This window comes from Streptomyces sp. NBC_01314 (assembly GCF_041435215.1).
Classification (GTDB): Bacteria; Actinomycetota; Actinomycetes; order Streptomycetales; family Streptomycetaceae; genus Streptomyces.
Genome location: NZ_CP108394.1, coordinates 631,604 through 1,092,976, shown reverse-complemented (window position 1 = coordinate 1,092,976; position 461,373 = coordinate 631,604). Strand labels below are relative to the sequence as shown.

The following is a 461,373-nucleotide window of genomic DNA, read 5'->3' as shown; positions in this document are numbered from 1 at the left end:
GCATCAGCACTTCGGCCGTCAGACCGCGCTCGCGGGCCGCGCGTACGAACTGCTCGGATTCGCCGAGCGGCACATTGGTGTCGTGTTCACCGTGGACGGCGAGGAGCGGCACACGCAGTGCGTCGACCCGGGTCATCGGGGACAGCGCGTGCAGCAGTTCACGGTCGTGTTCCGGGTGCCCGTACTTGTGCGCGGCCGATTCCGCGATCCACGGCTCGGTGCCGGCGTAGAAGGTCGCGAAGTCGGACATGCCGCAGGCCGCGACACCGGTGCGGAAGAGGTCCGGGTGCCACACGAGGGAGGCCATCACCAGGTAGCCGCCGTACGAGCGGCCCATGACGGCCAGCCGCCGCGGATCGGCGAGCCCCGCCACGACGACGTGGGCCGCGCAGTCGGCGACGTCCTCGATCGCGGCGAACCGTCCCGTGCCGAGGTCGGCGTCGACGAACGACCGGCCGTGCCCCGACGAGCCCCGCACATCGGGAGCGAAGACATCGAGCCCCCGGCCCAGCAACTCGTGGTAGAGCGGGTTGAAGACGGGCCGTTCCTGCTCCTCCGGCCCGCCGTGCAGATGGACCACGCAGGGTGCGGGCACGCCGGGACCCCGGCCCGGCGCCCGGTAGTACCAGCCGTTCAGCGGCAGTCCGTCGCGTGCCGCCAGCCGCAGCGGTACGGGACGCACGGGCGGACGGCCGGGCGGGACGGCGTCCTCGTCACGGGACGACCACTCGGTCCGACGCGCGGTGCCGTCGGAGAACCACCACACACCTGGCCGCCGCTGCGAGCCGGACAGCGCCAGCACCAGTCCCGCCCGGCCGCCGACCCGCGGGATACGCGTCACCACCTCGTGCGGCAGCGACACCCTCTGCCGCGAACCCACCTGGGCGTCCCCGCCGGATGCCGACGTGACGGCGGTGACCTCCAGCTCACTTGCTCCGCGTACGTTCCAGGCCAGGGCCGCGGTGCGCCCGTCGTGGCCGAGGGCCAGCAGTTCCAGTCCGCAGTCCTCGCGCTCCGCGGCGACGGCCAGCCCCAGCTGCTCCCCACCGGGACCGAGGCGGACGGCGAACAGCGCGGCGAACTCGCGGAACGCGTCACTGCGCAGCCACAGCGTCGTGCTGTCCGGGGAGAACCGGCCGATCCACGGATCACCGTCGGCGACCGGCAACGCGAAGGTGGTCCGCAGATCGGTGGTACGCACGACGAGCGCTTCGCGGCGGCCGCGTGGCCCCCGGCGCAGGAGTGCCAGCCGTCCGTCCCGGCTGATGTCGCACACGCGCAGCGTGGCGGCGCCCCGTTCGACCGCCAGCAGGGCGGGGGCCGCCACACCCAAGGGGTCGACGAGGTATGCGGCCAGCCCTCCGCCGGCAGTTCTCTCCGGGGCGTCCCTGGAGGTTTTCCCGTGATGCGCGTCAGTGCCTCGCGCGTCCCGGCTGACCTCGTCATCTGCGGAGACGGATTCGGCGCTCGCTCCGTCCGGCGACTGCGACTGCGACTGCGACGTCGACTGCGATGGCGACTGCGACGGCCCGGCGCTGGATGTGCCCCTGCCTGAGCCCCTGCCCGGGCCCGGGCCCGGGCTCGTGTCCGCAGGTAGTGGATCCAGCGCGGTCCCGTCGTCTTCACCTTCCGGGACTTCCCGGACGCGGGCGGCGGGACCGGCATCGCCGTAGTGCGGGCCGCCCAGCAGCACGGCCCGGCCGTCCCTGGCGGCCCAGCCCGCCGGACGCCGCTCGGTGTACGTCTGTGGATCGGCGAGGCCCGGCTCCGTGAAAGCGGGCCTCTCCTCCGTCTCGGCCTCGTTCGGCGCGAGAACCGGCTCCGCGACGGTGACGGCGACGCCCGCCCCGTCGTGCTGCCAGCAGCCCAGGTACGCGGAGCTGCCGGGCTCGGCACCGGCGAGGATGCGGCGCCCGGTTCCGTCGGGGCGTACGCACAGCACCCGGGTGTGTTCGCCGCCTCCCGGGGCGGTCGTGTAGGCGATCCAGCGACCGTCGGGCGACCAGGCCACCTCTTTGACGGGGTGGGGATCGGAGTCCAGCAGATGGATCTCATGTCCGCCGACCGGGCCGGTCCACAACTGCGGCACCCCGCCCCGGTCGCAGATGAACGCGACGTGCCTGCCGCTCGGGTCCACCGACGGATACCAGCAGCCATGCGATTTCAGCGGCTGCGGTGTGTCCAGTGGCCCGGCGGTCTCGGGCAGTGGGACCGGCGCCGGGGCCATCGAGGCCGCCATCGCTCCGATGGCTGCCATCGGAGCGAAGGCCGACACCGGAGTATTGGCCGACATTCGCGTGTTGGCCGTCCCGGCGTGGCCGCCGACCTCCCCGGCCGTCACCGCGGAGGTGGCGGTGCCGTGGCCCTCGGATCGCCACGGCACCCCGTCGACGACGTCCTCGCCGACGGGGGCGTGGGAGGGGGACCCCGTCGGCGGATACGACGGGGCCTCCGTCGCCGGACGTGGGGGACGGGTCCCCTGCGCCCCGGTCAACTGATCCCGTGGGTTTGCAGCCATATCTCCAGCAAAGCTACCTGCCACAGCGCGTTCGCCCCACGCCTGGTTCGGTGCTCGTCCGGCCCCGACAGCAGTCTGGCCACGTACGCGTCCTGGAAGACGCCCCGTGACCTGGCCTCGGGTGCCGACAGAGCCTCACGGACCCGCCCCAGCACAGGGCCCGCCATGTGTTTGACGGCGGGGACCGGAAAGTAGCCCTTGGGCTGGTTCACGACCTCCGAGGGCAGGACCCGGCGGCCGGCGGCCCTGAGGACCCCCTTGCCGCCGTCGGCGAGTTTCAGCTCCGGCGGACAGGCGGCGGCCAGCTCCACGAGGTCGTGGTCGAGGAACGGGACCCGGGCCTCCAGCCCCCAGTCCATGGTCATGTTGTCGACGCGCTTGACCGGGTCGTCGACGAGCATCACCTCGGCGTCGAGCCGCAGCGCCGCGTCGAGCGCGGTGTCGGCGCCCGGGCGGGCCATGTGCTCCCGTACGAAGCGGTCGGACACGTCGTGATCGGGCAGCATGTCGGGCCGCAGAATCCCGGCGAGGTCATCGTGGGACCGGTCGAAGTACGTCTGCGCGTACGCCTCGGGCGCCCGCTCTCTCGGGACGGCGGCCATGTCCGGGTACCAGTGGTAGCCGGCGAAGACCTCGTCGGCGCCCTGACCGCTCTGGACGACCTTCACCTCCTTCGCCACCTGCTCCGACAGCAGATGGAAGGCCACCACGTCATGGCTGACCATCGGCTCGCTCATCGCCTCGATCGCCGCGTCCAGCGCCGTCGACACACGGTCCGAGGGCACCATCAGCTGGTGGTGGTCCGTCCCGAAGTGCCGGGCCACCAGGTCGGAGTAACGGAACTCGTCGCCCTCCTCACCGCCCTCGGACTCGAACCCCACACTGAACGTCGCGAGATCGCGCTGCCCCTCGTCGGCCAGCAGCGCCACGATCAGGCTGGAGTCGAGACCGCCAGACAGGAGGACACCCACGGGTACGTCGGCGACCATGCGCCGGCGTACGGCGGTGCGCAGCGCGTCCAGCACCAGGTCCCGCCAGTCGTCCGCGCCCAGGTGCTCGTACTCGGGCAGACGGGTGTACCGCGGCTGCCAGTAACGGATGTCGTGGTGGCGGCCGTCCGGCTCCAGGACGCGCACGGTGGCCGCGGGCAGCTTGCGTACTCCGGCGAGGACGGTGCGGGGCGCGGCCACGGTGGCGTGCCAGCTCATGTACTGGTGCAACGCGACCGGGTCGAGCGAGGTGTCGATACCACCGCCCGCCAGGAGGGCCGGCAGCGAGGAGGCGAAACGCAGTCGCCCTGGCGCCTCGGCCAGGTAGAGCGGCTTGACGCCGAGCCGGTCACGGGCCAGCACCACTCGCCCGGTGGCCTGTTCGACGATGACGAAGGCGAACATGCCGTAGAAGCGGTCGACACAGGCGGTTCCCCACTGCTGGTACGCCTTGAGCACCACCTCGGTGTCGGAGCCGGAGAAGAAGCGGTGGCCGAGACCGCGCAGCTCCTCACGCAGCTCCTTGTAGTTGTAGACGCACCCGTTGAAGACACCGGCGATCCGCGCCGCGGGGTCGGTCATCGGCTGGGCCCCGCACTCGGACAGATCGATGATCTTCAGCCGGCGGTGCCCCAGCGCGACGGAGCCCTGCGACCACAGGCCCCTGCCGTCCGGTCCCCTGGGGGCGAGGCGGTCGGTCATGCGCTCCACGGCCGCCAGGTCGGGCCGTCCGCCGTCGAAACGGATCTCGCCGCTCAGACCGCACATCAGGCCGCACCCCCTCGCAGAGGGCGACAGCCGGCCGTGCTCGGAGGCGGAGCCGTGAGCGAGCACGAGCCGCTCGGATTCGCATTCGTGTCGGTCTTGCTGCTGGGCATGCGAGCCACTCTCCTTGATCACAGGCGGCACCGCACCACGGGGCGGACGACGGCCTCTCCGTCCAGGTTCTCCGCGCCGAGGCATCTTGTCGCGGGCAACGGCGGTGCCTGCCTTTCTGCACGACCGCCCGGGTCTCAGCCGCCGAGGGTCCCCACCGAGTACGGTGCCGGGGCCCCGGGCGGGGCGGCATCGGCCACCGCGACGGGTCGGCGGACGGCCTTGTCGGCGGGGCGCTTCCCGCGCTCGCCACGGGTCTCGGCGACCAACGTCCCGACGCAGGCGAGCAGGCCCTCCTCCTTGGCCACCCCGCGCAGGCGGTGGGCCGCGCTGCCCCGGGTCAACGCCTCCTGCGTGAGCGTGCGTACGGTGTCCCAGTCGCCGAAGGCCTCCAGGGTCGGGCGCAGCCGCCGGAGCATGCCGCGCAGGACGGTGGGGGCGGGTGCGGCGAGGCGGGTGACCGGGTCGACCAGGTCGCCCTCCAGGCCCGCCTGGGCCGCACGCCAGACCGCGGACCGAAGCCATGCGTGCTCGCCGTCACAGGCCTGCCCCGGCTCCTGCAGCCGCCTCCGGGCGTCCTCGACCAGGGCGCGGAACAGCCCGGTGATGAGCACGACCGTCTCGGGGCGGGGACAGGCGTCGCAGATGCGCAGTTCCAGCGTCCGTTGGTGCTGGCTCGGCCGTATGTCGTAGTAGATCATTCCCGGATCCGTGATCACGCCGGAGCGGATCAGACCCTCGACCGCGGCGTCGTACTCGGCGGCTCCGGCGAAGCAGCCGACCGGCCCGGCGGTGGGCCAGCGCTGCCACAGCATCGTGCGCCAGCTCGCGTATCCCGTGTCGGCGCCGAGCCAGAACGGTGAGCTGGCGGACAGCGCCAGCAGCGGTGGCAGCCACGGCGAGACGGCACACATGATGCGCACGGCCGTGTCGCGATCGGGTACGTCGACATGGACCTGCGCGCTGCACACCAGATGCTCGTCGGCGACCTGCCGGTACTCGTCGACCATGTGCCGGTAGCGGAAATCGGGGGTGGGGTCACCGGACGTCACCCGCGCGAACGGCACGGTCCCGGCCGCGACGACGGCCAGCCCCAGCCCGGAGGCGGCCGCGTCCAGCCGTCGCCGCGCCCCGGACAGATCGGCGTGCAGGGACTCCAGGGAGGCGTGCACCTGGCTGTTCCACTCCACCGACGACCGCTGCAGCTCGTTCTTGAACTCGGATCTGCGCAGGCGACCGAGAACCGCACCGGCTCCTGGTACCAGCCGCCCGCTCTCCGCGTCCAGAACATGAAACTCTTCCTCTACGCCTACACGAACGGTCACGGCTTCTCCCTCATCCGTTACCCGAGATCGCCCGCCGGGCCGGAGCCCCGCCGACGACCGCTGCGTACCGCGAGTTCCCGACAAATGCCCGGATAAGCCTCACCGATGCCTTCTGCTGATCGCCGTACACCGACGGACAGCTGCGGAACGGGTCCAGGAAGAACGGTAACCCCGCAGGTCAGCGCCCGCCTTCGCTGGCCTTTGCCGACTGGGGGAGGGCCTTGGCTCCCAGGGCCGAGCTGCCGCGTCCCCTCCCGCTGTGCCCGGTCGAACCGCCCGCCGAACACGCCGCTCCGTCACCGCCGGACACGCCGCGTCGTCAGCCTCGACCACCGTCCGTGCGTCGTGGGGTTACCTGGTCCAGTCGTATGAGCCGCTGGGTAGCACCGGGTGGGAGTGGGAGACAGATGCGCGTTCCGATGACGATTGCCGACTTCCTGGACAGGGCGGAGCTGGGGTTCGCCGAGAGTCCAGGCGTGATCGACGAGCCGAATCAGCCCGCGGTGCCGGTGGCGCCGTCGACGTACGGGCGGTTGGGCGAGCGGGTGCGGGCCTGGCAGGCGGGGCTGGACGCGCTGGGGGTGGGGGAAGGCGAGCGGGTGGCGGTGGTCAGCCACAACTCGGCCCGGCTGCTGGAGCTGCTGTTCGCGGTGCCGATGAGCGGGCGGATCTGTGTGCCGGTCAACTTCCGTCTGAAGGCGGAGGAGATCGAGTACGTGGTACGTCAGAGTGGCGCCTCGGTGCTGCTGGTCGATCCCGAGGTGCGGGACACGGTCGCCGGCGTCGAGGTGGCCCACCGGTTCACGCTGGGGGAGCAGACGGAGACGGAGCTGATGCGTTTCGGGGTGGAGCCGCGGCGCTGGTCGAGCCCGGACGAGGACGCCACCGCGACGATCAACTACACGTCGGGAACGACCGCACGGCCCAAGGGAGTTCAGCTCACGCACCGCAACATCTGGGTGAACGGACTGACCTTCGGTCTGCACACCCGGGCATGGGAGCGGGACGTGTACCTGCACACGTTGCCGATGTTCCACTGCAACGGCTGGGGGATGCCGTTCGTGATGGCCGGGCTCGGCGCCAAGCAGGTGGTGCTGCGCAAGGCCGACGGGGCCGAGATCCTGCGCCGGGTGGACGAACACGGCGTGACGTTGATGTGCGGCGCGCCGGCGGTGTGGAACGCGGTGCTCGACGCGGCGGCGGCCTGGGAGGGCCCGATGCCCGGGCGCGACCGGGTTCGGATCGTGTGTGCGGGAGCGCCGCCGCCGAGCCGGATGATCCAGCGGGTCGAGGAGGAACTGGGCTGGGAGTTCACCCAGATCTACGGCCTGACGGAGACCTCTCCGCTCCTTACGTTCAACCGCGCGCGGCCCGAGGACGAGGCCCTGCGGGGCGAGGAGCGTGCGCGGAAGCTGTCGCGAGCGGGGCTGCCGGCGCTCGGTGTGAAGCTCGAAGTGGCCCGATCCGGTGAGGTGTTGGCGCGGTCGAACGTGGTCCTCGACGCCTACTGGGAGAAGCCGGAGGAGACGGCGGCCGTGCTGGAGGACGGCTGGTTCCACACGGGCGACGGCGGGACCATCGACGCCGGGGACGGACATCTGACGATCTCGGACCGGAAGAAGGACGTCATCATCACCGGCGGTGAGAACGTGTCGTCGATCGAGGTGGAGGACACGATCTTCAGCCACCCCGGGGTGGCTGAGGTCGCGGTCATCGGAGTGCCGGACGCCAAGTGGGGCGAGACGATCAAGGCGCTGATCGTCCTGGCCGGGGGAGCGGCGGTGAGCGAGGCGGAGATCATCGCGTACTGCAAGGAGCGGATGGCGGGGTACAAGGCGCCGACGAGTGTGGAGTTCCGGGAGGCCATCCCGAGGACGGCGACCGGGAAGATCCAGAAGTTCAAGCTGCGGGAGCCGTACTGGTTTGGGCGTGGCCGGGGCGTCAACTGACGTTCCGGCTCGCGCGACGGTCGGCTCAGCTCTTGCGGATGCCGTCGGCCATGTCGGCTCGCAGGGGCCGGTGTCAGGAGCGGCGGCCAAGGGCGATGTACGTGTTGCCGAAGAAACGGAGGCCGGTGCTGACCTGTTCGGCCTGTTGGAACGCCGTGTCCCAGCGAGCGATGTCGTCCGGGGTGACAAGGCCTTCGGCGAGCAGGGCGTCGCGGGCGGCCCAGGCGGGGCCGCGCATGCCGGGCGGGGGTGTCATGACGTTGATGTGGCCCTCGTAGGCGATGACTTCGAGGCCGGCCTTGGTGAGGAGTTCGTCGAGCCGGGTGCCCACGGCGAGGTCGTTGCCCCGGCGTCGGTGCAGTTCTTGATAGCGCTCGCTCATCTCGTCGTACGCGGCGGGGGCGCCCCGCAGCCGGAAACCGGTCGCGTCGATGTCGACGAGATACACCACGCCGCCGGGCCTGGCCAGTTCGGCGAGGTGGTTCACGATCGCCTGCTCCCGGCCGCCGTTGTGGGCGAGGACGTGCCGGAGCATCACCACGTCGAACGTGCCCTCGGCCAGCGCGGTGGCGTCGGCGGAGCCGGTGGAGGTGTGCACGGGGACGCCGGAGCGTTCGGCGAGCGCGGCGGCGACGGCCAGCGCGTCACCGTCGCGGTCCACCGCCCATACGGCGCCGCCGGGGGCGGCGATGTCCGCCAGCCGCACCGAGAGCGCGCCCGGTCCGCACCCCACGTCCGCGATCCGCGCCCCGGGCACCACCCCGGCGGCCGTCCACAGCTCGCGTTCACGCCGCTCGGCGATGTCGGCCATGAGCCGGTAGCGCGCGATCTCCGAGTCGTCGAGGGTCAGTGAGTAGTCGGCCACGGGGGGTTCCTTCCACGGTGCGTCGGTGGCTCATTGTGGTCGGCGGGGAGGCTGTCGCAGACCATGACGCACAGGGTGTTCCGCCGGTTGACGGAAGGGGGGTGGTCGCCGTGGAGGGGTCGGGTCGCACCCGGAAGAGCGAGTCGGAGCGGCAGGCGCCGTCAGACACCTACGGGCGCGAGGACGATGTCGAAGCGCACTCGGCTCCACGTGCCGTCGACGACGCTGCCGGCGGGTGGCGGCTGACGGGTGGCGGCGGCCCTGCGCTCGAAGCGTTTGACATGCGACACCAGCGTGCGCGCCCTCTCGTGGGACACCACGCGATCAGCATGACCCGGGAAGCGCCGAGCGCCTCGGCCTCCGTTCGCCACGGCGCAGGGCGACCCCCCGGCCGCCGCGAACACCACCCGCTGGAAAGAGGCCCTCGTGGGCGAACCTCATCGCTCGGCTGGGCACTCGACGAGGGGTCTCCCAGGCGGGTCGTGCCCTGCGAAAGCGGCTCTTCCGGCGTCGGCGGACGTCTCAGAACATCGCCTTGATGATCCCCACGGTGCGCGCCAGGTGCGGCTCGGAACGGTCGGCGCGGTGGGCCACGGCCAGCTCCACGCGTGCGTCGGCCCCGGCCAGCGGCAGGTAGGCGACGCCGTCGAGCGTCAACGCCGTCACGGGCTCGGGCACGACCGCGACGCCGAGGCCGCCGGCCACGAGCGTGACCAGCGTCGAGGTCTCGCCGACCTCGTGGCGGATGTGCGGCTCGACACCGGCGTCGCGCAGAAGGCCCAGGACGACGTCGTACATCACCGACCGGCGGTCGGCGGAGTGCACGATCAGGTCGGCGCCGGCGAGGTCCGCGACGCGAAGGCGTGACCGGCGGGCGAGCGGGTGGTCGACCGGTACGGCGACGACGAGCCGGTCCCGGCGCAGCGTACGCACGGTCAGGGAGAGGTCGGCCACCGGAGGACGCAGGAGCGCGACATCGATCGTGCCGCTGCGCAGCGCCTCGACCTGGTCGGGCGCGAGCATCTCGCCGCGGAAGGAGAAGTCGACGCCGGGAAGCTCCTCCGCGAGCCGCCGCGACAGCGCGGGCAGGACGCTGTAGGTCGCCGAGCCCACGCACCCGATCGCGAGGTGACCGACCGTGCCGGCGGCGACGCGCCGTGCGTGGTGGGAGGCCTCGTCGACGTCGGCGAGGATCGCGCGCACCCGCTCCAGGTAGGCCCGGCCGGCCTCGGTGAGGTCGACGCGGCGCGTGGTGCGGTGGAGCAGTTCGACGCCGAGCTCGGCCTCCAGCTGGCGGATCTGCTGGGAGAGCGGCGGCTGGGCCATGTGGAGCCGCTCGGCGGCGCGACCGAAGTGACGCTCCTCGGCGACCGCCACGAAGTACCGAAGATGACGCAGATCCATATGTCATCCATATCAATCGGCTTGGATATACATACTTCAGAATATCGCGGCCCGGGACTACCGTCGCTGCCATGAGTGCTTTCATCTACGCCGCGACGCGGACCCCGTTCGGCCGCTTCAACGGTGCGCTGGCCGGTGTCCGCCCCGACGACCTCGCCGCCGCCGCGATCACCTCGACGCTCGCCAGGGTGCCGGACCTCGACCCCGCCGCGATCGGCGACGTGGTGTGGGGCAACGCCAACGGCGCCGGCGAGGACAACCGCAACGTCGGCCGCATGGCGGCGCTGCTCGCCGGGCTTCCGGTGAGCGTGCCCGGCACCACGGTCAACCGGCTGTGCGGTTCGAGCCTCGACGCGGCGATGACGGCGAGCCGGACGATCGAGTCCGGCGACGCCGAGGTGGTGCTGACGGGCGGCGTGGAGTCGATGACGCGCGCGCCGTGGGTGCTGCCCAAGTCGGCGAAACCGTTCCCGGCCGGCGACGTCACCGCGGTCTCGACCACGCTCGGCTGGCGGCTGGTCAACCCGCGGATGCCGAAGGAGTGGACGATCAGCCTCGGCGAGGCCAACGAGCAGCTGCGGGAACGTTTCGGGATCTCCCGCGAGCGGCAGGACGAGTTCGCCGCCCGCTCCCACCGACTCGCGCACACCGCGTGGGAGTCGGGCTTCTACGACGACCTGGTGGTGCCCGTCGAAGGCGTCGACCTGACCCGCGACGAGAGCATCCGAGCCGGATCCACGCCTCAGGTGCTGGCCGGTCTCAAGCCGGTCTTCCGTACACCGGAGCAGGGCGGCACCATCACCGCGGGCAACGCCAGCCCGCTCAACGACGGCGCCTCCGCGGTGCTGCTGGGCAGCGAGCGGGCCGCGGCCACGATAGGGGCCGACCCGATCGCCCGTATCGCGGGCCGAGGCGTGATGGCACTGGAGCCGCAGGCCTTCGGCTACGCGCCGGTCGAGGCCGCCAACCGCGCGCTGGTCCGGGCCGGCATCGGCTGGGACCAGGTGGGCGCGGTCGAGCTCAACGAGGCCTTCGCCGTGCAGTCGCTCGCCTGCGTCGACGCGTGGAAGGTCGACCCCGCCATCGTCAACCAGAAGGGCGGTGCCATCGCGATCGGGCACCCGCTGGGCGCATCCGGCGGGCGTGTCCTCGCCACACTGGCCAAGGTGCTGCGTGAGACGAGGCAGCGCTACGGCGTCGCCGCGATCTGCATCGGAGTCGGCCAGGGGCTCGCCGTCGTACTCGAGAACTGCGACGTCGACGGCACGGAGGCGGGCAAGTGAGCAGGGCGGAGATCGTCGAGAGCGCCGAAGCGGCGGTCGCCGGGATCGAGGACGGCTCCACCGTCCTCGTCGGCGGCTTCGGCCTGGCGGGAATGCCGTTCGACCTGATCGACGCGCTCATCCGGCAGGGTGCGAAGGACCTCACCATCGTGTCCAACAACGCGGGCAACGGCGAGGTCGGGCTGGCCGCGCTCCTGGCCGCCGGCCGGGTGCGCAAGGTGCTCTGCTCCTTTCCACGCCAGTCAGACTCCTGGGTCTTCGACGGCCTCTACCGCGAGGGGAAGATCGACCTCGAAGTGGTACCGCAGGGCAACCTCGCCGAGCGGATGCGCGCGGCCGGTGCCGGCATCGGCGCGTTCTACTGCCCGACCGCGGTCGGCACGCCGTTGGCCGAGGGCAAGGAGGAGCGCGAGATCGACGGCCGGAAGTACCTGCTGGAGTACCCCATCAAGGGCGACTACGCGCTGATCGGCGCGCACACCGCGGACACCCTGGGCAACCTCGTCTTCCGCAAGACCGCCCGCAACTTCGGACCGGTCATGGCCACGGCCGCGACGACGACCATCGTCCAGGTCGCCGAGGTCGTCGAGGCCGGGACGCTCGACCCCGAGGCCATCGTCACCCCGTCCATCTACGTCGACCGGGTCGTCCAGGTGGAGGCCCGCCACTACACCGTCCAGGGGGCCCGATGACCACCACGTCAACCACCACGAGCGGCCGGAAGAACGCCGGGGTGCCGCAGAGCGCCGACCACCGGCTCTCGACGGACGAGCTGGCCGCCGTCATCGCACGCGACATCCCGGCCGGCGCCTTCGTCAACCTCGGGATCGGGCAGCCCACCAGGATCGCCGACCACCTCCCGGCCGACGCCGGTGTGGTGCTGCACACCGAGAACGGCATGCTCAACATGGGGCCGAAGGCCGAGGGCGACGCGATCGACCCCGACCTGACCAACGCCGGCAAGGTCCCGGTGACCGAACTGCCGGGGGCGGCGTACTTCCACCACGCCGACTCCTTCGCGATGATGCGCGGCGGGCACCTCGACGTCTGCGTCCTCGGGGCGTACCAGGTCGCCTTCGACGGCGACCTCGCCAACTGGCACACCGGAAAGCCCGACGACATCCCCGCCGTCGGCGGCGCCATGGACCTCGCCATCGGGGCCAAGGACGTCTACGTGATGATGACGCTCTTCACCCGCTCCGGCGAGCCCAAGCTCGTGCCCAGGTGCACCTACCCGCTCACCGGCGTCGGCTGCGTCAGCCGCGTCTACACGGACCACGGCGTTTTCGACGTCGGCCCCGAGGGCGTACGGATCCGGGAGACGTACGGCGTCAGCGCCCACGAGCTCGCGGACCGACTCGGCATCACGTTGCCCTGATCCCGGCCGCTCGGGCGGGTGCGTGCGAGCACTCGGCTGAGGTACGCGGGCGACGTCTCTTGGACGCCGGTCGGGCCGTTGCCGCCGCCCTGGCGGCCGGACCGTCGCTCTCAGCGGCGCGTCCTGCCGCCGTCCGCCACGATGATCTGGCCCGTGAGGTGTGGTCCGTTGCCATGCGGGCGTGGTTTTCGACCGACCGATGAGGGACGGCGTCTCGGCCGATGCAGCTTTTCCGGCGGCACCCCCTCCGCATGACGCACCGGCCGCCTCGACCCGCGGAAGGTCACGAGACGCGCACACGGAAGGTCACGAAGCGCGAATGGGGATGCCCGGCCTCCAGCCGAGACTCCTGGACAACCCCAGTCCGCTCGCGACCAGCGAGGGAACGGCGGCCTGCAGCTTGATCGAGCCCGCAGCCACCACGACGGACAGAGCCGCGACGACCTTGCCGCTGCCGTCGATGATGCGCGTCGCGACCGACTCGGCGCCCTCGCTCAACTCCTCCTTGACGACCACCGTTCCGGTCGAGCGACAGGACGCCAGTTCACGACGGAGTTCGGCCGGATCCACGACCGTCCTGGGAGTGAAGCGCCGCAGCCTTCCCGCCAGCACCTCATCGATGAAGGCCGGACCGCTGTGGCTCAGAAGCACCTTGCCGACACCTGAGCAGTGCAGGGGCAGCTGGCCGCCGACCTGCGACGTCAGCTCCACGGCGTTGACCGCCGACAGGCGCTCGATGATCACGGCCTGGTCGCCCTGGAGGACGGCCAGCTGCACATGCTGGCGAAGAGCCGTGTACAGATCCTCCACGAACGGCTGCGCGGCGCTGCGGAGGGTCTCGGCGCGCGGCGCGAGGGTCCCGAGGCGCCACAGCGACAGGCCGATCGCGAACCGGTTGTCGCTGGTGCGCTCCAGGGCTCCGACCTCCACGAGTTCCAGCGTGAGGCGCCTGGCGGTGGCGTGCGGCATGCCGGTGCGTCGGACCAGGTCGGCGAGGCTCAGTTCGGTGTGGTGGGGGTCGAAGGCAAACAGCAGATCCCACAGTCGGGAGCTGACGGAGCGGCCGGGCTCGTTCGCGCGAGGCATGGGCCTCTCCTTCGTCGTGTGACCCGGTTCACTCTAGCTCCAATGTTCGTTGGACGGATGAAGTTGTTCTTCCAATGCATTCCTTGCCGAACCCTTGAGCGTAGCCAGTTGTCACCTCGCTCAAGGTCCACGGGAGTGAAAGAGCATGACGCGTACAGAAGACGGCCCCAGGATCGCGATCCTCGGCGGTGGCATCGGAGGCCTCGCCGCGGCGGCGTTCCTGCGGGAACAGGGCTTCGGCAGTGACGTCTACGAGCAGGCCGCGGCCCTGACCGAGGTGGGGGCCGGCCTCGTGATCGCGCCCAACGCCGCCCGTCTGCTCCGCCGTCTCGGCGTGCTGGACCGGTTCGTCGGACGCGCGGTCCGGATGGAGACCGGTTGGGAGTTCCGGCGCTGGGAGAACGGCGCCGTCCTCTCCGCGGAGAACCTGGCAGAGGCGTGCGTGCGCCTGTACGGCGAGCACACCTATGCCGCCCACCGTGCCGACCTGCTCGACGCCCTGAGGTCGGCCGTCCCCGCACACTCGGTCCACCTCGGCCGGCGCTGTGTCGCGGTCGACTTCGAGGGCGACCAGGCGGTTCTTCGGTTCGAGGACGGTGAGACGGTCCGCCCGGACATCCTCATCGGCGCGGACGGGGTCCACTCACGGGTGCGCGGCGCCGTCGTCGGGCCGACGCACGCCAGGGAGTCAGGCATCTGCGCCTTCCGGGCCCTCGTACCGGCGGACAAGGCCCCCGACTTCGCCAAGCGGCGCGCCCAGACCCTCTGGATCGGCCCCGAACACCACCTCGTGCACTACCCGGTCTCCGGCGAGGAGTACGTCAACCTCGTCGCCTTCGCACCTGCCGGAGCCAACAGTGTCGAGTCATGGACGGCCACCGCGACCGTCGAGGCACTGCTCGACGAGTTCGCCGGCTGGGATCCGCGTCTGGTGGAGTTGATCACGGCGGCCGACACGCCGGGGCGCTGGGCGTTGCTCGACCGCGAACCCCTCGGCCACTGGAACCGTGGCAACGCGACCCTGCTGGGTGACGCGGCCCACCCGATGTTCCCCTTCTTCGCCCAGGGCGCCGCGCAGGCGATCGAGGACGGCGCCGTCCTGGCCCTTTGCCTCGCGGCGCACCCGGACAACCCGATCGCGGCGCTGGGGCGTTACGAAGACCTGCGTCGACCCCGCACGGCACGCCTGCAGGAGATGTCGCACGGAAGGTCGCGCATCAACCACCTCCCGGACGGCCCCGAGCAGCAGGCACGCGACCTGGAGTACTCGCAGGCCGACCCACTCAGGGCGAACGGCTGGATCTACGAGTACGACCCCGAGGTCGCCGTCTCGGCCTCGGCGTGAAGCCCTCGCCACCGAAACTCCGGTACGAGCGGCCCCGGACGCGGTGGCACTGTTTCCTACCGGGATCGTTCGTGCGAACACTGCGGCGAGCCGGGGTCGACGTGGCAGCCCCGGTGACCACGTTCGGCGCCGCGTCACCCGTGCCGAGCCGATCCCCCGCCTGGTCGCCCAGGCGATCCGCTTCGTTCTGACGCGACTGATCCGACCGGGCCGTCGCCGACCGGTGCGGGACACGGCCCCAGCAGCCATGCCACGCACTCCGCCGCTCGCCGAACGCCGAGTGGTCGGCGAGCCGGGAGATCCGAGTCGTGCTCGCGGCTCCACCGTGAACTTCGACACAGGTCGAAGGCCGAGCCGGCCCACGCTTCCTCGGCGTTCAGCGGCGTTCAGCGGCCTTCGGCGGCGCTCAGGAACCGATTCCCGGGGCGATCCGGAGATCGCCGCCCTTCGGTGTGGGGGCATCGTGCGCTGCGTATGGTTGAATCATGTACAACTTGGTCGGGTGGCTTGATCTGATCGCCCGGTCCGCGCGCCCTGCCTCTTGGCAGGACTGCCGTGTGGTCCGGTGATCGCCGCCAGGCCGAAGCGCACCGCGACGTGCGCCGGGGGAGGGGGAGAAGGGGCTCCGTTCAGTCTTTCAGTCGGCCTTGTGGCCAGATCTCCAGCATTCCCTTGGCGGCTGCCGAGGAGTGGGAAGTCCGGGTACCGGTCCGGGACGGTCCGGCCCGCAGCGTGGCGGGTGTGTGCGCCACACCATTGGGCCGGCACACCGTGTCTCGGTGCTGCCGCTGCCTGCCGTCATGCATGTGAAGGGAAGCTGAGTTGAACGCCACCGTCTCCAATTTCTATTACGGCGCCGCGACCCCGGTCGCCGCCTATCTGATGGCGTGCCTCGGGGCGGCGCTCGGGCTGCGGTGCACGACAAGGTCGCTGCGGCGACCACACCGCAGGGCGGGGTGGCTGAGCCTGGGCGCGATCTCGATCGGCTGCGGCATCTGGACCATGCACTTCATCGCGATGATCGGCTTCAGCGTCCAGGGCGCGCTGGTCGGCTACGACCTGACAAAGACGGTCCTCAGCCTCGCTGTCGCGATCGGTGTCGTCGCCCTCGGCGTGTTCCTCGTGGGCTACCGAGGCGGTTCCCCGATGACGCTGGTGACGGCGGGCGCGGTCACCGGCCTCGGTGTCGCGGCCATGCACTACCTGGGCATGGCCGCCATCCACACCAACGGCACGGTCCACTACGAAGAGTGGACAGTGGTCCTGTCCGTCGTCATCGCCATCGCGGCCGCCACGGCGGCCCTGTGGGCGGCGGTCTCCATCCACACCCTTTGGGCCAGTCTGGGAGCGAGCCTGGTCATGGGCGTGGCCGTGACCGGCATGCACTACACCGGCATGGCGGCCGTCTCCGTGCACCTCACGGGCCGGTCCGCCGTCTCGCAGTCCTCCGCCGACCTGCTGTCGTTCCTCCTGGCGATGGTCGCGGGCCCGCTCGTCGTCCTCCTGGTCGCTGCCGTCATCGTCATGTTCGACCCCGACATGGTGCTCGGCGACGACGACGACTGGAGGCGGGCCGTACCCGCACGCGCACCGCACGACTCCGGAAACAACAACCCCGCGCAGCACTCTTCCCCGCCCTACTCCTCCTGGTGAGGGCGAGCAGGCGCTCGTGACCCGGCGTACTGGCTCAGTGGGCCGACAGGTCGGGGCGGAGGTCTTCGTGATCTTCCGGCGCCCGATGGTGCGATGCCTCACCTGTGCTCCGAAGGCGGCTGGTGTGGTCACCCGGTGGTAGGTCAGCGTCTGACGGAGGCCGAGCCGTCGGCGATGAGCGCCTCGACCGCGGCCGGCGAGGCCATGGAGACGTCCCCGGGGGTGGTCATGGTGAGCGCGCCGTGCACGGTGCCGTAGGCGACGGCCCGTCTCGGACAAGCGGTCGTCAACTGGCCCGGCCGGTCGCTGTCCGCAGCCAGGTGACTGTAAACGAGACCGGCGGCGAAGCCTCGCCGGAGCCGAGGCTGTCCAGGACGTGCAGGCCGGGCATCCGAGGTCCGGTGACCAGGCCGGTCCAGGGTGGCCAGGCGGCCGAGGTCCAGCAGTTGACACCGGCCGAGGGCACCTCGCGCAGAGTCGTCGCCAGCGCCCTGGCCGAAGGGAACCATGACGGCGGCCACGGCGGCCTCGGCGGCGTGAACCTCCCGGGCAGGATCGGGCACTCCCGACGCCCCCGACCGGCACCCGTCGCACACCCGTCGCAACAGCTGCCCGATGCGCGTGCGTCGCGGTGCGCCGGGCAGGGGAGAATGAGGACCGTACTCAGCGGTCGACCGGAGGAGCGGGGACATGCAGGATGCGCGTTCGGGGCAGGTCGCCCGGCCCGAGGACCTCATCGATGTGGCCCGCCTGGTCACGGCGTACTACGCGCTGCACCCCGACCCGGCCGAGCCGGGGCAACGGGTGGCGTTCGGCACCTCGGGGCACCGCGGCTCGTCCCTCGCGGCGGCGTTCAACGAGGATCACATCGCGGCCACCAGCCAGGCCATCTGCGAGTACCGCGCCGCCCAGGGCACCGACGGCCCCCTCTTCCTCGGGGCCGACACCCACGCCCTGTCGGAGCCCGCGCGGATCACGGCGCTGGAGGTGTTCGCCGCCAACGACGTGAGCGTCCTCATCGACCAGGCCGACGGATACACGCCCACCCCGGCGGTCTCGCACGCCATCCTCGCCCACAACCGCGGCCGCACGTCCGGCCTCGCCGACGGCGTCGTGGTCACCCCCTCGCACAACCCGCCCGCCGACGGCGGCTTCAAGTACAACCCGCCGAGCGGCGGCCCCGCCGGTTCCGAGGCGACCTCCTGGATCCAGGACCGCGCCAACGAGATCATCACCGGCGGCCTGAAGGACGTACGGCGCATCCCCTACAGCCGCGCCCTGACAGCACCCGGCACCGGCCGCCACGACTTCCTCGGCGCCTATGTGGCCGACCTGCCGAACGTGCTGGACCTGGAGGCGATCCGGTCCGCCGGCGTGCGCATCGGCGCCGATCCGCTGGGCGGCGCCTCGGTCGCCTACTGGGGCCGGATCGCCGAACAGCACCGGCTCGACCTGACGGTGGTGAACCCGCTCACCGACCCCACCTGGCGTTTCATGACGCTGGACTGGGACGGCAAGATCCGTATGGACTGCTCCTCGCCGTACGCCATGGCCTCGCTCATCGAGCAGCGCGACCGGTTCGACATCGCCACCGGCAACGATGCCGACGCCGACCGGCACGGCATCGTCACACCGGACGGGGGCCTGATGAACCCCAACCACTATCTGGCCGTCGCGATCTCGTACCTGTTCTCACACCGGGAGCAGTGGCCCGCGGGCGCCGGCATCGGCAAGACCCTCGTGTCGTCCGGCATGATCGACCGGGTCGCGGCGGACGTCGGCCGGGAGCTGGTCGAAGTCCCGGTCGGATTCAAGTGGTTCGTGGACGGCCTGTCCGACGGAACGCTCGGCTTCGGCGGCGAGGAGTCGGCCGGCGCGTCCTTCCTGCGCCGCGACGGCTCGGTGTGGACCACCGACAAGGACGGCATCATCCTGGCCCTGCTCGCCTCCGAGATCACGGCGGTCACGGGCAAGACGCCGTCGCAGCACTACGCGCAGCTCACCGACCGCTTCGGCGCCCCCGCCTACGCGCGCGTCGACGCCCCCGCCTCCCGCGAGGAGAAGGCTCTGCTCGCCAAGCTCTCCCCGCGCCAGGTCACCGCCGACACCCTCGCCGGCGAGCCGGTCACCAAGGTCCTCACCGAGGCCCCCGGCAACGGCGCCGCCCTCGGCGGCATCAAGGTCGCCACCGCCAACGCCTGGTTCGCGGCCCGCCCTTCGGGCACCGAGGACGTCTACAAGATCTACGCGGAGTCCTTCCTCGGCCCGGACCACCTGAGCCTGATCCAGGAGGAGGCCAAGTCCGTGGTGCTCGCGGCTCTGGGCGCCTGACGCGGACGGGCCTTTCGGTCCGGGTGCCATCGCCACGGCGGGTGCTGCTGGTTGACACTTTCTCAAGTACCGTCATTCAAAAGGTCGTTGACGATCGCACCAACGCTGCGAATGGGCGTACGCGCCGCTTTTCGCGGTGTAGCTTCTACCCGTCAGTAGGGGTTTGAGCAAGGGTGGATGTGTGGTTGCCTCACCGCATACGGAAAAGTTTGCCGCCTGCCTTCGGATGTTGAAGGACCGCAGTGGCCGGGGTTACGACCGCCTCGGCAAGGAGGCCGGCGTCAGCGGTTCCAGCCTGCATCGGTACTGCTCCGGCCTCAGCGTTCCGACGGACTACCGGGTGGTGCACGCCTTCGCCAAGGTGTGCGGTGCCAGTGCGGAGGAACTCCGCGAACTCCACCGGCTGTGGGCGCTGGCGGACACCGACCGGGACGTACCGGCCGTGACCGTCAAGGAGAACCCGGAACCGATACCGATACCGACGCCGATATCAACACCGATACCGACACCGCCTTCGGATGAACCTGCCGTGGCCGTGCGGGTGACTCCTGGGCCTGCGGAGCCTGCCATGCCCGCGCCGACGAGCCCCGGACCGGACGACGTCACCCCGCCGGAGATCGTTTCCGACGAGGCCGAGAAGCCGCGACGGCTGCGGGTGCCCGAGAAGCTGACCTCCCGCTTCTCGATACTGGCCGCCGTGGTGGCTGTGGTCCTGGTGGCCGGATTGGTGTGGTTGCCCGCAGGGGCTCCCGCCGGTGCCTCACCGGCGGCAGACGGCAGGTTGCTGTACTCACCGGCGTGCGAATCGGTGAGCATGGGGCAGCACGACGAGTGCGTGCGCGAGGTCCAGACCCTGTTGACCAGGGCGAAGGGCAAGCTCGCCGTCGACGGGGACTTCGGGCCGGAGACCCTGCGCAGACTGACCGCGTTCCAGGTGCTGGCGGGTGTGCCGGCCAGAAGCGTCGTCGACGAGGCCACCAAGAAGGCGCTGTACGCACAGAAGGCGAGTATGGCGACCTGGTCGTCGGCGAAGGTGACGAAGCGGATCCGTGAGGTGTTCGTCGAGGATCCCGACACCGCCGTGGGCATCGCCCGCTGCTCGTCGTTCCTCGACCCGCTGTGGGTCCTGCCCAACACCAACGGCAGTCGCAACTGGGGCGTGTTCCAGATCTCCGACCGCCGCCTGCGGGAGCTCGACGGCACGGCGCTGCGGGCGTTCGACCCGGAGTGGAACATCAAGGCGGCCCACCGTCTGTGGAGCGTCCGACGTGACTTCCACGACTGGCCCTCCTGCGAGGCGGCGCTGAAGGACACCCCGAAGAGCTGAGGCCCGGGAGCCTCGGGGACCGCCGCGACGGTCCCCGAGGCTCCCGGCTCCGGATCGTTCGGGGGCCGGCGTCAGATCGTGCCGCTCTCCCACCACCAGTCGCGCCCGAGGTCAGCCCTGCTGTCGACGTGCTGGTGGTCGACGGTGTACCTCTCCAGCCCGGAGAACCCGCAGGTCTCCGCCTTCTGGTAGACGGTCTTGGTGGCCACGCCGGGCACGTCGAGGTCGGCCGCGGTGCCGTACAGGTGCATGCTGTCGCTGGCCCCGCCGATCTCGGCGTTGTGCGCGATGCTGCGGAAGCCGGAGTTGACCGTGATCGGCTTGTCGCCCAGCTTCTTGCGCAGCGCCTCCAGCTTGTACATACAACGGCGGGCGTTCTCCTTCACCTGCGCCGCGCTCAGCTTGCCGCCGTTGAAGTTGCCGCTCGACTGGTCCACGAACTCCGTCCAGTTGAAGTGTGCCGTGGAGCCGTCCGACTGCTCCAGAGCGTTGAGCTTCGCCTGGGTGTTGGGTCCGGCGATGCCGTCGGCGGTGAGGCCGTACGCCGCCTGGAACCGGCGTACGGCCGCGGCCGTGCCGGAACCGAAGTCCCCGTCGATGCCGACCCGGCTGTGGCTGGCGCTGTCCGCTGCCCAGCCGGCGACTCTGATCTGCAGTTCGGTCACATCGGAGCCGTTGTCGCCCTGGTTCAGGGTGCGCGACCACGCATAGGCCTGTGCGGTGCCCGTGAACAGCAGCTGACCGAACGCGACGCCGGTACCGACGGCCAGCGTGCCCCGCAACATGGTGCGGCGGTTGACGGGACGGAAGGAGGAAGTCATCGGGTTGTACCTTTCGCAAACGTGGGAACGGTGGTGCGGAGGAGGTCAGTAGGCGATCTGGAACGTGACGTTCTGCGCGTCGGTGTCGTAGGCGTGCACGCGCAGGACGAAGTGGGTGCCGTCCTTGACGTCGGTGGCGACGGTGGCCCAGCTTGTGCCGTGACGGGAGTACGTGTTGTCGTGGTTGCACGTGGTGGTGTGGTCGACGAACACCACACAGGCGTCCAGGAACACCCCCGGCTCGTCCGTGATGAGCCGCATGTTGATGTCGCCGCACCGCGAGGACGTGGTGTAGGTGCCGTACTCCCTGACAGCCGCGGAGTACTTGTACGTCAGGGTCTTCGCGCCGCCGTAGCAGCTGACGGCGGCGGCCGAGGACTGCGCGGAGGCGGGCGCGACGCCCGCTCCCAACAACGCGGCGGCGGTGAACAGCGCCGAGGCGTACGCCTTGCTGCGTCTCATGGTGGTGTCCGTTCGGTAAGGGGTCGCTGAGGGGTCGGTGAGGTGTCGGGTGAGGGCGTCAGAAGGCGATCTGCATGACGGCGTCGTCGCCCTCCAGGGGCACGCCGGCGGGGACCGTGAACTTGCTGCCGTTCAGGACGTCGGTGGCGATGGTCGTCCAGCTCCGGCCGACCTTGGTCCAGCGGTTGCAGGTTCCGGACTTCGCGAACTTCACGCAGGCGTTCACGTAGTCCGCGGTTCCTCCTGTGACACGCATGTTGATGTCCTGGCAGCGGCTCGTGGTCGAGTAGGGGCCGAACTCGACCGCGTCCCCGTAGCGCACCGTGACCGCCCCGCCGTAACAGGTTGTCGCGGCCGTGGCGGCCGAGGCGGAGACGGTCCCCGGAGCGGTGAAGCCCAGGGTGGCGAGGAGTGCGACGAGGGACGCGCGTGCGAACCGGGTGGTCATGGGGGTACTCCTTGGTCCGGTCGGGATCAACGGTTGGCCAGACGGTCCAGATCGGCCTGGGTGCCGTTGAACACGTCCGCGGTCGCCGGCGCCTGGATGCCGGGGAAGATCGCGGCGTCGGTGTACTGCCACATCGCCCAGGTCGTCGAGCCGTTCGGCAGTGGCGGCTGGGTGATCGACTGGCGGTAGTCCGCGAGTTGCAGCGGATACCGGGCGAAGGCGGTGGTCGAGCCCAGGCAGTCGTCCAGGAAGGACTTCTGGGTGTAGATCATCGGAGTGCGGCCGAAGGCCGCCTCCACCCGGTCGAGCCAGGTCCTGGCGTCGTCCACCGTGCCGTAGGTGGGACAGCGTCCGCTGCCGTCGTCCATGCGTTCCAGGTCGAATATCGGCGGCAGGTCGCCCGCACGCTGCCCGGTGTAGCCGGTCGCTCGCACGGCGGCGATGAACCGGTCGGCCTGCGCCCCGCCCGTGTCGGCCGACGTGCCCGTGTAGAAGTGGTAGGGCGCGACGGCCAGTCCCGCCGCCCTGGCCCCCTGGAGGTCGGCGGTGAGGTATTCGTCGGTGACGTTCAGGCCCCGGGTGGCCTTGACCGTCGCGAACTCCACGCCCGAGGCCCGTACGGCCTTCCAGTCGATCGACGCACCACCGGGGTGCTGGTACTTGGCCGTGTCCAGACCGTCGATCGGGTAGCCGGCGGGGCGCGGTGGCGTGCAGTACGTGTTACGGCCGGACCAGTCCACCAGTTTCGCCCAGGTGTTGGGGCCCACGACGCCGTCGGCGCTGAGGTTGGCGCAGTGCTGGAACTCGATGACCCGGGACTCCGTCCCACCCCCGAAGTCGCCGTCGATCGTCAGCTGCGGATAGTGGAACGGCTCCATGGCCAGGTTCAGACGGCACTGAACCTCCTTGACCTCGATGCCCTTCGCACCCCGTGGCAGTGACGGCCGCGTGTCGGTGTGACCGCACAGGGCCGCCTGCGCCGTACTCGACGTGCCCTGGTCGGCGCAGGCGCGCGGTTGCGCGGCCCAGGTGTTCAGCGCGGCCCAGGTGTTCGGGCCGAGCACACCGTCCACGCCCAGTCCGGCACACCGCTGGAACTCCTTGACCCGCGCCTCCGTCGCCGCCCCGTACGTGCCGTCCGCCGCGATCGGTGTGTACCGGCTGGGCTTCGTCGCCAGGTTGAGCTCGCACTGCGCCTCGAACGCCGAGGCTCCTGTCGATCCACGCTGCAGCGTGGGCTGTGCGCTCGTGTGCCCGCAGACCGCGACCGCCGCGGTGACTGCGGACTGTGCCGCCTGCACCGCCGTGGGCCCGTACAGGGGCAGGACCGCTGCCACGGCGAGGGTCAGGCCCCGCAGAAGCGTCCTCTTTCCCATCTGGTGTTCCCCCTCTTGTGAGGGCCGGACGTTCCCGGCCGCTGGTCATGCTGGCAGCGGTTCTCCCGAGGCGGGATCCTCTGGCTCCGGGCTGGGACGCGGGGACAGTGGCGCGCCTGTGACCTGCGGCGACGGACCACTGCTGGGACGAGCTTGGGACGGGGACGGCGGAGCGGGAACTCGATGCCCATTGACCGGAGGATGCCCCCGCTTCATGCACGGCTTCGCGTGGGGGCGTCCTCGTGTCTGCCCGGGGAAGCGGGTGTCGGGCAGAGAAGCCCGAGCCGCCCGACGGGTGACGGACGCATCCGAGGTGAACCGTGTAACCGTTCGGCACGTACTTCTGATCGATGCGGGTGACCGCGATCATCCGGTTCGGGCGTTGAGCGCGGAGCCGCGGTCGGCCGTATCGACGGACGGAAAGGGAGGGGACCGGATTCATGGATGGTGCTCCCGTGGTGGAAGCTCCGTTTCGCGGAGAAGAGCGCGTGACGCCCGAAGAGGACTTCGTCTTCGAGCGTTCCGAGTTCATGGAATTCGAACTTGCGGAGCCCACGGGCTCGGAACGCGAAGACGCGGTGCCTTCGGCCGATGAGCTGCTGACGCTGCACGGCAGATCCGTCCTGGACTACGCGGCGCTCTGCACGGAGCCGAGCCGGGGTGCCGCGGAGCGGCTGGCCGGGCAGGCGTTCCGGAGCATCCACGGCGACGCGGCGTCGCATGCCGGCGCCGACTTCCCGTGGCGGCCGCGGCTGCTGGCGGCGGTCCTCGAGGCCACACGGGAGTGGAACGCGGACGACAGGCGCTCGTCCCTCCATCCGGACCTGCGGGTCGGCGCGACCAGTGACGCGCGCCGGGCGGTGTCCGGCACGGACCGCGCGAGCGGTGCCAGAAGCCTGCTCCTGCGCGCCTTACGAAACCTGCCGGACCGTGCTCAGGTACTGCTGTGGCACACCGTGGTCGAGGCCGAGGACATCGAGGCGGTGGCGCCCCTGCTCGGCGCCGAGCCCTCGCTCCTCAACCCCGAGCGCGCCCGCACGCTGCTGCGCGACGAGTGCGTGCGGGTCCACCTCGACCTCGCGCCCGACGAGCGCTGCCGTCGCCTCAACCGGCTCATCGACGTGCACGCCCGCCGAGGATCCATCGAGATGATGGCGGAGGTGCGGGAACACCTCGACGGCTGTGCCTACTGCGGGGCGGCGGTGGATCAGCTCGACCAGTCCCCGGACCGGCTTCCCGCGCTGCTCGCGGAGGCCGTACTGGGTTTCCGCGCGGCGGACTACCTCGCGACCCGGCCCGCCCGCCGGGCGATCGCGTCGGCTCGCGTGCGCGGGGAGCCCGCCCCACGGCCCGTGGACACGGAGGTCCGGCCGACGGCCGTGGGTGACCGCGTCCGTCCCGAGCTGCGGCGGCACCGGTGGCCGTTGCTGGTCGCCTTGGGGGTGGTGCTGTGCGGGGTGGTCGCGGCGTCCCCCATGGCTCTCAGCGGAACCGAGAACGACCACGAGGCGGTGGGTGGTTCGGTGCCCGGGCCGGCCCAAAGCCCGTCCGCCTCCGCCTCCGCCACGTCGGCCGTCCCCCGCTCGCCCGGCGTCTCTTCGGCCCCCGGCGCGAGCGAGGCCGCGTTCACGAGCCTGCGCAATGTGAGGACGGGGCTGTGCCTCGACCTGCGCCCGTCGGCGGAGATGGTGGGCACCCCCGCGGTGACGGCGCGGTGCGGGGAATCGGCAACCCAGATGTGGCTGTTGGAGGAAGGGGGACGGCTGCGGAACCAGGCGGCCCCCGAACTGTGTCTGACCGCCGAGCCGCAGGGCACCGTCGCCCTGCGGCCGTGCACCGATCCGGAGAGCTCGGACGGGGAGGAGTCCGGCGACGCGCGGTACGACATGGCGGCCGACGGCCTTCTCACCCTCGTGGCCCAGCCCGGGGTGGCCGTGACACCCATTCACCGGGCCGAGGGCGCGATCATCCTCCTGGAACCGGTCCCGCAGGACCGGCTCCGCAGGTCCCAGCGCTGGAACACCGACGAGGGGGCCACGCAATGACTTTCCTGTCCCGGTACCTTCTCGTGTGCGGCCTGCCGGCACTCGGTGAAGCGGTCGAGGTCCAGGCCATCAGATAGTGCGGGAACGCCTGGTGCGTCATACCCGGCTCGCGGCGGACGGCGGCGATCAGGTTCAGCACGATGCTCAAGAGGCGAGCGGCAAAGATGCGCGGGGTGGCAGTGGCGGTGGTCGCGAGATCGGCGTCTGCCGGCCGGGCGATCTGACGTCGGATTGGCGGATTCACCTCCATCCCCACGGGGCAATGGGCCGATAATGTCATGAGCACGACTGCCCCTTTCCCCCACAAGGAGGTCGATCATGCACGTTCGTACGCTGACCGGTGGCCTGGCCGCTGCTCTGGTGGTGTCCCTGTCCCTGACGGGTGGCCAGGCCGTGGCCGCTCCCTCCGACGCGACTGATGTTTCCCTGGCCGCCCGAGTCTTCACCTACGACGCCAGCGGCTCGGCGGAGTTCAGGAGCGCGGTCGACCGGGGCGCGGCGATCTGGAACGAGAGTGTCGACGCCGTCGAACTGCGGCCGGCCGCCGCCGGGCAACGCGCGAACATACGGGTCCTCGCGGACAACGGCTGGCCGCGTGCCCTGCCCACCACCCTGGGCAACGGGACCGTCTACATCGGGCGCCAGGCCGTAGACCAGGGTTACAACACGATCCGTATCTCCGCCCACGAACTCGGGCACATCCTGGGACTGCCCGATCGCAAGCCCGGACCGTGTTCGAGCCTGATGTCGGGTTCCAGCGCGGGCACCGCGTGCACGAACCCGTATCCGAACGCGGCGGAGAAGACGGAGGTCGAGGGGAACTTCGGCGGCGTACTCGTCGGGCAGGCCCCGGCGGCGCGCGCCGAGGTGATCGTCGACTGACGCGTTCCGCACCACAGGTGAGGAAGGCCGTACGCCCGGTGCCCTGCTCGCACCGGGCAGGCCAGAGCCGGACACACCTGCACGGTCGAACGCCCGCCCGCGGGGTGCGCACACGACGCAGACCGAGGCCGGCGAGCCCGGCGGTTACCGGCGCCGTCGAGACGGCGGCTGCCGATGCCACCGGGCCCGCCGGCCACCCCTGCCGGGCTCGTCGTCCGGTCAGCGGGCGAACACGTCCGCGAACTTCCGGCCCGCCACCACCGGGTAGCCGAAGTCCGTCGCGTTGAAGGAGGTCGCCGAGGTCGTGGTGAGGCCGGAGGCCGCGCCGCGCAGTACCCACGCCGCCCCGTCGTCGTAGCCGTTCGGCAGCACATCCTCGCCGTACGCGCCGATCGCCAGATCGGCCTTGCCATTGCCGTTGATGTCGCGCAGGCGGAGCGAGGAGCCGAAGTGGTCCCCGGCCTCCGCCGCGCCCGGCACGCCCGTCGTGGCCTGGTGGAAGGACTGGGCGCCGACCGTGGTCAGGCCGTTCGGACCGCCCTTGAGGAGCACGACGTCGCCGACGTTGCGCTTGCCGTTCACGTCCTCGTACCGAGCGCCGACCGCCAGGTCCGCGCGGCCGTCGCCGGTCACGTCACCCAGGGCGAGCGCCGAGCCGAACGAGTCGTCGGCCTCGTCGGTGCCCGGGACACCGGGGCTGTCCTGGTGGTATGTGCGGCCCTTGAGCGGCAGACCGGCCGCCGAGCCGTACCGCACCACGAACGAACCGCCCTCGCCGCCCGTCTCGTCGGCGGTGACCAGGTCTTCGTACCCGTCGCCGTTGATGTCGCCCGTCGCGACGGCCGCCGACCACCACGCGGCGGAGCCGGTCGTCCCGTCGTCGCTGAGGTCCGTGTGGAGGGAGCCGATGTCGCCGTGGCCGCCGTGGAGCACGCCCACGTAGCTGGGGGCCGGGGAGCCGTCCGGGTCGGACCGGGTGCCGTGCAGGATGTACTCGAAGCCGTCTCCGCCGTCCTTGGAGGAGAAGTGGCCGGCGACCATGCCGTCCAGCCGGACGCCGTCCGGCAGGAAGTCCACCTCGGGGGCGAGCGCGCCGTCCTGTGTGGGCCCGCCGTCGCCGTACCACCAGAACGTGTCGTTGCCGACGACGGCGAGCTGGGGGCTGCCGTCCCCGTCGAGGTCGGCGAAGGCCGCGCCCTCGCCGAAGCCTGCCGCCTCGGCGTTCGGGGCCGTGAGCGAGAGGCCGCCGGAGGTGAACGGCTTCGCGCCGCCCCAGACGATCGTCACCGAGCCGCGCGGCTTGCCGGTGACCTCCTCGCCGGGCGCGCCGACGATCAGGTCGGCGTAGCCGTCGTGGTTCACGTCACCGCTGGTGACGTTCTCGCCGAACTTGTCCACGCTCTCCGAGGTGCCGGGCACGCCGGGGGTGTTCTGGGTGACGTTCACGAACCGGGTCCGGCTGACGCCGGAGGCGGAGCCGAAGACGATGGTGACCGTGCCACCGCTCGCCTTGGGCGTGCCGATGGCGAGGTCGCGGTAGCCGTCGCCGTTGAAGTCGTCCGCCAGACCGGAGGGTGCCGCGACGGCGGCGGGCGTACCGAGCCCGGTGACGGCAAGGGCGAGTGCTGCGGCGGTCGTGGCCACGGTCAGGGTGCGTCTGCGCAACGTAATGCTCCCGTCAGAGAAATAGACGCTCGTACGGACCCCCTCGGTGCACAAAGGGTTGTACGGAACGGAAGACGAGGTGAACGGTGGCGCCCGACCGACGCGACACCAGGTGCCCCATTCGCGCGAACCCGACAACCAGGCGTCCGTTCGCATGCCCCCACAGCCGGCGCCCCCGTTCGCACGCGAGGGCTCTCAGCGCACGGTGACCGCGGCTGTCGGGACCGGCGGCGCTCCACATCCTCACAGCGATGGAGCGCACCACCACGGAGGGCACTGAGATGGTCGCGGGGGTCGGATGTGACGTCAGTGGTAGGCGTGGACGACGGCGTGGCCCCTGCCGCGACCGATCATCCACTTGTTCACCGGTGTGGTGATCAGGAAGGCGACCGCGAACCCGCCCAGGAGGGCCGACCAGAACAGTGCGTCGTCGAGATGGGCGTCCATCGCGCCCGGCGTGAGGGCGATGATCACGTTGTCGACCAGTTCCATCACGGCGATCGAGACGGTGTCGGCGGCCAGAGCCACCTTGATCGCGCTCTTCCAGTCCAGACCGGCCCGACGCACCGCGTACAGGGTGAACGAGTAGCCGAAGAGGAACGCGAGCGTGATGGCCAGAACCATGGTCGGTACGTTGCTCCACCGCAGGGCGGTGCCGATGACCATGCCGAGGATCTCGCCGATGGCACACCCGGTCAGGCAGTGCAGCGTCGCCTTCGCGGCCATGGGCCAGGACGCGCCGCCGTGCCCACCGTGGGGAGTCCCACGGCCGGGATGGCCGGGATGGCCGGAGTGGCCCTGATGGTCTTCGCCGGCGGCGTGGTCGTGCGCGGTGCCGTCGTGGTGAGCGCTGTGGTCCATGCCCTTCCTCCCGATTCTCGTCGGTGACGACCTAGCTCTCGGTTCACCGGAAGAGTATACCCCTAGGGGGTATATAGCGAGCGTTGCCCGGCCATTCGTTCCGGATGTCACGCGCGCCCCTCTGAGTCGGATCCTCGACTGCTACGTACTAAGCAGGTACGTAGTAGTCGACGAGCGGTGAGCCGGATCCGGGTTCCCGCGAAGGGTGGCGACGTGACGGGACACCTTCTTGGCTGGACGCTGGTGGTGCTGGGTGCGGGGGTGGCCATCGGCAACCTCGTGCGCATGGCACTGGTCAGCGGCTGGGCCCGGTTCGAAGCCGGGGCCGAGGCCGTGATGGGCGGAGGGATGGCCGTGATGGCCGCGCCTCCGACGGCGGTTCTCTACGGGACGTACGGCATGTGGTGGGCGGCGGTGTTCGCGGCGCTCTGCCTCGGGGGCGTGGCCCTCTCCGTACGGCACGCCGCCCGGCGCGGCGCGCGGCATCTGCGGCACTCCGCCCATCTGGTGATCGGCAGCGCCGCCATGGTGCTGATGACACTGGCCATGCCCGGCGCCACATCCGGGCCGACGCTCGCCTTGGCCGGCTCTGCCGGGCACGGACACGGGGCCATGGCCGGGACGGCGGGCGTGAGCGCCCACGGCGTGACCGAAGCCGCCGCCACCTCGGGCTCGGCACTCCTGTGGCGCGCGGCCTTCTGGGCCCTGGCCGCCTACTTCATGGTCTTCGTGGCTCTCGCCGTACGTGTGCGGATGCGGGACTCGGGCGGATCACCCGCTCCGGCCGCCCCGAAGGCCCGCCACCGCCGAGCGACCCGGACCCCGGGGATGCTCTCCGCGCCGAACGCGCGCCTGGCCGGCCACATCGGCATGGGCGGCTCGATGGCGACGATGCTGGTGATGATGACCGCCTGACGGTGAACGTCCCTCGACGAACCGGCTGTTGGCATCAATCCCGATTCACCTCCGTCGTCACGGTCGCGGTCGCTCCACACCGACCCGGACGAATGCGTCAGCCGACGCCGAGGGGACAGGCGACCAGCAGCGGCAACAGTGGAACGCCGGCGGCCGCAGCGGCCATGGAGCCCCAGAAGGCGGGGTGCGCGGCCCTGCGCGGTCCGAGCACCCGCCGCATCCGGATCAGAACCGTCTGGCCACCCGCGGCGAACGCGCCCTTCGGGGTCCGGGCCGCCGCCATCTCGTACATCGCGGTCGCCAGGGCCCCGTCGGAGTGGGCGCGCAGCGCACGGTCGTCGGCGACCATCTCCAGCAGGAGTGCCGTCTGTTCGCGGGCGTGGCAGGCCAGGGGGAGACGGGGAAAGACCGCATGGAACGCCGCCGCGGCGGCGAGCGCCAGATGGTGGCGGCCGGCGATGTGCGCCCGCTCGTGCTCCAGAACGGCAGCGAGCTGCTCGGCGGTCAGCTCCCGTACGGCAGCGTCACTGACCACGATCCTGGGTCGGCGGCCGGGCAGGCAGTAGGCGGCGGGTACGTCGTACGGCAGGACGGTGGCACCCAGCCGGGCGGAGCGGCGGCCCACCAGATCCACCGCCTCCCGGTGCCGGGAGCGCGCTCGACGGGCTCGCACGACGTGGAAGGTGAAGCTCCCCGCGAGGGCGATGCCCAACGCCGCGGGCAGGGAGACGGCGAGGCGGCCCGCGGTGCCGGGATCGGGGCCGCCGACGCCGAGGTCGAGCCCGCAGGAATGCAGCAGACCCAGCAGTCCCTCGTGCGCGTGCTCCATGGGCATGAACAGGTGGTACGCGGTCAGTGCGGCACCGAGCGCGAAGGAGAGTGTGAGGGCGTGCCAGACCGCCACGGCCAGGGCGGGTGCCCGGTGCGGCCAGTCGGCCCGCAGGAGGAGGTGCGGGGCGACGAAGCCCACGAGTGCCGTGTAGGCGACGAGCACGAGCGCGGCGTTCACGGTTTCGCCTGTCGTCCCACGGTGCGCAGGGCCTTGCGCAGCGCGGCCTGTTCTTCCTCGGTCATGTTCTCGACGAAGTGGACCAGTGCGGCCGGGCGGTCCTTGCTCGCTCCCAGGCCGTCCTCCATCAGCGCGGCGGCATACGCCTCACGGCTGCGCACCGGCGAGTACAGCCAGGCGCGACCCTGCTTGCCCCGCAGCAACCAGCCCTTGTTGTAAAGGATGTTGGTGACGGTCATCACCGTGGTGTACGCGACCGGACGGGTCATGTTGAGATCGTCCACGACCTCGCGCACCGTCGCCGGACGGTTCCACGTCCAGAGACGGTCCATGATCTCCGCCTCAAGGTCCCCCAGCCGTCGCATGGCCCTGACTCCCTTTCGACGCCGACGCGTAAGTGAATACGCAAGGGCATAGTAGATGGCCCATGGCCCACCTACGCGTGGAGTCATGGAGCCATGGAGTCGTGCGACGGGCGGACCAGGCGTGAGGAGGGGAACGCGCCGTTGCCCGGGTCCCGCGGCGTGAGTGCCGCGGGACCCGCACGCGCGATGTGCCGGCGCGAGCCGCCCGGTCGGCTCGCGCCGGGGTGCTCAGAGCCGGTCGAGGATGTTCTTCAGCTGCTTGACCTCGCCGGACTGGCCCTTCATGATGTCACCCGCCATGGTCACGGCGTCCACGTGCTCGCCGTTCTTCCGCTCGTCCTGGGCCATGCTGATGGCACCGTTGTGGTGCTCGATCATCATCTCGGCGAACATCTTGTCGAACTCGGCGCCCTTCATGCCCTTGAGGTGTTCCATGTCCGAGTCGGCCATCACGCCGTCGCCGTTGCCGTGGTCCATACCCGGCATGGACTCGACGGCGGTCGGCTTGTTCCAGGACTTCAGCCACCCCTTCATCGTCCTGATCTCGGGGTCCTGGGCCTCCTCGATCTTCCCGGCGAGATCCTTGATCTCCGCGTCGGATGCCCGGTCGTCGGCAAGCTCGGCCATCTCCAGAGCCTGCTCGTGGTGCGGGATCATCATCTGCGCGAACGTGACGTCCGCGTCGTTGAAGCCGGCGGATCCAGCCTCGTCGGTCGCGGTCGCGGTCGCGGTCGCCTTGCCGCTGCCGTGATCCATGCCGGTCATGTCGTCGCCGCAGGCGGAGAGGAACAGGGCGCAGGCTGCGACGACGCCCGCGCCGGTGGCACGGCGGAGGTGCCTGCGGCGTTGGGCATGCGTGAGGACGGTCATGTCGATTCACCTCGTGGTGTCGGTTCTCTGGCTGTTCGAGAGCAGGCGAAGCCGCGGGTCCGCGCGTGATGCGCGCCCGCGAGAGGGGTTCGGCCTACAGCCGCAGAACTGACAGACGGGTGAGATCGGGTCCGCGTGGCGGGGGGTCGGGACGCGCAACGACGGCGACCTGGGCGAGAAGTCGCGCCGGCCACTCCTGGTGGCGGGCGAGCGCCGACCTGAGGAGCGCGGTGAGAACCCACGCGCCGAGCAGGACCGCCACGCAGAGCGACAGTACGTTCATTGGCATGGCGGGCCCGTGCGAGGACGTCGAACTCGACGTATCCGTGCCGTCATGGCCGCCGGCGACTCTGTCGGAGGGAGGACCCGTCGGGTCATGGCCCGGAGCAGCCGTATCCGTCGCTGCCGAGTGGGGCGCGGAGCTCACGGTGGAGTGCGTCGACTCGCTGGGATGTCCCATGCTGTGCATCGCGAAGACACCCAGAGCGAGCACGAGGACGAGCAGGAGGTGCCCCAGGGCGTCTCCTGCGCGTACGCGCCAACTCACCTTCATAGGGGCCCCATCGGACGCTTCGCTGACTGCTTCGAACCTGCTCCTCCGACAGTACCCAAGGGGCGTCGGTCGCGCGGGAGGTGCGGGCGTTTTCTACTGATCTGCTAAGTGGTTTAGTGGTAAGCGTCACTGTCGCCGGCGCGTGCGTCGACGCCCCAGGGCGGCCCGGTGCGCGGGAGACCGGTACAGACTGAGCGCTGCCTTCGATCAGGACTGGCGGGGACTGTCCAGGCGTTCCGTGGGCCCGCCGAAAGGCAGGACGAGGGTTCGTGTCGCCAACAGCCAGGTGCTGTCGATCCTGCGGAAGGTGTCCTGGTAATGGCCGATGTTCGCAGGCAACCGGGGCGCCACCAGCGCGCCTTCGGTATAGCCGTCGACTCGGTATGTCGCGAAATAGGTAGTCGCTGCGGCAGTGTCCGGCGAGTCGACGGTGACCAGGATGTTCGTGCACATCCGCCGGGACAGCCGATCCGCCGGCCGAGAGCCGAAGTACTCGCGCAGGGCCTCCCGGCCCTCGATCCGCCGCTGGTCATAAGGCCATTCCCAGACGCCGTCGGGGGTGAAGAGGTCGGCGACGGTGCTCGGCTCGCCGAGGTCGAGCCGATGGACGAGCTCCAGGATCAAACGCTCGCAGGCGCGTTCAGCGAGGAGACACTTCATCGGGTCAGGATCGCCAGTACTCATCTCCGCTTCCTACCCGCGATCAGGCGAACATGCACGGAGCAGTGCTCTGGGCGGTGTTGATGCCGGATGCTGCTGCGCGGCTCAGGAGGTCCGGGTGTGGTGGTCCAGCAAGCGGAGCAGCAACCGCACGAGTTGGTCGCGTTCGGCCGGACTCAGTGGTGCGAGCAGTTCGTCGTGGAGGTCGTCCAGGACCTGGTCGAGGCGGGACAGGTAACGGCGGCCTTGAGGTGCGATGGTGATGATGTTGCGGCGCCGGTCGTCGGGATCCGGTGCCCGCTCGACGAGGTCACGCTCGGCCAGTTCGTTGAGTACGCCGACCATGTCGCTGCGGTAGATGCCCGTGCGCTCGCTCAATGCCGCTTGGCTCCCCGGACCGATGTCCTGCAGCGAGGCGAGCACGGCGTAGTGCCACTTGCGGGCGTCCACCTGGGCCAGCCCTTCGTTGATCAGCCGGTCCGACCGCACGGACACCTGCGACAACAGACGACTCGCCCGTCGGCGCAGCCTGTCGGGCGTTTCGAGTGCGTCGGGGTCGGGCACGTCGGCCGCTTTGTCGCTGATCACGGGGCCCATCCTATCCATTGCGTTAGTGCGACTAACGATGTACGTTCACTCGCGCCAAACCGTTAGTGCGACGAACGTTTTTCGAGTGAACCCCGAGGAAGGAAGCTCTTGCCCATCAAGACACTGCGGATCCCCACCACGGACGGACAGGCCGACGCATTCGCCGCCTTCCCCGACCACGGCGAGCGGCACCCGGGGGTGCTGATGTACGCGGACGGCTTCGGCATCCGGCCTGTGCTGCGGGAGTTGGCCCGCGAACTGGCCGGGCACGGGTACTACGTGCTCGTCCCCAACCTCTTCTACCGGAACGGCCCGGCGCCGGTGATCGAACTTCCCGAGCACATCGGAGAAGAGGTGCGGCCCGCGGTCATGGCCCAGCTGATGCCCTTGATTCAGGCGCACACCGCCGAACGTGTCCTGAGCGACGCCGACGCCTACCTCAGGTTTCTCACCACCCAGCCCGAGGTCGGCGCCGGACCGGTCGCGGTGACCGGCTACTGCGTAGGCGTCCTCCTGGCGATGCGCACCGCCGCGGCCCACCCCGGTCAGGTGGCAGCCGTCGCCGGATTCCACGGCCCCGTGGGCGCCGACGGGCCCGACAGTCTGCGCAGCCTTCTCTCCGAGCTCACCGCCCAGGTCCACCTCGGCCACGCCGAAACCGACATGACGCCGGAGGCCCTCGGCGAGCTCAACCAGGCGCTGGATGCCGCAGGCGTCGACCACACCTCCGAGATCTACACCGGCACCGTCCACGGCTTCACCATGTCCGACACCGACGCCTTCGACCCCTCCGCACTCCAGCGCCACTGGGACCGCCTGCTCCCGCTCCTGGACCACACCCTCGCTGACGGCTGACGGCTGACGGCTGACGGCTGACGGCTGACGGCTGACGGCTGACGGCTGACGGCTGACGGCTGACGGCTGACGCCCCGGCCCTGACGGCGGCACCTGCTCGCATTCGACCTGGCTCACTGCCCTGACCAGGCAATGTGGGCGCATTGGGTGATGTTGCGCAGACTCGGGGAAGAAGTTGCGGCAGCCGATGGGAGGTTGTCGTGGAGGGTGGAGATCTGGAACTGGGTGAGTTGCTGGCCGCCGCGGAGGCGGCCCCGCCCGGTGAGTCTGTCGATGTGATGGCACACGATCTGCAGAAGCGGCTCGGTGCGGAGCGCGTGTCATTCCTGTTCGTCGACCTCATCGGTGAGCGGCTGGTACGGCTCGCCGCGGCCGGTGACGAGGTCCCGGACCATGCCGAGCCGATCGCTCTGCGGGGCAGCGTCTACGACAACGTTCTGCGGAGCCAGCGCCAGCATGTGGAACCGGACGGTCAGGGCGGACGGCGAGTCATCACTCCGGTCACCAACCGCGGTGACTGCATCGGGGTCCTGGAGGTGACCCTGCAGTCCGCCGACGACGTCGTGCTCCGGCAGGTTCGCGACGCGGCGCACGCGCTGGCCTACATCATCGTCACGGACGGCCGTTTCACCGATCTCTACCACCTGGGCCGACGCACCACCGAGACCAGCCTGGCCGCGGAGATCCAGCACCAACTGCTTCCCTCGGCTTCCTGTTGCGAGGCGGCCCAGTTCACCCTCGCCGCCGGGCTGGTCCCGGCCGACGACATCGGTGGCGACACCTACGACTACACCCTCGACCGTGACACTCTGCACCTGTCCATCACCGACGCCATGGGCCACGACACGAACTCCGCTCTGCTGGCCACACTGCTGGTCGGCGCGCTGCGGCGGGCTCGCCGCAGCGGCTGCGACGCCCTCAAGCAGGCGAACCACGCCCACCAGGCCCTGTTGCGCCACAGCCGTGGCCTGGCCACCGGACAACTGCTGTGCGTCGACCTCGAAACAGGCCTGTGCGAGCTGGTCAACGCCGGCCATCCCTGGCCGCTTCGGCTGCGTGACGGCACCGTCGAGGAGGTCGAACTCGCCGTCAACCTGCCCTTCGGTGTGGCAGCACCCACCCCCTACCGCGTCCAGGAACTGCGACTGCGTCCCGGAGACCGGCTGATTCTGGTCACTGACGGCATGCAGGACCGCGGGGCAGCGGCCGCCGACCTGGCCTCAGTCGTGCATGACACCGGCGCGCTGCATCCAAGAGAAGCCGTCCGCAGCCTGACCGCCGCGGTGCTTGACGCCTGCCATGGCAACCTCAAGGACGACGCCACGGTCCTGATACTGGACTGGCACGGCAACCGCGACCGCTCAGCCGAGAACAGACCGGGTCCGCAGCGATGAGCGGCCCGGCGGCACGGGACTCTTTGGCCACCGAGGACAACGCGAGTGGATGACTCCCGCGCTTCGGCCGTCGTGATCGTCGAACTCGACGATCAGGCCCGGCAGATCATCCGGGTGCGGTTCGGTTCAGGGAGGAACTCGCCCAGCCCTGCGGCAGAGGGCAGAGGGCAGAGGGCAGAGGGACAGGCGGTGCGCGCGGGTGCGTTGGCGGGGGCCGTTCACGGCTGGAAGTACTCCGACATCAGGCCGCTGACCCATTCCGGCTGCTTGATGTTCACCGCGCGGAACTCCGCCATCGTCGGCTTCAGGTCAATGACCGGGGTGCCGGAGACCGCGTCGAGGCCCACCACCGTCAGTTCGCGGCCGAGGACGGATTCGATGGCGCAGCACGTCACCCCGATGCGGTTCGGCCTGCGAGGGCCGCGGCCGGCGAAGACACCCATGGGCGGGAGGTCGGAACGGCCGCGGTAGGGGCGGGGTTCGCGGTAGTCGTCGAGTTCCGGGAACTGGTCGAAGACAAAGAGGATCTCCACGTGGGAGAAGCCCTCCAGGCCCTGGAGGCACGCCTCGCCGAAGCGCTCCTCGATGGTGATCGTGCTGCGGACGGCACCCCAGTTGTCCGTGTGCTGGACATCCGTCCGGTCGTTCCGGACCGTACCTATTGGTGTGACCTCGAAGCTCGGCATGGCAACGTTCTATCTCTTGGGTCGGCGTCGTGCCCAGATGGGATGACGCAGAGGTGGGGAGCGGCGACGGTCGGCGCACCGCCCCGCCTGTCAGTGGGAGGGCTTGCGCAGGTGAAGGTGAGCGACGACCTGTTTGCCGGTTTTCAGGGCGACGGTCTGTAGTTGGTCGCACAGCCGGGCGACCAGGTGCATACCGTGTCCGCCGACGCGGCGGGCGTCGTGTGCTCGCAGTTCGGGCGGGCGGGAGGAGGTGTCACGCACGGCGATGCGTAGCAGGGCGGCGTCGGGTGCCACTTCCAGCGCCAGGCTGCCCGGACCGGGTGCGTGGCGCAGCGCATTGGTGACCAGCTCACTGACGACGAGTTGGGCGTCCTGGCTGGGCCGCCGGCCGGGGTCGTGGCCGGCCTGGGCCAGCAGCGTGCGTACAGCCGCACGGGCATCGGCGATCGATACGTCTGCCGTGTCCCAGGTGACGCTGTATCGCAGGCGCGCTGCGGCTTTCTGTTCATCCGATACCCGATGTTCAAGCGGGGTGACCATAGAGCTCTTCCCGTGGGTCGTTCCTTGTCGTTCATCACGCGTTGCCGGTATCGCGTCATTCGCTTACCCGCTGTCGTCCTGTTCATGGGGCACCCGGCGGTCGAGGCTGATCGGTGCGGGTCGGCGGTGGGTTCTCGGCTGTGACCGAAGGGCGGCGAGCAGGACCCGGGAGACTGGCCGGATGGATATCGGCCGCAGGAGGCAGGTCGACATCATCGGCAACCCGCGGCGGTGCACGGCGGTGGTGGTCACAGGTTCGGCTGCGACCAGAACATGTGGCGGCTGACGGTACCGGCGCTGGTCGCTCCGTCTCCGCGGTACATCGATGACGACCGTTACCAAGGTGCGGCGTTCCACACCGACGCGGTCAACCCCGGCGGGGCGGGGTGGGCCAGGGGAGCGAGGGCATCGTGACGCCGAGACGGTGATCGCAGTTCGTCGGCCTCCCGTGCGGCTGGGATGGTGACCGCCGACGGCAAGCACGTGCGGTGCGACGGACGTAGGGCGCTCGCGCGGCAGACCGAGGGCCCTCCCCGGATCTGTTCCGGGGAGGGCCCTCGGCTGGTACTGCGACGACTCAGTGCCTGAAGGCGTCCTTGGCCTTCTCCTTGCCCTCACGGGCGTCGCCCTTGCTCTTCTTCGCCTGTCCCTCGGCGGCCATGCGGTCGTTGCCGAGGGCTCGCCCCAGGACCTCCTTGGTCTTGCCCTCGGCCTGCTCGGTCTTCGCCTTCGCCTTGGCCTTTTCGCCGCCGGTCATGGAACTCGCCTCCTCGTAACCTTGGGTGCCGCTTTCGCGGTAATGCCGCCAGTGCCCTGACTGCGCCTTCATAAACAAGGAACTTCCCAGGAATGGAGGAGCATTGGCAGGGCAGACGGAGCCGCAGGAGGTTGATAGCTATGGTTCCCCTGCTTCTTGTTCTGCTTCTCGCAGTGATCCTTTTCGGGGCGGGCTTCGCCCTCAAGATTCTGTGGTGGGTGGCCCTCGCCGTGCTGGTGCTGTGGCTGCTGGGCTTCGTCATGCGATCCACCCCTACCGGAGGTGGCCGCGGCCGCTGGTATCGATGGTGACCTGACCCGCACCACACCCTCGTAGGGCCCGGCCGTCATCATGACGGCCGGGCCCTACGAGGGTGTGAGTTCCCTACGGGGTGTGAATAGTGGTCGGGGCGGGAGGGCCTCGCGTGACTGAACCTGTACACGTCCGGTCGCGCGGATACGTCGACACCTGGAGCACCTGATAGGGGTCGCGGTGACCGAAGGCAACGCATTCACCTGTTGCGTAACGGAGATGCGATCTTCGCCCAGGCGCTGGCGGAGCGGGCCCGCGCCGACGTGCGGGTGTGGTTGCCGCTGGACGGGTTCGGCAGCCGGCTGATCGAGGCGGAACAACTGGAGACGATGGAGCAGGCCGGAGTGCAGGTGGCCTGGTTCCGCAAGTCGCTGTACCTCTCACCGCTCAAACAGAACCACCGCTGTCACCGCAAGGTCCTCGTCGTCGACGAGGAGGCAGCGTTCACCGCCGCTCGCTGGTCGAGATCGCCACCAGCTCCTTGGCCGCCCACTGGGGGAACAGGTTCGCGGAGACGGACCGGGCGAATCCGGGGGCCTTGACGTAGTCGACGAGTCCGGTGATGGAGGCGGCCAGCATGCGCAGGGTGATCCGCTCGCCGTCCTTGACGTCGGGCAGCCGGACCGCGACAGGGTCGTCGAGGCGGCCCTTGCCCTGATCGACCAGCCGCAGGAGGGTCGTGCCCAGGTAGCTGATGGCCACATTGCCGTTCCGGAAGTGCGTGGCAGGTTCGGCAGGGACCCCCGTCATCGACTCGCCGAGCGCGGTGGTGATGACTTCGCGGCCGCCGACGGTCACGCGCGGGATCACGGATCTGAGGTCCATGTCCGCCTGGGCCCGCTCGGCGATCCGCAGGACGTCGCGCACCCATCCGCCTTCGGGCACGCGGGAACCGGCGCAGGATCGGCGATGCCCGCCGTTACCGGCCGAGCTGCCCGTGGCCTTGGCCGTGGCTGGTGTCTGAAGGGCGATGAGTGTGGCGAGCGCGGTGACAGCGATGAGCCGCGACCGCGTGGAACGGGCTGATCTCATGGCCGGAGTATCAGCCGCAAGTGCCGTGACAGCGGCCCAGGTGGCGCCGACCCGCACGAACATCACCCGTCAGGATCGTGCCGGGTGGCCGTCCCGGGACCGGAAGGCAGCTCTGCCCGAACCCATGAAGAGAGGCAGGTGCTGGACACCGCCCGAGGTGGGGCTGCCCGGCGGGCCCGCTGTCAGGCGCCGGCTCGGGCGAAGCGCAGTGTCGCTGTGATCGTGGCCAGGCCGCGCATCATGCCCAGTTGGTTCCAGGCGATGCCGAACTGTTCGCGGTCCACGGTGAATTCGGTTTCCAGCGTGAGCCCTCCGGCGTTCGCCTCCTTCAGGCGTGCGGTAAGGGACCGTGACCTGCTGATGCCGCGTACGGTCAGCTGGCCGACGATCTGCACCGTGTCACCGTCGCGGAGTTCGGCGCTGCGAACCGCGAAGGTGATCTCGGGGTGGTGCTCGACGTCGAAGAAGTCGGCGGACCGCAGGTGCTCGTCGCGCTTGGCGCTCTTGGTGTCCAGGGAGGCGGCGTCGAAGGCCACGACACCTATGGCGGACCCGTCGGGCCGGACCTCGCCCTGACCGCGCACGGTGCCGAAGGTGCCCTTCACGGTGACGAGGCCCCACATGGTCTTGTGTCGCACGGCGACGGTCGAGGCAGTGGTGTCGAGCTGCCACAGTCCGGTTTCCACGGCGACGGTCATGGTCATCTCCAGGCGGTTGCGGTCGTCCAAATTTGCATGACCGACGCTAGCCCGTTATCCGAATTTGAACAACCCTCATCCTCCAAAATTGGACAACAGCTACACTTGGTCCATGGCCGACCTCGACGCGCACCCTGCTCGCCTGCCCGAATGTCCGTCCGAGCAGAGAGACGGCCTGCTGCCCGCCGAGCTGCACGCCTGGATGCTTCTGCTGGCCGCGACGGGTGCGGTGGAGCAACGGCTGCGCGCGGTCGTGAAAGAGCGGCTCGGCGTCTCCCACGACGAGTTCCTGATTCTGTGCCTGCTGGCCGCGCAGCCCGAGGAGGGACTGCGCATGACCCGGATCGCGGAACTCCTGGGTCGCCCCAAGACCCGGCTCACCTACCAGATCGCCTGCCTCAACCACTCCGACCTCATCACCCGTGAGTCGGTGTGCGGTGACAGGCGTGGCATCCAGGTCGCCCTCACCGACAAGGCGAGGCGCCTGCTGAAGGAGGCCTCCGACCCGCTCGCCGCGACGGTGACCGACGCGCTCGGTCAGTTCATGGGTCCCGCCCAGCGCGAAGCGCTGCGCGGACTGCTGCCGGATCTCGTCGAAGAGTGTTCCGCCGAGCCACCGGGCCCGGAGCCCGCTTGATGCGGGACTTTCGCTCCGGCGGGCCGCCGTCTGCGACCGGCCGGCGGAAGCCGCTGAGGTCGCCGGTCACATGGAGGGAACGTGACGGGGCACTCACGGTTGGCGTCGGTTCCTGTCCTGGCAGTCGAGGGGCGCGCACACCAATACTGAGTACACGGGCTCACGCGGGAGTGTTGCGATGAACGCTGAAGAGGCCGACAGGCTGCTGGACGGGCTGACCGTGGACACCAGCCGACAGGAGCGGCCTGTCCTGCTGGACGGGACCGGCCGCCCCCTCAGGACCTGGCGCGAGAACCATCCGTACGACCGCAAGGTCGGCCGTACGGAGTACGAGCGGCGCAAGCGCGTCCTGCAGATCGAGCTGCTCAAGCTCCAGCGGTGGGTCAGGGACACCGGCGCACGTGTGATCGTCGTATGTGAAGGGCGCGACGCGGCGGGCAAGGGCGGCACGATCCAACGCCTCACCGAGCGGCTCAACCCCCGAGGCGCACGCGTGGTGGCCCTGGACAGGCCCACCGAGCGCGAGACGGGGCAGTGGTACTTCCAGCGGTACATCGCACACCTGCCGACGGCGGGAGAGATCGTCTTCTTCGACCGTTCCTGGTACAACCGGGCCGGTGTGGAGCGGGTGATGGGCTACTGCTCGAAGGAGCAGTACGAGCTGTTCCTCGATCAGTGCCCGGCCTTCGAGCGGATGCTCGTCGACGACGGCATCCTGCTGGTCAAGTTCTGGTTCTCCGTGTCCCGCGCCGAGCAGCGCACCCGTTTCGCCATCCGGCAGGTCGACCCGGTGCGGCAGTGGAAACTCTCCCCCACCGACCTGGCCTCGCTGGACCGGTGGGACGAATACACGGAGGCCAAGGTCGACATGTTCCGTGCCACCGACACCGAACGCGCCCCTTGGACCGTCGTCAAGAGCAACGACAAACGTCGCGCCCGGCTGGAGACCATGCGCAGTCTGTTGTCGCGCATCGACTACATCAGCAAGGATCCCGAGGCGGTCGGTACCCCCGACCCACTCATCGTCGGCGCCGCCAACACCCTCCTGGAGCCCGGCGAGGAGGACACCACGCTTTCCCCCACTCCTCTGTCCCACCGCACCAGCGGGCCCGGCAGTCACCCCGACCCCACCTGACGGCCGACCGCCGCAGTCGTTCGGCTGTACGGTTCTCCCGGCGGCAAGATCGCGTTCCTCGTCTGGCCGTACGAACGACAGGAGGAGACGTTCTCGATGGGGACCGTTGTACACGTCCCGCAGACGCGGGACATGATCGGGGACGAGCTGTCGGGAGACGAGGCGCTCACCGCGCTGAGGCACTACGGAGGCCGCCGACTGCTCCTCGACGCGTTCGCCCGGTTCCGCTACGCCGACGGCTTCACCAACTCCCGATCTCTCGCGTTCCAAGTGGTCCTGGGCCTGGTGCCGTTCACCATCGCACTGGTCGGCGTGGCCACCACCGTGCACACGGAGAGCGTGGGGCGGATCATCGAACTCACCCTGGGCCAGATCGTGCCGGGCGCGAGTGCGAGTCTGGTCGAGGACGCTCTGGACGCCACCGCGCGCAGCGCTGGTTCCGGGGTGTGGAACGCCGTCGCCATGTGGGTGGGACTGGCCTTCGCCGTACTCAACCTCGCCTCGGCGTTGGGGCAGGTGGAGCGAGGCGCCAATCGCATCTACGGCATCGAACGCGACCGGCCGTTCCTGCCCAAGTACGGGCGGTCCCTGCTCCTCGCCCTCGCGGCGGGCATGCCGATGGTGCTGGGGTTCCTTGTGCTCGTCGCGGGGGACGCCATCGGGAACGCGGTGGTGGAGGCCCTCGGCCGGCCCCGGGAGCTGCTCGACTGGTGGAAGCCTCTCGAAGTGCCGCTGGGCGTGGTACTCGCCTGGGTCGCGTCGGCGGTGATCTTCCGCTGGGCCCCGCGCAGGGACCAACCGGGCTACACATGGCTCGCGTTCGGCTCGGCGGTCCACCTGGTCCTGTGGGTCACGGCCACGTGGCTGCTGGCGCTCTACGTTGCCAGGAGCGGATCGTTCGGCGCCGTGTACGGACCGCTTACGGCGTTCGTCGCCCTCCTGTTGTGGGCGAACCTGACCGGCGTCGCGCTGTTCCTGGGTATCGCGTTCGCCGCTCAGCTCGAAGCGGCGCGGGCCGGAATCACCGAGGCAGTGCGGCCGGACCCAGGGCCGGGGCCGTGACCCGCCGTCATTTCACTGCTCCGGGGAGGCGCGCGTTCTCCGCTCGGGGCTGTGGGTCAACGGCGGTGGGGCCGTGGCGAGCGCGGTCGAGGCGGTGACGCGGCCTCGCGGACGACCTGCCCGTCCTGTGCGCCTACACCCTGCCGTCCCGCGCGCGTCGCTGTCGGGACACCCGGAGAAGGCTCTCGCCGTGGGCGGAACCGTCGGCGAGTCGTTGTACGGCACCGGCCAGATCCGCCGGTTCGCATTCGGCGGTGATGTCCACGTGTACGAGCACGCACTCACGGATGCCTTCACACCCACCGAACACGCCGCACTGTGCGCACCCTTGGAGCGGGCCACCACCGTGCTGATCCAGCAGACCCGCCACCGCGACCGCCCCGCCCAGTGGCAGAGGCCTCAGCCGCGTGGCAGGGACTCCTTGCGCCACTTCGTGAACTGGCGCACCGGGTCGCCGGTGTAGGACCACGGGGTGCGCGTGGCGTGCTGCCCGATGATGTTGAACAGTGATCCGGCGATATCCGTCAGCCCGGCCGAACAGGCCGCGTGCGTCAGGTAGTTGAGGTCGCGTATCTCTCCGGGGGGAGGGGGGCCGTCCGCACGTCCGGTGATCCAGCGCTGCCAGGTGCGCCGTACGTCGCTGGCGGCGCCGTCGTGGCTCCAGTGCTGTCCCATGCCGAGACCGGCCGGCCGCACCCGGCTCTCCTCCTGGAGGGTGCGGTACTCCTCGACCCGGGCGTACTGCACCAGCACCGGCAGCGGGGACCCGGCCGGGGCCACACCGGCCGCGTCCCGGGCGAAGTCGTACATCAGGCCGTGCGAGCCGTGCCAGCGCGACGAGTAGTAGTGCAGCACCTGGAGGTGACCCTCGACGCTGAACGGGTCGCGGTCGTACAACTCGTCCCACCAGCGGACCAGTTCCTGCCGGCGCACCCCGCCACTGTAGAGCCGGGCCACGGAGATCAGGGAGATCCAGGGCGTCGGGTCGTCGGGGTAGGCCTCGGCGGCCTCGAAGCAGGCCACCGCCGCGTGGTCGATGCGCCGCGGATCGATGGGTACGCCCCGGCCCGCGGTGATGGCCAGGTTGAAGGCCCGTGCCGTCTCGGTGGCGGCCCGCAGCGCCAGTGCGTCGGCGCTGCGGGGCTCGGCGGCGAGCCAGGACTCCACGGTCGAACTGCCCGCGCACGCCTGCGCGAGCACCCGGACCCGGTGGCCGCGGGCGACCCATGCCGGGCCGGTCCTGCCCAGCAGGTCCCGGAGGCCCTGCCAGCGGCCGATGACGATGTCCTGCCGGGCCGAGGTGAGGGCCGCGTCACCGCAGTCGGAGTCGAAGTCGGGAGTGAATCGTTCTCGCGCCATCGGGTCCCTCTCAGAAGTCGGTCGGGAGACCCTGATGGGCATGGGCGTGTCCGGCCGCCGCCGCGGCGGCCGCGGCGTCGCCTGCGGTGGCATCGGTCTCGACGACCTCGGCGGCGTCGAGCGGGGCGGGGCGGTAGTACTCGCTGCCCTTGCGCCAGTACCAGAGCATCGGAATCACGCCGACCGCGAGGCCGCCGAGTCCGATCGCCACGGACGCGCTGCTCAGCTCTCCCAGCGACTCGATGAGCACCCAGAACATGAACAGGGCGCCGAACAGTGGCCACAGCCCGCCGAAGACGAAGTTCGACACGGACTTCAGCAGCATCCTGCGGTAGGCGACGACCACCGCGAGCCCGGCGAGACCGTAGTAGACGGCGATCTGCAGACCGATCGCGGAGATGGCGTCCGCGAGGATCTCGCCGACCGAGCCGAGGGCGTTGGAGGCCACGAACATCACCAGTGCCACTCCGCCCACCACGGTGATGGCCACGTAGGGGGTGTTCCAGGTGCGGTGGACGCGGCCGAGGGCCTCGGGCATCGTGCGGTCACGGCCCATCGCGAACAGGGAGCGGGTGACCTGGATGAGGGTCGTCTCCAGCGTGGCGATGGTGGACAGCATCACGGCGACGATGAGCAGCTTGCCGCCCAGGCCGGGCCAGACCTCCTCGCCGAGCACCGCCAGGACGTTGGCGTCGTTCTCCTGGATCTGGGTGTCGGTGAGGATGACGTTGACCGCGATGGTGAAGACCTCGAACAGCAGGAAGACGATCCCGACACCGATCAGGCCGGCGAGGCCGGTGGTGCGGCGGCTGTCGCGGGTCTCCTCGCTGAGGTTGCTCGTGACGTCCCAGCCCCAGTAGTAGAAGGCGGCGATCAGCGCGCCGGATGCGAAGCCGCTCACCCCGTCGAACTCACTGAAGCCCAGCCAGGACCATTCGAAGGACCGGGCGCTGTCGCCGTGCAGCAGCGCGAGCACGGCGAACAGGGCCAGGATGACGAGCTCCACGCCCGACATGATGAGCTGCGCGCGAACGGTGAGGCGGGCGCCGCCGAGGACGACGAACAGCATGACCAGGAACCAGAAGGCGCCGACCGCCGTGGCCAGCGCGGTGTTGTCGGCCAGGTCCGCGTCGAAGAGGGACAGTGTCATCGCGCCCGCGGGCAGTGAGCCGGCCACCATGAAGATGGTCGCGGAGATCACCAGGGCCCAGCCGCTGAGGAACCCCAGGAAGGGGTGGAGCGTGCGGCCCACCCAGGAGTAGCTGGCGCCCGCGTTGACATCGATGCGGCCGAGGTAGCTGAAGGCCAGGGCGATGCCCAGCATGGGTATCGCGCAGTACAGCAGAGCCGCGGGGCTCGCGAGGCCCACCGCACCGACGAGGACGGCCGTGGTCGCCGCGATCGAATAGGCGGGCGCGCTGCCTGCCACCGCCATGACCACCGTGTCGAACGTGCCGAGGACATTGGCCTGCAGCCCTCTGCCCCTGTTGTTGCTCATCGATGCAATGCCTTTGTGAGGGCACGACGGACGGACGCCATGGGCCGCCGGGCGTGGAGGACTTGAGGGTGACGCTGCCTCGGGCCCGGAAGGGGGGCTTCGGGCCCGGGGTGGCAACGCAGGAGCGCATCGTGCGTCAGCGATCGACGACCGAATGATCACACCATGTGTGCGAGTGATGATATCCACGTTGTTTGACGGTTCAAGATTGACTGGTGAGTAATGTTCTGAGTTGGTGAACATTTCACTGTTCCGGGCATGGCCTGCCCACCGAGGAGGTCGGTCAGGAGTGACCGGGCGAGGCGAGGGCCGACCGGCAGCGGTCGGGCCCCCGCCTCGCACACACTCAGCCGAGCCGGCGGACGACTGCTTCCGCGACCGCCTTGGCGCTGCCCGGGTTCTGCCCGGTGATCAGCCGGGTGTCCTCGACAACGTGGGTGGCGAAGGGCTGCTCGGCGGTGCTGTAGGTCGCTCCGAGTTCCTTGAGCCGGTCCTCAAGGCTGTACGGGACAGCCTCCGCCCGCTGGGCGAGTTCCTCCTCGCGCCAGGAGAATCCGGTGACATTCTTGCCCTTCACCAGAGGGTCGCCGTTGCTCAGTGTGACTTCGAGCAGGCCACATGGTCCGTGACAGACCGCCGAGACGATCCGCCCGGTCTCGTAGAACCGCGCGACAAGGGTCTCCAGTGCCTCGCTCTGGTGGAAGTCGAACATCACGCCGTGGCCTCCGGTGAGGTAAATGGCGTCATAGTCATCGACCTCGACCTGCGCCACACCGATGGTGTGCCGCAGCTTGTCCATGAACTCGCGGTCGGCGTACCGCTTGTCGGTGCCGAGGTCGCCGAGGACGTTGTGAGCGAGACTTTCCGGGTCGATCGGCACGGGACCGCCGTCGACGCTCGCGATGGTGAGCTCGAAGCCTGCCGCTTCGGCGACGTCGTAGAAGTGGGTCAGTTCGCCCAGCCAAAGGCCCGTGCGATATCCGACGGTCCGATACTCGCCGACGCTGGTGACGATGACAAGAATGCGGTTTGTGGGGGGCATTTTCGTCCTTCTGCAGAGGTTTTCGACCCACCCTCTCATCTCTCGATGTGCTTGACGGGATCAGGACCTGTTTCTGGAGAAGGGCTTTCCACGTCTGAGATGTATTCATCAGACGGACTGTTACGAACTGTTCCCGGGGGTTGTTCCGAACCGGTGTGATGGTCGAGTTCGACCGCGCGAGGCGTTACGTCACCGCGCTCAGTGTGTCCGCGAGGCGATGACGGGATGCGCGGGCTGCGGGGAGAGCAGCGAGGGGCAGGGCGCCCAGTACCGCTGCCGCCGCGAGGGCGGACAGCGCCATGGGGGAGGGGCCCTGCGATGTCGGCCCCGGTGCCGCCGATGACGGTCAGCAGCTCCACGAGCCGATGAGCGCGAGAATGCCCAGCAGGCCGCGACGACACCGTGCAGCGGCGACAGTGCCTCGGCGGGGTTCGTCGCGACGTGCACGTCCAACTGTCCGCGGTGGTCGCGTTCTTCGCGTCCAGCGGCACTTCGTGCAGGGGGTCATGGCGGTCCGTGAAGTAGGACCGGTGCGGCTCCGGCCGTGGATCTCCGGACAGGAGAAGCTCCGGGTTCAGGTCGCGTCCTGGAGCTTCACCGGCCCCGGTTCCGGTCTCTTCGCCGAGCAGCCGTCGCCCGACGAACGCCCGCGCAGTCGCCGCCACAACCACGGCGCGAGAAAGTCCACGGCCCAGCGCACCTCGACGCCGACGGCCCGCAGGGCGGGGACGGGAGGCAGGGGAGGCAGTGGCTCGGCCCAGTCGTCGTGGTCCGGCAGACCGAGCGTGTGGGCCATGCCGGAAGCGATCCGCGCGTGACCCAGTGGGCTCGCGTGCAGCCGGTCATCGGCCCAGAGCCGCGGATCGGTGGTGACCGGGTGCGCGAAGACGTCCAGTACGACGACGCCGTACCGCTCAGCGGTAGCACGCAGGCGGGTGTTGAGGTCGAGGACGCGGGGGAGCACCCGGCGCGCGAGCGGCGAGACCTTCCCCAGGTCCGGGAAGGTCACGGTGGCGACCTGGGCGCCCGACGCGGTGAGCCGGGCGAACATCTCCTCGATGTCGGCGACGACCGACGCGGAGTCGAAGCCGGACCGCACCAGGTCGTTCATGCCGGCCATGACGGTCACGAGGTCCGGCTTCAACTCCAGTGCCGGCCCCAGTTGTTCGGCCCTGATCCGGGCGGCCGTCCTGCCGCGTACGGCGAGGTTGGCGTACGCGAGGCTCGGCTGCTGCCCCGCCAGGACCTCGGCCAGTCGATCGGCCCAGCCCCGGTGTCCGCCCGCCGCGTCGGGGTCGCCGAGGCCCTCCGTCATGCTGTCGCCGATCGCCACGTAGCGCCGGTAGGGGTGCGGAGCGGTCATGGCGAGGAGCCTACACAGGTACCTCGGATTCCGTGTCGGTAGCGGCCTGCGCTGACCGACCCGCCGACCTGCCGGAACTGCGTGGCGGTCACCATGGCGGCGATGGCGTCGGTGATGCGCGTGGCCGGGGTGAGGTTGTCCGCATCGCTGGTGCCCAGGGTGGTGCGGTGGGCGTCGGTCACGCGCCGTCGTCGAGAAGGACCACATTGCTGACGTGGGCCCCGATGTCGATGACGAGCAGGGGCCGGGCCCAGGCCAGGTCGGCGTCGGCTGCGACGGCCACGGCTCGTGCGGTGGGAACGGTGAGAACGGTGTGCGGCCGCACGATCTCGGCCGCGGCGTGGGCTTCGGTGCGGAAGGCGACTGGCGATCTGGCCGTACTGGACATCGCCATACCCCGGATGACCGGCCTGCGGGCCGCCCGTGAACTGAGCGCGCTGAAGCCGGACCTACGCGTGCTGATGCTGACCATGCACGACAACGAGCAGTACTTCTTCCAGGCGCTGAAGGCGGGCGCCAGCGGATATGTGCTGAAGTCGGTTGCCGGCCGTGACCGGGTCGCCACCTGCCAGGCCGCTGTGCGCGACGAGCCCTTCCTCCACCCGGGGGCGGTCACCGCGCTCATCCGCACCTATTGTCCACGAACCGGCGAGGCTGCTGGCGGTCCAGGAGCGGAAGTAGCGTCGGCCGTCCGATCCGATGGCCTCGACGAGGAGCAGATACTGGTTGGCGCCCTGCACCCTGTACACGTTGCTCGCTTCGAAGAGGGCGTATTTGGAGTCCTGGGCCGCGATGACGGTGTTGGTGAAGCCGTTCGGGAACTGTCCGACGGTCGTCTGGGACCGGTACAGGTGCCCGTTGTCGTCGGAGGAGAACAGATGGCAGTTGGCGCTGTCGCAGATCACTCACATGTCGCCCCAGTAGCCGTTGCCGATGTTCTGCTTGATGATGTCCGGCATCGACGAGGCGGCGCGTCAGCGCCGGCCGCCCGATCAGGCGTCGCCTTCTCGGCGTGCCGCAGTGTCAGGGCGACGATTCGAAAGGATCGGTCGGCGGTGCGGCGGCGCTCCTGGCCGGTGCGCGTTTTCTGCGACAACACGTCCGGTTTCGCACGTGCCGGGGCGGCGCACGCGGCCAGGAGCACATGGTGCGTCGGGGTTCACCTCACGTCGTGGCGCAGGCGGTTCCGTTGAGGCTGAACCCGCCCGGCGCGGCGAAGACGCCGCTGTAGGTGCCCTGGAACCCGAAGGCCTGGCTGCCGCCGGGAGAGATGCTTCCGTTGTGCGTCAGACCGCTCGCCGTGACCGATCCCGAGGACGGCGAGACGGAGGCGTTCCAGGTGCTGGTGAGGTTCTGACCGGAGGGCAGGGAGAAGGCGAGGCGCCAGCCGTCGACGGGTGCCGAACCGGTGTTGGCGACGGTGACGTTCGCGGTGAAGCCGCCCTGCCACACGTTCGTGGTGTACGACACCTCGCAGGCCGTGGCGCCGCCCGGCCCACCTGGTCCGCCACCCGTGTTGACGGTCGACGAGAACGAGTTCACGGCGAGCCCCGTGCCGTTCTGCCAGGGTTCGAAGCCGGCCTGAACGCTGGTCAGGTACCAGCTGTTCTGTGCCAGTCCGCGGGCTACGGCCTGCCGGACGAAATCCATCACGTCGAAGCTCCAACTGCCGATCGCCGATGGGGCGACGAAGGACAGCACATCGTTGGAGCCGTTGTTGCCCGACCACACCTGCCAGCTGCGTCCGCCCACGGTGGCCGTGCCGACCTGGGAGCCTATGGGCTGGATCGGGCCCACCTTGTTGAACCAGATCATGATCTCGGTCCGGTTCACGCCGTCGGTACGGGGCGTCGGGTCCAGCCAGATGTCGTACGAGGCGTTGTACACGGCATCGCCGACATAGCCGTACGAGATGCTGCTCGGCGCGCTGGAGATGCCCGCGAGCTGCGCGGGAAGGTTGGTCCCCGGGGAGCAGTTGGTGTAGTGGCAGCCGTTGAAGGCGGAGGGGTAGGACTTCGGCGCCCCGTTGGTCGGGACGGAGCCGTCGGCCCGGGTGACCCGGAAGCCGGTGTCGGTGGTGGTGACGCACTGGGGCTCACCGGTGCCCCAGCGGTTGTTCTGGACGACGTAGCGCCCTTGGACGACGGCCGAGCCGAACTGTTCGCAGACAGTCGTGTCGGCCTGGGCGGGCGGCGTGGCGACGAAGAGTGCCGCGACGGTGGCGAGCGTGGTGACGAACGCGCCCAACACGCCGTGCACGGTGCGCGGAAGATGCGGTAACGGTCGCATGGGGGGACCTCTTTCGGAGGTACGGCCGGGAGGTGGAGGTGTCGCAGGCGCTCCCCGCTTCCCCCGTTTGGGAGCGCTCCCATTCTCTGTTCTGCCTGGGACTGTAGGAGTGCAGGCATGCCCCTGACAACCCTGCTGCGGTGACCGTCGGGAAAGAATGATTTCGGGCGGAGCAGCTGACGAGCCACCCGCCCGTCCGTGTGGCTGCGGACCGGTGGCGTGTGGTCTTGGGGCGCCCTCCTGTGGCACCAATGGCTATTTTCTGAGCATGAGCGATCACAAGTGATGCAGGAGTGCGGCATTTCGAGGCTCCCCCGTTCAGTACCGGAACAACAGGGGTGTCGACCATGGGTACTTCGTAGGGTCCTCGCACCGGCGGAGAGGGCGATGCCCGAGCCGCGCAATGGCCCCGAAGGAGATGCTGTGATGAGCAATGTGGAGATTTCCCTGAAGGAGATCATGACGTCGATCGAGGGCGCGTTAGGGACGGCGCTGGTCGACTACACCAGCGGTATGGCCCTCGGCACGTTGGGGGGCGGCAAGGACCTCGACCTGACTGTTGCGGCCGCGGGCAACACGGACGTGATTCGCGCCAAGACCCGCACCATGGAACACCTCGGACTCAAGGGTGCGATCGAGGACGTGCTGATCACGCTCGGCAGTCAATACCACATCATTCAGCCGCTCAAGGGCCGCGGCGGCAACGGGCTGTTCCTCTATCTCGTGCTCGACCGGGCAAAATCGAACCTGGCCATGGCCCGTCACCAACTCAAGCGCATCGAGGGTGGACTCGACGTGTAGAAAACGCCACGATTCGCGGCTTCGCACGCCCATGAGTTGAAGAATTCTGCAACTGGACATATCCAGATCAGGTCAATCCCATGGGTGTGCGAGGCCGAATCCACGAGTATTGGTCCGCACTACCGCCTGCGGTGGCACGTACAGGGCCGCCGTGCCCAGAAAGAGCCCGTCACGCGCCAGGGAGTGAGTGATTCTCATGCAGGTCCCCCTCTACCAGGCCAAGGCCGAGTTCTTCCGCATGCTCGGGCACCCGGTACGTATCCGAGTCCTGGAACTGCTGCAAGGCGGCCCACTCGCCGTGCGCGACCTGCTCAGCGAGATCGAGATCGAACCGTCCAGCCTCTCCCAACAGCTGGGCGTACTGCGCCGGTCGGGGATCGTGGTCTCCATCCGGGAGGGCTCCACGGTCAGTTACGCGCTCGCCGGTGGGGACGTGGCCGAGCTGCTACGCGCGGCCCGCCGGATCCTGACCGAATTGCTCGCCGGCCAGAGTGAGCTGCTCGCCGAACTCCAGCAGGCGGAGATCCAGCCGGCCCTCACCCCGGGCGTAGCCGAACGACGCCCCTGACACCGTGGGCCCTGGGGGCCCTGTGGTCGACGCGGAGACGCCGGAGGATCCGCACGGACGCTCGTGTTCGAGTCGCCGCCCGATCACTTACGGCTCCCCGCAATGTGCCTCGCCAGTACATACCTCGGGCACGGTCGGATAAGTGACAGACCGGTCCAGCCGTCAGCGTGCCGTGGCGCTGGGTGGCAGCCCTCCCGACCGGCTCGCGCCGCACCTGGGGCCGCGCATCCTGGACCTGTTCTCGCGTTCGGCAGGCCCGCCTCGCGTGACTGCACGGCACTCACCTCGATGTTGCCTGGGGACGACATGCACGATGCTTCCTCAGGCTCGGATGCGCACCGAGCTGCTGGAGACGGCTCACATCAGCGCGTCACTTGCCCTGGAAAGGGGGTTGGTCCGAATCCCGGGGAGGAGTGGGATTGATGCGCTTCTGACCTCGCATCTCCCATGGCTGACGTCGGTCGATCACCGGCTGAGGCCTCCTGGCAGGCGTGGCAGCCGTCGTGCATGCGTAGCACCACGGGCAGAACCACCGCTCCTTCACCGGCAGGGTCCACCGCATCAGGGATGCCGGTACTGGCACCCACCCCACATCGGTTCACTCCCTGCGACCGCATGACACAGCATCGGCTCGCAGGGCCGTCCTCCCGACAACAGGCGGATTCACAACAGGCGCATTCGCAACAGGAAATGAGCAGTAGAGCCCCTGCTATGGTGCGCCGATGTCATCGATCAAGCAGTTCCAAGTCACCTTTGACTGCGCGGAACCTGAGCGCCTCGCTCGCTTTTGGTGTGAGGTGTTGGGGTACGTCGTACCGCCGCCACCGGCGGGGTTCGCCACATGGGACGATTTCGACCGCTCCCGGTCTCCTGAGGATCAGGGTTCATCGTTCGCATGCGGTGATCCCTCAGGTGTGGGACCGCGACTGTTCTTTCAACGCGTTCCCGAGGACAAGGTCGTCAAGAATCGGGTGCACCTTTGCGTACGGGTCGGTACCGGGCTCGTGGGTGAAGAGCGACTGGCCGCGCTCGAAGCCGAGTGCGCACGGCTGCTACCGCTCGGCGCGGTACGCGTGCGCCTCCTGTATGACGGCAACGATTCGTGCATCGTGATGCAGGACATCGAGGGCAACGAGTTCTGTCTCGACTGAGCATCCTCCGAGACCGCGAGGTGAGACCCCGTCTCCCTCGGGCGACCAAGGCCTGGTCCAGGACCGCGATGTGGTCAGCGGCGGTGTTTGCGCCGACGTTGCCTGGCCGCGGCGGGCCGGCCAGCGCCTCGCCGGTGTTGTCCCAGAACGCACAGGAGCGGTGGTAGCCGAAGCCGCGTTTGTGGGTGGCCCCGGCCTGCTCCTTCTCGGAGGGGCAGGTGTATCAGTGTGGCGTCGACATCGAGGATCGGACCGGGCACGTCCCGTCCGCTCGCGCGGGGAGCGGATATGCCCTCGCGTGTTTGATTGGCCTGCAGCCAGGTGACTTCTCGTGATCGCGGGCCGGGCGGAGCGCAGGCGGGCGAGAGCCGCGAGGTCGATGCCCGTCAGCAGAAGCCAAGCGGTCGGCGTGGAGGCGACCGAGTTCTCTTCGTCGACGGGGAGGCCGCCGCCGTGACCGCTGTCGCGCCGGTGCCGTCGTGTCCGTATGGCCCGACGGACGTGGTCCCTCCGGGGGCGGGTCGCTCCTTACGGCACCGGGCGCCCCGGCCGGCCGGGACGGGTGGGCTCGGTATCGGCATGGGGCGCGGACGCTGTGCCCGCGCCCCGGCGGGAGGTGTCGACCGCGGGGGCCAGGAAGGCCGCACAGGCGACGCAGGCGAGGACGACGAGCATGGCGGGGCGCAGACCGATGTGCTCGCCGAGGAAACCCAGCCCCGGCGGACCGACGAGGAAGGCGACGTAGCCGATGACGGCGACCAGGCTGACCCGAGCCGTCTCGTCGGGGCCGGACTCCCCGGCGGCGGAGAGTGCCAGAGGGAAACCGAGTGATGCGCCGAGGCCCCAGAACAGCACGGCGGCGCCGGCCACGACGGGGCTGTCCGACACGACGACGAGGAGCAGGCCGAGTGCGCCGGAGGCGGCACTGACGCGCACGACGGTGATACGGCCATAGCGATCCAGGAAGAACGTGCCGGTGAAGCGGCCCACCGTCATCGCGGCGGCGAATCCGGTGTAGACGAGGGAGCCCGCTGTGGCGCCCATTCCGTGTCCGTCGACCATGAGCAGGGGCAGCCAGTCGTTGGCCGAGCCCTCGGCCAACGCCATGGCCAGCACGATCGCGCCGATGAGGAGGAGCCTGCCGTCCTTCCACACCGCCGGGTGCCGCACCCCGCCGTCGTCTTCCCGGTGCTTGGCGGGGCCGGTGCGGCCGGTGCCCGCCGGTATGGCGCGCACCGCGTGGAGCAGAAGGCCGACGGACGCCGCGACGGCCGCCGCGAGATGCCAGTACACCGGGACCCCGGCCGCCGTCGCAGCCATCCCCGCACCGGCTCCGCACACCGTTCCCAGGCTGAAGAAGCCGTGCAACGCGGGCAGGGTGGTCACCCCGCTGATCCGCTCGACGTCCGCGCCGTCGACGTTCACCGCCACGTCACCGACGCCCATGCCGGCGCCGAAGGCGCCCAGGCCCACGGTCACCAGCGGTACCGACGCGGCGAAGCTGCCCCAGCAGATCGTGACCATCCCGGCCAGCAGCAGCCATGTCCCCCAGACGATCACGGGACGCGTCCCGTACCTGGACACCAGCCGCCCCGAAGAACTGATCCCCAGCATCGAGCCGAGCGAGAGCCCGAACAGCACCAGCCCCATCTGCGCGGTGGAGACATCCAGCTGGTCCCTGATCGCGGGTGTGCGTGTCACCCACGACGACATCGAGATGCCGGCGAGCAGGAAGACCAGGAACAGTGCCTGTCGGCGCCGGCGCACGGCCTCGTCCATGAGACTGCTTCTCCAAGGGAGCGGAGCCACTGCGAGGCCCTCTGCGGCACCCCCCGACCGAACAAATGTACAGGCTCGTCGACTCGGCGAATAAATGCTTTCAAGGGCGACAGGCGACAAGGGACAGGGGAGGAGACAGGGATCAAGGATCAGGGATCAGCCGGAGTGCTCCGCGGACGAGTCCTGTCGGGTGTAGGCGTGGTGGACGCGGCTTTCCAGCCCCTGGGGGCTGGGGGCGTAAACGGTAAACGACCACCATGCGGGCGTTCTCCGGTGCCCAGTAGCGACCGACACCCCGCGCCGCAGGAGTCCTGCCGTCCCGATGCCTCGCCACGGTTCCGCCGACGGTGACCAGATCGGGCGGCGGTCTGCCGATGACCTCCTCGGGCGCGTACCCCCACAGCCTCGGCGTGCCGGCGCTCCAGTAGGTCACCCGATCGAGTCCGTGACCACGATCGCTTCAGGCGTGCCGGCAGGACGCCCGCCGACGCCGGAGGGAGTCGACCTGCCCGCTCGTTGTGCTTCATCGTCGTGCATGCCTTGCCGTCGCCGATGACCGGCGACGACCACGATGCTCCGCACGGTGGCGAGCGGCAGGGGTTGGGGCTCTCGCAGCACAGGTGAACCCGCACCACGGTCCCGACAGCTCACCTTTGGGAACCGGTCACGGTCACTGGCGGGCGTCGAAGCTGTCGCGGGCCGCGAACACTTCGGTCATGTGTTCCTCGGCCCAGAGGCCCAGTGCGTGAAGCGGGGCGTGCAGGGTGCGCCCCAGGGAGGTCAGTTCGTATTCGACCCTGGGTGGTACCTCGGCGTACATGTGGCGGGTGACGAGCCCGTCCCGTTCCAGGTCTCGGAGGGTCTCGGTGAGGACCTTGGCGCTGATTCCGTCGACGGTGGCCCGCAGGTCGCGGAACCGCATGCGGTCGGCACTGAGGGCGATGACCACCATGGCCGTCCACTTGTTGGCGATGCGAGCAAGTGAGGTGCGGGACGGGCAGGTCGCCGTCATGACACTGAAGGACGGAAGCTGTGGCATGCGGCACATCCCCTCATTGGTTTACGTCGGGGTGACTGATTACCGGTGGTGAGTGTATGGCCTCAACAGGCAGTACTCGGCTGAACGCGGGCGCGGGGGTGGTCGCCGATGACATGGTCTGGCATCAGCCGGGTGCCCATCGTTTCTCCGGCAGCCACCGCGGCGCGGCGGCGGTGGGGGAGTTCCTCGGCACCCCGAGAAGCCCCTGAATCCCGGGACGGGCCCGGTCCAGCACTTCGCGTACGAGCTGCGGGGCTGCGGCGCTCGTCGTCCAGGACATGGCGGAGGAGTTCGGGATCACGGTCGGCGGGACGAGCAAGGTGGTCGAGCCTATTGAAGCCGTCGGCTTCTGCAATCGGTTCCGTGATCCCCGGGCGGGGCATGGAAAGAATCGCTGCCACCCTGAACACGCTCCGGGCGGCCGGACGTTCGGCGAGTGGATGGCGGTAGCTTTTGGCGTTTCACCCCCGGTGCGGCGCGAGAAGGCGTAGGGAGCAGTCGGATGTGCCGGCGAAGGAGGTGACCTGACCTTCTCCTTGATGCGTTCGGCCGAGCTGAAGCCGGGCCAGGAAGTGCTTTTCAACCCGTGGTTTTGGTACAGCGGAGAGGCCGGGGTCCGGGTACCCGTGGCCACCGGCGCGGGATGCCCCGGCTGCGCCGACGCCCACATGCCGGGATGGGCTGTACATCCGTGTCACGAGAAGCGTTCCCGGTAGTCGAGGGGCGAGATACGCAGGACCCGGTGGAACGACCTGAGCATCGTGGCCTGTGTCCCGAACCCTGTCTCGCGAGCGATGGACTCTGGGCTGCGGGGCGTCTCAGTGAGGAGGCGGGAGGCGGCTGCCACCCGGGCCCGTTCGACGTACTCGCGCGCCGACATGCCGACCTGGGCGCGGAACAGGCGGGTGAAGTGGCGCTCGGAGAAGCCTGCCCGGTGGGACAGGGAGCGGATCGACAGGTCGTCGGCCGGGTCGTCGAGGATCCGCCGCTGCACCGCGCGCAGTACCGGGCTGCGCGCGTCGGGGTCGAGCGGTTCGACGAACTGGAGCTGACCGCCCGGCCCGCGGTGGTACGTGACGAGAAACCGGGCGACCTGCTGGGCGGTCTCGCGGCCCAGGTCGTCCTCCACTAGAGCGATCGCCAGCTCGAGGCCGGAGGCTGCGCCCCCGGAGGTCGTGATGCGACCGTCCCGTACCACCGTGTCCCGTACGTCGGCCTCGACAGCCGGGAAACGACGGGCGAGTTCGTCCGCGAACTCCCAGTGCGTGGCCGCCCTGCGGCCGTCGAGAAGTCCGGCATCGGCCAGGAGGAAGGCGCCGGTGCCCACCGAAGCCACGCGCTGGGCCCGCCGGGCCAAGGAACCCACCGCGGCGACCATCGCCCGATCGAGGTCTGGGATGCCGTCCGTGCCCGGCACGATCAGCGTGCCGGCTTTGCCCACGTCCTTCGTGCCGTGGTCCGGTTGGACGGTGAGTCCGCCGGACGCGTGGACGGGACCACCGTCCAGGGAGGCTGTCCTCACCTCGTACCGGCAGGTCTCCGAGGTCATGTCGCCGGCCGCGGCGAAGACATCGGCGGGCCCTGAGAAGCTGAGGCTCTGGACCCCGTCGAAGAGCAGGATGAGCACCAGGTGGGGCTGCTGGCCGCTCGTATGGTCCGGACTGTTCACTGCGACCTCGCTCTTACGCGCGTCATCCTGCACGGGACTGTCATCCATGGGGTGCTCGGAGCTGTTCGGCGGGAGGAAGGGCACCGACCCGCTTCGAACGGACGGCGCCGGCGCCCTTCGATCACGCGGCCGGCGGGGTCGCCTCGGCCGTCGCCTCGGCGTCGGCCAGCAGTTCGATGAGCGTCGCCCTGGCACGGGCCACGCGCGAGCGGACCGTTCCGACGGGGCAGCCACTGGCCTCGGCCGCCTCCGCGTAGGGCAGCCCCATCAACTGGGTGAGAATGAACGCTTCACGGCGCTGGTCGGGCAGCCCGTCCAGCAGGTCGAGCAGGGCGATGCCGTCGTCGAAGCCGGGCAGGCCGCTCGGCTGGGCGCGTTCGACCATCGCTCTCCAGTCGTCCGTGACGCACAGGCGTGGCCGGGCGGCGGCGTACCGGTAGCTGTCGATCACCGCGCGGCGTGCGATGGACAGCAGCCACACCCGCGCGGAGGAACGCCCCTCGAACCGGTGCAGGCTGCCGAGCGCCCGCAGGAACGTGTCCTGGGCCAGGTCATCGGCGGCCTGCGGGTCGGAGGACAGCCGCGCGACATAGCGGACGACGTCGGGGTGCAGGGCCCGTACGAAACGGTCGACGGCGGCCGGGTCGCCGGCGCGGGCGGCGAGCGCCCAAGCGGTCGTCGACTTGTCGAACGACGCCACCGCACCGTCTTTGTCCACCTCTCTGCGTTTGTCGCGTGAGGCAGGCAGAACAGGAGTGATCACCTGATGTCCTTCTCGGGTCATCCGGCATCCAGCATCCGAAACGGCGGCACGGCGGCACGGCGGCACGGAGGCACGCGCGACCGTGTGAGGGCACGACAGCCGCGTGACCGCTTGCGGACGGGTCCGGGAATGAAGGGGGGACGGCCGCACGATGCGTACGGCCGATGCCCGAGGCGCGGGTGTCGATGACATGGCACTCGTCCACGGCCCCGGGGAACCGGCTGTCTCAGATGACAGCGGTCCCGGCCGGAGGCCCCCGAGGAGTGATGGAGTGAACGAGAAGAAGGCGCCGCGGCACCCGCTCCGAGCGGGCGCAGCGCAGCCGGACGCGCAGTCGGCGTGGCGGCATGACAACAGCGAACAGCAGCCGCAGGGGTGCGGCCAGCCAGCCGGCGACGGCCCGCAGGACACGGAACGCGGCACGCTCCCCATGGGCCAGCCACAGGCCGCACAGCAGCGCGGCGAGTGTGTGGGCGGCCAGCATGGCGAACGGCGACATGCCGCCCATGTCGTGGCCCATGGAGCCCATGTGCGCCGCGTGTTCCGTGGCCGTGTGACCCATGTCCATGGAGTCCGCGGACATGGCGCTCATGACGTGTCCCATGGACTCCATGGCGTGTCCCGGGCTCTTCGAGCCGGGCGACGTCGTGTCCGGTCCGACTGCGCTCGTGGCCGTCGACTGCGCGAGTTCGAAGACCGAGTGGAGCACGCCCTGGGTGACCACGACCAGGGTCACGACCAGCGGAAGCCCGCGCTCACGGTCCGCGAGGCTCCAGGCCGCGCCACCCGTGACGGCAAGCCCGGCCGCCAGTGCCCACCACGGGACGGTGGTGTCGGACATCAGGACGTGCCCGAGGGCGGCGAGCAGTACGCAGACGGCCGCGAACACCGCGGCCCGTATCGCGCGCGCACACCACCCGGCAGTCATGACGGCCCTCATCCTCGCATCCGGGGTCCCGTCGTAGTGGAGGGGTACGGAAGAGGCCCTCGCCCTCCACTCGATCCCGGACCGGTGACGCAGAACACGCCAACGGGCCGGAACTCGGCTGACACTTCGGCCGACATTTGAGGACGCGGGGTCTGTCCCGGACCCGCTGTCCACTCAGTCGCGCGGCTTCCCACCGGACCCACCGCATCGGAAGGGCACCGCCCCTTCGTTCTCTCTGCGAGGACACCGTCACCGCGTGCACGGCCTGCATGCTCGCCGAGAAGGTTGCCGACGGGCTGCTCACCGCGATCAGCCAGGACCTGGGCTGCGCCGACATCACAGCCGCGACCCACCGCGTCCCGGGCCGCGGCGGCAACCGCGGCCCGGCACTGCTCGCCGCGCGGGTCGCAGCGTGCCTCATCGCCTGCGCGGTCACGATCCGTGCGGGCAGCACGCACAACACCCCGAACACTGCTGGTATCCGCGGCGAGTCCACGGGGCAGGCCGCCGGTCACGCCCCGCCCATCCCCGGGCGGACCACCACCGCAAGGGCCCTGATCCGACCGCTGCGTGCGAAGTGCAGCGTGAACGGCACGAGGTCGCCCTCGCGCCACGTCTCCTTCGCCCTCACGGTCACATCAGTGCCGAACGGAGACATGGCGAGGCTTTCGCCGGCCGGGACGGCGGCGGAGTCCACCGTCTGCCCGTACGCCGCCCGTGCGCCGGCCATGCGGTGGCGGCTGAGCGTGGCGTCGCCGCCGGTGGCGGAGGACGTGACCTTCAACAGCCGGTCGTCCGCGCCGCCGGAGTTGGTGACGCGGAAGAACGCGGAGGTCTCCCGGGTGCTGCTGAACGGGAGGAAGACGCGCCCGTCGGTGACCGCGATCCGTGCGGGGCTGCCCGCGTTGTCCTGGGCGACCCAGGTGGTGAGGCCGCCGAGGGCGACGCCGCACGCGGCGACGGGCGCGAGCCCGGCGATCAGGCTGTCGGTGACTCGGCGGCGGGTCGGACGCCACAGGCGCTGTCCGGTCATCGGGTACCGCCCCGGACCCGCGACGGCTGCCATGCCCGCAGGCGCAGACTGTTGCCGACCACCAGCAGGGAGCTCACCGACATCGCCGCCGCGGCGAGCATCGGGTTGAGCAGTCCGACCATGGCGAGCGGCACGGTCACCACGTTGTAGCCGAACGCCCACAGGAGGTTGACGCGGATCGTGCCCAGGGTGCGTCGGGCGAGCCGGACCGCGTCGCCCAGGGCCTCGATGTCACCGCGTACGAGTGTCACGTCGGCGGCCCCGATCGCCACGTCCGTGCCACCTCCCATGGCGATGCCGAGGTCGGCTCCGGCCAGCGCGGCGGCGTCGTTGACGCCGTCGCCGACAACCGCGACCCGGTAGCCCTGCTCCCTCAACTCCCGTACGAGGCCTGCCTTGTCCTCGGGAGTGCAGCGGGAGTGCACCTCCTCGATGCCGAGCGCGGTGGCGACCGCCTGCGCCGGTGCCTCCCGGTCGCCGGTGGCGAGCACCGGGCGCACACCGAGGCGCCGCAGCCGGTCCACGGCCTGGTAACTGCCGGGGCGTACGACGTCTCCGACCTCGATCAGCGCCTCGGCGGCCCCGTCGACGCGGACCAGTACAGGGGTGTTGACGCCGGACTCGGCCGCGCGCAGTGCTTCGGTGAGGGCGGCGGGCAACTCCTCGTCCGGCGCGAGAACTTCGACCAGCCGCCCCTCGACCCGGCCGCGCACGCCGCGCCCCGCGGTCGCGGCGAAGCCGCTCACCTCCGGCAGCGTGCCCGGCCCTCCGGTCAGGGCTTCACCCGACGCTCGGACACGGTCGCGCCGGGGCGCCTCCATGGCGTACGCCACGATCGCCCGGCCCAGTGGGTGTTCCGAGCCCTGCTCCACCGCACCGGCCAGCCGCAGCACCGCCTCGTGCCCGAGCCCGTCCGGCACGGCCGTGACCCGGGCGACGGTCATGTGGCCGGATGTCAGGGTGCCGGTCTTGTCGAGCACGACCGTGTCGATGTGCTGCAACCCCTCCAGGGCCTGCGGGCCCCGGACCAGGACACCGAGCTGCGCGCCGCGCCCGGTGGCGGCCATCAGCGCGGTCGGTGTGGCCAGCCCCAGAGCACACGGGCACGCCACCACCAGGACGGCCACGCACACGGTGATGGCGGCCTGCGGGTCGGCCCCGGCGCCCAGCCAGAACCCGAGCACGGTCACAGCGAGTGCCAGCACCACCGGCACGAACACCCCGGCCACCGCGTCCGCCAGCCGCTGCGCCCGCGCCTTGCCCGCCTGAGCCTCGGTCACCAACCGGGTGATGCGGGCAAGCTGTGTGTCCGCACCGACCGCGGTAGCCCGGACGAGCAGCAGTCCGCCGACGTTGACCGCTCCGCCGACCACGGCCGCACCCGGTCCGACCTCGACCGGCTCGCTCTCCCCGGTGACCAGGGACAGGTCCACGGCGGAACTGCCCTCCGCCACCACGCCGTCGGTGGCGACGCGCTCACCGGGACGGACGACGAAGACCTGCGCGACCCGCAACTCCTCGACAGGGATCAGCCGCTCGGCCCCGTCCTCGCGTACCGCCACGTCCTTCGCGGCGAGTTGGGCCAGTGACCGCAGGGCCGCCCCGGTGCCGTTTCTGGCCCGAGCTTCCAGGAACCGCCCGGTGAGCACGAACAGCGGTACGACGACGGCCACTTCGAGGTAGACGTGCGCCGTGCCGTCCGAGGCTTCGGGCAGCAGGCTGAACGGCATCGTCATGCCCAGCTCGCCCGCACCACCGAAGAGGAGCGCGTACACCGACCAGGCGAAGGACGCCGCCACGCCCAGCGAGACCAGGGTGTCCATGGTCGCCGCCGAGTGCCGCAGCCCGCGCAGCGCCCGCACGTGAAACGGCCACGCGCTCAACACCGCGACCGGCGTCGCCAGTACGAAACACAGCCACTGCCAGGCGCGGAACTGCAGGTCGGGCACCATGGACAGCGCGACCACCGGCACCGCGAGCAGCGCCGTGAGCACCAGCCGTTCGAGCTCCTCCCGGGTGCCGTCGGACTCGCCGCCCTGGCCCTCCTCGCGCTGCTGCTTCGGCGGCTCGGGCAGCGCGGCCGTGTACCCGGCCTGCTCGACCGTCGCCATGAGTTCGTCGGGGCTGACGTGCGGCGGATGGCTCACCCTGGCGCCCCCGGTGGCCAGATTGACCGTCGCGGTCACGCCCTCCAGTTTCGCGAGCTTCTTCTCCACCCGCCGCACGCAGGCCGCACAGGTCATCCCGCCGACGGTCAGGTCGGTGGTCACCACAGAGGTGGCTGGTTCCGTGGTCATCAGCCGCCACTCCCGTCCTTGTCCATGTCGCCCATGTCCATGCCCCCGCCGTCGCCGCTCGTTCCGGAGCGCCGCATATCGGGCGCGACCGGGTCGACGGCGGCTCCGACGGCGTACGACCCGGTGAAGACCAGGGCGAGCAGGAGAAGGAACCCGCAGAGGGCGGGCTGCGGCGCCAGTCTCCGCAGCGCGGAGACCTTGTCGGGGGAGGACTGCTGGGGCTCTTCCATCATCGGGGCTCCTCACATCTGTCAGTTGGCCCGGGCACGGGGTCACGTGGGATCCCCGTGGCCGTACCGCTTACAGGAGTCGGGCCCGGAGCAGGTGGAGTTCCGCACACGTGTATGGCGTGCGTCACGCCTTCCCCGGGGCTTCGGTGCGAGGCCGCGCGATGGTCCGCGTCAGGCCGCCTCGGGGGCGCGACCCTCGTCCGCCTCGCGCACGACGTCACGGCCGAAGACGCGACGGGATCACCCGGTGGAAGATCGTGCCGTCGTAGTGCCCGTTGCGGACGTACGTCAGGCGGCACCTTGTCACCCGCGCCCTCATCCACCGGCCGGGCGGGCCGTTCGGGCGGCCTCCGTGGCCGCTTCCCAAGTGCGCCCGGTGCGACACCACGCCTCCCGATGTGCTGCCATCAGACATGGACACCAGCCGACGCGTACTCATCGTCGCCTATGACAACGCCCAGATTCTCGACATCGCCGCCCCCAGCAGTGCGTTGGACATCGCCAACTGGTTCGGTGCGAGCCCGCCGTACTCCATCGAGCTGGGCACCCTCGGCGGTCGGGCCGCCCGGAGTTCGGCCGGGATCCAGGTGGGCGGGGGACAGGACTTGGAGACGGTCGGGGGACGCCTGGACACGCTGCTGGTCGTGGGCGGCCTCGGCTGTGAGGACGCGGCGGCGGACGAGAAGTTGCTGGCCCACGTGCGGCGGCTGGCCGGTCAGAGTCGGCGCGTGGCCTCGGTCTGCACCGGCGCCTATGTGCTGGCCGCCGCCGGGCTGTTGGACGACCGCAGAGTTACGACTCACTGGCGGTGGGGGGAACGGCTGGCCGAGCGGCATCCCTCGGTGGCCGTCGACGTGGACCCGATCCGCATACGCGACGGCAATGTCTACACCTCCGCCGGCATCACCAGCGCCCTCGACCTGACGCTGGAACTGATCGAGGACGACCACGGACCGACCCTGGCCCGAACCGTCGCCCGAGAACTCGTCACCCATGTGCACCGTCCAGCCGACCAGGCACAGATCTCCCTGTACCTGTCCGCTCCGCCGCCGGAGGACCGGCTGGTGCGGGACCTGATGGGCTACGTCGCCGGCCATCTGGCCGAGGACCTCTCACCGCCGGCGCTGGCGGGCCGGGCGGGGGTCAGCGCCCGGCACCTGGCCCGGCTCTTCGGCACACACCTCGGGACCACTCCGGCCCGGGCCGTGCGCGTGGCGCGCACCGAGGCGGCGGCGCACCTGGCGAGGAACAGCGGACTGCCGATGGCGGCGATCGCCCGCCGCTGCGGTTTCGGATCGGCGGAGACTCTGCGACAGGCGTTTCTGGACCGCTACGGGTTCACGGGGGACGTGCTTCGCAGGATGCCGGACATGCCACCCCCACGCGTCGCACCGAGGCACGAGACTCTCGTGCCATGACGCATCCGACACATCCGACGTCTCCGACGACACGCAGAAACGTTCTCCGCGGCACGGTGGCCGCCGCCGCCCTCGCCGCCACGACAGCGGCCCCGACCGGAGCGGCACAGGCGGCCCCGGCCGGGACCGCGCCGGCCGGCGCGAAGGGCCGGTCGGGACCGTCCATCGGCATCCTGCTGTTCAACGGCTACAGCATGCTGGACCCCACCGGCCCGGCCGAGGTTCTCTCCCGGATGCCGGATGCGACCGTGACGATGATCGCCGAGCAGCGCGGTCCTGTCCGTACGGACACCGGTGACGTGGCCCTGGTGGCCGAGCGTTCCCTCGCCGAGGCCGGCCGCCTCGACGTACTGCTCGTGTCGGGCGGGGGCAACCGCGGTATGGCCGAGGCGTTGGAGAACCAGACCCTCCTGGACTTCATCCGCGAGGCCCACCGGCACACCGTCTGGACCACCTCCGTGTGCAGTGGCGGCCTCCTCCTCGCCGCCGCAGGCCTGCTGAAGGGCCGCAAGGCCGCCGTCCACTGGGCCGCTGCCGAACAACTCGAGAAGAGGTTCGGCGTGACCTATGTGCCGCAGCGCTACGTACGCTCCGGCAAGATCATCACCTCCGGCGGGGTGTCGGCGGGCGTGGACATGTCCCTGTACCTCGCGTCCCTGATCGCGAGGGAGGACACGGCGAGGGCGATCCAGCTCGCCCTCGAGTACGACCCTCAGCCGCCCTTCGACTCGGGCAACGCGGCGGAGGCGAGCGACGAACTGAAGCGACGGGCACTGGAGTTGCTGGCGGCGTCCGAGGTGTAGGAGGGGCACGGTTCCAGGTGGAGATCCTCGTTGGCGCCGCTCGCCTCAGCGATCTGGGTTCGCGCTGAATGACGGTCCTTTCACCGCCGGTTCCGCGCAGATTGCCTCCGGTGCCACCTTGGCCTGGTGACGGCGATGCCCGGGCGATCGACGTACCGCGACGACCCCGACCCCGACAGCTTCTCCGCCGGTCAGCGGCCGGCCCTGTCGCCGGTGGTGGTTACGGTCATGCCGACCTCGGCCCAGGACAGGCTGGTGAGAGGGTCGATGCCGCGGGTGGCGACGGGCGACTTGGTCAGGATCCGGACCGTGCCCTGGCAGTCGACCGCGTCGAGGTCCCGCAGGATTCCGTGGGTGCGCCGGTAGCGCGTCTCGTGCCCCTGGTAGGGGTGGGTCGGTGACCGAGCTGAGCGGCATCGTGCCCCGACGCTTGTCCTCGGGCATCTTCGCCGGCTTCTTGCGGGGGAGCTCGCTCGCGTTCTTCTTGACGTACAGGTGGTTGCCCACTTCTTCACCGGCTGCCCGAATTGCCGCCCGGCGCGCGTGGTCCGTCGGCGGACGGGCCTTCGGCCGGTCCGCCGCACCGCGAGAGTCCGCCAAGACCCGAGCTCCAGCAACCGGAAGGTCCCCGAATGCCCAGCGCCACCAGCGAGAAGGTCGACGTCCGTGTGTACGGCGGCCCCACCACCCTGATCGAGTACGGCGGGCTCAGATTCGTCACCGACCCCACCTTCGACCCGCCCGGCGAGTACCCCTTGCCTCTCCCTGGCGACCACAGGCTCGTCAAGACCGACCCGTCGGCCGTCACCGCCGCCGACCTCGGCCCCGTCGACGCCGTTCTGCTCTCCCACGACACGCACGACGACAACCTGGACAACGCCGGACGTGCCTTCCTGCCCGGGGCGCCGGTCGTTTTCACCACTGTCAGCGGGGCCGGCCGCCTCGGAGGCAACGCCCACGGGCTGGCCCTCTGGGAGACCGTTCAGCTCTGGCGGCCCGACGGCGGCACTGTGACCGTCACGGGCGTACCCGCCCGGCACGGCCCGGTCGGTTGCGAGCCGGTCACCGGTGACGTCGTCGGCTTCATGGTCACCTCCGACGACCTGCCCTCGGTCTACGTCAGCGGCGACAACGCGGCCCTGGAGCACGTCAAGGAGATCGCCGGGAGGTTCGCTCCCGTCGACACCGCGGTCCTCTTCCTCGGCGGCACCCGCATGGCCTTCGCCTTCGACAACGCCCTGCTCACCCTCGACAGTGCCCAGGGCGCCGAGGCCGCGAAGATCCTCGGCGCGCGGCGGGTCGTCCCCGCCCACTTCGACAGCTGGGCCCACTTCAAGGAAGGCCGGACCGAGATCGAGGCCGCGTTCACCGAGGCAGGCCTCGCCGACCGCCTCGACTTCGCCCGATAGCCACCCACCCCCGCCCAACGACCCCAAGGAGCACACGACACGACCAGCGCGAACATCGACATCGCCCGCGCCTACTTCCAGGCCTGCGCCAACGACACACTTGCCGCACCCGGCCGGACCCTCGCCACCGTCCTCCATCAGCGCAAGATCGGCACCCACGACCTCCTCGCCGCACTCTTCGGCGTCACCGAAGCCCCATGTCCAGAGCCGTTCAGGAAGCGCGGCTTCTCCTGGCCGAGCACGGACACACGATCCCGCCGTCCACCGCGAGATTCCGCACACCAGCGGACGCTTCGTCACCGCGATCCTCGCTGAGCTCGGCTCGGGGGAATGAGGCCGTCCTCCTTGACCACGGCCATCCCGCCCCGACGGCCGTAGTACACCGCCGACGTCACCGAGGCCCGCGAGTGATGTGGGCAGGGGATTTCGGCACGGTACAAAGGACGTATGCCGGAGCGTGAGACCCCCGCGGGGGCGATGGACGATGTTGACGTGGTGTGACCTGTGCGGTGCCGACCGCGTCGCGACTGCTGGTGGCACTCTCCGCCCGCTCCCTCGCCGCGGTCGAGGAACGTGTGACGCTTCCGCAGTTCAGAATGCTGGTGGTGCTGTCCACGCGCGGGGCCACCAAGCTGGTCGCGCTCGCCGACCTGCTCCAGGTGGCGCCCTCCACCGCGATGCGGATGGTGGACCGGCTGATCGCGGCCGGGCCGGCCGACCGGCACCTCAATCCCGACAACCGCCGCGAGACCCTCCTGCAGCTCACCGAGGAAGGCCGGCGCACGGTCGAGGACGTCACCGCCCGACGGCGCACCGAGATCGCCGCGATCGTCGAACGGCTCACACCGGTGCAGCGCCTGGCGCTCAGGGAGGCTCTCGCCGCCTTCAACGAAGCCGGGGGAGAGCCCTCGGTTCCAGCGCTCGACGCCGCGGAGCCGCACCCGCTGGGCTGGGCGGTGGACCTCCCGATGGCCCGCGACGCCTGACCCGGGTGATGTCATCGTCGGATGTGGGCTGCCAGCACCCGCCCCGCGTTTTGCACGGCGCAAGGGAATCGTCCTGTGTCTGGTCTCGCTGCCTGATCCCGGCAGCGCAGGCCGCTTGGGGTATCCCGACGAGGGCAGTGTGAACGTTCGTCTGCCGCACCAGGACGGCCGACGCTGAAGAACGACGAAACGCGGCTGACCGCGCGGGTCACGAAGTCGGGGACAGACGAATGCCGGCGGTGGAAGATCCCACCGCCGGCTTCCTCGTCACTGCTTCAGGACTACTGGCAGTCCTGGCCGCTGTTGATGCAGCCGACCATCTGCTTCATCGTGTTCTCGTCGAAGAAGTTGAGGAAGTCGTTGTGGTCGGTGATCGGCTTGTGCAGCTGGTCCGGGAAGCTGTCCACCGCGAACGGGTTCACGACCTGTCCGTTCTGGATCTGCGGGGCCGGAACGTCGTAGACCAGACGGGCCTGGAGCTGCGGGATGGCTTGGAAGCCGTTGGCGCAGGTTCCGTCCTCCTGTACGAAGGCCACGTGCGCGCGGTGGTTGGCGCTGTCGATGTTCTGGCCGTCCCAGCAGCTCTGGAAGAAGGATGTCCGTACCACCGAGCTGCCCTCGGGGCAGATCGGGTACTTGTCCGTCAGCTGCCGGTCCTCGAAGCCGGTGCAGCTCCAGTTCGTGTTGGCGTTGGCGAGGCCGTTGGTGAAGGCCTTGGCGTCACCGGTGATGATGCGCAGGGCCTGCGGCATCGCGACGACATCGCTCGCCTTGTTGCCGACGAACTTCAGCTCCGCCTCGGTGGCTTCGAGGATCTTGCCGATGTTGCCTTCCGCACCGCCACCGAGGTCGTTCGCGTCGAACTCGGCCGTACCGTCCTGCAGACGCAGCACCGGCCAGTAGTACGACGACTTGTCGCCCTGGTTCTGGCAGCTGGTGTCGGCCTGGAGGAACTCCTGGTCGCTGGTGAAGGCGTTGTTGTCCTGGTTGCCGACGTAGTCGTGGGTGTGCTGCGCACCGTTGCTGACACCCGGAGCGTTGATGATGTTGTCCGAGTTGTGGTTGTCGTTCCCGTTGGTACCGCATCTCGTGGTGAACGTACCCGTCGAACCACCGTCACCGTTCGCGGCGAGACCGTTTCCGTTCACACCCTGCGGGCCGCCGTTCGGCTGGACCTGGGTGATGTCCTGGAAGTCGGCCGCGGCCAGACCATTGCCGACCTGGCCCTGGTCCTGGCCGTTGTCCTGGCCGTCGTCCTGGCCCTGGCCACCGCCGGGGTTCGCCTGGTTCTGGTCCGCGACGCTCTGGCAGGTGGCGAGCTGGTCCATGCCCTGCGGGGTCTTGCCGCCCGCGTTGCGGATGTTGATGCCGATCCGGTCGAGGGTGGCGACTCGCCTGGACTTGAGCGGGCCGAGAATGGCGTTGTTGACGAAGCCGGCATCCCCCGCCTGGGCCTGGCGCGTGTCCGCGAGGCGCTTGTAGGCCTCGGTGATCTGCCGGTCCAGTAGCGCCAGCTCCTTCGCGACACCCGCGCGCGCCCTCTCGGGCACGTTCGTCAGCTTCTGGCCGACGTCCGGGCAGGCGATGGTGGCCACCTGCGCGGAGGACAGCGTGCTGTGCTGCTCGGACTTCGACTCGCCCGCTGAGGCGTAGAAGTTCGCCCAGACCAGGCCGCCGCCCGCGACCGCGAGCGCCGCGGATGCGGCAATGGCCCGAACGGCCAGCGGCGAACGTCGTTTGCGTGTGTTGCGTCCCATGGAATTCCTCTGACTGCCTTGTGCGGCTATCGAGGCGCCCTACAGGAGTGAAGCGGCTCCATCACATACGCGGGGAGCCCCAGGAGTGTTCAGGCGACTCGGAAATTGATGAGAGATCCGTGGGACGAACTGGTTGCAACACCCCATGAGACACAGAGAGTTGACGGCGTCAGGGTCTCGTATGGTCTGCGGCCCTTTTCCGGCGCGACATCCAGGCCGCCAGCGTGCACACACCCCCACCACCCGCACCGTCGCGGGAAGGGTGCGGAAGCCGACCGGGGGACTGGTAATCTCATTTTGCACTATGCAATAATTGAACGCGGGGGGCACCGATGGCCGATTGACTTCCGGCGCCCAGGAGTGACAGCGGCAAGGTAGACGGGAGACACACCGGCCCGTCGGTGCCCCCTCCGCAGTTCTGCCACCGCCTGGCCTCACAGCCGCTTCGCAGCCTCGATGCGCACGCCAGATGGTTCGTGCGGTGGCGAGGTGGGCGCCGACCATGGCCGTGAACAAGAGAAGTAGAGGTGACTCAGGAACGTCGACATCGCCCGTGAGTACTTCGAGTCGATCCAGAAGGGTGATCTGGCCCGGGTGGGGGGAGCTGCTGGCGGAGCAGGTCGTCTGGCATCAGCCGGGTGGCAACCGGTTCTCCGGCGAGCACCAGGGGCGTGACGCGGTCTTCGCGATGCTCGGCGGGATGATGGAGGCCAGTCAGGGCAGCTTCACATCGACGTGGTCCATGCCCTGGTGGGCAACGGCGACATGGTGGCCGTCTCGATCCACTTCGCCGGCCGGCGCGGGGACGCGTCCATGAGCATGGACGGGGTGGATGTGCTGCGCCTGGAGGACGGGAAGATCGTCGAGATGTGGCTGTTCTTCGGCGACCAGGCGGCCGAGGACGCCTTCTGGGGGGAGTAGGCCCACGGGGGGAAGTAGAGAACGGCCCGGGCCCTGGGGGCGTTGGCGGGTGGTCGCGTTGAGGCGTGGCCGCCTGTCGACTACTCCTGAAGTCCGGCCCCCCGTGTTCGTCACCGGCGACCCAGTCGCCGAGCCGAGTTCGGGGTCCGGTCCGAGCCGATCGGGGCATCCCGGTGACACGCAACGCACGACAGAATCCTGACCGGTTCTTCCTCCCGCGCTGTCGCCGTCGAGTGATGCCGTTCAGGGCAGTTCGCGTGGAGATTCGGCGGTGCGCCTGTTCTCCTCCGGGCGGACGACCGTAACGGCGCCGACCTGGGTGGAGTCACCGGATGCCGGAACCGTGATGAGCCACGCTGCCGGTCGCCGACACACGAGCCGCGACCGGGTGAGCGCAAGGCAGAGCTGGTCCTGACCGAGGCCGAGCGCTCGCAGGTGACGCGCTGGACCCGGTGACCTCGGCGTACACGGCCTTGTCCACGCTGAGATCCTCGAAGATGTCGTAGCGCGACAGAGCGGCCCCGGGCCGACGCCGACGTATGGGTATCACTGCTGTCGACCGGAACCGACGCACGGACGCACGTTGTCAGCTGAGGTGCTTGCCGAGGTAGCGGCCGGTGATGCTGTGCGGGTGCCGCGTGATGTCGTCGGGGGTTCCGGTGGCGACGACGGTGCCGCCGGCGGCACCGCCTCCGGGGCCCATGTCGATGACATGGTCGGCGTTGGCGATCATGTCGAGGTCGTGCTCGATGACGATGACGGTGGCGCCGTTGGCGACCAGACGCTGGAGGACCTCCAGGAGGGTGCGGATGTCGAGGGGGTGGAGTCCCACGCTGGGTTCGTCGAGGACGAAGAGGGCGTCGGACTGGTCGCGGGTGAGTTCGGTGGCCAGCTTCAGCCGCTGCGCCTCTCCACCGGACAGGGCAGGGGTGTCCTCGCCGAGGGTGAGGTAGCCGAGGCCGAGGTCGATGAGGGCCTGGAGCCGGGCGCGCACCCGCCGGATGTCTCCGACCTGCTCGATGGCCTGCCGCACGGTGAGGGCGAGCAGGTCGGGCAGGTTGATCCCGCCGTCAGGGTCGCTGGGCGTCGGACGGAGGATGTCGGCGGCTTCGGGAGCGTAGCGGGCGCCGTCGCAGGCCGGGCAGGCGATATCGACGTCGGGGAGGAACTGCACGTCAAGGGAGACCTGGCCGGTGCCTTCGCAGCGGGGACAGCGCAGGGAGCCGGTGTTGTACGAGAAGTCCGCGGCGGTCAGGCCCTGTTGCCTGGCTGTGCCGGTGGCGGCGTAGGCACGACGTAGGTCGTCGAGGACGCCGCTGTAGGTTGCGACGGTGGATCGGACGTTGACGCCGATGGGGGTGGCGTCGACCATGTTCACCCGGGTGATCCCCTGCGCGTCCACCTTCGAGACATGACCGGGCAGCGGGCCGTCGGCGGCTTGTGCCCGGAGGGCGGGGACGAGGCTGTCGAGGATCAGCGTGGTCTTGCCCGATCCGGACACGCCGGTCACGGCGGTCAGGCGCCCCTGGGGGACGTCGACGTCCAGGGCGTGCACCGTGTGCAAGGGGCGGGTGGCCAAATGGATGCGGCCCTGGTCGAACATCGCGTCGTGGTCGGCTCGGTCGCGTACGAGGGTGGCTTCGCGGCCGGCGAGGAATCCGCCGATCAGGGAGTCGGGGTCCCTGCCGAGGGCGGTGACGTCGCCGACGGCCAGGACGGTGCCGCCTTCGGTGCCGGAACCGGGGCCGATCTCGATGAGCCAGTCGGCTTCGCGCAGGACCTGGACGTCGTGGTCGACGAGCACGACGGAGTTGCCGTCGCGCAGCAGGTCGCGCATCACGCCGAGCAGACCGTCCACGTTCGAGGGATGCAGGCCGATGGAGGGCTCGTCCAGGACGTAGAGCACGCCAGTGGTCTGGTTGCGCACCGCGCGGGCCAGCTGGACACGCTGCCGCTCACCGGTCGACAGGGTTGAGCTTGCCCGGTCCAAGGTGAGGTAGCCCAGGCCGAGTTCGACCAGGCGGCGGGCGGCCTCCAGCAGAGTGGCGACGATGTTCCGCGCCATCGGGCGCATCTCCGGTGGCAGGGTGTCAGCGAGTACAGGGGCCCACACGAGGAGGTCGTCAAGGGTCTTCGCGGCGGCCTCGGCAAGATTGATGCCGTCGACAAGGGTGGCGCGCGCCTGCTCGCTGAGCCGAGTGCCATCGCAGGCAGGGCAGGTCTGGGCGGTGATGAACTTGTTCACCCGGTTCAGACCGCGCTCGGTCGTGGCGTTGTTCAAGGCGTCCTCGACCGCCCGGCGGGCGTTGCGGTAAGTGAAGTCCAGCTCGAAGAGTTTGCCGTTCTTGGACCGCACGCTGATGTGCCGCTGCTCGGCGGGGCCGTGCATGACGATGTCCCGCTCGCGGGCGGTCAGCTCCGTGTACGGCACATCGGAGCGCACTCCGAACTCCGCGACGACCTGCGGCATCACCGAAAGCCCGAACATCGACCACGGCGCCACCGCCCCCTCCGCGATCGTGCGCTGCGGGTCGGGGACGAGGGCCGCCTCGTCGACCTCGCGAACCATGCCGGTGCCGCCGCACCGCGGGCACGCGCCGTTCGAGTTGAAGGCCAGTGACTCCGCACCCGGCGGGTCGAACGTCACCTCGCACACCGAGCAGGTCAGGGTGAGCCCTGCGGCGACGTCGATGGTCGGGTCCTGCCGGTGGCCGTTGGGGCACAGGTGTGCTCCCAGGCGGGAGAACAACAGGCGCAGGACGTTCAGTAGCTCGGTCGACGTACCGAGGGTGCTGCGCACCCCGGGGACAGCGGGCCGCTGCCGCAGCGCGAGCGCCGCGGGCACATGCGCGACACCGTCCACCGCCGCGCGCGGTGCCTGCGCCATGCGCCGGCGGGTGTACGTCGACAGCGCCTCCAGGTACCGGCGTGACCCCTCCGCGTACAGGACCCCCATGGCCAGCGAGGACTTGCCGGACCCGGACACGCCTGCCACCGCGACGAGTTGGCGCAGCGGCACCGTCACGTCGATGCCCTTGAGATTGTGGACCTTCGCCCCGCGCACCTGGATCGCCAGGGGTGAGCCCTCCGCGCCCTCGGCCCCGGTCGGCCCGGATACCGCATCGCCCACGCTGCTGTGCGTCATCGGTTCTCCCTCCAACGGCGTCCTCGGGTTCACCAGCGACCCGTCACCCGCAGAATCAATCCTCGGAAGTTACTTCCGTGTAATGTATATGATTCTTTTGGTGTGGCACAAGGAGGGGATTGTCCCGGTTTCCTGGTCGTCCCGGGGGGCGACCGGGAGGGTCGAGGGGCGGACAGCGGAGGTCAGGACGGGATGATCTGCCATTGCTGCCGCGTCTGTGACGCGTACGGCTGCTGCTCGATGTTGGCCCCGTCGGCAGTGCTGCCCTCGTCGACGCCGAGGGAGAGCCCGCTGTAGCGGTTGATGAGGAAGTAGTTTCCGTCGCCGGTGGGCGTGACGGCCCAGTGCTGCTGGGGGGCGTTGGAGTCCGCATAGATGGCCACATTGCCACCGTCATCGCGGGAGAGCCCGGCCACTTCCATGAGCTTGCCGCTGCCGACGCCCTTTATCTCGTAGTAGCCGTCGCCGGTGGAGGCGAAGGTCCACTTCTGGTTGTTCCGGTTCAGCCAGGGCCACTGGAGGATGTTGGTGCCGTTGGCGGTTCCGTTCGCGCTCACGTCGGCGACCTTGCCGCTGTTGCGGTTGACCAGCCGGTACACGGTGCCGTCGCCCGGCAGGACCCTCGAGACAAGGGCAGGCTTGACCGAGCGGCCGCCGATTCTGATGCCGCTGATGTTGGCGTAGCCGCCGGTGGCCGCGTTGACCTGGATCCGTACGAAGCCCACGTTCCGGCTGGGCCACTCCACCAGCTTGTACTTGCCGTTGCCGGCCCAGGTGCCGGTGGCGGCCTGGGTGAAGGTGACGCCGTCGGTGCTGGTGAGGATGGTGTAGGAGGTGATGTCGCCGTCGGTGGAGTTGCTGCGGTTCCACTGTTTGGGCAGGTATTCCAGGGTGGAGACGTTGCTCCACACGCCGCCCAGGTCGATCGTGATCGAGTGAGGCAGGGCCGGGGACAGGCCCCAGGTCGACCAGCAGGTTTCGTAGCGGACGTCGCTGAGTCCGTCGATGGCGTTGAGCGGTCCCTCGCCGGTGCGGAAGGCGGTGGCGTATGCGTTGACCGGGGTGACGGGGTGCTCGGCGCGCAGTGGCTGGGTCGGCAGCGGAGGCCGGGAGGTGTTCGGGCTCCAGGCCGCGCCGACCTGGGCGAGCCGGTTGACGACGTTGGTGTCCAGCAGGCCGTTGCGGTTGGGCGGGCAGTTGAGGATGAAGGAGGTGTACTTGGGTTCCAGGTCGGCCAGGTGGGAGAGGATCGCGTCCCTGCTCATCAGGCCTTCGGTCGGGGTCGAGGGGTGCCAGAACCAGCCGTTGCTGATGGTCTGCCCCTGCATTCCGGCGTAGGTGTTGCCCGCCGGCGCCGAGATCCCCAACGGCTCCTCGAAGAAGATCGCGTCGCTGAGGAAGGGCTCCGACAGTCCGCCGATGTCGATCATGACGCAGTCCGGCTGCAGTTCCTTCACCAGCGAACGGATTCTCTGGTAGGAGACGGCCTGCTGCCCCATCTGCCATGCGTAGCCGTCGGTCATGAACATGTCGATGGTGCCGTAGTTGGTGAGCAGCTCGCGAATCTGACCGAGCATGAAGGTCATGTCGCCGGGCTGGATGGCATCGGTGATCTCCAGCCCGGTCACCTTGTGCCGGCTCTCCCATGCCTCGACGCCGAAGGTACGGTCCCAGATCGAGTAGTAGAACCCGACCTTCAGTCCCTTCGCCCGGAAGGCATCGCAGTACGCCTGGACGACGTCCTGCTTGTAGGAGCTGTTCGCGACGTTCTGGGTGCCAAACGCGCTGGGCCACAGGGCGAAGCCGTCGTGGTGCTTGGTGGTCAGGATGCCGTAACTCATCTTCGCGGCGACCGCCGCGTCGGCCCACTGCGCGCAGTTGACGCTCGGGGGAGCGAAGGCGGTGGGGCTCTGGTTGGGTTCGGCCCACTCCTGGTTGGTGAACGTGCCCAGGCTGAAGTGGTTGAACATGCCGAACCGCATGTCGACCATCTTGCTCAGGTTGGTCTGTGTGTCCGCGGCGGCCGCCTGTGACAGGAGGCCGGAGAAGCCGGGGACGATCGGCAGGGCGGTCGCGGCGGTCGCCGCACCCGCGGCGCCGAGAAACGTACGGCGATTCATTCTTGATGAGGACATGGCCCACTCCTGTGGATCGACGGCATTGAGTGCGGTGACGACGCCCCAGGTGGCAGTCGACCTCGGCCTGGGTGCCCGGACGCGCACGGATTGTCAAAGTGGCTGTGAAACGGTGCTCCGCCGGAACCTGCCGGCCAGCCAAGTGCCAAGCGGAAGGTGACCGCCCAAGGTGGGCGACCGGGTCGTCGTGGGAGGCACGATCGGCTCGGCACTGAGTGGTAAGCGTGCAGGTCGGGCCTGCCCGCTGCCAGGTGCCCCTTGCCGGTTCGCGGGGTGGCGCTGGCGGTGAAACCGGGATACTTCGGTCACGGTCACGGTCACGGAGCGGCCCGGGCGTGCGATCCGGTGATGAGCAGGGGGAACATACTCAGGTAGGCGGCCGGTACAAGCATTACGGTGCGCCGGGCATCAGGAACTCCCGCACGGAGAGGGCGCGGACGGAGGGCGAAGCCCGCCCGCGGCGGACCGCCATGCCGGTGAGCGTCTCTTCGGCGACTGACGGGCTCTGACAACATGCGCTCCTGACTCTTCGCTGGACAACACGGGGCTGCGGCTCGGCACCCGGGCTGAACGGAGTGACTGGTCACCCTCAAAGGGCGAGCAGGGGAGAGGTCACCCACACGGCGTGTGTTCGCCGGAGTGACATCGGATCTATTAAGAGGCTTCAGCGCAGGCCCTGTCTAGGGGATCAACAGGAACCACGTGATAGTGGCTGGTGGCACGCTCAAGCCTCAGGATCATGCAGTCAAGACGCGGGGTGTGAACGGTTCGATAGATCGGGTGAATAGAGTGCCGGGGGCCCTTGCGAAGGCACCTCCGGACGGGTCAGGCGCGAGCAACACCAGGACTGCCGCGGTGTGTCGCCCGTCCGCGACGACGCGCTGTCCGCCGGTACTGGGCAGCAGCGGACCCGGGCAGGGTGATGACGTGTCCCCGCTGGGTCCTGCTCCTGGGTGACGAACCTGCGGCGCGCGGGGGCCCGATCGGTGCTGCAAATCCCCTTCACCCAGAGCTTGTTGCCGTCCACGCGATCGGAATACCTGGCCGGGGCGAGTCAGGCCTGGTGGTGTGGTGAGCGAGGCACTCTTCGCCACCGCGACGGCTTCTCCTGGGCAACAGCATCGCCGAGCCATAATCACCGGAGGGCGCCCGCGCGCAGCGCAGGCTCCGGACGGCGTGAAACGGCGGTGTCGGCAACTCCGACGCCTGAAGGGACTGCGAGCTGCGAACGCCCAGGAGGCCGCGCAACTCGAGGCGGATGTCGAGGTCGAGGGCTGATCGGCGCCCCGCACCAGGCCGCGATGGAGAACAGCCGGCTGTACCAGTGGCTCTCTGACCGCCGTGTCGTGGTTCGACGTTGCCGAAGCGGCATCTCGGTAGGCAAGCATGGCCCTCTGCCGACGACGACCCGGCTGAGGTCTTGACTTCCCCACCTCAGAAGTCGGACGGGTCGTCCGCCGGGTTCCGAGGCGTTGGTGTGTCCTCTCTCACGGATTCGGGGTTGAGTGGCAGACCCCGGCGTTGTGCGTACCCACCTGCGACGAGCGGAACTCGAATGCGAGGATGAGGGCCGTCATGACTGCTGGGTGGTGTGCGCGCGCGATACGGGCCGTGGTGTTCGCGGCCGTCTGCGTGCTGCTCGCCGCCCTCGGTCACGTCCTGATGTCGGGCTCCACTGTGCCCTGGTGGACGTTGGCCGCCGGGTTCGTCGCAACGAGCGGCGTCGGCTGGTGTCTGGCGGGCCGTGAACGCGGGCTCACGCTGGTGATGTCCGCTGTGGCCCTCGCCCAGGGCGCGCTCCACCGGACCTTCTCGTCGGCCCAGTCGGCGGCGTCGGGGTCCGCCACGGACTCCGTGGCGCACCACATGCGTGGTGACGCGAGCGGCATGCCCATGGGCTCCACGTCCATGGACGCGATCGACATGGCCTCCATGGACATGGGCCACTCGGCGCATGCGGGGCACCTCGGCCACATGGCTCACGACATGGGCGGCACGTCGTCACTCGGCATGCTCGCCGCCCACGCCCTGGCCACCCTGCTGAGCGGCCTGTGGCTGGCCCACGGCGAGCGGGCCGCGTTCCGTGTCCTGCGGGCCGTCGAGGGATGGCTGGCCGCGCCGCTGAGGCTGCCGATCGCCCTGCCCGCCACGCCGCCCCACCGGCCGCGCCCGCGGCCGACGCGCGAGCGTTCGGCACGGGTGCCAAGGCTGACGCTCGCTCACACGATCATTTCTCGGGGGCCTCCGGCCGGAACCGCTGTCGCCTGAGACAGCCGGTTCCCCGAGGCCATCCTTCGTCCCCATGAGCGCCGCGTCCCGTCGACGCCAGGGCCGGAGGGCAGGGCTCTCGGGCACGGGTCGTTCACGTCGTACGGCCCCATCCCACATCCCTCCCGTTCCGGGACGTTTCCGCAGCGGCGCACCGCGCACCCCCGCGCGCGGCCGTCGCATTGCGCACGAGTGCGCGGTCGCGCATGCCGCCGTGCCGGGTCCCGGACAACCCGAGAAGGACATACAGGTGATCACTCCTGTCCTGACCGCCCTGCGCGAAACGCGTGGGGCGGGGTCCGAGGCGACGGACGAGTCCGGCGCGGTATCGCGCGACGAGTCGGCCACCGCGTGGGCGCTGGCCGCCCGCGGCGGCGACCCTGACGCCGTCGACCGGTTCGTTCGGGCCCTGCATTCCGACGTCGTCCGCTACATCACCCACCTCTCATCCGATCGCCAGCTCGCCGACGACCTGGCGCAGGACACGTTCCTGCGGGCACTAGGCAGCCTGCACCGGTTCGAGGGGCGCTCGTCGGCGCGTACGTGGCTGCTGTCCATCGCGCGTCGCACGGTGGTCGACAGCTGGCGGTATGCCGCCGCGAGGCCGCGGTTGGCCGACGCGGACGACTGGACGACAAGGGCCGAGCGGGCCCAGCCGAGAGGCCTGCCCGGCTTCGAGGAAGGTGTGGCGTTGCTCGACCTGCTGGACGCCCTGCCCTCCGAACGCCGCCAGGCGTTCGTCCTCACCCAGTTGGCGGGACTGCCCTACGAAGAGGCCGCCGAGTTCAGCGGCTGCCCCGTCGGGACGATCCGCTCGCGGGTGGCACGGGCCCGCGTGGCCCTCGTCGAATTCCTCGCAGAGGCCGAGGGATCGCCTGCCCCGGCCGCAGCGGCGGCCTGACGAAAGGAGTGCCGGGGTCTCCGCGTCCGCGGAAACCCCGGCACTCCTCCCGCTCTCCGGCAGCCCTGGCTCCCGGGGCTCACCGCGCAGTCTCGGTCACGGTCGCCCGGACGACGACACCCCCGCTCCGACGGAACCACAGGGTGTACGGCAGTGTCTGGCCGGCTTTCAGCTCGGGCGGATCCAGGATCACAACTCCGAGGCCCCCAGGCGCCATGCGTACCGTGCCGCCCGCCGGGACATCGACGGCCCATACCGGATCCGTACGCCCTGTTCCGGTCCGGCGCACCGTACGGCGGAGCATGCTGACGCCCAGCTCCGGCGAGTCCGCGTACAGCAGTGTGTCCTTCGACGGGCCGGCGTTGCGGACCTCGAAGTAGGCGGCGGTGGAGTCGGAGCCCGCGGGTGCCGCGATGATGCGCGCGTCGACGACCGTGATCCTGGGCGGCGCTTCGCCTGCCGCGCCGCTCGCGGTGTAGGCCACCAGCAGGGCCAGCGCACCGCAGGAGGCACCCAAGGGTGCAGCGACGGCCCGTAAGACGTTCTCCAAGGGCGTGTTCCGCTTCCGGCGTCGCATCACACGCATCAGACTTCTCGGCTCCATGAGTCAGTGGTCGTGGCGTGGTCCCGGCTGGTTCCCGGCCCTTGCCGCGCCGACCGGTTCCGGCCGGCGGCGGAGGGGAAGGACCCTCCGAAGCCCGGAACGAAGGCGGTCGCGGAACTGCACGGACGGCGGCGGGGAGGGATTCGTGCTGAGCGGGCTGCTCCGTCTTCTGCCGGCGTCGGCCGTCTCGGGTCGGCGTCCGCTGCACCGCCGAGGCGACGGTGCGGTGGAGGACCGCTCGCACTTCCACAGGCGCGGCTGAACAGAACACTGCGCGAACACGGGAACTCCGCAGTCCTTCGGTGCGACAACTTGTTCGTGGGACCGGCAGGAGAGTGGACGCCCTCGGAGCGTGCCCACGCCGCCGACCGCGTCACGCAACGGCTGTCTTCCCTCAAGTACCGCCACAGCAAAGGAAAGTGGCGTGAAGACGCGGGAACTCCACACCACCAGCGATCGACTACTGGTTCGACAGTGCGATTCGGCACCCGCTGACCAGCATGTGAGGTCGTCGGCGGGTCGAGGCGCGGCACTTCGGGCGAAGGTGGTTGGGGCACACGTGAAGCGAAGACGTCTGGCGCAGTCCTCCGGGGCCGCGATCGGTGCTCTGTCGCCGACCCCGCTCGCAGCCGGCGCCGCCCACGCGGCGGCGCCGTGGCGTGCTCGCGGCCACAGCGGGGAAGTACTGCGAGTCCACATCGGTCACCTTCGACGGCGTGGAAGAGCCGGACGTCTGTGGCCCGTTGGAGGCCTTCTCAGGGGCCGCCCTGGCCCATCCCGTGACGGTGCGGCCGGTGACCGCGGCTGCGGGGGAGGTGGCCGAGGTGATCCACAGTTTCGGCGTGAAGGGTGTGTCAGCGGCCTGGTCCCCGCACGCCGTCGCTCTGGTCGTCGTGCCCGGCGGCTTCGGCCGGCGCGAGTGCCCGCGCCGGCCGCTGGTCGGAGATCGGCGCCTCGCCGAACAGGGAGCCCGGGTCGCGGACCAACGGGTCGTCGACGACGGTGACCTGGTGACCTCCGGACCGCATTCCCTGGCCCCATCCCCTGAGCTCCGGAGAACCGCATGACACCAGAGATGGAGAACGCCTTCGCCGCGATCAGAGCCGAGTTCGGTGCGGAATCGATCACGCGGGTCGAGCGGATGCTGGAGCCGGGCGGCAGCGAACGGCATCCACTGCAGAAGGGGGCCAAGTGGATCATGCCGGGGCTCTCTCCCACTCCCTGGCACGACCCGTACTCCTACGCCGAACTGGCCCCCGTCGTCCATGAACTGGAAGCCAGTCATCAGTCGATCAAGAAAGAGCTGAATTCCGCATGGTCGGCGCGCCGGGAGGAGTTCTCGGACTATGAGCACTATCTGGCCCGCCAGGAGAACTGGCAGGCCCTCTACCTCTTCCGTGGAGGAGGTCTCGTCGAGGAGTCCGCCGCCACGACTCCCACTGCTTATCGGGTGCTGAAAGACGTGGCCGTCGACACGGAGAAGATATGTCCTCTCCTGGAGTGCCATTTCTCCACCCTGTTGCCGGGCGCCGTCATCGAACCCCACTGCGACCTGTGGAACTTCAGCATCAACCTACATCTTGCCGTGGACATCCCGGACGGGTGCAGCATCACGGTCGCCGGAGAGATGCGCACCTGGAACGAGGGAAAGTGCCTGCTCTTCGACTACTCCTTCGAGCATGAGGCACGCAACTCGGGGAGCAGGCCACGGACCTGTCTGCTCATCGACCTCTGGCATCCGGAGACCACCGTTCCGGAACGCCGGGCGCTTGTCGCCCTCATGACTGAGATTCGGCGGCTCATGGGGGAGGGCTGACGCGGAGGAAGTAATTCCTTCAACTCCGGGATCAACTCCTGGATTCTCTCTGCCGGCTTTTTTCGACTGCCGGACAAAAGGGCTGCCCTGATGCTCTGTGAACGCGCAATGCGGTTCGGGGAATTGGCCATTCTCAAGCCTGATCAGGACTGCTACCGTGACTCGAATTGATCTACCTGCTGGAAATTATCTTCGCGGGAATTCTGTGTATTGCGATACCGAAGGGGGTGATCGATGATGTCCGCGACAGGGCAGGTAATGACTCCGCTGCGAAAGCCACTTGGACTTCCTCTGTTCGTGCTGGCGTCGGGGCAACTCGTCATCTCGCTCGACTACAACATCGTGTACGTCGCGCTGCCGGACATCGGCGCCGGGCTGGGTTTCTCCGACCACGACCTGCAGTGGGTGGTGAGCGCCTATGTCGTGGCCACGGGAGGCTTCCTGCTACTGGGCGGCCGGGCCGCGGATCTGCTGGGCCGGCGCCGGATGTTCGTCGTCGCGGCGCTGCTGTACGCGGGGTCGTCCCTCGTGGGCGGGCTGTCGGATTCGCCGGGCGTCCTGGTCGCCGTCAGGGCGGTGCAGGGCGTCGGCGGCTCCCTGCTGTTCCCGGCGACCCTGTCCCTGATCAACACCCTGTACGACGAAGGGCCCGCTCGGAACCGCGCGTTGGCGGTGTGGGGCGCCGCGGGAGCGGGCGGGCTCTGCCTCGGTTCCCTGCTCGGCGGTGTCCTGGTGGAGGCGTTCGGCTGGCCGTCGGTGTTCCTCGTCAACGTGCCCGTGGCGGGGACTCTCGCGGTGGCCGGGTGGTCGCTCTTCCCCGAGGACGGGCCACGGGACCGCTCGCGGCACTTCGACGTGGCGGGCGCGCTGACCGCGACGGGCGGGATCACGCTCCTGGTGTTCCTGCTGGTGCAGGCCCCCGCGGAGGGCTGGGGCACGCCCGTCGCCCTCGGGAGCGCGCTGCTGTCCGCCGGGCTGCTGACGCTCTTCGCCGTCGTGGAGAGGCGATCCCGCGATCCGCTCGTACCGGCAAGGCTGTTCGCCCACCGCGGCCTGCTCGCGGCCATGGGGGTGACCGCCCTGTTCAGTGCCACGTTCAGCTCGGTGCCGTACTTCCTGACGCTCTACTTCCAGACCGTCCAGGGCTACAGCCCGGTCGCGACCGGGCTCGCGTTCCTCGTACCCGCCGTGGTGGTGGCCGTCGGTACGCAGGCCGGTGAACGGGCCGTGTCCGCCTTCGGTGTGCGCCGCATGCTGGTGGGCGGCATGGCGCTGGGCGCCGCCGGAGCCGCTGCCCTCGGTCTGGCACTCACCTCGAACGGCTCGTACCCGGCGCTGCTGCCGGGGATCGTGCTGATGGGCCTCGGCCAGGGGGCCGCGTGGACGGGCATGTGGATCACCGCGTCCGCCGGAGTAGCGCCCGGAGACCAGGGCATCGCCTCGGGACTGGCCTCGACCACCCTGCAGATCGGCGGCGCGGTGGGCCTCGCCGTGCTGATCGCGCTCGCCGGCGGCGTCGGGCAGAGTGCCTCGGGTCCCGGGCTCCTCGACGGCATCCGTACCGCCCTCTTCGTGATCGCGGGCGGCATCGGATGTGGTGCGCTCGCCCTGCTCGTCCTGCGCAGGGCGACCAGGACCAGCGGTCGCTAGGCCCTCCCTCCTCGCGACTTCCCTGCTCGCGTTTCCATCCCGTGTCCGGGCTGCCCGGCCGTCCTCCGTCATGCCAGGAGAACCTCATGTCCCCTCTCACCGTCGGCCCTTCCGCTGCTCCGGCCGCTGTCCTGTGCGGGCTGGCCGGATGGGTGCCGTCCGGTGTGGTGACCAACGAGCACCTCGCGCGACGGCTCGACACCGACGACGCGTGGATTCGCACCCGGACCGGGATCCGCCGACGGCACGTCGTCGACCCCGGACAGGCGACGTCAGACCTGGCCGTCGAAGCCGGCCGCCGGGCTCTCGCCTCCGTCGCGACGGACCGGGTCGACGCCGTCATCGTCGCGACGACCACCCCTGACCACACCTGCCCGGCCACCGCGCCCGCGGTCGCGTCGAGACTCGGTCTGGCGCGGGTGGCCGCCTTCGACGTCGGCGCCGTGTGTACCGGGTTCGTCTACGGGCTCGCCTCGGCCGCCGGTCTCATCGCGGCCGGCGTGGCCGAACGGGTGCTGCTCATAGGGGCGGACACCTACTCCACGATCGTGGATCCGCTGGACCGGGCCAACGCGATCATCTTCGGCGACGGTGCCGGAGCCGTCGTCCTGCGCGCCGGACACCCTGATGAGCCGGGCGCGGTCGGCCACTTCGACCTCGGCAGCGACGGCGCCCACGAGGACCTGATCGTGGTCGCGGCAGGCGGCTCCCGTCAGCGCTCCCGACCGGGCGAACCCAGCCGCCAGGACAGGCACTTCGCCATGCGGGGCAAAGAGGTCTACCGCCACGCGGTGACGCGGATGGCCGAGTCCGCGCGCGCCACGCTGTCCAGTGCCGGCTGGAAGACCGGCGACATCGACCACTTCGTACCCCACCAGGCCAACCTACGGATCCTGCACTCGGTGGCCGACGACCTCGGTCTCCCACGGGAGCGCTGTGTGACCCATGTCGAGTCCGTCGGCAACACCGGCGCCGCGTCCATCCCGCTCGCCCTCGCCGACGCGGCGGCCGGTCAACTGGTCCGCCCAGGTGACCGGCTTCTGCTCACCGCCTTCGGAGGTGGCCTCACCTGGGGATCCTGCCTGCTCACCTGGCCCGCGCTGCCCGCGCCGGCCCATCCGTACGACCTCTGTGACCAAGGAGAACGGACGACGTCATGAGTACCACCTACAAGCGGTTGGTCGACATCCTGACAAGACTGTACGACGCTCCCGCGGACCGGATCCGTCCCGAGGCGACCCTCGGTGAACTGGCCGTCGACTCGCTGACGACCGTCGAGATCAGCATCCGAATAGAGCGTGACCTCGGTGTGAAGGTCGGCGACGACGAACTCCGGCCCGACCTCACGCTCGGCGACATCGCCGGGCTCGTCGACGCCCGACAAACGGCCCTCTGACCCCTCCTCTTCTCGAAAGGCAGCACATGCGGATCAAAGAACAGCCCGGCAGCGCGATCGGCGCGGTGGCCGAGGGATTCGACCACGCCACCGCCTCGGAGGCCGACATCGACGCCGTCAAGAGCACCGTCTACACGAAGAAGATCGCCATCCTGAAGGGGCAGGACCTCTCGCCTCAGGGGTTCCTCGCACTCGGCAAGCGGCTGGGCCGCCCGGAGATCTACTACGAGCCGATGTACAAGCATCCGGACGTCCCGGAGATATTCGTCTCCTCCAATGTCCCGGAGAACGGAAAGCAGATAGGAGTCCCGAAGACCGGGAAATTCTGGCACGCCGACTACCAGTTCATGCCGGACCCGTTCGGAATCACCCTGATCTACCCCCAGGTCATTCCGGAGGAGAACCGAGGTACGTACTTCATCGACATGGGTCGGGCGTATGACAGGCTGCCCGCCGATCTCAAGAAGGAGATCGGTGGGACGTACTGCCGGCACTCCGTCCGCAAGTACTTCAAGATCCGGCCCCACGATGTCTACCGCCCCATCTCCGAGATCATCGAGGAGGTCGAGCGGAAGACCCCGGCTGTCGTCCAGCCCACCACGTTCACCCACCCCATGACCGGCGAGACGGTCCTCTACATCAGTGAGGGCTTCACCGTCGGCATCGAGGACCAGGACGGCAACCCGCTCGACGACGAGCTGCTCAAGCGGCTGTTCGACGCCACCGGCCAGCTCGACGAGACCTTCGAGCACGACAACATCCATCTGCAGAGTTTCGAGAGGGGCGACCTGCTGGTCTGGGACAACCGCAGCCTCATCCACCGCGCCCGGCACACGACCACGCCGGAGCCGACCGTCTCCTACCGCGTCACCGTCCACGACGAACGCAGGCTGCACGACGGGATCACGGCGGCATGACGGACGAAGCCCTGTTGGCACAGGTGCTGACGCCCTACAAGGACCACTGCAGGTACCTGCGTTCGGCTGCCGTCACAGAAACGGACGGCCGTGCTTCCACCCGCTGCGAGTTCGAGATCCCCGAGTCGTGCTACATCGACGACACCGGACATCTGAATTCCGTCGAGGTGAACATCTGCTACAACCAGATGATGTATTACCTCGTCGCCAAGTCCGTTGAAGAAGGACTGGGGACGGGATTCGAATCCTGGACGCTGGACGACTTCTGGAGGCACCAGCTCCCGGACATTCTCATCGCCCGCTTCTCATCGAATTTCCGACGCCCCGTCAATCCCCGTGTGTTTTCCGGCGAGATGGAGTTCCGGTCCGTGACCCGGCGGGCCCCGGCCGGCGCGAGTCCGTTCCTGCACGCCGATACGGCCTTCCGCTACTGGGACGCCGACGCGGGCCGCTGCGACGGCGAGGCGACCCTGGCGTTCGTCAACGTCCCCTGACCCGAGACGGGAGATCCACGACCATGGACCGGCTCCACCACCCCCAACTCCAGACACTCGTCCAGACCACGAGCTTCCACGCACAGCACCAGCCCACCACCCCCGCGATCCTCTGCGAGGGCCGCACACTGACATACGAGCAACTGCACCGCGAGAGCAATCGCATCGCCCACGCCCTTCAGGCCGCCGGACTCGCGCCGGGCGACCGGGTCGCGTATCTCGGCAAGGAGTCCGAGCACTACTACGCGATCCTCTTCGGCTGCGCCAAGAGCGGCACCGTCCTGGTGCCCGTCAACTGGCGACTCACCGCGCCCGAGGTCAGCCACATCCTGCAGGACTCCGGCACCCGACTGCTCTTCCTGGAGGACGAGTTCGGGCCGATCGTCGAGAAGATGCCGACCGCGCCCCCCGAAACGGTCGTCGCGCTCGGAGAGTCCTTCGCCGACTGGAAGGCATCTCACCCCGGCACCGACCCGAAACCGTACGACGTCACCCCCCAGACCCCGGTCGCCCAGCTCTACACCAGCGGAACCACCGGACTGCCCAAGGGTGTCGTACTCGCCCACCGCAGTTTCTTCGCGATCCGTGACGCCCTGGCGAGCGAGGGGCTGGACTGGATCGACTGGCGCGTCGGGGACATCGCACTGATCGGTATCCCCGGGTTCCACATCGGTGGTCTGTGGTGGGCCACGCAGAACTTCAACGCCGGAACCACCGTCGTCGCGATGCGAGCCTTCGCCGCCCGCCAGGCCGTCGACCTGATCCGCGACCTCGGTATCACCACGGCCTGCGTCGTGCCCGCCATGCTCCGCATGATGCTGACCGAACCCGGCGTCGGCGCGCAGGACTTCACCACCCTGCGCAAGACGGTCTACGGCGGCTCCCCGATCTCCGAGGCACTGCTGGAGGAGAGCCTCGCCCTCCTCGACTGCGAGTTCGCCCAGATCTACGGCCTCACCGAGACCGGCAACACCGCGGTGTGCCTGCCCCCCGCCGCCCATGTCCCCGGCGGTTCCCTGATGCAGGCGGCGGGCCACCCCTATCCGGGCGTACGCAGCAAGGTGATCGACGGTGAGGGGCGCGAACTGCCGCCGGGCGCGATCGGGGAGGTCTGCCTGGCCACTCCCGCCCGCATGGTCGAGTACTGGGGACTGCCCGACAGGACCGCCGAGACCCTCGTCGACGGCTGGATCCACACCGGGGACGCCGGCTACGTCGACGAGGACGGCTACATCTTCATCCGCGACCGCATCAAGGACGCGATCCTCGTCGCAGGCGAGAACGTCTACCCGGCCGAGATCGAGAACGTCCTGGAAGGCCACCCCGGAGTCGCCGAGGCAGTCGTCGTCGGCGCCCCCGACCAGCGCTGGGGCGAGTACGTGCACGCCTTCGTCGTCCCCGCACCCCAGCAGCAGCCCAGCCCCCGGGACCTGCACACCTTCCTCGTCCCGCAACTCGCGAGCTTCAAGCTGCCCGCCCGCTACGAGTTCATCGACAGCGTCCCGCGCAACCCCAGCGGCAAGATCCTGCGCCGCGAACTGCGCGACCGCTTCTGGGACGACACCGCACGCAAGGTCAACTGACCGGCCGCCGACGCGCCACCGAGAGCCAACGAGCTACTGAGAGAGAACGACATGCCTGCTCCCCTCACGCTGGAGGGCTTCCGCGCGGACCTGGCGGACTTCCTCCACCAGCGGCCCGACGAAGTCGACCTCGAAGAACATCCCCTCTACGCCGGGCTGGACTCCCTGCGCATCGTCACCCTCATCGAACGGTGGCGGGAAACCGGCCTGGACGTGTCCTTCATCGAACTCGCCGAGTGCACCTCGTTCGACCAGTGGTGGCAGCTGCTCTCCGCACGTCAGGGGGGCACGGACCATGTCACCGCATGACGACACCGTGAACGACACAGGAGCCATGGCCGACCGGCACCCGTTGCTGGCCGCACAGGAAGGCATCTGGACCGGCCAGCAGCTCGACCCGGACAGCCCCGCGTACAACACGGCCGAGTACGTGCACATCGACGGGCTGGTGGACCCGGCCGTCTTCGACACGGCCCTGCACCATGTCGTCGCGGAGACGGAGGCCCTCAACGTCGCCTTCGTCGTCGACGAGCACGGGCGGCCCTGGCAGACGGATGCCCCAGCCGGGGCCTGGCGCCTGCACACGGCAGATCTCACCGCCGAGCCCGACCCGCACGCGGCGGCCCTGACCTGGATGAACCGGGACATGGCCCGCCCCGCCGACCTCGCGCGCGGACCCGTCTTCGGCCACGCCCTGCTGCGGATCGCACCGGAGCAGTACCTCTGGTACCACCGTGTGCACCACATCGCCCTCGACGGCTTCGGTCTGTCGCTGGTCGCCCGCCGGGTCGCCCAGGTCTACACGGCCCTGACGGTGGGCGAGCCGGTGACGGACAGCGGCTTCGGCACCCTGGCGGCGGTGCGGGACGAGGAACGCGCCTACCGGGAGTCGGCCCGGTTCGCCGAGGACCGCGACTACTGGGCGGACCGCTTCGCGGACCGGCCACCCGTGGCGACACCCGCCGGCCGTACGGCCCTGCCCGTGCGCACCTTCCACCGACGGGTGGTGGACCTCGGCGCGGCCCGGACGGAGACCCTGAGAGCCGTCGCCCGCGACCTCGGGGTCACCTGGTCAGAGGTGCTGCTGGCGGTGACCGCGGCCCAGCTGCACCACGTGACCGGAGCCCCGGAGATCGTCCTCAGCCTGCCGGCGATGGGGCGCCTCGGCTCGGTCTCGCTCCGCGTTCCCTGCATGGTCCGCAACATCCTGCCCCTGCGCGTGACGGTCACCGCGTCGGACAGCCTGCGCGACCTCGCGGCCAGAATCTCCCGCGAACTCCGCGCCGGGCTGCCGCACCAGCGCTACCGCTACGAACAACTGCGGCGCGACCTCAGACTCGTCGGAGGCCAACGCCGCCTGTCCGGGCCAGGCGTCAACATCATGCCCTTCGCGTACGACCTGCGTTTCGCCGGACACCGCAGCACGGTCCACAACGTCTCCGCGGGCCCCGTCGACGACCTGTCCGTCAACGTCTACGACCGCTCCGAAGGCGCGGGCCTGCGCATCGCCGTGGACGCCAACCCCGACCTCTACGACGAGGCGGACGTCACCGCACTTCAGGAGGGACTGCTCTCCCTCCTCGGAGAGGCCGTCGCCGCCCCCGACCGGGCGCTCGGTGAGCTGCGTACGCGCCCGGCCGTTCCCGTTCTGGACGGAGGGCCGCTGCCCGGCCCCGTGCGACCGGTCCTCGGCCTGATCGCCGGCCATGCCGCCCGGCGCGGCGGATCCGTCGCCGTCGAGGACGGCGGGCGCAGCATCACGTACGCCCAGCTCTTCGGCTCGGCACGTGACCTCGCCCGCCGACTGGCGGCCCGTCAGGTAGGCCGCGGCGACCTGGTGGCCGTCGCCCTGCCCCGCGGCATCGACGCCATCACCGCCATCCTCGGCGTCCTGCTCTCCGGGGCCGCCTACTGTCCGCTCGACCCGACCGCGCCCCGGGCCCGCAGAACGGAGCTGCTGGATGATGCCCGGCCCGCACTCGTCCTGACGACCAGCGCCCGCGCCGACCACTACGCGGACCGAGCTGTTCTGCAACTCGACCGGCCGGAACCCGAGTCCGAAGAAGCACCCCGGTCGACGGCACCGACACCGCAGGACCTCGCCTACGTCATCCACACCTCGGGCTCCACGGGGCGCCCCAAGGGTGTCGAGATCGGCCACCACGCCCTCGCGCACTTCGTAGCCGGGGCCACACACCGCTACGGACTCCACCACGGGGACCGTGTCCTGCAGTTCGCCGCCCCGCACTTCGACACCAGCGTCGAGGAAATCTTCCTCACGCTGTGCGCGGGCGCCACGCTCGTCGTCCGTACCGACGACATGACCGACTCGATCCCCGGGTTCCTGGACGCCTGCGCACGGCTGCGGATCAGCTTCCTCGACCTGCCCACGGCCTACTGGCACGAACTGGCCTACGCGATCTCGACCGGCACCGCTGTCCTGCCCGCCGAGGTGCGCACCATTGTCATCGGCGGCGAGGCGGCGCTCCCCGAGCGGGTCGACCGCTGGCGCGGGGCCGTCGGCACATCCGTCCGGCTGCTGAACACCTACGGTCCGACCGAGGCCACGGTCGTCGCCACCGTCGCAGACCTCCACCACCCCTCCCTCGCCCCGGGAGACGTCCCCATCGGACTGCCGCTCCCTGGCACTCGCGCCGCGGTCGTGGACGGCGAACTCCACCTCCTTGGCGACAACCTGGCCGTCGGCTACCGGGGAGATCACCCTCCGGACGCCGCTCGCTTCGCCCCTCTCGACTCGCTGCCCGGAGCGCCCCGCGCCTACCGCACCGGTGACCTCGTACGAGTCGGCCACGACGGGCAACTGCGTTATCTGGGCCGGTCGGACACCGAGTTCAAGATCAGCGGACACCGCGTGCACCCCGCCGAGGTCGAGAGCGTGCTCCTGGCCCACCCAGGGGTCCGCGAGGCCGCCGTCGTGGGACAGATACTGACGGACGGGACGCGGCGCCTGGTCGCACACGTCGTCCCGGACGGGCCTGCCCCGGCCGTGGCCCTGATCAGAAATCACCTCCGGACGGCTCTGCCCGCGGCGATGATCCCGTCGGCCGTCGAATTCCTGGACCGCCTGCCCCGAACGAGCGCAGGAAAGATCGACAGGAACGCGCTCGCCACGATGACTCCCGACGCGCACGGGCCGCACCTCGACGCACGGGTGCCGGACCCCGACACACAGGCGCCGGACCTCGACGCACGGGTGCCGAACCACGGCACCGAGACAGCGGCGTACGACAGCACGCTGGAGCGCTCCATCGCCGCCGTCTGGCAACAGGTGCTCGCCGTGCCGGCCGTCTCCGCGGGTGACGACGTGTTCGACCTGGGGGCCCAGTCGCTCCAGGTCATCCAGGTGGCCAATCGCCTCGGCGTCGAACTGCGCCGCGACGTGAAGGTCGCCTGGCTCTTCCAGCACCCGACGCCTGCCGAGCTGGCGAGGTTCCTGGCGCAGCAGGAGCAGGAGCAGGAGCAGGCCCAGGTCCAGCCACGGCCGGTCGGCTCCGGCTTTCCGGCGAACCTGCTCGCCGACGCCGTCCTCGACCCCGGCATCCACCCAGGCGACGATCCTCCCCGGGCGATCGGCACACCGGACCGGGTCCTGCTCACCGGCGCCACCGGTTTCGTGGGCGTGCATCTGCTGGCCGAACTCCTCACGAGCACCGACGCGGAGGTCGTCTGCACCGTCAGGGCCCCGAGCCCCGCAGCGGCTGCCGCCCGCATCCAACAGTCCCTGGAAATCCACCGGATCCACCTCTCGGACGTAGCGCGAAAACGCATCACGGCAGTTCCCGCCGACCTAGCCCGCCCCCGCCTAGGCCTGGACGAGGCACTCTTCGCCGAACTCGCCCGCACCTGCGGCGCGATCCTCCACAACGCGGCGACCGTCAGCATCATGCGCGAGTACTCCACCCTCCGCGCCGCCAACACCGAGTCCACCAGAGACCTTTTGCGCATGGCGGCCGTCCGCTCGACCCCCCTGCACTTCGTCTCGACCCTCTCCGTTGCCCCGCCGATCACCCTTGCTCCAGAGGTGCCGGAGACGTTCCTCCCTCCCCACCCCGGACTGCGATACGGCTACCAGCAGTCGAAGTGGGCCGCCGAACGCCTGCTGGAACAGGCCGCCGAGCGGGGCCTGTCGGTCACCGTCCACCGCCTCGGGCGAATCGTCGGCCCGCACGCCACCGGCTACGTCAACGAGCGGGACTTCCTTTGGAGTGTGCTGCGCGCGGGTGTGCCCGCGGGCATCGTCCCCGACCTGTTCGAGGAGGAGACCTGGACACCGGTCGACCACGTCGCCCAAGCCCTTGTCCACCTCTGTCTCGGGCAGCGCCCGCCGACCGCCACGGTCTTCAACCACGCCACCACCCCGATGCGGCTGAGTGACGTCTACGACTGGCTGGAGGAGTACGGCTATCCGCTGCGCCGCATGCCGCTGGCCCAGTGGCGCGCCGAGCTGCAGCGCTCGTCCGGGGCCTTCGGTGCGGCGGCGACCACGCTCGCCTTCTTCGACGCCTGGGACGCGGGCACCGACGACTCGACCGGGCCCGAGCTACGCCTGGGGCGCGTCCGCACCGACAACGTCGTGACCGGACTGCACGGCAGTGGCATCACCTGCCCGTCCGTCGACCGGGACCTCGTCTTCCGCTACCTCGACCACTGCGTCGCCACCGGAACGCTGCCCGCCCCGGCCGGGAAGCAGGGCCATCTCGCGACGTCCGCACAGTAGTTGGATCCCTTGGGAACTTCCGAGCTTCACCCCCCGACTACTGCCTCAGAACCCGTCGCCTCATGAGCACCCCGCAGCAAGGAGTCAGCATGTCGAAGAAACGGCCGCTCGCCACAGCCCTGGCCGGAGCCCTCTGTCTGGTCACTGCGGCATGCGCCGACTCCTCGACCGACAAGGCCGCCGATACCGGCGACAAGGCGTCCGTGGCCGCCGCGAAGTCCGCCTACCCGGTGACCCTCGACAACTGCGGAGTGACGGAGAAGTTCACCGAGGCGCCCAGCCGCGTGGTCACCATGAACGGCGCCTCGGTCGCCGAGGTCTCCACGCTGCTCGCCCTCGGCCTCGGCGACCGCATCGTCGCCAACCAACAGAGCTACGGGATGTCCGAGGTGGCCGGCCGAGCCAAGGCCATCAAGGGCCTGCCCACCGGCGACATCAAGCTCAACGACGCCTACGACATCCCGCGCGAGGCGATGATCGGACTGCGCCCCGACCTGGTGCTGTCCACGACCTCCTACGGCTTCGACGAGAAGAACGGCTTCGCCACCCGCCGGCAGCTCAAGGAGGTGGGCGCGGGCACCTATGTCTCCCCGCAGGGCTGCGACCAGGACACCTCCAGGATGACCATCGCCGACAGCTACACGCTGCTTCGCGACATGGGCATGGTCTTCGACGTGAGTGGCCGCGCCGAGAAGCTGATCGCCGCGTCGGAGAAGAACATCGCCCGTGTCTCCGCCAGAGTGAAGGGCAGGAAGCAGCCGAAGGTCATGGTCCTGTTCTCCAACATGACCATGGGCGGCAACGACTTCAGTTCGGTCGTCGCCAAGGGTATCTACAACGACATCCTCGCCAAGGCCGGCGGCCGCAACGCCTTCGAGTCGGCCTCCACGACCTCCTTTGCCGACCTGAGCAAGGAGAAGGTGGCCGCCACCGATGTTGACGCGCTCGTCGTCATCGGCTACAACGACCCCGATCCGGCGGCCTACGCCAAGAAACTGCTGAAGGAGTTCCCCCAGTGGCCGGCCGCGAAGAACAACACGTACGTGACCGTGTCGGACTCGATGTACCTCGGCCCGAGCAACGACCTGGCCGTCGAGAAGATCGCCGAGATGCTGCACCCCGACGAATTCTGAGCAGGATCCCCAGCCGCCTGCGGGTGCCCCTCGCGGTCGCCGGGCTGCTGGTCGTCCTGGTCGCCGTCATGGTGGTGGCGGTGAGCATCGGCGCGGTCAACATCCCGGTGGCCGACGTGTGGGGCATCCTCCTGCACCACGTCACCGGCCGGGGAGCGACCGAAGACCCGGCGCTGGACCAGATCGTGTGGACCTTCCGGGCACCACGCGTCGCCCTGGCCGCGCTGGTCGGCGCCGGACTGGCCGTCGCCGGAGCGGTACTCCAGACTTTGGTCTCCAACCCGCTCGCCGACCCGATCGTCCTCGGCTTCTCCTACGGCGCCTCCCTGGGCGCCGTGCTCGTCATCACCCTCGGCGGCGCCGCCCTCGGCGGTCTGGCAGGTCTCGGTGTGTCAGGCGCGGCGTTCGTCGGTGCCCTCGCGGCCGGGGCCTTGGTCTTCGCCCTGGGCCGGCGACGGGGCCGACTGGCCCCGACCCGGCTGGTGCTGGCCGGGGTCGCGGTCGGCTATGTCCTGCTGTCGATGACCAGCTTCGTTCAGCTGCTGGCGACGCCCACCGAACTGCGGACCGTCATGTTCTGGATGCTCGGCAGCGTCGCCGGTGCCCAGTGGGACCAACTGCCCACCGTCACCGTGGTGGTCCTGGCCGGAACCGTCGCACTGACCCTGTTCGGACGACGGCTCAACGCCCTGCTGGCCGGCGACGAGTCCGCCACCGCGCTCGGTGTGGACGTCAACCGGCTGCGCGCCGTCCTACTGGTCATCAGCGCGCTGCTGACCGGAACTGTCATCGCCGTCGCCGGCGGCGTCGGCTTCGTCGGCCTGATGATCCCCCACCTGGTCCGCCTCACCACCGGCGCCGACCACCGCAGACTGCTGCCCTTGACCGCGCTCCTGGGTGCCGTCTACCTCGTCCTCGTCGACCTGCTCTCCCGAACCGTCAACCGCCCCAACGAACTACCGCTGGGCATCCTCACCGCTCTGCTCGGCGCCCCCTTCTTCCTGTGGCTGCTGCGCCGCAACAAGGGCCTGGACACCGTATGAAGCCGCTGAATCCGCTGAATCCGCGACGAGGGCCGGACACCGTATGAAACTGACCGTCGACCAGCTCCACGTCACCCTGGACCGCAGGCCGATCCTCCGCGATGTGAACCTGGAGGCCGCCAAGGGCGACATCGTCGGGCTCGTGGGACCCAACGGCAGCGGCAAGTCCACCCTTCTCCGCACGGTCTACCGCTCGCTGCGGCCGGCCGACGGCGTGGTCCGAGTAGGCGACGACAATGTATGGGAGCTGTCCCCGCGCACCGCCGCCCGCCGAACGGCGGCCGTCCTCCAGGACGCCGCTGCCACCACCGGCCTGACCGTGACCGAGATCGTCGCCCTGGGACGCACGCCCCACCACGGCCTGATGGGCCGGGACAGCGCCGAGGACCACCAGGCCGTGGCGGAGGCGGTCGACCGCTGCGGAGTCGCACCCTTCACGAACCGGGACTACGCAACCCTGTCCGGCGGCGAACGCCAACGTGTCCTGCTGGCCCGCGCTCTCGCCCAGCGGCCGCAGCTCCTGGTCCTGGACGAAGTCACCAACCACCTGGACATCCGCGCCCGGTTCGAACTCCTGGAGCTGATTCGCAGTACGGGTATCACCACCCTGGCAGTCCTGCACGACCTCGACCTCGCCGCCCGGCTCTGCGACCACCTCGTCGTGCTCCACGAGGGCGCGGTGGTGGCGGCAGGATCCGTACTGGAGGTCCTGACACCGGACCTCCTCCGCGACGTCTTCGGTGTCCAGGGCGACACGGAGCGGCACACCGACGGCGTCGTCCGCATCACGTACGCGGCCCAGCCGCTCGCTGCCGACCGGGAGGCCGAGCCCGCCGACCGGTGACGTGGCCTCACCGGCCAGATCCGAACGAGCCCTCGGCGCTCAGCACATGGTCAGTTGCTCGGGCTCGGGCTCGGGCTCGGGCTCGTGCTCGCGTCGATGCCGGGCAGGTCGAGGTCCGTGACCCGGCATCCTTCTCCAACATCCCTGCGGCCCGCACATCGACGAGCGTGCGGCGTTCGAGGCCATCGCGCCGGAGAAGGACGTCGACGGGGTCACGATGCACTCCTTCGCCGCGACGAGCTTCGGCCTGCCGGGCTTCGTGTCCTGCACGCCGGGCGGGATCATGCGACTGCTGGAGGCCTACGACGTCGACCTCGCCGGCAAGCACGCCGTCGTGGTGGGCCGCAGCGCCATCCTCGGCAAACCGGCGGTGATGCTCCTGCTCGCCAGGGACGCAACGTTGACGTACTGGCACTCCCGGACGGCGGACTTGTCGAGGATCGTCCAGGAAGCGGATGTCGTGTAGCGGCCGTGGGCCGACCCCGGCTGATCCGGGGTGAGGACATCAAGCCCGGCGCGATCGTGATCGATGCCGGATACAACCCGGGCAACGTCGGCGGACGTGGACGTTGACACCGCCCTCACCCGCGCCCGTCTGATCACTCCGGTGCCCGGCGGCGTCGGGCCGATGACCATCGCCGTCCTGCTCGCGCAAACCGTGAACGCCGCCGCAAACCAGCTCGGAATCCAGCACCACTGACCGAAGCGCCGTCGGCAATCCAACATCGGCCCGGGGGAGGTCATTCGACTCTTCCGGACGGCGGCGTGCGGGGATGCCGAGGCCGACGGGTGGTTGGGCAGGCCCTCCCGGTGGGCGAGGGGACTCAAGAAGCATTCCGCGGTGCCATTGTCTGCCCTTCTCCGTGGGCTCTAGGGCGTGTATCGGAAGTGGATCAAGATGGTGAGTGATGGCTGGCCATGGTCCGGAGCTAGGATCACTGGCCTGACACTGACCTGAGGAGGTAGGTGAATTGGCCGCCGTGGTGCTCGTTCACGGCCTGTATCACCGTCCCGAGCACTTCGCCGTGGTGGCAGAACGCTTGCGGACTGCGGGAACCCACGTTGTCGTTCCTGAGCTCCACCGGGGCTCATTGCTCGCTGACACAGCAGCGGTCCAGGCAGCCGTCGGCTCACTGCACGAGCCTCCGATTGTGCTCGGCCACTCCTACGGAGGGTCAGTGATCACCGGGCTGCGCGGAGCGGGACACTTGGTCTATCTGGCGGCCTTCGTGCTTGATGTCGGCGAGAGCGCGGCCAGTCTGGGTGGGGCGTCCCCACAGCTCCAGGACGCGATCAACCCGGAGCCCGACGGCTCGACCAGCCTGCGCCCCGACCGGGCTGTCGACACCCTCTATGGCGACTGTCCCGAACCTCTCGCCGCCTGGGCGGTTGGCCTCCTGCGTGCGCAAGCCCCCGGCTGCGGGCGAGGAGTCCCAGAGCGCCACAGCTGGAAGCACACTCCCTCCACCTATGTCGTCTGTGGACAGGACCGGGCCATCGACCCGGTCCTGCAGCGGAAGATGGCCTCGCGCTGCACCGACGTGCGCGAGTGGCAGACGGGCCATTCCCCGTTCGTAGGACAGCCTGATCTCATCTTTGAACTCCTGCAGGAACTGCTCGCCGCCAATATCCCGCGCAGCCGAGATGAAGGAGTCACAACCACTCGTTGATGGCTGCGATGAGGACGGTCGCCTCGTAGCGGACGGCGAGTTTCTCATAGCGGGTGGCGACCGCGCGGTGGCGCTTGAGGCGGTTGATCCCGCACTCAACCGCGTGGCGCTCCTTGTAGTCGGTCTTGTCGAACTTTGGCGGGCGGCCGCCGTGGGAGCCGAGTTTCTTGCGGTTGCGGGCCTGGTCGGCCTTGTCCGGAATGGTGCAAGGGATCCCGCGTCGCCGCAGGTAGGCGCGGTTCTTTCGAGAGGCGTACGCCTTGTCCGCCCGGACGCGGTCGGGGCGAGTGCGGGGCCTGCCCGGCCCGATGCGGGGCACGCGGATCGCTTTGAGGACGGGCTCGAACTGCGGGGAGTCTCCGCGCTGTCCGGCCGTGATGACGATCGACATCGGTTTCTGGCCCTGCTCGACGGCCAGGTGCAGTTTGGTGGTCAGGCCGCCGCGCGAACGTCCGAGGCCGTGGTCGTCCGGTTCGGTGGCGATGCCGCCGGGCGGCTCCTTTTGCAGGTCCCCCTTTTTCGCGCGCCGGCAGCGTGCTGGTGGGCCCGGCAGACGGTGGAGTCGACGTTGATGTCCCAGGTGATCAGGTTCTTTGCGTCGGCCTGGGCCTGTAGCTCGGTGAAGATCCGCTTCCAGGTACCGTCTCGCTGCCAGCGCCGGAACAGGTCATACACGCGCGCCCACGGCCCGTAACGCTCCGGGACATCCCGCCACGGCGTCCCGGTCCGGGTCCGGGTCCGCCAGCGTATGCCGTCGATCAGCTGTCGCCTCGTCCATCTCGGCGGGCGTCCCGGCTTCCTGCCCCTGGGCTGCAGCGGTTCCAGCCTGGCCCACTGCGCATCCGTCAGATCCCCACGTGCCACCATCAAGATCATCTCACGCAAGATCCACTTCCGATACACGCCCTAGTGTCCTGAGTCTTTGATTCGGTTCAGATATCCGGCGAGGCGTTCGAAGATCTCGTCGGCGGTCTTCGTCCAGACGAAAGGTCGGGGATCTTCGTTCCAGGTGGCGATCCAGGAGCGGATGTCTTTCTCCAGGGCCTGCACGTTCTTGTGGACGCCGCGCCGTATCTGCTTGTCCGTCAGCAGGCCGAACCAGCGCTCGTCGGGTAGGACCGCTGCATTGCTGCAGCGGTCCCCCTCAGAACCGGCCGTGCCCGATTTCCAGGCAACCGGCTCAAGCAAGCTCTATGGCTCGCGGGCTGGTCAGAAGTGCTGGCGACTTGCCGATGCCGGTGGTCAGCCGACGGTGGCAGTGGGTGTGGATCAGACGTGGGGCGGCGGATTTGTCCGGCTTGCCGTTGCCCGCATCAGCGATGATCGCGTGTTTCCGGATCGCCGTGCGGGTGACCTTGAGCCACTGTTCCCACTGGTCGGGAGTTTGCGGCTCGTGGTCGGCGTGCAGCAACAGCCCTCCGCAGACTGGACATCGGCCGTCCTGCTTCTGCAATAGATGCAGGGTGCCTTTGCCCAGCGGGAGTTTGCCGCGGCGACGCCGCTTGGCCCAGAAGTCGACCAGGGTGGGATCGTCGGTCGACGCCGTTCCTGGCACCATCCGGTGCCGGACGATCGGCGTCCAGGCGAACTTGTAGAGGTAGAAACCGCTGGTGCGGTCCCCGAACACCCACCTGTCATACCTGAACGGGTTGAACATGCCGAAGTACCGGTCGGTCACCCAGCGCTTCGACTTGTTCGCGTGAGAGAACTTGGCCCACTTGTAGACCAGCCTCCACACGTAGGCGTCCAGCGAGTTGAACGCCCGCTTGGACACCCCGATCCGGTAGTAGGCGGCCCAGCCCTTGATGATCGGGTTGAGCTTGGCGATCACCGCGTCGGCGTTGGCCCCTCGCAGGGCCAGCATCTCGGCGGCGAGCCGTTCCCGGATCCGCCACAGGGCCGCGTTGCTCGGCTTGGTCAGCAACTTGCCGCGATAGCGTCGGATGTTGAACCCCAGGAAGTCGCAGCCCTCATCGAGGTGGACAACGCGCGTCTTGTCCTCGTTGAAAGCCAGTCCCCGGGGCGCGAGCCACGCGGCGAGCCGTGCCTTGACCTCCTCGGCTTGTTCCTGCGAGTGGCACAGGGCGAGGAGGTCGTCGGCGTAGACGACCAGAACCGGTGAGTCACGCGCCAAAATCGCGGCATCGCTGCCGAGAGTCTGGTAGCGGACTCCAGCGGCCTTTCCCATTCCATGCAAAGCGATATTCAACAACGCGGGACTGATCACCCCGCCCTGAGGAGTTCCTTCCAACGTGGGGGCGAACCAACCTTTCTCGACCACGCCCGCCTTCAGCCATCCGGCGATCATTCCCCTTCCGGGAAACGAACCCAGCGACGTGAGCAGATTATCGTGGTCGATCCGGTCGAATGCCGCTTTCAAGTCGGCGTCGAGCACCCACAGGCGCTTGGCGGTCTTGCCGCACGCCGTCGTGTGGATGGCCACAATCGCGTCATGACAGCCACGGCCGGGACGGAAGCCGTAGACCTTCGGTTCCAGCCGTGCCTCCCACTCGGGCTCCAGCGCATTCAGTGCCAGAGCTTGGAGGCATCTGTCAGCGATCACGGGAATTCCGAGCGGGCGCTGTTTTCCATTCGCCTTGGCGATATACACCCGCTTGACGGGCTTGGGTTTCCACGGGGCCGCGCCATGCTGGACCCAGTCGGCCAGCTCGGCCTTTTCCTGGGGCGGCAGGACGACTTTCCCGTCAACCCCCGCCGTCTTGCGGCCAGCGTTGACCTCCGTGACCCGCCGCACACTCACGAGTGCGTTGGCGCGGGAGCGGAGCATCAGCTTCTGCAGATTCCTGACCTTGGCCAGGTCTCCTGCCTGCGATGCCGTGAAGATGCGCTGCCGCAGACGCCGTACGTCGTCCTCGACCCTCCGCCAGTCGATCGACGGCCAGTCGGTGATCTCGCCCTCCGGTCCGTTCGCTATGCCGACGGCGGTCGCTGCGGCTTGCGCCGTCCCGGCCGCGTGTGTCGTCATGACGTCCAACTTTTCCTTCGGTTCCGGTGTCTTCGGTCTTCGTGCCTTCACAAGCTCACCAGACCCACGTCAGCACCCTTTCAGGTCGGGGTATCGGCCCCTATCCGGCCAGTTATGCGGGAACCGCCGACGGAGGTGTCGGCATGTGGTTCCCGGTTTCCTGCTGCCTTTCGGCCACCGGCATTCGCTTGCTGGGTCTTCCTGCGCCCGCTGGAGATTTGGGCCTTACTTGCGGTTGGCTTACCAGGCCAGAAACTTATTGCCTGGACTCCATCGGGGTTGTCACGTTCCGCATGAGAGAGGTGCTGCCGGGGAGGGTGCCCTCTGCACCCCGGGGACGGCGGTGCACTCCCGACCGGTCAGATATCTCCGGTCGGCGCCTGCCACTTTTCAATGGCCAGTCCCTATCTCCCGCTGAAACAACCCATCGGCGAGAGTGCTCATGACGAGGCATCATCAAGGGTTCATTCGCATTCACCCGTCCGGCATTTCCCGGCCTGTAATCCCCGGATGGAACGGGAATCCTTGGACCTTTCCTCAGGCTTCGCACCCCGCGATCACTCGCGACGCACGCTGAGGCGGGAACGAGCCCTGTGCACTGGCTCGGGTCTACACCTTCGACATCGTCGAACCTCCTTGGTGATTCCCACTCTTCTCAAGCGACTTCGTGTCGCACGACCTGGTTGAGCCAGGAGGCGCTGGTCGGCGTGAAGTGCATATGGAACCGGGGGTGGGCCAGCAGCCACTTCTGGATCGCGGGGGTCTTGTGAGTGGCGTAGTTGTCGCAGATCAGGTGGACATCGAGGTGCTCGGGCACCTCCTTGTCGAGCTTGGCCAGGAACTTCTTGAACTCCACCGCGCGGTGCCGGCGGTGGATGGAGGAGATGACCTCGCCGGTCGCAGCGTTCAGCGCGGCGAACAGGGCCGTCACCCCACCGCGCACATAGTCGTGGGTGCGGCGCTCGGGCATGCCGGGCATCATCGGCAGTACCGGCGCGGACCGGTCCAGCGCCTGGATCTGCGACTTCTCGTCCACGCACAGCACGATCGCCCGCTCCGGCGGGTCCAGGTACAGACCGACGACGTCGCGGACCTTCTCGATGAACTGCGGGTCCTTGGACAGCTTGAAGGTGTCCACCAGGTGCGGCTTGAGGCCGAAGGTCCGCCAGATCCTGGAGACCGTGGACTGCGACAAGCCGCTGGCCTCGGCCATCTCCCGCGTCGACCAGTGCGTGGCGTTCTTCGGGGTGGACTCCAGCGTGCGCACCACGACCTCCTCGACCTTCTCGTCGCTCACCGTGCGCGGCGGCCCTGGCCGCGGCTCGTCCGACAGGCCCTGAAGCCGATCGGACGCGAACCGCTTGCGCCACTTGGCCACCGTCACCGGGTGCACCCCAAGCTCCGTACCCACGACGGTATTTGAGCCACCCTGGGCGCAGGCCAGAACGATCCGGCACCGCAACGCCAAAGCCTGCGACGACGTCGCCCGCCGCGACCAGCGCAGCAACGTATCCCGCTCGTCGTCTGTCAGGACCACCTCGACCGTCGGCCGACCCATACGCGCCATGAGCCCAGCCTACTTCTTCAGTGAATCAAAGACTCAGGACACTAGTCCATGGCGAGTTCCAGCAGGGCGAGGGTGGCCGTGTTCGCCTTCTCGACCAGCGCGGCGAGCGACCGGGGCTCGCCGTCCCACATGACCCAGCGATTCGCGCCTTCAAGCACGGTCATCACGAGCTTGACCTGCTGGACCGACGGGCCGAACCCCATGTCCTGGGCCGCGGCGCGATACAGCGCCTCGTACAGGTCGACCCAGGCATCGACTTCTGCGCGGAGCGGCTGCGGGAGGAAGCGGACGACCTGGTCGGTCGCCACCAGCAGGTCCCACAGGTTGCTCTCGGGAAGCTCGACCTGTCGGGTCAGGTGCACGTGCACCATCCGGCGCCAGCCGTCCCCGGGGTCGGGGACATCACGCACGCCGTCGAGTACGGCGATGCCGAACTTGTAGAAGTGCCGGCGGAGAGACTCGGCGACGATCTCGTCGCGACCGTCCGGGAAGTGGTTGTACAGGCTCGGGGCCTTGATGGCCATCTCCTTGGCGATCATGCGCATGGAGACGGAGTTGAACCCGTTCTCGGTGGCCAGTCGGAGGAACACCTCAAGGATGGCTCTCCGGGACTCGCTCCGGTGACTCCAGTCGAGTTCGCTCAGATGCTTGTCGAACTCCTCGACAGCGCGGGGCCACCGCTCCTCGGCCACTGACTTCTCCCTTGTCGGCGTGAGTCGCGCACGCCGGAATCTCCCCCTACGTCGGTCAGGGGTCACCGCGGCGGCTCGATGCGGAGCTGGAAAAGCTAACTTACGTTAGTTAGCCTCAGGCATGCCCACTCAAGCGCAGCGCGAACCCGGCGAAACCCCGGCAGACTCGTCGACGGCCTCTCCCGAGGATCTCGCCGCGGCTCTGCGCGCGGTGGGCGTCGAGTTCGACGACTCGCCACTGACACGAGCCCTGTACTCCTCCGACGCGAGTCTGTACCGCGTCGTCCCGTCCACGGTCGTGAAGGCACGCAACGCCGAGGACGTGATCGCGGCCCACCAGGTGGCCAGTGAGCTGCGGGTCCCGGTCACGATGCGGGGCGCGGGCACCAGCATCGCGGGCAACGCCGTCGGCAGCGGCATCGTCATCGACACCCGCCGGTTCGACCGGGTACTCGACATCGACCCGGTCGCACGTACGGCGCGGGTGGAACCGGGTGTGGTGCACGCGGACCTGCAGCGCGCGGCAGCGCCCCACGGGCTGCGCTTCGGACCGGACCCGTCCTCGCACAGTCGCTGCACGATCGGCGGGATGATCGGGAACAACGCCTGTGGGTCGCGGGCCCTGGGCTACGGGCGGACGGTGGACAACGTCGAGTCGCTGCGCGTGCTCTACGGCAACGGCGAGTCGGCCCTTGAGCAGGGCGGTCGGCCCGGCGGTGGCACCGCCGAGCGGCTGGCGGCGGTCGGGGACGCGAATCTGGTCCATCTGCGGACCGAGTTCGGCCGCTTCGGCCGCCAGGTCAGCGGCTACGGCCTGGAGCACCTGCTGCCCGAGCGGCGCCGCATCGACCGGTTCCTCGTCGGCAGCGAAGGGTCGCTGGCCACGGTCCTGGAGGCGACCGTTCGGCTCGTCGACGACCGGGTCGAACGCAGGCTGCTGGTGCTCGGGTATCCGACCATGGCCGACGCGGCCGATGCGGTGCCGGCGCTGCTGGCCGCCGTACCGGGCCGGCTCATCGCGTGCGAGGGCATGGACTCGCGCATCGTCGACCTGGTACGCGCGAAGGGTTCGCCGGTTCCCGACCTGCCGAAAGGGCGCGGCTGGCTGTTCGCGGAGGTAGCGGGCGAGGACGCGCCGGATTCGGTGCGGCGGCTCGTCGCCGCCGGAGCCGCGCTGGACACCAGGCTGATCGACGACCCACGTGAGGCGGCCGCGCTGTGGCGTATCCGTGAGGACGGCGCCGGGCTCGCGGGCAGGTCGCTGGCGACGCCGGCGTACGGTGGATGGGAGGACGCCGCCGTTCCACCGGAGCACCTCGGCGCGTGGCTGCGCGACTTCGAGGAACTGCTGCGGGCGCACCGCCTTCAGGGCATCCCGTACGGGCACTTCGGCGACGGCTGTGTCCACTGCCGCATCGACTTCCCCTTCGAACCCGGCGACCCCGCTTCGGCCGGAGTGTTCCGCGACTTCATGACCGCCTGTGCGACACGGCTGCGGGACTATCGCGGCACGCTGTCGGGGGAGCACGGTGACGGCCGGGTCCGCGGCGAGCTGTTGCCACTGATGTACGACGAGGCGTCCCTCGCCCTGTTCCAGCAGGTCAAGGCCGTCTGTGACCCCGACAACCTCCTGAACCCGGGCATCATCGCCAACCCGGTTCCGATCACCGACGACCTGCGCCCGGTGCGCCCGCGCGCGCCGGTACGTTCCGGCCTGCGCCTGGTGCACGACGCCGGAGACCTCGGCGCCGCGGTGCACCGTTGCACCGGCGTCGGGAAGTGCGTGGCGCCGAAGACCGCCGGGGTGATGTGCCCCTCCTATCTCGCCACCCGGGACGAGCGGGACTCCACCCGTGGCCGCGCCCGGGTGTTGCAGGAGGCACTCGACGGGGGACTGCTCCTCGGCGGTCTGCGGGACCCGGCCGTGACCGAGGCACTCGACCTCTGCCTCGCGTGCAAGGGCTGTGCCAGCGACTGCCCCAGCGGCGTCGACATGGCCACGTACAAATCCGAGGTGCTGCACCAGCGGCACGATGTCGCCGGGGTGAGGCGACCGCGGTCGCACCTGTTCCTCGGCCGGCTTCCGAAGTGGGCCCGGCTCACCGCGCCGCTGGCGCCGGCGGCCAACCTGCTCCTGCGCGTCAAGCTGCTCGCCGGCCTGGCCAAGTGGGTCGCCGGCATCGACCACCGACGGTCCGTGCCGGAGTTCGCCTCCCCGACCCTCAAGAAGGCGACGCACGCCTCTCGCACCACGGACGCGTCGGCCGACGTGTGGATCTGGGCCGACTCCTTCACCGACCATTTCTTCCCGGATTCCGGCCTGGCGGCGATCCGGTTCCTGGAGTCTCACGGCCTCACGGTCCGCGTCGTCGGGGAGGACGCCTGCTGCGGCCTGACCTGGATCACGACCGGACAACTCGACCAGGCGCGGAGCATCGTGGGCCGGACGGTGCGCACGCTCGCGCCCTACATCCGCAGCGGGATCCCGGTGATGGCCCTGGAGCCGTCCTGTCTGGCGTCGCTGCGCGGCGACGCGAGAGAGCTGTGCGACGCCCCGGAGACGGACGTGGTGGCCTCGGGGGTACTGAGCTTCGCGGAGCTGGTCGAGCGTCTCGACCTGCCCCTGCCGGACCTGACCGGTGTGGAGGTGGTCGCGCAGCCGCACTGTCACCAGAGCGCGGTCATCGGCTGGGACACCGACCAGCGTCTGCTGGAGAAGACCGGCGCCACCGTCACCAAGGTGCGGGGGTGCTGCGGCCTGGCCGGCAACTTCGGTATGGAGAAGGGGCACTACGAGGTCAGCGTCGCGGTCGCCGAGACGCATCTGCTGCCGGCGGTGCGCGCGCACCCGGACGCGGTGTTCCTGGCGGACGGCATGTCCTGCCGCGTCCAGCTCGACGACCTGGCCGACGTGCCGGCCCGGCATCTGGCCGAGCTGTTCGCCCCCCGCGTCTGAGGCCGGGTCGTCCGGCTGCTTGCATCGACATGACGCGACACGACACGACGCGGCGACCGTCCGACCCTGCCGAAACGCCTGCGGAGCCGGCCCTCAGGGCTCGGCTCCGCAGATGTGAGGGGCGCAGGTCAGTCGTAGCGGTAAGCCGAGCTGTTCCTCAACTCGCCTCGCACGAAGAGGAGTTCGGGGAGCGCGGTGTCGAAGACCGTGGTGTCGTAGCGGTCCTTGTCTCCGGCCTGACCGGGGGCGGTGTCCGGGATGACGCCGGGATGCGCGGCGCGGCCGGGGCGAGCAGGGGAGTGGTCTGCGGTGTCAGGCGCGGATGACCTCCACGCCGGCCGCGGCGAACGACTTGGCCAGCTCGTCCGAGGCGGCCTTGTCGGTCACCAGGACGTCGATGTCCTCCACCGGGCAGATGCGGGCGAAGGCCCGCCGGTCCAGCTTGGTGGAGTCGGCGACCGCGACGACCTGCTGCGCGCGCCGGGCCAGCGCCCGGTTGATACTCGCCTCGCCCTCGTGATGGGCGGTAGCCCCGTTGGCCACATCGATGGCGTCCACCCCTATGAAGACCTGGTCCAGAGCGATCTCCGCGAGCAGTTCGGTGGCCAGCGGCCCGATCAGCTCATAGGACGCGGGCCGGGCCACTCCACCGGTCACCACGAGCTTGACGTGGCGCCGCACGACCAGCTCGTTGGCGATGTTCAGCGCGTTGGTCACCACGGTGACCGCCGTCTCCGAGCCGCCGGAACCCAGGTCGGCGCGGGTGGCCAGGGCCCGCGCCACCTCGGTGGTCGTGGTGCCGCCGTTCATCCCCACCACGGCGCCCGCCTTCACCAGTCCTGCGGCGGCCTGCGCGATCCGCTCCTTCTCCGGAGCGTTGCGCGCGGACTTGTAGCGCAGCGGCAGGTCGTAGGCGATCGCGTTGAGCGTGGCTCCGCCATGCGTGCGGGTGACCATCTGCTGGCGGGCCAGCTCGTCGAGGTCGCGCCTGATCGTCGCGGCCGAGACCCCCAACTCGCTGGCAGCCGCCTCTACTTCGACCCGCCCGTCGCGCGTCAGCATCTCCAGCAGCGCGCTCCACCGGGCCTGCGGTGCCGCCATGTCACACAACTCTCTGTTGATGATGTGCGCCACACCGTGCGCAGTTCCATGAAACCACAGCGCTTGTTTGGGTGTTTATGGTCAAGAAACGAGCAAAACCCTGCACCGCTCATCACCTGTCTCGCCGAGGCGGCCCCGGTGCCGCTGGTCCTGTACGGCTCAACGGGCGTGCCCGACAGGGGAGTTCCGGCAGGCGGTTTCCGAAGGCGTCTCGCGCACAGCCGCGTACGTCGTCAGCCGCGTCGTCGCGCCCGGCAGTTCTGGCTGCAGTCGGCGGCACCGATCGTCCTGAGACATTGCACTCCGAGCGGATCAATATCTGTGCTCGTGAGGTGAGAGTTTGACGGACCCTGCAATGAGAGTTTTTGCCGCGACGAGCAAAGTGGAATTATGTAACAAGCGCGGGCCGTTGCAGCGTGCTAGTCTGACGTCAGTTGCAGTTGTGGTTCCCAAAACTTCAAGTGCCCCACACGGCTCCTGCCGGTGGGAGCGCTTTTGTATTTCAGGCCAGTTTTTCCGGGCGGGGTAATCATTGCGGCGACACGGCGTCCGCGCAGTGCGGGTTCCGATGTACTGCCCCCCAAAGGAGATATGGCATGGCTGCTGGTACCGTGAAGTGGTTCAACGCGGAAAAGGGCTTCGGCTTCATCGAGCAGGACGGCGGCGGACCTGATGTGTTCGCCCACTACTCGAACATTGCCGCCCAGGGCTTCCGTGAGCTGCTCGAGGGCCAGAAGGTGAACTTCGACATCGCGCAGGGCCAGAAGGGCCCGACGGCCGAGAACATCGTTCCGGCCTGACGTACCCGCTGTAGCTGGGGCCCGCATCCCTTGGGGTGCGGGCCCCAGCTACAAGCATTTCCCGCGCGGTTTCACCGGCGGGACGACGGGCAGGAACCCGCACTCTCACCAGACGCGGCCCTCCTGTCAGGATGCCCGGGCGTCCTGAAGAGTTGCACCGCGGTCGACGCCCGAGTTCCACACCGCAAGACGTCACCCATTTCAGCACCTGCGCCCGCGCGCATTTTCGTCGGCCAGAAGTGCTGTATTTCACCATCGGTCCATACTTGTAATTCTCCATGCTGTTCATCGCTGCGGGAATTCCTTGATATGCGCCACATCGAGGAAGGTTCCGCATGAACCCCACACGCACGAACAACCGCTTCGCCCGCACCCGAAACGGCGGTGCCGACGCCACCAAGGGCGGCAGCCGTTTCGGTTCGCCGGCCCCGCGCCGTTCCGGCGGGCCCGCCCGTACCGGCGGTTACGGCCGTCGGCCCGCCGCAGTGCAGGGTGAGTTCGCGCTCCCGAAGACGATCACCCCCGCGCTGCCTGCCGTCGAGAACTTCGCCGATCTCGCCATGCCCGAGCAGCTACTGGCCGAACTCGGCAGGCAGGGCGTGACCGCGCCGTTCCCGATCCAGGGCGCGACGCTGCCGAACGCCTTGGCGGGCCGTGACGTTCTGGGTCGCGGACGCACCGGTTCCGGCAAGACCCTCGCCTTCGGCCTCGCCCTGCTGGCCCGCACCGCTGGACAGCGTGCTGAGTCCCGCCAGCCGCTGGGGCTGATCCTCGTACCGACGCGCGAGCTGGCCCAGCAGGTGACGGACGCGCTCACTCCTTACGCCCGCTCCGTCAAGCTGCGCATGGCCACGGTGGTGGGCGGCATGTCGATCGGCAAGCAGGCCGGCGCGCTGCGAGGCGGCGCAGAGGTCGTCGTCGCAACCCCGGGCCGGCTGAAGGACCTCATCGATCGTGGCGAGTGCCGCCTGAACCAGGTGGGCATCACGGTGCTGGACGAGGCCGACCAGATGGCCGACATGGGGTTCATGCCGCAGGTCACCGCGCTGCTCGACCAGGTACGTCCGGAGGGGCAGCGGATGCTGTTCTCCGCCACCTTGGACCGTAACGTCGACCTGCTGGTGCGCCGCTATCTCACCGACCCCGTCGTGCATTCGGTCGACCCGTCGGCCGGTGCGGTCACGACGATGGAGCACCACGTCCTGCACGTCCATGGCGCCGACAAGCACGCCGCCACCTTGGAGATCGCCGCCCGCGACGGCCGCGTGATCATGTTCCTGGACACCAAGCACGCCGTCGACCGGCTGACCCAGGACCTGCTCAACAGCGGGGTACGGGCCGCCGCGCTCCACGGCGGCAAGTCGCAGCCGCAGCGCACCCGCACGCTGGCGCAGTTCAAGACCGGGCACGTCAGCGTGCTGGTCGCGACCAATGTCGCGGCGCGCGGCATTCACGTCGACAACCTCGACCTCGTCGTCAACGTCGACCCGCCGACCGACCACAAGGACTACCTCCACCGCGGGGGCCGCACCGCCCGCGCCGGCGAGTCCGGCAGCGTTGTCACTCTCGTCACACCGCAGCAGCGCCGCAGCATGGTCCGCCTCATGGCGGACGCCGGAATCCGGCCGCAGACGACCCAGGTCCGCGCGGGCGACGAGGCCCTGAGCCGGATCACCGGCGCCCAGGCTCCGTCCGGCATCCCGGTCGTCATCACCGCACCCGTGGCGGAACGCCCCAAGCGCAGCGCCTCCTCCCGAGGCCGGCGCCGCCCCTCTTCGACGACCCGGCGCGCGCCCGCACGCCAGCCCGTCGTCGGTGCGGCGGCCTAGAACCTTCGTGATCGGAAAGCTGACCCATCTCTGCAGGAGGCACCTTTGACGTTGGTTCAGACGCAGCCCCACCCCGCGGGCGTCACCCCCGTGCGCAGGACGGCGGTGGAGGTCATGGAAGCGGCCGGACCGCAGGTCTGTGACGACATGAGCGTCGAGGTGGCCCTGGCCGTCATGACCGCCGCACGCACGGGCCGACTGGTCGTCTGCGACCAGGACGACCTGTACACCGGCCTGGTCACCCAGAACGAACTCACGGCCGCCCGGGACAGCTCCGCGTACACTGACCGTGTCCGCCTGCGCGACATCCTCGGCGAGCACGGATCGTTCACCTCGCCCGTGACCACAATGGCCGAAGTCGAGCCTGCGAAGCGCTACCTCCGGATCGGTGTCCTGCCGGTCGTCGACGTGCAAGGCGGCGCCCTTGGCGTCGTCACCATCTCTCGCTGAACCGCATCACCTCTGGTCGGACCGTTTTCCTCTTCTCCTGTGAGGCCCCATGCGCTGCGTCATCGCCCGCTTCCCCTTCGAGCTCACCAAGAGTGGTGTGCTGGAATCGATGAAGGGCATCAAACCCGAACCGGGCACCGGCGAATCCGTCATCATCGGCCGCCGCCACTACCCCATCAAGCAGGTCGGCCAGATCATCACCCGCCAGGACCGCCGTGACTTCACCGCCGGCGAAGTCCTCCGGGCCATGACTCAGCTCGGCTTCACCTGCCGTACCCTCCCCGAGGCGGCACCCGTGCGTGTCCTCAGCCCGCTCGAGGAAGCCTCCGCGATGCTCGGTACGCCTGTATCCGCCTGACCGAGGAACGCGGCGCGAGCCGACGCCTCAACAGCACTGTGGGCCCGACCGGCGTGCGCCGGTCGGGCCCACAGTGTTTTGCATTGGTTCTCGCCGCAGTGGGTCGTTCAGCGGTCGTTCAGTGGTCGGAACAGCCGAAGTCGCCCATGGTCCAGGGACCAAGCTCACGGTGCCTGCTTCTTCGAGGGCCGGGGTTGGCTGTCGTGGGCAGGCGAGGAATGCCGGTGTTCGATCCCGTGCGTGGTGACGGCTCTCGCGCAGCGACCGGTTGTGGCGTTACCGGCCGGCATTGTCACGAGGGTGACCCTGCTCTCTGGATCGTCCATGTCCGACCTTTGCCTACCCGGCCCCTGTGGCTCGCCCCTCCATCCGCCAACTCGACAGAGTCGCAGGGCCTCGGGGAGAAACTGACGGCCGCAGTCGATGCGGGGCGCCGCGTTGCCGTGCGCCCGCGTCGGCTCACGCCATGGCTCAGGCCCACGGCCTGATCGAGTCGGGCCCGCGCCGGTACGAGCAGGTGAGGTATCCGCGGCGACGCCACCGGTCGGGCGAGTCGGAGTATCCGGTGCCCGGGGGTGGCGGTACCGCCGACGGTAGCCGCGGCGCAGTCGGCTGTGTCAGGGGCGGTTCGACGGGCCGCTCCGGCCATCCATCGCTGGGTCGCGGCGGGTTACTTCACCTTCGAACACGCAGAAATCTGTACTTGTTGAAGTAGACATTGGGTGGCGGTGTGGTTATGGTTTCTCTCGTAGCCCAGAGAGACGGCAGGGCCTGGCAGACACGAACTGCCGGGCAGCGGTACGCAGTTGCAGTTCGCAGGACGGTGCGGTGGTGGAGTTCCGAAGCCAGGGTTGTCGCAGGACGGCGACGGGGCTGACGACCGGACCGGGTGGCCCGCGGTGATCAGGGGCCGCCAGGAGCAGGACCGCGGTTGACGCGGTGGCAGTACCTGCAAGTGCGGTTCGCAGTACCCAGCAGTGCGCAGTACGTAGTACCCCGCTTGGTAAGCAGTTGGTCAACGAGGGAAGAACGGAGGGGCCTAGCGCCATCAGGATCGCCCGGGCGGAAGTCGTGAGCCCGGGTACCGCAGGACATCGATAGTGAGGTGGTCTCCGGTCAAGCAACCGCGATCCCAGCATGCCCGACAGCATCTCGGTCGGGTCTGCGGAAACAGAAGGCCGGCGCAGTAGCAGGGCCGGCAGATGGTGTAACAGTTCCTTCGGGGCTCTGGTGCCGTACGGCACCGGAGCCCCTCAACGTGTTGTGCTGACGTGACCGTGAACCGTCTGCCACGGCGAGGATCTCCCGCCGCGCGTGCTGCGCCGACCCACCACCGTGCTTGCCCACCGGGACCGGCAGGCAAAAGAACCCCACTCTCTCCCCGTAGCCCGGGTGCCGTGTACCGGACCCGGAGCCCCGTGGGGTGGCACCGGGTCGAACTCGGAAGTCGCTGCTGGTTGATCTTGGCTTCGGCGTCCGCACCCCGTGCCGTGTGAACGTCAGGCGGTGTGCGCGGTCAGTCCGCCGCGGGGTACACGCGGGTCACCTTGCCGTTGGTGTCGGCCTCCAGGTAGCCGGACTGGTTGTACTCGTCGCTCAGGTAGATGGCCATTCCGGCCGGGGTGTCGAAGATGTCGTTGGGCTGTCGCACCAGCAGGTAACGGTTCTCCGGTTCGGCGACGTTGAGCTTCTTCTCCGCCTCCTTGAGGAGTGCGGGAACCTTGTCCCAGTTGAAGTCGTCGAGACTGACGGGCTGTTCGCCGCCGGCGAGTGTGCCCTTGATGATGCCCTTCTCCACGCCCTGGCCCGGGCGGTACGAGTAGGTGTCGTACTTCGTGTCACTGCCCTCGACCATGAGCTGGGCCGACACGTAGTCCGGGTAGACCGAGAAGTCACCGAACATGTCGCGGCCGGTCTCCTTCTCGAACGCCTTGATCGCGGTGCGGATGCCGTCCGGAGTCAGCATGTCGTCGGTCTCCGCGTCCTTCGGCAGCTCGGTCGCCGGGGCGACGTCGGCCGGTGAGGTGGTCGACTTCGAGGCCGAAGTGGAGGGCGCGGTCGACTTCGGGGCCGAGGTGGTGGGCGAGGCGCCCGCGTCCGAGTCGCCCGTAGCGTCTCCCAAGGGCAACAGCCACCACAGCAGGACCAGGGCACCGGCGAGCGAGGCTCCCGACACGCTCAACAGGAGCGCGAGGCGCGGTGTGCGTCGGCGTACCGGGCCCACGGGTGCGGTCACCGGCTGATGTGGAGCCTTCCCCGGCAGCGGCTGGAACGGCAGCGGCTGGAACGGCGGCGGACCGAATCCGGCGGTGGCGGCACGCGCCGGGTCGGGAGCGCCTGTGCCGAACCCGTTGGAAGGGGGCGCCGAGGCGGGGACACCGAACGGGGCGAACGGGGTCGGCGAGGCGAAGCTGCCCGGGTGTGCGGGGGTCGGGTGGGTGGAGGGCGACGGCGGAGTCAGCGAATACGAGGTGGGCTCGTCCCGTACCGCAGGAGCGGTCGGCCCCGACTCGATCTCGGCAAGGCGCAGGTCCAGTGCTGCTGCCGACGGCCGCGCCGACGAATCGCGTACGAGCACGCTCATCAGGACGTCGCCCAGGGCACCGGCGCGCACCGGAGGCGCGACGTCGTCGTTGAGGACCGCGGCGAGGGTGGCCAGGGTGGTGCCGCGACGCAGCGGGTGATGGCCCTCCACCGCGGTGTACAGCATCATCGCCAGCGACCACAGGTCGGAGGCGGATCCGCCCTCGTGCCCCGATATGCGCTCCGGTGCCATGAAGTCGGGCGTACCGATGACGGAACCGGTGGCGGTGAGGCCGGACGTCTCGCGGATCGCGGCGATACCGAAGTCCGTGAGGACGGGGCGCCCGTCGGGGCGCATCAGCACGTTGGCAGGCTTGACGTCCCGGTGCTGGATACCGGCGTCGTGCGCGGCGGTCAGCGCGGACAGCACCTGCCGGCCGATCCGCGCCGCCTCGGTCGGCGGCATCGGGCCCTGGGCAAGCCGGTCGGCCAGCGAGCCACCGCTGACCAGTTCCATCACGATCCACGGGTAGGTGCCGTCGCCGCCGTCGACTATGTGGTGGATGGTGACGACGTTCGGATGGTCGATGCGGGCCAGGGCCCTGGCCTCGCGCAGCACCCGCTCGCGCAGCGTCCGGGCGCCGTCGGGGTCGTACTCGGCGAGATCCCGGTCGGGCGGGCGGACCTCCTTGACGGCCACGAGCCTGTGCAGCGCCAGGTCCCTGGCCCGCCAGACCGTCCCCATCCCGCCACCGCCGAGGCGGGTCTCCAACTCGAAACGCCCGTCGACGACGCGTCTTTCGGGGCCTCTGTCGTCCTCGTTCATGACGGGAGCATAGTTGCCGCAACCGACAGCTTTCGCCCGCCCCGTGGACCGGCCGGACCGGCAGCGTCTTTGGGGTCGAAGAACGGTTCGGTCCGGCGCTCGGGGCGGGAAGCCGTACGCCGTCCACCGGAGCCTCGGCGACTCGGTACCTGTACGGGCCCTGTCGTACGCAGTCGCGCCCTGCGGCACTGTCGCAGCCCTCGGCGGCGACGGCGGCTGCGTGGGTGGTCACGCCGAGCGGGGGAACCCTGGCGGTAGCATCCGGCGGGTGGACGTGGTGATGGGGGCGCTGCCTCGCGGGCTTGCACTGGTGGAGCGTGTGGTGCGCGGGGAGCTCGACCCGCGTGGGGGGCCCGGTGTGGTCCGGCTCGCCGAGGAGAACGGGCTGGACAAGGGGCAGACGTCGCGGTTGTTGAGGGACCTCGTCGACTCCGGTGTGCTCGCCCGTGGTGGCCACGAGTTCCGCGCCGGGGCGGAGCTGCTGGCCGTCGCGGCGGAAAGCGGTCCGTGGGGAGTGCGGAGCCGGGCGCTGCTGCGGGAGTTGGTGGTCCGGTTCGGCGCGTGCGCGTACGTGGATGTGCTGTGTGGGCCGATGGTGCTGTCGGTGCGGGCCGAGCTGGCCGCCTGGGCCGAGTTCGCCTGGGCGCGGGCGGGGCGGCTGACGCCGGTCTGGTGCACCGGGGCCGGGCGGGCTCTGCTGTTCGGCCACTCACCGGAAGAGGTCGCCGAGCTGCTGGGCGGGGAGGACTTCATCGGGGCGGGTGGCCCGTACGCACCCCGGTCGGTGGACGACCTGCTGGCGCGGGTCTCCGCGGACGCGGCGCACGGGGTCGCGGTGTGCGAGAGCGAGTACGACGAGGACGTGCTGGAGGTCGCCGCGCCGGTGCGGGACCCGCGCGGAACCATTGTCGCGGCGGTCAGTGTGGTCGTGCCGCATGCGGCGGCCAGGGATGACCGCGACGAGCTCGTCGCGGCGGTCGGCGACGCGGCGGCGCAGTTGGCGTCCCTGCTCGGCTGAGTCTCAGTCGCCGGAGCCTCGGTCTCGGTCTCGGTCTCGGTCCGATTCTGCCGAGCTCAGAGCGGCGGTCAGCCAGGCGCTCCAGCGGACCACCGACTCGGCGCAGGCCGCAGTCGCGGGCTCCAGGCGATGGCGGGGGCCGACGACCTGGACAGCCGCGACGATCTCGCCCCGGAAGTCCCTGACCGGAGCGGCGAGCGAGTACAGGCCGGGCTCGGCCTCCTGGTCGACGATCGTGTACCCGCGCTGCCGGGCCGCGTCGAGGCGGGCCAGGAAGTCGTCAAGGTCGGCCGGGGTGTTGGGGCCGTGCCGGACGAAGGCCGTGCGGGCGAAGACGGCCTCTATCTCGGCGCGCCCGGCGTCGAACAGCAGTGCCTGCCCGGCATCACTGCAGTAGGCGGGATAGCCGCGGCCCACCCAGGACACGAACGAGGACAGGGCAGGCGGCATCGCCTCCAGGACCGTGACGGAGCTGGCGCCCCGCAGGACTCCCAGGTAGGAGCACTCCCCGGTGTCGGCCGCGACGCCCTCTAGCGCGGTGCGCCCGTCCCGCCGCAGCCGTGCCTCCGTGACCTGCTGGGCTCGGGCGTACAGCTCCCAGGCGACGGAGTAGCGGAGCGAGGCGGGGTCGCGGCGCAGGAACCTGGCGGCTTCGAGGCTGCGCAGGACGCGGGAGACGCCACTGCGCTCCCGGCCCAGCAGGTCGGCGACCTCGGCGGCCGTGTGTCCGCGCGGGTCCCGCGGCGGGTGTTCGGCGAAGAGACGGAGCACGGCCAGGCCGCGTTTCAGGCTGCTGTCGGTGGTCATCGAGGGCCGAGCTTAGCGTCGGTGCGCGGGACTCCCGGGCGGGATGGGGCGCGGTTCGTTGCGATGACATTGCAGTCACATTGCGGCTCACGTGCAGGATGCGCAACTGGACTTGATTATTTCGCATCTGGCCTTACGCTCCACTCAATCCACCGACGTCAGGCCACTCAGGAGTTCCCCTTGTCCGCTCTGCGCCCGCTCGTACTCCTCGGCCTCGCGACGCTGTTCATGGCGGGCTGCGCCGACCCCTCCTCGCCGTCCGCCGGGCCCACCGGAGTGCCGTCCGACGCCTCCTCCGCCACCGCCGCGATCACGGCGGACGCCGCACTCGCCGCCAAGGTCCCGGCCGCGCTGAAGAAGAGCGGCATCACCATCGCCAGCGACGTCAGCTACCCGCCCATGGACTTCTTCGACACCGACAACAAGACGGTGATCGGCGCCGAGGCCGATCTCGGCAAGGCGCTCGGTACCGTCCTCGGCGTCAAGGTCACGTTCGCCAACGTGCCCTTCGATTCGATCATTCCGGGGCTGCAGGCGGGCAAGTACCAGCTCGGCCTCTCCTCGTTCACCGACACCGCCGAGCGGGAGAAGGTGGTCGACTTCGTCACCTACTTCGACGCGGGTACGTCCCTGCTCGTCCCGGCGGGCAACCCCGAAACGCTCAAGCCCACGGGCGACTCGCTGTGCGGCCGGACCGTGGCCGTGGCGAAGGGCTCCACCCAGGCGCTGGTGGACCTGCCGGCCCGGCAGAAGAGCTGCAAGACCCCGATCAAGGCCAGCACCTTCCCCGACGGCACCGCCGTGAACCTCGCCGTCACCAGCGGCCGTGCCGCCGCCGCCCTCGCCGACTCCCCGGTCGCCGCGTACGCCGCCAAGCAGTCCGGCGGAAAGCTGGAGGTCGCCGGCTCGTCCTACGGCAACGCGCCCTTCGGCATCGCGGTCCCCAAGAACAGCGAGCTGACCGGCCTGCTGAAGTCGGCCCTGGAACACCTCCGGACAACCGGCGGCTACCAGAGCGTTCTCGCCAAGTGGGGCCTCGAGTCCGGGGCGCTCGACACCTTCGAGATCAACGCTGCCTCGTGATGGAGGAGTTGCCGATCCTCCGCCGCAGGAGACCCGGCCAGTGGGTCCTGACCCTCGTGGTCCTGCTCCTGGCCTCGGCCCTGATCCAGTCGCTGATCACCAACCCGCGCTTCGACTGGAGCACGGTCGGCGCGTGGCTGTTCAGCAAAACCGTACTGAACGGCCTGCTGGCCACCCTCGAACTCACCGCCGCGGCCATGGCGATCGGGCTCGTCCTGGGCGTCGGGCTGGCCCTCATGCGTCTGTCGGACAACACCGTCGCCCGCACGATCAGCTGGTTGTACATCTGGCTCTTCCGGGGCACGCCCCTGCTGGTCCAGCTGCTGTTCTGGGGCTTCATCTCCGCGCTGTACCCGACGCTGTCGCTGCACCTGCCGTTCCTGCCGGCGATCGGCAACGTTCCGGCGAACGCCGTCATCACCACCTACGCGGCGGCCCTGCTCGGCCTCGGCCTCAACGAGGCCGCCTACCTCGCCGAGATCATCCGGGCCGGCATCGTCTCCGTCGACCACGGGCAGACCGAGGCCGCCGAGTCGCTGGGCCTCTCCCGGGCCAGGACACTGCGCCGCATCATCCTGCCCCAGGCGATGCGGGTGATCATCCCGCCGGTCGGCAACGAGGCCATCTCCATGCTCAAGACGACGTCACTGGTGAGCGTGCTGGCCTACGCGGAACTGCTGTACTCCGTGCAGATCGTGTACGCCCGCACCTACCAGACGATCCCGCTCCTGATCGTCGCCTGCGTCTGGTACCTGGCCGTCACCACCCTCCTCAACGTCGGCCAGCACTACCTCGAACGTCACTTCGCGAAGGGCAGCCGCCGATGATGGTCCAGGCCACCGGAGTCCGTAAGTCGTTCGCCGGAAACGAAGTGCTGCGCGGTGTCGATCTGTCCGTGCCACGTGGCTCGGTCACCTGCGTGATCGGCCCGTCCGGGTCCGGGAAGTCCACCTTCCTGCGGTGCGTCAACCATCTGGAGCGGCCCGACAGCGGCCAGATCCTGGTGGACGGCTCGCCGATCGGGTACGAGCGCCACGGACGCGGGCTGCGTGAGCTGCGCCGTCGGGATTTGGCCCGGCAGCGCCGCCGGATCGGCATGGTCTTCCAGCGCTTCCACCTGTTCCCGCACCTGACGGCACTCGGCAACATCACCGAGGGACCGGTCGGCGCGGGACGATCCAGGGCCGAGGCCACCGACGAGGCGATGGCGCTGCTGGACCGGGTCGGCCTCACCGACCGGCGGGACGCCTACCCCGCCCAGTTGTCCGGCGGCCAGCAGCAGCGGGTGGCCATCGCCCGCGCCCTGGCCATGCGGCCGAAGCTGATGCTGTTCGACGAGCCGACCTCGGCGCTCGACCCGGAGCTCGTCGGAGAGGTCCTGGATGTCATGCGGGGCCTCGCCGCCGACGGCATGACGATGCTCGTGGTCACCCACGAACTGGCCTTCGCCCGCGAGGTCGCCGACGAGGTCGTCTTCCTCGACGACGGCCGTGTACTGGAATCCGGGCCGCCGGACCGGATCCTCACGGCCCCGGACCACCCCAGAACCCGCGACTTCGTAGCGAGAGTGCTGTGACCGTGAGTGCTGAGACCGGAAGTGCTGTTACCGCAAGTGCCGTGACCGGGAGTGCTGTGAAGACCTTTCGCGAGGCCCTGGCCGCCGGACCGCTCGTCCTGGACGGCGGCATGTCCAACGAACTCGAGGCCCAGGGCCATGACCTTGGCGGCGCGCTGTGGTCCGCCCGTCTGCTGCGCGACGCCCCCGATGCCGTCTCGGCTGTCCACCGGGCCTACTTCGAGGCGGGCGCGCAGGTCGCCATCACCGCCAGCTACCAGGCCACGTACCAGGGCTTCGCCCAACTCGGCATCTCCCGGGCCGAGACCACGACGCTGCTGCGCCGCAGTGTGACCCTGGCTCGCGAGGCCGCCGCCGGGAGAGGCTGGGTGGCGGCCTCGGTGGGACCCTACGGCGCGATGCTGGCCGACGGCTCCGAATACCGCGGCGACTACGGCCTCACCGTGGCCGAGCTGACGCGCTTTCACCGCCCCCGGCTGGAGGCCCTGGCCGAGGCGGGCCCCGACGTCTTCGCCGTCGAGACGATCCCCGACACACGGGAGGCCGAGGCCGTACTGACCGCCCTCGACGGCCTGGGCATCCCGGCCTGGCTCTCCTACAGCATCCGTGGAACGACCACGAGTGCGGGTCAGCCCCTGAGCGAAGCCTTCGCCCTGGCCCGGAGCAGCGCGGCGGTCGTCGCCACGGGAGTCAACTGCGCCCCGTCCGCCGAGGTCGCCCCGGCCCTCGCCCTGGTCGCCGGCCTCCCCGGCGTCGCCTACCCGAACGGTGGCGGGACCTGGGATCCGCAGGGCCGGAGCTGGCAGGGGGCGGAGGACGAGATCGCGGTCCTGGCCGCATCCTGGCTCGACTCCGGCGCGGCCCTCGTCGGCGGCTGCTGCCGGGTGGGCCCCGCCGAGATCAAGGAGCTGGCCGTCCGCCTGCGCGCCCCGGTCGAAGGCGACTGAAGCCCACGCCTTGCCCGTGCTGCGCTCTCGGGTGCCGTGCCCCAGGTGTTTGCCCGCAGCTGTTGTGCCCGCAGGACGGCAGCGCACGGCCTGCCGCCGCGCCTTGGCTCGTCCGTCACCGCCCCGTGGACCTGCTCCGCGTCACCATCCTGTCCTGCCGCACCGACGACCGCTGATCCGCCCACCGTTCGTACCCGCCACGCATCCTTCGTACCCGCCTCGCATCAAGGACGCCATCCATGTCGCAGCCCCCTTCCCTTCCGGTGATCGACCTCTCCGCCCCCGACCACGACGCACTTCACCGGGCCGCCCGCGACGTCGGCTTCTTCCAGCTCGTCGGCCACGGCGTCACCCCTGCCGAGCAGGCCCGGCTGCTGGACACCGCGCGCGGGTTCTTCGCCCTGCCAGAAGCCGAACGGCACACCGTCGACAACCTCAACTCCCCGCACTTTCGCGGCTACACGCGGATCGGCAACGAGCAGACCCAGGGCCGCCGTGACTGGCGCGACCAACTCGACATCAGCAACGAGCTGCCCGCCCACGTGCCCGGCCCCGGTGAGCCGCCGTACTGGTGGTTGGAGGGGCCGAACCAGTGGCCGGACGCCCTGCCCGCGCTGCGCGAGGTCGCGCTCGCCTGGATGGACCGCCTCAGCGGAGTCGCTCACCGGCTGCTGCACGAACTGCTCGCCGCGATCGGCGGCCCCGCGGACTTCTACGACGACGCCTTCTCGGGCAATCCGCGCAACCACCTGAAACTCGTCCGCTACCCGGGGCGAGCCCCCGAGGGGGACGACCAGGGCGTCGGCATGCACAAGGACTACGGCTTCCTCACCCTGCTGCTCACCGACGAAGTGCCCGGCCTGCAGGTGGAGTCGCCCGACGGTGCCGGGTTCATCGACGTGCCCCACCTGCCGGGCGCGTTCGTGGTGAACCTGGGTGAACTGCTGGAAGTGGCGACCAACGGCTACCTCAAGGCCACCAACCACCGCGTGCTCTCCCCGCCCGGCGCGCGCGAACGCTTCTCCGCCCCGTTCTTCTACAACCCGAGGCTGGACGCCCGCATCGCCCCGCTGCCCTTCCCCGCCGCGGCGGCTGCGGGAGGCGTCACCCAGGACCCGGGCAACCCGCTGTTCGCGGAGTTCGGTTGGAACGAGCTCAAGGGCTGGGCCCGCGCCCACCCCGAGGTCGTGCGGAAGCACCACCCCGCACTGACGCTCACGACAGTCGCCGGCGAACCGCCATCAGGGCGGCCCGTGAGCGGGCGTCAGGGGCAGCCGTCGTAAGCTGTCGTCCCCGGGGCTGAAGTCGCCGAAGCGCGACGGCACTTCGAGGCCGGGGCACCCACGGGATGACCGTGCTCCGGCCTCGGGGCAGCGGCAGGCCGGTGACACGCGGCCGACGGTCGTTCGAGAGCTGCCGCGCGTCCCGGCTTCCTGACCGGTTCGCCCCCCGCCCGAGGAGCCTCAGCCGTTCGCCAGCTCTCCGAGCAGTTTCCATGTACGGCGTCGGTCCGCCTCGCCACCCAGGTCCGTCGCGGTGAACACGACTTCCGTCGCCCCGGCCTCGCGGTAGCGGCGTAACTCGGCGGCTACGGTCTCCTCGTCGCCGATCACCGCCAGGTCGGCGGCCCTGGTGGCGCCGGAGAGGCCGATGACCCGTCGGTAGGAAGGGAACTGTTCGTAGAACGCGAGCGTCTCGGTCGCGGTCTCCCGTACCGACTCGACGTCGGCGGTGACCACGCCGGGCACGAAGGCCACGATCCGGGGCGCCGGCCGGCCCGCGGCCTCGGCCGCGGCGGTGACGGCCGGGACGATGTGCTCGGCGAGGGCGCGTGTGCCGGCCAGAAGCGGAAGGATGCCGTCGGCGAGTTCGCCGGACGCGCGTAGTGCCTGCGGTGCCATGGCGGCGACCAGCAGCGGCACGGCCGGTTCGGCTCCCGGCACCGACGCGGGCAAAGGCGTGGTGGCGGTCAGCAGCTCTCCGTGGAAGTCGGCGCTGCCCGTCTCCACGAGCCGGCGCAGAGCGGTGAGGAACTCCCGGAGCCGGGCGATGGGGCGCTCGTACGGGATGCCGAAGCCGGTCTCGGTCAGGTACTTGGTGCCGAGTGCGAGGCCGAGGTGGTAGCGGCCGCCGGTGGCGGCCTGGGCCGTCTGGGCCTGGCTGGAGACGAGCAGCGGATGACGGCCGAAGACGGGGATCGCGGCGGTCCCCACGTGCAGTCCGGGCACCTCACGGCCGACGATCGCGGCGAGCGTAGGAGAGTCGTACGCGAAGGTCTGTCCGAACCACGCGGAGCGCAGTCCGGCCTCGTGGGCCTCCCGCGCGAGCTGCACCGTGGTGTCGATCCGGTTCTGGAGAGGGAGTGCTACGCCAATGGTCATACCGGTGCAACCGGCAGGCGCGTGAGGGGTGTTCCTGCTCTCTGTGACAATCCCGTGGCGGCTTCGCGGCGCACCGACGCCGAGTGCCGCTGGAGGTGCGGCGGTGTCAGGCAATCGGTGGCGCGCACCCTCTAGACATCCGATCTATTCTCCGGCGACGATGATCGTACCCGCGGCGGATGTCGATCGGGCTGCTGTCTCTCTGCGAAAGAGCCGATGAATGGGCTGGGAGATCTTACTGTGATCAATGAATCCGACCCGCAGCGGCGGAGCGTTCTCAAGTTGGGCGGTGCCCTCGCCTTCGCACCTTTGACCACCCAGCTGACCGGAGGCGCCCCCGTGGAGCAAGCCGTCGCCGCAGAGGCCGACGCGTCGGCAGCCGTCCAGTGGCCGACCCTTTCGCGCAAGGCGCTGAAGTACCGCGTCCCCGCTGCGGACTGGCAGTCGCAGGCCCTGCCGATCGGCAACGGCCGACTCGGTGCCATGCTCTTCGCCGATCCCGATGAGGAGCGCATCCAGTTCAACGAACAGAGCCTGTGGGGAGGGGTCAACAACTACGACAACGCTCTCGCCGGCAAACCGGACAGCGATTACGACACGGGCATGACCGGCTTCGGTTCGTACCGGAACTTCGGTGACGTCGTCGTCGCCTTCGCTTCCCCATCGGGTCCGAAGGTCACGGCCCCGGGGGGACCGTACAGCAGCTCCTCCGAGGAGGGGGTCGACAAGACGTACGACGGTGCGTCGAGCACCAAGTGGTGCATCGAGGGGCCCGGTTCGAAGGTGCGGTGGCAGGTCGAGCTGTCCCACCCCGCCGCAGTCGCGTCGTACCGTCTGACGAGCGCCAACGACGTGCCGCAGCGCGACCCGCAGGAGTGGACGTTCTCGGGTTCCGTCGATGGGGCCACCTGGACCACGCTGGACAGCCGCACTCTGGACGCGCCCTTCGAAAGCCGTTTCCAGACGAAGGAGTTCACCTGCGCCGACAGCGCCGCCTACCGTTTCTACCGGTTCGACTTCATCCCCGAAGCAGGCGTCAGCCACTTCCAGGTGAGCGAGATCGGCCTGGCCGGCGTCGACCTCGGCGGCGGCGGTTCGATGTACCTGTCGTCGCCGAGCGGGCACTCCGAGGGATCCGGTGTCGGGACCGGGTCCCGAGCCACGGGCATCTCGTCTTCGGTGGACCGCGATCCGACCACGGTCTGGCGCGTCGACGCCGCCGCACCGACGGTCGTATGGCAGGCCGACCTGCCCCGCGCGGTCACCGTCACCTCGTACGCGCTGACGGCCGCCCCGGACCGCCCGCAGGACGACCCCCGGCGGTGGGTGCTTGAGGCCTCGCAGGACGGGCGTGCCTGGACGACCCTCGACACGCAGAACCCCGCGGTGCCCTTCGCCGGCCGCGGCGAGACCCGGACCTTCCGGATCACCAACAGCACGGCCTACCGCGCCTACCGCCTCACCCTGACCCCCGACGAGTCCTCCACCGGCTTCCAGATCGCGGAGATCGCGCTGGAAGGCAAGAGCTTCGACACGCGCACGCGGCGGACGGTCGTCGACTACCAACGCAGCCTCGACTTCGTCAACGGTGTCCACGTCACCCGTTTCGGCCCGCCGGGACGACGTGTCCTGCGCGAGGCCTTCGCCGGCCGGTCGGCGGACCTCATGGTCTTCCGGTACACCTCGGACAGCGCCCAGGGACTCTCCGGAGCGATCTCGCTGACGTCCGGACAGGACCAGGCCCCGACGACCGTCGACGCCGGTGCCCGGCGGATCGCCTTCACCGGTGTCATGGGCAACGGCCTCAAGCACGCGTGCACGGCCCAAGTCGTGCACACCGACGGCAACTTCAGCGCTGAGGGATCGACGCTCCGGTTCAGCGACTGCACCACTCTGACGCTGCTCCTCGACGCCCGTACCGACTACAGGCTCGACGCTGCCGCCGGGTGGCGTGGAGCCGATCCGCAGGCAGCCATCGACCGGGCGCTCGACAAGGCGGCCGCCCGGTCCTACGGCAAACTGCGCGACAGGCACGCCGCCGACACGCGTGCCCTCATGAACCGTGTCTCGGTCGCCTGGGGCACCTCCGACGCCGACGTCGTCGCCCTGCCGACCGACGCCCGACTGGCGCGTTACGCGGCCGGTGGGGCCGACCCCACCCTCGAACAGTCGATGTTCGACTACGGCCGCTACCTGCTGATCAGCTCCTCTCGCCCCAACGGCCTGCCCGCCAACCTCCAGGGCCTGTGGAACGACAGCAACCAGCCGGCGTGGGCCTCCGACTACCACACCAACATCAATGTCCAGATGAACTACTGGGGAGCCGAGACGACGAACCTGGCGGAGAGCCACGAGGCGCTCGTCAAGTTCATCGAGCAGGTGGCGGTGCCCAGCCGCGTGGCGTCCCGCAACGCCTTCGGCAAGGACACGCGCGGTTGGACCGCCCGCACCAGCCAGAGCATCTTCGGCGGCAACTCATGGGAGTGGAACACCGTCGCGAGCGCCTGGTACGCGCAACACCTGTACGAGCACTGGGCGTTCACCCAGGACCTGGGTTACCTCCGTACCGTCGCCTATCCGATGATCAAGGAGATCTGCGAGTTCTGGGAGGACCATCTCAAGGAGCGCGAGGACGGACTTCTCGTCGCCCCGAACGGCTGGTCCCCCGAGCACGGGCCGCGCGAGGACGGCGTCATGTACGACCAGCAGATCATCTGGGACCTGTTCCAGAACTACCTCGACTGCGAGGCGGCGCTCAAGGCGGACCCCGCCTACCGGGCCAAGGTCACGGACCTGCAGGCACGCCTCGCACCGAACAAGATCGGCAAGTGGGGCCAACTGCAGGAGTGGCAGAAGGACATCGACGATCCCACCGACATCCACCGCCACACCTCGCACCTCTTCGCGGTCTACCCGGGCCGCCAGATCACCCCGGACACACGCGACTTCGCGGCCGCCGCCCTCGTCTCGCTCAAGGCCCGGTGCGGGGAGAAGGAGGGCGTCCCGTTCACGGCCGCGACGGTGTCGGGCGACAGCCGCCGCTCCTGGACCTGGCCCTGGCGGGCGGCGCTCTTCGCCCGCCTCGGTGACGGGCAGCGCGCCCAGATCATGCTGCGCGGACTGCTGACCTACAACACGCTGCCCAACCTGTTCTGCAACCACCCGCCCTTCCAGATGGACGGCAACTTCGGCATCTCCGGCGCCGTGGCGGAGATGCTCCTGCAGAGCCACGACGACGTCATCCACCTCCTGCCCGCCCTCCCGGACGACTGGAAGGCCAAGGGCTCCTTCACCGGCCTCCGCGCCCGCGGCGGCTACGAGGTCAGCTGCGAGTGGCGGAACGGCAAGGTCACGTCGTACGAAATCGTGGCCGACCGGGCGCGGAACCGGAAGAGCGTCACCGTGCGGGTGAACGGCACCGACAAGAAGGTGAAGCCGACGAAGCCGTGAAGGCGGCCAGGCCGTGAAGCCGACGAAGCCGTGAAGGCGGCCGAGCGCCGAAGGTGTTCCCGCCTCGCTGTCGCCGCGGCAGCCGAGCCGACGACCGTCCACCGCCCTGAGCGAGGTGGCCGCGTCGTCGGCCCGGCCGGTCCCGGCATGGGATCCCGGCCACGGACGGTGTGATGACGGCTGCCAACTCATCACGCTCGGTGCTCCGGATCAGTTGCAGGGTCGGCCGGACGACGCCGCCCGGTCGCGCCATCAACCGCGCGAGCACGATGGCCCGGATGTCGAGCCGCTCGATGGTGGGCCTCGCGCCCTCTTCGTCCGGTCGGCGAGCAGGGCGGCACCCCTGCCCCGTCCGCCTGCTACCCGACCTGCGCCCTCCGCCACTCCACTTCCTGGGTAGCCATCGGGGCATGGACGCTGTACACGTCGCCGACCCGCAGGTTGTCCGGCGTGTGGTGCTCGCCGTAGGTGCCTATGACGCAGACAGCCACATGGGAATCGGGCTGCCAGAAAGTGCGGAAATACGGGGTGTACGCGGGGATTTCCGGGATCTCCAGCAGGGGGACGCCGCGCCGTACCAGTAGACGTTGCAGCTTTTCGAACCGAAGCCTGGGAGCGAACCGTCCGTACCGGGCCCGGAGTTCGTCGTTGACGAGGGTGCGGTCCCGGTGCGCGAGCCGGTGCACCTGCAGGGTGAAGTGGTGGCCCGACCAGGGGTGGTCGGCGGAAACGCGGTCCCAGTGGAACTCGGCGAGGCCGTAGTCACGCCACATGCTGCGGTCGCCGAAGGTGCCCTCGGCGAAGTCCGACCCGAGGACCTCGGTGACGTGGTCGGGAGAATCCGCGGGGCCCATGCCGAGCACGGTGCCGGTGGTGACGACGTCCACGTAGAACGCCAGGGAATGCGGGGTCAAAGGCTGATCCTCGATGCGGTGTGGTCCGACATGATGTGGGACTTCCCCACCGGGGGCGGGCACCACCCATGTGCCCCTGCGTGGGAACCGCCGGGCCCGGTCGACCCGGCGAAGACCCTACGCCAATCCTGCCGTCAGCCGTCGTTCAGCGTGCTTGCTCCATGGAGAGTGAGCCAGAACCCGAGTCACGACAGCGACTCGGTGCCGCGGGGGCGGGCCCTGCGCGGTCAGCGCAGGATCTGGACCGCGTACAGTGCGCCGACACCTGTGGCGAGGGTGCCGAGCAGGAGCCGAAGTGCGGTCTCGGGCAGCAGCGGCTGGAGCCGGGCGCCGACGTAGCCGCCGACCAGGCCCCCCGCCCCGCAGGACAGGCCCAGCATCCAGTCGGGAGCGACGTCACCGGTGGCGCCCAGGGAGAGCAACGCGTAGGTGATCGCGCCGACGACGGACGTCACGAACGTGGAGGCCAGCGCGGCGGGCGCGACGGTGGCCACCGGCGCTCCGCGGCCGACGAGGACCGGGCCGAGCAGGGAGCCGCCTCCGATCCCGTAGATGCCCCCGGCGACTCCGACGGCCAGCGCCAGCGACGTCGTCGCGCGGGGCGACGGCAGGCGGGTGGCGCGGGCCGGTGCCGGCCGCACGGTCCGCAGCCACAGCCACAGTCCGAGCGGCAGCAACAGGGCGGAGATGAGCAGGCGGAAGACCCGCGGGCCCGGAACGGCGAAGACACGGATCACCGCCCCGATGACAACGCCGGGCACGGTACCCGCGATCAGCAGGCGGGTCAGCGGGCCACCGAGACGTCCGGCCCGCCAGTGACGCAGGAGTGCGCCGGGGCCGGCCACCACGTTGTACAGGAGGTTCGTCGGGGTCACCGCCGGGCTCGGCACACCCAGGACGCTGACCTGCACCGGCAGCAGGAAGACCGCTCCGGAGACACCCACGGGCGAGGTGGCCACCGAGATCAGGAGCCCGGCGACGAACCCGAGCAACCCCGTCGACCACGTCACCACAGCCCCCTTGCCGGATCACCACCCCCGTGCACGCCCCGGAGCCCGGATCCGGATCGGGTGCCTCCCGTTGGCGTGAACATCGGCCCGGGCTCGATCCAACCGCCTCCCAGAACCATGGACAACCGCTGTCCAACGTGCGGAATGGCCACGGTCATCGGTGTGAGGACGGTGAATATGGCTGGTGGCCGGTCAGTGGCCACCAGCGGCGGCGTGTCGGGGCGGCCGGCGCCAGTTCTTCGGGCTGTGCACGATCTGCCCCCGCACACCGCCGCACCGGGCACCACCTCGGAGAACCGGCTCAAGCTCCTGGCCGGCCCGGCAGCCCTGCGCGACGCTCTGCAGAACAGCGCCACGGTCGCGGCGGTGTCATTCGGCGTGTGCCGGGGTGAGCAGGACCCGGTCGTGGCCGGCCCTGCGGACCGGGCCGGTGAGACGGAGGGTGCCGGTGAGGCGGATGTCGGTGCTGGAGGCGCCCAGCATGACGGTGATGTCGCCGGGTTCGACGATGCGGTGCAGGTCGGGCCCGGTGTAGGCGAGGCGGTCGGTGTGCAGACGGAAGGTGACCCTGCGCTGCTCGCCGGGGCTGAGCCGTACTCGGGTGAAGCCGGTCAACTGGGTGACAGGGCGTGGGAGTCGGGCGATCGGGTCGGCGGTGTAGAGCTGGACCACTTCCGTGCCGGGGCGGTCGCCGGTGTTGCGGACCAGGCAGCTGATCTCGACCTCGCCGTCGGTGGGGATGTCGTCGGCGCCAAGTTCGAGACCGTCGTACTCGAACGTCGTGTACGACATCCCGTGGCCGAAGGCGTAGGCGGGCGTGGGGTCGAGGTTGCTGACGCCCTCGGTGTTGCCACCCAGAGGCGCGTGCAAGTACGTGCCGGGCTGACCGCCCGGCGTCCTTGGGATCTGAACCGGCAGTTTGCCCGACGGGTTGATCCGCCCGGACAGCACTCCGGCGAGAGCGGGGCCGCCCTCCTCGCCCGGGAAGAAGGCCTGGACGACCGCCGCCGCCCGGCCGGTGTACGCGCCGAGGGCGTACGGGCGTCCGGAGACGACGAGCAGTACGACCGGGGTGCCGGTGGCGAGAAGCGCCTCGACCAGGTCGTGTTGGACTCCGGGCAGCAAGAGGTCCTCGGCGTCGCAGCCTTCTCCGGAGGTGCCGAGACCGAACAGTCCCGCGCGGTCGCCGACGACGGCGACGCAGATGTCCGCGCGCCGGGCCGCCGCCACCGCCGCGTCGATGCCGCCGCGGTCGGTGTCCTTGACGGGGCAGCCCTGCTCGTACGTGATCCGGGCCTCGGGAAGCTCCGCGGCCAGGGACTCCAGGAGGGAGTGGGCCTGGATGCCGTTGTCGTGGCCGGGGTGGTGGGGGAGGACGTGGTTGGGGAAGGAGTAGCAGCCGAAGAAGGCGTTGGCGTCGTCCGCGCACGGGCCGACCAGGGCGATGGCCGCGGTGTCGGCGGGCAGAGGGAGGAGACCGGCGCGGTTGTCGAGCAGGACGACGCTCTGCTCGGCGAGGTCGCGGGCCAGGGCGCGGTGTGCGGGCGGGTCGAGGTCGATGGGGCCCTCGGTGGTGATGTCCGGGTCGAAGTCGGCGTCGAGGAGCCCGAGTTCGGTCTTCTGGCGCAGCACGCGGCGTACGGCCCGGTCGACCAGGTCCTCGGAGACGGTGCCTTCGCGGACGAGTTCGGCGAGGGGTTCGCCGTAACAGAGGGTGTCGGGGAGTTCGACGTCGAGGCCGGCTTCGAGGGCGCGGGCGCCGGCCTCGCCGTATGTCTCGCCGATGCGGTGCATCGTCCGCAGGAAGGCGATCGACCAGTAGTCGGAGACGACCGTGCCCTCGAAGCCCCATGCGTCGCGCAGGATTCGGGTGAGCAGCCCGGCGTCGGCGCCGGCCGGCACTCCGTCCACGTCGGCGTAGGAGTTCATGACCGAGCGGGCGCCGCCCTCGCGTATCGCCGTCTCGAAGGGGGGCAGGATCACGTCGGCGAGCTCACGCGGTCCCATGGAGACGGGGGCGTGGTTGCGGGCGGCCTTGGAGGCCGAGTACCCGGCGAAGTGCTTGAGGGTGGCGATGATCCCGGCGCTCTCCAGGCCGCGGACGTAGGCGGTGCCGGTGGTGGCGACGAGATACGGGTCCTCGCCGAGGGTCTCCTCGACGCGGCCCCAGCGGTAGTCGCGTACGACGTCCAGGACGGGGGAGAGCCCTTGGTGGACGCCGACCCGGCGCATGCTCGTGCCGATGGCGTGGGCCATGCGTTCGACGAGTTCGGGGTCGAAGGCGGCGGCCCAGGCCAGGGGAGCGGGAAAGACCGTCGCGCGGTACGTCGTGAATCCGGTCAGGCATTCCTCGTGGGCGATGGCGGGGATGCCGAGCCGGGTGCCGTCCATCAACCCGCGCTGCAGAGAAGCCAGTTGGCGTGCGCCTATCGCAGGGTCGACCGGCTTGGTGCCGAACGGGCGGGTGAGATGGCCCAGTCCGTCCTTGCTGGCCTGGTCGAACTCGGTGTGGCGGGCGAAGACGTCCTGCATGGGGGCCACGTTGCCGCTGACGTGTTCCACACCGGGCCAGGCGCTGCCCAGCTGGGCGAGTTTCTCTTCCAGGGTCATCTGGGCGAGCAGGGCCTCGACCCTGTCGTCACGGGGGCAGGCCGGATCGGCCCAAGGCGTGGTCATGGCGCGTTCCTCGGGGTGGTAGGCGGGGGGATTCAGGAGCGGACGGGCGGCGGGGCGGTGGAGGAGCGGACGACGAGCTGGGTGGCCAGCTCCACCCGGTGGCTGTCCAGCGGGTCTCCCGCCGTGAGCCGGAGCAGGGTGCGCAGCGCGGCGCGGCCGATCTCGGCGAAGGGCTGGCGGACGGTGGTCAGGGGCGGGGCGGAGGTGCCGGCCGCGGCGGTGTCGTCGAAGCCGACGACGCTCAGGTCCTCCGGCACCCGCAGGCCGTGCCGGCGGGCGGCTTCGATGACGCCGAACGCCGACTGGTCGTTGCCGGCGAAGACCGCGGTCGGCGGGTCGTCGAGGGCGAAGAGTTCCAGGGCGGCCCGATGGGCGGGTTCGAAGCGGAAGTCGCCCTGCTTGATGAGCCGGGGGTCGGGGGTGATGCCGGCGCCGGTGAGCGCGGCCTGGTAGCCGTGCAGACGGGCCGTGTTGCAGACGGCGTCGTGCCGGCCCTCGATCATGGCGATCCGGCGGTGGCCGAGCTTCAGCAGGTGCTCGGTCGCGGCCATGCCGCCGCTGAAGTTCGTCGCGCCGATACTCGGCACACTCTCGTCCGGCACGTTCGTCGGGTCGATCAGCACCACCGGGATGCCCGCTTGCGCGAACTGGGCGCGCTGCCGGGCGGTCAGCTCGGACGTCACCAGGATGACGCCCTCCCGCCCGGCGTTGGTGATCTTCCGGGCCCATGTGGCACCGAGCGGGTCGTCGGGTGCCGTGCCGATGACGACGTCGACGCCCGCCTTGGCCGCGGCCTGAGTCACGCCCTGGGTGATGACCAGGTTGTTGGGGTTGATCAGCTCGTCGAAGGTCAGGTCGATGGTGCGCACCGGCGACTGCGCGCCGCCCGGCCCGCGAGCCACGTAGTCGTGCTCGACCAGCAGTCGCTCGATCCGTGACCGGGTCTCGGGCGAGACGTCGCTGCGACCGTTCACCACCTTCGACACGGTGGCCACGGAGACCCCGGCCGCTTCGGCGATACCGGTCAGGGTGGTCCGGCTCCGCGTGACGGCTCTCTTCGCCATGCTCATCCTTTCGAACGTTTACGGGGACGGTAGCGCAAGCTTTCGCGAGGGTCCAGGGCGAAATTATCCGGAAAAATAATCCACCCAGCATCTTGACCCCTTGCGGTGCCCCACCTACTTTATCGCCCAGAAATCGCAGAGATTTCGAAAACTTTCGAACCGTGCGGCGCGCACTCGACGAGCCGTCCAGCGCGCTTGGATCCTCTGCAGAGCGAAGGAGCTCCCCATGGCCTCGAGAACCCCGTTCCGTTTCATGAGCACCGCCTCGGCGGCGGCACTGGCCCTCACCCTCTCCGCCTGCGGCAGCGGCGGACGCACCACCGGTGCCGACTCCGGCGACGGCGCGCTGTTCTGGGCGCTGACCCAGGGATCCGAAGCGACCTTCCGGGCCTCGGCCACCCAGTGGAACAAGGACCACCCGGACAGCGAGATCACCTACCAGTACTTCCAGAACGACCCGTACAAGCAGAAGCTGCGCACCGCTGTCGGCGCCGGCAACGGGCCGGTCCTCTTCGAGAACTGGGGCGGCGGCGGGCTGAAGAGCTACGTGGACGCGGGCAAGGTCGCCGACCTCACCTCCGAACTCGACGCCAGCCCGGAGTGGAAGAACCGCATCTTCCCCTCGGTCCTGAAGTCCGCCACCTTCGACGGCAAGACCTACGGCGTCCCCGTCAACGGCGTCCAGCCCGTGGTCCTGTACTTCAACCAGGACCTGTTCAAGAAGGCCGGCGCGGAGCCGCCGAAGACCTGGGACGACCTGCTCGCCCTGGTGAAGAAGTTCAAGGCCGAGGGCATCGCCCCGATCTCCATGGGCGGCGCCTCCAAGTGGCCCGACCTGATGTGGCTGGAGTACCTCGTCGACCGCGTCGGCGGACCCGAGACCTTCGCGAACATCGCCGCGGGCAAGAAGGACGCCTGGTCCGACCCGGCCGTCCTCAAGTCCGCCCAGATGATCAAGCAACTGGTGGACGCGGGAGGCTTCGCCAAGGGCTTCACCTCCGTCTCCGCCGACACCGGCCAGGCCGAGGCCCAGCTGTACACCGGCAAGGCCGCGATGATCCTCCAGGGCAGCTGGGGCTACGGCTCCATCAACGCCGGCTCGCCCGAGTTCGTCTCCGGGGACCACCTCGGCTGGACCGGCTTCCCGGCCGTCACCGGCGGCAAGGGCGACGCGAGCAACATCGTCGGCAACCCGGCCAACTTCTTCTCCCTGTCCGCGCAGGCGAGCGCCAAGGAGAAGAAGACAGCCGTGTCGTACCTCAAGGACGGCGTCTACAACGACGCCTACATCGACAACCTGCTCAAGGGCGGCGACGTCCCGCCGGTGAAGGACCTGGACGCCAAGATCAAGGCCTCGGCCAACGCGGACTGGTCGTCGTACGTCTACAACCTCACCCGCGACGCCAAGAACTTCCAGCTCTCCTGGGACCAGGCCCTCAGCCCCGAACTCGGCAACGACCTGCTCACCCACCTCGACCAGCTCTTCCTCGGCCAGATCAGCCCGGAGGAGTTCTGCGCGCAGATGGACGAGGCGGCGGCGAAGTGAGCACCGCCAAGGTCTCCGCGCCGGCCCGGCAGCAGGGCGGCCCGCCCTTCCTCATGGCACTGCCCGCCCTGCTGCTCTTCGCCGTCTTCGCACTCATACCGATGGGGATCGTCGTCTACCTCAGCTTCACCCGCTGGGACGGCCTCGGCGCGCCGGCCTGGGCCGGCACGGACAACTGGCACACGGCCCTCACCAGCGACGTCACCCGGCACGCCCTCTGGCTCACGCTCAAGTTCATGCTGGTCTCCTGGCTCGTACAGACCCCGATCAGCCTGCTCCTCGGTGTCTTCGTCGCCGGGAAACAGCGCTACCGCGCCCTCCTCGCGGTGTTCTACTTCGTCCCGCTGCTGATCTCCACGGCGGCCATCGCCATCATCTTCAAGAACCTGCTCGACCCCAACTTCGGCCTGGGCGCGAGCCTCGACCTGCCCCTGCTGGACCAGAACTGGCTGGGCGATCCCGAACTCGCCTTCTACGCGGTCGTGTTCGTCATCGCCTGGCAGTTCGTACCGTTCCACACCCTGCTCTACCAGGCAGGCACCCGGCAGATCCCGACTTCCCTGTACGAGGCCGCCGCGATCGACGGGGCGGGCCGGCTCGCCCAGTTCTGGCACATCACCCTGCCCCAGCTCCGCTACACCGTCGTCACCTCCTCGACGCTGATGCTGGTCGGTTCGCTCACCTACTTCGACCTCGTCTTCGTCCTCACCGGCGGCGGCCCCGGCTACGCCACCCGCCTGCTCCCGCTCGACATGTACATCACCGGCTTCCAGAGCAACGAGATGGGCCTCGCCAGCGCTATCTCCGTCATCCTGGTCGCCGCCGGGCTCCTCCTCTCCCTGATCGTCGTCCGCTTCTCCGGCTTCTCCCAGATGCGAAGCCAGCAGGCAGGTGTGTGATGTCCGCGCTCTCCCACGCCCCGCAGACCGACTCCGAGGCCCGTGTGCCCCAGTCCTCCGCAGCACCGTCCACTCCGCCAGGCCGCCTCGCCCGCCTGCGCCGCACCAACTCGCCGGGTACTCTGGGCGGCTTGCTCTGGCTGCTCATCGTTCTCATACCGGTGTACTGGGTCGTCGTCACCAGCCTCCGCTCCCGCGAGGGCTTCTTCGACGCCAACCCCCTGGCGCTCCCCACCGACCCGACCCTGGAGAACTACCGCCTGGTCCTGGACAGCGGCTACACCCACTTCCTGTGGAACAGCGTCGTGGTGACGGCCGGCGCGACCCTGCTGACCCTCGCGGTGTCGTTCCTGGCGGCCTACGCCATCGTGCGCGGCACCAGCCGGGCCCTGCGCTGGACGTTCAGCGTCTTCCTGCTGGGACTCGCCATCCCGCTGCAGGCCACGATCATCCCGGTGTACTACCTGATCGCCAAGGCGCAGATGTACGACACCCTGGGCGCGATCGTCCTCCCCTCGGCGGCGTTCGCCATCCCCCTCACGGTCATCATTCTCGTCAACTTCCTACGGGACATCCCCGACGAGCTGTACGAGTCCATGCGCGCGGACGGCGCCGGCCACTGGCGCATGCTGTGGAGTCTGGCGCTGCCGCTCTCCCGCCCCGCGCTGATCACGGTGACGATCTACGACGCGCTCAACGTGTGGAACGGCTTCCTCTTCCCGCTGATTCTCACCCAGAGCCCCGACAAGCGGGTCCTGCCCCTGTTCGTGTGGAGCTTCCAGGGAGAGTTCACCATCAACATCCCCGCGATCCTCGCCGCGGTCGTCCTGTCCACCCTCCCCATCCTCGCCCTCTACGTCGTCGGCCGCCGCCAGCTGATCGGCGGACTCACCGCCGGCTTCGGCAAGTAGGGATCACCGACGGCGACACACGCGGCCACCCGCGCCTGGCGGCCGCGACGCACGCCGCCCGCGCGGGACCAGGGGACGAGCATCGCGGTACATGTGCCACCGCACGGCGATTACCGAGGCGAGGGCGGCGGGTTCTGGAGGACGGCAGATGCCTCCCGGCTCAGCGCATCGAGTCCGGTCACGGACTCGACCACCTCCGGTCCGGACTCCAGTTGTCACCACAGCTCGTGGAGCGCGCTGGAGACGACGTCCGAGCCGTTCTTGATCCGTCGCACCGCGAGGCCGAGGTCCCGCAGCCAGCCGTCCACGTATGGCTCGCCCGTCAGTCCGGCCACGTACGCGTCGATCTGGGCGGCCATGGGCGCAGCGAGCCAGGCCCCGCCGGTTTTCCAGAAGTCGGCTGCGCACGGTCGTGTTCAAGAACGACCAGTGTGCTGCCACTTCAGCCCCGCCGGCACGGCCCGCTTCCCAGGCCGCACCGCGGTCCGGAAGCCCTCCAGGGCCTCTTCCAGCGCTCCCTCTTCCTCGTTGAGGGCGGCAGCGGGCCCTGGCATCAGCCGAGGGAGGGCTGCGGAGAAAACACCGGCCACCCTGGCGGCCGGCGCCGCAGGCGCCGCCGGCGCGGCCTCCACCGCCTCGGCCCGCGCCATCCCGACCTGGTCGAGCACGACCAAAGCGAACGGGACACGAACGCCGCAGCCGTCGACGACGAGACGACGTTGGTGACGGACGCCTTGTCCGCCCAGAAGCCTTCATGATCGCCCCACGAGCCCAGAACGAGTACCGGCTCAGGCGCCGCATCGCCTGATCTCGCCATATCCTCTGGAAACGCGGTCAGTTGGCGTTGCCGTGGCGATTTCGACTACCACGCAATCGCAGGGCGCGATCGGCTTACCATCGAACCTGCGTGGACGCGAAATGTGATCGTGCGCGGGGGAAAGGGCCGAGGAACGGCAAAATTGACGGCTTGAGCCACGTGCAGCGGGCGCGCGGCCGAGGAAGTTCACGGAGTGCGTCGGTGGATCTCAGCTCAGTGATCATCGCGGTGGCAGGCGTCGCAGGAACTCTGGGAGGTTCGCTTCTCACCCAGCGCGGCGCCGAACGAGCGAAGCGCCGGGAGATAGAGCTCGTTCGTGACCATGACGAGATCCGCGAGAACCGTTCACTCCGACGCACCTGCTACGTGGAACTCAACCGGGATGCCCGGCAGTTCACCACCGCACTCAACCGCCACCTGCACGTCATGAGGGAACGCGCCGTGGGGGACGCCGACAGTGACGCACTCGACCAAGCGAAGGACGCGCACCGCGATCGATACTCCGAGGCGCAGATGATCGCCCCCGAAGAAGTACTCGTGCGAGCGGGTGCCGTCAACCGAGCCCTGAACGAGGTCTTCGGCCAGGTCAAGCGCCTTGAACGCGGTGCCCCCGGACCAGGCGAAACGATGGAGACCGCGGCCCGGGCCCAGTCCGAGGTCTGGGACATGCTCCGAACCATGAGAACCGCCATGCGGCACGACCTCGGTGTGCCGGCAGAGGTGAAAGCACAAGCTCATTCTGACGTTTGACCGGCAGGGACGAACGGAATGCGTACCCGCGGCGTCTGAGGTGCGTGAAGATATCGCGCCGAGCCGCTGTTCTGTTCCTGGGTGCCGGGCTGTTGCTCTCCGGGTGCTCGTCCCCGTCCGGTAATCCGGGCGACGAGGGGTACACCGGTCCCACCCTGTCTGCTCGCACCGTCGCGGAGGGAGAGTGGCAGGAAGGGCCGGCAAAGCCCAAGCAGCACAAGCCGTACCCGTACGACATCTATACGCACTGCGGGATCAAGTGGGTGCATTTCGGCGGCCGTTGGTGGGTCCTCGACTCCGTGTTCCCCGGTGTCGAGCAGGTGAAGGGGGAACCGCCCGCGCAGGAGAGCCAGAGGCTCGCCGGCTATATGACGCTGATCGGCCCGGATACCGCCAACTTCGATGCCGTCGGGATGCCCACGATGCAATTCGTACCGACCAAGGATGAACCGCCGGGCTGCGCCTAGGCTGTAGGGCGGTCCTTGCCGGGAGGGCGCCGGCCACCGCCGAGAAAGCAGCGCACGCCACACTCGGTGTCGACGCGACTCAAGAGCCTCCCGAGTCGCCGCCCGTCAGCGGTGTCGCCGCACCTCTGCGGCTGTCACATCCACGGCACTCCGTCGTCCTCGTGTTCGCGCACGCGGAAGGCGATCATGCGGCGCAGCAGGTCGCCCGGCACGGGCCGGCCGGACAGTTCGCCGGCGTCCGGGAAGACCTCGTCGTACTCCCAGGCCATGCGAGGGCCGATCACGGAACGCAGGGCCACCACGGAGACGAACAGGAGCAGGACCGCGGCGAGTACACCGTTGACCTTGGCCATGATCGTGTTCACCTGTTTCTTGCGGGGAGGTCCCGGCGTTCACGCCGGGGAGGAATCGCATCCGGGTGTCGCGACGCGGGGTGTCGCCGCGTCCGGTTCGGGACGCGGAGCGCCCGTACCGCTGTCGGTATCGCGGAGGTGATGCGAACGCGTGTGCCTGTGGTCGCTGGTGGGGGTGGTGGTGGCGGGATCGGGGTGCGTTTGTGCGGCTGTCGTACGTATGGTCCTTTGCGGGGTTCGGGACGGCACGGTGTCCCGGCCGGGGAGCGTGAGGGGGCGAGATGGCGCAGGTGACGGCGGCCGGGGAGGCCGGGCAGGCCCGGTACACGTACCGGCTGCGCGTGTCGTCCGCCGCCCGCGCCGCGCTGGCGGCGGAGTGGGACCGCTGCCGCTGGCTGTGGAACGAGTGCGTCGCCAAGTCCAGGGCCGTACACCTGCACAACAAGGCAACCGGCGAGAAGGCCACATGCGGTCCGGCTCAGCTCGACAGGATGCTGACCGAGGCCCGCACCCGCACGCCGTGGCTGCGCGAGGGCTCCTCGGTTGTCCAGCAGCAGACCATCCGCGACTTCGGCCGCTCCCGCGCCAAGGCACACAAGGACATCAAAGAGCGCCTGCCCATGACGCGCCGGGCCGGGATGCCGAAGTGGAAGACCAGACGCGAGGCGCTGCCGACCCTCAACTACACGCGGCGCGGGTTCCGGCTGAAGGACGGCCGGCTGCATCTGGCGGGCGGCATCGTCCTGACCGTGGTGTGGTCGCGGGAACTGCCGGCGGAGCCGTCCTCGGTGCGCGTGTACCAGGACAGCCTCGGGCACTGGTACGGCTCGTTCGGTGCGACACGAGGTCGCTCCATTCAAGTGGGGGCAACCCACGGAGAGAAGGAGTACGGGTTGTCTCCCTGATTTGTGTCCAAGATCAGTCCCCAGGTCCGCATGCGTTGCTGGTAACGGCGGGGTGTGAAGCCGGATCAAAAGCCCAAGGGGTCCCGAACCGTCCGGGGGCTACAGGCGAGGGGAAGGTTGGAAGGGTGAGCACGCGCGAACCTCTGGCGATGCCCCGTCAGCGTAACGGCCAGAAGACGGGAAGTTGAACTGGCCGACAGGCCCTCGGCGTTGAAATGCGCCAGGTGGCCGCCCTGGACGAACGCAGGGCGGTACGGACACCACCGGGTCCGGGGTAAAGGAGGCACCCTCCCCAACCGCACCTTGATGGAGCGGAACGTGGAAACCCCGTTGCGGTCTGCCACCGGCAGTAGGCAATCCGCAAGGTGAGTCGATGTCGCAGCGGGAACAGGATGGTCCAAGAAGCAAACGCCGATAGGTCGAAAGGCCAGGGAAAACCGCGGCTGCCTGCTCCGAGGCAACGCGGATAACCCGTCGGATACGGGCATTTACCCGACCCGAAAGGGTGCTGACGTGGACCGGGTGGAACTTTGAAGAGAAGGCGGGAAGGGACCCGAACCGATGGGCAAGTTGGACACCGCGCCAGCTGGTGTGGTGAACGGACCTGAGGGCGTTCCTGGACTCGACTGGCACGGCATCGACTGGGCCAGCGAGGAAGCGAACGTACGGCGACTTCGCCAACGGATCTTCAAGGCGTCACAGGAAGGGGACCTGGCAAAGGTCCGTAACCTGCAAAAGCTCATGCTGCGGTCGAGGAGTAACACGCTGGTCAGCGTGCGCCGAGTCACTCAGCAGAGTTCCGGCCGCAAGACCGCCGGGATCGACGGAGAAGTGGTTCTGGATCCAAAGGGGCGAGCGAAGCTCGCCACGGAGATCCAGGAGGCACCTTTCCGACGGTCCGATGCGGTGAAGCGGGTGTACATCCCGAAGAGCAATGGGAAGCAGCGTCCACTCGGTATCCCGGTAATCAGAGACCGTGTCTCGCAGGCACGGGTGAAGAATGCCTTGGAGCCCGAATGGGAGGCTCGGTTCGAGCCCAGGTCGTACGGCTTCCGGCCAGGGAGGAGCTGTCACGATGCGATCGAGAGTATTTTCTCGATGACGTGCCGCAAATCCCAGGTACGGGAGTGGGTCCTGGACGCGGACCTGTCGGCGGCATTCGACCGCATCCATCACAACCATCTGATGCAGTCCATCGGATCGTTCCCCGGAAGGGACGCAATCCATGGGTGGCTCAAGGCGGGAGTTATGGAGAACGGCCGATGGGCCCCGACAGAGGAAGGAACGCCTCAAGGGGGAGTGATCAGCCCACTGCTGCTGAACATCGCTCTGCACGGAATGGAGGAAGCCGTAGGGGTCGGATTCCGGCTTCGCAAGGGCATGGAGCCCGGTGCGAAGCCCGGGACCCCGGTCCTTGTTCGGTACGCCGATGACTTCGTGGTGCTCACGCACTCGAAGGAGGAGGCCGAGCGGGCCAAGCGGAAACTGGCGTTGTGGCTGGAGCCCAGAGGGCTCCGTTTCAACGAGGAGAAGACCCAAATCACCCGCCTGGGAAAGGGCTTCGACTTCCTCGGATTCAATATCCGAAGATCCAGCGAACACAAGGTCGTCATTCGGCCGAGCAAGGATGCGGTACAGAGAATCCGGGAACGGCTGCGAACAGAGGTGAAGGCGCTGAACGGCGCCAACGCCGCAGCGGTACTGAGAACACTCACGCCAATCGTGCGTGGGTGGGCGACGTACTACCGGGGGGTGATGTCCTCGAAGATCTTCGGATCGCTGGACACCTACGTCTGGAAGCTCACCTTCAAGTGGTCCAGACGCAGTCATCCCAATAAGTCGAAGGACTGGGTACGCGCCCGGTACTTCGGCACCTTCAACAAGTCCCGGGCGGACAAGTGGGTGTTCGGTGACCGAGTCTCCGGCGCCTACCTCTACAAGTTCACCTGGACCCCGATCGTCCGTCACGTCCGGGTAAAGGGAACGGCGTCGATAGACGATCCGTCCCTCCGGGACTACTGGGCGAACCGGCGCAGAAAGAAGGCGTCCCCCGTGATGGATAAGACCAGCCTGAACCTGGCTTTCCGCCAGCAAGGGCTGTGTCCGCTCTGTAACGGGGCCCTGATCACCGGGGCCGAATACGAACCGGACAATCCACGAGAGTGGATTGAATGGTTCGCGGCCGTGGCGAAGAAGCTGCATAAGCACCACTTCGTCTACCGGCGAGAAGGGGGCGGGAACGACTGGAAGAACCTCCGCCTCGTACACGCGGACTGTCATCGGCAGCACCATGAGGCCGACGACATGAAGACCGGACGGAAGAGCAGGCACCCAGTGGGTTCTGCTTGAGCCGTGTGCCGTGAAAGTGGCACGCACGGTTCTGAGGGGGCCGGGACACGGCGACGTGTCCCGGCTACCCGACTCGTCCCCGCCCAGATCCAGCCCCTGCCTGAGACAGGCCGTGTACTCGGCGTCGACTGGGGGGTGAAGGAGACCGCGACCACCACGTCCGACGCGCACGACCTGCCCCACGCCGGGCACGGCAGGAAAGCCAAGGCGCAGCTGACCCGGTACGACCGCATGATGGCCCGCCGCAGGCCGAAGAAGGGCAGGCCCGGATCGAAGGGCTACCGCGAGGCGAAGAAACTGCGGGCGAAGGCGCACAAGAAGGTCGCCAGACAGCGTGCGGACACCGGCCGCAAGTGGGCCAAGAAAGTGGTCCGCGACCACGACGCCATCGCCGTCGAGGACTTCCGCCCGAAATTCCTGGCCAGGAGCACCATGGCCCGCAAGGCCGCCGACGCCGCCATCGGCGCCACCAAGTCGGCTCTGATCGAGATGGGCCGCAAGCACGGGCGGGACATCCGCCTCGTCCACCCCGCGCACACCACCATGGACTGCGCGCACTGCGATGCGAGAGCCAAGCATCGCCTGCCGCTGGGTGAGCGCACCTACACCTGCACCGCGTGCGGAAATGTGTCCCCTCGGGACAAGAACTCCGCCCGCGTCATGCTCGTCCGGGCTGGTCTCAACCCGGCTGGCGCTGATGGCGGAAGACCTCCTGGAGCGCTGCTCCAGGAGGCGGCCTGAGCCAGGAATCCCCTTCCCTTCAGGGAGGGGAGGATTCAATTACGCGCTCCCCGCCCCGTGCCTAATGCGAGCCCGCGGTTGGTCGCAGACCCTACCTTCCGGCCGCGCGGGCCGTCCCGGCCGATGCCGCGTGCCGCGTCGCCGGAACAGGGGCCGTCAGGTCACCGGATCGAGGAAGGTCAGCACCGAGGCGTCCTCCTCGATCAGCGGGGTGAGGAGGGTGTTGAACGGGCCGCCGTACGGTGCTTTCAGGTGGGCCTGAAAGGCGTCCTCGTCCCGGTACACCTCGAAGATCCAGAAGGCGCGGGGGTGGGACTCCTTGGTGTAGACGTCGAAGGCGAGATTGCCGTCCTCCTCCCGCACCCTCTCGGCGTACTCCAGGATCAGGCGGGTGACCTCGTCCTCCGCTCCCTCGCGGGCGGTGAACTCGGCGAGCAGGGACTTGTTCATGAGGTCTCCTGTGCTGCGGCCGTCAGCGCGGCCGAGCCTGATGTCCGGCGCGGACCGGCCGGAAGTGACGTCCTGTCCGGCGCCGTCGTCCACGGCGCCGGCCAGTGTCATCGTTGACTTGTGTCATCGATGACACCGAGTGGTGGCCCGATGATGGAGGCAATCCGGCCGACGCGTCAACGGTCCGGCTGCGACGCACGCTCAGGCGGTTCTCATGCCCGTCACGCGCGGTCGGCTGTGGCGAGCTGCGTCAGCTGGCTCTGCCACGGGGGATTGGGACCGGCGACCGCGCAGGTCAGGGCGGCTACCTGGACGGCGAACCGGCACGCCTGCGCGACGTCGTCGAGGCTGAGTTCCGTCAGTCGGCCGCCGAGGAGGCCGTGGGCGCCGAGGTGGTGCAGCAGCCCGGCGGTGAAGGAGTCCCCGGCCCCGACCGTGTCGGCGACGGTCGTCGGCACGGCGGGGACCCGGATCCGTTCGCCGTCGAGCGAGGCCAGCACACCGTCGGCACCGCGCGTGATCACGACCAGCCGTGCCCCGGCCGCGTGCCAGAGGTCGCACGCCTCCTCGGGTGGGGTGCCCGGCAGCAGGAGTTCCAGGTCGTCCTCGCTCAGTCGGAGTACATCGGCGAGGGCGCACCAGTGCGCCAGCCGGGCGCGGTAGACGTCGGGGTGCACCAGCAGCGGCCGGACGTTGGGGTCGATGCTGATGGTCGCGCCAGGGGCGGCCGCCGCCAGGAAGTCCTCCACCACCGCCGCCCCGGGTTCCCGGACCAGGGCCAGCGATCCGGTGTGCACGCAGTCGGTGCCGGACAGGTCCACCCGCGCCAGTTCCCCGGCCGTCCACTGCCAGTCGGCCGTGTTCTGCGCGTGGAAGGAGAACGCCGCCTGCCCCTGGGAATCCAGTTCCGCCACGGCCAGGGTGCTGGGCTCGGCGGCCTGGACGGCGCTCGACAGGTCCACCCCGGACGCCTCCAGGTGGGCGCGGAAGAGGCGGCCGAACACGTCACCGGACAAGCGCGCGAGGAAGCGGGCCGGGGTGCCGAGCCGGGCCAGGGCCACTGCCGTGTTCGCGGGTCCGCCGCCCGGCAGTACACGCAGGGCGAGTTCGTTCGAGGTGCTCGCGGGTTCGGCGAAGGCGTCCGCGACGCACTCTCCCAGGACGGTGATCTGACGCGGGCTCATGGCTGCTCTTCTCTGACGAACGGACGGGCAGGCCGGACGCGTCGGGGCGTGGCTGCCGGCGGGTGACGCCGGGGCGTTGCCGATTTGTGACGAGCGCGGGGCATTGACGTTTCCGGGAAACGGAGTCCATCATCCTCGCCAGGCGGTGTCAACGATGACATAAGTCAACGATGACACCCCGGACGGCATGCTCAGTACCCGACCCCGTGCCGCCCGCTATCCCACAGGAGTCGATCATGTCTCGCACCACTCGCCTGTCCTCCTCCCTCCTCAGAACCGCCGCTGTCACGGGCGTCGCGGCCCTCGCCCTGACGGCCTGCGGGTCCGGCTCCGGATCGACGTCCACCGGCTCCGGCTCTGATTCGGGCGAGGTCAAGGTCGGTCTGATCACCAAGACCGACACCAACCCGTTCTTCGTGAAGATGAAGGAGGGCGCCGAGAAGGCCGCGGAGGCCGAGGGCGTCAAGCTGATGACGGCGGCCGGCAAGTTCGACGGCGACAACGCCGGTCAGGTCACGGCCATCGAGAACATGGTGGCCGCCGGCGTGAAGGGCATCCTGATCACCCCGAGCGACTCCAAGGCCATCGTGCCCGCGATCGAGAAGGCCAAGGCCAAGGGCGTCCTGGTCATCGCCCTGGACACCCCGACCGAACCGGAGAGCGCGGTCGACGCCCTCTTCGCCACCGACAACCTCAAGGCCGGCGAGCTGATCGGCGAGTACGCCAAGGCCGCCATGAAGGGCAAGACCGCGAAGATAGCCGCCCTTGACCTCGCACCGGGTGTCTCCGTCGGCGTCCAGCGGCACAACGGCTTCCTCAAGGGCTTCGGCGCCACCGAGAAGGACGTCGCCTGCGCCCAGGACACCGGCGGCGACCAGGCCAAGGGGCAGACGGCGATGGAGAACTGTCTCCAGAAGGAGCCGGACATCAACGTCGTCTACACGATCAACGAGCCGGCCGCGCTGGGCGCGTACACCGCGCTCAAGGCCAAGGGCCGGGAGAAGGACGTCCTGATCGTCTCCGTCGACGGCGGCTGCACCGGGACCCAGGCGGTCAAGGACGGCAAGATCGCCGCCACCTCGCAGCAGTACCCGCTGAAGATGGCCTCCGAGGGCGTCAAGGCCGTGGTGACGTACGCCAAGGACGGCAAGAAGGCGTCCGGTTACACCGACACGGGCGTCACCCTGATCACCGACAAGGCCCAGGACGGGATCACGTCCAAGGACACCGGCTACGGCCTGGAGAACTGCTGGGGCTGAGTCGCCCCTGAGGTCCGTACGACTCCGCCTCTCCCTTGAGCGGGGCGGCCGTCCCTTCCTTCCTGACCGGGGGACGGCCGCCCGCTTGTCCTCTTGTCCTCCGACCAGGGCGGGCAACGACTTCTGTCTTCCGACAAGGACTTCGCATGACAGCCACGACCACACCCCCGGGCACGTCCTCGCCGTACGCCGAGCTCAAAGCACCGACCACGGCCCGCCGACTGCTCACGGCACCGACCACCGGCCCCCTGGTCGCCCTCCTGTTGGCCTGCGCCTTCTTCTCCCTCTCGACCGACCAGTTCCTCACGGGCGGCAACTTCTCGCTGATCGTGCAGCAGGTCATGGTCGTCGGCACCCTCGCCATCGGACAGACCCTGATCATCCTCACGGCGGGCATCGACCTGTCGTGCGGAGCCGTGATGGCGTTCGGCAGCATCGTGATCGCCAAGATGGCCGCCGAGGGCTCCCTTCCCCCGCTCGCCGCCATCACCCTGGGCCTGGTCGTCTGCGGCGGCTTCGGGCTGCTCAACGGGCTGCTCGTGCAGAAGATCCCGCTGCCGCCGTTCATCGTCACCCTCGGCATGCTCAACGTGGCGTTCGCCCTGACCCACATCTATTCCGAGGAACAGACGGTCACCAACCTGCCCGGCCCCCTGACGGCCCTCGGGCAGACCTTCCCCCTCGGCAAGACCGACATCACGTACGGCTCCCTGGTCACCATCGCCCTGTTCCTTCTCCTCGCCTACGCGCTGAGCAGCACCGGCTGGGGCCGACACGTCTACGCGCTGGGCAACAGCCCGGAGGCGGCGCGCCTGAACGGCATCCGCACCTCCCGCCTGACCATCGGCGTCTACACCGTGGCCGGCCTCCTCTACGGCATCGCCGCCGTGCTGCTCATCTCCCGCACCGGGGTCGGCGACCCGCAGGCCGGGCAGACGGACAACCTCGACAGCATCACCGCCGTGGTTCTCGGCGGCACCAGCCTCTTCGGCGGCCGCGGTTCGGTCCTGGGCACCTTCATCGGCGTCCTCATCGTCGGTGTCTTCCGCAACGGTCTGCAGCTGATGGGCGTCGCCTCCATCTACCAGACCCTGATCACCGGTGTCCTGGTGATCCTCGCGGTGACCGTCGACCAGCTCTCCCGGAAGAAGGCCCGATGACCGCCACCTCCACTCCCACGCCCGTGCTGCAGGCCCGCGGTCTGGTCAAGCGCTACGGCCAGGTCACCGCCATCGACGGCGCCGACTTCGACCTGCTGCCCGGCGAGGTCCTCGCCGTCATCGGTGACAACGGCGCCGGCAAGACCAGCCTGATCAAGGCCCTCACCGGCGCGGTGACCCCGGACGAGGGCGAGATACGCCTCGACGGCCGGCCCATCACCTTCTCCGGACCGCAGAGCGCACGCGCCCACGGCATCGAGACGGTCTATCAGGACCTCGCCGTGGCCGCCTCCATGGACATCGCCTCCAACATGTTCCTCGGACGCGAACTGCGCCGCCCCGGCGTCCTCGGCAGTGTCTTCCGCATGCTCGACAAGAAGCGCATGCGCGAGGAGGCCGCCGAGCACATGGCCGACCTGAAGATCGGCCTGCGCTCGCTGACCCAGTCGGTCGAGACCCTCTCCGGCGGACAGCGGCAGGCCGTCGCCGTCGCCCGCTCCGTCGCCTGGGCCCGCAGCGTCGTCGTCATGGACGAACCCACCGCCGCCCTCGGCGTCAAGGAATCCGGTCAGGTCCTCGACCTCATCCGCCGCGTCCGCGACAAGGGCATGCCGGTCGTCCTGATCAGCCACAACATGCCGCACGTCTTCGAGATCGCCGACCGGATCCACGTCCACCGCCTCGGCAGGCGCGCCGCCGTGATCAAGCCCTCCGACTACTCCATGGCGGAGGTCGTCGCCATCATGACCGGCGCGCTCACCGTCGACGCGGCCGGAGATACTGTCGTGGCGGATTCCGCGGCGGCCAAGGCCGCGGGAGTCCAGGCCAACTGACGTACGACTGAAGCACTCACAGGTTCCGGCCCAGGCCGTGTCCGGAACCTGTGAGTGACGAGCACAGGAGACCGTTTCCTCCATGGCAGCCAACCGCCGCCCCACCCTGGCCGACGTCGCCCGAGAAGTGGGCGTCAGCGCCAAAACCGTCTCCCGAGTCCTCAACGAGGACGGACCCGCCTCGGCCCAGACCCGCGAACAGGTGATGGCCGCGGTGGCCAAGCTCGGTTTCCAGCCGAACCTCATGGCCCGCAACATCCGCGTCGGCGGACCCGACACCACCGTCGGCCTGGTCATCCCCGACCTCGGCAACCCCTTCTTCGGAGCCGTGGCCAGCAGCATCGAGGACACCGTCCGCGACCGCGGACTGACGCTGCTCATGGGCTCCTCCGCGGACGACCCCGACCGCGAACGCGCGCTGACGGACAAGTTCCTCGCGCGCCGCATCAGTATCCTGATGGTCGTGCCGTCCGTCGGCGCCGACCACTCCCACCTCAAGTCCCACCGCGCCGCCGGCCTGCCCATCGTCTTCCTCGACCGCCCGGGATCGGGCCTGGCCACGGACAGCGTGGTCAGCACCAACCGCATGGGCGCCCACGACGGCGTCGCGCACCTGGTCGCCCACGGGCACCGGCGTATCGGCTTCATCGGTGACCTGCCCACCAAGCTCTACACCCGCCGCGAACGTCTGGCGGGCTACCGCTCGGCGCTGCAGGAGACCGAGATCCCCTACGACCGCACGCTGGTCACCAACGCCCACGACCAGCACGGCGCATCCACGGCCACGTCCCAACTCCTGGGCCTGACCGACCCTCCCACCGCGCTGTTCGCCGGCAACAACATCGTCGCGCTGGGCATAGTGACCGAACTCGCCCGCGCCGGCCGCAAGGACGTCGCTGTCGTCGCCTTCGACGACGTGGCCCTCGCCGAGGCACTCGAACCCGCCCTGAGCGTCGTCGCCCAGGACCCCGAGGAGATCGGCAGGACTGCCGCGACCACCGCGCTGGCCCGCCTGGACGGTGACCGCACGCGCGCCCGTACCGTCACGGTCCCCACCCGCCTGATCGTCCGGGGGTCGGGGGAGCGGCCCGCTCCGGCTCTGCAGGAGGCGTGACCGCGGAGACGGTGGCCGCGCACGGTCCGGGTGACCGCCGGGATCGGTTTCGGCAAATGCCGATGCGCACTCCGGCTTCCACTTCTGGATGTGCGCCAACTGGCAGCGTCGGGCCGGCGCCCACTGGTCGTGCGTGGCCTTGGCGATACTGCCCGCCCGTCGCAGCACCTTCTCATCGCCCGGCGTCAGATCCTTGAGGCGGGTCAGAACAGCCACACCAACCCGGTTCGGGTGGGAGCAACCGTCTACCGGCTGCGCAGGAGCGGACGTGTGGCACACCGCCGGCGGGGAGCCGCGCAGCGCGTCCTTCACGAACCGGACGGCGTCCCGTGCCCCGGACGCGCTCGCCCAGCATCCCGGGTCCGAGTTTCAGCCGCGGCCCGAACGGCGTGACCCTCCGGAGGGAATCGTGTTCGGCCGAATGCCGACTGTTCACGGGGGGTGAACGCCAATAGCGTGTGCGACCTTCGCGTCCTGGGGGGTCTCGTGAACGGTCTCCGTACGGTCATTGTCTGCCTTGTGATCGCCTGTGCCGCGGTGGTGTCGCCGGCCGCGGCTGTGACGCCGAGCTGGTCGGCGCTGCCGGTGCCGGCGGCGGCCCCGCCGGTGACCGTGTCCGATCTCGCCGCCCGCGGGCCGGGCGAGGCGTGGGCGACCGGGTACGAACTCGCCACCGATGGAATGCGGCCGACGCTGTACCGGTGGAACGGCACGGCGTGGAGCCGGGACACCACGTTCCCCGGCGCCGACGAGCCGGGCCGGCTCGGCAAGGTGCAGTTCGTCGGCAACGAGGTGTGGATCCTCCACATCCGCGAGGGGGCGGGGGAGATCCTGCGCCGGTCGGCGCAAGGGTGGAGTGCCGTCCCGCTGCCGCAGACCCTGTGGACCTACCAGGACTTCACCGCGGTACCGGGTGCCGCGTGGGTGGTAGGGGAGGACGAGACCGGGCTGAAGGTGTTGCACTACGACGGCTCCGGCTGGACCGCACAGTCCACCCCGGACGGTGTGCTGTTCCTGATGGGGATCACCGCGCGCAGTGCCACCGACGCCTGGGCCTGGGCCGACACCAGCACGGGGGGCACCGTCCTGCGCTGGAACGGCACGGCGTGGCGGGAGGCGAAGGTGCCGCTGCCACCGAACAGCAACGTGCACACCATCCTTCTCGAACCGTCCGGCCGGGTCACGATCGGCGGCAGTCAGTACACCGAAGGCGTGGCCCGCACCTACGTGATGACCGGCAACGGGCACGCCTGGCGCACCGCCCACCCACCGCTGGGCGACACCGACACCGAGGCCATGGTGCGCGGCCACGATGGCGCGCTGTGGCTGCCCGTGCGCAGCGACCGCGCGTTCCAGTCGAAGTACGCACGGGTGGACGGCTCGCGCACCACCTTCTCCTACGGCCCCGAGCGCACGAACGCGATCGACGTCAAACCGCGCGCACTGGCGAAGGCCGGCTCCGCGCTGATGTCCTTCGGGACCGTCGAGATCTACGGCTCGAAACCGAACCTGATGAGCGAGCGGCTGGGAGGCTGACCATGGCACGCAGACTTCTCGTCGCGGCGCTCGCTGCCGCATTGACCATCCTCACCATCATGACCTCGGCGGCGGCGGACACCCTGTCCTGGCAACACGTTCCGGTCCCGGCCCAGGTCCGCCCACAGACCGGGCTCAACGAGGCCGTGGCGTTCGGGCCTGACCGGGCTTGGGCGGTGGGTGCCGACGCCGTCGGTCGCGAGGCGCCGGGCTTCCCGCTGGTGCTGCGCTGGGACGGATCCGCGTGGCAACGCCAGCCGCTGCCCGGGATCGGCTGGCAGGGAGAGCTGCTGTCCGTCGCCGCGACCTCACCGACCGCGGTCTGGGCGGTCGGCCGTGACGCGGCGGGCGCCGCCCACCTCCTCCGCTTCGACGGCGACGCCTGGTCCGAGAGCCGGCCCCCGCGCGGTGTCGTGCTGAGCAAGGCCGTCGCCGGTGGTGGTGAGACCTGGCTGATCGGTTCGCGGGAGGGCGCGCAGGTATTGCTGCGCTGGGACGGGCGCGGCTGGCGGGACGTGCCGGTGCCGCCGGGAGCCGTGTACGGCCTGCACATCCTGGCGGCCGACGACGTCTGGGCCGCGGGCGCCGCCGGCTCGGGCGCGGCCGTGTCGCACTGGAACGGGCAGACGTGGCAGCAGACGATCGTGGACGGGTTCCCGCGGTCGGCCGTGAGCAGTGTGCTGGCGGTCTCCCCGACGGAGGTGTGGGCGGGGGGCACGGCCGGGTTCGTCGGCGGCCCGGTGGGGCGACCGATTCCGCCCCTGCTGGTCCGCTTCGACGGGCAGGAGTGGAGCCGGGTGACCGTACCCAGCGACTTCGGCTCGATCAGCTCTCTGGCGCCCGACACGTCGGGCGAGCTGGCCTGGGTCGCGGTGGCCCGTTCCGAGAAGTGGGGTCCGCCGGGCAGCAATCCACCGTTGGTGCCAGGACCCGACTTCCTTGCCTGGAACGGACAGTCATTCACCGAGTACAGCGAACCGGCGGTGGCCGGGGAGGGTGATTCCTCCATGCTGCGGCTGGCGCCGGTGCCGGGCACGGCGACGGTGTGGTCGGTCGGCCGTGCCGCCGGCCCCGAGGGGACCTTCGCCCCACGCATCCTGCGATTCGGCTGAGAGGGCGAACTCCTTCTGGCTGTGGCGCAGGCGCCGGGTATCGAGTGCCGCCGGACCGGAGGCGGAAGCCTCGCTCAGGACGGCCGCCTCGATCCTGGGCGTCTCGCCGCATCATGTAGGCATGATCACTATTCATCTGAGGTACGAGATCGACGCCGACAAACTGGCGGACTTCGAGGAGTACGGCCGCCGCTGGATCGGGCTGGTCAACCGTTTCGGCGGGACGCACCACGGATACTTCCTGCCGAGCGAGGGTGACAGCGACATCGCCTACGCTCTCTTTTCCTTCCCCGGTCTCGCCGAGTACGAGCAGTACCGCACGGACAGCATGTCTGATCCGGAATGCCAGGAGGCCTTCGAGCTGGCTCGCCGGACGCGTTGCATCAAGCGGTACGAACGCCGCTTCCTGCGACCGCTCGACGGAGCGTCCTAGATCAAGGGGATGTGCCCGGTGTGCCGTGCAGAGCGGCTGTGCGCAGTGCGGCGATGACGGCGGTGGTCGTGGGGTTGGCGGTGTCGGTGTGACGCGTCGCGGCGAACAACAGGCGGTGGATCGGGTGGTCCTCGATGAGCGAGGCGTGGATTCCGGGGGTGGCCGGGTCGATGGCCATCCGGGGGATGAGCGCGGTGGCGAGGCCGGCCCGTGCCAGGGTGAGCTGGGCCGCGATGTCGGTGGTGACGTAGGGCGTCGAAGGTGTGAAACCGGCTTGGTGGCAGGCGTGCAGGATGGCCTGTCCACAGTCCGTGGCCGGGGGTGGCACGGCGAGGCTGTGGGTGGCCAGTTCCCGTAGCGCGATGGGTCGTTGGCCTCCTTGGTCCGCCGCGGTGACGACCAGCAGGGGATCGTCGAGCAGTCGGTAGGCGTCGACGCCACGGGGCGTGTTGTCGGGCAGGTGGAGATATCGCTGTCCGAGCACCACATCGACGGTTCCGAGTGCGAGTTCCCGTAGCTGCGCCTGGTCGGTGACGAGGCAGGTGACGGTGAGCTGCGGGTGTCGCGAGGCCAGTGAGGTCAGTGCGGGGGCCACGATGCGGGCGACGGTCGACGGCAACGCGGCCAGGGAGGTAGTGGCGCCGACCGTGCCTTTGACCGCCGCGACGGCGTTCTCGGCCTCCTGTACGGCGCCGAAGATCCGGTCGGCGTGTTCGACGAGCACCCGCCCCGCCTCGGTCAACGCCACGGTCCGTCCGTCGGGGCGCAGCAGATCGACGCCGACTTCGCGCCGCAGCGCGGACAGTTGTTGGGACACGGCCCCGGCGGAAAGGGCCAGTGACTGGGCGGCTGCCGCGATGGAGCCGCGCGCGACGACGGTCTTGAGCATGTGCAGACGGCGGATGTCCAGCATGAATCGATAGATTACCTAAAGGGTCGCCGGAGAAAACCTCCCCTTGTCTTGTCGAGTCATGGTGCGCGATCTTTGGCGCATGGAGATCCTCGACTGCATCGACGCCGTGGCCCGGCCCATCCATGACTTCGGTGACGAGTTCATGTCCGATGAAGCGACCCGCGACATTGGTCTGCGCGCGGGTTTCCCTCCGGGGCGCGGCTTCTACTGCCGTGGCCGGTTCGGGGTGCTCGGCGAGGTGCCCGTCCCCGTGGTCCAGGCGATCCAGGGCTTCCTCGGCCCCGGCCTGATATCCGCAGGCTGGTCGGCGGGACAGGCCGTGATGTCGGCAGAGGACGCTGCCGCCTGTTACACCCGGGCCATCCGGCAGTGGGGACGTACGCACATTCCCGGCGACGTCGACGTGGAGCACTTCAACCGCCTGGCGCAGCAGCTGATCGACGCCGCCGACGCGGACGCGCTGCCCTTGTTCGCCGGCTGGCGTGCACAGCCCTGCCCCGACGCGGACCCGGTCGGTGCGGCGATGCAGCGCGTACATGTGCTGCGAGAGCACCGCGGTGCCTGCCACCTGGCCGCGGTGCGCCTGTGTGGGCTGACCGCCCAGGCGGCCATGGTCGTCAACCTCGGCAGCGAGCAGGCAGCCCACTACGGCTGGACACAACCCGGCCCCGCAGCCGCGGCCCTGCTTCCCCGATGGCAGCGTGCCGAGCGACTGACCACCGAGCTGCAGGCGCCGCTCTACGCCGCCCTGACCACCCGGCAGCGTGTCGAATTCGGTGAGCTCGTCAGCGGGTTGACCAGGTCTCCGGTCCTGACCTGACAGAGGTGCCGTCACAGCCCCGGGCCGGAGCGCGGGCAAACGGTACGTCCGAGCCGTCCTCGCCCCCGCCCGCCGCCGAGGGAGCACCCTGTGGGCGCCTGATCCCGGATCGGCGCCTCTACGGGGTCGTGCCACCGCCGGTCACGGCGTCGCCCTGATCGTGGGCCCGTGCCGTCATCCGCCCAGGACCGCCCGCACCTGACGGTGACCGGCTTCGTCGCGAGACCAGACGAGCGTCGAGCGGCGCGGGTTCTTGCGATCCCAGGTGACGTAGTCCATGACGGCAACGGTGTCCGACAGCCGCCACCGCGAGGAACCCCAAGAGGCTTCGGGCACTTCCACCAGGCCGTCCAGGAGCGTGACGGCCGAGGCCCCGAGACTGCCCACGAGCCAGGGCTTCCACGTCGAGACAATGTCGGTGAGGGCATGTGATTCGATCAGATGCGGGACGGACGGCGCGATGGGGAGGTACGGACTCCCGCCGTCGATGTCGGTGCCCACACTGCCGTCGGTGTGGATCAAGTCCCGGCACGGCTTCGACACCCGCTCGCCGCTCCATTCGAAGTACCAGCCCCCTCTTGCGGGGTCCTGCCATGCTCGCGTCCTCACCCCGAGGTGGTCGTACTCCCACCTGCGCACGGCCTCGTACCGGTCCTCGTTCACGACCCGGGTACTTCGTACCTCATAGCGCAGACCTCCGAACCTCTGCTCGAATCCCTCGCATCGGATGATGAGTTCCATGGGGGCGGGCACGAGTCTCCCCGCGTGGTTGTGCACCTGCCAAAGCTCTATCGGCAGAGTGAACCGAGAAGGGCACTCGCGCCGGCCTGTCCGGCGCAGCAGGTCCTGTGCGCGCGCCGAGAGCTCGGACGGGTCATCCAGGATGTGCATCCTGAACTTCATTCCAGAGGAAGGTGACTGCCAGGCAGTCACCTTAGCGAGTGCCCGCCTGAGCTCGGGCGGAGAGGTGGAAGAGGCGGAAGACGTCGATGCTGAGTGGCGGATCGATCCGCTCAGAGAATTTCTGAGGGGGCATCATGCATCGTGTGCAGGCTACGCGTTCACGGTGTGACGACCTTGTGGCATGGTGAAGGGGCCGATGTGAGAGCCCCGTACTCGCTCGCACCGCATGGGGCGCTGCCGCTGTCCGCGGCCGCGACCCCGTGGGGAATCGGCCGGGGGCGAGGGCTGTCCGCCGGTTCCCGGAGGTATCCGTGGGCATGCTGCACTCCCGGATTCGACTACAGGGAGGCACCGCATGAGGATCGTCATCACGGGTGGCTTTGGCTTCCTGGGGCGACTGGTCACCAGCGCACTGCTCAGGACGCGGACGTTTCGAGGGGCGCCGATCGATCGCATGGTGCTCGTGGACCGGATCGTGCCGTCCGAGCCGGGGCCGGCGTCCGACCCGCTCGCGGTGATGAGGACCGGCGTCGGCTGTCAGGAGGCCGCCACCGCCGTGGGGGCTCCCCGAAGCCGGAGGCCTCGGTCGAAGCGGCGCAGCAGGAGCAGTGCGGTGGTGGCGAGGCCGGTGAGCAGGCCGAGCCAGATACCGATGGTGTGCCAGCCTGTGGCGAAGCCGAGGAGCGCGGCGGCGGGCAGGCCGACGAGCCAGTAGCCGACCAGGGTGACGCGGAAGCCGCCCTTGGTGTCGTCGAGGCCGCGCAGGAGGCCGACGCCTATGTTCTGGGCGCAGTCGAAGAACTGCATCACCGCGGCGATCAGGAGGAGGTTCGTGGCGAGGTCGGTGGCCGCTCGGCTCTCGCCCTCGAAGAACGGCGCCAGCACCAGGCCCGGCAGTACGACGTACACCAGCGCCACCGCCGCCATGACCGCGGCGGCACATGCCAGTGCCGTCGACTTCAGCCGCCGGGCAGCCGCCGTGTCACCGAGGGCGAGTTCACGGCTGACGCCGAGGGACGCGGCGTGGGAGAGGCCGACGGCGATCTGGAAGACGATGTAGACGAGCTGGTTGACGGCGGTGTGCGCGGCCAGCGCCGCCGTGCCGAAGCTGCCCACCAGCAGGGCGACGACGGAGAAGAAGCCCGCCTCCGAGCCGTAGGTGGCGGCGATCGGCGCGCCCAGGCCGGTGAGCCGGCGCAGAGTGGCAGGGCGGGTCTTCCAGATGCTCAGCGACAGCACCGGAGCCAACCGTGGGTCGCGTCGGGCGGAGAGGTACAGCGCCAGGAACGACAGCGCGTACACCGAGGTCGTGGCGAGCCCGATGCCCGGCAGCCCCAGCTTCGGCAGACCCCAAGTGCCGTGGATGAAGACCCAGTTGAGGCCCGCGTTGACAGCGATCGAGGCGATCGTGATGCGCAGCAGAGCCTGCGGGCGGCGCATGCCGACCGTGAACTGGCGGATCGCCTGGAACCACAGGCACGGCAGCAGTCCGGGCGCCAGCGCGTACAGCACGGGCTTCGCCGCGTCGACGACGTCCGGGTCCTGGCCGAGGAACACCACGGCGTGCCCGATCGCCACCATCAGCAGCGCGCCCGCGAGACCCGCGAGCGTGGACAGCAGCAGGCTGGCCCGAACCAGGTCCCGGACCTCCTCAATGGCGGCGCGCGCATCGGCGTCGTTCGTCTCCGTGCCCCGCGTCTCGGCGCGCGCGTCCGCCGCGGCGACCTGGTTGCCGACTGCGGTGACCAGGCCGACACCCATGGTGCGCAGCTGGTTGAAGACGACCAGGGCGAGGCCGCCGGCGGCCAGGGCCTCGGTGCCGAGCAGGCCCATCATGATCGTGTCGGTGGTGGTGAGCGCGACCTGGGCGAGCTGGGTGAGCGCGAGCGGGACGGCGAGCGTGGCCAGGGCACGGCTGTCCGTGAGGAGGCGGGCGAAGGCGGGTGGCATCAGTTCTGTTCCTGCGGGGAATCGGGTGCTGCGGTGCGGCGGAGTTTGGTCAGCAACTCGTCGACCTCTCGCTCCACTTGGGGGGAGAGAAGATCACGGGCGGCCATCCAGTCGTCGTCGAAGACGGTGTCCATGTACTTCTCCCCGCCGTCGTTGATCAACGCGACCATAGTGGTGCCGGGCGGCAGTGAGGACAGCCGGGTCAGTGCCTCGTACACGACTCCGCCCGCCGAGCCGCCGAGGAGCAGCCCGGTGCGCCGGGCTACGGCCCGCGCGGTGCCGAACGCCTCGATGTCGCCCACCTTCACGCCCTCGTCCAGCAGCGAGTAGTCGACCATCGCCCCGATCGTCGCGCCCTCGGGCGTTCCGGTGCCCGACTGGTGGTAGTCGTGCGCCGGCGGCCCGAACGCGATCGAGCCCTTCGGCTCCACGCCGACGATCCGTACCCCGGGAACGGTCTCCCGCAGCGGGCCCCCGGTCCCGAACAGCCCGCCGCCGGTGCCCACCGCGCCGATGAGGACGTCGATACGACCGTCCAACGCGGCGTGGAGTTCCCTGGCCACCGGGTGGTAGCCCACCCCGTTGGCCATGTTGTTGTGCTGCTCGGTGAAGTAGGCGTTGTCGGACTCGGCGGCCATTTTCTCCGCGAACTCCTCGCGGGCGGCGGTGGCCAGTTCCTCGTCCCCGTCGTCGGCGACGTACACCAGCTCCGCACCGAGGGCCTTCATCGCGCGCAGTTTGTCGACGGCCGCGTGGTGGTCGACGACGGCGGTGAAGGTGTAGCCGCGTTCGGCGGCCACGACGGCCAGGCCGAGCCCGGTGTTGCCCGAGGTCGACTCGATGATCCGGCCGCCGGGGCGCAGCAGGCCACGTTCCTCGGCGTCGACGACCATCTGCCGGGCCATCCGTATCTTGGCCGTGCCGGTCGGGTTGAACTGCTCCAGCTTCAGCAGCAGCCGGGTGTCGCTCTCCGTACGGGCCAGCTCGAACAGCGGGGTGGCGCCGATGAGTTCGGAGACCTGCCGCACGATGGGCGGCCGGTACAGGGGGTCGTCCATGAAGGCTCCTGTGGTCTTCGGAATGGTCTTCAGTGGGGGTGGCGGTCGAGGCGCCAGCGGAAACGGGATCCCGCAGGCTCGACGACGACCTTCGGCGGCAGCGGAAACTCATGGAACGGCGACTCGTTGGAGTCCATCTGGTAGCCCGCCGTGTTGAGGTACACGAGCAGGTCACCGACGGCCGGCCGCACCGGGAAGGGGATCTTGCGCCAGGTCAGCATGTCCGACTCCAGGCAGGTCGCGGCCCCCACGCAGGCCGGGTACGGGCCCGCGTCCGCCACCGGCCCTGTCCCGGTCGGCACGAGCACCGGGTCCGGCAGGAACTCGCTGTCGAACCACTGCTCCGACAGGCTGAGACTGCTGCCGTCGACGGTGAGGACCGCGTACCCGTCCCGCTCCTTGACGCCCTGGATCCGGAACACCGTGAACCCGGCCTGGTCCAGCAGGGCCCGGCCCGGTTCGACGAGCAGCGTGACACCGGCCGCCCGCAGCAGCCCGGCGAGGCTGCTGCCCTCGCCCGAACCGGTGGGGGTGGCCGCCAGGATCGTACGGAGGGCGTCCGCGCCGGCGACCGGGGAGTGGTACGGGTAGAAGCCCCCGAAGGACTTCCCCGCGTGGAAGTGCTCGGGGCGTCGGCTCTCCTCGAACCGCCGCCAGTCGTCGGCGCCGACGTAGTCCACGGCGAAGCCGCCGCCGATGCTGATCCGGTCGGCGCGCAGCCCGAGCGCGCGGGCCCGCGTGCACAGGCCGATCAACTCGGCTGCCAGGTCGGTACGTTGACGTATGTCGTAGCCGGAGAGGTGGAAGCTGAAGCCCTCCATGTCGACGGGGCCGTCGGCGCACCGCCGCAGGGCCGACTCCCACTCGGCGTCGCCCAGACCGAATCGGCTGTGCGGCTGCTCCGGGGGCAGCCTGCGCAGCAACACCCGTGCGGTGCGGCCGAGTCCGGCCGCGAGCAACAGGGTCCGGTCCAGTTCGTCGAGCGCGTCCACCGCGATCAGCGCGCCCTGGAGCACGGCGACGCGCAGCAGGTCGTCAGCCTTGGCCGGGCCGGTCACCACCAGGTCGTCGCCGCGTACCCCGGCGGCCAGCGCCTCGCGCAGCTCGCCCTGGCTCGCCACGTCCACGCCCAGCCCGGCCACGGCAGCCCGCTGCGCGTAGACGGCGGCCTTGTTGGCCTTCTTCGCGTAGTACACCCGGCCGTCCACGCCGGCCTCGGCGAACGCCTCCCGGAAGGCGGTCGCGTTGGCGTCGAAGCGTTCGGGGAACAGCACGTGGTACGGGCCCTGGAGGCCGTGGCTCAGCTCGTGCAGCAGTGTGCCGCACAGCAGGGAGCGCACCTCGGGCGTGGTGTGCGAGGCGAGTGCCGTCGTCACTTCCACAGCGGCACCGCCGTGCCCAGCCCCTGGTCGAGGGCCAGTTGGGCGAACCGGTGCCCTAGGGCGATATCGGTGACGACCAGCCCGCTGTTGTACGCGAAGATGCGCTGCCCGGCATCCGTGCGGCCCTCGGCGCGGCCGGCGAGCACCTCGGGGAACTCGGCGTCCACATCGCGCAGTTCGCCGCTCCCGTCGGCCATGTCGACGCCGGTGACCCGCATCTGCGCGGCGCTGGTGGCGATCACCCGGTCGGCGTGGTGCAGGGTCGAGGGCGCGATGCCGTAGCCGATGAGGACGGACAGCGCGGCGGGCTTGAGCCAGTCGGCGTCCACGGAGGCGGGGGTGTTGGGCCCGGCCGTGGCCAGCACGATGTCCGCGTCGCCCGCCGCCGCGCGCAGATCGGTCACGATCTCCAGCTCACGGTCGGGGAAGTACGTGTTCAGCTGCTCGCGCACCGCCCGGATGCCGTCGGGATGCGTGCCGAAGAGCATCAGCCGCTCCAGGTCCGGCAGCGTGGTCAGCAGGAACGGCAGCGCGAGGCGTCCCTGCGTGCCGGTGCCGATGACCAGGGCGCTGCGGGCGCCGGGCGCGGCCAGTTCGCGGGCCAGCAGCGCGGAGACCGCCGGGGTGCGCAGTGCGCCCACCCGGCCGCAGTCCAGCATCGCGACCGGCAGCCCGGTCTCGTCGTCGTACAGCGTCAGCGTCGTGTAGTAGTGCTGTTTGTCGCGGTCCTCGTGCAGGCCGTACTTGTACGACGTCTTCACCGCGACGACCCCGCGCGCCCCGTCGCGGCCGAGCATCGCGTACGCCACCGAGTGGCCGTCCTCCGGTTTGACGGTGAGCTTGCGCGGGTTGTCCGACCTGCCCTCGGCCAGAGTGCGGTACGCCTGCTCCACCACGGACACGACGTCGGACAGGGTGATGTCGATTCCGGCCACGTCGCTGGTGCTGAGGATGCGCAGGGTCGTGTCGTCGGCCGCCATGGTGTTCCCTCCCGCGTTGTCGGTGCCGGTCATGCGTGGGCCTCCACGGCGGCCTGGCCGTAGCCGTGCTCCGACTCCTCGGCGGGCGGCCGTGTCCGGCGGCCCTTCGTCCGCACGGAGGAACGTTTCAGCCAACGGTCCGCGCCGTCGTAGCGCGCCTTGAAGGGGACCCGGCCGTGGACGACCAGGTCGTTGTCCACGACCAGCACCTCACCGGGGTCGAGGCTCACGGCCACGCTGACGCGGGCGAGTTCGTCCGCCAGGCGGGCGTAGGCCGCGCGATGGTCGTCGGGAGCCCGGTCCAGCGGGGTGTACGCCGGGTCGAAGCGCAGGGTCAGGCCCTCCTCCGACTCCCACAGGGTGGGCACGGCCGGCGGGGCTCCCTGGTACGCCTGGGCTTCCTCGTAGGCGTCGTCGGGGAGGATCGGCAGAACCGGGCGGCTGAGCAACTCCACGTCGGAGTCGGAGAGTCGGACGTTCCTGATGCCCGCGGCCGTGGTGGCGACCGAGTCGGGGTTGCGCATGCAGCCCAGCACCAGGAGATGGGCACGACCGGGATGGAAGGCGTCCTCGGTGTGCGGACTGAGCAGCACGCTGCTGCTGGCGCCGGTCTGCTCCTCCTCGTGGCCGGGGCTCGGCACGATGTTGTGTACGAAGCGGCCCTCCTGCTGCCCCTCCCAGGCGATGGGTGTGCCCATCACCGTCGACAGCAGGAGCAGGATCACGTCGTACACCGCTCCGGCACCGCCGGCGGTCGACCAGTGGCCAGGGGTGGGGCCTACGGCCTCGTCGTCGACGTGCAGGCCGCGGAGCACGAACAGTCCGTCGGCGGTGTCGACGGGACGGCAGGCGTGGCGGATCGGGTCGCTCAAGGAGGCTGCGACCGCGGGGACTTGGGCCAGCAGCCCCGGATGGGTGGGGTCGCCGTCGTACGAGGCGAGGAGGGTGTGGGCGGCGGTGGTCAGCTCTGCCACCGAGTCGGGAGCGAGCGGGCGTACGGGGGTGATACCCGTGGGCATGGGGGTCCGTCCGTTCCAGTGCGGAATGCGGGTGCGGGGCGCGGTGCAGTGGTCTACGGGTGGGGCTGTGGACGGTCGGCGGGCACGGCGAAGAAAGCCGCCCGAGGTGGGCCGCGTGTTCGGGTGCGGCTCCGGTCGACCTCCGGAAACATAGCCAGATCACAGGAAGATAGGAAAGGCTTACCTAAGTTGATCTAGATCACACCCCAGATGGTCTTGTCGCACAGGCGAAACATAGGATAGGTAAGGCTAAGCAAACTAAGTCAACTGTGGGAAAACGAGGGACAAGTGGACCTGACGCGACGTCAACTGCTCTGGACCGGCGGCGCCATCGGCGCGGGCGTCATGCTCACCGCCTGTGGTGGCAGTGACGAAGAGCCCACCGGGTCCGCCACCGGCGACTCGGCCAAGCCCCGCAAGGGCGGCACCCTGCGAGTCGGAGCGCTCGGCCGGGCCGGTGCCATCACCCGCGACCCGCACGGCAGTCAGGCCAACGAGAGCGACTACCTCATCATCAGCCTGCTCTACGACACCCTCACCGTCCCCGGCACCGAGCCCAACACCGAGCCCCGCCTCGCCGCGAGCTGGAAGCCCTCCGAGGACCAGAAGACCTGGCGGTTCACCCTCGCCGAGGGCGCCAAGTTCCACGACGGGACGCCGGTCACCGCCGAGGACGTCGTCTTCTCGCTGAAGCGGCTGCGCGCCACCCCCTCGGGCGCCTCCCGCCTGCCCGGCATCCAGGAGAAGAACATCACCGCCGAGGGCACCGACACCGTCGTCATCGTCTCCGACTACGCCAACGCCGAACTGCCCCTGCTGATCCGCCTCACCACCTTCGTCATCCCCAAGGGCACCACCGACAAGGACATAGCCAAGGCCCCCGGCACGGGCCCCTTCAAACTCGACTGGTTCCGCGGCGGCAACGCCCGGCTGGTCCGCAACGACGACTGGTACGGCGGCGAGGTCCACCTCGACGCCATCGAGGTCAAGATCTTCGAGAGCCCGCAGGCCATGGCGAGCGCCCTGCTCGCGGGCCAGATCGACCTCGCCTCCAACGTCGGTGCCGTCGCCGCCCGTACGGCGGAGAGCCGCAAGGACATCCAGGCCGTCCGCCGCCCCAACGACATGGCGATGCCCATCGTCATGCGCACCGCCGACGGCCCCTTCGCCGACCCCGAGGTCCGCGAGGCACTGCGCCTCGCCGTGGACCGCGAGGCCATGGTCAAGCAGGTCCTCTCCGGCTACGGCACCGTCGCCAACGACGTCCTCGGCACCGGCGACCCCGCCTACGACAAGAGCCTCCCGCAGCGCACCCGCGACCTCACCAAGGCCAAGGCGCTGCTGAAGGAGGCGAAGTTCGACACCTCCAAGACCTACGAGCTGTACACCACCGAGGACATCTCCGGCCTCGCCGAGTCGGCCACCCTCTTCGCCACCCAGGTCCGCGAGGCAGGCGTGAAGATCAAGGTCGTCAAGCAGGAATCGGCCACCTTCTGGGACAAGACCTGGCTCAAGGGAGACCTCTACACCACCTACTGGGGCACCAACGACTCCGTCGTCTTCTTCGCCAGCAAGACCATGGTGTCCGACAGCGGCCAGAACGAGGCGGGCTGGAAGGACGAGGCCTTCGACACCGCGTACGAGAAGGCCATCGGTTCCGCCGACGCGAGCGGGCGCACCCAGCTGCTGAAGGACCTCCAGAAGATCGAGTACGACCGCTCCGGCTACCTGCTGTGGGGCATGGCCGACGGCATCGACCTCGCCGGGGCCAAGGTACGCGGGCTGCCGACACTGCCCGGGTACGGAAGGGTGCAGCTCGAAGGCGCGTGGCTGGCCGGTTGACCCCCGACACCACCGCGCCGGCCGCCTCCCGGGTCACCCCGGGCAGGCGGTCGGCGCGCACCCCTGTCCTGGTCCTGGGCCGCATCGGCATGGTGCTGCTGAAACGAGCCGCCCTGCTCGCGCTCCTCCTCGCGCTGGTCTTCGGCACCGTCGAACTGCTGCCCGGCGACGCGGCCACAGCCACCTCCGAACGCGGTGAGAGCGCCGCCGACCTCGCGGCGCGCCGCGCACTGCTGGGCCTGGACCGTCCGCTGCTCGAACGCTTCCGGGACTGGATGACGGGCCTGCCCACCGGCGACCTCGGCACCTCCGCACGCGGCGAGAAGGTCACCGACCTGCTCTCCACCGCCTTCCCCAACACCCTGCTCCTCGGCGGCATCGCCCTGCTGCTCACCGCGCTCGTGTCCCTCACCCTGGGCTGCTGGGCCGCGCTGCGCCCCGGCGGCCGGCTCGACCGGGCTGTCTCCGCCACGGCGACCGCGGTCCTCGCACTGCCCGAGTTCGTCGTCGCCGTCGCCCTGGTCCTGGTGCTGTCCCTGTGGACCGGCTGGCTGCCCGCCGTCACCCTCGCCGACGCCGACGGAACCCCCGCCTCCTGGGACATGCTCGTGCTGCCCGCCCTCGCCCTGACCCTCCCGCAGGCCGGCTGGAACATCCGGATCGTGCGTGCCGCTCTCGCCGACGAGGCTCGCGCCCCGCATGTGGAGACGGCCGTCCTCGACGGACTGCCGCCCCACCGCGTCCTCACCCACCATGTGCTGCCGGGAGCCCTGCCCGCCATCGCCGCGGGCCTTGCCACCTCCACCGGCATGCTGCTGGGCGGCGCGGTCGTGGTGGAGACCATCTTCAACTACCCGGGCATCGGCTCCGTGCTGGCCTCCGCGGTCAGTGACCGCGACAGCCCGGTCATCGCCGGCGTCACGGCGCTCTCCGGCGCTGTCATCACCGGGGTTCTGCTCCTGGCCGACCTGGTCCGGGACCTGGTGACGGGAGTCCGACGATGACTGTCAAAGCAGCCCTGCGCATCGCCCCGGCCCTGCTCCTCATCGGCCTCGCCCTCCTCGGCCCCTGGATCGCCCCGAACGCCGTGGACGCCCCGGTGACCGCGCCCTACGCCACCCCCGACTCCGCCGCCGCCCTCGGCGGCGACCAACTCGGCCGCGACGTACTCAGCCGACTGCTGGCCGGCGGCCGCGACCTCGTGCTGTCCTCCCTGCTCGTCGCGGTCCTCGTCACCGGCACCGCCGCGGTGCTGGGCGCGATCGGCGCCGTACGACCCCTCGTCGGACGGCTCGTGGAACGCACCGCCGACGTACTGATGCTGCTTCCAGCCGTGCTCGGCATCCTCCTCGTCACCCTGTCCTGGCCCGACGGCGGCCGCCTCGCGGTCATCGCCGCCGCCGTCGTCCTGGGCGTGCCGTACGCCGTCCGGCTCGCGGCGAGCGCGGCGACCCCCATCGCCGAGGCCGGATACGTCGAAGCAGCCGCCGCCGGCGGAGAACGCCTCTGGTACCTCGTCGTCCGCGAGATCCTGCCCAACCTGCGCGCCACCCTGCTGGCCCTGTTCGGGCTGCGCTTCGTCGCCGCCGTCTACCTCGTCGCCACCGCCGGCTTCCTCCAGGTAGGCCCTCAACCACCCGCAGCCGACTGGGCGTTGATGATCCGCGAGAACTCCTCCGGCCTCCTCCTCAACCCCTGGTCCGTCGTCGCCCCCAGCATCGCCATCGGCCTGCTCGCCCTGAGCGTCAACCTCGCGGCCGCCACCCTCGCCCCCCAGACCGGCCGGAAGGCGGTGACCGTCCTGTGAGCCACACCCGCGACCGGTACGCGAAACCGGAAGGCCCTCCGAGCGACACCCCCGCGATCCGTGTCACGGACCTCACCGTGGCGACACCCGACGGCCGACACCTGCTGCGGGACGCGTCCCTGACCGTCCACCCCGGCCGACTGGTCGCCCTCACCGGCCCGTCGGGCGCGGGCAAGACCACCCTGCTGCGCGCGCTGACCGGCCTGCTGCCGCCCGGCACCGTCCGCGCCGGAGGCCACGTCGACGTCCTCGGGCATGACGTCTTCGCCCTCACCGACCGGGAACTGCGCACCCTGCGCGGCACCCGCCTCGCCTACGTCGGCCAGGACCCCGGCTCCGGCCTCAACCCCCGGATGCGGGTCCGAAGCCTGGTCCGTGAACTCGCGGTCGACCGCGGCCCCGAAGCGGTGACCGCGCTCCTCGCGGAGGTCCGCCTCCCGGACGACGGCCGCCTGGCCGCACGCCGCCCCGGCACCCTCTCCGGCGGACAACAGCGCCGCGTCGCCCTCGCCCGCGCCCTGGCCCGCCGCCCCGACGTCCTCCTCCTGGACGAGCCGACCGCCGGCCTCCACCCCGAACTCCGGGACGAGATAGCGGAGTTGCTGCGCCACCTCGCCCGCGAACACCACCTCGCCATCGCCATCTCCTGCCACGACCCGGCCGTGGTCGAGCACTTCGCGGACGACATCGTGGAACTCGGCACGCGACTGGCCGCGTCGGGCTTCGCGCCTGCGCCGAGCCCTGAGTCTGCGCCGAGCGCCGCGTCTGCGCCGAGGCCCGCGTCTGCGTCGAGTCTCGCGTCTGCGTCGAGCGCCGCGTCGAGCTTCGTGCCTGCGCCGAGCCCCGCGTCCGCGTCGAGCTTCGTGCCTGCCCCGAGCCCCGCGTCTGCGCCGAGCGCCACGCCGAGCCCCGCGCCCGTGCCGAACCCCGCGCCCGCGATACGGACCGTTGCTGCCCCTTCGGCCCCGGAGAGCAGGTCGGCCCTCGAAGTACGGAACCTGCACGTGGCGTTCCGCGGATCGCCCGCCCTCACCGGCGTCGACCTCACCGTCACGCCCGGCTCCGCGGTCGGCATCGTCGGGGTCTCCGGTTCGGGGAAGACCACCCTGGTCCGCACCGTCGCGGGACTCCAGCGCAGCACCTCCGGCACGATCCACCTGGCCGGGACGGCCCTGAGCACCGGCCTGCGCGGACGCACCCGCGAACAGCGACGCGGACTGCAACTCATCACGCAGAACCCGCTCGGCGCGCTGAACCCGAGCCGCACCGTCGGTGCCGCCGTGGGCCGCCCGCTACGGTTGCACCGACGCTGCGCGTCCAGGGAGGTCGGCGAACGAGTGGCCGACCTTCTCGAACAGGTCGGCCTGGCGCCCGACTTCGCCGCCCGCTACCCACACGAGCTGTCCGGCGGACAGCGCCAGCGCGTCGCCATCGCGCGAGCGCTGGCCGCCGAGCCGGAGGTGCTGATGTGCGACGAGATCACCTCCGCGCTGGACCCCGACACGGGCCACGCGATCATGGACCTTCTTGCCGAGCTGCGCGAGCGGCGTGGCACGACCCTCATCCTCATCAGCCACGACCTGCTCCTCATCGCCGACCGAACGGACACCGTCACCGTCCTGGACGCGGGCCGCGTCGTGGAGTCCGGCCGCACCGGCGACGTCTTCACCATCGCGCAGCACGAGGCGACGCAGTCACTGCTGGGTACGTCCGCGCCCGCGGCGCAGCCCTGACTCCGAGCGCCCGCGACGCGGATGCGAGCGCCGACGATGTTCCGCCGACTACACGGCGGTGTCGCCCGGCTCCGGGCGACACCGCCGTGTAGTCGGCGCTCATGCCAGGAGGATGCCCCGGACCGGCACGGGCAGGGCGGTCAGGGGCTGAGGGCCTGCTCGGTGGTGGGGTGGCACGGGATGAACGTGTCGACGCCGACCAGTTGCAGGACCCGCAGCACGGACTCCTGCGCGGCGGCGATACGCAGCCAGCCCCGCGCGCCGCTCACCTGCCGGTGGACGGCGACGAAGACGTTGATGCCGCTGGAGTCCATGAAAGTCACACCGCTGAGGTCCACCACGATCCGCGGCGGCGGCACCGCACCGTCCTCGGGCAGCAGGGCCTCACTGAGGACGCTCTTGACGTCGTGGTCGATCTCGCCCCACACGGTCACGACCCGAACGCCGTCGACCACGCGGCGTTCGACGGAGAGCCGGCCTGGCCGGTCCGCGTTCTCGATGGCGGTCACCGTCTCCTCGACTGCGCTTAGGCTGGCCCCGGGGCAGGCATGCACGGGTGATTCTGCCCCACCGTCCGGGCCGGACGCACCTGGGCAGCTGTGCCGAACGACACCTCCGTGGCATAGGTGACGGTGTGGCGGGTACTGGCGTGCGCGTGTACGGGGAATGAGGGCGAGACACGTGGGGTCCGATGCCGACGCTGACGGCTGTACCGAGCCGGATGAGCACCTGATGCGCGCAGGCTATGCCCTGGGCGGAGACGACGGCTGCATCGCCGACGCCCGTCACCACGCCATGGCCTTCCTCGACCAAGCCCACACCGACCGTCGCCTGCCCGTGACCGCACGCGCGAGGGATCTCACCCAGCTGGTCGTCAGCGAGCTGGTCACCAACGCCCGCAAGTACGCCCCCGGCCCCGTCCTGATGGAATTGCGCCTCATGACCGACAGCGTGGAGGTCGTCGTGTGGGACAGCGACCCCACCGTTCCGACGGCCCGAGCCTCCGACCCGGACAGGATCGGCCAGCACGGCCTGGAGATCGTCAAGGCCGTGACCGAGGACCTGCACATCGAACTGGCGCCGGTCGGAAAACGCATCACCGCCCGCATCAGCCTGTCCGACACACCCGGCGACGACAGCACCGCCCGCGGCCTGACGTGATGCCCGGCTCCCATCCGGGTGGCCAGCACTTAACGATCTTGGGGCTCAGGAATATCGATGAGAACTGGCAACGCCGCGGTGGTCCGGTGGCACGTTTCGGCGTGATCAATTTCGGTCAGGCAGTGTCGGCGACCGACTGGGCACGGAAAAGCCTTCGACCCATCGCACACCGATCCGGCACCCTCCCAGCATGACCACGCCGTCCTTCATCCCCGGCCTGGAGCTCTCCCGCCGCTTCTACCTCGAAGCCGTACGGCCTCTGCTGGACAAGGCCGCCCCCAGGGTTACGCACTCCGCCGCCCGCCTCGGCAGCGGTTCGGAAGTCCTCGGCTTCGACACCGCCCGTTCCGCCGACCACGAATGGGGGCCCCGCCTGCAGATCTTTCTGCACCCCGGGGACGTCACCCGCCACGGCGCGAGGATCACGACACTGCTCTCCGAACGCCTGCCGAAGACCTTCCTCGGCTACCCGACGCACTTTGCACCGAATGATGAAGTGGGTATCGGGGTCATGCAGACAACTGACGGACCAGTCCACCACCGGGTCGAAGTCACCGACCTGGGCGCCTGGTTCACCTCGCAACTGGGCTTCGACCCGCGCAAGGACGTCGCCCTGTCGGACTGGCTGGCCACCCCCACCCAGCTACTCGCCGAGGTCACTGGCGGTGCCGTCTTCCATGACGGACTCGGGCAACTCGTATCAGCCCGAGCTCACCTCGACTGGTACCCCCACGACCTCTGGCTCTACCTACTTGCCTGCCAGTGGCAGCGCATCTCCCAAGAGGAAGCCTTCGTCGGCCGCTGTGGCGAAGTGGGCGACGAACTTGGTTCCGCCATCGTCGCCGCCCGCCTGATACGTGATCTGATGTGGCTCTGCCTGCTCATGGAGCGCCGCTATCCGCCCTACAGCAAATGGCTCGGCAGTGCCTTTGCCCGCACTCCCCAGGCGTCCGTCCTCACCCCGGTCCTCACCGCGGCCCTCGCTGCCACCGACTGGCACACCCGCGAGCACCACTTGTCCCGCGCCTACGAGGCCATCGCGGCCATACACAACCAACTCGGCCTCACCGACCCGGTCGACCCCGCAACGCGGCCGTACCACAGCAGGCCGTTTCAGGTCCTGCACGCCGAACGCTTCACCGCGGCGCTGAGCACCCGCATCACCGATCCGGCCATCCGTTCCCTACCGATGACCGGTGCTGTCGATCAGTTCATCGACAGCACCGACGTCCTCAGCCATCCGGACCTGACAAGCGCCCTCACCCGCGCAATGACCTGATCTCCCCCTGGGAACTCCGTCTCAAGGCAGTAGAGGAAGAGAACGAAGCGGCCTGACCATCGGGGACGTTTCTCTGCACACAGATGGGGAGCCAGGACCGTACGTCGACACAGGGCCGGCGAACGAAACCGGATGCCTCGGGCCGGGCGGGCTCGGTCGGCACATGGGGTCAACGGCTGTCGCTGCCCGGGCCGGTGCCCGCACTGCACATGGTGAGACCTGAAAGCCCAAGTTCCGGAAGGTCAGCGGATAGTGGACGGGATGTCAGGCACCGCAACGGGACGGAGTACCGTCAGAGATTCTTCCTGGCGAGCCATCATCGCAAAGGGGAACCTGTCGATCTCCAGGCAGAGTTCGACATCGTCCGGGTGGTATCCGCTCCGCAGCCCACCCGCAAGATCGGCCGCGGCACGGGAATGCCTCGCTCGGTGGAGATACGGGGCCGCCTCGACATCGCCTCCGGTCATACATCGACCGATGTATTCAGCGCAGGCCAGGTCCTCGTCGGCCTTGCCTCCCTCGCCGGTGACAACGAACGTCACCGGGCCGGAATCCTCGGTCTGCAGGAACCGCGCGGTCGGGCCGGCCACCACGAAGCTCGCGCACAGGACCAGCGGGGCGTTCGCGACGGCTAGCGCGCCCACGGTTCCTGCCGTCGTCTTCTGCACCAGCGTGCGGCCGGAGAAATCGCGTGACCTGAGCAAGCCAGGTGAGTTCACCGCGTCGAAGCCCGCCGCCGGAGCCCCGTCCTTCAAGGCCAGCCAACCCGAGTGGCTCTCCTTCAAGGCAAGTGCCTCACTCTCCGTTGCGGCCAGGACGATCCTCTCGACGCCACGCGAAAAGGCCCAGGCAGCCACGGTGAAGGCGCGCATGACGTCGATGACGACCGCGACACGGGGAACGCCGGTCAACTCTGGTATGCCAACGAAGTGATGGTCCATCGCACCATTCTGACCTGCCTGGATCATCGGAAGCACATGATTGATCCGACTGCAGTCGGTGTGGCGGTCGGCGGGGCGGTTCCGGTGCCGACCAGGGAGGTCCTTGCCGGCTTCGGAGTCGTCCGGCTCGTCGGGGACGTCCTCGTCTCGGACGAGCACTCGATACGAGTTACCAATGGTGCACAAACCACCCGACGCCCGCGCAGCGCAGACGAGTCGGCCATCTCGCCCCGGACAGCCTGCACCAGGCGGAACGCACATCGATAGGCAGAGCCTCGCGAGGCTTGCTCCTGGCCGCCGGGTCGATCTCCGCCTGTGCGAGCCACAGGTCATCGACGAGTGCTTGAGCACCGCATCGTCTGCCATGCCGTCACTGACCGGGCGCATGAGGGATGCCTTTCCCGCCTGCGACGCAACGCCGAGGAAGATCAGGAGAACCGGTCGCCCGAACGTCCTGGAGCTGACCTACTCAATGTTCGAAGTCTCGCGCGGCGTCGTCCCAGCAGATGCTGCGGAGAGCGTGATCGGCATCCTCACCTGACGGGATGTCGGGAGTTTCCTGGAACCACACCACCGTCAGCGAGGAGTAGTACAGCACCGACTCTCGTTCCGGATCGATCGGATAAGAGGTGAACGAACCAACGCACGTTACGGCAGGCAGCAGTTCGACGGGACCGAAGCCACCAGCAGGAAGGTCCGGCAGCTCCCGGACCGGCGCGACCAGGTGAACCGGAACTGAGGGACGATCCTTCTCGGTGCTCTTGAGCAGGCGCTCAAGCGTCAGGTCGTTCCAGCGCCGGAACGGATACCCCTCCAACATTCCGCCATATGTCGAAGACAGTCGCACGTCCGAGAGTTCGATCGAGCGGCCGGAAGTGAGAACTACGTGCGCCAGTGCCATGGCACCCAACCTACCGGTGCAAGGGGACCCGATTGCTGGTTGCCCCGGCTCCGAGGCCGTGACAGTTCCGGCATCAGCGTCGCCGTGTCGGTCACCAGACTTCTGCGGCCTCGCTGTCGGCCTGACGGAGGGAACGCCGTTAGGAGTGTGGGTCAGCAGTCGTTGTTGCGTCGCTCCAGGCGGTCTCGAAGTACCGGACGCGTTGGTCTTGTCCGGTCGGCCGCATGCCGGCTGCCATCATCACGTGCTGGGACGCGACGTTGTCGTGGTCGGCGTCGCCTTTCACACTGGTGACGCCGCGTGCCCGCGCGAACAGCAACAGCGCGCGGAGGGCTTCGGAGGCGTAACCCTTGCCTCGCTCGGACGGGATGAGTCCGTAGCCGATCGTGACGCTGCCGTTCTCGTCCGCAGGTCCGTGGAAGCCCAGGCCGCCGATCGACTGACCGTCGTCGCGGCGCCGGATCTCATAGTTGCCGAACGGCTGGGGATCATCGGTGTTCGCGCAGGTGTCAAGGAAGCGCCTGGCAGCGGACACATCGCCTTTCATGGGGTACCCGGGCGCCCATCGGCCGTCACCATCCAACTCGCCCGCCACCACCCGCTCAGCCTCGCTGACGGTCATCGGATGAAGCACCAGCCGCACTGTCACAAGATCGCCCATGGCAGGGAGGAGTATCACGCGGGACGACCGGACCGCACATGGAATATCCGACGGGGCAGCGTCCCACTTCCGCTTGCTGACCGTAGGAGCGGAATGATCGCGGCAGGAGTGGTGGTTCGTGGCCGACCTGGTGTTTCCGGTTCGGCCATGGTGCTTTCCGGGCGGCCGTCTGGTGCGCGGCGAGTACGAGGCGGTCGCCGGGCCTGCGTCGTCGCTCGGGTGCTGTGAGACCTACGGCACCTTGAACTCAATCTGAGTGATGGCTGGTCCGTCGCCTGTGACCTGGCCTTCACTGATGGACTCGGTCCAGGAGCCGTCCGTCTGGAGCTTCGCCAGAACCGCGGGGGAGAGGCTGACCGTGATCTGGATGCCGCCCCCGGAGGACGGGGCACGGTCTATGCGGATGTCATTGCTCATGCCGACGAAGCTACATCCAACTCGCCCGTCCGCATGGGCTGTTGGCGTTTTGCCCAAGGTCGTGAGGGTAGAGGCTGATCGGGCCTCTCAACGGGTTGTCGGCCGTCCGTCACCGCCCAACTCCAGCATCAGTCGATGAGTTTGCGGCAGCATGTGGCCGCTCACGTGGGTCGACTCGGTGCGGTTGGGTAGCGGCTCGGGGCAGCCGCGCGTCGACGAGCGTTCCGGTCTGGCCGTAGTCCATGAACGGGCCTGGGCTGTCGCGGGTGCTGATCAAGCCGGGCGGCCCGGCGTCGCCGGGGCAGGCGGCGGGCCATCGCGCAGGCGTGGGCCGCGGTGGGGCTGAGTGCCGCAGACGCCACTACCTTGAGATGACGGCACCGGAATCGCGCTCGGCGACCAGATCGAACCGGCCGCCGCGGCGGCGGGGTTCGGCCCGGCCGCCGAGCGGTGCTGGATCGGTTTTCGGATCGGGTCGGCCACGTCGAACATCGGGCACCCGGACACCGCCGCAGGGATCGCAGGTCTCATCAAGGTGGTCCTGATGCTGTCCCATCGAATTCTGGCTCCGACTGTGAACCTGACGGTGCCCCGTGCCGAGCTCATGCTCGACACCACGCCGTTCGCCCTCGGGTCTTGGCGGTGAGGCGCTGGAAAACCAGTGGAGCAGCGTTGTTGTGCGCCATTACCGTGCTGCCGAACCGAGTCGTCTGGGTAAGGACGTGCCGTTGTACACCGTGTGAGACCTCCCGAGTGCTGATTTGTCGCGCGTCGCGCATGTGCGCCGCGCTGCTTCTTGCTGCGGACTTCTCACTGAAACCGGTGTACTTCTGTGCTCAACAACTGGGTGGTCGCGCCCACCTGCCTGCCACTCGTTCTCCGCCGTTGCCACGTGTGCGCGTCCGGACGCTTCCGGGCAAGCGGCAAATTCCGGGTCAACGCCAACCACAAGCTCATCGACGCCTGGCTCCTCGTGCTCTGTACCGCTTGCGGGGAGACCGCGAAGCTCACGGTCCTGGAGCGAGTGCATGTGCGCTCCGTACGACCTGAGCTGCTGGACCGGCTGCATGACAACGACCTCGGCCTGACAGCCGAGTTGCTCCAGGATCCGGTCGTGCGGCGCCGTAATCGCATCGCCCTCGACTGGGACAACGCCTGGCACCTCGACACCGGCGGGTCGGATCACCTGGACCGCGAGGTGATCGACGTCCTGGTCCGCTTCGCGGCGCGGATCCCAGTCCGACCGGTTCGACTGGTCGCTGAAGGGTGCGGCCTTTCACGGGCCGAGGTCGAGAGACTGATGGTGGAGGGGAAACTTGTTTCGGCAGTCCGGCTGAGCGGCAAGCTCTCCAGCGACTTCGCCTTCACGCTCAAGCACTGAGCCCTCCTGGGACCCAGTAGCACCCACGGGGACCCAGGGGCCTGTCCGGCATGACCCCCGGACAGGCCCCAATAGGCTGCGTCCTCGTGAACGCTGCTGAACTTGACCGCCGCGCCCGTACGTACGACGGATGGATCCCTCCCCACCTGGTCTCCTGGCTCATCGATCATGGCCATCTCGGTGAAGTCGAACAGCAGGCGCGTGGCGGCGACTGGTTCTGTGCGCAGGGGTGGGTGCGGTTCCTCGTCGACCGGGACCGGCGGGAGGAAGCTCTGGACGTGCTCGCCCCGTACCTTGCCACGGGCTGGTGGAAGGCGGCCCACAGTGTGGCCGAGTTGCTCGAAGGGCTGGGGCGGGTGGACGAGGCGATCGCAGTCTTCCGCTCGAACATGCGGGCCGACTGGCAGCCGGCGTTCAAATGCTTCGCGCTGCTGCTTGCCCGGCACGGCCGGGGAGATGAGGCGCTCGACCTGCTCCTGCCCTACCTGGAGCACTCATCCCTCGCCGATGCGCTGGTCGAGGTGTGCGCTGGTCTGGGACGGGACGAGGAGGTCGCGGCGCTGTTGGCCGTCCGGGTCGAGGCAGGACATCAGAGTGCCTGGCCGGACTTCGGTGGCCGGAATACCAGCCCCAGCAACGCCATTGAGCTGCTGGCCACCGTGCGTGAGCGGCAGGGGCGGGTCGACGAGGCGATCGAGCTGCTGCGGACACGGGAGGTCACGTCGGTCAACGGCCGTGACCAGCTGGCCGATCTGTTGGCTCGCCGCGGCCGGATCGAGGAACTGCGGGAGTACGCGGCGACCGAGCCTCTCGGTGATGCCGTCCGTTGTCTCGCGGAGTACTTGGAGCAACGCGGGGACGTGGCGGGCGCGATTGACGTCTACAGGACGTTCGCTCCGGACCGGTCGCCGAATACGGTGGTGATGCTCGCGCGGCTCCTGGCCCGGCATGATCGGGGTGACGAGGCGATCGACCTGCTGCGTTCTTCGCCAAGCGTGGTCGACGGCGCTGATGACTGGGTCGCTGACGCGCTGTGCACGCTGTATGCCGACCAAGGCCGTGCCGAGGACGGCTTGGCGTACCTGGATGAGCGTATGGCTCGATGTGGTGCTGAGGAGTTCGAGTTCTTCCGACTGCGGACTGAGCTCCTGGTTGCCTGCGGTCGCCGGGAGCAGGCGATCGAGGAAGCCCGGGCGCGCCCGGAATCGGCCGGCTGGTACGAGGCGCAGAACCTCGCGGACCTCCTTTCGGACGCCGGACGCCCGGAACAGGCCGTCGCGATCCTGGCCCCGGCCGCGCCGGCCAACCGGAACGCCCTCGCCGCACACCTCATGACGGGCGGGCGTATCGATGACGCCATGGCACTGTTCCGCCAACCGCCGAAGCACGTCGAGCCTTTCCCAGAGGACGACGAGGATCCCCCGCTCTAGCCGATGACCGATAGCCGATAGCCATGTCCGACGGCCTGGGTCCCAACACGATTGCCACCTCGACCACACCAAGCAGGGAGGGACATCACCCGCAGCCGGCCACGCGCACCGACCACCCGGCACGGCTGCCCGTTGCCCGGTTCCGGGGGCTGTCCCGTATCAGTTGACCGTCGTGGTTTCGGTGACTGAACAGGCCTCCAGGCTCGGGGTCGCGAGGAGGTCCGCGACGCAGGCCGCTGATCCGCCGACGTACGTGCTCACCAGGTCGACGTCGCCGCCCACGCACCAGGCGCGATCCTGGGGCCACCACAGGTCGGGGATCTCGGCGGACACCTCGTCGTTGTTTCGAGCGGGGGAGTCGGCTTGGTCGAGAGGGCCGGCGAGCAGGATCTCGTCTCGTTCGGGAGTGCGGAAGACAGGGATGCCGTCCCAGTCGTGGTGGCCGTATCCCTCCCACAGTCCGTACCAGCATTGCTCGGGGGTGCGGGTGTGCCGGGACAGCACGGAGATCAGAGTGCGGGCGACATCGGCGGGGGTGGGGCCCTCATGTGGGTGCTCGTCCCAGACATCGGGGACGGCGGGGGTGTCGTCGTTGCGGTAGAGGAAGGGGTCCTGGGCGCCGATCAGGTCGGGCCAGCGTGTCACCGCGGATACCGAGTGTCCGTACAGGGCGGCCACTCGGTCCCACCGCACCGGGTCCGCGCCGAGCCGGGCCGGGTGAAGGATCCGCGCGTACGCCTCGAAGCCGGGTGCGCACACCCCCGCCACCGTGCCGAAGCCGTCGTTGCCGGGCGGGCGTTGTTCCAGCCAGCGGGCGGGGGCGAGGTCGCTCCGCTCGACGCGGAGACGGCCGTAGACGGACGGGGGCGGGAACCGTTGAACATGCATGCCGTCAGTGTCGCCTGTGTCTTCAACAGCGGACGGCGGCGGACAGCGGACGGCGAGACAGACAACGACCGAAGGCACGAGGAGGGGAGGGGAGGCGGGCTGGTGAGGCCTGAGGCCTGCGTGAGAGTGCTGAGAGGGCGAAGCCTCGCCGGATGCTTCGACGGGGCCCGGTCCAGCGCTGGTGGAGCCATCTCGGCGATGGCTCCTCCAACTACCGCTCGCTCACCACTGGATGCGTCCGCAGCGTGCGCTGAACGCGGCGGTGTCCGGTTCTCGCCAATCTGCGTTAAATGCTTGGACTGAGAACCTCCCCGGACGGGACAATTCCGACTTCCGAACCTCCGGGAGTGTGATGGAGACAACAGATACGCGAGGGCCGACGCCGGGCAGGAACGCGGTCGTTCTGGCTTTGCGCCGCTACGGCCGGGAACTGCTGCGACTACGACGGCTGGCCCTGCCCGCGCTGCTGCTGCCGGCCGTGGGTAACATCGGCATCCGCTACATCGCCCCCCTTCTGATCGCCAAACTGGCAGGTCAGGCCGCCGACGACAGCGGTCTCACCCTCAGCTCGGCGCTGCCGTACGTGCTGGGCTTCGGCGTGACGCTGCTGGTCGCCGAGGCCGTGTGGCGGGTCGGGCAGCACTGCCTGAACCGCGTGGACGCCCTCGGCATGGAACACCTGTACGTGAGTGGCATGGACGAACTCCTCGCCAAGGACGCGGCGTTCTTCCACGACAACTTCGCCGGCTCCCTGACCAAACGGGTGCTGAGCTTCGGTAAGCGCTTCGAGGACTTCGTCGACACGGTGACCTACCGGATCGTGGGCAGTGTCGTCCCCCTGGTGTTCGGTGCCGTGGTGCTGTGGAGCTACGAACCGATGCTCGTCGCCGGCCTTCTCGTGATGATCGTGCTGACCGTGGTGGCCGCGACACCCCTGATCCGTCGCCGGCAGCGGCTCGTCAGTGACCGTGAGGCGGCGATCGCCCGGGTCTCCGGCCACGTAGCCGACAGCCTCGTGAACATGGAGACCATCCGGGCGTTCGCGGCTGAGGAGCGGGAGGCCGACGAACACCGCAGCCGTGTCGCGGATTCCCGGCGCCTGACGCTGAGGTCGTGGGACTACGGCAATCTGCGCGTCGACGTCCTGATCGCGCCCATGTCCGTGCTGACCAACGTGCTGGGTCTGTTGGTCGCCATCGTCTTCGGCGGCCCGGGCCAGGGAGTGGAGGAGGTCGTCGTCGCTTTCACCTACTACTCCAACGCGACCCAGATCATGTTCGAGTTCAACCAGATCTACCGGCGCCTGGAAAGTTCGATGACCGAGGCCGCGCAGTTCACCGAGCTGCTGCTGGATCCGCCCACCGTGCTCGACCCGACGGAACCAGAACCGCTCGCACCGCAGGGCACCGGCATCCGCTTCGAGGCGGTGACCTTCGCACACGCGGGAGCGAAGCCGATCTTCCAGAAACTCGACCTGGACGTGCCCGCAGGCGCACGGATCGGTCTCGTCGGCCGGTCCGGCGGCGGCAAGACCACACTCACCCGGCTCCTGCTGCGCATGTCGGACATCGACGAAGGACGCATCCTGATCGGTGGGCAGGACATCAGCCGACTGCGCCAGACGGACCTGCGCTCACTGATCGCCTACGTCCCGCAGGAACCCGCCATGTTCCACCGCAGCCTGCGGGACAACATCGCTTTCGCCCGTCCCGGCGCCACCGACGCGGAGATCCACGCCGCGGCCGCGGCCGCGCACGTCATGGAGTTCGCCGGCCAACTCCCCGACGGCTTCGGCACTCTGGTGGGGGAGCGGGGAGTGAAACTCTCGGGCGGCCAGCGCCAGCGCGTCGCCCTCGCCAGGGCCATCCTGCGCGACGCCCCGATCCTGCTGCTCGACGAGGCCACCAGCGCGCTGGACTCGGAGAGTGAACTCCTCGTCCAGGACGCCCTGTGGCGGTTGATGGACGGACGTACGGCCCTCGTGGTCGCCCACCGCCTGAGCACCGTCGCCGGCATGGACCGTCTCGTCGTCCTCGACCGCGGAAGCGTCGTCGAGCAGGGCTCCCACACGGAGCTGCTCACGGCGAACGGTGCCTACGCCAAGCTGTGGCAGCACCAGTCGGGCGGCTTCCTCGGCGAGAGCACCGAGTCCGACGTCGGACGCCCGGTCCCAGTGGCCGGTCCCGACGGGCTGCCCGGACCGGCCGACCCGGCGCCGGACGGGGACCGCAGGATGTCGTCGCACGCTCGTACGCACACCGGGTCCACGTGACCGAGTCGGTCACGGACATCCTCGCCCGCTGACGGTGTCATGGTGATACGTCCGTCGCATGCGGCGAACCCCGTAGCGCTGGGGGAAGCGACCGCCTCTCCCGGACCGGCTGACGCGGTCCGGGAGAGGGAGGGGGCTGTCGACGACGACGGGCAGGGGGTGCTCATCGATCCGAAGGGCTCGACACCGGCTCGACACCGGCTCGACACCGGCTCGACACCGGCTTGATACCGGCTCGAAGCGGGCGGTCATGGAGCGGGCGACCGGCCTTTGCCGGTCGCCCGCGGCTCTACCGGCCCGGCAGGTCCAGGCCCTCCACGGACACCGGATCGGGATTGAACACAGGGTGATAACTCTCCGGCGGTGCGAGGTAGGTGATGGGCAGGCCGCCGGTGTCGATGACGATCTGGTCCACGGCGATCCCGGGGTCGGCCATGAACACCCGCAGGACGTGTACGCCGGGCTCGGTGACGGTCACCGTGGCGGTCAGTTTCTCCATGCCGTCCTCCACGTTGCGGGCCCATGCGTCGCCCCGGTTGCCGGTGGCGATCGCCTGGCCCGACAGGACGGTGACCGGCTGGTCGTCGAGGGCCAGGGCCAGTCGGCGGTGACCACGCTCGTCGAGGGAGGGCAGACGGAAGACGGTGACGGGGAAGGTACCGGTGGTGGCGAAGCGCACCCGGTACCGCAACTCCGCCGCACCGGTGGTGAAGTCCGCGGTGACCGGGACCGCCGTCGACGGCACCGCCTCCACCGCGCCCGTACGGCGGCCGAGCCCTCGCACGGTCCGCCAGTGGCAGCCGCCGCGCGCCACCCGCCGGTCGGTGTGCGCGGCGTCGATCGACACGTATCCGTGGGCCTCGACGAAGCCGCGGGCCCGGCGGCGCGCCCGCCCTCCGTCGTTGCGTACCCGCAACGGCACTTCGACGCTCTGCCCGGCGCCGGTGACGGTGACCGTGGCGTCATGTGTGCCCTCGGGCACGCGCGCCCAGTCGATCTCCACCCACACCCGGGTCTGCTCGGTGAAGGAGCCACCCGCCTCGCTCAGCCGCACCCAGGGATGGCTGGTCTCGGCACCCCAGCCCATCGCCAGGAAGCCGGTGTTGAAGACGTCCACGAAGCGCCGGTCCCGGGTGTAGGACGAGAAGGACAGCGCCCGGTCCGCTCCGGTCTCGTTCCCCTCGGCCGCCACCCCGAGCCCGGAAGTGTCCTGCCGGGCCACCCTGGTGACGCTCGGGCGGCCCGGTGCCTTCGGTATCTGCGACGGGTACGGGTTGACGATGCCGTCCCACTTTCCGCCCGCCACCTCGGTGTTGTACCGCTTGGTGATCGCCACTTCGCCGGCGTGGGCGGCCTCGGCCAGGTCCGCGAAGCGGTTGGTCCCCGCCCCTCGCCCCTGACGCACGGCGAGCGCGTTGCGGTCCGCCCAGTAGTACTTCAGATTCATCAGGTACGCGCCGTGCACCGGGTACTCGATGAGTTCGAAGAAGGCGTCCCGGTAGGTCTCGGGCAGTTCGGCCCCCAGCGCCCGGACCCGGTCCAGCAGCCGGTCGTAGGCTCCCATCCGGCCTCCCGCCTCGTCGCCGTGGTGAACCACGGAGAGCAGCCCGCGAGCGACGAACTCCGGGCGCAGTTCGGCCGCGAGCCGGTAGTACTCGGTGCGGATCGCCGCGATCTCCCGTCCGTGGAGGCGCCCGAACTGCCGCCCGGCCCACTCGGCCAGGAAGTCCTCGACCTCGTCCGCGCCCCAGCGATCCACGTCCCAGGCCATGTCCAGGGAGAAGGACAGCCCGGTCTCGATCGACTTGAGGTCACCGACGTTGAAGATCCACATCCGGTCGGCGCCGTGCTCGTACACCCGGCGCAACTCCTGCCAGACCTTGGCTGGTTGGGTGGTGTCCAGCCAGAGGTAGCTCTTGGGGCGGCCCCAGTAGGAGAGGTGGTAGTAGATGCCGTTGCCGCCCGGGCGGCGGCGCTCGGCCTCGGTGGGCAGTTGCCGCATGTTGCCGTGGTTGTCGTCCGGCCAGATCAGCGTGACGTCGTCGGGAACCTGGACGCCCGCGTTGTACAGATCCAGGACCTCCTTGTACGGGATGAAGATCTGCGGCTGGGCCGCGACGCCGACCTCCTCGGCCAGGATCCGGCGCTGGTCGGCGATGATGTCGTTCATCACCGCGACCTTCTCCGGGACGGTGGTGGCGTGCCGGGTCTCCAGCGCGCTGTCATGCAGTCCGCGCATGCCGAGCGTCCAGCTGCTCTCGTACGTGGCGTTCTGCTGGGCCCGCGCCCGCCAGTAGCCGGAGATGGCATCGGGGTTCACCGTGTAGTCGTAGAGCGGCAGGCTGCCGTCCGTGCCGCGGTGATCCTCCGCCCAGGGCGCCCACTCGTGGACTCCGTTGCGCAGCAGTGCCTCGGGGTGGCTGGAGCCGACGACGATGCCGTAGCGGTCGGCCAGTTCGGGGTTCTGCCGGTGCTTGTTGAAGAAGTCGGAGTACGGGTGCATGGCCGGCCACAGGTAGTTGGCCCTGAGACGCAGCAGCAGCTCGAAGATCCGCTCGTACGTCTCGGGGCCGATGTTCTTGTCCTGTTCCTGGGTGCGGCGGGACCACGTGGTGAGGTTCTGCTCGTCGTTGATGAAGACGCCCCGGTAGCGCACGGACGGCTCCGGGCGCTTGGACATGCCCGCCGGGACCGTCACGGTGTCGCGGCGTACGACGGGCACGTCGGCCCACCAGTACCAAGGTGAGACGCCGATGCGCTCCGAGATGTCGTACATGCCGTAGATCGTGCCGCGCCTGTCACTGCCGGCGATGACCAGGGCGCGATCCACCCCTGGTGCCGGACGGTCCACCACCTGGGTCACCGAGGCCTCCCAACGGCCCTTCACCCGGGAGACGTCCAGGCGTCCCTCGGCGACGAGCCGGTCGACGACCGGACTCGCGCCGATGGTGCCCACCAGGACCAGTCGCGTGGCGTGCTCCGGCAGGGTGTGCCGCAGTTCGGGGCGCACCCCGCTGACCCGTTCGACATCCGCCAGAAGATCGCCGGCCGCGCGGATCACGGCGGCGTCGTCGGCCGCGTCCACGAACACGTCGACCGCGGCGCCGTCCCGCACCAGCGTGAAGTCTCGCCGGTCCGACGCCGCGGCCCGCGCGGCTGTCGGAAGCGCGGCCGGGAGCAGTGGTGCCGCTCCCACGGCCGCCATGCCCCGAAGGAACGACTTACGGCTCCACAACGGCGGTTCGGTGTGCGGCACGAGACGCTCCCTTGTCCGCGCGGGCCGCGTCGACGGTCCTCGTGTGACCGTTGGCGGGCTGAGCGCATGGCTGGCTTGAGAAGAGGTCGAAGTGTGGCGGGTAACACGAAGGTCTGCTGGCATGCTCATGATAGAAAGCGCTTGCCATGGGCTGACCTTAGGCCAGCCTCGGCCGGGACGTCCAGACCGGTGCGGGGGACGCCTGTGGCGATGCCGTCGGCGGTCGCGCCGTCGCGGTGGTGCGATGGTGCGGGTTCACGGCCCCCGGCTGAAAGCCCTTGAGGAGCCCCGGAGGGAGACCAGCCGCCGGAGACCGAAGACGTCTCGTCGCTCGTCCTCGCCGTCCGGTTCCGGCGCCGGTCAGGGCAGATCCAACGACCGGATCGCCGGTCAGGACTGATCCAGCGACCGGATCCTGTGTGGAGGGCTGCCGGCTACTGCTCGCCCAGACCGGTGGCGCGTTGATCCACCTCGATGTCCGAACGCCGTACACCGGTGAACCGTGTGGGCCGGAAGGCCCCCAGGAGGTCCTGTTCCTGATCGGTCGTGATCTCGGCCGCGACCAGGCGTCCCAGCACCGGTGCCAGGGTGACCCCGCTGTGCGAGACGAGGCAGTAGACACGGGACCGCGCGGAGGCGTAGCCGGCGACGGTGTGGCCGTCCGCAGGAAGTGACCGGAAGCCGATGCGCAGGTCGATCTTCGGTGCCCGGCGAGGGCCGGGCAGCAGTGCGGAGAAGCGTCGGGCGAGGGTGCCCGCCATGTCCCCGTCCGCGGACGGAGGGTCGGCGGGATCGGCGTCGGCGTTCAGATCGAGCGCCTGCAGGACTGTGTGCCCGTCCGCCGCGGGGCGGAGGTTGAGGCCGGGGGTGTGGATCACGCAGCGCAGGTCGAGTACGGGCGACCGGGCGTATCCGAGCAGGCCGACGGTCTGCGCTCCGCGACCGATGTCCGTCACCATGGGAACGTCGATCCCTGCCCGTGCGGCGAGCCGTTGTGTCCAGCGGCCTGCCGCCAGGACGACTCGATCGCCCGTGCACACCCGGCCTCCGACCAGGGTGACGGCCACTCCCTCCGGTCCGTCGTCGATGGCCTCGACCTCGCCGATCGTGCACGTGGCTCCATGCCGCTCGGCATCCGTCAGCAGGTTCTTGACGAAGCGGTCTGGCAGAACGTATCCCTCGCTGGGGAAGTGCGCGATGGACGTGACGGTGGCCGGGATGCGGAGGTCGCCGGCGATCCGTGCCGCTTCGTCGGCCGTGACCCACTCCGCGGGGTAGCCGAGGGTCTGCAGTCGTTCCACGTTCGCGGCGAGCCGCTGCTCGTTCGCGGCGTCCGCCCACTGCAGTGCCCCGCTGGGGAAGTAGGACGGCGCGCCGCGCAGTTGCCCGGCGAGCCTGGCGTGTTCCTCCATGCCCGCGAGGTTCAGCCGGTGGTAGTCAGGGTCGGGCTTGCGGCTGGAGTTGGTCCAGGCGAACGTGGTCGCGGTCGTGCCGGTGCCGGGTCCTCGCTGGTCGAGCAGGAGGACGTCTTCGCCGGCGACGGCAAGGTGCCTCGCGACACTCACGCCCAGCACGCCGGCACCGATGACGATGACCTTCATGGGCTGCGATCCTTTCTGTCTGGAAACGGCACGCGCTGCTCACATGGCCGGGACCGGAAGCTCCAAGAAGAACTCGGCGGTTCCCGGACGGACGAGGGTCGTGACCACCTCGACAGTGCTTCCGTCATCGACACGCAACTCCCTGCGCCTCATCAGCGCGGGCGTGCCGATCTCGCAGTGCAGCAGTGCGGCGTCGTGTTCGCCGAGGGTCACCGGGTCGAGGTAGAGCCGGATCGCGTCGATCGGTACGCCTCTGCGCTGCAGATACGGGAGGGTGACGAGGTTTTCGAGTTTCTCGTTCAGCAGGTCGGGGGCGGCTGAGAAGAGAACGACGTGCCGCTCGACGGACTGTGGCTCCTCGCGCACGTCGAGTTTGCGGCGGACCAGTTCCACCACGGCTGTGTCGGCGGCGGCACCGGGGAGGTTCAGGATGGCGTCGGCGGCCCTGACGATCCGTGCGGAAACGACTTCGTGTCTGCCCGGTGTGCCCTTTGCGGCTACCGAGGGGGTGACGAAGTTGAGCAGGTTGATCTGCCGCGTCACGTCGGCGACGAATGTTCCGTGGCGCCGCCGACGGATCGCCAGTCCTGCCTCTGCGAGGTCGTTGAGGACGCGTTGGGCCGTGGCGCGGCTGACGCCGTACTGGGTGGTGAGGTCCTTCTCGGTCGGCAGTCGCGCGCCGGGAAGCAGCTCCCCGGCGCGGATCCTCGCTTCGATCTCTCGCCTGATCTGTACGTACAGCGGCACGGTCATGTGTGGTCCATGCGTTCAGTGGACTGGCGGGCTCGGCATGTCGCCTCCCCGCCATTAGACCGTACAATTAATCAATTGACCGGTCAATTGCCCGGGCCGTCATCGGTCACGACCACGACCACGATCGCGGCCGCGGTCTCCGCTCGCTCGGTTGCTCCGTCGGTGGAGGTGACTCGCACTGTCTCCGAAGACGGGACGGGCCGGGTGCCCGCGGCGCCGCTTCACCGATCACGCAGGCCGGCGCCCGACAGACCCGCGACGACCTGGCGCGGGCTTACGGGGGTCCCGGAGGCAAAGCCCTGCCCGGATGGGCCGCCGACCACCCTGCTGCCGGGGGAGGGGTGCCGTGAAGGGCCGACGGCGGTTCGCCCCGTTCCGGAGCGCGCGGGCGGACCTGACGTCACTCGCGCCCTCGCTGTGGTGCTCATGCTCCCCACCTGCTGATGACCGGATCGGTCCGCTGCCGGACCCGATGCGGCCTGTCGCCACCCTGCCCCCGAGGCTCAGGCTTGGGGCATGACCCGAGCACTGATCGTCATCGATGTCCAGGAATCGTTCCGGGCCGGTCCGCTGTGGGCAACCACCTCGGACCTGAAGATCGCCGACAAGGTGAACCGCCTGGTCCGGCTCTCCCGTCAGGCCGGGGACCTGGTGGTGTGGGTACTCCACTCCGAGCCCGGCACCGGCGATGTCTTCGACCCGGACCTCGGCCATGTTCGGCTGATGGAGGAACTGGAGCGAGCGGATGGGGAGCCACTGATCCACAAGACCTCGCACAACGCCTTCACCACCACCAACCTGCAGCAACTCCTCACCGAGCGCGGTATCCGCGAGCTCACCGTCTGTGGCATCCGCACCGAGCAGTGCGTGGAGACCACCACCCGAGTCGCCGGCGACCTCGGCTACCAGGTCACCCTCGTCATCGACGCGACCGCGACCAATCCCATCCCGCACCGCGACGCGCCCGCCGACCAGAGCATCGACGAGCTGCTGGCCGACTCCCGCACGATGCCTGCCGAAGAGATCATCAGGCGCACCGAGTACGCCCTCGCCGGACGCTTCGCCACCATCGCGACCGTCGACCAGCTGGAGGCCACCGCGGAGCTTCGGGCATGATGACCGAATCGTGAGCCACATCGTCTTCTTCCTGGTGCCCGGGGTCCACTTGCTGGACCTGGCCGGTCCCGCGCAGGTCTTCTCCACGGCCGCCGACTTCGGGCACCCCTACACGCTCGCCTACGTCGCCGAACAGCCACAGGTCCGCACCGCCCAAGGGCTGCCGCTGGTGGCCGGCCTCGACTGGCCCGAACTCGGCGCCGAGGATCTCGTCGTCGTGCCCGGCTGGCGGACAGGCACCCTCGCCGACGGCCCCGCCGTAAGCGCCGCCTCCCTCCAGGTCCTCCGGGACCACCACGCCAGAGGCGGGACGGTGGCCAGCGTCTGCGCCGGGGCCGAGGCGCTCGGCCGGGCCGGCCTGCTCGACGGCCGCCACTGCACCACCCACCACGACGTGCAGGACGAACTCGCCCTGCGCCACCCCAGGGCGATGGTCGTCCGGGACGTCCTGTTCACCGTCGACGACCGGGTGATCACCTCGGCGGGCATCGCCAGCGGCATCGATCTGGCCCTGTACCTGGTCGCGACACGGCACGGCCCGGCGGTCGCCGCCCAGGTGGCCCGGGACATGGTCGTGTACGCCCGCCGGAACGGCCACGAACCGCAGTCCAGCGCGATGCTCCGGTACCGGTCGCACCTCGACGACACCGTGCATCGCGCCCAGGACCTCATCGACGCCCGCTTCGACCAACCGCTTCCCCTGCCCACCCTGGCCTCAGCGGTCGGCGTGAGCGAACGTACCCTCACCCGCCTCTTCAGCCGCGCCACCGGGCTCACCCCGCTGCGCTACCAACAGACCCTCCGCCTCGAACGCGCCCAGCACTTCATCGCCCACGGCGCGACCATCGACGCGGCCGCCCGCTCCGTCGGTTTCGAGGACCCCCGCATGCTGCGCCGCCTCCGCGCCCGTCAGTAGTCAGCCGGTGAGGGCCTACTGCCAGGGGAGGGCAGGGCTCTTCGCTTCGCCCTCCCCCGGAAGGAGGTCAGGCGGATTCGGTGGGGAGGTCCGCCTCCACCCAGTCCTGGATGCCTTCGCGGTACTTGCGGACGTCGGTGTAGCCGAGAGCGGTGAGCCGGTCGGCGACCTGTCCACTGTTGGGGCACGCCGGGTTGGAACAGTAGGTGACGATCGCGGCGTCGCGGTCGGGGAGAAGGGCGGATGCCCGGGCGTCGATGTCGGCCAGGACCAGCGTGAGCGCGCCGGGCAGGTGCTGCTTGGCGTAGTACTCGCCGCCCAGCGTGTCGACGACGGTCACGGTGCCGGCATCGATCGCCGTCCGCAGGTCGTCTCGTGTGATGAGTGCCGTCATGCCACTACCTTTCAAGGATCGGACTATAGTCCGGTTGTGGCTCACGACAATAACGGACTGCAGTCCGATTCTGCAATGCTGCTGGAGCTCCTGCGCACCCCGCCCCCGAAGGAGCAGGCGCGCTCGGCACGTAACCGTGCCGCCGTGCTGGAAGCTGCCGCTCGGCTGTTCGCCGAGCACGGGGTGGAAGCGGTCTCCATGGATCAGGTGGCCGAAGCTGCGGGCGTCGGCAAGGGCACCCTGTACCGCCGCTTCGGCGACAAGTCCGGGCTGGCCGCCGCACTCCTGGACGCCCGGGAGCGCGTACTCCAGGAGGCGATCCTGTTCGGACCGCCACCGCTCGGCCCCGGGGCCGCCGCCACCGAACGACTCGGCGCCTTCGTCGACGCCTATTTCGACTACCTGCTGGAAAACCTGACGCTCATCCGCACCTCGGAGACCGCTGCCGTCGGGGCCCGGTACCGGATCGGCGCCTACCGGTTCTGGCGCCGCCACACGGCGATCCTGCTGCAGGGCACACCCGACCCCGAGCACACCGCCCACGCCCTGCTCGCCGCCCTCGCCGCCGAACACGTAGCCGCACTCCTACCGGAACTCGGTGAACAACGGATACGAGCCGGCCTCATCCGCCTGGCCCGCTCCGCGACGCGACTCCCCAACCCGTAGGGCAAGGATCCGACCGCGACATACCCACACATGCCCGCACGAACTGGAACGGACAGTTGAGTGTCGGACCGGTGACCCGGCACAACCTGCGCGAAGTCACGGCCGAATTCCCGCTGGGCGTGTTCACCAGGTCACCGAGGTCACCGAGGTCACCGGGGTGTCCGGATCCGGGAAGTCCACGCTCATCGGTGAGTTCAGCGAGGACCTGGCGGGCGTGGGACGGCTGGTGTCGGTCGACCAGAAGCCCATCGGCCGCACCCGGCGCTCGAACCTGGCGACGTACACCGGTCTCTTCGACGTCGTGCGCGCGGGTGTTCGGGCGCGGACGGGGCGTGCGAGCGCGGTTGTGGCGCCGGGCGGTTCTTCTTCAATGTGGCGGGCGGGCGCTGCGAGACCTGCCAGGGCGAGGGCTTCGTGAGCGTGGAACCGCTGTTCCTGCCGAACACGTACGCGCCCTGCCCACAGCGCGGCGGCTCCCGCTACAACCCCGACACGCTGGAGGGGGCCTACCGGGGGTGCACCATCGCGCGAGTGTTGGACCTGACGGTCGAGGCGGCGGCGGGGGCGTCGGCCGAGGTGGCTCAAGCGGAGGGGAGCGCGACCGGCCGGACCGGACCTGGCGCGGACGATCGCGCTCACACATGGAGCGCGTGTCCCACGTGGTGAGGCAGACCTCGTCGGCCTGCCCAGGGCACGCGAGTGGTCAGTAGGTGAGTGCGTCCTCGGCGGTGCCGAAGAAGGTGGTGACCTGGCCGTCGTTGACCGTCACGGGGCCGCCGCTGATCGTCACGGTCGTCGGGCTCTCGGAGGCGGTGAGTGCGACTTCCACCTTGTCGGCGCTCTTGCCGCCCGCGGTGTCGGCGCGGGAGAACAGGATCCCGGCGTAGGCGCTCTCGCCGGCCTCCATGATCCAGTCCTTGCCCTCGGGGCCCATGTGCTCGGCGGCGCCGTCGAGCCCCGGAATCGTGAGCACCAGCTCGTTCGCCGGCAGCAGACAGGGGTCGCCACTCTTGTTCGTCGCGGTCAGCAGGGCGTGGTTGACGGGCTTGGACGCGACAGTGACCTTGTAGCTCAAGTCGGTCGTCTCGCACATGCCAACGCCGCCGTCCTGACCGTCGTCCACCCCGGGCTCCGAGGATGGCGGGGTGCTCTCGGGGCTGTCGGACGAGTCCCCGCTGTCGCTGCCACCGTCGCCCGGGCCGGCCGTCGGGTCGGCGTCCTTGCCACTGTCCGCGACGGACGGGCTCGCTGTCGCGCTCGGGGTGGACCCGTCCTTCTCCGCGTCCTCGGCGTCGCCCTTGCAGGCGCTCAGCGCCATGATGCCGAGCGAGAGGACGGCGAGCGCGGCGGTCGTGCGGAGTGAACGAGCTGTGTAAGCCATGAGAAGCCCCCCGGGAATCGGAATGTCCGGGTGATCGTGCCGCACACAAGGGGTGCTGCGACCCGCTGACATCGAGAGAGAACCATATTCGAACGGATTTGTGACACTGTGACCGTGGTTGTGGCGGAGCGGTCATACCCCGGTAGGGGGGCGCGATGTTGTCCCGATCGATACGTCCGCGCGCTGTTCGCGCTGCCGCGCGCCCTGTGGCGGTCGGGTGTGGATCGTCAGACTGTCATCTCCCGGCTCACGGCTCCTGGCTCTCGGCTCACGGTGATCGGAGCCGGTTCGGCACGGGGGCACGGGTCTCCCGGCCTTGCTGCGTCCGTGGCCCCGCCCCGACCGTCGGTCATGGCCCGGCAGACGGCGTGGCTGCCTTCGGGGACATCGACGGACGGGTGAGGGTGCAGCGTGGTGGAGCCGCTTCGGCATGGTACGGATCCTGGGCGCGTCGGCCCGTTCGAGCTGATGGGCCGTCTGGGCTCGGGCGGCATGGGCAGCGTGTACCTCGCCCGCCGCACCGGTGGCGGTCTGCTCGTGGCGCTCAAGACGATCCGGGCCGAGCTCTCAGCCGAACCCGGTTACCGCGAACGCTTCGCCCGTGAGATCGAGATCGCTCGCGCGGTCCGCAGTCCGCACACCGCGCAGCTCATCGACTTCGACGCCGAGGCGGACGTGCCCTGGCTGGCGACGGAACTCGTCCACGGCCCGAACCTCGCAGACGTACTGGCCTCGCACGGCCGGTTGCCCGACGGCAGCGTCCGTGTCCTGGCAGCCAGCCTGGCGGAGGCGCTGACGGCGATTCACGCCGCCGGCATCGTGCATCGCGATGTGAAGCCGTCCAACATCATCCTTGCCGAGACCGGACCACGCCTGGTCGACTTCGGGGTCGCACGGCCTGTGGGACAGGTCGGGCTGACCTCGACGGGGCAGTTCGTCGGCAGTGTCGTCTACGCCTCCCCGGAGCAGTTGCTCGCCCAACCGATCGGTCCGCAGAGCGACATGTTCTCTCTCGGAGTCGTGCTCGCCGAGGCTTCGGGCAAGGCGGTACTCTCCGCGCAGGGTGCCCCGCTCGCAGCCGAATCAGCAGACGGCCGGATCCCGTCCCTGTCGTCCCTGTCCCCGGATCTGGGGGCGATCGTGCGGAAGTGCCTCACGCGAGACCCGGACGGCCGACCGTCACCGACCGAAGTCCCCGGCATGCTGACTGAACTGCCGCGTCCCGACGGCCGAGGCACCTACCGGTGGCTACCGGACTCCGTCGCCCGTTCGGTGCGCCGCAGTTCGGAGGGCCTGCTGGCCGTCACCCATCCGCCGACCGCGCTCGACCCGCGGTCCGCGGGCGCTCACCAGCGGCCGACGGCGACCGCGCACGTGCCCTTCGGAGGTCCGGCGGCCGCACACGCCCCCACCAGCCCGATCGGCCCTCTGAGAAGTCCTGTTCACGCGCCTGCCTCCGGTAGGAGGCTCGCTCTCACCGTCGCCCTGGTGCTGGCGGCGAGTCTGCTCGTCGTGGCGGGTGTGTCGCTGGCCGGACCGGACAGCGGGTCCGAGTCCCAGGACGGGCTACCGGACTCCGCGCCCAGCACGACGGTCACGGCCTCGGCCGAGCCGTTCGGTGACGGGAAGCCGTCGAGCAGGACCACCCCGCCCCGGGACACCGACACCCTCGCGGGCACACCGGCGGAGCCGGCCCGGGCTCCGTCGGCCGCGGCACCCGAACCGCCCACGTTCACGGCGGCGACACTGGGCGTGTCCCGCTACCAGCACCCGGGGTACTCGGCCACGGTGACCGCTGTGCGGGCGGACGGCCATCAGTTGACCGTCGCGCTGCGGGCGAGAGGCGAGGCAGACCTCCGCGCGGCGGACACCACCTGTCTCGTGGTGAGGGGGCCGGACGGGACGTTCACGGTGCGTCCGACCGCGTGGGACGCCGAGACGGCCCGGCCCGGCGCTTTCGACGGAACGCTCACCTTCCCGCTGCTCGTATCGGGGAGATACGTTCTGCGCTACTCCTGCCGGAACGACTACTCGGACGCCGACTTGGGCACCGCGACCGTTCCCCACCTCGGCATTTCCCGCTACAGCGACGAGTTCTTCGCCGTCGTCCTCTCCGCGGACCGCACGTCCAGCGGCTTGCAGCTGGTGTTCGCTTCGGCCGGAGATCCGACCCTGCGAAGCCCTCGGACGTCGTGCCTGAATCAGGGCGGAGCGCAGGAGTACCCGCGGGACGTCCGGCTTGACCGCAGCGACACGACGCTCAACCACTTCCATTACGGCGTCATGAACTTCCCCGCCAGTGCGGCGGGCAGCAGCTTCACCTATTCGTGCGCCGACGACTACAGCGCCGTACCCCTGCCGTGAGGAGTGGGGAAAGTGTCGTGCCTGCCTGTCGGCCGAGGCACGGTCGGCACTCAGAGCGACTGTTCACTTCACGGGCAGGGGGTGCCGTAGCGGAGCGGCATCCCCTGCCCGTTCGCGCGGACGTGCCTGGAGTCCAGGTCCAGGTCCGGAGGCGGGGTGTGGAGCGCGGTGCGGGCCTTAGAACTGCAGACTCCAGGAGGTCAGCGTTCCCCCGTAGAAGAGGCTTCGGTCCGTTACGCGCAGCACCCAGGTGCCGGCTGCGGCCTCAGCGGAGGCGTTCAGGACGTAGGTGGCGTTGACGTTCTGGTCGCTGCCTCCTGTGCTGCGCGCCTTGAGGTCGTATACGGTGCCGTCCGGCGCGATCAGTTTGATCTCCAGGTCGGCGACGAAGGTGTGCTGGATGGCCACCGGGATCTGGAGGAGTGATGGCGCGTTGCCCGTGACCCCGGTGACGGTGATCGGCGAGTCGACGGTGGCGAAGTCCCTGATCGCGTGGTCGGTGGGGTTCTCGAAGCGCGGCCCGGCGGGCGGAGCGACGGCGGTGCCGGGGCCGACGCGCAGGAGCCGGTTGGGGGAGCCGGAGCCCGGACCGGTGACCACACCGGTGGTGGCGGAGCCGACCAGTGCGCTCTGTACCTCGGCCGGGGTGGCGGCGGGGTGGTCCGCCAGATAGAGGGCGGCGGCTCCGGCGACATGCGGTGATGCCATCGATGTGCCGGAGAGCGAGTTGGCCGCGCTGTCGCTGGTCGGCCAGTCGGAGACGACGGCGGAGCCGGGAGCGAACAGGTCGAGGGCGCTGCCGTAGTTGGAGTAGGAGGCCCTGGCGTCGGTGTTGGTGGTGGCGCCGACGGTGACGGCCTCGGCGATGCGGGCGGGGGAGCCGTTGGCGGCGTCCCTCGAGTCGTTGCCGGCGGCCACGGCGTAGCTCACGCCGGAGGCGATGGAGTTGCGTATCGCGGTGTCCATCGCGACGTCCCCGGGACCGACGATGCTCATGTTGGCGACGGCCGGCTTGACGGCGTTGGCCGTCACCCAGTCGATGCCTGCGACGATCTGCGCGGTCGAGCCCGACCCCTGGTTGTTGAGCACCCGCACAGCGACGACCTTCGCCTTCTTGGCGACGCCGTACACGGTGCCCGCGAGTGTTCCGGCTACGTGGGTACCGTGGCCGTGGCCGTCCTGGGCGATGTTGTCCTTGTCGATGGCGTCGTAGCCGTCGAACGCGCGCCCGCCGAAGTCGGCGTGGCTGACGCGGACCCCGGTGTCCAGGACGTACGCCGTGACACCCTCTCCTTCGGTGTCGTCGCGGGTGTAGCCCCGGTCCAGCGGGACGGCCGCCTGGTCGATGCGGTCCAGGCCCCAGGAAGGCGGGTTGGGCTGGGTCGTGGCGATCGTGAAGGTCCGGTTCTGCACCACGGCCTCGACATCCGGGTCGGCGGCCAGCTTCGTGGCCTGCGCCTCGGAGAGCCCGACGGCGTAGCCGTTGAGCGCGGCCGTGTACGTCCTCTCGATCCTGGCGCCGTACTCCTCGGCGACGGCCCTGCCCTTGGCGGACGCGGAGAGGGCGGCGTCCTTGTCGAGGACGACGAGGTAGCTGCCGGCGATCGCGCCTTGGGCCCCGGCGCCCTGGATGATGCCGGTGGGTGCGTCGGCGGCGGTGGCGGGGCCCGTGCCGAGAGCGGCCAGGGCGAGCGCCGTCGCGGCGACCAGACCGACGCGGGCCGGCCTGCGCTCCGTCGGTTTCGCCGCTCTCCTCGTACGTCTCACTAACATGCACTCAACTCCTCATGCCCATGACAATCTCGAATAACGTTTCCAAAGACTGACGTACGGTCACCTGCCGCACAAGGGCGCCCGGAGATGGCTTTGCCGAGGAGTGACACAGGCCCGCAGGACTTGTCCGCACCGCGTGTGGTGGTCCGGTCTCAGTGCTTCGACGAAGGGAAGGGCGATCGCCTCCGGGGCTTGCTCGCACCAGAGGGGTGACGGACCTCGTGCATGACGGATGCGGCGGCGGTCACCCCGGCCGCGCGAGATCGACCGGGCGGGATACCTCCCCGCACCGTCACCTGACCGCGCCGATTCCACCCGGCGCCTCGCACCCGCACGGCGCGAAAGAAGGCGACCCGGACGAGGATCACGGGCCGTGACGGCACCCACGTGGATGCCGCACGCTGCACCCAGCCCCAGCCCCAGCCCCAGCCCCAGCCCCAGCCCTCAAGGGCCCGCGATGCGACGGATACGACGGATACGACGGACACGACCGCGTCGGCATCCGGGACTCGAATCGCGACGGCCGATCACGTACGACGGTCGAAAGGAGGGGTTGGCGGGCGGGTGCCGGGGCTGTCGGGTCGGTAGGTGTGATCTGGATGATGGTGAGTGCGGCGGGCTTCCTTCATCTCAGCCTCGTACAGGTGGGCGCGTCCTTCGGCGAGCTCATCCACCGCGTCGCGCTCCAGGCTTTTGAACGTCTGGTAGTAGGTCTGGTCGTAGGCCTCGACGATCTGGAACGTCCAGTGGCCCGGAATGACGTTGCGTCCCAGGACTTCTGATTCGATGCGGCGGGCCCACTCCTCGTGGCCCGCCTCGCGGAGCAGGGACGTGGCCCGGTCCAGCTCCAGATCCGCCGTTCCGGTCAACTGGTGGAAGGAGAACAAGTGCCCTCGGGCACGCTCTGTGGTCTCCAGCGCCTTGGACAACGAACCGAGCGCCTCGACCGTTGTGTCGTTGAGGCCTTCGGGACGCGCATGCGACCTGTCGGGCACCTCAGCTCCCTCGTGCGGGCGTTTCATGGTCGGCCGGCCCCTTTCGCATGTGACAGGTGTGGCAACCGCCGGGCACGCTCGGAGAGGCCAAATCGGGAGCGGCCAAGCCGAGAAATGGCACGGTGGCTGTGCCCTGACATGCACGGCCCGGGGCGCCCTGACCGACGTCGTTCCTGGCGGGTGCCCACCGGTGGACCGCCCATGCGGCACGGGAACGGCAGCTCAGCGTGATCCACGGTGCCGAACGCCGGTCAGGCGAACAAGTACGGAACGCGGCCTGGCCGACTGCCCGGGCACCCACGGGCTCATCCGAGTCGCGCGAGGCGGCGCAGCAGCGGGCCGCGGCCACGGTCGGGCACGGTCCACAGCGTCTGGCCGCCCACTCCCCACCGCTCGAGCAGCGCGTTGGCGGCGAGGAACCCGCTGGTGGCCGCGCGCTCCATGAGGGCGACCGGGAGGCCGGTGCGGACCAGGTCCCCGGCCACCACCAGTCCGGGGTCGCTGGTGCGAACCGTGGGGCGGCTGTCGTACTCGCCGACCGGGAACAGCGGGCAGTCGGCCCGCCACTCGTGCCGTTCGTCCAGCACGGTCGCCTCGCGTGTCTCGGGATACACGCGGTGCAACTGCTCCAGCAGATGCTTCTGTTCGACGTCGTGGGGCGAGCGGTCGGGCAGGGCGTAGGCGTGCAGTTCCACGACGGATCCGCCGGCGCGGGCGGCCCAGCGCGCCGCCTCGCCCTCCCAGCGGTCGAGCACGCTGACGTTGTCGAGGGTGCCGTAGCCGCTGGTGCCCAGGAAGCCGGGACGGTCGGCGGCGACGGGGCGGTCCAGCCACAGGCGTGAGACCAGGAACGGCGGCGCGCCGCGCAGGGTCGCCACCCGCTCGCGCCACGCGGCGTCGGCCAGCCGCGGGGAGCGTCCGACGAGGGAGCGGAGGCCGACCGTGTCCAGGGCCAGGACGACGGTGTCGTGACGTTGTTCCTCCTGGCCGGCGGCGACGAGGAAGCCGCCGTCGGGCGTGGGCTCGATCATCTCGACCGGGGTCCCGGCGCGCAGATCGGCTCCGTGGCCGCGCAGGTAGTCCGCGAGGGGGTCCCACAGGGCGGTGGGGAAGGGTTCGACGGGTACGTCGAACAGGAGCCCTTCCGCCGAGCCGAGAAAGTAGATGTGGAACATGAGTACCATCTCGGCCGCGGACAGTTCGCGGGGGTCGGCGAAGAAGCTGCGGGAGAACACCTCGAACGCGAGGTGCTGTGCGGCCTCGGGGAAACGGATCGCGTCGAGGAAGTCGCGGGCGCTGACGTCGTCGAGACGGGTGTGGACCTCGGGGACCCGGACGTCCAGAAGGGGCAGCGCGGCGACCGGGTTGATGCGGAACAGGTCCCGCAGGCCGAAGGCAGGACTCAGGGCGACGAATCCGAGCGCGCTCCACGGCGGGGTGCGCGGGACGTGCCGGAAACTGTCGTCGAGGCCGTCGACGTGCCGTAGGGGATAGTCAGGCAGCCCCCGCATACGCGTGAGACCGGGGTCGGTGCGCCGCAGCAGTCCGCGCAGGTTGTAGTACTGGCGGAAGAACGCGTGGAAGCCGCGGCTCATGGTGACGGTGGTGCCGTCCGACAGAACGGTCGGCCAGCCGGCCAGGCGTCCGCCGAGGGTCGGCTCCCGTTCGTAGAGCGTGACCCGCGTGCCGCGTTCGGCGAGGGCCGTCGCGGCCGCCAGTCCGGCGATGCCGCCCCCGACGACGGCGGTGGTCGGGGGACGGCCGCCCGTGCAGCGCGGGGCGCCCGGGACGGCGTCCAGTCTGCGGGCCCGCCGGTCCCTGCCGGGCCTCATCGGGTCGGTGCGCCGGGGAGCCCTCATCGGCCGTCCTCGGTGGTGGCCGGTCGACGAGCGACGACCGTGTGCGTGATGCCGGTCTGCCATCCCGGCAGGGGCAGCACCCTGACGGCTTCGAAGCCGTGGGAGCGGACCCGGGCGGCGAAGGCGTCCGCGGTGTCGAACTCCACCACGCTGCGCCACAGATGGCGGTACAGGCCACCGTCGCCGAGGATGGCGGCGACGGGCAGGACCACGCCGCGGCACACCCCCGTCCACACGGCGCGGTGCGTGGCTCGGCCGCTGAGGGTGTACTCGTGCACCGCCAGGCGGCCCCGCGGCGCCAGTACGTCGCGCACCGTCGAGAGGACGGCGTCGGGATCGGTGACGTTCCGGAAGAGATAGGCCGCGAACACCGCGTCGAACGGCCCCTCCACACCGGCCTTCACCAGACGTTCGGCGGGCGCGCGCACGAAACTCACCCCGTCGCGCCAGGGTTTGCGGGCCGCCCGCTCCAGCATGCCTGCCGAGGCGTCCACCGCGGTGATCTCGGCGCCGGGGAGAACGGCGGAGAGCGCGGCGGTGGACGCGCCGGTGCCGCAGCCGAGGTCCAGGACGCGCAGGCCGGCGCCACCTCGGGGCAGGCCGAGGCGGCGCGCCGAGCGGCGCAGATGGGCGTGGTAGCCGGGGTTGGCGGCCACCAGTGTGTCGTAGCTACGAGAGGCGTGGTCGAACGCGGCGGCCAGATCCTCGTCGCGGAGCAGCGTCACGGGGTCTCCTCGGTGGGGTGCACACAGGTCTGGTGCACGGAGCTCAGGTGCATGGAAGTCAGGTGCACGAAGGTCGGGTACACGCAGGTCGGGTGTACGGGGGCGGGGTACCCGAAGGGGTCCGTGCCGGTCATGGGCGGTCGGGATCACGGTCGGGGAACGGTTGGCCGAAGGTGCGGCGTGGGGCGGGCCTGCGGGGCAGCCAGGACAGTTCCGCGGCGGAGCGGAGCATCGGCAGCACGGGCGTGTGGATGCCGAGGGCGAGGTCCTCGTGGAGGCGGGTCTCACCGTCCAGGAAGCGCAGCAGCCGCTCCATCGGGAGCCGGGAGAACAGCCGCGCGAAGAACGCGGCGCCGTCGACCCGGCCGCTGTCCAGGGCTCTCAGCAGTACCGCGTCCATCGCGCGCGAGCGGGCCTTGTGGGCGGGGGGAGGCAGCGGGTGCCGGCCGGCCCGCAGCGCGGCGGCGACTGCTCGTGTCTGCCGCTGGATCGCGGAGAAGGTGTAGCCCGTGGACGGCCGTGTGGCGCCGCCCGCCGTACCGATACGGAACACCGAAGGCCCCGACCGGCGGTCGAAGCGCGCGTCGGTCATGGGGATCACTCCGGTCTCGGTCGAGACGACCTCGAAGCCGCCGAGGCGCAGCACCTCCCCGGTGTAGTGGCGCAGCGCGGTGTCGTAGGCGTCGTGGGACAGGACGGCACCGGAGAACTCGGTGTACTCCAGGAGCGCCTGGCGGCTGTCGGTGGGCAGGACATAGCCGAAGGCGAGTCCGCCGGGCGGCTGCGGGACCCGGAAGTCCATGAACTCCACCGTGTCGCGATCGAACACCGGTTGCTCGGTGCGGACGAACCAGCCGTGGAAGTGCTGCAGGAGAGTGGTGCGGGCGGCAGGCAGGCTCCCGAGAGGCCGGGAGTCGAAGACCCAGCGGACGCGTACGGTCACGGGGACGCCCTGGCCGGTCCGGGCGTGGATCTCGGCACCCCCAACAATGTCGTTCACTGTTTCGACCGCGGCCTCCAGGCGGCGGACTTCGTCGCTTCGGGCCAGTCGGCGCGTGACGAGTTCCTCGAAGTCGTCGGAGCGGAGCATCTTGTACGTCAGGGGCGCGATGTCCTCCTCGATGATCCGGCCCTCGGGAGTACGCACCCGCAGTCGCCGCCAGGCGGCGCTCAGGGCGGTGTCATAGGGACCGGGCCCCTTCTCCCAGAAGCACCAGGTGCGGCTCGGGGGATGCAGCGGGCCGGGTGGGGCGTCCATCAGGATCACTGACAGGCGGGGGCTGTCGGGGGCGCTGAGTGACAGCCGGTGGGCGAGGGACAGCCCGGCCGCTCCCGCGCCCACGATGGCCACGTCAGCCTCCAGCACCTGCGGCTCCCTCCCCTGTCCATGCGTGCCGGCGGAATGCGCGCAGCCGTCGGCCTCTCGCCAGCTTTCCGCCCGGGGGACCGGGGCGGATGCAGGCTCGACCGGATTGTCGGCCGTGTGGGGGGTGTGGGGGAGCGGCGGCGGTGTGGATGGGGCGTGGTCGTCTCCGCGTCCCAGGGTGTCGCTCCGGCCGTGCGGCGGGAGGTGCGGGTTCGACGGTGCGGGGGACTTGGGGTGCGTGGCGCATGAGTTCCGGCTGCCCCTGGGATGCGGCGTGCAGCCTCGCATGTCGGGGAGCTCCCGCACGACGCCCGGCCCGCGAAGGGGTGAGAGGAACCGGGCGGGCAGCGGCACATTCAGCGCGGCAGGAGGGCGGCGATGCGGCAGCGTACGAGTTCTTCCTCTCCCGATCCCGCTCTTCCTCTCCCGCTCCCACGTCGTAGGTACCGCACCGCACCGCTTCGCATTGATTCCGCACCGTATTACGCCGAGTGATCCTGGACGCGTTCCTCCTGGAGGTAGCGGCTCAGCCGCTGCAGCCCGCGTCGGGCATGGCTCTTGACCGTGCCCAGCGGCCAGCCGGTGACTTCGGCGGTGCGGGCTGTGTCCGTCGCGCCATGCGGGGTGACGGGCGTGCTTCCCGGGGGCACCCGTTCCGTCCGTGTCGGGAGCGCGTCGCTCGGCTCCTGCCACTCCTCCACCTTGGGAGGACGGGCGAAGAGGGGACAACTTGCATCGTCTGTGCAGCGCTTTGCGCCGGATGGTGGCGCGCCGTCGCACGGATGGCCCCCGCCCGTGAACGGACCGCACCCTTTTCACTCGTCCGGCGCATCCGCGGGCACCTCTGCCACGGAAGGCGTTGAGGCAGGTACCGCTGTGTTTGCGACGGAAGGAACCGTGATGGGCCCGAGCGACGCGAAGGATCACCCCGCGGCTGCGTCACCGCCCGGATCCCGCGCGGCACCGCGCCGGGAGCATGCGGGCGCCGACCCGCGCCCCGGGTGCCGTAGCCCCTGCCCCGGTACGCAGCAGGAAGGCCCCTCGCATCCGCCGCCCGGCGCGGGCGAACCGCACGCCGTCGACGGTGACGTCCCTGGGGCCGTGCGACGCGTGCTGGAGGGCCTGCTGTCGGAGCGCACCGAACGCGCCGCCGCCCTCGACCCGCTGTTCGCGGAGGATATGGCCGAGCGCGTCGCGCGTTTCGCCCTGGACGGCGGCAGGCTCATGCGTCCGCGCTTCCTGTGGTGGGCCCTGCGCGCGTGCGGTGGAGGGGCCGCCGAGGCGGAGGCCGCCCTGCGCATCGGCGCCGCGCTCGAACTGATCCAGACCTGCGCGCTGGTCCACGACGACGTCATGGACGGCTCCCGGCTGCGTCGCGGACGACTCGCCCTGCACGCCGACATCGCCGCGCAGTACGCCGAGGGCATGGATCCGGCGCACGGGGCGCGCTTCGGGGAGGGAGCGGCGATCCTCGCCGGCGATCTGGCCCTGGCATGGGCGGACGACATCGTCGCGGCCACCAGGACGGCACCGGCCACCGACCGCGTCGTCCGCGAGCTGTGGAGCACCATGCGCACCGAGATGGTGGCCGGGCAGTACCTGGACATCCAGGGCCAGGCCACGTCGTCCAGATCGCCGGCCCGCGCGATCCGCGCCGCCTGCCTGAAGAGCGCCCTGTACTCGGTGGAGCGTCCACTGGCCCTCGGAGCGGCTCTGGCGGGCGCGGACGCCGCGCGGACCCAGGCCCTGTGCTCGGCGGGCCGCTGCGTCGGCATCGCCTTCCAGCTCCGGGACGACCTCGGCGACGTCTTCGGTGGCCCGCGGCACACCGGCAAACCCACCGGGGGCGACATCCGGGCGGGCAAGCCCACCTATCTGGTCGCCATGGCCCAGGCCCGCGCCGAGGCAGCCGGCGACCGGCGTGCCCTCACCCTCCTGCGGAATTCGCTCGGCGACGCCGATCTGTCGGAGAACGGTCTCGCCGAGGTCGTCGACGTCCTCGTCCGCACCGGTGCACGCGACATCGTCGAGGCGAAGATCGACCGGCTGGTCGCCCGGGGCCTGCGCCATCTGGAGTCCGCCCCGCTGGAAGCGGAGGGCCGCCTGCGACTGCGGGAGCTGCTGCACGCCACGGCCGACGGCGCGCCGACGCCACCGCCCTCCCGCGGCGCACACGCTCCCGTGGACGACACCCCGGTCTCGCCCCCGCTGGGCGCCGAAGGGGCCACCCGATGACCAGGACCGTTCCCGGGCGCACGGATCACGTCGTGGTCGTCGGTGCCGGACTCTCCGGCCTGGCGGCCGCACTGCACCTGCTCGGTGCCGGCCGCCGCGTCACCCTCGTCGAGCGTGACGCGTTGCCCGGCGGACGCGCCGGCCGCCTGGTACGCGGCGGCTACCGCATCGACACCGGCCCCACCGTGCTCACCATGCCGGAACTGGCGGACGAGGCCTTCGCGGCGGTCGGCGAGAACCTGCGCGACCGGGTCGAACTCGTCCCCCTGCACCCGGCCTACCGGGCCCTGTTCGCCGACGGCAGCAGCCTCGACGTGCACACCGACGCCGAGACCATGGAAGCGGAGGTCAAACGCTTCGCGGGTGCCGAGGAGGCCATGGGCTACCGGCGGCTGCGCGGCTGGCTGGAGCAGTTGTACCGGGCGCAGATGAGGCGCTTCATCGACACCAACTTCGACTCACCCTTCCAACTGTTCACCCCGGACCTCGCCCGGCTCGCCGCGCTGGGCGGCTTCGGGCGGCTGGACGCGCGCATCGCCCGCCACCTCCGCGACGAACGCCTGCGCCGCGTCTTCTCCTTCCAGGCGCTCTACGCCGGGGTACCGCCGGCGCGGGCGCTCGCCGCGTACGCCGTGATCGCCTACATGGACACCGTGGCCGGCGTCTACTTTCCCCGCGGCGGCATGCACGCGCTGCCGCAGGCCATGGCGGACGCCGCCGCCGAGGCGGGCGCCGACCTGCGTTTCGGGCAGGAGGTCATCCGGCTGGAGCGCTCCGGTGACCGCGTCACCGCCGTGGTCACCGCGCGGCAGCGCATCCCGTGCGACGCCGTCGTCCTCACTCCGGACCTGCCCGTGGCCTACGGCCTGCTCGGCCGCACGCCGCGTCGGCCGTCGCGGATCAGGCACTCGCCGTCGGCCGTCGTCCTGCACGCCGGCACCGACCGGACCTGGCCCGGGCTCGCGCACCACACGCTGTCCTTCGGGGCCGCATGGCGGGGCACCTTCGAGGAACTCACCCGCACCGGCAGCCTGATGAGCGATCCGTCGCTGCTGATCACCCGCCCCACCGCCACGGACCCGACTCTCGCCCCGCCCGGCCGCCACCTCCACTACATCCTCGCCCCCTGCCCGAACACCGACATCGGACCGGACGCCGCCGCGTGGGGCGACCTGGCTCCGCGCTACCGCGACAGCATCCTGCGGGAACTGGAACGGCGCGGATTCGACGGTATCGCCGACGCCGTCGAGGAACTGGCCCTGGTCACACCGGCCGACTGGCATGCCAGGGGGCACGCGGCGGGCACCCCCTTCTCGGCCGCCCACACCTTCGCGCAGACCGGCCCGTTCCGGCCACGCAACCTCGTGCGCGGCACCGCGAACGCCGTGCTCGCCGGCTGTGGCACCACACCGGGCGTAGGCGTGCCGACCGTCCTGCTGTCCGGCAAGCTCGCCGCCGCCCGGATCACCGGGCGGCACGCGGCACCCGTCCCCAGGCGCCCGCGCACCGCGCCGACCGCACCGGAAGGAACCTCCCCATGACCGCCCGCGAACTCGACGCGGCGGGCATCACCGAGCCGGCACTGCGCGACGCCTACACGCGCTGCCGCCGCCTCAACGCCAGGCACGGCAGGACCTACTTCCTCGCCACCCGGCTGCTGCCCGTGGAACGCCGCCCCGCCGTGCACGCGCTCTACGGCTTCGCCCGCTGGGCCGACGACATCGTCGACCGTCTGGACACGGGCGTGCCGCAGCACCGCCGCGCGGCGGACCTCGCCCTCCTGCACACGCGCCTGGAACGGGGCCTGCGCGACGGCGACAGCGCCGAGCCGGTCGTCCTCGCGCTCGCGGACACCGCCCGCCGGTACGCCATCGACCACCAGCACTTCAGCGACTTCATGGCGTCCATGCGCAGCGATCTGGACGTCACCGACTACCCGACCTACGAGGACCTGCGCGCCTACATGCACGGCTCCGCCGCCGTGATCGGGCTGCAGATGCTGCCGATCCTGGGAACGGTGGTCCCGCGCGAGGACGCCGCCCCGCACGCGGCCGCCCTGGGGCTCGCCTTCCAGCTGACCAACTTCCTGCGCGACGTGGGCGAGGACCTCGACCGTGGCCGCCTCTACCTGCCCGCCGACCTGCTGGGAGCGCACGGCGTGGACCGGGAGTTGCTGTCGTGGAGCCGCCGTACAGGCCTCCGCGACCGGCGGATCACCCAGGCGTTGCGGGCCTTCGAGGACCTCACCCGCGGTGTCTACCGCGAAGCCGCTCCCGGCCTCGCCATGCTCGACCCCGTGGCACGTCCCTGCATCCGCACGGCGTTCGTGCTGTACGGGGGCATCCTGGACTCCGTCGCCCACGACGGGTACGCGGTGCTGCACCGGCGTGCCGTGGTCCCCCGGCGGCGGCGTGCGGCGGTCACCGTCGACGGGCTCGTACGCCTGACGGCGGCACGGGCCGCGGTGCACGCCGGGGCACGGCGGACGGCAACGCCGACGGCGAGGGCCGCACGGCCCGCCGCCGGACATCTGCCGGACGGCGTCACCGCCTCACCGGACCCGCTGCGCGAGGAGGTCGCGTGAGCCCTCGGCGTCCCGTCCGCCGCGGACGGTATCCCCTGTCCCTGAACCGCAGCCCGGTGGCCTGGGAACGACAGCGGCCCACCTGGCACGAGGCCCGCCCGGCCGTGATCGCCCGCGCCCTCAAGCGCGCGCAGGCACGTCCGTCGGGCAACTGGTACGTCGTCGGCGCGACTCGGGACATCCGGGACGATCGTCCCCTGGCCCGAACGGTCTCCGGTCGGGAGGTGGTCGTCTGGCGCGACGCGGACGGCCGACTGGTCGCCGGCCCCGGCGTCTGCCCCCATCTGGGCGCGCCGCTGAAGGACAGCCCCGTGCGCTGCGGCACGCTCGTCTGCCACTGGCACGGACTCGCCCTGACCGGGAACTCGTTCGCGGGCTGGGAGCCCTTGCCCGCCCACGACGACGGCGTGCTGGTGTGGGTGCGGCTCGACGACGTGGGCGGCGAGCCGCCGCTCGCGGCACCGGTCGTGCCGGTGCGGCCGGCCCGTGCGGCGTCGGTGTCGGCGGTCTATGTGGGGGTCGGCACCTGCGAGCCGGAGGACGTGGTCGCCAACCGGCTCGACCCGTGGCACGGCGCCTGGCTCCACCCGTACTCCTTCGTCGACCTCACCGCGGTCGACACGCCCGCGGGGGAGGAGGACGGTTTCGTCGTCGACGTGTCCTTCAGACTCGCCGGGCGGCTCGTCGTGCCGGTGCGGGCGGTGTTCACCGCGCCCGAGCCGCGTACGGTCGTCATGCGCATCACCGAGGGCGAGGGCCTGGGTTCGGTCGTGGAGTCCCACGCGACGCCGCTCGCTCCCGACGACCGGGGCAGACCCCGGACGGCGGTGGTGGAGGCCGTCGTGGCGGCGTCGGACCGGCCCGGTTTCGCCGTGGCACGCAAGGCGGCTCCGCTGCTGCGGCCGCTCATGCGGGCTGCCGCGGGCCGACTGTGGCGCGACGACCTCGCCTACGCGGAACGGCGCTGGCACCTGCGCTCCACAGGTCGCCTGCCCTACTGACCCGCTCCGGTCCCGAGCCGGCATCGGCGTCGAACGTCCGGGCCGGAGCCCGGCGCAGACTCCGGCGACCCCAGGGCCGGTACAGCCGGGTCAGGGTCGGTTACGGCCACGTGGGCGCCGCTCAGTCGCACAGCCGCCGAGTCAGGGCCCCGCCGAGCACCTGGCCGCACCGGCCACCAGATGTGATGACCACGACGGCGCCTCGCTGGTCGGTTTGGCGGCGCTCGCGATGGACGAGGCCGCGCTTTGCCGAACGGATGCGCGCGGGCGGCCGCGGCATTCCCGCCTTCCGCCACGGCGACGCGGGCGCCGCCGCGTTCACGACGTACGTGGAGGAAACGGCGCCGGAGAGCGACCTGCGACGGGATCTGGGAGGACTGGTTGTACGGCGAGGAAAGCCCGCCGAGCGTTGGTCGTTGCGGGACATGCCGTTGGTGACACAGGCCAGTGCCGGTAGAAACCAAGGTGCCTCGACGGGATCAGTCGGGTACCGTGCGGGCCATGTCGAGTCCTGAGTCGGACGAGGTGGGGGCTTTCGGTCACGCCGTCAGCCCCCTGAGCCACTGAGCTCGTAGCCCTGTCGTCGCGCCGCATTCCGCGGTCGGGCGAGTATGCGCCTGGGGCTGGCCGCGGTGACGAGATGACCCTCTCGTGCTTCTCCTCACCTCGGAGCCACTCGATGCCTCTCCCGCTGTATCTGCTTGCCATGGCGGTCTTCGCCATGAGCACCTCGGAGTTCATGCTCGCCGGCCTGCTGCCGGACATCGCCTCAGATCTCGATGTGACAGTCGGGACAGCAGGCACGCTCACCTCGGCCTTCGCGGTCGGCATGGTCGTCGGTGCTCCCCTTGTGGCCGCGCTTGCCCGCAACTGGCCCAGGCGCTCCAGCCTTCTCTGGTTCATTCTCACCTTCGCGGCGGCTCATACGGTGGGCGCCATCACCACCAGCTTCCCGGTCCTGTTCGCCACCCGGGTCGTCGCCGCGCTCGCGAACGCGGGGTTCCTCGCCGTCGCTCTGACGGTTGCCGCCACGCTGGTCTCATCCGACAGGAAGGGACGTGCGCTGGCCGTTCTGCTGTCAGGCACGACGGTGGCCACGATCGCCGGTGTCCCAGGCGGGTCGGTACTCGGCACGGTGTTCGGCTGGCGGGCCACGTTCTGGGCCGTCGCCGCTCTCTGCCTGCCCGCGGCTCTCGGCATCCTGAAGGCGATCCCGGCGGGAGGTGCGAAGGAAGAGGCGACTGGCGGGCCAGTCCTGCGAGCGGAGCTCGCCCGGCTCACAAGGCCGCCATTGCTTCTGGTGATGCTGCTCGGCGCGCTGGTGAACGCGGCCACGTTCGGAAGCTTCACCTTCCTCGCCCCCGTCGTGACCGGCACCGCCGGGCTGAGCGAACTGTGGATCTCTGTCGTTCTGGTGCTTTTCGGCGTCGGTTCCTTCACCGGGGTCGCCGTCGCCGGCCGGCTGTCCGACCAGCGTCCCGGCCTGGTCATCGCGGTCGGCGGTCCGCTGCTGCTCATCGGCTGGCCGGCCCTTGCGGTGCTCGCCGACGAGCCGGTCGCCCTGCTCGCCCTCGTGTTCGTGCAGGGCGCCCTGTCGTTCGCGCTGGGCAGCACCCTGATCACACGGGTCCTCTACGAGGCCGCGGAAGCGCCCACCATGGCCGGGTCCTACGCGACGGCGGCACTCAACGTCGGCGCCGCCGTCGGCCCGCTCATCGCCGCGACCACCCTGAGCACCGCGGTCGGGAACCTGGGGCCGCTGTGGGCGAGCGGGCTCCTGGTCACGATCACCCTGCTCATCGCGTTCCCCTTCCGTACCGTGGTCGCGGCCGGCCCAAGCGCTGAAGTGCTCCGGTGAGGCAGGCGAACACCCCCTGAACATCGCCCCCTCGAAACATTGAGGGACGCCGAAGGTTCATGGCGCATCGAACGCCGCCGCAGCCGTCCGATCGCCCACGTGGCCGCCGAGGCCGGCGTCTCCCGCGCCCGCCTGTCCACGTGGAAGAACCGCTACGACCAGTACGGCGAGGCCGGCTGCGAGACCCCTCAAGCGTCCCGCAGCCCGGCCGCACCGACCCGGACCCCGCCCGACGTCTTCGAACGGACCGAGCGACTGCGGTGGGACAACAGGTGGTCAACAGGTGGTCAACAGGTGGTCAACAGGTGGTCCGCCCGCGCGACCGTGCTCGAACTCGCGAACGGGGCATGCGGATCAGCGAACGCACCGTGGCTGGTGGCCGGCGCCCCTGGGCGATCGACCGCCGCCGGTTCCTCGACCCGACGGATCCACCAACCGGCGCCCGCACTGGAGGCGTACGTGGTCGTCCGCCCCGGCACCACCGGTGCGACCGAACCGGCCCCGGAACCGCAGCGGTGGGTCACGCAGGTCTGGCCGAGGCGTGAGTGGAGGAGGTCCTGCGGCGCGAGCCGCCGGTGACCACCTGGCGCCGGGTGACCGCGCAGGCAACTCGGCCGGGCTGGGCGCAACTGCCGGCCGAGGAACCGTTGTTGCTGGTGCTCAAGGGCGGCGGATCCGATCCGGAGGCGTTCCGGAGCCGGAACGGATGTGTCCGAACGGGCCAATGCCCGCCGGCATCTCGCCTTCGGCGCCGGCAGCCCCGAGGGCGGCAACACACGCCCTCCCGGACATCCGGCCTGCGACCGGGGCGGCGGAACCACCCGGGCGGGACCTGGGCCAGGACTCATCTCCGATCCGCTGGTGGCCCGGCGCGGCGTGCTCGGCACCCTCAGCCTGTACCGCACGGTCAACGACCGCCGTTTCGACGATCAGGACTGGCCCCTCGTCTCGGAACACCCGTCCCGGCGTGGACGGATGCCGTCGAGGAGGATGTCGAGGTAGCGCCTCCAGTCGATGACGCCGGCCAGTACGACCTGGGCGAGACCGATGTAGAGCGGTGACATGTCGGCCGCGGTGAGGTCCGGGCGGACCGAGCCCTCTGCCTGGGCGCGCCTGAGCACCGTTTCGGTGAGTTCGTTGAGCTCGGCGATCGCCCGCTCGTCGAACTTGTTGCCGCCGACCATGACGGTGACGGTCTCGATGTGGCCGCGGTCCAGTTCCTGCATCGTGGCGCAGTACTCGAAGGAGCGGACGATGCCGTTCCAAGGATCGGGGTCGGGTAGCACCTCGGTGCGCAGGAACAGCACGACCTGCTGGAAGCGATGCTCCACGATCGCCTGCGCCAGGGACTCCTTGGTCGGGAAGTGCCGGTAGACCGTTCCGACTCCCACCCCCGCGCGCCGGGCGATGTCGCTCATCTGCGCGTCGTGTCCGGTTTCGGCGAAGGCGATGCGCGCCGCCTCAAGCACCTTGAGTCGATTGCGGGCGGCGTCCGCGCGAAGCCTTCCGCCTTCGGGCCGGCCGGGTGCGGCAGGGGTGTGGGTGGTGTTTGACAAGGGGAACCGCGCCTCCGTATCGTCCATGCGGAATCGGACGTCCGATTCCGTTTTCTAGTTTACCTCACCCTCAGGAGCGGACTCCCCCCATGGCCACGCCCTCCGAACGACCGTTATCTCCCGACCCCTTGCGGTGGAAGGCACTGGCGATCCTGGCCGCCGCGCAGCTGATGGTGGTCCTGGACGCCTCGATCGTGAACGTCGCCCTGCCATCGGTCCAGCGGGATCTGCACTTCAGCGATTCCAACGTCCAGTGGATCGTCAACGCCTATGCCCTAGCCTTCGGAGGGTTTCTGCTGCTCGGCGGCAGGATCGCCGACCTGTTCGGGCGCCGCCGGGTCTTCGTCACCGGTCTCGCCCTCTTCTCCGTGGCCTCTCTCGTGGGCGGTTTGGCCCCGACGGCCGGCTGGCTCATCGCCGCGCGGGTCGGGCAAGGCCTCGGTGCCGCGATCATCGCTCCGGCCGCGCTCTCGATCGTCACGACGACGTTCACGGAGGGCGCCGAACGCAACAAGGCCCTCGGCATCTGGGGCGCCCTCGCCGGAGCGGGCGGGGCGATCGGTGTCCTGCTCGGCGGTGTGCTCACCGAATGGGCGGGCTGGGAATGGGTGATGTTCGTCAACGTACCGATCGGTGTGGCCGCCGCCTTCCTCGCGCCGAAGTTCGTCCGGGAGAGCCGGGCCCATGAACGGACGAGCCTGGACATCGCCGGTGCCGCACTGGTCACCGTCGGCCTCAGCGTCCTCGTCTACGCCCTCGTCGACGCGGAACAGGCGGGATGGGGCTCGACCAGGACCATCGGCATGCTCGTCCTGTCCGCCGTGTTGCTCGGCGCGTTCGTCCTGGTGGAACTGCGCTTCGTCGCCCATCCTGTGATGCCGCTGAGGATCTTCGGCAACCGCAATGTCTCCAGCGCCAACGGCGTCTCCCTGCTCGTGGGCGCCGCGCTGCTCTCGATGTTCTTCTTCATCTCCCTCTACCTCCAAGTGGTCCTGGGTTTCTCCGCGTTGGAGGCCGGGCTGTCCTACCTCCCCTTCTCGGCCGCGTCCATCATCGCTGCAGGTGTCGCTTCCCAACTGGTGACGAGGACGGGCCCGAAGCCGGTCCTTCTCGGAGGGCTGGCGCTGACCACGGTGGGTCTGCTGCTGTTCACCCGGATCACACCGGACGGTACGTTCGTCGGTGATGTACTGCTGCCGTCGGTGGTCACGGCCCTGGGGCTGGGCTTCTCGTTCGTACCGGTCACGATCGTCGCCGTGTCCGGTGTGACCCCGCAGGAGTCGGGACTGGCCTCGGGGCTCATCAACACCACCCAGCAGATCGGCGGTGCCCTCGGACTGGCGGTGCTCTCCTCGGTCGCCAACTCCCGTATCTCGGAGCTGATGGCGGGCCGCCGTCCCGACGAGGCCGCCGTGGCGAGCGCCACCACCGAGGGCTTCCGGCTGGCCTTCGCCGTGGGCGCGGGCTTCGCCCTGCTCGGGTTACTGATCACGCTCCTCGCGGTCCCCGGGTCGGACCGCTCGGCGAGCGACGACGTTCCGGCTCCGGCTGTCATGTGACCAGCGTGAAGTGTCGGCCTCCGGGGCGGGGTCGCGGCCGCGGAGGCCGAACCCGGGTGCCGGGCCACCGAGTTCGAGATTGCTGTGCTGACGCGGTTCGCGATGCTCTGGCCTGCTCGGTCTGTCGCCCCGGGGTATCGAGGCCGATGCCCCGCCGGCATCCGGAACTCGGGCCAGAACCTGGTTTTTTGTGGTGTCCTTGTGCCATGTTCCAGCCGTGGAAACGATTATCGTGTCGGTGCTTTCTGGTGGAGGATTCGAACTTCGAGAGAACCTCCTTGATCCGTAGTCCGCCGCCGACCGCCCGCGGTGCGGCTCAGGAACCGAGACGCCGACCGGCGGAATCGACCGTCAGCCGACCGCATTCGGTACGACACGATCCCCTTGTCCTCTCCGATCCCTGCGCAAGCCTCAGCCCGCGGGCGGAGGATGCCCCACGCGGCGGCGGTCGGCGATCCGTAGCCCCACCCCCGTCCTCCGTCGTCCCGGCGCGTCGCGACCGCACCCGTACGCGCATTCCTGAAAGGACCAGCAGGGATGTCCTCCTTATTCACGTCCTCGGAAGAAGACCGCTCGATCACCGCCCGGACCATGCGCATCCTCATGGCGTTCGACCGAGGCAACTCGACGCTCACGGCGAACGAACTGTGCAGGCGCTCGGGGCTGCCGGTCGCGACCACCTACCGCCTGATGACGAAGCTGGTGGCCTTGGGCGCGCTGGAGCGCCGGGGCGGGGGCGAGTACTGCATCGGCCTGCGGCTGTGGGAGGCGGTGTCCGGGGCGCCTCTCGCCAATCTCCGCCACGCGGCCCTGCCCCACATGCTCAGGCTGTCCGTCCGTACCCGTGCCGCCGTGCTGCTGGGCATGCGGGACGCCGACGAGATAGTGCTGCTGGAGGTGTTGCCCGGCCAGGTGCACATCGCCGCACTCCCCGGTCCCGGCGACCGGATACCGCTGGGCGGCTGCGGCATGGGACTGCTCCTGCCGGCCCAGGCCCAGAACCCGGAGGCGCGCACCCTCATCGCCGAGCCCGTCGAGCGTGCCTGGCCGGACAACATCGTGGAACGCGCGGAGCGCACCGGGCACATCGTGGTCGAGGGCAAGCTGAACCCGGGGGTCACCGAGGTCGTCGCCGCCATCCGGGGTACGAACGGGCGCCCCCTCGCGGCACTGGGTGTGGCCGGTGAGATGGGTCGCGCCCACGTCCCCGGCGCGGTACACGCGGTGATGGGCGCCGCCGACGCCCTGTCGTACAAAAGTTACTGAGTATTCACTTCGTGGCGCCTCTGCCAAGGAGGTGCCACGTACTTCACCAGCCGTAAGCGTCCTTTCTTCCCCGCTGGGCTCGGCTTTAATCGCAGGGCCGTGTATTGACTGCTGGGAGATGTCGCAATCCGAATGGCATATGCAAGGTGGCTCATTTCATTCCCAGCCACTGAGAAGATGCGTTGCCTTCATAACTTTTCTATGAAGACTGTGTCTGCATCGGCCGGGGAGCGTCTCGGCCGTCCGCCCGGAGCTAGCGACAGAAACGTGCACCATGGGCCGCCTGACCAGCGGACTCACTCATTTCCGCAGCATCCTCCCGGATGGGTGCGGGCACGCCTGTCTCGTTCCAGCGAGAATAGGGGCTGTCTTGCCTTCATCCGCTGTTTCCGCCCGCATCGTTGCGCACTGCCTCGGCTCTTTCTCCTTGAGTGTGGAGGGGCGCCGGATCATTCGGTGGCGAGCCGGCAAAGCACGAGACCTCTTCCTGTATCTCCTCGTCAACCGTGGCCGTACGGTCGACCGTGACGAACTCCACGAAGCCCTGTGGCCCGAGAAGGTCAGATCACCGCAGTCGAGTTCCATACGGGTGGCCAAGCACGCGGTCGACCAAATTCTCAGAGGCGCGGACACCGGGGACGCCGAATGCCCGGCGGCCGAAATCGTCTCCCAGAACGGCGGATACACCCTGCGAGCCCATGACCTGTGGCTTGACATCGAGGAGTTCGAGAGGCTCTGCGGCGAGGGGCGGCGGGCCGCCGCCTGCAACGACAGGTCCACCGCGCTCGACCGGTTCCACCGCGCCCAGCAGCTGTACAGCGGGGACTTCATGCACGGGCAGAACGCCGAGTGGGTCCGAGAGCAGCAGGAGTGGGCGCGGTCCCTGGTCCTGGCGGCACTCGGCCACCTGCTGGAGGACGCGCTGTGCCGGGAGGACGTGTCCGAGGCGATCACCCTGTGCCGCCGGACCCTGCAGGTGGATCCCTACCAGGAGAACGTCTACCGAACACTGATCCAACTCCACGGCGAGCTGGGCCAGTTGGGCCAAGCCAGGGCCTGGTACGACCAGTGCTGCCGTCGGCTGTCCGAGGAGCTCGACGTGGGTATCACCGAAGACACCCGCCGCGCTTTCGAGCGAATGATGCGCACGGGGGCGTGTTCCCCGCCTCATGAGGTCCGCCTGCCCACCACGACCGTACGCCCAGCTGCTGTGGCCGCAGCCAAGGGGGCTGGGCTGCAGTCGGCCACCGTCCGCATAACGGCCTCGTAACGCCTCCTGATTAAGGTTTCAAGCATGCGCTCGGCCAGGAAGGTTGGTGGCTCCATGCTGGAGACGGAACGAGACATCGGATCCCTCACCGGGAAACGAGTCAGAGGCCCCGGCGACAGCGCAGCCCCCCTCGTCGTCGGCATCGGCGGCACAATCCGTCCCTCGTCCTCAACGGAGCTCGCGGTCGGGGCGGCACTCTCGGCCGCCCGGGCGGCCGGGGCCAGGACGCTCCTCTTCGGCGCCGCCGATCTGCAACTGCCGCTCTTCTCCCCGGCGGAAACGCGGCGGACACCGGAGGCACGGGCACTGATCGACGCGATCAAGCGGGCGGACGGACTGGTGATCGGCACTCCTGCCTACCACGGCGGCGTGTCGGGCCTCGTCAAGAACGCCCTCGACTACATCGAGGACCTCCGCGAGGACTCCCGCCCCTACCTGCACGGCCGCGCGGTCGGCTGTGTGGTCACCGCCCGCGGCCCGCAGGCCGCCTCGGCCCTCTCAGGCCTCCGCGCCGTCGTGCACGCGCTGCGGGGCTGGCCCACTCCGCTCGGCGTCACGGTCAACACCGAGACGACTTCGCTCGCGCCCGACGGGAACAGTACCGACCCGCGCGTCACGGCCCAACTGGCCACGATGGGCGGTCAGGTCGTCGACTTCCTACGAGTGCGCGCCGCCGCGTACTGACGCGCGAAGGCGCGCCACCGCCGTCGTTCACACCCCCCTCCCTCTCCCTTCACTCCCCCCTCCCTCACCGCGAGCCGTCCGCGTCGCCGTGCCCCGGCACGCGGCGGCTTGGCGAGTCCTGCCCGTCTGCCCTGACGTCATTCATCCGGTCTCCCGCTGAGAGACCCGAAACGGAGAACCCCATGGAAGGCATCACCGAGCTCACACAGGCCGACCCCACGCAGACCGACACGGCGACGACCGCCGAGTCCCCCGCAGCCCCCGAGGGCGAGGTCACGGTCGTCACGGCGGACACCGAGGACGACACCGAGCTCGAAGGTCTCGACAACCTCGACGACCTCGACGACGTGGACTTCGACCTCGACGAGGTCGAGAACAAGATCGCTCCCCTGGCCCTCGCCGCGAACGTGTCCGCCCGATGGTGAACGCGGCGGGTTCGAGCACCGCTCACGGGAACGTCGTCCGAGTCGATGTGAACACAGGGCCCGCAGCCTCCTACTCCGGGCTTCGGGAGAGCCTGGAGGCGCTGCGTTCCGAGGGCGCGTCCTTCGGCGACCTGCCCGTCCGTCACGCGTCCGAGTGGGCCGAGCTGTTCCCCGCACAGGCCTCGCCCGGCACGACACCGCTGGAGGAGATCGCCCTCGCTCCCTCCGAGCGCCGGCTGCACCGCGAGAGCGAGCAGGTGTACCGCGTGCTGTCGGTGGCCGCCGCCGCCCTGTGCGCTGCGACCGCCGAACTCGGCCGGCCGCTGCTCGTCAGCGGTGTCGGCGGGACGGACCTCTCCTCGCTGCGCGGCTTCATGCGGGCCGTGGAGCACGCGCGGGTCGCACCCGGTGCCGCTCTCCTGCTCGACGCTCCGGAAGCGGTGCGCACCCCGGTTGTCGGTCATGCCGACTACGACCGGGAACGACTGCGCTGCCTGCGCCGGATGGGATTGCCCCTCGCCGACGGGGACTTGCCGCCCGGCCTGCCGGACCGGCCCGCCACTCCGTTCGTGCCGGTCTCGGAGGAGGGCCGGCTCTATCTGAGGGCTCGGGACGAGCAGAGTTCCGCCGTGGACCGGGTGGCTGCCGCCCTGGCGTACAGCCGCGAGGCGTTCTTCTCCGCGAACTGGGAGGGCATGGCGGTCGTCGCCGACGAGGCGGTCCGGCTGCTGTCCGGCATTCCCGAGGCGAAGATCCCCGAACTGCTCGGGAAGGCCGAGCGGGAGGGCGAACTCGTCCACGCCATCGAGTTCGAGACCGCGATCCTGCGCGGTCCGTCCGATGTCAGAGGATTCCTGCTGAAGGTGCTCGGCATCCAGGCCGGATTCCGCGGGGACCAGGACAGCGCCCTCGCGTTCTTCCGCGCCATGCGGGAGGACGCGCCCGGCCTCTCCCCGGAGATCCGAGCCCAGTCCCATCTCTACTCGGCGCTGACCCTCTCCAAGCGCAAGCAGCGGCTGGCCGAGGCGGTCGCGGAGGTCGAACAGGGCTTCGCGGCGGTCGAGGAACGTCCCGACGAGGCCGAGAGCGTGCGCCGCGAGCGGGGGTGGCTGCACAACCTGCGCGGGCTCACTCTGTTCGCCGAGCGACGTCTGGGCGCCGCGTTCGAGCACGAGAAGCAGGCGCTGGCCTGCATGGCCGGCCTGACCGACGCCAGCTCCGCACATCTGCGGATCAACCTCTACTCGAACATCAGCGTGCTCCAGGAGAAGGCCGGCAAGCACAGCTCGGCCCTGCAGACGTGGGAGAAGTTCAAGCAGGCCACCGGGGCCTCGAACGCCGGGTTCGCCAAGCACCACGCCTACCGCAGCGCCGGGCTGCGACTGCTGGTCGGGGAACGCGACGCGGCTCTCGCCGACCTCGACACCACACTGTTCAACGCCCACGGGCTGGACGACCTCTTCCACGAGACCGAGGTACGGCTGGAACTGGGCACGCTGCACGCCTCGGCCGGTGACCGCGAGGCCGCCGACGAGCAGTACGCGCGGGCCGAGGCGACAGCCGTCCAGCTCGGTGACCCCTACCGGATCGCACAGGCGCAGGCCGGACGGTTCCTGGCGACGGGTTCGGCAGCCGCTGCCCGGTCCGCGGAGGAACACGCCGCGCTGAGCCTCACCCGTCCCGGTGACGCGGACACGCTCGCCAAGGCCGTCAGAGAGGGGACCGAGCCGGCCGGGCTGCTGCCCATGCCCCGCACCAAGCTCAACCGTCCCTTCGACCTGATCAACTTTCAGGACTGAGCCATGACGGACAACACACCTGGATGGCGTCTGTACCCGCGTCTGCTGCTGCGCCGCGCCGGGTTCGGCGTGGAGTTGCTCACCGACCTGGCCGACGGTCCCACCCTCGCCACGGCCGCGGAGTACCGCGCCGCGGCGGGACGGTTCGAACAGAGCCGCACCCTCCTGCGGGAGGAGATCGCCAAGACCGTCGCCCGAGCGGACCGGACGGCGGACCGGGCGAAGCTGCGCGAGCTGTCCACGATGCGCAGCCGGGCCGGCCGCAGGCTGCCCGTCGAACCCGGGACCCTCAACCCCGAACTGGCCGAGGCCGTGGGCGGCTACGCCACGGCGCTCGCCGCCGAGCGGGAGACGGCGGACCGGCTGACGGCGGTCCTCGCCGAAGAGGCGCTGCGCCGGCCGGAACGTGTGCGCGCCCTGCTGGACGACGAGCGGGTCCGCGACGCGCTGTTGCAGCTCTCCCCGTCCTTCCACACAGAAGTGCTCCGCTGGAACGACGGCTGGGCCGAGCGGGGCGGGGCGGGACGCAACCGGGCCAAGGACCGCTCCTTCTACCGCCGTGCATACCTGTACGGGCAGAGGCTCGGCGCCAAGAACGAGACGACGAGCTTCTTCGGCCCGCTCGTCCACGGCAGGGTCGACCGGGCCGCCGACGGTATCGAGCTGGGCCCCGAGACGGAGTCGGGAGTCCACTTCTTCCAGGCGCAGACGGCCTTCTGGGCCGTCTGCGAGCTGGCCCGGCTCATCGGCACCGATCCGGCCGTACGCGACGCGTCCCCGGTGTTCTGGCTGCCCTCCTGCCACCGGGAGGAAGACAGCGCACCCGGTGAAGGAGCGATCCGGCCCGCAGACGGCCGCCGGATCAGACTGGTCGGCGCCCAGTGGACCGTGGCCCGCGCTGTCGACGGCCGACGGTCGGTCACGGACCTCGCCGACCTCGCCGGAGCCGAAATCGCCGACGCACGGCACGTGTTGGAGCGGCTGCGGCAGGTCGGCGCCGTCCGCCTCTGGCCGGAACCCCCGTCGACCGCGGCACGGCCGCTCGACTGGCTGATCTCCTGGGCGGACCGGTACGCCTCCACGACCGGCTGGCCGGCCGGGCTGCGTGAACTGCGGGACCTGGCCGACTGGTACGCCGCGGCCGACGGCCACCGGGCACGGGCCGCCGCGCTCGCCGACGTCGAGGAATGCTTCACCGCGCTCACCTCGGTCGACGCCCGGCGCGCGGGCGGCCGCATGTACGCCGACCGGCTCGTGGTGTCCCTCGATGCCAAGGGCGACCAGAGCCCCGTCGTGGTCGGCGGCCCCGTGGCACGCCGTTGGGAGGAACAGCTCACTCCCGTACTCGACGCCGCCGCCCGCTACGGCGAGATCCAGCAGCGCGCCGCGGCCCGGCTGTGCGGGCAGATCGTGCGCGCGGCGGGCCCCGGCCCCATGCCGTACGACGAGCTGATCCGCCGCACACACGCGGCGGTCGAAAGTGGTGCGCTCGCTGAACTCACCTCAGAGGCGGACGGGTTCACCCTCGCCTACACGGAGTTGGTGCGCTCCGGTCTGCACGGCCGGGAGGCACGGCTGACCGCGCGGGATCTGGCGGCGCTGGCCCCCGATCCCGGCCGGGACCGGTTCGTGAGCCCGGACCTGATGCTGGAGAGCCGGCCCGACGGCCCCGACCTGCTCGTCCTGGGCGAGCTGCACCCGTACGTCTTCGCCTGGGGCTCCCAGGGACTGTTCAGCGACGAACAGGACCGGATGCTGGACGACTTCGCCACCGGACTCGAACCATGGGGCGGCCCCGAACGCATCGCCACGGTCATCAGACGGCGCCGCCACAAGGGGCTGGTGGCCGACTGGTTCCCGGGCCGCTTCGTCGAGATCACGGCGGTGGCCACCGAGGACGCGGACCGGACCGTGCCGCTCACCGACCTGACGGTCGTCCTCGACGACGGGCGGCCTCGACTGCGCACGCCCGACGGCGAGTTGGTCCTGTACGCCGGTGAGGACGACCACGTCCACCTGCGGGCGTTCGCCGCCCCCGGAGTGGCGCTTCCCCAGGTCAGACTCGGGGACTTCGCGCCACGGATCACTGTCGGCGATCTGATCGTGCAGCGGGCCCGCTGGTGGTTCGGCCGCGTCGACCTCGCCATCGACGCCGTACGCGACTCCGCGGGTGCCTTCCTCGCGGTGCAGGCGCTGCGGGCGCGGCACGGGCTGCCCCGGTTCTGCTTCGCCTCCGCCGCGCACGAGCCGAAACCCGTCGGAGTTGACCTGGACAACCCGCTGGCGGTCGACGCGCTCGTGGCGATGGTCCTGGCAGGGGAGGACCGGCAGATCTCGCTCGCGGAGATGCGTCCCGCGCCGGACGCCCTGTGGCTGAGCCACGGCGGATCGCCCGTGACCTCGGAGTTCCGGATCGCCATGAAAAGAGCTTCGTCGTGAACGAATCCCCCGCAGCCGCCCCGGCGGGCCCGCGCTGGGAACTGCTGCCGGCCGTCGTCCTGCGCAGCGCCGGGTTCCCCTGGCAGATGGTCGAGTCCCTGACGTACGAGCGCACCCGCGAGCTCCTCGACGAGTTGTCCGCGCTGGAGGCGGAGGCCGCCGAAGTGGCCGCCCGGCTGCGGCCCCACGGCCGTCTCGCCCGTGGTCAGCAGAGCAAGCTGCGTAATCTGCGGCCCCTGCCGCCGTCGGAGACGTTCACCGAGGACTGGCTCGCGGAGTGGAACGACGTGGCCGGGCGGGTGACCCTGGCCCGGGAGCGGATCGCGTCGACGGTCGACTCCGACGCCGCGCTCGTCGAGAAGGCCCTCACGGGCATCCGTACCGACCCGCGGGTCAATGACGCCATAGTGTGCTCTTCCCCCGCCGTGCACCGAGACCTGGTGAGGGGGACGACGGGCGGCCGTATCCGCAGGCAACTCGCCTCCTACGCACAGCGGCTGGCGTCGAAGAGCGAGACGATGAGCTTCTTCGGCCCCATCAACTACGGACGGGTGGACGCGGAGTCGGACGCCCCGACCACCCTCACCTGGCGGGGCCACCAGGAGATCCCGGTCCGCCAGGCCCACACCGCCGCCCGCGTCAACGACGCCGTGCAGGCCCTGCTCACCGAGGACGACTCCCTCGCCACGCACCTGGTGCCCGTGCGCAAGACCGTGACCCGCGCGCCCCGGGGAGACGGGCTTCTCGCGTCGCTGGTCCGGGAGGCCGACGGCGAGCGCACCGTGGCGGGGATCGCCGCCGGGCTGGGCGCGGCCGAGGACGACGCGGTCGGGCAGTTCCGCACGGCCGTCGCCAAGGGACTGCTCACCCACACGCTGTGCCCGCCCGCGACGGTCGTCGATCCGCTGCGCTGGACCCTGGAACGGATCGACGCCTCGGACAACGCGACGGCGAGCCGTGCCGCCGGTGTACGCGCCCTGCTGGTGAAGATGCTCGACCTGCTCGACGGCTACCCGGCGGCGCCCCCCGACCGCAAGCTGACCGTCCAGGCGGAACTGGAGTCCCTGCTCCCGGGCGCCTCGGGGCCGACTCGGCGGGGCCGCTTCTACAACGACCGTGTGATCGTCCACGAGGCCGCGGTGGGGACGGCCGACCTCACCGTGCGCGGGCCCCTCGCGCGCGACATGTGCGAGGCCGTCGCCCCGGTGCTCGATCTGCTCGCCCACGAGGCCGAGTCGACCAGGATCCGTACGAACAGCGCCGTCGCGGCCCACCTCGGTCCCGGCCGGATCCCCCTCACACGGGCGCTGCGGGACTGCGCCTCGCTGGAGATCGTGGCCGGCGGCCGCCTGGGAACCGAACTCGGCAAGGTGATCGCCGACGCCGGGGCGGACCGCGCGGAACTGGACGTGGCGGGGCTGCTGCCGAAGCCGCCGGCGCCGCCGGAGCCGGTGCTGTGCTCGATCGACGTCCTCGTCGCCGCGGCCGACCTCGCCGACTACCGGCCCGGCGACACCCCCCTGGTGCTCGGCGACATCCACGACGCGGCGCTGCTCACCCCCTGGGCGCTCCAGTTCCACCCGGACTCGGCCGAGCTTCTCGCCGGACGGGACGCGGCCGTGCGCCGTGCCCTCGGCGACCGGCTCGCCGTGAACGTGATCTCGCGCCGCACGACAGGTCTGCCGCCGCTGGAGTTCCCCGGCGTCGTCCTCGAACTGGGCGGCACCGCTGCCCCGGGACGCGAACGCGTCGGCCTGGACGAGCTGTGGCTGGACAGCGACGGCGAACGGGTCGAGCTGCGCAGCGACACCCACCCCGGCCGGAGCATGCTGTTCCACAACGGTGAACTGGACACCGCAGTCCACACCGCGCTCGCCCTGCCGCGCATCCGCCGCCCGGCCCTCCCCGATCTGCCCCACGTCCCACGGCTGCGCTGGGGCAACGTGGTGTTCTCGCGGCGCCGCTGGACCGTCCCGAGCGCCGCCGTACTCGACGCGGCGGGCCGCCCCCAGGACGCCGACCGGCTGCTGGAGTCGGCCCGGCTGGTGCGTGCACACGGACTGCCGACGCGGTTCTTCGTGAAGTCCCCGGCCGAGCGGAAGCCTGTGTATGTGGACACGGCCGCGCCCGAACTGCTGAAAGGGCTCGCGCGGCTGGCAGGCACCGCGGAGCAGCTCGCGGTCTCCGAGCCACTGCCGGCGCCCGAGGACACCTGGCTGCGGGACGGAGAACTGCGGTTCGCGTCCGAACTGCGCTGTGTGTACCTGCGGGGCGGGGGTGAGAGTTGATGGCCCGCCGTCTCCTCGTCCCCCCGCTGTCCGACCTGAGTCTCGCTCCGGATCTCGCGCCGGGGGACGAACTCCTTGATCTCAACGCGGCGTTCGTCGACCGTCTCACGGGTGACGCTCATCTGCGGGGCCTGGCCGCCGGTTACGCGACCGGAGGGCACGACGCTGACGACGATCCGGCCGAGGCGGCCACCAAGACCCTGTTCGTCCGGGCCGCCGGGGCGGTCCTGGCCCGCGGCCGTCATGACGCCGGCCGGCTGCGGGCCGTGGGCGTGGCCCTCCGGCTTTCCGGCGAGGACGACCCGGCGCTGCGGCTCGCCGGGGACGACGTGGAACTCGTCGGCGGCACCACCGAGGCAGGCACCGACGTGCTCTCGGCGGCGGCCCGTACGACGCTGTGGGAACCGGAGACCGACCGCGCCCGCGACTGGGCGCGGGGCCACCGGGTGCACCTGCTGATCGAGACCGACCAGCAACTGCCCGCCGCCGCCCGGTTCATCGAGGCCGTCGGCCCCGAACGGACCGTGCTGTGCGGCCGGTTCGCCGCCGACCACGCACCGGCGCTGCGAGCCCTGGGCCCGTTCGCGAACGCCGCCGACATCGAGGACTGGGCGCCCGCCTGGCGGCTGCGCCCCGAGTGGGCGGCCGACGGCGAGCCCGTGCACTGGGTGCGCCGGGCCGCGACCTGGCGGGCGGGCGTCCCCTGGGCGGGCTGGCTGGAACCGGAGGAGGCGGCCCTGCTGCCCGAGGAGGCGTGGAGCGACTGCCGGGGCCTCGCGCTGACCGTGGCCCGGCTGGAGTCCTGGGCGCGGGTGACCGGAACCCACGGCACCCCCGTCGGCCTGGAACACGTCCTGAAGCTCGCCGGCCCCGGCCGGCTCGCCGTGGAACTCCTCGTCGGCGCACCGGGCGTCGGCGCCGAGGAGACCACCGCCACCGCCCGGCGGCTGGTGACCGGCCCCGGTCCGCGACTCGCCGGGTTCAGCGCCTTCCGGCTGCCCGCCGCACGCGGCCGTACCGTGCCGGACACCTGGGGCGGGCTGCCGCTGACACGGACCGCCGTCGGACACCACGACCTGCCGCGCTGGGACCCGTTCGACGCCCCCGGCACACTCGGCCGGTCCGAGCGGACCGCTTTGATCGGCGCGCTCACCGGCGAGTCCGGGACGGACACCGACCTCTTCCCCGGCCGGTTCGCGGGCAGTGCGGCTGCCGTTCCCGGGCCGGAGTCCCTGTGGGAGCCGTCGGCCGCCGTCGTCCACGAGGAGGGGCGAGGGCCGGACGGCCGCGGCCCCGGACCCTTCGTGGTGAACCTGAGGTCGGGCGGCGCCTTCCGGCTGCACCCCCGGCTCGCTCCCGTCGTGGAGCGCCTGGCGTCGGGCGACACCACCGTCCTGGACCGGCTCGGCGAGACGGTCCGTACGAAACTGTCCGGCCAACTGGTCAGGGCCGGCGTGATACGGAGGCACCGGTGAACCGACGATGGCGTATCGGACGGGAGTTCATCCTGCGCCACGCGGGCATGCCGTTCGACTGGCTGGAGGAACTGGGCGCACCCACGTTCCTGCTGGACCTGGCGGACGAGGTCCTGGAACGGGAGCAGGCACTGCTCGACCTGGTCGCGGCCCGCTTCGACGGGGAACGGGCGGCGTCCCTGCGGGCCGAGGTACTGCGCGGGCGCACCGACCGGCTGCCCAGGTCCGGCGGCGACGGCTGGTCGGAGGCCGCACGCGCCTGGGAGGACACGGTACGGCGCTACTCGGCCGCCTACGAGGAGGCCGACGAACAGGCCGGGAAACGCCTGCGGGAACTCCTCGCCCACCCGCTGGTCTCGGAAGCGGTGTTCCTGTCCAACCCCGACGCCCACCGCAACATGCTCCGCCCGCTGCTCGCCGGTGACGGCCCGCTCACCTCGCGCCGCCGCCGGGTGCGCCGCCAGATGTACACGTACGTCCAGCGGTTCTGCGCCAAGAACGAGACCGTGAGCTTCTTCGGTCCGATGGCGTACGGGACGGTCCGGCCGGGCTCCGGCGCGGAGCTGCGCAGGGACGTGCCGCGCACCCGCAAGGTGTTCCTCTCCCACTGGGCCGCGCGCGCCCTGGTCACCGCGATCGCCAGGGACCCGAAGATCCTGCCCCACCTCGCCTTCCACACCACCGGCCGCGGCGACACCGCGGCCGAACCCCTGCTGCGACTCGTCCCCCCGGGCGGGACCGCCTTCAAGGACGTGGTCCGCGCGGCGGGTCTGCCGGCCGGCGACGTGGCCCGGACACTGATGCGGCTGGTGGCGGCGGAGGCCCTCACCGTCGGTCTCGGCGGCGGCGACTACGACCTCGATCCGCTGACCACCCTGCACGGCCAGCTCGCCGCGCTGCCCGCCTCCCCGGCGCGCGAGCGCTGGCTCGGACACGTCCGCGAACTCGCCGCGCTGCTGGACGAGATGGCGGAGCAGCCGCTCGACCGCAAGGCGGCCACCGTGGCGACGCTGGAGGAACGGTTCACGGAGATCACCGGCAGACCCGCCCGCCGGGGAGCCGGCGCCGCCTACGCGGACCGCGCGGTGTTCTTCGAGGAGTGCGCCTCCGCGTTCGCCCTGACGGTCGGCGACGACGTCGTGGGCGACTGGGAGGAGCGGCTCGGGCCGGCCCTGGAGGTGTGCGTGGCCCACGGCCGCGCCGCCCAGTCGGCCGCGACGGACGCGGTCCGCGCGGCCTTCACCGACGGATCCGGCGAACAGAGCGTGGAACTCGACCTGCTGGACTACGCGACGCGCGCCGCGGCGAGCCGGGCCGACTCCACCAGCACCTTCCAGGCGGCCCACGCGCCCGTGCACTCCGGAGCCGGGTGGCGGGCGGAGGTGGAGCGGCTGACCGGCGAGGCCGACGCCCAGCAGGGCGACCGGTACGCGGTCGTCGACCTGTGCCCCTCCGCGCCGGACACCGAGGGCCTGACGGGCGCCCCGCTCGTCCTCTCCCGCGCCCATCACCATCTGCTGGTGCGGAGCTGGCTGGGCACCATGCACCAGGAGCCCGACCGGCTCGCCGCGGACGCGGCCGACTGGGTCGCCGAACAGGACGGCACCGTCGTCGGCCTCGACTTCGGCCGCCGCAACAAGGGCTACTACCGCTTCCCCGGCCGTGAGGTCGCGATGCGCCCGCTCGCCTGGACCGACCAGGACAGCGCGGACGTGACCCTGCCGGAACGGATGCGGGTCACCATCGCGCCGGACGCCGTCACCCTGCGCGATCCGGCGGGCCGCGAGGTCAGCGCGTACGTACCGCTGAGCGACTTCGTCAAGTACGCGCCGATGGCCGCGCTGTCGCATCCGCAGGTGCTGCACCCGACGTTCGCCTCCCCGGACGGGGAGCAGCCGGAGGTGCGCGTCGGCGGGGTCGTCCTGCAACGCGCCCGGTGGCGGGTGCCCGCCGAGGCGCTGACAGCCCCGGAGCCGTACGCGCGGTTCCTCGCCCTGCGGCGCCTCGCCGGCCGTACGGAGGGCCGGTTCGTGTTCTGCCGCAGCGCCCGCGAACGCAAGCCCTACCTGCTCGACCTCGCCTCCCCGCTGGCCGCCGACCTCGTCAGCCACGTGGCACGCGACACGCCGTGGCTCGACGTGGAGCGGATGGCACCGGGACCGGAGGGACTGTGGCTGCGCGACGCCGAGGGGCGGCGGTACACGAGCGAACTGCGCGTCCAGGTCATCGGCAGGAGTGTGCGGCCATGACCGGAACGACACAGGTGCGCGGTGGGCGGACGGCGGCCACCGGCAGGGCGTACACCACGGTCTTCGCCGAGCGCTCCCTGAGGCTGCGGGCCGACGTCGCGCCGGACGGCACGGCCGACGAACGACGGTCCGCCGTACGCGGGATGAGCGTCGAGCACGCCGACGGGCACGGCTGGACGGAGCACCGGTTCGCCGACGACGACGCCCTGCTCCGCGCCGGCCGCACCGGGGCCGTGGGCGCTGCCGCCGACACGCTGCGCGAGGTACAGGAACGCCCCCTGTACGCCCTGTCGGAGGAGAGCAGGACCGGTCTCGCCGCCGTGGCCGCCGAGACCGGCGCGCACCTCTCGCTGGGCGTGGTCCAGCAGCATGTCGCCGCCGGCGGACCGGACCGGGTCCGCGCCGCGGAACGGATGGTGACGACCCTGGAGGTGCGGCTGACCGGAACGGACGGCACCCGGCACACGCGGTCCCTGCTGTGCGGCTCCCCGGCCGACACGAAGGCCCTGCGGGATGTGGCGGCCCGCACGGCGGAGCAGATCCGTCGCCGTCTCGCGCTGCCCCTCGCCGACACCCTGCCGGACAGGGCCGACCTGGTGCTGCTGCCCGGCCTCGCCGGCGCGTTCTTCCACGAGATCGTCGGCCACCCCATGGAGGGCGACGTGGTGGCCTCCGGCACCAGCTACCTGGGCGCCCGCGCCGGACGGCGGGTGGCCCCCGACTGGCTGTCCGTCGTGGACGGCGGCCGGGAGGCCGTACGCGGCTACCGCAGCCCGTTCGACGACGAGGGCACCGACTGCTCGACGGCCCGGCTGATCGACCGCGGCACCGTGGGCCGCCCCATGACGGACCTGGCGGTGGCGGGACTCCTGGACACCCCCGGCACGGGCCACGGCCGCCGACAGGACTACCGGCATCCGGCGATTCCCCGCATGACCCACACGGTGGCGCTGGTGGAACCCGGAACGCCGCTCCAGGCACCGCCCGGTGACTGGATCGCCCCCTACGGACTGCGGCTGCACATGATGAACATCGCCTCGGGGGAGTTCGTCTTCGACGCGCCCTTCTCGCTGCTGCACCGCGCCGACGGCGGCCTCGCCCGGCTCGGCCCGCTGGAGGTGACGGGCAACGGCGCCCGGGTCCTCGCCGGGATCGAGCCGTTCGAGCACCGCGTCGACGGCTATCTGCGCGCCACGGGCGGCTGCGGCAAGCTCGGGCAGTACCCCGTACTGGTCTCGTTCGCCAACGCCGGGCTGCGTGTCCCGTCCGGCCTGGTCGGCCTCCGGGCGGTGGCCCGTGCATGAGTCGCGCGTAAGGGCCTTCGGGGTCCTGACCCCCGCCCCCGGCGGACCCCGCGTCACCGTCTCCGTCGACGCGCTACGACTGGAACGGGACGACGCGGGACGGGTCACCGGCTCCCTGCGGAGCACGGAACCGCTCGGCCAGGAGGCCGCCAAGCACACCGGGCTGCTCCTCGCCGAGACAGCCGCCCGGGCCGGCACTGGTGACGGCGGACTGCAGAGCGCCGTGGCCACGGTCCGGGAGTGGCGCGACGCCGACGGGAAGCTGCTGGAACGCCGGACCGAACTGCTGGCCCGCGTGGAGACCGCCGGCGGGCCGGTCCTGTTCGGCACGGCCGGGAACGGCGAGCCCCTCGCGACGGCCGAGGACCTGCCCTGGCACGAACTCGCCGCCCCGGCAGGAAGCACGGCCGGCGACGGCCCCCCGGCCGACTGGCGGGAACGGCCGCTCGTGCTGCGCCCCTCGCCCGCCGCCGTGCTCGTCGCCGGTACGGCGTTCTCCCTGACCTCACGGGGCGGCCGGGACACGGCGCACAGACTCGCCGGGCGCCGGGTCCTGCCGTCCCTGACCCTGCGCGACCTGCCCACGACTCCCTCGGCCCACGCCCAGGACGACCTGGGCGGCCCGGCGCAGCCCAGGACACTCGTCGACGACGGCCGGATCCGCCCACCGGCCCCGCTGCGCGAGGGCATCCCCGTCGGCCGCGCGGTCTGGGACCACGACAGCGGCGCGTGCGCCCCGCCGCCGCTGGCCCGGCTCGAACTCCTCGGCCCCGACCTGCCCCTGCCGTCGCACGCGGTGGAACTCGTGCGCTGCGTCGAGGGACTTCAGCGCTACCACGCGGACGGCACCGTACGGCTGCAGTGCCTGGCGAGGGTCACGGAGCGGCCCGGGGCCTGGTTCACCGTCGTGCTGCGGGGCAAACCCGTGCACCTGCTGCGCCGGGCCCGTGGCCTGACCGGCCCGCCCACGGCTGTCCACAGCGACAGCGATGTGACCACCCGCTCGCTGGTGCTCGCCGGCGCAGCCGAACTGGAAGGTACCGGACATGCCGTCGTCACCGTCAACAACCCCTGATTTCGCCCTGGTAGGCGGTGGGATCGTCGGTGCCTGCCTGGCCGAGGAGCTGAGCGGCCGGGGTGCCTCGGTCGTCGTCCTGGATGCGGGGGAGGAGCCGGGCCAGGCCACCAACAAGGCCGCCGGAGTGGCCGTCCCCTCCCTCCGGTACCTCACCGACCCCGCGTTCTACGACTGGCTGCGGCATGCCAAGGGGGACCTGGACGCCGACGTGGCCCGGCTGGAGCCGGAGTTCGGCGCGTTCAGCGTGGCGCGGCCCATCCTGCGGGCCCTGCGCGCGACGGAGGCCGACACCCACGCCGAGGCCATCGAGGGCGCCGGGGCGGGCCGGTGGGTCGACGGTGACGAACTCGCCGCCGCCGGGCCGGGGCTGAAGCTGCCGGACAGCCGGCGGTATCTGCTCGACGAGGGCGGACTGATGGTCGACGGGCGGCGCTATCTGGACGCGGTGCGCCGCCGCTGCCTCGCGCAGGGGGTCACCTGGGCCCAGGGCCGTGCTGCCCGCGAGGTCCGGGAGGAAGGGCAGGCGGTGTCCGTCCTCACGGACGAGGGCACCGTCACGGCGGACCGGGTGATCATCACCGCCGGAGCGTGGAGTTCGGGCAAGGGGCTCGCGGAGGCGACCGGGGTCCGCCCGCAGCGCGGCCAGATGGTGGTGCTGCGGTCCGACGAGAAACTGAACTGCATCCTCTCCTCCGCCTACTACCTCGCGCCGGGGGTCGGGGACGACGTCATCGTCGGCGCGACCGAGGAGGACAGCGGCTTCGCGGAGCGCGTCACGACGCAGGGCATCGGGCAGTTGCTGCGGTTCGCGACCACCGTCATGCCGGGGCTCGCCGAGTCGGTCCCCGCGGAGCTGCGGGCCGGCCTGCGGCCCGTGTCCGGCACCGGCCGCCCGCTCGTCGGCGCGGTCCCCGGCCGGCAGCGGATCTTCATGTCGGCCGGGCACGCCGGTCACGGACTGCTCTCCGCGCGCTGTACAGGCAAGGGCATGGCGGCGGGGCTGATCGAGGACGACTGGGACGCGCTGCCGTACAGCATGTGCCCGGACCACGCCCTGGGCGGTGCGGCCTGATGCGCTTCGACCATGTGATCCTCGGCGCCCGGACCATCGAGCCGCTGCGCGAACTGCTCTGGGAGCGGTACGGGTTCGGCATCACCGACGGCAGCCCCAACCCCGACGGAACGGCGAGCTGGGTGGTGCCCTTCGACACCCCCGACGTGCAGTACCTGGAACTGCTCGTCACACACGACGAGGAGAAGCTGGCCGGCGCCGACTTCGGGCGGCTCTTCCTGGAACGGACCGCGGACGGGCCCGCCTTCCTCAACTGGGCCGTCCTCACCGGCGACATCAAGGGCACCGCCCGCGCGGTGGAGGCGCTCACCGGGGCCGACCCCGATCTGTACGAAGGGGAGTCGGTGCGCGCGGACGGCCAGCGGGTGCCCTGGGCGGAGGCCGCGTTCGAGCTGTCCTGGCGCAGCCGTGTGCTGCCGTTCTTCCTCAGCTACGGCAACCCCGAGGCGCGCGCGGCCCGGGTGCCGGGCGACCTCGCGGCGGCCGCCCACCGGGTGTGCCCGCGCACGCTCGACGGCCTGGTGACCGGCCCGGCGCAGGAACGGGAATGGGCGCCTGGCTGGCCGGGCCTGGACGGACTCGCCGTCGACATCGACACCGCGGCGGGCCCGGAGATCACCGCGGTCCGCGTCGGCACCGCCGAGGGCGAGACCGTGGTGCGGCTGCCGTGAACCGACCCGGCCCGGTCCGCCGACGGGTGGGCGCGACGCCACCGGCGGACCGTACGGCCTCGACGTCAGGCCGTCGCGTCGCCGGGGGCCCGCCGCTGCGCCTGGTGCGTCAGCAGCCGCTCCCTGGTCTCGTCGTCGTGGGCCGCCTGCGCGGCGGTCCAGGCAAGAGCGACCGCGCCCTGCACCAGCGCGCGGTCGGCGCCGGGGGCGACACAGGCAGCCGCGAACTCCGGCTGGTGGTTGACCGCGTCGCCACTGTCGATACCGATGCTGGGCTGGAGCGCCGGCAACGCCCGGCTCACATTGCCCATGTCGGTGCTGCCGGTGGGCATGTCGCGCTCCGCCTCCCGGGACACCAGCGGCCGGCCCAGTTCGGTGGCGGCCGCGCGGTACGCCTCGGACAGGAACGCGTCGTGCGCGAGCTCGGCGTACGCGGGGGTGGACAGCACCTCGTGCGTGCAGCCCGTGGCGACGGCGCCGGCCTCGAAGCACGCCCTGATCCGGGACTCCAGGCGGCCGAGCGACTCCATGTCGGCGGCGCGCAGGTTGTACAGCGCCCGGGTGTCGGCCGGCACCACGTTCGGGACCTGGCCGCCCCGGGTGACGATGCCGTGCACCTGCTGCCGGGGCTCGAAGTGCTGCCGGCCGACACCGACGGCGACCTCCGCCACGGTCAGCGCGTCGGCCGCGTTGACGCCCAGATGCGGGGCGAGAGCGGAGTGGGACGGCCGCCCGGTGTAGCGGACCTCCAGTTCCAGGAGCGCGAGCGGGCGCGGGGCGCAGTTGTCCTCCGGGGCCGGGTGCACCAGCATCGACATCGACACGTCGTCGAAGACCCCGGCCTCCAGGAGGGCTATCTTCCCGCCGCCCTCCTCCTCGGCCGGGGTGCCGATGACGAGCACGGTGATGCCGAGTTCGTCGGCGACGTCCCGCAGCGCCAGCGCGGCACCGGCCGAGGACGCCGCGATGATGTTGTGCCCGCAGGCATGGCCGAGTCCCGGCAGCGCGTCGTACTCGGCGCAGAGCCCGACGGTGAGCGGGCCACCGCCGAAGCGCGCGGTGAACGCCGTCTCGAGCCCGCCGGCCCCCGACTCCACTTCGAAGCCCTCGTCCCGGAGGAGACCGGCGACCTTGGCGGCGCTGCGGTGTTCCTGAAACGCCGTCTCCGGTTCGGCGTGAATGCTTCTCGACAGGGCCAGCAGTTTCTCCTCGGCGCGATTCACGGCGGCGCCGCAGCGACGTTTCGTCCGAGGCGGAATTCTCATCTGCATTCTTTCCTCCGGAATACCGGGAAACAGCCCGCCGTCTTCCGTACGAGCCCTCTCTTTCCTACCGGATACGAGTTCGAAAAGCGAGACCAGTCGGGAGAGTTGACATGGCGTCATTGAAATGGCACGTGCGGGCGGGAAACGGTGAACTGGCCGTGGAAACCATGCCCTGGTCGCTGCTGCGGGCGACAGGATTCTCCACCCGGCTGCTCGACGGACTGGCCTTCCCCGAACTCCTCGACGACGCGACCGGGTCCGCCGACGCGGAGCGCGCCGTGGCCGCCGAGCGGGCCGCCTTCCTCGACGAGCACTGGCCGGGGGTGCGGGAGAGGGTACGCGCGGTCGAACCGAGGCAGCGTTCACTGCGCGCGCTGCAGAGCTGCCGCAGGGCCGTCGAGGAGGGCGCCCCGCTCGACGAACGCTGCGTCGCCGTCCTGGACGCCACCGGCCTGCCGGACTTCGCACCCCGCTGGAACACCGTCGTCGCGGCCCGCCGGGAGCGGGAGGCCGCCGCCCGGGAGGCGTTCGCGGCAGCCCTGCACCGCGCCAGGCTGCGCACCGCGGAGGCGGCGGGCCTCGACGACTTCCGCCACGCGGTGTTCGTGTCCAACCCGACGTTCTTCGACACCGCCCTGCGGACCCCGCCGTCCGGGCACGCCGGCTGGGCCGCCACGGCGGAGGGCGCGGAGCTGCCGCGCGGACTGCGCCGCCGGATCGACACCCTGCACCGCTACGTCCGGCGGTTCGCCACCAAGTGCGAGACCGTGTCGTTCTTCGGACCGGTGCTGTTCGCCCGGATGCGGCCCGAGCAGGCGGAAGCGGTGCGGGTCGGCCCGGCCGGCCCGGAACGGGTCGTCGTGGAGGCGAGCGCCTGGCTCGTGGAACAGCTGCGGGAGCAGGCCGCGGCCGAGGTGCCGCTGACCCGGCAGCACGCGTGGCCGAACCCGCTCTTCCGTGAACTGGAGTCGGGCCTCGGGCTGGAACGGACCGCGGACGGCCGCCGGTTCAAGGTGGCCGCGCCCGCGCTGGCCCTGTGGCGGGCCGCCCGCGCGCGGGCCGGTGACCGGCTCGACGCGCTGCTGACGGCGGCCGGTGGCCCCGAGCCCACGGAGGAGCACGCGGCACGGCTGGTCAAGGCCCTCGGGCCGGCGCTCGTCGTGTCGCCGTGGCGGCTCCCGGCGACCGAACTGCACGCGCTGACCAAGGTCGCGGCCGGGCATCCGACGGCCGACGCGGTGGAACTGGCCGAGCACCGCGACAAATACGCCGAGGCCTCCTGGCCGCAGCGCGCCGAGCATCTGGAGGCGGCGCGGGCCGTGAGCCTGCGGTCCGGCGGTGAGGTCTCGCGCGACGGCGGGCGGCACTACGCGGACCGCGAGCTGTTCCACGAGGACAGATCGAGCCCCGTGAGCGAGCGGGTCGGCTTCGGCGGGCCGGTCGTCGACCGGATCCGCGAGATGACCGAGGCGGTGTTCCCGCTGGCGTTCCTCGCCGCGCTGCTGGCCCGCGAGGACGCCCGGGACGCCCTGCGCGAGACGCTCGGAGGGCGCCCCGGCTCGCTGGCGGCCCTGGCCGTGGGGGAACTCACCACACGCGACGAGCGCCGTGACCGGCTCGACGCCGTGCTGCGCCGCCTGGTGTCGGAAGGCGCCGAGAGCGCCGCGACGGCATCCGGCGCGGACCGGCCGGGCGTCGTGCACATACCGGCACAGGCCCTGAACGAGGCCCTGGCACCGCTGTGGGACACCGTCTCGTACGACCCCGAGGACGCCTGCCTGCCCAGTCCGGACCTGATGGCGGCGGGACCCGACCCAGCCACCGCGACCTGGGTGCTGTCGGAGATGCACGACGACTGCAGCTCCGTCTTCGGCGGTCTGGAGAAGCCGTTGCACAGTGACCCGGACGGGTTGTGGGACGGCTTCACCGAGACAGTGGCCCGAGCCCTGCGGCCCGAGACGTCGGCGACGATCGTCTCCCGTCGGCGCAGCGCCCATGTCACTCCCGAACTGCCGGGCGTGTCCATCGAGTTGAGCGGACTGTCGGCGAAGGACCGGACCGAGGTCGTGCCCATCGCCGACGTCGTCGTACCGGCGTCCGGGGACGCGGTGCTGGTCGACGGGCGGCACAGGCTGCTGTACCCGGGAGACATGCCGTCCCCGCTGCACCGGGCGGTCTCCCGGCCCGCCATGGTCCCCGTCCCGGTCGACCTCGGCCCGTACACCCCCCGGATCGTCGTGGAAGGGGTGGTGCTGCAACGCGCCCGCTGGCGGGTTCGGCTGCCCGGACGCGCGGGCGACGACCACGACCAGTGGGGCGCGATACAGCGACTGAGGGAGGAGAACGCGATTCCCCGGTATGTCTATGTGAAACACCCGGCGGAACCAAAACCGCTGTACGTGGATTTCGCGGATCCGCTCGCGGTGCTGGATCTCGCGCGGCTTCCGGCGGACGACGTCGTCGTGTCCGAAATGCTGCCGACACCCGACGCATTGTGGTGGCGGGTGGACGGCCGCCCGCACTGCGCGGAATTCCGGCTCGGCTGTGTGGTGCGGCCGGTCCGGAAAACATGAACCGCCGCTGACCGCGGCCGACCGCGTTTGCACGGATCGCCATATGAGAAGCAGATATCACGCAAGAGGAGAAAACACATCGTGACCGACGACCGACGTATCACCAACCTCGTCCGGGACGCCTACGACAAGTCCGCCGAGCAGTACGACGCGGCGGGCCAGATGATCTTCCATCCGCTGGGCAAGATGGTTGCCGACCTGCTGGACCTGCGGCCGGGCGAGCGCGTCCTCGACATCGGCTGCGGGCGCGGCGCCTGCCTCTTCCCGGTGGCGCACCAGGTCGGCCCGGACGGCTTCGTCCTCGGCGTCGACCAGGCGCAGGGCATGGTCGACGCCTGCACCACCGACATCCTGGCCCGCGGTCTGGAGGGGCGCGCGCGGGCGGAACTGGGCAACGCCCAGGACTTCTCCTTCGCCGAGCCCTTCGACGCGGCGAGCGCGGGCATGGTGCTCTTCCTGCTGCCCGATGCGGAGAAGGCCCTGGCCTGCGCGTACGCCGCGCTCCGCCCAGGCGGGCGGTTCGCGGCCACCACCTTCCCCACCGAGAACGGCCGGCTCGCCGCAGGCTGGGAGTCGGCGGAGATCCTCGCCGGTGTACTGGCCCGCTTCCTTCCCGACGGTGTCGAGGACCCGTGGAAGGTGGTGCTCGGGCTGGGCGGCCCGCTGGTGAGCGCCGAGTCTACGGAGGCCGCCTTCCGTGAGGCGGGCTTCAGCGAGGTGAACATCCGCCATGTGCCGGCGAAGTCCCGCTTCGAGACGATCGACGACTACCTCGCCTGGACCCGGACGGTCACCACGCGCATGCAGTGGGACCTGGTGCCGCCGGAGCGGCTGACGGAGGCCACCGACGAGGCCCGTGAGGCGCTGAAGGTGCTCGCCGGCCCCGACGGTTCCCTCGAGTTCTCCTGCCCGACCAGGACCGTTCTGGCCGTTCGCTGACGGTCCGCAGCCACCCGAGCAAGCACTGAGCACGAAGCCGAGAGGTGCGAAGACATGCGTACTGAGATCATCCGGCCGCTGTCCGGTCTGCTGGGCGAACACGCCGCCCGCATCGGTGACAGGACCGCCTTCAGCGACGCGCGGCGCGGCGTCACCTACCGCGAACTGGACCTGCGCACCTCTCGGCTGGCAGGACACCTGGCGGCCCTCGGGGCGGCGGGCGGCGAGCGAGCCGCCGTCCTGATGGGCAACACCGTGGAGGCGGTGGAGAGCAGTCTCGCCGTCATCCGGGCCGGCGGCGTCACCGTCCCCCTGAACCCTCAGGCGGCGGAGGCGGAACTCGCCCACTTCCTCGACGACAGCGGGGCGTCGGTCGTGCTCTGCGACGCGCCGCGCCTGGAACGGCTGCTGCGAGTACTGGACGGCCACCGGGCGCCGCGCATCGTGGTGACCGGAGAGATACCGCCCGGAGTGCAGGTGCCCGACGGCACGGCCCGGTACGAGGCGCTGACGACCGCCGAACCCGACGGCCCGGCCCCGCGGGAGACCCCGCTCGACGACCCCGCGTGGATGCTGTACACATCGGGCACCACCGGCCGGCCCAAGGGCGTGCTGTACTCGCTGCGCAGCTCGCTGTGGCTGGTGGAGTCCTGCCATGTCCGGGTACTCGGAATGACATCGGACGACCGTCTGCTCTGGCCGATGCCGCTCTTCCACGGTCTGGGCCAGAACCTGTGCGTCATGGGCGTGACCGCGGTGGGCGCGAGCGCGCACCTGATGAACGGATTCGCCGCCTCCGATGTGCTGGAGGCGCTGCGGTCGGACGACGTGACGTTCCTGGCCGGGGTACCGACGACCTACCACTACCTGCTGGACCGCACACACGAGGAAGCCCTCGAACTGCCCGCGCTGCGGCTCGGCTTCGTGGCCGGCTCGGCGAGCGGCGGCTCCTTGGGCGCCCGCTTCGAGAAGACCTTCGGGGTGCCGCTGGTCGACCAGTACGGGTCGACGGAGACCGGGGCGATCACCTCCAACCGGCCCGCGGGCGACCGGATCCACGGCTCCGCCGGCCCCGCCGTGCCGGGCGTCGGCATCCGCCTCGTCGACCCCGACACCGGGACGGACGTACCGGCCGGTGCGGAGGGCGAGGTGTGGGTGAGCGGCCCCAACGTGATGCTGGGCTACCACCGGCAGCCCGAGTCCACGGCCGAGGTGCTGCGCGACGGCTGGTACCGCACCGGCGACCTGGCGCGCCGCGACCCGCTGGAGCATGTGACGCTCACCGGCCGGCTGAAGGAACTCATCATCCGCGGCGGAGAGAACATCCACCCCGTCGAGATCGAGCAGGTGCTCCGCGAGGTCCCGGGCGTGACCGACGCGGCCGTGGGCGGCGAGCCGCACGACGTCCTCGGCGAGGTGCCCGTCGGGTACCTGGTGGTCGGGGACGGCGGGGTGGACGCCGAGGCGGTGTTCGCGCACTGCCGTGACCGGCTGTCGTACTTCAAGGTGCCCGAGCGGCTGTACGCCGTCGAGCGGGTGCCGAGGACCGCCTCCGGGAAGATCACCCGTCATCTGCTGGCCGACGCGGGGCCCCGACTGCTCGGTGAGGCCGCCGTGTTCGACCCGGAGGGCGACGGTGGGGACGTCGAGCGGGGCGACGCGGGGGAGTGGCGGCGACGGTTGGCCGGGCTGTCGCCGGCCGAGCGGACCCGTACCGTCTCGGACCTCGTCCTCGGCGAGGTGGCGGTGGCCCTCGGGCTGGAGGCGGGCGCGCGGGTCGCGCGGGACCGGCCCTTCGTCGATCTGGGGCTGGGGTCGCTCGCGGTGGTGGCGCTGGGCCGCCGGCTGGCCGCGACGGTCGGGCTGCGGCTGCCCGCCACCGTGGTCTACGACCATCCCACGCCGTCCTCCCTCGCGGACCGACTGCTCGCGGAGCTGACCGGCGCCGCCGACCGGGCCGATCCGGCACCGACGGACCCGGCCCGGCCGGTGGCCGCCGACGAGCCGGTCGCGATCGTCGGGATGGCATGCCGCTTCCCCGGCGGCGTGGAGTCCCCGGAACAGTTGTGGGAGCTGATCGCCGAAGGCCGCGACGCCACCTCCGAGTTCCCCGCCGACCGGGGCTGGCCGCTGGACGGCCTCGTCGACCCCGATCCCGACCGGCTGGGCACGAGCTATGTGTCCCGGGGAGCGTTCCTCGCCGATCCGGCCGGCTTCGACGCCGGGTTCTTCGGCATCAGCCCCCGCGAGGCGACGGCGATGGACCCGCAGCAACGGCTGCTGCTGGAGACCGCCTGGGAGGTGTTCGAGCGGGCGGGCCTCGATCCGACCCGCCTGTCGGGCACCCCTACCGGCGTCTTCGTCGGCACCAAGGGGCAGACCTACAGCACGCTGGCGGAGCCCGCCTCGGAGTACGAGGGCTACCTCGGGTTCGCGACCTCCGGCAGTGTCATGTCGGGCCGTATCGCGTACTCCCTCGGTCTGGAGGGGCCCGCGATCACGGTGGACACGGCCTGCTCCGCCTCCCTGGTCGCCCTTCATCTGGCCTGTCAGTCGCTGCGGTCGGGCGAGTCGTCACTCGCGCTCGTCGGCGGCGTCACTGTGATGTCCACCCCGGACGACATGATCACCTTCAGTCGTCAGCGGGGCCTCGCCCCGGACGGCCGGGTCAAGGCCTTCTCCGACACGGCGGACGGCACCGCCTTCGGCGAGGGGGCCGGTGTCCTCCTGTTGGAACGGCTCTCCGACGCCCGTCGTGCGGGACATCAGGTGCTGGCGGTCGTCCGGGGCAGTGCGGTCAACCAGGACGGCGCGTCCAACGGGCTCACCGCCCCCAACGGACTGGCGCAGCAACGGGTGATCCGGCAGGCACTCGCCAACGCCAGGGTGTCCGCCGCCGAAGTGGACCTCGTGGAGGCCCACGGCACGGGCACGACGCTCGGCGACCCGATCGAGGCGGGCGCGATCCTCGCGACGTACGGTCAGGGACGGAGGGCGGGACGGCCGGTGTGGGTGGGGTCGGTCAAGTCGAACATCGCGCACACCCAGGCGGCGGCGGGCATGGCGGGGATCATCAAACTCGTCGAGGCCATGCGCCACGCGACGCTGCCCGCCACCCTGCACGTCGACCGACCCTCGGAGCACGTCGACTGGACGGCGGGCGAGGTACGGGTACTGACCGAGGCCCGGCCGTGGGAGGCCGCGGAGCATCCCCGCCGCGCGGGCGTGTCCTCCTTCGCCATCAGCGGCACCAACGCCCATGTGGTCCTGGAGGAGGCGCCGCCCGCCGCCACCGCGCCCGCCGAGCCGAGGCCCTCGGACACCACCCCCCTGCCCTGGCTGCTGTCCGCACGGTCCGTCGGCGCCCTGCGTGAACAGGCCCGCCGGCTGGACGCGTTCCTGCGCGCGGCACCGCAGACCCGACCGGTGGACGTGGCCGGCACCCTGGCCCTGTCCAGAGCCGGTCTGGAACACCGGGCCGCCGTCGTGGCAGGCGATTCCGCGGGACTGCTGCGGGGGCTGTCGGCGCTGGCGGAGGGCGAGCCCGCGGCGGGCCTCACCGCGGCCACCGCGGCCTCCGCCCCGTCGACCGCGTTCCTGTTCACCGGCCAGGGCGCCCAGCGCGTCGGCATGGGCCGCGCCCTGTACGAGGCGTTCCCCGTGTTCGCGGACACGCTGGACGAGGTGTGCGGCCATCTGGCCCCGGAGGTAAGGGAGTTGTTGCTCGCCGCGCCGGGCACGGCGGACGACGGACGCATTCATCGGACGGCCCTGGCCCAGCCCGCGCTGTTCGCCCTGGAGACGGCACAGTTCCGGCTCATGAGCGAGTGGGGCGTACGACCGGACGCCCTGGCGGGCCACTCGGTGGGCGAGGTGACCGCCGCCCATGTGGCCGGGGTGCTGACGCTGCCGGACGCGGCCCGGCTGGTCACCGCCCGCGGCGCGCTCATGCAGGCGTTGCCCGAGGGCGGGGTGATGGTGGCGGTGGAGGCCACCGAGGAGGAACTGCTGCCACTGCTCGCGGGGCTGGAGGACAGGGTGGGGATCGCCGCGCTGAACGCGCCCGCCTCGCTGGTGGTCTCCGGTGACGAGGACGCGGTGGTGTCGATCGCGGAGCAGTTCGCCGACCGGGGCCGCAAGACGCGGCGGCTGACCGTCAGCCACGCCTTTCACTCCCCCCGCATGGACGCCGTACACAATGACCTGCACGCCGTGGCGAGCGGCCTGACCTACCGGGAACCCTCCCTGCCGATCGTCTCGACCGTGACAGGCGAACCGGTCGGAGCGGAATTGCTGACGCCCGGGTACTGGGCCGGACAGGTCCGCGCCGCCGTACGGTTCGCGCCCGCGCTGCGGACGCTCCGCGACCAGGGACACGGCGTCTTCGTCGAACTCGGTCCCGACGGGGTGCTCACGGCGCTGGTGCGCGAGACCCTCGGCGACGACGGTCACACGGCACTGCCGCTGGCCCGCCGCGACCGGCCGGGCGCCGAGACGGCCGTCGCCGCCCTCGGCACGCTGCACACCCTGGGCGTGCCCGTCGACTGGGAGAGGTTCTTCGCGGGTACCGGCGCCCGGCACATCACGCTGCCCACGTACGCCTTCCAGCGCCGACGGCACTGGCTGCCCGTCCGGCCGCAGACCTCCGCCGCAGCCGTGGGGTCCACTACGCCGACCGGGTCGACCAGGGACGCGGACGACACCCTGGAGGTGGCCCTCATGGCCGCCGAAGCAGCCGCGAACGGAGCGGGAGCAGCCAAGGACGCGGCCGGTGTCACCGCCGCCCTGGCGGAGCGGATCGCCGGGCTGGACGAGGACAAGCAGTTGCTGTTCGTGATGGAACGGGCCGCCGCCCGCGTCGCGGCCGTGCTCGGGCACTCCGACCCCGGCGACATCGACCCCGACCAGCCGTTCCTGGAGATGGGCTTCGACTCCCTGACGGCGGTGGAACTGCGCAACCAGCTCGGCGATCTGACGGGGCTCACCCTGAGGGCGACCCTCGTGTTCGAGCTGCCGACGCTCGCCGTGCTGGCCGACCATGTGCTGACGAAGGTCCTGAGCGAGGCCTCCACCGCTCAACAGACCACCGACGGGGTGGACTTCGCCGCCGAGGTCGCACTCGACGAGGACATCGTGCCCGCGGCGGAAACGGTCCGGGTCGCACAGGATCCGCGCGAGGTGTTCCTGACCGGTGCGACCGGCTTCCTCGGCGCCTACCTCCTGCGGGAGCTGCTGACCACCACCGGCGCACGGGTGCACTGTCTCGTGCGCGGTACGGACGAGACGGAGGCGCTGCGTCGGCTGCGGACCAACCTGGAGTGGTACGAGTTCTGGGACGACATCGACACCGGGCGGATCTCGGTCGTCGTCGGGGATCTCACCGAGCCGCTGCTCGGGCTGGCCCCCGAACGGTTCGACGAGCTGGCCCGCACCGCCGACGCCGTCTACCACGCGGCGGCGACCGTCAACGGCCTGTACCCCTACTCGGCGCTCAAGGCGGCCAACGTGTCCGGCACCCAGGAGATCCTGCGGCTGGCCGCCCGGCACCGGACCGTGCCCGTCCACCACGTCTCGTCGACGGGTGTGTTCGCGGCCGAGGCCGTGCCAGGGGTGGCGCTGAAGGCGACGGACAGCCCCGGCCCGGCGCAGGCGCTGTCCTCCGGCTACCGGCAGACGAAGCTGGTGGCGGAGCAGATCATCGAGGTCGCCCGGGACCGGGGACTGCCCGTCTCCGTCTACCGGGTCGACGAGATCTCCGGGGACTCCGAGCGCGGCTTCTGCCAGACCCACGACTTCGTCTGGCTGAGCATCAAGGGCATCGTGCAGGCGAGGGCGGTACCCACCGATCCGGCGGGCATCTTCCACCTGGTGCCGGTCGACCACGTCAGCGCGGCGATCGTACGTCTGTCGCGCGAGGAGCCGGCCGCCGGGCGCAACCATCACCTCGCCAACCGGACGCATCTGCCGTTCGCCGCGATGATGACCGCGCTGCGCGACCTGGGCTACCCGCTCGACGAACTGCCCTGGGACCGCTGGGTCGCACGGATCAGGTCCGACCGCGAGAACGCGATGGTGCCCATGATCGACGCCTTCGAGTCGACCATCCACAGCGGCCGGAACCACTATCTGACCGTCGACACGACCGAGACGGAAGACCTGCTGGCCGGCACGGGAATCGAGTGCCCGCCCATGACCCGCGAACTGTTCGAGAAGTACGTCGAGTTCTTCGTCCGGGTGGGCTACTTCCCGCAGCCCGGCGCGGTGCGCGCGCAAGGCGCGGAAGCCGCCGACGAGGGGCCCCGCGTACGGGAGGCCACGACGGCCGACCTGGACCGCGCTGCCGCGATCTGCTTCGACGCCTTCAACTCGCTCAACGCCGGCCTGGGGCTGCCACCGGAGTGGCCTTCCGTGGAGGCGGTGACGGAGATGTTCCGGGACCGGTTCTCCGCGCCGGGCTGCCTCGCCCTGGTCGCCGAGGACGCCTCCGGAACCGTCCTCGGGTCCAACTTCCTGGTGTCGGGCGAGTCCGTGGCGGCGTTCGGGCCCCTCAGCGTGGATCCCGCTGCCCAGGCCGGTGGGGTGGGTCGGCTGCTGATGGCGGGGGTGCTCGCGGCGGCCGACCGGCTCGGTTCTCCGTCGGTGCGAGCCGTGCAGGTCACCAACAACCTGTCGGCGTACCGGCTGTACTCGACGCTGGGATTCGTGCCCCGTGAGCAACTCTCCGTGGTCGGCGGGTATGCCGCGCCGACCCCGGCCGTCATGGCGGGATTCGAGGTGCGTCCCTTGGAGGAGGCCGACGTCTCCGCGTGCCAGGAGCTGTACCGCAAGGTCAACGGCCATGGCCGGGACGGGGAGATCCACATGGCAGCGAAGCGCGCCTTCGCCTGGTCGACGCCCTACGTGGTGGTGGACCGCGCCGACGGCCACGTCGCCGGATACACCACCGGGCTGTCCGACCTCGGCCACGCCCTCACCATGTCCGAGCCGGCCCTGCGGGCGCTTCTCGCGGGCGCCGGTGAACTGCTCCGCCGGACCGTCCCGGACGGACCCGCACCGGTGCTCCGTATCCCGGGCCGCCTGTATCCGGAGACCCTGTCCTGGGCGCTGCGGAACCGGGGACTGACCCTGGCACGGCTCGAAACGCTGATCACCCGCGGTTCGTACACGTCACCTGACGAGGGGGTGTACTGCCCGGGCTTGTCCTACTGAGGCCCCTCCCCGGACCAAGGACCCGGCATCGAAGCCGAACAGCGCACCGTCCCCGCCACAGCCACCGAGCCCGCCGTCACCGTGTTGACCTACCGTGCGTCCACCCGTCCCAAGCCGAGCGGAGCCTGCTGTGGACGCACGGCGGCGGAACCGTGACGGACGCAGCCCGGCAGCGCCGGCGGCAGCACGATGCCGACGGTCTCGGTATCGATCCCTCGCGCATCGCCGTGGGCGCGGCGAGAGCGTCGGCGGCGGGCCGGCCGCCACCGTGGTCCAACGCGCCCACGACACCGCTGCTCGGCCGACGGCCTCAGCCGGTCCGGTTCGAGTCCTCAGGGGCACGCATCTCCCGCACGAGGCGCAGGCGGGCGCTGAGAAGGGAATCACGCGTGATCGTGACGGCCAGTTCCGTGTCGCCGGCCGAGAGGGCATCGATCAGCGCGGGCTGGGGGGTCCACAAGGACGAGTCGTGAGCTTCCAGGGCCACACGTGCACCGATCACCTTGTAGGGCCGGCACTGGATCCACAAGGAATCGATGGTCGATACCAGAACCTCGTTGTTGCCTGCGCGGTACAGGTGCCGCAGAAGGTCCTCGTCCTCATCGAGAGCATCCGTGACGCGCCCCTGGACGACAGCCCGGTACATCCGTTCACAGGCGCCCCGCATCTTGTCCAGGTCGTCGCCGGTGACGGACGCCGCGCTCTTGCGGGTGGCCTCGACCTCGAGGATGGTCCGGACCTCGTAGAGATCCAGGAGCTCGTGAACGGTGAACTCGCGGACCCGGGCGCCACGATGCGGGTGCGCCACGGCGAGGCCGTTCTTCACCAGGAGCCTAATCGCCTCTCGGACCGGCATGACGCTCGTTCCCACTTGCGCGGCCAGGTCCCGGACGGGCAGTCGATCTCCCGCCGCGAGTTCGCCGTCGAAGATGCGTTGGGCGAGGACCTCGTAGACCTGGTCCGCGACGAGCGTCGGGTTGACGTTCTGGCTCCCGCGGCCCGTTCCTGTGACCACTGAGAACTCCATCGCGTCGGCAGCCAGTGAAGACAGGAACACGATAGCCGTGGACGGGTTCGGCCGTCGTCGACGGGCAGCCGCAGCGGCTGCCCGTCGACGACGGCCGAGACGAGGGCTACTCGGACGACAGATCCATCAGGATCAGGGCGAGCGCGTGTGCTCCGGCGTCCACATCGGCGTCCTCGGCGTACTCCTCCGGGGAGTGTGAGATTCCGCTGGGGTTACGCACGAACAGCATCGCCGAGGAAGTGAACGGCGCCAGCACTCCCGCGTCGTGACCGGCTCCCGTGTCGAGCAGTGGCGCGGACGGAAGGACCTTCGTGAAGCGCTGGATCAGGTCGGCGTCGAAGGTCGCGGTCGGGCTGTACGACTCGCGACTGACCGACGAGCGGCAGGCTGCCGCGCGAGCGAGTCCGTGTGCCTGGGCGGTGATCTCGTCGACGAGGGGAGCCAGGGCCGACTCGTCCGCGTGCCGTACGTCGAGCCAGACGTCCACGGCTGAGGCGATGACGTTGGAGCCACCGGGCACCGGAGTCACCTTCCCGACGGTCGCACGGGCACCCGTGACGGCCCGCGCGGCCTCCTGTACCGCGAGGATCGTCCGGGCCGCGGGGATCATCGGGTCGCGGCGGTCCGACATCAACGTCGTTCCGGCATGGTTGCCCTGACCCTCGAAGCGCAGCTTCCAGCGGCCGTGCCCGATGATGCTGCGACCGATGGCCACGGGCTCGGACAGGTCGACGAGGCCTCGGCCCTGCTCGACGTGGAGCTCCACGAAGGCGCCTATGCGCTCCACGGCCCTCGCGTCGGGTCCGACCCGGGCGGGGTCGATTCCGTTGCGGCCGAAGAGGTCGGCGAGGGTGTCGCCGTTCTCGTCCTTGAGCGCGAGGGCTCGGTCCACGGAGACCGTGCCGGCCATGAGCCCGGAGCCGAGGCAGGGCAGGCCGTACCTGGAGCCCTCCTCCTCCGGGAAGACCACGATGACGACGGGGCGGCTCGGGCGGAAACCGGAGGCTTGCATCAGCTCGACCGCCGCGAGTGCCGAGACGACCCCCAGTGGGCCGTCGAACGCGCCGCCTCCGGGTACCGAGTCGAGATGGCTCCCGGTCGCGACAGCGTTTTCACGAGCTCTGCCCGGTGCGTCCCACCATGCCCAGACAATGCCGTTCCGGTCCGTTTCCACGTCGAGCCCCAGACGCTGGGCTTCCCCGACGAACCACTCCCGCAACTCGAGCTCCGCAGGCGAGAACACGGGACGGCTGTAGCCCCCGCGCTTCGGATCGCGGCCGATTCCGGACAGGTCGGCCATCATCGACGAGGCGGTCATCGCCGTCCCCCGTCCCGGAGGGAAGCGGCGTCCAGGCTGCCGCCGACCAGGAACTCGCGGGGGAGGGCGGCGCGACCGGCGGCAGGAGTGCCGGCGCCGGCGAGATGCGCGGCGAGAACGCCGATGAGTGGAGCGAACTTCGCACCGTGCCCGGAGCACGGGGAGATCACCGTGAGGTTCTCGGTGCGGTCGAGCACGAAGTCCTCGCTCGGGGTCGTCGTGAAGAGGCAGGTCGTCTCGGCGTACGGCTCGGGCACGAGGCCGGGGAGGTTGTCCTTGACATAGGCGATCAGCCGTTCGCGGTTCGCCGGATCGATCTGCCCGTCCTGCTCGTATGCCGAGGGCAGCACCTTCCCCACGGCGTACTCCGCGAGTTTCTGGCCACGGAAATCCGCGTCGCGGCCACCCGGAAGGCTGTAGGTCTGGATCGCCTCGGTCTTGTGGATGAAGGTGGGCCAGCCCTCGGCACCGTCACGGTAGGGGAAGTGGTAGGCCTGCTCCTGGGTGACCGTGAACCGCGGCATCGCGGCCAAGAACCGCTCGTCGGCACCGGTGTTCCGCAGGAGCCGAGGCAGGAAGCCGCCGGCGCAGAGGACCACTCGCTCGGCATCGAGGGTGTCACCCGCGGCCTCATGCAGACGATAGCCGGAGGTCGTCCTCTCGATTCTCCGCACGTCCCATCCCGTTCGCAGTCGGGCACCGTGGGAGGTCGCGAGAGAGACCATCGCGTTGACCGACCTCTCCGCGTCGATCACCCCGGCGTCCGGATGCCACAGCACCGGCGAGTCGAACTCGATCTGCCAGCGCTCCGAGGCCGTCGCGGGGCTGAGTAGCTCGTGCTCGACGCCGACCTCCTCCAGGGAGCGCGCGAGCGCGCGTGGGTCGCGCCGCCCGCCCCAGTCCAGGCACCCGGTCCGGCTGATCAGCTGCTCCCCGGATGCCGCCTCCACCTCCGACCAAAGGGGTCGCGAGCGGAGAACCAGATCGGTGTAGAGCCTCGACGGGTAGGCGTAGCGGAAGATCCGTGCGGAGCCGTGCGAGCTGCCTTCGTGGTCGGCCGGCAGGCCGCGCTCGACGAGCGTGACGTCGTGGCCGGCTTCCGCGAGGCGCCACGCGGTCGCGGCGCCGGCCAGCCCCGCGCCGACAACGACGAAGGTGGACTGCTCAGATGCCATGGTGGGTTCCTGATGTGTTGGGTTCGTGGCGGAGGAACGTCGCAATGCCCACGGATGGAGACCTCCGCGAAGGTGTGCCTTCGGCCGCGCGCTCGACGGCCTTCGCCGTGGGGGCATGGCGCAACGTCAGGCCATCGGAGAGGGGCTGTGTGAGAGACCGCCTGCCAGGAAGCCCGCAGGCGGGATGTCGGGTACCACCACGATGCCGCGGTCGCTGAGGATCTGGTCCGCCGCTGGTGGGACGGCAGCCCGTTGAGTACGCCTTCCACGGCCCGCGGGAACCAGGAGGTGCACGGGCGGGATCGGCGATGCGGCCGGGCGATCGGCTGGCCGCCTGCGAATCCGCCAACGTTTCCGGACTCGGCGCAGTGCGGGCGCAGCCGCGCAGCGTCGGGGCCTAGGGGCTGCGGGCGGTGTTACAACGATCGCTCGCGGACCGGACGATGACACCGGCTTCGTCCAGGAGTCCAGCGCACACGTCCAGCGCATCCACATCGCGAGCGCACGACCCCAGCGACGGAGGGTCTGGGGCGGCGCGCGGATGGGAGAGGACTGCCGTCTCGGCCTGTGTCACAGAGGTCTCAGCTCCAGTGAGGTTCTGGGGATCCGCCTGGCTTCTGCTCGCCGTGGCGCCCGGTCGATCCCGCACGCCACGGCGGCAATGCGAGAGTGACATGTGATCACATCCAGCGTCTATAGTTACTTATTGGTAACTTGTGGAGTGATGGCTGTGGAGCTTCGGTCAGGGTTGGTCGGGGTCGCTTACTTTGGTGAATCAGGCTTCTCTGGGTCATGTATCGGGTTTGACCTGCGCAAATAAGAAGCAGAGGTTGATGGTGTCATGAGGCGCGCGGTGCGGTCGCAGATTGATTGAGTGGCGTGCGGCACTTTCATAACGGGTGAGTCTTGCGTGATGTGTGATCACAAATTACGGTGAGTGGTGCGCACCGCACCCTCACCCTCTACTCGTGCGGGACGGTGCGGTTCACCCATCGAAGACCTCCTCGCGGAGAGCCCGGAGTCGTCGCGCATCCACGCTGCTCCAGACGCTCTACTCCGATCAGAAGGGCATCCCGTGCCGAACAAACTCCTTCTTGTGGCGTCCGAGAACAAGAAGCTCGGGCGGATCGTCACCAAGAGCAAGCTGACCCGGCCCATCGTGCAGCGCTACGTCGCGGGCACCACCCTCGCCGAGGCGCTGGACGTCACCGAGCAGCTCAACTCCGCCGGGATCGATGTGAGCCTGGACCTGCTCGGCGAGTCCGTCCACGACCTGAAGCAGTCGGAGGCCGCGACCGCGGAGTACATCCGTGTCATCGAGGGCATGGCGCCGCGGAGCGAGAGTGCGACCGTGTCGGTCAAGCTGTCCCAGCTCGGCATCGTCATCTCCTCGGAGAACTGCGAGAAGAACCTGCGCCGCCTTCTCGAAGCCGCCCGTGCCCACGGCTGCGAGGTCGAGGTCGACATGGAGCACAGCTCCGTCGGTCGCGAGACTCTGGAGATCTTCCGGCGCTGTCACGGGGAGTACCCGGAGACCCGCGTGGCCCTTCAGGCCTGTATGCGCAGCACTTTTCAGGACCTGTACGAGTTCGGTGCCAACCCGCCGAAGATCCGGCTCGTCAAGGGTGCCTTCGACGAGAAGGTGGACGTGGCCATCCTGGACCGCGACGACGTGACGGCGCAGTACCAGCACTTCGCCAAGTGGGCACTCGCCAACCTTCCCGACCCCGCCTTCGGCACCCATGACGACGCCTGCATCGAGACCGTGAAGAGCACGGCCCGCGAACTCGGCATCGACAAGCGCTCGTTCGAGTTCCAGATGCTCCAAGGCGTGCGTCGCGAACTGCAGGAGGAACTGGTCCGCGAGGGCTACCGCGTCCGCGTGTACCTGCCCTACGGCACCGAGTGGTATCCGTATCTGACACGCCGCATGGCCGAGAAGCCCGCCAACCTCCTCCTCTTCCTCCGGTCGGTCGTCGGTTCATGACGCAGCTCACTCGGCGTTCTCCAGGACGGTCGGACGATCGGCATCGGCCTGCTTCCCTCCGCGCACGTTCACAGTCGCCGCGGATGACCACGACCACCCATGCCGCCGAGATTCCGGCCGGAGTCAGCCCCACGCTCGTGGCCGATCAGGTCTACGAGGTGCTCGCCAACCGCATCTTCACCGGTGAGCTGCACGCGGGCGCGCGCCTTCGGGTCCGTGACATCGCGGAACGGGTGGGAACCAGCGTCATGCCGGTGCGGGAAGCGGTCCGTCTGCTCGTCGAGAACGGGCTGGCCGTCAGCCACCCGCATCGCGGGGCCAGGGTCCGCGAGTTCACCGTCCGGGAGCTCATCGAGATCTACGACGTCCGAGCCGTCCTGGAGGTCGAGGCCACACGGCTCGGCGCGTCCCGGGTGACCGACTCGGATCTCGCGGTCATGCGAGAAGCGTGCGACCGGATGTTCCGCGCAGTGGTTCACGAGGACATCCACGAGGCGCTCGAGGCCGACCAGGTCCTGCTCCGGCAGCTCTACCTCGCCGGAGGCAACGACGTCCTCGTCCGGACGGTCGACTCACTGTGGACCCAGTGCCGCCCCTACAAGGTCATCGGGGCCCGCGCCGCGATCCAGGCGCGTGACGCATCACTGTGGGAGCCCCAGCCTGCACTGATCGGTGCGCTTGAGGAGCGAGACCTCGACGCGGCGATCGCGATCACCCGACGGTCGGTCGCGAGCGCTCGCCGCCGTCTCGAGAACCAGATCGTCGCTCACTGACCTCAGCACCGTCAGCCGTCAGCCGTCAGCCGTCCCGCCGTCCCGCCGTTCGCCAAGCAACCCACCCGAAAAGGAAACCCTCATGTCCGCCACGCCCGTCAACATCGCCGCGAACCCGCGGATGCCCGCGCCGAAGAACGAACCGTCGCGGGACTTCGTGCCCGGATCGCCGGAGTCGCGATCGGTATCGGCCGCGATCGAGAACATCCGCGTCAACCCGCGGGAGATCCCCCACGTCGTCAACGGCGAGCGGATCATGACCGCCGACACCACGCGCGTCGTCGAGCCGCACGCCCACCAGAGCGTCATCGGCACGCTGGCCGTGGCGGACGAGACCGTGACGAAGAAGGCGATCGCGGCCTCCCTCGCGACGGCACACGAGTGGTCCCGCACCCCTTGGTGGGAGCGCGCGGCGATCATGCTGCGCGCGGGCGACCTGGCCGCGGGGAAGTACCGCGACGAACTGGTTGCCGCGACCATGACGGGACAGTCCAAGACGTTCCACCAGGCCGAGATCGACGCCGCAAGCGAGTTCGCGGACTTCATGCGGTACAACGTGCACCTCGCGCAGCAGATCTACGCCGACCAGCCGGCGTCGCTCCCGGGTGACATCAACATCCTCGACCAGCGTCCGCTGGAGGGATTCGTCCTCGCGATCACCCCGTTCAACTTCACCGCGATCGGCGTCAACCTGCCGACGACTCCAGCCCTCATGGGCAACACCGTCGTGTGGAAGCCCGCGGAGAAGGCGGCTCTCGCGGCCGAGGTCACGATGCGGGTCCTCGAGGAGGCCGGGCTGCCGCCGGGTGTCATCAACCTGGTCCACGGTTCGGGCGCCGCGGTGTCTTCCACCGCCATCGCGGACCCGGACTTCGCCGGCCTCACCTTCACGGGCTCCACGGCGGTCTTCCGGAGCCTGTGGCGCGCCATCGGCGACAACATCGACACCTATCGTTCCTTCCCCCGGCTGGTCGGCGAGACCGGCGGCAAGAACGCCGTCCTCGTGCACCCGACGGCGGACATCGACGCTGTCCGCACCGCGCTGGTCCGTTCGGCCTTCGAGTACCAGGGCCAGAAGTGCTCCGCGGCCTCGCGCGCGTACGTCGCGCGCTCGGTGTGGAACAAGCTCCGTGACGAGCTGGTCGACATCGTCCGCGAGCTGCCCGTCGGTGACCCGACCAAGCACGAGACATACGTCGGTGCGGTGATCGACCGGACCGCCGCGGACCGCCTCCAGTCGGCATTCGACCGGGCGAACGCGCTCGACACCCACGAGCTCCTGGTGGGCGGCAGGACCGACACCTCGACAGGCTGGTTCGTCGATCCGACGATCTACACCACGACCGACCCGACGGCGTTCACCCTGTCGGAGGAGTTCTTCGGTCCGCTGCTCAGTGTGTACGTGTACGAGGACAGCGAGTGGGACACGGTCCTCCGCGAGGTCGACCGTGCCAGCGGCTACGCGTTGACGCTGTCCGTCTTCGCCTCCGACCGCCGGGCGATCTCGAGCGCCCTAGACGTCCTCCGCAACACGGCCGGCATGACCTACGTCAACGACAAGCCGACCGGGGCGCTCATGGGCCAGGTCTCCTTCGGCGGCGGCCGCGCCTCGGGCACCAACGACCGAACGGGTTCGCGTCTGGCGCTGCAGCGCTGGATCTCGCCGCGGTTCATCAAGGAGAGCCTCACCTCCGCCACGGACTGGACCTACCCGTACCTCCAGCGGTGACCTCATGGCCGCGGGTTCGACCATGACGTGTCGCTGCTGATGACCGCGCCCGCGATTTGTGACCGTACGGCGGGGCGCGCAGGCGGCTGGATCCCGACGCGCCCCGCCGCGTTGTCATCGCGACGACGCCGGGGAGGCGGGCGCGGCGGGCGCGGAGGATGCAGCGGGTGCGCCACGATGCGGGAGCGTCGGCACATCGCCGACACCGAGCACTGGACGACCGGGCGCGGCGCCGGTTCCGCCGTCACCGCACCGCGGTGATCCTGATCCCTGCCGCCGTGCCGTCGCCCCGTAGAGTCAGCGCCGCCGGGCCTTCGTGACGCACGCAGTCGAGACGACCGAGCGTGGTCGCCCGCCCGTCCGGTCCGGCGACGGTGATCCCCTCGGTGACGGCCATGACGAGTAGGGTCTCGCCCGCGGCGCACGACATCTCCGCCCCCGGTGTGACGGCGACGCTGATGATCGACACCTTTGCCGTCGCCCGGCCCCTGCGGGTCATCACATTCATATTGCGGACCGCGCCCGCCTCCAGCCGACAGTCCGTCACCGCGTCACCAAAGAAGGCGAAGGGACTCAACGGCCCGACCGCATGCGGTGTCCCGTCCACAGTCAGCACCATGCCCTGGCCCTCGACGAGGGTGATCACGCGGTCGATCCCGGGAAAGGCGGAGAAGGAGCCTCCCGCGTCCACGTCGGCGACACTCACCCGCCAGTCGAAGTCGTCCGGGATCTCCGCCGAGGCCATGGACGCTCGCACGGCGCCCGAGGCGACCTCTCGGGTCGTACCGCCGCCGTTCTTCCACGGCATACTGCGGTATTCACTCCACCGCAGAGCATCTGCGCCCATCCGACGCCGCCTCCTTCATCCGTCGTCCGGCCGGCCGCCTCACCGGCGAACCCGGCCACCGGCCTCTCGATCGTCGGACCGCAGGAGCGTCCAGGCACGTGATCATCGAGTGCGGAGCCAGCCTACGCGCCGGCCAGGCGCGCAGGGCGGGGGTGCTTCACCGGACGGGTCGAGTCGCGAGGCTCGGCGCGATTCCGAGCGCCGCTTCTGCCAACAGACCAAGCCGGTGCTCGACACCTATGCGGGTGCTGACCTGCATGGTCGACAGTCAGCCGGCGCGTACGGCCGCCGACCGGAGGGTACGCCGGTGCGAGGTGCCACCGTGGCGGGAGGGCCGGTTGGCGGTGACGGTGCCGACCTGTGGCCGATGGCTGCCGTCCGGGGGCGAGCCGACAGCCGAGAGCGTCGCCGCTGTTCAATGCCTGGCCACGCGTTGCCACACGTTGCCACGTCAGACCCTACGGCTGCCGCCTCACGTTTTGGCGTGCTGGGTGTCGGCGAGGTGGTGGGCGACGAGGAGTGGCCAGGTCAGTTCGGCCATCTCGGTCGGTGTGCGGGGGCTGTCGCGTTGGAGCCAGTCGGTGGCCACGCCGAGAAGTGCGCCGGCGGTGAACACGGCGGGCACGTCGTGGGGAATGTCGGTGGTGGGCGCGACGCTGTCCGGCGATGCGCCGGCGTTCAGGCGCATGGCGACGTGGACGGCGGCGGAGATGCGGCCACGGATGTGGTCGATGACGCGGGCACTGCCCTGTGGCCCCAGGAGGCTGCGGTAGAGGCCGGCGTGCTCGGCGAGATTCTCGAAGAACGCGACGAGCGACCGGGCGGGGTCAGCTTCCGGGTCCGCGGGGGCGGGGTCGAGGGCGGGGAGGGACTCGATCAGCGTGTCGATCGTTGAGGTGCAGGCAGCCTCGGCCAGTTCGTGCACGTCCTGGTAGTGGTCGTAGAAGGTCGTGCGGTTCACGCCGGCCTGTTCGGCCACGTCCGCGACGCTGATCTGCCCCAGGTCCTGTTCCTCGACGAGCTTGATCAGCGCTCCCTGCAAGGCCGCGTGAGTGCGACGTACGCGCCGGTCGCCTGCCGGCGGGTTCTGTCGGGTCGTGGTCATGGCTGAACACTATCTAACCGACATTTGTTGGTTTGCCGACGAGTGTTGGTTAGTGTGCCTCTTGGAAGTGGCCCATCCGGCCGAGAGAGGACTCCCCATGAAGCTCGCCGTGGACGAACCCAAGTGCGTGGCAGCCGGGCAGTGCGTCCTGATCGCGCCCGACGTCTTCGACCAGCGGGAGGAGGACGGCGTGGTCGTGCTACTGACCGAGGCTCCCGGGGTGGACCAGCACCAGGCCGTGCGGGAGTCGGCCCTGGCCTGTCCCGCCGCCGCGATCCACGTGGCGTAGTAGTGAACCGACTCCGGGCGCGGGCGGACATCGATGCGCTGGATCTGGACCTGTGGCTGCGGGTGAGAGCGACAGGGCTGGACGTGGCCGCGTGGACGATGTCTCTGTCGGACGGCACGCGATTGCCGTACGCGGCCTTGGTCGTGGCGACCGGCGTGTGCGCCCGCGCGCTGCCCGGCACCGAGGACGTGGCCGCAGTGCACACGCTGCGCACCCTTGCCGACGCGGTGGTGTTGAAGGCCCGGCTGCGCGCGGAAGCTGGGCGTGGAGGTGACGCTCCTGGAAACCGAGCCGGTTCCGACGGTGCGGGCCGTCGGCGAGCAGGCGGGGCGGTTTCTGTCGCGGCTGCACGGCGACCACGGCGTCCGGCTGCTCACAGAAGCCACGGTGGCCGAGGTGCTCAGCGCCGACGGCGAGGCCGTCGGTGTGGAGCTCACCGACGGGCGACGACGCCGCAGGCGCGCCCGCAGTCTTCCGGACCACCGTCGACTCGGCCAAGCAGGGCGCGAGGCTCGTCATGTTCGCCGTCCAGAAGAAGGCCGAGATCGATCTCGGCCTCATGCTCCCCAGCGAACTCACCCTTATCGCCTCCCAGGGCTACCCCACGGAGATCTTCGAGGTCACTCCCGAACTCGCCGAGCACCAGGAGCGGCGGAGAAGGCCGTCGTCACCTTCGACGAGTAAGAGCCACCGACAACCCACCGGACAGTCCGGCCGACCGCGAACAGCGCGAGAAGCCGCCTGCTGAGCGTGCCATCACGCCACTCCACTCAAGAACCAGTCACTCCACACCACCCCCACAAGAACAACAAAAACGACAAGAACAGAAGCCATGCCATGAGGGGACTCACCGGACCACGCATCGTCATCGCCGGAGGAGCCGGCGGGATCGGCGCCGGCACCGCCGAAACGCCTCGCCGCCGAGTTCGACCTCGCCGACGAGCTGTCGGTACGCGCCCTGTTCGACACCGCTGTCGACCAGCTCGGCGGAGTCGACGGGCTCTACAACGTCGGTGCCGACGCCTCGGCGGACGTGCTGGGCCGTGACGGCGACCTGCTGGACATGGACCCGGCCGTATGGCGGCGCACCCTGGAAGTGAACCTGATCGGCTTCGCGCTCACCTGCCGCGCGGCCCTTCCCCTGCTGCTCGAACAGGGCCGCGGAGCGATCGTCAACACCTCTTCCGCGTCCGCGCACGTGGGCGACCACCAACGCGCGGCGTACCAGACCAGCAAGGCCGGGATCAACGCGCTCACCCGCCACGTCGCCTCCCGCTGGGGCAAGCAGGGCATCCGGTGCAACTGCGTGTCGCCCGGGGTCGTGATGACCGAGTCCGCGGAGAAGATGGCCCTGACCCCCCAGGCGCTGGAATTCGCGCGGATGACCATCCCCAGCCCCCGGTTCGGCCGGCCCGGCGACCTTGCCGGAGCAGTGGCGTTCCTGCTCTCCGACGACGGGGAGTGGATCAACGGCCAGGTCTGGTCGATCAACGGCGGCGCACTGCTACGCGAATGACGACCTGCTCTCCCGGCAGCACCTCGTCGTGTCCTTGGCGGGCACCGCGGTGCCGGTCGCGGCGTGTGCGGCCAAGACATCCGAGTTGCCGTTTTGGGTCTGCCGTCAAGGGGTTCTGAACCGCGGTGTCGATCCTGCCTGTTCCAGGGCTGTACGGATCTCCTTGGCGTCGGCCGGCTTTCCCGGGTCGCGGAAAAAGGGCAGTCGAGGGTTCGACAGGTAGGGCAGGACGTAGGCGGGGCTGCCGTCCTGGATGCGCCAGCTCTCGGTCGAGGCGCCGGCGTCGACGGTGTCGTAGCCGAGACGGTCGAGCAGGGCGGTGACGGACTCCTTGGCCGCGTAACCGTCGCCGGAGATGGGCAGCGCACTGCGGTCCGGGGACCCGGGGGGGCGGGCGAGGGAGACGAGGTGTTCGAAGTAGATGGTGTTGAACGTCTTGACCGTCCGCGCCCCCGGCACGTACCGCTGGAACAGCTCTCCCGCCGTCAGGCTGCCCGTCTCCAGTTCGGCTATGACGCCGTCCCGCAGGCGGTAGTAGTTGTTCGTGTCGATGACGGTCTTCCCGGCCAGGGCGTCCACGGGCAGGTGGGGCACGGCGCTGAAGGGGACGGCGACGACCGTCCAGTCGCCGGCCGCGGCGGCCTCTGCCGGGGTGGCTGCGCGTGCCCGGGGGCCGAGGCGGTCGGTGAGGCCTCGCAGGGTTTCGGGACCGCGTGAGTTGCTGAGCACCACGTCGATTCCCGCGTTGACGGCCAGGCGGGCGACAGCGCCGCCGATGTTGCCGCTTCCGATGATGCCGAGCGTGTTGTTCATTGCTTTCCCTTGTGGTGATGGGTCTGTGTCTTTGGGCACCGGTCGGCGGCCCTCGGACCGTGGCGCGTGTGCAACCGCGGTCTGAGGGCGTGGACGTGTTCCGGTGCGCGGGGATGATGTCCGGGGAGTGCTCTGCGCGGGGGCTGTCAGTGCCCGGCTTCGAGTCGTTCCTTCAGAGCCCTGCCGTAGCTTGCGCCGCTCTCCTCCATTTTGGCCCGGTTGGGCTCCACGGTTTCCACGGCGGCCGGGCCGGTGAAAACCTCGGATTCCTTGTAGCGCGTACCACCGTCATGTGGGTCGAGGAGGAAGGAATGGTCCCCCGTGACGACGCCGGGGATGCCGCCCTCCCAGGCAAGCCGTCGCGGTGCCTCGTAGTGGAGGACCGTGAAGTCGTACTCCCCGTCGATCTCGGATCCATTCGACAGACGGGCACGCAGCACGGTTCCGGGCAGGACTTCGGCGGGCACATCGACGAAGCTCAGGTCGGGGTGCCACCGTGCGTATCCGGCGAAGTCGGTCAGGACCTTCCACACCTCCTCGGGGGAAGAGGCGATGTCGGTGACCGTGGTGATGACGGGATTGTTGTCCATGTTTCTCATACCTCCGTGCGGATTTCGAGGATGATCTTCCCTCGGGTGTGACCGCCGGCCAGCTGCTGCTGGGCCTGTGCTGCCTGGTCGAGGGGGAACGTCCGGTCGACGTGGACGGTGAGCCTGCCCTCCTCGGCGAGCTCCACCAGCCGGGTCAGGTCGTCGCCGTCGAGGTGGAGGTAGACGTCGATGGCCCCGGCGTACTCGGCGGCGGACTGCGTGATGGAGGCGACCCGCGCCCCGAGGGCGGCGACTTCCCGGGTTGTGGACAGGGAGCCGCGTCCGGCGGTGTCGAGGACCGCGTCGACCCCGTCCGGGGCGATCTTGCGCACCTGCTCGACGAGCTCGTCGCCGTAACGCACCGGTGTCGCGCCGAGGGACTCGATGAAGGCATGGCCGGCCTCGGAGCCTGTCCCGATCACGCGTGCGCCCCGCGCGACGGCTATCTGTACGGCGAGGTGTCCGACACCGCCGGCCGCGCCGTGGACCAGGACGGTGTCGCCGGCGGTCACCTGGAGGCTGTGCACGATGGCCTGGTAGGCGGTGAGCCCGGCGACCGGCAGTCCGGCGGCCTGGGCCCAGCTCAGGTTCCTCGGCTTGCGGACGAGCTGGCGCGGTTCGGCGGAGATCTTCTCGGCGTAGGTGCCGTAGTGCATGGCCTTGTCGCGGACGAAGCCGATCACCTCGTCGCCCGGCCGGAATCCCGTCGTCCCGGGTCCGGTCTGCTCGATGACCCCGGCCAGGTCCCACCCGGGCGTCACCGGGAAGAGGGAGTCCACGACAGGGTCCGCGTATCCGGCCTGGAACGCCAGGTCCGCCGGGTTGAGCGCCGCTGCCTCGATTCTCACCAGAACGAGATCGGCGAACATCTTCGGATCCGGAACATCGACGACGTCAAGGATCTCGGGTCCACCGTAGTTCTGGTACTGAACAGCCTTCACAGCTCTGCCTCTCGTGATGCGTGCGGTTCGGCACGGCCTGAGCACCTCATCCGGCCGGGGTCCGGGGGCGCACGACCAAGCTGACCAGGGAGCGAACGGCGGAGCAATGACTGTCTGGGCAACAGGTAATACCTTGGAAGCATGAATCAACTGGAGACCCGGGAACTCGTCTATTTCGTGACCGTGGCCGAGACGCTGCACTTCGGCCAGGCCGCGGAACGCCTCGGTATCACCCAGCCGCCCCTGTCCCGCGCCATCGCCCAGCTGGAGCGGCGCGTGGGCGTCCCGCTGCTGGCACGCACGACACGGCAGGTGACGCTGACGGCCGCGGGCGAGGTCTTCCTGGCCGAGTGCCGCACGATCCTGGCGGCGCTGGACGCCGCCGTACGCAAGGCGCGCAAAGCCGTCGAGCCGCAGCGGGTCACCATCGCGGCACGGCCCGCCGCCGCCCCCGGCGTCCTGCCCGCCCTGCTCGCCGCCGGCGCACAGGGCCCGGACGGCGTGCTCACCGACGTTGTTTTCACCTACGACGAGATCGGCGCCCTTCGGGACGGCACCGCCGACGTCGCCCTCATGTGCCAGTCGGTCGCCGTCCCCGGTCTCGAACTGATGGAGCTCGGCCCGGAGTGGCCGGTCGTCCTGCTCCCGGCGGGCCACCCCCTGGCCGACCGCCCGTTTCTGACCCTCACCGAGGTGGAGGCGCTGCCGGGCTACGAGGCGCAACTGCCCAACGAGGCGCTGGACACCATGGTCGACCGCGTCGCGCTCGGCCGGCTCGTGGTCGTCGTCGGCGACAGCGTCAGCGACCGGCTCGGCAAGTCCGTACGGCCAGTGCCCGTCTACGGATACCCGACCACCCAGCTCGTGCTGGCCTGGCTCCCGGACACACGGTCGGCCGTATCCCACCTCACCGCTACCGCCCACACCGTGATGGAACAGCGCCCGCCCCGACGGCCGGTCCTGGCGAACACCGACCCCGAGGGTTCTGCCGACGTAGAAGTGAGTGGAGACGGCGGGCTTGAGCGGGCGGCGGGGTGGCCGACTCCGGCGCCGGCGGCGCCGTAGTTCTCGGCGGGCGCGCGGGCGCGGCGGATGTCCCCACCGATCAGGTCCAGCGTCATGGGGAAGCCGAGTTGGCCGGCGCGTTCCATGCTGGCGGGGGTGCCGCCTTTCATCCGGACGACCCCCGGCTGTCCGCGCTGGTGGGCGAACTCGCCGTAAAGAGCGAGGATTTCAGGCGGTTGTGGGCCACCCACGACGTTGTCGCTGAGTCGGCCTGCCGCACGCCGCTTGTGAGCGGTGTGCGGCAGGCCGACTCAGGCGGTACCGGGTACTGATTGAGGGCGGCAGTGGGTGCTGGATCGGACGGTGGTGGGTGTCGGTTCAGGCGGTACTGGCGGCGATGCCGGCTCGTACGGGGTGGCCGTGGTCGGGGTGGCTCGAGTCCGTGGCCACCCCGATGATCTCGTCGAGGCGGGCGCGTACTGCTGTCAGGTCGCCGATCTGGCGGTCGATGCGGGCCCGTTCGGTGATGAGGCTGTCGGTGAACCCGACGGGCGATTCGCCCTCGTTCATGCACCGGGGCAGGACCTCGCGGACGAGCCTGCTCGACAGGCCGGCGGCGTACAACTGCTGGATCATCCTGACCCGGGCGACCGCGCCCTCCGGGTACTGCCGCTGCCCGCCGCCGGTGCGCGTGGCGCCGAGGAGCCGCTGCTCCTCGTAGTAACGCAGCGCCCGAACACTCACCCCCGCCTGTTCGGCGACCTCTCCGATCCGCATGACCGCTCCTTGTTTGTTGCGCGCCCCGCCAGAACTACACCTGACGTCAGCATGAGGTTTTAGCGTAGTCGATGTCGACGACCTGCTCCGGGAGGGGATGGTCAGTGGCGGGGCAGGAGGGTGCGCAGGCGTGCGGTGTGCTCGTCGACGGCGTGAGGGCCGTTGCTGGTGAGCAGGCGGACGCCTTCCTCCCAGATGACCTTGACGGCGGCCGGGTTGGTGGTCGTCTGCACCTGGTAGCCGGCGTCCTTGAGGGCTTCGTCGATGAAGTAGCCCATCCGTACCTTCTTGCCGGGGATCTTGAGGTAGCCGTTGCTGAGGACGAAGAGTTCGGCGGACTTGGCGACCGTGGTCACCCGCACGCCGTTGAAGGCGTGCTGGGGGTTGGTGACGACGGTGCCGTCGGGGCTCACCCGGTACTTGGCCGAGGCCATGGCGATGGGGGCGTGGCAGATCAGTGAGATCAGCACCTGGTTCTCCCGCAGGGTGTGCAGGAGTTCGCCGAGCCAGGGGTTGTCGACGAAGTCGACCATGGGAGCGTGGCCGCCGGGCATGTGCACGAAGTCGAAGGCGCCCAGGTCGAAGGCGTCCTCGGGGTCACGGTGTCTGTGCACGAGCTGCTCGACGGAGGGGTAGGTGTGCTCCGGCAGGTCCTGCATCGACTTGATCAGGTCGTCGCGCAGCACCACGACCTCCTTGTCGCTGTGGGGCAGCGCCTCGGAGACGGGCAGGCGGCCCAGGTAGCGGTGGGCGAGGGCGAGTTCGCTGTCCCGGCGGGCGACGAGTTGAGGCCGTTTGGCGCGGAAGGAGTCGACATCGAAGCGGAAGACCTGGGCCGCGGTGGCCGAGACCATCGCGGCACCGGACTTGGCACCGGCGTGCATCGGCAGGCCCAGACCGTTGATCTCCAGCTGCGGGACGATCCCGCCGGGGGTGGCGAAGGTGAAGTCGTACTCGTCGCCGAATTCCTTGAGGATCTGCGCCAGTTCGACCAGGTAGAACCCGGTGGATACGCCGGGGTGGCCTGCCGGTTCGGTGAGCGGCAGGACAGCGGCCGACGGGATGACGATCAGCGCTTTGGGCTTTGACGAGGCGGTGGGGGTGTCCATGACATGACCTCTTTCGGTGTACGGGCCGGGGGATGGGGGGTGCGTTTCGGTTGCGGCTTGCAGCACGGAGCGGCGAGTGACGGTGGTGGTCAGGCGGTGGCTGTGGCCGGTGTGTAGATCACGGCGGGGTCCAGGGCCAGGTCAGCCTTGGCCTGCATGGACATCGCGTCGGCGATGACCTCGGACTGCTTGGCCTCGACCCCGTCGAGCGCGGCCCTGGCGACATCGGCCGGATCGTTCTTCTCGAACAGCTGCCCCTTGGCCATGTCCGTGTCGGTGGGTCCCATGTACACGCCGGTGACCAGGGTGTTCTGTGCGGAGAGTTCGAGGCGGACGCTGTTGGTCAGGCTCCAGGCGGCGGCCTTGGCCGCACTGTAGGCACCCCAGTGTTCGGAAGGGGTCCAGGACCCGACCGACAGGACGTTGACGATCGCCCCGCCGCCACCCGCCTTCAGGATCGGGGCGAAGGCCCGGATCATGCGCAACGGGCCGTAGTAGGCGGTGTCCATCTCCAGTTCGATCTGGTCCAGGTCGCCGTTCACCAGGCTATTGATGGTGATGATCCCGGCGTTGTTGACCAGCAGCGTCACGTCCGAGGCGGCTTCCGCCACGGCGGCGACGGAGGCCGGGTCGGTGATGTCGAGCCGGAGCATCTCCGCTCCGGGCAGATCAACGTTCTCAGGGTTGCGTGCCGTGGCGTACACCTTGGACGCTCCCCGCTCCAGCAACTGGGTGGCGAAGTGGCGGCCGAGGCCGCGGCTCGCACCCGTGACGAGAGCGACGGAGTTGGCGATGTCCATGGGAGTGGTCCTTCACGTAGGAATGCGTCGTCGGGAACGCCCTGGTGGGGACCGACGACAGCTACGCTAGAACCTCACGCTAACGTCAGGTGCAAGCCTGATGCTCGTTAACATCGGCCTTCATGATCGCAGTGGTCGTCACCATTGGGCTGGCGTTTGCCGGCTATGTCGTCACGTACCTCAACGGCCTGCGCCTGTCGCAGCGTCAAGAGCGCCTGGCCCGCGTGAATCGCCAGCTCAGCGACTTTCGCGGGCCCCTGTTCGCCCTCACGGAAACCAACAGCCGCACCTTCGGCGCGTTCGTGGAACGTCACGCCCGCCCTGGCGGAACGTCACCGTTCGCTCATGAGACCCCGCCCACCCCAGAAGAGCTCACCGAGTGGCGACTGTGGGTGACTACCGTCTTTCTTCCGAACATCCAGGCCATGCGCGACCTGGTCATCAAACATGCTGACCTGCTGAGCGAACCGGAAATGCCGCCGCTTTTGCTCCAACTGTGCGCGCATGTGTCGGGCTACGAGATCACGGCAGCCCGGTGGGCGCAGGGAAACCACGACCAGCACCTCTCGGTGGTGTGGTTCCCCAGCGGCTGACCAATATGCAACGACGTCTCAGGGAGCGGCCGGAGTTGGCGCGGGTCGCCTTCGACGAGGCGGTGCGCCGGCGGTGGCGGTGCAGACCTTCTTCCGCACCGCCACCGCCGACCTCACCGCCGCCGGCACTGTCATCCCCGAGGGCGCCGAGATCCTCTTGTTCCTCGGCGCCGCCAACCGAGACCCGGGGGCATGGTTCCGAAGCACGGCGCCAGGGCCCGGGGCGCGTGGTGTGCGGTCGGTGAGGTGCGGGTCAGCCGAGCGGGTTGGTGGTGTCGCGCAGGGTGGCCAAGGCCGGGGCGTACATGCGGGACTTGATGGTGCCGAGCGTGTCGCCGGCCTTGGCCACCTGTGCCTGGGCGATCTCGATGGCGGTGGAGCGCACGGCGTCCTCGGTGACCGACTGGTCGACGATGCCGGCGGCTGCGGCGTCGGAGCCGCCGTAGCGGCGGGCGGTGACCATGGCCTCGTGGGCGGTCTGCGGAGCCAGGCGGGACTGGATGAGGGCGGCCATGCCGGGGGTGAAGGGGATGTTGATGTCCGCTTCGGGAAGGCACCAGTAGCCGCGGTCGGCGCGCATCACGCGGAAGTCGTGGGCGAGGGAGAACATCGCGCCGGCGGCGAAGGTGTGCCCCTGCAGCGCGGCCACTGTGATGACCGGCAGCGACAGCATTCGCGCGAACAGTTCATGGACCGAGACGACGTAGCCGTCGTACTGGTCGGCGTGGGCGAACAGCCAGTCCAGGTCGAGCCCGTTGGAGTAGAACTTGCCGGTGGCGGTGGTGACCAGGGCGCGGGGGCCTTCCGCCTTCTCCACCTCGTCGATCGCGGCACTGACGGCAGTGAGCCAGTCGGGGTGGAAACGGTTCTCTCCGTCTCCGAGGTCGAGGACGAAGACGTTGTCGTGGCGGTCGAGTGAGGGCATGGCGATTCCTTCGAGGTGATTCAAGGTGATTCGAGGTGAGTTGACGGGGTGAAGTGGCTGTGGGCTACGGCCGGGGTCCGGGTTCGGCACCAGGGCGGTCGCGCAAGGTGTGGCGGAGCAGGTCGTGGATCTCGGTGGCGGCTGCCTCGATCGGAGCGGTGCTCTGCTCGGCCCGGCACATGATCACCGCGCCTTCGACCGCGGCGATGATGAAGGCGCCCAGCCGACGGCTGCGTTCCTCGGTCAGGCCGTGCCGGACGAACAGGCCCGCGAGGGCCTCCTGCCAGCGGGCGAAGACGGCGGCTGCCGAGAGGGCGAGCTGGGGTGCGTCGTCGTTGGTCTCGACGGCCACCGCCACGATCGGGCAGCCGGCTCGGAAGCCGCTCTCCACGAGCCGGTCGCGCCACAGCGCGAAGAACGCGTCGACGGCCTCCACCGGGTCGTCCGTCTGCATGGCGGCGTCGATCATGCCCGCTATGAAGTCCCCCGCCAGTGCCACCGCCTCGCCGATGAGCTGCGTCCGCCCGCCGGGGAAGTGGTGATACACCGAGCCCCGAGGGGCTCCGCTGTGTGCGAGTACCCGGTCGATGCTGGTCGCGTTCGCCCCGTACTCACGCAGCAGAGCGGCAGCACCGAGGATCATCCGGTCACGGCTGTCACTCCTGCGCGGGTTCATCCGCCCACCACCCTTCCGACGGCGTCATGGCCCGCCGAGCGAGCTACCTGTCGGTAACTTATGGGGTATGGCATAGAACATGCAAGAGGACATCTGGCGGCGGTTCGGTGGTTCCTGTCGGCTGTGGTTGCTGCTGCCGCACGTCCCAGGTGCGGGGCCCGCCTGTCGAGGCATCAGTCCCGCCGTATCGGGCACGGACGTGCGCATCTCCGGCATTGTGCAATTCCGCCGCCTGGGAATCGCCGGTCGGCTCTGAAGCCACCCCGGCCTGTCGAGCAGGCTCGTCCGCGAGGTCCTGCCGCGGTGCATGAACGAGGGCGAATCGCCCGTCGGGTTCACCGACAGCCTCATCACCGAACGGGCCCGCATCGACCGCCAGATCGGCGACCTGACGGCAGTACGTGCCCGCCTCGACGAGATCATCGGGGTGGCCACGGACTCGAGCCACCCTGACCACGGCCACCCCATAAATCGGTACCCGGTACCACCTGAATCGGCCTGCCGCACACCGCTCACAAGCGGCGTGCGGCAGGCCGACTCAGCGACAGACCTCACCACGGTCTCAGGACCGTACGAGCCGGTGCCCCGTCCTCTACCGCACGGTCCTGCCGCGCCACAGCCGCACGAGAGGGCCCCGGGCCCACTCCATCTCACGCCATCTCACTCCATGGTGAGGACGACACGCCCCTGGAGCCCGCCCCTGGTCATGCGCGCGTAAGCCCGCGCGGCCTCCCCCAGTGGATAGGTCTCGGCCACGCGCAACGCCAGGTCTCCGGCCGCGGCCAGATCGGACAGCGTCGTGAGCATCGCTGCGTCCGGGCCGACCTGGGTCAGCAGTACCCGGATGCCCCGCTCGGCCTGGGGCAGGGCGTCGAGCCGCGTGGTCACGAACCTGCCGCCGTCCGCCACCGCCCCGATGACGGCCTGCCCCAGCCTGGCCGTGTCCAGAACGGCGTCGACCCCTTCGGGACGTACCTTGCGGACGGCCTCGGCCGGCGTCTGCGACGCCGGCACGTACACGTCGGCCCCCGCCACCTCGGTCGCGAACTTGCCCTCGGGCGACAGGTCGGTCGCGATGACCACGGCTCCCCGGCGCTTGGCAAGCTGCACCGCGTAGCCGCCGACCGCCCCCTCCGCACCGGTGATGAGCACGGTCTGGCCCGCCTGGATGCCGAGCAGTTCGACGGACTGGGCCGCCGTCAGGCCGTTCAGGGGGATGGTGGCGGCGTGGACGGGGTCGACACCCGAGGGTGCTGCGGCGATCGCCTGGGAAGGAACCACGATGTACTCGGCCTGACCCCGGTTCAGCCCCAGAGGCAAGACGTGGCTGAACGCGATGACGGGCTGCCCGGGCTTCCAGTGGATACCCGGGCCGACGGCGTCGACGACGCCCGCGACATCCCAGCCGAGGCCATAGGCGACCCCCTCCGGCGGAGCCGGGAAGTAGCCCCCGCCCCAGGCCGCCGCATCGGCCGGATTGAGCGCGGCCGCCTGAACCTTGATACGAATCTCGCTCAAGCCCGGGACAGGCTTGTCGACCTCGACGACCTCGACCACGTCCGGGCCGCCGAGCGAACGGTAAACAGCTGCACGCATGAGTACTCCTGCTGTCGGTCGCACCTGCTCACAGCAGACGCGGCGTCATTGACGTAGGGAGGCGATGTCCGCGGTGAGCTGCGGAGCGCCAACAGCAGCCACGCTAAAATCTGACGCCAACGTCAGGTGCAAGTCGGCGGTGTCTGGCTGTGTCTGCCGTCCCGCCCTTCGTCGGCACCACGCTGCGACGTATCACTCGGGACCTGGGCGGCGAAAACCTCTACATCTGTTACTCATCGGCCTGAGCGTGTTCCTCTCGGCAGTGGCCTGTGCGCCCTGTCGCATGTCCTCGTCGGAGTAGCCGAACCAGGCGCGCTGGGGGTGGACCCTCATCGTGGAGGACCTGTCGGCACAGCTCGTAGACGGCTCCGTCGACGCGGCCGGTCGCCGGAGATGCTGCCGTCTGCGTTGCCGTCCGCGTCTACCGCGTCTACCGCGTCCACCGCGACCGACGTGCCGTCGGGCAGGGGTGCGCTGCCGATGACGTCGACGACGGTGGTGAAGGGGCGGGCTTCGCGGCACCAGCGGTGCAGAGTGTCGCGATGTTCAGCATGGGTGTGCTCCGTGTGAGGGAGGCCGGAAGCCGGACCGGTCGGGGTGTGCCCTGTGTGCCGCAATCAGAGGAACTCCTCGGCCGTGATGGGCAGTTGACGGACTCGGCGGCCGGTGGCGTTGAAGACGGCGTTGCCGATGGCGGCCGCCACTCCTACCTGGACGACCTCGCCGAGCCCCTTGACGCCGAGTGCGTTGCCGTCGTTGTCCTCGCCGTCCAGGTAGATCGCCCGGACGTCGGGGACGTCGGCGTTGACGGGGACGAGGTAGTCGGCGAGGTTGGCGTTGACGATTCGGCCGTCGCGATGGTCGGTGGTCGTGTGCTCCAGCAGGGTCGTGCCGATGCCGCCGACGATGCCGCCGATCGCCTGGCTGTCGGCGAGCTTGGGGCTGATGATGCGGCCGGCGTCGTACACGCCGAGCATCCTCCGCACCCGTACCAGGCCCAGGGGCGCGTCGACGGCGACCTCGGCGAAGGTGGTGTTGTAGGCGTGGTAGGAACGCCGCCCCGTACAGCGGTGATGCGCGATCCGCGACCGCCAGTTCGATCGCCTGCCGTCGGACCTTGTCGCAGGCTCCGAGGACGGCGGTGCCGACGCTGTGTTGCGCAATCCTGGCGTCTCCACCACGGTCACCGGAGCGACGACGAGCGAGGAACTGCGGTCCAACCTCGGCGCGCTCTCCGTGCAGTTGGACGACGAGGTCGTGGAAAGACTCGACCGCATCTGGCCGGGACCGGGAGAAGCCCCGCAGGCGTATGCCTGGTGAGGAGTTCGCGAGGCCGTCGGCGTCAGCACCGTGGTACTCGCGGTTGGAGAAAGGCCACAGCGGGCCGCACGGTCAGCGCGGCGCCGACACGGGCAGTTCGACGTGGTAGGCGCGATAGCGATCTTTGGGCAGGCCGTCCTCGCCGTAGGCCGGCTATAGGGTGCTCCGGCTATGAGGTGCTGACGATCCGTTTGCGCAGAGGCAGGTTCTTGAGGACGAACGGACTCGGACGGAACTCAGCTGGGGGTCCGACACTCATTCCGCACCTCCGGTATTTCGCGGCCAGTCGACGCTCTGGCCGACGCCGTGTGCCTCGGCCCGCTGGTAGACGCTCCAGGCCGCTGCCGCGTCCTGAACGCCGAGGCCGGCGCTGATGTACGTGACGATGTCGTCGTCGTTGCCGCGACCGGTCGCGGCACCGGTCAGAACATGGCCGAGTTCGAGGACCTCCAGCTCCGCCGCGTCGGCCCGGGCGAGAGCCGCGATGATCGGACCGCAGTTCTGCCGTGCCGTCGGTTCGTGGTCGACGACGACGTGACGGCTGGCGCGGAGGACGTCGGGTCCGATCTCGCAGCGGTGCCGGTCGAAGGATCCGACCGTGACGACGGTGGCACCGGGGGAGAGCTCGCGCGCGGAGAACAGCGGCTCCGTGGCCAAGGTGGCGCAGACGACGACGTCCGCCTCGGCGATCGCGTCACTCAGGGACTTCACCTGCTCGACGTCGAACCCCTGCTCGCGCAGTCGGCCGACGGACGCCCCGAGCGAGGACGGGCGCGGTGACCACATTCCGGTCCACGTGTAGGCCCTGTCGCGCTGCAGTGCGGCGATGTGCGCCTGCCCCTGCACGCCGGACCCCAGTACGAGGAGACGGGTCGCGTTCTTCCTGGCCAGTGCCCCGACCGCGACCGCGCTGGCAGCGGCTGTCCGCAGCGTGGTGAGCGCTGTGCCGTCCATGAAGGCCACAGGAACGCCGGTGTGGGGGTCGAGCACGGCGACCACGGCATTCACTGTTGGTCGGCCCGCCACCGCGTTCCCGGGATTGACGCTTCCGAACTTGCAGACGGGGCCGCTCCGGCGGTCGAGGCGGGAGGCATAGCAGAAGACGGTGTCGGGCTCGTCTGCTGCGTGGCCACCCAGGATCTTCTCGGGTTGCCACGCCTCTCCCTGAGCGAGAGCGATGAAGGCCGTCCGCTGCGAGGAGAACGCGGTGTCGAGGTCGAGGAGGGAACGGACGTCCTGCTCGTCGAGGAATCTCATGGCTGCCGCACCGTTCGCCGCCGCGACGCCGACATCGAGCGTGCCCAGTTGGCTCGCGCGTGTTCATGTTGGCCGCCGCGCCACACACGGTGGGGCGAGAGGGGGGCGGCCGGCATCACGGCAGTGGTCCCGGCAGCGACACCGGCGGGGCCCCCGGTGATCGCGGCCAGGAGCCCGTCCGACGCGGATGGTGAGGCGAGTGCGATGCGGTCACCGCCCAGGTACGACGACATTTCGAGCCTCCTCAAGTCAAGTGAGTCTGTGCATGGGTGTCGACCCGCGGCGCGGGGCCAGCCGCCGAAGGGCGACGAGTTCGGGCTGCGTGGGGGAGCCGGCAGCGTGGCCGCCGCGGGTATTGAAGTATGTGAGGGACAGCGGTGACCAACAATGCCTCCACTTCCGGACCGGCCGTCGGGGTACGGCTGAGTCAAAAATTCGGCTGTGCGCGTGGCACGGGCGCTACGGTTCCCCGCGGTCGGGCGCTCGCGCAACACCGTGTCATCCGAGCAACCCCGTGTCATCCGCGAGGCGCCGTGTCATCCGCGAGGCGCCGCGCGGATGAAGCGGAGAGCCTCTCAGATCGCCGCGCGAATGGCCTGTTCGAAGCCCACGACGTGACTGCCGGCCAGCTGTGCCGCCCTGTCGGGGTCACCGGCGACGATCGCCTCGATCAACGGCCCGTGCTCTTCGACGTGACCCGCCATGTCGGACAACCGGTCGACGAACAGGCACCAGATGCGGGTGGCCAGGTTGTCATACCGGACGAGGGTGTCCTCCAGATACGGGTTGTGTGTGGCGGCGTAGACGGCGCGGTGGACCTGAAGGTCCAGGTGCATGAGCTCGGTGGCGTCGTGCCGCCCGGGATCCACGCTCTCCAGCTCCCGCAGGACGGCCGTCAGCGTCGCGCGGTCGGTGGCCGTGGCGCGCCGCGCGGCCTGGGACGCGGCCAAGGGCTCCAGTTCCTGGCGCACTTCGGAGATGTGGGCCAGGTCGGTGATGTTGACTTCGGTGGCGAAGGTGCCGCGCCGGGGGTAGGTCGCGATGAGGCGCTCGTACTGGAGCCGCTTGAGGGCCTCGCGCACCGGTGTCCGGCCGACGCCGAGGGACTGTGCCAGCTGGTCCTCGTTGATCGGCGCGCCCGGGCGGATCTCCAGCATGACGAGCCGGTCGCGGATGACGCGGTATGCGCGTTCGGCGAGGGACAGTTCCTCGCCCGCGGGCTCTGTCGCCGTCTGCTGCATGAGATGCCCCCTTGACCTGGCCGACAAGCTCCCATACCTTACCGCAGAGGTTGATATATCAGTCGTTCATTAGTTGGCTCTCAGAACGGTGTGCAGATGGCAACGAACCCGTCCACCACCACGGTCGCCTCCCCTCTCTCCGTCCCGCTCAGCGAGCTCGACCCGGAGGTCGCCACCGCGGTCGACGCAGAGCTGCGCCGTCAGCAGTCCACCCTCGAAATGATCGCCTCGGAGAACTTCGCCCCGGCCGCCGTCATGGAGGCCCAGGGCTCGGTGCTGACCAACAAGTACGCCGAGGGATACCCGGGCCGCCGCTACTACGGCGGCTGCGAACACGTCGACGTCATCGAGCGGTTGGCCATCGCCCGGGTGAAGGAACTGTTCGGCGCCGAGGCCGCGAACGTGCAGCCGCACTCGGGTGCCCAGGCCAACGCGGCCGCGATGTTCGCGCTGCTCCAGCCCGGCGACACGATTCTCGGCCTCGACCTCGCGCACGGCGGTCACCTGACCCACGGCATGCGCCTCAACTACTCCGGCAAGCTCTACAACGTCGTGCCCTACCACGTGCGCGAGTCCGACATGCGCGTCGACATGGACGAGGTCGAGCAGCTCGCTCTCGCCCACCGGCCCAAGATGATCGTCGCAGGCTGGTCCGCCTACCCCCGTCGGCTGGACTTCGCCGCGTTCCGGCGGATCGCCGACGCGGTGGGCGCTTATCTACTGGTGGACATGGCGCACTTCGCCGGGCTGGTGGCAGCGGGCCTGCACCCGAACCCGGTGCCGTACGCCGACGTCGTGACGACCACCACGCACAAGACTCTGGGTGGCCCGCGCGGCGGGGTGATCCTCAGCCGTGCCGACCTGGCCAAGAAGATCAACTCAGCGGTCTTCCCGGGCCAGCAGGGCGGTCCGCTGGAGCATGTCATCGCGGCGAAGGCGGTGGCGTTCAAGGTGGCGGCGACCGCGGAGTTCAAGGAGCGCCAGCAGCGCACCCTGGACGGCGCCCGCATCCTCGCCGGACGCCTGCTGGCCGACGATGTGGCCGAGGCCGGGATCACCGTGCTGACCGGCGGCACCGAAGTCCACCTGGTCCTCGTCGACCTGCGGAACTCCGCGCTCGACGGGAAACAGGCCGAGGACCGGCTGCACCGCATCGGCATCACCGTCAACCGCAACGCGGTGCCGTTCGACCCCCGCCCGCCGATGGTCTCCTCGGGGCTGCGGATCGGCACCCCGGCCCTGGCCACCCGCGGCTTCGGCGCGGCGGAGTTCCGGGAGGTCGCCGACATCATCGCCGAGGCCCTGAAGGACGAGCAGCTCGGCGACGAGCGCGCGGCGTTGTTGCGCGACCGGGTCGAGAAGCTCGCCTCCGCTTTCCCCCTCTATCCCCACCTGTCCAATCTGTCCCACCTGTCCCACCTGAACGGAGACGCGGTATGACCAGCACGGCGCTGCCGGAGCATCCGGACTGGCTCTGGCGCAACCCCGACCCGCGCTCCTCGTACGACGTCGTCATCGTCGGCGCGGGCGGCCACGGCCTGGCCACCGCCTACTACCTCGCCAAGAACCACGGCATCACCAACGTCGCCGTCCTGGAGAAGGGCTGGCTGGCCGGCGGCAACATGGCGCGCAACACCACGATCATCCGCTCGAACTACCTGTGGGACGAGAGCGCGGCGATCTACGAGTACGCGCTCAAGCTGTGGGAGCGGCTCCCGGAGGAACTGGACTACGACTTCCTGTTCAGCCAGCGCGGCGTCCTCAACCTCGCGCACACCCTGCAGGACGTCCGCGAGGGCATGCGCCGCGCCAACGCCAACCGTCTCAACGGCGTCGACGCCGAGTGGCTCGAACCGGAGGAGGTCGCCAAGGTCTGCCCCATCCTCAACGTCTCCTCCCGCACCCGGTACCCGGTCCTGGGCGCCACCTTCCAGCCGCGCGCCGGCATCGCCAAGCACGACCACGTCGCCTGGGCGCTGGCCCGCCGGGCCGACGAGATGGGCGTGGACCTGATCCAGGGCTGCGAGGTCACCGGCTTCCTCAAGGACGGCGACCGGGTCGTGGGCGTCGAGACCAACCGGGGCCGCATCCTCGCCGGCAGTATCGGCCTCGCGACCGCCGGGCACAGCAGCGTGCTGGCCGAACGGGCCGGCGTACGGCTGCCGGTGCAGTCCCACCCGCTTCAGGCACTGGTCTCCGAGCTGCACGAACCGGTACACCCGACGGTCGTCATGTCGAACCACGTGCACGTGTACGTCTCCCAGGCCCACAAGGGCGAGCTGGTGATGGGCGCGGGCGTGGACTCGTACAACGGCTATGGCCAGCGCGGCTCCTTCCACGTGATCGAGCAGCAGATGGCCGCCGCCGTCGAGCTGTTCCCCGTCTTCGCCCGCGCCCATGTGCTGCGGACCTGGGGCGGCATCGTCGACGTCAGCCCGGACGCCTCCCCGATCATCGGCACCACCCCGGTCGAGAACCTCTACGTCAACTGCGGCTGGGGAACCGGCGGGTTCAAGGCCACCCCGGCCGCCGGCTGGACCTTCGCGCACACCATCGCCACGGGCGAGCCGCATCCCCTGAACGCCCCCTTCGCCCTCGAACGCTTCGCGACGGGCGCCCTGATCGACGAGCACGGCGCCGCAGCCGTGGCCCACTGAGGAGGACACCGTGCTGCTGATCAACTGCCCATGGTGCGGTCCCCGCAACGAGACCGAATACCACTACGGGGGACAGGCCCATGTCCCCTACCCCGAGAACCAGGCGGACCTCACCGACGAGCAGTGGGCCGAGTACGTCTTCTACCGCGACAACCCCAAGGGCCCCTTCGCCGAGCGGTGGATGCACGGCATCGGCTGCCGCCGCTGGTTCAACGTCCTGCGCGACACCGCCACCCACGAGGTACTGACCTCCTACCGGCTCGACGAGCCACGCCCCGAACTGCCCCAGGCCGGAGGACAGCGATGACCGACCAGCACTTCCGGCTCAGGCAAGGCGGCCGTATCGACCGCGACGCCGTACTGCGGTTCACCGTCGACGGGCGGGAGTTGACCGGGCACCCCGGCGACACCGTCGCCTCGGCGATGCTGGCGAACGGCGTGGTCGAGGTCGCCCCCTCGCTCTACCGCGGTCGCCCGCGCGGCATCGTCGCCGCGGGCGTCGAGGACCCGAACTCCCTGTTGCAGGTGGACGGTTCGTACTCGGAGGGAATGCTGCCTGCGACGACGACGGAGCTGTACGACGGCCTGTCCGCCTCGACACTGTCCGGGATGGGCCGGCTCGACCCGGGCTCCGACCCCGCCGTCTACGACAAGAAGTACGTCCACACCGACGTCCTGGTCGTCGGCGCAGGACCGGCCGGGCTCGCCGCAGCCGCCGCTGCCGCCGGCTCCGGCGCTCGCGTGATCCTCGTCGACGACCAGCCCGAGCCCGGCGGTTCGCTGCTCTCCGGGCGCACCGAGCGGGTCGGCGCACAGAGCGCTCTGGAGTGGGTCGCCGAGGTCCGCGCGGCACTCGATGCCGCACCCGAGGCCGTCGTACTGCAACGCACCACGGCGTTCGGCTCGTACGACGACAACTACCTGCTGGCCCTCCAGCGGCGTACCGACCACCTCGGAGCCGACGCCCCCGAAGCCTCCGCAGGCGTCTCACGGCAGCGACTGTGGCACATCCGGGCCCGGCAGGTGGTCCTGGCGACCGGCGCGCACGAGCGTCCGCTGGTCTTCGCCGGCAACGACCGGCCCGGCGTGATGCTCGCCGCCGCCGTCCGCTCGTACCTCAACCGGTACGCCGTGGCACCGGGCTCGAGGGCAGTGGTGAGCACCACCAACGACAGCGCCTATGACACCGTCGCCGATCTCCACGCCGCCGGGATCGACATCGCCGCCGTCGTGGACGCCCGCCCCGAACTGTCCCACCGGGCCGCCGAGGTCGCCGTGGCGACGGGGGTGCGGGTGCTGACGGGCAGTGCGGTGGTCGACACCGAGGGGGACGGTCGGCTGACCGGCGTCACCGTCCAGGCCCTCGACGAGAACGGTCAACTCAGCGGTGCTCCTGAGTCGTTCGACTGCGACCTGCTCGCCGTCTCGGGCGGCTGGAGCCCGGTGGTGCACCTGCACAGCCAGCGCCAGGGCCGGCTGCGCTGGGACGAGGACCTGGTCGCCTTCGTCCCCGACGGCACCGTACGGGACCAGCAGGTCGTCGGTGCGGCTCGCGGGACGTACGGCCTCGACGGCTGCCTGTCCGAGGGAGCGCGGGCCGGTGCGCGGGCCGCGACGGACGCGCGGTTCGCGGTTCCCGTAGCGTCGCCCGGCGATGCCCGGTCCGGCGCCGGGCCGACGCGTGCACTGTGGCTGGTACCCGCCCCCGACGGTGACCCCGGCAGTTGGGACACCCACTTCGTCGACCTGCAGCGCGACGTCACCGTCGCCGACGTCTGGCGGTCCACCGGCGCGGGCATGCTCGGTGTCGAACACGTCAAGCGGTACACCTCGCTCGGCACGGCCAACGACCAGGGCAAGACGTCCGGCGTCAACGCGATCGGTGTGATCGCCGAGGCCCTCGGCGCGGGCGCGTCTCCCGGGGAGATCGGCACCACGGCCTACCGGGCGCCCTACACGCCGGTGGGCTTCGCCGCCCTGGCCGGCCGTGAGCGCGGTGAGCTGTTCGACCCCGAACGCACTACGTCGATCCACAGCTGGCATGTGGCACACGGAGCGGAGTTCGAGGACGTCGGGCAGTGGAAGCGCCCCTGGTACTACCCCCGGCCCGGCGAGGACATGGACACGGCCGTGGCCCGCGAGTGCCGCGCGGCCCGCGAGGGCGTCGGCCTCATGGATGCCTCCACCCTCGGCAAGATCGAGATCTGGGGCGCGGACGCGGGCGAGTTCCTCAACCGCGTCTACACGAACGCCTTCAAGAAGCTCAAGCCCGGCCTGGCCCGCTACGGCGTGATGTGTAAACCGGACGGCATGATCTTCGACGACGGAGTGACGCTTCGCCTCGACGACAACCGCTACTTCATGACCACCACGACCGGCGGCGCGGCCGGGGTCCTGGACTGGCTGGAGGAGTGGCTGCAGACCGAGTGGCCCGAGCTCGACGTCCACTGCACCTCGGTGACCGAGCAGTGGTCGACGATCGCGGTCGTCGGCCCGCAGTCCCGCCAGGTCGTGGCCCAACTCGCGCCCGATGTCGACCTGTCCGCCGAGGCGTTCCCCTTCATGGCCTTCCGCGAGACCACCCTGGCCTCCGGTATCCCGGCCCGCATCTGCCGGATCTCCTTCTCCGGCGAACTCGCCTACGAGATCAACGTCTCCGCCTGGTACGGCCTGGCCGTCTGGGAGCAGGTGTACGCGGCCGGGCAGCCGTACGGCATCACCCCGTACGGCACGGAGACCATGCACGTGCTGCGGGCCGAGAAGGGGTACATCATCGTCGGCCAGGACACCGACGGCACCGTCACTCCACAGGACGCGGGCATGTCCTGGGTGGTCTCCAAGCAGAAGGACTTCATCGGCAAGCGGTCCTACTCCCGCGCCGACACCTCCCGCACCGACCGCAAGCAGCTGGTCGGCCTGCTGCCGGCCGACCGCACGACCCGGCTGCCCGAGGGCACCCAACTCGTCGCGCCGGACGTACCCATCACCCCCGAGGCAGGGCCGGTGCCGATGCTCGGCCACGTCACCTCCAGCTATCACAGCCCGGCCCTCGGCCGCCCCTTCGCCCTCGCCCTCGTCGCCGACGGGCGGGCCAGGATCGGCGAGACCCTGCTCGCCCCGGTGGGTGATGACCTGGTGCCCGTCGAGGTGGCCGACTTCGTTCTCTACGACCCCGAAGGGACCAAGCGAGATGGCTGAGCTGATCACCGCATCGCGTACCAGCCCCCTGGCGCATCTGGAGGAGCAGATGCGCGCCGCCACCGTCACCGGCACCCGAGGCGTCACGCTGACCGAGTGGCCGTTCATCGCCATGGTGAACGTGCGCGTCGACCCCGCGTCCGAAGCGGCCGACCGCATCGGGAAAGCCCTGGGGGCGCCGCTCCCGCAGCAGTGCGGCCACACCTCCACATCCGGGCCCCACACGGTCCTCTGGCTCGGCCCCGACGAGTGGCTCGTACTGTCCCAAACCGACGCGACCGCCGTGGTCGATGAGTTGCGGGAGGCACTCGCCCAGGACCCGGGCTCCGTCGTGGACGTCTCCGCGAACCGCACCACGCTGGAGCTGAGCGGCCCGGCCGCCCGGCACGTGCTGGAAAAGGGCTGCACGCTGGACCTCCACCCCCGGGCCTTCGGCCCCGGCCAGGCGGTGTCGACCACGGTGGGACCCGTCGCCGTACTGCTCTGGCAGGTCGACGACACGCCGACGTACCGGCTCCTCCCGCGCTCCTCGTTCGCCGACTACCTGGCCCGCTGGCTCATCGACGCGATGAGCGAGTACCACGGCCCGGAGAATCCCTGATGGCGTCGACCGGTGACAGCACGCACAGGGTCGCCCTGGACAAGGCCATCAAGGCCATGCCCGACACCGGCCGGGACATAAGGGCCAGGTGCAAGGAAACCGCCCACTCCGACTCGCGGACCGACCCGGCCACGGCGCCGGTCGAGCACGTACTCACCCTCGACTGCCCCGAGGCTCCCGGCATCGTCCTCGCCGTCTCCCGGTTCCTGGTCGAGCACGGCAGCGACATCATCGACAACCAGCAGTTCGGAGACCGCCGCGACGGGCACTTCTTCATGCGGGTTCGCTTCGCCACCGTCGGCAGCGAGAACACCCCGCAGACCCTGCGCCGTGACTTCGCCGCCGTGGCCGCCTCCTTCACCATGCGGTGGCATCTCGAACCGGTCAGTACCCGGCGCCGCGTGCTGATCATGGTGTCCCGTTACGGCCACTGCCTCAACGACCTGCTCTTCCGCACCCGCAGCGGCGACCTGCCCATCGACGTGGTCGCGGTGGTCTCCAACCCCCGCGACCACGAGACACTCGTCGCCTGGCACGACATCCCGTTCTTCCACGTGCCGGTCACCGCCGCGACCAAATCCGAGGCCGAAGCCCGGCTCCTGGAAATAGTCGACTCGTGCGACCCCGACCTGGTCGTGCTGGCGCGCTACATGCAGGTGCTCTCCGACGACCTGTGTACCCGACTGGCAGGCCGGATGATCAACATCCACCACTCGTTCCTGCCCAGCTTCAAGGGCGCCAAGCCCTACCACCAGGCACACGACCGCGGCGTCAAGCTCGTCGGCGCCACAGCCCACTACGTCACCGCCGACCTCGACGAGGGCCCGATCATCACCCAGGAGGTCATCGACGTCGACCACAGCCACACCCCCGACGACCTGGCCGCCATCGGCCGCGACGCGGAGTCGGCGGCCCTGGCCCGAGCCGTCCGGTGGCACTGCGAAGGCCGGGTGTTCGTCCAGGGCAGGCGCACGGTGGTCCTGCGCTGACGGCCGGGAGGCCTGAGTGGTGCCGAGTGTCGTGCTGTGGTGGGTGGCGACGTCAGAAGCCATTCGGCTGTGCCGTCGGTGCCGTCGGTGCCGTCGGTGCCGTCGGTGCCGTCGGTGCGGTCGGCTGGGCGAAGCCCTGCATGGCCTTGGGGGCCCCGGTGGCCGGCTCGACGTTCGCCGACGTTGGCTCCAGGCCCCGCTGAACCGCGATCTCCCTGGCCTTCACAGGCCCCCTGCCCGCCGAGTGCCGTTCGTCCGGCAGGCCGGAATCCGCGGGCCTCGGTCACCGTAGCCGCCACCCGGCCGCGGGGGCGGCCGCGCTTGTGATCGAACACCGGATGCGACGAAGCGCCGCGCTGCTGCCCTGCAGTACCCGCTCTCACCGTGTTGCCGAGGTCGACGCCCTGCGTGTATCGCCGGGACGTGGCGTGGGTCTGCCGGCGATGGCGACCCAGAGATTGGGGTCGACGTGGTCCTGGGGCAGCAGGTTGGCCATGTAGCGGGTGCTGCGTTCGACTTTGACACGCCACAGACGTGCTGCCTCCTCACCGTCGCCGTTGAGGATGGCCTCGAAGATCGCGGTGTTCTCGCGGGCGATGAGGTCGGCGGCCGCGTCGGTGAAGTCCAGCCGCAGGATGGAGATGAACATCCGTAGCCGCATGCCGAGGCGCTGGAAGAGCAGGCTTGCCTGGGGCAGGCCCGCGGTGCGGGCGATCGCGTCCTGGAAGCGCAGATCGGCCTCCCCGATCCGGACGAGGTCGCTGCGCCGGACCGCTGCGTCGACCTCGGACAGGGCTGTGCCGACCGATCGGAGCTCGGATCGGTGCAGCAGGGCGACCCGGCGCATGAGCACGGTGCCCAGGGCCGCCCGGACCGCGTAGAGGTCGAGGACGGCAGTGACGTCGACCTGGGGAACGGCGGCTCCGTGGTGGGTCAGCCGGTCGAGCATCCCTTCCTCGGCGAGCACGCGCAGTGCCTCGCGGACGGCACCGCGGGAGACGCCGAGCCGGGACGCCAGGGGTGCTTCCTTGACGCGTTCGCCGGGTGGGAACGGGCCGGCGAGGAGAGCTTCGCGTACGAGATGGACGACAGGGTCGGCGGTGTCGCCCGGTCCGGGCGTGGTGCCCGATGTTTCGCCGGTCCAGCCGTGATCGTCGGAGTCCTCGGGGCGACATCCCTGCCCGCTCCCGGACGCTGTTGAGTCTTTATCAAGCCTCATCCAGACGAAGGCACCGGACTGCGGCGTCCACGTGCCGCACCAGGCGCGGAGGCCGTCGCGGAGCGCGGTCGTCGATGTCGCGAAGCCGGGCACGTTCTCGTGGGTGAGCAGCGGATTGTTCGCCAGGAGAACCTCGACCTCGGCGAGCCATGACGCGTCGGTGGGAACGAGATGCCGGTGGAAACGCGGATGCTGCCGCACCCATGTCTCGACCATGTCCCGGGCAGGGCTGTCGGGCTCGTCCCCGACGAGAAGGTGCACTTCCGAGCCCGCGGTCACCCTCTGCTCGAGACTCTCCAGGAAAGCGCCCAAAGACGCGCAGGGGTCGGTCGGACCGTGTGTGTCGGCTCCGCCTCGGACCAGTGCGAACGCGTTCGCCACGGCGAGGATGTTCCTCGCCTCGGTGGCGCGTCGGCTCATGGGCGCCGCGGGGGTGGAAGTCGTGGCTCCGCGATGCCGGAGAGGCGTGGCGCGACTGTCGGCGACGACGGCGAGCACGCGTGTGGGAGGGCCGAGGAACAGCCCGATCACGTCGCGGACCTTGGCGGAGCGCGGCGTGGTCCGACCACCGTCGGCCGGCAGCCGGCCCGGTCGCGACTGCAGCCGGTACCTACGCCAGATCCGGTTCACAGTCGTCTGGCTGAGGCCGGTCTCCGCCGCCATGGAGCGGGTCGACCAGTCCCGCCCGCCGGAGGGCGGCGGGGCCAGCAGGCGCAAGAGGACCTGCGCGACGGTGTCGTCGCCGCTTTTGACCGGTCGTCCCGGGCGCGGCCGCTCGTGGAGGCCGTCCAGGCCGTCCGCCAGATAACGGGAGCGCCAGGTGGCGACCATGTCCCGGGAGATTCCGAGCCCTTCGGCCACGGCGGCGTCGGTGAGACCCTGTTCACACATCAGCACGATCTGTGCGCGCTGCGCGAACGCCCTCGAACCGGTACGGCTACGGGTCCGACTCAGCAAGGTGACGCGATCACTGTCGGTGAGAGTGACGGTGGTGTGGGAGCTTCTGACCATGGTGTGGCCAGGGTAGGCGAATTTAAGCCTCAATCGCATCGGTGCGCCGAGTGGGCGAGAGGGGCGTTGTTGCCGGGCCTGTGTGGACACAGACTTTTGCCCTCGGCGGACGTGGGCGCGCGGATCGCGTTCTCAGAGGCCGGGGATCCCCGGTGCCGAGGCCCGGCGAGAGACAGTGGAGGAAAGCGGTCACGATGTCTTTCAAGCGAATGATCCACGCGGTGGACACACATTCGGGCGAGCCGATGCGCGTCATCACCGGAGGCGTCCCGCACCTCCCCGGTGGGTCCGTCTACGAGCAGATGAAGTGGCTTGAGCAGAATGACGACCAGCTCCGGTCGCTCATGCTGCGTGAGCCCCGTGGCTACCCGCCCATGTGCTGCAACCTGATCGTTCCGCCCAAGCACCCGGACGCCGCGGCCGGCTTCATCATCATGGAGCAGGTCGAGTACCCCGTGATGAGTGGCGGCAACACCATCGCCGTCGCTACCGTCCTGCTCGAAACCGGCATGATCCCCATGCGGGAGCCCTTCACCGAGTTCAAGCTGGAGGCCCCGGCCGGCCTTATCGGCATCAGGGCCGAGTGCCGCGACGGCAAGGTCAGACAAGTGACCTTCGAGAACGTTCCCGTCTTCGCCGCTCACCTCGACGCCGTGATCGACGTCCCCGAGCTCGGCCGGGTGACCGTCGACGTCGGGTGGGGCGGCATGTTCTACGTGATCGCGGACGTGCGGCAGTTCGACGGACTGCAGCTGGTCCCGTCCCACGGACGGGAGATCACCCGCGTCTCCTCCCTCATCCTCCGGGCCGCCCAGGATCAGCTGCCGGTCGAGCACCCCGACTACCCGGGCATCGGAATCACGATCTCTCAGCTGTCCGGCCCCACCGACAATCCGGCCGCCGACATGAAGAACGCGGTGACGGTGGCGAGCGGCCCCGTGGACTTCTCCAACCCCGCGACGTGGACCGGTGCCATCGACCGGTGCCCGTGCGGCACCGGTACGTGCGCGCGGATGGCCACCCTGCACGCCAAGGGCGCACTCAGGCTCAACGAACCCTTCCGCCACGAGGGGATCCTCGGCACCGTCTACACCGGCGAACTCATCCGGGAGGTGCGGGTCGGGCCCTACACGGGCGTTGTCCCGACCATCGGCGGCCAGGCGTGGATCACCGGTTACAACACCCTCGTACTCGACCCCGACGACCCGTTCGTCGACGGTTTCACCGTCGGGGACATCTGGGCCCTGAGCCCTGAGCCCTGAGCCTGGTCCGGACGAGCGGTGTCCCACGATCAGGTCACGGCCAGGCTCGTCGTGTCGGCCGACGGCCACGGAGTGGTCGACCAGGCGGGTTCCCGGCGCTTGCCAGACCTGGCCGATGCCGCCCGGCCCGACCAGTGCCTTCAGCGACGCCTCACGGCGGTTGCGTCCGCGGGGCACCGGGCATGCCCCGGGTCGGGTGACCGTCGACGAACGCTTTCACCGCCCTCGTTGCTCTGCTCAGGCAGGGCAACCTGACCTGCGGGTTGCCCTGCCCATTCACGACCCGAGGAACGCTGGAGCACGCGGCCGGCCGGGGACCAGGGGGAGTATTTCTCCACTATGCGAAGGATGCGACAGGCTTGCCGAAGACGCCCTCGTCGGGAACGACACCGAGACCGGGGCCGGTCGGCACCTGAACGTGGCCCCCTTCGACCCGGACCGGATTGTCCGAGTCGTAGTGGACGTCCATGAAGGGTTCGGCGAGCCATACACCTTCGAGCAGCTGCGGCTTCACCGTCGCGCCGATGTGCACGCATGCGGCAGCGATGATGTCCCCTCCCCATGAGTCGTCACACGTATGAGGCATGGAACGTGACTCGCAGAGGTCTCTGACGGTCGCGATACCTCCCAGACCGCCGAATCGTGTGACCTTGAGTCCGAATCCGTCGCATACTCCGAGCGAGATCGCCCGGAGCACGTCATTGAGACTCTCGGTGTTCTCGTCGAGGTAGATCCCGTGGTGCAGTTGCCCGCGGATCGCGGCGATCTCCTCCATCGTGTTGCAGGGCTGCTCGAAGACGAAGGGGATGTCGGCGCATTCCCGGCCGATGCGAAGCACGTCGCGTGTGTTCAGCGACCGGTTGGCGTCGACGGAAAGGCGGGTGCAACCTGTCGTTTCCCACACCTTGCGAATCGTCTCGATATCGAGTTCGACCGGTCGCCCGCCCACCTTGATCTGAAGTCGCGGGTAGCCCTCGGCGATCCTCTCCACGGCGGTCCGAGCGACGTCATCCGGCTCGCCGACAGTCAGCGCGTAATAGGAGCTCACACGCTCGCTGGCCGCGCCGCCCAGCATGTCGCACACTCGTATGCCGTGGGCCTTGCCGATCAGGTCGTGAATCGCGATGTCGATCGCGGCTTTCGCGTAGTTGTGCCCATGGAGGAGCGCTGCCATCGCACGCCGTATCTCCAGCGGACCCGTCACCGTTCTGCCGATCAGGCCCGGCGCCATCTGGTTGAGCGCGGCCCGGGCACCCAGGGCATGCTCCTGCGCATAGGTCGGGCCGACCGGGCACACCTCCCCCCAGCCGGAGACTCCCGTGTCGGACACGACTTCCACAATCGTCGAGTCCAAAGTCGTATAGGCGCCTTCTGACATCCGGTAGACCTTGCCGCTCAACGGCAGGTCCATTTGGTACACGTGAATCTCGGCGATGCGCATTCTGACCTTCTTTCGACGGTTGGTTTCGCACTCAACCGCGTGGCGCTGTGGCGTATGTGGCGGATTCAGATTCGTTTTCAGGCCGTCGGGGCCGGCGGGATGAGCACCAGCTTTCCGAGGTGGCGTTTTGTGAGGAAGTCCTCCTGTGCTTGAGCGATGGCTTCCAGGGGGTAAGTGCGGGAGACAACCGGTCGTACTTCCTCGCGTTCGACATACTTGATCACGTTCTCGAACACTTCGTCCTCTTGGAACGTGCAGCCGAACACCGAGAGGTCCTTGAGGTACAGCGTGCGCAGATCGATCTCCGCGACCGGCCCTCCGATGGCGCCCGCGATGGCATAGCGGCCGCCGGGTCGCAGCAGGTCCAGCAGGCCCGAAACCTGAGGGCCGCCGACGAGATCGATCACCACGTCGACGGAGCCACCGCCAAGGGCGCTGACCACATCCGCACCGCGGTCAACGGTCCGGTCGGCGCCCTGCGCCATGACATCGGCGGCCTTCGTGGCCGAGCACACCGCGATGACGGTCGCGCCCCGGCGTCTGGCGAGCTGTACGGCGGCGAGTCCCACTCCGCCCGAGGCGCCGGTCACAAGCACCCGTTCCGCCCCGACCGCGGCCCGGTGCAGCATGTTCTCCGCGGTGGAGTAGGCACACGGCACGGCCGCGAGTTCCTCGTCGCTCCAGTCGCTGTGAACGGTGTACGTCTCTGCGGCGGGGGCAACCGTGAACTGTGCGAATCCGCCGTCGCATTCGCTGCCGAGGGTCCAGCACGCGAAGGGCCGGTAGTCGACGGGGGTGCGCAGCATGTTCCGTACGAGGACTCGCTCGCCGATGCGATCGCGTGAAACGCCCTCGCCCACGTCGGCGATGCGGCCGCAGACGTCCGCACCCTGGATGCGGGGGAATTCAAGGGCTTCGCCCGTCCACGTCGCGTCCGCGTCGTCGACGGCGTCGAAGCCCGCTGATCCCCCTTCGCCTGTCCCAGAGGCGATCGCTTTGGAGTACCAGCCGATACGGGTGTTCACGTCCGTGTTGTTGATCCCGGCGGCGGCGACCTGGATGAGCACCTCGCCCCTCTTGGGGTGGGGAACGGGTACGTCCGTCCGGTACTCGAGTTTCTCGAGCCCGCCATGGCCGGTGAGGAGGACGGCTGCCATCGTCTTCAACGACAAGTTCTCGCTACCCTTCGGCTTCGTCCACTCACAGCCCTCTGTCATGCGTCGATTCGGACGTCGCTCAACGGCTTGGAGCAGCAGATCAGGATCTTGTTCTGAGCGACTTCTCGGGGACGGATCCCCCCGTTGTGCTGCATGTCGACTTCTCCGGACAGCATGGTCGTCTTGCAGGTCCCGCACATCCCCGCGGTGCACGAGGCCGGAGGCCTGAGGCCGGCCGCGTAGGCCGCGTCGAGGAGGGTGCCGTCCGCGGCGCAGGTGACGGTGCGGCCACTGCGGACGAACTCGACGCTGTAGGTCGTAGGTGCGCCGGTTTCCTCGTCCGATGCGGGGGCGTGGTCACCCTCGTCGGCGCCGACGGCGTCGGGCGGCGTCGCGGCTCCGCCACCGTCGACAGGGGTGGGAACGCTGGAGGCCGGGAGGCTCTCGAAGGAGAAGCTCTCCTCGTGGTACCGGCGCATGTCGTAGCCGACTTCCCCGAGGATGCCCCGGATCGACGCCATGTAGCCGGCGGGCCCGCAGGTGTAGGTCTCGCGTTCGTCGAGATCGGGTGCGAGTGCCTGGAGCAGGGGCGCCGACAGGCGACCGCGCAGCCCCATCCACCGTTCCGAGGGATTGTCGTCCTCACACACATGGACGACCCGGATGTTCGGCATGACGGCGGTCATGGCCTCCAGCTCGCGGCGGAAGATGATGTCCGCCGGCGTGCGGGCGCTGTGCACGAAGAGGACGTCCGCGTCGGAGCCGAGGTCGTACATGGTCCGCGTCATGGACATGAGCGGAGTAATGCCGCTGCCGGCGGACAGGAACAGGTACTTCGGCGCCGGTGGGTTCGCCGGCGTGAAGCCGCCCAATGGTGCCTGGGCGGTGATGCGCGTGCCGGGGACCACGTTGTCGTGCAGCCAGTTCGAGACCGGGCCACCGGGGACGCGCTTGACCGTGATCGAGATCCGGTGCGGGCGCGTCGGTGGCGACGAGATGGTGTAGCAGCGAGTGAACGCCGCCCCGTCGATCTCGAGCTGGAGCGTGACGAACTGACCAGGGTCGAAGCTGAACGTGCGATGGCCGTCGGCCTCGAAGTGGAAGCTCTTGACGTCATGGGTGATCTCAAGGACCTTGCGGCACACCAGGACCGCCTGGTCCTCCTCACCCCAGCAGTCCGGAGCCCAGGACGGGGGCATCAGGCTGAAATCCGCCTGGGTCGCGAACAGGTCACCAGTGGTGACGACGGTGTCCGGGCCAGTTGCTGCGACCACCACTTGAACCTCCAGTAGCACGGTGGGCACCGATGGATGACTCGAAGCCGAACCCGCTGCGTCAGGTGAGCAGCGACTCGGTCAGGTAAAGCCTTCAGTTCTGCGCGGCCGGACTCAGATGCCTTCATCGGCAATTTTGTACCGCATAGCGCAACGTTCGTGTCATGCGAGACAAGAGTGGGTCTGTCGATCCTCGATTGTCAACAGACCTCGTCAGGGCGCCGAGGGAGTCCCTGGGTTGGGGCGCGATCGCCTGTTCGTCGCGGCGTCGCGGCTGCCGCGGAGAGCCCTCCGTCCTGTCCGGCGCGCGACCGACGAGCCGATGTGCGGGTGTTCGGTGAGCCGAAGTCGCAGGCGAAACCGCCAGGTAATCAAGCCTTTACCGCGCGGGTGGCCATCCATCGAAACCGCCAGGCCGGGAGCCCTTGACAGGCCATGGGGTCACTCCTAGCCTCGGTTCGCACAGTGCGATTGTCCCACTGTGCGAAACAGGGACTCGTCGTGAATTCTGATCATGAGTGGGAGATGTCCCGTGAACTTCTCGTCCGGCAATCCGGCATCGGCCCCTGACATCGCCGAGATGGTCGCGCGCCGAGCGGTCGGCTACAGCCTTGAGGCGCCCTTCTACACAAGCCAAGAGGTGTACGACCTCGACCTCGACGTCATATTCGGCAGGCACTGGCTGTTCGCCTGCACGGAGGCGGAACTCTCCGAGCCGGGCGACTACGTCACCCTGGACATCGGGCGGCAGTCGATCATCATCGTGCGGGACGACGACGAGAACGTCCGAGCCCTCCGCAACGTCTGCCGACACCGCGGCTCCCGGATCCTGGACGACCCGTGTGGTTCCGTGGGCAACCTGGTCTGTCCGTACCACCAGTGGACCTACCGCACGGACGGCAGCCTGATCCATGCCGAGGGCCAGGACCCCGCGCTCGACCGCAAGCAGTTCGGCCTCAAGCCCGTCAGTGTGCGCACCGTGGCCGGTCTGGTCATGGTGTGTCTCGCCGATGAGCCTCCCGCGGACATCGACGAGGTGGCCGCGGTCATCGAGCCCTACCTGGCGCCCTACCGGCTCCAGGACGCGAAGGTCGCGCACCAGATCGACCTGATCGAGGAGGGCAACTGGAAGCTGGTGGTGGAGAACAATCGCGAATGCCAGCACTGCGATGCCGGCCACCCCGAGTTGCTCACCGCCTACTTCCCCGTCGGCCTCTATGCAGGGGGCGACTACCCCCCGCGGATGCGTGCCGTTCTCGAGCGTTACCAGGCCGCCGAGGCCCGTCTGCACTCCGCCTGCGCGGCGACCGGCATGCCGATCGGCACGCATCGCGAGCTCGACGGCCGGCCCACCGGCTACCAGATCACCCACCTGCCGCTCGACGGCGCCGGCGCCTCCTTCGGGGAGGCGGGGGCGCAGGTCAGCCGCAAGCTGATCGGTGAGATCCCGGCCCCCGAGTTCGGCGACATGTCACTGCACATGCAGCCCAACTCCTGGTTCCACATGCTCAGCGACCACGCCGTCGTCTTCCGTGCCGTGCCTGTCGCGCCGGACAAGACGCTGGTGCGCACCACCTGGCTCGTGCACGCCGACGCCGTCGAAGGTGTCGACTACGACGTCGACTCGTTGACCGCCGTGTGGCGCGCCACGAACGATCAGGACCGGGCGTTCGTCGATCTGGTCCAGCGCGGTGCGAGCGACCCGGGATACGAGCCCGGCCCCTATGCGGGAGTCGAGGGTGACGTCGAGGCGTTCGACAATTGGTACATAGAGCGTCTACGTGAGCATCTCGGCATCAAGGATGGTCACCACGACCAGCTGACCCAGGTCTCAGGCCAGTGATCATCCACCAAGCACTCGAAGTTCGAGCCCCGTGATCTTCACGTGTCTGCGAGCCGAGTACGCACCACCACCGGCGACAGGAGTCCGGCATGAACGCGATTGTGGCCCATGAGACATACAAGGTCTTCGGTAAACGCCCTGAACGTGGCGTTGCACGCCTGCGCGAAGGGGCGACGCGTGAGGAGCTTCGTAAGGACGGCATCACCGCAGCGGTGATCGACGCGTCCTTCGAGGTGCGCGAAGGCGAGATCTTCGTCGTCATGGGACTGTCCGGCTCGGGCAAGTCGACGCTGATCCGCATGGTGAACGGGCTGTGGGAGCCGACGGCGGGCGAGCTGCTCGTCTACGGCGAAGACGTCGTCACCATGAATGATCAGCAGCTGCGACGCATGCGCCGCGAGAAGGTCAGCATGGTCTTCCAGCACTTCGCGTTGTTTCCCCATCGCACCGTGGGTGAGAACGCCGCGTACGGCTTGGAGATCCAGGGAATCGGCAGGGACGAGCGCGAGCGCAGCGCCAAGGAAGCACTGCGACTGGTGGGACTGAAGGGCTGGGAGGAATCACTTCCGGGACAACTGTCCGGAGGTATGCGGCAACGCGTCGGCCTGGCGCGAGCACTGGCGACAGGCACCAACATCCTGCTGATGGACGAGGCGTTCAGCGCCCTGGACCCCCTGATCAAGCGCGAGATGCAGGACCAGCTGATCGAGCTCCAGCACAAGCTGGGCAAGACCATCCTCTTCATCACGCACGATCTGAACGAGGCCATGCGCCTCGGGGACAGAATCGCGATGATGCGCGACGGGCGGATCGTCCAGATCGGCACGGCGGAGCAGATTCTCAACGCTCCGGCCGACGACTTCGTCGCCCAGTTCGTGCTGGATGTCGACCGGACGCGCGTGCTGACCGCCGGCGCCGTCATGACGCCACCTGTGGCCCTCGTCGGATCCGAGCTCGGACCCCGAGCCGTCCAGAAGCTGATGCGTGACCATCAGGCCGCGCGCCTCTTCGTGGTCGACCGGAACAAGAAGCTGTGCGGTGCCGTCGACGAAGAGGCGATCGTCAAAGCCGTACAGGCCGGCGCAGATTCCCTCGACGGCGTTCTCGACGACCAGGTGGTCAGTGTGTCCGTGCACGCCCACCTCTCCGAACTGCTGGCGGTGAGTGCCGACACCCCCAAGGCACTGGCCGTCGTGGACGACGACGGTCGTGTGGAGGGAGTGCTCGCCAGAGTCACGCTGCTCCACGCTCTGGGGCAGCGCGGCGCCGCACATCAGACCGGTAACGGCCAAGCCCCCGCACAGCAGGAACTCCACTCCGACAACGTCCGAACGGAGGTGAGTGCGCGATGACTGTGCTGTCACTGATCGATGTCCCCAAGCTCCGCGTCGGGGACGCGCTCCAGAACTTCTTCGACTGGCTCACCAATAATCTGGGTGGGTTCTTCGACGCGGTGAGCGATGTCATCGGCTCCGCCGTCGACGGGCTCATCAGTGTGCTCGAAGCTCCGGACCCCGTGATCCTGGCGCTGATCTTCGCCCTCGTCGGGTTGCTGACGAAGGGGTGGAAGTTCGCCGTCGGCTCCCTGCTCGGTTTGCTGCTCATCATCAGCATGGAGCAGTGGGCGGCCGCGATGCAGACGCTGGCGCTCGTTCTGGTCGCCACGGTGGTCGCGGTTCTGATCGCGATCCCCACCGGGGTGCTCGCGGCGCGCAAGCGGTGGGCGAGTGCGGCGCTCAGGCCGGTCATGGACCTGATGCAGACGATGCCCGCGTTCGTGTGGCTGGTGCCGGTCGTCACGCTGTTCAGCATCGGCGTCGTCCCGGGTGTCGTCGCGACGATCATCTTCGCCCTGCCACCGGGCGTCCGACTCACGGAGCTGGGGATCCGGAACGTGGACGCGGAGGTCGTCGAGGCGGCCCACGCGTTCGGCTCCACGCCCCGCCAGACCCTGTTCGGCGTGCAGCTGCCGCTGGCACTCCCGACGATCATGGCGGGCGTCAACCAGGTCATCATGCTGTCCCTCTCGATGGCGGTCATCTCCGGTCTGGTCGGAGCCGAAGGACTGGGTGGGCAGGTCACCACCGCCATTTCGACACTGGATCTCGGTCTCGGCTTCGAGGCAGGGCTCTCGGTGGTGATCCTGGCCATCTATCTGGACCGGGTCACGGCCTCCGTCGGACAGGGCATGGGCGGTGGGAGGCGCGGTTTCTGGCCTCGCAAACCTCGACCGCCCGCTCAGGACGAAGAGGATTCCACTCTCGACGGAGGTGAGAAGGAATCACCCGCAGTGGCGGAAATCGGGCCAGTGAAGATCGGCGGATAGGCCACTACGGCCGTCCGGTACGTGAGAGGAACAAGAACAACGATGGCGAAGCGAAGTAGAGCGGTTTCGATGCGGCTCGGTATCGCCGTGTCCGTACTCGCCCTGGCGGCTGCCGGCTGCGCGGGAAGCAGCGGCTCCGGTGGTGACGACAAGACCATCACGATGGGTGTGATCCCCGGATGGACGGACGAAACGAGCACGGCGTACCTGCTCAAGAACGTTCTGGAAAAGAACGGCTACACAGTAAAGATCACCAAGCTCAGTGACAACGCCCCGATGTACACGGCACTCGCGAACGGGGACATCGACCTGCTTTCCTCCGCCTGGCCGGAGCGTACGCACAAGTCCTACATGGACAAGTACGGCGACAAGATCGAGGACGTCGGCACGTACTACGACAACGCGGGGCTCTTCCTCGCGGTGCCCACCGACTCGGACATCAAGTCGATCGCCGATCTGCCCAGCCACGCGAAGGAGTTCGACGGCAAGGTCACCGGAATCGAGCCGGGCGCCGGTCTGACGAAGGCGACGCAGGACGACGTCTTCCCCGCCTACGGGCTCGACGGCAAGTTCAAGCTGGTGACCTCCTCGACGACCGCGATGCTCACGGAGCTGAAGAAGGCCACGACGGCGAAGGAACCCATCGTGGTGACGCTGTGGAAGCCGTTCTGGGCCAACCAGGCCTTCCCGGTCCGGCCCCTCGAGGACCCGAAGGGAGCGTTCGGCAAGCCGGAAGGCCTGCACAGCCTCGCTCGCGACGGATTCTCCAAGGACTTCCCGGACGTCACCGACATGATCAAGAACTTCAAGCTGACCGACGCGCAGTACGGCAGCCTGGAGGACGCCGTGGTCAACAAGTTCGGTCAGGGCAAGGAGCCGCAGGCCGTTCAGGCGTGGCTCAAGGAGAACCCGGACTACGCGCCGTCCCTGGAGAAGTACCTGAAGAAGTGACGCGGCTGCCCCGGTACGGCACTTCCTCACCATGAGGACCATGGGGCAGAGCGCCGTACCGAGGCCTGACCGTTCCACCGACCGGGCGGGACTCACCTGACGAAGCCCGCCACACACCCGTGAATCGTGCATCGCGCTCCACATCCAGGAGCAGGACGGAGTCACCTCACATGGCAGGCAACAAGGTCGTCGTCTACCAGGGGCCCGGCAAGGTCGGGGTCGAGGAGATCGACTATCCCAAGCTCGAACTCCCCGACGACGTGGTGAAGGGTCTGGGCATCAAGAAGGCGGCGCCGCACGCCGTCGTACTGAAACTCGTCACCACCAACATCTGCGGCAGTGACCAGCACATGGTCCGCGGTCGTACGACGGCCCCGATCGGTCAGACACTGGGCCACGAGATCACCGGCGAAGTGGTCGAGGTGGGTGACGACGTCCTCTTCGTCAAGGAGGGCGACATCTGCTCGGTGCCGTTCAACATAGCCTGCGGGCGCTGTCGGATGTGCGACGAGGGCAAGACCGGCATCTGCCTGAACGTCAACCCGGCCCGCGCCGGCGCGGCGTACGGCTACGTCGACATGGGCGGCTGGCTGGGCGGCCAGGCGGAGTACGTCATGGTGCCGTTCGCCGACTTCAACCTGCTGAAGTTCCCCGACCGTGACGCCGCGTTGGCCAAGATCCTCGACCTGACGATGCTGTCCGACATCTTCCCGACCGGCTACCACGGCGCCCACACCGCCGGCGTCACCACCGGCTCCACCGTGTACGTCGCGGGTGCCGGACCCGTTGGTCTCGCCGCGGCGTACTCCGCGCAGTTGCTGGGTGCCTCGGTCGTCATCGTCGGTGACATGAACGCCGACCGGCTCGCGCAGGCCCGGAGCTTCGGCTGCGAGACCGTCGACCTCAGCACCGGCAACAATTTGGCCGACATGATCGCGGAGATCCTGGGCGAACCGGAGGTCGACGCCGCCGTCGACGCGGTCGGCTTCGAGGCCCGCGGGCACGGGGCGGGGGCCGGCGAGGCTCCGGCGACGGTACTCAACGACATGATGACCGTCGCTCGCGCCGGCGCGTCCCTCGGCATCCCGGGGCTCTACGTCACGGGCGACCCGGGTGCGGTCGACGACGCGGCCAAGGTGGGACAGATCGGCGTACGCCTGGGCCTCGGCTGGGCCAAGTCGCACGTGTTCACCACCGGCCAGTGCCCGGTCAAGCGCTACAACCGGCAACTGATGAACCTCATCCTCGCCGACAAGGCGCACATCGCCAAGGCGGTCAACGCCGTCACGATCGGACTCGGCGAGGCGCCGCAGGGTTACCAGGAGTTCGACCAGGGCGCGGCGAAGAAGTACGTCATCGATCCGCACGGGATGGTGGCTGCCTGACTCCCGTTCATCCGGCGGCCACACAGCCGTCGTCGGGAAGGCCGTCCCCGGTGCACACCACCAGGCAACACATACGCAAAGGCACATGGAGGACACCGTGAAGGACGTGGTGATCGTCGGGGGCGGCATCGCCGGCCTGGCGGCGGCGTGGAGACTGCGCCACCGCGACATCCTGTTGATCGAGGCCGACGACCGGGTCGGCGGCAGGATCCGCTCGGAGGCCCGTGGCCCCTACTGGCTGAACTGGGGTGGCCACGTCTACGACGGCGGTCCCGCGTCGGCCACCCAGCGGCTGCTGAAGGACACAGGGTTCACGTCAAGGCCCGTGCCGGGGAACCTGACAGGCCTCAGCATGAACGGCCGACTGCTGCTCAGCGGTCGCGTGGAGACCTTCCCCTTCCGGGTCCCCATGTCGTGGGGTGACCGGGCGAGTCTGATCCGGGTGGGCGCGAAGGTCCGGTTGGCCGTGGCGCGCTACGCCCGGCTCGTCAAGCGCCGCCCGGGCGAGGACGAGGCCACCCGCCAACAGCGGGTCTACGACTTCATGAACGACCGTTCCTTCGCCGACTTCATCGGCACGCTCCCCGAGGACGCCGAGGCGCTCTTCAAGCCCACGGTGACCAGATCCTCCGCGGAGATGCACCAGATCTCCGCAGGGGCCGGCATCGGGTACTTCAACCTGGTCTGGAACATCGGCGCGGGACTGTCCCACAGCATCGACGGGGGACCCTCCACCCTGCTCGAAGGTATCGCCGACGCGCTGGGCGACCGGGTGCAACTCGGCGCCGCCGCCGAGGAAGTCGTGAGCAAGGGCCAGTCCGTCGTGGTGCGATACCGCCAGGACGGCGTCGAACGCGAGGTCGAGGCCCACAGCGTCATCCTCGCCACGACCGCGAGCGTGAGCCACCGCATCGGTGTCGACCTCGACGAAGACCTCCGCGAGGCACTCTCCCAGGTCAAGTACGGCCCGTTCGTGAGCGCGGCCTTCCTCACCGACGAGACCGAACGCCAGCCATGGGACGGCACCTACGCCATAGCCACCCCCAAGCGGTCGTTCAACGTGGTGCTCAACATGTCCAACAACGTGCACGGCCACACGCAGGAACGACAGCCGGGCAGCAGCTTCATGACCTTCTCCCCGGCCGCTCTCGCCCGCCACCTGCTGGAGCAGGACGACAAGACCGTCCTCGAGACCTACATCGACGATCTCGACCAGGTGCTGCCCGGCTTCGCCTCACACGTCGCCGAGGCGGAGGTGGCACGGTGGCCCGAGGCCTCGCCCTACTGCTTCCCCGGCCGAGGCCGGCTCCAGTCGACGCTCACCAGGAGCAACGGTCGGGTGATGCTGGCGGGGGACTACCTCGGCACCCAGTACACGGAGACCTCGGTGCACACCGCCTTCGCGGCCGCCCAAGCCGCGGAGAACCTCCTGGACGCCGACCAGCCCCTGCGCCGAGCCGCGTAGATGCCGCCGGACCCGACGCTGTCGTAGGTCCCCGCTTTCCTCCCCTTCCCCTTCCTCCCACATCTCCGACTTCACACCGAAGGTGCTTCCACCATGTCCTCACCCCTGCGCGGAGTCCTGTCCGCCCTTCTCACCCCCTTCGACGACAACGGCTCGGTCGACGAGGCGACTCTGCGACGGGTCGTCGACCGTAACATCGACGGCGGCGTCCACGGCGTCGTGGCCTGCGGCTCGACCGGGGAGTTCACCACGCTCAGCAACGCCGAGCGCCGCCTCGTCGTGGAGACCGTGATCGACCAGACCGCGGGCCGGGTGCCCGTGGTGGCGCAGACCGGCGCCCAGTCCACGAGGGAGGCCATCGAGCTCTCGCGCCACGCGGAACAGGCGGGGGCGTCCGTGCTGATGGTGGTGGCGCCGTACTACGAGCCGCTCACGATCGAGGAGACCAAGCGCTACCTCACGACCGTGGCCGAGTCGGTGAGCATTCCGATCATGCTCTACAACCTCCCGATCGCCACCGGTGTCAACATGACACCCACAATGGTCGGCGAGCTCGCTCGCGAGGTCGAGAACATCCAGTACATCAAGGACACCTCCGCCGACATCGCTCAGGCCGGGCAGCTGATCCACAATCACGGGGACGTCGTCTCGACCTTCGTCGGCTGGGACTCCCTGCTGCTCGCCGCGCTCTCCGAGGGCGCCGCCGGGGTGATGGCCGGAACCGCCAACGTCGTGGCGGCCCAACTGGTCTCGATCCACGCCGCCATGAGCGAGGGCGATCTGCACCGGGCGCGCGGCGAGTGGGAGCTGGTCTACCCGCTGATCGACGCGATCATGGCGGCGCCCTTCGCCCCCGCGGTCAAGACGGCGCTCGGCGCGACGGGCTTCGCGATCGGCGGCTCACGGCCGCCCGTCGCGCCCCTCGACCCCGAGGTGGCCGCGGCCATCTCGAAGCTGGCGGCGCCCCTCTCGTCATCGACGGTGAGCCAGGACGCCGCAGCCGTCTGACCCGCTCACTCGCGCGACTGTCATGGCCGGCCGCGTTCACAGCCCCGCAACCACCGAAGGAGTGGACATGTCCACCGAGGAGCCGACCATCGGCGTACGGCGTGCACCGGCCGCCACCAAGTTCGACCCGAAGGATCTGCCGCCGGCCGGGCATGTCATCGACGGCGCGTTTCGCGAGACCCCGACCGCCGAGCTGCTCGACATCGTCGATCCCGCCTCCGAAGAGGTGATCGCCCGGGTCGCGCTGGGCACCGAGTCGGACGTCGACCTCGCGGTCGCCGCGGCCGTGAAGGCCAAGGAACCCTGGGCGCGTCTCGTGCCCAAGGCGCGCTCGGAGATCCTGCACGCCATCGCCGACCGCCTCGCGGACAACCGGGACGTGCTGGTCCGGCTGGAGTCCGCCAACACGGGCAAGCCGATCTCGGTGGCCCGCGACGACGTCGACGGAACCATCGACACCTTCCGGTTCATGGCCGGCGCGATGCGCGCGACCACGACGATGGCGGCCGGCGACTACGCCGAATCCCACCTCTCGGTGATCCTGCGCGAACCGCTCGGCGTGGTGGGTGTCGTCACACCGTGGAACTATCCCCTCCTGATGGCGGCGTGGAAGATCGCACCGATCCTCGCCGCGGGCAACACCCTCGTGATCAAGCCCTCGGAACAGACGCCCCTGACCACGCTCAAGTTCGCCGAACTGGTCGCCGACCTGCTCCCCGCGGGCGTGCTCAACGTCGTGACGGGACTCGGTCCCGTCGTCGGTTCAGCCCTTGCCGAGCACGCCGACATCGACATGATCGCGCTGACCGGGTCGGTCGGCAGCGGACGGGCCGTCGCGCGTGCCGCCGCGGAAACCCTCAAGCGAGTACACCTCGAACTCGGCGGCAAGGCCCCGGTCGTGGTCTTCGAGGACGCGGACCTGGACCTGGTGGCGACCTCGCTGCGCGCCGCCAGTTTCTACAACGGGGGCCAGGAGTGCGGTGCCGCCTGCCGCGTACTGGTTCACGAGTCGGTCGCCGCCGACCTTGTCGACCGCCTGGTGGCACAGGTACGCGAGCTGAAGGTCGGTGACCCGGGCGCGGGCGACGACATCGAGGTCGGTCCGCTCGTGTCCAAGGCGCACTACGACCGGGTGCTCGCCCACCTCGACCGCGCGTCGGCCGAGGGAGCGCGCGCCGCCGTCGGTGGAGGCGCCTTCGACGGCACGGGCTACTTCGTCCAGCCGACCGTGCTCGTCGACATCCCCGTCGACGCCGCGTGCACCCGGGAAGAGATCTTCGGGCCGGTGGTGACGGTCGAGACGTTCTCCACGGAGGACGAGGCCGTCCTGCGCGCCAACAACGTGCCGCTCGGCCTGTCCGCGTCGGTCTGGACGAGCGACGCCCGCCGCAGCCACGACGTGGCCGCCCGGCTCGACTCCGGCACGGTCTGGGTCAACTCCCACCTCGTGCTCGCCAACGAGGTGCCCTGGGGAGGCTTCAAGGGCTCCGGGTACGGGCGCGACCTGTCGATCTACGCGCTCGACGACTACTCGCGTACGAAGCACGTCATGCACTATCACGGCCGCTGATCTTCCGTCGTCACCAGTGCCAGGGTGACTACAGGCCTTCGTGAACGCAGAGGCGCCCGGCAGTACTCCGCCGGGCGCCTCTGACCGTTGCCTGGCCGGGCCCCGGGTCGGCGGGCCACGGTCCGGTGGCGGACTCGCCGCTGCGCCAGGTCACCGATGGCCCACACGACACAGGACACACGACACGATGGCGGGTCCGCTGCCGAAGCCGCTGCCATCGGGCATCCGGGGCCGCTGAACCGACGGCAGGGATGTTCCTCCCCTGCCCGTCGACGAGTCTGCCGACAGGTGTTGTCCTCGGCCGTCGACAGTACGACTCAGCCGGCTTTCCGATACCCGTTTCGCTCCGAGATCTCCGCGGCGGCCGACAGCAGGTGTTCGACTATGCCGGGAATCGTGTCCTCGTTGATGCGGAACGCGGGACCGGAGACCACCAGGGTGGCGGCGACCTGACCGTCGTGCGCTCGAATCGGCGCCGCGACGGCCGCGAGCCCGATCTCCTGTTCCTCGTCGACTCGGGCATAACCGAGTTTGCGCACGGTCTCCAGCTCGCTCGCCAGGACGTCCGGATCGACAATCGTGTGCGGGGTGAGGCGTTCCAATTCTGCGTCGAGGTAGGTCTGCAGTTCGGTGCGGGGCATGTACGCGAGAAAGACCTTGCCGGCAGAAGTCGGGTGCAGAGGGTGACTCTGTCCGACCCGGTTCACGATGGTGAGTGAGTCCGAGCCGTTCACCTGGTCGATGGAGACCACTGTGCGGCCCTCGTGCACCGCGACGATGATGGTCTCCTTCAGTTCCTCCGCGAGGCGGTTGCACACGACACGACTGATCACGGTCAGATCGTGCTGCTTGTTCACTCCCTCGGCCAGGCGCAGGACGCCGTAGGCCAGGCGGTACCCACCTCGCGTGGAGGCCTGCTCGACCAGCCCTCTGGCCTCCAGAGTCGCGATCAGCCGAGACACCGTTGACTTGTGTACGGAGATCTCGTTGGCGATTTCTGTGACGCCGGCCACGCCGCGCTGGGAAAGTACCTGCAGGATCGAGATCGCCCTGTCTACCGAATGGACCGAATTGTCTCGTCCTTGCCTGCGCCCGTCGCTCACATGGCACAAGATACAGAGTCGTCCACTCCCTGAGGAAATCTGTCATAACAATTGAGCCGTTTTAAGGCTTTCTGTTCTTTCTGGGTCACGCCGCTCGAGCCGAGGCGCGTTTCCTCAATACGGCCGCAGCCGCCCTCGCGCCTGACGTCGCTGTTCGAGGAGGGCACCGGTGCCGCAGGAGCCCAGGCTCGGCCCGCTCGATCGTCGTCGGTTCCCGGGGGCGGGCACCCGGCGGCTCACGACAGGAAGCTGCCGTAGGGGCCGTTCCGTATCCCGTTCTTCTGCTGCTGGTCGAAGTGGCAGTTCGGGTAGTCGTAGAACGAGGCGGACATCGGTGTGCCGTCGGTGCGCGAGGAGTCGGGCAGACCGAAGGCGTGGCCCAACTCGTGCACCATGCCGCCGTACCACCGGTTCATCGCGCCGTTGGTCCCGGCGGCACCGGCGGCATCGTGGCCGCTGAGGAGCACCCAGCCGCCCCCCGCACCGCCGCCGGAGACGCCCGCCTTCTCGGCGCTGACCTCGCCGACGCACAGCCAGCGCGAGTCAGGGGACCTGAGACCGAACCTGGCCATCAGCTCCTGCTGCATGTTGAAGACCACCCACCAGTACTCCTCGCCGCCGTTCGGCGTGTTCTCGTACCAGGCCCGCCCGTGATTGCCCTGGACCACTTCCACCGCCGGGTTGTTCAGCTTGAACGTCACGCCGAGTTCCTGGCGGTAGAAGCGCTGTGATTCCCGCATGACGCCGGTGATGCCGTTGGGGTACCGCGCGTCGTTGGCCACATCCGAGGGCTTGAGCCAGAACACTCGCACCGTCCCGGTCGGCGGGTCGGCGGCCCTTTTCTCAGCCGATCCCGCCGACGCCTGGGCAGTGCCGGTGAATGCCCCGGAACCAAGCACCGCGATCCCCCCGGCCGCCGCGGCCAACATCGCCCGCCGGGTGAAGTTGCATCCCTCCACTGGACGTCCTCCTAATCAAGGCATGTGCATGACAAGATTGCTGACGCCGACCTTCGATATGGCGAACAGTGTGCGCTCTGTCGGACTGCCCCGCGTAGGTGACATCAAGCCGTTGTCCTGGGCGTCGGATTCGGGCCGTCGGCAATGGAAGCTCGTCCCCACGACCGCCTGATCCCGAAAAGCCGCAACACTGTATGTGACGAGGCGTCAGACGGGTTCTGGTGACCGCCGCGGTGGGGCCTGTTCCCGGCCCAGGCCTGACACTGGGGCGCCCCGGAAGATCCGGGGCGCCCCAGTCCGGGAAGGTCGGTGCTCAGCAGATGTCGGTCAGTCTGGTGTTGCTGTACGGAGTGCTGTCGGAGCTCGTGGTGAGGACATGGCAGCCCGGCTTGACGTCGTCGACGCGCATGAAGCCGTTGTCGTACGTGGCGTCGACGCTGTCGCCGTCCATGAAGACGCTGTTCGTGCCCGCCGTGCCGCCGGGCAGGTACACCGAGGCGGTCGTGTTGGCCGGGACGTTCGCGCCGATGTCGACGCGTCCGCCGCTGGTGGTGTCGTAAGCGGCGCCGATGGTGCCCTGTGCGGTGGGAACAGTGACGTTGGCCCACGTGACCGAGGTCGGCTGCGGCTTGACCTGGAAGGTCCGGTAGCCCGGGGTGCTGGGCTGGATACCGAACATGCTCTGGGGGATGGTGAAGGAGGGAGACGCCGCCCACGGGTGGGAGTAGGTGGTGTTGGACTTCAGCGACAGGTCCCAGGCCTCCATGGTGGCACCCGCCCCGTCGTTGATCATGTTCATCCAGCTGCGGGTGCCGGTCGACGTCAGCATGGTGTGGGCGAGGTCGGGCCGGTTGCCCTTGTACAGGGACTGGATGACGAACGGGGCGCAGTACACGCTGCACGCCATGCCGCGGCTGCCCAGGTAGGTGGCCACCTGCGCGGCCTTCGAGGAGTCGGCTATGCCGAGCGCGGTGGCGAAGGCGCTGGCCTGGACGGCGTAGTGGTCGATCACCGTTCCGTCGTTCTTCAGCCCGTCACGGTAGGCCCCCTTGGTGGAGTCCCACATCCGTGCGTTGACCGCGTCCTTGATGGCGTCGGCCTTGGCCGTGTAGGTGGCGGCGTCCGAGCTCTTGCCCAGCGCGGTGGCGATGTCGGCCATGTCCTCGTAGGAGCGGAAGGCGATGGCGTTGATGACGGTGTTGTAGGAGGTGAAGACGTAACCGTCGCGCTCGGAGGTGGGCCAGTCGACGATGTCGCAGTCGTTGCAGCTGCTGGCACCCGAGCTACCGGTCGTCTTGTGGATCAGGCCGGTCGAGGACTCGAACCACTCGTCCGGCAGCTTGCCCTGCAGCGCGGTGTACGCGGCGGACAGCGGGGTGGTGTTGCCGGTCGTCTCATAGCTGTCGTGCATGGCCAGGATGACGTACATGGGCCACTCGGTGGGCCAGGTGCGGTTGGACTTCAGGAAGCTCAGCGAGTAGTCGCCCAGTGTCGCGTCGCCGCCGGTGTAGAGGTGGCCCATGAGCTGGAGGTAGGTGTCGGCCTCGTAGATGTCGCGTTCGCGCTCCCACGAGTCGACGTACAGGTTCAGGTTGGTCGCCTCGATGGTGTTGCGGGACAGCGCCCAGACCTTGTTGAGCGAGGTGTCGGAGGAGTCGAAGACGCCTGCCGACTCGTCGAACGGGTAGAGGTACGCCTCGGCCTTGAAGTCGGTCTCGGTCAGCCCGGTGGGGGCGCCGATGACCTGGACGTACCGGAAGACGCGCGGGCCCCAGGTTTCCAGCTGCTGGCTGCCGGACTTCAGGACCCACTTGTCCTGGTAGGTGTTGCCGCCCGACGTCTGGTACTTGACCGTGTTGGTGCCGGAGGTGACCTCGCCGTAGCGGATGTCGACCACCTGCCCGGAGGTGCCGGTCAGGTTCAGGGACAGACCACCGATCCAGGTGCGGCCGTAGTCGATGAAGTAGTTGCCGGAGGAGTACTCGGTGACCGAGACGGGCGTCTTGAACGTCTGCCGGACCTTCGCGGTGGGCGTCGGCTGGAGGTCGGTGAAGGCGCTCTTGGTGACCGCCGAGGGCCAGGCGGAGGCGTCGAAGGAGGGCGTGGCGAAGCCGAACGGGTAGCGGCGGGCGTCGAAGTTCTCCTTGGGTGCCGTGTAGTAACTGGTGCCGATGGAGCCGACGTTCGGCAGGATCGGGGTGCCGTCGAGGGCCTTCCAGTGGGAACCCGTGCCGAAGGTCTTGGTGGTGCCGTCGGTGTACCGGACCACCAGTTTGGCGAGGAAGCGTTGGCTGCTGGTGGTGTAGGCGAGCGCGCCGATGGTGTTGGTGGCGCCCGCGTTCAGCAGGGATGTGACGTCGTAGCCGTCGTAGCGGGCCTCGGAGCCGACCGAGCGGGTCGGGCCGACGCCGACGAAGCTGCCGTTGACCCACAGCTTGTAGACGTACTGCCGTGCCGGGGTGGTGGAGGCGCCCGTGGCGTACAGGTGGGCCCAGGCGACGCTCTTGCCGGTGGCCAGCTTGGTGGTGCCGCGGAGGAAGGTCCAGCTCGGAACCGTCAGCAGCCCGGTGCCGCAGTTCTTGCTCGTGCCGACGGCCAGCGCGCCGCTCGTGATGGTGCCGCAGGTGAAGTCGGCGTTGGTGGCGTCGCTGAAGTCGTTGCTGTACAGCGTGCGGTTGTTGGGGTCGGTGACGGTGAGGTCGTCGTAGGTGGCCTGCTCGGTGCTGCCGGTGCGGAACCCGATGCCACCGGCGGAGAAGGTGGTGTCGGTGGTGGTGTCGACCTGTGTCCAGGTGGTGTCGGAGTGTGCCTTGAGGGAGGTGGTGAAGGTCGAGCCGGAGGCGACGATCTTGAAGTCGTAGGTGGAGCCGGTGGTGAGGGTGAGGGGGAGGGCCTGGGCGGTCTTGAGGGCGGAGAAGGTGCCGTTCTTCTGGACCTGGGGGGCGATGGTGTTCTCGCCGTTGCCCTTGAACTGCCACAGGTAGTAGTTGCTGGTGTTCTGGGCGCGGAAGGTGACACTGGCGTACTTGGCGTTGATGACGAAGCTGCCCTGGAACGTGTAGTTCGTCCAGGCGGTCGGGAACCCGGTGCCGCAGTTCTTCGCCTTGTCGACGAACAGCGCGTCGCTCAGGATCGTGCCGCAGGTGAAGTCGGCGTTGTCGGAGTCGTTGAAGTCGTTGCTGTAAAGGGACTGGTCACCGCTGTCCGTCACGGTGATGTCGTCGAAGGTGGCCTGCTCGGTCAGCCCGGTGCGGAACCCGATGCCGCCCGAGTTGAACGTGGTGTCGGTGGTGGTGTCGACCTGTGTCCAGGTGGTGTCGGAGTGTGCCTTGAGGGAGGTGGTGAAGGTCGAGCCGGAGGCGACGATCTTGAAGTCGTAGGTGGAGCCGGTGGTGAGGGTGAGGGGGAGGGTCTGGGCGGTCTTGAGGGCGGTGAAGGTGCCGTTCTTCTGGACCTGGGGGGCGATGGTGTTCTCGCCGTTGCCCTTGAACTGCCACAGGTAGTAGTTGCTGGTGTTCTGGGCGCGGAAGGTGACACTGGCGTACTTGGCGTTGATGACGAAGCTGCCCCGGAAGGTGTAGTCGGTCCATGCGGTCGGGGTGCCGCTCCAGACCGGGGTGGCCCCGGACCAGGTGGTGCCCGGTCCGGTGCCGAAGGAGGCGGCTGCCGACCAGGGGGAAGCTGTATCCGAGGAGTCCCAGGTGCGGATACGCCAGGAGTAGCGGGAGGAGCTCGTCAGAGCCGGGCCGTCGTAGGAGACGTTGCCGTTGGCCGTGGAGGTGACCTGGCCCGAGTCCCATACGTCAGGGGTTCCGGTCAGCGCCGCGGAGGTGGTGGCGACCTGGACCTGGTAAGCGGTCTGCCGGTCGTCGCCGACCTGCCAGCCGAGCTGCGGTGTGGAGTCGGGGGCCACGTCGACGGGCGTGGTCAGGCTGTTCACGGTCAGCCTTGTGGGAGCGTCCTGAGCGGCGATTGCCAGGGGTAGCTGTCCGGTCAAGCCGCCGACGAGGGCGAACCAGGCGGTGAGCACCACCAGCAGGAGAGCGCGAGGAGTGCCGGCTCTGCTGGCTCTTCGGCGGCTTCTGGCTATGGGGAAGAGAGGGGCGACAGGCTGCACGGGCGATCCTTGATACGTTTCAATCGGCAGGGGGGAGTTTCCAGCCAGGGGTGGAGTGGAGTGGCTGACATCCTGAGGGGCATATGCGGGACTGTCAACGTTCCCGTCACATTGCTGAAACCGATTAGCGAAGGAAAGTTTTGTGCGCGTCTGATAGGCGCGGACCGCGGCAGACCCCACTGGGTGACCGCGTGAAGGGACTCCGCGGAGTCGGTGGCCCGCCCGGTGGAGCGAGGAGGAGCTGTCTGTCCACTGTGACCTGCACCTGAGGCCTGTGTCCTCAGCCGGTATCGTCTTGCGGCGACGCCTCGGCGATTCCGTCGGATGATGGTCGGCGTTGGAAAGGCCGCGGGCGGACGGGGCCGGATCCAGCTCCGTATCCAGCTCTGGAACAGGTTCGGGATCCAGCTCTCGAACAGGTTCAGGGAAACCGAACTTCCCGCTGTCGTATGCCTTTTGGTGCGGCTCTCGTAGGGGCGTGTCCGATGTCGTGCCCAGTCGGGGTGTGAAACGTTTTATGCGATCGCGGCTACTTGTCGCGGACATCCTGGCGCCGAGCGACATCGGTATGCCGATCGGCGCGGACGCCGGCCGGAGAGTCGGTGACCGCTCAAGGTCGGGGCAGTTCCGAGTAGCCATGGATCATGGGCTCGGCAAGGGGCTGCGACGAAGCCTCACCTGCTGGGGGCGGCCGCTGACCCGGGCCGTCCGGGGGTCTCGAATTCACGCGTTCCTACTGAACGAACTCTTCGTCACGCGTGATCGCGATCCGGTCACCGACCTTGAGTGCTTCGGCGAGGTCATGGGCGATGAAGATCGAGCTGTGACTGACGACGTCAGCCAGGCTCGGCAAACTCGTCCCGGGGGTCTGCGTATCAACGGGGAGAGTGCGCTGAGGGGTTGACGGTTGGCCGACGGCGAGGGTGGCGGGGCAATCGTGCGTGGCGAGGACGGCGAAAGCGGATCTTCGTCTTGGACGATGCGGCGGAGGGAACCGTTGCCACGGGAAAGCGGTTCGTGTGTTCGCTCTCTGGCCGCCTGGCCGCCTGGCCGCCTGGCCGCCTGGCCGCCTGGCCCCTCTGGCTGCGACTCGGCTGCGCCCGTGCCTCGCCACAGCCGATGGGAGCGGACTTCAGGGCCGCTACAGGGTTCTGGAGGCCACGATCCCCTGCCGACACAGGATCTGTGTCGGCAGGGGATCGACGTCAGTGACAGCGACCGCTGTCCGGCCGGCAAGCGCGACCGGGGGTCGTGGAGCCGGAACACCCTTCGACGGGGAGCCGGACGTGGATCCATGTTCATGGACATGGTGGAAACAAAGGCCCGCCGGCTTGCCGTCGGCGTGTCCGGAGCCTTCCGGTTCGCCACCAGGTGGGTCGGTTACCCGGTGGCCTCCTTGGTGTCGCCGCCGCGGACGCCGAAGCGGTAGGAGCCCGACCCGACCTCGAACACGGCGGCCCCGTTCTCCATCCGGAGGAATCGGACTCCCTTGGCGGCGGCGGCCGGTCGGCCGCCCTCGGTGACCGCTTCGCGGGTCTTCGACGGCACGTGAACCTCCGCGACGGTGTTGACCGGCACGCTCACCTTCAGGTCGAGAGTGCCGTTGCGGGTGCTCCACTTCGAGGAGAGAGGGCCGTAGACGGTGGCGAGGCTTCCTGAGCCTTTGGTCAGGTTTCCGCCGGGCATCGGCGCGATGCGGGAGCGCTTGTAACCGGGCTCGATCGCGGAGAGGCCACCGATGTTCTGGAACATCCAGTCGCCCACGGCGCCGTAGGCGTAGTGGTTGAAGGAGTTCATGTCGACCGGGCCGAAGTCGCCGTTGGGCATGATCGAGTTCCAGCGCTCCCACATGGTGGTGGCACCGTTGGCGACCTCGTAGCCCCAGGACGGGTAGTCCTTGTGGAGCAGCATCTTGTAGGCGAGGTCGTCCCGGCCTATTTTGCTCAGCGCGGGGAGCAGCAGCGGTGTGCCGATGAAGCCGGTCCGCAGGTGGTTGTCGGTGAGCGCCAGTTTGGCCACGAACTTCTCGCCGACCTTCTCGACCAGGGCCGGGTCCGAGACGAGGTCCATGCCGAGGGCCATCGCGTATCCGGTCTGCGAGTTGCGCTTGACGGTGCCGTCGGCTGCGACGTAGGCCTTGGTGAAGGCGTCACGGATGTCGGCGGAGAGCTTGCTGTAGTCGGACGCACCCGCGTCGTCGCCCAGGGCCTTGGCGATCTCCGCCATCATGCGGGCGTTCTCGGCGTAGTAGGCCGTGCCCAGGATTCCCTGCTCGGTGGGGTCGTCCAGGTGCAGCCAGTCGTTGGTGAAGAACGTGGTGCGGCCGGGTTCGAGAAGGTCCGCTCCGGCGCTGTCGCGCACGAACTGGAAGAACTTCTGCATGGCGGGGTAGTTCTCCCGCAGGATGCGGGTGTCGTCGTAGGAGCGCCACACGGAGTAGGGCACGGTGATCATCACGTCGGACCAGCCGACACCGCTGTCGCCGAACTGGCCCTGCGGGGTCGGTACGACCGCGGGCAGGTCACCGTTGGCGTACTGGGAGTTGCGGACGTCCGCCATCCAGTGGGACAGGAACGCCCGGGTGTCGACCAGGTAGTTGGCCGTCGGTGCGAACAGGCTGATGTCTCCCGTCCATCCCAGGCGTTCGTCGCGGGCCGGGGTGTCGGTGGGGATGGAGAGGAAGTTGCCCCGCTGACTCCAGGAGATGTTGCTCACCAACTGGTTCAGCATGGTGTCAGAGGTCTTCAGCGCGCCGGTGGACGGGAGGTCGGACCCCCACACGACACCCTTGACGTCGGAGAGCGCGGGAGCCTTGCTCACCCCGGTGATCTCGATGTAGCGGAACCCGTGCTGGGTGAAGGTGGGCTCGTAGGTCACCGTCCCGGTCTTGGCGAAGACGTAGCGGTCGGTGACCCGGGCGGTGCGGAAGTTGTCGGTGTAGAGGGTGCCGTTCTTGTTGAGCACCTCCGCGTAGCGGATCTTGACGGTCTGGCCGGCGGATCCGGTGAGGGCCAGCCGGGACACGCCGACCATGTTCTGACCGAGGTCGTAGACGTAGGTTCCGGTGGTGGGCTCGGTCATCTTGCGGGCCTTGAGGACCTGGGTCCGGCGGACCGGCTCGTCGCTCTGCGGGACCAGCAGGGCGGTGCGGGGTTCCAGGCTCGCGGCGGGCTCCCACTTCGCGTCGTCGAATCCGGGCCGGCTCCAGCCCGACGGCTTCAGACGGGCGTCGTAGGTCTCGCCGTCCTGCAGGTCGGCCTTGACGTAGGGGCCGTCCGCCGACTTCCACGAACCGTCCGTGGCGATCCACTGGATGGAGCCGTCGGTGTAGGTGATGCGCAGCTTCGCCACGAGAGCGGGGGCGTCCCCGTACTGGTGGCTCCAGCCGAGTCCGACCTTGCCGGCCCACCAGCCGTTCGCCAGGGATGCGCCGATCGCGTTCGGGCCGCGGGCGAGCAACTTCGTCACGTCGTAGGTCTGGGACTGGATGCGCTTGTGGTAGTTCGTCCAGCCCGGGGCGAGTACCTGGTCGCCGACCGGCTTGCCGTTGATCTCCAGCTCGTAGACGCCGAGCGCCGAGGCGTAGACGCGTGCGGAGGCGACCTTCTTGCCGGCCTTGGTCGCGAAGCCCTTTCGCAGCAGTGGCAGCGGCCGGACCGCGGGCCCGCCGAGGGCGTCCGTGGTGCCGGAGACCACGAGGGCGGAGTCGACGATCTCACCGCCGGTGAACGGGTTCTGGTCGGCGGCGAAGTCGGTGTCGAGCAGCGTGCCGCCGTCGGTGCCGGTCACGACGGCGTCGTAGACGGTTCCCCGTTCGCCGCAGCATCCGTGGGTGCGGAAACCGATGTAGCCCTTGCTGAACGTGGCGTCCGTGAAGGTGTTGACCAGCTTGCCGTCGAGAGTCGTCTTGATGGTGGTGCCCACCACGTCGTAGCGGACGGTGTGCCGGCCGGCGAGGAGACTGGCGTTGGTGAAACCGTAGGGCGCGAGGTCTATTTCCTGCACCACGCTGTAGTTGCCCTTGACCTGCTGGTGCAGTCTCAGCATGGGGGTCGGGCCCGTGACGTTGAACTGCCACATGTAACCGTTGCTCGCGTCGGAGGCCCGCAGGAACATGCCGAAGGCATTGCTGTCGATCTTGAAGTCGACCGTGGCGACGTAGTCGGTCCACTTGTCCAGCTCGCTCGGAGCCGCGGGACGAGTGATCCACTGGGCGTCGTCCCAGTCGCCGGAGTCCAGCAGGCCTGTCTCGAAGGACGCGTGCGCGCTCCACGCGCTCGCGGTCTTCCTGTCGTCCCAGGCCCGCACCCGCCAGTAGTACCGTGTGGCCGGCTTCAGATCGGGACCGCCGTACCGGACACCGACCTGGCGGTCGGACGCCACCTTGCCGGACGACCACACATCGGCCGACCCCGGCGTGCGTCCGACTTGGATCTCGTAGGCCTTCTGCGAGGTTGCCCGCCGGTCCGACGTCGACTGCCAGCCGAAGACCGGGTCCTCATCTCCGATGCCCAGCGGGTTCACCCGGCCGTTGGTGGTCAGCGCCTTTATGGAGAACGACGAGTCCGAGGCCGACGCGGCGGGGGAGACGGAGCCGGGTAGGACCGCCGTGCCTCCGACCACGGCGCATACGAGAAGCCCTCTGAGGAGTACCAACAGAAGTGAGCGTTTACGGACCATGGCATCTCCATCTGGATCGTTCAGGCAGTAGGGGTACGCGGCCTGTGTCGTCGCCGCGAAGCACGATGTGCGTGATGGACGTCGGCCCGCCGTGCCGTCAGCAAGGACTTCAGGGCGCCGGCAGCGTCGGCGCCGCCGTCTTCGGCGAGAGCGGTGCGGTGACGTCGTGGTCTGGTACCGCAGCCGGTGGTGGCAGCCGGTTCAGCCGGGGGCCAGGGCGGCGAGGGGGCGCGGCACCAGCACCAGCACCAGCACCTGCTCGGGCGAGTCGACCTGTGCCGTGGGGCCGCACTCCGACCTGACCTGGTACGCCGTCCGCCGCCAGGCAGGGTCATCGGTGCGGACCTGCCACGACAGCCGAGGTTCAGGGGTGCCGACGCCGAGCGTGTCCTTGCGGTGCTCGAAGCGGACCGACACCACCTCGGTGCCGGGCTCCGGACGCTCTGGGCCCATGTCGGCCGCCTCGCTTCACTATCATGTGCAACGTTCCACGTTTGAAACGACTCAACCCTGGGGCGGAGATGTCCGCCACGTCAAGAGGGAAGCGCAGAAAAATGCGGCGCGCATCGAGCGGGTTCGATGCCGCCCGCTCGCCACAGGTCGCACGCCCCGGCGAAGACGTCGGCTGATCAGGCGCCTGGCGGCGGTGCGGTGGTGCCGCGTGTCACGAGGTGGGGTGTCGATGCCGTGACGACGGCGCGGTCGCGGCGCTTTTCGATGCGTTCCAGGAGCAGTCGGGCGGCGGTTTCGCCCATCATGGGGCCCGCCTGGTCGACGCTGGTGAGGTTGACGGGGGTGAGTGCGGCGACGGAGGTGTTGTTGTATCCGGCGAGGGAGAGGTCGTCGGGGATGCGCAGGCCGAGTTCGGCGGCAGCACGGAAGACGCCGGTCGCGGCGACGTCCGCGCCGGCGAAGATGGCGGTGGGCGGGCGGGTGGAGGTGAGCAGTTCTCTGGCGCCGGTGTAGCCGCCTGTGTCGGAGTATCCGGAGTGCACCACGCGGGTCAGGTCGGCCAGGCCGTGGCGGGTCATCGCGGTGCGGTAGGCGGCGCGGACGTGGTGTTCGGGGCGTTGTTCCCACTGGCTGCCGCGTACCGTGGGGTGCGATATGTGGGCGATGTCCCGGTGTCCCAGGGCGACCAGGTGGTCGATGACCAGGTCGACGCCGGCTCCGTCCTGGTTGACCACGCAGTCGTACGCGGGGGAGGGGTCGTGGTGGCCGATGACCACGGTCGGCACCTCGGCCGCGATGCGCACCACCTCCGTGCGGGCGACGGCGGGCGCGATCAGGATCAGGCCGTCCATCTGCCGGTCCACCATGGCGTGGATCAGCCTGGTCTGCTCCTCCATCTCGGAGGAGCCGCTGGAGCCGAGGAAGAGGGCGTACTCGGTGCCCCGCAGAGCGGTGTTCACGCCGTCCAGGAGGTCGGCGTAGAAGGCGTTGCGGATGCTCGCGAGCAGCACGCCGAGCGTGTAGGTGCGTCCCCGCATGCCGCGGGCGGCGGCGTGCGGGCGGTAGCCCAGCTCGGCCATGGCCCGCTGCACCCGCTCACGCATCGCGGGACTCACCCCGTAGGCGTTGTTCAGCACCTTCGACACCGCCGAGGTCGACACACCCGCGCTGCGCCCGACATCGGTGATGGTGACCCGCTTCGAGCCGCCTGCTGGTTGCACTGGGGGTCCCCGCCTCTCCGCTGCCGTGCACCGGTCTGCCCCGTCCGGCGTTTCGGGAACGTTACTCGCAGACGGCTTGACGGCTTCGGCCTTCCTGCCTCAGTCTGTGGGGCATCTCTTCGTGGCACGTTACACGAAGCCGGAGGGCATCCGTCGTGTTGCGGCCGGGCGTCAGGCTCTCGGGGACGGCCTACCGCGACCGGCGAATCACGGCCTTCAGGTGGGGTGATCGGTCTACCGGGTCGACTCGGCACCTCGCTCGTCGCGGCGCTCCGAAGCTTGCCCACAGGTATCGGCCGCCGGTATCACACCCTGAATTGAATCGTTTCATCCCGCTCGGCGAAGGAACGTCCATGAGGTCAAGTGCTCTCGCCAAGAGAAGGGCGGCCGTCGCCGCAGCCGCCGTTCTGCCGATTCTGTCGCCGGAGCGCCCATCGCCAACGCCGCGCCTCTGGAGCGGTCGACGTGCATTGTCGGCGCGAACCAGCCGCGGATGGGTCTGAACGGGCGAGGGAGCGTACCGCACCGAAGAGGTGAAGAGCCCGGACGGTCGAGATGCGCCTCCGGCCGCCCGGGCTCTTGGATCGGTCCGTCTTCGGCGCGGAACTCGAACGGAACCGACAGGTCGCGTCTGAATTCGTCGTTGCACTGTCGTTGCGCGCCGAAGTGGCTCATTGCAGTGCTCGGTGGCCCGATGAAGCAGTCAGTCACAGACCCGGCGCACGCCGGTCGGGCCCCGCACTGCTTGTAATAGTTCCCGCCACAGTGATCGTTCAGTGGTCGGAATAGCTGAAGTCGCCCATGGTCCAGGCGCTGACGTCCTCGATCGCGACACGGTACATCCCGCCCGTCTCCGGGATGCCCACCGTGCCCTGCAGGATCCGGGCGACATGGAAGTGCAGATGGGTAGGCGGCCCGTGCTTCGCGGGAGATTTGAAGACGGCGGAGAATTCGCCCAAGCGGTCCGAATCCATGAGCACATCCGACACCCTCTGCCTCCACACTGCTTCGGGAGCCAGCCGACCGGTGATGACTGCACCACCGGTGACCACGGTCAGGGACATCTGATTGCTCTGCCCGGACTCCACCAAGGCGGCGACGTCAACCAGCAGCTCGTCAGGCTTCGACATGGGGCAGATTATATTCGCCGGCCGTCTCGCTGGTGCAGTGGTGGCGCTATCGGGCAAGGCCGGCGCTCACGGTCTTGTAGCCGGAGGCCCGGCGGGTGACCGTGGTGGCACGGGCGAGGAGGCTGACCATAAGTTGGCCGACACCGCCGGTGCCACCGTTCTGGTCAGGGGGCGCAGCCGTCCAGTGTGCAGCGGCCCTCGTGTATCCCGTGCGCCGGCGGCGTCACGGGAAGCCCGACGGGCTACGCGCCTGTGGGTGGGTCCCGCCAAGCGCCGAACCTGAGTCTCGGAATGGGCCGGGCCGCGGAAATACCCGGCACCACCCCCCGCCTTCCTCCGCGCCGTCGGCGAAGCCCGCCTCAGCGCACCGCTGCGCTCCGAGGGCGGTCGTCGCCCCTACTCCCGCCACCAGCTGTGCATCGCCGTGCGTGCTCGCGAACTCGTGCACGCCTGCGCACCATTGAGGCCTCCTGCCGCATCGTCATCCTCGGAGACCTGCTCGAAGAAGCCCAGCGCGTCAACGCGGAGTACCGCCGCGCCGCATCCGCGCACAGGGCAGGTACCGGACCCGCAGCCCGCGACAAGGATCCGGTGCGGCAGCCTTACGCCGATTTCTGATGTGAGCGCAGGATCGGCCCTGGATTAAGCCGGTTGTCCATCCGCTGGGCCGACGGCACCGGACTGGGCCCGGCCGTGTCGTCGGCGACAGGGCATACAGCACCGCCGTACCCATCGCTACCTGCGAAGACGCCGAATCGAAGCCTTGCCTGGCCCGGTCTACGGGCGGCCGTCCGGCCGCCTCACCACAGCCGGGCGCCTTGATGATGGTGCCGTCCACCGCGATCTCGTCCAAGACAAGGGGTCCGTGCCGTCGGATGGCGACATACGTTTTCCGGCACTCGGGCCGGGACGGCATCGTTCGGCAGCGCAGGGTGAAGGCCGGCCAGTGCGGTGGCGTCGTGCCGGCGGAGCGTCGTTGCAGGAGCGCCGAGGACAGGGCAGAGCGGGAACGGTCGCAACCACTCGATGCTCCCGTGTGCCTGATTGCTGCGGCGCCCCCGTCGGCGGCACTCGCACAGCGGCGACGTCGGTATGAGCCATGCCGCCCCCGTGGGCGCCGCCACACCCGCGGTGGACGTCCGCAACCGGCTGCACCTGTCCGTCGACGACCTCGTCCCTGCGGTTGTCCACATTCGAAACCGGGCGCGCCGCTCGTCGTACTTGTCCGGCCTCGCCGTCAGTACCCGCGGGGATCCCGGTTGGGGTCGAACTGCTGAACCTTCCTGGCGAGATTGGAACCGTCGATGGCGACGCCGTACCGGGCGCGCACGTACCGCATCGCGGCGGCGATGCATGCCACGGGGTCGTAGATGTTCACCGAGGTACCGGGAGCGTGGCGTTGGGCGAATGTCTGCGGGATGCACTGCACGATGCCCCGGGAACACTGGAAATGTGTGAGCGCGCCGTTCAGTCTCACGATCCGCCCATCGCCCAGATAGCCGTCACCGAAGTCCTTGACCTTGCTGAAGCCGGGAGGTGTTTTGGCGTTGGAGTCCCACATGTTGCAGGCGTTGGGGTTGCCGGACGACTCGCGCACGACGGCTGTCTGGAAGCCCTTCACCCAGTAGTTGCTCGCCTGGACTCCGGCCGCTGTACTCGCCTGCGCGATCCAGTCCTCCAGCGTGCCCTCGGCTGTGCACCGATGGAACGTCACCTGCTTCGGGTCGATCTGCCCCATGGCATCGACACCGGTACCACCCGTCCCGCCCACCGGGAAACCGGTACGTACCCGGAACAGTCCTGCGCTCTGCCCGAGTTCCGTCAGTGACTGCATGCCGGGTGTCCCGACGGCGTCACTGCCGGAGAAGTGCAGCACCGTACGACGAAACTCGTCGTAGAGGGTCTGCGTGGCGGTCTCGAAGATCCCGCGTTCATCGGCCACGTCCGTGTGCATGACCCTCTCCAGCCCGTCCTGCACCAGAGCCACATCGGCCCTCGGGCTGGCGTCCCCGCCCGGCTGCGCCTGCTCCTCCTGGGCGCTGTGCGTCGAGGCCCAGACCACCTGGTTCAGGCTGATCCAGGGCTGCTCCGCGGCCGGGGACGAACCCGCCCTGACGTTGAACAGCTCTGACCGCTTGCCCAGTTCGACCAACTCCTGCGTGCTCGGCACGCCGTGGCTGTCCGTCTCGGAGTGGCCCAGCTTCTCCATGCGGAATCGCTCGAAGAGCTCCTGCGTCTCCGCCTCGAACACGGAGTGCGGGTCGTCCGGGGCGACGCCCATGACCTTCTCCAACGCGTCCTGCACGAGAGCGACATCGTCCGCCGTGGTGCCGTCGCCGCTTTCCGCGGCCTGCTCCTCGGCGGTGGGGTGAGCGGCCGCCCAGGTGAGCTGGACCGAGGACACCCACGGCAGCGCCTCTTCGGCCTCTGCCACGGCCAGCGCATCGGACTCATGGGACGAGGCAGCGGGCATGTAGGTATATCCGGGCTTGTTCTTCAAGCCCGGATCCGCCGTGACGATTCCCTCCGCGAATTTCGGCAGTCCGTATCCGTAGAGATAACTGTCCCGGCGGGCACGCTTTTTCAGGTACACCCCGTCGCCCTCGGACGAACCGTTGGCGTTGGTGTTCCCTTCGATGGTGTACGCATAATCCGCGTCGTACTTGTGGACGAGTCCGACGTGTTGGCCTCCCGAGTGACCGAAGAACACCATCGCCCCGATCGCCGGATAGTACGAGAACCTCCCGCGGTTCTTGTACCAGTTGACAGCCGTCGGGCAAGAGGCGGTCACAGGTGCCAGACTCTTCACGCCGGCCTGCTGGAAGGCCCAGGACTGAAAGGTCTGACACCATGCCTGGTTCTGTGACCACTCCAGCCCGGGAACGGCCGGGGAAAACTTCTGATGGTTGTTGTAGTGACCGTGCGAGAAACCTTCGTGGTATCCCACTTCGGTCTTCGCGATGGCGATGAGAGTGTCCGTCTGGCTCATCGTTGCAATCTCCTTTCCCGCAGTGTGAAGGCACACCAAGACAGGCGAAGGCACACGAGGGAATGCGAGGAACGCATGGAACGCTACGGAAATTCGGCCACCGGTCACTGAGCTCGCGCGGCTGTTATGTCCATGATATCGCCGGTGGTGCGGCGCCGCATCTCACCCCATTCAGAGCGGAAAGCAACACAATGATCCTCTGCAGGCCCTCGGCCTCGGCTCCGGCTCCGCCGACGACCTACCCGGTATGCCTCTGAGCGTCGTCGAGTTGGTCGAGTTGGTCGGCCAAGCCGGCCAGGTCGTCGGCGTGCAGGTCGAACCCGTCCGAGGAAGTGGGTGGGTCGCCGACGGGGCGGGCGACGTAGGCGGTGCGCAGGCCGAGGCGCTGTGCTCCGCGCAGGTCCCAGGCGTGGGCGGCGACCTTCAGCAGCCGCTCCGGCGGGCACCCGGAAACGGTGACAGCCAACTGGTAGACGGCTGGGTCCGGTTTGTAGGTCCGGGCCTCCTCGGCGGACAGGGCCTGGTGCCAGCGCAGTCCGGCGTGGGCGTTGAGCCCCAGCAGCGCCGTCCGGCTCGCGTTGGAGAGTCCGATCAGCGGGTACCGTTCGGCGAGTCGGGCGAGCCCCGGCACGGTGTCGGGCCACGGCGGGAGTCTGCGACCTGACAGGGCCAGCGTTGCCACGGTGGTCGGATCGTCGACTCCGACGGCGTCGGCGACGAGCCGGGCGGCCTCCAGGCCGAGGGCGTCGCTGGTGAGATAGGGCCGGACGCCGTCGAGGACGCGACGTTGCTCGCGGTCGATGTGTTGCTGCCACAGCGACAGAAGCCGCTCGACCCCGGGGCCGTCGAGCGAGGGGTCGAGTGCACGAATGCCGGCACGGATACCGGCGGGTTCATCGACGAGTGTGCCGAGAACGTCGAACACGACAGCGTCGATCTTCAGCTCTGACATGGCAGAGGTCTCCTGGACGAAGCAGGGGCGTAAGCGTGGCTGTAGACCGAACGCAGCGGCCTGCCGTGCGCATTCCCCGTAACCGCACGGCCTGTACCGTCGACAGACCGCGAAGAAAACCCCGTCGCAGTGTCGTCGACGCGGCGGGGGTGAGTGGACCGGCTGGTGGACCTCTCAGGTGGTGGACAGCGCGGTCAGGTCGCGGCGGCGGTTTCGGCGCGGGAGAGGGCGACGTCGAGTACGACGAGGAGCGCGTCACGGACGGAGCCGGTCCTGCGGGCGTCGAAGACGATCAGCGGTATGTGTTCGGCGATGTCCAGTGCCCAGCGCACCTCGTCCAGGTCGTGCTCGACCTCCCCGTCGAACGCGTTGACGGCGACCGCGAAGGGGATGCGTTTGTGCTCGAAGTAGTCCACGGCCGCGTAGCAGTCGTCGAGGCGGCGGGTGTCCACGATGACCAGGGCTCCGAGAGCGCCCTCGACCACGTCGTCCCACATGAAGCCGAACCGGTCCTGGCCCGGCGTCCCGAACAGGTACAGCTTCAGGGTCGGATCGAGGGTGATGCAGCCGAAGTCCATGGCGACGGTGGTGGTGGTCTTGTCGGGAGTGTGTGAGAGATCGTCCACCCCCGCCGCGACCTCGGTGATCGCGGCCTCCGTGGTGAGCGGTCGTATCTCGGAGATCGAGCCCACCGTGGTGGTCTTGCCGACCCCGAAGCCGCCGGCGATGACGAGCTTGACCGGTAGTGGCGGCTGCTCAGCCGCTGTCGCGGAGTGTGCCCCGTGAGTCGGGGACGGCACGGAGACCATTGATAACCCTTCGCAGTACGGAGATGTCCTGGGCGGTCCCGGCGTTCGGCACGTGGACCGCCAGATGCCCGGCGGCACACAGATCCTCGGAGAGCACCCGGACCACGTTGAGGTGCAGTCGCAGGTGGGCGGCCAGTTCCGCCACCGACTGCGGCCGTCGGCAGGCGGCGACGATGTCGTGGTGTTCGAAGGCGAGTGTGCCGAGGACGGAGAGACCGGCCGAGGTCGACACGATCTGGGTCTCGATCGGGATCGGCGCGGCGGTGCCTGCCCCGGACACTCGGCCGGCGGTCAGGAGGAACGGCCGGACCGCAGGTGCGCGGCCTGCCGGCTCCGGCGAGCTGTCCCAGGTGTCCTCTGCTGCCTCATGTGGTTCCTGCTCACCGTCGGCCATGGCGACCTCCTACCTTGCGGGGCTGGGTCAGCCGGCCGGTGTGGAGCCGACGCTGTTCTTCAGCTCCATCACGAGTTGGGGGGTGAGCGCGGCCCCGGCGCGATTGGCGAAGAGGGTCATCTCGTAGGCGATGTTGCCCAGTTTCGCCTCCTTGGAGGCGACCACACCGAGTACGGCGCCGTTGCCGACGGCCGACACCAGTACGTGGCCGCCCTCCAGGTCGATGATGACCTTGTTGAGGCCGCCCAGACTGTAGTTGCCGGAGACACCGGCGGCGAGACTCGTGACACCGGACACGATTGCGGCGAGCCGTTCGGAGTCGGCCCTGTCGCGTAGTTGGGCGACAGCGATCAGCAGGCCGTCGGACGACACCGCGATGGCGTCGACGACACCGGCGGTGTCCGTGGCGAAACGGTCGAGCAACCAGGTGAAGTCGGCTGCCGCGGCTCGCAGGTCGGTGGGCTTTGCCTGTTCGGGGGTGCTGTCACCTGTCGACGTGGTCACTGCCCGTCTCCTTCTGGCCTTCTGGGGTTTCTGCTCTTGCGGTGGTGCCGGTTCTGTCCGTGGGCGAGGCACTGTCCTGGTCCGCCCTGCGGACGGCGGCCTCGAACTCGTCGAGTTCCGAGCGGACGGCGTCCGCGTCGACAGGCTGCCGCACGGAGGAGATGCTCCGGTCGGCCGTCGGGGTGGACACGGTGAGCGTCGCGCCCCGGACCCGCCGCCGCAGTGGTCGGGTGGCTCCCGGCACAGGACCCTCCGGCGTGGCGGTCCTCTCCGCGTCGAGGCGGGGCGGGACGCGTCGCGGCAGGTCACCCTGCGGTGACAGGGTGATCGGCCGCCGTTCGGGGGCTATGGCGGTGGCTGGTGCGGTTTCGGGTACGACGGCCTGCCCGGCGGGTCTCGTCGTGAGCGCCGCCATGATTTTGGTCGGACCCGTGGCAGCGGGCGGTGCGGCGTCCACGGGGCTCATCGTCAGCAGGAGCACGGAGGGGATCCAGACGGTACTGGTGACACCACCGCCCGGTGTACGGCTCAGGGTGACATGGAGTCCGAGATGGCGGGCGAGGCTGCCGACCACGAAGAGTCCGAGCACCTTGGTCGGTACGAGGTCGAGCCGTTCCCGGCGGACGAGGCGGGCGTTCTCCTCGGCGAGGCGTTCCGCACTCATTCCGAGGCCGTGGTCGATGACCTCGACCAGCGCCCCGCCGTCCTTGGTGACATCCGTGCCGGGCCGCACGACCACTTCGACAGGAGTGTGTGACGGGGAGAAGGAGACCGCGTTCTCCAGCAGTTCCGCGAGCATCAGCGTCAGGTCGCCGATGATGTCGGGCCCTACGGTGATGTCCGTCTCGGAACGCAGGGACACCCGTTGGTATCCCTCGATCCGGCCGAGGCCGGAGCGTATGACGTCGACCAGAGGGGTCGGCCGGGCCTCGACGTCGGTCTCCCGGATTCCGGCGAGCAGCATCAGGCTGTCGGCGTTGCGCTGGAGCCGTACGGCGATGTGGTCGATGCGGTAGAGCCGGTCGAGAAGGTCGGGGTCGGTCTCCTCGCGTTCCACGGCATCGATGAGCGACAGCTGGCGTGTGGTCAGATTGCTGACCCGGCGTCCGACGTTGCCGAACATCTCGGCGACGTTGCGGCGGCTCAGTACCTGCCGCTCCAGCAGTGCGGCGGCGGTGACCTGCACATGGTTGAACGCCTCGGCCAGCTCGCCGATGTCGTCGCGGACCGGGACCGGGATGGCCTGCGGCCGGAACGGGGTGCCGTCGGCGGACTCGTCGTCCGCGACCCGGGCGAGTTCCTCGTCCGCGGCCTCGACCACCTGCTGGGCGGAGCCGGTCAGGGCCATGAGGGGGCGGATGACCGAGCGCCGGACCAGGACACAGAACGCCAGCCACGCGGCGAAGCCGAGCACGGCCACACCGAGCATCAACCATGCCTTGCCCAGGGCGTTCGAGGACAGGGAGTCGGCCTGGGCCGCGGTCTGCCTGATCAGCGTCCGGGTGATGCCGAGGCGCGTGTCGGCCTGCCGTTCTCCGGCGGCGATCTTCTCGCGCAGTTCCCGCGTGGTCTGCGACTGCAGGGAGCCCGGATCGACCTGGAGTTCCGCGAACTGGGATGTGATGTCGTTCTGTTCGGCGCCGCGCTCGATGCCGGCCATGCTCAGGACCTGATCCGGCGTGGCCATACGGCTGAAGCGGTCCGACTGGTACGTGTAGAGCTCATGGGCGCCGACCGCGCGCGAGTACTCGGTGAGGGCGTTCGCGTCACGGGTCTGTGCGGAGAACACGGCGCTCTCGAAAGCCGCGTGAGCCGCGTCAGCGCGTAGCGCCGCGTCCAGCAGATTGGTCACCGAGGACTCCGAGGTCGCGGAGAAGCCGTCGAGTCCGATGCCGTCGATGAGGTATCCGACCGCGGCGTCGTACGCGGGGTCGATGTTCGCGGCGGGGACATAGCCCCGATCGAGCTTCTCGCGCAGGGCGTCAAGGCTGGCGATGTACTCGAGCGCCTGTGTCTCCTCGGACGGAAGGCTCGATCCGAACGCGGACCGCACGGCCGCGACCCGCGCGTCGGTGGCTTGCTGTGCCTCACGGTAGGCGGCGGTCGACGGCTGGTCGGCTCCGGGGCGGTCCGCCTCGTACTGTACGGACAGCAGGAGTGCCAACCGGTGTTCGGCCTGTATGTCGTTGATGAGTGCGGCGACCTGTTCACTGTCGCGCACCAGTTCAGCGATCCGGTCGGCGTCGCGGACCTGCTCGATCTGACCGGCGACGCCGATGCCGAGCAGTACGCCGACGACCGCGATGGGCGCGATGACGAGCACGTTGAGTTTTCGCCGGAACGGCCACCGGGCGAGAACGGATACCGCCCGCCGGCGGAACACAGGAGTCCGGTCCGTGCGCCCGGGCGGCTGCTCCACTGTGTTCGCGGGCACGCTGCCTCCTTCGATGTTCGTGTGAGCGGCGACCGCAGGGCTGTTGCCGCAGGACCGTCAACGACCGGGAACGGGACCGGCGTTCTCGCGACGCCGGCATGCGTGAGCGATCGGACACATGACGTGAGCTACTGGATCTCGTCACGTGTCCGGATCCGGTCGGTCGGAGACTATCGTCTGTGTGATCGCTTTGAGCCTGTACGTAATCAAGACTTGATTACAAATTGTTCGCGCCCGCCTACCGAGCGGTGCCACCGCCGTGGAGGAACTGGCGGGGCCCTGCTACATTCCCACCGCGACAACCGCCCGGGCAACGGCCCGAGGTGCTGCCGCCGTTGCGATTCCGGCCCTCTGCCGGATTGTTCTCCTCCCCCACGCCCAACCCGTACGCCCCCGTGTCCTGTTGAGGAGACCCCGTGCACTCCACCCGCAAACCGACTGCGGCAGCCGTCACGTTCCTGGTCGTGGCCACTGTTGTCACCGGCTGCGAAAGCGGTTCGACCACCGACGCGTCCACTGTCGGTTCACGGGAGCCGGGTTGCCCCGCTGTCCTCGCCGAGGCGAAACAGGCTGTCAAAGAGGCCGAGGACACCAACGCTCCCTGGGGCGGCCCCACCACCGGACCTGAGGCCGTCTCCGGCAGGACCATCGCCTACGTCGCCCAGACCATGACCAACCCCGGTGTCTCCGGCGTCGCCAGGGGCGTGCAGGAAGCGGCCAAGGTCGTCGGCTGGGACGTCCGCACCATCGACGGGCAGGGTACGCCCGCCGGTATCCGGGCGGCTTTCGCCGAGGCCCTCGCTCTCAAGCCTTCCGGCATCGTCATCGGTGGCTTCGACCCCAAGTCCGTGACCAGGCAGGTCGAGCAGGCGGACGCCGCGGGCATCCCGCTGATCGGCTGGCACGCCACGGCCGCCCCCGGCCCCAGCAAGGATCCGAAGCTCTTCAGCAATGTCACCACCAAGGTCGAGGAAGTCGCGGAGATCAGCGCCGAATGGATCATCGCCCGCTCCAACGGTCGTGCGGGTGTGGTGCTGTTCACCGACGCCTCGATCCCCTTCGCCAAGCGAAAGTCTGATCTGATCAAGAAGAAGCTCGCCACCTGCTCCGACGTCGAGTTGCTGAGCTACGAGGACATCCCCATCCCGGAGGCCAACAGCCGCACCGTCGAAAAGGTCTCCTCGCTCCACTCCCGCTTCGGTGACAGATGGACCTACTCCGCCGCCATCAACGACCTGTACTTCGACCACGCGGCACCAGCGCTGCGCGCCGCCGGTCGCCAGGGCGGCGGCGCTCCGTTCAACATCGGTGCCGGCGACGGCGACCCGTCAGCCTTTCAGCGCATCAACGGCAAGCAGTTCCAGGCCGCCACCGTGCCCGAGCCCCTGTCCGAACAGGGATGGCAGATCATCGACGAATTCAACCGCGCCTTCGCGGGCGAGCCGGCCAGCAAATACGTCGCCCCGGTCCACGTCACCACCGCGGACAACAGTGGCGGTGCACTGTCCTGGGACTCGGACGGCTACCGTCAGGCTTACCGCAAGATCTGGGAGAAATAGGCACTGGCGAGTGGTCGGGGCGCCGAAGACGGCAGCGCGTACGGCGACCGGTAGCAGGACGCAGCCGCCGAGTACGACTTGCCGGTGGACCGCATGCGCTGTGGGATCGCCTCCTGCCGCACAGGCGGCCGGCCCGTCACACTGGCCGATTCCACACGCCGGTCGGCCCCTCACACTGGCCGACTCCACAGGACGGCTGATCCTCACACCGGCCGACCGTCCCGGTGACGTCGGCGCGTCGAGGAGGGGCCGACGGTGCATGGCTCGCGAGCCGCTCCCGCGAGGCGGTTCCGCTGCTCCGGTCGTACTCTGACCTCATTGGATGGCGGGCGGAACAACGGTGGTGCCCCTGCCGCGCCGGAAGGAGCGGCTCGCATGCACGGGGATGCGACCACGCATGACGACGAGATCCTGGCGACGCCCGGCGGGCTGCTGGACCTGTTGCACGTCGCGTCGGTGGTTCTGGACGCGGGCGGTCGTATCGCGTTGTGGAGCCCCGCGATGGAGCAGCTGCTCGGCTACTCCGCGCAGGAGGCACTCGGGCAGCGCTCCGACCTGCTGCTGGTCGCGTCCGAGAACCGGACGCGAGCCCGGGAACTCTTCACCCAGGTCAGCTCGGGGTCCCGGTGGACAGGTGTGTTTCCGCTGCGGCACCGTGACGGCGGGGAACGTGCCGTGGAGTTCCGTACGATGCGGTTGCTCGACAGTGAGGGGAAGCCGCACCTGCTCGGGCTGGCGGCGGACGCGATGACCGTGCGGAGCGTCGAGCGGGATCTGGCTCTCTCCCACAGCCTCGTCAACCAGACACCGGTGGGTATCGCTGTCTTCGACACCGCCCTGCGGTGGGTCGGCGTCAATCCCGCTCTGGAGCGTATGAACGGGGTGCCGGAGTCGGCTTTGGTGGGCCGCCGGGTGGGTGACGTGCTGCCGGATCTGGAGGTGGACGCCATCGAGGGCCGGATGCGGCACGTCCTGGAGACCGGCAGGCCCCTGCTTGATCAGCAGACCGTCGGCCACACGGCTGCGGATGCCGAGGACCGTACGTTCTCCGAGTCGTACCACCGCATCGAGGACACGAGCGGCCGGGTACTCGGCCTCGCCATGGCCGTCCTGGACGTCACGGAACGCCAGCGTGCCGCCGCCGAGGTGGCCCAGGCACGCCGGCGCCTGGCCGTGATCGCGGACGCCGGGGTACGGATCGGCACGACGCTGGACCTGAGGCGGACCGCGCGGGAACTGGCGGACGTCACCGTGCCGCATGTGGCGGATCTTGCTGCCGTGGACATCCTGGAATCCGTTGTGACCCTCGGCAGCGTGGTCCCTGTCACCGGAGATTCCCCGGCCGAGTTCCGTGCGCTGGCCGTGGCGGCCGGTTACCCCTCCGACGCGATTCACGCCGCCGACCCGGTCGGCGGACTGGCCACCCACGGATCGTCGAGAACCATCACCCAGTGCGTCCGCACCGCCCGGCCGGTTCTGGTCGAGCGTGTGGATGAACGCTCGATGCGGCGGATCGCCCGGGACGAACCCGCCGCCCGTGCCCTCCTCGCGGCAGGCGTCCACTCCTACATGGCGCTGCCGCTGATGGCCCGGGGCAGCGTGCTCGGCACCCTCAGCCTGTACCGCACGGTCAACGACCGCCCCTTCGACGATCAGGACTGCCTTCTCGCCTCGGAACTGGCCGCGCGAGCCGCCATCTGCATCGACAACGCACGCCTCTACGGCCGCGAACGCGCCGCCGCCCTGACGCTGCAGCGCAGCCTGCTCCCCGCCGCACCGGTCCAGCGGGAGGGACTCGACATCGCCGCCCGATACCGCCCCGCCCTGAGTGACGTGGGCGGCGACTGGTACGACGTCCTCCCACTGGGCCCGGGGCGAACCGGGCTCGTCGTGGGAGACGTGATGGGGAAAGGCGTCCCTGCCGCCGCGATCATGGGGCAGCTGAGCTCCGCCACCCGTGCGCTCGCCCGCCTTGACCTGGAGCCCGCAGAACTGCTGCGGCATCTCGACGACATCACCGGCTCGCTCGGAGACTCCATCGCCACGTGCGTGTATGCCGTGTGCGACCTGAAGCGCGGCACCTGCACCCTGTCCAGCGCCGGTCACCTGCCGCCCATCCTGGTGACGGCCGACGGCACCGCGCGCCTCGTCGACATCCCCGGCGGCGTACCGCTCGGAGTGGGCGGCGTGGACTTCGGCACCGTGGAACTGGAACTCACTCCCGGCTCGCTGCTCGCTCTCTACACGGACGGACTGGTCGAGAACCGAACAGAACCGATCGACGCCGGACTCACCACCCTGACTCGTCTTCTCCAGTCCCCGAGCAGCACCGGCCTGGAACAGACCAGCGATGCCCTCCTCGGTGCCCTGCGCCCGCAGCCCGACGACGATGTCGCACTCCTGCTGGTCCGCGTCCGCGTCCGCGTCCGCACCCGCACGTGAACCGGAGCCCGGCTCCATGTACTGCGTACCGCACGCGGCTCTGTCCGACAGGCCGGACCTGTCGGGGCTTCGGGGAGCTGTCGGCATCGCCCTGCGTCGCGGCGACGACACACCGAGGTGACCCGCGGACCGCACGACCCGTGGCCGCGGCGTCGCACGAGCTGGGGTACCAGCTCGTAGCGCCCTACTCGATGGGGCGTGGGCCGGCCACCTCGTCGTAGTGCGTCTCGGCCGACGGGCCGAGGATCTCGTGGGCCTCCAGGAACATCTCGTGTGCTTCTCGGCCCACCCAGCCCGCGGGGAGGAGTTCGGTCGGCAGGTCCGGGTCGCGGAAGGGGAACTTGCGGTAGTCGTAGGTCAGCCGCATGCGCTCGACCAGGGCCTCCTCGGGGCTGAGGTGTCCGGCCCGGTACGACGCCATGCGGCCGCGGTAGGTGCGCAGCAGCTCCCGGTAGTCCTCGTTGAGGGCGGCGAGGTCCCAGCTGCGCGCCGCCATCTCACGGTCGACCGGCAGCCCGCCCGACTGGCAGCGCAGGGTGTCCAGGCGGATGGCCGGCTCGTCCGCGAACTTCTCCCGGACCTGCTGGAGCCGGTCGTGCGGGGAGACGTACGTCGACGGGGCCAGAGGGCCGAAGCCCAGCCAGGCGAGGTCCTTGCGGATGCGGTCGCGCACACCGCGCTCACTCTCGGGGACCGAGTAGATGACCATGTACCAGTGTCGGTCCCAGTCGGACGGTGTCCGGTCGAAGATGCGTGAGCGGCCCTCGTCGAGAAGCTGGAGACTGCGCCTGTTGAGCGCGTACAGCGTCTCCCTGCCCTCGCGCCGGACGTCGAACCAGCCCTCCTTGCGCAGGCGCGCGAGAGCCACCCGCACCGTGCTCTCGCCGACACCGAAGCAGCCCATCAGTGTGCTGATGGTGCGCAGCCGGGCGGCGCCGCCGCGGTAGCGGACGTAGTCACCGAACAGGTCGAAGACGATTGATCGAGGCTTCACGGAATCGACTATGTCATACGGACGGCCGTCGCAATGATGAGTCATCCGCTGGGCTGGACCCTTGTCTCCAGGGGCTTTCAGGCAAAGATCGATCTTGTCATTGCGCAACAAATTATTGACGGTCGTGTATCCATTGACACAAGATGCGTCCGGGCCTGAGTCTGGGCTTGTACTCGACGTGGAGGCAGAAGTCATGGTTACTCGGATCGCTTGCGTGGGAGGCGGGCCCGGTGGGCTGTTCTTCGGGGCGCTCATCAAGCAGGCGGACCCGTCGGTCGAGGTGACGGTCTTCGAGCGGAACCGCCCGGAGGACACCTTCGGCTTCGGTGTGGTGTTCTCGGACGCGACGCTGGCCGCCATCCACGCGGCGGATCCCGTGCTGCGCACCGCGCTCGCGGAGCACGGCCGCCACTGGGGCGACATCGAGGTGCGGCTGAAGGGGCAGCGGATCCGGTGCGGTGGCAACGGCATGGCCGCCATCACCCGCAAGGCTCTGCTCACGCTGCTGCACCGGCGGGCCGAGGAGGTCGGCGTCGAGCTCCGGTTCAGCCATGAGGTTCCCGCGGACCCCGCGCAACTGGCCGACTACGACCTGATCGTGGCCGCCGACGGGGCGAACTCCCGGTTCCGCGACCGTCTCGCCGATGTGCTCGTGCCGGAGGTGGAGGTCGCGACGGCCAAGTTCATCTGGTTCGGCACGAACTACCTCTTCGACGGCCTGACCTTCGTGCACGAGCACGGCCCGCACGGCACCTTCGCCGTGCACGGCTACCCGATCAGCGACAGCGTCAGCACCTTCATCGTCGAGACCGACGAGAAGTCCTGGCGGCGGGCAGGGCTCGACGAGTTCGACACCGCGCAACCGCCCGGCCCGAGCGACGAGAAGACCAAGCAGTACCTGGAGAAGCTCTTCGCCGAGCAGATCGACGGGCACGAACTCCTGGTCAACAATTCCCGCTGGGGCAACTTCCGCACCCAGCGCACCCAGCGCTGGCACAGCGGCAACGTCGTCCTGCTCGGCGACGCCGCGCACACCGCGCACTTCTCCGTCGGCTCCGGCACCAAGATGGCCATGGAGGACGCGATCGCCCTCGCCGACAGCCTCCTCGCCCACCGTGACGACCTCGCGAGCGCCCTGAACGCGTACGAGGCGGCACGGCAGCCCTCAGTGGCGAAGATCCAGGGCGCGGCCCGGCCGAGCCTGTCGTGGTGGGAGCACTTCGGGCGCTACCACCACGCGTTCGAACCGACGCAGTTCGCCTTCCACTTCATCTCCCGCAGCATCGGCAAGGAACGGATCGCGCGCCGCGACCCTGAGTTCGTCGAACAGGCCCTACAGGGCTGGCGCGCGGCGCACGAAGGACTGGATCCCCTGGACACGCCGTTCCGGGAGTTCAGCGGACGGTGGCTGACCGCGGCGGAGCTCGCGGCGTTGCGTTCCGAGAGGTGCCTGTGGCTCCCCGCACCGGAGGACGAGGCTCAACTAGCGGAGATGTACGACGAGTTGGCCGACGCCCTGAGTGGCGACCTGCCTCCGGATCTGGTCGCCGTGCACGGCGGAACCCCGCTCACCCGGTCGCTGCTCGCCGAACAGGTCCGGCTGGAGCACGGTGTACCCGCACTGATCGTCGAGGACACGATGGATGACGACCGGGCCGAGACGCTGCTGCTGTCCGGGCGCGCCGACCTGGTGGCGGGGGAGCAGGCATGAGCACGAACCTGACGCCGATGTTCGCGCCCGAGGGTGTGGTGGTGATCGGCGCCTCACGGCAGAGCGGCAAGCTGGGCGCCGCCATGGCCCGTTCGCTGGCCCGCTTCCCCGGAGCCCGTGCCCTGGTCAACGCGCGGCGCCCGGAGCCCGACGAGGGTGTGTACGCCTCGGTCGCGGAAGCCGCCGCGCACACCGACGGACGGCTCGACCTGGCCGTACTCTGCGTACCCGCGGCCGGCTGCGCCCAGGCACTGGCCGAGGCCGCCGCCGCGGGCTGCCGTGCCGCGCTCGTCTGCGCCGGCGGTTTCGGCGAGGCGGGCCCGGAGGGCGAGCAGCACGCGGAGGACCTGCGCCGCGTCGCCCAGGACACGGGGATCCGCCTGCTCGGTCCCAACACCTCCGGCTTCTTCGCCCCCCACCTCCAACTGACGGCCAGCTTCGTGCCCGCGGCCGGGCAGCTGCCGCCCGGGGACATCGCGGTCGTCGCGGCCAGCGGCGGCGTCAACCACGCGCTCTCCTTCGACCTGGTAGCCGCCGGGAACGGCATCAGCCTCGGCGTCGGTATCGGGGCAGGCCTCGACGTCACCGCCGCGGACGTCCTGGAACACCTCGTGGGGGACGGCCGTACGACAGCCGTCGCACTGCACCTGGAGACGGTTCCGGACGGGCCACGGCTGGTCGACGCCGTACGCCTGGTGGCCCTGGCCAAGCCGGTCGTGGCGCTGGTCGTCGGCCGCAGCGACGTCGGTGACTTCGCCCGCTCGCACACCGGCGCGCTCGCCACCTCCTGGCGGACCACACGTGCCGCGCTGCGGCAGGCCGGGGCGGTGGTCGTCGACGACGAACGGGAGATGGTCGACGCGCTCACCGCGCTGTCGCGTGTCCAGCTGCGGCCGCATCCGGACCCTGGGCTCGCGATCGTGACCGCCCAGGCCGGGCCGGGGCTGCTGCTCGCGGACCGGGCGGGCACCGACGGAGTCCGGATGCCGGAGCTGGCCGCGAGCACACAGCGCACGCTCGGCGAGCTGCTGCCCCCGCTCACCTACCAGCGCAACCCCGTCGACACCGGTCGGCCAGGCGAGACCTTCGCCCGTGTCCTCGACGCCACGGCCGCGGATCCGGCGGTGGACCTGCTCGCCGTCTACGCCCTGACCGAGCCCGACAGCGTCGACCTCGCCTCGGCCGCGCAGGACGCCGGCCTCGGCTCCCGGTCCCCGGCCGTGGTGGCCGTCGGCGGCCTGCCCGAGGACGTCGCCGAGCAGCGGGCACGGCTGCACAAGGCGGGGATTCCGGCGCTGACCGGACCGGCATCGGCCGCCAATGCCGTACGGGCACTGGTGACGCATGCCCGTCAGCGGGCCGTGCGCGCCGACGCGCCCTCGCGGGAGACGGCCGCCTCCTTGCCCGCCGGCCCCCTGGACGAGGACGCGGCGAAGTCCTGCCTCACAGGGCTCGGCATCCGCACCCCCGACCGCGTCGCCTGCGACACCCGCGCCCACGCCCACTACGCCCTGCGCCTGCTGGGCGGACCCGTAGCGGTCAAGGTGCTCGACGCCGCGATCCTCCACAAGACGGAGATCGGCGGAGTCCACCTGGGCGTCCGCACCCCCGACGAACTCGACGCGGCGCTGGACGCCATCGGCCCCGACCACCGCTACCTGGTGGAGGCGATGGCCCCGGCCGGCGTCGACCTCGTGCTCGGCGTACGACGGGACCCCGTGTTCGGGCCGGTCGTGCTCGCCGGGCTGGGGGGCACGGCCGCCGAGGCGCTCGCCGACGTGGCGATCCGGCTCGCCCCGCTCTCCGCGGCCGAGGCCTCCGGGATGCCCGACGACCTGGCCGCGCGCGCCCTGCTCGACGGCTGGCGCGGCGGGCCGGTGCTCGACCGGGCCGAGTTCGGGCGGGTCGTGTCGGCACTCGCCGCCGCCCTGGCCGCGAGTCCGCACACCGCCGAGATCGAGATCAACCCCCTGCGCCTCACCGCCGACGGGCTGATCGCCCTGGACGCCGTGATCGTGCACACGGCCGACCGCACCTGAGGAGAACGATCATGCCAAGGCCGAGCAGCAACGGCGCTGTCCCCTGGCCCGCGGAATACGCCGAGCGCTACACCGCGAAGGGCTACTGGGAAGGTCACGCCATCGGCGACCGGCTCCACGCCGCCGCCGACGCCGCCCCCGGCGCGGTCGCGCTCGTCGACGGCGAGCGGCGGCTGACATACCGTCAACTCACCGAACGGGCGGACGCCGTGGCCCTCCGCCTGGCCGCCCTCGGGCTCCGCCCGGACGACCGGCTCGTGGTGCAACTCCCCAACACCGCCGAGTTCGTGATCCTCACCTACGCCTGTCTGCGTCTCGGCGTCATCCCGGTGATGGCACTGCCCGGGCACCGCAGACACGAGATCGGTTACCTCGTCGAGCACAGCGAGGCCGTGGCCATCGCGGTGCCGGACGTCCTCAAGGACCACGACCACCAGTCGATGGCCTTCGAGGTCGCCGACGACTCGCCCACCCTTCGGCACATCCTCGTACTCGGCGACAAACCCGACGACGACGCCGTGGACCTGCGGGAGTTGTGCGCCGCGCCCGGCACGCCCGAGGACCGGGCCGCCGTGGACGCGTACCGGCCCGACAGCCGCTCGATCGCCGTCTTCCTGCTCTCCGGCGGGACCACCGGGCTGCCCAAGCTCATCGCCCGCACGCACGACGACTACGTCTACAACGCCCGTCGCAGCGCCGAGGTCTGTGCGTTCGGCGCCGACACGGTCTACCTCGCCGCGCTGCCCCTCGGGCACAACTTCCCGCTCGCCTGTCCGGGCCTGCTGGGCGTACTGCTGAACGGCGGCCGGGTGGTGCTGGGCTCCCCCAACCCGGAGAAGGCGTTCCCGCTGATCGAGCAGGAGAGCGTCACCGCTTCGGCCCTGGTTCCGGCCATCGCCCAGCGCTGGCTCGACCACCACCGCGAACAACCCGGAACCGACCTGAGCTCACTGCGTCTGCTGCAGGTCGGCGGCTCCCGGCTCGCCGATCACGTGGCCCGCCGGGTGCGTCCCGAACTGGGCTGCACACTCCAGCAGGTGTTCGGGATGGCCGAGGGGCTGCTCAACTACACGCGCCCGGAGGACCCCGAGGACGTCATCTGTACGACGCAGGGGCGCCCCATGTGCGAGGACGACGAGATCCTCGTCGTCGACGAACTGGGCGACCCCGTCCCCGACGGGACCCCGGGCGTGCTGCTCACCCGAGGGCCGTACACCCCGCGCGGCTACTACCGCGCCGAGGAACAGAACGCCCGCGCGTTCACCGAGGACGGCTGGTACCGCACCGGTGACATCGTGCGGCTGCTGCCCGACGGCAACCTGGTCGTCGAGGGCCGCGACAAGGACATGATCATCCGAGGCGGGGAGAACATCTCCGCCGAGGAGATCGAGAACTTCGCCTACCAGACCCCCGGCATCGCCCGCGCCGCCGCGGTGGCGATGCCCGACGACCGGCTCGGCGAGCGGGTCTGCCTCTACGTCGTACCGGAACCCGGCCACACGGTGACCCTCGGCGACGTCCACCACCTCATGGAGCGCGCCGGTGTCGCGCGCTTCAAGTTCCCGGACCGGTTGGTGACGGTCCCCGAACTCGCCGCGACCAAGGTCGGAAAGATCGACAAGAAGGCGCTGCGTGCCGACATCACGCGCCGGCTCGACGCCGAAGGAAGCCCCGATGACCAGTGACACCGTCGGCACCGCGCCCGTCATAGCCCCGGAGGAGACGGACCCCGAACTCCGGAAGCTGTACGACGGATTCGCGGCGGCCGGGCTCATCCCGCTGTGGACCGAGATCGGCACCCTCATGCCGATGACCCCGCAGCCCGAAGCGGTCCCGCACGTCTGGCAGTGGGACACCCTGCTGCCGCTCGCCCGCCGGTCCGGAGACCTGGTGCCGGTCGGGCGCGGCGGTGAGCGCCGCGCCATCGCCCTCGCCAACCCCGGCCTGCCCGGACGGCCGTACGCGACTCCCAATCTCTGGGCGGCGATTCAGTATCTGGGCCCGCGCGAGGTCGCCCCCGCGCACCGCCACTCGCAGGGCGCGTTCCGGTTCATCCTGGAGGGTGAGGGCGTGTGGACGGTCGTCAACGGCGACGCCGTGGAGATGCGGCCCGGGGACCTGCTGCTCACCCCGTCGATGCACTGGCACGGCCACCATCACGTCGGCGACGCGCCGATGGTCTGGCTCGACGGCCTCGACATCCCGCTCGTACATCGCCTGGACGCCGGGTTCTTCGAGTTCGGCGAGGACGGGGTGTCCGACCGCTCGACCCCGACCCGGTCGCGCAACGAGCGGCTGTGGGGCCACCCCGGGCTGCGCCCGATCGCGGCCGAGGACAGCCCCGACTCCCCGCTCATGGCCTACCGCTGGGCCGACACCGACGACGCGCTCACCGCCCAGCTGGAGCTGGCGGACGAAGGACACCCCGGCGTCATCGAGCCCGGCCACGCCGGCATCCGCTTCACCAACCCCGCCACCGGCCGCGACGCCCTGGCCAGTCTGCGCACCGAGATGCACCGCCTGCGCCCGCGCTCGGCCACCGCCACCCGCCGCACGGTGGGCTCCTCGGTCTGGCAGGTCTTCCGCGGCAGCGGCACCGTCACCCTCGACGACCGCGTGATCGAGGTGACCGCCGGCGACCTGATCGCCGTCCCCTCCTGGTGCGCGCTCAGCATCGCCGCCCACACGCAGCTCGACCTGTTCACCTTCAGCGACACGCCCCTCTACGAAGCGCTCAACCTCGCCCGCACCGAAACGACCGAGAAGCCGCAAGCGGCTGGGAACACCGGGAGCACCCGCGCATGAAGCTCGCCACCATCCGCACCGCCACCGGCACGGCGGCCGTCCGCCTCGACGGCGCCAGAGCCGTGGAGACCGGCGCCCCCGACGTCGCCGCCCTGCTGCGCCGCCCCGACTGGCGCGCTCACGCGGCCGCCGCCGACGGCCCGGCGCACGACACGGCCGCACTCGACCTCGCTCCCGTCGTCACCACCCCGGCCAAGATCTTCTGCGTGGGCCACAACTACCGCGGCCACATCGCGGAGATGGGCCGGGAGATGCCGTCGTACCCGGCCCTCTTCGGCAAGTTCGCCAACGTCCTGCTCGGCGCCCGCGACGACATCGTTCACCCGGGCGAGACGGAGGAGCTGGACTGGGAGGCCGAACTCGGCTTCGTCATCGGCTCCCGGCTGCGCCGTCGGGCCACCAAGGAGGAGGCTGCGGCCGCGATCGCCGGCTACACCGTCGTCAACGACATCTCCATGCGGGACTGGCAGTGGCGTACCCCGCAGTGGTTGCAGGGCAAGGCGTGGGAGGCCAGCACCCCGGCCGGCCCCTGGCTGGTGACGGGGGACGAGATCGACGACGCGGCCGACCTGGAGATCCGCCTTGAGGTGGACGGCGAGGTCATGCAGCGCTCGCGCACGTCCGACCTGCTCTTCACCCCGGCGGACATCGCCGCGTACCTCAGCACGTTCACGACACTGGAGCCGGGCGACCTCGTCCTCACCGGTACACCGGGCGGGGTCGGCGCGGCCCGCGATCCCAAGGTGTTCCTGAAACCCGGTCAGCTCGTACGGACCGTGGTGGAGGGCATCGGGGAGTGCGTCAACACGGTCGTCGAGGACAAACCGTGACCGATCCCGCCTCCGCCTCCGCCCCCGTTCCCGTTTCCGTCCCCGTCGTCAGGTCTCTGTCCTGGGTCGAGGCGGGGCAGCTCGCACTGCAGCAAGCGGTCGACGCGCTGCCCGCCGACGCGGTGACCGAACCGTCCGCCCTCCCCGGCTGGACCCGCGGCCACCTCCTCACCCACCTCGCCCGCAACGCCGACGCCCTGGTCAACCTGCTGACCTGGGCCGGGACCGGGATCCGTACACCCATGTACGCCTCGCCGGACCAACGCGCCACGGACATCGAGGCGGGCGCCGGACGGTCCCTGGTGGACCAGCGGGACGACGTACGGGAGTCCGCCGCCCGCTTCCGGAGGGCCGCCGAGTCGTTGTCGGACGAGGCCTGGTCGGCCACGGTCCTCAGCGGGTTGGGCCGCGCGATCCCGGCGTCGGAAGTGCCGTGGCTGCGGGCCCGCGAAGTGTGGATCCACCTGGTCGATCTGCACGTCGGTATCGGCGTGGACGCGCTGCCGCCCGACTTCGCCTGGGCCCTCGTACGCGATGTGGCCGGGTGGATGTCGGCCCGCCTCGGCCCGGGCACCGGTGCCGAACTGTCGGCGGACGGCCACGACAGCGTCGTCCTCGGCACGCCCGCCCCCGGCACCACGGTCGGCGGACCGCCGTACGCCGTCGCCGCTTGGCTCACCGGCCGGAGCGGAACCCAAGAACTGCACGTCACTGGTGAACTGCCGGCAATCCCAAGCTGGTTGTGAGCCGACTGTGTCCCATCGAGTAAATCCATCGATCAAAGGAGATCGACATGAGCGAGACCTTCGTCCTGGTGACCGGAGCCTGTCACGGCGGATGGGCCTGGCGCCCGGTCGCGAACGAGCTGAGAGCCGCCGGCCACCAGGTGCACACCCCCACCCTGGCCGGGCTGGGCGCTGACGACGACCCGCGCGGCGTGACCCTCACCGACTGTGTGAACAGCCTCGTGGACTACGTCGAACGCGCCGGGCTGACCGACATCACCCTGCTCGGCCACAGCTGGGGCGGATACGTCCTGACCGGCGCGGCGCCGAAGCTCGCGGCCCGGATACGGCGCCTGGTCTTCTGGAACGCGTTCGTCCCGAACGACGGCGAGTCCCTGATCGACGCGTGCCCGCCGCACTACGGCGAGATGTTCCACGCCGTGGCGGCCGCCTCCGGCAACGACACCGTGACGTTCCCCTTCGAGGTCTTCCAGCAGGCGTTCATGCAGGACGCCAGTGAGGAGACCCAGCGTCTGATCCACTCCCTGCTCGTCCCGCAGCCCCTGGGCACCTTCACCGAGAAGCCGGACACGACGGCGTTCGCCGCACTCGACATCCCCACCGCCTACATTCTGGCCACCGAAGACCTCGCCCTTCCCGGCGAGTGGGCCTGGGCCGACCGCTTCCTGCCGCGGCTCAAGAACCCGCTGGTCATCGAGACCCCGGGCAGCCACGAGGCACTCTTCACCCGCCCCGCCGAACTGGCTGACGCGTTCGTCCGGGCCTGCGCGGTGTAGACGCGGTGCGGAACGGCCGCTTTCGCGTCACACGCGGAGAAGGGAAGGGCAGCTGACCAGCGCTGGGCAAGGTCGGCTGCCCTTCGCGTGCTGTCAACCGGCCCCCGCACGCCGACGGGACAGGTGGTGGACCGCTGCGGTGTGGACGAGGCAGCCCGCCGCCGCACCGACCGCGTACCAGAACAGGTCGGGTGGGTTGAAGGTGGAACCGAGCACGAGGCGGGCGGCGGCGCTGCGTTGGGCGAGCTCCGCCGTCACCTCGCTGAGTTGCAGGAACTCGACCCCCCAACTGACGGCCAGTGCGCTTACGGCGGCCGTCAGGGGCGTTACTCGTGGCGCCACCACCAGCACGAGGGTGAGAATCAGGACCGTGTACAGCGCGTCCCCGCCGTACTTGGCCAGGCTTCCCGCGGCCACCGCCCGGAGTCCCAGCCCCGCGCCGACGGTCACCACCGCGGCCCCGGCCGCCACCAGACGGATCCGTGCCGGTTCGACGGCGCGGTCATGGGTTCCGGGTATGAGAGACACAGGGGCATACTGCCGGACGTCCGGTGTCCGCGGCGGAACACACCGCGGGCCGGACAGGAACATTCGGACGTCGCCCGTTGGTTCGGTATGGGCGCAGACGGTGGCGAAGCCGTTGGTGACGGCCGCGCGAAGCCGAGACCGGTGACCTCTCCTCCCTTACGCAGTACGAGTGAATAGACCCCTGGTTCAGTTCGGGGCAGGTGGCGCGTCTTCTACGGTTTCTGAATGATCCGAGGGCTGAGGGAAGGCCCTGCGGGCGGGGGACCGGTGGAAAGGCGCGCCTGATGTCGGGGTTGGGGAAGTCGCCGGACGTGCTCAGCGCCCGGGTGGGTCGCTTGCATCGAAACGGCCTGTGGGCCTGGTGCGCGGTGGGCGTGGCCTGTCTCGTGGGAACAGCGCTGACTTTCAGCGGGCCGTGGGCGGCCGGGAGCACGGCGGCGCGGATGGTGGCTTCCGGGCCGTCCACCGGTTGCTGGGCGTTGGCGGCCTCCCTGGTGCTCCGTGCGTGGGGGGCGAGCGGGCGGGTGCGGACGCGCCTGCTGCTGTTGGGGGGTTCGGCGGCAGCCGGGGGCGTGTACCGGGGGGCGGTCAGCGTGCTGTCGGCTCCCCCTCCGGGATCGGGACAGGACGAGCGATCGCTGCTCGGTTCGGTGTTGGTCACCGGAGTGACGCTGGCGGTCGGCCTGGGCATGGCCGGTCTGGTGGTCGCGGCCGACGCCGGCACAGGCCGGCGGGTGTTGCTGCGGCGTGTGCTTGACGGGGTCGTCACAGCCGGAGCCGTGTTCATGACGGGATGGGTACTGCTGCGGGGGCCGAGTGACGGCTGGCGGCTGGGGACGGGGATGGTCGGTGTCCTGTGGACCTCGGAGGTCGTGTTCCTCAGCTTTCTGTTCGCCCTGTGCCGTCTCGTACGGAGCGACCGGAGAGTCACCTTGTGGGTGGGGATCGGCGGGCTGTCCCTCATGCTGATCGGCGACACCCTGCGACTGTGGACGGTCGGCCCGTACAGCCCCGGGACGATGTCCTGTCAGCTGGTCGACACCTGCAATACCGTGGGCCTTCTGGTGCTCGCTGTCGGCCCTTGGGTGCCCGGCGGGGCGAGCGTCCTGGGCGCTGCTCAGCCGACGTTGCGATGGGGGATAGAGGGTGCGGCGGCCTTCATTCCCCTGACGGTCTGCACGGTCACGGCGCTGGGATATGTGGTGGCTCCTCCTGCCCGTGACCCGGTGCCGCTGTTGGTCGGTGCGCTGGCGCTGCTGAGCCTCTGGGCACGCCAGACGTTCCTGCCGAGCGAGAACACCAGAAACGACGAGTGAGCTGAACCGACACCGACCGTGTGCCCCGTTGAGGATCGGCATGTAGCGCGGAATGTGGCCGCACTCGACGTCGCCGATGCTCGGCACGTTGAGGGAGCCGAGCGCGTCGAGGACCGCCTCATGGTGGTGGCTGAGGTAGCTCTGACCCGGTGCGCTGGTCCGACCCACGAGGATCGTGTTCACCCGGTCGAAGAATCCGGCGATCCGCGTGTATGTGGAGTGTTCGGCAGATCGTGAAGACGCCCTGTCGGCATCCTCCACGTAAGAGGATCCGGCGATCAGGCGATCCGGGGACTCCTCGCGGGCGCACGCGGTGACATCGAGGTCATCCGGCCCCGCGAGGTTGCACATCGCCTCGATGCAGCCCCCGATCAGCCTTTCCTCGGCCTGCATGTCACCGATGCCGTCGAGCGGGTCCGGGTCCACGTGCTGGTAGTCAGGTCGGCTCCGCCTCGCGCGGCCGAGCAGCGGAATCAGGCCAATCGCGGTCTCTCCGCTCCACGGCGGGGCCGGTCAGCATCGCCATCAGTTCCCGCGCGCGGTCGGCGGCTGGGGGCATCTACGCGCTCCGAGCCGCCCATGCGCTCGCCGATGACGACCTCGTACCCACGTGCCCGTACGTCACGGGCAGCGACATGGGAGCCGCTCAGGCATGTCCTTAGGGACTTCGCTCAACCTACTGAGGATCTCCGAAACTTCCACCGTGGCTCGGTCGATCCATGAGACTTGCTCTAGTTTTCCGACGGAGAAGGGACGGCAAGCATGGCGAGCAGCGCGCTTCTGGTGATGGACGTCCAACGGGACGTCGTGGCCATGATCGGCGGCGGGTCCGGATATCTGCCGCGCTTGCGCGGCGCGATCGACGGTGCCCGGGCCGCAGGCATCCCCGTGATCTACGTGGTGATGGGGTTACGGCCGGGCGATCCGGAAGTCAGTCCTCGCAACAGGGTGATGACCAACGTCGTGCGGGCCGGGCTGTTCATCGAGGGGGTTCCTGGCACCGAGATCCATGACGACGTCGCGCCCCAGCAGGGCGACGTGGTGGTTACCAAGAGGCGGGGGAGCGCGTTCTCGGGCAGCGACCTCGACCTGGTACTCAGGGCTCGCGACATCGACAGCCTTGTTCTCACCGGCATCGCTACCAGCGCTGTAGTGCTGTCCACTCTGTGGCACGCCATCGACCTGGACTTCGGCCTCACCGTCCTGGCGGATGCCTGCCTGGACCCCGACCCCGAGGTGCACATGATGCTCACCGAAAAGCTGTTCCCACAGTGGGCAGATGTCGTCACCGTCGAGGACTGGCTCAAAGCCCTCGCACAGCAATAGCGGGAGGCCGCCCGGACCCTCGTGCGCGGGGCAGGAAGGCATCCGATGCGCCTGATGCGCCTGATGCGTCAGGCAGCAGTGGGCATCTGGATGCTCTGTCGGGAGTTGGTTGGCGAAGCGGTTGCCTCGCCGAACGGACCTGGTGTGAATGGCGGTGGTGGAGGCAGCCGAGCATGTGGTTGAAGCAATGCCACCGTCTTGCAGGCATACGACAGGCCATCGCAACGGGTAGACCTTGACCTGCTAGTCGGCCGGACGGATCGTCACGTCTCCGAAGTCCACCACCGTCACCTCCATCGCACCGTGCTCGTCCAACAGCCGGTCGATCGGTCCGCTTGACGGGTGCCGCTGCTCGCGCGGATCCGTTCGCAACGTCTGGTCGAGGGGATGATCCTGCTGCAGTGACCCGCCCTCGATATTCAAGTGAACCTACGTCAGGGGCTGCGTAGGGTGACCAGCGTGAACCCAGCTGACTTCTACACCGGGATCGTCGCGGAACTCTACGGACCGCTGAAGTCCTACTCCCAAGACCCCGAACCCTACGCAGACTTCATCCAGGAAGCCGGCATGCCGGCACTGGAGCTGGGGTGCGGAGACGGTGATCCCCTGCTCGAACTGCGCCGGCGTGGTCTGGACGTCGACGGCGTCGACTCCTCCGCCGACATGCTGGAGCGGCTCCGGTGCCGGGCAGACGAACAAGACATTCGTGCCACCGTGTTCCACCAGCGGATGGAGGCTTTGAATCTGCCCCGCCGCTACCGGGCGATCTTTCTCGCCGGGCCGACCTTCACCCTGCTCCCCGATGACGCCACAGCGCTCGCCGCCCTGCACGGCATCCAAGCTCATCTGGCGGAGGGCGGCACCGCTCTTGTCCCCCTGTTCACTCCCGCACCGACCCCTGCCGAACAGATCGGCCAGGTGCGCACGGCCACCGCAGCCGACGGCGCCGAGCTCCGGGTATCCGTCGTAGCCGAGCAACGCGACGAGACAGCCCGGACACAGACGACGCTTCTTCGCTACGAACGGCACCACGGCTCGGACAACACCATCGTGGAACGCCCGTGGATCATGCATTGGTACCCCCGGGACCACTTCGAGAAGCTGGTCACGACCGCCGGCCTGACCGTGACCGCGGTCACCGATTCGGATGGCAAGCCGGCTTCTGCCGACGTCACCGACCTACTGCACTTCCGGCTCCAAGCCATCTGACGTCGCCTCTGAGGAGGTCCGAAAGCTGTGCCGAAGCCCATTGTGCGGAGGTCCATCCGACCGTGTCAGGCGTTGCCGTTGCCGAGACCGGCGTCGCGCCGTGCGTGGCGGTGCGTGGGCCGGTGGAGGAACCAGCGGTACGCGCCGCCGAGTACGAACGCCTGGGCAGCGGCTCCGACGGCGACCCCCACGAAGGGCAGCGCACCGGGGAGGGCCGTGAAGAGAAACGACGTCGGGGCGGTGACGACGAAGAGCCAGATCCCCGCGAAACCGGCGTCCGCGTGCTCGACGAAGAGGGCGTCCACCCCGACCCAGACGCCGACGGCGGCCACGACCGCCAGATAGCCAAGGGCAACGGGGTTCACCAAGTGGTGGCGAAGGGTCTGGGACAGGGCGCGCGAGGAGGCGGCCATTTCTGAACTCCTTTGATACGACACGGTGTTGTCCGGCCTGTTGAGGTCAACGATGTCGTTGAAGAGCGGCCTGCACCTGAGTACGCGTACCTATATGTGGCTGCGCGATTGGACGTGTGTCGTGTGGTCGCCATGCGATCAGGACGCCTGAGCAATGGCGCCTGGTGGCCTGCCAGAGCACGGAGGTGCTCGCACGGTGATGTATGCGTGCTGGAGTCGGGCGGTGAGTGGGTCGGCGATGGCCGGGGCGGCTGGACGGCCGTGCGGCCGTGCGCCGGTCGTCGGCGAGAGGTCACCGGCGACCAACGCCACGCGGCCGGCGCTGGGCCCGGACGGTCGGTCATGTCGCGGTCGACCCACGAGGGTCGCGCTTCGAGCCCAGCTCTGTGTCGGATGCGCGTCAGGCTTGCAGGTGTTCGGCGTACGCCTCGGTCGGGGGATAGGGGGCGGGACGGGTCATGCCCACCGACCAGAATCCGGTGGTGCCGGGAACGGACGTCACGTCGTTGAGATACGGCGCCGGAGCCGTGCCTGCCGGGCCCCGGACGACGGTCCAGGTCTCGCCGTCCCGGCGTAGGTACGTACTGCGGCTCTGGTCCTGGAAGTTCCAGCCCGATATCCATGCCGCGCGGCCCCGCGCGTCGCCCGCGATCGCGGTCAACGACCCGAGTGTGAAGCCCGGTTCCAACCGGGTCCAGGCCGTGCCGTCCCAGTGGCTCAGTGCGGGGTTGCCGGGCCGGCCCACTGGCCCGCCCGCACCGGCCTCGGTGCCCACCGCCCATACGTCGTCCGGACCGGCCGAGTGCAGATCGGCGATGCCCAGACGCAGACCCGCGATCGGAGGGAGGACCGTCCACTTCCCGTCCCAGCGGGCCACCAGTCCGGACCAGCCTCCACCGTTCGACTGGTCTCCGCTCACCCAGACTTCGCCCGGCGAGCGCACCACGACCCGGTAGAGATACACGCTCGCGACGGGCAGCGGGTCCACCCATCGCCACCGTCGACCGTTGCCATGCAGCAGACGGGCCGCGCCGCCTCGGCTGCCGCAGATCCATACCTGTCGGTCGGGGCCGACCGCCACCGAGTTGAGCCGAACGTCCGGCTCGCCCCTGCCCGGGAAGTCGGCTTCGCGCCAGGTGGTCCCGTCCCAGCGCAGCAGGGGGCTGCCGCTTCCCACAGGCTGGCCCACACTCCACGCCGCGGCCGAGCAGACGCCGGCGACGTCGCTCAACCGCGTGTGGCCGAGATGCGACAGGTCGGTCTTGGTCCAGACGCTGCCGTTCCACAGCATGGCCAGCGCCCTCTGCTGGGACTGCGGGGCAAGGCTCTCCTCGCCTACGGCCCAGGCCAGTCGGGGCCCGGCGGCGGCGATACTGCGCAGTTGTGCGGCGGGAGTGCTGCCGGGTGCCGGCACGGCCTGCCAGCCTTGCCTAGAGGGTGCGGGCACATCGGCCCGGGACGGCTTCGGGCCGAGCGCGACCCCCGAAACCGCGCCGATCGTTCCTGCCACAAATCGCCTTCGTCTCACTGCTGGATCCCTCCAGGCGGGTCGGGCGGATAGGAGGAACCACCGTGAATCAGCGAACCTCAAAGTTCTAGCCACGCACGTGACAAAGCATGCCGAACGGCGCCGACAGGGACGCGCGCAGCAGGAGGAACGCCGACGGGGCGGCGTACACCGACGTGGACGTGTCGGAGTACGCCGCCCTCGGGCGGGACGAACCGTGGGAGGCAGGTGGCGCGGTCGTCCCGGCTACTTCGGTGGGATCGGCCACAACGGCACCGACCTGGGCCTGCCCGCCGACGGCGCCGATGAGCGTGGAAAGGATCTTCACGGCGGTGGTCTTCCCGGCGCCGTTCGGCCCGAGCAGCGCGAACACGGACCCGGTCGGGATGCGTAGATCGATACCGTCGAGGATGGTCTTGTCGCCGTACGACTTGCGCAGACCGATGGCTGAGATGGCGGTCGACGACCGGAGACAGTGTCCGGCCGACGTCCCCTTGGGCCGCCGCCCGGCCGGTTCCATGGCCGCCCCCGCGTCCGCCCGGCGGCCGTGCACGACCTGGAACAGCTTCGGCCCCGAGTCAGACATCGCGCGAGCCGCCCGAGCTGCTGGCCACCGCCCGTCGAGGCTTCGCCGGCGGTCGGCAATACAGTCGCGTGCGTGGCTGGTCTGCGACGAGAATGCGCTGGCCACCCCATCGCTCAGAGGAGCTTTCCGATGACCAGCCCGCAGCGCGCACACGCCAGCCTGGACGGCCTCGTGATGGGCGACGCCTTCGGCGACAGCTGGTTCACGCGCTCCGACGAGAACGCCGAGGAGCAGTGGGCTGCCCGGGAGCCGCGTCCGCAGCCGTGGCCGTGGACGGACGACTCCGCCATGGCCTTCGTCCTGTTCGCGCACCTGATGACCCATGGTGAGATCCGCCCGGACGGTTTGGCGGATGAGTTCGCCGCCGAGTACGACCGGGACCCGGGGCGTAAATACGGGCCGTCGATGCACGGTGTGCTCCGGAGCATTCGCGAGGGCGGTGACTGGCGGGCCATCACCACGGCGCAGTTCGCGGGACAGGGTTCCCACGGAAACGGCGCCGCCATGCGGGTCGCTCCCCTCGGAGCCTGGTTCCGGGACGATCTGCCGGCTGCCCGCGAGCAGGCCCGGCTGTCCGCGCGGACCACGCACGCTCATCCCGAGGCCGTCGCCGGCGCTGTGGCCGTAGCGGTCGCCGCGGCGCTGGCAGCCGCCGACGAAAGTGCGGACGCCCCGCCACGCTCGGAGTTCCTGCGTGAGGTCGCCGACCATGTGCCGGACAGTGACGTCCGTTCCCGGCTGCTGGTGGCCGCGAACTTCTCCGACCGTACGTCGGTTCGTCACGCGGCGTCCGTACTGGGCTCGGGGACGCTGATCTCGGCTCCGGACACGGTCCCGTTCGCCCTGTGGTCCGCCGCGGGACATCTGAACGACCTGGGCGAGGCACTGTGGCAGACCGTTGCCGGGTGGGGCGACCGCGACACCACCTGCGCGATCGCGGGAGGCGTCGTCGCGTCCCGCACCGGCACCGGTGGGCTGCCAACGGCGTGGCGCGAAGCCCGAGAGGACATCCCCGCTTGGAGCCGCTGGAAAGCCCCTACGGTGGTCCGAAACGGCGCTGAGCAGGTCGGGACCGTCGGCGGGTGACGCGTTCACCGACGACGAGGTCACCGGTGCTTGTCGTGCGGGGACCACGGCAGGCCCGGTGCACGGCAAAGCCGCGGTGTCGTTCATCCAGCGACCGAGTCCGCGACGGGGGACGTCAGCGGACCGGACGCGCGGTCAGGGCACCCTGTCGGCCTCCGTCGTTGGTACCGGTCGCCGCATCAGGTAGACGCCTGCGATTGACACCAGGAGAGCCATGCAAGCGATGAACACCAACCCGGCGCCCTCCAGGCCGAGCGGTTCCGCCAGTAGCCCCACGCCGATGACCGGTACCGAGATACCCGTGTAGGCCACCACGAACAGCGCCGAGATCACGGCCGCCCGCCGGTCCGCCTCGGACGCCGCGGCCACGGCGGACAGTGCCCCCCGAAACGCCAGCCCCTGCCCGGCCCCGCCGACGACGGCGCTCAGCACCACCAATGGCAGCAGGTCCCATCGCAGCGCGCCGGCCAGCAGCGCCAGCCCCGCCAGGAGCCCGACGCAGCCCAGGGGCAGCGACCGGCCCATGCCGACCCGGCCGACTGCCAGCTGCCCGGCGGTCGAGGAGAAGAAGGCAAGTGCGACGACCAGCCCGCTCACCGCGTGGTTGTGGACGTCCAGGGACTGGGCGAGGAAGGCCGGGCTGACCGACGTGAACACCCCGAACAGCGCGAACCCCACGAAGGAAGCGGCAGCCGCCGGCCCGAAGACCACCCGCACCTGCGGGGGCAGGCTGGGCCGCTGCGGTCGTACGGTGCTCAGCGGTCGGCGCCCCCGCACGGTCTCCGGAAGCCGCAGCAGGACGGCGGCCGAGCAGGCGACCAGGGCGAGATGGACGGCGAACGGCAGGTACAGCGGCCAGTCGGCGTACTGCGCGAGCACCCCGGCGAGCAGCGGACCGCAGCCGAGGCCGCCCATGTTCGCGGCGGTCGCCACGAACGTGGCCCGCGAGGCACCGCCACGCGGTGCCAACTCCATCACGTAGGCCGTGGCAGCCCCGGTGAACAGGCCGGCGGACAGCCCCGACAGCAACCGCCCCGCGTACAGCCAGCCCAGCGCGGTGGCGCACAGGAAGCAGACGGCACTCGCGGCCGCGAATCCCAGGCCCCACAGCAGCACCGGGCGCCTGCCCACGGAGTCCGAGACGTTGCCCGCCAGCAGCAACACCCCGATGACTCCGAAGGCGTAGACGGCGTAGACGACGGTGACCGTCAGCTCGGAGAAACCGAACTTCTCCTGGTAGAGGCCGTAGAGGGGAGTCGGCAGGGTCGTGCCGGCCATGCATACGGCGAACACCGCCCCGCCGAGCATGCACCGGCGCCAGCGTCCAAGATCACCGTCCATACCGCTGAAGGTAACCTCGCCCGCCGCCGCACGCGCCCTGGTGCCCTTCCGTACGTCGGGTTCGGCGGTGGCCGGCCAGGAAGCGAGCGGAACATTGCGGACCGACCGACTGGCCGCGTCGTGGTGACGGCCGGTCCCGGCGCCGAGTCACACGGTGGCGAGGGAGACCTCGGTCGACTTGATCAGCGCGGTGACGGGCGTTCCGACGGTCAGGCCGAGGTCGCTGACGGCGTCCTTGGTGATGGCGGCGGTCAGTTCTCCGCCGTCGACGGTGACCTTGACGGAGGCCATCGCGGCGCCGGTGGCGATGTCGCTCACCGTGCCGGGCAGCCGGTTGCGGATGGACAGGCCCTCCACGGAGCCGGTCGCGAGCGAGACCTCCGTGGATTTGACCAGGGCGCTCACGGCGGAGCCCTCGGCGAGGCCCAGCTCCCTGACGGCGTCCAGGGTGATCGCCGAGGTGAGGTCCTGGCCGCCGTCGAGGCGGACCTTGACCGTGGCCATGGCCTCGCCGGAAGTGACGGAGACGACGGTGCCGGGGATCTGGTTGCGGATGCTCAGGCTCATGGGAACGCCTCACAGGAAAGGGGTGATGTGCCGTTCTTGCTCACTCATGTCATCTGTATCCCTTATGTGCGGGTCACGGTAGTCGGGCCGGGCGTCAATGGTCCGCTGCCGCTCACATCCGCGATGAGCCAGGCGGGCGGTCGCTTCGAACCGCGGACGCGGCCCTGCCCCGCCCGTGCGCGTTCTCAGACGGGGTAGGCGTGGGTCTGCGTCGCCTTCACCGCCGCCCAGACCTCCGAGCCCGGGTGGAGGCCGAGTTCGGCGGCGGCGACCGTGGTCAGGTCCGCCGCGAGCGGAAGCTCTCCCGTGAGGTCGGCGCGGATCTGGTCGCCGTGTGTCTCCAGGCCCGCGACCTCGCAACGCCAGAGGTTGCGGGCGCTGACGCCGGTCGGACGGTCCCGGTGGAGGGTGACCGCGCTCGGCGGGAACGCCACGAAGACCGGGCCTGACAGCACCTCCGTGGTGGTGATGAGCGGGCCGACGTCGAGACGTACGGTGTGGCCGTCGGCCTCGCCCCGGTAGAGGTTCAGGCCGACCAACTGGGCGATGTAGTCCGTACGGGGATGGCGGGCGATGTCGGACGGGGAGCCTTCCTGGACGACCCGGCCGTCCTCGACGACGACCAGCCGGTCGGCCAGCACCATGGCGTCCAGCGGATCGTGCGTGACCAGGACGGCGACGGCCTCGAACTCGGCCAGATGCCGCCGGAGTTGGGCGCGGACATCCAGGCGGGTGCGGGCGTCCAGCGCCGCCAGTGGCTCGTCCAGGAGCAGCAGGCGGGGGCGGGTGGCCAGAGCGCGGGCCAGGGCGACACGCTGGGCCTGACCGCCGGACAGTTTGCGCGGCTTGGCGCCGGCGTGATCCGCGAGCCCCAGCCGGTCGAGCCATTCGGCGGCCTGGGCGCGGGCTTCCGCCTTGGTGGCGCCGTGGCAGCGCGGTCCGAAGGCCACGTTGTCCAGGGCGGTCAGGTGGGGAAAGAGCAGGTAGTCCTGGAAGACGACGCCTACCGGGCGGGACTCCGGCGGCGTACGCTCCAACGCCGTGCCGTCCAGCCGCAGACGGCCGCCGGAGAGCGGGGTCAGGCCGGCCAGCGTGCGCAGGGCCGTGGTCTTTCCCGCGCCGTTCGGGCCGAGCAGGGCGACGACTTCGCCGGGCGCGACGCTCAGCGTCACGTCGAGACGGAAGGTGCCGCGCTCGACGACGAGGTGGGCGTCGAGGCCCTCCTCGGAGGTGTCGGCACGGACGTCATGGGCGGCGTCAGCGGCGTGACGGGGCCCGGTCGTTCTGCTGGATCGGGGCTCGGTCATCCTGCTGTCATCCAACGGTCGCGCAGGCCCGCCAGCACCGCGATGGACACGGCGAGCAGCACCAGGCTGAGGGCGATGGCGGCCTCCGGGTCGCTCTGCAGAGCCAGATAGACGGCCAGCGGCATGGTCTGGGTACGGCCCGGGAAGTTTCCCGCGAAGGTGATCGTCGCACCGAACTCACCCAGCGCCCGCGCCCAGGCCAGCACGGCGCCGGCCGCGATGCCCGGGGCGATCAGGGGGAGCGTGACCCGGCGGAAGGCGGTGAAGCGGGAGGCGCCGAGCGTGGCGGCAGCCTCCTCGAAACGCGGGTCGGCGGCCCGCAGGGTGCCCTCGACGCTGATGACCAGGAACGGCATCGCCACGAACGCCTCCGCGACCACGACCCCCGCCGTGGTGAACGGCAGCGTGATCCCGAACCAGGAGTCCAGCGACCTGCCGACGATGCCGTTGCGGCCGAGCGCCATCAGCAGTGCCACACCGCCGACCACCGGCGGCAGGACCAGCGGCAGGGTGACCAGGGCACGGACGAGGCCGCGTCCGGGGAACTCGACGCGGGCCAGCAGCCAGGCCAGCGGCACGCCGATGACCAGGCTCACCGCGGTGGCGGCGGTGGCGCAGACCAGGGACAGCTGGAGCGCCTGCCACACCTCGGAGCTGGTCAACAGCTCGGGCAGGCTGCGCCACGGGGCCCGTACGAGCAGCGCGACCAGCGGCACGATCAGGAACGCCAGGCCGAGCAGCGCGGGCACCAGCAGCGGCAGGGGCACGCCCCGGCCGACGCCGCGCCCGCCTGTCCGGGCGCGCCGACGCCGCAACCCACTCGGGCGGGTGTCGGCCGCGGCGTCGGACTTGTCGGTCGGGAGGGTCACGGCTTGAGGAACCCGGCCTCGGTCAGTACCTGCTGGCCCCCGGCGGACTGCACCAGTTCGATGAACGCCTCGGCCGCCTCGGCGTTCTGGGCGACCTTGAGCCGGACGATCGGGTAGTCGTTGACGGCGTCGGCGGACTCGGGGAACTCCACGCCCTCCACCTTGTCACCCGCCGCGCGCACATCGGTCCTGTAGACGACGGCGGCGTCCGCCTCCTTCAGCTCGACCTTCGTCAGAGCGGCCTTGACGTCCTGCTCGTAGGAGACGGGGGTGAGCTTCAGCTTGCCGGCGTCCAGGGCCTTCTGGGCGGCGGCGCCACAGGGCACCTCCTTGTCGCACAGCACGACCTTCAGCCCGGACTTGGTGAGGTTCTTGAGGGAGGCGATCTTGTCGGGGTTGCCCGGCAGGGTCGCGATCTCCAGCCGGTTGCGGACGAAGGTGGCGGGTGTCCCCGACGCGTCCCCCGCGTCCGTCACGATCGCCATCGTCTTGGGGCTGGCCGAGGCGAACACGTCGGCGGGAGCACCGCCGGTGATGCTCGCGGCGAGGGAGTCGCTGCCGCCGAAGCTGAAGGTGACCTTCGTACCGGGGCGCTCTTCCTCGAACCGCTTCCCCAGCGCCGTGAAGCTCTCCTTCAGCGACGCGGCGGCGAACACCGTCACCGTGCCGGACAACTCGTCCGACGACGAGGCGGACACGGAGGAGTCCGGCTTCGCCGACGAGGAGTCGCCGGACGACGAGCAGGCACTCAGGGCCAACAGAGCGGTGGCGCCCAGGGCGGCCAGCCGTATCGGTCGCCGGTTCCGGTGCGTGGTACGGGTCATCACGGGTCCACTCCCTCTGGTCCTGACGGACACGATCACTGCTGTCCTGGCGGACCGTCCACGGTCTCCCGACGATCACGTCGTACGACTTGATCACGACAGCCGCCGGAGATAATGCTGCCGCAGATGCAAGGATAGTGGCACCTATAGCTTCGCATGAGCCGGTCTGAGGATCTGCTCGGGTGGCATGTGCGTTTAAGCCTGACGTGGCTGCCGGAGCTGAAGCCCCATCGGCCCGGACGGTTCGGACAGGGGCACCCGAAATTTATGCGCGAACCCGGTGCAACCATCCATGCCCCTCGAAGGTCACATCAAGTGGGAGCAAAGAGCTCTCATAGACCCAAGGGGGAAATATGAGGAACATACGTAATGTGGCGACCGTCGGGGCGTTAGCGGCACTGGCCGTGGGCGCCGGCACCGCGTTCGGCACGACCGCATCAGCCGCACCCAACGTCACCCCGCAGAGCGTCTGCGGCAGCGCCTACAAGACCGTGAACTCGGCGCCCGTCGGTTCGTTGGGCACTGTCTACCTGACGTACAACTCCAAGAACGGCAAGAACTGCGTCGCGACGATCCGCGCCAACCCGGGCACGCTCAAGAACATGTCCACGTACATCTATGTCCCCGCCACCGACGAGTTCGCCGGGGACGACGGGACCTTCTCGTCGTACGCGGGGCCGGCCTACGTCTACGGGAAGGGCTACTGCGTGAGCTGGGGCGGCAGCATCGCCAACGTGTACGTGTCGGTGGAGAACTCCAACTGCGCCTCCCTGAAGGAGCACCGGGTCACTGAAGTCCGCTGACCCGGCTGATCAACCGGCCGCGAGTTCCCGCGCCGCCGCCTCCCGTGGTCCGACATCGCGGCCTTGCCGCTGACGGCCGTCGGGAAGGCGTTCACGAGCCGCAGGCGGCGCGGGATCTCACGGTGCGGCCGGCCTGCCGCTGACAATGCGGGGCCCCTTCGCGGCCTCACGAGCCCGGCCGTGAGGCCGGACTCGTGGCCGCGAACCGGGAATCTGCGGCAGTGGTCAGGTCAGCGGTTCGCTCAGCTCGATGGAGCGTAGAGCCGCCGCCAGCGCCCGTTCGTCGCCGACGTCGAGGGCCGTGTCGGTCAGTTTGATGACATGTTCGTCACCGTGCGCCAGGGCTCGTTCGAAGACTTCTTCCGGTGCGAAGGCGCCTGGCGGGGTGTAGGCGACCGGCGCGTGGGGCGCGTACATCGCGGTCACTGCCGCGGATGCCGTCCAGGCCGCCCGCAGGCTCGGCACCCACAGGGCTCGCGGGAGTGCGGGAAGGGCGCGCAGGACGGCGTTGGGGGCCGTTGCCGCGTGGACCAGCATGGTCTCCTCACCATGGCCGTGGGTGGCGTATCGGTGGGTGGCCGCCCGCACCAGTTCGCTGAGGTGGCGCCGAGCCTCATCCGCGTCCGTGATCGCGGGCGCCCACACCGGCAGGCCCGTGACGCGGCCGAGCCGGGCGGCGAAACCGCCTTCCCGTTCGGCGATGGGTGTCACCTCGTCGAGAGCCGCGGCCGCCCCGTCGGCGCCGGGCAGCGGAGCGACCCCCGTGACGGAGTGATAACGGGCGGCCCAATAGCCGAGACCATGAGCGAGTTCGACCTGGCGTGGCTCGGTGTCCGAACCGGCCAGAAGAGTGCGCACAGCGTGGCCCACCCTGATCACCGGGTGCGTCGAGCCGCCGTACAGGCCGGGCAGAAGACGGGGCCACCACTCGGTCAGCACATCACGCCAGGAACGATCGGCGATCTCATGGCCGAAGTAGGTGATCCAGTCGGCGGCGCGTCGCGCGTCGCCGCGGGCCGAGCGCCAGTTGGCGTCCGTGACCGGCTCGACGCCGGACGGGAACTCCTCAAGCTTGTGCGCGTACAGGTCGAGCCACCGGTGCACCGAACCGGCTCGACCGTGCGCGGCCAGGGCCTCGACCGCCATCGGCGCGTGATTGGTGAGCCGCCCGAACCGCTCCGCCCCGAGCTGTGCAGTCTCTGAAGCGCCTCGTCGAGAATGCCCGTCGTATCCATGGCGAGGACGGTAGGCGAGGCGCCACGGCGGCGTAACAGGCTGAAGGCCTAGGTCAGGCCTAGGTCAGGCCTAGGGCCGGACCTAGGCCCAGCGGCCGAACAAGTATCCGCCGCCAGGCCGCAGTTGACGGGAAGGGCCGGGGCCGGCCCGGGTTCGCCGCGTCTTCGGCCGCGGTCCGAACCACCTCCGTGGTCAGGGTGGCCTTCATGTGCGGCCGAGCGGCGCGGACGCGGCCAGGGGATCCAGCCGGGCCGGCGCACCGGTGCGGTGCGACGACGTGCCTGCGTGGTCGCACCGCCGAATATCGCGTGCGCCGCCGTCGGTGGACGTAGCAGACTCCTGGCATGGTCGACATGCGCATGTTCCGCGACGAGGTCACAGGCTGGGCGGCTGGTGGCTCCGGTCGGCCGGCGAGGGAGCTGGCGGAGCTTCTGGGGGTGCACACGGCGGTCCTGCTGGAAGGGCTGAGCGACCTCGCGGCCGTCGAGGCGCTGGCCGCGGAGCGGGGCCGTGACCTGGCGGGCGAGGGAGTGTGTGTGGTGTCCATGGGCGGGGCGATGAGTGTCGGCCGCTACGCGGGGCTCCTCGGGCCGCCCGGTCTCGGCCTGCGCCTGCTCGGTCTGTGCGACGAGCGGGAGAAGCCCTTCTTCGACCGGGGCCTCGACCCGGCCTGGGCACCGCGCCCGAGCCACTTCGTCTGCGCGGCGGATCTGGAGGACGAGCTGATCCGCGCCCTGGGCACGGCGCGGATCGAGCAGATCATCCAGGCCGAGGACGAGCTGCGGCCCTGGCAGACCTTCCTACGGCAGCCCGCCCAGCACGGCCGGCCCCGGCACCAGCAGCTGCGGCGCTTCCTCGGCACGAAGAAGGGCCGCAAGATCCGGTACGGCCGCCTCCTGGTCGAAGCCCTCGCCCCCGACCAGGTGCCCGCCCCGCTGGACGACCTCTTCGCCGGCCTGTGAGGGGCGCTCCCCGCCGGCAGGTACGCCCCTGTGCCGCCCCCGCACGGCCACGAACTGCCGCGGTGGGCAAGCAATGCCACCCGACAACTCGACGAAGAGGCCGAGAGGACCGAACGGGCAGGCCGCGAGGGAGCGGATGCGCATGCTCGCTGCCGACGTCCTCGCGCATGATGGACAGCGGGTGTGACTTCGACCACCTGCTCTTGCCGGGGCCAGGAACGCTTACCTACGTTCGGTCGCATGTCCCACCATGGCCGCGCCCTTCCCGGCGAACCGGACGAACCCGTCGCAGCGAGCGATCCTGCCGCCGACCGTCCTGATGCCTCCCCGATGATCGATTTCGACGTCGATCTGAGTGCACACGAACTGCTCCGGCGCGCTCATGTCCTGGACGCCCTCGGCGCCGACTGGGACCCCGTGGCCGCGCTGCGCGGCGAGGAAGCGGCATACGCGCTGCTGTATTCCGGTCTCGACGCGGAGCAGCAGCGCGTGTACGACGAGCTGGTCTCGGCCGGTGTGCTTTCGAGGGGAGGCGGCGGCCGTGCTGCCGCTTGACCCGCAGGCCGACGTCGGGCGTCGCGCCTGGGTGGCTTGCCCGAACTGCGACGACCGGCGCGGGTGCGCCACCTGCGAGCAGGGCCGTACCTGCTCCGAGCACTGGCGCTATCTGCTCTCCAATGTCGGCAGCCTGCTCCATCTGCAGTGCCGGTCGTGCACCCACATCTGGACCCACGAGACCCACTTCGGTGCCACCCGGTCCCCGTGGGAGCGCATCACCAGCGGCCTGCGCCGACGTTGATCGTGTGCCGGGGCTGACCGCGAGGTGAGCCGGGACGGCGGGTGCCGTCGCGGGCGAGGTCCGGTGAGGCCGGACGGCCGATGGGCGCCCGCTTTCGGATGACCTCTCCGTCTGCCGCCGGGGGCGGCGGGACGCCATGGCCGAGGATCGCGGTCGGCGGTCATCCCTGCCTGCCGTTCGCCCGCCCGGAGGCAGCCGTGCACATCCTGCTCCTAGCCAGCGCGTTCAACAGTCTCACCCAGCGCACCCACGCCGAGCTGCGCGACCACGGCCACACCGTGGCGGTCGAACTGGCCCTGCCGGGCAGTCCGTTGTCGGCTGCCGTGCGGCGGCACGCACCCCAGCTCGTCGTGGCGCCGATGCTGAGGACGGCCATCCCCGAGGAGGTGTGGTCGGCGTACACCTGCCTCGTCGTCCACCCCGGACCCGTGGGCGACCGGGGACCGTCCTCCCTGGACTGGGCGATCCACGAGGGCGTCGAAGAGTGGGGTGTCACCGTCCTGCAGGCCGACGGGGAGATGGACGCCGGTGACGTATGGGCCTCCGTGGCGTGCCGGCTTCCTCAGGTGGGCAAGAGCGAGCTGTACCGGGGCGAGATCGCCGACGCCGCGATCGAGGCGGTCCTGCTCGCGGTGGAGCGCTTCGCCGGGGGCACCTACGCGCCCTGTCGACAGGACGCGGCAGGCACGGCCTACGCCGACGAGTCCGACGCCTACGCCGGTGAGTCCGACGGCGTCCCACGCCCGCGCACGCGTCCGTACCTCGATCAGAGCGTCCGGCGGATCGACTGGGCCGAGGACTCCACCCAGGACGTCCTGCGCAAGCTGAGGGCGGCCGACTCGCAGCCCGGTGTGCTGGACGTGCTGTGCGGCGGTGAGTGGTATCTGCACGGCGGTCACCCCGAGAGCGTGCTGCGCGGCCGTCCGGGCGGGCTGCTGGCCACCCGGGCCGGGGCGGTGTGCCGGGCCACCAGGGACGGCGCCGTGTGGATCCCGGAGCTGCGGCCCCGGCGCGGCCCGGGGCAGCCGCCCACGTTCAAGCTCCCTGCCGTGTCGGCCCTGGGCGACCGACTGCCGCCGCTGCCCGAGCACACCCTGCCCCGCCTGCCCGAGACGCGGCACCGGACCTGGGCGGACATCCGCTACCGGGAGGACGGGAACGTCGGCTTCCTCTCGTTCTCCTTCCCCGGCGGCGCCATGAGCACGGAACAGTGCGGCCGACTGCTGGACGCCTACCGGGAAGCGTGCGCGCGGCCCACCTCGGTGCTGGTGCTGGGCGGCGAACGGGACTTCTTCTCCAACGGGATCCACCTCAACGTCATCGAGGCCGCCGACGACCCCGCCGCCGAGTCCTGGGCGAACATCGACGCCATCGACGATCTGGTCGAGGCGGTCCTGACGACGACGGACCGGCTGGTGGTCGCGGCGATCGCGGGCAACGCCGCGGCCGGCGGAGTGATGCTCGCGCTGGCGGCCGACGAGGTGTGGTGCCGCTCGGGGGCCGTGCTGAACCCCCACTACCGTCTGATGGGTCTGTACGGCTCGGAGTACTGGACGCACACGCTGCCGCGCAGGGTGGGTCCCGCGACGGCGGAGCGGCTGATGCGTGAGGCGCTGCCGGTGAGCTCGGCGAGCGCGCTGCGCCTCGGGCTCGCCGACCGGGTGCTCGACTGCGGCCCTGACGCGTTCGCACGGGAGGTCGGCGGCCTGGCGGCGCGTCTGGCGGCGCTTCCGGCCACGGCGTCGCGGATCACCGTGAAGAAGACGGAGCTGGACCGGCTGGAGAGCGCGACCCCGCTGGCCGGCTTCCGGGCACAGGAGCTGGCCCGGATGCGCCGGACCTTCGACGACCCCGACGCCCCGTACCACGCGCTGCGCCGCTCCTTCGTCCACAAGGAGCGGCCGACATGCACCCCGCCGCACCTCGGTCCTGTCCCGGTTGCGTGAACCGGGCCGATCCGCTGGGCCGCCGGCGTCACCGGAACGGCCCTCGATGACGTCTCATCACGGCCGAACGGCTGATACGAAGAAGAGCGACGGTCGAAATAAAGGATTTCATCCCTTACCTCCCCAGGAGGCGGTCCCATGACTGAGGCGACGCCGGGAACAGTCGATGCCGCGAACGCAGGCGGCGCGCCCGCCGACGAGACACCCACGATCCACATTCTCTGGATCAACGCGGGCCTGAGCTGCGACGGTGACTCGGTCGCGTTGACGGCGGCCATGCAGCCCAGCATCGAGGAGATCGTGCTCGGTGTGCTGCCCGGCCTTCCGAAGATCGCCGTCCACTGGCCGCTCATCGACTTCGAGTGCGGGCCCGTCGGCGGCTCGGACACGTTCATCGAGTGGTTCTTCAAGGGGGAACGGGGCGAGATCGATCCGTTCGTCCTGGTCGTCGAGGGCTCCATCCCCAACGAGTCGATCAAGCCCGAGGGCTACTGGTGCGGCTTCGGCGACAACCCGGAGACCGGCCAGCCGATCACCACCAGCGAGTGGATCGACCGGCTCGCCCCGAAGGCGCTGGCGGTCGTCGCCATCGGTACGTGCGCCACCTACGGCGGCATCCACGCCATGGCGGGCAACCCGACCGGTGCGATGGGTGTGCCGGACTACCTCGGCTGGGACTGGAAGTCCCACGCAGGCATCCCCATCGTGTGCGTCCCGGGCTGTCCCATCCAGCCCGACAACTTCTCCGAGACGCTCACCTACCTGCTCTACCAGGCGGCCGGCTCCGCCCCGATGATCCCGCTGGACGACAAGCTGCGTCCCACCTGGCTCTTCGGGGCCACCGTGCACGAGGGCTGCGACCGCGCGGGCTACTACGAACAGGGCCAGTTCGCCCTGTCGTACGACTCGCCGACCTGCCTGGTCAAGCTCGGCTGCTGGGGCCCGGTCGTCAAGTGCAATGTGCCCAAGCGCGGCTGGATGAACGGGATCGGCGGCTGCCCCAACGTCGGCGGCATCTGCATCGCCTGCACCATGCCCGGGTTCCCCGACAAGTTCATGCCGTTCATGGACGAGCCCCCCGGCGCCAAGCTCTCCAGCAACGCCAGCGGGGCGTACGGCGCCGTCGTCCGCAGGCTGCGGTCGATCACCGCCAAGACGGTGGACAAGGAGCCCAAGTGGCGCCGTACCGGAGACAAGATCACCACCGGATACCGGCCCCCGTGGTGAGCCGTCGAAGCGGCCGAAGCGGCCGTAGCGGTCGAAGCAGCCGCGAGTGGTCCGCTCCCCGCTTCGCGCACCCCCACCCCAACCTCCCGCGCAACGACGCAACGAAGGGCACGCACACTGATGGCACCGAAGACGAAGACGGCCGGCGACGGCAGTGGCCTGGTGGAGATGGCCTGGGACCCGATCACCCGGATCGTGGGCAGCCTGGGCATCCACACGAAGATCGACTTCAAGCAGAAGCGGGTCGCGGAGTGCTACAGCACGTCGTCGGTCTTCCGCGGCTACAGCGTCTTCATGCGCGGCAAGGACCCCCGCGACGCCCACTTCATCACCAGCCGCATCTGCGGCATCTGCGGCGACAACCACGCCACCTGCTCGGTGTACGCGCAGAACATGGCGTACGGAGTGAAGCCCCCGCACCTCGGCGAGTGGATCATCAACCTCGGCGAGTCGGCGGAGTACATGTTCGACCACAACATCTTCCAGGAGAACCTGGTGGGGGTCGACTACTGCGAGAAGATGGTCAAGGAGACCAACCCCGGCGTCCTCGAACTCGCCGAGCGGACCGAGGCCCCGCACGCCGCCGAGCACGGTTACCGCACCATCGCCGACATCATGCGCTCGCTGAACCCCCTGGAGGGCGAGTTCTACCGCGAGGCCCTCCAGGTCAGCCGCTACACCCGCGAGATGTTCTGCCTGATGGAGGGTCGCCATGTGCACCCCTCCACGCTCTACCCGGGCGGCGTCGGCACCATCGCCTCCGTGCAGCTCTTCACGGACTACATGAGCCGCCTGATGCGGTACGTGGAGTTCATGAAGCGCGTCGTGCCCCTGCACGACGACCTGTTCGACTTCTTCTACGAGGCCCTGCCCGGGTACGAGGAGGTGGGCCGCCGCCGGGTCATGCTCGGCTGCTGGGGCGCGCTCAACGACCCCGAGTACTGCGACTTCACCTACGCCAACATGACCGACTGGGGACGGAAGATGTTCGTCACCCCGGGCATCGTCGTCGACGGCAAACTCGTCACCAACGACCTCACCGAGATCAACCTCGGCATCCGCATCCTGCTGGGCAGCTCCTACTACGAGGACTGGCAGGGCCAGGAGCAGTTCGTGACCCACGACCCGCTCGGCAACCCGGTGGACCCGCGCCACCCGTGGAACCAGCACACCATCCCCGCCCCCCAGAAGCGGAACTTCGACGACAAGTACAGCTGGGTCATGTCACCCCGCTGGTTCGACGGCAAGGACCACCTCGCCCTGGACACCGGCGGCGGCCCCATCGCCCGCCTGTGGTCCACCGCCCTGTCCGGGCTCGTCGACATCGGGTACGTCAAGGCCACCGGCCACAGCGTGGTCATCAACCTGCCCCGCACGATGACCAAGCCGGAGACCACCTTCGAGTGGAAGATCCCGCAGTGGTCCAACGCGCTGGAACGCAACCGCGCCCGCACCTACTTCCAGGCGTACGCCGCCGCCGTCGCCCTGCACTGCGCGGAGAAGGGCCTGGCGGAGGTCCGCGCCGGACGCACTCAGACCTGGGAGAAGTTCGAGGTTCCTGACGAGAGCATCGGCGTCGGCTTCACCGAGGCGGTCCGCGGTGTCCTCTCCCACCACATGGTGATCCGCGACGGCAAGATCGCCAACTACCACCCGTACCCGCCCACGCCCTGGAACGCCAGCACCAGGGACAGCTTCGGCACCCCCGGCCCGTACGAGGACGCCGTACAGAACACGCCCATCTTCGAGGAGAACACCCCGGAGAACTTCAAGGGCATCGACATCATGCGCGCGGTCCGCAGCTTCGACCCCTGTCTGCCCTGCGGTGTCCACATGTACGTCGGCGGCGGCAAGACAGTGAAGTCGATGCACGTGCCCACCGGCCTGAGCGGACTGGGCGGATGAGCGCGCCGACGACGGCCCGGCCCGTCGACGCCGAGCAGACCGGACGCCGTGTCGAGGAGGTGCTGGACCGACTGGCCACGAGCGGCGACCCGGCCGCAGCCACGGCGGCGGAGGAACTCGTCCGCTCCCTCATGGACTTCTACGGTGCCGGCCTGGCCCGTATCCTCCAACTGCTGTCCTCCGCGCCCGGCGAACCGTCGGCGGGACTGCTCGCCGACGAACTCGTCGCGAGCCTGCTCGTCCTGCACGACCTGCACCCCGAGGACCGCGACACCCGCATCGTCCGCGCTCTCGACAGCGTCCGCGAACACACCCTGGAGGTCGTGGACTTCGACGAGCGGAGCGGCACGCTGCGGGTGCGCGCCCGGGCGGGTGGCGGGTGCGGTTGCGGCTCCGGCGCGGACGCCCGGCAGGCCGCCGAGGCGGCGCTCGCCTGCTTCGCACCCGAGGTCAGGGCCGTCGACGTGCAGACCACCCCCGCCGGGCCCACGCTCCTCCAGATCAGCACGGCACCGACGGGGGCCCGATGACCGCGGCCACCGCCGGTCTGAGAAGGTTCCTGACAGAACGTCCGCCGCGGCCGGAGCGGTGCGAGCTGTGCGCGGTGGCGGTGCCCGAGGACCACCGCCACCTGGTCGACACCGAGAAACGCGCCCTCGTCTGTGCCTGCGTCCCCTGCGCTCTGCTGATGGAACAGCCGGGTGCCGCCGCGGGCCGCTTCCGCACGGTCCCGGCCCGCTACCTCACCGACCCCGGACACCGCCTCGACGACAGCGCGTGGGAGGCGTTGCAGATCCCGGTCGGCGTCGCCTTCCTCTTCCGCAACGCCGCGCTCGACCGGCTGGTCGCCCTCTACCCGAGCCCGGCCGGAGCCACCGAGAGCGAACTCGAACCGGCCACCTGGACGGCCGTCCTCGGCGGCAACCGCCTGGCCGAACTCCTCGAACCCGACGTGGAGGCGCTGCTGCTGCGCCGCACCGGCGGACGCTGCGAGACCCACCTCGTACCGATCGACATCTGCTACGAACTCGTCGGCCGCATGCGCCTGTTGTGGCAGGGCTTCGACGGCGGAGCCGAGGCACGCGCTGCCCTGGACGTGTTCTTCGCGGAGGTCGCGCGCCGCGCCCGGCCCGTTGACGATCCGGGGGGCGCGTCGGACGATTCGTCGCGCCCGTCGGACGAGGCGGTGCGGCCATGACGGAGTTCTCCTTCGCCTGCACCGGCGTCCGCGCCGACCGGTACGCCGCCGGACCGACCCTCGTCTTCCGGCTGCGCGTCACCGCCGCCGACAACGCGCGCGTGCACGCACTCGCGCTGCGCTGCCAGATCCGCATCGAACCCGCCCGACGCGGCTACGAGCCCGCCGAGGCCGAAGGGCTGGCGGACCTCTTCGGCGAGCGCTCACGCTGGGGCAGCAGTCTCCAGCCCGTGCAGTTCGCCCAGGTCTCGGTGATGGTTCCGAGCTTCACCGGGGAGATCGAGACCGACCTCGTCGTGCCCTGCACCTACGACATGGAGATCGCCGCCACCCGCTACCTCAACGCCCTCACCGAGGGCGAGGTCCCCTTGCTGATGCTCTTCTCCGGTACGGCGTTCACCGGCGACGCCGGCTTCCGGATCGAACCGGTCCCGTGGGACCGGGAGGCGGCGTTCCGGATGCCGGTCGCCGCCTGGCGGGAGATGGTCGAGCAGCACTTCCCCGGCTGCGGCTGGATCCGGCTGCCCCGCGACACCATGGACGCCCTCCTCGCCTACCGCTCCCGACGCGCGCTGCCCTCCTGGGAAGCCACCCTCAAGGCCCTGCTCGACGCAAGCGCCGCCGCCGACCCGCCCGCGAGCGACCCGTTCCGCGCGCTCACCGGCACCACCGGAAGGACCGACCCGTGACCGTCACCGCGTTCGCCGCCGAGACCGAGGAGCGGTTCGCCCTCGCCCGGCAGGTGGCCGACGCCGTCCTCTTCGAGGGCTATGTGCTCTACCCGTACCGCGCCTCGGCGGCCAAGAACCGGCTGCGCTGGCAGTTCGGGGTGCTCGTGCCGCCCGCCTGGGGCGCCGAGTGCGAGGAGCACGACTTCCAGCACACCGAATGCCTGATGGAACCGAGAACGGGCGCGACCCTCTCGGTCGAGGTGCGCTTCCTGCACGCCCGGCGGCGCACGGTGCAGCGGGTCCGCCCGGACGGCGGCTTCGACACCGTCGCCGAACTCGACCTCGACGACCGGGTGCTGGTGCCCTGGGACGAGGGGATCGAGGAACGTGTGGAGGTGATCGCGCCGGTGGACGAACTCCTCGGCGACGGCGTCACCCATGCCTTCCGGCTCCCGGCCCGGGAGGACACCGCACCCGTCCTGGACGCGGCCGGCCGTACCGTCGGCCGACTGCTCCGGCGGCGCGAGGAGATCAGCGGGACGGTCCGGCTGTCCGCCCGCGAACTCGACGGTCCCTACCGGACCCTGCGGCTGACCGCAGTCGTCGAGAACACCAGCGACTGGACACCGCCCGAGGGACACGGCGCCGACCGGGAAGCGGCACTGCCGCACTCCCTGGTGGCCACCCACCTCCTGATGGCCCTCAGCGCCGGATCGTTCCTGTCGATGACCGATCCCCCCGAGTGGGCGAAGGGCGCGGTCGCCGCCTGCCGCAACCTGCACACCTGGCCCGTACTCGCCGGTGAACCCGGCCGTGCCGACCTCGTGCTGTCCTCGCCGATCATCCTGGAGGACCATCCGGCCATCGCCCCGGAGAGCCCCGGCGCGCTCTACGACGCCACGGAGATCGACGAGATCCTCGCGCTGCGCACCGCGGCTCTCACCGACGAGGAGAAACGCGAGGCCCGCGGCACCGACGAACGGGCGGCCGCCGTGATCGAGCTGGCGGACTCGATGCCGGCCGAGGTGCTGGAGCGGCTGCACGGAGCGGTACGGAGCCTGCGCGAGGTGACCCGCCCCGGCCCGGCCGCCCCGACCGACGGCTTCCCCGACGAGTACGGGGTGGGCCGGCCCGACACGCCCTGGTGGGACCCCGCGAGCGACGCGGGCTTCGACCCGGCGCAGGACCGTGTGGTCGTGGACGGACGGCCGGTGGGCCGGGGAAGCCGCGTCGAGCTGCACCCGGGCCTTCGGCGCACCGACGCGCAGGACATCTTCCTGCGGGGCCGCACCGCCACAGTTGAGGCGGTACTGCACGACGTCGACGGCGGGGTGCACCTGGCGGTCACCGTGGAGGGCGACCCGGGCGCCGACATCCGCCGCGAGCAGGGGCGCTTCCTGTACTTCCAGCCCGACGAGGTCACACCGCTGGAGGGCGGCGTATGAACCCCCCTGCGCAGCCGGGCTCCAGGACTCTCGTCGCCGGCATCGGCAACATCTTCCTCGGCGACGACGGCTTCGGTGTGGAGACCGCACGCCGGCTCGCCGAGCGCGACCTGCCCGGACACGTCGAGGTCGTGGACATCGGGGTGCGTGGCGTGCACCTCGCGTATCAGCTTCTGGACGGCTACGACACCCTCGTCCTCGTGGACGCCACGGCACGCGGCGAAGCCCCCGGCACGCTGTACGTCATCGAACACGACGTCGACCGCCCGAACCCGTCGCCGGGCGCCCCCGCCCTGGACGGCCACCGGATGACCCCCGACACGGTTCTGGCGCTGCTGGGCACTCTGTGCGCCGGGACCGGCGGTGAGCCGCCACGCCGCGTCCTGGTCGTCGGATGCGAACCGGCCTCGGTGGACGAGCGCATCGGCCTCAGCACGCCGGTGTCCGACGCGGTACCGGAGGCGGTCCGGCTGATCGAAGAGCTGCTGCGGAACGGTGAGCCGTCCGTGGTGCAGGCCTCAACCGCTGAGGCTTCGACATGAGGAGAGACGGGATGAAGAAGATCGTCATCGGTGGAGCGGCCGTGGCCGCCCTGGTCGCCGTGGCCGCCGAGGTGCTGCCGGACATCAGGCGCTACCTGCGGATCCGACGGATGTGAACCACGGACGACGGCTGGTGCGCCGCGCGGTTGCGTCGAACGGCGTACCTGCCGCCCCGTGACGGCGTGCCGGGCCGGGCGACCCGGGTGCGCACGCCTGTAATGAACCCCGGCGGAAGGCAGGCAGCGAAAAGGACGGAGACCCCATGCATGAGATGTCCGTCGCGCTGGCCGTCGTCGACCAGGTCGCGGAGGCCGCCGACCGGGCCGGGGGCATCACGGCAGTGCGTTCGGTACGGCTCCAGGTGGGCGAACTCGCCGGTGTCGTACCCGACGCGCTCGCCTTCTCCTTCGAACTGGCCTGCGCCGGAACCCTGCTGGAAGGCGCCGAACTGCTCACCGAAGCGGTGCCGGGACGGGCCCGCTGCACCCCCTGCGCACACGAATGGGCCGTCGGCATGCCGCCCCGGCTGACCTGCCCGGCGTGCGGGGGGACGCGTACCGACCTGCTCGCGGGCCGGGAACTGCAGATCGTCGACGTGCGCTGGGAGGACGGCGGCTCCGCGCACGCGCCCACCCGCGAACCGATCTCCGAGGAGCGCTGAACCATGTGCCGTGTCGCCGACCTGCGCCAGGCCGTACTCGCGAAGAACGACGCGAGCGCCCACCAACTGCGCGCCGCCCTCACGGCGCGAGGCACCGCGGTCGTCAATCTGCTGTCCAGTCCGGGCAGCGGCAAGACCGCGCTGCTGGAGCAGGAACTGCTGCGGGCACGCGAGCGGTCCGTTCCCGTAGCGGCGCTGAGCGCCGATCTCGCCACCGAGAACGACGCGGTACGTCTGGCGCGTTCGGGCGTCCCGGTCAAGCAGGTGCTCACCGACGGGCTGTGTCATCTGGAGGCGGGAATGCTCGCCGGGCACCTGGACGGATGGCTGCCCGACGGTACCCGGCTGCTGTTCGTGGAGAACGTCGGCAACCTCGTCTGCCCTGCCTCCTACGACCTGGGGGAGACGCTGAGGGTCGTCCTCGCCTCCGTGACGGAGGGCGAGGACAAGCCGCTCAAGTACCCCACCGCCTTCGGCCTCGCCCAGCTGGTCGTGGTCACCAAGACCGACATCGCGGCGGCCGTCGAGTTCGACGAGGTCGCGTTCCGCGCGAACGTGCAGCAGGTCAATCCGGGAGTCGAGGTGATCCTGACCTCGGCACGCCTGGGGCGGGGGGTCGGCGCTCTGCTCGACAGGGCGATGGCGGCCGCGGACGGCGTACCCGTCCACGCGCCGGTCATGGCCCGCCGGCTCCACGACCACGACCACGACCACGGCCACACCCACGCGCACCCGGAGGTCACCGGCGCCATGGCCCACACCCACCCGTGAGCGGTCCGCAGACCCCGGCCACCGCCACCGAGGACACGCCGCTACGCCGCCGGGTCACCGTCAGGGGAGTGGTGCAGGGCGTGGGTTTCCGGCCCTACCTGTACGGCCTCGCCACCGAACTCGCCCTGGCCGGACACGTGACCAACACCGCGGAAGGCGTCGTCGTGGAGGTCGAGGGCGCCGCCTCGGCCGTGACCCGGTTCTGCGACCGGATCGCCGTCCAGGCACCTCCGCTGGCCCGCGTCGAGTCCGTCGACCACCAAGAGATGCCTCCCGTCGGCGGCACCGCGTTCACCATCCTCGCCTCCCGTGCCGACGGACCGGCCCGCACCCTGGTTTCCCCGGACTCCGCCACCTGCGCCGACTGCCTCGCCGAACTGGCCGACCCGGCGGACCGGCGCCACCGCCACCCGTTCGTCAACTGCACCCACTGCGGCCCGCGCTTCACGATCGTCACCGGCGTGCCCTACGACCGGGCCAACACCACCATGGCCGGGTTCGCGATGTGCCCCGACTGCGCCCGCGAGTACGCGGATCCGGCCGACCGGCGGTTCCACGCGCAGCCGGTCGCCTGCCCGGCCTGCGGGCCGCGACTGCGGCTGGTCACCGGAGAGGTCGCCGGAGTGGTCGCCGGACAGGAGTCGGGGCTCAGGAGTGCAGACAGGGGGGACCCGGTCACCGAGGCGCGCGCACTGCTGACGCGGGGCGCGATCCTCGCGGTGAAGGGCCTGGGCGGCTACCACCTGGCCTGCGACGCCACGAACGAGGCGGCCGTCGCGCTCCTGCGTCGCCGGAAGGCGCGCGGGGACAAGCCGTTCGCCGTCATGGCCAGGACGGCGGACGCGGTCCGCCACCTCGTGCGGCTGAGCCCCGAGGAGCGGACTCTCCTCGAAGGCCCGGCCCGGCCGGTCGTCCTGGTGAGGCGGCACCCGCACCCGTCGTACGCCGCCGGGGCCGCGCGGCCCGCCGAGGGCGTCGCGCCCGGCAGCCCCGACCTCGGCGTGATGCTGCCGTACACGCCCCTGCACCATCTGCTGCTCGGCCTGCCCGACGACGCCGACGGCCCCCGGCTGCTCGTCATGACCAGCGGCAACGTGTCCGGTGAGCCGATCGTCACCGACGACACCGAGGCGCTGGAGCGGCTCGCGCATCTGGCCGACGCCTGGCTCACGCACGACCGGCCGATCCACGTCCCGTGCGACGACTCCGTGGTCCGCGTGTGCGACGGGCAGCCGCTGGTGATCCGCCGCTCGCGTGGCTACGCACCGCTGCCCCTCACCCTCCCGCTGCCCGTGCGGCCGGCCCTCGCCGTCGGCGGAGACCTGAAGAACGCCTTCTGTCTGGGGTCGGGCCGCCGCGCCTGGCTGTCCGCGCACATCGGCGACATGGACGACATCGGCACGCAGCGGGCCTTCGCGCGCGCGGCGGCCCAGCTGGAGTCCATCACAGGAGTGCGGCCCGAGACCCTGGCGTCCGACCGGCATCCCGGCTACCGCTCCGCCCGATGGGCCGACCGCAACGCGGCACACCGGCCCGTCGTGCGCGTCCAGCACCATCACGCGCACATCGCCGCCGCGATGGCCGAACACGGGCTGGACGGCGCCCGGCCGGTGATCGGCGTCGCCTTCGACGGCACCGGCCACGGCGACGACGGCGCCGTGTGGGGAGGCGAGTTCCTGCTCGCCGACTACGACCGCTTCACCCGCTTCGGGCACCTCGCGTACGTCCCGCTGCCCGGCGGCGACTCCGCGGTGCGCCGGCCGTACCGCATGGCGCTGGCTCATCTGAGGACGGCCGGGATCGCCTGGACCGACGACCTCGCCTGTACGGCCGCCTCGCTGCCCGACGAACTCCGGGTCCTGGAACGACAGTTGGAGCGCGGCCTGAACTGTGTTCCCACGTCCAGCATGGGCCGGCTCTTCGACGCCGTGTCCTCGCTGGCCGGTGTGTGCCACCGAGCCGGATACGAGGCGCAGGCCGCCGTCGAGCTGGAGGGCGCGGCCCTGCGCGCGCCGGCCGGGGACACCGTGGCGTACGCCTTCGCCCTGCACGCGTCGGAGGTGAGTGGGGGCGCCGCCGTACGGGCCGATCCGGCACCCGTACTCGTGGCGATCGTCGGCGACCTGCGCGCGGGCGTCGAGCCGGCCCTGATCGCGGCTCGCTTCCACAGGGGTGTGACCGCTCTGGTGCGCGCGATGTGCGCGCGGGCGCGAGAGCGGCACGGGCTGGACACGGTGGCCCTGACGGGAGGCGTGTTCGCCAACACGTTGCTCTCCTCCGCCTGCGCCGCCGGCCTGCGCGAGGACGGCTTCACGGTCCTGCGGCACCACCTGGTGCCGCCGGGCGACGGCGGCCTGGCGCTGGGCCAGCTCATGGTGGCCGCCCGGGCCACCCCCACATCCACGCCCACCGAGTGAGCGACGCGCGACCCACAGCGAGGAGAGGCTCATGTGCCTGGCGGTACCCGGCAAAGTGCTGGACATCGAAGAACGGGACGGCACCCGGATGGCCAACGTCGACTTCGGCGGCGTGGTCAAGGAGGTGTGCCTGGAGTATCTGCCCGACCTCCGGGTCGGCGAGTACGCCATCGTCCACGTCGGGTTCGCCCTGCAACGGCTGGACGAGGAATCGGCGCGGCAGACGCTCGAACTTTTCGCCGAACTCGGCATGCTGCAGGAGGAGTTCGGCGATCCCTGGGAGATGGCGGCGATGGAGGCGGGCGTGGACCCGGCGGAAGAGGTGCGCAACCCGTGAAGTACATCGACGAGTTCCAGGACCCGGAGCTGGCGCGCCGGCTCCTCGACGACATCCACGCCACGGTGACCAGGCCATGGGCGCTGATGGAGGTGTGCGGAGGGCAGACGCACAGCATCATCCGGCACGGCATCGACCAACTCCTGCCGGATCAGGTCGAGTTGATCCACGGACCGGGCTGCCCGGTGTGCGTGACCCCGCTGGAGGTCATCGACAAGGCGCTGGAGATCGCCTCCCGGCCGGAGGTGATCTTCTGCTCCTTCGGCGACATGCTGCGCGTGCCCGGCACCGGCCGGGACCTGTTCCAGGTCCGCGGGGAAGGCGGTGACGTGCGCGTCGTCTACTCGCCGCTCGACGCGCTGCGGATCGCCCAGCAGAACCCAAACCGCGAGGTGGTGTTCTTCGGCATCGGCTTCGAGACGACGGCACCCCCCAACGCCATGACGGTCCATCAGGCCCGGAAGCTGGGCATCAGGAACTTCAGCATGCTCGTGTCCCACGTCCGCGTACCGCCGGCCATCGAGGCGATCATGTCTTCGCCGAGCTGTCGGGTGCAGGGCTTCCTCGCGGCCGGGCACGTCTGCAGCGTGATGGGCGTGGAGGAGTACCCGCGACTGGCGGAGCGCTTCCGCGTGCCGATCGTCGTGACGGGCTTCGAGCCACTGGACATCCTCGAAGGCGTACGCCGGGCCGTCCACCAGCTGGAACAGGGTGAGCACACCGTCGACAACGCCTACGCCCGTGCCGTCCGCCCGGAGGGCAACCCGGCCGCCCGTGCCATGCTGGAGGACGTCTTCGAGGTCACCGACCGGGCCTGGCGCGGTATCGGGGTGATTCCCGGAAGTGGGTGGCGGCTGGCGTCGAAGTACCGCGACCACGACGCGGAGCACCGCTTCGAGGTCGGCGGGATCCGGACGGCCGAACCCGCCGAGTGCCGCAGCGGAGAGGTCCTGCAGGGGCTGCTCAAGCCGCACGAGTGCGAGGCCTTCGGCACTCTGTGCACCCCCCGTACGCCCCTTGGGGCAACGATGGTTTCCAGCGAGGGCGCCTGCGCGGCGTACTACCTCTACCGGCGGCTGGACCTGCCCACCACCACGACGGTTCGGGAGGCGAGCCCCGTTGTCTGACACCACCGATCTGCCTGTTCCCGCCGCCCTGGACATCGAGGCCTGGACCTGTCCGGCGCCGGTCCGGGACCGGCCGCGTGTCGTCATGGGCCACGGCGGGGGTGGAGTCCTGTCCGCCGAACTGGTCCAGCAGACCTTCGCGCCTGCCTTCGGGGGCGAGGTGTTGGCCCAGATGGGTGATGCCGCCGTGCTCTCCCTGGGCGGAGCGCGGCTGGCTTTCTCCACCGACTCGTACGTGGTGCGGCCGTTGTTCTTCCCCGGCGGCAGCATCGGAGACCTGGCGGTCAACGGAACCGTCAACGACCTCGCCATGAGCGGCGCCCGAGCCGCTTACCTCTCCTGCGGGTTCATCCTGGAGGAGGGTGTCGAGCTGGACGTGGTCACGCGGGTGTCCCAGGCGCTGGGCGCGGCGGCGCGGGCCGCCGGTGTGGAGGTGGCCACCGGTGACACCAAGGTGGTGGAGGCCGGCCACGGCGACGGGATCTTCATCAACACGGCGGGCATCGGCCTCGTCCCGGCGGGCGTGGATCTGCGTCCCCAGCGGGTCGTCCCCGGCGACGTCGTGATCGTCAGCGGTGCCATCGGTGTCCACGGGGTCGCGATCATGAGCGTGCGCGAGGGCCTGGAGTTCGGCGTGGAGATCGAGAGCGACTGCGCGGCGCTCGGCGGCCTCGTCGACGCCATGCTCGCCGTCACCCCCGATCTGCACGTCCTGCGCGATCCCACCCGGGGCGGCCTGGCGGCCACGCTCAACGAGATCGCGGCGGCCTCCGGTACCGGGGTCGTCATCCGGGAACGCGACGTCCCGGTCCCGTCGGCCGTGGCCAATGCCTGCGCCATTCTCGGGCTGGACCCCATGTACATCGCCAACGAGGGCAAGCTCGTCGCCTTCGTCCCGCGCGAGCACGCCGACGCCGTCCTGGAGGCGATGAGAGCCCATCCCCTGGGCGCCGACTCCGTGATCATCGGCGAGAGCGTCGAGGCGCATCCCGGCATGGTCGTGGCCCGCACCGGCCTGGGGGGAACACGGGTGGTCGATCTGCCGATCGGGGAGCAACTGCCGCGGATCTGCTGAGAGGGCCCCGCGGCACCCGCTCGTCGCGGAGTCGGCCGTCCGGGTGCCGACGGGTCCTAATCCTGCCGGTGGCCGGACGGCGGATCCTGTGGGTCCACGCCGGTCCCGGAGGAAGCGTCCCTGGAGCCGCTGGGACGCTGGGAGCGGCCCTTGCGTCCGGCGTCACGGCGGCCCTTCTCGTCCATGTCGCCGTACTCCTCGCCGCGTGTCCCGTGACTCTTCGCCGTGTCACCCGGCACGGACTTCGTCTCCTCCGCGGACTTCGTTCGGCCCCGGCCTCTTTCGTCGGCGTGCTCGGCCGTACGGAACGAGCGGGGGGCGCTCGGGTTGTCCTGCTGGCGTGTCTCGTCCACATCGGGCGACCAGCCGTGCTGCTCGGTGCCCTCGTGGCGGCTAGGGCCCTTTCCGTGCGGTGGCTCGGACGAACGTGGTTTCTTCGACATGGGCCGACCTGCCTGTTCATGGTCGATGGGGACGCCGGTCGTGCGTCGCCGCGATGGGTAAAGTATCCCTTCTCTTAATATTTAGAGCATTTTGTGACAATCCCGGTTCGGCCCGAGGTCGCGCGAAGCGTTGTGGGTGAGGTCGAGTGCGACCCGTCAGCGGCGCAGACGGGTGTTGAGCCGGGCGGCCTGGCGCGTCAGGTGGTCGCGCTCGGCGAGGTCGGGAGCCTTCCGGGCCGCTTCGGCGTACAACTGCGCGGCCGTCGCCAGGTCGCCGTCGCGCTCATGGAGGTACGCCGCAACCGCGGTGTGACGCGGCAGCGAGTCGTCCAGTGTCGCGAGCGCCGCCAGACCGGCGCGCGGTCCGTCGGCCTCACCCACGGCCACCGCGCGGTTGAGCCGGACGACCGGGCTGTCGGTCAGGCGTGCGAGCTCGTCGTACCACTCGACGATCTGCACCCAGTCGGTCTCCTCGGCGATGAGCGCGTCGGCGTGCAGTGCGGCGATGGCGGCCTGGGCCTGGAACTCGCCCAGCCGGTCACGGGCGAGGGCCGCCTGCAGGATCTCGACGCCCTCGGCGATCGACTCCGTGTCCCACTGGCCGCGGTCCTGCTCGGCAAGGGGCACCAGGCTGCCGTCGGGCGCGGTCCGGGCGGCGCGCCGGGCGTGGTGGAGCATCATGAGGGCGAGCAACCCCGACACCTCGGGGTGATCGATCGCGCCCGCGAGCTGCCGGGTGAGCCGGATGGCCTCGGCGGCGAGGTCGACGTCGCCGGAGTAGCCCTCGTTGAAGACCAGGTAGAGGACGCGCAGCACGGTGGCGACGTCACCGGGCTGGACGAACCGTATTCCGGAGACGGTGCGCTTGGCGCGGCTGATGCGCTGGGCCATGGTCGCCTCGGGCACCAGGTAGGCCTGGGCGATCTGGCGGGTGGTCAGCCCACCGACGGCGCGCAGCGTGAGCGCGACCGCGGACGCCGGTGTCAGCGACGGGTGGGCGCACAGGAAGTAGAGCTGGAGCGTGTCGTCCACCCCGGGGGCGGGGCCGGGCGTCGGCTCGTCGTCGACCAGGTCCTCACGCCGGCGCCGGGCGGCGTCCGCGCGGGTCGCGTCGAGGAACTTGCGCCAGGCCACGGTGACCAGCCAGCCCTTCGCGTCCCGCGGCGGGTCGGCGGGCCACACACGGACCGCCTCGATCAGCGCGTCCTGCACGGCGTCCTCGGCCGCCGCGAAGTCGGCTCCGCGGCGGACGAGGACGGCGAGCACACCAGGTGTGAGGCTGCGGAGCAGAGCCTCGTTCATCGGCGAGGTCACTCCGTGATGGTGGGCGGCGCGGTCAGGAACGGGCGCAGCTCCAGCCACTCGTGGATCGGCTTCCCGCCCGCGCCGGGGGCGGCCGACAGTTCCCCGGCCAGTTCGACGGCACGTTCGTAGCTGTCGACGTCGATCACCATCCAGCCGGCGATGAGGTCCTTCGTCTCGGCGAACGGGCCGTCGGTGACCGGCGGTCGCCCTTCGCCGTCGTACCGGACCCACGCTCCCCCGGGGGCGAGCGCCTGACCGTCGACGAACTCGCCGGTCTTCTCCAGCCCGGTCGCGAAGTCGTTCATGTACTGCATGTGGGCCGAGATCTCCTCCGGCGTCCACTGGTCCATGGGTACGTCGTTCACCGCAGCCGGGGCGCCACGGTAGTGCTTGAGGAGCAGGTACTTGGCCATCGTGGTTCTCCTTGTACTGGTGCGACCCATTGTGGTCGCGTTCACAGCGGGGACGGAGCCAGGAGCGGGTTCTCGACATCGGCGGCCAAGATTTTTTCCGGCAGCCCTGGAGTGCCCGCGCGACGGCCTTGACGAACCCTTCCGAGTGCCCCGCGTCCGACGATGTATTCCACCCCGGGCGGTATCTTCTCGGGGCGGTCGGGGTCTCTGTACCAGGCTTTGGTTGTCGGACGACAACTGAGTTAACCTTCACCGGATTTTCTCATCAGGCTGATCCGTGAACTGCGGAAACGAGGTCGGTGAGCGGGCCTCGCACGGCCCGGCGCGGGTTCCGAGTCCTCGGCGCGAGGGCTCTTGGGGAGCGGAACGAGGGTGCGCACATGAGCAGCAAGACGATCGAGGCCACCGACCGGGCCCCGGGCGAGCAGGAGCTACGGCAACTGCTGGCCGGACTGACCGCCGTACGGGACGGCGACTTCGGTACCCGGCTGCCGTCCGACGGTGAGGGCCTGCTCGGCGACATCGCCACGGTCTTCAACGGCATGGTGGACCAACTCTCCGTGTTCACCTCGGAAGTGACACGGGTGGCGCGCGAGGTGGGCACCGAGGGCACGCTCGGCGGTCAGGCCGAGGTGCCGGGGGTCTCGGGCACCTGGGCAGACCTGACCGACTCGGTCAACGCCATGGCGGGCAATCTGACCACACAGGTGCGCGACATCGCGCAGGTGGCGACCGCGGTCGCCAAGGGCGACCTGTCGCAGAAGATCGACGTGCCCGCGCGTGGCGAGATCCTGCAGCTGAAGGAGACCGTCAACACGATGGTCGACCAGCTCTCCGCCTTCGCGGACGAGGTCACGCGCGTCGCCCGTGAGGTCGGCAGCGAGGGCCGGCTCGGCGGACAGGCCCAGGTGCCCGGCGTGGGCGGCGTCTGGCGCGACCTGACCGATTCGGTCAACTTCATGGCGGGCAACCTGACTTCCCAGGTCCGCAACGTCGCCCAGGTGACCACGGCGGTCGCGCAGGGCGATCTCTCCCAGAAGATCACGGTGGATGCCCGTGGTGAGATTCTGGAGTTGAAGAACACCATCAACACGATGGTGGATCAGTTGTCCGGTTTCGCCGACGAGGTCACCCGTGTCGCCCGTGAGGTCGGCACCGAGGGGCGGCTCGGCGGACAGGCGGACGTCAAGGGCGTGAAGGGCACCTGGCGCGATCTGACGGACTCCGTGAACTTCATGGCGGGCAACCTCACCGCGCAGGTCCGCAATGTCGCCCAGGTGGCCACGGCGGTGGCACAGGGCGATCTCTCCCAGAAGATCACGGTGGATGCCCGTGGTGAGATTCTGGAGTTGAAGAACACCATCAACACGATGGTGGATCAGTTGTCCGGTTTCGCCGACGAGGTCACCCGTGTCGCCCGTGAGGTCGGCACGGAAGGCAATCTGGGTGGACAGGCGATCGTCCGGGGCGCGTCGGGGACCTGGAAGGACCTGACGGACAACGTCAACGTGATGGCGTCGAACCTGACCGGCCAGGTCCGCTCGATCGCCCAGGTCGCCACGGCCGTCGCGCGCGGCGACCTGTCACAGAAGATCACGGTCGAGGCCAAGGGCGAGGTAGCGGCCCTGGCCGACGTCATCAACACGATGGTCGACACGCTCTCCGCGTTCGCCGACGAGGTCACCCGCGTCGCGCGCGAGGTAGGCACCGAGGGACGCCTCGGAGGCCAGGCGCACGTGCCCAACGTTGCGGGCACGTGGAAGGACCTCACCGACAACGTCAACTCGATGGCCAACAACCTCACCGGCCAGGTCCGCAACATCGCCCTGGTGACCACGGCCGTGGCCAACGGCGACCTGTCGAAGAAGATCGACGTCGACGCCCGCGGCGAGATCCTGGAACTGAAGACCACCATCAACACGATGGTCGACCAGCTGTCGTCGTTCGCCGCCGAAGTCACCCGTGTCGCCCGCGAGGTGGGCAGCGAGGGCCGGCTCGGCGGCCAGGCCGAGGTCGAGGGCGTCGAGGGCACCTGGAAGCGGCTGACCGAGAACGTCAACGAACTCGCGGGGAACCTCACCCGCCAGGTCCGCGCCATCGCCGAGGTCACCAGCGCCGTCGCCGAGGGCGACCTGACCCGCTCGATCACCGTGGAGGCCTCGGGCGAGGTCGCCGACCTCAAGGACAACATCAACTCCATGGTGGAGTCCCTGCGGGAGACCACCCGGGCCAACCAGGAGCAGGACTGGCTGAAGACCAACCTCGCCCGGATCTCCGGCCTGATGCAGGGCCATCGTGACCTGCCCGTCGTCGCCGAGCTCATCATGGACGAGCTCGCGCCGCTGGCGTCCGCGCAGTACGGCGCCTTCTACCTCGCCGAGGACACCGAGCGCGGACCCGAGCTGCGGCTGGTGGGCTCGTACGGCTATCCCGACGACACCGACCGGCCCGAGCGCATCCCCGTCGGGCGCTCGCTGGTCGGGCAGGCCGCGCGCAACCGCCGCCCCATCAGCGTGGAGGAGCTGCCACCGGGCTACGTGACCATCTCCTCCGGTCTCGGGCAGGCCGTGCCCAGCGCCCTGGTGGTGCTGCCCATCGTGGTCGAGGACCAGGTCCTCGGCGTCATCGAGCTGGGCTCCGTCACCTCCTTCACCCAGATCCACCAGGACTTCCTCGCCCAGCTGATGCCGACCATCGGCGTCAACCTCAACACCATCGTGGCCAACGCCCGCACCGACGAACTGCTGGGGGAGTCCCAGCGGCTGACCGCCGAACTCCAGGCACGCTCGGAGGAGTTGCAGGTACAGCAGGACGAACTGCAGCGCTCCAACGCCGAACTGGAGGAGAAGGCCTCCCTGCTCGCCTCGCAGAACAGCGACATCGAGGCCAAGAACCTGGAGATCGAGCAGGCACGGCAGGAGCTGGAGACGCGCGCACAGCAACTGGCGCTGGCGTCGAAGTACAAGTCCGAGTTCCTGGCGAACATGAGCCACGAACTGCGCACCCCACTCAACAGCCTGCTGATCCTGGCCCAGCTGCTGGCCCAGAACCCCTCGCGCAACCTGACGCCCAAGCAGGTCGAGTACGCGGGCATCATCCACTCGGCGGGCTCGGACCTGCTGCAGCTGATCAACGACATCCTCGACCTGTCGAAGGTCGAGGCGGGCAAGATGGACGTCACGCCGGAGCGGGTTCCGCTGCGCAAGCTCCTCGAGTACGTCGAGGCGACGTTCCGGCCGATGACGACGCAGAAGAGCCTGGACTTCACGGTGGCCACCGCGCCGGGCACGCCCGCCGACCTGCTCACCGACGACTCCCGCCTGCGTCAGATCCTGCGCAACCTGCTGTCCAACGCGGTGAAGTTCACCGAACAGGGCGGCGTCGCCCTGCGCATCGAACCCGCCGCGGACCGGGAGGTGCCCACGGGCGTCCTGCGCGGCGGTGCCGTCGTGGCCTTCCGGGTGAAGGACACCGGTATCGGCATTCCCCAGCAGCAGCTGGAGACGATCTTCGGCGCCTTCCAGCAGGCGGACGGCACCACCAGCCGTAAGTACGGCGGCACCGGCCTCGGTCTGTCGATCACCCGGGAGATCGCCCATCTGCTCGGCGGCGCCGTCACGGTCGACAGCACGCCCGGTCAGGGCAGCACCTTCACCCTCTACCTCCCCGTGGCACGCGCCGACTTCGAGGACGTGCTCGACGGCGGCAGCCTGCTGACAGAGCACCCGCACAGCACGGCCCGGGACCTGACGCCGGCCTCTCGGCCCGACACCGCTTCCTCCGCGGTACCCGAGCAGCGCCGGCGCCGTCTGCTCGTCGTCGAGGACCGCCCCCGCGGACTGCTGACCCTCGTCGCCGAACGCGCGGTCGCGGACCTCGCGCCCGACGACGACCCACGCGGGGCCATCGACATCATCACGGCGATCGGGGCGCAGGAGGCGGCGAGCACGCTGGCCGCCGAACCCTGCCACTGCGTCGTCCTCGAACTCGGCATGCCCGACGACGAGGGCGCCCGTCTGCTGGAGGCCATGGAAGGCGACTCGGCGCTGGCCAGCGTGCCCGTACTCGTGCACACCGGCCATCGCGTGGACCTGGCGCACGAGCAGACGCTGCGCTCCCGCGCGGACGGCCGCCCGCTGGACTTCCTGTCCAGCCTGGACGAACTTCGCGAACGGATCACCCTGCACCTGTCCGCCGAGGAGCCGGGGGACGTGCTGTCACTGGTACGCGCCGAGGAGTCCCAGCGCCCGGCCGCGCAGGTCGTCGACGGTGCCTTCCTCGGCCGTAAGGTGCTCGTGGTCGACGACGACGTGCGCAACCTCTTCGCGCTGAGCGGGATGCTGGAACTCCACGGCTTCCACGTCCTGCACGCCGAGAACGGCCGCAAGGGCATCGAGATGCTGCTCGCCCATCCGGACATCTCGCTGGTCCTGATGGACGTGATGATGCCGGAGATGGACGGCTACAGCGCCACCGCGGAGATCCGGTCGATGCCCCAGTACGCCGATCTGCCCATCATCGCCGTCACCGCGAAGGCCATGCCCGGCGACCAGGAGAAGAGCCTCGCGTCGGGCGCGAACGACTACGTCACCAAGCCGGTCGACACCAACGACCTCATCGGCCGCGTCCGACGCTGGCTGTCCGTATGACGGGGAGTCACGCCACCCCGCGTACCAGCCGACCGCGTGGTGTCTCCGGACACCCCAGCCGAGGAACAGGTCGAACGTGAGCGATCCCCACCAGCCGGCCGAGCCGCAGGACGCCGGCGCCGGCGGTCCGTCCGCGGCCGACCGGCAGACAGAACGCCCCCGGGAAGAAGCCGGGAAGGGGCAGCCTTCCCCCGTCGGCAGACTCGCCGCGACCGTGGAGCGACTGCGCCGCGAGGTGCAGGAGGCCCAGGCGGAAGCGGACGGGCGTGCCCTGATCGAGCTGGCCAAGGGCATCCTTGTCGAGCGGCTCGGGTGCGGGCCGTCGCAGGCGGCACGGCAGCTCGCCGAGCTGGCCCAGCAAGCGGGCGTGACACCCCTCGAATTCGCCGTCGACGTCATCAACCAGGCCGCGCGCGACCGGCTCTCCGAAGTGACGACCACCTTCCTCACGATCACGGCCGGCCGCGACGAGGCCACCGACTCCGCAAGAAGCGGCTCCTTGGCCGTACGGCTGCGGACCGCCGAGAGCGCCGCGCTGGCCGCCCACGACGCCCAGGCCGTCGCCGACTCCCTGCTGGAACACGCCCTGACGCCACTCGGCGCGGAAGCGGTCGCCATCTGGGCGCTGGGCGCCGACGGCTCCCTCACCCTGGCGGGCAGCGCCGGGTTCTCGGCCGCGGAGGCGGCACGCTGGCGGTACGTACCGCCCGGCGTGGTGACGGTGGCACGCCACGGGCTCGGCGAGCGTACGGGCCAGTGGATCGGCTGCCTGTCGGAGACAGGCCTGCCCTCCATCGGCCGGCACCACCACCCCGACGGCGGCCGGGTCGCCGTACCGGCGGGCACCGGGGGCCGCATCCACGGAGTACTGGAAATCGTCTGGCCCACGCCACTGCAAGCCCAGCCACCGCAGATCGTCCGCCAGGTCGAGGCACTGGCCGAGCTGTGCGCGCACACACTGGAGACCTACGCCCCGCGCCACCCCGACGGGGACATGCGGCCAGGGATCCTGCCGGACGTCGCCGAACTGATGGACCTGGCCGACGGCCTGCACGACCCCGCCCTGGTGCTCGTCCCGTACCTCGACGCCACCGGGGAACTCGTCGACTTCCGTATCCAGCACGTCAACAGCCGCTTCCTCGACCCGGCCGGCCGGCCACGCGGGGTCGTCAACGGAGCCCTGCTCCTGGAGACGTATCCGATGGCCGCCGGCGAGAGCGAGCTGTTCGAGCAGGTCGAGCGCGTCTACGCCACGGGTGAACCGTTCCGTGCCCGGCGCATGCGGCTCACGGCCCTGCTGGAGGACGTGCCACTGGCGGCGGTCGCCGACATCAACATCAGCCGGCACGGCGGCAGCGTGCTGCTCATCTGGCGCATAGAGGACGAGACCGCACGGCTGGCGAGCCTGCTGCAGCACGCCCAGCGCCTCGGCCGCATCGGCGGATTCGAGGAGAACCTCGTCACCGGCGAGATCACCTGGAACGGCCAGCTCTACAGCCTCTACGGCAAGCCCTCAGTCAGCGGCCCGGTCCCGCTGGAGGACCTGCCCGCCCACGCCCACCCCGACGACGCCGTCGCCATCGGCAGGTTCCTGCGCACCCTGCTGCACCACCGCCGCCCCGCGTCCGCGGCCTTCCGGCTCCAGCGGCCCGACGGCGTGACCCGGCACATTCGCGTGGTGGCCGAACCGGTCCTCGACTCCGACGGCCGGCTCTCCGTCGTCCGGGGTGCCTACCAGGACATCTCCGCCCACCACTGGACGGAGGTCGCCCTCGCCGCCACCCGCGACCAGCTCGCCCACACCGAGCAGCAGGCGAGCGAACGCGACCGGCTCACCCTCCAGCTCCAACACGCGATCATGCCCCCGGCGCAGGCCCCGCTGGAGGCCCCCGGACTGCGCGTGGCCGTTCGCTACCGGCCCGCGGAGACCCAGAACCTGGTCGGAGGCGACTGGTACGACGCCGTGGTGCTGCCATCGGGGCTGGTGCTGTTGTGTGTGGGAGACGTCGCCGGACACGGCATCGAGGCGGCCACCAGCATGGTCGTCCTGCGCAACGCGCTGCGGGGTCTCGCCGTGACCGGGGCCGGACCGGGCCAGTTGCTGTCCTGGCTCAACATGGTGGCCCACCATCTGACCGGAGCCGTCACCGCCACGGCGGTCTGTGGCCTGTACGACCCCGACCGCCACACCCTGCGCTGGGCCAGAGCGGGCCATCTGCCGCCCGTCCTGGTACGCGCCGGCGAAGCGACGCCGCTGCCCCTGATCAAGGGGCTGCTGCTCGGTGCCCTGCCCGAGGCGACGTACGAGGAACACGAGGCCCAACTGGCCGTCGACGACACCCTGCTGATGTACACCGACGGGCTGATCGAACGCCGTGACCGGTCCGTGGAGGAATCACTGGCCCAACTGCTGACGGCCGCGCGCACGGTCCCGCCCACGCTCGACCAGCAGCTGGACCGTCTGCTCACCCACAGCAAGTCCGACACGGACGACGACACCTGCCTCGTGGGCGTACGGGTGACCTAGCGGACAGCTGTACGACCGCATCGTCACGGCAGGGAACCGGTCGACAGGACGTCTGCGAACGCGGGTGGCGGGCACACGGTGTGTACGAGAGGCGTTCGGACGACTGAACGGGGAAGCCGGTGGCGATCAAGGCGATGGGCTGGGCACATTCGTTTCCCGTGTCAGGGGGCGTGCAGGCCGGTCGGCGGTGGACACGGAGGCAGTTGGAGTCCCTGGCGTGGACCGCTGCCGAGCCCGAGATGGTGGATGCCGTCGTCCTGACCGTGTCCGAGCTGCTCACCAACGCGCATGTCCACGCGCACAGCGACGCGTATCTGATCCTTACCTGGGACGGCGAATGCCTGCATGTGAGCGTCCATGACGAGGACCCGACCCTGCCGCGCCGGCGCAATCCGCGGCCCGGTGAGACCTCCGGCCGCGGCGTGGGCATCGTACGGATGCTCGCCGACGAGCTGGAGATGAAGTGCCAGCGGCACGGCAAGACGGTGTCGGCGTGCTTCCGCCCGGCCGACACCGGCCGGGCAGGCGACGGCTGAGTGTGGAACGCCTACCCCGTGTGCCCACCGGCATGCGTACACATTCCTGATCGGTTCCGCTCGGCCACCGCCGGACCCCGTCAACCTGCGGGATCCTCACGGATGAGAAGGCACACGGTCACTCCGCGCACCGGTGGGTTATACGATGAGGTGTCCGTGGCCCGTCGATGTGTAGGCGTGGTGAACGGAGAGACGGGGAGTGCGCCGCACGGCGGCACCTGAGACAGGAGAGAACGTGGACGTCTCCCACGGCGTGGACCGGACGGTCACGGCATCGTCGCGTGACGGCGCTGTGCTGGAGATCCGCTCTTTGCCCGGTCGCCCGGGTATTCGTGCTGCTGGAGAGATCAACGTGTTCACCCGTTCTTTCTGGGAACAGGGACTGGAGGATCTGGCGAGCGTTCACACGGACGTCTCCTTCGTGGAACTGTCCGACCTGCGGTTCATCGATGTGGGTGGCGCGGCGGCGCTGGCGATCACCGCGCAGCAACTGGTCGGCGGCCGTATCGTCGTGGACCGTCCGCCGCCGGAGCTGGAGCGCATCCTGCATCTGTTCTGGCCCGGCCTGGCAACGATCGAGGTGGCAGGACGATGAGCACGGCCACCCACACCGACCCCTTCGTGCACCCGGCGCTGTTCTACCGGGGCGAGGAGCAGTACACGGCGGGTACGGTGCCGTTCCTGGTGGAAGGTCTGGCCGCCGGAGAGGCCGTCGCGGTCGCCGTTCCCGGCCCCAACCTCGAACTGATCAAGGCTGAGATGGGAGCAAGCGCCGCCGAGGTCACCTTCCTCGACATGACCCGAGCGGGCCGCAACCCGGGGCGGATCATCCCCGGTGTACTGCGAGCCTTCGCCGACGCCCACCCGGCCGGCCGGGTGAGGATCATCGGCGAACCGATCTGGGCCGGCCGCTCGGCCGTGGAGTACCCGGCGTGCGTCCAGCACGAGGCTCTCATCAACACGGCCTTCCAGGGCCGTGAGGTGACGATCCTGTGCCCGTACGACGCGGACGGCCTGGAGCCGGAGGTGCTCGCCGACGCCTGGGCCACCCATCCCGTCGTCATCGACACCGGCGCCGAACTGACCAGCGACTCCTACGATCCCGAGCGGATCGTCACCCGCTACAACCAGCCGCTCACCTATCCGCCCGGAGCCGCGTCTCTGTCGTTCGAAGCGGAAGCACTCCCGCGGGCCCGCACTTTCGCAGTCGGGGAAGCCAAGCGGCTGGGCCTCGCCGATGACGCGTTGCAGGATCTGACGCTGGCGGTGGCGGAGCTGACCACCAACAGCGTGGTGCACGGCGGTGGATCGGGGACACTGCGGATCTGGGCCGAGGGTGAGCAGATCGTCTGCGAGGTCCACGACCGCGGCCGGCTGACCGATCCGCTGGCAGGCCGTCGGCCACCGGCCCGCGACCAGTTGGGCGGGCGCGGTCTGATGCTCGTCCACTACATCGCCGACCTCGTCCGCCTCCACACCGCGCAGGACAGCACCACGATCCGCTTCTACCTCAACCGCTGACGGCCCTGCCTCGCCGAAGTGAGCTGCCCGTCACGGCCGTTCAGGCGGACGGGGCCGAAGTGGTTCTGGGGCGGATCGCCGGTGCACTCGCCGCGCGTCTCCCGGCACGGCCTCCCAGGGCAGGGGACCGGTGCTGTCCGTCCAGGCCCGGAGTGAACCGCCCCGGGTTCGGTAGAGATCTCAGATTGTGGTTGTGACCTGGGGTTTTGTGAGTTCCGTGTAGTAGTTGGTCTCGTACTCGACGGGTGGCACGTGGCCTATCTCACCGTGCAGGCGCCGGTGGCAGTACCAGTCGATCCACTCGGCGGTGGCCAACTCGACCTCGGAGAGGGTCTTCCAGGGCCGTTGAGGCTTGATCAACTCGGTTTTGAACAGGCCGATCGTGCTCTCCATCAGGGCGTTGTCGTATGCGTCGCCGACAGAGCCGATCGAGGCGGCGATGCCGGCCGCATCCAGGTGTTCGGCCAGCTTGAAACTGGTGTACTGGCTGCCCGCGTCGCTGTGATGTATCAACTCGCCCCGAACATGGGGGCGTTCATCGCGGTTGCGTTGCCACAGTGCCATCTCCAGAGCGTCCAGGACCAGCTGGGTCTCCTTCGACGTCGCGGCGGACCAGCCGACGATCCGGCGGGAGAAGGTGTCCACGACGAAGGCGACGTAGACGACGCCGGCCCAGGTCGCCACGTGCGTGAAATCCGCGACCCAGCAGCGGTTCGGTGCGGCGGCGACGAAGTCACGGTCCACTCGGTCCGGTGCCCGATCGGCCTGCTGGTCCGGGATCGTGGTGATGACCCTCTTGCCGCGGACGGCGCCGCTGATGCCCATCTCGCGCATCAGCCGTTCGACGGTGCAGCGGGCCACTGCATGTCCCTGCCGGTTCAGCTCCCGCCAGATCTTCCTTGCCCCGTAGACGCGGTAGTTGGTGGTGTGGACCTGGCGGATCAGTTCCCTGAGTTCGGCGTCCCGCACGAAACGGGTGGACGGGACGGCCAGGCGTTTCTTCTGGGCGTAGTAGGTAGAAGGGGTGATCTTGCAGTCGTGCCCGGTGAGGGTTCTGCAGATCGGCTCGACGCCGCCGAAGCGGTCCCGGTGCTCGTCGATGAACGCTACGAGCGTGTGTGTGGCCGGTCGAGCTCGGCCGCGAAGAAACTCGCCGCCGCCTTCAGGATTTCGTTCGCCCGCTTCAGCTCGGCGTTCTCCTTCTTCAACGCTCTGAGCTGGGCAGATTCCTCCGTTGTCGCCCCCGGACGCACCCCCGCATCGATCTCGTGCTGCTTCAGCCAGTTCCGCAGCGTCTCCCGGGAGCCGATGCCGAGCTTGTCCGTGACCGCCTGCAGAGCGGCCGTCTCGTTGGGGTAGTCGTCGCGCACCTCGGCGACCATGCGCACCGCACGGCGGCGGAGCTCAAGCGGGTAACGGGAAGGTCGTGCCATGACTCGATCCTTTCATGAAATCGAGTCTCCATTCGAAACGGGGCGGTTCAGAGGGCCTCCCGGTCCACGCATACGATCCCGCACCGGTCGGCGTACTCCAGCGCCGGCGCGGTGAAGTCGGTGGTGGTGACCAGACCAGACCAGACCAGACCGGCGACGTCGGCCTCGTGGACGGTGAAGCAGGTGCCGCCGAAGCGCTGCAGATCCTGGGAGCCGACCCGGTGGGGGTCGCTGTAATGCTTGCACTGGACGACGATCCGCCGGCCGTCAGGGGCCACGGCCACCACGTCGGTGCCCAGGTCCCCGGCTCCTCCCACGACGGCCGCTTCCCGTGCCGCCTCGTCGAGCGCCGCCGCGGCCCGGCGTGCCGCTCTTGCGACGTGCAGTCGGCGCCGCAGGCCCAGGAAGCCCGCGACACCCACAACAACCAGGACGAACACCCAGGCAGGACGCCGTTCGACAGCGCCGGCCACCGTGTGGGCCGTGAGACACACCGGGTGCCCAAGATCGAGAGCTTCACCGTTCCGCGCGCGCTCCGTCGGTATCCGTGGGAGAGACACCTGCTCCTGCCAGGGCGACTGCCACCTGATGGGAGGATGTGGCCATGGCGTGGTTGAAGGAACGCGGGTGGCGGGCGGTCGAGTTGGTGGCCGTGGTGGGTGCGGCGGTGGCGTTGAGCGCCTGCGGCCCCGGGGGCTCCGGGGGCCCCGGTGGCTCCGGTGGCTCCGGCGAGAGTGACTCCGGCGAAGGGGGCTCGGGGAGCCGGGAGGCGCGGTACAAGCGGGTCATCGAGGACCCGCATCCGCGTCCCGCCGACGTCGTCGAAGCGGCCGGCGCACCGACCGGCGTGGTCCGCGCGGGCGACGGCTCGCTGCTGCTGACGTACGACCTCGGCAATGTCGAGGACGACGAGGGGCCGGCCGCCACCGCCTGGCGCATCGTCGGCCGCGACGGCCGTACGGTCGCCGAGCACGCGGAACACACGAACGCGGAGGCGGCGCGGATCGGGTTCAAGGGGGTGCGCGGCGGCTTCGTGCGCGTGCCGCCGGGGGAGGGGAGCGAGGGAGCGTACGCCCTCGACGTGCAGGGCAAGCGGCACAAGGTCGTCGTCACCGAGAACCCGTTGCGCACCCGCCCCGGCGACATCCTCCTCGCCCAGCTGGAGCCGACCCTCGTCTACCGCCCCGCCACGCGGACCGTGGCGCCCCCGGCCGACGTGCCGGACGACGCCATCAGCTTCGCCGTCGACGAACAGGGCACGATCTGGAGCCTGGAGCAGTCCCTGACCGACGCCCCCCACCGGGTCGTATGGCAGCGCGACGGTCGAACCCTGGGCTCCAAGGCCGTCCCGCAGCCCTACGCGGGGGACGGCCTCGCCGCGCGGGGTGGTACCGCGGCGCTGGCCCTCACCACGGACGAGGGCGTGCGCGGCCTGTTCGTGACGACGGACGACGGCGAACACTGGCGAACGGTCCTCGCCGACGGCATTCCCTGGAAGGAGCTGAAGCGTGGCCAGGAGTTGCTGGTCCTGGAGGTGCTCGCGGACGGGAGGCTGCTCGTCGGCGAGGAAGGCGGCCGCTACTGGCTCGCCGACGACCGCACCAACAGCGCCTTCCAGGAACTGAAGACACCGGTGACCTTCACATCGTTCACCGTCGACGGCACGACGCTCTACGGCATCGCGGACGCGACGACGGCGACGTACGACCTGGTGAAGGGCGAGGGGCTGTGGACTTCGCGTGACGGCGGACACGAGTGGCAGCGCTACGAGGCGCGCGGGTAGCGCGCGGGTACGGCCGTACGGGCGGGCGCACGCATCCGACATGAGGCAGGGGAGAAAACCCTTCTCCTCACGGGTCGGTGATATCGAGCGACCCTGGACTGCGCCGTGACACGGCTTGCGCCTCCTGACGTCCTGGGCCGCCGGCCAGAACCGGATGCCGTCCGGCAGCACATCTGTGCTGTGTCGGCGGCCAGACCTGGCAGGGCGCATTCGGTGAGGGCCAGCTCGCGGATCCTGGCGCCCCGGAGCAGAGGCACTTCGTCGAAGTGGCATTCGTCCAGGACGACCGGTACGGGGATCTCGGCGAACTGCAGATCCAGCCTGCCCGTGATGCGGGCGCCGGTCAGGCGCAGTGCCGGGCGGTCACCCGGAGCGGGGTCTGCCCCGGCCCCCAGCAGCAGCGCTGCGATGACCTCGGCCCGCACCGCGGGTTCCCCCGGTTGCGGGGCGTCGCGGACATCGACAGCGCCGCCCCGGGCGAAGGATTCCCACAACTGACGCTCACCAACGTTGAGTTCGTCGAGACGCATGATCGACGATCTTCCCGGTACGGGCCCGCCCAGGACAAGCCCCGATGAAGCCAGGCCCGATGAAGCCAGGCCCCGTGAACGAGGCACCCACGAGCCAACCCGCGCCGACCAGCGTCCCCGCCCACGAGTACTCGGATACGCCCGCAGGGGCCGAGACACGCACCCCGGCAACCGGGCGTTGTCCGGGGGCCGTTCGGCCCATGGGAACCTTGCTCCGACAGTGATCGTGATCGGCATCGTCGCGTTGCAGTTGACCCGCTCCGCTCCTGGCGTGGGTACCACGCGGCGGTCCGGGTTTCGAGGGCCAGGTTGTAGACCTTGCGCACGCATCCGAAGGTGCGCGACAGCTCCGCTGCCTGCGCATCGTCCGGAGCGAAGCGGTCCATGAGCCCGCGTGCCCTGTGGTCGGCTGGTCCGCGCGCTGAGCCGAACGAAAATCCCTAATGCCCGGCGGTACGTGTGGTGAGGTCTTCGTCCGTGATGGGCCGGACCACGCGGCAGGGTGTTCCGAGCGCGACGGTCATCGGGGGAATGCTGTGGCTGACGACGCTGCCGGCGCCGATGACCGACCCGTAGCCGATCCGGACGCCGGGCAGCACCACCGCGTTGCTGCCGATCCACACCTTGTCCTCGATGACGATCGGTTCGGAGAAACGCCCGAAGTCAGCGCGTCGGGAGGGATGCACCGGGTGACCCGTCGTGGTCAGTGTCACGCTGGGAGCGATCATGACATCGTTGCCTATGCGGATGTCCACGTCGTCGACGAACGTCAGGTTCACGTTCCCGAAGAAGTCGTCGCCGATGTGCACGTTGCTGCCGAAGCCGGCGTGGAACGGCGGCAGCAGCACCGTGCGTTCACCGACCGAGCCGAAGATCGACACGAGGAGCGAGCGACGCTTGTCCGTTTCGCCCGGTGGTGTGTGGTTGTACTCGAAGATCTGCTCTGTGCGGCGCCGAGGGGCCTGAAAGGCCGCTTCCGACTCGGTGTAGACGAGCCCCTTGGCTATGCGGGCCAGGACTTCTTCCTTGTGCGTATCCGTCAAAGCGGGACGCTCCCTTCGTCGAACGGCTTGGGCACAGGCCCGGGGTGCCCCCAAGCCATGGTGCGAGCCCAGGCTATCGGCGCGGCCGGCGGTCAGTGGGAGATCTCCGGGCAGTCGGGGAGCCCGCCGGCCAGGTCGGCGCGACGGCGCCGACGCAAGCCCTCTGGGCCACGAAGTCGATGTCGTCCGACTCGCGGATCAGGCCGGCGTCCACGGCGGCTCGTACGCCGTCCCGGACGAACTGCAGCCATCCGTCGTCCTCGACCACCGAACACGGACCGTCTTCCCGCCGTCCGCCAGTTGCCGAGCCGCGGCGTGCGGCAGGCACATGCGCGGCCACAGTGCATGGCCGCTCCGTATGCCTCGTCGACCCCCTCGTATCGCCCGAGACGAACAAGTGCTGCTCTGCGCCTGGGTCCTGGTTGCGGACCTCGTGATCGAATGTGGCCGACAGATGTGGAACCCAAGGGATGGAGTCGTGATGGACCGTTGCGTCAACGCACACGAGGTCGTGCTCGCCCCGCTGCCACTGGACGAGCACGACGTTCTCGCCGGAAGCCCAGTGGCGGCGGCGAAGACTCTCGGTGAGTTCGGCGGCACGGAACTCGGACTGTGGACGCTGACGGCCGGCACGGTCCGCGATGTCGAGGCCGACGAGGTCTTCGTCGTGCTGGAGGGAGACGCGACCCTGCGCTTCGAGACCGGCGAAAGCATCGAGCTGACCCCCGGCGCCGTCGTCCGCCTGCACGCGGGTGAGCGAACCGAGTGGGAGGTCCGCTCACCCCTGCGAAAGGTCTACCTGGCCGGCGGCTGACGCCCCGCAGGGGGCGCCGCACGGACACTCGGGACGTCGGCGCGGACGGTCGAGACGGTTTCCGCGGTGACGCTCCACGCCGGCCTCGTACGCGCATCCCGGGTCCGGCCGCTTCGATCAGGTAGGCCGGCCGATCTTCGACGGCGACCGGCGCCGCGGCCAACTGCGCTGTTAGCCTTGCCCCTTTGACCGAGGGGGAGAAGACAGCACGTGACATCGAGTGTGTTTCGTATCGGTGGGGAACTGGAAGTACGGCGTCTCGGGTTCGGGGGCATGCACCTGCCGACGGAGCCGGGCCCTGCCCGCGAGACGTCTCTCACGGTCGCCCGGCGGGCCGTCGAGCTGGGCGTGACTCTGATCGACACCGCGTATCTCTACGGCTGGGGAGCCAACGAGGAACTCCTGGCCGAGGCACTGCACCCCTACCCCGATGGGCTGTTGCTCACCACCAAGGTCGGCATTGCCCGATCGGGCCCGGCAGACGAGTGGAAGCTCGACGGACGGCCGGCTGTACTGCGGGAGCAGGTCGATCAGGCTCTGCGCCGACTGCGCGTCGAGCGGATCGAACTGCTTCAGCTGCACCGTATCGATCCGCAGACGCCGCTCGCCGACCAGCTCGGCACGCTGCGGGACCTGCGGACCGAGGGCAAGATCGGCCACGTCGGGCTGTCCGAGGTCACCGTCGAAGAGCTCGCGGAGGCACGGGAAGTCGTCGACATCGCAAGTGTGCAGAACCGCTACAACCTGCTCGACCGCGAGCACGAGCCTGTCCTCATGGCCTGCGAAGCGGCAGGGATCGCCTTCCTGCCGTGGCGCCCCGTCGCCTGGGGGGACTCGGGGGAGAGGGCAGAGGTCGCCGCCGTGGCGGTCGAGGTCGACGCCACCCCCACGCAAGTAGCGCTCGCCTGGCTCCTCGGCCACTCACCGGTCATCCTCCCCATCCCGGGCACCGCCCGGATCGATCACCTGGAGGAGAACTTCGCCGCGGAACACCTCCACCTGACCCCCGCCCACCGCGATCGCCTCAACCGCCTGACCCAGCCGACATGAGCTTCGCCCCTTCGGTCAAGATCGGAACCAGTTGAGGAGTGAGAGGCGGCGTCCGTGACGGAGCCGACGGAAACCTGTCGACGACGATTCCGTACGTTCCAATGATTCCGCCGTACGTTCCGACGATTCCGTACGTCCTCATCTCCTCACCGGCTGATCCGACGCGGAACCGCCACCGCGACGAGCTTGTCCGGGTTGCGGACGGCGTAGATGCTGGTGATCATCCCGTCGATGATCTCGACCAGGAAGACGCCTACGGGATGGTCGCCGCTGTGGACCACCACCGCGGGCGTGTTGTTGCAGTTGGTCACCTCGATCCGCAGGTCCGCCGGCTGTCCCCTGCGGAAGATGCTCATGAGGACCGCGGCCACCTTCTCCGCCCCCACCACCGGACGCCGCGCCGCGGTGGTCTTGCCGCCGCTGTCCGCGGTCCAGGTGGCGTCCGGTGCGAGCATCGAGAGCAGCCCGTGCAGGTCACCGGTTGCCGCCGCGGATATGAACCGCTCGGTGATCCGCGCGGTCTTCGCCGCGTCGAACGGCTCGAAGCGCTTACGCCGCGCTCGCACGTGCTCGCGGGCGCGGTGCGCCACCTGGCGCACCGTCACCACGGACTTGCCCACCGCCCCGGCGATCTCGCCGTGGTCGAAGCCGAACACCTCGCGCAGCACGAACACCGCACGCTCATCGGGGGTGAGTGTTTCGAGCAGCACGAGCATCGCCATCGACACCGACTCGGCGAGCACCACATCGGCCGACGCGTCTCTCTCGTCGAGCAGCAGCGGTTCGGGCAGCCACGGGCCGATGTAGTCCTCGCGACGGCGCGCACTCGCCCGCAGCGCGTTGAGCGCCTGACGGGTCACCAACTGTGCCAGGTATGACTTGGTGTCCCGCACCGCCGCGAGGTCGACGTCGGCCCACCGTAGGTAGCCGTCCTGCAGCACGTCGTCGGCCTCGGTTGCCGAGCCGAGTATCTCGTAGACGATCGTGAACAGCAGCGGCCGTAACAGGGTGAACCGTTCGGCGTGCTCTTCGGTGCTCACGGGGAGGTGACCTCCTGTGAAGCGGAGGTCGACGGTTGCTCGGGGCGCGGGCCGCCCTTGGGCCAGCCCATGGAACCCGGTTTGCGGGCCTCGCGGCGGATCCTCTTCGACACCACGAACCTGCAGGTCACCTCCTTGATCGCCGCGCCCAGGCGGCCGCTGACGTAGACGTTCACCGCGGTGTCGTCCTTGCGGGCGAGCTGTCGGACGGCGGCGCCTCGGCCGAGGCTGACGCACGCCCCCGTGAAGGCCAGGTCGATCACCGCCGGTTCGGTCCCCGCGATGCGGCTCAGCACTGTGTCGGCCGCCCGTGCGCCGAGCGGCCCGGCGGCGAAGCCGCTCATCCGCAGCGGCCGGCCCGACGGTGCTGCGGCGTCGCCGGCCGCGACGATACGGTCGTTGTCGACGCTGGTCAGCGTCTCGTCGGTGAGTAGCCGGCCGAGCGTGTCGGTGCGCAGCCCGCTCGCCGCGGCCAGTTCCGCCACGCCGAAACCTGCCGCCCAGATGGTCAGTGCGCTCCGACGCACCGCGCCCTCGGCAGAACCTTCGCCAGGACCGTTGGCTAGGGCGACCGCATCCGGCCGGACCTCGCTCACCACGTCTGCCTCCAGCACGGTGACGCCGTGCCGGGTCAGCCACTTGGCGACGTATCGGCGCGCCGGCGCGCTGAGGGAGGGTGCCAGGGTCCGGCCACACACCAGTGTGACCATGCGTCCCTGCTCGGCCAGTTCGGCGGCCGTCTCGATGCCGGTCAACCCGCCGCCTACCACGGTGACCGGAGCATCGAGGGGCAACTCCTCCAGCCTGGCGCGCAGCCGCTGAGCGGACTCGAATTCAGCGAGGGGGAGGGCGAATTCGACCGCACCGGGTACCGATGACAGTGTCGCCGCGGTGCTGCCGACCGCGTAGATGACGTAGTCGTAGTCCAGGGTGCGGCCCGACGCCAGCTGCACGGTGCGGGCGGCGGAGTCGATGCGCGTGGCGCTGTCGACGAGCAGCTCGATGCCCTGTCCGAGCAGCGTGCCGTAGTCGATCGTGGCGTCGCCGGTACGGGCCACGAACTGGTGCAGCCGGATGCGTTCGACGAATTTCGGTCGGGGATTGATCAAAGTGATGTCGACGTCGGCGCGCATCCGCAGACGGTTGGCCGCGAGGGTTCCGGCGTAACCACCGCCGATGACCACGACCTTGCTGGGGTCGTTGCTGTGTTCAGTCATGCCCTCAGGACACCGCGGACCGCCGAGACGTGACACGATCCGACGTGATGCACGTCACACTCGTTGAGGGCCGCGGAAGGACGCCGACCGGGGCGGTTGGGGTGGCCGGATCGACGGTGGGGAGTAGGGGAAGTCGGGGAAATAGCTGAGGCAGGTGACGTCGTAGCAGCGTCCATCGGCCGTCGCCCGGGCCGATCAGGATCTCCAGGTCGCCCGGCCGCCAGTGCCCCCGTTTGCGTCAACCATTCGCTGACGTCGCGTAGTTGGGCGGCGGTGACGAGCTTTGCGTCGTCGGCGGGGCCCCAGGCCCGTGGGGGGAGAGGCGAAGAGCGGTGACGATGCACGGCATGCGGCATCCATCATGGTGAGGTCCCGTCTCGACAACGCTCGCATCCCGGGGCCCGTTCGTTTTTGGCCGCTGCCGCTGAACGTGTGCCCGAGGTTCGCGTCATCGTCGGGCACCTGGTCGGCGTACGCCAGGCCGAATATGTCGTTGATCCGCTCGTTGTCCGCCGCGTAGGTTCCCCCGCATGACAAACGTACGGATCGGTGTGATGCACGACCGCGACTGGGACCCGGAAGGGCTGCCCGACTTCGCGCGACGGGCCGAGGCGCTCGGCGTGAACGACCTGTGGGTGGTGGAGGACCTCGGCTGGAACGGCGGCGTGTCTGCGGCGGCCGTGGCCCTGGGCGCGACACACCGCCTGCGGGTGGGCATCGGCATCGCCCCGGCCCCACTACGCAGCCCCGCGTTGCTGGCGATGGAACTGGCCACGCTGGCCCGGGTGTTCCCCGGCCGGCTGGTGGCCGGCATCGGGCACGGCGTGCGGGAGTGGATGGCCCAGGTCGGCGTCGCACCCCGCTCCCCGCTGGCCCTGCTGGAGGAGACGATCACTTCCGTGCGCGCGCTGCTGCGCGGTGAGAGAGTCACCGTGACGGGGCGCGAAGTACAGCTGGACGGAGTCAAGTTGGTGCATCCTCCGGCCGAGGTCCCGCCGGTCGTCGCGGGCGTGGTGCGTCCCCGCTCCCTCGAACTGTCCGGCCGGGTCGCCGACGGCACGCTGGTCGCCGAGGGCCACGGTCCGCGCGATCTGGAACACATCCGCGAGCTGACCGCCAAGGGCGCCACCGGCGACCACACCCTGACCGTCTTCGCCTTCGCGTGCGTCGGCGACGACCCCGAAGAGGTGGCCCGCACCCTCCACCCCCACACCGAGGGGCACGGCGCCTGGCTGGGCCGCCCCCAGGAAGAGGTCTTCACCGTGTCCGGCGACGCCACCCGAGCCGCCGACGGCATCCGCGAACTCGCGGCGGCCGGCGCGGACACGGTCGTCCTGCGCTTCGTGGGCGAGGATCCGCTGGGTCAACTGGAGGCCGTGCTCGGAGCCTGGCACGCACCCTCGGTCTGAGGTCTGAGGCCTCCTAGCCGATCCGGGCACACGACTCTGCGTATGGTCGGGATCGACTCCCAGCGGTCCCCGGCACAGGCACGCTAGTGCTCAGAGCTACTCGGCCCGGTTTCCGTGTCCTTCTCGCCCTGGGCCTTCGCGGCGGCGGGGCGCAGGGTCTTGGCGCTGTCCTTGAGGCGCTCCAGCGTGCGTGTCAGCTGCTGGAACGCGGACGTCGTCGGCGCCCCGGACGGCTGCTGCGCGGCGGGAGCGGCCTCGGCGGCCTCGCGGTAGGCGGCGAGGGCCTCGTGGGCGCGCTCGGTCGCCTCCCGGTACAGATCCCGGGACTCCGTCATGGCCTTCAGGGCCTCGGCGTACACGGCCACCCGCTGCCGTTCCCGGGCGAGGTCCTCCTCGACAGTCAGGAGGTGCCAGTCCTTGCGCAGCGAGGTCAGGGCTTCGTCGGCACCGTCCGGCAGCGGCCGTGCCAGGGCGGCGAACCGCGTCACCGCCGCGACGAGGTCGGCCGGCTCCGAACCGTCCAGGAACACCGTGCGTACGGTGAAGTCCTCGGCGTCGTAGCCGGACGGGGCCGGGGCGCCGGGCAGCACCGCAGCACCGCCACGCGGCACCTCCACGTCGAACTCCCGCAGCGCCCAGTTCACGACCCGCAGCTGATGAGGCGCGGCCCGGTGTTCCACGACGCGGTGACGCAGGCCCGGCGGCAGCCATCGTGTCAGGGGCAGCCGACCGCGCTCGTCCGTCGTCATCGCCTCGTGGACGACGACGTGGACACACCAGCCGCCGTGCCCGGAGCCCCTGAGCAGGCGCCGTATGTCCTTGTCGTCATCGGGCAGGGTGTTGATCCTGCTCAGTGACACGCCTGTGGCGGCGTCGTGGTCCCAGTCGCCGTACTCCGGCCAGAACCGGGTGACGGGGGACGGCCATGCCGGGTCCCACGGCTGTTCCGCCTCCGCGAGCAGGGTCCACTCCCGTCCGGCGCCCAGGTCGGGCGCGAGGCTCAGCCGGGCGCGTACGGTCACCTCGTCGGGAACCCGCCAACGGGCCTCGAAGACCCGCTCCGGTGAGTCGCCCCCGGCGTCGGGCAACTCCAGGAAGTCGTCGATGACCTGGCTTTCCTTGAGCTGCCGCAGGGTGCGACGGAGTACGTCTTCCGCGTCGGGTCCGACGTGGCGGCCGCGAGCCGGCCACACCGTGGGAGGAGTCGTGGGACGGGCTGAGGGGGAAGTCGGCATGAGTCCATCGGGGAGGCAGGGGGCACACGTGCGCATACCAGTATCCTCGCCGCGGCACGACGCAGATCACCCGGGGTCCGGTCCGGCCTCCCGCCCGTGCCGCGAGGCCGAGAACACTGCCGTCGGCGCCCTTCGCCCGACCGTCAATCCAGGGATGGAGCGGGGGAGTAGCTGAGGTCCTGGACCGTGAGCGAGGTGGGCGTCAGACGCAGCCACCTCGTGCCCCGATCGCTCGGGTCGTCGTACAGATAGCCCACGAACCGCGCATCCCACAGAGCCTCGTCCGCTCCCAGATAGCGGGTGAGCTTACGTCGGCCTCTCGGCACGTCGAACGGTACGAGCTCGGCCTTCCCCCGGGCGATGACCTGTTGCACACGTCCCGTCACGAGATCGCACTCGTCGACCACGAGCGCGACGTTCGGGTCGTTCTTCACGCGGTCGAACAGGCGGGCCCACGGGCCCGTCAGTACCCAGAATGCGCCGTCCTCCCACAGAAACCAGACCGGGCGCACCGTTGGCCCATTGGTGGCAATGCGAGCGGTGAGCGGCTGCCGCAGGAACCTGTCCACATCGAAGCTACGAGCTGTCACATCGCCAATCCTGTGGTGCCCCGCGCATCTTGCCTACCGCCCTGCGACCTAGGACCGGAGCCTCATGGAAGGCCGAGCGGGCCGTGACACGGACTGGCGCCCGCGCATTCCGATGCCCACGCTCGTCGGCGCGGGGGCGGCGAGTGCGCGGGCCTGTTCGGACGAGCGTAAAATGCGATGGCACCGCCCTCGCCCCTGCTGGGCGAGACTGACCGGAAGGCACGTCGCATATGACCGGGCAACGCGACCGTTGGGCGGAACTGACCGGCGGACAAGGCGGAGAGGAATACGCCCGGCGTTTCGCGCGGCTCGCCGCATCCGGTCACGACATCCACGGCGAGGCGGCCTTCTGCGCCGCGCTGCTGGAGCCCGCCGCCCGGCTACTCGACGCCGGCTGCGGCACCGGTCGGATCGCGATCCGGCTCGCCGAACTGGGCCACCAGTGCACCGGCGTGGACGTCGACCCCTCGATGCTCGCCGTCGCCCGCCGCAACGCCCCCACACAGGAGTGGCTTCTCGGCGACCTGGCCCGCCTGGACACGCTCGGCCTGAACCCGGGCTTCGACCTGGCACTCGCCGCCGGAAACGTCATCCCTCTGCTGGCCCCCGGCACCGAAGCAGCCGTCGTCCGGCAACTGGCCGCCGTGCTGCGTCCCGGCGGGCTGCTGGTCACGGGTATGGGACTGGACGCGGCACACCTGCCGCTGTCCGAACCGCCTTTGACCCTCACGGAGTTCGACCACTGGTGCGCCCAGGCCGGACTGACCCTGCGGCAACGCTACGCGACCTGGAGCGGCGATCCCTACTACCAAGGCTGCGGCTATGCCGTCAGCGTGCACTCCCGCCCCGCCACCTGATTCCGCGCCTGCCTGACGAGTCCGCCTGGTTGCCGAAGCCGCAGGCCCCCGCGAAGCTTCTCCCCGATGATGTCGACCGGCCGGTCGAAGGCGGCTGGCCCAGGTCCAGCGGGGCGGGCATCTGCAAGCCTCGAACGTCGCCGTGACGTTTCCGCCGCTCACTGCCGGGGTGGCCGATCTCCGGTACTCGTTCGCGCTGGATGTCGCTCCATGCAGCGACGGCGCTCCGGACTCGCGGCGGTCGGAAGGCGCTCTGGACTCGCGGCGGTCGGAAAACGTGTTGGCCGACTGCCGCTGTGCTGCGACGATTCCACTGTTTCCCAAGGTGGAGGACATTTGTTCGTTTTCGTATGTGCGGGGTGTGGCGCCAGGCTGACCGCTCCGCTGTTCCAGGTCGCCCTGCCGGTCCACGCCCATCAGAAGTACGGGAACGGGCTACAGCTCCCGGTGCTCATGGAGTCGGGCACGTACGCCGTGGAACCGGAGCCCTGGGGGCCGCCGTGGCGGAGGTGGGAGGAAATCGACCCGGACGAGGCGGCGGCCCGCGGCATCCATGCGCCGGTCTTCGCTCTGTCCGACGCCGAGCCCGGCGCGGTCGTCATCGCACCCGGAGACACACGCGGCACCGTGCTGATCCCGGAGAAGGGCGGCGGCTACTGCTGCGGTCTCGACGGGGCCGACGGCCCCAACATGGCCTGCGAGGCGTGCGGCCTGCCCGTGGCGAGCAGGATCGACGACTGCTCGCTCTGGCAGGCGGTGTGGCTCGCCCCGAATGCCGTGCGTCGCCGCCGCGTCGACGCCGTCGGCGCTGCACCGCTCTCCTGGGCGGAGCTGACGGCAGAGGCGAAGGGCACGCCCCCGTTCGAGCCGATCACCAGGTGGGGATCGCCGTCGGGGCCGAACCAGTGGTGGTCATGGAGCCCGCAGTGGGAGGCGGCAGCCGGCCGGGCGCTCGCCCACCTGCTCGTGGCCTCGGAGGGCCGACCGGTGACCGTTCCGGGTGGCCTGATCACGGAAATGTTCCAACGCGCCCTCGACGCCCTGCTGCCCGCGGGTCCACCGGCGCGCGGCGCCGTCCTGGCGGGACCAGGGCTGCCCGCCCCCGAGAGGGACGCCGACATCCTCCTCGTACCGGTCCATCCGCGGACAGGGGAGACCTGGGCCCCGGTGGACCCGGTCGCCTCGGCCTACCCGGTGCCGCTGCCGTTCGGGGTGTGGCTGTGGTTGGCCTTCTCCCAGCCGCATCTGCCCGTCCCCGCGTCGGGAGTCATGCCTGACGGCGTCCTCCGCGACGACCCGCCCGCGCCGCGCCCCCGGTACCTGTTCCGGGTGGACCGGGAGGTGTTCCAGCACACCCTGGTCCGGCTGTCGGCTGTTCGCAGCCCGTGGCTGCGCGACATCCTTGCGAACGTCACACAGTTCATGTACGTCGGCCTCTTCTAGCCTGCCGACATTCAGACATGCTGATACAAGGCCAGCCGCCGCCGTCCCGTCCCGACCTGTCCATCGTCGTGCGGTTGCGGCGGCGTACGCACGTCCGAAGCCGGAACGACGAGAAGCTGACCGTCGTAATCGTGTTGTGGTGGCCAAGCTGGAGCGCTACCACGCCTACCGCAACGCGCCCGCGAGCGGGCGGGCCAACGCCGCCCTGGCCCCGCACAGCCGCTGGCAGGAGACCTACGCCGGGCCGTCCATGGACCGGCCCTTCCCGCCGGCGCTGTTCGTCTTCGCCCCGGCCCCGCGCGTCACCGACTGACTCACGAACGCGTCGACAATCGCTGTCCCCGGAGATGTACGAAGCCACCGCGGTGGCCGGAGGCCTCGCGGGGGCGTACTACGGATTGGATGCAATCCCCGCCCGCTGGACCCAGCCGCTCCATGTCCCCCTCCCAGGATTCAACGAACGGGTGCTGCACCTGGCGGATCTGCTCCACCTTGCACACCGCCTCGAAACCACTCACGCCGATGATCCGCTGACAGACAGGGGCTGTTGACGAGACAGGGGTGATAGCCCGCATAGACGGGGAGCTGGTGATCTGGCGCGACGGGGCGCTGGACTTCGGCGCCGTGCAGGCGCGGGCGGCCTCGACGTCGGCGGCGCCGACGCGGGCCCACGCGCTCGTCGGGGACCTCCCGGCTTCCTGTCGGACATCGAGGTATACCTCCGCGACGGCTCCCCAAGATCTGTGCCAGAACCCCGCTCTCGCTCATGAGACCAGCCGGGTGAGATCAGGTGCTGCTGCCCGTCTCAAGGGGGTGGGACTTCGGGTATCGCACGGAGAGGGCCGCGATGTCGTCGTCCAGCCTTCCGCCGCTGAAGCGGAGCAGGTCCTGGTGAAGTCGGTCGAGCAGTCCGTGGGGTGACAGCGGGTTCTGCTGTCGCATCCAGTCCTGCAGTGGGAAGAACTCGCCGGCGTGATCCCGGGTCTCCGTCACGCCGTCGGTGTAGAGCAGGAGCTGGTCGCCCGGGGCGAAGGGCACGGTGTCGGTGCGGTAGTTGTCTTTGACGAGTGCCGCGAGGTTGAGAGGCGGCGAGGGTTCGCTGGGCTCCAGGACGTGCATCTCGCCTTGGTGCACGAGCAGCGGCGGGGGGTGCCCGCAGTTGAGGAGCCTGACGTGGCCGCCGCCGCGCGGGATCTCGGCGAGCAGCGCGGTGGCGAATCGCTCCGGGAGGTCCTGGGAGGGGTAGGCGGCGCTGTGGCGGCCGATGCTGATCTCCAGGCGCTGGATGACGCTCGTCAGGTCGGGTTCGTCGTGCGCGGCCTCTCGGAAGCAGCTGATCAGCGCAGAGGCGGCCCCCACTGCGGAGAGGCCCTTGCCCCGTACGTCTCCCAGGAGCAGCCGGACGCCGTGAGGTGTCTCGGCCGCCTCGTAGAAGTCGCCGCCGATCCGGGCCTGGGCCTGGGCCGCGACGTACAGCGATTCGATCTCGATGCCCCCGAGGCGGCTCGGCAACGGTCGCAGCAGGACTTGCTGGGCAGTGTCGGCCACGAGTCGGATCTGGAGGAGGGTCTCCTCCCGCCGGAGCCGGACGTGGCTCGCGTAGGCCGCCGCCAGGGTGACGGCGGCGATTGCAGCCGCCGTGTAGGGAGTCCCCAGGTCGGTGTAGACGAGGCTCAGGCCGAGCATGATCAGCGCGCAGAACGCGCCCAGGAGGATCGTGGGGAGCACGGGCCACATCGAGGCGGCCAGAGCGGGCGCGGCAGGCAGGAGGCGGCTGATGGCGATGTCCCTCGGTGTCGCGAACGCCAGCGCGCCGATGAGGATGGTGAGGATCGCCGGTGACAGCCGGACAGCGTCCCATCGGTCACCGTGTGGACGACGGCGTCGCTGTCGCCTCAAAGTAGGCACGAAATGAATTGTAACTACAACAAAGCGGTCATCGGGCCAGGCGTGAACGCATGTTCACGCCGGCTTGATGCCATGATCGCCGGACTCCGCCTCACCCAGGCGGCGCTCGCCGACGAGCAGCCTCACAGCCCTGGGCAGGGGCCCTGGCGGGGCCGCCCAAGGCTTCTGGAAGAGGTTGAGGCCGCCCTCCGCGAGATCCTCGGACAGGTTGTCGGCGAAGCCGAGACGCCGGCAGATGTCAAAGCCGACCAAGCACCCCGGCTGCGCCCAGGTCGTCATCGGCGGCACCGCGCGAAACGTGATGTCCGGCTCGAACCGGAGCATGGTGGTCGAGGCGAACGATTTGAACCCGCGGAGGGTCAGGGCCTTGAGGTGACTACGCGAACGCGCCGGTACGCCTGGGCATCACCGCCAAGTCCAAGGGCAGCGAATGGACCGTGCCGCTGGAGGTCCCCGTCACCATCGAGGGCGCGCCCTGAACGCTGGTCAGGCGGCCAGGGCGTCCCGCAATTCCCGTACTGCGCGGTTCGTGGTGGTGCCCGGTGGGGATCGCCTCGTACAGGTACAGGTACAGGTACAGGGCACGGCGGCGCACGAGCCCGGTGCGGTTTCTGCTCGCCCCGGGCCCGCACCTGCCCAGGCATGACGGCAGAAGGCGCGCGGCGCCGCGGGTGGCTTTGTTTGCTTGTAGACCTGGTCAGGTGCGCCGTCTGGTTCTTCTCCGCCATGGTCGGCTGTGGACGGTGACGGTGCTGGTCATGCAGGCTCTTGCGTCGTTCTGAAACTCCTGCGTCGGACGGGGCGGGGTGTGAGGCCGCCCCAACGTCAGCTGTCTCCCCGCCCGCCGTTGTCATCTCTGTTGCGCCAGAAGGCGGGGCACTCTGTCTTTGCCGCCGCAGGCAGGTCCTTCTCGATCCGGCTTCGCACGGATTTCAGGGTTCGTGACGTGCCCGCCCCGTCGGCGCGGAAGGTGTCGGCCGGCTCGTCGGGGCGGTCCATGACGACCACCAGCAGGTGTTCTCCCTTCGCGTAAGGGGGCTCTCTTCCACTTGGCGCTCATGGTGGTGAACTCGATCTTTCGCTCAGCGCCCTGGCCCGGTTTGATCCAGTCTGTCGGTGTCAGCCGGGCAGCTGGTTGAGTTTGCGGATCTGCTGGTCGAAGACGCGGGCGGGGACGAGGCGGCGGGCTTTGCTGACGCGTGAGGCCACGGGTCCGGCGGTGTAGCGCAGGTTCGGCTTCTTGTCGGTGGCTGCCTCGACGATCACCTTGGCGACGACGGCGGGGTCGTCGCCCTTCTCTATCCCCGCCACCAAGCTCTCGTCGAAGACGCGCCGCCGCTCCGCGTACAGAGGCAGCGGGGTGTCGGGCCGCGCGGCGTTGGCCTCGAAGCCCGTCCTGGTGAGGGCGGGCTGGACGAGGAGGACCCGGACGCCGTGCTCGCGGACCTCGTGGTCCAGCGACTCGGAGTAGCCCTCGATGGCGTGCTTCGTCGCGACGTAGAGGGCCATGAAGGGCTGGGGGGTGATCCCGAGGACGGACGAGAGGTTGATGATGCGTCCGCTTCCCTGAGCACGCATGTGCGGCAGGACGGCCTTGGTCATACGGATGACGCCGAGGACATTGACGTTGAAGATGCTCTGGGCCTGGGCGAGGGAGTTCTCCTCGACGGCGCCGGCTGAACCCATACCGGCGTTGTTGACGAGGACGTCGATGCGTCCGAACCGGTCGATCACCTCTGCGACCGCGGCGGTGGCCGAGTCGTCACTGGCCACGTCGAGATCGAGGTACGTCACACCGGCGGGCGGGGTGAGTCCGGAGGTCTTGCGGCCGGTGCCGATCACCTCGTAACCAGCCGCGACGAAGGCGCGGGCCGTCTCCTTGCCGATCCCCGATGAGGCCCCTGTCACGAGCGCCACCGGCCGAGCTATCGCCATTACGAACTCCTTGAATCATTGGATTGCGATCGTTTGGCTTACGGGTTGTGAGGCTATGGGGGGGAGGGCGACGAATGGCAAGTGGTCGACCTGATCCGCCGGACAGCCCTAGACGTCGAAGGTGTGCCGGGAACAACAGGGTTCGCGGCGCAGCTCTCGGCTGACGGTGAGCCAGTCGGTGTGGTCTGCGGTGCGTTGTTCAGCCGACTTGGTGGCGAACGCGCCGACCAGGTCGTCCTGGCGGTGCACAACGCCGTCGCGCATGACCCACGAGGTACGGATCAGATCATCGAAGTCCTGGAAGGGGTTGCCGTCGATCGCCACGAGGTCGGCGAGCTTTCCTGGTTCCAGGGTTCCGAGGTCGTCACCGACTCCGAACAGTTCTGCGGGGATGGCAGTGGCTGTGCGCAGCGCTGCCGCGGCGGACAGACCGGCGGAGCGGTGCAGGACGCGGAGGCCGAGATGGAGTTGGAGGCCGGTGGGGGTCAGAGGGGCATCGGTGCCCAGGGCGAGTGTGCCGCCGTCGGCGACGATTTTCCGGAAGACGGCCGCGTCCTGCTCGAGGGCCCGTGTGGCGGCATCGTTGAGTGGGGTCGCCGCGATTCCCTGGACGAAAGCGGTGTCCCAAGGAGGCATGAGTGTGGTGACGCGTGGGTCCTTGGCCGGTGAGGGGTCCGTCATGAGCAACGCCAGAGCGATGAACGGCGTGACAATGATCTTGAATTCGCCGCCCCGGTACATCTCGTGGACGTCCTGGTAGGCGTGCCCGGTCGGGGAGAGGCTGTGTCCGTATTCGGAACGCTCGGTGGCCTGCAGATGACTGGTGAGGTCCTGGCCGACGGCTGCGCCTGGTGACAGGAAGTGGCTTCCCGAGAGGACCCCGAGTTCCTCGTGGGCGGTTCGGACGGCCTCCCGCATGATCCAGGTGGGTGCGCGTACGTAGGTCTTGACGAAGTCGTAGTCGAGCGCGACCGCCCGTTCCAGGGATCGCCTGACGCCGTCCTGGGTCCGGTGGGCCCTGCCCATGCTGTAGGCGACCCGACTGCCGTCGATCAGCTCCCCGGTGGCGAACAGGCGCGGTCCGTTCATGCTGCCCGCGGCCACGGACTCCCGGATACGCACCGCCTCGTGGGCGAAACCGCCGAGCGAGACGCTGCTGGTGATGCCGTAGGCGAGCATGAGGCTGTTCTGCCGACCTCCGTACGTGTACTGCCACGGGTGCATGTGGGAGTCCCACAGTCCCGGGATTACGGTGGAGCCGGACGCGTCGATCAGCTTCTCGCCCGCCGCTGCCCGTGCGCGGTGGGGTTCGACGGCAGCGATGCGGTTGCCGCGGACAACGATGTCGACGTCCTCACGGACCGTCTCGCCGGTCCCGTCCCACAGGCGTCCGACGTGCACTCTGGTGACGTCGGAACGGGCGGGCAGGCGGCGGCGGTACTGCAGCGGCACGGGGATGGTGCGTCGGCCGGTGCCGTCGCGTTCGATGAGCCTGAGCCGGCCGCTCGATTCGTAGAGCAAGCTGCCGGAGTCGCCCGACCAGGAGGGGTGGTCGGCCGCCTCGTCGGTGAGGCGCGATGGATCACCGGCGGGTGCGCCGTCGGGGTGCACCGGCATGACCCACAGGGCGGACTCCATGATGAACGCCATGGCCGAGCCGTCCGGCGACCATACCGGGCCGCCGTGACCACGGTCGGACAGGGAGGCGTGCGGTGTGGGCTGATGGGCGGTCCACTGCCCGGTACCGGTGTCGACGACGCGGATGACGTTGTATCCCTCGCGGAACCGGGGGTTGAGCTGGTTGCGGTCGCAGAACGCGATGTACTTGCCGTCGGGCGACCAACTCGGGGGACCGGGCAGGCCGTTGGCACCGAGCGGCGCGACGAGCGTCTCCTCGCTTCCCGTGGCCAGGTCACGGATGAGGAGGTTGCCCGTGGAGTCGTGGCAGGCGAGTCTTGAGCCGTCGGGGGAGAGCACGGGGTGCAGGCGGCCTCCGGTTGCCAGCACATCGGCGCGGTCGCTGCCCAGCCAGTGACGGTGGACGCTGATCAGGCTGCTGCCCTCCGCGCCTCCTTCACAGGAGAACAGGACGCTCTCTCCGTCCGGTGCCCAGGACGGCATCTGCACATAGGCGGACGCGTGCGCCTGCACCAGCTTCCGGGGACGATCTCCGATCGGCATCACCCACAGGGCGTTGAGTGCGGCGAACGCAACCGATTTCCCGTCGGGAGAGAGCACCGGGAGGTGGATTCCCCGCACCTCACGGTCGGCCAACGAGTCGAAGTCGTAGCGCTTTTGGCGGTACTCCGGCCGGGAGAGGCTCAGTGACGCCGTGAAGGGGATCTGTTCCGGCGCGGACTGTGCGGTGCCCGGACGCCGGACCTTCACCTGCCCGTCGGCGACATAGAAGAGCTCACCGTCCGGGGTCCAGCAGGGCGGGAACGGAGAGACGTCCTCACCGTCGGTCACGGCCTCGCCGTCCACCATGAGGACGGAACTCGCCGCATTGAAGGGCGCGGCGAAATCGCCCACGTGGACGTAGGCCACCCGGCCGTCCGTGGCGACCGCCGGACCGACCAGCGTGCCCGCGTCCACCGTACGTACCACCGACACATCCCCGCCCCCGGCCGGGACAGAGGCCAGAGTCCGTCCGCCGCCCGCCTTGGCTCGGACGAACATCAGCACGGTGCCGTCCGGGTGCCAGGCCGGGTCGTAGTCCTCCACCTCCGCATCGTCGGTGAGCTGCGCCAACTCACCCGACAGCACATCCACCGTCCAGATGCCGTAGGAACTTCCGGCTACCGGATCCCCGCCGCGCTCGGACGAGAACGCGATCCGCGAACCGTCGGGCGACCAGGCCACACCCCGGTCGTCCCAGGGGCCGGATGTCAGTTGACGTAGACCGGAACCGTCCGCCGCCATCGTCCACACATGGAACCCGCCCCCTTGATACGCGCAGACAGCGATCCGCGAACCGTCGGGCGACCAGGCCGCACGGGTCGGTTCCAGGTCCGCCGAGGTCAGCGCCGTCGCCGTCCCGCCCGCACGCGGAACAGACCACAACGCACCCTGCACCGCGGCGATCAGCCGGCCGCCGACGGGCGAAGCGGACACAAATGCATTGGTGCCGGCGGTGAACTCATAAGTCCTGGCCGGTGCCGAAAGCGCAGCCGCACCGTTGGCGGAGGAGGAAACAGAAGAGGGGGAAACAGAAGAGGGGGAAACAGAAGATGCCGAGGCTTGTCCTGAAGGCAGCGAAACGGCTGCGCCGGCCATCCCGCCCAACCCGGCCCTCAGAGCGCCTAGACGAGACAATTCATCGTGCTGATCCATCAATCCTCGCAAGCAATCAGTGCATCGGCAGTGGACTGGCAGACGGAGCGGGCGTGGCTGTGCCACTCTTTTCTCCGTCGGCCGGACACCTGCCGACACCTCTTTCTTTCCATGGAAGTACCGTGCGGTGACTGGGCCCGGCGGTCGCTCCCGTGGCAGGGAAGCGGCCGCCGGGCCCGTCCAGCGCGCCAATCCCCGTCCCCACGGGTTGGCGCGCGGCGGGGCCGTCCTCCTCCGCTCTGGGATACGGCCCCTGTCTTTTCGCGATGACCGGCGCCGGTATGCCGAGCTACCGGTATGCGCATCGCATTCCGTTGACACGGGTCGTCGGCGCGGCCCTCGCCGACGTGGAAGGCGGCCAGAGCGGCGCCGGCCGGGTCGGCGCCTCTGACCTTGCCGCGCGGCCGGCGTCGTCAAGGGGCGCGGCCACTGTCCGGCCGGCGCTCCCGGCCTCGGGGATCGCAATCGCCACGTCATCCTCCTGCGGTGGGGCGCGAGTGGATTGATCACGTCCGATGCTATGGAGGGAGGCCTGGAAGCGGATCCGTCACCGTATCCGTCAGCACGTCACCAGATGGGGATGAAACGAGGTATCGCGAGTGGCTCCGGCGGCAGCAGACCCTTTGACCTCGCCGTTTCACAGGAGCGTCCCGTCCAGGATCAGATACGACTTCATCGATGCGGCCCTCATCGCTTCGGCGAGCGTGGGGGCGAGGGTGCCGAGAACACGACGGGGCGGGCATCACCGGATGCGGTCCCTCGTGGTTGTCCGGGGCGGCCGGCTCGGCGTACTCGGAGAGGTGAGCGACGATCGTTTCAACCACGTCGGCGCCGTCCTTCAGATCCGAGCGGGCACGACCTGGCCGGCAAGGACGAGCGGGATGTCCGCCGGAAGCAGAGCGAGGACCGCGGCCGGCTCCCCGGTGGTGGTCACCTCGCGGGCCACGGGCAGGCCCCGCTTGAACCGCGCAATCGCGGCCTCGGACTGAGCGAGCATCTCTTCACGGCTCGGCTGGGTCACGGGCCGCCGTCCCTTCTGCCTTCTTCGGGGTTCTCGCACGGCTCGCAACACGGGCTGCGGCTGCCAGCGTGAGGGCCGAGGGCCCTGTCCGGCGCGGCATCTCCGCCGCCGCCGCGGCACCCGCGCATCATCCGTCGCGATGTGGCCGTGGCTGTGGCCGCACTGACAACGTTCCGGGCGACACCGTCCTGGTGCAGGCACCCTCCCCACCCGGTTCCGGATCCTCCAACCAGCTGCCCTGCACACGACACTGACCTGCCCGTAGCAAGCCGAGGACGACCCGACGCGGGCGTGGCGCCCGGCAGCCTGGGCCCCAAAGCTACTCAAACCCGGGATCAGGAACTGGCACTGACGCACAGGATGCCGTGACTGAGTCGACGCAAGGGGTGGCAGACAGGACTTGAGTGAGTGTCAGGTCCATCATGCCTGTTCGGAGGAGGTTTTCGGTAGGACGCACAGCACGTCCGTTCGACCTTGTGGCAGCTGGTACCGCGCGCCAGACTCGTCGTCATCCACTCTCCGGCCAACCTGTCGGCAACCTTTCTCGGTTGTCGGCGCGTTCGCTGTGCTGTCTCGCCGTGTGACGTGCACCGGTCGGGGATGGGGGGACGAAGGGGATCGATGGATCAGGACATGGTTGTGCTGGCGAGGGTCAGGCTGCTCAGTGCCAACCGGCGGGTGGTGCGCGGTGCCGAGGGGCTGTGGATCTACCGCCTTCTGACACAGGTCGAGCCGGAGGCGTACGGGTCGAAGCTGGCGTACGTCCTGGTGGAGGCGAGCGCGTCGCCTCTGGTACGGGAGTTGCCTGAGCGACGGTTGGCCCTGTTGGACGAGGCGGTGGAGGTGGCGAAGGCCCTCGGTACGTCGAACCCCTACCGGGCGAAGATACTGGCGAGGGCCCTGGCTGCCAGGCAGCGGGAAGTGGAGTGCCGCCCGGCGGAGCCGCTCGCGTCCGATGGGCGGGAGCATCGGGCGGCCCTTCAGGAAAAGCCGCAAGAACGCGCATGACCCGGTGGGTGTCGGGCGTCGACTCCCTGGACGGTGAAGAAGGGGAGGGCCCAGCCCCGCTGTCTGGATGGAGCGGCGCCTGATTCCTCGGATGTACAGCTCGGAGTGTGGGGGCTCCGACCACGGTCGGGGCCCCCACACTCCCGATGCCTGGCACTGGGGTAGGGGTCGTACTCACCTATCGGCAGGTACGGTTCGATCAACGTTCATTGCTCGTCGAGTTGGGGATGGGAGCCGCACCGACCCAGCGGTGATAGGCGTCTACGTCGACGTTGCTGCCGCACACGATGGTGACTACGTGGCGGCCGGCGAAGCGGGCACGGTGTTCGAGGATCGCCGCGATGCCGAGCGCGGCAGAAGGCTCGACGATGAGGCCGGCGTGGTCGAGGAGCATCCGCATACCGGCGATGATCGACGCCTCCTGGACCAGGACGGCATCGTCGGCGACCAGGAGGAGGTCCTTCAGGACGGCCGGGATGGGACGCCGGCCGGCGACGCCGTCGGCGATGGTATCGGTCGAGTCGGTGGTGACGACACGTCGTTGGTGCCACGAGTGTGTCAGCGCCGGTGCGCCCAGCGGCTGGACGCAGACCACCTCGACTTCGGGTGCCAACGCCTTCACCACATGGCCCACGCCGGTGGCCAGTGCCCCACCGCCGAGAGCGATCAGGACGGTGTCGAACGACGGCCCGGTGCCCACCAGTTCAAGGCCGATGGTCGCCGCGCCCTCGCAGGTCTCGATGTCCAGGCTGTCTTCGACCAGCCGGATGCCGTCGTAGCGCGCGATGGCCGCCGCCCGCTCGCGAGCCATCTCGTGGTCGCCGTCCACCAGCTCCAGCCTGGCGCCCAACGCGCGGATGCGATCAAGCTTGGCCGCCGTCGCAAAGCGGGATGCCACGACGGTCACGTCAAGCCCCCGGCCGCGACCGGACCAGGCGAGGGCTTGGCCAAGGTTGCCCGCGCTCGCACACACCACGGCTTGACAGGCATTGTCGGCGAGCAGGCCCGCGATTACCTCGGTACCGCGGGCCTTGAAACTGCGGACCGGGTTCGCCGTTTCGAGCTTGATGCTCACCGTGCACCCGAGGTGAGGCTCCAGCGCCTCGCAGCGGTACAGCGGAGTGTCGAGAAAGACCGGGTCGATCACCCGGCGGGCCGCCCGGATCCGAGCAGTGTCGAGACGCGTCTCCTGCACGACACAGCAGCGTAGCGCCACCGGCACTGTTCCATGAGTAACTGCCAGGAATCGCAGGTCGGTTGAGGTATGTCCCGCTGAGGCGGGTTCCTCGGGGCGTTCAAGGAGGTGACCGTTCTCGAAGCGGGCGCCGACCCGGACTCGTCCTGCAGGGTTTCGCCCCGAGTGATCGACTGCGGCGGGCGCCGGCGACTGGCACCCGGCGCACCCTGGACCTGGAGGAGGTTCGGCTGGAGATACGGGACGACAGGGGTGAGGCGCTCGCCGACCGGCTGCTGCGGCCCAAAGTCCGTACGTGGAGCCCGTCCTCCCGTGGGACAGATCTGATTGATCTGGAACTCGACGCAGAGCACTACACCCCCGTGCCCGGATACGCCAGGCCCATCTGGGAACGCTGGCTCGTCGGCCCGCCGAACGCCTCTGGCGCCTGGGCCGGCCTCGACACCCGGCAGCGCGGGGCCTGGCTCGATCTCGTCCGCGAGCGGGGCTGCCGGCTTGGGCATTTGCATCGGCCGGGCGGGCACGACTACGAGCAGGATGGCCGGCACATCACTGACGAACCGGGCCTCTATCTGGCACTGGGCGAGGCCGTCAACGGGCCCGGCGGCTACTTCGGCGGCTGCCTGGCCGCCCTCGTTGACTGCCTGCGCGGCAACTTCGGCCACACCTCGCCCGCAACGCTGCTCTGGCGAGATGCCAAGACCGCGCGCGAGCACCTCTCCCGCGTCCTGACGCCGGAAGGCGAGCCGTATGACCTGGTCACCACGGTGCTCGAAGCCCTGACCGAGGGCGGGATGCGCGTCACCTGTACTTGACTTCCTTCCCTCGGCTCGCGCCCTGGGGCTTTCTGCTACGTCGTCGACTGGCCGCCCGGAGTGCTCGGTTGGGGTCGCACGCCGGCTCGGCAGCGTGTCACCGCCGGCTCGGCCCGGCGCGGGAATCGGAAACGTCGTGCAGTCGCCGGCCCGGCTGTGTCACTGGAGGGAGTCGTTTCGGTGGTACTCCTTCCGAGCCGAGTCCTGCCGTTGCTGGTACTGCTCATTCCAGAGATCGGCGAGCTCGCCGAGTGCGCTGTTGATACGGCCGAGTTCCCAGAGCAGGTAGATGCCGGCGCCGGCGAACGGGATCCACTCACCCCAGTGGAAGAGGAGAACCGGCATATAGAGCAGGCCGGCCAGGACAAGGAATTTGACGTAGATCTCAGCCGTGTACGTCTGTTTGCGTTCGACGAGGACCTGCTCACCGCGGCGGTGGATCCACTTCAGGCGCGATCTCATGACGACCCCCTCCGGCTCTGGGCCGACATCATCCCGTCCGCGGTTCCGTGAGCGCCAGTACGCGATCGGGGCGGGCCTGGTCTCGATACGGGCGACGACGACCATGGGGTGCAAGATGGCCGGACCGTTCGCCTACTTGGGCAACGATCTGGTGTAGGCCCGGAATGACACCGAGATGGCCGGTGCCGAGGCTGTTGGCGGAGACGATCGACGCGTATGACGGGTTGGATCTCCCGCGCGATCCCGCCGACGCCGTCCGCGCTGCCCGTTCGTTCTGGAGTTCCGTGAACCGTCGCGGCGCTTCCGGCCGGATCCGGCTGTGCCACCTCCGGTTTCATCGCCTCCGTCGTCCGATGGCTGGTCCCCCCACCTACGAGACCGCCGCCGACGCCCGCCGCTGCCCGCCGCTGGAACTCCACGTCACCGACTGCCTCGACCGTCGGACCGCTTCGAGGGATCGGCCACGGTCGGCTCTCCGCCGGGCGGGACGCGTACCGTGAGATCGACGGCCCCGGTTCCTGACGAGCGGTGGGGGCAGGGGCCTGACGGTGAGAGCCGGGTGAAGGGCCAGAAGCATGGTTTGCTGACAACCTCGTCGCATAGCCTCGCGCATGGTGACGGGGACGGGGACGGGGACGTCAGACGTTAGACGTTAGACGGATCTGTATTGAGGAGGCAGTGGTGTTCGCAAGGGGCACGCGGTTGCTCGCGGGCGCGGTGATCGTGGCTTGCATGGTGCTCGTCGGCCCCAGTGCGCCAAGCGATGCCCTCTTCGGTAGGTCGTCTCCTGTCAATGCCGTCAGGGATGTCGTTCCGAACCGGGTGATGACGTGGAACATCTGCAACCCCTGCGATGAGAGCAACGTCGACCGGGCTGCGGAGATCGCCGTGTACGCGCCCCAGGTCGTCGGCATGCAGGAGACGTGCGTGCGTGACGTGGAGAGGATCCGGGAGTATCTGGAGAGATTGCACGGGCTGGTCTATCACGTCGAGTACGGGACGGTTCTTCAGAGTTGGAGCCGGTGCGGGGGAACGCCGTGGAGTCCGGGAGGCTTCGGTCAGGCGATTCTCTCGGCGGCGCCGTTGACGGACCGCGTCAGCGTGGAGTATCCGGAGGGCGGTTCGGAGAATCGCGGGTACATGGCGGTCACCACCGTGGTGGGGGGCCGGTCGGTGCGGGTCTTCAACACGCACCTGGCCCAGCGGCGTCAGGAGGCGTTCCGGGAGGACCAGATCGGTGTGCTCGCCGCGGACGTAGCCCGGCACGACCGTGCGATCGTTCTCGGTGACTTCAACGCGGTGCCGGACGCTCCCGAACTCGCCCGGATGTGGGAACTGGCCAAGGACGCGGACTCCGGGTGTCGTCCCTTGTCCGGCGGCACCTGCGGGGTGACCACCGACTGGCAGAGCAAGTTTGACTACATCTTCCTGCGGGGCATCGCCCCGGTCCAACACCGGGTGCAGCCCTCACCGTCCTCGGACCACCATCTGTTCCACGCCGATCTGGACCCAACCTGAGGCGTATTCACGGCCGTTGCCTCTCGGAGCCCCAACGCGGACGGGTCGCCGCGTGCGGGATGGGAACCCGGTTCCGCACGGTTTCAGCGGCACCGATGCCTCAGTTTCGGGCGACCTCTTCATCGTGGCCCACTGAGCCGGGTAGTTGGGACGTATCTCCCTCCGCGACCATGCGCACCGCGCGTTCAGAGGCTCGGGAGGACAGGGGGACCGGACGCGCGATGACTCCGCTCTCCCAGGGACTCGAGCCTCCTGAGACCCGAACCCGGAGGAATTCACACACTTCGTTGCGGTGGCAGGATCACTTCGTGGATCTTTCTCGGGGCTTGGCTGATTGGACGGACTGGGACGGTGCCGCGTTCCTGGTGGGTCGCTCGCTGGGGGTCTTCGGTGAGTCCGAGACGTTCACGGAGGTCAAGTGGGTGTTCTGGACGGACAACCCGTTGGGGAATGCTCTGCACGAGGTGCTTCTTCAGTTGGTCGGAGCGGGAGTGTTGGAGCGGCGGGAGGAGCCGGACGAGCAGTTCCGGTGGTCCGGCCGGTGAGTGAGCCCAGACTGCTCGGACATGGGGCGGTGCCACCGAAGCGGACACCCTGCGCTGTGGCTGTGGCTGTGCTCGCGTCGTTGTGCGGCGAGGACAGCGGATACCCGGCGACGACCAGCACGCGCTGCTCATTGGGAAGTTCTGCATTGCTGTGGGAGCCCCGTTCGGTCAGCAGCGCAGGCGAGCGGTGTGTCCGTCGATGCGGACGATGCACTGCTTGAAGAGTGTCCTTCGCCGATCCGGGGGTCGCTCTGCATGAGCCACGACGTCCCGCTCACGCCCGCTCCCTCGATCGCTGCTTCACTTGTCTTGGCTTTGGCTCAGTTTCTGGTCTCGGTGGGCGGCGGGAGCGAGACCGCGGTCAGTTCTCCGCCTCCGCTGGGTGAGAACCTCGGCGCCTATCGTATGGAAGGTGAGCGACGCCGGCGGGATCGAGATAGGCACCGATGCGCCACGACAGATTCCGCTGCGGCGCAACAAGGGCTTCCGGATGCTGTGGATCGGCCAACTGCTGTCCGATACCGGCACGCAGATCAGCGGGATCGCCTACCCGCTGCTCATCCTGGCTCTGACCCACTCGGCGGTGCTCGCTGGGGTGGTGGGTACGGTGCGGGCGATTACCCTGCTGTGCCTGCAGCTTCCCGCCGGGGCGCTGTCGGACCGGTTCGACCGGCGGCTGACGATGATCATCTGTGACATCGTGCGCGCCGTCCTGCTGGCTCTGCTCGGCATCCTGATCGTGCTGGACCACGCGTCCTGGCCGGTGGTCCTGACCGTGAGCCTGATCGAGGGGGCCGCCGGTGCCGTCTTCACCCCGTCCGCCGCCGCCGCGCTGCCGGGAATCGTGCCGGACGGGCAGCTCGAACAGGCGTGGGCCGCCACTGAGGCCCGGACATACGGTGCCGGCCTGGCCGGCCCGGCGCTCGGCGGAATGCTGTTCGGGGTGGGCCGGGCCGTTCCGTTCCTGGCCGACGCAGTCTCTTTCGCGGTCTCGTTCGGCATGGTGAGCCGGATCCGCGGGCGTTTTCGCCCGGAGAACGCGGCCGGGCGCAAGTCGTTGTGGCGTGAGGTGTTCGATGGCCTGCAACTCGTCTGGCAGGTGCCAGTTCTGCGCGCGGCGTTGCTCCAGACACCCTTGGTGAACTTCGCCTTCAGCGGCGTGATCTTCAGCATCACCCTCGTGATGCAACGGGACGGTATCTCCACCGTGGTGATCGGCTTGGTGCAGGCAGGCATCGCGGCCGGCGGACTGCTCGGAGCCGTGGTCGCCCCCCGGCTGCAAGGGCGTATGCGTCTGGCAACCCTGGCTGCCACGATCACCCTGGCCGGGGCCCTGCTGTTCGGCGCTGCGGCCTTGCTCATCCCGTCACCGCTGGTGGCGGTGCCGGTCGGCTTGGCGCTGCTGCTCGCGCCGGCCGCGAACGGCGCGCTGGTTGCCGTGGTGCTTCGCAGCGCGCCGGAGGAAATGCGCGGCCGTGTCATCAGCACCGTGGTGATGGCGGCCACCGCGCTGGCGACGCTGGCGCCACTGGTGGCCGGTCTGATCATCCAGCATGTCTCCGGAGCCTGGGCGGTCGGCGCGTTCGCCGCCACGGCCGCCGTCGCGGCCGTGCTGTGCCTGCTCCTGCCAGGTTTTCGGCACGCGGAGTCCCCGGCGCCCGCACCGGGCTGAGTTTCTGAACGAACAGGCCTCCCGGGCTGGTGCCCAGCGTCGGGGCAAGGACTCAACCCGCGCGCCTTCGTGTTCGCGGCATTGGCGCCGGGTGACGATGCCGGCAATGGCGTCGAGTGAGCGGCCCAATAGATGCCGAGTCGCGCCCTCCTTCGGAACTGACCATCTAGGATGTCGGCCGCGCGTCGACGTCACATGCGGTTGACATCACGCGCGCGACTCATGGGCGGTCCGCGTCTGTGAGCCGTGCATTGACTGTGTCCGGTTGTCTGTGTGTCTACGGGGGCGAACTTCGGTGTTCGGAATCATCAGACCATGCCGTCATCGCCTGGGCGAGGGCATGCGTACCGAGTGGATGGCGCATCTGTGTGGACTGTGCCTGGCGCTGCGCGGCGAGTACGGGCAGTTCGCGCGGGTGGCCACGAACTACGACGGCCTGATCGTCTCGGTGCTGACCGAGGCGCAGTCGGAGCGTACCGGCGAGTGGAGGCGAGGCGCCGGTCCGTGCCCACTGCGCGGGATGCGGTCGGCGGAGGTGGCGCAGGGCGAGGGCGCGCGGCTGGCGGCGACGGTGTCGCTGGTACTGGCCGCAGCGAAGATACGTGACCATGTGGCTGACGGCGACGGCCTGTTGGGGCGCCGCCCGGTGACGCTGGCGGCTCGCCGAATCGCCCACCGCTGGGACCGCGCGGGTGCCACGGGCGGCGAACGGCTCGGCTTCGATACTGCGGTGCTGCTCGGCGCGGTCGAACGCCAGCCGCAGATCGAGCGGTTGACCGGTCCCGGTGGCTCGCTGTTGACGGTCACGGAGCCCACGGAGACGGCAACCGCCGCGGCCTTCGCACACACCGCGGTGCTCGCCGGCCGCCCGGGCAATGCCGAACCGCTGGCGGAGGCCGGCGGTCTGTTCGGTCGGCTGGCCCATCTGCTGGACGCGGTGGAGGACCTGGACGCCGACGAGGCGGCCGGTGCGTGGAACCCGATCGCCGTGACCGGCGCGGACCGCGCCGAGGTCCGCCGGCTCTGCGACGACGCCGTCCACGGGATCCGACTCGCACTGGCGAGTGCCGAGTTCGTCGACGGGCGGCTGGTACGGGCGCTTCTGGGCGGCGAGCTGGAGCGGGCCGTCGACCGCGTCTTCGAGGGTGGGCGTCACCACCACGAGCACCGCCACCAGGCGCGGACCCGGTTCATCCCGTTCACGCTGCCCTGGCTGGGACGCCGTACGGCGACGGAGACGCCCTCGGGGACCGGTACCGGTACGGGTATGGGCTGCGGCGTCGGGGCGCTTGCGGGCGCGCTCCCGGAGGGTGCGGCGATGGCGTCGGCTCGGCCGCGGGAGGGGCAGTGCCGGCGGTGCAACCAGTGGCGCCAGTTGTGCGGCCATTGCGGGTTGTGCTTCAACTGCTGTACCTGTGCCGAGGACGCCGGAGAAGGTGACGGGGAGCCCTGGCAGTTCGGCGACGGCAATCGCAACGGCGGCTCGAGCCGCGACAGTTCCGGGGGCGACGGCTGGTCCGGCGGCCCCGGTGGCGGCAACTCGGGCGGCAACTCGGGCGGCTCCTCCGGTGGTTCGGGCGGCGGAGGTCATGGGTCCAGTGGTGGCTCGGGTGACGGCTGCTGCAACCCGTGCAATTGCTGCTGCGACTGAACGGCGTATGAGCCGGGCGGCCCCCGACCCGGAGGGGAGCTGGGTGCGGGGCTTCTCGTCATGCTGCGAGTCGAGTACGACGTACGCCACCGCGCCCGGCGCACGCACCGCACGCACCGCGCCCGGCGCACCCACGGCGTTCGTGGGCCCTGCGCGAGCGCTCGCTGCGCACTTCACGCTCACGTCCTCTCAGGCTGATGCCTGGCTTCTCTCGCTCTGTACCGCTTGCCTCGTGCGGCAGTCCCAACTCCGCCTGGCCCGGCCGATCGTCCGGCTCGCGGAGTCGGTACCCCGCCCCAACTGCGACGCGGATCAAACTGGGGGAGAGGCGCAGGCCCCCTCCCGCACGGTCTGGGAGGGGGCCGGTGTCCTCGTCCGGGCCGGATGGGATGAGCGAGGCCGAACGGGGCGTGTTACGTCAGCTGGACTCCACCCCTACCGTCAGCGACCCGGCGTACCCGGCCGATGGTGAGCTGCCCAGGGCCGTCAGAGTGAGCAGGCCCGAGGCGGCGCCTCCGCCGTCGTAGATGGAGTCCTGGGCGAGCGTTGTGCGGGGGACCGTGTTGCTGCGGTACGGCGCGATCGCCGCGACCGCTCTCGTGACGGACTCGGCGAAGTAGAGCTGGCCGGTGAAGAGCTCCTGACCACCGGTGAACGAGCCGTCGGCGGTGAGCCGGACGTTGACGTGGACCTTGAGGTGGATGTGGATGCACCGGCCGCGGTACCAGCCCGGGTAGACCGTGGTGATCCGTGCGACGCCGCTGGAGTCCGTCAGTACGCCTCCGCGCAGGAAGGTGCCGTTGTCGGGCTCGTTGTGGCCGTTCTCCCCGACGAACCCGGAGTACTCACCGAGCACGTCGGCGTGCCAGATCTCCACCAGGGCGTTGTTGAGCGGAGCGCAGGTGTCGTCGTCGACGACGGTGAGGGTGAGCTGGAACGGGATGCCTGTTTTGTTCTCGCGGATGTTGGAGCGGACGAACTGTCCGTCGAGGTAGTAGGGGCCTTCGGTCATCTCCCTGGTGAGGGTGCAGACGGCCGCGGCGGCCACGGGAGCGGTGTTCCCTGTGTTCCCTGTGTCCGCGTCGGCTGTGGGGGCTTCAGGTGTGACGGTGGCGGCCACGGCCAGGGCGGCGGCCGTGGCGCCGGAGGCGATCAGGACGCTGCGGCGCCCGATCGGAGTCGCCTGTGAGGGCTCTGAAGTGTCTGTCATGTACTCGACAGTAGAGCGGAATCTGTGGATCTCGTGTGGGGTTTTAATTATGCATTATTGTCAAGTCCCTTCTGAGACAGGTGACTTGCTGAGGCTCGACCGGCCGCGCTCGGCGCCGTTGAGTCGGAGCGCACGAGTGACGGCTTCGAGTACGGCACGCGAGGCGTCGGCGAGGCTGTCGCGTTGGTGGGGGTGGCGGCCACTACCTGTCGGCTCACGCCCAGGGCCTGAAGCGCGTCTTCGATGGGGTCACGCAGTCGTCCTCGGCGGGAGACAGTGATGTGTTCGGGGCCGTGTAGTCCTCGAGGCTGAGCGGGCCTTGGCACAGAGGGCCGAGTCTGACGCGGAAGCGACGGTAGCCGCGGGAAACACCAGCGGTCGGAGCCGGCGCGGCCGCCGTCTGCCTGGTCACCTCCGCCGAGACCGCCCACCGGCTCGGACCGACTCCGATGTGCGGCGGGTCTCTTTCTCGAACGGCAGCCCGACACGCGTCCGACGCGTGCGAGGGGGCGCGGCTCCGGTGGCCGGGGCCGCGCCCCCTCGGTCAGGTCTGCGTCGGATCAGGCCCGCGTCGCGGGGCTCACCGGTGCGTGCCTGTGCCCAGGAGGTCGGGCAGCGGGTTGACGAGACCACCGGTCGGTGACTGTCGCTGGGCGGAGGGCCCGGCCGGCCAGACCGCGGGGCAGTGGGCGCCCTTGCGGGGGGTCTTGAGGGTGATGAGGTAGGTGTCGATGGCATCACGTGCGCAGGGGCTCAGCCAGTAGTCGCCGTGGCCGACACCGTCGTAAGTGAGGAACACGGCCTCGCGGCCGATCTGCCGGGCCGCGTTGGAGCCCCAGGAGTGCGGTGTCGCCACGTCGTAGCGGCTGTTGGTCAGCAGGATCGGCGCGCTGCCGTCGACACGGAGCCGGTGCGGCGGGTTGGTCACCTCGGTCGGCCAGTCCTGGCAGCCGGTCAGGTCGGTCCAGGCGAGGGAGCTGAGCCGGGTGACGGGGGCGAGCCGGGCGAGCTTGCGCTCGTAACGGGCGAGGGTGGCGTACGAGGGCACGTCGAAGTCGTAGTCCTGGCACATCACCGGGAGATACCCGAACGGGGTCGGCTCGCCACGCTGGCGGAGGGTCCGTCCCGCGGCGGGGTCGGCGGCGTCCAAGTCGGCGAGGAACTGGGCGAAGCCGAACCAGTTGGCCGGGTCATACATGTAGCCGAAGGCGACGCCCTGGAGATCCTGGGTGGTGACGGAGTAGGGCGGGTCGCCCGGCAGGACCAGCTCACCGGCCTCGGCGCGCTGGTAGAGCGAGTCGAACAGGGCGCGGGCGTCACGGCCGTGGAGCACACAGGACGGCGTACGGGCACACCAGTCGGCGAACTGGCCGTACGACTCCTCCATCGCGACGGCCTCGGTCCTCTGGTAGTTCCACGTGTCCAGGCTGTGGTCCATGTTCGAGTCGAGCGTCATCGCGCGGACGCGGTGCGGATAGCGCTCGGCGTACTGCTGGCCGATCCCGGTCCCGTACGAGACGCCGTAGTAACTGATCCGCCGCTCGCCGAGGCCGACGCGGATCGCCTCCATGTCGCGGATGACGCTCGCGGTGTCCATGTGGTCGAGGAGCGGTCCGGTGAGGTCGCGGCAGTTCTCGCCGAGCGCGCGGTTCGCCTCGCGGAGGGCGGTGAAGGAGGAGGCGCTGTCCGGGTAGAGCAGCGCGCCCTGTGCGGCCACCCTGTCCTCGTCGCACATCACCGGGTTGCTGCGGCCGACACCGCGCGGGTCGAAGCCCACGATGTCGAAACGCTCCAGCAGCTCGGGCGAGAAGGACTCAGGAGCGCTGAACGCGAAGCCGACGCCCGAGCCGCCGGGGCCACCGGGGTTGATCAGCAGCGAGCCGATACGGCGCTCGGGCTGGGTCGCCAGGTGGCGGGCGAGGGCCAGGTCGATGGTGGCGCCGCGCGGGCGCTTCCAGTCCACGGGCACCTTGATGGTGGCGCACTCGAAAGTGCCCTGGCCCGAGGGAGATTCACATGGCTCCCAGGCTATGCGCACGGGTAACGGAGTCTTGGCCGAAGGTGTGGTGTCCGAGGGGGCGGCGACGGCGGTGCCGGCGAGCAGTTGGCCGAACAGTGCGGTGACCAGGGTTCCTACGGCCAGTCTCCGGCGCCCTCTCGAAGACGGGAGCTGTGGGGGATTGAACGGCACGGATGTTCCTCCATGGGGCGTGAGTTCACAGAAGGATCACAGCATGGTCTGTAATGTGCTTACAGGACAAGGAACATGATGTGCCGTCAGATAAATGACACAGGGCGGTGCCCCTCCGATGTTCTGGCCCGACGGACAGACGGCGGGGCTCCTTCAACGTCAGCCAGTTGATGCCCGCGTTCACTGTGGGCGTGTTGCGAAAGCGCCGATCGCGCAGCACAACGACGTCTGATTGCCGCCAGCAAGGTCCTGCTGTGGTGCTCATGCTGGCGGCATGACGATGTCATCCACTACGGAATCGGCAACAGTTCTCACCGGCATGTATGCGGCTGAGGCGGAGTACCTGGCGGCGGGAGGCCCAGGCGAGGCCTCGTTCGACCTGCTCGCCCCGTTCTTCGCGCCGGATGTCGAGCTGCATCAAGCAGATGCTCTGCCCTATGGAGGCACCTGGCGTGGGCACTACGGCATGACGCAGTTCTTCCTCAGGATGGGAGAGGTGTGGGAGTCGTTCGACATGGTGGAGCAGGAGTTTCTTGCCACCGGTGAGACCGCGGTCGTGCTCACACAGGTCCGAGCTCGCGCTCGCGCGACCGGCCGTGAACTCAGCTTCCCCATTCTGCAAGCGATCACGGTCAAGGACGGGCGTATCACCGAGGTCCGTCCGTTCTACTGGGACACGCGGGCCATCGCCGACGCCTGCGCCGTGCCGACACCGACAGACTGAGGTCGACGGCGAGACCCACTGGTCACAGCCACTCGTTGAGTACTGCCACCAGCACGGGCGCCTCGTAACGGACGGCAGGCGACAGCTCCGGATCAGGACACTTGTTTCTCCGGGTCGCAGTGAACAGCTCCGCCCGCGACAAACCCACCCCGGCCTCCCCACCCCGGCCTCCCCACCACGACCGGGGAGCCAGTTCGGATGTTGCTGGCGCCTCAGTGCTGGACCAGGCCGCCGACCGGGACGGCAGCGACGTGGCCGTTCGCCGGAAGCGACTGAGCCAGGGCGAGGCCGATGTCGACCAGCGATGACCGATGCAAGCAAGCGACATCGGGAATCGGCGTCCAGACCGACTCGACGATGTCGCCGTTCGGCTCCGGCCGCAGCTGGCCGCCGGTGATACGAACCTGGTAGAAGACGCCGACATTCTGGTGCTCTGGTCCGCCGGGGACGGCACGTTCAGCCGCGGGGATCACCCGGGAGTCCACACCCAACAGGCGTTCGACCACCGCGTCGCAGCCGGTCTCCTCAGCGACCTCCCGGATCACCGCGTCGAACGGATCCTCCGCGTGCTCGACCTTTCCACCCGGAAGGGTCCAGTTGCTCTCTCCGTTCGGCAGCACGTGACGGGCAAGCAGTACCCGCCCGCCCTCGATACACACGGCGTACGCCGCCAGCCGGAAACTCATTCCCCCGTACCTCCCACCTGACTGACCCTATCCCGACCTCCGGAGAGGGCCTACTCGCACGCGGGACGGCGGGGCGCGCGGACGGTGGCTGATCGGGTGGGGGCCGCTCCTCCGATTGGGTCCGATGGCTCGGCCGGTCGGTGGGAAGCCCCACATGCGGGGACGGTCGTATGGGAGGACCTGAAGCGCCGGGAGCGTACGCGTGATTTCAAGTGATCCCGAGCGCCTTGCTCTGTCCGAAGGTTGCCCTGCCGCCGCAGGAGGGGGCGCAGGGCAATGGCCATGCTGGCAAGGTCGTCCACCGATTCAGCGAGGACGACTACGACACCGAGCACGGTGACTTCAGCTTCAAGGTCGGACCCCAGCTGTCCACCCTTCGGCGGCGGCAGTCTCCATGGTCACCGCGCGCGGCCCCGACGTCCTGCCGGTCGGCGTCCTGCCGGTCGGCGTAATGATCACGAGCGCAGGATCACCGCTCGATCGCTGACCGACCGTCAAGCTCGGCGGGTCGTCCCGCCGAATGACGGGCCAGCGTGAGCACCAGCGACACCGGTCGGCATCGGTGACGGAACGGCAGGCTCAGCCGCCGAGGTGGCTGCCGATCGACCGGGCGACGTCGGGGTGGGCGAGGTACTCGACGATTTTGTGCGCACGGTCGCGGGCGTTGACGACGGCGAGGTCGGACAGCCCGTCCGCCCAGTCGTCGCCCAAGGGGCATCCGATGGCCACCGCGTCGGTCGGGCACCAGACGTTGAGCCAGTCGGCCACGACGTCCGGACGCTTCGGCCCGCCGACGAGCAGCCTGCTGTACACGCTGTCCAGGCCGAGGGGACTGCCCGCCGTGGTCAGATGGACGAGATCCACCCCGGGGGACAGCCGTGTGGTGAGATCCAGGCCGACGACCGTGCCGAGGCTGTGACTGACGAGCACCACTTCTCCCGAGTCCGGCATCGTCTCCAGTACGCAGCCCAGGACCTCGTCCCGGATGCGCTGGTCGTCGAGGTACGCGGCCACGTCACGGAAGACCAGGGCGATCGCCCACGCGTCGAGGTCGCTCCTGGCGGCCAGCCAGCTCAGCCGCTTCTGCAGGGCTCCGACCACGTCACCCATGCCGATCCGTTCGGTGGCCAGTCGGCTCTCGTGCGGCATGTCCCACTTCGTGGCCGCCTCGCCGATGATCTCCTCGTACACCGCGCGTGCGGTGGGGGCGGTCGGTGCGACAGCCTCCGCCGCCCTGGCGGTCGGCGCCTCGACCAGGTGGGGGACGGCCTCATGCGCGGTCAGGGCCTGCACCAGTCTGTCGCCGTAGTAGGGGAACCAGACGTCCGCCGGGTCGACCGGAGGGAGACCGGCGCGGACGAGCCCCTGGTTGAGTCCGGCCGTCCAGTCGCGGCGCAGGTCCTCGGGCACCAGGCCTTCCTGGGAGCGACCGTGCAGGAAGACCAGATGCCGTCTGCCGCCGAACGCGCCGTCCCGGGCACGCAGGCCCGCCCGCGCGGTGACGTTCTCGACGGCCGTGGGCGACGCCGCGGCGGCGGGAGCCGGAGCCGCCACCGGAACTGCGGCGGCCTCCGCGACACCCAGCCCCGACTCCGGGCCCATCTCGGCCAGCAGCGCCTGCTGACGGGAGGAGAGGGGCAGGGCGGCGAGGTGCTTCAGAATGGAGCTGATGCGTACGCCCTCGTTGGACACCCAGTCGATTGCGTCGTCGCCGTCACCGGGCTGCCAGACCTGCCCGTCACGGCGCAGGACGCGTCCCTGTCCGTCGGTCCTGGGGACACCGCTGTGGTGGAGCGCGACGACCTCCCACTGGTCGTTGAAGACGGGAGAGCCCGAATTGCCGGGCTCGGTGTCCGTCTTGTAGTGGAGGAAGTCGTCGAGGCGCACCTGGAGCATGTTGTCGCGTACGGCGATCTCCTTCAGCCGCCCCATCGGATGGCCGATGACGTTGACCGGCTCGCCGATGACCAGCTTTCCCTTCTGGGCGCTGAGCCGGTTCCAGCCGAACGTCTCCCCAGCGGGCCGCAGGTCCGGGCCGGGGGCGACCCGCACCAGGGCGAAGTCGAGGCGTTGGTCCGCCGCGAAGAACCCGTCCGGGTCGAGCTCCAGCCGCGTCGGCGACTGGGGTGTGTTGTCGACGGTGACCTGGGCGTCGAACTCCACGAAGCTCTGCCGGGCGGCCTCCGTGTCGGGGAGCACGTGATGGTTGGTCAGCAGCAGGTTCGGCGACACCAGGAAGCCGGTGCCGACGGGCAGCTCACGGCCGTTCTCCCGCACCGAGATCCGGGCGATGGTACGGGCCGCCCGGGCGCCGCGCGGCAGGAAGCTCCAGGCCTGCAGGTCCCTGGACACCCCGAGGATGCGTTCGTACGCGGCGGTTGCCTCCAGCGGGTCCGCGCGGACGGCCTCCACCACCATGGCGGCGGGCACCGCCTGCCGGTCGAGCAGCCGGGCCGCGCGCGCCGCGAGTGCCTCCTCCGAGTCCGGGAAGGCCACCCCGGCGTCCTGCTGCCGCTGGAGGGTCCGTCGCTCGTCGCCTGTCTCTCCGTACCGTGCGGCGGCCGCCGCGACCTGGCGCTCCCGTTCGTCGTGGGACCTGTCCGTCGCTACCATGTCAAGTCACCGTCCTTCCGGCTGTGTTCCACGGCACGAAGGCGTTCGTCAGCCCCGTCAGAGCCGTACGCAGCTCCGGGTGGTGGCGCAGCAGCACCGTGATCATGGAGTTGTCGTCGATCCAGGCCATACCGGCCTTGGAGTACACCTCGGGGGTGTAGTACTCGGTGAAGAAGCGGTCGCTGTTCAGCCGGCGTGAGGCCATCAGGATGAAGATGCGGAACGCCGTGTCGCTGAAGGCGAATCCGGTCGGCAGTTTCTCCGCGTACAGCCCGACCATGAGGTCGACCTTCTCGATGTCGCCGTCGTAGAGCTCCTGGATCTGCTCGGCCCATGCCCGGTTCTCGGTCAGTTCCAGGAAGTCCGCGGCGGGCCTCAGCCGCAGCAGTCGGCGGAACTCGTTGTAGCGGGGGACGCCCAGCTCCCGGGAGCGCAGGATGTCGGTGGCGGCGAGGTCCTGCAGTTGTCCGTCGGGGCGCTCGAACTCCTGAAGGAACCTGGGGAAGTTGTGCATGGTGACCAGTCCGGGGTGGAGCGTGCCGAAGCTGTAGAGCAGGTCGGTCATCTCGGTGGTCTCCAGGACCTTCAGCGCCCCGGGCCCCGAGATGTCGCGGAGGGTGCAGTGGCGCAGGCTCGTGTCGTCGGCGGCCGAGCGCAGATGCCACTCGTCTCGGATGAGCGGGTGCATGCGGTAGACAGCGACGAACTCCTCGGTGAGGGAGTACGGGACGCCGTAGTGGTCCGTTTCGGCGCCGGGGATGCCGCTGACGACCTCGCTGTCGCTGATCCGGCCGAAGAGGTTGTGGACACGCTCGCCCGCGACGCCCCACCAGTTGGCGCGCAGTGCCTTGACGGTGGTGGGGTGGCTGATCACGGCCGGTGTCCACTCCACGGTGTGGATCTTGGCGAGGAGCGCGGCGTTGACGAGCCGGGCCCGCTGGAAGAGTTCCTCGTCGTTCCAGGACGGGTAGGCGCCGTGCAGGTGGTCGCAGATCGCGTTGTGCTCACGGACGAACAGGTCGTGCATCATGGCCAGGCCCAGCCAGAAACCGGGGATGTGCGAGGGATCCCGGGAGGGGTCCGAGGGGATCGGGGACTGCTCGTCGTCCCACACATGCAGCTTGCCCAGCTCACCGGTGCGCATCAGACGCTGCTCGGTCTCGTTCGTCCCGTAGATCTGCGAGGCGTCCCACCAGTGGGAGGACACGTTGACGCGGGTGTCGGGCGTTCCCGCGGGTGCCTGCGGGTCGCGGGTCGGGTCGTCCGGGGTCCGCATGATCCGCATGGGGTGTTCCGGCCATGGGTCGTCGTCCATGAGGGGTACTTCCCAGGGCCGTTCCGTGGGGCTGCTCCCGTGGCTGAACCAGTCGCGGACCATGAACTGAAGCCAGGCGGCGACCAGGGAGTTGACCGATTCGGCGGGGGTGAGCTCGTCGCGGGTGAGCAGGGCGCGGCTGACCTCGCGCGGGCTCGGCGCGGACAGTACGTCCTCGGGTGTGGCCGGGGCGATCCGGTCCAGCGGGATGTTCCGGCCGAAGCGGGTGCCCGCCATGCCCATGCGCGGCTCGTCGAGGTCGTTGTGGCTGCCGTCGGCGGTCCGGTTGACCTTGTGGGTCTCGGAGGGCGGCGCGGGATCGGGCAGGTTGGCCGAGGGCAGACGGCCGGTGTCGTGGAGGTTCTTCTGCCGGAGTTTGACGCGCAGTCCGAGGAGCGTCAGCAGACCCGGTATGACGGGCAGTTTGTCCCAGCCGAGGCGCCGGTCCACGAATTCGGCGCCGGCGGTGACGACCCGCCATGGCAGTGACGTTCGGTGTCCGGCCGCGGAGCGGCGTGCGGTGCGTCGCTGCTTGCTCATCACGGTTCTCCTTGGGTGGTCGCGAGGATCACGTCGCTCGCCTTCTCGCTGATCATGTAGATGGGGGTGGCGACGAAGAATCCGGGAATGCGGGGGAAGACCGAGGCGTCGACGATCCGCAGGCGGTCCACTCCCCGCACCCGGAACCTGCTGTCGACGACCGCAGAGGGATCGTCCGTTCGTCCCATCCTGCAAGTGCACGACGCGTGGTGGCCCCAGGCCTCGTCCTGCACGAAACGGCGGACGTCGTCGAGGCCGTCGACCTCCTCGCCGGGCCACAACTCCTTGAGGATCACGGAGCCGGCTTTGCGGTTCATCCCGCGCACGAACTCGACGGCACCGGCCATGGCTTCGAGATCCACGGCGTCCTTGTCCGTGCCCTCGCCGAAGTAGTGGAAGTTCACCAGTGGGGTGTCACGGGGGTCGGTGGAGCGAAGCCGCACCCGACCCCCGGTGTTCTGGGTGCGGCTCTTGAGGATCGCCCAGGTGAAACGGTCCCGATGGCGGGTCAGGTCGAGCGAGTAGCCGGGGTGGTAGCCCCGGAAGTCGAAGGGGCCGCCGAAGATGAACAGGTCGGGTGCGTCCAGCTCCGGACGGGACTTGCGGGTGACACCGACGACGGCGCCGTTGGTCGTGTACAGACCTTCGCCGCGCCGCCAGGCCCGGTAACAGCGGTCCGGTTCGGTCCCGGACCGCGGCGCGTGGAAGTCGCAGTCCTTGAGCACCGGGAACTCGCGGTCCATCTGGCTGACCACGCCGACCTCGTACCGGTCCTGCAGATTCGCGCCCACGCCCTGGAGGTCGACCCGTACGGGTATGCCGTGCCGCTGCAGCTCCGCACGCGGTCCGATGCCCGAAAGCATCAGCAACTGGGGTGTGTTGAAGGCGCCCGCGGCCAGGATCACCTCGCGGGAGGCCAGGACCCTGCGCAGGCCCGGCGGCCCGGCGTCCGGCCGGCTCGCGGGGGCGGCCCGGTAGGCGTGCGCCCCGTCCAGATAGTCGATGCCGGCCGCGGCTCCGTTCCGGTCCAGCACGACCCGGGCCGCCAGGGCGTTCGTACGGACCACCAGGTTGCCCGGATGGCTTCGCTGTACGGCCTGGACTCGCTCGCGTACGGCACTGCGCCGGCCGTTCGCCGTGGAGAGGGGGATCTGCCACAGCCCCTGCAGGGCACGTGTCTGCGCCCGCCAGTCGTTGGGGTCGACGAAGGAGCCGAACCCCTCCAGCGGGGACAGCGGCCGGTCGAGGAGGTCGGCCAGGGTGTCCTCCGCGGCCGAGAGGATGACCTTCAGCAACTGCTTGTCCTCGACGACCAGTTCGGGGTCGGCGAGGGCGGTCGGCAGCCAGCCGTCGAAGCCGTGGCGTGCGTCGTTGCGGTACCGGGCGCCTGTGAAGGGCAGGACCTTCAGCAGCGCGGCAAGCAGCGTGGCCAGCAGCGGGTTGGCGGGCGGCTCCTTGGGCCTCGGCCGGTAGGTGCAGCGTTCCAGCCGTTCGAAGTACCGGCGCATGGCCGTGCTGTGCCACGTCGCGTCGCCGGTCTCCTCCGCGATCGCGTCCCAGTCGCGGTTGTACGGATAGACGGTGATCAGCGCATGGTGCGCGGTGCAGCCGCCGACCGTCCCGGCACGCGGGTAGAGGATGCCCCGGCCCGGGACGAGTTTGCTGTCGCGCTGTTGCTGCCGCTCGTCGGCGTAGTGCTCCACGAAGTAGTTCCAGCACTGGACGGGGTCCTCGGAGGCGTCCGCGTGGAAGGCGGGCACCAGGTAGTTGTCGTTCTCCGGGGCACCACCCGCGTCGAGCAGCAGGGTACGCATGCCCGCGGCGGCGAGGTTGGCCGCCAACGGTCCGCCTCCCGCCCCGGCGCCGACGACGACGTAGTCGAAACCCGTCTCGGCCGGGGAAACGGCACCGGGCTCACCCGTCACTTCCGCTTCCCCTTCATCGGGTTGGCGAGCGAGGCGGCGGCCAGGACCGTGTTGGCGGCCGAGATGAGCGTGGTCAGCGCCGCGGTGCGCGGTGGAAGCCGGCCGCTCAGGCCCAGCGTGGCCGCTGTCGCGGTGTCACTGCCGTGGATCAGGACGCCGTCGCGCAGGTACTCCCGCAACCGCTCGTCGCGGTTGGTCAGCAGATCGAGGCCGAGCAGGATCGTACGGACCCCGAAGAGCCGGAAGGCGTACACGGCCGCCGGACTGGGCGGCTCACGATCGGGGTCGAGGCGCCGGATGAGCAGTTCGGGTGTGAGCAGTCCGGCGGCCCCGTTGAAGAGCCGGATTCCGGCGAGCACGTAGACCGAGACAGCGCGAGGAGCGGCTTTCCGGGTGGCCATCATGTCTCCTGACGGTGCAGTGACGGGAACTGCCGCCGAACCCCCGACGAGGGAGAAGAACTCTCTGAAAACACTCCAATCAGCACATTATGGGAATCGCTGCTCCCCTGCACCTTGGGCCCCGGGGGACTTACCGATATCTCCGACGCGCATGCGCGCCCTGACGGCTCCGGAGGCGGGGCTGGAGGCCGGTGACGCTCGCGCCGCGACCTGGGCCTGCCGGATCCGCCGGAGGGGAAGACCGCGAGCGAGGGTTCCGTCCCGGACACGGTCGCCGATCTGGACGGTGACGGCTCCCCGGTCTTGGTCACGACCGCTGAGATGGGCCGGGCCGGGCCGGGCCGGGGCGAGGCGGTGCGGCTGGGGCGGAGAGGATCGAAGCTGAGCACTCAGCAGGTGGGTGTGTGTCCTGCCCCGGTCAGCGCTGAACAGGTTGGCACGAACCGCTCACCAGCCCGTCAGCAGCAGATGGTTGAGGAGCAGGCTCAGGACCGCCTGGGCCGTCAGCCAGCTGCGGCGGCGGTCGAGGAAGGCGCCTGCCGCGAGCAGCCACATCGCGAACGGCAGCCAGATCCGTTCCGTCTCCGCCTTGCTCATTCCGGACAGGTCGGCGGTGAGCAGCATGAGCAGGGCCGCGCACAGCAGCAGTCCCATGCGGCGCTCGGCGGCGGGGGACGTGCGCCACTGGGCGAGGCGGGTGCCCGTGCGGCGAAGGCCCGCCACCGTGGCGGGGCCCACGACGAGGACCGTGCAGGCGAGGTTGGCCCACACCCAGTAGCCGTACGGACGGAAGCCGCCGGCGCCTTGGTGGTAGCGCTCGACCAGCAACCGGTATGCCTCCCACCAGTTGAAGCCCGCCATGGTGAACGCCAGGGGCACGACGCCGAGTCCGGCGATCACGTAGGGGAGGACGGGCAACCGCCGGGAGCCGAGCAGCACGACGATGGCGGCCATCACGGCGAAGAGAGTGAGGCCGTACGAGAGATAGACGGTCAGGCCGAGGAGGAGCCCGGCGGCGAAGGCGGTCCTCCGCGGTCGGCGACCCGTCACCGCAAGGGCGAGGAAGGCCACGGCCCAGGCAGCGACCGCCGCGAAGTACCCGTCCGCCGACGTGCCCGCCCATACCGCTGCCGGGGCCAGGACGAGGAACGGGGCGGCGCGGCGTGCGAGGGCCTCGCTCGTGAGCGTTCGTACGGTGACGAGGACCGCGGCCGCCGTGGTCGCCCCGACGGCGATGACGAAGGCGCCCGCCCATGCCCCGCCGCCCAGTCCGATCCGGTCGAGGAGGACGAAGGTGAGGGTGGCGCCCGGTGGGTGGCCGGCGACGTGCGGGGGCCAGTGGTCGGGGGAGCCGAGCAGGATGTGGCGGGTGAAGTCCCGCAGGGTGTGGGGGATGTCGGCGAAGCGGTCGATGACCTGGAGGTACTCGTATCCGGTCGTCAGCCTGCGGGCGATCCCGCGGTGCCAGCCGTCGACGAGGGCGAGGGAGAAGATCCAGGCCATGGCGGTGGCCCACGCGGTCCACAGCAGTGGCCGCCAGGGCAGCCGGGCGGCCAGTGTGGGGCCGTACGCCACGACGGCCACGGCGACGGCGATCGCGGCGGGGGTGCCGGGGCCGGTGTGCGGCAGCCAGTTGGCGTACAGGGGTGGCCAGCCGACGTGCAGGACGTCGTCGGCGCGCTTGACGGCGATGCCGACCAGAGCGGCCGTCACGACGAGCAGCGCGGCGGCGGCGACGGCGTACAGGTCGCGGCGGAGATCGCGGTTCACGCTCGGAGACGTTAGGCCGGAGGAGGGCCGGTGGACTCTCGACAGGCGCGGACGTCAGCCTTTCGTCATGAGTCGCGCACCCTCTCACCGGGTGCTGCGGGCCTAGCGTCGGGGCATGGCACGGTCTCCTTCCTCACCCGACTTCTGGCGCAGCCCGCTGCGCGGCCCCTGGTTCACCTCCGTCCTCGGCGTGGCGTTGCTCGCCGGGATCACGGTTCTGTTCGTGACGGGGCTGCTGTCTTACGCCGCCTACAACCCGGGTCTGTCGCCGGTGAACGACAAAACCCCGGACAAGGGGATCCTCGGCTTCTATCTGTTCCCCTGGCCGACGGATCCGCACTGGCTGTACCGGTTCACGCAAGGCCTTCACGTCACGCTCGGGATCGCGCTGGTCCCCGTCCTGCTGGCCAAGCTGTGGTCGGTGGTGCCGAGGCTGTTCCAGCTGCCTCCGGCGCGGTCGCTCGCCCACGCCCTGGAGCGGATCTCGCTGCTCCTGCTGGTCGGCGGCGTGCTGTTCGAGTTCGTGACCGGCGTGCTCAACATCCAGCTCGACTACGTCTTCCCCGGCTCTTTCTACCCGCTGCACTTCTACGGGGCGTGGGTGTTCTTCTCGGCGTTCGTGGTCCATGTGGTGCTGAGGGCGCCGACGGCCGTACGCAACCTGCGTCAGTTGCGGGGGAGTGAGGGGGAAGGGGCTCCGCCGCCGGTTTCAGCGGAGGAGCCCTCGCTGGTGTCCCCGGACCCGGTCGAGCCCACCGTGTCGCGGCGCGGTGCCGTGTGGCTGGTCGGGGGCGGCTCGCTGCTGCTGTTCGGGACGACCGTGGGGCAGAACTTCGACGGCCCGCTGCGCCGGACGGCCCTCCTCGCCCCGCACGGCGGTGCCGAGCCGGGCAGCGGGCCGGGCGGCTTCCAGATCAACAAGACGGCCGCGTCGAGGGGGATCAGTGCGGCGGAGACCAGCGAGGAGGCGTGGCGGCTGGTCGTCACCGGGCCTTCGGGGACCATCCGGCTGAGCCGCGCCGAGCTGCTGGAACTGCCCCCGCACAGCGTGGCGCTGCCCATCGCCTGTGTCGAGGGCTGGTCCACCTCCGACCAGTGGTGGCGCGGCGTGAGGCTGCGGGACCTGGCCGGCCTCGTCGGATACGAGCCCGAGGCGGCACCCGACGTCCTGGTGGAGTCCCTCCAGCGGCGCGGCGCCTTCCGCCGGGCAGCCCTGCGCGCCAACCAGGTCCGCGACGCGCGCTCCCTGCTCGCCCTGGACGTCAACGGCGAGAGGCTGTCCCCCGACCACGGCTACCCGGCACGGATCATCGTGCCCGCCGCGCCCGGTGTGCTCAACACCAAATGGGTGGCCCGGATGACGTTCGGAGACCTGTGATGGGAAAGTCCCGGCTGCCTTTGGGTAGCCCGTTGCAACTGCTGCTCCTGGCATGCTCGTTCGCGCTCGCCGGGTATGCGGGGGTGCGGCTGTTCGCGGACGACTGGTTCGGGGTCGCGCTGTGGTTCGTGGGCGCGGCGGTAGTGCACGATCTCGTGCTGCTGCCGCTGTACGCGACGGCGGACCGTGCTCTTGTCCGGGCGGCGGGTGCGGCCGGTCACCGGGTGGGGGCGCCGCCCATGCCCTCCGGGCAGTGGGGGAGGGTCGCGTACGTGCGCGTGCCCGCGGCCTTGTCCGGGTTGCTGCTGTTGGTGTGGTTCCCGCTGATCAGCGGTCGGGTGGCGGACCGCTACGAGTCCGCCACGGCGCTGTCGGCGAGTGGCTTCCTCGCCCGGTGGCTGCTGATCACGGCTTTGTTGTTCGGCGGTTCGGCGCTCCTGCTGGTGGTGCGGCTGCGCAGGGAGACGAAGGACCGACCGCCCGCCGTCCACTGATCGGCGTCGCGCCAGCCGAGCGGGCGGGCGTGCCGCAGCAGCGCCGGGGTGCCGAGCCGGGCCCAGGGGAACGCGGCCTCCCCTCCGCTGTCGGCCTCGGCGCCGCTCACGAGGCGGACCTCGACACGCTCGTCCACGTCCACGGTGACCGTCTCGGCGATCAACAGGCCGCCGGGGCACAGCAGTTCGGCCAGTCGGCGCAGGAGAGCGGACGGGGCGCCGCCGATGCCGACATTGCCGTCGAGGAGCAGGGCGGTGTCCCATCGGCCCTCGCCGGGCAGTGGGTCGAACACCGAGCGGGTGAGGGCCTGGCCGCCGAGCCGAAGGGTGTGGGCGACGGCGGCCTGGCTGACGTCGATGCCGAGCACGGGCCGGCCCAGGGCGGCGAGTTCGGCGACCAGCCGCCCCGGTCCGCACCCCACGTCGAGGACGGCTCCCTCGCACCGCCCCAGGACATCCAGGTCCACCGCGTCGGCGCGGGCGCACCACCGCTCCACCTCCAGGGGCAGCAGCCAGCCGTCACGACGCCGTAGGAAGAGCGGTCCCCGGCCGGTGCGCAGGGCGTCGGCGTACGGGTCCGTGGACCAAGGCCGGCCGATGGCCTCCTGGCGTTTGGTCTGCCGCCCGACGGTTTTCTGTCCCACGGTTTCCCGCCCCATCGCCTCTCGTCCCCTGGCCTCGCGCCCCACGGCCTTCCGCCGTGCGTCGCTCATCGGGTGCCGACCGCCCGCAGCCGGGCCAGTTCCGCCGCGAACCGGCTGTGCGGCGCGATCGCGGCGACGGCTTCGGCGTCGGCGGCCGTGTCGACGTCCCTGAGGGGCGGCAGGTCGCGGACCCGCAGCCCGGCGGCGACGAGCCGGTCGCGCTGCACGGCGCCGGTGACGGGCGTCGACATGGGCACCCCGCGCAGGAGTGCCGGGTCCGGTTCGGCCAGGCCCAGGGCCCAGAAGCCGCCGTCCTCGGCCGCACCGAAGTACGCGTCGCACTCGGTGAAGTGCACGGTCAGCAGGTCCGGGGTGACTTGTGGGGTGTCCATGCCGATGAGCAGTGCAGGGCCGTCGCAGCCGGCGAAGGCCGCGGCGAGCCGTTCGTCCAGTCCGCCCGCGCACTGCGGTACGACGTCGAAGCCGGGCGGCAGCCAGGGGCCCGGCGCCCCGGCGAGCACCAGGACGCGGCGGCGCGCGGGAGTCGCGGCCACCGCGCGCAGCGTGTCCACGAGGGCGGCCTCGGCGAGGGCCGCCGCCGACTCGGGGCCGAAGGGCGGCGTGAGCCGGGTCTTCACCCGCCCCGGCCTGGGCTCTTTGGCGATGACGAGCAGAGTGGTCATCGGCGTACACCGCCCCGCGTCGTGGGTGTGGCCGGTTCACGCAGGACGCGGCTCATGTCCCGTACCGCCTGCCAGGTGCCCCGCCAGGTGCCGGTCACCTTGGAGACGCCGGTGCGCGGCAGATACGGCACGTCGTGCTCGGTGACGCGCCAGCCCGCGTCCGCGGCGCGCACCACCATCTGCAGCGGGAAGCCGCTGCGCCGGTCGGTGAGATCGAGGGCGAGCAGCGGCTCGCGGCGGGCGGCGCGCAGCGGGCCGAGGTCGTGCAGGCGCAGTCCGGTGCGGCGGCGCAGCATCCGGGCGAGCGCGAGGTTGCCGGCCCGGGCGTGCGCGGGCCAGGCGCCCCGGCTCTGCGGCCGGCGCCTGCCGAGGACCAAGTCGGCCCGCCCGTCCGCTACTTCGCGCACGAAGGGGGCGAGGAGCGACGGGTCGAGGGAGGCGTCGCAGTCGCAGAAACACACGATGTCGGCCGTGGCGGCGGTCAGCCCGGCATGGCAGGCGGCGCCGAAGCCGCGGCGCGGCTCGTGGATCACGGTCGCCCCGAGTTCGCGGGCGAGATCCGCCGAACCGTCGGTCGAGCCGTTGTCCACGACGAGTGCACGCCAGCCGGGTGGAATCCGGGCCAGCACCCAGGGCAGGGCCTCGGCCTCGTCCAGGCAGGGGAGCACGACGTCGACGTCCAGAGGTGTGGGAGAGGTCGTCACGGCTTTCACCTTACGAGGACAAACTTCACATACCGGACTTCGTGTCCTTACGAAACGAGGACGTCAGGGCTTCCCCACGCAGTCCGGACGGCCGGACCGCCGGGTGTGGTGCGAGGCTGACGGCATGCAACAGCAATCGAGTGGACCGGCAGCGGCGCGCGTCCTGGTGGTGGACGACGATCCCACGGTCGCCGAGGTCGTCGCCGGATACCTCGACCGGGCCGGATACGCCGTGGACCGCGCCGGTGACGGCCCGGCCGCGCTGGTCCGCGCCGCCGAGCGCCGGCCCGACCTGGTCGTGCTGGACCTGATGCTGCCCGGCATGGACGGCTTGGAAGTGTGCCGTCTGCTGCGGACGCGCGGCCCCGTGCCGGTCATCATGCTCACCGCGCGAGGCGACGAGGACGACCGGGTCCTGGGGCTGGAAGTGGGCGCCGACGACTATGTGACCAAGCCGTTCAGCCCGCGCGAACTGGTCCTGCGCGTCGAGTCCGTGCTGCGCCGCTCGCGCCCCGCCTCGGACACCCGCCTCCTGAGCTCGGCCGGTCTCCGCCTGGACCCGGCCGCCCGTCGCGCCACCCGGTACGGCTCCGAACTCGCCCTGACCCTGCGCGAGTTCGACCTCCTCGCCTACTTCCTGCGCAACCCGGACCGCGCCCACAGCCGTGAGGACCTGATGCGCGAGGTGTGGGGCTGGGACTTCGGCGACCTGTCCACGGTCACCGTCCACGTGCGCCGACTGCGCGGCAAGGTCGAGGACGACCCCGCGCGACCGCGGTTGATCCAGACGGTGTGGGGCGTCGGCTACCGCTTCGACTCCACGAGCAACCCGGCCGACGGCGACGAACGGCCCGCCCGGACCGACCAGCGAGACAGGAAGGACTGACGATGCGCGACACCCTGCTCATCGCTCTGTACGCGTTCCTCGGCGCCGGCGCGGCCGGGCTGCTGGGCGCGGTCGTGCTGTGGCCGCTGCGCCGCCGCTCTCTCACCGCGTCGCTCACCGTGGTGGCGGCCGTGGCGGTGACCGCGATGCTCGCCGGCACCCTCGCCGTGGCCTGGGCGATGTTCCTCTCCCCGCACGACCTGAGCGTCGTCACCACGGTCGTCGCCATGGCCGCCGTCGTCTCGCTGGCCACCGCGCTGCTGCTCGGCCGCTGGGTCGTCGCCCGCAGCCACGCCCTCCAGCTCGCCGCACGTTCCTTCGGGGACGGCGGCGCCTTCACGGCCCCCGACGGCCCGGCCACCGCCGAACTCGCGGCACTCAGCACCGAGTTGGCCATCACGAGCACGAAGCTCGCCGCATCCAGGGAACGCGAGCGCGCCCTGGAGACCTCCCGGCGCGAACTCGTCGCCTGGATCTCCCACGACCTGCGCACCCCACTGGCCGGCCTGCGTGCGATGGCCGAAGCCCTGGAGGACGGGGTCGCCGCGGACCCCGACCGCTACCTGAAGCAGATCCGCACCGAGGTCGAAAGCCTCGACGCCATGGTCGGCGACCTCTTCGAGCTCTCCCGCATCCACGCGGGCAGCCTGACCCTCTCCTTCTCCCGGATGTCCCTGTACGACCTCGTCGGCGACGCCCTGGCAGGCGCCGACCCGCTCGCCCGCGAACACGGGGTGCGGCTCGTCGGCGCCCGCGTCGAACCCGTGCCGGTCGAGGTCGACGGCAAGGAGATGAGCCGCGTTCTCGGCAACCTGCTGGTCAACGCGATCCGCCGGACCCCGGCCGACGGCACCGTCGCGGTGGCCGCCGAGCGGTCCCCGGACGGCGTGACGCTGTCCGTGACGGACGGCTGCGGCGGCATCCCCGAGGAGGATCTGCCGCGCGTCTTCGACACCGGCTGGCGCGGTACCCACGCCCGCACACCACCGGCCGGCGCGGGCCTGGGCCTCGCCATCGTCCGGGGCATCGTGGAGGCCCACCGAGGGCAGGCCACCGTACGCAACATCCCCGGAGGCTGCCGCTTCGAGGTGGTGCTGCCCGCCGCCGCTTCCTGAACACGGGCAGCACCACCGGTCCAAGGGGGCCCTAGGAGCCCCGCATCCCGGAACGCGCGAACTCCCGCATTCCCTCCGCGAAGCCGACCTCCGGCTTCCACCCCAGCTCGGCCCGCAGCCGTGACGAGTCGGCGGTGATGTGCCGGACGTCCCCCAGCCGGTACTCCCCGGTGACGACCGGATCGGGCCCGCCGTACGCGGCGGCCAGTGCCCGGGCCATGTCCCCGACGGTGTGCGGCTCACCGCTGCCGGTGTTGTACGCGGTCAGCACACCCTGCGCCGTACCCGCTTCCAACACCGCCACATTGGCCTCCGCGACATCCCGGACATGCACGAAGTCCCGCCGCTGCCGACCGTCCTCGAACACCCGAGGCGCCTCCCCGCGCGCGAGCGCCGAACGAAAGAAGGAGGCCACCCCGGCGTAGGGCGTGTCCTGCGGCATCCGGGGCCCGTACACGTTGTGATACCGCAGCGACACCGCCGTCCCGCCCGTCGCCCGCGCCCACGCCGCCGCCAGATGCTCCTGGGCGAGCTTGGTCGTCGCGTACACATTGCGCGGGTCGGTCGGCGCGTCCTCGCCCACGAGCCCCGGCGACAACTCGGACCCGCACCGCGGGCACAGCGGCTCGAAGCACCCGGCCGCGAGATCGGCCACGTCCCTCGCCCCCGGCCGCACCACCCCGTGCCTCCCGCACTCGTACCGTCCCTCCCCGTACACCACCATCGACCCCGCCAGGACCAACCGCCGCACACCCGCCTCCGCCATCGCGGCGAGCAGCACGGCCGTGCCCAGGTCGTTGCGGGAGACGTACTCGGCGGCATCGCCGAACCCCGTGCCGAGACCGACCATGGCCGCCTGATGGCACACGGCGTCCACGCCGTCCAGCGCGCGGACGACCGCCTCCGGGTCCCTCACGTCCGCGCCGACGTCCGCCGCCACGTCGAACACGACGGGTTCGTGCCCGTGCTCCGCCAGCACGTCGACGACATGGGACCCGATGAACCCGGCACCGCCGGTGACCAGTACACGCATACGGCTCACGCTAGGACCGCACACCCGCAACGCCCCAGGGCCACGCCCGGCACGTCACGCTTCCGTAAGACGACGGCCCGGCAGCCGACCTGCCGGGCCGTTCCTTCGCCCGGGGGCATACGCCGGCGCCCAAGACGTAGGCATGTAGCCATTACCCAACCCGGCCCGGTGAAATCGTCGAAGCCGACCACTTCCTCGCCTTCACCGGGCAGGCCTCCAGGTCGCCGGGTCGTCCACCGTCAACGGCGCGGCCCTGGACCAGGCGACCCGCACCGCCGGCGCGAACCAGCAGTGGGTGATCGTCTGAGGCGGCGGGGGAGTGTCACCGCACCGCCCGTGCGTCGCGGAGGTGAACCTGGCGAGGCCCATGTCCGCCGTGTGAGGCACTTTTCTACGTCCGATCAGGCGAAAACGTCGTGTACGACCCTCAAGCCGCCGCCAGTTGCCTGACGTTGAGAGCCCCGACCTCCACCCTTGAGGGACACCATGACGGACTCGGCCGACCACAGAACACCCACGTTCGTCCAGGAGGCCGCGGAACCGGTCCGCGCCCACCTGGCCACCTCGACCCCATTGAGCAGCTTCCTCGAAGGCGCCGGCACCCTGACGCTGGAGGAGCGCCGCCTCATCGTCGATCAGGCACTCGTCCTGCTGGAGCAGAACTACGTCCACCTGCCGCTCAAGGCCGCGATGCACGCCGTGAACCCGGTCCAGCGCCTGCGGGTGTTGCGGCGGCGTCTGGAGCGCCAGACACAGCAGACCATGCCTCGGGAATGGCTTTTCCACGCCGAGGTGTCGGAGATCTTCCACTCCGTCAGAGACCTTCACACGAACTACCTGCTCCCCGACCCTTTCAACGGCAGGATCGCCTTCCTGCCGTTCCTCATCGAGCAGTACACGGACGAGCAGGGCACCCACTTCCTGGCCACTCACGTGGCCCAGGGCTTCTCCGCACCCGGCTTCAGGCCCGGTGTCGAGATCACCCACTGGAGCGGCATCCCCATCTCGTCGGCCGTCGACCTGAACGCGGCCAGGTTCGCCGGCAGCAACGCCCCCGCCCGGCGCAGCCGAGGCGTCCAGTCACTGACCGTGCGGCCTCTGCGCATCCATCTGCCTCCCTTCGAGGAGTGGGTGACCGTCAGCTACATCGACGAGAGCGGCAAGCACCATGAGCTGCGCGAGAACTGGCGGATCGTGGAGAATCTGCCGCCCATGGTGGACGCGGACGCGATCAGCACCGCCGCGCTGGCTCAGGGCCTTGACCTCGACGCGGACGAGGCAGGCCGGGCCAAGGTGCTGTTGTTCGCCCCTCGGGTGGTCGCCCAGGAACAAGCCGTCCGGGCCGACGAAGCCGTGCCCGAGCTACGCCAGGGTGAGGTCGCCACGACGATGCCCAAGGTGTTCAAGGCCCAGCAGGTGGAGACGTCGTCCGGGACGTTCGGCCACATCCGGATCTTCACCTTCAGCGTGAACGACCCGATGGCCTTCGTCCAGGAGTTCGTCCGCCTCATCGGTCAGCTGCCGCAGAACGGGCTCATCGTGGACGTCCGGGACAATGGCGGCGGCCATATCCACGCCGCCGAGTTCGCCCTGCAGGTGCTCACTCCCCGCCGGATCGCACCCGAACCGGTGCAGTTCATCAACACTCCGCTCAACCTGCGCATCTGCCGTGAGCACCAGGACGGCTCCTCGGGCATCGACCTGGGTGCCTGGGTCCCCTCCATGGAGCAGGCCCTCGAGATCGGCGCCACCTTCTCCAGCGCCTTCCCCCTCACCCCCGAGGACGGTGCCAACGCGATCGGGCAGCAGTACTTCGGGCCGGTGGTCCTCATCACCAACGCCCGTTGCTACTCGGCCACCGACATCTTCGCCGCCGGTTTCCAGGACCACGGGATCGGGCCTGTGCTCGGGACCGACGAGAACACCGGTGCCGGTGGGGCCAACGTCTGGACCCACCAGTTGCTCTCCGACCTCCTCCAAGGCGACCGGGCCACGCCGTACGTACCGTTGCCGAAGGGAAGCGGCATGCGCGTGTCCATCCGTCGCACCCTCCGGGTCGGCGCCCTGTCCGGCACCCCGGTGGAGGACCTCGGTGTCATCCCCGACCATCCGCACCGGATGACCCGCCGGGACCTCCTGGAGGACAACGCCGATCTCTTCAACCGGGCGGGCCGGCTCCTCAAGGACCGGGAGCCGCACGCCGTGTCCATCACGGACGCGATCTCCGTCAACGGCTCCCTGAAGCTCAAGGTGAAGGCGACGAACGTCGATCGCGTGGACGTCTACGTCGACCAGCGACCGCGCGCATCAGTGGACCTCACCGACGGACAGGCGGACGTGACGGTGCCCGTCGCGGCAGCCGCTCACTCGGCCCGCATCGAAGGCTTCGAGGCCGGCCACCTCGTCGCCAGCAAAACGAAACAGCTCCACTAGCCACCCGGGCTGGGCAGAGAGCCCTCGCATCGAGTGATGCGAGGGCTCCGGCGGTACACCAGTTGAGCCTGCCGGAAGTCCGTGCAAGGGCGATTCCTCAACCGCCGGCAGATACGCCGGATGTACCCGGACGATCTCGTCCGGGTACATCCACGAGGCACCCCTATGGTGTTCGCATGCGGGAGGGCAGGGGTCGCACAGGCCACGGGTGGCCGACACGATCTGACCCATGGTCAGGTGGTCGGGTGGTCAGGACGACTGTGCGGTCTGGTACAGGTTCTGCGCGTCGGTGCCGAAGTACGGCCCGTACATCCGGTTCGGCAGGAAGTTGTACTTGAAGCTGTTCACCGAGGACAGCAGGCCGGCGCCCGTGGACTCGTTGAACTGGGTGAACCAGGGGCCGCCGCTGGAGCCGCCGGTCATGTTGCAGTTCATGCCGTGGTCGTTGGAGAGCAGGAAGTCACGGTTGGTGGTTCCGCTGCAGTAGATGAACTTCTCCCCGTCGTAGGGGGAGGCGGCGGGGAATCCGAAGGCGTACATCGCCTGGTTGTAGCCGGTGTTGAAGGCCAGACCCTGCCCGCCGACGACGTCCGTCAGCAGCTTCCCGTCCAGCGGGGCGACGACGGCCGCGCCGACGTCGTAGTTGATGTCCTCGCTCGCGGTCCACTGCGGCGTGGACAACGTCTTCGTGGCACTCCACCTGCCGTACGGGGCCTGTCCGTCGTGGTAGCCGGGCACGAAGACCCAGTTGGTGTGCCAGGCTCCCTCCAGCTTCACGCAGTGCCCGGCGGTGATGACGGTGCTCTTGTTGGCGCTGGTGACCGCATTGCCGGAACACGAGGCCGTACGTCCCTGATAGGTGAAGAACACCCGCCCGGCCGTGGACACCACAGCCCCGCCACCGGTCCAGGGCCCACCGCTGTTGGGGAAGGCCAACGCCCCGACCTCGTTCAGGGCTCCCGGGAGGGTCGGGGCGATGGTCCTCTCCTTGCCCTTGGCGAGCGAGGGGGCCTTCATCTGGGCACGGTCCACGGGCAGCAGATCCAGCGGAGCGGCCCGACGCATCCGCTCCGCGGTCCAGAACGAGGCGGGGTCCGCCGCGGCCGTGGCCGCCGCGGAAGGCGAGGCGAACACGCCGGTGCCGAGCAACGCGGCGGCGCCGAGCAGGGCGGCGAGGACGGAACGGGACTTGCGGAGAGGGCGGGACACGCGGCGTATGTCTCTCACGCGTACTCCTTCTGCGGTGGGGGGTGAGGACGAACTCGCGCAACGCAGGGTGCCAGCCCACCCGAAATTTCGACAGGTGCACGTCACGATGGGCGTGAAATCAACCCTGTCGGCACACGGAGGGTGCACACCAGGGTGGCGGCTGCCTCAACAGCCGCGTCGGTGGTCGCGTAGACGCGGCGGAGCCGGACCCCAGATCCATGGCCGGGCAACTCGTAGGCTACGTGTATCCGTGATCACTGCTCTGGATGTGCAGTCCGCAGTTCGTGAGAGATGAGGGTTGGCGCGTGGCGGAGAAAGACCTGTCTGGCGGCGCGCGAGCGATGGCGGTTCGGAACTCGGTGTCGCTCGGGGTGTTCCTCGCAGTGGCCGCCTCCTCAAGGGTGCCGCTGACCATCGTCGAATTGGCGGGGCGCGGTATTACCGCAGATGCGGCTGGGACCCGTTGGGTGCTGGAGGTAGGGAAACCACACCTGGACGGCTTCACGCTGGCCGACAAGCTGATCAGTCTCGGTGAACTGGAAGATCAGCTTGTTGAGCTGTGGCAGGCGTATACGCGCGGCGGAGTCGATACGGCGGCCTTCGAGGCTGGACTGGCGGAGATCGTCGAGGCCAAAGAGGGGTGGTGCTCGGGCTCCGTCGGTCCCGAGGAAGCTTCCTCAGGCCACCTTCGTCGGGTACCGGGTCCAAGCGCGGATTGGTGAGTCGGGGGCGAAGCTGCGGCGCGGCGGCGCGCAGTCTCCTCCTGAGTGTGTCCTGTCCCAGGTAACTGTGGGCACGGTCGGGCTCTGACCTGCGGTGCCTTCAGTTGAGTGGGACGAACGGGCTCCCCCTGTCCCGCCCAACCGTAGGCAGCCGCCCGCCAGCAACGACGCCTGCAGCCCAGATCCGCGACGTGGGCGCCGGCTCCACGCCGGCGAGTCCGTCACCTTGTTCGGCCCGGTCGGGGTCGACAAGACCCTGCGACTTCGCAGCTCGTCAGGGCCAGCAGGGGCCGCAGAAGGGCGGTGGCGGGCGCCGCGTTCGGACGGAGCTTGGTGAGGATGCGTCAGCCTGTCAGGCGGGCGAGCCTTGCATGCGATGGTGATCACGGAATGGTCGGGTCGCCGATGGGGCCGAGGCCGGCCACGCGCAGCTTCTGGGCGGTCTTGATGTGGCAGGCGGTAGTGACCTCCGAGGAGTGGGCCGAGCCGATCGGAACCCGCCCGCCGCGCTGTACGATCGACACGTCGGCCTCATGGACGTCCCGTGGCGAACTCGCGGGCCCGTTGTCGGCAGCTACGCAGCAAGGACCACTCATGAGGCTGTCCGCATTCCGTGCTCCTGCCGTGCTCGCACTGCTTTCCGCGCTCGCACTGGCCGCCTGCGGTAACAGCAGCGGCGCTCCTGAAGCCGCCCGCTCGGCAGGCCCCGGTTCTCCTTCGCCAACGCCTGATCTCACGGATGATTCGATCCAGGCGGTCCTCAACAAGGCCCTGCCCCGCGGCGGGAGCGGCACGATGATCGCCGCCCGCGGCGGTGAGGTCACCCACTGCGCCGGTTACGGGATGGCCGATCGGGCCCACCGCATCTCGGCGAGCTGCGACACGGTGTACGACATCATGTCGATGACCAAGTCGTTCACGGCCGTGGCGATCATGAAGCTGCAGATGGCGGGCAAGCTGCGGGTCAGCGACCCGATCAGCAAGTTCGTCGGGCCTGTAACCGCGGACAAGCGCAACATCACGATTCACCAGTTGCTCACCCACACCTCCGGGCTGCCGGAGGCGCTGGGAGACGACTACGAACCGATCTCCCGCCAGGAGATGATCGACGGAGCCGTCAAGTCCAAGCTGATCGCCCCGCCCGGCACGGAGTTCGCCTACTCCAACCTGGGCTTCAGCTTGCTGGCAGCCATCATCGAGAACGCCTCCGGCACGGACTACGAGCACTTCCTGGTGAAGCAGATCATCGCTCCCGCCGGAATGAAGCACACCGGCTACGTCCTGCCGCGCTGGGACACGGAGCTGATCGCGGTGGAGTACGACGAACAGGGTGTCTCCCAAGGGCGGCCGCTGGACCACCGATGGGCCACTGACGGCCCGTACTGGAACCTGCGCGGCAACGGCGGTTTGCTGTCCACTGCCCGCGACATGTACCGCTTCCACCGTGCTTTGGCCGGCGGCACCCTCCTGGACCGCGACGCGCAGGCCATGATGTTCAAAGCCCACGCCCCCACCGGCCTGCCGGGCTATGAGGGCTACGCCACCGGCTACGGGTGGGGCATCATGCCCGACAGGAGCATCGCGACCCACTCCGGCGGCAACGACTGGTCCTACGGTGTGAACGTGCACGCCGTGCACGGCGACCTGATGGTGTTCTGGATAAGTAACCAGGCTGTCCAGGACGGGAAATGGGATCTCCAGGAGGTTGCCCGACCGCTCATGCTGAAGCTGATCGAGCAGCTCCGAGCCGGCTCAGTCGGTCAGTGAGCGAATGCCGTCGTCATCGCGCAGCCACGGGGGCTGGTGTGGGTCGGAAGTGGAGTTGAGGGGCCATGCGGTTTCGGGCAGGTGTCTGACTGCCCATGCCTGGCTCCTTGCTCGTCGGCACAAGGCGACGTGAGAGGAGTCTCCCAGCTGCTCGGTACGGTCGAACTCCGTTACCTTCGAGGCCGCATGACCGACCGTTGTCGAGTTCGGGCATGAATGCCCTCACGCGCGGTGCGACCAAGGCGGGTGGCTCCCCGACACGGATCGACCGTGCCCCTCAGGACATGAACGTGAGGGCGTTCTCGATCCCCTGCTCGAGGATCTCGTCGGCGAGCCCGGGGTCGGAGAGGGCGCGGGACGCTTGCAACGTCCCCATCATCATGGTGAAGAGCCCGCAGGCCTTGCTTCGGGCCGACCGCGGATCTTCTGGCGCCAGGCGAGTGGCGATCTCTTCCATGACGGCCCGCGCGCCGTCGGTGTAAGCCTGTTTGGTGTCGTCTCCGCAGCGGCCGATCTCGTCGAGCAGGGCGGCGGAGGGGCATCCGAGGTCGGGGTGGTCCCGGTGCTCGGCCGACAGATAGTCGCGAACGAGGTCCTCGAGTCCCGGACGGCCGGGCGGCAGCGCGCTGTACTTCGCCACCTGCGTGCGCAGTTCCTCCGCGACGACGTTGGCCACGAGGTCGTCCTTGGATGTGAAGTGTGCGTAGAAGGCTCCGTTGGTGAGCCCGGCGTCCGCCATCAGCATGGAGATACCCGAGCCGTCGATGCCGTCCTGCTTGAACCGAAGGCCTGCCGTCTCGATGATCCGTTGTCGCGTCACCTGCTTGTGTTCCCTGCCGTAGCGCGCCACGGCTTCCTCCTTCGCTCCGCGGGGCTATTGCCCGGAGACTCATCCTAATCTATGGTCTGACGCACGTAATATTACAGTCGACAGATAATTTTGCGGACGATCTGTCAGCATCAGAGATGAGGCATGCCGTGAGTGACGTCCCCTTCCAGTCCGCTGTGGAGCAGTCGCGCGCGCTGGCCGCGGGTGAGATCTCGAGTCGGGAGCTCGTCGAGCTCTATCTCGAGCGGATCGCCGTCCACAACACCACACTGAACGCGGTGGTGACCCTCGACCCCGAGCGTGCCCGTCGCGAGGCCGCGGAAGCGGACGCCGCGCGGGCGGCGGGACAGGACCTCGGGCCGCTGCACGGTGTGCCGATCACGGTCAAGGACAGCTTCGAGACGGCCGGGATGCGTACCGTCTGCGGGCGCACGGACCTGAAGGACTACGTGCCCGAGCAGGACGCCGAGCCGGTCAAGCGGCTGCGTACGGCCGGCGCCGTGATCATGGGCAAGAGCAACATGCCGCCGGGCAACCAGGACGTCCAGGCCGACAATCCGGTGTTCGGTCCTTCGTCGAACCCGTGGGACACGACCCGGACCTCCGGCGGGTCCGCCGGGGGCGGCGCCGTCGCCACCGCCGCCGGCCTCACAGCGTTCGACTTCGGCTCGGAGATCGGCGGATCGACCAGGATCCCGTCCCACTTCACCGGCCTGTACGGGCACAAGTCGACCTTGGGGTCGATACCTCTCATCGGGCATGTGCCCTACGGCCCGGGCACGGGCCGGTGGACGGAGGCCGACATGGCCTGCGGCGGCGCACAGGTTCGCGACGCACGTGACCTCGTCCCGATCCTGCGAGCGACGGTCGGGACGGCGGACTACGACGGCGGTTTCAGCTACACGCTCGCACCGCCGCGCGCCACCAAGCTCTCCGACTTCCGGGTCGCCGTCTGGGGCGAGGATCCCGCGTGTCCGGTCGACAGCGACGTCACGGCAGCCATGGACGACGCGGTCACTGTGCTGCGGGCGGCCGGTGCCAAGGTCACGGTCCAGCCCGCGAGCCTCCCCGTCGACATCGCCACGAATCACCGGAAGGCCTTCCTGCCCCTGCTCTTCGGCGCGCTGTCCTACGACCGCTCCGGCCTCACTCCCGCGCCCAACGCCGCGCTGCTGGCCCGGCTGGTCCAGAACCCGCGCGGTGACGCAGGTCCCGCCCTGCGCGGCACCTTCCAGTCCCACTACCAATGGCTGCAGGCCCACGTGGTGCGCAACGAGCTCCGGCAGCGATGGTTCGCGTTCTTCCAGGACTTCGACGTCGTAATCATGCCGGTTGCTCCGACGGCTGCCCCGGCCCACCACAACAAGCTGATCGACCGGTTCGGGCGGCCCTTCGAAGTCGACGGCGTGCGACGCCCCTACTGGGACCAGGTCAAGTGGAACGCCGTAGCCAACGTCTCCGGGGGACCGGCGACCACCATCCCGGTGCGCAAGGGCAGGAGCGGACTGCCCATCGGTCTGCAGGCCATGGGCCCGAGCGGGGGAGATCTCACCACCATCGAATTCGCCGCGCTGCTGGGGCGCGAAGTGGACGGCTTCGTGCCGCCCCCGGCCTTCGTCTAGACCCGACGACCCTGAGAAGCAAGGAGCCCACGATGCACAACCCGAGCCGCAACGCGTCACGACTGCTGACAGATTCCGTGTCCAAGTACCCGGAGCGCACCGCGATCGTCTTCGGTGACGACCGCATCACCTACAGAGCTCTCGATGCCGCGGCCAGCCGGGTCGCGAACCTGCTCGTCTCGCGCGGCGTCCAGCCGGGGGACAAGGTCGCGCTGTCCTGTCCCAACCTGCCCCACTTCACCAGCGTCTACTTCGGCATTCTCAAGGCCGGGGCGGTGGTCGTGCCGCTGAACGTGCTGTTGAAGGGGCGTGAGGTCGCCTACCATCTCGCAGACTCCGACGCGAAGGCGTACTTCGCGTTCGAGGGCACGGCGGAGCTGCCGATCGGGCAGATGGCGTGGGAGGGATTCCAGGCCACCGAGGGCTGCACCGAGTTCTTCCTGATCGGGGGCGGTGGGGCGCCGTGGGCCGGGGACGGGACGCCGGAGTCGTACGCCACGGGAGTCGCCGAGCAGCCGGTGACGTTCCGGACGGTCGAGCGCGACGAGGACGACACCGCGGTGGTCCTCTACACCTCCGGCACGACCGGCCGGCCCAAGGGTGCGGAGCTGCGTCACCGCAACGTCTACGACAACGCGCTCGCCGGCACCGACCTGTTCGCCGCCGATCCCGAGCGCCCCGACACGTACCTGTGCGTGCTGCCGCTGTTCCATGCCTTCGGCCAGACCGTGATCCAGAACGGCGCCCTCGCCTTCGGCGGCACGATAGTGATGCAGCCGAGGTTCGAGGCGCGGGCGACCCTGCGTCTCATGCTCGACCACGACGTGACGTTCTTCGCCGGCGTCCCGACGATGTACTGGGGTCTTCTCGCCGCCCTCGACGACACGGTCGACGTCGCCCGCCTGGCCGCGAATCTTCGTGTTGCGGTGGCCGGTGGCTCAGCGCTGCCGGTCGAGATCCACAAGCAGTTCAAGGACCGCTTCGGCGTCACGATCCTCGAGGGATACGGGCTGTCCGAGACCTCCCCGGTCGCCTCCTTCTCCCGGTTCGGAGAGGAGCCCCGCGTCGGGTCGATCGGCGTTCCGATCCCGGGCGTGGAGATGAAGCTGATCCGCGACGACTGGTCCGACGTCGAGGGCGGCCCCGACGAGATCGGGGAGATCGCGATCAAGGGGCACAACGTCATGAAGGGCTACTACCAACGGCCCGAGGCGACGGCCGAGGCGATCAGGGAGGGCTGGTTCCGCTCCGGCGACCTCGCCCGCAAGGACGAGGACGGCTTCTACTACATCGTCGACCGGTCCAAAGACATGATCATCCGCGGCGGCTTCAACGTCTACCCGCGCGAGATCGAGGACGTGCTCATGGAGCACCCCGCCGTCTCACTGGTCGCGGTCATCGGCGTGCCGCACGAATCCCACGGTCAGGAGATCAAGGCCGTCGTGGTGACGGAGGCCGGGAGCGACACGAGTGAGGACGAGCTCGCCGCCTGGGCGAAGGAGCGGCTCGCCGCGTACAAGTACCCGCGCGTCGTCCAGTTCGTCGACGCGCTGCCCTTGACCCCCACCGGCAAGATCCTCAAGCGCGAACTCGCCTGACCGCGAGGCTGGCCAGGGACGCCTGACCGAAGGAAATCCGCTCATGACCTCCCACTCGGCCACCTGGCCCTGCGAAACAGCCAGGTGCTGCCGAACCGGATCATGAAGTCCGCGCTGAGTGAAGCGCTCGCCGACAAGCGCTACGCCCCGGACCGTCGTCTCGAACAGCTCTACCGGATCTGGAGCCGGGGCACCCGGCTCGGCGAGCTGGGCAACGTCGAGACGTCCTTCCACCACAAGCACGGGGCCTGAGGCTCCGCCGGGTCCTCCGGCGGGTCCTCAGGCGGGCCGGGCCGGGATATCAGGCGGTCAAAGGGGCCGGCTGAACTGCGGTATGCCGTCGGGTCGCCTCGGCGAAGGCCTCGAAGAGGTGACTGACAGCCTCGGCGTCGCCGTCCACCTCGAGGCGGCCGGCCTCGGTCGCGGCGGACGGTTCCTCCTGGCCGAGCGACAGCGCGATGAACGTCCCCGCGTCACAGGCCACAGTGGTGGGCGACGACGCCGGTGACGGTCCTGATCGGACCCGGAGCGTCCCATCGCCGACGGTCATGGAGAACCGTTCGCCGGCGTCGACGTCGCACTCGAGAGCAAGACCGTTCAGCCGACTGGGGGCGACCGCCACAGTCATGCACAGCGCCACCATGTCCGTCCGGGCAGCCGACGGATCGACACCGTCGCTCATCAGACCCAGGCCCCACAGCCCGAGTGAGATGACAGGGACCCTCAGCTCTCCGCCGAAGTCGGTCAGGACGTACTCCTGCGCCGGCTCGGTCTTGGAGACGACGCCGATCGTGCTCAGTGTGCGAAGCCGGTCGGTGAGGCGATTAGGGCCGATCGACGGCATGCGCCGGAGAATCTCGGTGAACCGCTTCGGTCCCAACAACAGCTCGCGGAGGATGAGTACGGTCCACCGCTCGCCCAGCACGTCCATCGCCGTGGCGAGTGGACACGCCTGCCCGTATCTGCGCGCCGTTGTCATACGTTCCACTCTACTGACAGGTCCTGACGGGCCAACGCGACGGACGGGGCGTCCTGTTCGGCCCGGGCTCTCCCACGTCCGCCGCTACCGGACCAGACGTCCTTCGAGCTTGCCGAGAAGTGCGCGTACTTTGGGATCACGTGTCAGACGCGCGTCGATCACCGGGTTGATCACCCCCCGCAGGACGGACAGCGGTGTCCAGCGAGCCGGCCGGATCACGCGGGGAGAACGGTGCTCGATGGCATTCGCGATGGCATGGGCGGCCTCGTCCGGCTCAAGGCGCTTGAGCAACGGTCGCGGCGTTGTCCGGGCCAGGAGTTCGCTGATCGTCGGGTCCTCGTCGACGCCGTTTCTAATCATGTCCGTCTGGATCAGCGCGAAATAGGCGGTGGTGGCGGAAGCGCCGTGCTGGGCGAGTTCCACACGGAGTCCGCGTCCGAGCTGCTCGACCGCGGCCTTGCTCATGGCGTAGGGAATCGCCGCCGTCCCATTGAGGAAGGCGAACATCGAACTGATGAGGACGACCTGACCCTGATTGGCGACGATCTGCTTCATCGTCGCGTTCACGGTGTTTATGGCCCCGTTGACGTTCACGGCCAGTACCTTGTCGATCGCCGGCGCGGGCATGGCGCGAAGTGTGGAGCCACGCCCCATGATGCCGGCGTTCGCGATCACGACGTCGACTCGCCCGAACCGCTCGCATATGTGGGCCACGGCAGCGTCGAGCGCGTCGCGGTCGCAGACGTCCGCGGTGAAGCCGACGGCGTCGGAGGGCGAGAGGCGTGCTGCGATGTCCGGCGTGTCCGGGTGCAGATCCACGATGCCGACCCGCGCGCCGCGGGAGAGGAGAGCCCGAGCCGTCGCGCTGCCGAGCCCACCGGTGCCGCCGGTGATGAGTACGACCTTGCCGCCGAGTTCGTATGCAGTCATGCGGATGCCTCGTCTTCAGTCATGGGGTGTCGTCCGCGTTCAGTGCGGCAAATCCGGATAGCGACGGGAGCCGGGTGGCGGGACTTCGCACGCACCGCCGGAACGCCGCTCCTGCCACGGGCACACGTTCACCGCGCGGAGACGGCTTCGTCATGAAGTGGACGTTAGCAATCGCTATATGAAATGTATAGTCATCGCGCGACGAACAATTTCCGTCCCGAACCGGCCGAGTGGGCTGCTGCGCCGGGCTGTGTGCATCAGTGGCTATGAGGGCGATGGCTCATGAGCGGGGGTAGCGCCTGTTCCCGGCCGGGTGGTGACTTCACGGGGCCTGTGGGTTTGGTCAAGGAAATCCCGTGCTTCGTGTTCGGGTTGAGGCCAGCATTGCCTGGTGTCCGAGCTGCTGTGGGATGACGTGAAGGGCTTCTTCGACCTTGAGCGGGAGGGGCGCCTTCCGGATGTGTGGGTCACGGGAACGACGGTCCAGGACTGGCAAACGGTCTTCGATCTGATCGTTGCGAGTGGCTGGCGGAGTGAGTACTCCGAAGGCAGCGTGGTCATGCCGTTGCCACGCGCTGCGGAGGTGCTGTCGCGGCCTGCTGATGCCGAGTGCGCGGACCTGCGGGTCTGGCCGGCGCCGGACGTGTTGGCGATCTTTCGGTTGGAGTCGGCTGACGAGGTCGGTTGCGACGTGGACCTGAGGGAGTTGCAGGGGCAGGAGCGGCTGGACGTGCTGTGCGGATTTCTTCGTGCGATGGGGCGCCGACTGGGCAAGCTTGTGGTGATGACGCCCGAAGGCGACTGGGACCAGAGCCATCCGGTGCTGGGATTCGATGTCGAGTCCGACCGGGTGGTGCTGCTGGCGGAACCGCGGATCAGCTGACCGTGGCCGGACGCGATGCATGCGTAGAAGGTGCCGTCGCGGAGCATCGCGAGGAGGGCGTTGGCTCGGCGTCTGGCGAGACAGAGGACGGCCCTGGGTATGGTGGTTGCCCTGGGCGATCTTCTTGTCGTAGTAGGCCCGGCAGGCCTCCCTACGACGTGGTCCAGTCGGCGAAGATGAGGCTGAAGCTCTCCTACGACATCGACAGCAGCGCCGGGCTCGCGAACAACCGCATGCTGGCTGCCATGGCGGCCGACGCGTCCGCCCCGGGCGATACCACCTGGGTCCCCGACGGGCAGGCCGCTTGGCTGTACCCCCGCCCGGTCACCGCACTGCCGGGGATCGGCCGAGCCACAGCGGACACACTCAACAGATACGGACTGCACGTCATAGGGCAAATCGTCGACATACCTCCGGCAACCCCGCAGCGACTTCTCGGAGCCGGAGCTGCCCGGCTGGTGGCCGAACGCGCCCGCGGCCACGATCCCCGCCCGGTCGCCCGATCGGAACCGGCAACTCGTCTGCTCGCCGCCCTCGTAGGATCCCAGGTTCCTGGCGAAGGGAGTCGTGTGGGGGGTGAGGGCCGGCTCCCCCGTCTCTTGTGGTGGCATCGACGGAAAGGGCCTCATGGGTCGATCAGTCGGGTGTCTTCTCGTTCGAGTCGGCCGGCTCGGAGTCGTCGGCCGGCGTGGACCGCTCGATGTCGTCGTTGGTCGCTGCCCAGCTGGCCAGCAGGTTCAGGGCATCCTGGGAGGGGGAGGCGGGCTCGGCGGTGTAGGTGAGGAGGACCTGGCTGGGGTCGCCGCCCACGGGGAAGGTTTCGAACGGCAGGTCGAGGTCGCCGACGACCGGATGGTGCAGAAGCTTCACGCCGGTGGTGTGCATCCGGACGTTGTGGGCGGCCCAGCGGTGACGGAACTCCTCGCTGCGGGTGGACAGTTCGCCGATCAGGTCGGTCAGCCGCCGGTCGTAGAGATCGCGGCCGGCCTCGGCGCGCAGCATCGCGACGGTGTCGTTCGCGACCTGGTCCCAGTCGCGGAAGAACTCGGTCGCCTGCGGGCTGAGGAAGACGAACCGGGCGTTGTTGGGGGGCCGCGCCGGGTCGGCGTAGACCGGGGAGAACAGGGCACGCCCGAGGTGGTTGGTGGCCAGGATGTCTCCGCGGCCGTTGATGACGAACGCGGGTGTGCCGCTCATCGAGTCGAGGACGCGCTGCACGGCGGGCCGCACGTGCTGCTGGGCCGGCCGGCGGCGTGGCGGGCGGGTGGTGCCGGCGCCGCGCAAGAGGTCGATCAGGTGGATTCGTTCGGCCTCGTCGAGCTGCAGCGCATGTGCGATGCCTTCGATGACACTCTCCGACACCCCGGTGGCGTTACCGCGCTCCAGCCGGGTGTAGTACTCGCTGGAGATGCCCGCGAGGAGGGCTACCTCCTCGCGGCGCAGCCCGGTGACCCGTCGGCGCTCTCCGCCGTACACGGGCAGTCCGGCCTGCTCGGGGGTGACCTTGGACCGTCGCGTGCCCAAGAACTCGCGGATCTGGGCGCGGACGTCCTCACGGATGTCGTGGTTGGTGCCATGTGGGTCTTTTCTGCCTGCCATGCGTTTCACTCTACGAGCGCTACCGCCGGGTAAGGGGGTCCCTGTCAGTGACCCCCTCATCAGGGACTCCCACGCTCCCGTGACAACCGGTTCTGTTGGTGTTGCACCGCCCACGGCGGTGTGAATGGCCCGGATACGGCGGTGCTCGTGCCGCCGGTCTCCAGCCCCTTCCCGGCGCCGTCGGCGCCGTGATCACCGGAGTCAGAAGGACGATCATGCGTCGATACGCCAAGCCGGCCGCCGTAGTCACGGCGCTGGGAGCGCTCAGCCTCGTGGCCTTCGGATCGGGAGCCGTGGCCGGCACGGCCGACCGCGACACCGGTTCCGGGTCGCCGTCTCGCGTCACGGCGGAATCCGTCTCCTGGAACCACGGGACCGCTCAGGTGAACAAGCGCATCATGGAGCGCTACACCAGTGAGTACCTGCCCGGTCGTGATCCCGCTCTGGCGAGCAAGTTCGTCAGCCCGGACATCGTCGTGCACTCCGGCGGCCAGACGTGGCAGGGCCGGGACACCTATCTCGGCATCGTCGCGGCGAACCTGAAGGCGTTCCCCGACCTCAAGTGGACGGTGCAGGACATGCGGGCCGAGGGCGACACCGTGGCCGTCCGCTACTCCATGACGGGCACCCACGAAGGCCCCTTCGCCGGGGTCGAGGCCACGGGCAAGGCGATCCGCTCGGAGAGCATGGCGTTCTACCGCCTGTCCCACGGCAAGATCGTCGAAGAGCGTGCCCAGCTCGACATGCTCGGCATCCTTCGGCAGATGGGCGCCGTCCCCGCCGCATAGCAGCGGAGCGCGGTACCTCACCCGCCTCCACTCCTCCCACGCCGACCTGATGACCGGCGCTCGCCGCGCCCTCGGCACGCACAGGCCCGCCCCGCCGGCCCTGTGCCGCACATGCAGAGAACCAAAGAAACAGGACATTCCCATGGCATCGAAACTGACTGGCACTGTCGCTCTCGTCACCGGCGCGAGCAGTGGTATCGGCGAAGCCACCGCCCGCCAGCTCGCCGCGCTCGGCGCGTCCGTGGCCCTCGTGGCTCGCCGCAAGGACCGTCTGGACGCACTCGCCGCCGAGATCGAGAAGGCCGGTGGCACCGGGCTGGTGGTGGAGGCAGACATCACCGACCGCACCCAGGCCGAGGCCGCCGTCGAGCAGACCGTCGAGCACTTCGGTCGGCTGGACACTCTGGTCAACAACGCCGGTCTGATGCTCCTGGGACCTGTCGTCGGCGCGGACGCCAAGGAGTGGGAGCGCATGATCGCCGTCAACGTGAACGGTCTGCTCTACACCACTCGCGCCGCCCTCCCGCACCTGCTCAAGGCCGCCGAGGACGGTACGCGCCGGGTCGCCGACATCGTCAACATCAGCTCCATCGCGGGCCGCGTGGCCTGGAACGGGTACGGCGTCTACAACCTCACCAAGTTCGGGGTGAACGGCTTCACGGAGTCCCTGCGCCAGGAAGTCACCCAGCGGCACGTGCGCGTCGGTGTCCTGGAGCCGGGCGGTGTGAACACCGAACTGGACTCGCACAACAAGCCCGAGATCCACGGCGAGATGATCCAGCCCTTCCTCGACACGACCGAGATCCTCGCCCCCGAAGACATCGCCGACGGCGTCACCTACATGGTCACGCGCCCCCGAAGACATCGCCGACGGCGTCACCTACATGGTCACGCGCCCCCGGCATGCCTCCATCGCCGAATTGTGGATCATGCCCACCGACCAAGCCTGACGGCCGTCCGGCCCGCCCGGCCCGTCCTCGCCCGGTCGGCCGCTGGGCCGGGCACGACGCATCACCACCACCCACCGGGTGCCGGATCACGGCGCCTGAAAGGAACCCCCCATGAGCAAGGTCATTCTCGTCACCGGTGCCGGACGCGGTCTGGGCACGGACATCGCCCGCGAGGCCCTCGCAGCAGGCCACCAGGTCGTCGCCACCGGCCGCCGCCCCGAAGAGGTCGAGAAGACGCTCGGCGGGCCGCAGGACAACCTGCTGGTCACCAAGCTGGACGTCACCGGCCTGGACGACGCCGAGGCCGCCGCGCAGGCCGCCGTCGACCGTTTCGGCCGCATCGACGTCCTGATCAACAACGCCGGGAACCTCTTCACCGGATACTTCGAGGAGATCTCGCCCGAGCAGATGCGCCGGCAGTTCGAGACGAACCTGTTCGGCCCGATGAACGTCACCCGCGCCGTCCTGCCGATCATGCGGAAGCAGCGGGCCGGCCATGTCATCACCATCACCTCGACCGCCGGGCTGGTCGGCATGGAGTTCACCTCCGCCTACGCCGCCTCCAAGTTCGCGGAAGAGGGCTGGATGGAGTCCCTGCGCTACGACATCGAGCCGTACAACATCCACACCACGGTCGTGGAGCCCGGCTACTTCCGCACCGAGCTCCTCGTGGACGGCTCCACCAACTGGCCCGAGCTGTCCATCGACGACTACGCCCCGCGCACCGCCCCCAGGATCGAGGGCATGAAGGGCATGAACGGCAAGCAGCCCGGCGACCCCGCCAAACTCGCCCGCGCCCTGCTCACCATCGCCGGCCAGGCCACGCCCCTGCAGCGCTTCGTCGCCGGCGCGGACGCCATCGAGGCCGCCGAGGCCAAGGCGAAGGAACTCCTCGCCCAGGCCGAGGCCTCCCGCGAACTGGGCGACAACCTCGCCTACGACGACACCCAGGCCTGAGAGGGGCAGGCATGCCACTGAAAGGCGAGTACGAGCCGAGCGCGGCGCGGTACGCACGTGACCATGTGGAGCTGTACGAAAGCTCCGGCGGTACGCAGGGAACGACGCTGGGTGTCCTGGTCACACGCGAAGAAGACGACGAACTGGGCAATGTGCCCGTCGTCATCCTGACCACCCTGGGCGCCAAGAGCGGCAAAATCCGCAAGTCCCTGGTCATCCGGGTGGAGCACGACGGCTCCTACGCCGTGGTCGCCTCCGCCGGAGGAGCCCCCAAACACCCGGTCTGGTACCACAACGCGGTGGCCGACCCCCGAGTCGAGCTCCAGGACGGTCCGGTGCGCCAGGACATGCTCGCCCGTGAGGTGACCGGGGACGAGAAGGTCGTGTGGTGGGCCCGAGCCGTCGAGGTCTTCCCGGCCTACGCCGAGTACCAGAACAACACGGACCGAGAGATTCCGGTCCTCGTTCTGAAGCCGGCGGCCCAGGAGCACTGACCCGGCACAGCCGGCTCAGCCCACCGATCCGCGCCGCCTGTCACTGACAACACCGGTTCGGCCTACGGCAACCCCGCGCCCTGAGCAACACACACCCCACATTCCAAGGCCTGCCGACTGATGGCGCACCGCACTGATCGCGACCGCTGACCGGGTCTGACGGCCGTTACGACAAGGAGTACCTGATGAAGCACGTATCACTGGGCGGGCTCGATGTCTCGCGCATCGGTCTGGGAGCCATGACGATGGCCGGCGTCTACACCACGGGTGGGGGGCTCGATGACGCCGAGTCGATCCGCACCATCCACCGTGCCCTGGATCTCGGGGTCACTCACATCGACACCGCCGAAATCTACGGCCCCTTCCACAGCGAGGAACTCGTCGGCAAGGCCATCAAGGGCCGGCGCGACGACGTCGTCATCGCGACGAAGTTCGGCCTCGTCTCGCACGCCGGCGCCGGCCCCGGCGTCATCGACAGCAGCCCCGCCAACGTGAAGACGGCGGTCGAAGGCTCGCTCAAGCGGCTCGGCACCGACCACATCGACCTCTACTACCAGCACCGCGTCGACCCGAAGACACCCATCGAGGAGACCATCGGCGCGCTGGCCGAACTGGTCGCCGAGGGCAAGGTGCGCCACATCGGGCTCTCCGAGGCCGGGCCGGAGACGATCCGCCGGGCGCACGCCGTGCACCCGGTGGCCGCGCTGCAGACCGAATACTCCCTGTGGACCCGCGACGTCGAGGCCGAGATCCTCCCGTTGCTGCGCGAGTTGGGCATCGGGTTCGTCCCCTACTCCCCGCTCGGACACGGCCTGCTGACCGGGCAGATCCGCACCGTCGACGACTTCACCGACGACGACTGGCGCAAGACCAACCCGCGCTTCACCGGCGAGAACTTCCAGCGCAACCTGCGCATCGTCGACGAAGTCCAGGCCATCGGCGCCGAGATAGGTGCCACCCCGGCACAGACCGCGCTGGCGTGGCTGCTGACCCGCGGCGACGACATCGCCCCCATCCCCGGAACCCGCCGGGTCTCGCGGGTCGAGGAGAACACCGCCGCCGACGCCGTAGAACTCAGCGCCGCTCAGCTCGACCGCCTCAACAACCTGACACCCGCCGCCGGCGAACGCCACAACGAGACCAGCATGGCCAGCATCGACCGCTGACCGCTGACCGCTGACCGCTGACCGCCGTGCCCGGCTCAGCCCGCGCTCCTGGACTTCGCGAAGGTCTGACGCCCCGGCGAAGCTCCCAGCCCCGCCTGTCCCACCGCCCAATCCGCGTCCATTCACCCCCTCTCCCTGATCACTGAAAAGGTTCCTCACCTTGTCCAAGGTTCTCCTTGTCGTCGGCCACCCCGACCTGTCCCAGTCGAAGGCCAACGCCGCGCTCGTGGACGCTGTCCGCGATCTGCCCCATGTCACCGTGCACGACCTCTACGCCACCTACCCCGACTTTCAGATCGACGTCGCCGCAGAGCAGGCGCTGCTGGCCGAACACGATGTGATCGTCTTCCAGCACCCGGTGTTCTGGTACAACACCACCCCGCTGTTCAAGCTGTGGCAGGACAAGGTCTTCACCTTTGGCTGGGCCTTCACCGTGGACGGTTCTGTCTCGCAACTGGCCGGCAAGAAGGCTGTTGTCGCCGTCACCACCGGCGTCCCCGCTGACCACTACACCCCCGAAGGCTCGAACCAGGCCACCATCGAGACCCTCCTCAGCAACTGGCACGCGACCCTGAGGCTGTGCCAGTTCGACATCCAGCAGCCCATGGTCAAGGTGCACGGCACCGCCTTCGGTCTCTCCGACGAAGACCTGGCCATCGCCGCCAAGCAGTACAACGAACTGCTCGCCTCCTACGCCGCCTGACGGCTCTCACCACCGCGGCCACTTGCCCTCAAGGTGACGCGGTAGTGAGGGGGCACACCAGTCTCCGGCCGCTCTTCGCCGTATCGGCGTCGAGCGGCCGGAGGCATGACCGCACAACCACAAGGTTCGCAATGCCGACCAGCTTGGCGAGACGGCCAAGCGGGTGGGCGCCGCACATGTCGGGTTCAGCGTCGAGATGTCAGCGATCGTTTGGCAATGCAGTGGTGGATGTCGTGCCGCGATGCGGCTGAACGGTCGCAGTCACTGCCGATGTGCCTCTCGGTGCTATGACATACCGCTGAAATGTCGATCTGGGAGTCTGGCCGAACGAGTAACTGCGTACCGCATTCCGGGACGATGTCTTGCATTGACGCAGGGGCTCTGGGCCCGCCATAGTGCAGCGAACACTCCTCGGGATCTGGTTCGGCTCCTACCCGGTCCGGAAGGACCCCGAAGCTGAAGCCGGAGTGCCGTATTGGGGAGAACGGGATGAAGACCGATGCCACCTCCGGCCTTTGCGGAGACTTCATGCTGGCTGTGTACCTGGACGAGCAAGGCCGTGTTCCCGGCTATCGCACCGGCCTCGGCTTCGGCCTGAGCGGCGCGATGCTGATGGAACTCGCTCTGGACGGCTTCGTCGACGCCCGGGACGGACGCATTGTCGCCGTCCACGGTGCACAGCCGCACGACCGCGCGCTCGGCGAGGTTCTCGTGCGGATCCGGTCGTCTCGCAAACCGCGTACGGCGTCGGAGTGGGTCAGGGTCCTGAGCGTGGGGGCGCACAGGCGTCTGGCGGTTGGCTTGATCGCTGAGGGTGTCCTTGTTCGCACGCAGGGACGGTGGCCGTTGCCGGCCGGGCGGGCTCGTCGCTACGACGTCCTGGCTGGGGGGAGGCGGGATGCCGTGGTCCGGTCCCTTGGCGGTACGGACTGTTCCTCCCAGCCCTTGATCGCGCTGGCCGCACTGGCGAGTGCGTGCGGGGCCGCGTCGGACGGCTGGGAGTGGAGCGAGCACGAGGCGATGCTGCGGTCCACGAGCCCGGTCTGTGCCCAGATCCTGACCGCGGTCGCCGACTGTGTGTGGCTCGGAACGCTCTCCTCCTGGACCTGACCCCGCCGCCTTTCCCGCGGCGGGAATCGGTGTTCCGCCGGTCAGTGCGGTCGGCGGACCTCGCGGAAGTCGGACTTGCGGATCCTTGCGTGGACGCCCTTCACGTCGTCGACGACCTGGGAGACCGCGAAGTCGCCCGCCGCGCTGAGGTACGCCATCGCCAGATGACGTTCGATGCCGTAGTCGGTCACGAGCAGGTCGAGCGCGCAGCGCACGCAGTCGCGCATCGCCTCGTCCAGATCCTTGTTCAGGCCGATGGGCACCAGGTAGTCATCCGTCTCGGCGAACGGTGCGACGCGGCCGTGGCCGGGCCGCAGGGCGGCACCGCCCGGCACCACATCGAGCTTCACGGTGGCGCGCAACGATGCCTCGAACGCGGTGAGGGCGACCTCGCCGTCGCCCTGAGCGAAGTGGGGGTCCCCGAAGTAGACCAGCGCGTCGTCGACCTGCACCGGGAGGAACAGCGTGGCGCCCTCGCCGAGCAGGGAGACGTCGATGTTGCCCCCGTGGCGCCCCGGCGGCACCGAGTGCGGTCGCTCGTCCCCGGGCACCGCCACGCCCATCACGCCGAGGAAAGGCCGCAGCGGGAAGCGGAGTGAGCCGCGGGCGGGGTCCGCCGGATCCACCGCCATCCGGCCCCACGCGCCGTGGCGATCCGCGTGTGCCGTGGCGAAGGTGAACGCGGGACCGGGCGTCGACGGCATCTCGCCGGGGAGTGCGCCGAAGCCGTGGCGGGCGGAGACCATGCCGTACGGAACCCGTGGGGCGAGGCCGAGAACGGTCACGGCGAGCAGATCGCCGGGCCGGGCCCCGGCCACGGCGATCGGTCCGGTGACGAGGTGCGGCCCGTCGTCGTCGAAGTCGTGCGGCATTCCGGAGTCCGCCACCTGCTGGGCGTCGTCGAGCACCTGGCCGCCCCCGACGCCGTAGCGGCTGAAGAACTCGACGGGGTTGCGGCCCTGGTCCTCGAGCACTCCCTCGTGGCTGATCGTGTCGACCGTGACGACGCTGCCCGGTCGAACGACGGCGCACGGTGAGTCCGCCTCGCACGGAAGGCGGCCCCACAGGGTGTTCCCCGGCGTGGCCGGGACGTAGGTCGTCGACGCGATCGCTCCGTGGCCGGGCTGGAGGATCGGGAAGCCGGTGGCGGCGACGTCGAGGAGGGGCGAGTCGATCGCGGTCATGGCCCACCTTTCAAGGAGTGGAAGGGCTGGCCCGACGCTAGGAACGTCCCGTTGCCCCGGTGTTTCCGGTGAGGGTCCGCGGCGTAAAGTCGTCTCGTATGGCAATATGGCATCTCGCATATGTGCCTGCAGAGGAGACCTGGATGGATGTCGGCGACGTTGTTCTCATCGGCGGAGCCGGCCTTGTCGGTGGATTCGTCAACTCCATAGCCGGCGGTGGGTCACTGCTCCTCTTCCCCGCGCTGGTCGCCGGCGGGCTGGGTGCGGTGGCCGCCAACGTCACCAACTCCGTGGCGCTCTGGCCGGGCTACCTGGGCAATGTCGCGGCACTGAGGGGGTCTTCCCGCCCGTCTTCCGTGACGTCACTGGCGGTCGTGTCCGCAGTGGGTGCCGGCGCCGGATGCGCGCTGCTGCTGCTCACTCCGTCGCGGATCTTCTCGGTCGCGGTGCCGTTCCTCGTCCTCGGAGCCAGTGCCCTCCTCGCCTTCCAGCCCCGGTTGCGGGCACTGCTCGGCGCCGACGACGGTGACCATCGCGTCAAGCTCTACGCCGGCACGCTCGCCGGCGCGGTCTACGGCGGCTACTTCGGAGGTGGGCTGGGAGTCATCCTGATGGCTCTGCTCGGCCTGACGCTGTCCGCTCCGCTGGCCGAAGTGAGCGTACTCAAGGGGACGTTGCAGCTGGTCGTGGCCACCGTGTCGCTCGTCGTGTTCGCGTTGTTCGGCCCCGTGCACTGGATGATCGCGCTCGTGGTCGCGCCGGCGTCCCTTGTCGGCGGAGTGCTCGGCGGCCGGCTGGCGACGAGGCTGAGCGAGCCGGTGCTGCGTGCCGCCGTGGTCGGCTTCGGCGTACTGGCCGGTGTCTGGTTGGGCATCCGCGCCTTCGGCTGACCGTTTCCGGAGACGGAAGGTCGGGCCGCGCCGGTCCGGCCACGGCCACGGGCTCGGGTCCGACGGCGAACGTCGTGTCCGCTGTCGGACCCGTGCGGCAGCCGGCCGGCGCCGGGCCGTCGGTCCCCGAACGCCGTCCGGCGGCGAGGACGGCTCAGATGTCGAGGACGGCTCAGATGTCGAGGACCAGTCGGTCGCCCTGACACCGGCCGACACAGATCATCATCGTGCGTCCGGCAAGGCGTTCCTCGTCGCTGAGCACGGAGTCCCGGTGCTCCGGCGTCCCGGCGAGCACACGGGTCTCGCAGGCACCGCAGTATCCCTTCTCACAGTCGTAGGACAGGCCGCTCACGGCGTCGCGCAGGACCTCGATGAGGCGTCGGTCGGCCGGCACGGTGAGCGTGACTCCCGTACGCGCGAGCTGGACCGCGAAGGTCCGGTTCTCCGCGGCGTCGAACGCCGTCTCAAGGCCGTCGCCGGCCGTGAAGCGCTCCAGATGCAGCCGGTCGGCGAGATCCAGACGGGCGCACTCCCGCTCGACGGCCGCCAGCATCGGCGCCGGCCCGCACGCGTAGACGGCGGTGTCCGCGTCCAGCCCGCCCAGCAGCCGGGGAAGGTCCGGCAGCCCGGCCTCGTCCTGCGGGAGCAGGGTGAGCGCGTCGCCGGCGACGGAGAAGAGCTCGTCGGCGAACGCCATCGTCGAGCGGGTGCGTCCGCCGTACACGACGGCGAAGGGCGTGCCGCGCCCGGCGGCCGCACGGACCATGGAGAGGACGGGTGTGACGCCGATGCCGCCGGCGATGAACAGGTAGGACGCCGCCGGCACGAGCGGGAAGTGGTTGCGCGGCCCGCGTACCGCGAAGGTGGCTCCCGGGCGGGCCAGTTCGTGCAGTTCGGCCGACCCGCCCCGGCCCTGGTGCTCGCGCAGGACGCCGATGCGCCACGTCGTGGCGTCGGCGGGGTCACCGCACAGCGAGTACTGACGCAGTCTGCCCGAAGGCAGCCGCACCTCGACGTGCGCGCCGGGCCGCCACGGGGGGAGTTCGGCTCCGTCCGGCAGGCCGAGGTCGACGGCGACGACACCCTCGGCTACGGCGCGTACCGCGGTCACCCGCAGTGGGGTGGGCGTGGTCAGCGCGCGGACCGAGCCTGCCGCCGTGCCCGCCCGGGGACCGGGCGTGAAGAGCGCGGGGATCGCGTCCCAGCCGGACTGGTTGCCGCGTGTCGGGTAGGCGACGAGCCCGTCCTCGATCACCCGGTAGTCGGGCAGCCGGGTCAGTACCTGCGTCATCATCGCGCGGAACATGGCCCGGGCGAGGTGTGCGCCGGCGCACCGGTGCGAGCCGATGCCGAAGCTGAGATGCCGGCTGGCGTCGCGGTCCAGCCGCACCTGCTCGGGGTCGGGGAACACTGCGGGGTCGTGGTTCGCGGCGACCCACGGGATCAGCACCCGGTCGCCCGCGCGCATCGGGCATCCGCCGACCTCGACGTCCTGGGTGACCGTACGGGCCATCGACTGGGAGGGGGCGAACGCGCGGAGGAACTCCTCGGTCGCGGTGTCCAGCAGATCGGGGGAATCGATCAGCTGTTGGCGCTGCTCGGGGTGGCGGGCGAGGTGGACGAGCGTCCATCCGGTCAGGGAGGTGGTGGTGTCGACGCCGCCGGCGATGAGCAGGCCGATCACCGACACCAGCTCGTCCTCGCCGAACTCGCTGCCGTCGCCGCGCCGGCCGGCCACCAGCGCGCTGACCGCGTCGGCCTGTGGCGCCGACCGGCGCTCGGCGATCAGCTCACGGATGCGCTGGTCCATGTACGCCAGTCCGGCGGCCCCGCGCACGGCGCGCTCGCTTGCGGCCGGGGCGGCGAAGATGTCGTGGATCGGTCCGGCCAGCTTCGCCCAGTCCTCCTCGGGGAAACCGAGCCAGTCCAAGGTCACCGCGGCCGGCAGCGGGTTGGTGAGGTCGCGCACGAAGTCGCAGGAGCCGAGCTCGATGAAGTCGTCCACGACACGGGCGGCATGGCGCTCGATCATGGGCACCAGGTGCTCGACCGCCTCCGGGGTGAGCAGCGGGTTGATCAGTTGCCGGTACTCGGTCGAACGCGGCGGGTCGAGCTCGATCGGATACTGATCGAGCCCCGGTCCCTTGGGGATGACGATGCCGACCCCCTGGCCGCCATGGTCGCTGCGGGCCGAGGAGAACGTCTCGTCGTCGCGGGCGATGCGGGCCACGTCGGCATACCGCGTCGTGTAGGTGAAGCCGCCGTAGGCGGCGGATCGGCCTACCGGGCAGGTCTCGCGCAGCCGCGCGTAGTAGGCGACCGGATCGGCGTTGGCCTCGTCGGAGTGGTGGTCGAAGTCGATGTCGGCGGACATGAAGGGCACGCTCCACGTGCTCGGTCTTCTGCGCGGTGTTGGCCGGCCGCGCCACCGGATGACTGCTGCCTCATCTGCGTCGGCCACCCTAAGGTGTGCCGCTGCCTGCGACAACGTCTCGTGGACGACGCTCAGAAGGTCAGCACGGCCTTGCCGACCGAGCCGGACCGGACCGCAGCGACGGCGTCGTTGATCTGCTCGAACGGGAAGTAGGTGATCATCTTCTCGACCGGGAACCGGCCCTTGGCGTTGAGTTCGAGCAACTGGGGCAGGAACAGCTGCGGCACGCTGGACCCGGCGATGATGCCGGTGACGCTGCGCCCGTTGAGGATGCTGCGCCACTCGAAACTCATCGACTCGCTCGGGCCGATGCCGATGACCCCGGCGTGGCCGAGCGGCCCGAGGGACTCCACCGCGGTGCGCAGGACGTCCGCGTGGCCGGTCGTGTCGATCACGAAGTCGAACCCCTCGGGGACGAGGGCGGCCAACTGCTCGGCGGCCGGTCCGGCCGAGGAGTCGACGGTGTGCGTAGCCCCGAAGCCGCGTGCCGCCTCCAGTTTGGCCGGGTTCACGTCGACGGCGGCGACGACCGCGCAGCCGCTCAGCGAGGCGGCGATGACGGCGGCCACGCCGACAGCCCCCGCCCCGAAAATCGCGATCGACGAGCCGGGGCGCGGCTGCAGCACGTTGAGCACGCCCCCGGCCCCGGTCTGGAACCCACAGCCGAAGGGTCCGGCCCGCAGCAGGTCCAGCGACGGGTCGATCTTCACGACCGCCCGCTCCGGTGCGACGACGTGGCTGGCGAACGACGACTGGCCAAGGAAGTGGGCGTTGACCTCCCGCCCCTCATGGGTCACGGCGGTGGAGCCGTCGGGGCGGCGGCCGGAGAAGTTCACCGCGTCGAAGCTGCGGCAGTAGGCGGGCGAGCCGGTGCGGCACAGAGCGCACGTGCCGCACGAGGCGAAGGACATGGTGACGGTGTCGCCCGGGCGTACGGAGGTGACGTGCGCGCCGACCTTCTCGACGACGCCCGACCCCTCGTGCCCGAGCAGCGCCGGTGTGGGGAAGAAGGTGGCGAACTCGAGGTCGGTGCCGCAGATGCCGACGCCGACTACGCGGACGAGCACCTCGTCGGGACGGGGCTCCTCCAGGTCCACCTCGGTCAGGACGAACGGCTGTCCGGGTTGCTCCAGCAGAGCGGCGGTGGCGCGCACAGGGGCTCCTCAGTGACTCACATTGCGAGATCGCATCTTGACATGCGTGACAAGGTCGGTCAAGGTTCACGTATGGCTGCTGTTGACTTCCCTTCCTCCAAGCACTTCATCGACGGCGAGTGGGTCGCGGCCCGTGACGGCGACACCCTGGACATCGTCGATCCGGCCACCCAGCAGGTGATCACCAAGGTGGCGCTGTCGGGCGGAGCCGATGTCGACGACGCGGTCGCCGCGGCGCGCCGCGCATCCCCTGCCTGGGCTGCGACCAACCCCAGCGAGCGCGGGACACTGATCCGGCGCTGGGCCGACCTGATCCTCGCCGACGTCGAGGCGCTGGCCGCCGTCGAGGCCCAGGACGTGGGCAAGCCACTGTCCGGGGGCCGGACGAACATCTACATCGCCCACGACATCGTCAACTACTTCGCGGGCGCGGCCGACAAGCTCACCGGGGTCACACTGCCGACCCGCAGCCCCGACTACCTGGGCTACACGGTTCCCGAGCCGTACGGCGTGTGCGCCGTCGTCATCCCGTGGAACGTGCCGGCCGTGCTCATGGCCGCGAACGTCGCGCCGGCGCTCGCCGCCGGGAACACGGTCGTTCTCAAGCCGTCCGAGATCGCGCCGCTGACCCCGTTCGCACTCGCCGAACTCGCCCGCCGCGCCGGCTTCCCGCCGGGGGTGATCAACGTCGTCGCGGGCGGCCCCGATGCGGGCGCCGCGCTGACCTCGCACCCGGGCGTGGACCACATCAGCTTCGTCGGCTCCACCGCCACCGGGCGGGCGATCATGACGGCCGCCGCGCAGAACCTCGTCCCGGTGAAGCTCGAACTCGGCGGCAAGTCGCCGAACGTGCTGTTCGCCGACGCCGACCTCGACACGGCGATCGAGGCGGTCGTCGCCTCGATCACCGAGAACGCGGGGCAGAACTGCTACGCCGGTTCCCGGCTGCTCGTGCAGGCCTCGGTGCACGACGAGGTCGTGGAGCGGGTCGCAGCCGCCATGGCCGCGGTCAAGACGGGGCCCTGGGACGCCGACCTGGACATGGGGCCGCTGGTCAGCGCCGCGCAGTTCGCCCGCGTCAGCGGATTCCTGGAGGACACCCCTCGCGAGGGGGCGCGGCTGGTCACCGGTGGCGCACCCACCGGCGACGGGTGGTTCGTCCAGCCGACCGTGTACGACGGTGTGGACGCGGGCATGCGCGTCGCCCGCGAGGAGGTCTTCGGCCCGGTTCTCGCCGTCCAGTCCTTCCGAGACACGGCCGAGGCGACCGAGCTGATGAACGCGACGGACTTCGGCCTGCTGGCCTGTATCTGGACCAACGACGTCTCCCGGGCGCTGCGGCTGGCGAAGGACGTCCGCTCCGGACAGGTGGCGGTCAACCAGTTCCACGACGCGGGAGTGATCGGCTTCCCGTTCAACATGCAGAAGGACAGCGGCTTCAGCCGGGGCGGCGGGTACGGAGCGCTGCGCGAGTACACCCAGGAGAAAGGCGTGGCCATCCGGTTGTTGGCCCGCTGAAACACGACACCATGGGAACCATCGCCGAAGCGCGGACCGGACCGGCCCGGGAGCGGGCAGGGCCGGACGCCGAATCGGCCGTGCTGGAGCGGGAACTGACCGAGGCCGTGCTCGCCGGCGCCGCGCGCTCGGACGTGCTCCGAACGCTGGTCCGGGCGACCGGTCGGCAGATGCGGCTGCTGTCCGCCGAGGGCGTGCCGCTGGCGACCACCGACGGCGGATCCGGAGTCGCCGTCACGGTGGCGGACGGGGTGCTCACCGGCGCGGCCGGACCGGTGGTCGACACGCTGGACGGCCTGCGGGCCACGGCGCTGGCCGTGCGTGCGGGGGCGACGGTGGCCGGTGTGCTGCTGATCGTCGGTCCCGGCGATCCGCGCACGCAGGCGCTGGCGGGTGCCGCCGTCACCGCGCTGCTCATCGACGCGGTGCGCGCGGGGGACGGCTCGGCCGAGGTCTCGTCGCAGTACACACCGGCCGACGTCGTCGCCGCGCTGCGGTCCGGGACGGTGAGCCCCTCGGTGTGGGCGGCGGCCGCGGGACTGGGGATCGATCTGCGGCGACCGCCGGCCGGCGCCGTACTGCACTACAGCGGCTCCCGTCTGCGTGCCTGGTCGACGGCCATCGCCTGGCTGGAGCACCCTGTGCAGCAGGAGGCGCGCACGGCGTGGACGGTGGTGACCGGCGAGGCCGTGCTCGCCCGCCTGCGAAGCCGGCTGCGCCTCATGACGGGCGACGAGTCCGCCGGCGACCACGTCGTCGCGGCGAGCGGCTCCCACCCCGACTCGCCCATCGGTCTGGCCCGGTCCTTCACCGAGGCCGAACGGCTGCTCGGTCTGGCCCGGGCCCGGCGCGTCCCGCTGCTCACCTTCGGCGGCGGCGGGGTCGTCCAGGTACTGCTGTCCCTCCCGCGCGCGCAGCTGGAAGCGTATGTTGAGGCGCATCTGGGGCCGGTCCGGCAGCGTCCGGAGCTGATGGCCACTCTCCGCGCCTGGCTGGCCGAGAAGGGCAGTCGGCAGAGCGTGTCCGAACAGCTCCATCTCCACCGCAACTCGGTGGGCTACCGGGTTCGCCAGATCAAGAATCTTCTCGGCACGGACCCCCTGCTTCCCGCCGCCTCGGCGGAGTTGCACCTGGCGCTCGCGGCGCTTGACCTGCTCGCGGCCGACGATCAGCGATCGCGCGGCGACGACGAGCCGGTCTGAGCCGTCACTGAACTGCCCCTCGCTACGGCCAGGGCGGTGTGCCGCATGCGTCCGCACCCGCTTCCGCCGACCCGCGGCCTGCGTGGTGAGCCTTTGGAACAGGTGAAACGGCGACGAAACCCAGTTTTTCCATACAAGCGTTGACAGCACTGTTCACCATGGGCAGAGTGGCCCCACAATGCGTTCCACCGCCTCGCAATGCGAGACGGCCGAGGTGAGGAGGGTCAGGGTGCGAGCGATGGTGCAGACCGACTTCGGGGGAGCCGAGGTCGTGTCCCTGCAGGACGTCCCGGAGCCGGTGTGCGGTGCGCGCGACGTTGTCGTCGAGGTCGCGTACTGCGGGTTGAACCGCCTGGACCTGCTGCAGCGCAAGGGGCCGGGCCTGATCCCCGGCTTCCGCCTTCCGCACGTGCCGGGCATGGACTTCGCCGGAACGGTGATGGCGACCGGATCCGCGGTCAGCTCCATAGCCCCCGGTGACCGGGTCATCGCCGATCCCACGCAGGGCTGCGGCGGCTGCCCGCGCTGCTCGGTGGGCGATCGCGCGTACTGCGTCAGCCCGCGCATCCTCGGCGGCAACACTCCCGGAGCGCTCGCCGCATACGTCCTGGCGTCTGCCGAATCGATCGTCCGGGTACCGGCGTCCCTACCGCTCGCCGCGGCTGTCACCCTGCCCACCGCCTTCGCGACGGCGTGGCACGCGGTGCACACCGTCGGAGCGCTGGATGCCGGTGAAGCCCTCGTCGTGCACGCGGCCGCCAGTCCCGTCAGCCTGGCGGCCATCGCGCTGGCCAAGCAGGCCGGTGCCTCGGTCGTCGCGTTCGCGGGCAGCGACGCGAAGCTGGCCGCGGCCCGCGCGGCCGGTGCGGACCTGGCCCTGCGCAACGACGAACCCGACCCGGTGAAAGCGGTGACCGCCTTCACCGACGGCGCCGGAGCGGACCTGGTCCTGGACCACGTCGGCACCAGCACCTGGCGCACCTCACTGGACTGCCTCGGCATCCGCGGGCGTGTGGTGCTGCTGGGCAACACCAGCGGCGACCAGGTGTCGTTCTCGCTCAGAGAGGTCTTCCACCGCGGCCTCAAACTGCTGGGCGCCGGCGGCTACACCTCGGCCGACTTCGTCGCCGCCACGTCAGCCTGCTTCTCCGCCGGCCTGCACCTGCCCACCGCCGCCCAGTTCCCGCTCGAGGATCTCGCCGAGGCATGGGACGTGCTCGGCGCCCGCGACACCATTGGAAAGGTCGTGATCACGCCATGACCGATCTGCTGATCGTGGGCGGCGACGTCGTCACCATGGACTCCGCGCGGCGGGTCCTCACCGGCGCTACGGTCGCCGTGTCCGGGGACAGCATCGCCGCACTCGGCACGGCCGAGGAACTGCGCGCCCGCTTCCCGGGCGCGCAGGAGATCGACGCGTCGGGCTGTGTGGTGATCCCCGGTCTTGTCGACGCCCACCAGCACACGACCGTCGATCCCCTCGTGCGCAGCACGATCCCGGATCACATCAGCTCACAGTCATCGATCTTCGACTGGATCGTCCCGCTGCACGCCCACGCCGACGGTGACGACGACGAACTGGCCGCGACCATCACCGCCGTCGACTGCCTGTCCCGGGGCATCACCACCGTGCTGGAGCCGGGCACGGTGGCCTACCCGGAACGAGTCGCCGCTGGGTTGGGCACCGTGGGTATCCGCGCGCGGGTCGGCGGCTGGGGCTGGGACGCCGAGGGCGTGCCGTTCGGCGCGCCCGCCGACGAGGTACTCGCAAGGCAGGAGGACATCGTCCGGTCCCTGCCGGCCACCGGGCCGGTCACCGGATGGGTGACACTCGTCGGCCACGACCTCGCCAGCGACGAACTCTTCGTCGGAGCGGCGAACCTGGCCGAGCGGCTCGACACCGGACTGACCTGGCACGTCTCGCCGGGACCCGCCGACATCGAGGCCTACGCCCAGCGCTGCGGGCGTCGACCGGTGGTCCACTTCGCCGAGCTGGGAGTACTCGGCCCGCGCCTGCTGCTGGGCCACGCAGTGTGGCTCGACGACGCGGAGGTCGACGCGATCCTCGACACCCGTACCGCGGTCGCCGCCTGCCCCGGGGCCTACCTGCGCCTCGCCCAGGGCTACACCCGCGCCTCGCGCCACGCCGAGCTGGTGCGCCGGGGCGGCCGGGTGGCGCTCGGCTGCGATGCCCACAACGCCGGCGACGCCCCGGACGTCCTCCTGGCCGCCTACCTGTTCGCCGGCCTCGAACGCGACCGTGACCTGCCCGACCCGATCCGCGCCGAGCAGGCGTTCGCGCTCGCGACGGTCGACGGCGCCGAGGCGATCGGTCTCGGCGAGCGGATCGGCTCCCTCGAGGTCGGCAAGGCCGCCGACCTCGTCGTACTCGACACCGGCGACCCCGCCTGGATGCCCCGGGGCGATCTCGCCCGCCAGCTCGTCTGGGGCCACGTCTCGCGCACCGTCCGTGACGTGCTGGTCGACGGCCGCGTGGTCGTCCGCGACCGGCGTCCGACCGGCATCGACCTATCTGCCGTCGCCGAGGCCGCCGCCGAGCGATCCGCCGCCCTCCTGCGACGCGCCGGCATCACGCCCCGCCCGACCTGGCCGACACAGCCGGCGGGCACCCAGTGAAGGAGACCATCCGTTGAACGTCATCCACATGTCCGGCCGCCCGCCGGCCCAGAAGCAGGGCCTGCTCTCGCAACTGGTGGTTCCGCGGCCGATCGCGATGATCACCACGCTCGACCCGGACGGAGGAGTCAACGTCGCGCCGTACAGCTACTACATGCCGGTGAGCGGCGAACCGCCGCTGATCGCCGTCACCATCGGCGCCCTTCGGCAGGACACACCCCAGCCGAAGGACACCTGGCTCAACATCGAGCGCACGGGCGAGTTCGTCGTCAACGTCACCACCGTCGAGATCGCCGAGCACATCGAGGCGGTGGCCCGCGAATACCCCCGCGGCGTCAGCGAGATGGACGTCGCCGACTGGCGAGCCGTGCCCTCACAGGTCCTCGACACGCCGTCGCTGGCCGACAGCCCCGCGCACCTGGAATGCCGTGTGCACGAGGTGATCGACCGCGGCGACCACACCACCTGCTTCTCGGGCGTGCACATCGTGCTCGCCGAGGTCGTCTGCATCACGACCGACGACTCGGTCATGTCCGCCCCCGGCCGCGTCGACCCCACCCGGGTCCGAGCGGTCGGGCGGATGGGCTTCCCGTATTTCGTCGCCGCGGAGGAGGAGTCCATCTTCCACCAGGAGCGTGTCGCCTACGCCGAGCTCGACCGGGCTGACAGGTCCGCCAACTGACCCATCCCCCTTGTCAATTGACTCACCCCCCCCGCCATTTGACTCACCCCCCGCCAACCGACTCACCCCCCGCAACGTCACCACCGCCCCGACAGGGCGGTGCCACCCAGTGAACGGAACCGCGCACATGACTGCAGGAAGATCCTTCTGGTGTAGCAGGGCGGCGCTCGGCCTCGCCCTCGCAGGAGCCCTCGCGCTCTCCGGCTGCGCCGGCAACGAGGCGACGGCACCCAAGGCGACCACCGCGGCAAGCGGCAGCAGCAGCGGCGGCAGCGGCGGCTCGGGCCTCAACGAACCCGACGTCAACGGCGACGGCAAGGTCGTCATAGGCGTCCTCAGCCCCGGCGACATCAACGACCACGGCTACTACCAGAGCTTCGTCGACTCGGCCGACGCCTTCGCCAAGGAAAAGGGCTGGAAGGTCATCAAGCGCGGCAGTGTGCCCGCGAGCGACGCGCTCAGCGCCGCACGCGCGCTGTGCCAGCAGCACGTCGACATGGTCGCGCTCGCCGCCAGCGAGCTCAAGGCCGCCATCCCGGCCTCCGAGGAGCCGGTCTGCGCCAAGACCGCCTGGTACGTGCCGTCATCGGCGAACATCGACCAGACCCCGCGGATCCTGCTGTCCTCCGACAACCCCAACCAGTCGATGCTCGCCGCCGGCTACGCCGCGGGCCTGAAGATGAAGGCGGCCGGCGACACCAAGGCCGGATTCGTCACCGGCATCAAGGCCGACTTCAGTGTCCTCGGAGCCAAGGCCTTCCTGGCCGGGATCCGGGAGGTCGTCCCGAAGGCCACCCTGATCAGCACCTACACCGGTGACTTCAACGACTCGGCGAAGGCCAAGGAGGCCATCCAGGCGCAGATCAGCCAGGGCGCCAAGGTCATCTACCCCTACCTCGGGGGCGCGACCGACGCCGCGGCGCAGGTGGCGAACGCCAACGGCGTGCTGACCCTCACCCCGGGCACCGACCGGTGCGACTCGACCAACCCGAAGTTCGACATCTCGGTGATCTTCAGCCCCGGCGCCTACTTCCGCGCCGCGCTGGAGGACTTCGCCAAGGACAAGCTGAAGATGGGCACACCGCGCGTGTGGCAGCTGGGCGTCGACCCCTACCCGACCATCAAGATCTGCAAGGGCCAGGGCGACGAGGACCAGCAGCTGGCGGAGTTCATGAAGAAGATCGGCAACAAGGAGATCGACCCGGCGGCCGAGGTCGAGCGCCTCGGCTGACCCTCCCGCCACCGACCCAGGAGATTCACACGCGATGACACCGACGACCTCAGCGACTCGGATCCTCGAGCTGCGTGGCATCACCAAGTCCTACGGGTCCGTCACGGCCTGTGACGCCGTGGACCTCACCGTCGACGCCGGCGAGATCCACGGTCTCCTGGGCGAGAACGGGGCGGGCAAGTCCAGTCTCATGAAGGTCCTGCTCGGACTGATCCGGCGCGACGCCGGCACCGTGCTGGTGCGCGGTGAGGAGGTCGCGCTGGACAGCCCGCAGGAAGCGGCCGAGCTGGGCATCGGCATGGTGCACCAGCATTTCAGCCTCATCAACGGGCTCACCGTGTGGGAGAACGTCGCGCTCGGCGACACCGGCACGGTGAACAAGCAGGCCATCTGCGCCGACATCGCCGAGGTCGCCGCGCGGTACGGGTTGCTGGTCGACCCCGAGGCGCGCGTCGACGCCCTCGCGGCGGGCGAACGGCAGCGCGTCGAGGTGGTCAAGTGCCTGCGGCGCAACCCCCGGATCCTGATCCTGGACGAACCCACCTCGGTGCTGACCCAGGCCGAGTCGCAGGAACTGTTCGCCGTGCTCGGCCGGGTGGTGCAGGAGGAGGGCCGCGCCGTCATCCTCATCAGCCACAAGCTCGCCGAGATCGTGCAGGCCACGGACCGGGTGACGGTCCTGCGCAAGGGCGGTGTCGCCTTCCGGGCGGTCACCGCCGAGACCACCGCGCCCGAACTGGCCCGCCAGATGGTGGGCCGTGACGTGTCGCTGCACGACGAGGGAGCCGCCCTCGGACTGCTCCCGGTCACCACGGCACGCACGGGAGGGGGCCGGGCACACGACCGGCCCCCGCCCGTCCTGCGCCTGGCCGGACTCACGGTCGAAAGAGGCGGGGTCCGGGTTCTCGAAGGAGTCGACCTGAGCGTCGGCGCGGGCGAGATCTGCGCCCTCTACGGCGTCGAGGGCAGCGGCCAGGCGACGCTCGGCGAAGTCCTCGCCGGGCTGGTCCTGCCGACCGCCGGCACCGTCGAGGTGTCCGGCCGCAGGGTCGACGTGACCCGGCCCGGCGCGCTCGGAAAGGCGGGTCTCGGCATTGTGCCGGAGGACCGGCACCAGAGCGGCGTCGTCCTCGACATGAGTGTCACCGAAAACCTGACGATGAAGTCGCTCGACAGGCTCAGCGGCCGGTTCCTGCTGCGCCGACGCGCGATGGCCGCCGAGGCCCGTCGTCTCGCCGACGAGTTCAACATCATCGCCCCCTCGCTCGACGCGCCGGTGCGCAGCCTCTCCGGAGGCAACCAGCAGCGTGTCGTGCTCGCCCGGGAACTGTCCGGTCACACCAGCGTCCTGGTAGCGGCGCAACCCACCCACGGTCTCGACGTCGGCGCCATCGAGGACATGTACGCCCGACTGCGCAGGGCGGCCGCGGAAGGCGTCGGAGTGCTGCTCATCTCCACCGAACTCGAGGAAGTCATGGCCCTTGCAACCTGGATCGCGGTGATCTCGTCCGGGCGGATCACCGGAGCACTCCCCGTCTCGGAGGCGACCCCCGAGCGACTGGGCATGCTGGTCGGCGGTGAGGCCGCATGAGTGCCGCCTCGCTGACGCGTGGGGACGAAACAGCCCGACGCGTGCTCGCCCTGCTTCGGCCCGGGCCCGGTGGCTGGATCGTGGCGGGACTCACCGTCGTACTGGTCGCCGTCGCCGCGGGCGCGTCCGCGCTGCTGCTCGTGCTGACCGGTGGCTCGCCGAGTGCCTCGGCGGCCGCGATATGGACCGGAAGCCTGGCCAATGCCACGGGATGGACGACGACGCTGCTCAACGCGGCGCCACTGCTGCTGGTCGCGGTCGGTGCGTGCATCTGCGTCTCGGCCGGTACGTTCAACATCGGCCAGGAGGGGCAGGTGCTCATCGGCGGCCTGACCGGAGCCTGGGTCGGGCTGCGGCTGGCCCTGCCCGGCCCGACGCTGGTCGTCGTGGTGCTGATCGCCGCGGCCGTCGGCGGTGGCGCCTGGGCCGCGCTCAGCGCGTTGATGCTCCGCCTGCGCGGCGTCAACATCCCGGTGAGCACGCTGCTGATGACGTTCCTCGCCATCCAGCTCGTCACGTTCGCGGTCAGCACGCCGGGGCTCCTGCAGGAGAGCGCGCAGGGCTCGTCGGGCATCGCCGACGCGGCGTCCAACCCCGTGCCGGCGAACGCGCAGCTCGGCGGCTTCGGGCAGTACCCGTCGGTGCAGCTGAACGTGGGCCTGCTCATCGCCCTCGTCGCCGCGGTGGGCGTCGCCGTGGTCCTGAACCGCAGCCGTTGGGGCTTTCGGGTACGCATGGTCGGACTGAATCCGCTGACGGCCAGGCACACCGGCATCCGCGTGGCCGCGCTCGGCGGGTTCGCCCTGGCGCTGTCCGGCGCCTTCGCCGGGCTGGCAGGCGGGCTACTGCTGATCAGCCCGGTCGGCACCAACCGACTGCAGGCCGGGCTCTCGGACAACTTCGGCTGGGACGGCCTGCTCGTCGCGCTCGTCGCGCGCAACCGGCCCCTGGCCACGATCCCGGTGTCGTTGGCGTTCGCCGTACTGCGCGCGGGCGGTGACTTCCTCTCGGCCACGGGCGTGCCGTACTTCCTCGTCGATGTCGTCAAGGCGTTGCTGGTCCTCGCGTTCGTGGCGCCGCCCGTCCTCGTCGACCTCTTTCGCAGGCGTCGCGGTGTCACACCGCAGGCGGCGCCCGCCGTGTCCGTCGTCCCGACCAAGGTGAAGGCAGTTGTGTGAGCGTTCTGGACAGCACCACGACCATTCTCGCGAGCGGTGTCCGGCTGACCGTGCCGCTGGCGTTCGCCGCCTGCGGTGAGTACGTGGCCGAGCGCGCCGGCACGATGAACATCTCCGTCGAGGCGATGATGCTCGGCGCCGCGTTCACGTCGGTCGCCACGGCGAGCGCGACCGGCAGCGCCGCCGTCGGCCTCGCGGCCGGCGTCGCGACCGGCCTCGTCCTCGGCTTCGTGCACGGCAACTTCTCCCACAGGGCGCAGATCAACGCCTTCGTCGTCGGCCTTGTGCTGAACGCGCTGGTGCTCGGGCTGACGAGCTACCTGATCACGACGAACGAGTTCGTCTCGCACCAGGTCGGGATGGTGTCGATCCCGCTGCTGCAGGACATCCCGCTCATCGGCAAGCCGCTGTTCTCCGTACGCTGGCCCGCCTTCCTGCTGTTCCTGCTGGTGCCGCTCACCTGGTGGCTGGTGGAGCGCAGCCGCTGGGGCCTGGAACTGCGGGCGGTGGGGGAGAACCCGCAGGCCGCCGACGTCACGGGCATCAAGGTGAACATGCGGCGCCGGCAGGCTCTGCTGTGGTGCGGCGCACTGGCCGGTCTCGGTGGCGCGTACCTCGCGGTCGGCGAGGTCGGATCGTTCAACCAGAACATGACCGCCGGCCGCGGATACATCGTCATCGCCGCGGTGATCTTCGGGGCGTGGCGGCTCGGCCGGACCATGCTGGGCTGCCTGGTGTTCGGCCTCTCCGACGCGATGCGCCTGGCGCTCCCGGCGCTCGGCGTCACCCTCAACGCCCAACTGCTCGTTGCGGCCCCGTACCTTCTCGCGCTTCTCGCCATGCTGCTGTTCACGACCCAGCACCGGGAGCCCGCCGCGCTCGGCCGGCCCTTCGAGCGAGGGTCGACCTGATGGCCGGGACCCGGCGACGGCGGATGCCGGCCCCTCGAACGCACGGGGCCGGCATCCGCCGTGGGTATGCGACACCGCTGTCAGCGCCGGCGCAGCGCCGAGGTCTCCAGCGCCGGCGGCGTGTAACCGACGTCGAGCGGGTTGAGCGCGCTGCCCGGCGTGACGAGTTCGTCGATCCGGTCCAGCGCCTCGGCCGACAACGGCCGGTCCACGGCGGTGAGCTGCGACAGGAGCTGGTCGTGGGTGCGCACGCCCATCACAGCCGTGCTGACGCCGGGATGGGCGAGCACGAACCGCAGCGCCAGCTCGACGAGCGTGCAGCCCTCGTCGGCGGCCAGACGCACGAGTTCCTCGACGACGGCGAGCTTGCGTGTGCGCACCCGCTCGTCGGCGAAGTCGAAGTGGTCGCCGTTCCTCAGCGCGCGCGAGTCCGCCGCCGGTTCGGCGCCGACCCGGTACTTGCCCGTCAGCCAGCCGCCGTTGAGCGGGCTCCAGACCATGACGCCCATACGGTGCCGTTGCGCGGTGGGCAGGGCCGCGGCCTCCGCGTGCCGGGCCAGGACCGAGTACGACAGCTGCTCCACGGTGAACCGTTCGCGGCCACCGCGCCGCGCCGCCCACTGAGCCTCCACGATCTCCTCGGCCGGGAAGCTGGAGGTGCCGATAGCCCGCACCTTGCCCGCCCGCACCAGGTCGCTGAGGGCGCCGAGGGTCTCCTCGACGTCGGTGTGGGGATCGGGACGGTGGACGAGATACACGTCCAGGTGATCCGTCCCCAGCCGGCGCAGGCTGTCCTCCACGGCACGCGTGATCCACAGCCGGGAGGTGCCGCCCCGGTTGCGGTCGAGCGGGCCGGCGGGCATCCGGCTCGCGACCTTCGACACCAGGACGACGTCGTCGCGCCGTCCCTTCAGCGCCCGGCCGATGATCTCCTCCGACTCGCCGAACGCGTACACATCAGCGGTGTCGACGACGTTGACCCCGGCGTCCAGCGCCGTCGCCACCATGCGGTGGCACTCCGCCTCGTCGGTGTTGCCCCAGGCGCCGAACATCATCGACCCCAGGCACAGCTGACTCACCTCGATGCCCGTCCCACCCAGAATCCGGTAGTGCACGCTGCCCTCGTATTCCCAGCCGACGCCCTGTCGCTGTCCTCTCGCAGGCTCGCACAGCGGCAGGCCGCAAACCGATGTCGCGCGGGGCCAGCATCCCTGGCCTGCGTGTTGTGTCCGCAGCACATCGACCCCCGGGCGCGTGCGCGCCTAGTCTCGAAGAAATCCGAACCACTCACCATGGAGGTACCGTGGCCACCGGTCTCACCTCGGCACGCTGGACTCACGTCGCGCTGCCGACCGGCGATCTCGACAAGGCGATCGCGTTCTACACCACACTGACTCCGCTGGTCGTGGTCGAGCGGTTCAAGGACGCCGACGGCGAGAGCGTCTGGCTCTCCAACGACCAGCAGGCCGAGACGCCGTTCGTGCTCGTCCTGGTGTCGTTCAACAAGGACAAGGGCACTCAGCAGGGCCTGCTGCACCCGTTCGCGCACCTCGGCATCGAGGTGCCGACCCGCGGGGACGTCGACGTACTCGCGGACCGGGCCCGCGAGCTCGGCTGCCTGCACTGGGAACCGAGGCAGATGCCCGATCCCATCGGCTACATCTGCGCGCTGAAGGATCCCGACGGCAACGTCGTCGAGATCTCCCACGACCAGCGGGTGTTCGACTCGGTCCGCAAGAAGTGGGGATCGTCCTGAAGGACACCCGCGCCGCCGTCGAGGCGTACCTCGCGGCGTTGAACACGCATGACGCCGATGCCGTGGTCGCCTGCGTGGCCGAGGATTTCGTCAACGAACACACCTCGTCGCTGGGACACAGCCGCAAGGGCCGCGCCGAGTACCGTGCTGCGCTGACCGGGTTCCTCGAGAACTTCGGGGACCTGCACTACATGCCCGAGCGCCTCCTCGTCGACGGCGAGTCGGCCGCGGTGCCGTACGTCATGACGTTCCGGATGCGTTCGGCGGGTGATCGCCCCGTACGAGTACGCGGGGTCTTCGTGTTCACCGTCGTCGGCGGCCTCATCACGCGTCGCACGGACTACTGGGACAGTGGTGAGGTGCAGCGGCAGCTTGCGTGACGTCCCGGCCCGCAGGCCCGCAATCGGCGCCCTGACCCGGCAGCCCGCCCCTGACACCCCGCCCGCTTTTCTGCGGACGGGGTGTCCGTGCCTTCCCGGACCGGCAATTCTCTGAGCGTGACGCTGTCTCGAACGAGAGATGCTCGCCATGCGAGTAGACCGCTGGAGACACCGATGGGCACCCCGCCTGCGTCCACCCGGGACTCGAGAGCCCGTACGACACGGTGCGCGGTTGTGGGTGACCCGGGCTGCGGCGCCTGTGAAGAACGCGGGCGCCGTCGTCAGTCGACGTCTGTGCCCAGCCCTGGGCGACCGTCCCACTCTTCTTCTCCGGCCGCGCATGCGGGGGGCCTCGGGCGTGCGCCCTCGACCGTAGGCAGCCTTGTCGTGGCAGAGAAGCCGCTGTCAAAGGGACGGTGACCTGCCAGTGGAGCCCGCCATGATCGCGGCGCAGCTCCTGGCATGAGCCGGACGGGCCACGCCCGCCGGACCGGACGGGCCACGCCCGCGGACGGCGCGGCCGAGTCCGCATTGGGCCGGTGGGTCGGGAGCGTCGTACTCGGTGCTGCGGAGAAGGGCTCGTCCACGGGCGCGAAAGGTCAGGCCGCAGCCGGGGGCGCGGACGAAGGCCACCGCTGTCGCATGCCCCTGGATAGCTCTCCGGGGTACTTGCCGGCGTAGTCGCTGAAGCCGACCGGCGTCAGCGGCTCGTCCGGATCTCCCGTGGCAGAGACTCGGTCCGCGCCGCGTCGACGGTCGCGGAGCCGACCCACCGACTGGTTGATGCCGGCCGGCAGGGCGACGTCCTTGCGTGGCGTCAGCCATGGCAGCAGGGCGGGGGCCTGGGGCACCAGTCCGATCGCCTCCAGCGCGCAAGCCCAGTGCCGATGTCATCCCGAGAGCGTCAGGCTGCCGCTGCCGTACGCGTCGATTCAGACGAAGGCCCGCGGCAGAGTGGACTTCCCGCGACGGCTCGGGCTGATCAGGCCGATGAACGGCCCGCGAGGTCTTCGACGGGGCCGGGGACGGCCGACGGGAGCGAGGTCGTCCAGGTGGTCATGACGGATCCTTTCCGGCCGGCTGCGGTGCGGCTGGCTCCAGCGGGTTCAGCGTGTGGAACCGGCGTCCCTGATAGGTGAGCGGCTCCCCTCCGCCGACCACCACACCGGCCACGTCGATCAGGATGATCGTGTGGTCGCCGGCGGTGAGGCGCTGGTGCACGACGCCCTCGAACGACAGGGTGGCGCCGTCGAGCAGCGGTGGACCGAGCTCACCCGGACTGAAGTGCGCCGCAGCGAACCTGTCGACGCCGGCCGTCGCGAACGCCTGCGCCACCGGGTGCTGGTCGGCCGCCAGGACGTTGACGGCGACCGACTCGGCCTGACTGAAGGCCGGGTGGACGTCTGCCGTGTCGGCCAGACAGACCGAGATCAGCGGCGGGTCCATCGACACGCTGGTCACCGAGTTGGCGGTGAAACCGAACCGCTGCCCGTCCACTTCGGTGGTGACTACACAGACAGACGTGACCATCGAGGACAGTCCGTCGCGGTACGCCTGCGGGTCGTGGCGGATGACCGGCCGGCGCTTGACGGTGTGATCCATGGAGGGGGTAGGCATGTCAGACCACCACCATCTCGCCGGCACACTCCGGCGCGCCGCAGGCATCGCCGCCGACGGTGATCCGGGACGGTTGTCGTGTCGCGGGATTCGGCAGGGAGGTCGGCCCGGAGGCCGGCGGGGAGAAAGCGGATCTCATCATGTCTTGCCTTTGCTAGGGATGCCCCGACGCTAGGATGGGGTGTCTCGTATGTCAACATGCCATCTCGCATTGAATGCCGCAGATGAGGTCTGGGGCTCGGCAAGGTTGTTCTCGTCGGCGGCGTCGGCCCGCCGGTGGTGCGAAGGGAGGGGAAGGCCGCCATGTGGCGGGCTCGCGCCGGAAGATCAACGGCTCCCGCATGCCGGTGTGCTGTGCGGGTGCCGAAGGACGCCGGGCGCTGCCGGTCTTTTCGTCGAGTGTGTAGAAGGCCTCGCCGACACGTAGAAGTCCTCGTCGATCAGTCGCTGGGCCATGCCGGGGCCTGGGGCTGTCAGCGAGGCGCCCATGGCGTCGGCCTCCGCCCGCCCGGGTGGAGAGTGGCGATCCTTGCACCGCGAGTCTCGACCGCCCGCTACTTCGACACTCCCTTGGGCGCGTGCGCATCGGTCAGTTCCAGGGCGGCCTGCGGGCCGCTGCGGGAGCGCAGCCACCAGTCGCGCATGCCCCACAGGACGAGCGCGCCGTAGATATGGCGTAGACGTAGACGTAGACGTAGACGAAGCCGGAGAAGGCGTAGCCGTTGGTGAAGGCCGGCGGGACGCCGACCAGGTCGACCAGTAGTCAGGCGATCCAGAACTCGACCATGCCGGGCGCCTGGGCATCGCCACCAGCCGTACAGGGCCACGGTCATGACGACGGCCTGCTTGTCGGCGCTGCCGGCCAGGTGGCCGAAGAAGGCCCCAAGAGGATGAGGCCGGACAGGAACTGCACCGGCCAGGTCCACAGGGAACGGCTCCAATGTCGGGCCGTGAACACAGATGGCTCGCACATGAAATACCGCCATGGCCTACCGGGGTCCCAGCGTCATGTCGCGGGGCCGAGCCGTGGCTGACTTCGGTGTCGTTACCGGGGCCTACTTCTTCAGGCCTGTCGCCGCGCACTCGGCCGCGAGTTGGGGCACGCATATGTCGGACGGTGTGTACATGCCGTCCCTGATGACCGTGTCCTTGATGTTGTCCTTCGTCAGGGCGACAACGGGCACGAGATGCGAGGGGATGCCCTTGTGGGTGGGGCTGTCGACCTTGTCGCGCGTGAGGGCGTCAAACTGTATGCCTTTGCCCTGGGCCTTGGTCACGGCCATCTCCGCGGCGAGTTCGGCCTCCTGCGGATACGGTTTGTACGCGCTCATGTACTGCTCGCCGGTGACGATCCGCTGCACCGCCGCGAGCTCGGCGTCCTGTCCGGTGATCGGCGGCAGGTCGGTTACGCCTGCGGTCTTCAGCGCTTCGATGACGCCGCCCGCCAGACCGTCGTTGGCGGCGTAGACGGCCTTGATGTTGTTCTTGCCGATTTCCTTGATCGCCTCGGTCATGTTCTTCTCGGCGGTCTGCGGCTTCCAGTCCACGGTGTCGAACGACTTGGCGATCGTCACCTTGCCGTCGAGCGTGAGGAGCGCGCCCGCCTTGAACTGCTGGGCGTTCGGGTCTGTGGGCGAGCCGTTCATCATGACGATCTTGTCGGGGACGCCGGCGTCCTCACCGAGGGCTTCCAGGAGGGAACGGCCCTGTATCTCGCCGACGAGCTCGTTGTCGAAGGTGATGTACGCGTCGATCGGGCCCTCGGCCAGCCGGTCGTAGGCGATGACTGCGATACCGGCCTTCTTGGCCTTCTTCACTCCGCCGGCGATGGCGTGCGCGTCGACGGGGTCCAGCAGGATCACGTCGACCTGTTCATTGATCATCTGCTGCAGTTGTCGTGACTGCTCGCCCGCGTCCGCATCGGCGTTGACGTACTCGACCCGGCCCTGGCCGTGGGTGAGGGACGCGACCTCCGCCTTGATGACGGGGTAGTGGAACTGCTCGTACTGGGGGTTCGACTTTTCGGGCAGCAGCAGCCCCACGGTGATGTCGTCGCCTTTGGTCGGGCTCGCGTCGTCGCTGCTCCTCACCGCGTCGAGCCCGCCGCAGCCGACGAGCGAGACAGAGAGCGTTGTGGTGGCTACGGATATGGCGATACGACGCATCGGGAGCTCACTTCAGGCGCGATCCGGGCGTGGGTACCTGCATTGCGGCCCACCTGACAAAAGTCGAGACGGAGGCGTCCCTCGGTATCGAGCGGGTCTACTGTACGATATGAGAGACGGCATCTCGCAATATGGCCAACCTTGGCAGTTGCGCTGCACCATCGGACCGCCCCGAGCGGGTGTCTGCTCCGTGGTGTCGACGGGTGCCGGGTGAAAGGGCGTGAACCGGGCCGTCGGCCCGCTCGACCTGCCCCTCCGCGACGCCAGGCGTTGCGCTCGGGGTGGCCGCGCCGTGCGCATCCGTGGGGTCTTCGTGGTTCACCGTCGACGGCGGTGCCATCACGCGCCGCATGGACCGCTGGGGCGGCGGCAAGGCGTGGGCGGCAGCTCACGTGACGCCGTGGCCGACCTCGTGGAAGTGGCTCCCTGATCTCGTACCTGACTACCCGTCAGCTCACGTCCGGACGAGGTGTTCGGCCTACCCGCATCTCGCAAATTCGTATCGCTTGACATGATGCCATCTCGCATTGAAAGATGCCCGCCATGCGAGTAGTGACGACGGACGCCGGCCTGGGCCGGATCGAGGACGGGGCTGTCGCCCTGCTGAACACCGCTTTCCCGCATGTCGGCGCGGTCCTCGAACAAGAGGGATCGCTGCGGTGCCTGGAGTCCTGCGCGGTGCGCCGACGGATCCCGCTGGATGAAGCCACGCTCGTGGCGCCGCTGGGCCGTCCCCGCGCGGTGTGGGGCGTCGGGCTCAACTACGTGTCGAAGGCGGCCCGGGCCGGCCGGGGGCTGCCCGAGCAGCCGATCCTGTACCTGGCCGCGTCGTCCGGCGTCCTGGCACCGGGCGCACAGGTGGTGATCCCGCAGGCCGCGACCGAACCCGACTACGAAGGGGAGATCGCGGTCGTCGTCGGGCGCCCGCTGTACCAGGTGTCCGAGGCCGAGGTCTGGCCCGCGATCGCCGGCATCACGGCGGCCAACGACATGACCGCGCGCGACATCATGCGCAGCACGGCGGTGCCCGCCCTTGCCAAGAGCTACCCGGGATTCACGCCGCTCGGTGCGTCGATCTGCACTCCCGACGACCTCGCCGACCGCGACGCGATCCGCGTACGGACCCGGGTCAACGGCGAACTCGTGCAGGACGACACGAGCGCCGGCATGGTCTTCGCGATCACGGATCTGCTCAGCCGGCTCTCGTGGTTCACCACGCTCGAACCCGGCGACGTCGTCCTCACCGGAACCCCGGCCGGCACCGGCCAGGACCGCGCGTGCTTCCTCGCCGACGGCGACGAGGTACGGGTGGAGGTGGACGGCGTACTGCCCCTTGTCAACCGCATCGTGCGTCCCACGGACGCCCCACTGCGCGACCACCGGCTGACCGAACCGGTCAGCTGACCGCCCCTCACCATGGAGCACACACCGATGCCCATCTCCTCCGCATCGCCCTACGACCTCGTCCTGGCCGGCGGCACCGTCATCGATCCGGCGTCGGGCACCAACGCCCGGCTCGACGTGGCGGTCACCGGTGACCGCATCGCCGCGATCGGGGAGGGGCTGGCGGCGGGCGCGGCCCGCACGATCGACGTCACCGGCTCGACCGTGCTGCCGGGCCTCGTCGAGGGCCACACCCACATCTTCCAGTACGTCTCCGCCGTCGGCGCCCCGGCCGAGGAGGCCCACCTGCGCCGCGGTGTCGTCGCCGCGGCGGACGCCGGCACAGCCGGCGCCTCGACGTTCGCGGCCTTCCGCAAGCTGGTGGTCGAGGCGAACCCGCTGCGCATCGTCAACTTTCTCAACGTCTCGGTGCTCGGCCTGATCGACTTCAGGTTCGGCGAACTGCTGAACCCCGACACCCTGGTCCCCGAGGACGCGCTCGCGACCGCCGAGGCCCACCCCGACATCGTGCGCGGCTTCAAGATCCGTCTGTCCGAGGACGTCGTCGGCGAGCACTGGGAGTCGCTGCTGAAGAAGTCCGTGTCGCTGGCCGACCAGGCCGGACTGCCGCTGATGGTGCACATCGGCGAGACCGAGGAACCGGTGCCCGTCGTCCTGGACTACCTGCGCCCCGGCGACATCGTGGCGCACTGCTACACCGGCAAGCCGAACGGCATCCTCGACGGCGACCAGGTGCACCCCGCAGTCATGGCGGCCCGCGAGCGCGGCGTGCTGTTCGACTCCGCCCATGGCAAGAGCAACCTCAGCTTCGAGGTGGCGCGCAGGGCGATCGCCGACGGATTCCTGCCCGACATCCTCAGCTCCGACACCAGCGCCCGCAACTGGCGCGGCCCGGTGTTCGACCTGCTCACCAGCATCTCCAAGCTGATAGCGCTCGGCGCGCCGCTCGAGGAGTGCGTCCGGCGGGCCACCGTCGCTCCCGCACAGCTGCTCGGCCTCGACGCCGAGGGCTACGGGCGCCTGGAGGTCGGCGGGCGGGCCGACGTCACGGTCGTCGACTGGACCGACGAGGTCACCCTGCCGGACGCCGCGGGCAACACGATCGTCGCGCCGCGCCTGGAGCCGACCGTCGTGCTGCACGC

General features: G+C 69.9%; 381 protein-coding genes and 29 pseudogenes (2 of these 410 only partly in view). 222 read left to right on the top strand and 188 right to left on the bottom strand.

Annotation, left to right across the window (positions count from 1 at the left end):
- The 3 genes from OG622_RS04965 to OG622_RS04955 all read right to left on the bottom strand — a co-directional run.
- On the bottom strand, positions 1-2,518 hold the 5' portion of the coding sequence (locus tag OG622_RS04965; RefSeq protein ID WP_371573643.1) for a prolyl oligopeptidase family serine peptidase. 95 nt of this gene lie to the left of the window's left edge; only the first 2,518 of its 2,613 coding nucleotides appear in the window; it begins with the start codon at positions 2,516-2,518; the stop codon falls past the left edge of the window.
- Positions 2,491-4,275, bottom strand: a complete 1,785-nt coding sequence (locus OG622_RS04960; protein WP_371573640.1) for an N-acetylglutaminylglutamine amidotransferase — start codon at positions 4,273-4,275, stop codon at positions 2,491-2,493. Before OG622_RS04960 ends, OG622_RS04965 begins: the two co-directional genes overlap by 28 nt.
- A 245-nt stretch (positions 4,276-4,520) precedes the next feature.
- Positions 4,521-5,708, bottom strand: coding sequence for a glutamate--cysteine ligase (locus OG622_RS04955; protein ID WP_371573639.1), 1,188 nt, complete (start codon positions 5,706-5,708; stop codon positions 4,521-4,523).
- Between the two features lie 407 nt (positions 5,709-6,115).
- On the opposite strand from OG622_RS04955, the gene OG622_RS04950 reads away from it, so the two are divergent.
- On the top strand, positions 6,116-7,657 hold the full coding sequence (locus OG622_RS04950; protein WP_371573638.1) for an AMP-binding protein: 1,542 nt from the start codon (positions 6,116-6,118) through the stop codon (positions 7,655-7,657).
- 73 nt (positions 7,658-7,730) lie between these two features.
- On the opposite strand, the gene OG622_RS04945 is transcribed toward OG622_RS04950, so the two are convergent.
- From OG622_RS04945 to OG622_RS04935, 3 genes are all read right to left on the bottom strand, one after another.
- Positions 7,731-8,522, bottom strand: a complete 792-nt coding sequence (locus tag OG622_RS04945; RefSeq protein WP_371573635.1) for a methyltransferase domain-containing protein — start codon at positions 8,520-8,522, stop codon at positions 7,731-7,733.
- Between the two features lie 161 nt (positions 8,523-8,683).
- Positions 8,684-8,842, bottom strand: a complete 159-nt coding sequence (locus tag OG622_RS04940) for a hypothetical protein (protein ID WP_371573634.1) — start codon at positions 8,840-8,842, stop codon at positions 8,684-8,686.
- A gap of 202 nt (positions 8,843-9,044) precedes the next feature.
- Positions 9,045-9,926, bottom strand: a complete 882-nt coding sequence (locus OG622_RS04935) for a LysR substrate-binding domain-containing protein (protein ID WP_371573632.1) — start codon at positions 9,924-9,926, stop codon at positions 9,045-9,047.
- A 71-nt stretch (positions 9,927-9,997) separates the two neighbouring features.
- Between OG622_RS04935 and OG622_RS04930 the strand changes: the two genes are divergently transcribed.
- The 3 genes from OG622_RS04930 to OG622_RS04920 are packed head-to-tail and all read left to right on the top strand — an operon-like array spanning position 9,998 to position 12,587.
- Positions 9,998-11,209, top strand: a complete 1,212-nt coding sequence (locus OG622_RS04930) for an acetyl-CoA C-acyltransferase (RefSeq protein ID WP_371573630.1) — start codon at positions 9,998-10,000, stop codon at positions 11,207-11,209.
- Positions 11,206-11,901, top strand: a complete 696-nt coding sequence (locus tag OG622_RS04925; protein WP_371573628.1) for a 3-oxoacid CoA-transferase subunit A — start codon at positions 11,206-11,208, stop codon at positions 11,899-11,901. The genes OG622_RS04930 and OG622_RS04925 overlap by 4 nt, the downstream gene beginning before the upstream one ends.
- Positions 11,898-12,587, top strand: a complete 690-nt coding sequence (locus OG622_RS04920) for a 3-oxoacid CoA-transferase subunit B (protein WP_371573627.1) — start codon at positions 11,898-11,900, stop codon at positions 12,585-12,587. Before OG622_RS04925 ends, OG622_RS04920 begins: the two co-directional genes overlap by 4 nt.
- 306 nt (positions 12,588-12,893) lie before the next feature.
- On the opposite strand, the gene OG622_RS04915 is transcribed toward OG622_RS04920, so the two are convergent.
- Positions 12,894-13,673, bottom strand: a complete 780-nt coding sequence (locus OG622_RS04915) for an IclR family transcriptional regulator (RefSeq protein WP_371573625.1) — start codon at positions 13,671-13,673, stop codon at positions 12,894-12,896.
- A 145-nt stretch (positions 13,674-13,818) separates the two neighbouring features.
- Between OG622_RS04915 and OG622_RS04910 the strand changes: the two genes are divergently transcribed.
- Together OG622_RS04910 and OG622_RS04905 are read left to right on the top strand one after the other, a co-directional pair.
- Positions 13,819-15,018, top strand: a complete 1,200-nt coding sequence (locus OG622_RS04910; protein ID WP_371573622.1) for an FAD-dependent monooxygenase — start codon at positions 13,819-13,821, stop codon at positions 15,016-15,018.
- Positions 15,019-15,840: 822 nt separating this feature from the next.
- Positions 15,841-16,671 carry an MHYT domain-containing protein gene (locus OG622_RS04905; protein WP_371573620.1) on the top strand — a complete coding sequence of 277 codons (831 nt, stop codon included), beginning with the start codon at positions 15,841-15,843 and terminating at the stop codon, positions 16,669-16,671.
- 143 nt (positions 16,672-16,814) lie between these two features.
- Here OG622_RS04905 and OG622_RS04900 read toward each other — a convergent pair whose 3' ends face one another.
- Positions 16,815-16,961, bottom strand: a complete 147-nt coding sequence (locus tag OG622_RS04900) for a hypothetical protein (RefSeq protein ID WP_371573618.1) — start codon at positions 16,959-16,961, stop codon at positions 16,815-16,817.
- 400 nt (positions 16,962-17,361) lie between these two features.
- Here OG622_RS04900 and pgm point away from each other — a divergent pair, with 400 nt between their 5' ends.
- A complete protein-coding gene (gene pgm, locus OG622_RS04895; RefSeq protein ID WP_371573616.1) occupies positions 17,362-19,002 on the top strand; it encodes a phosphoglucomutase (alpha-D-glucose-1,6-bisphosphate-dependent) in 1,641 nt (546 codons plus the stop codon).
- 226 nt (positions 19,003-19,228) lie between these two features.
- The gene (locus tag OG622_RS04890) at positions 19,229-20,329 is read left to right on the top strand and encodes a helix-turn-helix domain-containing protein (protein ID WP_371573613.1); all 1,101 of its coding nucleotides are present in this window, start codon (positions 19,229-19,231) and stop codon (positions 20,327-20,329) included.
- Between the two features lie 71 nt (positions 20,330-20,400).
- Here OG622_RS04890 and OG622_RS04885 read toward each other — a convergent pair whose 3' ends face one another.
- From OG622_RS04885 to OG622_RS04870, 4 genes are read right to left on the bottom strand one after another with little or no spacing between them, the layout of a single operon-like run.
- Positions 20,401-21,150, bottom strand: a complete 750-nt coding sequence (locus tag OG622_RS04885; RefSeq protein WP_371573611.1) for a D-Ala-D-Ala carboxypeptidase family metallohydrolase — start codon at positions 21,148-21,150, stop codon at positions 20,401-20,403.
- Between the two features lie 45 nt (positions 21,151-21,195).
- On the bottom strand, positions 21,196-21,612 hold the full coding sequence (locus OG622_RS04880) for a hypothetical protein (protein WP_371573609.1): 417 nt from the start codon (positions 21,610-21,612) through the stop codon (positions 21,196-21,198).
- 58 nt (positions 21,613-21,670) lie between these two features.
- Positions 21,671-22,060 carry a hypothetical protein gene (locus OG622_RS04875; RefSeq protein ID WP_371573608.1) on the bottom strand — a complete coding sequence of 130 codons (390 nt, stop codon included), beginning with the start codon at positions 22,058-22,060 and terminating at the stop codon, positions 21,671-21,673.
- Positions 22,061-22,086: 26 nt separating this feature from the next.
- Entirely contained in the window at positions 22,087-23,436 is a 1,350-nt protein-coding gene (locus tag OG622_RS04870) for a GH25 family lysozyme (RefSeq protein ID WP_371573606.1), read from the bottom strand.
- Positions 23,437-23,924: 488 nt separating this feature from the next.
- Between OG622_RS04870 and OG622_RS04865 the strand changes: the two genes are divergently transcribed.
- Both OG622_RS04865 and OG622_RS04860 read left to right on the top strand, forming a co-directional pair.
- Positions 23,925-25,481, top strand: coding sequence for a ricin-type beta-trefoil lectin domain protein (locus tag OG622_RS04865; RefSeq protein WP_371573604.1), 1,557 nt, complete (start codon positions 23,925-23,927; stop codon positions 25,479-25,481).
- 318 nt (positions 25,482-25,799) lie between these two features.
- Positions 25,800-26,363 (top strand): snapalysin family zinc-dependent metalloprotease, encoded by a 564-nt coding sequence (locus OG622_RS04860; protein WP_371573601.1) that lies wholly within the window; start codon positions 25,800-25,802, stop codon positions 26,361-26,363.
- Positions 26,364-26,582: 219 nt separating this feature from the next.
- On the opposite strand, the gene OG622_RS04855 is transcribed toward OG622_RS04860, so the two are convergent.
- Positions 26,583-28,028 carry an FG-GAP repeat protein gene (locus OG622_RS04855; RefSeq protein WP_371573599.1) on the bottom strand — a complete coding sequence of 482 codons (1,446 nt, stop codon included), beginning with the start codon at positions 28,026-28,028 and terminating at the stop codon, positions 26,583-26,585.
- 306 nt (positions 28,029-28,334) lie between these two features.
- Entirely contained in the window at positions 28,335-28,889 is a 555-nt protein-coding gene (locus tag OG622_RS04850; RefSeq protein WP_371573597.1) for a DUF4396 domain-containing protein, read from the bottom strand.
- A 213-nt stretch (positions 28,890-29,102) separates the two neighbouring features.
- On the opposite strand from OG622_RS04850, the gene OG622_RS04845 reads away from it, so the two are divergent.
- Complete coding sequence (locus OG622_RS04845) at positions 29,103-29,804, top strand: DUF5134 domain-containing protein (protein WP_371573596.1); 702 nt, start codon at positions 29,103-29,105, stop codon at positions 29,802-29,804.
- Positions 29,805-29,901: 97 nt separating this feature from the next.
- On the opposite strand, the gene OG622_RS04840 is transcribed toward OG622_RS04845, so the two are convergent.
- The 6 genes from OG622_RS04840 to OG622_RS04815 form a co-directional block, all read right to left on the bottom strand.
- Positions 29,902-30,813 (bottom strand): M56 family metallopeptidase, encoded by a 912-nt coding sequence (locus tag OG622_RS04840; protein WP_371573594.1) that lies wholly within the window; start codon positions 30,811-30,813, stop codon positions 29,902-29,904.
- Positions 30,810-31,178 (bottom strand): BlaI/MecI/CopY family transcriptional regulator, encoded by a 369-nt coding sequence (locus OG622_RS04835; protein WP_371573593.1) that lies wholly within the window; start codon positions 31,176-31,178, stop codon positions 30,810-30,812. The genes OG622_RS04840 and OG622_RS04835 overlap by 4 nt, the downstream gene beginning before the upstream one ends.
- 228 nt (positions 31,179-31,406) lie before the next feature.
- Entirely contained in the window at positions 31,407-32,048 is a 642-nt protein-coding gene (locus tag OG622_RS04830) for a DUF305 domain-containing protein (RefSeq protein ID WP_371573591.1), read from the bottom strand.
- Between the two features lie 94 nt (positions 32,049-32,142).
- A complete protein-coding gene (locus OG622_RS04825) occupies positions 32,143-32,508 on the bottom strand; it encodes a hypothetical protein (protein ID WP_371584006.1) in 366 nt (121 codons plus the stop codon).
- Positions 32,509-32,808: 300 nt separating this feature from the next.
- Positions 32,809-33,285: a nuclear transport factor 2 family protein gene (locus tag OG622_RS04820; protein ID WP_371573589.1), complete on the bottom strand. Its 477-nt coding sequence runs from the start codon at positions 33,283-33,285 to the stop codon at positions 32,809-32,811.
- 81 nt (positions 33,286-33,366) lie between these two features.
- Positions 33,367-33,858 (bottom strand): MarR family winged helix-turn-helix transcriptional regulator, encoded by a 492-nt coding sequence (locus tag OG622_RS04815; protein WP_371573587.1) that lies wholly within the window; start codon positions 33,856-33,858, stop codon positions 33,367-33,369.
- Positions 33,859-33,957: 99 nt separating this feature from the next.
- Between OG622_RS04815 and OG622_RS04810 the strand changes: the two genes are divergently transcribed.
- Together OG622_RS04810 and OG622_RS04805 are read left to right on the top strand one after the other, a co-directional pair.
- Positions 33,958-34,704 (top strand): dienelactone hydrolase family protein, encoded by a 747-nt coding sequence (locus tag OG622_RS04810; RefSeq protein WP_371573585.1) that lies wholly within the window; start codon positions 33,958-33,960, stop codon positions 34,702-34,704.
- A gap of 200 nt (positions 34,705-34,904) precedes the next feature.
- On the top strand, positions 34,905-36,098 hold the full coding sequence (locus tag OG622_RS04805; RefSeq protein ID WP_371573583.1) for a PP2C family protein-serine/threonine phosphatase: 1,194 nt from the start codon (positions 34,905-34,907) through the stop codon (positions 36,096-36,098).
- A gap of 218 nt (positions 36,099-36,316) precedes the next feature.
- On the opposite strand, the gene OG622_RS04800 is transcribed toward OG622_RS04805, so the two are convergent.
- From OG622_RS04800 to OG622_RS04790, 3 genes are all read right to left on the bottom strand, one after another.
- Positions 36,317-36,784: an SAM-dependent methyltransferase gene (locus OG622_RS04800; protein ID WP_371573582.1), complete on the bottom strand. Its 468-nt coding sequence runs from the start codon at positions 36,782-36,784 to the stop codon at positions 36,317-36,319.
- Between the two features lie 90 nt (positions 36,785-36,874).
- The gene (locus OG622_RS04795; protein ID WP_371573581.1) at positions 36,875-37,324 is read right to left on the bottom strand and encodes an ATP-binding protein; all 450 of its coding nucleotides are present in this window, start codon (positions 37,322-37,324) and stop codon (positions 36,875-36,877) included.
- Between the two features lie 577 nt (positions 37,325-37,901).
- Positions 37,902-38,081: a CsbD family protein gene (locus OG622_RS04790; protein WP_371573579.1), complete on the bottom strand. Its 180-nt coding sequence runs from the start codon at positions 38,079-38,081 to the stop codon at positions 37,902-37,904.
- A gap of 140 nt (positions 38,082-38,221) precedes the next feature.
- Between OG622_RS04790 and OG622_RS04785 the strand changes: the two genes are divergently transcribed.
- A complete protein-coding gene (locus OG622_RS04785) occupies positions 38,222-38,392 on the top strand; it encodes a hydrophobic protein (protein ID WP_371573577.1) in 171 nt (56 codons plus the stop codon).
- A 145-nt stretch (positions 38,393-38,537) separates the two neighbouring features.
- A pseudogene (locus tag OG622_RS04780) lies at positions 38,538-38,842 on the top strand (cardiolipin synthase B); the annotation flags it as partial.
- Here OG622_RS04780 and OG622_RS04775 read toward each other — a convergent pair.
- Both OG622_RS04775 and OG622_RS04770 read right to left on the bottom strand, forming a co-directional pair.
- Positions 38,838-39,218 carry a serine hydrolase domain-containing protein gene (locus tag OG622_RS04775; protein ID WP_371584005.1) on the bottom strand — a complete coding sequence of 127 codons (381 nt, stop codon included), beginning with the start codon at positions 39,216-39,218 and terminating at the stop codon, positions 38,838-38,840. The pseudogene OG622_RS04780 and the gene OG622_RS04775 sit on opposite strands and share 5 nt — an antisense overlap.
- 389 nt (positions 39,219-39,607) lie before the next feature.
- Positions 39,608-40,123, bottom strand: coding sequence for a YceI family protein (locus OG622_RS04770; protein ID WP_371584004.1), 516 nt, complete (start codon positions 40,121-40,123; stop codon positions 39,608-39,610).
- A 112-nt stretch (positions 40,124-40,235) separates the two neighbouring features.
- Here OG622_RS04770 and OG622_RS04765 point away from each other — a divergent pair, with 112 nt between their 5' ends.
- The 4 genes from OG622_RS04765 to OG622_RS04750 all read left to right on the top strand — a co-directional run bounded on the left by OG622_RS04765 (position 40,236) and on the right by OG622_RS04750 (position 43,420).
- Positions 40,236-40,760, top strand: a complete 525-nt coding sequence (locus OG622_RS04765) for a MarR family winged helix-turn-helix transcriptional regulator (RefSeq protein WP_371573575.1) — start codon at positions 40,236-40,238, stop codon at positions 40,758-40,760.
- 178 nt (positions 40,761-40,938) lie between these two features.
- The gene (gene ppk2, locus OG622_RS04760; RefSeq protein WP_371573574.1) at positions 40,939-41,895 is read left to right on the top strand and encodes a polyphosphate kinase 2; all 957 of its coding nucleotides are present in this window, start codon (positions 40,939-40,941) and stop codon (positions 41,893-41,895) included.
- Between the two features lie 96 nt (positions 41,896-41,991).
- Positions 41,992-42,957: a YihY/virulence factor BrkB family protein gene (locus OG622_RS04755; protein ID WP_371573573.1), complete on the top strand. Its 966-nt coding sequence runs from the start codon at positions 41,992-41,994 to the stop codon at positions 42,955-42,957.
- 190 nt (positions 42,958-43,147) lie between these two features.
- On the top strand, positions 43,148-43,420 hold the full coding sequence (locus tag OG622_RS04750; RefSeq protein WP_371573572.1) for a hypothetical protein: 273 nt from the start codon (positions 43,148-43,150) through the stop codon (positions 43,418-43,420).
- On the opposite strand, the gene OG622_RS04745 is transcribed toward OG622_RS04750, so the two are convergent.
- The 7 genes and pseudogenes from OG622_RS04745 to OG622_RS04715 form a co-directional block, all read right to left on the bottom strand.
- A complete protein-coding gene (locus OG622_RS04745; RefSeq protein ID WP_371573570.1) occupies positions 43,357-44,316 on the bottom strand; it encodes a hypothetical protein in 960 nt (319 codons plus the stop codon). The two genes, OG622_RS04750 and OG622_RS04745, sit on opposite strands and share 64 nt — an antisense overlap.
- Before the next feature lie 10 nt (positions 44,317-44,326).
- Positions 44,327-45,814: an APC family permease gene (locus OG622_RS04740; protein WP_371573568.1), complete on the bottom strand. Its 1,488-nt coding sequence runs from the start codon at positions 45,812-45,814 to the stop codon at positions 44,327-44,329.
- Between the two features lie 346 nt (positions 45,815-46,160).
- Positions 46,161-46,856: a type 1 glutamine amidotransferase domain-containing protein gene (locus tag OG622_RS04735; RefSeq protein WP_371573566.1), complete on the bottom strand. Its 696-nt coding sequence runs from the start codon at positions 46,854-46,856 to the stop codon at positions 46,161-46,163.
- 184 nt (positions 46,857-47,040) lie between these two features.
- Positions 47,041-47,318, bottom strand: a pseudogene (locus OG622_RS04730) (hypothetical protein); the annotation flags it as partial.
- 112 nt (positions 47,319-47,430) lie between these two features.
- The gene (locus tag OG622_RS04725) at positions 47,431-48,219 is read right to left on the bottom strand and encodes an SGNH/GDSL hydrolase family protein (RefSeq protein WP_371573564.1); all 789 of its coding nucleotides are present in this window, start codon (positions 48,217-48,219) and stop codon (positions 47,431-47,433) included.
- Complete coding sequence (locus OG622_RS04720) at positions 48,216-48,401, bottom strand: hypothetical protein (protein ID WP_371573562.1); 186 nt, start codon at positions 48,399-48,401, stop codon at positions 48,216-48,218. Before OG622_RS04720 ends, OG622_RS04725 begins: the two co-directional genes overlap by 4 nt.
- On the bottom strand, positions 48,398-48,607 hold the full coding sequence (locus OG622_RS04715; protein ID WP_371584468.1) for a hypothetical protein: 210 nt from the start codon (positions 48,605-48,607) through the stop codon (positions 48,398-48,400). Before OG622_RS04715 ends, OG622_RS04720 begins: the two co-directional genes overlap by 4 nt.
- Here OG622_RS04715 and OG622_RS04710 point away from each other — a divergent pair.
- Positions 48,582-48,863: pseudogene (locus tag OG622_RS04710) on the top strand (response regulator transcription factor); the annotation flags it as partial. The gene OG622_RS04715 and the pseudogene OG622_RS04710 overlap by 26 nt on opposite strands.
- Here OG622_RS04710 and OG622_RS04705 read toward each other — a convergent pair.
- Both OG622_RS04705 and OG622_RS04700 read right to left on the bottom strand, forming a co-directional pair.
- Positions 48,855-49,184, bottom strand: a pseudogene (locus OG622_RS04705) (non-reducing end alpha-L-arabinofuranosidase family hydrolase); the annotation flags it as partial. The pseudogenes OG622_RS04710 and OG622_RS04705 overlap by 9 nt on opposite strands.
- 199 nt (positions 49,185-49,383) lie before the next feature.
- Positions 49,384-50,508, bottom strand: coding sequence for a cellulose binding domain-containing protein (locus OG622_RS04700; protein WP_371573560.1), 1,125 nt, complete (start codon positions 50,506-50,508; stop codon positions 49,384-49,386).
- A 426-nt stretch (positions 50,509-50,934) separates the two neighbouring features.
- Between OG622_RS04700 and OG622_RS04695 the strand changes: the two genes are divergently transcribed.
- The 3 genes from OG622_RS04695 to OG622_RS04685 all read left to right on the top strand — a co-directional run bounded on the left by OG622_RS04695 (position 50,935) and on the right by OG622_RS04685 (position 53,028).
- The gene (locus OG622_RS04695) at positions 50,935-51,309 is read left to right on the top strand and encodes a hypothetical protein (protein WP_371573558.1); all 375 of its coding nucleotides are present in this window, start codon (positions 50,935-50,937) and stop codon (positions 51,307-51,309) included.
- 196 nt (positions 51,310-51,505) lie between these two features.
- A complete protein-coding gene (locus tag OG622_RS04690; protein WP_371573555.1) occupies positions 51,506-51,877 on the top strand; it encodes an ArsR/SmtB family transcription factor in 372 nt (123 codons plus the stop codon).
- 722 nt (positions 51,878-52,599) lie between these two features.
- The gene (locus OG622_RS04685) at positions 52,600-53,028 is read left to right on the top strand and encodes a VOC family protein (RefSeq protein ID WP_371573552.1); all 429 of its coding nucleotides are present in this window, start codon (positions 52,600-52,602) and stop codon (positions 53,026-53,028) included.
- Between the two features lie 528 nt (positions 53,029-53,556).
- Here the strand turns inward: OG622_RS04685 and OG622_RS04680 are convergent.
- The 9 genes from OG622_RS04680 to OG622_RS04640 form a co-directional block, all read right to left on the bottom strand.
- A complete protein-coding gene (locus tag OG622_RS04680) occupies positions 53,557-54,807 on the bottom strand; it encodes an MFS transporter (protein WP_371573550.1) in 1,251 nt (416 codons plus the stop codon).
- Positions 54,808-55,477: 670 nt separating this feature from the next.
- The gene (locus OG622_RS04675) at positions 55,478-55,846 is read right to left on the bottom strand and encodes a winged helix-turn-helix transcriptional regulator (protein ID WP_371573547.1); all 369 of its coding nucleotides are present in this window, start codon (positions 55,844-55,846) and stop codon (positions 55,478-55,480) included.
- Positions 55,847-55,970: 124 nt separating this feature from the next.
- Positions 55,971-56,165, bottom strand: a complete 195-nt coding sequence (locus OG622_RS04670) for a hypothetical protein (RefSeq protein WP_371573545.1) — start codon at positions 56,163-56,165, stop codon at positions 55,971-55,973.
- Between the two features lie 375 nt (positions 56,166-56,540).
- Positions 56,541-57,548, bottom strand: a complete 1,008-nt coding sequence (locus tag OG622_RS04665; RefSeq protein ID WP_371573543.1) for a GlxA family transcriptional regulator — start codon at positions 57,546-57,548, stop codon at positions 56,541-56,543.
- 88 nt (positions 57,549-57,636) lie between these two features.
- On the bottom strand, positions 57,637-58,278 hold the full coding sequence (locus OG622_RS04660) for a sigma-70 family RNA polymerase sigma factor (RefSeq protein ID WP_371573542.1): 642 nt from the start codon (positions 58,276-58,278) through the stop codon (positions 57,637-57,639).
- 226 nt (positions 58,279-58,504) lie between these two features.
- Complete coding sequence (locus OG622_RS04655; protein WP_371573541.1) at positions 58,505-59,206, bottom strand: hypothetical protein; 702 nt, start codon at positions 59,204-59,206, stop codon at positions 58,505-58,507.
- A 511-nt stretch (positions 59,207-59,717) separates the two neighbouring features.
- The gene (locus OG622_RS04650) at positions 59,718-60,239 is read right to left on the bottom strand and encodes a copper chaperone PCu(A)C (RefSeq protein WP_371573540.1); all 522 of its coding nucleotides are present in this window, start codon (positions 60,237-60,239) and stop codon (positions 59,718-59,720) included.
- The gene (locus OG622_RS04645; protein WP_371573538.1) at positions 60,236-62,536 is read right to left on the bottom strand and encodes a heavy metal translocating P-type ATPase; all 2,301 of its coding nucleotides are present in this window, start codon (positions 62,534-62,536) and stop codon (positions 60,236-60,238) included. Before OG622_RS04645 ends, OG622_RS04650 begins: the two co-directional genes overlap by 4 nt.
- A complete protein-coding gene (locus OG622_RS04640; protein ID WP_371573536.1) occupies positions 62,536-62,769 on the bottom strand; it encodes a hypothetical protein in 234 nt (77 codons plus the stop codon). The genes OG622_RS04645 and OG622_RS04640 overlap by 1 nt, the downstream gene beginning before the upstream one ends.
- A gap of 410 nt (positions 62,770-63,179) precedes the next feature.
- Here OG622_RS04640 and OG622_RS04635 point away from each other — a divergent pair, with 410 nt between their 5' ends.
- From OG622_RS04635 to OG622_RS04620, 4 genes and pseudogenes are all read left to right on the top strand, one after another.
- Entirely contained in the window at positions 63,180-64,184 is a 1,005-nt protein-coding gene (locus OG622_RS04635; RefSeq protein ID WP_371573534.1) for a GlxA family transcriptional regulator, read from the top strand.
- Entirely contained in the window at positions 64,181-64,987 is an 807-nt protein-coding gene (locus tag OG622_RS04630) for a DJ-1/PfpI family protein (RefSeq protein ID WP_371573532.1), read from the top strand. Before OG622_RS04635 ends, OG622_RS04630 begins: the two co-directional genes overlap by 4 nt.
- A 632-nt stretch (positions 64,988-65,619) precedes the next feature.
- A complete protein-coding gene (locus OG622_RS04625) occupies positions 65,620-66,396 on the top strand; it encodes an MBL fold metallo-hydrolase (protein ID WP_371573530.1) in 777 nt (258 codons plus the stop codon).
- A 447-nt stretch (positions 66,397-66,843) separates the two neighbouring features.
- Positions 66,844-67,382 (top strand): annotated as a pseudogene (locus tag OG622_RS04620) (MarR family winged helix-turn-helix transcriptional regulator).
- A 281-nt stretch (positions 67,383-67,663) separates the two neighbouring features.
- Here the strand turns inward: OG622_RS04620 and OG622_RS04615 are convergent.
- The gene (locus tag OG622_RS04615) at positions 67,664-69,139 is read right to left on the bottom strand and encodes a DUF1996 domain-containing protein (protein ID WP_371573529.1); all 1,476 of its coding nucleotides are present in this window, start codon (positions 69,137-69,139) and stop codon (positions 67,664-67,666) included.
- Between the two features lie 723 nt (positions 69,140-69,862).
- Between OG622_RS04615 and OG622_RS04610 the strand changes: the two are divergent.
- A pseudogene (locus OG622_RS04610) lies at positions 69,863-70,060 on the top strand (nuclear transport factor 2 family protein); the annotation flags it as partial.
- Between the two features lie 586 nt (positions 70,061-70,646).
- Here OG622_RS04610 and OG622_RS04605 read toward each other — a convergent pair.
- Both OG622_RS04605 and OG622_RS04600 read right to left on the bottom strand, forming a co-directional pair.
- Positions 70,647-73,205, bottom strand: coding sequence for an excinuclease ABC subunit UvrA (locus OG622_RS04605; RefSeq protein WP_371573526.1), 2,559 nt, complete (start codon positions 73,203-73,205; stop codon positions 70,647-70,649).
- A 182-nt stretch (positions 73,206-73,387) separates the two neighbouring features.
- Complete coding sequence (locus OG622_RS04600; protein ID WP_371573525.1) at positions 73,388-75,340, bottom strand: RICIN domain-containing protein; 1,953 nt, start codon at positions 75,338-75,340, stop codon at positions 73,388-73,390.
- 1,575 nt (positions 75,341-76,915) lie between these two features.
- Between OG622_RS04600 and OG622_RS04595 the strand changes: the two genes are divergently transcribed.
- Complete coding sequence (locus tag OG622_RS04595) at positions 76,916-77,608, top strand: hypothetical protein (RefSeq protein ID WP_371573524.1); 693 nt, start codon at positions 76,916-76,918, stop codon at positions 77,606-77,608.
- 274 nt (positions 77,609-77,882) lie between these two features.
- Complete coding sequence (locus tag OG622_RS04590; protein WP_371584003.1) at positions 77,883-78,509, top strand: sigma-70 family RNA polymerase sigma factor; 627 nt, start codon at positions 77,883-77,885, stop codon at positions 78,507-78,509.
- 79 nt (positions 78,510-78,588) lie between these two features.
- Here OG622_RS04590 and OG622_RS04585 read toward each other — a convergent pair whose 3' ends face one another.
- Positions 78,589-79,059 (bottom strand): copper chaperone PCu(A)C, encoded by a 471-nt coding sequence (locus OG622_RS04585; protein ID WP_371573521.1) that lies wholly within the window; start codon positions 79,057-79,059, stop codon positions 78,589-78,591.
- A 908-nt stretch (positions 79,060-79,967) separates the two neighbouring features.
- Positions 79,968-80,141, bottom strand: coding sequence for a hypothetical protein (locus tag OG622_RS04580; RefSeq protein ID WP_371573519.1), 174 nt, complete (start codon positions 80,139-80,141; stop codon positions 79,968-79,970).
- 35 nt (positions 80,142-80,176) lie between these two features.
- Between OG622_RS04580 and OG622_RS04575 the strand changes: the two genes are divergently transcribed.
- The 14 genes and pseudogenes from OG622_RS04575 (at position 80,177) to OG622_RS04510 (ending at position 96,397) form a co-directional block, all read left to right on the top strand.
- A complete protein-coding gene (locus OG622_RS04575; RefSeq protein WP_371573517.1) occupies positions 80,177-80,929 on the top strand; it encodes an aspartyl/asparaginyl beta-hydroxylase domain-containing protein in 753 nt (250 codons plus the stop codon).
- Between the two features lie 237 nt (positions 80,930-81,166).
- On the top strand, positions 81,167-82,579 hold the full coding sequence (locus OG622_RS04570; RefSeq protein ID WP_371573515.1) for an MFS transporter: 1,413 nt from the start codon (positions 81,167-81,169) through the stop codon (positions 82,577-82,579).
- Positions 82,580-82,665: 86 nt separating this feature from the next.
- Positions 82,666-83,739 carry a beta-ketoacyl-ACP synthase III gene (locus tag OG622_RS04565; protein ID WP_371573513.1) on the top strand — a complete coding sequence of 358 codons (1,074 nt, stop codon included), beginning with the start codon at positions 82,666-82,668 and terminating at the stop codon, positions 83,737-83,739.
- A complete protein-coding gene (locus OG622_RS04560; protein WP_371573511.1) occupies positions 83,736-83,975 on the top strand; it encodes an acyl carrier protein in 240 nt (79 codons plus the stop codon). Before OG622_RS04565 ends, OG622_RS04560 begins: the two co-directional genes overlap by 4 nt.
- Positions 83,976-84,001: 26 nt before the next feature.
- Positions 84,002-84,892: a TauD/TfdA dioxygenase family protein gene (locus tag OG622_RS04555; protein ID WP_371573509.1), complete on the top strand. Its 891-nt coding sequence runs from the start codon at positions 84,002-84,004 to the stop codon at positions 84,890-84,892.
- Entirely contained in the window at positions 84,889-85,386 is a 498-nt protein-coding gene (locus OG622_RS04550; protein WP_371573507.1) for an FcoT family thioesterase, read from the top strand. Before OG622_RS04555 ends, OG622_RS04550 begins: the two co-directional genes overlap by 4 nt.
- Positions 85,387-85,409: 23 nt before the next feature.
- The gene (locus OG622_RS04545) at positions 85,410-86,969 is read left to right on the top strand and encodes a long-chain-fatty-acid--CoA ligase (protein ID WP_371573505.1); all 1,560 of its coding nucleotides are present in this window, start codon (positions 85,410-85,412) and stop codon (positions 86,967-86,969) included.
- A gap of 51 nt (positions 86,970-87,020) precedes the next feature.
- The gene (locus tag OG622_RS04540; protein ID WP_371573503.1) at positions 87,021-87,278 is read left to right on the top strand and encodes a phosphopantetheine-binding protein; all 258 of its coding nucleotides are present in this window, start codon (positions 87,021-87,023) and stop codon (positions 87,276-87,278) included.
- A gap of 25 nt (positions 87,279-87,303) precedes the next feature.
- A complete protein-coding gene (locus OG622_RS04535; RefSeq protein WP_371584002.1) occupies positions 87,304-91,707 on the top strand; it encodes an amino acid adenylation domain-containing protein in 4,404 nt (1,467 codons plus the stop codon).
- Between the two features lie 89 nt (positions 91,708-91,796).
- The gene (locus OG622_RS04530) at positions 91,797-92,840 is read left to right on the top strand and encodes an ABC transporter substrate-binding protein (RefSeq protein WP_371573501.1); all 1,044 of its coding nucleotides are present in this window, start codon (positions 91,797-91,799) and stop codon (positions 92,838-92,840) included.
- A gap of 68 nt (positions 92,841-92,908) precedes the next feature.
- On the top strand, positions 92,909-93,883 hold the full coding sequence (locus OG622_RS04525; RefSeq protein WP_371584001.1) for a FecCD family ABC transporter permease: 975 nt from the start codon (positions 92,909-92,911) through the stop codon (positions 93,881-93,883).
- Positions 93,884-93,926: 43 nt separating this feature from the next.
- Complete coding sequence (locus tag OG622_RS04520) at positions 93,927-94,727, top strand: ABC transporter ATP-binding protein (protein ID WP_371573500.1); 801 nt, start codon at positions 93,927-93,929, stop codon at positions 94,725-94,727.
- Between the two features lie 217 nt (positions 94,728-94,944).
- Positions 94,945-95,427, top strand: a pseudogene (locus OG622_RS04515) (hypothetical protein).
- A 271-nt stretch (positions 95,428-95,698) separates the two neighbouring features.
- A complete protein-coding gene (locus OG622_RS04510; protein WP_371573499.1) occupies positions 95,699-96,397 on the top strand; it encodes an alpha/beta hydrolase in 699 nt (232 codons plus the stop codon).
- On the opposite strand, the gene OG622_RS04505 is transcribed toward OG622_RS04510, so the two are convergent.
- The 5 genes and pseudogenes from OG622_RS04505 to OG622_RS04485 all read right to left on the bottom strand — a co-directional run bounded on the left by OG622_RS04505 (position 96,381) and on the right by OG622_RS04485 (position 101,642).
- Positions 96,381-97,264 (bottom strand): IS5 family transposase gene (locus tag OG622_RS04505; RefSeq protein WP_371584000.1). Its coding sequence is split into 2 segments (ribosomal slippage): positions 96,381-96,898 and positions 96,898-97,264, totalling 885 coding nucleotides; the frame shifts between segments, so codons are not numbered across the junction. The two genes, OG622_RS04510 and OG622_RS04505, sit on opposite strands and share 17 nt — an antisense overlap.
- A 39-nt stretch (positions 97,265-97,303) precedes the next feature.
- Positions 97,304-97,504: pseudogene (locus OG622_RS04500) on the bottom strand (IS630 family transposase); the annotation flags it as partial.
- Between the two features lie 73 nt (positions 97,505-97,577).
- Positions 97,578-99,383 (bottom strand): reverse transcriptase domain-containing protein, encoded by a 1,806-nt coding sequence (locus tag OG622_RS04495; protein ID WP_371572569.1) that lies wholly within the window; start codon positions 99,381-99,383, stop codon positions 97,578-97,580.
- A gap of 670 nt (positions 99,384-100,053) precedes the next feature.
- Positions 100,054-100,950, bottom strand: a pseudogene (locus OG622_RS04490) (IS630 family transposase); the annotation flags it as partial.
- Positions 100,951-100,991: 41 nt separating this feature from the next.
- The gene (locus OG622_RS04485) at positions 100,992-101,642 is read right to left on the bottom strand and encodes a TetR/AcrR family transcriptional regulator (protein WP_371573498.1); all 651 of its coding nucleotides are present in this window, start codon (positions 101,640-101,642) and stop codon (positions 100,992-100,994) included.
- 121 nt (positions 101,643-101,763) lie between these two features.
- On the opposite strand from OG622_RS04485, the gene OG622_RS04480 reads away from it, so the two are divergent.
- On the top strand, positions 101,764-104,598 hold the full coding sequence (locus tag OG622_RS04480) for an FAD-binding and (Fe-S)-binding domain-containing protein (protein ID WP_371573496.1): 2,835 nt from the start codon (positions 101,764-101,766) through the stop codon (positions 104,596-104,598).
- Between the two features lie 312 nt (positions 104,599-104,910).
- Here OG622_RS04480 and OG622_RS04475 read toward each other — a convergent pair whose 3' ends face one another.
- A complete protein-coding gene (locus tag OG622_RS04475) occupies positions 104,911-105,699 on the bottom strand; it encodes a DeoR/GlpR family DNA-binding transcription regulator (protein WP_371573494.1) in 789 nt (262 codons plus the stop codon).
- 596 nt (positions 105,700-106,295) lie between these two features.
- Between OG622_RS04475 and OG622_RS04470 the strand changes: the two genes are divergently transcribed.
- The 4 genes from OG622_RS04470 to OG622_RS04455 all read left to right on the top strand — a co-directional run bounded on the left by OG622_RS04470 (position 106,296) and on the right by OG622_RS04455 (position 109,136).
- Positions 106,296-106,499: a cold-shock protein gene (locus OG622_RS04470; protein ID WP_030664939.1), complete on the top strand. Its 204-nt coding sequence runs from the start codon at positions 106,296-106,298 to the stop codon at positions 106,497-106,499.
- Between the two features lie 335 nt (positions 106,500-106,834).
- Complete coding sequence (locus OG622_RS04465; RefSeq protein ID WP_371573490.1) at positions 106,835-108,328, top strand: DEAD/DEAH box helicase; 1,494 nt, start codon at positions 106,835-106,837, stop codon at positions 108,326-108,328.
- 45 nt (positions 108,329-108,373) lie between these two features.
- The gene (locus OG622_RS04460) at positions 108,374-108,778 is read left to right on the top strand and encodes a CBS domain-containing protein (protein ID WP_371573488.1); all 405 of its coding nucleotides are present in this window, start codon (positions 108,374-108,376) and stop codon (positions 108,776-108,778) included.
- Between the two features lie 49 nt (positions 108,779-108,827).
- Entirely contained in the window at positions 108,828-109,136 is a 309-nt protein-coding gene (locus tag OG622_RS04455; RefSeq protein ID WP_371573486.1) for an SCO5918 family protein, read from the top strand.
- A 1,516-nt stretch (positions 109,137-110,652) separates the two neighbouring features.
- Here OG622_RS04455 and OG622_RS04450 read toward each other — a convergent pair.
- Entirely contained in the window at positions 110,653-112,485 is a 1,833-nt protein-coding gene (locus tag OG622_RS04450; RefSeq protein ID WP_371573483.1) for a protein kinase, read from the bottom strand.
- 268 nt (positions 112,486-112,753) lie between these two features.
- Here OG622_RS04450 and OG622_RS04445 point away from each other — a divergent pair, with 268 nt between their 5' ends.
- A complete protein-coding gene (locus OG622_RS04445) occupies positions 112,754-113,503 on the top strand; it encodes an IclR family transcriptional regulator (protein ID WP_371573480.1) in 750 nt (249 codons plus the stop codon).
- Between the two features lie 3 nt (positions 113,504-113,506).
- Here the strand turns inward: OG622_RS04445 and OG622_RS04440 are convergent, their stop codons facing one another.
- Positions 113,507-114,310 (bottom strand): IclR family transcriptional regulator, encoded by an 804-nt coding sequence (locus OG622_RS04440; protein WP_371573479.1) that lies wholly within the window; start codon positions 114,308-114,310, stop codon positions 113,507-113,509.
- 180 nt (positions 114,311-114,490) lie between these two features.
- Here OG622_RS04440 and OG622_RS04435 point away from each other — a divergent pair, with 180 nt between their 5' ends.
- From OG622_RS04435 to OG622_RS04415, 5 genes are all read left to right on the top strand, one after another.
- Positions 114,491-115,393, top strand: a complete 903-nt coding sequence (locus OG622_RS04435; RefSeq protein ID WP_371573478.1) for an ABC transporter substrate-binding protein — start codon at positions 114,491-114,493, stop codon at positions 115,391-115,393.
- Positions 115,393-116,220 (top strand): amino acid ABC transporter permease, encoded by an 828-nt coding sequence (locus tag OG622_RS04430; RefSeq protein ID WP_371573476.1) that lies wholly within the window; start codon positions 115,393-115,395, stop codon positions 116,218-116,220. Before OG622_RS04435 ends, OG622_RS04430 begins: the two co-directional genes overlap by 1 nt.
- Positions 116,220-116,969, top strand: a complete 750-nt coding sequence (locus OG622_RS04425) for an amino acid ABC transporter ATP-binding protein (protein WP_371583999.1) — start codon at positions 116,220-116,222, stop codon at positions 116,967-116,969. The genes OG622_RS04430 and OG622_RS04425 overlap by 1 nt, the downstream gene beginning before the upstream one ends.
- A gap of 41 nt (positions 116,970-117,010) precedes the next feature.
- Positions 117,011-117,916, top strand: coding sequence for a homocysteine S-methyltransferase (gene mmuM / locus OG622_RS04420; RefSeq protein ID WP_371573474.1), 906 nt, complete (start codon positions 117,011-117,013; stop codon positions 117,914-117,916).
- Positions 117,917-118,155: 239 nt separating this feature from the next.
- Positions 118,156-119,199 (top strand): isopenicillin N synthase family dioxygenase, encoded by a 1,044-nt coding sequence (locus OG622_RS04415; RefSeq protein ID WP_371573471.1) that lies wholly within the window; start codon positions 118,156-118,158, stop codon positions 119,197-119,199.
- A gap of 180 nt (positions 119,200-119,379) precedes the next feature.
- Here the strand turns inward: OG622_RS04415 and OG622_RS04410 are convergent, their stop codons facing one another.
- Entirely contained in the window at positions 119,380-120,297 is a 918-nt protein-coding gene (locus tag OG622_RS04410; protein ID WP_371573470.1) for an LLM class F420-dependent oxidoreductase, read from the bottom strand.
- A 240-nt stretch (positions 120,298-120,537) separates the two neighbouring features.
- Between OG622_RS04410 and OG622_RS04405 the strand changes: the two genes are divergently transcribed.
- Positions 120,538-123,747 (top strand): glycoside hydrolase N-terminal domain-containing protein, encoded by a 3,210-nt coding sequence (locus OG622_RS04405; RefSeq protein WP_371573468.1) that lies wholly within the window; start codon positions 120,538-120,540, stop codon positions 123,745-123,747.
- Between the two features lie 359 nt (positions 123,748-124,106).
- Here OG622_RS04405 and OG622_RS04400 read toward each other — a convergent pair whose 3' ends face one another.
- From OG622_RS04400 to OG622_RS04385, 4 genes are all read right to left on the bottom strand, one after another.
- On the bottom strand, positions 124,107-124,661 hold the full coding sequence (locus OG622_RS04400; RefSeq protein WP_371573466.1) for a hypothetical protein: 555 nt from the start codon (positions 124,659-124,661) through the stop codon (positions 124,107-124,109).
- A gap of 227 nt (positions 124,662-124,888) precedes the next feature.
- The gene (locus OG622_RS04395; protein WP_371573463.1) at positions 124,889-125,671 is read right to left on the bottom strand and encodes a sulfite exporter TauE/SafE family protein; all 783 of its coding nucleotides are present in this window, start codon (positions 125,669-125,671) and stop codon (positions 124,889-124,891) included.
- A gap of 369 nt (positions 125,672-126,040) precedes the next feature.
- Positions 126,041-128,347 carry a glycoside hydrolase family 3 N-terminal domain-containing protein gene (locus OG622_RS04390; protein ID WP_371573462.1) on the bottom strand — a complete coding sequence of 769 codons (2,307 nt, stop codon included), beginning with the start codon at positions 128,345-128,347 and terminating at the stop codon, positions 126,041-126,043.
- Positions 128,348-128,379: 32 nt separating this feature from the next.
- Complete coding sequence (locus OG622_RS04385) at positions 128,380-129,411, bottom strand: LacI family DNA-binding transcriptional regulator (RefSeq protein WP_371573460.1); 1,032 nt, start codon at positions 129,409-129,411, stop codon at positions 128,380-128,382.
- Between the two features lie 226 nt (positions 129,412-129,637).
- On the opposite strand from OG622_RS04385, the gene OG622_RS04380 reads away from it, so the two are divergent.
- The 3 genes from OG622_RS04380 to OG622_RS04370 are packed head-to-tail and all read left to right on the top strand — an operon-like array spanning position 129,638 to position 132,767.
- Positions 129,638-130,957, top strand: coding sequence for an extracellular solute-binding protein (locus OG622_RS04380; protein ID WP_371573458.1), 1,320 nt, complete (start codon positions 129,638-129,640; stop codon positions 130,955-130,957).
- Positions 130,954-131,856 (top strand): carbohydrate ABC transporter permease, encoded by a 903-nt coding sequence (locus OG622_RS04375; RefSeq protein WP_371573456.1) that lies wholly within the window; start codon positions 130,954-130,956, stop codon positions 131,854-131,856. Before OG622_RS04380 ends, OG622_RS04375 begins: the two co-directional genes overlap by 4 nt.
- On the top strand, positions 131,856-132,767 hold the full coding sequence (locus OG622_RS04370; RefSeq protein WP_371573453.1) for a carbohydrate ABC transporter permease: 912 nt from the start codon (positions 131,856-131,858) through the stop codon (positions 132,765-132,767). Before OG622_RS04375 ends, OG622_RS04370 begins: the two co-directional genes overlap by 1 nt.
- A 215-nt stretch (positions 132,768-132,982) precedes the next feature.
- Here OG622_RS04370 and OG622_RS04365 read toward each other — a convergent pair whose 3' ends face one another.
- Complete coding sequence (locus OG622_RS04365; protein WP_371573451.1) at positions 132,983-133,126, bottom strand: hypothetical protein; 144 nt, start codon at positions 133,124-133,126, stop codon at positions 132,983-132,985.
- A 57-nt stretch (positions 133,127-133,183) separates the two neighbouring features.
- Entirely contained in the window at positions 133,184-133,435 is a 252-nt protein-coding gene (locus tag OG622_RS04360) for a hypothetical protein (protein ID WP_371573450.1), read from the bottom strand.
- Between the two features lie 365 nt (positions 133,436-133,800).
- Between OG622_RS04360 and OG622_RS04355 the strand changes: the two genes are divergently transcribed.
- Together OG622_RS04355 and OG622_RS04350 are read left to right on the top strand one after the other, a co-directional pair.
- Positions 133,801-134,334: a hypothetical protein gene (locus OG622_RS04355; protein WP_371573448.1), complete on the top strand. Its 534-nt coding sequence runs from the start codon at positions 133,801-133,803 to the stop codon at positions 134,332-134,334.
- A gap of 44 nt (positions 134,335-134,378) precedes the next feature.
- Positions 134,379-134,801 (top strand): hypothetical protein, encoded by a 423-nt coding sequence (locus OG622_RS04350; protein WP_371573446.1) that lies wholly within the window; start codon positions 134,379-134,381, stop codon positions 134,799-134,801.
- Between the two features lie 134 nt (positions 134,802-134,935).
- Here the strand turns inward: OG622_RS04350 and OG622_RS04345 are convergent, their stop codons facing one another.
- On the bottom strand, positions 134,936-135,154 hold the full coding sequence (locus tag OG622_RS04345; protein WP_371573444.1) for a hypothetical protein: 219 nt from the start codon (positions 135,152-135,154) through the stop codon (positions 134,936-134,938).
- A 281-nt stretch (positions 135,155-135,435) separates the two neighbouring features.
- On the opposite strand from OG622_RS04345, the pseudogene OG622_RS04340 reads away from it, so the two are divergent.
- The 3 genes and pseudogenes from OG622_RS04340 to OG622_RS04330 form a co-directional block, all read left to right on the top strand.
- Positions 135,436-135,987, top strand: a pseudogene (locus OG622_RS04340) (RNA-guided endonuclease TnpB family protein); the annotation flags it as partial.
- Positions 135,988-136,620: 633 nt separating this feature from the next.
- Positions 136,621-138,408, top strand: a complete 1,788-nt coding sequence (gene ltrA, locus OG622_RS04335; protein WP_371573442.1) for a group II intron reverse transcriptase/maturase — start codon at positions 136,621-136,623, stop codon at positions 138,406-138,408.
- A gap of 72 nt (positions 138,409-138,480) precedes the next feature.
- A pseudogene (locus OG622_RS04330) lies at positions 138,481-139,149 on the top strand (RNA-guided endonuclease InsQ/TnpB family protein); the annotation flags it as partial.
- Positions 139,150-139,305: 156 nt separating this feature from the next.
- Here the strand turns inward: OG622_RS04330 and OG622_RS04325 are convergent.
- The gene (locus OG622_RS04325) at positions 139,306-139,599 is read right to left on the bottom strand and encodes a putative quinol monooxygenase (RefSeq protein WP_371583998.1); all 294 of its coding nucleotides are present in this window, start codon (positions 139,597-139,599) and stop codon (positions 139,306-139,308) included.
- A 221-nt stretch (positions 139,600-139,820) separates the two neighbouring features.
- On the bottom strand, positions 139,821-140,783 hold the full coding sequence (locus OG622_RS04320) for a carbohydrate kinase (RefSeq protein WP_371573441.1): 963 nt from the start codon (positions 140,781-140,783) through the stop codon (positions 139,821-139,823).
- A gap of 236 nt (positions 140,784-141,019) precedes the next feature.
- Here OG622_RS04320 and OG622_RS04315 point away from each other — a divergent pair, with 236 nt between their 5' ends.
- The 7 genes from OG622_RS04315 to OG622_RS04285 all read left to right on the top strand — a co-directional run bounded on the left by OG622_RS04315 (position 141,020) and on the right by OG622_RS04285 (position 148,230).
- Positions 141,020-142,042, top strand: a complete 1,023-nt coding sequence (locus tag OG622_RS04315; RefSeq protein ID WP_371573439.1) for a sugar ABC transporter substrate-binding protein — start codon at positions 141,020-141,022, stop codon at positions 142,040-142,042.
- A 146-nt stretch (positions 142,043-142,188) separates the two neighbouring features.
- Positions 142,189-143,202, top strand: coding sequence for an ABC transporter permease (locus tag OG622_RS04310; RefSeq protein ID WP_371573437.1), 1,014 nt, complete (start codon positions 142,189-142,191; stop codon positions 143,200-143,202).
- Positions 143,199-144,035 carry an ATP-binding cassette domain-containing protein gene (locus tag OG622_RS04305; RefSeq protein ID WP_371573434.1) on the top strand — a complete coding sequence of 279 codons (837 nt, stop codon included), beginning with the start codon at positions 143,199-143,201 and terminating at the stop codon, positions 144,033-144,035. The genes OG622_RS04310 and OG622_RS04305 overlap by 4 nt, the downstream gene beginning before the upstream one ends.
- Before the next feature lie 82 nt (positions 144,036-144,117).
- A complete protein-coding gene (locus OG622_RS04300) occupies positions 144,118-145,149 on the top strand; it encodes a LacI family DNA-binding transcriptional regulator (protein WP_371573433.1) in 1,032 nt (343 codons plus the stop codon).
- A 486-nt stretch (positions 145,150-145,635) separates the two neighbouring features.
- Positions 145,636-146,685: a hypothetical protein gene (locus OG622_RS04295; protein WP_371573431.1), complete on the top strand. Its 1,050-nt coding sequence runs from the start codon at positions 145,636-145,638 to the stop codon at positions 146,683-146,685.
- A gap of 2 nt (positions 146,686-146,687) precedes the next feature.
- Positions 146,688-147,797, top strand: coding sequence for a hypothetical protein (locus tag OG622_RS04290; protein WP_371573429.1), 1,110 nt, complete (start codon positions 146,688-146,690; stop codon positions 147,795-147,797).
- Positions 147,798-147,918: 121 nt separating this feature from the next.
- Positions 147,919-148,230: an NIPSNAP family protein gene (locus tag OG622_RS04285; RefSeq protein WP_371573427.1), complete on the top strand. Its 312-nt coding sequence runs from the start codon at positions 147,919-147,921 to the stop codon at positions 148,228-148,230.
- Position 148,231: 1 nt separating this feature from the next.
- Here the strand turns inward: OG622_RS04285 and OG622_RS04280 are convergent, their stop codons facing one another.
- On the bottom strand, positions 148,232-149,143 hold the full coding sequence (locus tag OG622_RS04280) for a LysR substrate-binding domain-containing protein (RefSeq protein ID WP_371573425.1): 912 nt from the start codon (positions 149,141-149,143) through the stop codon (positions 148,232-148,234).
- Positions 149,144-149,201: 58 nt separating this feature from the next.
- Here OG622_RS04280 and OG622_RS04275 point away from each other — a divergent pair, with 58 nt between their 5' ends.
- On the top strand, positions 149,202-149,963 hold the full coding sequence (locus tag OG622_RS04275; protein ID WP_371573423.1) for a hypothetical protein: 762 nt from the start codon (positions 149,202-149,204) through the stop codon (positions 149,961-149,963).
- 174 nt (positions 149,964-150,137) lie between these two features.
- On the opposite strand, the gene OG622_RS04270 is transcribed toward OG622_RS04275, so the two are convergent.
- From OG622_RS04270 to OG622_RS04245, 6 genes are all read right to left on the bottom strand, one after another.
- Positions 150,138-150,704 (bottom strand): hypothetical protein, encoded by a 567-nt coding sequence (locus tag OG622_RS04270; RefSeq protein WP_371573422.1) that lies wholly within the window; start codon positions 150,702-150,704, stop codon positions 150,138-150,140.
- Positions 150,705-151,403: 699 nt separating this feature from the next.
- Positions 151,404-152,816 (bottom strand): MATE family efflux transporter, encoded by a 1,413-nt coding sequence (locus tag OG622_RS04265; RefSeq protein WP_371573421.1) that lies wholly within the window; start codon positions 152,814-152,816, stop codon positions 151,404-151,406.
- Positions 152,816-153,874 carry a cysteine synthase family protein gene (locus OG622_RS04260; RefSeq protein WP_371573419.1) on the bottom strand — a complete coding sequence of 353 codons (1,059 nt, stop codon included), beginning with the start codon at positions 153,872-153,874 and terminating at the stop codon, positions 152,816-152,818. Before OG622_RS04260 ends, OG622_RS04265 begins: the two co-directional genes overlap by 1 nt.
- Before the next feature lie 29 nt (positions 153,875-153,903).
- Entirely contained in the window at positions 153,904-155,250 is a 1,347-nt protein-coding gene (locus OG622_RS04255; protein ID WP_371573417.1) for a Y4yA family PLP-dependent enzyme, read from the bottom strand.
- Positions 155,247-156,269 (bottom strand): ornithine cyclodeaminase family protein, encoded by a 1,023-nt coding sequence (locus OG622_RS04250; protein ID WP_371573415.1) that lies wholly within the window; start codon positions 156,267-156,269, stop codon positions 155,247-155,249. The genes OG622_RS04255 and OG622_RS04250 overlap by 4 nt, the downstream gene beginning before the upstream one ends.
- Positions 156,266-157,255 carry a TauD/TfdA family dioxygenase gene (locus OG622_RS04245; protein ID WP_371573413.1) on the bottom strand — a complete coding sequence of 330 codons (990 nt, stop codon included), beginning with the start codon at positions 157,253-157,255 and terminating at the stop codon, positions 156,266-156,268. Before OG622_RS04245 ends, OG622_RS04250 begins: the two co-directional genes overlap by 4 nt.
- Before the next feature lie 288 nt (positions 157,256-157,543).
- On the opposite strand from OG622_RS04245, the gene OG622_RS04240 reads away from it, so the two are divergent.
- The 4 genes from OG622_RS04240 to OG622_RS04225 all read left to right on the top strand — a co-directional run bounded on the left by OG622_RS04240 (position 157,544) and on the right by OG622_RS04225 (position 162,637).
- On the top strand, positions 157,544-159,097 hold the full coding sequence (locus tag OG622_RS04240) for an ABC transporter substrate-binding protein (RefSeq protein WP_371573412.1): 1,554 nt from the start codon (positions 157,544-157,546) through the stop codon (positions 159,095-159,097).
- Positions 159,098-159,186: 89 nt separating this feature from the next.
- Positions 159,187-160,101 (top strand): ABC transporter permease, encoded by a 915-nt coding sequence (locus tag OG622_RS04235; protein ID WP_371583997.1) that lies wholly within the window; start codon positions 159,187-159,189, stop codon positions 160,099-160,101.
- Complete coding sequence (locus OG622_RS04230) at positions 160,098-160,904, top strand: ABC transporter permease (protein ID WP_371573409.1); 807 nt, start codon at positions 160,098-160,100, stop codon at positions 160,902-160,904. Before OG622_RS04235 ends, OG622_RS04230 begins: the two co-directional genes overlap by 4 nt.
- On the top strand, positions 160,901-162,637 hold the full coding sequence (locus tag OG622_RS04225) for an ABC transporter ATP-binding protein (protein WP_371573408.1): 1,737 nt from the start codon (positions 160,901-160,903) through the stop codon (positions 162,635-162,637). The genes OG622_RS04230 and OG622_RS04225 overlap by 4 nt, the downstream gene beginning before the upstream one ends.
- Positions 162,638-162,777: 140 nt before the next feature.
- Here OG622_RS04225 and OG622_RS04220 read toward each other — a convergent pair whose 3' ends face one another.
- Positions 162,778-163,146 carry an STAS domain-containing protein gene (locus OG622_RS04220; RefSeq protein ID WP_371573407.1) on the bottom strand — a complete coding sequence of 123 codons (369 nt, stop codon included), beginning with the start codon at positions 163,144-163,146 and terminating at the stop codon, positions 162,778-162,780.
- Between the two features lie 223 nt (positions 163,147-163,369).
- Here OG622_RS04220 and OG622_RS04215 point away from each other — a divergent pair, with 223 nt between their 5' ends.
- The gene (locus OG622_RS04215) at positions 163,370-163,798 is read left to right on the top strand and encodes an ATP-binding protein (RefSeq protein WP_371573405.1); all 429 of its coding nucleotides are present in this window, start codon (positions 163,370-163,372) and stop codon (positions 163,796-163,798) included.
- A gap of 190 nt (positions 163,799-163,988) precedes the next feature.
- Positions 163,989-165,077: a DUF4037 domain-containing protein gene (locus OG622_RS04210; RefSeq protein WP_371573403.1), complete on the top strand. Its 1,089-nt coding sequence runs from the start codon at positions 163,989-163,991 to the stop codon at positions 165,075-165,077.
- A gap of 242 nt (positions 165,078-165,319) precedes the next feature.
- Here OG622_RS04210 and OG622_RS04205 read toward each other — a convergent pair whose 3' ends face one another.
- The 4 genes from OG622_RS04205 to OG622_RS04190 form a co-directional block, all read right to left on the bottom strand.
- Positions 165,320-166,018 carry a 2-phosphosulfolactate phosphatase gene (locus tag OG622_RS04205; RefSeq protein WP_371583996.1) on the bottom strand — a complete coding sequence of 233 codons (699 nt, stop codon included), beginning with the start codon at positions 166,016-166,018 and terminating at the stop codon, positions 165,320-165,322.
- Between the two features lie 469 nt (positions 166,019-166,487).
- Positions 166,488-166,919 (bottom strand): hypothetical protein, encoded by a 432-nt coding sequence (locus OG622_RS04200; RefSeq protein WP_371573401.1) that lies wholly within the window; start codon positions 166,917-166,919, stop codon positions 166,488-166,490.
- A 139-nt stretch (positions 166,920-167,058) separates the two neighbouring features.
- Positions 167,059-167,580: a GNAT family N-acetyltransferase gene (locus tag OG622_RS04195; RefSeq protein WP_371573399.1), complete on the bottom strand. Its 522-nt coding sequence runs from the start codon at positions 167,578-167,580 to the stop codon at positions 167,059-167,061.
- Positions 167,581-167,811: 231 nt separating this feature from the next.
- Positions 167,812-167,997: a hypothetical protein gene (locus OG622_RS04190; RefSeq protein WP_371573397.1), complete on the bottom strand. Its 186-nt coding sequence runs from the start codon at positions 167,995-167,997 to the stop codon at positions 167,812-167,814.
- A gap of 385 nt (positions 167,998-168,382) precedes the next feature.
- Here OG622_RS04190 and OG622_RS04185 point away from each other — a divergent pair, with 385 nt between their 5' ends.
- From OG622_RS04185 to OG622_RS04175, 3 genes are all read left to right on the top strand, one after another.
- The gene (locus OG622_RS04185; protein ID WP_371583995.1) at positions 168,383-168,643 is read left to right on the top strand and encodes a hypothetical protein; all 261 of its coding nucleotides are present in this window, start codon (positions 168,383-168,385) and stop codon (positions 168,641-168,643) included.
- A 186-nt stretch (positions 168,644-168,829) separates the two neighbouring features.
- A complete protein-coding gene (locus OG622_RS04180) occupies positions 168,830-169,378 on the top strand; it encodes a DUF1062 domain-containing protein (protein WP_371573395.1) in 549 nt (182 codons plus the stop codon).
- Positions 169,379-169,464: 86 nt separating this feature from the next.
- Positions 169,465-170,808: a hypothetical protein gene (locus tag OG622_RS04175; RefSeq protein ID WP_371573393.1), complete on the top strand. Its 1,344-nt coding sequence runs from the start codon at positions 169,465-169,467 to the stop codon at positions 170,806-170,808.
- A 159-nt stretch (positions 170,809-170,967) separates the two neighbouring features.
- Here OG622_RS04175 and OG622_RS04170 read toward each other — a convergent pair whose 3' ends face one another.
- Positions 170,968-171,696: a hypothetical protein gene (locus OG622_RS04170; RefSeq protein WP_371573392.1), complete on the bottom strand. Its 729-nt coding sequence runs from the start codon at positions 171,694-171,696 to the stop codon at positions 170,968-170,970.
- Between the two features lie 352 nt (positions 171,697-172,048).
- On the opposite strand from OG622_RS04170, the gene OG622_RS04165 reads away from it, so the two are divergent.
- A complete protein-coding gene (locus OG622_RS04165) occupies positions 172,049-173,968 on the top strand; it encodes an ABC transporter ATP-binding protein (RefSeq protein ID WP_371573389.1) in 1,920 nt (639 codons plus the stop codon).
- A gap of 289 nt (positions 173,969-174,257) precedes the next feature.
- Here the strand turns inward: OG622_RS04165 and OG622_RS04160 are convergent, their stop codons facing one another.
- The 3 genes from OG622_RS04160 to OG622_RS04150 all read right to left on the bottom strand — a co-directional run bounded on the left by OG622_RS04160 (position 174,258) and on the right by OG622_RS04150 (position 179,578).
- On the bottom strand, positions 174,258-177,173 hold the full coding sequence (locus OG622_RS04160) for a glycosyl hydrolase 115 family protein (RefSeq protein WP_371583994.1): 2,916 nt from the start codon (positions 177,171-177,173) through the stop codon (positions 174,258-174,260).
- 485 nt (positions 177,174-177,658) lie between these two features.
- On the bottom strand, positions 177,659-178,825 hold the full coding sequence (locus OG622_RS04155) for an NAD(P)/FAD-dependent oxidoreductase (RefSeq protein WP_371573387.1): 1,167 nt from the start codon (positions 178,823-178,825) through the stop codon (positions 177,659-177,661).
- Between the two features lie 39 nt (positions 178,826-178,864).
- Positions 178,865-179,578, bottom strand: coding sequence for a GntR family transcriptional regulator (locus tag OG622_RS04150; protein ID WP_371573385.1), 714 nt, complete (start codon positions 179,576-179,578; stop codon positions 178,865-178,867).
- Between the two features lie 516 nt (positions 179,579-180,094).
- Here OG622_RS04150 and OG622_RS04145 point away from each other — a divergent pair.
- Together OG622_RS04145 and OG622_RS04140 are read left to right on the top strand one after the other, a co-directional pair.
- Positions 180,095-180,694 carry an isochorismatase family protein gene (locus tag OG622_RS04145; protein ID WP_371573383.1) on the top strand — a complete coding sequence of 200 codons (600 nt, stop codon included), beginning with the start codon at positions 180,095-180,097 and terminating at the stop codon, positions 180,692-180,694.
- Between the two features lie 10 nt (positions 180,695-180,704).
- Positions 180,705-181,610, top strand: a complete 906-nt coding sequence (locus tag OG622_RS04140) for a GlxA family transcriptional regulator (RefSeq protein ID WP_371573380.1) — start codon at positions 180,705-180,707, stop codon at positions 181,608-181,610.
- Between the two features lie 67 nt (positions 181,611-181,677).
- Here the strand turns inward: OG622_RS04140 and OG622_RS04135 are convergent, their stop codons facing one another.
- Positions 181,678-182,004 (bottom strand): rhodanese-like domain-containing protein, encoded by a 327-nt coding sequence (locus OG622_RS04135; RefSeq protein ID WP_371573378.1) that lies wholly within the window; start codon positions 182,002-182,004, stop codon positions 181,678-181,680.
- Positions 182,005-182,040: 36 nt separating this feature from the next.
- Here OG622_RS04135 and OG622_RS04130 point away from each other — a divergent pair, with 36 nt between their 5' ends.
- Together OG622_RS04130 and OG622_RS04125 are read left to right on the top strand one after the other, a co-directional pair.
- Positions 182,041-182,670 carry a TetR/AcrR family transcriptional regulator gene (locus tag OG622_RS04130; protein ID WP_371573377.1) on the top strand — a complete coding sequence of 210 codons (630 nt, stop codon included), beginning with the start codon at positions 182,041-182,043 and terminating at the stop codon, positions 182,668-182,670.
- 50 nt (positions 182,671-182,720) lie between these two features.
- Positions 182,721-183,246, top strand: a pseudogene (locus OG622_RS04125) (ABC transporter); the annotation flags it as partial.
- Between the two features lie 127 nt (positions 183,247-183,373).
- On the opposite strand, the gene OG622_RS04120 reads toward OG622_RS04125, so the two are convergent.
- Positions 183,374-184,051 carry a DUF4232 domain-containing protein gene (locus OG622_RS04120; protein ID WP_371573374.1) on the bottom strand — a complete coding sequence of 226 codons (678 nt, stop codon included), beginning with the start codon at positions 184,049-184,051 and terminating at the stop codon, positions 183,374-183,376.
- A gap of 411 nt (positions 184,052-184,462) precedes the next feature.
- Here OG622_RS04120 and OG622_RS04115 point away from each other — a divergent pair, with 411 nt between their 5' ends.
- Positions 184,463-186,415, top strand: coding sequence for a serine/threonine-protein kinase (locus OG622_RS04115; RefSeq protein ID WP_371573372.1), 1,953 nt, complete (start codon positions 184,463-184,465; stop codon positions 186,413-186,415).
- Positions 186,416-186,592: 177 nt separating this feature from the next.
- On the opposite strand, the gene OG622_RS04110 is transcribed toward OG622_RS04115, so the two are convergent.
- From OG622_RS04110 to OG622_RS04080, 7 genes and pseudogenes are all read right to left on the bottom strand, one after another.
- On the bottom strand, positions 186,593-188,188 hold the full coding sequence (locus OG622_RS04110) for a S8 family serine peptidase (RefSeq protein WP_371573370.1): 1,596 nt from the start codon (positions 188,186-188,188) through the stop codon (positions 186,593-186,595).
- A 527-nt stretch (positions 188,189-188,715) separates the two neighbouring features.
- The gene (locus OG622_RS04105) at positions 188,716-189,210 is read right to left on the bottom strand and encodes a hypothetical protein (RefSeq protein ID WP_371573368.1); all 495 of its coding nucleotides are present in this window, start codon (positions 189,208-189,210) and stop codon (positions 188,716-188,718) included.
- Between the two features lie 278 nt (positions 189,211-189,488).
- Positions 189,489-191,042, bottom strand: coding sequence for an FAD-dependent oxidoreductase (locus OG622_RS04100; protein ID WP_371573366.1), 1,554 nt, complete (start codon positions 191,040-191,042; stop codon positions 189,489-189,491).
- Entirely contained in the window at positions 191,039-191,767 is a 729-nt protein-coding gene (locus OG622_RS04095) for a methyltransferase domain-containing protein (protein WP_371573364.1), read from the bottom strand. Before OG622_RS04095 ends, OG622_RS04100 begins: the two co-directional genes overlap by 4 nt.
- A complete protein-coding gene (locus OG622_RS04090) occupies positions 191,764-191,901 on the bottom strand; it encodes a hypothetical protein (protein ID WP_371573362.1) in 138 nt (45 codons plus the stop codon). The genes OG622_RS04095 and OG622_RS04090 overlap by 4 nt, the downstream gene beginning before the upstream one ends.
- On the bottom strand, positions 191,898-193,133 hold the full coding sequence (locus OG622_RS04085) for a lycopene cyclase family protein (RefSeq protein WP_371573360.1): 1,236 nt from the start codon (positions 193,131-193,133) through the stop codon (positions 191,898-191,900). Before OG622_RS04085 ends, OG622_RS04090 begins: the two co-directional genes overlap by 4 nt.
- Positions 193,134-193,615: 482 nt before the next feature.
- Positions 193,616-193,726: pseudogene (locus OG622_RS04080) on the bottom strand (RNA polymerase subunit sigma-24); the annotation flags it as partial.
- Between the two features lie 307 nt (positions 193,727-194,033).
- Between OG622_RS04080 and OG622_RS04075 the strand changes: the two are divergent.
- The 6 genes from OG622_RS04075 to OG622_RS04050 all read left to right on the top strand — a co-directional run bounded on the left by OG622_RS04075 (position 194,034) and on the right by OG622_RS04050 (position 201,390).
- Positions 194,034-195,368, top strand: coding sequence for a polyprenyl synthetase family protein (locus OG622_RS04075; RefSeq protein WP_371573358.1), 1,335 nt, complete (start codon positions 194,034-194,036; stop codon positions 195,366-195,368).
- Positions 195,365-196,909 (top strand): phytoene desaturase family protein, encoded by a 1,545-nt coding sequence (gene crtI / locus OG622_RS04070; RefSeq protein ID WP_371573357.1) that lies wholly within the window; start codon positions 195,365-195,367, stop codon positions 196,907-196,909. The genes OG622_RS04075 and crtI overlap by 4 nt, the downstream gene beginning before the upstream one ends.
- A complete protein-coding gene (locus tag OG622_RS04065; protein WP_371573355.1) occupies positions 196,906-197,952 on the top strand; it encodes a phytoene/squalene synthase family protein in 1,047 nt (348 codons plus the stop codon). Before crtI ends, OG622_RS04065 begins: the two co-directional genes overlap by 4 nt.
- Positions 197,949-198,953, top strand: coding sequence for a DUF5914 domain-containing protein (locus OG622_RS04060; protein ID WP_371573353.1), 1,005 nt, complete (start codon positions 197,949-197,951; stop codon positions 198,951-198,953). The genes OG622_RS04065 and OG622_RS04060 overlap by 4 nt, the downstream gene beginning before the upstream one ends.
- A gap of 679 nt (positions 198,954-199,632) precedes the next feature.
- Positions 199,633-200,811 (top strand): Cmx/CmrA family chloramphenicol efflux MFS transporter, encoded by a 1,179-nt coding sequence (locus tag OG622_RS04055; RefSeq protein WP_371573352.1) that lies wholly within the window; start codon positions 199,633-199,635, stop codon positions 200,809-200,811.
- A gap of 39 nt (positions 200,812-200,850) precedes the next feature.
- Positions 200,851-201,390: a helix-turn-helix domain-containing protein gene (locus OG622_RS04050; RefSeq protein ID WP_371573350.1), complete on the top strand. Its 540-nt coding sequence runs from the start codon at positions 200,851-200,853 to the stop codon at positions 201,388-201,390.
- Positions 201,391-201,740: 350 nt separating this feature from the next.
- On the opposite strand, the gene OG622_RS04045 is transcribed toward OG622_RS04050, so the two are convergent.
- Positions 201,741-202,367: a TetR/AcrR family transcriptional regulator gene (locus tag OG622_RS04045; RefSeq protein ID WP_371573348.1), complete on the bottom strand. Its 627-nt coding sequence runs from the start codon at positions 202,365-202,367 to the stop codon at positions 201,741-201,743.
- An 89-nt stretch (positions 202,368-202,456) separates the two neighbouring features.
- Here OG622_RS04045 and OG622_RS04040 point away from each other — a divergent pair, with 89 nt between their 5' ends.
- The 14 genes from OG622_RS04040 to OG622_RS03975 all read left to right on the top strand — a co-directional run bounded on the left by OG622_RS04040 (position 202,457) and on the right by OG622_RS03975 (position 221,946).
- Positions 202,457-203,926: an MFS transporter gene (locus tag OG622_RS04040; protein ID WP_371573345.1), complete on the top strand. Its 1,470-nt coding sequence runs from the start codon at positions 202,457-202,459 to the stop codon at positions 203,924-203,926.
- Positions 203,927-204,463: 537 nt separating this feature from the next.
- Positions 204,464-205,192, top strand: a complete 729-nt coding sequence (locus OG622_RS04035) for an IclR family transcriptional regulator (protein ID WP_371573343.1) — start codon at positions 204,464-204,466, stop codon at positions 205,190-205,192.
- Between the two features lie 433 nt (positions 205,193-205,625).
- On the top strand, positions 205,626-206,462 hold the full coding sequence (locus tag OG622_RS04030) for a BTAD domain-containing putative transcriptional regulator (RefSeq protein WP_371583993.1): 837 nt from the start codon (positions 205,626-205,628) through the stop codon (positions 206,460-206,462).
- 24 nt (positions 206,463-206,486) lie between these two features.
- Positions 206,487-207,146, top strand: coding sequence for an NADPH-dependent FMN reductase (locus OG622_RS04025; protein ID WP_371573342.1), 660 nt, complete (start codon positions 206,487-206,489; stop codon positions 207,144-207,146).
- A gap of 182 nt (positions 207,147-207,328) precedes the next feature.
- Positions 207,329-207,571, top strand: a complete 243-nt coding sequence (locus OG622_RS04020) for an ammosamide/lymphostin RiPP family protein (RefSeq protein WP_371573339.1) — start codon at positions 207,329-207,331, stop codon at positions 207,569-207,571.
- A 47-nt stretch (positions 207,572-207,618) separates the two neighbouring features.
- A complete protein-coding gene (locus tag OG622_RS04015) occupies positions 207,619-209,370 on the top strand; it encodes a hypothetical protein (RefSeq protein ID WP_371573338.1) in 1,752 nt (583 codons plus the stop codon).
- 3 nt (positions 209,371-209,373) lie between these two features.
- A complete protein-coding gene (locus OG622_RS04010) occupies positions 209,374-211,809 on the top strand; it encodes a hypothetical protein (protein ID WP_371573336.1) in 2,436 nt (811 codons plus the stop codon).
- Positions 211,806-214,097, top strand: a complete 2,292-nt coding sequence (locus OG622_RS04005; protein ID WP_371573334.1) for a hypothetical protein — start codon at positions 211,806-211,808, stop codon at positions 214,095-214,097. Before OG622_RS04010 ends, OG622_RS04005 begins: the two co-directional genes overlap by 4 nt.
- A complete protein-coding gene (locus OG622_RS04000; protein ID WP_371573332.1) occupies positions 214,097-215,572 on the top strand; it encodes a hypothetical protein in 1,476 nt (491 codons plus the stop codon). The genes OG622_RS04005 and OG622_RS04000 overlap by 1 nt, the downstream gene beginning before the upstream one ends.
- Entirely contained in the window at positions 215,569-217,821 is a 2,253-nt protein-coding gene (locus OG622_RS03995; RefSeq protein WP_371573330.1) for a lantibiotic dehydratase, read from the top strand. The genes OG622_RS04000 and OG622_RS03995 overlap by 4 nt, the downstream gene beginning before the upstream one ends.
- Positions 217,818-219,125, top strand: coding sequence for a metallopeptidase TldD-related protein (locus OG622_RS03990; protein ID WP_371573328.1), 1,308 nt, complete (start codon positions 217,818-217,820; stop codon positions 219,123-219,125). Before OG622_RS03995 ends, OG622_RS03990 begins: the two co-directional genes overlap by 4 nt.
- Complete coding sequence (locus tag OG622_RS03985) at positions 219,118-220,200, top strand: hypothetical protein (RefSeq protein WP_371573327.1); 1,083 nt, start codon at positions 219,118-219,120, stop codon at positions 220,198-220,200. The genes OG622_RS03990 and OG622_RS03985 overlap by 8 nt, the downstream gene beginning before the upstream one ends.
- Positions 220,172-221,275, top strand: coding sequence for an NAD(P)/FAD-dependent oxidoreductase (locus OG622_RS03980; RefSeq protein WP_371573325.1), 1,104 nt, complete (start codon positions 220,172-220,174; stop codon positions 221,273-221,275). Before OG622_RS03985 ends, OG622_RS03980 begins: the two co-directional genes overlap by 29 nt.
- The gene (locus OG622_RS03975; RefSeq protein WP_371573323.1) at positions 221,275-221,946 is read left to right on the top strand and encodes a VOC family protein; all 672 of its coding nucleotides are present in this window, start codon (positions 221,275-221,277) and stop codon (positions 221,944-221,946) included. Before OG622_RS03980 ends, OG622_RS03975 begins: the two co-directional genes overlap by 1 nt.
- A gap of 65 nt (positions 221,947-222,011) precedes the next feature.
- Here OG622_RS03975 and OG622_RS03970 read toward each other — a convergent pair whose 3' ends face one another.
- Positions 222,012-223,211: an amidohydrolase gene (locus OG622_RS03970; RefSeq protein ID WP_371573321.1), complete on the bottom strand. Its 1,200-nt coding sequence runs from the start codon at positions 223,209-223,211 to the stop codon at positions 222,012-222,014.
- Between the two features lie 110 nt (positions 223,212-223,321).
- On the opposite strand from OG622_RS03970, the gene OG622_RS03965 reads away from it, so the two are divergent.
- The 3 genes from OG622_RS03965 to OG622_RS03955 all read left to right on the top strand — a co-directional run bounded on the left by OG622_RS03965 (position 223,322) and on the right by OG622_RS03955 (position 233,932).
- On the top strand, positions 223,322-225,784 hold the full coding sequence (locus OG622_RS03965; protein WP_371573319.1) for a lantibiotic dehydratase: 2,463 nt from the start codon (positions 223,322-223,324) through the stop codon (positions 225,782-225,784).
- An 81-nt stretch (positions 225,785-225,865) separates the two neighbouring features.
- The gene (locus tag OG622_RS03960; protein ID WP_371573318.1) at positions 225,866-226,723 is read left to right on the top strand and encodes a class I SAM-dependent methyltransferase; all 858 of its coding nucleotides are present in this window, start codon (positions 225,866-225,868) and stop codon (positions 226,721-226,723) included.
- Positions 226,724-226,777: 54 nt separating this feature from the next.
- Positions 226,778-233,932 carry a thioester reductase domain-containing protein gene (locus OG622_RS03955; RefSeq protein ID WP_371573317.1) on the top strand — a complete coding sequence of 2,385 codons (7,155 nt, stop codon included), beginning with the start codon at positions 226,778-226,780 and terminating at the stop codon, positions 233,930-233,932.
- A gap of 310 nt (positions 233,933-234,242) precedes the next feature.
- Here the strand turns inward: OG622_RS03955 and OG622_RS03950 are convergent, their stop codons facing one another.
- The 3 genes from OG622_RS03950 to OG622_RS03940 all read right to left on the bottom strand — a co-directional run bounded on the left by OG622_RS03950 (position 234,243) and on the right by OG622_RS03940 (position 237,452).
- Positions 234,243-234,947: a GntR family transcriptional regulator gene (locus OG622_RS03950; RefSeq protein ID WP_371573316.1), complete on the bottom strand. Its 705-nt coding sequence runs from the start codon at positions 234,945-234,947 to the stop codon at positions 234,243-234,245.
- 118 nt (positions 234,948-235,065) lie between these two features.
- Positions 235,066-236,277 carry an allantoate amidohydrolase gene (locus OG622_RS03945; protein ID WP_371573315.1) on the bottom strand — a complete coding sequence of 404 codons (1,212 nt, stop codon included), beginning with the start codon at positions 236,275-236,277 and terminating at the stop codon, positions 235,066-235,068.
- On the bottom strand, positions 236,274-237,452 hold the full coding sequence (locus OG622_RS03940) for an FAD-dependent oxidoreductase (protein ID WP_371573313.1): 1,179 nt from the start codon (positions 237,450-237,452) through the stop codon (positions 236,274-236,276). The genes OG622_RS03945 and OG622_RS03940 overlap by 4 nt, the downstream gene beginning before the upstream one ends.
- 1,075 nt (positions 237,453-238,527) lie before the next feature.
- Here OG622_RS03940 and OG622_RS03935 point away from each other — a divergent pair.
- The 3 genes from OG622_RS03935 (at position 238,528) to pruA (ending at position 241,941) form a co-directional block, all read left to right on the top strand.
- Positions 238,528-239,439 (top strand): proline dehydrogenase family protein, encoded by a 912-nt coding sequence (locus tag OG622_RS03935; protein WP_371573311.1) that lies wholly within the window; start codon positions 238,528-238,530, stop codon positions 239,437-239,439.
- A gap of 83 nt (positions 239,440-239,522) precedes the next feature.
- Entirely contained in the window at positions 239,523-240,212 is a 690-nt protein-coding gene (locus OG622_RS03930; protein WP_371573309.1) for a GntR family transcriptional regulator, read from the top strand.
- Positions 240,213-240,294: 82 nt separating this feature from the next.
- On the top strand, positions 240,295-241,941 hold the full coding sequence (pruA, locus tag OG622_RS03925; RefSeq protein ID WP_371573307.1) for an L-glutamate gamma-semialdehyde dehydrogenase: 1,647 nt from the start codon (positions 240,295-240,297) through the stop codon (positions 241,939-241,941).
- 244 nt (positions 241,942-242,185) lie between these two features.
- Here pruA and OG622_RS03920 read toward each other — a convergent pair whose 3' ends face one another.
- Positions 242,186-242,788: a HutD family protein gene (locus OG622_RS03920; protein WP_371573305.1), complete on the bottom strand. Its 603-nt coding sequence runs from the start codon at positions 242,786-242,788 to the stop codon at positions 242,186-242,188.
- 472 nt (positions 242,789-243,260) lie between these two features.
- Positions 243,261-243,893 (bottom strand): TetR/AcrR family transcriptional regulator, encoded by a 633-nt coding sequence (locus OG622_RS03915; protein ID WP_371573303.1) that lies wholly within the window; start codon positions 243,891-243,893, stop codon positions 243,261-243,263.
- A gap of 97 nt (positions 243,894-243,990) precedes the next feature.
- On the opposite strand from OG622_RS03915, the gene OG622_RS03910 reads away from it, so the two are divergent.
- The 4 genes and pseudogenes from OG622_RS03910 (at position 243,991) to OG622_RS03895 (ending at position 245,698) form a co-directional block, all read left to right on the top strand.
- Positions 243,991-244,182, top strand: a complete 192-nt coding sequence (locus OG622_RS03910; RefSeq protein WP_371573301.1) for a ferredoxin — start codon at positions 243,991-243,993, stop codon at positions 244,180-244,182.
- A 264-nt stretch (positions 244,183-244,446) separates the two neighbouring features.
- Positions 244,447-244,572 (top strand): annotated as a pseudogene (locus OG622_RS03905) (NAD(P)/FAD-dependent oxidoreductase); the annotation flags it as partial.
- A 34-nt stretch (positions 244,573-244,606) separates the two neighbouring features.
- Entirely contained in the window at positions 244,607-244,930 is a 324-nt protein-coding gene (locus OG622_RS03900; RefSeq protein ID WP_371584467.1) for a hypothetical protein, read from the top strand.
- A 195-nt stretch (positions 244,931-245,125) separates the two neighbouring features.
- A complete protein-coding gene (locus OG622_RS03895; protein WP_371583992.1) occupies positions 245,126-245,698 on the top strand; it encodes an SDR family NAD(P)-dependent oxidoreductase in 573 nt (190 codons plus the stop codon).
- A gap of 105 nt (positions 245,699-245,803) precedes the next feature.
- Here the strand turns inward: OG622_RS03895 and OG622_RS03890 are convergent, their stop codons facing one another.
- The 3 genes from OG622_RS03890 to OG622_RS03880 form a co-directional block, all read right to left on the bottom strand.
- Positions 245,804-246,511 (bottom strand): NADPH-dependent F420 reductase, encoded by a 708-nt coding sequence (locus OG622_RS03890; protein WP_371573299.1) that lies wholly within the window; start codon positions 246,509-246,511, stop codon positions 245,804-245,806.
- A 146-nt stretch (positions 246,512-246,657) separates the two neighbouring features.
- Positions 246,658-247,101: an SRPBCC domain-containing protein gene (locus tag OG622_RS03885; RefSeq protein WP_371573297.1), complete on the bottom strand. Its 444-nt coding sequence runs from the start codon at positions 247,099-247,101 to the stop codon at positions 246,658-246,660.
- A gap of 5 nt (positions 247,102-247,106) precedes the next feature.
- A complete protein-coding gene (locus OG622_RS03880) occupies positions 247,107-248,042 on the bottom strand; it encodes an NADP-dependent oxidoreductase (RefSeq protein ID WP_371573295.1) in 936 nt (311 codons plus the stop codon).
- A 141-nt stretch (positions 248,043-248,183) separates the two neighbouring features.
- On the opposite strand from OG622_RS03880, the gene OG622_RS03875 reads away from it, so the two are divergent.
- Together OG622_RS03875 and OG622_RS03870 are read left to right on the top strand one after the other, a co-directional pair.
- Positions 248,184-249,107, top strand: coding sequence for a LysR family transcriptional regulator (locus tag OG622_RS03875; RefSeq protein WP_371573293.1), 924 nt, complete (start codon positions 248,184-248,186; stop codon positions 249,105-249,107).
- A 98-nt stretch (positions 249,108-249,205) separates the two neighbouring features.
- Positions 249,206-249,337 (top strand): annotated as a pseudogene (locus OG622_RS03870) (transcriptional regulator); the annotation flags it as partial.
- A gap of 88 nt (positions 249,338-249,425) precedes the next feature.
- Here OG622_RS03870 and OG622_RS03865 read toward each other — a convergent pair.
- The 3 genes from OG622_RS03865 to OG622_RS03855 all read right to left on the bottom strand — a co-directional run bounded on the left by OG622_RS03865 (position 249,426) and on the right by OG622_RS03855 (position 251,733).
- Positions 249,426-249,824 (bottom strand): MerR family transcriptional regulator, encoded by a 399-nt coding sequence (locus OG622_RS03865; protein ID WP_371573291.1) that lies wholly within the window; start codon positions 249,822-249,824, stop codon positions 249,426-249,428.
- A gap of 101 nt (positions 249,825-249,925) precedes the next feature.
- Positions 249,926-250,933: a hypothetical protein gene (locus OG622_RS03860; RefSeq protein ID WP_371573289.1), complete on the bottom strand. Its 1,008-nt coding sequence runs from the start codon at positions 250,931-250,933 to the stop codon at positions 249,926-249,928.
- A gap of 89 nt (positions 250,934-251,022) precedes the next feature.
- A complete protein-coding gene (locus OG622_RS03855) occupies positions 251,023-251,733 on the bottom strand; it encodes an SDR family oxidoreductase (RefSeq protein WP_371573288.1) in 711 nt (236 codons plus the stop codon).
- Between the two features lie 122 nt (positions 251,734-251,855).
- Between OG622_RS03855 and OG622_RS03850 the strand changes: the two genes are divergently transcribed.
- A complete protein-coding gene (locus OG622_RS03850) occupies positions 251,856-252,326 on the top strand; it encodes a hypothetical protein (RefSeq protein ID WP_371573286.1) in 471 nt (156 codons plus the stop codon).
- Between the two features lie 253 nt (positions 252,327-252,579).
- Here OG622_RS03850 and OG622_RS03845 read toward each other — a convergent pair whose 3' ends face one another.
- From OG622_RS03845 to OG622_RS03825, 5 genes and pseudogenes are all read right to left on the bottom strand, one after another.
- Complete coding sequence (locus OG622_RS03845) at positions 252,580-253,251, bottom strand: enoyl-CoA hydratase-related protein (protein WP_371573284.1); 672 nt, start codon at positions 253,249-253,251, stop codon at positions 252,580-252,582.
- Positions 253,252-253,315: 64 nt separating this feature from the next.
- The gene (locus OG622_RS03840) at positions 253,316-253,927 is read right to left on the bottom strand and encodes a TetR/AcrR family transcriptional regulator (protein ID WP_371573282.1); all 612 of its coding nucleotides are present in this window, start codon (positions 253,925-253,927) and stop codon (positions 253,316-253,318) included.
- A 660-nt stretch (positions 253,928-254,587) separates the two neighbouring features.
- On the bottom strand, positions 254,588-255,523 hold the full coding sequence (locus OG622_RS03835) for an NADP-dependent oxidoreductase (protein WP_371573279.1): 936 nt from the start codon (positions 255,521-255,523) through the stop codon (positions 254,588-254,590).
- A 285-nt stretch (positions 255,524-255,808) separates the two neighbouring features.
- A pseudogene (locus OG622_RS03830) lies at positions 255,809-256,076 on the bottom strand (XdhC family protein); the annotation flags it as partial.
- 64 nt (positions 256,077-256,140) lie between these two features.
- Positions 256,141-256,702, bottom strand: a pseudogene (locus OG622_RS03825) (molybdopterin cofactor-binding domain-containing protein); the annotation flags it as partial.
- Between OG622_RS03825 and OG622_RS03820 the strand changes: the two are divergent.
- A complete protein-coding gene (locus OG622_RS03820; RefSeq protein ID WP_371573277.1) occupies positions 256,676-256,843 on the top strand; it encodes an aldo/keto reductase in 168 nt (55 codons plus the stop codon). The pseudogene OG622_RS03825 and the gene OG622_RS03820 sit on opposite strands and share 27 nt — an antisense overlap.
- Positions 256,844-257,098: 255 nt before the next feature.
- Here the strand turns inward: OG622_RS03820 and OG622_RS03815 are convergent, their stop codons facing one another.
- Entirely contained in the window at positions 257,099-258,100 is a 1,002-nt protein-coding gene (locus OG622_RS03815) for an ornithine cyclodeaminase family protein (RefSeq protein ID WP_371573276.1), read from the bottom strand.
- Between the two features lie 575 nt (positions 258,101-258,675).
- The gene (locus OG622_RS03810) at positions 258,676-259,341 is read right to left on the bottom strand and encodes a GntR family transcriptional regulator (RefSeq protein ID WP_371573274.1); all 666 of its coding nucleotides are present in this window, start codon (positions 259,339-259,341) and stop codon (positions 258,676-258,678) included.
- A gap of 96 nt (positions 259,342-259,437) precedes the next feature.
- Between OG622_RS03810 and glyA the strand changes: the two genes are divergently transcribed.
- The 6 genes from glyA to purU are packed head-to-tail and all read left to right on the top strand — an operon-like array spanning position 259,438 to position 266,786.
- Positions 259,438-260,781 (top strand): serine hydroxymethyltransferase, encoded by a 1,344-nt coding sequence (gene glyA / locus OG622_RS03805; RefSeq protein ID WP_371573272.1) that lies wholly within the window; start codon positions 259,438-259,440, stop codon positions 260,779-260,781.
- On the top strand, positions 260,778-261,998 hold the full coding sequence (locus tag OG622_RS03800) for a sarcosine oxidase subunit beta family protein (protein ID WP_371573270.1): 1,221 nt from the start codon (positions 260,778-260,780) through the stop codon (positions 261,996-261,998). The genes glyA and OG622_RS03800 overlap by 4 nt, the downstream gene beginning before the upstream one ends.
- A gap of 10 nt (positions 261,999-262,008) precedes the next feature.
- The gene (locus OG622_RS03795; protein ID WP_371573267.1) at positions 262,009-262,305 is read left to right on the top strand and encodes a sarcosine oxidase subunit delta; all 297 of its coding nucleotides are present in this window, start codon (positions 262,009-262,011) and stop codon (positions 262,303-262,305) included.
- Positions 262,302-265,196 (top strand): sarcosine oxidase subunit alpha family protein, encoded by a 2,895-nt coding sequence (locus OG622_RS03790; protein ID WP_371573265.1) that lies wholly within the window; start codon positions 262,302-262,304, stop codon positions 265,194-265,196. The genes OG622_RS03795 and OG622_RS03790 overlap by 4 nt, the downstream gene beginning before the upstream one ends.
- Entirely contained in the window at positions 265,189-265,797 is a 609-nt protein-coding gene (locus OG622_RS03785) for a sarcosine oxidase subunit gamma (protein ID WP_371573263.1), read from the top strand. Before OG622_RS03790 ends, OG622_RS03785 begins: the two co-directional genes overlap by 8 nt.
- A gap of 56 nt (positions 265,798-265,853) precedes the next feature.
- Positions 265,854-266,786 carry a formyltetrahydrofolate deformylase gene (gene purU, locus OG622_RS03780; protein WP_371583991.1) on the top strand — a complete coding sequence of 311 codons (933 nt, stop codon included), beginning with the start codon at positions 265,854-265,856 and terminating at the stop codon, positions 266,784-266,786.
- A gap of 379 nt (positions 266,787-267,165) precedes the next feature.
- Here purU and OG622_RS03775 read toward each other — a convergent pair whose 3' ends face one another.
- Complete coding sequence (locus OG622_RS03775; protein WP_371573262.1) at positions 267,166-269,016, bottom strand: helix-turn-helix domain-containing protein; 1,851 nt, start codon at positions 269,014-269,016, stop codon at positions 267,166-267,168.
- Between the two features lie 194 nt (positions 269,017-269,210).
- On the opposite strand from OG622_RS03775, the gene OG622_RS03770 reads away from it, so the two are divergent.
- The gene (locus tag OG622_RS03770; protein WP_371573261.1) at positions 269,211-270,278 is read left to right on the top strand and encodes a proline racemase family protein; all 1,068 of its coding nucleotides are present in this window, start codon (positions 269,211-269,213) and stop codon (positions 270,276-270,278) included.
- 337 nt (positions 270,279-270,615) lie between these two features.
- Here the strand turns inward: OG622_RS03770 and OG622_RS03765 are convergent, their stop codons facing one another.
- The 3 genes from OG622_RS03765 to OG622_RS03755 all read right to left on the bottom strand — a co-directional run bounded on the left by OG622_RS03765 (position 270,616) and on the right by OG622_RS03755 (position 274,150).
- On the bottom strand, positions 270,616-271,719 hold the full coding sequence (locus OG622_RS03765) for a mandelate racemase/muconate lactonizing enzyme family protein (RefSeq protein WP_371573259.1): 1,104 nt from the start codon (positions 271,717-271,719) through the stop codon (positions 270,616-270,618).
- A gap of 77 nt (positions 271,720-271,796) precedes the next feature.
- The gene (locus OG622_RS03760; protein WP_371573257.1) at positions 271,797-272,891 is read right to left on the bottom strand and encodes an alcohol dehydrogenase family protein; all 1,095 of its coding nucleotides are present in this window, start codon (positions 272,889-272,891) and stop codon (positions 271,797-271,799) included.
- A 41-nt stretch (positions 272,892-272,932) separates the two neighbouring features.
- Positions 272,933-274,150: a 2Fe-2S iron-sulfur cluster-binding protein gene (locus OG622_RS03755; protein WP_371573255.1), complete on the bottom strand. Its 1,218-nt coding sequence runs from the start codon at positions 274,148-274,150 to the stop codon at positions 272,933-272,935.
- Positions 274,151-274,682: 532 nt separating this feature from the next.
- Between OG622_RS03755 and OG622_RS03750 the strand changes: the two genes are divergently transcribed.
- From OG622_RS03750 to OG622_RS03715, 8 genes are all read left to right on the top strand, one after another.
- Entirely contained in the window at positions 274,683-275,993 is a 1,311-nt protein-coding gene (locus OG622_RS03750) for an aromatic ring-hydroxylating dioxygenase subunit alpha (RefSeq protein ID WP_371573253.1), read from the top strand.
- 89 nt (positions 275,994-276,082) lie between these two features.
- Positions 276,083-277,345, top strand: coding sequence for a glycine betaine/L-proline ABC transporter ATP-binding protein (locus tag OG622_RS03745; RefSeq protein WP_371573251.1), 1,263 nt, complete (start codon positions 276,083-276,085; stop codon positions 277,343-277,345).
- Entirely contained in the window at positions 277,342-278,319 is a 978-nt protein-coding gene (locus OG622_RS03740) for an ABC transporter permease (protein WP_371573249.1), read from the top strand. Before OG622_RS03745 ends, OG622_RS03740 begins: the two co-directional genes overlap by 4 nt.
- Positions 278,320-278,361: 42 nt before the next feature.
- Entirely contained in the window at positions 278,362-279,270 is a 909-nt protein-coding gene (locus OG622_RS03735; protein WP_371573247.1) for a glycine betaine ABC transporter substrate-binding protein, read from the top strand.
- Positions 279,271-279,440: 170 nt separating this feature from the next.
- The gene (gene fdhA / locus OG622_RS03730) at positions 279,441-280,655 is read left to right on the top strand and encodes a formaldehyde dehydrogenase, glutathione-independent (RefSeq protein ID WP_371573245.1); all 1,215 of its coding nucleotides are present in this window, start codon (positions 279,441-279,443) and stop codon (positions 280,653-280,655) included.
- Positions 280,656-280,740: 85 nt separating this feature from the next.
- Entirely contained in the window at positions 280,741-282,120 is a 1,380-nt protein-coding gene (locus OG622_RS03725) for an FAD-dependent oxidoreductase (protein ID WP_371573243.1), read from the top strand.
- A 93-nt stretch (positions 282,121-282,213) separates the two neighbouring features.
- Complete coding sequence (gene dapA / locus OG622_RS03720) at positions 282,214-283,128, top strand: 4-hydroxy-tetrahydrodipicolinate synthase (RefSeq protein ID WP_371573241.1); 915 nt, start codon at positions 282,214-282,216, stop codon at positions 283,126-283,128.
- Positions 283,129-283,195: 67 nt separating this feature from the next.
- Positions 283,196-284,698 (top strand): aldehyde dehydrogenase family protein, encoded by a 1,503-nt coding sequence (locus OG622_RS03715; RefSeq protein ID WP_371573239.1) that lies wholly within the window; start codon positions 283,196-283,198, stop codon positions 284,696-284,698.
- A gap of 317 nt (positions 284,699-285,015) precedes the next feature.
- On the opposite strand, the gene OG622_RS03710 is transcribed toward OG622_RS03715, so the two are convergent.
- From OG622_RS03710 to OG622_RS03680, 7 genes are all read right to left on the bottom strand, one after another.
- On the bottom strand, positions 285,016-285,801 hold the full coding sequence (locus tag OG622_RS03710) for an IclR family transcriptional regulator (RefSeq protein WP_371573237.1): 786 nt from the start codon (positions 285,799-285,801) through the stop codon (positions 285,016-285,018).
- 236 nt (positions 285,802-286,037) lie between these two features.
- Positions 286,038-286,607: a hypothetical protein gene (locus tag OG622_RS03705; RefSeq protein WP_371573235.1), complete on the bottom strand. Its 570-nt coding sequence runs from the start codon at positions 286,605-286,607 to the stop codon at positions 286,038-286,040.
- Between the two features lie 466 nt (positions 286,608-287,073).
- On the bottom strand, positions 287,074-290,877 hold the full coding sequence (locus OG622_RS03700; protein WP_371573233.1) for a family 78 glycoside hydrolase catalytic domain: 3,804 nt from the start codon (positions 290,875-290,877) through the stop codon (positions 287,074-287,076).
- Positions 290,878-292,257: 1,380 nt separating this feature from the next.
- On the bottom strand, positions 292,258-295,500 hold the full coding sequence (locus OG622_RS03695) for a family 78 glycoside hydrolase catalytic domain (protein WP_371573231.1): 3,243 nt from the start codon (positions 295,498-295,500) through the stop codon (positions 292,258-292,260).
- Between the two features lie 258 nt (positions 295,501-295,758).
- Positions 295,759-296,010 carry a hypothetical protein gene (locus tag OG622_RS03690; RefSeq protein ID WP_371573229.1) on the bottom strand — a complete coding sequence of 84 codons (252 nt, stop codon included), beginning with the start codon at positions 296,008-296,010 and terminating at the stop codon, positions 295,759-295,761.
- A gap of 176 nt (positions 296,011-296,186) precedes the next feature.
- On the bottom strand, positions 296,187-297,230 hold the full coding sequence (locus tag OG622_RS03685; protein WP_371573227.1) for a LacI family DNA-binding transcriptional regulator: 1,044 nt from the start codon (positions 297,228-297,230) through the stop codon (positions 296,187-296,189).
- A 773-nt stretch (positions 297,231-298,003) separates the two neighbouring features.
- Positions 298,004-298,360 (bottom strand): hypothetical protein, encoded by a 357-nt coding sequence (locus OG622_RS03680; protein WP_371573225.1) that lies wholly within the window; start codon positions 298,358-298,360, stop codon positions 298,004-298,006.
- 291 nt (positions 298,361-298,651) lie between these two features.
- Here OG622_RS03680 and OG622_RS03675 point away from each other — a divergent pair.
- Positions 298,652-298,978 (top strand): annotated as a pseudogene (locus OG622_RS03675) (MerR family DNA-binding transcriptional regulator).
- A 142-nt stretch (positions 298,979-299,120) separates the two neighbouring features.
- Here the strand turns inward: OG622_RS03675 and OG622_RS03670 are convergent.
- From OG622_RS03670 to OG622_RS03640, 7 genes and pseudogenes are all read right to left on the bottom strand, one after another.
- Positions 299,121-299,219 (bottom strand): annotated as a pseudogene (locus OG622_RS03670) (IS5/IS1182 family transposase); the annotation flags it as partial.
- A gap of 378 nt (positions 299,220-299,597) precedes the next feature.
- On the bottom strand, positions 299,598-301,349 hold the full coding sequence (locus OG622_RS03665) for a hypothetical protein (protein ID WP_371573223.1): 1,752 nt from the start codon (positions 301,347-301,349) through the stop codon (positions 299,598-299,600).
- A gap of 238 nt (positions 301,350-301,587) precedes the next feature.
- On the bottom strand, positions 301,588-302,301 hold the full coding sequence (locus OG622_RS03660) for a haloacid dehalogenase type II (protein ID WP_371573221.1): 714 nt from the start codon (positions 302,299-302,301) through the stop codon (positions 301,588-301,590).
- A 194-nt stretch (positions 302,302-302,495) separates the two neighbouring features.
- On the bottom strand, positions 302,496-303,110 hold the full coding sequence (locus OG622_RS03655) for an ATP/GTP-binding protein (protein WP_371573219.1): 615 nt from the start codon (positions 303,108-303,110) through the stop codon (positions 302,496-302,498).
- A complete protein-coding gene (locus OG622_RS03650; protein ID WP_371573217.1) occupies positions 303,058-303,504 on the bottom strand; it encodes a DUF742 domain-containing protein in 447 nt (148 codons plus the stop codon). Before OG622_RS03650 ends, OG622_RS03655 begins: the two co-directional genes overlap by 53 nt.
- Positions 303,505-303,531: 27 nt before the next feature.
- Entirely contained in the window at positions 303,532-304,008 is a 477-nt protein-coding gene (locus OG622_RS03645) for a roadblock/LC7 domain-containing protein (protein WP_371573215.1), read from the bottom strand.
- Positions 303,989-306,442, bottom strand: a complete 2,454-nt coding sequence (locus OG622_RS03640) for an ATP-binding protein (protein WP_371573214.1) — start codon at positions 306,440-306,442, stop codon at positions 303,989-303,991. The genes OG622_RS03645 and OG622_RS03640 overlap by 20 nt, the downstream gene beginning before the upstream one ends.
- 416 nt (positions 306,443-306,858) lie before the next feature.
- Between OG622_RS03640 and OG622_RS03635 the strand changes: the two genes are divergently transcribed.
- Together OG622_RS03635 and OG622_RS03630 are read left to right on the top strand one after the other, a co-directional pair.
- On the top strand, positions 306,859-308,001 hold the full coding sequence (locus OG622_RS03635; RefSeq protein WP_371573212.1) for a substrate-binding domain-containing protein: 1,143 nt from the start codon (positions 306,859-306,861) through the stop codon (positions 307,999-308,001).
- A gap of 375 nt (positions 308,002-308,376) precedes the next feature.
- A complete protein-coding gene (locus OG622_RS03630; RefSeq protein WP_371573211.1) occupies positions 308,377-310,443 on the top strand; it encodes a SpoIIE family protein phosphatase in 2,067 nt (688 codons plus the stop codon).
- 184 nt (positions 310,444-310,627) lie between these two features.
- On the opposite strand, the gene OG622_RS03625 is transcribed toward OG622_RS03630, so the two are convergent.
- Positions 310,628-311,437 (bottom strand): PaaX family transcriptional regulator C-terminal domain-containing protein, encoded by an 810-nt coding sequence (locus tag OG622_RS03625; RefSeq protein ID WP_371573210.1) that lies wholly within the window; start codon positions 311,435-311,437, stop codon positions 310,628-310,630.
- Between the two features lie 214 nt (positions 311,438-311,651).
- Between OG622_RS03625 and OG622_RS03620 the strand changes: the two genes are divergently transcribed.
- The 7 genes from OG622_RS03620 to OG622_RS03590 are packed head-to-tail and all read left to right on the top strand — an operon-like array spanning position 311,652 to position 320,344.
- The gene (locus tag OG622_RS03620; protein WP_371573208.1) at positions 311,652-313,148 is read left to right on the top strand and encodes an FAD-dependent monooxygenase; all 1,497 of its coding nucleotides are present in this window, start codon (positions 311,652-311,654) and stop codon (positions 313,146-313,148) included.
- Positions 313,145-315,187, top strand: a complete 2,043-nt coding sequence (locus tag OG622_RS03615) for an acetate--CoA ligase family protein (RefSeq protein ID WP_371573206.1) — start codon at positions 313,145-313,147, stop codon at positions 315,185-315,187. The genes OG622_RS03620 and OG622_RS03615 overlap by 4 nt, the downstream gene beginning before the upstream one ends.
- A gap of 11 nt (positions 315,188-315,198) precedes the next feature.
- Positions 315,199-316,872, top strand: coding sequence for a (2,3-dihydroxybenzoyl)adenylate synthase (locus OG622_RS03610; RefSeq protein ID WP_371573204.1), 1,674 nt, complete (start codon positions 315,199-315,201; stop codon positions 316,870-316,872).
- Complete coding sequence (locus OG622_RS03605) at positions 316,862-317,992, top strand: cupin domain-containing protein (protein ID WP_371573202.1); 1,131 nt, start codon at positions 316,862-316,864, stop codon at positions 317,990-317,992. Before OG622_RS03610 ends, OG622_RS03605 begins: the two co-directional genes overlap by 11 nt.
- Positions 317,989-318,822: a fumarylacetoacetate hydrolase family protein gene (locus tag OG622_RS03600; protein WP_371573200.1), complete on the top strand. Its 834-nt coding sequence runs from the start codon at positions 317,989-317,991 to the stop codon at positions 318,820-318,822. The genes OG622_RS03605 and OG622_RS03600 overlap by 4 nt, the downstream gene beginning before the upstream one ends.
- A complete protein-coding gene (locus OG622_RS03595; protein ID WP_371573198.1) occupies positions 318,819-319,568 on the top strand; it encodes a maleylpyruvate isomerase family mycothiol-dependent enzyme in 750 nt (249 codons plus the stop codon). Before OG622_RS03600 ends, OG622_RS03595 begins: the two co-directional genes overlap by 4 nt.
- A gap of 47 nt (positions 319,569-319,615) precedes the next feature.
- Positions 319,616-320,344 (top strand): alpha/beta fold hydrolase, encoded by a 729-nt coding sequence (locus OG622_RS03590; protein ID WP_371573196.1) that lies wholly within the window; start codon positions 319,616-319,618, stop codon positions 320,342-320,344.
- A 93-nt stretch (positions 320,345-320,437) separates the two neighbouring features.
- Here the strand turns inward: OG622_RS03590 and OG622_RS03585 are convergent, their stop codons facing one another.
- Positions 320,438-320,872: a DUF2809 domain-containing protein gene (locus tag OG622_RS03585; RefSeq protein WP_371573194.1), complete on the bottom strand. Its 435-nt coding sequence runs from the start codon at positions 320,870-320,872 to the stop codon at positions 320,438-320,440.
- A gap of 443 nt (positions 320,873-321,315) precedes the next feature.
- Between OG622_RS03585 and OG622_RS03580 the strand changes: the two genes are divergently transcribed.
- On the top strand, positions 321,316-322,188 hold the full coding sequence (locus OG622_RS03580) for a hypothetical protein (protein ID WP_371573193.1): 873 nt from the start codon (positions 321,316-321,318) through the stop codon (positions 322,186-322,188).
- A 78-nt stretch (positions 322,189-322,266) separates the two neighbouring features.
- On the opposite strand, the pseudogene OG622_RS03575 reads toward OG622_RS03580, so the two are convergent.
- Positions 322,267-322,539: pseudogene (locus tag OG622_RS03575) on the bottom strand (LD-carboxypeptidase); the annotation flags it as partial.
- A 411-nt stretch (positions 322,540-322,950) separates the two neighbouring features.
- Here OG622_RS03575 and OG622_RS03570 point away from each other — a divergent pair.
- The gene (locus tag OG622_RS03570) at positions 322,951-323,514 is read left to right on the top strand and encodes a cysteine hydrolase family protein (RefSeq protein WP_371573191.1); all 564 of its coding nucleotides are present in this window, start codon (positions 322,951-322,953) and stop codon (positions 323,512-323,514) included.
- A gap of 243 nt (positions 323,515-323,757) precedes the next feature.
- On the opposite strand, the gene OG622_RS03565 is transcribed toward OG622_RS03570, so the two are convergent.
- Complete coding sequence (locus OG622_RS03565) at positions 323,758-323,937, bottom strand: hypothetical protein (protein ID WP_371573189.1); 180 nt, start codon at positions 323,935-323,937, stop codon at positions 323,758-323,760.
- A 36-nt stretch (positions 323,938-323,973) separates the two neighbouring features.
- Between OG622_RS03565 and OG622_RS03560 the strand changes: the two genes are divergently transcribed.
- The gene (locus tag OG622_RS03560; RefSeq protein WP_371573186.1) at positions 323,974-324,723 is read left to right on the top strand and encodes a class I SAM-dependent methyltransferase; all 750 of its coding nucleotides are present in this window, start codon (positions 323,974-323,976) and stop codon (positions 324,721-324,723) included.
- A gap of 65 nt (positions 324,724-324,788) precedes the next feature.
- On the opposite strand, the gene OG622_RS03555 is transcribed toward OG622_RS03560, so the two are convergent.
- The 3 genes and pseudogenes from OG622_RS03555 to OG622_RS03545 form a co-directional block, all read right to left on the bottom strand.
- Positions 324,789-325,136, bottom strand: a complete 348-nt coding sequence (locus tag OG622_RS03555; RefSeq protein WP_371573184.1) for an SCO4225 family membrane protein — start codon at positions 325,134-325,136, stop codon at positions 324,789-324,791.
- Positions 325,137-325,536: 400 nt separating this feature from the next.
- Positions 325,537-326,646 carry a hypothetical protein gene (locus OG622_RS03550; RefSeq protein WP_371573182.1) on the bottom strand — a complete coding sequence of 370 codons (1,110 nt, stop codon included), beginning with the start codon at positions 326,644-326,646 and terminating at the stop codon, positions 325,537-325,539.
- Positions 326,647-326,899: 253 nt separating this feature from the next.
- Positions 326,900-327,163, bottom strand: a pseudogene (locus OG622_RS03545) (ATP-binding cassette domain-containing protein); the annotation flags it as partial.
- Positions 327,164-327,358: 195 nt separating this feature from the next.
- Here OG622_RS03545 and OG622_RS03540 point away from each other — a divergent pair.
- The gene (locus OG622_RS03540) at positions 327,359-328,315 is read left to right on the top strand and encodes an ADP-ribosylglycohydrolase family protein (RefSeq protein WP_371573181.1); all 957 of its coding nucleotides are present in this window, start codon (positions 327,359-327,361) and stop codon (positions 328,313-328,315) included.
- A 135-nt stretch (positions 328,316-328,450) separates the two neighbouring features.
- Here OG622_RS03540 and OG622_RS03535 read toward each other — a convergent pair whose 3' ends face one another.
- The 5 genes from OG622_RS03535 to modA all read right to left on the bottom strand — a co-directional run bounded on the left by OG622_RS03535 (position 328,451) and on the right by modA (position 333,223).
- Positions 328,451-329,656: an MFS transporter gene (locus OG622_RS03535; protein ID WP_371573178.1), complete on the bottom strand. Its 1,206-nt coding sequence runs from the start codon at positions 329,654-329,656 to the stop codon at positions 328,451-328,453.
- Between the two features lie 147 nt (positions 329,657-329,803).
- Entirely contained in the window at positions 329,804-330,223 is a 420-nt protein-coding gene (locus OG622_RS03530) for a molybdopterin-binding protein (RefSeq protein WP_371573176.1), read from the bottom strand.
- A 185-nt stretch (positions 330,224-330,408) separates the two neighbouring features.
- Positions 330,409-331,530: an ABC transporter ATP-binding protein gene (locus tag OG622_RS03525; RefSeq protein ID WP_371573174.1), complete on the bottom strand. Its 1,122-nt coding sequence runs from the start codon at positions 331,528-331,530 to the stop codon at positions 330,409-330,411.
- Entirely contained in the window at positions 331,527-332,399 is an 873-nt protein-coding gene (modB, locus tag OG622_RS03520; RefSeq protein ID WP_371573172.1) for a molybdate ABC transporter permease subunit, read from the bottom strand. The genes OG622_RS03525 and modB overlap by 4 nt, the downstream gene beginning before the upstream one ends.
- A complete protein-coding gene (gene modA / locus OG622_RS03515; protein WP_371573170.1) occupies positions 332,396-333,223 on the bottom strand; it encodes a molybdate ABC transporter substrate-binding protein in 828 nt (275 codons plus the stop codon). The genes modB and modA overlap by 4 nt, the downstream gene beginning before the upstream one ends.
- A gap of 353 nt (positions 333,224-333,576) precedes the next feature.
- On the opposite strand from modA, the gene OG622_RS03510 reads away from it, so the two are divergent.
- A complete protein-coding gene (locus OG622_RS03510) occupies positions 333,577-334,026 on the top strand; it encodes a spore-associated protein (RefSeq protein WP_371573168.1) in 450 nt (149 codons plus the stop codon).
- A gap of 225 nt (positions 334,027-334,251) precedes the next feature.
- On the opposite strand, the pseudogene OG622_RS03505 reads toward OG622_RS03510, so the two are convergent.
- Positions 334,252-335,261 (bottom strand): annotated as a pseudogene (locus OG622_RS03505) (questin oxidase family protein).
- A gap of 345 nt (positions 335,262-335,606) precedes the next feature.
- Between OG622_RS03505 and OG622_RS03500 the strand changes: the two are divergent.
- The 18 genes from OG622_RS03500 (at position 335,607) to hypE (ending at position 352,345) form a co-directional block, all read left to right on the top strand.
- Positions 335,607-336,224, top strand: coding sequence for a TOPRIM nucleotidyl transferase/hydrolase domain-containing protein (locus OG622_RS03500; RefSeq protein ID WP_371573165.1), 618 nt, complete (start codon positions 335,607-335,609; stop codon positions 336,222-336,224).
- A 240-nt stretch (positions 336,225-336,464) separates the two neighbouring features.
- Positions 336,465-336,779, top strand: coding sequence for a DUF6400 family protein (locus tag OG622_RS03495; RefSeq protein WP_371573164.1), 315 nt, complete (start codon positions 336,465-336,467; stop codon positions 336,777-336,779).
- A complete protein-coding gene (locus OG622_RS03490) occupies positions 336,766-337,023 on the top strand; it encodes a hypothetical protein (protein WP_371573163.1) in 258 nt (85 codons plus the stop codon). The genes OG622_RS03495 and OG622_RS03490 overlap by 14 nt, the downstream gene beginning before the upstream one ends.
- Positions 337,024-337,220: 197 nt before the next feature.
- Positions 337,221-338,969 (top strand): hydrogenase maturation protein, encoded by a 1,749-nt coding sequence (locus OG622_RS03485; RefSeq protein WP_371583990.1) that lies wholly within the window; start codon positions 337,221-337,223, stop codon positions 338,967-338,969.
- Between the two features lie 138 nt (positions 338,970-339,107).
- The gene (locus tag OG622_RS03480) at positions 339,108-340,196 is read left to right on the top strand and encodes a hydrogenase expression protein HypE (RefSeq protein ID WP_371573161.1); all 1,089 of its coding nucleotides are present in this window, start codon (positions 339,108-339,110) and stop codon (positions 340,194-340,196) included.
- A gap of 120 nt (positions 340,197-340,316) precedes the next feature.
- Positions 340,317-342,101: a nickel-dependent hydrogenase large subunit gene (locus tag OG622_RS03475; protein ID WP_371573159.1), complete on the top strand. Its 1,785-nt coding sequence runs from the start codon at positions 340,317-340,319 to the stop codon at positions 342,099-342,101.
- Complete coding sequence (locus OG622_RS03470) at positions 342,098-342,631, top strand: hypothetical protein (RefSeq protein WP_371573157.1); 534 nt, start codon at positions 342,098-342,100, stop codon at positions 342,629-342,631. Before OG622_RS03475 ends, OG622_RS03470 begins: the two co-directional genes overlap by 4 nt.
- On the top strand, positions 342,628-343,299 hold the full coding sequence (locus tag OG622_RS03465; RefSeq protein WP_371573156.1) for a DUF5947 family protein: 672 nt from the start codon (positions 342,628-342,630) through the stop codon (positions 343,297-343,299). The genes OG622_RS03470 and OG622_RS03465 overlap by 4 nt, the downstream gene beginning before the upstream one ends.
- Positions 343,296-343,988 (top strand): DUF6084 family protein, encoded by a 693-nt coding sequence (locus OG622_RS03460; RefSeq protein ID WP_371573154.1) that lies wholly within the window; start codon positions 343,296-343,298, stop codon positions 343,986-343,988. The genes OG622_RS03465 and OG622_RS03460 overlap by 4 nt, the downstream gene beginning before the upstream one ends.
- Entirely contained in the window at positions 343,985-345,415 is a 1,431-nt protein-coding gene (locus OG622_RS03455; RefSeq protein ID WP_371573152.1) for a hypothetical protein, read from the top strand. Before OG622_RS03460 ends, OG622_RS03455 begins: the two co-directional genes overlap by 4 nt.
- Positions 345,412-345,957 carry a hydrogenase maturation protease gene (locus OG622_RS03450; protein ID WP_371573150.1) on the top strand — a complete coding sequence of 182 codons (546 nt, stop codon included), beginning with the start codon at positions 345,412-345,414 and terminating at the stop codon, positions 345,955-345,957. The genes OG622_RS03455 and OG622_RS03450 overlap by 4 nt, the downstream gene beginning before the upstream one ends.
- A gap of 11 nt (positions 345,958-345,968) precedes the next feature.
- Complete coding sequence (locus OG622_RS03445) at positions 345,969-346,073, top strand: hypothetical protein (RefSeq protein WP_371573149.1); 105 nt, start codon at positions 345,969-345,971, stop codon at positions 346,071-346,073.
- 146 nt (positions 346,074-346,219) lie between these two features.
- On the top strand, positions 346,220-346,618 hold the full coding sequence (locus OG622_RS03440) for a hydrogenase maturation nickel metallochaperone HypA (RefSeq protein WP_371573147.1): 399 nt from the start codon (positions 346,220-346,222) through the stop codon (positions 346,616-346,618).
- Positions 346,619-346,621: 3 nt separating this feature from the next.
- Positions 346,622-347,389, top strand: coding sequence for a hydrogenase nickel incorporation protein HypB (hypB, locus tag OG622_RS03435; RefSeq protein ID WP_371573146.1), 768 nt, complete (start codon positions 346,622-346,624; stop codon positions 347,387-347,389).
- Positions 347,386-349,806: a carbamoyltransferase HypF gene (hypF, locus tag OG622_RS03430; protein ID WP_371573144.1), complete on the top strand. Its 2,421-nt coding sequence runs from the start codon at positions 347,386-347,388 to the stop codon at positions 349,804-349,806. Before hypB ends, hypF begins: the two co-directional genes overlap by 4 nt.
- A 31-nt stretch (positions 349,807-349,837) precedes the next feature.
- Positions 349,838-350,143, top strand: coding sequence for a HypC/HybG/HupF family hydrogenase formation chaperone (locus tag OG622_RS03425; RefSeq protein WP_371573142.1), 306 nt, complete (start codon positions 349,838-349,840; stop codon positions 350,141-350,143).
- The gene (hypD, locus tag OG622_RS03420) at positions 350,140-351,270 is read left to right on the top strand and encodes a hydrogenase formation protein HypD (protein WP_371573140.1); all 1,131 of its coding nucleotides are present in this window, start codon (positions 350,140-350,142) and stop codon (positions 351,268-351,270) included. The genes OG622_RS03425 and hypD overlap by 4 nt, the downstream gene beginning before the upstream one ends.
- Positions 351,263-352,345, top strand: coding sequence for a hydrogenase expression/formation protein HypE (gene hypE / locus OG622_RS03415; protein WP_371573138.1), 1,083 nt, complete (start codon positions 351,263-351,265; stop codon positions 352,343-352,345). Before hypD ends, hypE begins: the two co-directional genes overlap by 8 nt.
- A 56-nt stretch (positions 352,346-352,401) precedes the next feature.
- Here the strand turns inward: hypE and OG622_RS03410 are convergent, their stop codons facing one another.
- The 3 genes from OG622_RS03410 to OG622_RS03400 form a co-directional block, all read right to left on the bottom strand.
- Positions 352,402-352,788 carry a hypothetical protein gene (locus tag OG622_RS03410; RefSeq protein ID WP_371573136.1) on the bottom strand — a complete coding sequence of 129 codons (387 nt, stop codon included), beginning with the start codon at positions 352,786-352,788 and terminating at the stop codon, positions 352,402-352,404.
- A gap of 156 nt (positions 352,789-352,944) precedes the next feature.
- On the bottom strand, positions 352,945-354,090 hold the full coding sequence (locus OG622_RS03405; protein ID WP_371583989.1) for an RNA polymerase sigma factor: 1,146 nt from the start codon (positions 354,088-354,090) through the stop codon (positions 352,945-352,947).
- A gap of 8 nt (positions 354,091-354,098) precedes the next feature.
- On the bottom strand, positions 354,099-354,506 hold the full coding sequence (locus OG622_RS03400; RefSeq protein WP_371573134.1) for a YciI family protein: 408 nt from the start codon (positions 354,504-354,506) through the stop codon (positions 354,099-354,101).
- Between the two features lie 380 nt (positions 354,507-354,886).
- Between OG622_RS03400 and OG622_RS03395 the strand changes: the two genes are divergently transcribed.
- The 5 genes from OG622_RS03395 to OG622_RS03375 all read left to right on the top strand — a co-directional run bounded on the left by OG622_RS03395 (position 354,887) and on the right by OG622_RS03375 (position 363,739).
- A complete protein-coding gene (locus tag OG622_RS03395) occupies positions 354,887-359,155 on the top strand; it encodes a HAMP domain-containing protein (RefSeq protein ID WP_371573132.1) in 4,269 nt (1,422 codons plus the stop codon).
- Between the two features lie 76 nt (positions 359,156-359,231).
- A complete protein-coding gene (locus tag OG622_RS03390) occupies positions 359,232-361,682 on the top strand; it encodes a SpoIIE family protein phosphatase (protein WP_371573130.1) in 2,451 nt (816 codons plus the stop codon).
- 119 nt (positions 361,683-361,801) lie between these two features.
- Entirely contained in the window at positions 361,802-362,218 is a 417-nt protein-coding gene (locus tag OG622_RS03385) for an ATP-binding protein (protein WP_371573129.1), read from the top strand.
- 235 nt (positions 362,219-362,453) lie between these two features.
- Positions 362,454-362,813, top strand: coding sequence for an STAS domain-containing protein (locus tag OG622_RS03380; RefSeq protein ID WP_371573128.1), 360 nt, complete (start codon positions 362,454-362,456; stop codon positions 362,811-362,813).
- Entirely contained in the window at positions 362,810-363,739 is a 930-nt protein-coding gene (locus OG622_RS03375; protein WP_371573125.1) for an anti-sigma factor RsbA family regulatory protein, read from the top strand. Before OG622_RS03380 ends, OG622_RS03375 begins: the two co-directional genes overlap by 4 nt.
- Before the next feature lie 180 nt (positions 363,740-363,919).
- On the opposite strand, the gene OG622_RS03370 is transcribed toward OG622_RS03375, so the two are convergent.
- Together OG622_RS03370 and OG622_RS03365 are read right to left on the bottom strand one after the other, a co-directional pair.
- Positions 363,920-365,172, bottom strand: a protein-coding gene (locus OG622_RS03370; protein ID WP_371572294.1) for an IS3 family transposase whose coding sequence is annotated in 2 segments (ribosomal slippage) — positions 363,920-364,890 and positions 364,890-365,172 — 1,254 coding nt in all. Because the reading frame shifts where the segments join, the coding sequence is not laid out codon by codon here.
- A gap of 47 nt (positions 365,173-365,219) precedes the next feature.
- The gene (locus OG622_RS03365; RefSeq protein ID WP_371573122.1) at positions 365,220-365,666 is read right to left on the bottom strand and encodes a restriction endonuclease; all 447 of its coding nucleotides are present in this window, start codon (positions 365,664-365,666) and stop codon (positions 365,220-365,222) included.
- A 110-nt stretch (positions 365,667-365,776) separates the two neighbouring features.
- On the opposite strand from OG622_RS03365, the gene OG622_RS03360 reads away from it, so the two are divergent.
- Together OG622_RS03360 and OG622_RS03355 are read left to right on the top strand one after the other, a co-directional pair.
- Positions 365,777-366,955, top strand: coding sequence for a hypothetical protein (locus tag OG622_RS03360; protein WP_371573120.1), 1,179 nt, complete (start codon positions 365,777-365,779; stop codon positions 366,953-366,955).
- Between the two features lie 266 nt (positions 366,956-367,221).
- Entirely contained in the window at positions 367,222-367,533 is a 312-nt protein-coding gene (locus OG622_RS03355; protein ID WP_371584466.1) for a hypothetical protein, read from the top strand.
- Between the two features lie 212 nt (positions 367,534-367,745).
- Here the strand turns inward: OG622_RS03355 and OG622_RS03350 are convergent.
- Both OG622_RS03350 and OG622_RS03345 read right to left on the bottom strand, forming a co-directional pair.
- A pseudogene (locus tag OG622_RS03350) lies at positions 367,746-367,871 on the bottom strand (helix-turn-helix domain-containing protein); the annotation flags it as partial.
- Between the two features lie 54 nt (positions 367,872-367,925).
- Entirely contained in the window at positions 367,926-368,528 is a 603-nt protein-coding gene (locus OG622_RS03345) for a sugar O-acetyltransferase (protein ID WP_371573117.1), read from the bottom strand.
- 481 nt (positions 368,529-369,009) lie between these two features.
- On the opposite strand from OG622_RS03345, the gene OG622_RS03340 reads away from it, so the two are divergent.
- Together OG622_RS03340 and OG622_RS03335 are read left to right on the top strand one after the other, a co-directional pair.
- Positions 369,010-369,342: a cupin domain-containing protein gene (locus OG622_RS03340; protein WP_371573114.1), complete on the top strand. Its 333-nt coding sequence runs from the start codon at positions 369,010-369,012 to the stop codon at positions 369,340-369,342.
- A gap of 210 nt (positions 369,343-369,552) precedes the next feature.
- Positions 369,553-370,392, top strand: a complete 840-nt coding sequence (locus OG622_RS03335; protein WP_371573112.1) for an aldo/keto reductase — start codon at positions 369,553-369,555, stop codon at positions 370,390-370,392.
- 146 nt (positions 370,393-370,538) lie between these two features.
- Here OG622_RS03335 and OG622_RS03330 read toward each other — a convergent pair whose 3' ends face one another.
- Positions 370,539-371,432 (bottom strand): RNA polymerase sigma-70 factor, encoded by an 894-nt coding sequence (locus tag OG622_RS03330; protein WP_371573110.1) that lies wholly within the window; start codon positions 371,430-371,432, stop codon positions 370,539-370,541.
- Positions 371,429-372,649 carry an NAD(P)/FAD-dependent oxidoreductase gene (locus tag OG622_RS03325; protein ID WP_371573108.1) on the bottom strand — a complete coding sequence of 407 codons (1,221 nt, stop codon included), beginning with the start codon at positions 372,647-372,649 and terminating at the stop codon, positions 371,429-371,431. Before OG622_RS03325 ends, OG622_RS03330 begins: the two co-directional genes overlap by 4 nt.
- Positions 372,650-373,179: 530 nt before the next feature.
- Between OG622_RS03325 and OG622_RS03320 the strand changes: the two genes are divergently transcribed.
- A complete protein-coding gene (locus OG622_RS03320) occupies positions 373,180-374,058 on the top strand; it encodes an LLM class flavin-dependent oxidoreductase (protein ID WP_371573106.1) in 879 nt (292 codons plus the stop codon).
- A gap of 83 nt (positions 374,059-374,141) precedes the next feature.
- Here the strand turns inward: OG622_RS03320 and OG622_RS03315 are convergent, their stop codons facing one another.
- Both OG622_RS03315 and OG622_RS03310 read right to left on the bottom strand, forming a co-directional pair.
- Positions 374,142-375,293 (bottom strand): hypothetical protein, encoded by a 1,152-nt coding sequence (locus OG622_RS03315; RefSeq protein WP_371573105.1) that lies wholly within the window; start codon positions 375,291-375,293, stop codon positions 374,142-374,144.
- A gap of 143 nt (positions 375,294-375,436) precedes the next feature.
- Positions 375,437-375,862, bottom strand: coding sequence for a pyridoxamine 5'-phosphate oxidase family protein (locus OG622_RS03310; RefSeq protein WP_371573103.1), 426 nt, complete (start codon positions 375,860-375,862; stop codon positions 375,437-375,439).
- Between the two features lie 251 nt (positions 375,863-376,113).
- Here OG622_RS03310 and OG622_RS03305 point away from each other — a divergent pair, with 251 nt between their 5' ends.
- From OG622_RS03305 to OG622_RS03290, 4 genes and pseudogenes are all read left to right on the top strand, one after another.
- The gene (locus OG622_RS03305) at positions 376,114-376,740 is read left to right on the top strand and encodes a class I SAM-dependent methyltransferase (protein WP_371573101.1); all 627 of its coding nucleotides are present in this window, start codon (positions 376,114-376,116) and stop codon (positions 376,738-376,740) included.
- Between the two features lie 336 nt (positions 376,741-377,076).
- Positions 377,077-378,183: a hypothetical protein gene (locus OG622_RS03300; protein ID WP_371573099.1), complete on the top strand. Its 1,107-nt coding sequence runs from the start codon at positions 377,077-377,079 to the stop codon at positions 378,181-378,183.
- 139 nt (positions 378,184-378,322) lie between these two features.
- Entirely contained in the window at positions 378,323-378,496 is a 174-nt protein-coding gene (locus OG622_RS03295; protein WP_371584465.1) for a hypothetical protein, read from the top strand.
- Between the two features lie 49 nt (positions 378,497-378,545).
- Positions 378,546-378,734 (top strand): annotated as a pseudogene (locus tag OG622_RS03290) (hypothetical protein); the annotation flags it as partial.
- Between the two features lie 235 nt (positions 378,735-378,969).
- On the opposite strand, the gene OG622_RS03285 reads toward OG622_RS03290, so the two are convergent.
- From OG622_RS03285 to OG622_RS03255, 7 genes and pseudogenes are all read right to left on the bottom strand, one after another.
- On the bottom strand, positions 378,970-380,091 hold the full coding sequence (locus OG622_RS03285; protein WP_371573097.1) for a PP2C family protein-serine/threonine phosphatase: 1,122 nt from the start codon (positions 380,089-380,091) through the stop codon (positions 378,970-378,972).
- 54 nt (positions 380,092-380,145) lie between these two features.
- Positions 380,146-380,415 carry a hypothetical protein gene (locus OG622_RS03280; protein WP_371584464.1) on the bottom strand — a complete coding sequence of 90 codons (270 nt, stop codon included), beginning with the start codon at positions 380,413-380,415 and terminating at the stop codon, positions 380,146-380,148.
- A gap of 501 nt (positions 380,416-380,916) precedes the next feature.
- A complete protein-coding gene (locus OG622_RS03275; protein ID WP_371573095.1) occupies positions 380,917-381,099 on the bottom strand; it encodes a hypothetical protein in 183 nt (60 codons plus the stop codon).
- A gap of 111 nt (positions 381,100-381,210) precedes the next feature.
- Entirely contained in the window at positions 381,211-382,026 is an 816-nt protein-coding gene (locus tag OG622_RS03270; protein ID WP_371573093.1) for an oxidoreductase, read from the bottom strand.
- Positions 382,027-382,134: 108 nt separating this feature from the next.
- On the bottom strand, positions 382,135-385,140 hold the full coding sequence (locus OG622_RS03265; protein ID WP_371573091.1) for an amidohydrolase family protein: 3,006 nt from the start codon (positions 385,138-385,140) through the stop codon (positions 382,135-382,137).
- 859 nt (positions 385,141-385,999) lie between these two features.
- Positions 386,000-386,086: pseudogene (locus OG622_RS03260) on the bottom strand (IS5/IS1182 family transposase); the annotation flags it as partial.
- 111 nt (positions 386,087-386,197) lie between these two features.
- Positions 386,198-386,380 (bottom strand): hypothetical protein, encoded by a 183-nt coding sequence (locus tag OG622_RS03255; protein WP_371573089.1) that lies wholly within the window; start codon positions 386,378-386,380, stop codon positions 386,198-386,200.
- Positions 386,381-387,013: 633 nt separating this feature from the next.
- Here OG622_RS03255 and OG622_RS03250 point away from each other — a divergent pair.
- Entirely contained in the window at positions 387,014-387,388 is a 375-nt protein-coding gene (locus OG622_RS03250; protein ID WP_371573087.1) for a hypothetical protein, read from the top strand.
- 199 nt (positions 387,389-387,587) lie between these two features.
- On the opposite strand, the gene OG622_RS03245 is transcribed toward OG622_RS03250, so the two are convergent.
- Positions 387,588-388,583 carry a threonine/serine dehydratase gene (locus tag OG622_RS03245; RefSeq protein WP_371573085.1) on the bottom strand — a complete coding sequence of 332 codons (996 nt, stop codon included), beginning with the start codon at positions 388,581-388,583 and terminating at the stop codon, positions 387,588-387,590.
- A gap of 134 nt (positions 388,584-388,717) precedes the next feature.
- On the opposite strand from OG622_RS03245, the pseudogene OG622_RS03240 reads away from it, so the two are divergent.
- A pseudogene (locus OG622_RS03240) lies at positions 388,718-389,398 on the top strand (barstar family protein); the annotation flags it as partial.
- Positions 389,399-389,557: 159 nt separating this feature from the next.
- On the opposite strand, the gene OG622_RS03235 reads toward OG622_RS03240, so the two are convergent.
- Entirely contained in the window at positions 389,558-389,860 is a 303-nt protein-coding gene (locus tag OG622_RS03235) for a hypothetical protein (protein ID WP_371573083.1), read from the bottom strand.
- 702 nt (positions 389,861-390,562) lie between these two features.
- On the opposite strand from OG622_RS03235, the gene OG622_RS03230 reads away from it, so the two are divergent.
- From OG622_RS03230 to OG622_RS03215, 4 genes are all read left to right on the top strand, one after another.
- On the top strand, positions 390,563-391,378 hold the full coding sequence (locus OG622_RS03230; RefSeq protein ID WP_371573082.1) for an endonuclease/exonuclease/phosphatase family protein: 816 nt from the start codon (positions 390,563-390,565) through the stop codon (positions 391,376-391,378).
- 326 nt (positions 391,379-391,704) lie between these two features.
- Positions 391,705-391,923 carry a hypothetical protein gene (locus tag OG622_RS03225; protein WP_371573080.1) on the top strand — a complete coding sequence of 73 codons (219 nt, stop codon included), beginning with the start codon at positions 391,705-391,707 and terminating at the stop codon, positions 391,921-391,923.
- A 412-nt stretch (positions 391,924-392,335) separates the two neighbouring features.
- Positions 392,336-393,595: an MFS transporter gene (locus OG622_RS03220; RefSeq protein ID WP_371573078.1), complete on the top strand. Its 1,260-nt coding sequence runs from the start codon at positions 392,336-392,338 to the stop codon at positions 393,593-393,595.
- A 340-nt stretch (positions 393,596-393,935) separates the two neighbouring features.
- On the top strand, positions 393,936-395,246 hold the full coding sequence (locus OG622_RS03215) for a DUF5685 family protein (RefSeq protein WP_371573076.1): 1,311 nt from the start codon (positions 393,936-393,938) through the stop codon (positions 395,244-395,246).
- Positions 395,247-395,664: 418 nt separating this feature from the next.
- Here the strand turns inward: OG622_RS03215 and OG622_RS03210 are convergent, their stop codons facing one another.
- Positions 395,665-396,456 (bottom strand): intradiol ring-cleavage dioxygenase, encoded by a 792-nt coding sequence (locus OG622_RS03210; protein WP_371573074.1) that lies wholly within the window; start codon positions 396,454-396,456, stop codon positions 395,665-395,667.
- A 580-nt stretch (positions 396,457-397,036) separates the two neighbouring features.
- On the bottom strand, positions 397,037-398,419 hold the full coding sequence (locus OG622_RS03205; protein ID WP_371573072.1) for an alpha/beta hydrolase: 1,383 nt from the start codon (positions 398,417-398,419) through the stop codon (positions 397,037-397,039).
- A gap of 502 nt (positions 398,420-398,921) precedes the next feature.
- On the opposite strand from OG622_RS03205, the gene OG622_RS03200 reads away from it, so the two are divergent.
- Complete coding sequence (locus OG622_RS03200) at positions 398,922-399,371, top strand: nuclear transport factor 2 family protein (RefSeq protein ID WP_371573070.1); 450 nt, start codon at positions 398,922-398,924, stop codon at positions 399,369-399,371.
- A gap of 212 nt (positions 399,372-399,583) precedes the next feature.
- On the opposite strand, the gene OG622_RS03195 is transcribed toward OG622_RS03200, so the two are convergent.
- The 6 genes from OG622_RS03195 to OG622_RS03170 form a co-directional block, all read right to left on the bottom strand.
- Positions 399,584-400,057 carry an NUDIX hydrolase gene (locus OG622_RS03195; RefSeq protein WP_371573068.1) on the bottom strand — a complete coding sequence of 158 codons (474 nt, stop codon included), beginning with the start codon at positions 400,055-400,057 and terminating at the stop codon, positions 399,584-399,586.
- 579 nt (positions 400,058-400,636) lie between these two features.
- Positions 400,637-402,670 carry a serine protease gene (locus OG622_RS03190; protein WP_371573067.1) on the bottom strand — a complete coding sequence of 678 codons (2,034 nt, stop codon included), beginning with the start codon at positions 402,668-402,670 and terminating at the stop codon, positions 400,637-400,639.
- A 1-nt stretch (position 402,671) separates the two neighbouring features.
- Positions 402,672-404,525 carry a peroxidase family protein gene (locus tag OG622_RS03185; protein WP_371573066.1) on the bottom strand — a complete coding sequence of 618 codons (1,854 nt, stop codon included), beginning with the start codon at positions 404,523-404,525 and terminating at the stop codon, positions 402,672-402,674.
- Positions 404,525-406,450, bottom strand: a complete 1,926-nt coding sequence (locus tag OG622_RS03180) for a GMC family oxidoreductase (RefSeq protein WP_371573065.1) — start codon at positions 406,448-406,450, stop codon at positions 404,525-404,527. Before OG622_RS03180 ends, OG622_RS03185 begins: the two co-directional genes overlap by 1 nt.
- Positions 406,447-406,851 (bottom strand): hypothetical protein, encoded by a 405-nt coding sequence (locus OG622_RS03175; RefSeq protein ID WP_371573063.1) that lies wholly within the window; start codon positions 406,849-406,851, stop codon positions 406,447-406,449. Before OG622_RS03175 ends, OG622_RS03180 begins: the two co-directional genes overlap by 4 nt.
- Positions 406,852-407,298: 447 nt before the next feature.
- On the bottom strand, positions 407,299-408,621 hold the full coding sequence (locus tag OG622_RS03170; protein ID WP_371573062.1) for a hypothetical protein: 1,323 nt from the start codon (positions 408,619-408,621) through the stop codon (positions 407,299-407,301).
- Positions 408,622-408,736: 115 nt separating this feature from the next.
- Here OG622_RS03170 and OG622_RS03165 point away from each other — a divergent pair, with 115 nt between their 5' ends.
- Positions 408,737-409,999 carry a molybdopterin-dependent oxidoreductase gene (locus OG622_RS03165; protein ID WP_371573061.1) on the top strand — a complete coding sequence of 421 codons (1,263 nt, stop codon included), beginning with the start codon at positions 408,737-408,739 and terminating at the stop codon, positions 409,997-409,999.
- A 349-nt stretch (positions 410,000-410,348) separates the two neighbouring features.
- Here OG622_RS03165 and OG622_RS03160 read toward each other — a convergent pair whose 3' ends face one another.
- Genes OG622_RS03160 through OG622_RS03150 form a run of 3 tightly spaced genes read right to left on the bottom strand, consistent with a single transcriptional unit; the run spans position 410,349 to position 412,533 of the window.
- On the bottom strand, positions 410,349-411,206 hold the full coding sequence (locus OG622_RS03160; RefSeq protein ID WP_371573059.1) for a class I SAM-dependent methyltransferase: 858 nt from the start codon (positions 411,204-411,206) through the stop codon (positions 410,349-410,351).
- Positions 411,203-411,820: a DUF2064 domain-containing protein gene (locus OG622_RS03155; RefSeq protein ID WP_371573058.1), complete on the bottom strand. Its 618-nt coding sequence runs from the start codon at positions 411,818-411,820 to the stop codon at positions 411,203-411,205. Before OG622_RS03155 ends, OG622_RS03160 begins: the two co-directional genes overlap by 4 nt.
- Entirely contained in the window at positions 411,817-412,533 is a 717-nt protein-coding gene (locus OG622_RS03150) for a glycosyltransferase family 2 protein (protein ID WP_371573056.1), read from the bottom strand. The genes OG622_RS03155 and OG622_RS03150 overlap by 4 nt, the downstream gene beginning before the upstream one ends.
- A 115-nt stretch (positions 412,534-412,648) precedes the next feature.
- On the opposite strand from OG622_RS03150, the gene OG622_RS03145 reads away from it, so the two are divergent.
- Positions 412,649-413,410, top strand: a complete 762-nt coding sequence (locus tag OG622_RS03145) for a response regulator transcription factor (RefSeq protein WP_371573053.1) — start codon at positions 412,649-412,651, stop codon at positions 413,408-413,410.
- Between the two features lie 2 nt (positions 413,411-413,412).
- Positions 413,413-414,525, top strand: coding sequence for a sensor histidine kinase (locus OG622_RS03140; protein ID WP_371573052.1), 1,113 nt, complete (start codon positions 413,413-413,415; stop codon positions 414,523-414,525).
- Positions 414,526-414,556: 31 nt separating this feature from the next.
- Here the strand turns inward: OG622_RS03140 and OG622_RS03135 are convergent, their stop codons facing one another.
- Complete coding sequence (locus tag OG622_RS03135) at positions 414,557-415,558, bottom strand: NAD-dependent epimerase/dehydratase family protein (protein ID WP_371573049.1); 1,002 nt, start codon at positions 415,556-415,558, stop codon at positions 414,557-414,559.
- A gap of 486 nt (positions 415,559-416,044) precedes the next feature.
- On the opposite strand from OG622_RS03135, the gene OG622_RS03130 reads away from it, so the two are divergent.
- Positions 416,045-417,991 (top strand): S41 family peptidase, encoded by a 1,947-nt coding sequence (locus OG622_RS03130; protein ID WP_371573047.1) that lies wholly within the window; start codon positions 416,045-416,047, stop codon positions 417,989-417,991.
- 249 nt (positions 417,992-418,240) lie between these two features.
- On the opposite strand, the gene OG622_RS03125 is transcribed toward OG622_RS03130, so the two are convergent.
- The gene (locus OG622_RS03125; protein ID WP_371573044.1) at positions 418,241-419,218 is read right to left on the bottom strand and encodes a serine protease; all 978 of its coding nucleotides are present in this window, start codon (positions 419,216-419,218) and stop codon (positions 418,241-418,243) included.
- A 287-nt stretch (positions 419,219-419,505) separates the two neighbouring features.
- On the opposite strand from OG622_RS03125, the gene OG622_RS03120 reads away from it, so the two are divergent.
- Positions 419,506-419,922 (top strand): hypothetical protein, encoded by a 417-nt coding sequence (locus OG622_RS03120; protein ID WP_371573043.1) that lies wholly within the window; start codon positions 419,506-419,508, stop codon positions 419,920-419,922.
- A 383-nt stretch (positions 419,923-420,305) separates the two neighbouring features.
- Here the strand turns inward: OG622_RS03120 and OG622_RS03115 are convergent, their stop codons facing one another.
- Positions 420,306-420,446: a hypothetical protein gene (locus OG622_RS03115; protein ID WP_371573041.1), complete on the bottom strand. Its 141-nt coding sequence runs from the start codon at positions 420,444-420,446 to the stop codon at positions 420,306-420,308.
- A 70-nt stretch (positions 420,447-420,516) separates the two neighbouring features.
- Between OG622_RS03115 and OG622_RS03110 the strand changes: the two genes are divergently transcribed.
- Positions 420,517-421,689 (top strand): serine hydrolase domain-containing protein, encoded by a 1,173-nt coding sequence (locus OG622_RS03110; protein WP_371573040.1) that lies wholly within the window; start codon positions 420,517-420,519, stop codon positions 421,687-421,689.
- 277 nt (positions 421,690-421,966) lie between these two features.
- On the opposite strand, the gene OG622_RS03105 is transcribed toward OG622_RS03110, so the two are convergent.
- Positions 421,967-422,539 (bottom strand): TetR/AcrR family transcriptional regulator, encoded by a 573-nt coding sequence (locus tag OG622_RS03105; protein ID WP_371573039.1) that lies wholly within the window; start codon positions 422,537-422,539, stop codon positions 421,967-421,969.
- 128 nt (positions 422,540-422,667) lie between these two features.
- Between OG622_RS03105 and OG622_RS03100 the strand changes: the two genes are divergently transcribed.
- From OG622_RS03100 to OG622_RS03090, 3 genes are all read left to right on the top strand, one after another.
- Positions 422,668-424,140, top strand: a complete 1,473-nt coding sequence (locus tag OG622_RS03100; RefSeq protein WP_371573037.1) for an amidase — start codon at positions 422,668-422,670, stop codon at positions 424,138-424,140.
- A gap of 32 nt (positions 424,141-424,172) precedes the next feature.
- Positions 424,173-425,738 carry a long-chain fatty acid--CoA ligase gene (locus OG622_RS03095; RefSeq protein WP_371573035.1) on the top strand — a complete coding sequence of 522 codons (1,566 nt, stop codon included), beginning with the start codon at positions 424,173-424,175 and terminating at the stop codon, positions 425,736-425,738.
- A gap of 102 nt (positions 425,739-425,840) precedes the next feature.
- A complete protein-coding gene (locus OG622_RS03090; RefSeq protein ID WP_371573033.1) occupies positions 425,841-425,990 on the top strand; it encodes a hypothetical protein in 150 nt (49 codons plus the stop codon).
- 49 nt (positions 425,991-426,039) lie between these two features.
- Here OG622_RS03090 and OG622_RS03085 read toward each other — a convergent pair whose 3' ends face one another.
- The gene (locus OG622_RS03085; RefSeq protein ID WP_371573032.1) at positions 426,040-426,717 is read right to left on the bottom strand and encodes a winged helix-turn-helix transcriptional regulator; all 678 of its coding nucleotides are present in this window, start codon (positions 426,715-426,717) and stop codon (positions 426,040-426,042) included.
- Positions 426,718-426,801: 84 nt separating this feature from the next.
- Complete coding sequence (locus OG622_RS03080) at positions 426,802-427,647, bottom strand: SDR family NAD(P)-dependent oxidoreductase (RefSeq protein WP_371573030.1); 846 nt, start codon at positions 427,645-427,647, stop codon at positions 426,802-426,804.
- Between the two features lie 391 nt (positions 427,648-428,038).
- Between OG622_RS03080 and OG622_RS03075 the strand changes: the two genes are divergently transcribed.
- Both OG622_RS03075 and OG622_RS03070 read left to right on the top strand, forming a co-directional pair.
- On the top strand, positions 428,039-428,530 hold the full coding sequence (locus tag OG622_RS03075; RefSeq protein ID WP_371573028.1) for a hypothetical protein: 492 nt from the start codon (positions 428,039-428,041) through the stop codon (positions 428,528-428,530).
- A gap of 176 nt (positions 428,531-428,706) precedes the next feature.
- A pseudogene (locus tag OG622_RS03070) lies at positions 428,707-428,901 on the top strand (ImpB/MucB/SamB family protein); the annotation flags it as partial.
- A gap of 265 nt (positions 428,902-429,166) precedes the next feature.
- On the opposite strand, the gene OG622_RS03065 reads toward OG622_RS03070, so the two are convergent.
- Positions 429,167-430,129 (bottom strand): helix-turn-helix domain-containing protein, encoded by a 963-nt coding sequence (locus OG622_RS03065; protein ID WP_371573027.1) that lies wholly within the window; start codon positions 430,127-430,129, stop codon positions 429,167-429,169.
- Between the two features lie 215 nt (positions 430,130-430,344).
- Between OG622_RS03065 and OG622_RS03060 the strand changes: the two genes are divergently transcribed.
- The 7 genes and pseudogenes from OG622_RS03060 (at position 430,345) to OG622_RS03030 (ending at position 436,297) form a co-directional block, all read left to right on the top strand.
- Positions 430,345-430,917: an ester cyclase gene (locus OG622_RS03060; protein ID WP_371573026.1), complete on the top strand. Its 573-nt coding sequence runs from the start codon at positions 430,345-430,347 to the stop codon at positions 430,915-430,917.
- 49 nt (positions 430,918-430,966) lie between these two features.
- Positions 430,967-431,704 (top strand): annotated as a pseudogene (locus OG622_RS03055) (SDR family NAD(P)-dependent oxidoreductase); the annotation flags it as partial.
- Between the two features lie 274 nt (positions 431,705-431,978).
- The gene (locus OG622_RS03050; RefSeq protein WP_371573024.1) at positions 431,979-432,824 is read left to right on the top strand and encodes an SDR family oxidoreductase; all 846 of its coding nucleotides are present in this window, start codon (positions 431,979-431,981) and stop codon (positions 432,822-432,824) included.
- A gap of 11 nt (positions 432,825-432,835) precedes the next feature.
- On the top strand, positions 432,836-433,318 hold the full coding sequence (locus OG622_RS03045; protein WP_371583988.1) for a nitroreductase family deazaflavin-dependent oxidoreductase: 483 nt from the start codon (positions 432,836-432,838) through the stop codon (positions 433,316-433,318).
- A gap of 185 nt (positions 433,319-433,503) precedes the next feature.
- Entirely contained in the window at positions 433,504-434,484 is a 981-nt protein-coding gene (locus tag OG622_RS03040; protein WP_371573021.1) for an aldo/keto reductase, read from the top strand.
- A 160-nt stretch (positions 434,485-434,644) separates the two neighbouring features.
- Positions 434,645-435,187 (top strand): NAD(P)H-dependent oxidoreductase, encoded by a 543-nt coding sequence (locus OG622_RS03035; RefSeq protein WP_371573019.1) that lies wholly within the window; start codon positions 434,645-434,647, stop codon positions 435,185-435,187.
- A gap of 489 nt (positions 435,188-435,676) precedes the next feature.
- Complete coding sequence (locus OG622_RS03030; RefSeq protein WP_371573017.1) at positions 435,677-436,297, top strand: GPP34 family phosphoprotein; 621 nt, start codon at positions 435,677-435,679, stop codon at positions 436,295-436,297.
- A 41-nt stretch (positions 436,298-436,338) separates the two neighbouring features.
- Here the strand turns inward: OG622_RS03030 and OG622_RS03025 are convergent, their stop codons facing one another.
- Positions 436,339-437,481, bottom strand: a complete 1,143-nt coding sequence (locus tag OG622_RS03025; RefSeq protein WP_371573015.1) for an acetamidase/formamidase family protein — start codon at positions 437,479-437,481, stop codon at positions 436,339-436,341.
- 143 nt (positions 437,482-437,624) lie between these two features.
- Here OG622_RS03025 and OG622_RS03020 point away from each other — a divergent pair, with 143 nt between their 5' ends.
- Complete coding sequence (locus OG622_RS03020; protein WP_371573014.1) at positions 437,625-438,371, top strand: sulfite exporter TauE/SafE family protein; 747 nt, start codon at positions 437,625-437,627, stop codon at positions 438,369-438,371.
- 172 nt (positions 438,372-438,543) lie between these two features.
- Here OG622_RS03020 and OG622_RS03015 read toward each other — a convergent pair whose 3' ends face one another.
- Together OG622_RS03015 and OG622_RS03010 are read right to left on the bottom strand one after the other, a co-directional pair.
- A complete protein-coding gene (locus tag OG622_RS03015; RefSeq protein ID WP_371573012.1) occupies positions 438,544-440,745 on the bottom strand; it encodes a cytochrome P450 in 2,202 nt (733 codons plus the stop codon).
- A 131-nt stretch (positions 440,746-440,876) separates the two neighbouring features.
- The gene (locus OG622_RS03010; protein ID WP_371573010.1) at positions 440,877-441,959 is read right to left on the bottom strand and encodes an NAD(P)-dependent alcohol dehydrogenase; all 1,083 of its coding nucleotides are present in this window, start codon (positions 441,957-441,959) and stop codon (positions 440,877-440,879) included.
- Between the two features lie 72 nt (positions 441,960-442,031).
- Between OG622_RS03010 and OG622_RS03005 the strand changes: the two genes are divergently transcribed.
- The 9 genes from OG622_RS03005 (at position 442,032) to OG622_RS02965 (ending at position 452,909) form a co-directional block, all read left to right on the top strand.
- The gene (locus OG622_RS03005; RefSeq protein WP_371573007.1) at positions 442,032-443,477 is read left to right on the top strand and encodes an aldehyde dehydrogenase; all 1,446 of its coding nucleotides are present in this window, start codon (positions 442,032-442,034) and stop codon (positions 443,475-443,477) included.
- A gap of 11 nt (positions 443,478-443,488) precedes the next feature.
- Positions 443,489-444,679: a PucR family transcriptional regulator gene (locus OG622_RS03000; RefSeq protein ID WP_371573005.1), complete on the top strand. Its 1,191-nt coding sequence runs from the start codon at positions 443,489-443,491 to the stop codon at positions 444,677-444,679.
- Positions 444,680-444,917: 238 nt separating this feature from the next.
- On the top strand, positions 444,918-445,940 hold the full coding sequence (locus OG622_RS02995) for a zinc-binding dehydrogenase (protein WP_371573004.1): 1,023 nt from the start codon (positions 444,918-444,920) through the stop codon (positions 445,938-445,940).
- Positions 445,937-447,316, top strand: a complete 1,380-nt coding sequence (locus tag OG622_RS02990) for an amidohydrolase family protein (protein ID WP_371573002.1) — start codon at positions 445,937-445,939, stop codon at positions 447,314-447,316. Before OG622_RS02995 ends, OG622_RS02990 begins: the two co-directional genes overlap by 4 nt.
- A 13-nt stretch (positions 447,317-447,329) precedes the next feature.
- A complete protein-coding gene (locus tag OG622_RS02985) occupies positions 447,330-447,998 on the top strand; it encodes a flavin reductase family protein (RefSeq protein ID WP_371573000.1) in 669 nt (222 codons plus the stop codon).
- Positions 447,999-448,125: 127 nt separating this feature from the next.
- Positions 448,126-449,229, top strand: coding sequence for a BMP family ABC transporter substrate-binding protein (locus OG622_RS02980; protein ID WP_371572997.1), 1,104 nt, complete (start codon positions 448,126-448,128; stop codon positions 449,227-449,229).
- A gap of 34 nt (positions 449,230-449,263) precedes the next feature.
- Positions 449,264-450,820 carry an ABC transporter ATP-binding protein gene (locus OG622_RS02975; RefSeq protein ID WP_371572996.1) on the top strand — a complete coding sequence of 519 codons (1,557 nt, stop codon included), beginning with the start codon at positions 449,264-449,266 and terminating at the stop codon, positions 450,818-450,820.
- Positions 450,817-451,998 (top strand): ABC transporter permease, encoded by a 1,182-nt coding sequence (locus OG622_RS02970; RefSeq protein WP_371572994.1) that lies wholly within the window; start codon positions 450,817-450,819, stop codon positions 451,996-451,998. Before OG622_RS02975 ends, OG622_RS02970 begins: the two co-directional genes overlap by 4 nt.
- The gene (locus OG622_RS02965) at positions 451,995-452,909 is read left to right on the top strand and encodes an ABC transporter permease (protein ID WP_371572992.1); all 915 of its coding nucleotides are present in this window, start codon (positions 451,995-451,997) and stop codon (positions 452,907-452,909) included. The genes OG622_RS02970 and OG622_RS02965 overlap by 4 nt, the downstream gene beginning before the upstream one ends.
- A gap of 80 nt (positions 452,910-452,989) precedes the next feature.
- Here the strand turns inward: OG622_RS02965 and OG622_RS02960 are convergent, their stop codons facing one another.
- A complete protein-coding gene (locus tag OG622_RS02960) occupies positions 452,990-454,024 on the bottom strand; it encodes an aldo/keto reductase (protein ID WP_371572990.1) in 1,035 nt (344 codons plus the stop codon).
- A 188-nt stretch (positions 454,025-454,212) separates the two neighbouring features.
- Between OG622_RS02960 and OG622_RS02955 the strand changes: the two genes are divergently transcribed.
- Positions 454,213-454,665 (top strand): VOC family protein, encoded by a 453-nt coding sequence (locus OG622_RS02955; protein ID WP_371572989.1) that lies wholly within the window; start codon positions 454,213-454,215, stop codon positions 454,663-454,665.
- Complete coding sequence (locus OG622_RS02950) at positions 454,650-455,045, top strand: nuclear transport factor 2 family protein (protein ID WP_371572987.1); 396 nt, start codon at positions 454,650-454,652, stop codon at positions 455,043-455,045. The genes OG622_RS02955 and OG622_RS02950 overlap by 16 nt, the downstream gene beginning before the upstream one ends.
- A 599-nt stretch (positions 455,046-455,644) precedes the next feature.
- On the opposite strand, the gene OG622_RS02945 is transcribed toward OG622_RS02950, so the two are convergent.
- The 4 genes and pseudogenes from OG622_RS02945 to OG622_RS02930 all read right to left on the bottom strand — a co-directional run bounded on the left by OG622_RS02945 (position 455,645) and on the right by OG622_RS02930 (position 458,827).
- Positions 455,645-455,896 (bottom strand): hypothetical protein, encoded by a 252-nt coding sequence (locus tag OG622_RS02945; RefSeq protein ID WP_371572985.1) that lies wholly within the window; start codon positions 455,894-455,896, stop codon positions 455,645-455,647.
- 205 nt (positions 455,897-456,101) lie between these two features.
- On the bottom strand, positions 456,102-456,662 hold the full coding sequence (locus tag OG622_RS02940) for a flavin reductase family protein (RefSeq protein ID WP_371572982.1): 561 nt from the start codon (positions 456,660-456,662) through the stop codon (positions 456,102-456,104).
- 554 nt (positions 456,663-457,216) lie between these two features.
- A pseudogene (locus OG622_RS02935) lies at positions 457,217-457,602 on the bottom strand (nicotinamide riboside transporter PnuC); the annotation flags it as partial.
- Between the two features lie 115 nt (positions 457,603-457,717).
- A complete protein-coding gene (locus OG622_RS02930; protein WP_371572980.1) occupies positions 457,718-458,827 on the bottom strand; it encodes a sugar ABC transporter substrate-binding protein in 1,110 nt (369 codons plus the stop codon).
- Between the two features lie 543 nt (positions 458,828-459,370).
- Between OG622_RS02930 and OG622_RS02925 the strand changes: the two genes are divergently transcribed.
- Positions 459,371-460,231, top strand: coding sequence for a fumarylacetoacetate hydrolase family protein (locus OG622_RS02925; RefSeq protein ID WP_371572978.1), 861 nt, complete (start codon positions 459,371-459,373; stop codon positions 460,229-460,231).
- 27 nt (positions 460,232-460,258) lie between these two features.
- On the top strand, positions 460,259-461,373 hold the 5' portion of the coding sequence (locus OG622_RS02920; RefSeq protein ID WP_371572976.1) for an amidohydrolase family protein. 49 nt of this gene lie beyond the right edge of the window; 1,115 of the gene's 1,164 nt are visible here — the first part of the coding sequence; it begins with the start codon at positions 460,259-460,261; its stop codon lies off the right edge, out of view.

Coding starts and splice junctions, on each gene's coding strand:
- OG622_RS04960 (WP_371573640.1), bottom strand. CDS start 4,275: ATGTGCGGTCTGAGCGGCGAGATCCGTTTCGACGGCGGACGGCCCGAC.
- OG622_RS04950 (WP_371573638.1), top strand. CDS start 6,116: ATGCGCGTTCCGATGACGATTGCCGACTTCCTGGACAGGGCGGAGCTG.
- OG622_RS04935 (WP_371573632.1), bottom strand. CDS start 9,926: ATGGATCTGCGTCATCTTCGGTACTTCGTGGCGGTCGCCGAGGAGCGT.
- OG622_RS04930 (WP_371573630.1), top strand. CDS start 9,998: ATGAGTGCTTTCATCTACGCCGCGACGCGGACCCCGTTCGGCCGCTTC.
- OG622_RS04920 (WP_371573627.1), top strand. CDS start 11,898: ATGACCACCACGTCAACCACCACGAGCGGCCGGAAGAACGCCGGGGTG.
- OG622_RS04915 (WP_371573625.1), bottom strand. CDS start 13,673: ATGCCTCGCGCGAACGAGCCCGGCCGCTCCGTCAGCTCCCGACTGTGG.
- OG622_RS04910 (WP_371573622.1), top strand. CDS start 13,819: ATGACGCGTACAGAAGACGGCCCCAGGATCGCGATCCTCGGCGGTGGC.
- pgm (WP_371573616.1), top strand. CDS start 17,362: ATGCAGGATGCGCGTTCGGGGCAGGTCGCCCGGCCCGAGGACCTCATC.
- OG622_RS04890 (WP_371573613.1), top strand. CDS start 19,229: ATGTTGAAGGACCGCAGTGGCCGGGGTTACGACCGCCTCGGCAAGGAG.
- OG622_RS04885 (WP_371573611.1), bottom strand. CDS start 21,150: ATGACTTCCTCCTTCCGTCCCGTCAACCGCCGCACCATGTTGCGGGGC.
- OG622_RS04880 (WP_371573609.1), bottom strand. CDS start 21,612: ATGAGACGCAGCAAGGCGTACGCCTCGGCGCTGTTCACCGCCGCCGCG.
- OG622_RS04875 (WP_371573608.1), bottom strand. CDS start 22,060: ATGACCACCCGGTTCGCACGCGCGTCCCTCGTCGCACTCCTCGCCACC.
- OG622_RS04870 (WP_371573606.1), bottom strand. CDS start 23,436: ATGGGAAAGAGGACGCTTCTGCGGGGCCTGACCCTCGCCGTGGCAGCG.
- OG622_RS04860 (WP_371573601.1), top strand. CDS start 25,800: ATGCACGTTCGTACGCTGACCGGTGGCCTGGCCGCTGCTCTGGTGGTG.
- OG622_RS04850 (WP_371573597.1), bottom strand. CDS start 28,889: ATGGACCACAGCGCTCACCACGACGGCACCGCGCACGACCACGCCGCC.
- OG622_RS04835 (WP_371573593.1), bottom strand. CDS start 31,178: ATGCGACGGCTGGGGGACCTTGAGGCGGAGATCATGGACCGTCTCTGG.
- OG622_RS04830 (WP_371573591.1), bottom strand. CDS start 32,048: ATGACCGTCCTCACGCATGCCCAACGCCGCAGGCACCTCCGCCGTGCC.
- OG622_RS04825 (WP_371584006.1), bottom strand. CDS start 32,508: ATGGGACATCCCAGCGAGTCGACGCACTCCACCGTGAGCTCCGCGCCC.
- OG622_RS04820 (WP_371573589.1), bottom strand. CDS start 33,285: ATGAGTACTGGCGATCCTGACCCGATGAAGTGTCTCCTCGCTGAACGC.
- OG622_RS04815 (WP_371573587.1), bottom strand. CDS start 33,858: ATGGGCCCCGTGATCAGCGACAAAGCGGCCGACGTGCCCGACCCCGAC.
- OG622_RS04800 (WP_371573582.1), bottom strand. CDS start 36,784: ATGCCGAGCTTCGAGGTCACACCAATAGGTACGGTCCGGAACGACCGG.
- OG622_RS04795 (WP_371573581.1), bottom strand. CDS start 37,324: ATGGTCACCCCGCTTGAACATCGGGTATCGGATGAACAGAAAGCCGCA.
- OG622_RS04790 (WP_371573579.1), bottom strand. CDS start 38,081: ATGACCGGCGGCGAAAAGGCCAAGGCGAAGGCGAAGACCGAGCAGGCC.
- OG622_RS04785 (WP_371573577.1), top strand. CDS start 38,222: ATGGTTCCCCTGCTTCTTGTTCTGCTTCTCGCAGTGATCCTTTTCGGG.
- OG622_RS04775 (WP_371584005.1), bottom strand. CDS start 39,218: ATGGACCTCAGATCCGTGATCCCGCGCGTGACCGTCGGCGGCCGCGAA.
- OG622_RS04770 (WP_371584004.1), bottom strand. CDS start 40,123: ATGACCGTCGCCGTGGAAACCGGACTGTGGCAGCTCGACACCACTGCC.
- OG622_RS04765 (WP_371573575.1), top strand. CDS start 40,236: ATGGCCGACCTCGACGCGCACCCTGCTCGCCTGCCCGAATGTCCGTCC.
- ppk2 (WP_371573574.1), top strand. CDS start 40,939: ATGAACGCTGAAGAGGCCGACAGGCTGCTGGACGGGCTGACCGTGGAC.
- OG622_RS04755 (WP_371573573.1), top strand. CDS start 41,992: ATGGGGACCGTTGTACACGTCCCGCAGACGCGGGACATGATCGGGGAC.
- OG622_RS04745 (WP_371573570.1), bottom strand. CDS start 44,316: ATGGCGCGAGAACGATTCACTCCCGACTTCGACTCCGACTGCGGTGAC.
- OG622_RS04740 (WP_371573568.1), bottom strand. CDS start 45,814: ATGAGCAACAACAGGGGCAGAGGGCTGCAGGCCAATGTCCTCGGCACG.
- OG622_RS04735 (WP_371573566.1), bottom strand. CDS start 46,856: ATGCCCCCCACAAACCGCATTCTTGTCATCGTCACCAGCGTCGGCGAG.
- OG622_RS04725 (WP_371573564.1), bottom strand. CDS start 48,219: ATGACCGCTCCGCACCCCTACCGGCGCTACGTGGCGATCGGCGACAGC.
- OG622_RS04715 (WP_371584468.1), bottom strand. CDS start 48,607: ATGTCCAGTACGGCCAGATCGCCAGTCGCCTTCCGCACCGAAGCCCAC.
- OG622_RS04700 (WP_371573560.1), bottom strand. CDS start 50,508: ATGCGACCGTTACCGCATCTTCCGCGCACCGTGCACGGCGTGTTGGGC.
- OG622_RS04695 (WP_371573558.1), top strand. CDS start 50,935: ATGAGCAATGTGGAGATTTCCCTGAAGGAGATCATGACGTCGATCGAG.
- OG622_RS04690 (WP_371573555.1), top strand. CDS start 51,506: ATGCAGGTCCCCCTCTACCAGGCCAAGGCCGAGTTCTTCCGCATGCTC.
- OG622_RS04685 (WP_371573552.1), top strand. CDS start 52,600: ATGTCATCGATCAAGCAGTTCCAAGTCACCTTTGACTGCGCGGAACCT.
- OG622_RS04680 (WP_371573550.1), bottom strand. CDS start 54,807: ATGGACGAGGCCGTGCGCCGGCGCCGACAGGCACTGTTCCTGGTCTTC.
- OG622_RS04675 (WP_371573547.1), bottom strand. CDS start 55,846: ATGCCACAGCTTCCGTCCTTCAGTGTCATGACGGCGACCTGCCCGTCC.
- OG622_RS04655 (WP_371573541.1), bottom strand. CDS start 59,206: ATGACTGCCGGGTGGTGTGCGCGCGCGATACGGGCCGCGGTGTTCGCG.
- OG622_RS04650 (WP_371573540.1), bottom strand. CDS start 60,239: ATGACCGGACAGCGCCTGTGGCGTCCGACCCGCCGCCGAGTCACCGAC.
- OG622_RS04645 (WP_371573538.1), bottom strand. CDS start 62,536: ATGACCACGGAACCAGCCACCTCTGTGGTGACCACCGACCTGACCGTC.
- OG622_RS04640 (WP_371573536.1), bottom strand. CDS start 62,769: ATGATGGAAGAGCCCCAGCAGTCCTCCCCCGACAAGGTCTCCGCGCTG.
- OG622_RS04635 (WP_371573534.1), top strand. CDS start 63,180: ATGGACACCAGCCGACGCGTACTCATCGTCGCCTATGACAACGCCCAG.
- OG622_RS04630 (WP_371573532.1), top strand. CDS start 64,181: ATGACGCATCCGACACATCCGACGTCTCCGACGACACGCAGAAACGTT.
- OG622_RS04625 (WP_371573530.1), top strand. CDS start 65,620: ATGCCCAGCGCCACCAGCGAGAAGGTCGACGTCCGTGTGTACGGCGGC.
- OG622_RS04615 (WP_371573529.1), bottom strand. CDS start 69,139: ATGGGACGCAACACACGCAAACGACGTTCGCCGCTGGCCGTTCGGGCC.
- OG622_RS04605 (WP_371573526.1), bottom strand. CDS start 73,205: ATGACGCACAGCAGCGTGGGCGATGCGGTATCCGGGCCGACCGGGGCC.
- OG622_RS04600 (WP_371573525.1), bottom strand. CDS start 75,340: ATGTCCTCATCAAGAATGAATCGCCGTACGTTTCTCGGCGCCGCGGGT.
- OG622_RS04595 (WP_371573524.1), top strand. CDS start 76,916: ATGACTGCTGGGTGGTGTGCGCGCGCGATACGGGCCGTGGTGTTCGCG.
- OG622_RS04580 (WP_371573519.1), bottom strand. CDS start 80,141: ATGCGGTCCGGAGGTCACCAGGTCACCGTCGTCGACGACCCGTTGGTC.
- OG622_RS04575 (WP_371573517.1), top strand. CDS start 80,177: ATGACACCAGAGATGGAGAACGCCTTCGCCGCGATCAGAGCCGAGTTC.
- OG622_RS04570 (WP_371573515.1), top strand. CDS start 81,167: ATGTCCGCGACAGGGCAGGTAATGACTCCGCTGCGAAAGCCACTTGGA.
- OG622_RS04565 (WP_371573513.1), top strand. CDS start 82,666: ATGTCCCCTCTCACCGTCGGCCCTTCCGCTGCTCCGGCCGCTGTCCTG.
- OG622_RS04560 (WP_371573511.1), top strand. CDS start 83,736: ATGAGTACCACCTACAAGCGGTTGGTCGACATCCTGACAAGACTGTAC.
- OG622_RS04555 (WP_371573509.1), top strand. CDS start 84,002: ATGCGGATCAAAGAACAGCCCGGCAGCGCGATCGGCGCGGTGGCCGAG.
- OG622_RS04550 (WP_371573507.1), top strand. CDS start 84,889: ATGACGGACGAAGCCCTGTTGGCACAGGTGCTGACGCCCTACAAGGAC.
- OG622_RS04545 (WP_371573505.1), top strand. CDS start 85,410: ATGGACCGGCTCCACCACCCCCAACTCCAGACACTCGTCCAGACCACG.
- OG622_RS04540 (WP_371573503.1), top strand. CDS start 87,021: ATGCCTGCTCCCCTCACGCTGGAGGGCTTCCGCGCGGACCTGGCGGAC.
- OG622_RS04535 (WP_371584002.1), top strand. CDS start 87,304: ATGGCCGACCGGCACCCGTTGCTGGCCGCACAGGAAGGCATCTGGACC.
- OG622_RS04530 (WP_371573501.1), top strand. CDS start 91,797: ATGTCGAAGAAACGGCCGCTCGCCACAGCCCTGGCCGGAGCCCTCTGT.
- OG622_RS04525 (WP_371584001.1), top strand. CDS start 92,909: ATGGTGGTGGCGGTGAGCATCGGCGCGGTCAACATCCCGGTGGCCGAC.
- OG622_RS04520 (WP_371573500.1), top strand. CDS start 93,927: ATGAAACTGACCGTCGACCAGCTCCACGTCACCCTGGACCGCAGGCCG.
- OG622_RS04495 (WP_371572569.1), bottom strand. CDS start 99,383: ATGACGACACACGCGGCCGGGACGGCGCAAGCCGCAGCGACCGCCGTC.
- OG622_RS04480 (WP_371573496.1), top strand. CDS start 101,764: ATGCCCACTCAAGCGCAGCGCGAACCCGGCGAAACCCCGGCAGACTCG.
- OG622_RS04475 (WP_371573494.1), bottom strand. CDS start 105,699: ATGGCGGCACCGCAGGCCCGGTGGAGCGCGCTGCTGGAGATGCTGACG.
- OG622_RS04470 (WP_030664939.1), top strand. CDS start 106,296: ATGGCTGCTGGTACCGTGAAGTGGTTCAACGCGGAAAAGGGCTTCGGC.
- OG622_RS04465 (WP_371573490.1), top strand. CDS start 106,835: ATGAACCCCACACGCACGAACAACCGCTTCGCCCGCACCCGAAACGGC.
- OG622_RS04455 (WP_371573486.1), top strand. CDS start 108,828: ATGCGCTGCGTCATCGCCCGCTTCCCCTTCGAGCTCACCAAGAGTGGT.
- OG622_RS04450 (WP_371573483.1), bottom strand. CDS start 112,485: ATGAACGAGGACGACAGAGGCCCCGAAAGACGCGTCGTCGACGGGCGT.
- OG622_RS04440 (WP_371573479.1), bottom strand. CDS start 114,310: ATGACCACCGACAGCAGCCTGAAACGCGGCCTGGCCGTGCTCCGTCTC.
- OG622_RS04430 (WP_371573476.1), top strand. CDS start 115,393: ATGGAGGAGTTGCCGATCCTCCGCCGCAGGAGACCCGGCCAGTGGGTC.
- OG622_RS04425 (WP_371583999.1), top strand. CDS start 116,220: ATGGTCCAGGCCACCGGAGTCCGTAAGTCGTTCGCCGGAAACGAAGTG.
- OG622_RS04415 (WP_371573471.1), top strand. CDS start 118,156: ATGTCGCAGCCCCCTTCCCTTCCGGTGATCGACCTCTCCGCCCCCGAC.
- OG622_RS04410 (WP_371573470.1), bottom strand. CDS start 120,297: ATGACCATTGGCGTAGCACTCCCTCTCCAGAACCGGATCGACACCACG.
- OG622_RS04390 (WP_371573462.1), bottom strand. CDS start 128,347: ATGACCACGCCTTGGGCCGATCCGGCCTGCCCCCGTGACGACAGGGTC.
- OG622_RS04385 (WP_371573460.1), bottom strand. CDS start 129,411: ATGGCGAAGAGAGCCGTCACGCGGAGCCGGACCACCCTGACCGGTATC.
- OG622_RS04380 (WP_371573458.1), top strand. CDS start 129,638: ATGGCCTCGAGAACCCCGTTCCGTTTCATGAGCACCGCCTCGGCGGCG.
- OG622_RS04370 (WP_371573453.1), top strand. CDS start 131,856: ATGTCCGCGCTCTCCCACGCCCCGCAGACCGACTCCGAGGCCCGTGTG.
- OG622_RS04365 (WP_371573451.1), bottom strand. CDS start 133,126: ATGGCCGCCCAGATCGACGCGTACGTGGCCGGACTGACGGGCGAGCCA.
- OG622_RS04345 (WP_371573444.1), bottom strand. CDS start 135,154: ATGGCCAAGGTCAACGGTGTACTCGCCGCGGTCCTGCTCCTGTTCGTC.
- ltrA (WP_371573442.1), top strand. CDS start 136,621: ATGGGCAAGTTGGACACCGCGCCAGCTGGTGTGGTGAACGGACCTGAG.
- OG622_RS04325 (WP_371583998.1), bottom strand. CDS start 139,599: ATGAACAAGTCCCTGCTCGCCGAGTTCACCGCCCGCGAGGGAGCGGAG.
- OG622_RS04320 (WP_371573441.1), bottom strand. CDS start 140,783: ATGAGCCCGCGTCAGATCACCGTCCTGGGAGAGTGCGTCGCGGACGCC.
- OG622_RS04315 (WP_371573439.1), top strand. CDS start 141,020: ATGTCTCGCACCACTCGCCTGTCCTCCTCCCTCCTCAGAACCGCCGCT.
- OG622_RS04310 (WP_371573437.1), top strand. CDS start 142,189: ATGACAGCCACGACCACACCCCCGGGCACGTCCTCGCCGTACGCCGAG.
- OG622_RS04305 (WP_371573434.1), top strand. CDS start 143,199: ATGACCGCCACCTCCACTCCCACGCCCGTGCTGCAGGCCCGCGGTCTG.
- OG622_RS04300 (WP_371573433.1), top strand. CDS start 144,118: ATGGCAGCCAACCGCCGCCCCACCCTGGCCGACGTCGCCCGAGAAGTG.
- OG622_RS04290 (WP_371573429.1), top strand. CDS start 146,688: ATGGCACGCAGACTTCTCGTCGCGGCGCTCGCTGCCGCATTGACCATC.
- OG622_RS04285 (WP_371573427.1), top strand. CDS start 147,919: ATGATCACTATTCATCTGAGGTACGAGATCGACGCCGACAAACTGGCG.
- OG622_RS04280 (WP_371573425.1), bottom strand. CDS start 149,143: ATGCTGGACATCCGCCGTCTGCACATGCTCAAGACCGTCGTCGCGCGC.
- OG622_RS04275 (WP_371573423.1), top strand. CDS start 149,202: ATGGTGCGCGATCTTTGGCGCATGGAGATCCTCGACTGCATCGACGCC.
- OG622_RS04270 (WP_371573422.1), bottom strand. CDS start 150,704: ATGGAACTCATCATCCGATGCGAGGGATTCGAGCAGAGGTTCGGAGGT.
- OG622_RS04265 (WP_371573421.1), bottom strand. CDS start 152,816: ATGCCACCCGCCTTCGCCCGCCTCCTCACGGACAGCCGTGCCCTGGCC.
- OG622_RS04260 (WP_371573419.1), bottom strand. CDS start 153,874: ATGGACGACCCCCTGTACCGGCCGCCCATCGTGCGGCAGGTCTCCGAA.
- OG622_RS04250 (WP_371573415.1), bottom strand. CDS start 156,269: ATGACCGGCACCGACAACGCGGGAGGGAACACCATGGCGGCCGACGAC.
- OG622_RS04245 (WP_371573413.1), bottom strand. CDS start 157,255: ATGCCCACGGGTATCACCCCCGTACGCCCGCTCGCTCCCGACTCGGTG.
- OG622_RS04235 (WP_371583997.1), top strand. CDS start 159,187: ATGGTGCTGCTGAAACGAGCCGCCCTGCTCGCGCTCCTCCTCGCGCTG.
- OG622_RS04230 (WP_371573409.1), top strand. CDS start 160,098: ATGACTGTCAAAGCAGCCCTGCGCATCGCCCCGGCCCTGCTCCTCATC.
- OG622_RS04215 (WP_371573405.1), top strand. CDS start 163,370: ATGCGCGCAGGCTATGCCCTGGGCGGAGACGACGGCTGCATCGCCGAC.
- OG622_RS04210 (WP_371573403.1), top strand. CDS start 163,989: ATGACCACGCCGTCCTTCATCCCCGGCCTGGAGCTCTCCCGCCGCTTC.
- OG622_RS04205 (WP_371583996.1), bottom strand. CDS start 166,018: ATGGACCATCACTTCGTTGGCATACCAGAGTTGACCGGCGTTCCCCGT.
- OG622_RS04200 (WP_371573401.1), bottom strand. CDS start 166,919: ATGGCACTGGCGCACGTAGTTCTCACTTCCGGCCGCTCGATCGAACTC.
- OG622_RS04195 (WP_371573399.1), bottom strand. CDS start 167,580: ATGGGCGATCTTGTGACAGTGCGGCTGGTGCTTCATCCGATGACCGTC.
- OG622_RS04190 (WP_371573397.1), bottom strand. CDS start 167,997: ATGAGCAATGACATCCGCATAGACCGTGCCCCGTCCTCCGGGGGCGGC.
- OG622_RS04170 (WP_371573392.1), bottom strand. CDS start 171,696: ATGCATGTTCAACGGTTCCCGCCCCCGTCCGTCTACGGCCGTCTCCGC.
- OG622_RS04165 (WP_371573389.1), top strand. CDS start 172,049: ATGGAGACAACAGATACGCGAGGGCCGACGCCGGGCAGGAACGCGGTC.
- OG622_RS04160 (WP_371583994.1), bottom strand. CDS start 177,173: ATGGCGGCCGTGGGAGCGGCACCACTGCTCCCGGCCGCGCTTCCGACA.
- OG622_RS04155 (WP_371573387.1), bottom strand. CDS start 178,825: ATGAAGGTCATCGTCATCGGTGCCGGCGTGCTGGGCGTGAGTGTCGCG.
- OG622_RS04150 (WP_371573385.1), bottom strand. CDS start 179,578: ATGACCGTGCCGCTGTACGTACAGATCAGGCGAGAGATCGAAGCGAGG.
- OG622_RS04145 (WP_371573383.1), top strand. CDS start 180,095: ATGACCCGAGCACTGATCGTCATCGATGTCCAGGAATCGTTCCGGGCC.
- OG622_RS04135 (WP_371573378.1), bottom strand. CDS start 182,004: ATGACGGCACTCATCACACGAGACGACCTGCGGACGGCGATCGATGCC.
- OG622_RS04120 (WP_371573374.1), bottom strand. CDS start 184,051: ATGGCTTACACAGCTCGTTCACTCCGCACGACCGCCGCGCTCGCCGTC.
- OG622_RS04110 (WP_371573370.1), bottom strand. CDS start 188,188: ATGTTAGTGAGACGTACGAGGAGAGCGGCGAAACCGACGGAGCGCAGG.
- OG622_RS04105 (WP_371573368.1), bottom strand. CDS start 189,210: ATGAAACGCCCGCACGAGGGAGCTGAGGTGCCCGACAGGTCGCATGCG.
- OG622_RS04100 (WP_371573366.1), bottom strand. CDS start 191,042: ATGAGGGCTCCCCGGCGCACCGACCCGATGAGGCCCGGCAGGGACCGG.
- OG622_RS04090 (WP_371573362.1), bottom strand. CDS start 191,901: ATGACCGGCACGGACCCCTTCGGGTACCCCGCCCCCGTACACCCGACC.
- OG622_RS04075 (WP_371573358.1), top strand. CDS start 194,034: ATGGGCCCGAGCGACGCGAAGGATCACCCCGCGGCTGCGTCACCGCCC.
- crtI (WP_371573357.1), top strand. CDS start 195,365: ATGACCAGGACCGTTCCCGGGCGCACGGATCACGTCGTGGTCGTCGGT.
- OG622_RS04065 (WP_371573355.1), top strand. CDS start 196,906: ATGACCGCCCGCGAACTCGACGCGGCGGGCATCACCGAGCCGGCACTG.
- OG622_RS04055 (WP_371573352.1), top strand. CDS start 199,633: ATGCCTCTCCCGCTGTATCTGCTTGCCATGGCGGTCTTCGCCATGAGC.
- OG622_RS04040 (WP_371573345.1), top strand. CDS start 202,457: ATGGCCACGCCCTCCGAACGACCGTTATCTCCCGACCCCTTGCGGTGG.
- OG622_RS04035 (WP_371573343.1), top strand. CDS start 204,464: ATGTCCTCCTTATTCACGTCCTCGGAAGAAGACCGCTCGATCACCGCC.
- OG622_RS04025 (WP_371573342.1), top strand. CDS start 206,487: ATGCGCTCGGCCAGGAAGGTTGGTGGCTCCATGCTGGAGACGGAACGA.
- OG622_RS04020 (WP_371573339.1), top strand. CDS start 207,329: ATGGAAGGCATCACCGAGCTCACACAGGCCGACCCCACGCAGACCGAC.
- OG622_RS04010 (WP_371573336.1), top strand. CDS start 209,374: ATGACGGACAACACACCTGGATGGCGTCTGTACCCGCGTCTGCTGCTG.
- OG622_RS04000 (WP_371573332.1), top strand. CDS start 214,097: ATGGCCCGCCGTCTCCTCGTCCCCCCGCTGTCCGACCTGAGTCTCGCT.
- OG622_RS03990 (WP_371573328.1), top strand. CDS start 217,818: ATGACCGGAACGACACAGGTGCGCGGTGGGCGGACGGCGGCCACCGGC.
- OG622_RS03980 (WP_371573325.1), top strand. CDS start 220,172: ATGCCGTCGTCACCGTCAACAACCCCTGATTTCGCCCTGGTAGGCGGT.
- OG622_RS03975 (WP_371573323.1), top strand. CDS start 221,275: ATGCGCTTCGACCATGTGATCCTCGGCGCCCGGACCATCGAGCCGCTG.
- OG622_RS03970 (WP_371573321.1), bottom strand. CDS start 223,211: ATGAGAATTCCGCCTCGGACGAAACGTCGCTGCGGCGCCGCCGTGAAT.
- OG622_RS03965 (WP_371573319.1), top strand. CDS start 223,322: ATGGCGTCATTGAAATGGCACGTGCGGGCGGGAAACGGTGAACTGGCC.
- OG622_RS03955 (WP_371573317.1), top strand. CDS start 226,778: ATGCGTACTGAGATCATCCGGCCGCTGTCCGGTCTGCTGGGCGAACAC.
- OG622_RS03945 (WP_371573315.1), bottom strand. CDS start 236,277: ATGACCGCCTCGTCGATGATGGCCGACCTGTCCGGAATCGGCCGCGAT.
- OG622_RS03940 (WP_371573313.1), bottom strand. CDS start 237,452: ATGGCATCTGAGCAGTCCACCTTCGTCGTTGTCGGCGCGGGGCTGGCC.
- OG622_RS03930 (WP_371573309.1), top strand. CDS start 239,523: ATGACCACGACCACCCATGCCGCCGAGATTCCGGCCGGAGTCAGCCCC.
- pruA (WP_371573307.1), top strand. CDS start 240,295: ATGTCCGCCACGCCCGTCAACATCGCCGCGAACCCGCGGATGCCCGCG.
- OG622_RS03920 (WP_371573305.1), bottom strand. CDS start 242,788: ATGGGCGCAGATGCTCTGCGGTGGAGTGAATACCGCAGTATGCCGTGG.
- OG622_RS03915 (WP_371573303.1), bottom strand. CDS start 243,893: ATGACCACGACCCGACAGAACCCGCCGGCAGGCGACCGGCGCGTACGT.
- OG622_RS03910 (WP_371573301.1), top strand. CDS start 243,991: ATGAAGCTCGCCGTGGACGAACCCAAGTGCGTGGCAGCCGGGCAGTGC.
- OG622_RS03890 (WP_371573299.1), bottom strand. CDS start 246,511: ATGAACAACACGCTCGGCATCATCGGAAGCGGCAACATCGGCGGCGCT.
- OG622_RS03885 (WP_371573297.1), bottom strand. CDS start 247,101: ATGGACAACAATCCCGTCATCACCACGGTCACCGACATCGCCTCTTCC.
- OG622_RS03875 (WP_371573293.1), top strand. CDS start 248,184: ATGAATCAACTGGAGACCCGGGAACTCGTCTATTTCGTGACCGTGGCC.
- OG622_RS03865 (WP_371573291.1), bottom strand. CDS start 249,824: ATGCGGATCGGAGAGGTCGCCGAACAGGCGGGGGTGAGTGTTCGGGCG.
- OG622_RS03860 (WP_371573289.1), bottom strand. CDS start 250,933: ATGGACACCCCCACCGCCTCGTCAAAGCCCAAAGCGCTGATCGTCATC.
- OG622_RS03855 (WP_371573288.1), bottom strand. CDS start 251,733: ATGGACATCGCCAACTCCGTCGCTCTCGTCACGGGTGCGAGCCGCGGC.
- OG622_RS03850 (WP_371573286.1), top strand. CDS start 251,856: ATGATCGCAGTGGTCGTCACCATTGGGCTGGCGTTTGCCGGCTATGTC.
- OG622_RS03845 (WP_371573284.1), bottom strand. CDS start 253,251: ATGCCCTCACTCGACCGCCACGACAACGTCTTCGTCCTCGACCTCGGA.
- OG622_RS03840 (WP_371573282.1), bottom strand. CDS start 253,927: ATGAACCCGCGCAGGAGTGACAGCCGTGACCGGATGATCCTCGGTGCT.
- OG622_RS03835 (WP_371573279.1), bottom strand. CDS start 255,523: ATGCGTGCAGCTGTTTACCGTTCGCTCGGCGGCCCGGACGTGGTCGAG.
- OG622_RS03815 (WP_371573276.1), bottom strand. CDS start 258,100: ATGAGATTCCTCGACGAGCAGGACGTCCGTTCCCTCCTCGACCTCGAC.
- OG622_RS03810 (WP_371573274.1), bottom strand. CDS start 259,341: ATGCAGCAGACGGCGACAGAGCCCGCGGGCGAGGAACTGTCCCTCGCC.
- glyA (WP_371573272.1), top strand. CDS start 259,438: ATGGCAACGAACCCGTCCACCACCACGGTCGCCTCCCCTCTCTCCGTC.
- OG622_RS03800 (WP_371573270.1), top strand. CDS start 260,778: ATGACCAGCACGGCGCTGCCGGAGCATCCGGACTGGCTCTGGCGCAAC.
- OG622_RS03790 (WP_371573265.1), top strand. CDS start 262,302: ATGACCGACCAGCACTTCCGGCTCAGGCAAGGCGGCCGTATCGACCGC.
- OG622_RS03785 (WP_371573263.1), top strand. CDS start 265,189: ATGGCTGAGCTGATCACCGCATCGCGTACCAGCCCCCTGGCGCATCTG.
- purU (WP_371583991.1), top strand. CDS start 265,854: ATGCCCGACACCGGCCGGGACATAAGGGCCAGGTGCAAGGAAACCGCC.
- OG622_RS03775 (WP_371573262.1), bottom strand. CDS start 269,016: ATGGTCAGAAGCTCCCACACCACCGTCACTCTCACCGACAGTGATCGC.
- OG622_RS03770 (WP_371573261.1), top strand. CDS start 269,211: ATGTCTTTCAAGCGAATGATCCACGCGGTGGACACACATTCGGGCGAG.
- OG622_RS03765 (WP_371573259.1), bottom strand. CDS start 271,719: ATGCGCATCGCCGAGATTCACGTGTACCAAATGGACCTGCCGTTGAGC.
- OG622_RS03745 (WP_371573251.1), top strand. CDS start 276,083: ATGAACGCGATTGTGGCCCATGAGACATACAAGGTCTTCGGTAAACGC.
- OG622_RS03740 (WP_371573249.1), top strand. CDS start 277,342: ATGACTGTGCTGTCACTGATCGATGTCCCCAAGCTCCGCGTCGGGGAC.
- OG622_RS03735 (WP_371573247.1), top strand. CDS start 278,362: ATGGCGAAGCGAAGTAGAGCGGTTTCGATGCGGCTCGGTATCGCCGTG.
- fdhA (WP_371573245.1), top strand. CDS start 279,441: ATGGCAGGCAACAAGGTCGTCGTCTACCAGGGGCCCGGCAAGGTCGGG.
- OG622_RS03725 (WP_371573243.1), top strand. CDS start 280,741: ATGGAGGACACCGTGAAGGACGTGGTGATCGTCGGGGGCGGCATCGCC.
- dapA (WP_371573241.1), top strand. CDS start 282,214: ATGTCCTCACCCCTGCGCGGAGTCCTGTCCGCCCTTCTCACCCCCTTC.
- OG622_RS03715 (WP_371573239.1), top strand. CDS start 283,196: ATGTCCACCGAGGAGCCGACCATCGGCGTACGGCGTGCACCGGCCGCC.
- OG622_RS03690 (WP_371573229.1), bottom strand. CDS start 296,010: ATGGGCCCAGAGCGTCCGGAGCCCGGCACCGAGGTGGTGTCGGTCCGC.
- OG622_RS03680 (WP_371573225.1), bottom strand. CDS start 298,360: ATGTCGAAGCCTGACGAGCTGCTGGTTGACGTCGCCGCCTTGGTGGAG.
- OG622_RS03665 (WP_371573223.1), bottom strand. CDS start 301,349: ATGAGCCAGACGGACACTCTCATCGCCATCGCGAAGACCGAAGTGGGA.
- OG622_RS03660 (WP_371573221.1), bottom strand. CDS start 302,301: ATGTCAGAGCTGAAGATCGACGCTGTCGTGTTCGACGTTCTCGGCACA.
- OG622_RS03655 (WP_371573219.1), bottom strand. CDS start 303,110: ATGGTCTCCGTGCCGTCCCCGACTCACGGGGCACACTCCGCGACAGCG.
- OG622_RS03650 (WP_371573217.1), bottom strand. CDS start 303,504: ATGGCCGACGGTGAGCAGGAACCACATGAGGCAGCAGAGGACACCTGG.
- OG622_RS03630 (WP_371573211.1), top strand. CDS start 308,377: ATGCACGGGGATGCGACCACGCATGACGACGAGATCCTGGCGACGCCC.
- OG622_RS03615 (WP_371573206.1), top strand. CDS start 313,145: ATGAGCACGAACCTGACGCCGATGTTCGCGCCCGAGGGTGTGGTGGTG.
- OG622_RS03610 (WP_371573204.1), top strand. CDS start 315,199: ATGCCAAGGCCGAGCAGCAACGGCGCTGTCCCCTGGCCCGCGGAATAC.
- OG622_RS03605 (WP_371573202.1), top strand. CDS start 316,862: ATGACCAGTGACACCGTCGGCACCGCGCCCGTCATAGCCCCGGAGGAG.
- OG622_RS03600 (WP_371573200.1), top strand. CDS start 317,989: ATGAAGCTCGCCACCATCCGCACCGCCACCGGCACGGCGGCCGTCCGC.
- OG622_RS03590 (WP_371573196.1), top strand. CDS start 319,616: ATGAGCGAGACCTTCGTCCTGGTGACCGGAGCCTGTCACGGCGGATGG.
- OG622_RS03580 (WP_371573193.1), top strand. CDS start 321,316: ATGGTGGCTTCCGGGCCGTCCACCGGTTGCTGGGCGTTGGCGGCCTCC.
- OG622_RS03570 (WP_371573191.1), top strand. CDS start 322,951: ATGGCGAGCAGCGCGCTTCTGGTGATGGACGTCCAACGGGACGTCGTG.
- OG622_RS03555 (WP_371573184.1), bottom strand. CDS start 325,136: ATGGCCGCCTCCTCGCGCGCCCTGTCCCAGACCCTTCGCCACCACTTG.
- OG622_RS03540 (WP_371573181.1), top strand. CDS start 327,359: ATGACCAGCCCGCAGCGCGCACACGCCAGCCTGGACGGCCTCGTGATG.
- OG622_RS03535 (WP_371573178.1), bottom strand. CDS start 329,656: ATGGACGGTGATCTTGGACGCTGGCGCCGGTGCATGCTCGGCGGGGCG.
- OG622_RS03530 (WP_371573176.1), bottom strand. CDS start 330,223: ATGAGCCTGAGCATCCGCAACCAGATCCCCGGCACCGTCGTCTCCGTC.
- OG622_RS03525 (WP_371573174.1), bottom strand. CDS start 331,530: ATGACCGAGCCCCGATCCAGCAGAACGACCGGGCCCCGTCACGCCGCT.
- modA (WP_371573170.1), bottom strand. CDS start 333,223: ATGACCCGTACCACGCACCGGAACCGGCGACCGATACGGCTGGCCGCC.
- OG622_RS03510 (WP_371573168.1), top strand. CDS start 333,577: ATGAGGAACATACGTAATGTGGCGACCGTCGGGGCGTTAGCGGCACTG.
- OG622_RS03500 (WP_371573165.1), top strand. CDS start 335,607: ATGGTCGACATGCGCATGTTCCGCGACGAGGTCACAGGCTGGGCGGCT.
- OG622_RS03495 (WP_371573164.1), top strand. CDS start 336,465: ATGTCCCACCATGGCCGCGCCCTTCCCGGCGAACCGGACGAACCCGTC.
- OG622_RS03480 (WP_371573161.1), top strand. CDS start 339,108: ATGACTGAGGCGACGCCGGGAACAGTCGATGCCGCGAACGCAGGCGGC.
- OG622_RS03475 (WP_371573159.1), top strand. CDS start 340,317: ATGGCACCGAAGACGAAGACGGCCGGCGACGGCAGTGGCCTGGTGGAG.
- OG622_RS03470 (WP_371573157.1), top strand. CDS start 342,098: ATGAGCGCGCCGACGACGGCCCGGCCCGTCGACGCCGAGCAGACCGGA.
- OG622_RS03465 (WP_371573156.1), top strand. CDS start 342,628: ATGACCGCGGCCACCGCCGGTCTGAGAAGGTTCCTGACAGAACGTCCG.
- OG622_RS03460 (WP_371573154.1), top strand. CDS start 343,296: ATGACGGAGTTCTCCTTCGCCTGCACCGGCGTCCGCGCCGACCGGTAC.
- OG622_RS03450 (WP_371573150.1), top strand. CDS start 345,412: ATGAACCCCCCTGCGCAGCCGGGCTCCAGGACTCTCGTCGCCGGCATC.
- OG622_RS03445 (WP_371573149.1), top strand. CDS start 345,969: ATGAAGAAGATCGTCATCGGTGGAGCGGCCGTGGCCGCCCTGGTCGCC.
- OG622_RS03440 (WP_371573147.1), top strand. CDS start 346,220: ATGCATGAGATGTCCGTCGCGCTGGCCGTCGTCGACCAGGTCGCGGAG.
- hypB (WP_371573146.1), top strand. CDS start 346,622: ATGTGCCGTGTCGCCGACCTGCGCCAGGCCGTACTCGCGAAGAACGAC.
- OG622_RS03425 (WP_371573142.1), top strand. CDS start 349,838: ATGTGCCTGGCGGTACCCGGCAAAGTGCTGGACATCGAAGAACGGGAC.
- OG622_RS03410 (WP_371573136.1), bottom strand. CDS start 352,788: ATGTCGAAGAAACCACGTTCGTCCGAGCCACCGCACGGAAAGGGCCCT.
- OG622_RS03405 (WP_371583989.1), bottom strand. CDS start 354,090: ATGAACGAGGCTCTGCTCCGCAGCCTCACACCTGGTGTGCTCGCCGTC.
- OG622_RS03400 (WP_371573134.1), bottom strand. CDS start 354,506: ATGGCCAAGTACCTGCTCCTCAAGCACTACCGTGGCGCCCCGGCTGCG.
- OG622_RS03395 (WP_371573132.1), top strand. CDS start 354,887: ATGAGCAGCAAGACGATCGAGGCCACCGACCGGGCCCCGGGCGAGCAG.
- OG622_RS03375 (WP_371573125.1), top strand. CDS start 362,810: ATGAGCACGGCCACCCACACCGACCCCTTCGTGCACCCGGCGCTGTTC.
- OG622_RS03360 (WP_371573120.1), top strand. CDS start 365,777: ATGGCGTGGTTGAAGGAACGCGGGTGGCGGGCGGTCGAGTTGGTGGCC.
- OG622_RS03340 (WP_371573114.1), top strand. CDS start 369,010: ATGGACCGTTGCGTCAACGCACACGAGGTCGTGCTCGCCCCGCTGCCA.
- OG622_RS03325 (WP_371573108.1), bottom strand. CDS start 372,649: ATGACTGAACACAGCAACGACCCCAGCAAGGTCGTGGTCATCGGCGGT.
- OG622_RS03320 (WP_371573106.1), top strand. CDS start 373,180: ATGACAAACGTACGGATCGGTGTGATGCACGACCGCGACTGGGACCCG.
- OG622_RS03315 (WP_371573105.1), bottom strand. CDS start 375,293: ATGCCGACTTCCCCCTCAGCCCGTCCCACGACTCCTCCCACGGTGTGG.
- OG622_RS03305 (WP_371573101.1), top strand. CDS start 376,114: ATGACCGGGCAACGCGACCGTTGGGCGGAACTGACCGGCGGACAAGGC.
- OG622_RS03280 (WP_371584464.1), bottom strand. CDS start 380,415: ATGCTCCGGTTCGAGCCGGACATCACGTTTCGCGCGGTGCCGCCGATG.
- OG622_RS03270 (WP_371573093.1), bottom strand. CDS start 382,026: ATGGCGATAGCTCGGCCGGTGGCGCTCGTGACAGGGGCCTCATCGGGG.
- OG622_RS03250 (WP_371573087.1), top strand. CDS start 387,014: ATGGTTGTGCTGGCGAGGGTCAGGCTGCTCAGTGCCAACCGGCGGGTG.
- OG622_RS03235 (WP_371573083.1), bottom strand. CDS start 389,860: ATGAGATCGCGCCTGAAGTGGATCCACCGCCGCGGTGAGCAGGTCCTC.
- OG622_RS03215 (WP_371573076.1), top strand. CDS start 393,936: ATGCGTACCGAGTGGATGGCGCATCTGTGTGGACTGTGCCTGGCGCTG.
- OG622_RS03210 (WP_371573074.1), bottom strand. CDS start 396,456: ATGACAGACACTTCAGAGCCCTCACAGGCGACTCCGATCGGGCGCCGC.
- OG622_RS03200 (WP_371573070.1), top strand. CDS start 398,922: ATGACGATGTCATCCACTACGGAATCGGCAACAGTTCTCACCGGCATG.
- OG622_RS03195 (WP_371573068.1), bottom strand. CDS start 400,057: ATGAGTTTCCGGCTGGCGGCGTACGCCGTGTGTATCGAGGGCGGGCGG.
- OG622_RS03190 (WP_371573067.1), bottom strand. CDS start 402,670: ATGGTAGCGACGGACAGGTCCCACGACGAACGGGAGCGCCAGGTCGCG.
- OG622_RS03185 (WP_371573066.1), bottom strand. CDS start 404,525: ATGAGCAAGCAGCGACGCACCGCACGCCGCTCCGCGGCCGGACACCGA.
- OG622_RS03175 (WP_371573063.1), bottom strand. CDS start 406,851: ATGGCCACCCGGAAAGCCGCTCCTCGCGCTGTCTCGGTCTACGTGCTC.
- OG622_RS03165 (WP_371573061.1), top strand. CDS start 408,737: ATGGCACGGTCTCCTTCCTCACCCGACTTCTGGCGCAGCCCGCTGCGC.
- OG622_RS03160 (WP_371573059.1), bottom strand. CDS start 411,206: ATGAGCGACGCACGGCGGAAGGCCGTGGGGCGCGAGGCCAGGGGACGA.
- OG622_RS03155 (WP_371573058.1), bottom strand. CDS start 411,820: ATGACCACTCTGCTCGTCATCGCCAAAGAGCCCAGGCCGGGGCGGGTG.
- OG622_RS03145 (WP_371573053.1), top strand. CDS start 412,649: ATGCAACAGCAATCGAGTGGACCGGCAGCGGCGCGCGTCCTGGTGGTG.
- OG622_RS03140 (WP_371573052.1), top strand. CDS start 413,413: ATGCGCGACACCCTGCTCATCGCTCTGTACGCGTTCCTCGGCGCCGGC.
- OG622_RS03135 (WP_371573049.1), bottom strand. CDS start 415,558: ATGCGTGTACTGGTCACCGGCGGTGCCGGGTTCATCGGGTCCCATGTC.
- OG622_RS03130 (WP_371573047.1), top strand. CDS start 416,045: ATGACGGACTCGGCCGACCACAGAACACCCACGTTCGTCCAGGAGGCC.
- OG622_RS03110 (WP_371573040.1), top strand. CDS start 420,517: ATGAGGCTGTCCGCATTCCGTGCTCCTGCCGTGCTCGCACTGCTTTCC.
- OG622_RS03095 (WP_371573035.1), top strand. CDS start 424,173: ATGCACAACCCGAGCCGCAACGCGTCACGACTGCTGACAGATTCCGTG.
- OG622_RS03090 (WP_371573033.1), top strand. CDS start 425,841: ATGAAGTCCGCGCTGAGTGAAGCGCTCGCCGACAAGCGCTACGCCCCG.
- OG622_RS03085 (WP_371573032.1), bottom strand. CDS start 426,717: ATGACAACGGCGCGCAGATACGGGCAGGCGTGTCCACTCGCCACGGCG.
- OG622_RS03080 (WP_371573030.1), bottom strand. CDS start 427,647: ATGACTGCATACGAACTCGGCGGCAAGGTCGTACTCATCACCGGCGGC.
- OG622_RS03065 (WP_371573027.1), bottom strand. CDS start 430,129: ATGGCAGGCAGAAAAGACCCACATGGCACCAACCACGACATCCGTGAG.
- OG622_RS03060 (WP_371573026.1), top strand. CDS start 430,345: ATGCGTCGATACGCCAAGCCGGCCGCCGTAGTCACGGCGCTGGGAGCG.
- OG622_RS03050 (WP_371573024.1), top strand. CDS start 431,979: ATGAGCAAGGTCATTCTCGTCACCGGTGCCGGACGCGGTCTGGGCACG.
- OG622_RS03045 (WP_371583988.1), top strand. CDS start 432,836: ATGCCACTGAAAGGCGAGTACGAGCCGAGCGCGGCGCGGTACGCACGT.
- OG622_RS03040 (WP_371573021.1), top strand. CDS start 433,504: ATGAAGCACGTATCACTGGGCGGGCTCGATGTCTCGCGCATCGGTCTG.
- OG622_RS03030 (WP_371573017.1), top strand. CDS start 435,677: ATGAAGACCGATGCCACCTCCGGCCTTTGCGGAGACTTCATGCTGGCT.
- OG622_RS03025 (WP_371573015.1), bottom strand. CDS start 437,481: ATGACCGCGATCGACTCGCCCCTCCTCGACGTCGCCGCCACCGGCTTC.
- OG622_RS03020 (WP_371573014.1), top strand. CDS start 437,625: ATGGATGTCGGCGACGTTGTTCTCATCGGCGGAGCCGGCCTTGTCGGT.
- OG622_RS03015 (WP_371573012.1), bottom strand. CDS start 440,745: ATGTCCGCCGACATCGACTTCGACCACCACTCCGACGAGGCCAACGCC.
- OG622_RS03005 (WP_371573007.1), top strand. CDS start 442,032: ATGGCTGCTGTTGACTTCCCTTCCTCCAAGCACTTCATCGACGGCGAG.
- OG622_RS03000 (WP_371573005.1), top strand. CDS start 443,489: ATGGGAACCATCGCCGAAGCGCGGACCGGACCGGCCCGGGAGCGGGCA.
- OG622_RS02995 (WP_371573004.1), top strand. CDS start 444,918: ATGGTGCAGACCGACTTCGGGGGAGCCGAGGTCGTGTCCCTGCAGGAC.
- OG622_RS02990 (WP_371573002.1), top strand. CDS start 445,937: ATGACCGATCTGCTGATCGTGGGCGGCGACGTCGTCACCATGGACTCC.
- OG622_RS02980 (WP_371572997.1), top strand. CDS start 448,126: ATGACTGCAGGAAGATCCTTCTGGTGTAGCAGGGCGGCGCTCGGCCTC.
- OG622_RS02975 (WP_371572996.1), top strand. CDS start 449,264: ATGACACCGACGACCTCAGCGACTCGGATCCTCGAGCTGCGTGGCATC.
- OG622_RS02970 (WP_371572994.1), top strand. CDS start 450,817: ATGAGTGCCGCCTCGCTGACGCGTGGGGACGAAACAGCCCGACGCGTG.
- OG622_RS02940 (WP_371572982.1), bottom strand. CDS start 456,662: ATGCCTACCCCCTCCATGGATCACACCGTCAAGCGCCGGCCGGTCATC.
- OG622_RS02930 (WP_371572980.1), bottom strand. CDS start 458,827: ATGCGTCGTATCGCCATATCCGTAGCCACCACAACGCTCTCTGTCTCG.
- OG622_RS02925 (WP_371572978.1), top strand. CDS start 459,371: ATGCGAGTAGTGACGACGGACGCCGGCCTGGGCCGGATCGAGGACGGG.